This is a genomic window from Marinobacter sp. VGCF2001 (assembly GCF_049943275.1).
Lineage (GTDB): Bacteria > Pseudomonadota > Gammaproteobacteria > Pseudomonadales > Oleiphilaceae > Marinobacter.
This window is the reverse complement of record NZ_JBNFVX010000002.1, coordinates 1-461,373: the sequence shown is the minus strand read 5'-3', so window position 1 is coordinate 461,373 and position 461,373 is coordinate 1. Positions and strand designations below refer to the sequence as shown.

411 protein-coding genes, 2 tRNA genes, 3 pseudogenes and 2 riboswitches (1 of these 418 only partly in view) are annotated in these 461,373 nt (G+C 59.6%); of the genes and pseudogenes, 211 read left to right on the top strand and 205 right to left on the bottom strand.

Features of this window, described 5'->3' with window-relative positions; all coding sequences use genetic code 11:
* The 7 genes from ACP2AU_RS05285 to ACP2AU_RS05255 all read right to left on the bottom strand — a co-directional run.
* Positions 1-1,006: the 5' portion of an extracellular solute-binding protein gene (locus tag ACP2AU_RS05285; protein WP_426375056.1), read on the bottom strand. The gene continues 35 nt to the left of window position 1, outside the view; 1,006 of the gene's 1,041 nt are visible here — the first part of the coding sequence; the start codon lies at positions 1,004-1,006; the stop codon falls past the left edge of the window.
* The gene (potC, locus tag ACP2AU_RS05280; RefSeq protein ID WP_426375054.1) at positions 1,003-1,773 is read right to left on the bottom strand and encodes a spermidine/putrescine ABC transporter permease PotC; all 771 of its coding nucleotides are present in this window, start codon (positions 1,771-1,773) and stop codon (positions 1,003-1,005) included. Before potC ends, ACP2AU_RS05285 begins: the two co-directional genes overlap by 4 nt.
* On the bottom strand, positions 1,770-2,627 hold the full coding sequence (gene potB, locus ACP2AU_RS05275) for a spermidine/putrescine ABC transporter permease PotB (protein ID WP_426375053.1): 858 nt from the start codon (positions 2,625-2,627) through the stop codon (positions 1,770-1,772). The genes potC and potB overlap by 4 nt, the downstream gene beginning before the upstream one ends.
* Positions 2,620-3,741: a spermidine/putrescine ABC transporter ATP-binding protein PotA gene (gene potA / locus ACP2AU_RS05270; RefSeq protein ID WP_426375052.1), complete on the bottom strand. Its 1,122-nt coding sequence runs from the start codon at positions 3,739-3,741 to the stop codon at positions 2,620-2,622. The genes potB and potA overlap by 8 nt, the downstream gene beginning before the upstream one ends.
* Before the next feature lie 130 nt (positions 3,742-3,871).
* On the bottom strand, positions 3,872-4,942 hold the full coding sequence (locus tag ACP2AU_RS05265) for a TRAP transporter substrate-binding protein (protein WP_426375051.1): 1,071 nt from the start codon (positions 4,940-4,942) through the stop codon (positions 3,872-3,874).
* A 104-nt stretch (positions 4,943-5,046) separates the two neighbouring features.
* Positions 5,047-6,723 carry a methyl-accepting chemotaxis protein gene (locus tag ACP2AU_RS05260; protein WP_426375050.1) on the bottom strand — a complete coding sequence of 559 codons (1,677 nt, stop codon included), beginning with the start codon at positions 6,721-6,723 and terminating at the stop codon, positions 5,047-5,049.
* Positions 6,724-6,944: 221 nt separating this feature from the next.
* Positions 6,945-7,718 carry a cation diffusion facilitator family transporter gene (locus ACP2AU_RS05255; protein ID WP_426375049.1) on the bottom strand — a complete coding sequence of 258 codons (774 nt, stop codon included), beginning with the start codon at positions 7,716-7,718 and terminating at the stop codon, positions 6,945-6,947.
* 93 nt (positions 7,719-7,811) lie between these two features.
* Between ACP2AU_RS05255 and ACP2AU_RS05250 the strand changes: the two genes are divergently transcribed.
* Complete coding sequence (locus ACP2AU_RS05250) at positions 7,812-8,693, top strand: LysR family transcriptional regulator (RefSeq protein ID WP_426375048.1); 882 nt, start codon at positions 7,812-7,814, stop codon at positions 8,691-8,693.
* Positions 8,694-8,709: 16 nt separating this feature from the next.
* Here the strand turns inward: ACP2AU_RS05250 and ACP2AU_RS05245 are convergent, their stop codons facing one another.
* Both ACP2AU_RS05245 and rarD read right to left on the bottom strand, forming a co-directional pair.
* A complete protein-coding gene (locus ACP2AU_RS05245; protein WP_426375047.1) occupies positions 8,710-8,928 on the bottom strand; it encodes a DUF3565 domain-containing protein in 219 nt (72 codons plus the stop codon).
* Positions 8,925-9,824, bottom strand: a complete 900-nt coding sequence (gene rarD, locus ACP2AU_RS05240; protein ID WP_426375046.1) for an EamA family transporter RarD — start codon at positions 9,822-9,824, stop codon at positions 8,925-8,927. Before rarD ends, ACP2AU_RS05245 begins: the two co-directional genes overlap by 4 nt.
* A gap of 144 nt (positions 9,825-9,968) precedes the next feature.
* Here rarD and ACP2AU_RS05235 point away from each other — a divergent pair, with 144 nt between their 5' ends.
* Positions 9,969-10,349, top strand: coding sequence for a rhodanese-like domain-containing protein (locus ACP2AU_RS05235; protein ID WP_426375045.1), 381 nt, complete (start codon positions 9,969-9,971; stop codon positions 10,347-10,349).
* 8 nt (positions 10,350-10,357) lie between these two features.
* On the opposite strand, the gene ACP2AU_RS05230 is transcribed toward ACP2AU_RS05235, so the two are convergent.
* Positions 10,358-10,816 carry a YchJ family protein gene (locus tag ACP2AU_RS05230; RefSeq protein WP_426375044.1) on the bottom strand — a complete coding sequence of 153 codons (459 nt, stop codon included), beginning with the start codon at positions 10,814-10,816 and terminating at the stop codon, positions 10,358-10,360.
* Between the two features lie 147 nt (positions 10,817-10,963).
* On the opposite strand from ACP2AU_RS05230, the gene ACP2AU_RS05225 reads away from it, so the two are divergent.
* Positions 10,964-11,926, top strand: coding sequence for a diguanylate cyclase (locus tag ACP2AU_RS05225; RefSeq protein WP_426375043.1), 963 nt, complete (start codon positions 10,964-10,966; stop codon positions 11,924-11,926).
* Here ACP2AU_RS05225 and ACP2AU_RS05220 read toward each other — a convergent pair whose 3' ends face one another.
* Both ACP2AU_RS05220 and ACP2AU_RS05215 read right to left on the bottom strand, forming a co-directional pair.
* Complete coding sequence (locus ACP2AU_RS05220; protein ID WP_426375042.1) at positions 11,927-12,727, bottom strand: substrate-binding periplasmic protein; 801 nt, start codon at positions 12,725-12,727, stop codon at positions 11,927-11,929. It abuts the gene before it with no gap.
* A 172-nt stretch (positions 12,728-12,899) separates the two neighbouring features.
* Entirely contained in the window at positions 12,900-13,325 is a 426-nt protein-coding gene (locus ACP2AU_RS05215) for a hotdog fold thioesterase (RefSeq protein ID WP_426375041.1), read from the bottom strand.
* A 157-nt stretch (positions 13,326-13,482) separates the two neighbouring features.
* On the opposite strand from ACP2AU_RS05215, the gene ACP2AU_RS05210 reads away from it, so the two are divergent.
* Positions 13,483-13,944: a c-type cytochrome gene (locus ACP2AU_RS05210; RefSeq protein WP_426375040.1), complete on the top strand. Its 462-nt coding sequence runs from the start codon at positions 13,483-13,485 to the stop codon at positions 13,942-13,944.
* Positions 13,945-13,954: 10 nt separating this feature from the next.
* Here the strand turns inward: ACP2AU_RS05210 and ACP2AU_RS05205 are convergent, their stop codons facing one another.
* Positions 13,955-14,638: a cytochrome b/b6 domain-containing protein gene (locus ACP2AU_RS05205; RefSeq protein WP_426375039.1), complete on the bottom strand. Its 684-nt coding sequence runs from the start codon at positions 14,636-14,638 to the stop codon at positions 13,955-13,957.
* Between the two features lie 213 nt (positions 14,639-14,851).
* On the opposite strand from ACP2AU_RS05205, the gene ACP2AU_RS05200 reads away from it, so the two are divergent.
* The 3 genes from ACP2AU_RS05200 (at position 14,852) to ACP2AU_RS05190 (ending at position 17,474) form a co-directional block, all read left to right on the top strand.
* On the top strand, positions 14,852-15,535 hold the full coding sequence (locus tag ACP2AU_RS05200; protein WP_426375038.1) for a type 1 glutamine amidotransferase domain-containing protein: 684 nt from the start codon (positions 14,852-14,854) through the stop codon (positions 15,533-15,535).
* Between the two features lie 188 nt (positions 15,536-15,723).
* Positions 15,724-16,452 carry a MotA/TolQ/ExbB proton channel family protein gene (locus ACP2AU_RS05195; protein WP_426375037.1) on the top strand — a complete coding sequence of 243 codons (729 nt, stop codon included), beginning with the start codon at positions 15,724-15,726 and terminating at the stop codon, positions 16,450-16,452.
* On the top strand, positions 16,449-17,474 hold the full coding sequence (locus ACP2AU_RS05190; protein WP_426375036.1) for a peptidoglycan -binding protein: 1,026 nt from the start codon (positions 16,449-16,451) through the stop codon (positions 17,472-17,474). The genes ACP2AU_RS05195 and ACP2AU_RS05190 overlap by 4 nt, the downstream gene beginning before the upstream one ends.
* 62 nt (positions 17,475-17,536) lie before the next feature.
* Here the strand turns inward: ACP2AU_RS05190 and ACP2AU_RS05185 are convergent.
* Both ACP2AU_RS05185 and ACP2AU_RS05180 read right to left on the bottom strand, forming a co-directional pair.
* Positions 17,537-17,917 (bottom strand): annotated as a pseudogene (locus ACP2AU_RS05185) (methyl-accepting chemotaxis protein); the annotation flags it as partial.
* 156 nt (positions 17,918-18,073) lie between these two features.
* Positions 18,074-18,808 (bottom strand): annotated as a pseudogene (locus tag ACP2AU_RS05180) (PAS domain-containing protein); the annotation flags it as partial.
* Positions 18,809-18,996: 188 nt separating this feature from the next.
* Here ACP2AU_RS05180 and ACP2AU_RS05175 point away from each other — a divergent pair.
* From ACP2AU_RS05175 to ACP2AU_RS05140, 8 genes are all read left to right on the top strand, one after another.
* A complete protein-coding gene (locus ACP2AU_RS05175) occupies positions 18,997-20,322 on the top strand; it encodes a DASH family cryptochrome (RefSeq protein WP_426375035.1) in 1,326 nt (441 codons plus the stop codon).
* The gene (locus ACP2AU_RS05170; protein WP_426375034.1) at positions 20,319-20,810 is read left to right on the top strand and encodes a DUF6231 family protein; all 492 of its coding nucleotides are present in this window, start codon (positions 20,319-20,321) and stop codon (positions 20,808-20,810) included. The genes ACP2AU_RS05175 and ACP2AU_RS05170 overlap by 4 nt, the downstream gene beginning before the upstream one ends.
* Positions 20,789-22,444, top strand: coding sequence for a phytoene desaturase family protein (locus ACP2AU_RS05165; protein ID WP_426375033.1), 1,656 nt, complete (start codon positions 20,789-20,791; stop codon positions 22,442-22,444). Before ACP2AU_RS05170 ends, ACP2AU_RS05165 begins: the two co-directional genes overlap by 22 nt.
* Positions 22,445-22,446: 2 nt before the next feature.
* A complete protein-coding gene (locus ACP2AU_RS05160; protein WP_426375032.1) occupies positions 22,447-23,061 on the top strand; it encodes a tRNA-uridine aminocarboxypropyltransferase in 615 nt (204 codons plus the stop codon).
* On the top strand, positions 23,036-23,296 hold the full coding sequence (locus tag ACP2AU_RS05155; RefSeq protein WP_426375031.1) for a TIGR03643 family protein: 261 nt from the start codon (positions 23,036-23,038) through the stop codon (positions 23,294-23,296). Before ACP2AU_RS05160 ends, ACP2AU_RS05155 begins: the two co-directional genes overlap by 26 nt.
* A gap of 57 nt (positions 23,297-23,353) precedes the next feature.
* Entirely contained in the window at positions 23,354-23,773 is a 420-nt protein-coding gene (locus ACP2AU_RS05150; protein WP_426375030.1) for a YkvA family protein, read from the top strand.
* A gap of 67 nt (positions 23,774-23,840) precedes the next feature.
* A complete protein-coding gene (gene pomA, locus ACP2AU_RS05145) occupies positions 23,841-24,617 on the top strand; it encodes a flagellar motor protein PomA (RefSeq protein WP_426375029.1) in 777 nt (258 codons plus the stop codon).
* A 2-nt stretch (positions 24,618-24,619) separates the two neighbouring features.
* Positions 24,620-25,537 carry a flagellar motor protein MotB gene (locus ACP2AU_RS05140; protein WP_426375028.1) on the top strand — a complete coding sequence of 306 codons (918 nt, stop codon included), beginning with the start codon at positions 24,620-24,622 and terminating at the stop codon, positions 25,535-25,537.
* Positions 25,538-25,541: 4 nt separating this feature from the next.
* On the opposite strand, the gene ACP2AU_RS05135 is transcribed toward ACP2AU_RS05140, so the two are convergent.
* The 5 genes from ACP2AU_RS05135 to ACP2AU_RS05115 are packed head-to-tail and all read right to left on the bottom strand — an operon-like array spanning position 25,542 to position 33,983.
* Positions 25,542-26,621, bottom strand: a complete 1,080-nt coding sequence (locus ACP2AU_RS05135; RefSeq protein WP_426375027.1) for a lipocalin-like domain-containing protein — start codon at positions 26,619-26,621, stop codon at positions 25,542-25,544.
* Positions 26,618-28,888 carry an FtsX-like permease family protein gene (locus tag ACP2AU_RS05130; protein ID WP_426375026.1) on the bottom strand — a complete coding sequence of 757 codons (2,271 nt, stop codon included), beginning with the start codon at positions 28,886-28,888 and terminating at the stop codon, positions 26,618-26,620. Before ACP2AU_RS05130 ends, ACP2AU_RS05135 begins: the two co-directional genes overlap by 4 nt.
* Positions 28,889-28,894: 6 nt before the next feature.
* Positions 28,895-29,578, bottom strand: coding sequence for an ABC transporter ATP-binding protein (locus tag ACP2AU_RS05125; protein ID WP_426375025.1), 684 nt, complete (start codon positions 29,576-29,578; stop codon positions 28,895-28,897).
* A gap of 14 nt (positions 29,579-29,592) precedes the next feature.
* The gene (locus tag ACP2AU_RS05120; RefSeq protein WP_426375024.1) at positions 29,593-32,745 is read right to left on the bottom strand and encodes an efflux RND transporter permease subunit; all 3,153 of its coding nucleotides are present in this window, start codon (positions 32,743-32,745) and stop codon (positions 29,593-29,595) included.
* Positions 32,742-33,983 carry an efflux RND transporter periplasmic adaptor subunit gene (locus ACP2AU_RS05115; protein ID WP_426375023.1) on the bottom strand — a complete coding sequence of 414 codons (1,242 nt, stop codon included), beginning with the start codon at positions 33,981-33,983 and terminating at the stop codon, positions 32,742-32,744. Before ACP2AU_RS05115 ends, ACP2AU_RS05120 begins: the two co-directional genes overlap by 4 nt.
* Before the next feature lie 116 nt (positions 33,984-34,099).
* Between ACP2AU_RS05115 and ACP2AU_RS05110 the strand changes: the two genes are divergently transcribed.
* Positions 34,100-34,546: an ion channel gene (locus ACP2AU_RS05110; RefSeq protein WP_426375022.1), complete on the top strand. Its 447-nt coding sequence runs from the start codon at positions 34,100-34,102 to the stop codon at positions 34,544-34,546.
* 10 nt (positions 34,547-34,556) lie between these two features.
* Here the strand turns inward: ACP2AU_RS05110 and ACP2AU_RS05105 are convergent, their stop codons facing one another.
* The 3 genes from ACP2AU_RS05105 to ACP2AU_RS05095 form a co-directional block, all read right to left on the bottom strand.
* Positions 34,557-37,787, bottom strand: a complete 3,231-nt coding sequence (locus ACP2AU_RS05105) for an efflux RND transporter permease subunit (RefSeq protein ID WP_426375021.1) — start codon at positions 37,785-37,787, stop codon at positions 34,557-34,559.
* Positions 37,784-38,839, bottom strand: coding sequence for an efflux RND transporter periplasmic adaptor subunit (locus ACP2AU_RS05100; protein ID WP_426375020.1), 1,056 nt, complete (start codon positions 38,837-38,839; stop codon positions 37,784-37,786). The genes ACP2AU_RS05105 and ACP2AU_RS05100 overlap by 4 nt, the downstream gene beginning before the upstream one ends.
* Before the next feature lie 176 nt (positions 38,840-39,015).
* Complete coding sequence (locus ACP2AU_RS05095) at positions 39,016-41,016, bottom strand: TonB-dependent receptor domain-containing protein (RefSeq protein WP_426375019.1); 2,001 nt, start codon at positions 41,014-41,016, stop codon at positions 39,016-39,018.
* A 250-nt stretch (positions 41,017-41,266) separates the two neighbouring features.
* Here ACP2AU_RS05095 and gdhA point away from each other — a divergent pair, with 250 nt between their 5' ends.
* The 5 genes from gdhA (at position 41,267) to ACP2AU_RS05070 (ending at position 49,416) form a co-directional block, all read left to right on the top strand.
* On the top strand, positions 41,267-42,616 hold the full coding sequence (gene gdhA / locus ACP2AU_RS05090) for an NADP-specific glutamate dehydrogenase (RefSeq protein ID WP_426375018.1): 1,350 nt from the start codon (positions 41,267-41,269) through the stop codon (positions 42,614-42,616).
* 7 nt (positions 42,617-42,623) lie between these two features.
* A complete protein-coding gene (locus tag ACP2AU_RS05085) occupies positions 42,624-45,212 on the top strand; it encodes a PEP/pyruvate-binding domain-containing protein (RefSeq protein ID WP_426375017.1) in 2,589 nt (862 codons plus the stop codon).
* Positions 45,213-45,262: 50 nt separating this feature from the next.
* Entirely contained in the window at positions 45,263-46,522 is a 1,260-nt protein-coding gene (locus ACP2AU_RS05080; protein WP_426375016.1) for a sensor histidine kinase, read from the top strand.
* 14 nt (positions 46,523-46,536) lie between these two features.
* Positions 46,537-47,070: a response regulator transcription factor gene (locus ACP2AU_RS05075; RefSeq protein WP_426375015.1), complete on the top strand. Its 534-nt coding sequence runs from the start codon at positions 46,537-46,539 to the stop codon at positions 47,068-47,070.
* Between the two features lie 234 nt (positions 47,071-47,304).
* Entirely contained in the window at positions 47,305-49,416 is a 2,112-nt protein-coding gene (locus ACP2AU_RS05070; RefSeq protein ID WP_426375014.1) for a putative bifunctional diguanylate cyclase/phosphodiesterase, read from the top strand.
* A 12-nt stretch (positions 49,417-49,428) separates the two neighbouring features.
* Here the strand turns inward: ACP2AU_RS05070 and ACP2AU_RS05065 are convergent, their stop codons facing one another.
* The 8 genes from ACP2AU_RS05065 to ACP2AU_RS05030 all read right to left on the bottom strand — a co-directional run bounded on the left by ACP2AU_RS05065 (position 49,429) and on the right by ACP2AU_RS05030 (position 58,728).
* Positions 49,429-50,088, bottom strand: coding sequence for an energy-coupling factor ABC transporter permease (locus ACP2AU_RS05065; protein ID WP_426375013.1), 660 nt, complete (start codon positions 50,086-50,088; stop codon positions 49,429-49,431).
* A gap of 91 nt (positions 50,089-50,179) precedes the next feature.
* Positions 50,180-51,904, bottom strand: coding sequence for a SulP family inorganic anion transporter (locus ACP2AU_RS05060; protein ID WP_426375012.1), 1,725 nt, complete (start codon positions 51,902-51,904; stop codon positions 50,180-50,182).
* A gap of 7 nt (positions 51,905-51,911) precedes the next feature.
* Complete coding sequence (locus tag ACP2AU_RS05055) at positions 51,912-52,778, bottom strand: MBL fold metallo-hydrolase (protein ID WP_426375011.1); 867 nt, start codon at positions 52,776-52,778, stop codon at positions 51,912-51,914.
* 82 nt (positions 52,779-52,860) lie between these two features.
* The gene (locus ACP2AU_RS05050) at positions 52,861-54,387 is read right to left on the bottom strand and encodes a diguanylate cyclase (protein ID WP_426375010.1); all 1,527 of its coding nucleotides are present in this window, start codon (positions 54,385-54,387) and stop codon (positions 52,861-52,863) included.
* A gap of 65 nt (positions 54,388-54,452) precedes the next feature.
* A complete protein-coding gene (locus ACP2AU_RS05045; RefSeq protein WP_426375009.1) occupies positions 54,453-55,076 on the bottom strand; it encodes a tetratricopeptide repeat protein in 624 nt (207 codons plus the stop codon).
* Positions 55,073-55,855 carry an SDR family oxidoreductase gene (locus ACP2AU_RS05040; RefSeq protein WP_426375008.1) on the bottom strand — a complete coding sequence of 261 codons (783 nt, stop codon included), beginning with the start codon at positions 55,853-55,855 and terminating at the stop codon, positions 55,073-55,075. Before ACP2AU_RS05040 ends, ACP2AU_RS05045 begins: the two co-directional genes overlap by 4 nt.
* Entirely contained in the window at positions 55,842-58,034 is a 2,193-nt protein-coding gene (locus tag ACP2AU_RS05035) for an AMP-binding protein (protein WP_426375006.1), read from the bottom strand. Before ACP2AU_RS05035 ends, ACP2AU_RS05040 begins: the two co-directional genes overlap by 14 nt.
* Positions 58,018-58,728 (bottom strand): thermostable hemolysin, encoded by a 711-nt coding sequence (locus ACP2AU_RS05030; protein ID WP_426375004.1) that lies wholly within the window; start codon positions 58,726-58,728, stop codon positions 58,018-58,020. The genes ACP2AU_RS05035 and ACP2AU_RS05030 overlap by 17 nt, the downstream gene beginning before the upstream one ends.
* Before the next feature lie 162 nt (positions 58,729-58,890).
* On the opposite strand from ACP2AU_RS05030, the gene ACP2AU_RS05025 reads away from it, so the two are divergent.
* The 6 genes from ACP2AU_RS05025 to cobS all read left to right on the top strand — a co-directional run bounded on the left by ACP2AU_RS05025 (position 58,891) and on the right by cobS (position 65,108).
* Positions 58,891-59,580, top strand: a complete 690-nt coding sequence (locus ACP2AU_RS05025) for a response regulator transcription factor (protein WP_426375003.1) — start codon at positions 58,891-58,893, stop codon at positions 59,578-59,580.
* A complete protein-coding gene (locus ACP2AU_RS05020; protein WP_426375002.1) occupies positions 59,571-60,992 on the top strand; it encodes an ATP-binding protein in 1,422 nt (473 codons plus the stop codon). The genes ACP2AU_RS05025 and ACP2AU_RS05020 overlap by 10 nt, the downstream gene beginning before the upstream one ends.
* A gap of 86 nt (positions 60,993-61,078) precedes the next feature.
* Positions 61,079-61,846 carry a glycosyltransferase family 2 protein gene (locus ACP2AU_RS05015; RefSeq protein ID WP_426375001.1) on the top strand — a complete coding sequence of 256 codons (768 nt, stop codon included), beginning with the start codon at positions 61,079-61,081 and terminating at the stop codon, positions 61,844-61,846.
* Between the two features lies 1 nt (position 61,847).
* Positions 61,848-62,516: a TVP38/TMEM64 family protein gene (locus ACP2AU_RS05010; RefSeq protein WP_426375000.1), complete on the top strand. Its 669-nt coding sequence runs from the start codon at positions 61,848-61,850 to the stop codon at positions 62,514-62,516.
* A 9-nt stretch (positions 62,517-62,525) separates the two neighbouring features.
* On the top strand, positions 62,526-64,274 hold the full coding sequence (locus ACP2AU_RS05005; RefSeq protein WP_426374999.1) for an ArnT family glycosyltransferase: 1,749 nt from the start codon (positions 62,526-62,528) through the stop codon (positions 64,272-64,274).
* A gap of 72 nt (positions 64,275-64,346) precedes the next feature.
* Entirely contained in the window at positions 64,347-65,108 is a 762-nt protein-coding gene (gene cobS / locus ACP2AU_RS05000) for an adenosylcobinamide-GDP ribazoletransferase (RefSeq protein ID WP_426374998.1), read from the top strand.
* Between the two features lie 14 nt (positions 65,109-65,122).
* Here the strand turns inward: cobS and ACP2AU_RS04995 are convergent, their stop codons facing one another.
* Positions 65,123-65,791, bottom strand: coding sequence for a DNA-3-methyladenine glycosylase I (locus tag ACP2AU_RS04995; RefSeq protein ID WP_426374997.1), 669 nt, complete (start codon positions 65,789-65,791; stop codon positions 65,123-65,125).
* A gap of 114 nt (positions 65,792-65,905) precedes the next feature.
* On the opposite strand from ACP2AU_RS04995, the gene ACP2AU_RS04990 reads away from it, so the two are divergent.
* Both ACP2AU_RS04990 and ACP2AU_RS04985 read left to right on the top strand, forming a co-directional pair.
* Positions 65,906-66,484, top strand: a complete 579-nt coding sequence (locus tag ACP2AU_RS04990) for a nucleotidyltransferase domain-containing protein (protein WP_426374996.1) — start codon at positions 65,906-65,908, stop codon at positions 66,482-66,484.
* A 15-nt stretch (positions 66,485-66,499) separates the two neighbouring features.
* A complete protein-coding gene (locus ACP2AU_RS04985) occupies positions 66,500-66,919 on the top strand; it encodes a hypothetical protein (protein WP_426374995.1) in 420 nt (139 codons plus the stop codon).
* A 14-nt stretch (positions 66,920-66,933) separates the two neighbouring features.
* On the opposite strand, the gene bluB is transcribed toward ACP2AU_RS04985, so the two are convergent.
* Genes bluB through ACP2AU_RS04955 form a run of 6 tightly spaced genes read right to left on the bottom strand, consistent with a single transcriptional unit; the run spans position 66,934 to position 72,361 of the window.
* Entirely contained in the window at positions 66,934-67,635 is a 702-nt protein-coding gene (bluB, locus tag ACP2AU_RS04980) for a 5,6-dimethylbenzimidazole synthase (protein WP_426374994.1), read from the bottom strand.
* The gene (locus tag ACP2AU_RS04975; protein WP_426374993.1) at positions 67,632-69,101 is read right to left on the bottom strand and encodes a cobyric acid synthase; all 1,470 of its coding nucleotides are present in this window, start codon (positions 69,099-69,101) and stop codon (positions 67,632-67,634) included. The genes bluB and ACP2AU_RS04975 overlap by 4 nt, the downstream gene beginning before the upstream one ends.
* On the bottom strand, positions 69,102-69,713 hold the full coding sequence (cobO, locus tag ACP2AU_RS04970; RefSeq protein WP_426374992.1) for a cob(I)yrinic acid a,c-diamide adenosyltransferase: 612 nt from the start codon (positions 69,711-69,713) through the stop codon (positions 69,102-69,104).
* Between the two features lie 9 nt (positions 69,714-69,722).
* Positions 69,723-70,493 (bottom strand): ABC transporter ATP-binding protein, encoded by a 771-nt coding sequence (locus ACP2AU_RS04965; protein ID WP_426374991.1) that lies wholly within the window; start codon positions 70,491-70,493, stop codon positions 69,723-69,725.
* Positions 70,493-71,452 (bottom strand): FecCD family ABC transporter permease, encoded by a 960-nt coding sequence (locus ACP2AU_RS04960; RefSeq protein WP_426374990.1) that lies wholly within the window; start codon positions 71,450-71,452, stop codon positions 70,493-70,495. Before ACP2AU_RS04960 ends, ACP2AU_RS04965 begins: the two co-directional genes overlap by 1 nt.
* Before the next feature lie 27 nt (positions 71,453-71,479).
* On the bottom strand, positions 71,480-72,361 hold the full coding sequence (locus ACP2AU_RS04955) for a cobalamin-binding protein (RefSeq protein WP_426374989.1): 882 nt from the start codon (positions 72,359-72,361) through the stop codon (positions 71,480-71,482).
* A gap of 78 nt (positions 72,362-72,439) precedes the next feature.
* Positions 72,440-72,666: riboswitch (cobalamin riboswitch) on the top strand.
* Between the two features lie 129 nt (positions 72,667-72,795).
* Here ACP2AU_RS04955 and ACP2AU_RS04950 point away from each other — a divergent pair.
* From ACP2AU_RS04950 to ACP2AU_RS04935, 4 genes are all read left to right on the top strand, one after another.
* Positions 72,796-74,766 (top strand): TonB-dependent receptor, encoded by a 1,971-nt coding sequence (locus ACP2AU_RS04950; RefSeq protein ID WP_426374988.1) that lies wholly within the window; start codon positions 72,796-72,798, stop codon positions 74,764-74,766.
* A 174-nt stretch (positions 74,767-74,940) separates the two neighbouring features.
* On the top strand, positions 74,941-76,005 hold the full coding sequence (locus tag ACP2AU_RS04945; RefSeq protein ID WP_426374987.1) for a hypothetical protein: 1,065 nt from the start codon (positions 74,941-74,943) through the stop codon (positions 76,003-76,005).
* Positions 76,006-76,069: 64 nt separating this feature from the next.
* Entirely contained in the window at positions 76,070-77,131 is a 1,062-nt protein-coding gene (cobT, locus tag ACP2AU_RS04940) for a nicotinate-nucleotide--dimethylbenzimidazole phosphoribosyltransferase (RefSeq protein WP_426374986.1), read from the top strand.
* Between the two features lie 26 nt (positions 77,132-77,157).
* Positions 77,158-77,757, top strand: coding sequence for a histidine phosphatase family protein (locus ACP2AU_RS04935; protein WP_426374985.1), 600 nt, complete (start codon positions 77,158-77,160; stop codon positions 77,755-77,757).
* On the opposite strand, the gene cobU is transcribed toward ACP2AU_RS04935, so the two are convergent.
* Positions 77,741-78,268: a bifunctional adenosylcobinamide kinase/adenosylcobinamide-phosphate guanylyltransferase gene (cobU, locus tag ACP2AU_RS04930; protein ID WP_426374984.1), complete on the bottom strand. Its 528-nt coding sequence runs from the start codon at positions 78,266-78,268 to the stop codon at positions 77,741-77,743. The two genes, ACP2AU_RS04935 and cobU, sit on opposite strands and share 17 nt — an antisense overlap.
* A gap of 135 nt (positions 78,269-78,403) precedes the next feature.
* Between cobU and ACP2AU_RS04925 the strand changes: the two genes are divergently transcribed.
* The 3 genes from ACP2AU_RS04925 to ACP2AU_RS04915 all read left to right on the top strand — a co-directional run bounded on the left by ACP2AU_RS04925 (position 78,404) and on the right by ACP2AU_RS04915 (position 81,648).
* Positions 78,404-80,281, top strand: a complete 1,878-nt coding sequence (locus tag ACP2AU_RS04925) for a putative nucleotidyltransferase substrate binding domain-containing protein (protein WP_426374982.1) — start codon at positions 78,404-78,406, stop codon at positions 80,279-80,281.
* Positions 80,274-80,996: a 3'-5' exonuclease gene (locus tag ACP2AU_RS04920; protein ID WP_426374981.1), complete on the top strand. Its 723-nt coding sequence runs from the start codon at positions 80,274-80,276 to the stop codon at positions 80,994-80,996. The genes ACP2AU_RS04925 and ACP2AU_RS04920 overlap by 8 nt, the downstream gene beginning before the upstream one ends.
* A 61-nt stretch (positions 80,997-81,057) precedes the next feature.
* On the top strand, positions 81,058-81,648 hold the full coding sequence (locus ACP2AU_RS04915) for a QsdR family transcriptional regulator (RefSeq protein WP_426374979.1): 591 nt from the start codon (positions 81,058-81,060) through the stop codon (positions 81,646-81,648).
* 60 nt (positions 81,649-81,708) lie between these two features.
* On the opposite strand, the gene ACP2AU_RS04910 is transcribed toward ACP2AU_RS04915, so the two are convergent.
* From ACP2AU_RS04910 to ACP2AU_RS04900, 3 genes are all read right to left on the bottom strand, one after another.
* The gene (locus ACP2AU_RS04910; protein WP_426374978.1) at positions 81,709-83,103 is read right to left on the bottom strand and encodes a sodium-dependent transporter; all 1,395 of its coding nucleotides are present in this window, start codon (positions 83,101-83,103) and stop codon (positions 81,709-81,711) included.
* A 169-nt stretch (positions 83,104-83,272) separates the two neighbouring features.
* A complete protein-coding gene (locus tag ACP2AU_RS04905) occupies positions 83,273-84,847 on the bottom strand; it encodes a methyl-accepting chemotaxis protein (protein ID WP_426374977.1) in 1,575 nt (524 codons plus the stop codon).
* 145 nt (positions 84,848-84,992) lie between these two features.
* The gene (locus ACP2AU_RS04900; protein WP_426374976.1) at positions 84,993-85,865 is read right to left on the bottom strand and encodes an EamA family transporter; all 873 of its coding nucleotides are present in this window, start codon (positions 85,863-85,865) and stop codon (positions 84,993-84,995) included.
* Positions 85,866-86,021: 156 nt separating this feature from the next.
* On the opposite strand from ACP2AU_RS04900, the gene ACP2AU_RS04895 reads away from it, so the two are divergent.
* Positions 86,022-87,443: an MATE family efflux transporter gene (locus ACP2AU_RS04895; protein ID WP_426374975.1), complete on the top strand. Its 1,422-nt coding sequence runs from the start codon at positions 86,022-86,024 to the stop codon at positions 87,441-87,443.
* Here the strand turns inward: ACP2AU_RS04895 and ACP2AU_RS04890 are convergent.
* Positions 87,440-88,423 carry a GGDEF domain-containing protein gene (locus ACP2AU_RS04890; RefSeq protein ID WP_426374974.1) on the bottom strand — a complete coding sequence of 328 codons (984 nt, stop codon included), beginning with the start codon at positions 88,421-88,423 and terminating at the stop codon, positions 87,440-87,442. The genes ACP2AU_RS04895 and ACP2AU_RS04890 overlap by 4 nt on opposite strands.
* 256 nt (positions 88,424-88,679) lie before the next feature.
* Between ACP2AU_RS04890 and ACP2AU_RS04885 the strand changes: the two genes are divergently transcribed.
* The gene (locus ACP2AU_RS04885; RefSeq protein WP_426374973.1) at positions 88,680-89,807 is read left to right on the top strand and encodes an HD-GYP domain-containing protein; all 1,128 of its coding nucleotides are present in this window, start codon (positions 88,680-88,682) and stop codon (positions 89,805-89,807) included.
* A 6-nt stretch (positions 89,808-89,813) separates the two neighbouring features.
* Here the strand turns inward: ACP2AU_RS04885 and ACP2AU_RS04880 are convergent, their stop codons facing one another.
* Positions 89,814-90,245, bottom strand: coding sequence for a CBS domain-containing protein (locus tag ACP2AU_RS04880; protein ID WP_426374972.1), 432 nt, complete (start codon positions 90,243-90,245; stop codon positions 89,814-89,816).
* A gap of 198 nt (positions 90,246-90,443) precedes the next feature.
* On the opposite strand from ACP2AU_RS04880, the gene ACP2AU_RS04875 reads away from it, so the two are divergent.
* Positions 90,444-91,805: an alanine/glycine:cation symporter family protein gene (locus ACP2AU_RS04875; protein WP_426374971.1), complete on the top strand. Its 1,362-nt coding sequence runs from the start codon at positions 90,444-90,446 to the stop codon at positions 91,803-91,805.
* 191 nt (positions 91,806-91,996) lie between these two features.
* Positions 91,997-92,650 (top strand): peroxiredoxin, encoded by a 654-nt coding sequence (locus ACP2AU_RS04870; protein ID WP_426374970.1) that lies wholly within the window; start codon positions 91,997-91,999, stop codon positions 92,648-92,650.
* Between the two features lie 85 nt (positions 92,651-92,735).
* On the opposite strand, the gene ACP2AU_RS04865 is transcribed toward ACP2AU_RS04870, so the two are convergent.
* Genes ACP2AU_RS04865 through ACP2AU_RS04855 form a run of 3 tightly spaced genes read right to left on the bottom strand, consistent with a single transcriptional unit; the run spans position 92,736 to position 95,222 of the window.
* The gene (locus tag ACP2AU_RS04865) at positions 92,736-93,518 is read right to left on the bottom strand and encodes a MetQ/NlpA family ABC transporter substrate-binding protein (RefSeq protein WP_426374968.1); all 783 of its coding nucleotides are present in this window, start codon (positions 93,516-93,518) and stop codon (positions 92,736-92,738) included.
* A gap of 19 nt (positions 93,519-93,537) precedes the next feature.
* On the bottom strand, positions 93,538-94,215 hold the full coding sequence (locus tag ACP2AU_RS04860; protein WP_426374966.1) for a methionine ABC transporter permease: 678 nt from the start codon (positions 94,213-94,215) through the stop codon (positions 93,538-93,540).
* Positions 94,215-95,222, bottom strand: coding sequence for a methionine ABC transporter ATP-binding protein (locus ACP2AU_RS04855; RefSeq protein WP_426374964.1), 1,008 nt, complete (start codon positions 95,220-95,222; stop codon positions 94,215-94,217). Before ACP2AU_RS04855 ends, ACP2AU_RS04860 begins: the two co-directional genes overlap by 1 nt.
* A 205-nt stretch (positions 95,223-95,427) precedes the next feature.
* Between ACP2AU_RS04855 and ACP2AU_RS04850 the strand changes: the two genes are divergently transcribed.
* A complete protein-coding gene (locus ACP2AU_RS04850) occupies positions 95,428-96,843 on the top strand; it encodes an HDOD domain-containing protein (RefSeq protein WP_426374963.1) in 1,416 nt (471 codons plus the stop codon).
* 20 nt (positions 96,844-96,863) lie between these two features.
* On the opposite strand, the gene ACP2AU_RS04845 is transcribed toward ACP2AU_RS04850, so the two are convergent.
* Together ACP2AU_RS04845 and ACP2AU_RS04840 are read right to left on the bottom strand one after the other, a co-directional pair.
* Positions 96,864-97,475, bottom strand: a complete 612-nt coding sequence (locus ACP2AU_RS04845) for a hypothetical protein (RefSeq protein ID WP_426374962.1) — start codon at positions 97,473-97,475, stop codon at positions 96,864-96,866.
* Positions 97,476-97,622: 147 nt separating this feature from the next.
* Positions 97,623-99,110 carry an amidase gene (locus ACP2AU_RS04840; RefSeq protein WP_426374960.1) on the bottom strand — a complete coding sequence of 496 codons (1,488 nt, stop codon included), beginning with the start codon at positions 99,108-99,110 and terminating at the stop codon, positions 97,623-97,625.
* 97 nt (positions 99,111-99,207) lie between these two features.
* Here ACP2AU_RS04840 and ACP2AU_RS04835 point away from each other — a divergent pair, with 97 nt between their 5' ends.
* The 8 genes from ACP2AU_RS04835 (at position 99,208) to ACP2AU_RS04800 (ending at position 103,852) form a co-directional block, all read left to right on the top strand.
* Positions 99,208-99,975, top strand: coding sequence for a sulfite exporter TauE/SafE family protein (locus ACP2AU_RS04835; RefSeq protein ID WP_426374959.1), 768 nt, complete (start codon positions 99,208-99,210; stop codon positions 99,973-99,975).
* Between the two features lie 89 nt (positions 99,976-100,064).
* Positions 100,065-100,865 carry a MotA/TolQ/ExbB proton channel family protein gene (locus ACP2AU_RS04830; protein WP_426374958.1) on the top strand — a complete coding sequence of 267 codons (801 nt, stop codon included), beginning with the start codon at positions 100,065-100,067 and terminating at the stop codon, positions 100,863-100,865.
* 19 nt (positions 100,866-100,884) lie between these two features.
* Entirely contained in the window at positions 100,885-101,247 is a 363-nt protein-coding gene (locus tag ACP2AU_RS04825; RefSeq protein ID WP_426374957.1) for an ExbD/TolR family protein, read from the top strand.
* Positions 101,244-101,654 (top strand): ExbD/TolR family protein, encoded by a 411-nt coding sequence (locus tag ACP2AU_RS04820; RefSeq protein WP_426374956.1) that lies wholly within the window; start codon positions 101,244-101,246, stop codon positions 101,652-101,654. Before ACP2AU_RS04825 ends, ACP2AU_RS04820 begins: the two co-directional genes overlap by 4 nt.
* The gene (locus ACP2AU_RS04815) at positions 101,651-102,439 is read left to right on the top strand and encodes an energy transducer TonB (RefSeq protein WP_426374955.1); all 789 of its coding nucleotides are present in this window, start codon (positions 101,651-101,653) and stop codon (positions 102,437-102,439) included. Before ACP2AU_RS04820 ends, ACP2AU_RS04815 begins: the two co-directional genes overlap by 4 nt.
* Positions 102,440-102,681: 242 nt before the next feature.
* Positions 102,682-103,200 (top strand): Hcp family type VI secretion system effector, encoded by a 519-nt coding sequence (locus ACP2AU_RS04810; RefSeq protein WP_426374954.1) that lies wholly within the window; start codon positions 102,682-102,684, stop codon positions 103,198-103,200.
* 76 nt (positions 103,201-103,276) lie between these two features.
* A complete protein-coding gene (locus tag ACP2AU_RS04805; protein WP_426374953.1) occupies positions 103,277-103,417 on the top strand; it encodes a hypothetical protein in 141 nt (46 codons plus the stop codon).
* A gap of 6 nt (positions 103,418-103,423) precedes the next feature.
* Entirely contained in the window at positions 103,424-103,852 is a 429-nt protein-coding gene (locus ACP2AU_RS04800; RefSeq protein WP_426374952.1) for a hypothetical protein, read from the top strand.
* A 64-nt stretch (positions 103,853-103,916) separates the two neighbouring features.
* Here the strand turns inward: ACP2AU_RS04800 and ACP2AU_RS04795 are convergent, their stop codons facing one another.
* The 6 genes from ACP2AU_RS04795 to ACP2AU_RS04770 all read right to left on the bottom strand — a co-directional run bounded on the left by ACP2AU_RS04795 (position 103,917) and on the right by ACP2AU_RS04770 (position 106,899).
* Positions 103,917-104,348: a type I restriction enzyme endonuclease domain-containing protein gene (locus ACP2AU_RS04795; RefSeq protein ID WP_426374951.1), complete on the bottom strand. Its 432-nt coding sequence runs from the start codon at positions 104,346-104,348 to the stop codon at positions 103,917-103,919.
* Positions 104,287-105,117, bottom strand: a complete 831-nt coding sequence (locus ACP2AU_RS04790; RefSeq protein ID WP_426374950.1) for a type I restriction endonuclease — start codon at positions 105,115-105,117, stop codon at positions 104,287-104,289. Before ACP2AU_RS04790 ends, ACP2AU_RS04795 begins: the two co-directional genes overlap by 62 nt.
* A 137-nt stretch (positions 105,118-105,254) precedes the next feature.
* Entirely contained in the window at positions 105,255-105,524 is a 270-nt protein-coding gene (gene brnA, locus ACP2AU_RS04785) for a type II toxin-antitoxin system BrnA family antitoxin (protein WP_426374949.1), read from the bottom strand.
* Complete coding sequence (locus ACP2AU_RS04780) at positions 105,514-105,777, bottom strand: BrnT family toxin (RefSeq protein WP_426374948.1); 264 nt, start codon at positions 105,775-105,777, stop codon at positions 105,514-105,516. Before ACP2AU_RS04780 ends, brnA begins: the two co-directional genes overlap by 11 nt.
* Before the next feature lie 63 nt (positions 105,778-105,840).
* Positions 105,841-106,461, bottom strand: coding sequence for a type IV toxin-antitoxin system AbiEi family antitoxin domain-containing protein (locus ACP2AU_RS04775; RefSeq protein WP_426374947.1), 621 nt, complete (start codon positions 106,459-106,461; stop codon positions 105,841-105,843).
* A 93-nt stretch (positions 106,462-106,554) separates the two neighbouring features.
* Positions 106,555-106,899 (bottom strand): type I restriction-modification system subunit M N-terminal domain-containing protein, encoded by a 345-nt coding sequence (locus tag ACP2AU_RS04770; RefSeq protein ID WP_426374946.1) that lies wholly within the window; start codon positions 106,897-106,899, stop codon positions 106,555-106,557.
* A gap of 40 nt (positions 106,900-106,939) precedes the next feature.
* Here ACP2AU_RS04770 and ACP2AU_RS04765 point away from each other — a divergent pair, with 40 nt between their 5' ends.
* Positions 106,940-107,638, top strand: a complete 699-nt coding sequence (locus tag ACP2AU_RS04765; protein ID WP_426374945.1) for a hypothetical protein — start codon at positions 106,940-106,942, stop codon at positions 107,636-107,638.
* Between the two features lie 265 nt (positions 107,639-107,903).
* Here the strand turns inward: ACP2AU_RS04765 and ACP2AU_RS04760 are convergent, their stop codons facing one another.
* A complete protein-coding gene (locus tag ACP2AU_RS04760; RefSeq protein ID WP_426374944.1) occupies positions 107,904-108,569 on the bottom strand; it encodes a nitroreductase in 666 nt (221 codons plus the stop codon).
* Positions 108,570-108,747: 178 nt separating this feature from the next.
* On the opposite strand from ACP2AU_RS04760, the gene ACP2AU_RS04755 reads away from it, so the two are divergent.
* Complete coding sequence (locus ACP2AU_RS04755) at positions 108,748-110,115, top strand: WS/DGAT/MGAT family O-acyltransferase (RefSeq protein ID WP_426374943.1); 1,368 nt, start codon at positions 108,748-108,750, stop codon at positions 110,113-110,115.
* Here ACP2AU_RS04755 and ACP2AU_RS04750 read toward each other — a convergent pair whose 3' ends face one another.
* Both ACP2AU_RS04750 and ACP2AU_RS04745 read right to left on the bottom strand, forming a co-directional pair.
* Positions 110,116-110,523 (bottom strand): NINE protein, encoded by a 408-nt coding sequence (locus ACP2AU_RS04750; protein ID WP_426374941.1) that lies wholly within the window; start codon positions 110,521-110,523, stop codon positions 110,116-110,118.
* Positions 110,524-110,632: 109 nt separating this feature from the next.
* Positions 110,633-111,883 (bottom strand): helix-turn-helix domain-containing protein, encoded by a 1,251-nt coding sequence (locus ACP2AU_RS04745; RefSeq protein WP_426374940.1) that lies wholly within the window; start codon positions 111,881-111,883, stop codon positions 110,633-110,635.
* A gap of 75 nt (positions 111,884-111,958) precedes the next feature.
* Here ACP2AU_RS04745 and ACP2AU_RS04740 point away from each other — a divergent pair, with 75 nt between their 5' ends.
* Positions 111,959-112,852 (top strand): metal-dependent hydrolase, encoded by an 894-nt coding sequence (locus ACP2AU_RS04740; protein WP_426374939.1) that lies wholly within the window; start codon positions 111,959-111,961, stop codon positions 112,850-112,852.
* A gap of 15 nt (positions 112,853-112,867) precedes the next feature.
* Here ACP2AU_RS04740 and ACP2AU_RS04735 read toward each other — a convergent pair whose 3' ends face one another.
* From ACP2AU_RS04735 to ACP2AU_RS04705, 7 genes are all read right to left on the bottom strand, one after another.
* Complete coding sequence (locus tag ACP2AU_RS04735) at positions 112,868-115,612, bottom strand: LuxR C-terminal-related transcriptional regulator (RefSeq protein ID WP_426374938.1); 2,745 nt, start codon at positions 115,610-115,612, stop codon at positions 112,868-112,870.
* Positions 115,609-116,679 carry a DUF2156 domain-containing protein gene (locus tag ACP2AU_RS04730; RefSeq protein WP_426374937.1) on the bottom strand — a complete coding sequence of 357 codons (1,071 nt, stop codon included), beginning with the start codon at positions 116,677-116,679 and terminating at the stop codon, positions 115,609-115,611. Before ACP2AU_RS04730 ends, ACP2AU_RS04735 begins: the two co-directional genes overlap by 4 nt.
* Before the next feature lie 119 nt (positions 116,680-116,798).
* On the bottom strand, positions 116,799-117,575 hold the full coding sequence (locus ACP2AU_RS04725) for a class II glutamine amidotransferase (protein WP_426374936.1): 777 nt from the start codon (positions 117,573-117,575) through the stop codon (positions 116,799-116,801).
* A 53-nt stretch (positions 117,576-117,628) separates the two neighbouring features.
* Positions 117,629-118,735, bottom strand: a complete 1,107-nt coding sequence (locus ACP2AU_RS04720) for a GGDEF domain-containing protein (protein ID WP_426374935.1) — start codon at positions 118,733-118,735, stop codon at positions 117,629-117,631.
* Positions 118,736-118,819: 84 nt separating this feature from the next.
* Positions 118,820-119,635: an SDR family NAD(P)-dependent oxidoreductase gene (locus ACP2AU_RS04715; RefSeq protein WP_426374934.1), complete on the bottom strand. Its 816-nt coding sequence runs from the start codon at positions 119,633-119,635 to the stop codon at positions 118,820-118,822.
* A gap of 129 nt (positions 119,636-119,764) precedes the next feature.
* A complete protein-coding gene (gene yfbR / locus ACP2AU_RS04710; RefSeq protein ID WP_426374932.1) occupies positions 119,765-120,370 on the bottom strand; it encodes a 5'-deoxynucleotidase in 606 nt (201 codons plus the stop codon).
* Positions 120,371-120,396: 26 nt separating this feature from the next.
* A complete protein-coding gene (locus tag ACP2AU_RS04705; protein ID WP_426374931.1) occupies positions 120,397-123,201 on the bottom strand; it encodes a DUF748 domain-containing protein in 2,805 nt (934 codons plus the stop codon).
* Between the two features lie 157 nt (positions 123,202-123,358).
* Here ACP2AU_RS04705 and pdxH point away from each other — a divergent pair, with 157 nt between their 5' ends.
* From pdxH to ACP2AU_RS04680, 5 genes are read left to right on the top strand one after another with little or no spacing between them, the layout of a single operon-like run.
* A complete protein-coding gene (gene pdxH / locus ACP2AU_RS04700) occupies positions 123,359-123,994 on the top strand; it encodes a pyridoxamine 5'-phosphate oxidase (protein WP_426374929.1) in 636 nt (211 codons plus the stop codon).
* Entirely contained in the window at positions 123,963-124,727 is a 765-nt protein-coding gene (locus ACP2AU_RS04695) for a 4'-phosphopantetheinyl transferase family protein (RefSeq protein WP_426374927.1), read from the top strand. Before pdxH ends, ACP2AU_RS04695 begins: the two co-directional genes overlap by 32 nt.
* Positions 124,728-124,737: 10 nt before the next feature.
* On the top strand, positions 124,738-125,322 hold the full coding sequence (locus tag ACP2AU_RS04690) for a DNA-3-methyladenine glycosylase I (RefSeq protein ID WP_426374926.1): 585 nt from the start codon (positions 124,738-124,740) through the stop codon (positions 125,320-125,322).
* A gap of 57 nt (positions 125,323-125,379) precedes the next feature.
* Positions 125,380-125,685: a DUF6482 family protein gene (locus ACP2AU_RS04685; RefSeq protein ID WP_426374924.1), complete on the top strand. Its 306-nt coding sequence runs from the start codon at positions 125,380-125,382 to the stop codon at positions 125,683-125,685.
* On the top strand, positions 125,682-126,137 hold the full coding sequence (locus tag ACP2AU_RS04680) for a DUF3429 domain-containing protein (RefSeq protein ID WP_426374922.1): 456 nt from the start codon (positions 125,682-125,684) through the stop codon (positions 126,135-126,137). The genes ACP2AU_RS04685 and ACP2AU_RS04680 overlap by 4 nt, the downstream gene beginning before the upstream one ends.
* Before the next feature lies 1 nt (position 126,138).
* On the opposite strand, the gene ACP2AU_RS04675 is transcribed toward ACP2AU_RS04680, so the two are convergent.
* The 8 genes from ACP2AU_RS04675 to ACP2AU_RS04640 all read right to left on the bottom strand — a co-directional run bounded on the left by ACP2AU_RS04675 (position 126,139) and on the right by ACP2AU_RS04640 (position 136,706).
* Complete coding sequence (locus ACP2AU_RS04675) at positions 126,139-127,131, bottom strand: sigma-70 family RNA polymerase sigma factor (protein ID WP_426374920.1); 993 nt, start codon at positions 127,129-127,131, stop codon at positions 126,139-126,141.
* A 218-nt stretch (positions 127,132-127,349) separates the two neighbouring features.
* Positions 127,350-128,807 (bottom strand): aspartate kinase, encoded by a 1,458-nt coding sequence (locus ACP2AU_RS04670; protein WP_426374918.1) that lies wholly within the window; start codon positions 128,805-128,807, stop codon positions 127,350-127,352.
* Between the two features lie 49 nt (positions 128,808-128,856).
* Complete coding sequence (gene ectB, locus ACP2AU_RS04665; RefSeq protein ID WP_426374916.1) at positions 128,857-130,125, bottom strand: diaminobutyrate--2-oxoglutarate transaminase; 1,269 nt, start codon at positions 130,123-130,125, stop codon at positions 128,857-128,859.
* A 180-nt stretch (positions 130,126-130,305) separates the two neighbouring features.
* Complete coding sequence (gene ectA, locus ACP2AU_RS04660) at positions 130,306-130,821, bottom strand: diaminobutyrate acetyltransferase (protein ID WP_426374914.1); 516 nt, start codon at positions 130,819-130,821, stop codon at positions 130,306-130,308.
* 495 nt (positions 130,822-131,316) lie between these two features.
* Complete coding sequence (locus ACP2AU_RS04655; RefSeq protein WP_426374913.1) at positions 131,317-132,729, bottom strand: sodium:solute symporter family transporter; 1,413 nt, start codon at positions 132,727-132,729, stop codon at positions 131,317-131,319.
* A 41-nt stretch (positions 132,730-132,770) separates the two neighbouring features.
* Positions 132,771-133,742, bottom strand: coding sequence for a radical SAM protein (locus ACP2AU_RS04650; protein ID WP_426374911.1), 972 nt, complete (start codon positions 133,740-133,742; stop codon positions 132,771-132,773).
* Positions 133,729-135,918 (bottom strand): FAD-dependent oxidoreductase, encoded by a 2,190-nt coding sequence (locus ACP2AU_RS04645; RefSeq protein WP_426374910.1) that lies wholly within the window; start codon positions 135,916-135,918, stop codon positions 133,729-133,731. The genes ACP2AU_RS04650 and ACP2AU_RS04645 overlap by 14 nt, the downstream gene beginning before the upstream one ends.
* A 230-nt stretch (positions 135,919-136,148) precedes the next feature.
* A complete protein-coding gene (locus ACP2AU_RS04640; RefSeq protein WP_426374908.1) occupies positions 136,149-136,706 on the bottom strand; it encodes a carboxymuconolactone decarboxylase family protein in 558 nt (185 codons plus the stop codon).
* A 119-nt stretch (positions 136,707-136,825) separates the two neighbouring features.
* On the opposite strand from ACP2AU_RS04640, the gene ACP2AU_RS04635 reads away from it, so the two are divergent.
* A complete protein-coding gene (locus tag ACP2AU_RS04635; protein WP_426374906.1) occupies positions 136,826-137,431 on the top strand; it encodes a TetR/AcrR family transcriptional regulator in 606 nt (201 codons plus the stop codon).
* Between the two features lie 77 nt (positions 137,432-137,508).
* Here ACP2AU_RS04635 and ACP2AU_RS04630 read toward each other — a convergent pair whose 3' ends face one another.
* Entirely contained in the window at positions 137,509-138,135 is a 627-nt protein-coding gene (locus ACP2AU_RS04630; RefSeq protein WP_426374904.1) for a YbhB/YbcL family Raf kinase inhibitor-like protein, read from the bottom strand.
* Between the two features lie 248 nt (positions 138,136-138,383).
* Here ACP2AU_RS04630 and ACP2AU_RS04625 point away from each other — a divergent pair, with 248 nt between their 5' ends.
* Positions 138,384-139,694 (top strand): NAD(P)/FAD-dependent oxidoreductase, encoded by a 1,311-nt coding sequence (locus ACP2AU_RS04625; protein ID WP_426374903.1) that lies wholly within the window; start codon positions 138,384-138,386, stop codon positions 139,692-139,694.
* A gap of 25 nt (positions 139,695-139,719) precedes the next feature.
* Here the strand turns inward: ACP2AU_RS04625 and ACP2AU_RS04620 are convergent.
* Positions 139,720-139,793: transfer RNA gene (locus tag ACP2AU_RS04620), tRNA-Gly, on the bottom strand.
* Between the two features lie 71 nt (positions 139,794-139,864).
* Here ACP2AU_RS04620 and ACP2AU_RS04615 point away from each other — a divergent pair.
* The 3 genes from ACP2AU_RS04615 (at position 139,865) to ACP2AU_RS04605 (ending at position 142,746) form a co-directional block, all read left to right on the top strand.
* A complete protein-coding gene (locus ACP2AU_RS04615) occupies positions 139,865-141,577 on the top strand; it encodes a potassium/proton antiporter (protein WP_426374901.1) in 1,713 nt (570 codons plus the stop codon).
* A gap of 117 nt (positions 141,578-141,694) precedes the next feature.
* The gene (locus tag ACP2AU_RS04610) at positions 141,695-142,252 is read left to right on the top strand and encodes a L,D-transpeptidase family protein (RefSeq protein ID WP_426374899.1); all 558 of its coding nucleotides are present in this window, start codon (positions 141,695-141,697) and stop codon (positions 142,250-142,252) included.
* 212 nt (positions 142,253-142,464) lie between these two features.
* Entirely contained in the window at positions 142,465-142,746 is a 282-nt protein-coding gene (locus ACP2AU_RS04605) for an Lpp/OprI family alanine-zipper lipoprotein (RefSeq protein ID WP_426374897.1), read from the top strand.
* Between the two features lie 64 nt (positions 142,747-142,810).
* Here ACP2AU_RS04605 and ACP2AU_RS04600 read toward each other — a convergent pair whose 3' ends face one another.
* From ACP2AU_RS04600 to ACP2AU_RS04565, 8 genes are all read right to left on the bottom strand, one after another.
* Positions 142,811-143,602: a slipin family protein gene (locus tag ACP2AU_RS04600; RefSeq protein ID WP_426374895.1), complete on the bottom strand. Its 792-nt coding sequence runs from the start codon at positions 143,600-143,602 to the stop codon at positions 142,811-142,813.
* A gap of 27 nt (positions 143,603-143,629) precedes the next feature.
* Positions 143,630-145,105: an NfeD family protein gene (locus tag ACP2AU_RS04595; RefSeq protein WP_426374893.1), complete on the bottom strand. Its 1,476-nt coding sequence runs from the start codon at positions 145,103-145,105 to the stop codon at positions 143,630-143,632.
* A 21-nt stretch (positions 145,106-145,126) separates the two neighbouring features.
* On the bottom strand, positions 145,127-145,879 hold the full coding sequence (locus tag ACP2AU_RS04590; protein WP_426374891.1) for an SDR family oxidoreductase: 753 nt from the start codon (positions 145,877-145,879) through the stop codon (positions 145,127-145,129).
* 23 nt (positions 145,880-145,902) lie between these two features.
* Positions 145,903-146,952, bottom strand: a complete 1,050-nt coding sequence (locus ACP2AU_RS04585) for a L,D-transpeptidase family protein (protein ID WP_426374889.1) — start codon at positions 146,950-146,952, stop codon at positions 145,903-145,905.
* A 51-nt stretch (positions 146,953-147,003) separates the two neighbouring features.
* Positions 147,004-147,573: a TMEM165/GDT1 family protein gene (locus ACP2AU_RS04580; RefSeq protein WP_426374888.1), complete on the bottom strand. Its 570-nt coding sequence runs from the start codon at positions 147,571-147,573 to the stop codon at positions 147,004-147,006.
* A gap of 229 nt (positions 147,574-147,802) precedes the next feature.
* Positions 147,803-149,194 (bottom strand): DHA2 family efflux MFS transporter permease subunit, encoded by a 1,392-nt coding sequence (locus tag ACP2AU_RS04575; RefSeq protein WP_426374886.1) that lies wholly within the window; start codon positions 149,192-149,194, stop codon positions 147,803-147,805.
* Between the two features lie 3 nt (positions 149,195-149,197).
* Entirely contained in the window at positions 149,198-149,623 is a 426-nt protein-coding gene (locus ACP2AU_RS04570; RefSeq protein ID WP_426374884.1) for a MarR family transcriptional regulator, read from the bottom strand.
* A 162-nt stretch (positions 149,624-149,785) separates the two neighbouring features.
* Positions 149,786-151,069, bottom strand: a complete 1,284-nt coding sequence (locus ACP2AU_RS04565; RefSeq protein ID WP_426374882.1) for an MFS transporter — start codon at positions 151,067-151,069, stop codon at positions 149,786-149,788.
* 250 nt (positions 151,070-151,319) lie between these two features.
* On the opposite strand from ACP2AU_RS04565, the gene ACP2AU_RS04560 reads away from it, so the two are divergent.
* The 4 genes from ACP2AU_RS04560 (at position 151,320) to ACP2AU_RS04545 (ending at position 156,139) form a co-directional block, all read left to right on the top strand.
* Entirely contained in the window at positions 151,320-152,222 is a 903-nt protein-coding gene (locus ACP2AU_RS04560) for a WYL domain-containing protein (protein WP_426374880.1), read from the top strand.
* A 20-nt stretch (positions 152,223-152,242) separates the two neighbouring features.
* A complete protein-coding gene (locus tag ACP2AU_RS04555; protein ID WP_426374878.1) occupies positions 152,243-153,994 on the top strand; it encodes an ExeM/NucH family extracellular endonuclease in 1,752 nt (583 codons plus the stop codon).
* Positions 153,995-154,090: 96 nt separating this feature from the next.
* On the top strand, positions 154,091-154,981 hold the full coding sequence (locus ACP2AU_RS04550) for an alpha/beta fold hydrolase (RefSeq protein WP_426374876.1): 891 nt from the start codon (positions 154,091-154,093) through the stop codon (positions 154,979-154,981).
* 123 nt (positions 154,982-155,104) lie between these two features.
* The gene (locus ACP2AU_RS04545; protein ID WP_426374874.1) at positions 155,105-156,139 is read left to right on the top strand and encodes an AraC family transcriptional regulator; all 1,035 of its coding nucleotides are present in this window, start codon (positions 155,105-155,107) and stop codon (positions 156,137-156,139) included.
* 1 nt (position 156,140) lies between these two features.
* Here ACP2AU_RS04545 and queE read toward each other — a convergent pair whose 3' ends face one another.
* The gene (queE, locus tag ACP2AU_RS04540) at positions 156,141-156,797 is read right to left on the bottom strand and encodes a 7-carboxy-7-deazaguanine synthase (RefSeq protein WP_426374872.1); all 657 of its coding nucleotides are present in this window, start codon (positions 156,795-156,797) and stop codon (positions 156,141-156,143) included.
* A complete protein-coding gene (queC, locus tag ACP2AU_RS04535) occupies positions 156,797-157,462 on the bottom strand; it encodes a 7-cyano-7-deazaguanine synthase QueC (RefSeq protein ID WP_426374870.1) in 666 nt (221 codons plus the stop codon). Before queC ends, queE begins: the two co-directional genes overlap by 1 nt.
* A gap of 151 nt (positions 157,463-157,613) precedes the next feature.
* Here queC and ACP2AU_RS04530 point away from each other — a divergent pair, with 151 nt between their 5' ends.
* Entirely contained in the window at positions 157,614-158,126 is a 513-nt protein-coding gene (locus ACP2AU_RS04530; protein ID WP_426374868.1) for a hypothetical protein, read from the top strand.
* Here the strand turns inward: ACP2AU_RS04530 and ACP2AU_RS04525 are convergent.
* Positions 158,095-158,346, bottom strand: coding sequence for a hypothetical protein (locus ACP2AU_RS04525; protein WP_426374866.1), 252 nt, complete (start codon positions 158,344-158,346; stop codon positions 158,095-158,097). The two genes, ACP2AU_RS04530 and ACP2AU_RS04525, sit on opposite strands and share 32 nt — an antisense overlap.
* A gap of 533 nt (positions 158,347-158,879) precedes the next feature.
* On the opposite strand from ACP2AU_RS04525, the gene ACP2AU_RS04520 reads away from it, so the two are divergent.
* Positions 158,880-159,152 (top strand): hypothetical protein, encoded by a 273-nt coding sequence (locus ACP2AU_RS04520; RefSeq protein ID WP_426374864.1) that lies wholly within the window; start codon positions 158,880-158,882, stop codon positions 159,150-159,152.
* Positions 159,153-159,182: 30 nt separating this feature from the next.
* On the opposite strand, the gene ACP2AU_RS04515 is transcribed toward ACP2AU_RS04520, so the two are convergent.
* From ACP2AU_RS04515 to ACP2AU_RS04505, 3 genes are read right to left on the bottom strand one after another with little or no spacing between them, the layout of a single operon-like run.
* Positions 159,183-159,596: a response regulator gene (locus ACP2AU_RS04515; protein ID WP_426374862.1), complete on the bottom strand. Its 414-nt coding sequence runs from the start codon at positions 159,594-159,596 to the stop codon at positions 159,183-159,185.
* A gap of 31 nt (positions 159,597-159,627) precedes the next feature.
* A complete protein-coding gene (locus ACP2AU_RS04510; RefSeq protein WP_426374860.1) occupies positions 159,628-160,179 on the bottom strand; it encodes a hypothetical protein in 552 nt (183 codons plus the stop codon).
* Complete coding sequence (locus ACP2AU_RS04505; protein WP_426374858.1) at positions 160,169-163,717, bottom strand: response regulator; 3,549 nt, start codon at positions 163,715-163,717, stop codon at positions 160,169-160,171. Before ACP2AU_RS04505 ends, ACP2AU_RS04510 begins: the two co-directional genes overlap by 11 nt.
* A gap of 101 nt (positions 163,718-163,818) precedes the next feature.
* Between ACP2AU_RS04505 and ACP2AU_RS04500 the strand changes: the two genes are divergently transcribed.
* The gene (locus ACP2AU_RS04500) at positions 163,819-164,823 is read left to right on the top strand and encodes a hypothetical protein (RefSeq protein ID WP_426374857.1); all 1,005 of its coding nucleotides are present in this window, start codon (positions 163,819-163,821) and stop codon (positions 164,821-164,823) included.
* 4 nt (positions 164,824-164,827) lie between these two features.
* Here ACP2AU_RS04500 and ACP2AU_RS04495 read toward each other — a convergent pair whose 3' ends face one another.
* The 3 genes from ACP2AU_RS04495 to ACP2AU_RS04485 all read right to left on the bottom strand — a co-directional run bounded on the left by ACP2AU_RS04495 (position 164,828) and on the right by ACP2AU_RS04485 (position 167,736).
* Entirely contained in the window at positions 164,828-165,058 is a 231-nt protein-coding gene (locus ACP2AU_RS04495; RefSeq protein ID WP_426374855.1) for a hypothetical protein, read from the bottom strand.
* A gap of 110 nt (positions 165,059-165,168) precedes the next feature.
* Positions 165,169-166,455 carry a serine hydrolase domain-containing protein gene (locus ACP2AU_RS04490; RefSeq protein WP_426374853.1) on the bottom strand — a complete coding sequence of 429 codons (1,287 nt, stop codon included), beginning with the start codon at positions 166,453-166,455 and terminating at the stop codon, positions 165,169-165,171.
* Positions 166,456-166,512: 57 nt separating this feature from the next.
* On the bottom strand, positions 166,513-167,736 hold the full coding sequence (locus ACP2AU_RS04485; protein WP_426374851.1) for a sensor domain-containing diguanylate cyclase: 1,224 nt from the start codon (positions 167,734-167,736) through the stop codon (positions 166,513-166,515).
* A 135-nt stretch (positions 167,737-167,871) separates the two neighbouring features.
* Here ACP2AU_RS04485 and ACP2AU_RS04480 point away from each other — a divergent pair, with 135 nt between their 5' ends.
* From ACP2AU_RS04480 to ACP2AU_RS04460, 5 genes are read left to right on the top strand one after another with little or no spacing between them, the layout of a single operon-like run.
* On the top strand, positions 167,872-168,249 hold the full coding sequence (locus ACP2AU_RS04480; RefSeq protein ID WP_426374849.1) for a c-type cytochrome: 378 nt from the start codon (positions 167,872-167,874) through the stop codon (positions 168,247-168,249).
* 6 nt (positions 168,250-168,255) lie between these two features.
* Positions 168,256-169,665 carry a D-arabinono-1,4-lactone oxidase gene (locus ACP2AU_RS04475; RefSeq protein WP_426374847.1) on the top strand — a complete coding sequence of 470 codons (1,410 nt, stop codon included), beginning with the start codon at positions 168,256-168,258 and terminating at the stop codon, positions 169,663-169,665.
* A gap of 2 nt (positions 169,666-169,667) precedes the next feature.
* Entirely contained in the window at positions 169,668-170,972 is a 1,305-nt protein-coding gene (locus tag ACP2AU_RS04470) for a DSD1 family PLP-dependent enzyme (RefSeq protein ID WP_426374845.1), read from the top strand.
* A 60-nt stretch (positions 170,973-171,032) separates the two neighbouring features.
* Positions 171,033-171,503: a Cys-tRNA(Pro) deacylase gene (gene ybaK / locus ACP2AU_RS04465; protein ID WP_426374844.1), complete on the top strand. Its 471-nt coding sequence runs from the start codon at positions 171,033-171,035 to the stop codon at positions 171,501-171,503.
* A gap of 3 nt (positions 171,504-171,506) precedes the next feature.
* Positions 171,507-172,700, top strand: coding sequence for a cation:proton antiporter (locus tag ACP2AU_RS04460; protein ID WP_426374842.1), 1,194 nt, complete (start codon positions 171,507-171,509; stop codon positions 172,698-172,700).
* A gap of 76 nt (positions 172,701-172,776) precedes the next feature.
* On the opposite strand, the gene ACP2AU_RS04455 is transcribed toward ACP2AU_RS04460, so the two are convergent.
* The 8 genes from ACP2AU_RS04455 to ACP2AU_RS04420 all read right to left on the bottom strand — a co-directional run bounded on the left by ACP2AU_RS04455 (position 172,777) and on the right by ACP2AU_RS04420 (position 183,588).
* Positions 172,777-175,020 carry an NADP-dependent isocitrate dehydrogenase gene (locus ACP2AU_RS04455; RefSeq protein ID WP_426374840.1) on the bottom strand — a complete coding sequence of 748 codons (2,244 nt, stop codon included), beginning with the start codon at positions 175,018-175,020 and terminating at the stop codon, positions 172,777-172,779.
* A 461-nt stretch (positions 175,021-175,481) separates the two neighbouring features.
* A complete protein-coding gene (locus ACP2AU_RS04450; RefSeq protein ID WP_426374838.1) occupies positions 175,482-177,470 on the bottom strand; it encodes an acetoacetate--CoA ligase in 1,989 nt (662 codons plus the stop codon).
* A 16-nt stretch (positions 177,471-177,486) separates the two neighbouring features.
* On the bottom strand, positions 177,487-178,266 hold the full coding sequence (locus ACP2AU_RS04445; RefSeq protein ID WP_426374836.1) for a 3-hydroxybutyrate dehydrogenase: 780 nt from the start codon (positions 178,264-178,266) through the stop codon (positions 177,487-177,489).
* Between the two features lie 13 nt (positions 178,267-178,279).
* Positions 178,280-179,644, bottom strand: coding sequence for a TRAP transporter large permease (locus ACP2AU_RS04440; protein WP_426374835.1), 1,365 nt, complete (start codon positions 179,642-179,644; stop codon positions 178,280-178,282).
* Positions 179,644-180,282, bottom strand: a complete 639-nt coding sequence (locus ACP2AU_RS04435; protein WP_426374833.1) for a TRAP transporter small permease subunit — start codon at positions 180,280-180,282, stop codon at positions 179,644-179,646. The genes ACP2AU_RS04440 and ACP2AU_RS04435 overlap by 1 nt, the downstream gene beginning before the upstream one ends.
* 116 nt (positions 180,283-180,398) lie before the next feature.
* Positions 180,399-181,364 (bottom strand): TRAP transporter substrate-binding protein, encoded by a 966-nt coding sequence (locus ACP2AU_RS04430; protein WP_426374831.1) that lies wholly within the window; start codon positions 181,362-181,364, stop codon positions 180,399-180,401.
* Positions 181,365-181,763: 399 nt separating this feature from the next.
* Positions 181,764-183,176, bottom strand: a complete 1,413-nt coding sequence (locus ACP2AU_RS04425; protein WP_426374830.1) for a sigma-54 interaction domain-containing protein — start codon at positions 183,174-183,176, stop codon at positions 181,764-181,766.
* Positions 183,177-183,225: 49 nt separating this feature from the next.
* Complete coding sequence (locus ACP2AU_RS04420) at positions 183,226-183,588, bottom strand: DUF6164 family protein (protein WP_426374828.1); 363 nt, start codon at positions 183,586-183,588, stop codon at positions 183,226-183,228.
* A gap of 88 nt (positions 183,589-183,676) precedes the next feature.
* Between ACP2AU_RS04420 and ACP2AU_RS04415 the strand changes: the two genes are divergently transcribed.
* From ACP2AU_RS04415 to ACP2AU_RS04400, 4 genes are read left to right on the top strand one after another with little or no spacing between them, the layout of a single operon-like run.
* Positions 183,677-185,089, top strand: a complete 1,413-nt coding sequence (locus ACP2AU_RS04415; protein ID WP_426374826.1) for a DUF2868 domain-containing protein — start codon at positions 183,677-183,679, stop codon at positions 185,087-185,089.
* Positions 185,086-186,516, top strand: a complete 1,431-nt coding sequence (locus tag ACP2AU_RS04410; protein ID WP_426374825.1) for a GTPase/DUF3482 domain-containing protein — start codon at positions 185,086-185,088, stop codon at positions 186,514-186,516. The genes ACP2AU_RS04415 and ACP2AU_RS04410 overlap by 4 nt, the downstream gene beginning before the upstream one ends.
* 50 nt (positions 186,517-186,566) lie before the next feature.
* Positions 186,567-186,962, top strand: a complete 396-nt coding sequence (locus tag ACP2AU_RS04405; protein WP_426374823.1) for an ectoine synthase — start codon at positions 186,567-186,569, stop codon at positions 186,960-186,962.
* An 11-nt stretch (positions 186,963-186,973) separates the two neighbouring features.
* Entirely contained in the window at positions 186,974-188,176 is a 1,203-nt protein-coding gene (locus tag ACP2AU_RS04400; protein ID WP_426374821.1) for a CynX/NimT family MFS transporter, read from the top strand.
* Between the two features lie 79 nt (positions 188,177-188,255).
* Here ACP2AU_RS04400 and ACP2AU_RS04395 read toward each other — a convergent pair whose 3' ends face one another.
* Positions 188,256-189,431 (bottom strand): type III PLP-dependent enzyme, encoded by a 1,176-nt coding sequence (locus ACP2AU_RS04395; protein WP_426374819.1) that lies wholly within the window; start codon positions 189,429-189,431, stop codon positions 188,256-188,258.
* A gap of 286 nt (positions 189,432-189,717) precedes the next feature.
* Between ACP2AU_RS04395 and ACP2AU_RS04390 the strand changes: the two genes are divergently transcribed.
* The gene (locus tag ACP2AU_RS04390) at positions 189,718-189,930 is read left to right on the top strand and encodes a putative motility protein (RefSeq protein WP_426374817.1); all 213 of its coding nucleotides are present in this window, start codon (positions 189,718-189,720) and stop codon (positions 189,928-189,930) included.
* A 16-nt stretch (positions 189,931-189,946) separates the two neighbouring features.
* Here ACP2AU_RS04390 and ACP2AU_RS04385 read toward each other — a convergent pair whose 3' ends face one another.
* On the bottom strand, positions 189,947-190,765 hold the full coding sequence (locus ACP2AU_RS04385; protein ID WP_426374815.1) for an ATP-grasp domain-containing protein: 819 nt from the start codon (positions 190,763-190,765) through the stop codon (positions 189,947-189,949).
* 153 nt (positions 190,766-190,918) lie between these two features.
* Here ACP2AU_RS04385 and ACP2AU_RS04380 point away from each other — a divergent pair, with 153 nt between their 5' ends.
* Positions 190,919-191,284, top strand: a complete 366-nt coding sequence (locus ACP2AU_RS04380) for a DUF6746 family protein (protein WP_426374813.1) — start codon at positions 190,919-190,921, stop codon at positions 191,282-191,284.
* A gap of 63 nt (positions 191,285-191,347) precedes the next feature.
* On the opposite strand, the gene hrpB is transcribed toward ACP2AU_RS04380, so the two are convergent.
* The 7 genes from hrpB to ACP2AU_RS04345 form a co-directional block, all read right to left on the bottom strand.
* Entirely contained in the window at positions 191,348-193,822 is a 2,475-nt protein-coding gene (gene hrpB, locus ACP2AU_RS04375) for an ATP-dependent helicase HrpB (protein ID WP_426374811.1), read from the bottom strand.
* A 43-nt stretch (positions 193,823-193,865) separates the two neighbouring features.
* Complete coding sequence (locus ACP2AU_RS04370) at positions 193,866-195,068, bottom strand: YbfB/YjiJ family MFS transporter (RefSeq protein ID WP_426374809.1); 1,203 nt, start codon at positions 195,066-195,068, stop codon at positions 193,866-193,868.
* Between the two features lie 82 nt (positions 195,069-195,150).
* On the bottom strand, positions 195,151-195,807 hold the full coding sequence (locus ACP2AU_RS04365) for an SCO family protein (RefSeq protein ID WP_426374808.1): 657 nt from the start codon (positions 195,805-195,807) through the stop codon (positions 195,151-195,153).
* 31 nt (positions 195,808-195,838) lie between these two features.
* Entirely contained in the window at positions 195,839-196,759 is a 921-nt protein-coding gene (gene cyoE, locus ACP2AU_RS04360; protein WP_426374806.1) for a heme o synthase, read from the bottom strand.
* Positions 196,756-197,865, bottom strand: coding sequence for a COX15/CtaA family protein (locus ACP2AU_RS04355; protein WP_426374804.1), 1,110 nt, complete (start codon positions 197,863-197,865; stop codon positions 196,756-196,758). Before ACP2AU_RS04355 ends, cyoE begins: the two co-directional genes overlap by 4 nt.
* 12 nt (positions 197,866-197,877) lie before the next feature.
* On the bottom strand, positions 197,878-198,519 hold the full coding sequence (locus ACP2AU_RS04350) for a hypothetical protein (protein WP_426374803.1): 642 nt from the start codon (positions 198,517-198,519) through the stop codon (positions 197,878-197,880).
* Positions 198,500-199,249 (bottom strand): SURF1 family protein, encoded by a 750-nt coding sequence (locus ACP2AU_RS04345; RefSeq protein ID WP_426374801.1) that lies wholly within the window; start codon positions 199,247-199,249, stop codon positions 198,500-198,502. Before ACP2AU_RS04345 ends, ACP2AU_RS04350 begins: the two co-directional genes overlap by 20 nt.
* Before the next feature lie 97 nt (positions 199,250-199,346).
* Between ACP2AU_RS04345 and ACP2AU_RS04340 the strand changes: the two genes are divergently transcribed.
* Positions 199,347-199,550 (top strand): twin transmembrane helix small protein, encoded by a 204-nt coding sequence (locus ACP2AU_RS04340; protein WP_426374800.1) that lies wholly within the window; start codon positions 199,347-199,349, stop codon positions 199,548-199,550.
* 11 nt (positions 199,551-199,561) lie between these two features.
* On the opposite strand, the gene ACP2AU_RS04335 is transcribed toward ACP2AU_RS04340, so the two are convergent.
* Genes ACP2AU_RS04335 through coxB form a run of 4 tightly spaced genes read right to left on the bottom strand, consistent with a single transcriptional unit; the run spans position 199,562 to position 203,841 of the window.
* Positions 199,562-200,449 (bottom strand): cytochrome c oxidase subunit 3, encoded by an 888-nt coding sequence (locus ACP2AU_RS04335; RefSeq protein ID WP_426374798.1) that lies wholly within the window; start codon positions 200,447-200,449, stop codon positions 199,562-199,564.
* A gap of 16 nt (positions 200,450-200,465) precedes the next feature.
* Positions 200,466-201,062 (bottom strand): cytochrome c oxidase assembly protein, encoded by a 597-nt coding sequence (locus ACP2AU_RS04330; protein WP_426374797.1) that lies wholly within the window; start codon positions 201,060-201,062, stop codon positions 200,466-200,468.
* A gap of 13 nt (positions 201,063-201,075) precedes the next feature.
* Complete coding sequence (ctaD, locus tag ACP2AU_RS04325) at positions 201,076-202,659, bottom strand: cytochrome c oxidase subunit I (protein WP_426374795.1); 1,584 nt, start codon at positions 202,657-202,659, stop codon at positions 201,076-201,078.
* A 57-nt stretch (positions 202,660-202,716) separates the two neighbouring features.
* Complete coding sequence (gene coxB / locus ACP2AU_RS04320; RefSeq protein WP_426374794.1) at positions 202,717-203,841, bottom strand: cytochrome c oxidase subunit II; 1,125 nt, start codon at positions 203,839-203,841, stop codon at positions 202,717-202,719.
* Between the two features lie 206 nt (positions 203,842-204,047).
* Between coxB and ACP2AU_RS04315 the strand changes: the two genes are divergently transcribed.
* The 7 genes from ACP2AU_RS04315 (at position 204,048) to ACP2AU_RS04285 (ending at position 211,018) form a co-directional block, all read left to right on the top strand.
* Positions 204,048-205,376, top strand: coding sequence for an MATE family efflux transporter (locus ACP2AU_RS04315; RefSeq protein WP_426374792.1), 1,329 nt, complete (start codon positions 204,048-204,050; stop codon positions 205,374-205,376).
* A gap of 191 nt (positions 205,377-205,567) precedes the next feature.
* Positions 205,568-206,218: a hypothetical protein gene (locus tag ACP2AU_RS04310; protein WP_426374790.1), complete on the top strand. Its 651-nt coding sequence runs from the start codon at positions 205,568-205,570 to the stop codon at positions 206,216-206,218.
* Positions 206,219-206,233: 15 nt separating this feature from the next.
* Positions 206,234-206,866 (top strand): methylamine utilization protein, encoded by a 633-nt coding sequence (locus tag ACP2AU_RS04305; protein WP_426374788.1) that lies wholly within the window; start codon positions 206,234-206,236, stop codon positions 206,864-206,866.
* Positions 206,866-209,211 carry an EAL domain-containing protein gene (locus ACP2AU_RS04300; protein ID WP_426374786.1) on the top strand — a complete coding sequence of 782 codons (2,346 nt, stop codon included), beginning with the start codon at positions 206,866-206,868 and terminating at the stop codon, positions 209,209-209,211. Before ACP2AU_RS04305 ends, ACP2AU_RS04300 begins: the two co-directional genes overlap by 1 nt.
* A 12-nt stretch (positions 209,212-209,223) precedes the next feature.
* Positions 209,224-210,093: a DUF3034 family protein gene (locus ACP2AU_RS04295; protein WP_426374784.1), complete on the top strand. Its 870-nt coding sequence runs from the start codon at positions 209,224-209,226 to the stop codon at positions 210,091-210,093.
* A gap of 2 nt (positions 210,094-210,095) precedes the next feature.
* Positions 210,096-210,542, top strand: a complete 447-nt coding sequence (locus tag ACP2AU_RS04290) for a group I truncated hemoglobin (protein ID WP_426374782.1) — start codon at positions 210,096-210,098, stop codon at positions 210,540-210,542.
* Positions 210,543-210,631: 89 nt separating this feature from the next.
* Entirely contained in the window at positions 210,632-211,018 is a 387-nt protein-coding gene (locus ACP2AU_RS04285; protein ID WP_426374780.1) for a DoxX family protein, read from the top strand.
* On the opposite strand, the gene ACP2AU_RS04280 is transcribed toward ACP2AU_RS04285, so the two are convergent.
* Positions 211,008-212,816 carry a sensor domain-containing diguanylate cyclase gene (locus ACP2AU_RS04280; protein ID WP_426374778.1) on the bottom strand — a complete coding sequence of 603 codons (1,809 nt, stop codon included), beginning with the start codon at positions 212,814-212,816 and terminating at the stop codon, positions 211,008-211,010. The two genes, ACP2AU_RS04285 and ACP2AU_RS04280, sit on opposite strands and share 11 nt — an antisense overlap.
* Positions 212,817-212,983: 167 nt before the next feature.
* Between ACP2AU_RS04280 and ACP2AU_RS04275 the strand changes: the two genes are divergently transcribed.
* Both ACP2AU_RS04275 and ACP2AU_RS04270 read left to right on the top strand, forming a co-directional pair.
* A complete protein-coding gene (locus tag ACP2AU_RS04275) occupies positions 212,984-213,214 on the top strand; it encodes a DUF1653 domain-containing protein (RefSeq protein WP_426374777.1) in 231 nt (76 codons plus the stop codon).
* Between the two features lie 115 nt (positions 213,215-213,329).
* A complete protein-coding gene (locus ACP2AU_RS04270) occupies positions 213,330-214,655 on the top strand; it encodes a Na+/H+ antiporter family protein (protein WP_426374775.1) in 1,326 nt (441 codons plus the stop codon).
* A gap of 61 nt (positions 214,656-214,716) precedes the next feature.
* Here the strand turns inward: ACP2AU_RS04270 and ACP2AU_RS04265 are convergent, their stop codons facing one another.
* Together ACP2AU_RS04265 and prlC are read right to left on the bottom strand one after the other, a co-directional pair.
* Positions 214,717-214,980: a YheV family putative zinc ribbon protein gene (locus tag ACP2AU_RS04265; protein WP_426374773.1), complete on the bottom strand. Its 264-nt coding sequence runs from the start codon at positions 214,978-214,980 to the stop codon at positions 214,717-214,719.
* A gap of 56 nt (positions 214,981-215,036) precedes the next feature.
* A complete protein-coding gene (gene prlC, locus ACP2AU_RS04260; protein ID WP_426374772.1) occupies positions 215,037-217,082 on the bottom strand; it encodes an oligopeptidase A in 2,046 nt (681 codons plus the stop codon).
* A gap of 197 nt (positions 217,083-217,279) precedes the next feature.
* On the opposite strand from prlC, the gene ACP2AU_RS04255 reads away from it, so the two are divergent.
* Positions 217,280-217,819, top strand: coding sequence for a gamma carbonic anhydrase family protein (locus ACP2AU_RS04255; RefSeq protein ID WP_426374770.1), 540 nt, complete (start codon positions 217,280-217,282; stop codon positions 217,817-217,819).
* A gap of 66 nt (positions 217,820-217,885) precedes the next feature.
* Here ACP2AU_RS04255 and ACP2AU_RS04250 read toward each other — a convergent pair whose 3' ends face one another.
* The 8 genes from ACP2AU_RS04250 to ACP2AU_RS04215 form a co-directional block, all read right to left on the bottom strand.
* A complete protein-coding gene (locus ACP2AU_RS04250; RefSeq protein ID WP_426374768.1) occupies positions 217,886-218,200 on the bottom strand; it encodes a PA4642 family protein in 315 nt (104 codons plus the stop codon).
* 124 nt (positions 218,201-218,324) lie between these two features.
* Positions 218,325-219,158, bottom strand: a complete 834-nt coding sequence (locus ACP2AU_RS04245) for a flagellar motor protein MotB (protein WP_426374766.1) — start codon at positions 219,156-219,158, stop codon at positions 218,325-218,327.
* Positions 219,159-219,161: 3 nt separating this feature from the next.
* Positions 219,162-219,935, bottom strand: coding sequence for a motility protein A (locus ACP2AU_RS04240; RefSeq protein WP_426374764.1), 774 nt, complete (start codon positions 219,933-219,935; stop codon positions 219,162-219,164).
* Between the two features lie 38 nt (positions 219,936-219,973).
* Positions 219,974-220,801, bottom strand: a complete 828-nt coding sequence (aroE, locus tag ACP2AU_RS04235) for a shikimate dehydrogenase (protein WP_426374762.1) — start codon at positions 220,799-220,801, stop codon at positions 219,974-219,976.
* Positions 220,794-221,720: an oxygen-dependent coproporphyrinogen oxidase gene (gene hemF, locus ACP2AU_RS04230; RefSeq protein ID WP_426374760.1), complete on the bottom strand. Its 927-nt coding sequence runs from the start codon at positions 221,718-221,720 to the stop codon at positions 220,794-220,796. Before hemF ends, aroE begins: the two co-directional genes overlap by 8 nt.
* Before the next feature lie 8 nt (positions 221,721-221,728).
* A complete protein-coding gene (locus ACP2AU_RS04225) occupies positions 221,729-222,301 on the bottom strand; it encodes an L-threonylcarbamoyladenylate synthase (RefSeq protein WP_426374758.1) in 573 nt (190 codons plus the stop codon).
* A 15-nt stretch (positions 222,302-222,316) separates the two neighbouring features.
* Entirely contained in the window at positions 222,317-223,486 is a 1,170-nt protein-coding gene (gene dprA / locus ACP2AU_RS04220) for a DNA-processing protein DprA (RefSeq protein WP_426374756.1), read from the bottom strand.
* 81 nt (positions 223,487-223,567) lie between these two features.
* Complete coding sequence (locus tag ACP2AU_RS04215) at positions 223,568-224,584, bottom strand: LysM peptidoglycan-binding domain-containing protein (RefSeq protein WP_426374754.1); 1,017 nt, start codon at positions 224,582-224,584, stop codon at positions 223,568-223,570.
* Between the two features lie 466 nt (positions 224,585-225,050).
* On the opposite strand from ACP2AU_RS04215, the gene def reads away from it, so the two are divergent.
* The 13 genes from def (at position 225,051) to ACP2AU_RS04150 (ending at position 242,123) form a co-directional block, all read left to right on the top strand.
* Positions 225,051-225,554, top strand: a complete 504-nt coding sequence (def, locus tag ACP2AU_RS04210; RefSeq protein ID WP_426374752.1) for a peptide deformylase — start codon at positions 225,051-225,053, stop codon at positions 225,552-225,554.
* An 80-nt stretch (positions 225,555-225,634) separates the two neighbouring features.
* The gene (gene fmt, locus ACP2AU_RS04205) at positions 225,635-226,570 is read left to right on the top strand and encodes a methionyl-tRNA formyltransferase (RefSeq protein WP_426374750.1); all 936 of its coding nucleotides are present in this window, start codon (positions 225,635-225,637) and stop codon (positions 226,568-226,570) included.
* A 2-nt stretch (positions 226,571-226,572) separates the two neighbouring features.
* Entirely contained in the window at positions 226,573-227,874 is a 1,302-nt protein-coding gene (rsmB, locus tag ACP2AU_RS04200; protein ID WP_426374749.1) for a 16S rRNA (cytosine(967)-C(5))-methyltransferase RsmB, read from the top strand.
* A complete protein-coding gene (gene trkA / locus ACP2AU_RS04195) occupies positions 227,871-229,274 on the top strand; it encodes a Trk system potassium transporter TrkA (RefSeq protein WP_426374747.1) in 1,404 nt (467 codons plus the stop codon). The genes rsmB and trkA overlap by 4 nt, the downstream gene beginning before the upstream one ends.
* Positions 229,275-229,409: 135 nt before the next feature.
* Positions 229,410-230,432: a glycine--tRNA ligase subunit alpha gene (glyQ, locus tag ACP2AU_RS04190; RefSeq protein WP_426374745.1), complete on the top strand. Its 1,023-nt coding sequence runs from the start codon at positions 229,410-229,412 to the stop codon at positions 230,430-230,432.
* A gap of 2 nt (positions 230,433-230,434) precedes the next feature.
* Positions 230,435-232,516, top strand: a complete 2,082-nt coding sequence (glyS, locus tag ACP2AU_RS04185) for a glycine--tRNA ligase subunit beta (protein WP_426374743.1) — start codon at positions 230,435-230,437, stop codon at positions 232,514-232,516.
* 87 nt (positions 232,517-232,603) lie between these two features.
* Positions 232,604-232,680, top strand: a tRNA-Pro gene (locus ACP2AU_RS04180).
* Positions 232,681-232,796: 116 nt separating this feature from the next.
* Entirely contained in the window at positions 232,797-236,321 is a 3,525-nt protein-coding gene (gene hsdR / locus ACP2AU_RS04175; protein WP_426374741.1) for a type I restriction-modification system endonuclease, read from the top strand.
* A 116-nt stretch (positions 236,322-236,437) separates the two neighbouring features.
* Complete coding sequence (locus tag ACP2AU_RS04170; RefSeq protein WP_426374739.1) at positions 236,438-237,571, top strand: AAA family ATPase; 1,134 nt, start codon at positions 236,438-236,440, stop codon at positions 237,569-237,571.
* A gap of 69 nt (positions 237,572-237,640) precedes the next feature.
* Entirely contained in the window at positions 237,641-238,123 is a 483-nt protein-coding gene (locus ACP2AU_RS04165) for a hypothetical protein (RefSeq protein ID WP_426375077.1), read from the top strand.
* 103 nt (positions 238,124-238,226) lie between these two features.
* A complete protein-coding gene (locus ACP2AU_RS04160) occupies positions 238,227-239,846 on the top strand; it encodes an N-6 DNA methylase (RefSeq protein ID WP_426374737.1) in 1,620 nt (539 codons plus the stop codon).
* Positions 239,846-241,252, top strand: a complete 1,407-nt coding sequence (locus tag ACP2AU_RS04155) for a restriction endonuclease subunit S (protein WP_426374735.1) — start codon at positions 239,846-239,848, stop codon at positions 241,250-241,252. The genes ACP2AU_RS04160 and ACP2AU_RS04155 overlap by 1 nt, the downstream gene beginning before the upstream one ends.
* Positions 241,245-242,123: a DUF3800 domain-containing protein gene (locus tag ACP2AU_RS04150; protein ID WP_426374733.1), complete on the top strand. Its 879-nt coding sequence runs from the start codon at positions 241,245-241,247 to the stop codon at positions 242,121-242,123. The genes ACP2AU_RS04155 and ACP2AU_RS04150 overlap by 8 nt, the downstream gene beginning before the upstream one ends.
* Positions 242,124-242,210: 87 nt before the next feature.
* Here the strand turns inward: ACP2AU_RS04150 and ACP2AU_RS04145 are convergent, their stop codons facing one another.
* On the bottom strand, positions 242,211-242,897 hold the full coding sequence (locus tag ACP2AU_RS04145; RefSeq protein WP_426374731.1) for a hypothetical protein: 687 nt from the start codon (positions 242,895-242,897) through the stop codon (positions 242,211-242,213).
* 33 nt (positions 242,898-242,930) lie between these two features.
* Positions 242,931-243,449: a lipocalin family protein gene (locus ACP2AU_RS04140; RefSeq protein ID WP_426374729.1), complete on the bottom strand. Its 519-nt coding sequence runs from the start codon at positions 243,447-243,449 to the stop codon at positions 242,931-242,933.
* 130 nt (positions 243,450-243,579) lie between these two features.
* Here ACP2AU_RS04140 and ACP2AU_RS04135 point away from each other — a divergent pair, with 130 nt between their 5' ends.
* On the top strand, positions 243,580-243,951 hold the full coding sequence (locus ACP2AU_RS04135; protein WP_426374727.1) for a VOC family protein: 372 nt from the start codon (positions 243,580-243,582) through the stop codon (positions 243,949-243,951).
* A 47-nt stretch (positions 243,952-243,998) separates the two neighbouring features.
* Here ACP2AU_RS04135 and ACP2AU_RS04130 read toward each other — a convergent pair whose 3' ends face one another.
* The 6 genes from ACP2AU_RS04130 to ACP2AU_RS04105 all read right to left on the bottom strand — a co-directional run bounded on the left by ACP2AU_RS04130 (position 243,999) and on the right by ACP2AU_RS04105 (position 253,428).
* Entirely contained in the window at positions 243,999-245,120 is a 1,122-nt protein-coding gene (locus tag ACP2AU_RS04130) for an ABC transporter permease (protein ID WP_426374725.1), read from the bottom strand.
* Between the two features lies 1 nt (position 245,121).
* Positions 245,122-247,851 (bottom strand): ribosome-associated ATPase/putative transporter RbbA, encoded by a 2,730-nt coding sequence (rbbA, locus tag ACP2AU_RS04125; RefSeq protein ID WP_426374723.1) that lies wholly within the window; start codon positions 247,849-247,851, stop codon positions 245,122-245,124.
* The gene (locus ACP2AU_RS04120; protein WP_426374721.1) at positions 247,844-248,833 is read right to left on the bottom strand and encodes an HlyD family secretion protein; all 990 of its coding nucleotides are present in this window, start codon (positions 248,831-248,833) and stop codon (positions 247,844-247,846) included. The genes rbbA and ACP2AU_RS04120 overlap by 8 nt, the downstream gene beginning before the upstream one ends.
* A 121-nt stretch (positions 248,834-248,954) precedes the next feature.
* On the bottom strand, positions 248,955-249,347 hold the full coding sequence (locus ACP2AU_RS04115; RefSeq protein ID WP_426374719.1) for a globin domain-containing protein: 393 nt from the start codon (positions 249,345-249,347) through the stop codon (positions 248,955-248,957).
* Positions 249,348-249,472: 125 nt separating this feature from the next.
* Positions 249,473-251,725: a helicase C-terminal domain-containing protein gene (locus tag ACP2AU_RS04110; RefSeq protein WP_426374717.1), complete on the bottom strand. Its 2,253-nt coding sequence runs from the start codon at positions 251,723-251,725 to the stop codon at positions 249,473-249,475.
* Entirely contained in the window at positions 251,722-253,428 is a 1,707-nt protein-coding gene (locus tag ACP2AU_RS04105) for a VRR-NUC domain-containing protein (RefSeq protein WP_426374716.1), read from the bottom strand. The genes ACP2AU_RS04110 and ACP2AU_RS04105 overlap by 4 nt, the downstream gene beginning before the upstream one ends.
* Positions 253,429-253,586: 158 nt before the next feature.
* Here ACP2AU_RS04105 and ACP2AU_RS04100 point away from each other — a divergent pair, with 158 nt between their 5' ends.
* Both ACP2AU_RS04100 and ACP2AU_RS04095 read left to right on the top strand, forming a co-directional pair.
* Positions 253,587-254,066, top strand: a complete 480-nt coding sequence (locus ACP2AU_RS04100) for a hypothetical protein (RefSeq protein WP_426374714.1) — start codon at positions 253,587-253,589, stop codon at positions 254,064-254,066.
* A 15-nt stretch (positions 254,067-254,081) separates the two neighbouring features.
* Positions 254,082-254,309, top strand: a complete 228-nt coding sequence (locus tag ACP2AU_RS04095) for a hypothetical protein (RefSeq protein WP_426374712.1) — start codon at positions 254,082-254,084, stop codon at positions 254,307-254,309.
* A gap of 25 nt (positions 254,310-254,334) precedes the next feature.
* Here ACP2AU_RS04095 and ACP2AU_RS04090 read toward each other — a convergent pair whose 3' ends face one another.
* The gene (locus ACP2AU_RS04090; RefSeq protein WP_426374710.1) at positions 254,335-254,781 is read right to left on the bottom strand and encodes a DUF4864 domain-containing protein; all 447 of its coding nucleotides are present in this window, start codon (positions 254,779-254,781) and stop codon (positions 254,335-254,337) included.
* A gap of 192 nt (positions 254,782-254,973) precedes the next feature.
* On the opposite strand from ACP2AU_RS04090, the gene ACP2AU_RS04085 reads away from it, so the two are divergent.
* A complete protein-coding gene (locus ACP2AU_RS04085) occupies positions 254,974-255,264 on the top strand; it encodes a DUF6482 family protein (RefSeq protein WP_426374708.1) in 291 nt (96 codons plus the stop codon).
* Positions 255,265-255,285: 21 nt separating this feature from the next.
* Here the strand turns inward: ACP2AU_RS04085 and ACP2AU_RS04080 are convergent, their stop codons facing one another.
* Positions 255,286-255,537 (bottom strand): hypothetical protein, encoded by a 252-nt coding sequence (locus tag ACP2AU_RS04080; protein WP_426374706.1) that lies wholly within the window; start codon positions 255,535-255,537, stop codon positions 255,286-255,288.
* A 146-nt stretch (positions 255,538-255,683) separates the two neighbouring features.
* Here ACP2AU_RS04080 and recC point away from each other — a divergent pair, with 146 nt between their 5' ends.
* Genes recC through recD form a run of 3 tightly spaced genes read left to right on the top strand, consistent with a single transcriptional unit; the run spans position 255,684 to position 265,239 of the window.
* Positions 255,684-259,274 (top strand): exodeoxyribonuclease V subunit gamma, encoded by a 3,591-nt coding sequence (gene recC, locus ACP2AU_RS04075; RefSeq protein ID WP_426374704.1) that lies wholly within the window; start codon positions 255,684-255,686, stop codon positions 259,272-259,274.
* Positions 259,271-262,993 carry an exodeoxyribonuclease V subunit beta gene (recB, locus tag ACP2AU_RS04070; RefSeq protein WP_426374703.1) on the top strand — a complete coding sequence of 1,241 codons (3,723 nt, stop codon included), beginning with the start codon at positions 259,271-259,273 and terminating at the stop codon, positions 262,991-262,993. Before recC ends, recB begins: the two co-directional genes overlap by 4 nt.
* On the top strand, positions 262,990-265,239 hold the full coding sequence (recD, locus tag ACP2AU_RS04065) for an exodeoxyribonuclease V subunit alpha (RefSeq protein ID WP_426374701.1): 2,250 nt from the start codon (positions 262,990-262,992) through the stop codon (positions 265,237-265,239). The genes recB and recD overlap by 4 nt, the downstream gene beginning before the upstream one ends.
* A 60-nt stretch (positions 265,240-265,299) precedes the next feature.
* Here recD and torA read toward each other — a convergent pair whose 3' ends face one another.
* From torA to ACP2AU_RS04045, 4 genes are all read right to left on the bottom strand, one after another.
* Positions 265,300-267,816: a trimethylamine-N-oxide reductase TorA gene (gene torA, locus ACP2AU_RS04060; RefSeq protein WP_426374699.1), complete on the bottom strand. Its 2,517-nt coding sequence runs from the start codon at positions 267,814-267,816 to the stop codon at positions 265,300-265,302.
* The gene (locus tag ACP2AU_RS04055) at positions 267,813-268,484 is read right to left on the bottom strand and encodes a TorD/DmsD family molecular chaperone (protein ID WP_426374697.1); all 672 of its coding nucleotides are present in this window, start codon (positions 268,482-268,484) and stop codon (positions 267,813-267,815) included. The genes torA and ACP2AU_RS04055 overlap by 4 nt, the downstream gene beginning before the upstream one ends.
* Complete coding sequence (locus ACP2AU_RS04050; protein ID WP_426374695.1) at positions 268,481-270,151, bottom strand: c-type cytochrome; 1,671 nt, start codon at positions 270,149-270,151, stop codon at positions 268,481-268,483. Before ACP2AU_RS04050 ends, ACP2AU_RS04055 begins: the two co-directional genes overlap by 4 nt.
* 227 nt (positions 270,152-270,378) lie before the next feature.
* A complete protein-coding gene (locus tag ACP2AU_RS04045; protein WP_426374693.1) occupies positions 270,379-272,178 on the bottom strand; it encodes an ABCB family ABC transporter ATP-binding protein/permease in 1,800 nt (599 codons plus the stop codon).
* A gap of 257 nt (positions 272,179-272,435) precedes the next feature.
* Between ACP2AU_RS04045 and ACP2AU_RS04040 the strand changes: the two genes are divergently transcribed.
* The 3 genes from ACP2AU_RS04040 to ACP2AU_RS04030 all read left to right on the top strand — a co-directional run bounded on the left by ACP2AU_RS04040 (position 272,436) and on the right by ACP2AU_RS04030 (position 276,481).
* A complete protein-coding gene (locus tag ACP2AU_RS04040) occupies positions 272,436-274,166 on the top strand; it encodes an ABC transporter transmembrane domain-containing protein (RefSeq protein WP_426375076.1) in 1,731 nt (576 codons plus the stop codon).
* A gap of 89 nt (positions 274,167-274,255) precedes the next feature.
* Entirely contained in the window at positions 274,256-275,533 is a 1,278-nt protein-coding gene (gene gabT / locus ACP2AU_RS04035) for a 4-aminobutyrate--2-oxoglutarate transaminase (RefSeq protein WP_426374691.1), read from the top strand.
* A 186-nt stretch (positions 275,534-275,719) separates the two neighbouring features.
* Positions 275,720-276,481: a VC0807 family protein gene (locus ACP2AU_RS04030; RefSeq protein WP_426374689.1), complete on the top strand. Its 762-nt coding sequence runs from the start codon at positions 275,720-275,722 to the stop codon at positions 276,479-276,481.
* 106 nt (positions 276,482-276,587) lie between these two features.
* Here the strand turns inward: ACP2AU_RS04030 and gyrB are convergent, their stop codons facing one another.
* The 5 genes from gyrB to dnaA form a co-directional block, all read right to left on the bottom strand.
* Positions 276,588-279,002, bottom strand: coding sequence for a DNA topoisomerase (ATP-hydrolyzing) subunit B (gene gyrB, locus ACP2AU_RS04025; RefSeq protein ID WP_426374687.1), 2,415 nt, complete (start codon positions 279,000-279,002; stop codon positions 276,588-276,590).
* Between the two features lie 52 nt (positions 279,003-279,054).
* Positions 279,055-280,176 (bottom strand): DNA replication/repair protein RecF, encoded by a 1,122-nt coding sequence (gene recF, locus ACP2AU_RS04020; RefSeq protein ID WP_426374685.1) that lies wholly within the window; start codon positions 280,174-280,176, stop codon positions 279,055-279,057.
* A 102-nt stretch (positions 280,177-280,278) separates the two neighbouring features.
* Positions 280,279-281,550: an ABC1 kinase family protein gene (locus ACP2AU_RS04015; RefSeq protein ID WP_426374683.1), complete on the bottom strand. Its 1,272-nt coding sequence runs from the start codon at positions 281,548-281,550 to the stop codon at positions 280,279-280,281.
* 18 nt (positions 281,551-281,568) lie between these two features.
* The gene (dnaN, locus tag ACP2AU_RS04010) at positions 281,569-282,672 is read right to left on the bottom strand and encodes a DNA polymerase III subunit beta (protein ID WP_426374681.1); all 1,104 of its coding nucleotides are present in this window, start codon (positions 282,670-282,672) and stop codon (positions 281,569-281,571) included.
* A gap of 59 nt (positions 282,673-282,731) precedes the next feature.
* Positions 282,732-284,192, bottom strand: a complete 1,461-nt coding sequence (gene dnaA / locus ACP2AU_RS04005; RefSeq protein WP_426374680.1) for a chromosomal replication initiator protein DnaA — start codon at positions 284,190-284,192, stop codon at positions 282,732-282,734.
* Positions 284,193-284,833: 641 nt separating this feature from the next.
* Between dnaA and rpmH the strand changes: the two genes are divergently transcribed.
* The 6 genes from rpmH to ACP2AU_RS03975 all read left to right on the top strand — a co-directional run bounded on the left by rpmH (position 284,834) and on the right by ACP2AU_RS03975 (position 289,779).
* The gene (rpmH, locus tag ACP2AU_RS04000; protein ID WP_091704626.1) at positions 284,834-284,968 is read left to right on the top strand and encodes a 50S ribosomal protein L34; all 135 of its coding nucleotides are present in this window, start codon (positions 284,834-284,836) and stop codon (positions 284,966-284,968) included.
* 15 nt (positions 284,969-284,983) lie between these two features.
* Complete coding sequence (gene rnpA / locus ACP2AU_RS03995; protein WP_426374677.1) at positions 284,984-285,382, top strand: ribonuclease P protein component; 399 nt, start codon at positions 284,984-284,986, stop codon at positions 285,380-285,382.
* The gene (gene yidD, locus ACP2AU_RS03990) at positions 285,382-285,675 is read left to right on the top strand and encodes a membrane protein insertion efficiency factor YidD (protein ID WP_426374676.1); all 294 of its coding nucleotides are present in this window, start codon (positions 285,382-285,384) and stop codon (positions 285,673-285,675) included. The genes rnpA and yidD overlap by 1 nt, the downstream gene beginning before the upstream one ends.
* 4 nt (positions 285,676-285,679) lie before the next feature.
* Complete coding sequence (gene yidC / locus ACP2AU_RS03985; RefSeq protein WP_426374674.1) at positions 285,680-287,380, top strand: membrane protein insertase YidC; 1,701 nt, start codon at positions 285,680-285,682, stop codon at positions 287,378-287,380.
* 71 nt (positions 287,381-287,451) lie between these two features.
* A complete protein-coding gene (gene mnmE / locus ACP2AU_RS03980) occupies positions 287,452-288,822 on the top strand; it encodes a tRNA uridine-5-carboxymethylaminomethyl(34) synthesis GTPase MnmE (protein WP_426374672.1) in 1,371 nt (456 codons plus the stop codon).
* Between the two features lie 207 nt (positions 288,823-289,029).
* Entirely contained in the window at positions 289,030-289,779 is a 750-nt protein-coding gene (locus ACP2AU_RS03975) for a substrate-binding periplasmic protein (protein WP_426374670.1), read from the top strand.
* An 81-nt stretch (positions 289,780-289,860) separates the two neighbouring features.
* Here the strand turns inward: ACP2AU_RS03975 and ACP2AU_RS03970 are convergent, their stop codons facing one another.
* The gene (locus tag ACP2AU_RS03970; protein ID WP_426374668.1) at positions 289,861-291,681 is read right to left on the bottom strand and encodes an acyl-CoA dehydrogenase C-terminal domain-containing protein; all 1,821 of its coding nucleotides are present in this window, start codon (positions 291,679-291,681) and stop codon (positions 289,861-289,863) included.
* 285 nt (positions 291,682-291,966) lie between these two features.
* Here ACP2AU_RS03970 and ACP2AU_RS03965 point away from each other — a divergent pair, with 285 nt between their 5' ends.
* From ACP2AU_RS03965 to glmS, 18 genes are all read left to right on the top strand, one after another.
* Positions 291,967-292,515: a DUF3833 domain-containing protein gene (locus tag ACP2AU_RS03965; protein WP_426374666.1), complete on the top strand. Its 549-nt coding sequence runs from the start codon at positions 291,967-291,969 to the stop codon at positions 292,513-292,515.
* A gap of 14 nt (positions 292,516-292,529) precedes the next feature.
* A complete protein-coding gene (locus ACP2AU_RS03960; protein WP_426374664.1) occupies positions 292,530-293,624 on the top strand; it encodes an efflux RND transporter periplasmic adaptor subunit in 1,095 nt (364 codons plus the stop codon).
* Positions 293,625-293,627: 3 nt separating this feature from the next.
* Positions 293,628-296,774 (top strand): efflux RND transporter permease subunit, encoded by a 3,147-nt coding sequence (locus tag ACP2AU_RS03955; RefSeq protein WP_426374662.1) that lies wholly within the window; start codon positions 293,628-293,630, stop codon positions 296,772-296,774.
* A gap of 391 nt (positions 296,775-297,165) precedes the next feature.
* Complete coding sequence (gene mnmG, locus ACP2AU_RS03950; protein WP_426374661.1) at positions 297,166-299,052, top strand: tRNA uridine-5-carboxymethylaminomethyl(34) synthesis enzyme MnmG; 1,887 nt, start codon at positions 297,166-297,168, stop codon at positions 299,050-299,052.
* Position 299,053: 1 nt separating this feature from the next.
* Complete coding sequence (rsmG, locus tag ACP2AU_RS03945) at positions 299,054-299,698, top strand: 16S rRNA (guanine(527)-N(7))-methyltransferase RsmG (RefSeq protein ID WP_426374659.1); 645 nt, start codon at positions 299,054-299,056, stop codon at positions 299,696-299,698.
* A 22-nt stretch (positions 299,699-299,720) separates the two neighbouring features.
* Complete coding sequence (locus ACP2AU_RS03940; RefSeq protein ID WP_426374657.1) at positions 299,721-300,515, top strand: ParA family protein; 795 nt, start codon at positions 299,721-299,723, stop codon at positions 300,513-300,515.
* 60 nt (positions 300,516-300,575) lie between these two features.
* On the top strand, positions 300,576-301,451 hold the full coding sequence (locus tag ACP2AU_RS03935; RefSeq protein ID WP_426375075.1) for a ParB/RepB/Spo0J family partition protein: 876 nt from the start codon (positions 300,576-300,578) through the stop codon (positions 301,449-301,451).
* A 217-nt stretch (positions 301,452-301,668) separates the two neighbouring features.
* Positions 301,669-302,061 (top strand): ATP synthase subunit I, encoded by a 393-nt coding sequence (locus tag ACP2AU_RS03930; protein WP_426374655.1) that lies wholly within the window; start codon positions 301,669-301,671, stop codon positions 302,059-302,061.
* Between the two features lie 15 nt (positions 302,062-302,076).
* The gene (gene atpB / locus ACP2AU_RS03925; RefSeq protein ID WP_426374653.1) at positions 302,077-302,931 is read left to right on the top strand and encodes a F0F1 ATP synthase subunit A; all 855 of its coding nucleotides are present in this window, start codon (positions 302,077-302,079) and stop codon (positions 302,929-302,931) included.
* 53 nt (positions 302,932-302,984) lie between these two features.
* Positions 302,985-303,212 (top strand): F0F1 ATP synthase subunit C, encoded by a 228-nt coding sequence (atpE, locus tag ACP2AU_RS03920; RefSeq protein WP_014423137.1) that lies wholly within the window; start codon positions 302,985-302,987, stop codon positions 303,210-303,212.
* An 88-nt stretch (positions 303,213-303,300) separates the two neighbouring features.
* Complete coding sequence (locus ACP2AU_RS03915; protein WP_426374651.1) at positions 303,301-303,771, top strand: F0F1 ATP synthase subunit B; 471 nt, start codon at positions 303,301-303,303, stop codon at positions 303,769-303,771.
* Between the two features lie 12 nt (positions 303,772-303,783).
* The gene (locus ACP2AU_RS03910) at positions 303,784-304,320 is read left to right on the top strand and encodes a F0F1 ATP synthase subunit delta (RefSeq protein WP_426374649.1); all 537 of its coding nucleotides are present in this window, start codon (positions 303,784-303,786) and stop codon (positions 304,318-304,320) included.
* Between the two features lie 28 nt (positions 304,321-304,348).
* On the top strand, positions 304,349-305,893 hold the full coding sequence (gene atpA / locus ACP2AU_RS03905) for a F0F1 ATP synthase subunit alpha (RefSeq protein ID WP_426374647.1): 1,545 nt from the start codon (positions 304,349-304,351) through the stop codon (positions 305,891-305,893).
* Positions 305,894-305,963: 70 nt separating this feature from the next.
* A complete protein-coding gene (atpG, locus tag ACP2AU_RS03900; protein ID WP_426374646.1) occupies positions 305,964-306,824 on the top strand; it encodes a F0F1 ATP synthase subunit gamma in 861 nt (286 codons plus the stop codon).
* A gap of 52 nt (positions 306,825-306,876) precedes the next feature.
* Positions 306,877-308,271, top strand: coding sequence for a F0F1 ATP synthase subunit beta (atpD, locus tag ACP2AU_RS03895; RefSeq protein ID WP_426374644.1), 1,395 nt, complete (start codon positions 306,877-306,879; stop codon positions 308,269-308,271).
* 38 nt (positions 308,272-308,309) lie between these two features.
* Positions 308,310-308,732 carry a F0F1 ATP synthase subunit epsilon gene (locus ACP2AU_RS03890; RefSeq protein ID WP_426374643.1) on the top strand — a complete coding sequence of 141 codons (423 nt, stop codon included), beginning with the start codon at positions 308,310-308,312 and terminating at the stop codon, positions 308,730-308,732.
* Between the two features lie 150 nt (positions 308,733-308,882).
* Complete coding sequence (gene glmU, locus ACP2AU_RS03885) at positions 308,883-310,247, top strand: bifunctional UDP-N-acetylglucosamine diphosphorylase/glucosamine-1-phosphate N-acetyltransferase GlmU (protein ID WP_426374641.1); 1,365 nt, start codon at positions 308,883-308,885, stop codon at positions 310,245-310,247.
* Positions 310,248-310,276: 29 nt separating this feature from the next.
* Positions 310,277-312,109 (top strand): glutamine--fructose-6-phosphate transaminase (isomerizing), encoded by a 1,833-nt coding sequence (gene glmS, locus ACP2AU_RS03880; RefSeq protein ID WP_426374640.1) that lies wholly within the window; start codon positions 310,277-310,279, stop codon positions 312,107-312,109.
* Positions 312,110-312,170: 61 nt separating this feature from the next.
* On the opposite strand, the gene ACP2AU_RS03875 is transcribed toward glmS, so the two are convergent.
* Both ACP2AU_RS03875 and ACP2AU_RS03870 read right to left on the bottom strand, forming a co-directional pair.
* A complete protein-coding gene (locus tag ACP2AU_RS03875; RefSeq protein ID WP_426374638.1) occupies positions 312,171-314,300 on the bottom strand; it encodes a TonB-dependent siderophore receptor in 2,130 nt (709 codons plus the stop codon).
* A gap of 79 nt (positions 314,301-314,379) precedes the next feature.
* Positions 314,380-315,333, bottom strand: coding sequence for a helix-turn-helix domain-containing protein (locus ACP2AU_RS03870; protein WP_426374636.1), 954 nt, complete (start codon positions 315,331-315,333; stop codon positions 314,380-314,382).
* A gap of 345 nt (positions 315,334-315,678) precedes the next feature.
* On the opposite strand from ACP2AU_RS03870, the gene nhaB reads away from it, so the two are divergent.
* Together nhaB and ACP2AU_RS03860 are read left to right on the top strand one after the other, a co-directional pair.
* Positions 315,679-317,184, top strand: coding sequence for a sodium/proton antiporter NhaB (nhaB, locus tag ACP2AU_RS03865; RefSeq protein WP_426374634.1), 1,506 nt, complete (start codon positions 315,679-315,681; stop codon positions 317,182-317,184).
* 81 nt (positions 317,185-317,265) lie between these two features.
* The gene (locus ACP2AU_RS03860; protein WP_426374632.1) at positions 317,266-318,102 is read left to right on the top strand and encodes a substrate-binding periplasmic protein; all 837 of its coding nucleotides are present in this window, start codon (positions 317,266-317,268) and stop codon (positions 318,100-318,102) included.
* 47 nt (positions 318,103-318,149) lie between these two features.
* Here the strand turns inward: ACP2AU_RS03860 and ACP2AU_RS03855 are convergent, their stop codons facing one another.
* A complete protein-coding gene (locus ACP2AU_RS03855) occupies positions 318,150-318,770 on the bottom strand; it encodes a DUF3047 domain-containing protein (RefSeq protein WP_426375074.1) in 621 nt (206 codons plus the stop codon).
* Between the two features lie 213 nt (positions 318,771-318,983).
* A riboswitch (cobalamin riboswitch) is annotated at positions 318,984-319,179 on the top strand.
* Positions 319,180-319,312: 133 nt separating this feature from the next.
* Here ACP2AU_RS03855 and ACP2AU_RS03850 point away from each other — a divergent pair.
* The 6 genes from ACP2AU_RS03850 to ACP2AU_RS03825 all read left to right on the top strand — a co-directional run bounded on the left by ACP2AU_RS03850 (position 319,313) and on the right by ACP2AU_RS03825 (position 327,483).
* The gene (locus ACP2AU_RS03850) at positions 319,313-322,069 is read left to right on the top strand and encodes a ribonucleoside-diphosphate reductase subunit alpha (protein WP_426374630.1); all 2,757 of its coding nucleotides are present in this window, start codon (positions 319,313-319,315) and stop codon (positions 322,067-322,069) included.
* A gap of 28 nt (positions 322,070-322,097) precedes the next feature.
* On the top strand, positions 322,098-323,156 hold the full coding sequence (locus ACP2AU_RS03845) for a ribonucleotide-diphosphate reductase subunit beta (RefSeq protein WP_426374628.1): 1,059 nt from the start codon (positions 322,098-322,100) through the stop codon (positions 323,154-323,156).
* A gap of 208 nt (positions 323,157-323,364) precedes the next feature.
* Complete coding sequence (locus ACP2AU_RS03840; RefSeq protein WP_426374626.1) at positions 323,365-324,852, top strand: CHASE2 domain-containing protein; 1,488 nt, start codon at positions 323,365-323,367, stop codon at positions 324,850-324,852.
* Positions 324,830-325,132 (top strand): hypothetical protein, encoded by a 303-nt coding sequence (locus ACP2AU_RS03835; protein ID WP_426374625.1) that lies wholly within the window; start codon positions 324,830-324,832, stop codon positions 325,130-325,132. Before ACP2AU_RS03840 ends, ACP2AU_RS03835 begins: the two co-directional genes overlap by 23 nt.
* Positions 325,129-326,616 carry a M48 family metalloprotease gene (locus tag ACP2AU_RS03830; RefSeq protein WP_426374623.1) on the top strand — a complete coding sequence of 496 codons (1,488 nt, stop codon included), beginning with the start codon at positions 325,129-325,131 and terminating at the stop codon, positions 326,614-326,616. Before ACP2AU_RS03835 ends, ACP2AU_RS03830 begins: the two co-directional genes overlap by 4 nt.
* 93 nt (positions 326,617-326,709) lie before the next feature.
* Positions 326,710-327,483, top strand: a complete 774-nt coding sequence (locus ACP2AU_RS03825; protein WP_426374621.1) for a CLCA_X family protein — start codon at positions 326,710-326,712, stop codon at positions 327,481-327,483.
* 364 nt (positions 327,484-327,847) lie between these two features.
* Here ACP2AU_RS03825 and ACP2AU_RS03820 read toward each other — a convergent pair whose 3' ends face one another.
* The 3 genes from ACP2AU_RS03820 to ACP2AU_RS03810 all read right to left on the bottom strand — a co-directional run bounded on the left by ACP2AU_RS03820 (position 327,848) and on the right by ACP2AU_RS03810 (position 328,760).
* Positions 327,848-328,084, bottom strand: coding sequence for an addiction module protein (locus ACP2AU_RS03820; protein ID WP_426374619.1), 237 nt, complete (start codon positions 328,082-328,084; stop codon positions 327,848-327,850).
* 113 nt (positions 328,085-328,197) lie between these two features.
* Positions 328,198-328,515, bottom strand: coding sequence for a CcdB family protein (locus tag ACP2AU_RS03815; RefSeq protein WP_426374618.1), 318 nt, complete (start codon positions 328,513-328,515; stop codon positions 328,198-328,200).
* The gene (locus tag ACP2AU_RS03810; protein WP_426374616.1) at positions 328,515-328,760 is read right to left on the bottom strand and encodes a type II toxin-antitoxin system CcdA family antitoxin; all 246 of its coding nucleotides are present in this window, start codon (positions 328,758-328,760) and stop codon (positions 328,515-328,517) included. Before ACP2AU_RS03810 ends, ACP2AU_RS03815 begins: the two co-directional genes overlap by 1 nt.
* Positions 328,761-328,960: 200 nt before the next feature.
* On the opposite strand from ACP2AU_RS03810, the gene ACP2AU_RS03805 reads away from it, so the two are divergent.
* Positions 328,961-329,218: a type II toxin-antitoxin system Phd/YefM family antitoxin gene (locus ACP2AU_RS03805; protein WP_022992576.1), complete on the top strand. Its 258-nt coding sequence runs from the start codon at positions 328,961-328,963 to the stop codon at positions 329,216-329,218.
* A complete protein-coding gene (locus ACP2AU_RS03800) occupies positions 329,206-329,508 on the top strand; it encodes a type II toxin-antitoxin system RelE/ParE family toxin (RefSeq protein ID WP_426374613.1) in 303 nt (100 codons plus the stop codon). The genes ACP2AU_RS03805 and ACP2AU_RS03800 overlap by 13 nt, the downstream gene beginning before the upstream one ends.
* 32 nt (positions 329,509-329,540) lie before the next feature.
* Here the strand turns inward: ACP2AU_RS03800 and ACP2AU_RS03795 are convergent, their stop codons facing one another.
* Positions 329,541-329,999: a helix-turn-helix transcriptional regulator gene (locus tag ACP2AU_RS03795; protein ID WP_426374611.1), complete on the bottom strand. Its 459-nt coding sequence runs from the start codon at positions 329,997-329,999 to the stop codon at positions 329,541-329,543.
* 66 nt (positions 330,000-330,065) lie between these two features.
* Positions 330,066-330,872 carry an enoyl-CoA hydratase-related protein gene (locus ACP2AU_RS03790; RefSeq protein WP_426375073.1) on the bottom strand — a complete coding sequence of 269 codons (807 nt, stop codon included), beginning with the start codon at positions 330,870-330,872 and terminating at the stop codon, positions 330,066-330,068.
* A 201-nt stretch (positions 330,873-331,073) separates the two neighbouring features.
* Here ACP2AU_RS03790 and betI point away from each other — a divergent pair, with 201 nt between their 5' ends.
* From betI to ahpF, 5 genes are all read left to right on the top strand, one after another.
* Positions 331,074-331,667 (top strand): transcriptional regulator BetI, encoded by a 594-nt coding sequence (gene betI / locus ACP2AU_RS03785; protein ID WP_426374609.1) that lies wholly within the window; start codon positions 331,074-331,076, stop codon positions 331,665-331,667.
* Positions 331,668-331,728: 61 nt separating this feature from the next.
* The gene (betB, locus tag ACP2AU_RS03780) at positions 331,729-333,198 is read left to right on the top strand and encodes a betaine-aldehyde dehydrogenase (protein WP_426374608.1); all 1,470 of its coding nucleotides are present in this window, start codon (positions 331,729-331,731) and stop codon (positions 333,196-333,198) included.
* A gap of 27 nt (positions 333,199-333,225) precedes the next feature.
* Positions 333,226-334,911: a choline dehydrogenase gene (gene betA, locus ACP2AU_RS03775; protein WP_426374606.1), complete on the top strand. Its 1,686-nt coding sequence runs from the start codon at positions 333,226-333,228 to the stop codon at positions 334,909-334,911.
* Positions 334,912-335,157: 246 nt separating this feature from the next.
* A complete protein-coding gene (gene ahpC / locus ACP2AU_RS03770; RefSeq protein ID WP_426374604.1) occupies positions 335,158-335,721 on the top strand; it encodes an alkyl hydroperoxide reductase subunit C in 564 nt (187 codons plus the stop codon).
* 222 nt (positions 335,722-335,943) lie between these two features.
* Positions 335,944-337,509, top strand: a complete 1,566-nt coding sequence (gene ahpF / locus ACP2AU_RS03765; RefSeq protein ID WP_426374603.1) for an alkyl hydroperoxide reductase subunit F — start codon at positions 335,944-335,946, stop codon at positions 337,507-337,509.
* A gap of 82 nt (positions 337,510-337,591) precedes the next feature.
* On the opposite strand, the gene ACP2AU_RS03760 is transcribed toward ahpF, so the two are convergent.
* Together ACP2AU_RS03760 and ACP2AU_RS03755 are read right to left on the bottom strand one after the other, a co-directional pair.
* Complete coding sequence (locus ACP2AU_RS03760; RefSeq protein WP_426374601.1) at positions 337,592-338,260, bottom strand: transglutaminase-like domain-containing protein; 669 nt, start codon at positions 338,258-338,260, stop codon at positions 337,592-337,594.
* A 97-nt stretch (positions 338,261-338,357) separates the two neighbouring features.
* A complete protein-coding gene (locus ACP2AU_RS03755; protein WP_426374600.1) occupies positions 338,358-339,389 on the bottom strand; it encodes a histone deacetylase family protein in 1,032 nt (343 codons plus the stop codon).
* A 156-nt stretch (positions 339,390-339,545) separates the two neighbouring features.
* Between ACP2AU_RS03755 and ACP2AU_RS03750 the strand changes: the two genes are divergently transcribed.
* Complete coding sequence (locus ACP2AU_RS03750; RefSeq protein WP_426374598.1) at positions 339,546-339,836, top strand: encapsulin-associated ferritin-like protein; 291 nt, start codon at positions 339,546-339,548, stop codon at positions 339,834-339,836.
* 113 nt (positions 339,837-339,949) lie between these two features.
* A complete protein-coding gene (locus tag ACP2AU_RS03745; RefSeq protein ID WP_426374596.1) occupies positions 339,950-341,476 on the top strand; it encodes a flavin-containing monooxygenase in 1,527 nt (508 codons plus the stop codon).
* Positions 341,477-341,517: 41 nt separating this feature from the next.
* Here ACP2AU_RS03745 and ACP2AU_RS03740 read toward each other — a convergent pair whose 3' ends face one another.
* Entirely contained in the window at positions 341,518-342,357 is an 840-nt protein-coding gene (locus tag ACP2AU_RS03740) for a prolipoprotein diacylglyceryl transferase family protein (protein WP_426374594.1), read from the bottom strand.
* Between the two features lie 342 nt (positions 342,358-342,699).
* On the opposite strand from ACP2AU_RS03740, the gene ACP2AU_RS03735 reads away from it, so the two are divergent.
* Entirely contained in the window at positions 342,700-344,031 is a 1,332-nt protein-coding gene (locus ACP2AU_RS03735; protein WP_426374592.1) for a DEAD/DEAH box helicase, read from the top strand.
* A gap of 101 nt (positions 344,032-344,132) precedes the next feature.
* Here ACP2AU_RS03735 and ACP2AU_RS03730 read toward each other — a convergent pair whose 3' ends face one another.
* Positions 344,133-344,861 (bottom strand): OmpW/AlkL family protein, encoded by a 729-nt coding sequence (locus ACP2AU_RS03730; protein ID WP_426375072.1) that lies wholly within the window; start codon positions 344,859-344,861, stop codon positions 344,133-344,135.
* Between the two features lie 157 nt (positions 344,862-345,018).
* Complete coding sequence (locus tag ACP2AU_RS03725; protein ID WP_426374590.1) at positions 345,019-345,489, bottom strand: winged helix-turn-helix transcriptional regulator; 471 nt, start codon at positions 345,487-345,489, stop codon at positions 345,019-345,021.
* Between the two features lie 89 nt (positions 345,490-345,578).
* Between ACP2AU_RS03725 and ACP2AU_RS03720 the strand changes: the two genes are divergently transcribed.
* From ACP2AU_RS03720 to ACP2AU_RS03700, 5 genes are all read left to right on the top strand, one after another.
* The gene (locus tag ACP2AU_RS03720; protein ID WP_426374589.1) at positions 345,579-346,691 is read left to right on the top strand and encodes an NADH:flavin oxidoreductase; all 1,113 of its coding nucleotides are present in this window, start codon (positions 345,579-345,581) and stop codon (positions 346,689-346,691) included.
* A gap of 299 nt (positions 346,692-346,990) precedes the next feature.
* Complete coding sequence (locus tag ACP2AU_RS03715) at positions 346,991-348,589, top strand: ABC transporter substrate-binding protein (RefSeq protein WP_426374587.1); 1,599 nt, start codon at positions 346,991-346,993, stop codon at positions 348,587-348,589.
* Between the two features lie 3 nt (positions 348,590-348,592).
* Positions 348,593-349,549, top strand: coding sequence for an ABC transporter permease (locus ACP2AU_RS03710; RefSeq protein ID WP_426374585.1), 957 nt, complete (start codon positions 348,593-348,595; stop codon positions 349,547-349,549).
* Positions 349,546-350,445, top strand: a complete 900-nt coding sequence (locus ACP2AU_RS03705) for an ABC transporter permease (RefSeq protein WP_426374583.1) — start codon at positions 349,546-349,548, stop codon at positions 350,443-350,445. Before ACP2AU_RS03710 ends, ACP2AU_RS03705 begins: the two co-directional genes overlap by 4 nt.
* Positions 350,442-352,076, top strand: a complete 1,635-nt coding sequence (locus tag ACP2AU_RS03700; protein ID WP_426374581.1) for an ABC transporter ATP-binding protein — start codon at positions 350,442-350,444, stop codon at positions 352,074-352,076. Before ACP2AU_RS03705 ends, ACP2AU_RS03700 begins: the two co-directional genes overlap by 4 nt.
* Here the strand turns inward: ACP2AU_RS03700 and ACP2AU_RS03695 are convergent.
* Complete coding sequence (locus ACP2AU_RS03695; protein ID WP_426374579.1) at positions 352,057-352,935, bottom strand: LysR substrate-binding domain-containing protein; 879 nt, start codon at positions 352,933-352,935, stop codon at positions 352,057-352,059. The two genes, ACP2AU_RS03700 and ACP2AU_RS03695, sit on opposite strands and share 20 nt — an antisense overlap.
* 105 nt (positions 352,936-353,040) lie before the next feature.
* On the opposite strand from ACP2AU_RS03695, the gene tmpA reads away from it, so the two are divergent.
* From tmpA to ACP2AU_RS03665, 6 genes are all read left to right on the top strand, one after another.
* On the top strand, positions 353,041-354,219 hold the full coding sequence (gene tmpA, locus ACP2AU_RS03690; protein ID WP_426374577.1) for a 2-trimethylaminoethylphosphonate dioxygenase: 1,179 nt from the start codon (positions 353,041-353,043) through the stop codon (positions 354,217-354,219).
* Positions 354,219-354,797 (top strand): HD domain-containing protein, encoded by a 579-nt coding sequence (locus ACP2AU_RS03685; RefSeq protein ID WP_426374575.1) that lies wholly within the window; start codon positions 354,219-354,221, stop codon positions 354,795-354,797. Before tmpA ends, ACP2AU_RS03685 begins: the two co-directional genes overlap by 1 nt.
* Before the next feature lie 87 nt (positions 354,798-354,884).
* Entirely contained in the window at positions 354,885-355,730 is an 846-nt protein-coding gene (locus tag ACP2AU_RS03680; protein ID WP_426374573.1) for an EamA family transporter, read from the top strand.
* A gap of 91 nt (positions 355,731-355,821) precedes the next feature.
* Positions 355,822-356,826: a 23S rRNA pseudouridine(2604) synthase RluF gene (gene rluF, locus ACP2AU_RS03675; protein ID WP_426374571.1), complete on the top strand. Its 1,005-nt coding sequence runs from the start codon at positions 355,822-355,824 to the stop codon at positions 356,824-356,826.
* Positions 356,827-356,911: 85 nt separating this feature from the next.
* Positions 356,912-357,544 (top strand): MarC family protein, encoded by a 633-nt coding sequence (locus tag ACP2AU_RS03670; RefSeq protein WP_426374569.1) that lies wholly within the window; start codon positions 356,912-356,914, stop codon positions 357,542-357,544.
* Positions 357,545-357,579: 35 nt separating this feature from the next.
* The gene (locus ACP2AU_RS03665; RefSeq protein ID WP_426374567.1) at positions 357,580-358,152 is read left to right on the top strand and encodes a gamma-glutamylcyclotransferase; all 573 of its coding nucleotides are present in this window, start codon (positions 357,580-357,582) and stop codon (positions 358,150-358,152) included.
* Here ACP2AU_RS03665 and ACP2AU_RS03660 read toward each other — a convergent pair.
* Positions 358,080-359,063, bottom strand: coding sequence for a DMT family transporter (locus ACP2AU_RS03660; protein WP_426374565.1), 984 nt, complete (start codon positions 359,061-359,063; stop codon positions 358,080-358,082). The genes ACP2AU_RS03665 and ACP2AU_RS03660 overlap by 73 nt on opposite strands.
* 137 nt (positions 359,064-359,200) lie before the next feature.
* Here ACP2AU_RS03660 and ACP2AU_RS03655 point away from each other — a divergent pair, with 137 nt between their 5' ends.
* Complete coding sequence (locus ACP2AU_RS03655; protein WP_426374563.1) at positions 359,201-360,148, top strand: LysR family transcriptional regulator; 948 nt, start codon at positions 359,201-359,203, stop codon at positions 360,146-360,148.
* Between the two features lie 28 nt (positions 360,149-360,176).
* On the opposite strand, the gene ACP2AU_RS03650 is transcribed toward ACP2AU_RS03655, so the two are convergent.
* The gene (locus ACP2AU_RS03650) at positions 360,177-362,678 is read right to left on the bottom strand and encodes an acyl-CoA dehydrogenase (protein ID WP_426374561.1); all 2,502 of its coding nucleotides are present in this window, start codon (positions 362,676-362,678) and stop codon (positions 360,177-360,179) included.
* Positions 362,679-362,919: 241 nt separating this feature from the next.
* Between ACP2AU_RS03650 and ACP2AU_RS03645 the strand changes: the two genes are divergently transcribed.
* Positions 362,920-364,563: a methyl-accepting chemotaxis protein gene (locus tag ACP2AU_RS03645; protein WP_426374559.1), complete on the top strand. Its 1,644-nt coding sequence runs from the start codon at positions 362,920-362,922 to the stop codon at positions 364,561-364,563.
* Here ACP2AU_RS03645 and ACP2AU_RS03640 read toward each other — a convergent pair.
* On the bottom strand, positions 364,553-365,443 hold the full coding sequence (locus ACP2AU_RS03640; protein ID WP_426374557.1) for a prenyltransferase: 891 nt from the start codon (positions 365,441-365,443) through the stop codon (positions 364,553-364,555). The two genes, ACP2AU_RS03645 and ACP2AU_RS03640, sit on opposite strands and share 11 nt — an antisense overlap.
* Positions 365,444-365,472: 29 nt before the next feature.
* Positions 365,473-366,360, bottom strand: coding sequence for an AEC family transporter (locus tag ACP2AU_RS03635; protein WP_426374555.1), 888 nt, complete (start codon positions 366,358-366,360; stop codon positions 365,473-365,475).
* 186 nt (positions 366,361-366,546) lie between these two features.
* Here ACP2AU_RS03635 and ACP2AU_RS03630 point away from each other — a divergent pair, with 186 nt between their 5' ends.
* Positions 366,547-367,740: a MalY/PatB family protein gene (locus tag ACP2AU_RS03630; RefSeq protein ID WP_426374553.1), complete on the top strand. Its 1,194-nt coding sequence runs from the start codon at positions 366,547-366,549 to the stop codon at positions 367,738-367,740.
* On the opposite strand, the gene ACP2AU_RS03625 is transcribed toward ACP2AU_RS03630, so the two are convergent.
* The 3 genes from ACP2AU_RS03625 to ACP2AU_RS03615 form a co-directional block, all read right to left on the bottom strand.
* Positions 367,728-368,252 (bottom strand): carbohydrate-binding protein, encoded by a 525-nt coding sequence (locus ACP2AU_RS03625; RefSeq protein ID WP_426374551.1) that lies wholly within the window; start codon positions 368,250-368,252, stop codon positions 367,728-367,730. The genes ACP2AU_RS03630 and ACP2AU_RS03625 overlap by 13 nt on opposite strands.
* An 81-nt stretch (positions 368,253-368,333) precedes the next feature.
* Complete coding sequence (locus ACP2AU_RS03620) at positions 368,334-369,680, bottom strand: succinylglutamate desuccinylase (RefSeq protein WP_426374549.1); 1,347 nt, start codon at positions 369,678-369,680, stop codon at positions 368,334-368,336.
* Between the two features lie 138 nt (positions 369,681-369,818).
* The gene (locus ACP2AU_RS03615) at positions 369,819-371,456 is read right to left on the bottom strand and encodes an MBL fold metallo-hydrolase (RefSeq protein ID WP_426374548.1); all 1,638 of its coding nucleotides are present in this window, start codon (positions 371,454-371,456) and stop codon (positions 369,819-369,821) included.
* Positions 371,457-371,752: 296 nt separating this feature from the next.
* Between ACP2AU_RS03615 and ACP2AU_RS03610 the strand changes: the two genes are divergently transcribed.
* Positions 371,753-372,178: a thioesterase family protein gene (locus tag ACP2AU_RS03610; protein WP_426374547.1), complete on the top strand. Its 426-nt coding sequence runs from the start codon at positions 371,753-371,755 to the stop codon at positions 372,176-372,178.
* Positions 372,179-372,181: 3 nt separating this feature from the next.
* On the opposite strand, the gene ACP2AU_RS03605 is transcribed toward ACP2AU_RS03610, so the two are convergent.
* From ACP2AU_RS03605 to ACP2AU_RS03585, 5 genes are all read right to left on the bottom strand, one after another.
* Positions 372,182-373,504 carry an MATE family efflux transporter gene (locus ACP2AU_RS03605; protein WP_426374546.1) on the bottom strand — a complete coding sequence of 441 codons (1,323 nt, stop codon included), beginning with the start codon at positions 373,502-373,504 and terminating at the stop codon, positions 372,182-372,184.
* Between the two features lie 261 nt (positions 373,505-373,765).
* On the bottom strand, positions 373,766-374,263 hold the full coding sequence (gene tpx / locus ACP2AU_RS03600; RefSeq protein ID WP_426374544.1) for a thiol peroxidase: 498 nt from the start codon (positions 374,261-374,263) through the stop codon (positions 373,766-373,768).
* A gap of 120 nt (positions 374,264-374,383) precedes the next feature.
* Positions 374,384-375,601, bottom strand: coding sequence for a Bcr/CflA family multidrug efflux MFS transporter (locus ACP2AU_RS03595; protein WP_426374543.1), 1,218 nt, complete (start codon positions 375,599-375,601; stop codon positions 374,384-374,386).
* Between the two features lie 223 nt (positions 375,602-375,824).
* The gene (locus tag ACP2AU_RS03590; protein WP_426374542.1) at positions 375,825-376,736 is read right to left on the bottom strand and encodes a LysR family transcriptional regulator; all 912 of its coding nucleotides are present in this window, start codon (positions 376,734-376,736) and stop codon (positions 375,825-375,827) included.
* A gap of 253 nt (positions 376,737-376,989) precedes the next feature.
* Positions 376,990-378,141 (bottom strand): alpha/beta fold hydrolase, encoded by a 1,152-nt coding sequence (locus ACP2AU_RS03585; RefSeq protein ID WP_426374541.1) that lies wholly within the window; start codon positions 378,139-378,141, stop codon positions 376,990-376,992.
* Between the two features lie 179 nt (positions 378,142-378,320).
* Here ACP2AU_RS03585 and ACP2AU_RS03580 point away from each other — a divergent pair, with 179 nt between their 5' ends.
* Positions 378,321-379,214, top strand: a complete 894-nt coding sequence (locus ACP2AU_RS03580) for an acyltransferase (protein WP_426374539.1) — start codon at positions 378,321-378,323, stop codon at positions 379,212-379,214.
* 38 nt (positions 379,215-379,252) lie between these two features.
* Here ACP2AU_RS03580 and ACP2AU_RS03575 read toward each other — a convergent pair whose 3' ends face one another.
* From ACP2AU_RS03575 to folE, 11 genes are all read right to left on the bottom strand, one after another.
* Positions 379,253-379,453: a hypothetical protein gene (locus tag ACP2AU_RS03575; protein WP_426374537.1), complete on the bottom strand. Its 201-nt coding sequence runs from the start codon at positions 379,451-379,453 to the stop codon at positions 379,253-379,255.
* A 61-nt stretch (positions 379,454-379,514) separates the two neighbouring features.
* Positions 379,515-381,497, bottom strand: coding sequence for a ribonuclease R family protein (locus tag ACP2AU_RS03570; protein WP_426374536.1), 1,983 nt, complete (start codon positions 381,495-381,497; stop codon positions 379,515-379,517).
* Between the two features lie 70 nt (positions 381,498-381,567).
* Positions 381,568-383,286 carry a diguanylate cyclase domain-containing protein gene (locus tag ACP2AU_RS03565; protein WP_426374535.1) on the bottom strand — a complete coding sequence of 573 codons (1,719 nt, stop codon included), beginning with the start codon at positions 383,284-383,286 and terminating at the stop codon, positions 381,568-381,570.
* A gap of 134 nt (positions 383,287-383,420) precedes the next feature.
* Positions 383,421-383,870, bottom strand: a complete 450-nt coding sequence (locus ACP2AU_RS03560; protein ID WP_426374534.1) for a DUF411 domain-containing protein — start codon at positions 383,868-383,870, stop codon at positions 383,421-383,423.
* Positions 383,871-383,984: 114 nt separating this feature from the next.
* Positions 383,985-386,570, bottom strand: a complete 2,586-nt coding sequence (locus ACP2AU_RS03555) for a heavy metal translocating P-type ATPase (protein WP_426374533.1) — start codon at positions 386,568-386,570, stop codon at positions 383,985-383,987.
* Between the two features lie 3 nt (positions 386,571-386,573).
* Positions 386,574-387,008 carry a MerR family transcriptional regulator gene (locus ACP2AU_RS03550; protein ID WP_426374532.1) on the bottom strand — a complete coding sequence of 145 codons (435 nt, stop codon included), beginning with the start codon at positions 387,006-387,008 and terminating at the stop codon, positions 386,574-386,576.
* A gap of 248 nt (positions 387,009-387,256) precedes the next feature.
* Positions 387,257-387,577, bottom strand: a complete 321-nt coding sequence (locus ACP2AU_RS03545; RefSeq protein WP_426374531.1) for a hypothetical protein — start codon at positions 387,575-387,577, stop codon at positions 387,257-387,259.
* A 53-nt stretch (positions 387,578-387,630) separates the two neighbouring features.
* The gene (locus tag ACP2AU_RS03540) at positions 387,631-389,898 is read right to left on the bottom strand and encodes a putative bifunctional diguanylate cyclase/phosphodiesterase (protein WP_426374530.1); all 2,268 of its coding nucleotides are present in this window, start codon (positions 389,896-389,898) and stop codon (positions 387,631-387,633) included.
* A 307-nt stretch (positions 389,899-390,205) separates the two neighbouring features.
* Positions 390,206-390,640 (bottom strand): CoA-binding protein, encoded by a 435-nt coding sequence (locus ACP2AU_RS03535; RefSeq protein WP_426374528.1) that lies wholly within the window; start codon positions 390,638-390,640, stop codon positions 390,206-390,208.
* A gap of 11 nt (positions 390,641-390,651) precedes the next feature.
* Positions 390,652-391,032, bottom strand: a complete 381-nt coding sequence (gene folX / locus ACP2AU_RS03530) for a dihydroneopterin triphosphate 2'-epimerase (protein ID WP_426374527.1) — start codon at positions 391,030-391,032, stop codon at positions 390,652-390,654.
* 26 nt (positions 391,033-391,058) lie between these two features.
* A complete protein-coding gene (gene folE / locus ACP2AU_RS03525; protein WP_426374525.1) occupies positions 391,059-391,628 on the bottom strand; it encodes a GTP cyclohydrolase I FolE in 570 nt (189 codons plus the stop codon).
* Positions 391,629-391,833: 205 nt separating this feature from the next.
* On the opposite strand from folE, the gene ACP2AU_RS03520 reads away from it, so the two are divergent.
* Positions 391,834-392,730, top strand: a complete 897-nt coding sequence (locus ACP2AU_RS03520) for an alpha/beta fold hydrolase (RefSeq protein WP_426375071.1) — start codon at positions 391,834-391,836, stop codon at positions 392,728-392,730.
* Here the strand turns inward: ACP2AU_RS03520 and ACP2AU_RS03515 are convergent.
* Positions 392,727-393,815, bottom strand: coding sequence for a GGDEF domain-containing protein (locus tag ACP2AU_RS03515; RefSeq protein WP_426374524.1), 1,089 nt, complete (start codon positions 393,813-393,815; stop codon positions 392,727-392,729). The two genes, ACP2AU_RS03520 and ACP2AU_RS03515, sit on opposite strands and share 4 nt — an antisense overlap.
* Before the next feature lie 226 nt (positions 393,816-394,041).
* Between ACP2AU_RS03515 and ACP2AU_RS03510 the strand changes: the two genes are divergently transcribed.
* Complete coding sequence (locus ACP2AU_RS03510; protein ID WP_426374522.1) at positions 394,042-395,124, top strand: patatin-like phospholipase family protein; 1,083 nt, start codon at positions 394,042-394,044, stop codon at positions 395,122-395,124.
* 64 nt (positions 395,125-395,188) lie between these two features.
* Entirely contained in the window at positions 395,189-395,434 is a 246-nt protein-coding gene (locus tag ACP2AU_RS03505; protein WP_426374521.1) for a CDGSH iron-sulfur domain-containing protein, read from the top strand.
* Here ACP2AU_RS03505 and ACP2AU_RS03500 read toward each other — a convergent pair whose 3' ends face one another.
* The 12 genes from ACP2AU_RS03500 to pilG all read right to left on the bottom strand — a co-directional run bounded on the left by ACP2AU_RS03500 (position 395,435) and on the right by pilG (position 412,230).
* Positions 395,435-396,436 (bottom strand): PAS domain-containing protein, encoded by a 1,002-nt coding sequence (locus ACP2AU_RS03500; protein WP_426374520.1) that lies wholly within the window; start codon positions 396,434-396,436, stop codon positions 395,435-395,437.
* Between the two features lie 83 nt (positions 396,437-396,519).
* Entirely contained in the window at positions 396,520-397,332 is an 813-nt protein-coding gene (gene znuB, locus ACP2AU_RS03495; RefSeq protein WP_426374518.1) for a zinc ABC transporter permease subunit ZnuB, read from the bottom strand.
* Positions 397,319-398,092, bottom strand: coding sequence for a zinc ABC transporter ATP-binding protein ZnuC (gene znuC / locus ACP2AU_RS03490; RefSeq protein ID WP_426374517.1), 774 nt, complete (start codon positions 398,090-398,092; stop codon positions 397,319-397,321). The genes znuB and znuC overlap by 14 nt, the downstream gene beginning before the upstream one ends.
* Entirely contained in the window at positions 398,085-398,576 is a 492-nt protein-coding gene (locus ACP2AU_RS03485) for a Fur family transcriptional regulator (protein WP_426374516.1), read from the bottom strand. Before ACP2AU_RS03485 ends, znuC begins: the two co-directional genes overlap by 8 nt.
* A gap of 83 nt (positions 398,577-398,659) precedes the next feature.
* Entirely contained in the window at positions 398,660-399,121 is a 462-nt protein-coding gene (locus tag ACP2AU_RS03480; protein ID WP_426374515.1) for a chemotaxis protein CheW, read from the bottom strand.
* 11 nt (positions 399,122-399,132) lie between these two features.
* Positions 399,133-400,182: a chemotaxis protein CheB gene (locus ACP2AU_RS03475; protein ID WP_426374514.1), complete on the bottom strand. Its 1,050-nt coding sequence runs from the start codon at positions 400,180-400,182 to the stop codon at positions 399,133-399,135.
* Positions 400,182-407,768, bottom strand: a complete 7,587-nt coding sequence (locus ACP2AU_RS03470) for an Hpt domain-containing protein (protein WP_426374512.1) — start codon at positions 407,766-407,768, stop codon at positions 400,182-400,184. The genes ACP2AU_RS03475 and ACP2AU_RS03470 overlap by 1 nt, the downstream gene beginning before the upstream one ends.
* Before the next feature lie 11 nt (positions 407,769-407,779).
* Complete coding sequence (locus ACP2AU_RS03465; RefSeq protein WP_426374510.1) at positions 407,780-408,679, bottom strand: CheR family methyltransferase; 900 nt, start codon at positions 408,677-408,679, stop codon at positions 407,780-407,782.
* Positions 408,680-408,706: 27 nt separating this feature from the next.
* Positions 408,707-410,782, bottom strand: coding sequence for a methyl-accepting chemotaxis protein (locus ACP2AU_RS03460; protein WP_426374508.1), 2,076 nt, complete (start codon positions 410,780-410,782; stop codon positions 408,707-408,709).
* A gap of 93 nt (positions 410,783-410,875) precedes the next feature.
* Positions 410,876-411,421 (bottom strand): chemotaxis protein CheW, encoded by a 546-nt coding sequence (locus ACP2AU_RS03455; RefSeq protein ID WP_426374507.1) that lies wholly within the window; start codon positions 411,419-411,421, stop codon positions 410,876-410,878.
* 20 nt (positions 411,422-411,441) lie between these two features.
* Positions 411,442-411,804 (bottom strand): twitching motility response regulator PilH, encoded by a 363-nt coding sequence (gene pilH, locus ACP2AU_RS03450; RefSeq protein ID WP_426374505.1) that lies wholly within the window; start codon positions 411,802-411,804, stop codon positions 411,442-411,444.
* Between the two features lie 33 nt (positions 411,805-411,837).
* Positions 411,838-412,230, bottom strand: coding sequence for a twitching motility response regulator PilG (gene pilG / locus ACP2AU_RS03445; RefSeq protein WP_011787170.1), 393 nt, complete (start codon positions 412,228-412,230; stop codon positions 411,838-411,840).
* 297 nt (positions 412,231-412,527) lie between these two features.
* Here pilG and gshB point away from each other — a divergent pair, with 297 nt between their 5' ends.
* The 8 genes from gshB (at position 412,528) to ACP2AU_RS03405 (ending at position 419,471) form a co-directional block, all read left to right on the top strand.
* Positions 412,528-413,481 carry a glutathione synthase gene (gshB, locus tag ACP2AU_RS03440; protein ID WP_426374503.1) on the top strand — a complete coding sequence of 318 codons (954 nt, stop codon included), beginning with the start codon at positions 412,528-412,530 and terminating at the stop codon, positions 413,479-413,481.
* Positions 413,482-413,521: 40 nt separating this feature from the next.
* Complete coding sequence (locus ACP2AU_RS03435) at positions 413,522-414,388, top strand: TonB family protein (RefSeq protein WP_426374502.1); 867 nt, start codon at positions 413,522-413,524, stop codon at positions 414,386-414,388.
* A complete protein-coding gene (locus tag ACP2AU_RS03430; protein ID WP_426374501.1) occupies positions 414,385-414,951 on the top strand; it encodes a YqgE/AlgH family protein in 567 nt (188 codons plus the stop codon). Before ACP2AU_RS03435 ends, ACP2AU_RS03430 begins: the two co-directional genes overlap by 4 nt.
* Positions 414,944-415,375 carry a Holliday junction resolvase RuvX gene (gene ruvX, locus ACP2AU_RS03425; protein ID WP_426374500.1) on the top strand — a complete coding sequence of 144 codons (432 nt, stop codon included), beginning with the start codon at positions 414,944-414,946 and terminating at the stop codon, positions 415,373-415,375. Before ACP2AU_RS03430 ends, ruvX begins: the two co-directional genes overlap by 8 nt.
* Before the next feature lie 19 nt (positions 415,376-415,394).
* Positions 415,395-415,904 carry a bifunctional pyr operon transcriptional regulator/uracil phosphoribosyltransferase PyrR gene (gene pyrR / locus ACP2AU_RS03420; protein WP_426374498.1) on the top strand — a complete coding sequence of 170 codons (510 nt, stop codon included), beginning with the start codon at positions 415,395-415,397 and terminating at the stop codon, positions 415,902-415,904.
* A 28-nt stretch (positions 415,905-415,932) separates the two neighbouring features.
* Complete coding sequence (locus ACP2AU_RS03415; RefSeq protein ID WP_426374497.1) at positions 415,933-416,952, top strand: aspartate carbamoyltransferase catalytic subunit; 1,020 nt, start codon at positions 415,933-415,935, stop codon at positions 416,950-416,952.
* Positions 416,949-418,268, top strand: coding sequence for a dihydroorotase (locus ACP2AU_RS03410; RefSeq protein ID WP_426374495.1), 1,320 nt, complete (start codon positions 416,949-416,951; stop codon positions 418,266-418,268). Before ACP2AU_RS03415 ends, ACP2AU_RS03410 begins: the two co-directional genes overlap by 4 nt.
* 216 nt (positions 418,269-418,484) lie before the next feature.
* Entirely contained in the window at positions 418,485-419,471 is a 987-nt protein-coding gene (locus ACP2AU_RS03405; RefSeq protein WP_426375070.1) for a putative solute-binding protein, read from the top strand.
* Positions 419,472-419,508: 37 nt separating this feature from the next.
* Here the strand turns inward: ACP2AU_RS03405 and ACP2AU_RS03400 are convergent, their stop codons facing one another.
* Positions 419,509-419,781: an HU family DNA-binding protein gene (locus tag ACP2AU_RS03400; RefSeq protein WP_426374494.1), complete on the bottom strand. Its 273-nt coding sequence runs from the start codon at positions 419,779-419,781 to the stop codon at positions 419,509-419,511.
* A 257-nt stretch (positions 419,782-420,038) separates the two neighbouring features.
* On the opposite strand from ACP2AU_RS03400, the gene ACP2AU_RS03395 reads away from it, so the two are divergent.
* A complete protein-coding gene (locus ACP2AU_RS03395) occupies positions 420,039-421,091 on the top strand; it encodes a hypothetical protein (protein WP_426374492.1) in 1,053 nt (350 codons plus the stop codon).
* A 26-nt stretch (positions 421,092-421,117) separates the two neighbouring features.
* Positions 421,118-423,184 carry a TRAP transporter large permease subunit gene (locus tag ACP2AU_RS03390; RefSeq protein WP_426374491.1) on the top strand — a complete coding sequence of 689 codons (2,067 nt, stop codon included), beginning with the start codon at positions 421,118-421,120 and terminating at the stop codon, positions 423,182-423,184.
* 81 nt (positions 423,185-423,265) lie between these two features.
* Here the strand turns inward: ACP2AU_RS03390 and ACP2AU_RS03385 are convergent, their stop codons facing one another.
* From ACP2AU_RS03385 to mutM, 6 genes are all read right to left on the bottom strand, one after another.
* Positions 423,266-424,801, bottom strand: coding sequence for a phosphoenolpyruvate carboxykinase (locus ACP2AU_RS03385; protein ID WP_426374489.1), 1,536 nt, complete (start codon positions 424,799-424,801; stop codon positions 423,266-423,268).
* 174 nt (positions 424,802-424,975) lie between these two features.
* Complete coding sequence (hslO, locus tag ACP2AU_RS03380; RefSeq protein ID WP_426374488.1) at positions 424,976-425,830, bottom strand: Hsp33 family molecular chaperone HslO; 855 nt, start codon at positions 425,828-425,830, stop codon at positions 424,976-424,978.
* 76 nt (positions 425,831-425,906) lie between these two features.
* Positions 425,907-426,314 carry a ribosome-associated heat shock protein Hsp15 gene (gene hslR / locus ACP2AU_RS03375; protein WP_426374486.1) on the bottom strand — a complete coding sequence of 136 codons (408 nt, stop codon included), beginning with the start codon at positions 426,312-426,314 and terminating at the stop codon, positions 425,907-425,909.
* A gap of 50 nt (positions 426,315-426,364) precedes the next feature.
* Complete coding sequence (yrfG, locus tag ACP2AU_RS03370; RefSeq protein WP_426374484.1) at positions 426,365-427,054, bottom strand: GMP/IMP nucleotidase; 690 nt, start codon at positions 427,052-427,054, stop codon at positions 426,365-426,367.
* A gap of 85 nt (positions 427,055-427,139) precedes the next feature.
* A complete protein-coding gene (locus ACP2AU_RS03365) occupies positions 427,140-427,472 on the bottom strand; it encodes a hypothetical protein (RefSeq protein WP_426374482.1) in 333 nt (110 codons plus the stop codon).
* 177 nt (positions 427,473-427,649) lie between these two features.
* Entirely contained in the window at positions 427,650-428,462 is an 813-nt protein-coding gene (gene mutM / locus ACP2AU_RS03360) for a bifunctional DNA-formamidopyrimidine glycosylase/DNA-(apurinic or apyrimidinic site) lyase (protein ID WP_426374480.1), read from the bottom strand.
* A gap of 186 nt (positions 428,463-428,648) precedes the next feature.
* On the opposite strand from mutM, the gene ACP2AU_RS03355 reads away from it, so the two are divergent.
* Positions 428,649-429,827, top strand: coding sequence for a DesA family fatty acid desaturase (locus ACP2AU_RS03355; protein ID WP_426374479.1), 1,179 nt, complete (start codon positions 428,649-428,651; stop codon positions 429,825-429,827).
* A gap of 31 nt (positions 429,828-429,858) precedes the next feature.
* Here the strand turns inward: ACP2AU_RS03355 and rsmD are convergent, their stop codons facing one another.
* The gene (rsmD, locus tag ACP2AU_RS03350) at positions 429,859-430,494 is read right to left on the bottom strand and encodes a 16S rRNA (guanine(966)-N(2))-methyltransferase RsmD (RefSeq protein WP_426374477.1); all 636 of its coding nucleotides are present in this window, start codon (positions 430,492-430,494) and stop codon (positions 429,859-429,861) included.
* A gap of 204 nt (positions 430,495-430,698) precedes the next feature.
* Between rsmD and ftsY the strand changes: the two genes are divergently transcribed.
* The 8 genes from ftsY to ACP2AU_RS03310 all read left to right on the top strand — a co-directional run bounded on the left by ftsY (position 430,699) and on the right by ACP2AU_RS03310 (position 438,956).
* The gene (gene ftsY / locus ACP2AU_RS03345; RefSeq protein ID WP_426374475.1) at positions 430,699-431,925 is read left to right on the top strand and encodes a signal recognition particle-docking protein FtsY; all 1,227 of its coding nucleotides are present in this window, start codon (positions 430,699-430,701) and stop codon (positions 431,923-431,925) included.
* A gap of 23 nt (positions 431,926-431,948) precedes the next feature.
* Positions 431,949-432,623 (top strand): cell division ATP-binding protein FtsE, encoded by a 675-nt coding sequence (gene ftsE, locus ACP2AU_RS03340; RefSeq protein ID WP_426374473.1) that lies wholly within the window; start codon positions 431,949-431,951, stop codon positions 432,621-432,623.
* The gene (ftsX, locus tag ACP2AU_RS03335; RefSeq protein WP_426374471.1) at positions 432,613-433,617 is read left to right on the top strand and encodes a permease-like cell division protein FtsX; all 1,005 of its coding nucleotides are present in this window, start codon (positions 432,613-432,615) and stop codon (positions 433,615-433,617) included. Before ftsE ends, ftsX begins: the two co-directional genes overlap by 11 nt.
* Positions 433,618-433,808: 191 nt before the next feature.
* Complete coding sequence (rpoH, locus tag ACP2AU_RS03330; protein ID WP_426374470.1) at positions 433,809-434,669, top strand: RNA polymerase sigma factor RpoH; 861 nt, start codon at positions 433,809-433,811, stop codon at positions 434,667-434,669.
* Between the two features lie 326 nt (positions 434,670-434,995).
* The gene (locus tag ACP2AU_RS03325; RefSeq protein WP_426374468.1) at positions 434,996-435,907 is read left to right on the top strand and encodes an NAD(P)-dependent oxidoreductase; all 912 of its coding nucleotides are present in this window, start codon (positions 434,996-434,998) and stop codon (positions 435,905-435,907) included.
* 20 nt (positions 435,908-435,927) lie between these two features.
* Positions 435,928-436,707: a hydroxypyruvate isomerase gene (gene hyi / locus ACP2AU_RS03320; RefSeq protein ID WP_426374466.1), complete on the top strand. Its 780-nt coding sequence runs from the start codon at positions 435,928-435,930 to the stop codon at positions 436,705-436,707.
* 103 nt (positions 436,708-436,810) lie between these two features.
* Positions 436,811-437,491 (top strand): winged helix-turn-helix domain-containing protein, encoded by a 681-nt coding sequence (locus ACP2AU_RS03315; protein ID WP_426374464.1) that lies wholly within the window; start codon positions 436,811-436,813, stop codon positions 437,489-437,491.
* Entirely contained in the window at positions 437,478-438,956 is a 1,479-nt protein-coding gene (locus ACP2AU_RS03310; protein WP_426374462.1) for an ATP-binding protein, read from the top strand. Before ACP2AU_RS03315 ends, ACP2AU_RS03310 begins: the two co-directional genes overlap by 14 nt.
* A gap of 1 nt (position 438,957) precedes the next feature.
* Here the strand turns inward: ACP2AU_RS03310 and ACP2AU_RS03305 are convergent, their stop codons facing one another.
* Positions 438,958-439,239: a hypothetical protein gene (locus ACP2AU_RS03305; RefSeq protein WP_426374460.1), complete on the bottom strand. Its 282-nt coding sequence runs from the start codon at positions 439,237-439,239 to the stop codon at positions 438,958-438,960.
* Between the two features lie 279 nt (positions 439,240-439,518).
* Here ACP2AU_RS03305 and greB point away from each other — a divergent pair, with 279 nt between their 5' ends.
* Together greB and ACP2AU_RS03295 are read left to right on the top strand one after the other, a co-directional pair.
* Positions 439,519-440,034 carry a transcription elongation factor GreB gene (gene greB / locus ACP2AU_RS03300; protein ID WP_426375069.1) on the top strand — a complete coding sequence of 172 codons (516 nt, stop codon included), beginning with the start codon at positions 439,519-439,521 and terminating at the stop codon, positions 440,032-440,034.
* A gap of 111 nt (positions 440,035-440,145) precedes the next feature.
* Positions 440,146-440,592 carry a hypothetical protein gene (locus ACP2AU_RS03295; RefSeq protein ID WP_426374458.1) on the top strand — a complete coding sequence of 149 codons (447 nt, stop codon included), beginning with the start codon at positions 440,146-440,148 and terminating at the stop codon, positions 440,590-440,592.
* Positions 440,593-440,614: 22 nt separating this feature from the next.
* On the opposite strand, the gene ACP2AU_RS03290 is transcribed toward ACP2AU_RS03295, so the two are convergent.
* Together ACP2AU_RS03290 and ACP2AU_RS03285 are read right to left on the bottom strand one after the other, a co-directional pair.
* A complete protein-coding gene (locus ACP2AU_RS03290) occupies positions 440,615-440,929 on the bottom strand; it encodes a site-specific integrase (protein WP_426374456.1) in 315 nt (104 codons plus the stop codon).
* 125 nt (positions 440,930-441,054) lie between these two features.
* Positions 441,055-441,315 carry an acyl-CoA-binding protein gene (locus ACP2AU_RS03285; protein WP_426374454.1) on the bottom strand — a complete coding sequence of 87 codons (261 nt, stop codon included), beginning with the start codon at positions 441,313-441,315 and terminating at the stop codon, positions 441,055-441,057.
* A gap of 269 nt (positions 441,316-441,584) precedes the next feature.
* On the opposite strand from ACP2AU_RS03285, the gene tssB reads away from it, so the two are divergent.
* From tssB to ACP2AU_RS03210, 15 genes and pseudogenes are all read left to right on the top strand, one after another.
* Positions 441,585-442,082 carry a type VI secretion system contractile sheath small subunit gene (tssB, locus tag ACP2AU_RS03280; RefSeq protein WP_011787137.1) on the top strand — a complete coding sequence of 166 codons (498 nt, stop codon included), beginning with the start codon at positions 441,585-441,587 and terminating at the stop codon, positions 442,080-442,082.
* Between the two features lie 61 nt (positions 442,083-442,143).
* Complete coding sequence (gene tssC, locus ACP2AU_RS03275) at positions 442,144-443,625, top strand: type VI secretion system contractile sheath large subunit (protein WP_426374452.1); 1,482 nt, start codon at positions 442,144-442,146, stop codon at positions 443,623-443,625.
* A gap of 3 nt (positions 443,626-443,628) precedes the next feature.
* A complete protein-coding gene (tssE, locus tag ACP2AU_RS03270) occupies positions 443,629-444,066 on the top strand; it encodes a type VI secretion system baseplate subunit TssE (RefSeq protein ID WP_426374451.1) in 438 nt (145 codons plus the stop codon).
* Between the two features lie 172 nt (positions 444,067-444,238).
* Positions 444,239-446,011: a type VI secretion system baseplate subunit TssF gene (gene tssF / locus ACP2AU_RS03265; RefSeq protein WP_426374449.1), complete on the top strand. Its 1,773-nt coding sequence runs from the start codon at positions 444,239-444,241 to the stop codon at positions 446,009-446,011.
* Entirely contained in the window at positions 445,975-446,991 is a 1,017-nt protein-coding gene (gene tssG, locus ACP2AU_RS03260; protein ID WP_426374447.1) for a type VI secretion system baseplate subunit TssG, read from the top strand. The genes tssF and tssG overlap by 37 nt, the downstream gene beginning before the upstream one ends.
* Positions 446,992-447,008: 17 nt before the next feature.
* Complete coding sequence (tagH, locus tag ACP2AU_RS03255; protein ID WP_426374445.1) at positions 447,009-448,316, top strand: type VI secretion system-associated FHA domain protein TagH; 1,308 nt, start codon at positions 447,009-447,011, stop codon at positions 448,314-448,316.
* A complete protein-coding gene (tssJ, locus tag ACP2AU_RS03250) occupies positions 448,313-448,846 on the top strand; it encodes a type VI secretion system lipoprotein TssJ (RefSeq protein WP_222447331.1) in 534 nt (177 codons plus the stop codon). Before tagH ends, tssJ begins: the two co-directional genes overlap by 4 nt.
* Entirely contained in the window at positions 448,846-450,180 is a 1,335-nt protein-coding gene (gene tssK, locus ACP2AU_RS03245; protein WP_228224233.1) for a type VI secretion system baseplate subunit TssK, read from the top strand. The genes tssJ and tssK overlap by 1 nt, the downstream gene beginning before the upstream one ends.
* 3 nt (positions 450,181-450,183) lie before the next feature.
* On the top strand, positions 450,184-451,005 hold the full coding sequence (gene icmH, locus ACP2AU_RS03240; protein WP_426374442.1) for a type IVB secretion system protein IcmH/DotU: 822 nt from the start codon (positions 450,184-450,186) through the stop codon (positions 451,003-451,005).
* Positions 450,971-453,658: a type VI secretion system ATPase TssH gene (gene tssH, locus ACP2AU_RS03235; RefSeq protein ID WP_426374441.1), complete on the top strand. Its 2,688-nt coding sequence runs from the start codon at positions 450,971-450,973 to the stop codon at positions 453,656-453,658. Before icmH ends, tssH begins: the two co-directional genes overlap by 35 nt.
* A 177-nt stretch (positions 453,659-453,835) precedes the next feature.
* Positions 453,836-455,404, top strand: coding sequence for a sigma-54 interaction domain-containing protein (locus ACP2AU_RS03230; protein WP_426375068.1), 1,569 nt, complete (start codon positions 453,836-453,838; stop codon positions 455,402-455,404).
* A complete protein-coding gene (gene vasI / locus ACP2AU_RS03225) occupies positions 455,401-456,036 on the top strand; it encodes a type VI secretion system-associated protein VasI (RefSeq protein WP_426374440.1) in 636 nt (211 codons plus the stop codon). The genes ACP2AU_RS03230 and vasI overlap by 4 nt, the downstream gene beginning before the upstream one ends.
* A gap of 11 nt (positions 456,037-456,047) precedes the next feature.
* Positions 456,048-457,499, top strand: a complete 1,452-nt coding sequence (tssA, locus tag ACP2AU_RS03220; RefSeq protein ID WP_426374439.1) for a type VI secretion system protein TssA — start codon at positions 456,048-456,050, stop codon at positions 457,497-457,499.
* A gap of 27 nt (positions 457,500-457,526) precedes the next feature.
* On the top strand, positions 457,527-461,120 hold the full coding sequence (gene tssM, locus ACP2AU_RS03215) for a type VI secretion system membrane subunit TssM (RefSeq protein WP_426374438.1): 3,594 nt from the start codon (positions 457,527-457,529) through the stop codon (positions 461,118-461,120).
* Positions 461,121-461,218: 98 nt separating this feature from the next.
* Positions 461,219-461,373: pseudogene (locus ACP2AU_RS03210) on the top strand (contractile injection system protein, VgrG/Pvc8 family); the annotation flags it as partial.

Here is a 461,373-nt window from a genome sequence, read left to right as displayed (position 1 = left end):
CGTAAACCTGCAAGGCCTCATCGCCAATGTCGGTCTGGAACTCGGCGTTGAGCATATCGGTGGCGTTCGGGTAACTGGCCCGATCGCTGGCTACCGACTCATCCAGCAGCTCGCGAGCCGCCAGATTCGGGGTGGCATAGCCGATTTCCTCACTGATCAGCGCTGAAATCTCTGGCTGCAGCACAAAACTGATGAACTTGTGAGCCGCCTCCGGATTCTTGGCATTTTTGGGAATCACGAAGCTGTCCAGCCAGGCGATAATACCCTCTTCCGGATACACGTATTCCAGTGAATCCAGGGTATCGCGCCCCATCACCGCTTCACCGTTCCAGATCATGCCGATGTCCGTTTCACCTTCCAGATACGGCATTCTCGGCGCATCCGAGTTGAAAGTGCGAACCGATGGCATCAGTTCGGTCAGCTTTTCGTAGGCTTCCTCGATTTCCTCAGGATTCGTACTGTTTCCAGAGTAGCCGAGGACTCTCAGCCCCACGTGAAACACTTCGCGCATATCGTTGGTCAGCATCACCCGGCCTTCAAAGCGCTCGTCCCACAAGTCTTCCCAGCCAGTGACTTCGCCGTCTACATCGGCCGTATCCACGGCCAGCCCCGTGGTGCCCCAGAGGTAAGGCACGCTGTATTCGTTCTCGGGGTCGATGTCCAGATTCACCAGCTCCGGGTCGAGGTTATCAAAACCCTCGATCTTGCTCCGGTCAATCGGCATCAGCAGGTTTTCCTGACGCATCTTGCTCACGTAATAAGTAGACGGTACCGCCAGGTCATAGGCTGCACTCTCGTCGAGCAGTTTCAGCCGGGCATACATGGCCTCATTACTATCGTAGGTGGTGTACACCACCGGGATACCGGTTTCTTCAGTGAACCGGTCCATGACTTCCTGAGGCATATACTCAGACCAGTTGTACAGGTTCAGAACCTGGGGTTCTTCAGACCCGCTGCAGCCCGTCAGGCCTGCCGCCAGCAGGCCGGCCAGTACCAGTTTCTTCATCGTTTGCTCCTTAACAGTATCCATTGAGACAAAATCAGCATGACCAGGGAGAATACCAGTAGCAGGGTGCCCAGGGCATTCACTTCAGGTTTCAGGCCCACCCGCACCATAGAGTAGATGCGCAACGGCAGAATTTCATAACTGGGGCCACTGACGAAAGTGCTTACCACCACATCGTCCAGTGACAGGGTAAAACCCAGCAACCAGCCGGCGAGCAACGCCGGCATGATCACCGGAATCAGCACCGTGCGGGTCATGGTGAAATCGTTGGCGCCCAGATCTCGGGCGGCCTCCGGCAAGCGTTCGTCAAAGCCGCTGAGGCGCGCCATCACGGTGATGACCACAAAAGGCAGGCAAAAGGTCACGTGAGCCAGCAATAGCGATACATATCCCAGTTTCAGGCCCACCAGCAGAAACAACGCCAGCAGCGAAATCGCCAGCACGATTTCCGGCGACATCATCACCACAAACAACATACCGTTAAGGACCTTCTTACCCCGGAACCGGTAACGGTGCAGAGCCAGCGCGGTGAGCGCACCGATCAGGGTAGAGACCGTGGCCGCAGACAACGCCAGCCACAGGGAGTTCCACATGGCCTGCACCATGGCCCGGTTGTTAAAAAGGGCCTCGTACCAGCGCAGGCTCAGGCCGCCCCATTCGTAGCCGGTGCGGGAATCGTTGAAGGAAAACACCACCAGCACCACGATGGGCACGTACAGCAGCAGATACACCAGGGTGAGGTAGGTGCGTGGCAGCCAGCGATTCATACACCGTCCTCCCCGATCCGCCTTTTACTCAGGCGGTGGGCGAACATCAGGAACGCCATGGCCAGGGTCAGCAGGATGCTGGCGGCGGCACCAAAGGGCCAGTTGCGGGCATCGAGAAACTGGTTCTTGATGACGTTGCCCACCAGCAAATTACGGGAGCCGCCGAGAATATCCGGCACAAAGAACAAGCCCATGGCCGGCAACAGTACCAGCATGATGCCGGCCAGCACACCCGGCAGCGTGAGCGGGACAATCACGTGCACGAACGTGGAGAAACGGCCCGCTCCAAGATCGTGGGAGGCTCTCAGATAATCCTCGCGCAGGTCTTCGAACACCGAATACAGTGGCAAAATCATGAACGGCAGCAGCAGATACACCAGGCCAATAATCACGGCCCCCTCGGTATACAGCAGTTGCAGGGGCTCATCGGTAATGCCCAGCCCCATCAGGGCATTATTGAGCAGGCCATTGGTGGCCAGAATGAGCTTCAGGGCGTAGGTGCGCACCAGGGAATTGGTCCAGAACGGCACGATCAGCAGAAAAATCAGCAGCACCTGATTACGTTTGCCGACCTTGGACAGCGCCCAGGCAAACGGGTACCCGATCAGCAAGCAAACCAGCGTCGTCATCGCGGCCATGTACAGGGAATGCAGGAACACTTCCAGGTACAGCGGATTCAGCAGTTGCCGGTAAGCATCGAGGGTCAGCGGCAGCGAGATGAAGGAGCCCGGGTCCCGGGTCATCACGCTGGCACCGACCACGAGCAGGTTAGGCGTCAGTACCAGAAACAGCAACCAGCCCCACACCAGCACCAGAACCGCCGTACGAAACGGCTGCTGTGTCAGGCTACGCATCGGTGCCGGCTTCCTCTGGACGATCTTCGGTTTCGGTGGGTAACAGCCACTCCCAGCCATCCACCCAACTGACTTTTACCGGCTCTCCGAGACGGTAATCGAAGGTAGGGTCGTCTTCATCAAAGAATTCCGACGCCAGAACCTCGGTACCATCTTCCAGATGGATCACCGAATCCAGGGTACTGCCCTTGTAGTTCCGCTCGATGATTTTCCCCGCCACCCCTTCGTCGTCCTCCGGGGCCAATACCCGGATGTCTTCCGGGCGCAGCAGCACGTGCAGTGGCTGGCCAGGCGAGACCGGAAAATCCGGTTTACGGAACCGGCGCTTCAGGCCGAACACGTTCACCGAAATGGTGTCCTCGCTGATCGCCTGTTCCACCCGGCCCGGGAAAAAGTTGGTTTCACCCACAAACCGTGCGGTAAACAGGTTGGCCGGGCGCTCATACACTTCCCGCGGCGTGCCCAGTTGCTGGATAAGGCCGTCTTTGAGCACCACCACCCGGTCAGACATCGACAAGGCTTCTTCCTGATCGTGGGTGACAAACACAAAGGTGATGCCCAACTCCCGTTGCAGACGCTTGAGTTCCACCTGCATGGTGCGCCGCAACTTGTAATCCAGCGCCGACAACGGCTCATCCAGCAACAGCACCTTCGGGCGCTTGACCACCGCCCGGGCAATGGCCACCCGCTGCTGCTGGCCGCCGGACAGCTGATGCGGCTTGCGGCGGGCGAAGTCTTCCAGCTGCACCATCGCCAGTGCCTCGTCCACCCGCTCACGAATTTCCGGTTTCGGCCGTTTTTCCATTTTCAGGCCATAGGCGACGTTGTCGAATACCGACATATGGGGAAACAACGCGTAGTTCTGGAAAACCGTATTCAGGGGCCGTTGCTCTGGCGGCGTGTAGGTCAGGTCCTGGTTTCCAAGGGCAATGGTGCCGTCGTCGGGATGCTCGAAACCGGCCATCATCCGCAGCAGCGTGGTTTTCCCGCAGCCAGACGGGCCCAGGAGGGTAATAAATTCGCCGTCAAAAATGTCCAGATCCAGAGAATCCAGCACTTTTTTGCCGTCGAACTGTTTGGAGAGATTGCTGAGAGATAGCAGTGTCTGTTTCATCGGCCCTGCCCAAAGTTTGAGCGGCGTATTTTTCCAGAAACAGAGGCAAACAAAAAGGGGCGTGGGGATATTCCCTACCCCGCCCCTTCTGTTTTGCAGCCTTAACCGGCTATCCAGTTACGCGGCAGGCTTACTGGTCCGCAACGCTGTCCAGATAGGCCTTATCGGAGATATTGGTCCAGGGCCGGACCTGCTGCAGATAATCCCGCTGTGAGGTGATAATTTCCCGGGCCAGTTCGTCTTCTGCCGCAAACTCATCAAGCAGGCGATTGGTGGTTTCACGCAGGGCCTCGATGACTTCCGGCGGAAACACCTTGTGCGTCACATCCGGGTATTCCTGCTTCATCTTTTCCCAGGCCACACCACTTTCGTGCGTGCTCTGGATATACATATCGTAGGCCGCGGTGCGCATGGACACCCGCAGAATGGCCTGCAGATCGTCCGGCAGCTCCTCCCAGGTTTTCTGATTGATCAGAAACTGCACTTCCGCATTGGGCTCCTGCCAGCCGGAATAGTAGTACTTGGCAATCTGGTGGAAGCCCATCTGCAGATCCAGCGCCGGACCGACCCACTCCACGGCGTCGATGGTGTTGCGCTCAAGCGCGGTATACAGTTCGCCCGGCGGCAGGTTGGTGACCGCCACGCCGACTTCCGACATAACCTCGCCGGCAAAGCCCGGGGTGCGCATCTTCAGGCCTTTCAGATCATCCAGGGAATTGATCTCTTTCCGGAACCAGCCACCCATCTGGTTGGCGGTATTGCCGCCGGGAAACGACAGCAAACCAAACGGCTCGTAAACCTTCTGCATCAGCTCCATGCCTTCGCCGTGATAGAACCAGGCATACATCTCCGGCGCAATCATGCCAAAGGGTACGGTGGTGAAATACATGGCATTGGGGATGGTGCCTTTGTAGTAATACGAGGCGGTGTGACCCATGTCGTACTGGCCGTTGCGAACCATGTCGAAAATACCGAATGGCGCCTTGTGCTTGTTTGAGGAATCGATCCGGATTCTCAGACGACCACCGGACATCTCCTCGGCCATGGCCGCCATGTTGCGGGGGGCATCCCCCAACAAGCCGGAATTCGGGCCCCAGGTCTCGGCCAGGCGCAGGGTATAGGTGTCTTTCGACATGGCAGCCGGGCTTGCCAGCAGGGCGACAGCGCCAACCGCTGCAAAAAACGTCTTACGCAAAGTCATAGTGTGGACTTCCATTGTTATCGATTATGGGCATATGCGGATCATCATAAAGCGGAAAGCCGGCCGCGCCAATGTGGCGGGGCCGGCTTTAGGGTCCGCGTGAATCAGATCTTGAACTGGCCTATCAGCTCACGCAGATGCTCGCCCAGCCGCGCCAGTTCGTGGCTGGCCTCGTTGGTCTGGGTTACGCCGGTGTCACTGCGCTGGGCGGCATCGACAATGCGCACCACGTTCTGGTTAATCTCTTCCGCCACCTGGCTTTGCTGTTCCGCCGCAGTGGCAATCTGCGTGACCTGATCGTGAATCTGGGTCACGGAAGTCACGATGGTGTTCAGGGCCGTGGTGGCATGATTGATACGCTCAACCGTCGCCTCGGAACTCCGGCGGGAGTTATTCATTCGCTCCACCGACGCCTTGGACTCGGTCACAAAACCATCGATCATCTCCCGGATCTGGTCCGCGGATTCCGCCGAACGCTTGGCCAACTGTCGCACTTCATCCGCCACCACCGAGAAACCCCGGCCGTGCTCGCCGGCCCGTGCCGCCTCGATAGCCGCGTTCAGGGCCAGTAGGTTGGTCTGCTCGGTCACCGCGTGAATCACATCCAGCACCTGCTGAATGTCGTTCGATTTCTCGGCCAGAGCATTAATGCTGCTCGCGGTCTGGTCCATTTCCTGGGTCAGCTGATTGACTGCCCCCTGAGCGCTGTTGATCGTCTCACCGCCTTCTTTGGCCATGCGGTCTGCATCCGAGGCCGCCCCTTCCACTTCGTTGGCGTTCCCGGAAATCTGCTGGATGGTCGCCGCCATTTCGTTGATAGCCGAGGCAATCTGATCGGTTTCCGAGCCCTGCTCCTGCACCGACTGGCGGGTTTCATTGGCAACCCGGCTGAGTTCTTCCGCAGCCGAGGCAACCTGATCGGTGGTGGAGCCCACTTCGCGGATGGTGTTCTGGATCTTGATGACAAAATGATTGAATCGACGGCCCAGAACCGACAGCTCGTCTTTACCGTCTTCCGGCAAGCGCTGGCGCAGGTCGCCCTCACCATCGGCAATCTCTCGCATCATGCTGCTGACGTTGTTCAATGGGACTGTCACCGTCCGGCCAATAAACAGCCCGATTACCAGAGCCGCCACCACAACAATGATGGTCACCAGAAGAATGAACCCCATCGCCTCTGCCATGGCATCGTCGATGTCGTTCTTGGTTGCTGCCACGACTTTCTCGATGTCCGTCACGTAGACACCGGCACCAATCATCCAGTCCCAACCGGGAATAAGGGTGGTGAACGATACCTTGGGCTCTACATCACCCGATTTGGGGTTCGGCCACTCGTAGCCGAAAAAACCGTCCTTTTCAGCCGCCCCGAACAAGCCGTCGAGTAACTTCAGTTGATTGCGGTTGGACACCGGCCCTTCAATCGACGGATCCGGAGCGTACGCGAGATTGTAGCGGTCCCGGGTGTAGGCAAAGACGTAGTTGCCACCACCAAAGCGAATCTCCCTGAGCCGCTTCTTGGCTTCTTCCTTGGCGGCCTCCCCCGACAATCCGGAATTATTCTTGGCATCCAGAACCACATCCTTGGCTACTTCCACCAGGTTTTTCAGCCCTTCCTTGCGGGCATCAAGTAACCCCTGCTCCAGCCTCTCCAATTCAGCTTCGCCGTTTGCTTTTATCTGGCTTGCCGTAATCCAGGCAATGGTGCCCGCCGTAATCAGAACCGGCACCAGAACGCCCAACAAGAGTCGAGTCCTGATCGTCAGATTGCTCATAAAGGCCATGGTTACTACTCCGGTGTAACAGTCGTTAGATCGATAGCTCGCAAAAATCACAGAACGGCGCCGTCGAGGAATGAAGACGCCCTGGGCGGGTGTTGCAGCCGGGATATGGCAGTGTGTCAACAAACCCGCCACAACAAGCCCGATACGTTAAACTACTTATCGACCACAATGGAAACGACTTGAGCGGATATCCGACTAAAGTTTGGCGTTAGTGATGTATTTCAGATGCGAATCATCCGGGCGCCCAGAAGCAGGTTAGGGCCCAGCTTGGCCACTTTCACCTGATCGGGATTCAGCCCCATGTGCGCAAGCGTTTCCTGGATATCCTCCAGTGCCTCATCCCTGGGCGCGGCCAGCAGAAGCTCACGCACCGACTCCATCACCATTTTTACCGGTACCGTCATAAAGTAGAACGAGATCAACAGCATCATCACCGGGTCTGCGTACACTGCAAACTCTGACCATTCGCTGTGTTCCAGCCCCCAGGCGATGGCGAATCCGATCATCACCGCGGCACTCAGAGCACTATCCATCAACCACTGGCGCTGCTCTGCCCTGACCAGCCCGGAATCATTGCGAATGCTGGCCCAGCGCAGGTAGCCCCACACCGCCAGACACCCCACTACGTTCACGGCACCGAAAACCGTCGCCATACCGGCCGCCACCGGCCGACCGCCCTGGAGCAGAGACACCACGGCCGACACCAGAGACACCACACAAACCAGACCAATCACAAGCCCCTTGACCGCAATCACCAGCGGTTCCACCGCGCCCATGCCGTAGGGATAATCTTCGCTGGCGGGCCGGCGCACCAGGCTGGCAGCGTAGAGGGATAGTAGCGACAATCCGAGACTGATCAGGGAATAGGCGCCGTCGAAAAGAATCACCAGGGAATCGGCCCAAAGGCCCCAGGCGATACCGGCAATCGCAAACAGGCCGGCACCGGCAGCAGATAACGTCAGCGCCAGATTTTCCCGCGCCAGAGAAGTAAACATTTTGACCTCCTGAGAATTGCCGGCCATATTATCGACTTTGCCCAGACGGCGTGAGTCGCTGAGCGACGGAAAATCCGGCGCAGCAGGAGCCTCGTGAAAACTTCCCAGATCAAAATATTTCTTGCCGTGGTGCGCCATGGCAGCGTTGCCGCCGCCGCCCGGGAGCTTCATCGCAGCCGCACAACGGTGAGTACGGTGCTGGCTTCCCTGGAAGACGAGCTGGGGGTGGAACTCTTCGAACGCAGCGGCAATCAGTTGCATCTGACGGCCATCGGCCAATCCATCCTCACCGATTGCCGGCGCTTCGACCAGGTGGCCGGGCAGATACAGGCACGGTGCCAGCATCACCTGAGCGGCGCTGAATCGGTATTGCGCATAGCCCGGGACGATGCCATTCCGGAGGATATCTGGAGGGGTATTCTGCGGCGTCTGAAACAACGTTTTCCCCAGACCAGCCTGTCGGTGTATCTGGCCTCGCCCCGGGAGTTACCGCCGTTGGTAGGCAGCCAGGCGGTTGATGTGGCGTACGGGCTGATGCCCGAACAGCTGAACGAGGGGTACCAGTGGTTCCGGGAACTGGCCGATGTCCGGATGCTGACCGTAGCCGCCCCCGACCACCCGCTCAGCCAGCTGAAACGGGTCACCCAGGACGATCTGGTCAGCCATACCGAGATTACCCTGGCGTATATGCAGGATGCGCAGCTGGTGGCCGAATCTCCGGAAACGGCAAATTATCTGGCGTTCACCCAGTACGAACTGATCATGGATGCCGTGATTGATGGCGCCGGCTGGGCGGACTTGCCCCTGCCGCTGATTGCCGAAGCGTTAAGAAAGGAACAGCTGAAAACCATTCATCACCGCAGCGCCCGCTGGTGGAAGGTGTTCAGCGCACTGGAAGCCGAACAGGCGCAGGGCGGCGCCGTGGTGGGCTGGCTTGCCAACGAACTGGAACGCTATCTGGAAACTCTGGCTTAACGGGCCAAAGAGCGTTTTAAGCACCAGTGGGGCGGTCGTCCGCCGGATCGCCGGTGTCGCATTTCTTGCAATCGAGCTCGAACCCCAGCATGGACTGCCGCCCACTGGCGGTGACTACCCAGGGGCGGTTGATCCACGGCGGATCATGGCGCACGTGCTGGTTGTGACCGCAGGCCAGTTGCGCCACCCAGTGTTGCTCATGGTCCTGATGATAACCGGTGATCGATTGCTTCATTGAACACCTTTTTCTGCTCTGGGCCGACCAACCCACGCCGACCAGGAGTAGATTCCCAGCGCCAGCCAGATGGCCACGAAGCTTAACAACTTCGCCTGGCTCAGGGGCTCTTCGAACACATACAGGGCAATCAGGAACTGGATGGTGGGATTGATGTACATGAGAAAACCGACCGTCGAGAGCGTTAAACGGCGGGCGGCACCGGCAAACGCCAGCAGCGGTATCGCCGTGACAATGCCACTGGACGCCAGCAGCAAACCACTACCCAGATCATCCGAGAAGTGCGACAGCCCATTGGATGACAGCCAGGCCAGCGTCAGCAGACCCAACGGCAGAAGCAAAAGGGTTTCGACGAACAAACCGGACAAACCATCCAGCTCGACTTTCTTGCGCATCAACCCGTAGGTGCCAAAACTGAAAGCCAGCACCAGGGTGATCCAGGGCAGCTCGCCCAGCAAGAGCAACTGATACAAAATCGCCATCGCCGCCAGCCCCACGGCGACCGCCTGGAGCCGGGAAATACGCTCACCGAGCACCAGCAACCCCATGGCAACATTCACCAGCGGCGTCAGAAAATAGCCGAGACTGGCCTGCAGCACGTGGCGGGTTTCCACCGCGTAAATATAAATGCCCCAGTTCAGCGCGATAAACACCGCACACCCCAGAACGTAACCCAGCCGGCGAGGCTGTCGCAACGCAGCGACCACAGGCGGCCAGCGTTTCAGCAACGATATCACCAGCGCGAGAAACAGGCAGGACCAGATCACCCGGTGAATCAGCACTTCCCAGGCAGGAACTCCCTCGAACAGAGCAAAATACAGGGGGAAGCTCCCCCACAGACTATAGGCGGCAAGCCCGTAAACCACACCCTTGGAGGTGTCACTCAATGCTTTCATAGCTTCCTCATCATCCAGCCCGCTAATCTATCACAGTCCGGACTGTGATCGCGCTAATGCCTTGGTCACAGGCCACTGAAGATGACGGGGCCGGGGTAAATGCCTTACTCTGAAAAACCACACCTTTGTTCAGGGAGAGCGATCATGAAAACCGCCCACGATCTTGTGGCTGAAGCCAAAAAACACATTGAGGAAGTACCGCTTGCCAGCGCCGAAACAGCGATCAGGAACGCCGATCTGTTGCTGGATGTTCGGGACGCCGACGAATACCGGGCCGCTCATATCCCCGGGGCCGTGAACATCTCGCGGGGTATGCTGGAATTCAAATTCACCAATGATCCGGCACTGGAGAACCGGCAGATGGATATCGTTCTCTATTGCAAAACTTCAGGCCGTGCAGCCCTGAGTGCCAGAGCTCTTAAAGACATGGGGTACATCAACGTAAAATCCATTGAAGGCGGCTTCGATGCCTGGGTGGAAGCCGGCAGGGAAGTGGCCCAGCCAGACCTGCCCAAATTCGAGTAACGGACCATTCACAGGCAGCAGGCCTTGTACTTTTTTCCGCTGCCGCAGGGGCAGCGATCGTTACGGCCGGGCTTCAGCATCCCTTCGGTGGTTTCACCCTCACGGTAGAGCCACCGCCCCTCAATACGGCTGAAGTCCGAATTTTCCTCGAGATAGCCCCAGCCACTGCCCGCACGATACAGTGCCCGGAAGTGTACTTTGCCGGCATCGCCCCGTGCGCTGGCCGAAAGCACCTGCAGTGACACCCAGGCCGGAGAACCCGACAGATCCAGTGCCGGAGGCCGGGTATCCGGATGCCACGTAGCGAGCAGGTAGTCGCTGTCTGCCAGCACAAACGCGCTGAAACGGGAACGCATCAACGTTTCCGGCGTCGGTGCCGCGGCCCCGCCATGAAACGGCTGACAGCAGGCGTTGTATGGTTTTCCGGAACCGCAGTAACACTGGTTATCGGGGTCAAACTCACTCATACTGGATTTTGCCTCTGTTGCGGTATCATTCTTTTCTCGGCAGACGCCATAAGAATTTACGGCTTCGTGAAACCTTTTTCGCACGGTGGCGTAAAACACGGGTGACACGTCAACCAGACCCAATAATAACCAGACAGCGACATTCCCATGAAATCCGGCATACCGTCGATCAATTTGCCCGCTTTTCCGGAGCAGGTGGCCTCGACAGCAGACGAGACTCCCCCTGAAGGGCTGCAGGCCGTGCTCGATAACATCGACGCGCTTGTCTATGTGTCCGACCTTGAGACCCACGACCTCCTGTATATGAACGCGTACGGCCGACGAATATGGGGCGCGATCAACAACCGCAAATGCTGGCAGGTACTTCAGAACAGCGAAAAACCATGCGATTTTTGTACAAATCACCTGCTGGTTGATGCCAACCAAAACCCCACTGCCCCCCACGTATGGGAATTCCAGAATCCGCTGGACCAGCGCTGGTACCAGTGCCGGGATCAGGCCATTCGCTGGACCGATGGGCGGCTGGTCCGGCTCGAGATTGCCACCGATATCTCTGATCGCAAACAGGCAGAGCTGGACCTGCGGGAAGCCAACGAGCGGGCGCAGGCTGCGGCTATGGAAGATCCTCTCACCGGGTTACACAATCGCCGCGCCTTCTTCGAATTTGGCCTGCAGCTGTTTCGCCGGGCGCAGCGGCACGGGCACCCACTGACACTGATCATGCTGGATCTTGATCATTTCAAGCAAATCAACGACCGCTACGGTCATCAGATCGGTGATGCCGTTCTGGAACGGGTCGCGGCCCTGATGAAAGCCCGGATTCGTGACTGCGATATCGTGGCCCGCATCGGCGGTGAAGAGTTCGCAATACTGCTGCCCGACACCAGGCCAGAGCTGGCCGAGGAACTGGCAAAGCGACTGCATTCCCTGATGCCATCGGCGTCTGTAAACGCTGGCGATGACACGGTCTCGCCCTCCGCCAGTTTCGGCATCAGCGCTCTGTTGCCAAGGGACACCAAACTGGAAGATCTGATGTCCCGGGCCGACACAGCCATGTACCGATCCAAAAGTGAAGGCCGATCCAGAATTTCTCTGGACGCGGCCGGGTAGTCACTGAGCCTCAAGGTACTGGTCAGCGTAGATATCGATCAGCTCCTGCAGGCGGCCCTGTTCCTTTAACCGGAACAGATTGTCGGCGAAGGCTTCTCTAAGGCGCTCCGTATTGCACTTGGAACGTTTGGGAAAAGCAAAAAACAGCCCCTCCCTGCTGATGGGTGGTTCCAGGGCTACGAAGGTGTCAGCCAACCCGTATTTCCTGAGCTTGACCTGGCCTTGCAACAACTCGTAAAGCACGTAGTCAACACGCCCGATTTCGGCCATCAGATACGACTGCCGGATGGAGCGGACACCCAGGATGTCCAGTTGATCCGCGGCGTACCGGTCAAACCGCTGGCCAAAGCTGTTATTGATCAGGGTGCTGCCCTTTTTGCCCCTGAGATCGGGCCAGTGCCGGTACTCGAAGACCTGGCTTTTCCGGACCCAGACATTGGTGTCCAGATGCGTCATCGGCGGCAGCACATAATCCATGTAGCCGATTCGCTCGGAGGTAATGAATGCGCCGGCCACCAGATCAGTCTCACCCAGCTCGGCAAGACGCTGCACCCGAGCCCAGGAACCGATATTGCGCACGTCCACCTGAATGCCCAAAGGCTCAACCACTTCCTGGAGAAAGCGGGGGACAGCCCCCGTGAGCTGATCAGGCGATTCACTCATGGGCCACAACAAAGGCGGGTACTCGGGGTTGCCACTGACCACCAGTGTGTCACAACGGCTACCGGAATTAGCAAGTACGGCGGACGCCTGAAACCCGAACAGCAGAATGGCATAAAACAGCGTTCGCGACCTGGACAACAAGAACCCCCGCAATCTTGCGCACCCAGACCCCATTTCGGCTGAGTGACTCTGACAAAAGTTTATGAAAACAACTAATGGGAGTATAGCAGTGTAGCCTGGCCGTGGGTGCGCAAAACGTTGATATTTATCAAACTAACACCGTTCAGACGAGTGATCGCCCGGAACAAAGTTACCGGCGTTTGGTCACGGCCATGGTCAGGCGCGAGATACAGGTCAGTTTGCCCTGCTCATTTTCCAGACGTATCTCCCAGACTTGCGTGGCACTACCGAGATGGATGGCCTTTGCCGTGCCATAAACCCAGCCACCGGTTACCGGGCGAATGTGATTGGCGTTGATATCCAGCCCCACGGCGACCGTGTTTTTGTCCCGCAGACAGCAGTTGGCGGCCATGCTGCCCAGGGTTTCCGCCAGCAATACCGAGGAGCCGCCATGCAAGATACCGAACGGCTGCACGGTACGCTCATCCACCGGCATACGTCCTCGCACATAATCATCCCCGAGCTCCAGATACTCGATCCCCATGTGGCTGACTGCCGTATTCTTGCTCGCCTCGGCCATTTGTTCCAGGTTGGGCGTAACCGTCCAGATAGACATCGTGCAAATTCTCCAGATTGAACTTTCGTCTCTTATAACTGTCAGGCATGAGTCTATACAGGTAGCATACTCATAACCATGCCTTTTTGAGGTTTTGACGCACACTGGCCTGTCAGACCAACACGATCAACCAAACAACCAAAGAGAGGGACCTGTTATGAATATTCGTTTTCTTGCCACCGGGCTGCTCGCTGCTGCAATCTCATCGCCTGCTGTCGCCCAGATGAGCGTGGAAGACCAGATAGAAACCCGCCAGTCAGCCTACCAGTTTGCGGCCTGGAACATGGGTAAAATCAAGGCTCAGGCCGTTGAAGGCTCCGTTCAGTTTGACCAGAAGCAGGTGGCAGCCGCCGCCAACGCCATTGCCGCGGTCGCCAACTCCGGCATGAGCGTGCTGTACAGCCGCGACAGCGCCAACGACCGGGCCGAAAACACCCGCCTGAAACCGGAGTTCTTCGAGGAACCGATGAAGGTTCAGGAAGTTGCGGTCAACTTTGTACGCGAAGCCAATACGCTTCAGGAACTGGCTGCGGGCGGCGACAAGGCCGCAATCGCGCGCCAGTTTGCCAAGGTCGGCGAAACCTGCAAAGCCTGTCACGACAATTTCCGCGCCGAATAACCCGGGGCCATTACCAGCCCAGGTTTTGTGGCGGTGGAGGCGGCGGTGGCACCAGGCCACCGCTCGCCACCCAGACCGCGGCGATTGCAACTCCGAGCGCGACAAGAAAAGCGAACCAGCCGCCACCCCGGGCATCGGTTCCACTGCCATCCCGGACCTGCTTGCGCCCGTTGATCATGGGGCGAATCAGGTTGTCTTTGCGCACATGGGTGTAAAAAAGCACGGCCGCAACATGAAGACCAACCACGGCATACAACCCCCACTCTGTCAGACGATGCCAGCTGCTTAACGTATCGCTCCAGCCAGAGGAAACCAGCGGGTAGAGCGGGCCATTGAACGCGATATCATCATTGGCAAACAGACCGGAAGCCGCCTGAAACCCGAACAGGGCAACCATAGCCAACACCGACAAAGCCCCCAGCGGGTTGTGCCCCACCCCTTGCCACTGCCCCGACAGATAGCCCATCAAAGCTCTAGGGCCGCGGACAAACTGCGCGAAACGGGCGTAGGTCGAACCGACAAAGCCCCAGACCAGACGAAACACCAGCAACCCCACCACCGCCAGCCCGAAACGCTCGTGCCAGGCCATCCACCCGGCGCCAAGCTTGACTGTCGCTACCGAACCGACAACGGCAAGTACCAGCAGCCAGTGGAAACAACGGGTGGGCAAATCCCACAACCGGATTGTACGCATATCAATTCCCTTGCCTTGAAACCTGTCAAACGATCACAGACCAACGTAAGCACCCTAAGTTCCATCGCGCCTGAATATACCGTCTGAGCGACCCGAAGGCATCCGTAACCTTGTGGATCGCGTATTGACGGTTGAAATTCACGTGATCAGCACAACCTCGTTGAGTGTAATCACAGAAACACACCCGGACTCCCGACAGGAGGGTCGACAGGTATGAAAATCTTGATGGTATTAACGTCCCATGACCAAATGGGCGACACTGGCCACAAAACCGGTTTCTGGCTGGAAGAGTTCACCGCGCCGTTTTACGTATTCAAAGATGCCGGTGCAGATATCACGCTGGCAACGCCGAAAGGCGGCCAACCACCGGTTGATCCAAACAGTGAGACCGAAGACGCCCTGACCGACTCCACCCGGCGTTTTTCCGAAGACGCCCACGCGCGGGAAATGCTGGCCAGCACCAAGAAACTGGCCGATGTCGACATGAACCAGTATGACGCCATCTTCTACCCTGGTGGCCACGGCCCCCTGTGGGACCTGGTGAACAACGAAAAATCCATCGCCCTGATCAAGACCGCCTACGAGCAGGACAAGGTGATCGGTGCCGTATGTCACGCACCTGCCGTGTTCAAGAACGTAGAGGTAAAACCTGGCCAGAATATCGTGGGCGGCCGGGAAGTCACCGGCTTCACGAACAGCGAGGAAGAAGCCGTGGGCCTCAGCGGTGTGGTACCTTTCCTACTGGAAGATATGTTGAAGGAAAACACCGCCACCTATACCCGCGGTGACGACTGGGCACCGCACATCGTGGTGGACGGCAAGCTGATTACCGGGCAAAACCCGGCCTCTTCCGAGGGGGCGGCGAAGGCCGTTGTGCAAGCCTTGCAAGAGGCCTGATCCGACAAAGATCACAGGCACACCACGAGGCCGGATGAGCATTGCATCCGGCCTTTTTCTTACCCGCCCGTTCATTGTCAGGCTCGCCAGCGATAACGCCCTGCGGTTAAAGTTCAGTTATGGTCGCCAACAGCTTTTCATATCTGTGCTAACGTTTTGAGGAACATCTCAAAAAGCTGGCCATCGCTATGAGCAATCCCAAGCACACTCTTTTCTGGATGACGCTGTTCCTCGGCGTGGTCGTCATCGTCGGCGCCCTGATCCACAAGCCCCTGATGTCGGCTTTTATGGCCAACTGGGTTTTCAATCTGCTGATTCTCGGGGTTCTGATCGTCGGCATCACCCTGACCTACCGGCAGGTGTTCGTGCTGTTTCCGGAATTGAAGTGGATCGCCCAGTTCAGAACCGGCCATGCCGGACTTTCCGTGGTTCAGGAACCGCAATTGCTGAAGCCGCTGGCAAGACAACTCGGCGAGAATGCCACGAAAGACCGGTTCACGCTGTCTACCTTATCCCTGAGAACCGTCCTTGATGGCATTCATTCCCGCATGGATGAACAGAGGGAAATTACCCGCTACTTCATCAGCTTACTCGTATTCCTGGGGCTGCTCGGCACCTTCTGGGGCCTGCTGGGCACCATCAATTCGGTCGGCGCGGTCATCACCGGCCTGGACATGAGCCAGGAAGACTTCGGCAAGGTATTTGCGGAGCTTCAGGAGGGGCTGCTCACACCTCTGGAGGGAATGGGCACGGCCTTCAGCTCTTCCCTGCTGGGCCTGGGCGGCTCACTGATCCTTGGTTTTCTCGATATCCAGGCCGGCCATGCCCAGAACCGTTTCTACGACGGCCTTGAAGAGTGGCTGACGGGCGTGACCAATCTCGTAGACCGGATAGACGACGAGCAAGACCTGTCATGATCGGTTCCAGGCGTCGAAGCCGAAGCACCACCAACGTCTGGCCGGGCTACGTGGATGCCCTTTCAGCGTTGCTGATGCTGGTGATCTTCATGCTGCTGGTTTACGTGGTCAGCCAGCTCTACCTGTCACAGACGCTCTCTGACCGGGACACCCAGCTCACCCGACTCAATGCCCAGTTGAACGAGCTCTCGGAGCTGCTGGGCCTGGAAGAGAGCCGAAGCGAGGCACTGGAAGACCAGCTGACCAGCGTTCAGGAGCGGAACAACAGCCTGGTCGGTCAGCTGGAATCCACCCGGGAACAACTGATGCGGCAAACCGCCATGGCCGAGGCCCAGTCGGAGCGACTGGCCAGCATGGAGGAATCGATTGACGAGAAAGACGATGTGTCGGCCAGCCAGCAGGCGATGATTCTGAGGCTCTCCAACCAGATTGCTTCATTGCGGGAACAGCTCAGGCAGATTGCCTCGGCGCTGGAGCTCCAGGAACAGATGACCGCCAACAAGGAACAGGAGCTGGAGCAGGTCAGCCGACGGCTCAACACCCTGCTGGCCGAGCGGGTCAACCAGCTGGAACAGTACCAGTCAGAATTCTTTGCCCGGCTGCGGGATATTCTGGCCGGCAATGAGAACGTCCGCATTGTCGGCGACCGCTTCCTGCTGCCGTCAGAACTGTTGTTTGCGTCCGCCTCGGCAGACCTGGGCGAGGAAGGCCGGCAGGAGCTCGACAAGCTTGCCGAACTGCTGCTGGATGTCTCTGCAAAGATTCCAGAGGACGTTGACTGGATCCTGAGGATTGATGGCCACACGGATATCCTGCCGATTAATACCCCAAGATTCCCCTCGAACTGGGAGCTCTCAACCGCCCGCGCGGTTGCGGTGGTTCGCTATCTGGCTGACCGGGGGGTGCCGGAACGGCGTATGGCGGCAGCCGGCTTCGGCGAGTTTTTCCCGGTGGCAGAGGGAACGTCGCCGGAAGCCCTGCAGCGCAACCGGCGAATTGAGCTGAAACTGACCGATCGTTGAGGGGGTGTGCGGCACAAGGCTGCGCACCCGACTAACTCCGGCACGAAGTCATTCCGCCAGACTTACTTTCCGATGTCATCAATGGCCGCCAATACCGCCCGGGCACCGTCCCGGATTTCGGCAATCACGGCTCCTGCCGCCTCGGATTGCCGGCGACCATCCACTGCTACATCGAGGACTTCGGCAATCTGGTTCTCGACACCCCCCGATAACTCGAGAATGGTATGAATCACATCGGCAATTTCGTCTGTGGCCGAACCGGTGGTCGCTGCCAGCTTTCGTACCTCGTCCGCCACCACCGCAAATCCACGACCGTGCTCACCGGCCCGGGCGGCCTCAATGGCGGCGTTCAGGGCCAGCAGGTTGGTCTGGTCGGCAACGCCGGCAATGGTGTCCACCATCTTCTCAATGCTCTGGGAGCGTTCGTTAAGGTCGGCAATCAAAGCCCGCGCTTTATCCACGCCGGCCTCAATGCGCTCCGCTGTCACTTTGGACTGCTGCAGCGCCTCGTCGGCCTTACCCACGATGTTGGCGGTCTGGGTGGCCGTGGATGAAGCAACGGCTGCTGCGTCCTGAGTCTGCAGAGCCTGCTCCACCCGTTCGGTAATATCACTGGCAAACTTGATGACCTTTATCACCTCACCGTTGTCGTCCAGAATCGGGTTGTAGCTTGCCTCCAGCCAGAGGTCGTTGCCGTCTGACTTCAGGCGCCGAAACCGGCCGCTGCGATACTGGCCATTGGCGAGGGCCTGCCAGAAATCCGGATTCTCCCGCTGGAAATCGGCATCGCAAAATATCCGGTGATGCTTGCCCACCAACTCGTTTGACCGATACCCCATGACAGCCAGAAAATTATCATTGGCACTGATGATGGTGCCATCCGGCTTGAATTCGATAATCGCCATGGACCGGTCAATGGAATTGAAGACTGCTTGTTGCTCACGCAAGCGTTGCTGCTGCGCGGTCACATCGGAGGCAATTTTCATCACCCGGTGCACGCGACCGTCTTCCCCCTTGATCGGGAAATAAGTGGCCTGCAGCCAAATACGCTGGCCATCCTTGCGCCGCCTGGAAAACGTATCCGTGCGCGCCTCGCCCGCACGCAGCGACGCCCAGAACTGTCGATAGTCGGATGAGTTCGCCACCCCGGGATCGCAGAACAGGCCGTGGGTTTTACCCATCAGTTCATCCCGACGGTAACCCATGACCTCCAGGAACAGATCGTTTACCTCCAGGATAACGCCGTCGATGGTGAACTCGATACTGGCTACAGCATTGCGGATGCCGTTGATCCTGGCTTCATGCTGGGCAGCACGGGCCTGGCATTCAGCCATTTCTTGCTTTTTCCTTGGGGTCAGGAACATCGTCAATTAACTCTTGAATGGTAAGGACCACTGACATCCTGTTTTGTGGTATTCAGTTATCGGCACCAGATGGTTTTTCTGTATCCGGTTTTTAGATCCTTTTCCCGTCAAAAACCGTATTGCCGATAACTCACTTCCTGGAACGCGAGGTGTATACGTTGCATACACTTTACTGGTTTACCCGTGATCTTCGGCTGCACGATAACGCCGCACTGCTGGCTGCGGCCCGCTCCGATATTCTGCTCTGCGTTTTCGTTGTCGATCCGCGCTGGTTTACCCAACATCAGTGGCAGTGTCGCCCCATGGGCCAGCATCGATGGCGTTTCCTGTGGCAGAGTCTGGTGGCGCTGGAACGCCAGTTGCGCACGATGGGCCAGCGCCTGCACATTGCCTGGGGCGACCCTGAAACGGTTCTGCCGGCCCTGGCCCGGGCCCATGGCATCCAGCGCATCATCCGCTCCCGCCTGCCCGGAACCGATGAAGCCCGGCAATGGCACGCACTAAGAGAGCAGTTGCCGGGCGTGTCATTCCAGGAATTTGAGACCCTGGGACTGTATACGGAAGGCCAGCTTCCGATGGCGCTGGGCGACCTGCCTGATACCTTTTCGAAATTCCGGAAACAGGTGGAAAAACAGGAGCAACCGTCCGGAGACGCGCTGAGAATCCGTACCGTCAGCGCCCTGCCGCCACCGCCAGGTTTCGCGGACGACAACCGCGGCGAGTGCCCGGCCATCCCCGAGCCAGGCCAGCCAACGGCCTTCACCGGAGGCGAGGAAGCCGCCCTCGCACAACTGAACACCTTCATCTTCGAGCAACACCGGATTGCCACGTACAAGCAAACCCGAAACGCTTTGGACGACTGGGGCTCGTCCTCGAAATTCTCTCCCTGGCTGGCGAACGGCAGCCTGTCGGCCCGGGAAGTGGCCGCCGCCATCGAACAGTACGAGCGGGAACACACCCGCAATGAATCCACTTACTGGCTGTGGTTCGAATTGCTCTGGCGTGAATACTTCCTCTGGTATGCGTTCCGGCACGGCAGCCTGCTGTTCCGGCGCGACGGCGTGCAGCGCAAGCGCCGGCCGGTAACCTTCTACGGCCATCGTTTCAAGGCCTGGTGTGAAGGCAATACCCAGTACCCCATCGTCAATGCGGCCGTGAATCAGCTGCGCCAAACCGGTTACATCAGCAATCGGGCACGCCAGCTGGTTGCCAGCTGCCTGGTGAATGAACTGGAGCTGGACTGGCGCTACGGCGCCGCCTGGTTCGAGCAGCAGCTGGTGGATTACGATGTCGCCAGTAACTACGGCAACTGGCAATACCTGGCCGGCGTGGGTGCCGATCCGCTGGGCTTGCGCCAGTTCAATCTCGACAAACAGGCGCAGCAATACGACCCGGACGGTGTCTTCGTGCAACAATGGCGGGGCGAGGCCCCACAACCGGTTGGCCTGCATACCGTGGACGCAGCAGACTGGCCCATTCTATGACGACGCCCAAAAGCCCGGCCGAAAAAGTGCTGGCCCGAATTCTCGACGCCAGCCAGCCGCACTCACTCCTGTGTTGCGGCGCAACCGCGGAGCAGGTAGGCCGCCGCTGGCATCAGCAGTCCGCCACAGCGCCTTTGGTCAGTCTCGACCCGGCAAACCCGGAGGCCGGCCTGCCGTTGTCATCGCCCCCCGATCTGGCGATCGTTACCGACACCCTGGAACACCATCCCCGTAGTGTGGGCGAGCACCTGTTGGGGCATCTGCGCAATTACGGCACGCATCGTATTGCCGCACTCGTGCCCCGGGATAACCACTGGAACTTCACCGATTTCATCGCCCTGGGGTTTACCCGCCACGCAGAGCTCGAAAGCGAGAACGGCGCACTTACGCTCTACACCTACAATCTGGATACTTACAATCACAAACGAGCCTGGAACAATCCTGATAACTGGGCCAATCCGGAAATGTGGGGAAAAGCGTGGTGGTAAACAAACCCAACAAAGCACTGAAACCAAGCACCATTCGAATCGGCACCCGATACCGGGCCAATCGGCTAAACGGCCCTTACGATGCCGTCATCATCGGTTCCGGCATTGGCGGCCTGACCACGGCCGCCTGCCTGTCGAAAGCCGGCTATAAAGTCCTGGTGCTGGAGCAGCACTACACCGCCGGCGGTTACACACACAGCTACGCCCGAAACGGCTACGAATGGGATGTGGGGGTGCACTACATCGGCGACATGGGTGCCAGCCATACCCTCGGGCGCCGGCTCTTTGACTATATTACCGACGGCAAGCTTGAATGGGCGCCGATGGACGAGAACTACGACCGCTTCTTCCTTGGCGACAAGGTCGTCAACCTCCGGGCCGGCAGGGAGGGCCTGCGGCACTCGCTGCTGGCGGCGTTCCCGGAGGAACAGGACGCTATCGACCGCTACCTGGCCCTGCTCGGCAAGGTCGCCGACGGTATGCAGTGGTACACCTTGTCCAAGCTCTCGCCCGCGCTGGCCGGGCCCCTGGTGTCCAGAGGCCTGAAAACGGTGCTGCCAGACTGCTTTAACCGCCCCACCTACGAGGTTCTGCGGGAACTCACCGACAACGAAGAGCTGATCGGCGCCATCACCGGCCAGTGGGGTGACTGCGGCGTGACCCCGAAACAATCCAGCTTCATGGTGCACGCGCTGATTGCCAAGCACTATGTGTACGGGGGGTTTTATCCCGTTGGTGGCGCCTCGGAAATCGCCAAAACCATCATCCCGGTGGTGCAGGCCGGCGGCGGTGATGTGCTCACTTATGCCGACGTGCATGAAATTCTGGTCGAGAAAGGCAAGGTAGTGGGTGTGCGCATGGCCGACGGGCACGACATCCGGGCCCCTCTGGTGGTCAGCAACGCCGGTGTGATTAACACCTTTGAGCGGCTGTTACCGGAGACCGAGGCTCAGAAGCTCGGCTATCCCCGTAACCGGGAACACATCACGCCCTCGATGCCGCACATCGGCCTGTATATTGGCCTGAAAGGCACGCCCGAAGAACTGGGCCTGCCACGCACCAATTTCTGGATTTACCCCAGCGCCGACCACGACGGCAACGTGGCACGTTTTCTCGAGAACCCGGAGTCTGAACCGTTCCCGGTGGTGTACATCTCTTTCCCCGCCGCCAAAGACCCGGATTACCAGAACCGCTGGCCCGGCACCTCCACCATCGAAATCGTCGCCCCCACCACCTGGGAGATGTTCAAACCCTGGCAAGGCTCTACCTGGGGCAAGCGAGGTGAGGAGTATGACGCGCTAAAAGCAGGCATCACCGAGCAACTGATGGAGATCCTGTACGAAAAACTGCCCCAACTTCGAGATAAAGTAGACTATGTGGAAACCTCCACGCCGCTGTCGACGGCCTGGTTCTGCCGTTATGAACAGGGCGAACTCTATGGCCTGGACCACACGCCCGAGCGGTTTGAACAGCGCTGGCTGAAACCCAAGACCGATCTCCCCGGCCTGTACCTGACAGGCCAGGATATCCTGACCTGTGGCGTGGTGGGGGCCATGATCGGCGGGCTGATCACCACGTTGTCGATTCGCGGACTTCGGGGCGCGGGCCTGGCGAAGCAGATTTTTGTAGGCTAGCCATGGCCCGGATTGTCTGCCCTCGCTGTGATATGCACCCCAATATCTGTGTGTGCGCAGACTGCGAACCGGTGCCGAACCGCCAGCGCGTTATTGTCCTGCAGCACCCCACCGAAGTCGGCCACGCCAAGGGCACGGTGAGGGTATTGCGCCAGTGCCTCGAACAACTGGAGGTGCTGGTAGGCGACACGCGCGAATCGTTTGCCCGGCAGGGGCTGGAGCAAATGCTGTCTGCGGGCCGGACCGGGCTGCTGTTTCCTGCCCCGGACAGCCAGCCGGTAGACAGCAGCGCTGCCAGCAACATTGACCAGTGGCTGGTTCTCGACGGCACCTGGCGTAAAGCCGCCAAACTGCTGCACCTGAATCCGCAGCTGCGCCAGTTGCCCGGCTTTCGCTTCGCTGATCCACCGGAGTCCCGATACCGTATTCGAAAGGCACCCAGAGCAGGCCAACTGTCTACGGCAGAAGCCGTCGGCCATCTCTTGCAAGCGGCCGAACCGGAGCTCGATACCGGTCCGATATTCAGGGCCCAGGAGGCCCTGGTAAACAAGCTGCTGGCATTTGTGCCCGTCGAACATGGAGGCCAAGCCGATGAAAACAGCAGACCTCAGTACTGAAGATACTTCCCGCGTCATCGAGATGGCCTGGGAAGACCGGACGCCGTTCGAGGCCATCGAATCCAGCTTTGGTCTGGCGGAAAAAGACGTGATCGCGCTGATGCGTCGTGAGCTGAAACCGCGCAGTTTCCGGCTGTGGCGCCAGCGCGTTGCCGGGCGCAAAACCAAACACTCACGTTTGCGACCAGCCGGCATAACCCGAGCCTACTGCCCGACCCAGTACAAACACGGGTGACGCGCCGGCTCGATTTCGTTATGTTGACCGCATTACGTTCATCAACGGTATGGGTTTATGGCCTGGATTTCCGACAAAGCAACCTCGAACCAGCTGAAAGAGCACAGTAACAACGTTCGCCCGAACGATCTTGAGAGCCTGCTCGGGCGGCAGCAAGCCATTGAGGAAAAAGTCAAAGGCAGCGGCCGGTTACGTCGTTTCTCAACCGACATCAAGCTGATGTTTTCCCTTATTCGGGATTACTGGAATGGCCGCTACCGCGCCATTCCGTGGAAGTCCATCGCGGCGGTCGCCGGGGCCTTGCTTTACGTCCTGAATCCGTTGGATCTGATTCCGGACCTGATTTTCGGTTTCGGGCTACTGGACGATGCAGGCGTGGTCGCCCTGTGTCTGAAACTGGTGGAATCCGACCTGCATCGCTACGCCGCCTGGAAGGAACATCAGCAGGCCACCGCGAAGACACCATCTGACAATTGATTAATAATCAATCAGGGCGTAATCTCACATCCCTTTGACGATTTACCTGCACAGTTCTGGAGTTACTGTGGATTTTGCCACTCTTATCGGCCTTGTCGGCGCCATTCTGCTCATCGCTTCCGCCATCATTCTGGGCGTGTCGCCCGGCGTGTTCATCAACCCGGCCTCGCTGCTGATTGTGGTTGGCGGCACCCTGTTGGTGGTGCTGGCAAAATTCAGCCTGGCGCAATTCTTCAGTGCCTTCAAAGTGGCGGCCCGTGCCTTCAAGTTCAAGCTGCCGGAAACCCAGGCCAGCATTGAGGAGCTGGTCGATATTGCCAACGTGGCCCGAAAAGAGGGTGTGCTGGGCATTGAAGGGCGTGAGGTCAGCAGTCCTTTCCTGGCCTCCGGCATCCAGATGCTGGTCGACGGCCAGGATGGCAGAACCATCAAGCAATTGTTGGACAAAGAGCGCCTGATGACGCTCGATCACAACCGCTCCGGCGCCAAGGTATTCACCGCGATGGCAGACGTTGCGCCAGCAATGGGCATGATCGGCACCCTGATTGGCCTGGTGCAGATGCTGTCAAACATGGAAGACCCCAAATCCATTGGCCCGGCCATGGCGGTAGCGCTACTCACCACCCTGTACGGCGCCATGATCGCCACCATGATCGCGACCCCGATTGCCGACAAACTCTCGCTGCGGATGACCGAAGAAGCGCGTATGCAATCGCTGTACATTGATGCACTGGTGGCTATCCAGGAGGGCACCAACCCGCGCATCATCGAACAGATGCTTTCCAGCTATCTTTCCCCGAAAGAGCGCGCCAGAAACGGCGACCCGGAAACCGCGAGCGGCTGATCATGGACGACTTGCCAGAAGAGGAAAAACCGGGCATTCCGGCCTGGGTCGTCACCTTTGCCGACCTGATGTCGCTGCTGATGTGTTTCTTTGTGCTGCTGCTGTCTTTCTCGGAGATTGATGCGCAAAAGTTCAAACAGATTGCCGGTGAATTGTCCAAGGCCTTCGGTGTTCAGCGCGACGTCCCAACGCTTGAAATCCCCCAGGGCACCAGCCCGATCTTCGATAATTTTTCACCGGCACCGCCCGAGCCCACCGTGGTCAATGAAGTCAAACAGACCACCACCGACCAGCAGCCGGAGGTGCAAACCCTGAAAAGCCCGGAAGAGAAGGCCGTCGAGGAAGCGATCCAGAAAAAGATGGATGCCAACATGGCCCGGATTCTCGAAGTGCTGGAGCCGGCCATCAAGGACGGGCGAATCAACGTTTCGGAGAGCCAGCGGCGCATCGTTATCCGCATTGAGGAAAAAGGCTCTTTCCCGTCCGGCTCGGCGGAACTGACCTGGGAATTTGAAGGCCTGCTGCTGGATATGGCCGAGGTTCTGGCGGATATGCCGGGAGATCTGGCGATCGAAGGCCACACCGACGACGTGCCCATTCGCACTGACCGTTTCTACAGCAACTGGGATTTGTCAGCTGCCCGCTCCGCGGCCGTTGCCAACGTACTTCTGGCCCGTGAACAGGTCAATCCCGATCGTTTACGGGTAACCGGGCTGGCCGATACCGAACCGAGAGTACCGAACACATCCCGCGAGAACCGTGCCAAAAACCGGCGGGTTGAGATTGTCATCGATCTGTCGGAGCCCATGGAAGAACAGGAAATCCGGTTGCGGGAAATGATTGAGCAGGGCACTGAGGAACAGGAGGCGATCATCGGTATTGAAGCCGATAACGCCGCCTCGGGCGAGATCACCTGGTAAACCACTACTCCGAGGGGTATCCGGTCAGCTCCATATAGCCGACACCGGTATGGCTGCCGCCAACCGATACCGGGCTCTCCCAGTAGGGATAGAAGCCTGCATTCAGGTAATCTCCCTCGGGGGCGGCAACCTCCAGTGCGACACCGAACCGGGGCACAGTGATCTGCCAGCGGCGCGGATAGCCTTGCGGGTTTCCGGTGGCGTCGATTGCGAGCTCACCCGGTTTCAGTGCCACCGGCTCGCCCTGCGCCGGAATCCAGGTACCCGAGCGGAAGCCACCCTCGTCTTCCCGCAACCGGAACGCCATCAGCTTGTCGCCCGAATCCAGATGCAGGGCAAACCAGTCCCATCCCTGCTGGCCGGCTTTCAGAAACTGGCTGCTCCACTCCCGGTCAAACCAGCCGGTACCGGTCACCGACAGTGTTTTGCCATCCAGCGTTACCGTGCCTTCGATTCTCAGGTCCACCAGGCTGAAGTACATCGAGCCTTCGCCACTGGCTGATTTGGCACTAAAACCCTGATCACCGTGGGCAACAGGCTCGCGCTGTGGCTGGAGCGCAAGGTCGTAAGACCAGGTATCCGCAGCGACCTTCAGGCGCCAGCCGGGAGTGTCTTTTGCCGGCTGCAGCTGCCAGTGATCCAGCCATACCGAAAACGGTTGCGCGGCTGCCCCGGCGTTCCCCACATCGCCACGGGCCAGTCGTTCGGCGAAGCGATGCTGGCCGTTATAACTGACCGCCGCATGGGCCATCCACGCCGCCTCAAGTGGCCAACGAGCCGCCGCCGGAGGTGTTGTCTCCCGCGCCCGGGGCGTCAGCGCCTGTCGGAACTGGGTCCACTGCAGGCCCAACGGCTCGCCGCTCTGTGTCTGAAGGTTGGCGGTGAGATACCACCACTCGATGCGATGCTGCGGGTGCGGGCCAAAGTCCCCGGGAAACACCAGCCGATCACCCGGGCCCGGCTGCAAAAAATCCACACCGCTGTCGGAATCAGCGCTGCCAGCCAGCCCGGCAAACCCTTCCGGTTCCTGCGGGCCGGTACCTCCGTAGATCAGTGCAACAAACAACACGGCCAGCAATCTCATCGATCCCCTCCGGCAAGCGCATGGGCAGACACCGGTGCCGAGCCAGGCCGGCTCAGCTGGATTCGCATCAGCAGCGCCACACTGATGCCAACGAGCATGTTCAGCACACCCAGCTCCAGCCAGAACACAGGATAGACCGACATGGGCAGCGACCACCCGAACGCCAGCGGGTTGATTCGATGCACCAGCACCCAGGTCAGCCAGACACCCAGCGGCAATGCACAAACCCAGATCGTGCTGGTCAGCGCCAGTGACACCGCGGTCAGCTGGGCCGTCGCCCGGGCACGGGGCAAACCCCAGACCATCAAAAGGCGGAAGTACCAGGCCCGGGTAGACAGGAACACCCAGGCCATCAGCAAAAGCGCAGTCGCAGCCAGCACCAGTGTCAGGGTGGTCATGGCCCGGGTCAGCAGAAACGTCTGATCAAAAATGTCCGTCGCCAGTGCCGTGACCGACTGATTGTCCCTGACAGTCAGCGGGCCAGCCGGCCACGCTTCCCGCAAAACGTCTTTCACCGGTTCGATACCATCGGGGCCGGGCGTAACCGACAAGCTGCGGAACCGGGCCCGGAAGCCTTCAGGCAACAGGCTCGCCAGCAACAGAATTTCCCCGGCAGGCCGGCCATAATCCGGATAAATTGCCAGGATCGGCACCTCAAGGTCACCCGCCTCAAACACAACCCGGACAGTCTCGCCTGTCGTCAGCCCCTGCCTGCGCGCCAACTGTTCGTTCACCATCAGGCCCTCGCCTTCTGACAGCCGCTGCCAGGGTCGATCAACGGCAGACAGCAGGTCCCAGGGCCGCATCAGGTCACTGATCGGGGTCAGGGCAAAGACATCCACTGGAACGGCCGTGCTTGCCTGCGGAGTCCACACATCTGCCCGACCACGGGTAACCTGATGCCATTGCCCGGGCGCGGCCAGCTCCGGCTGCGATGTCAGCAAACCGGGTGCCGTGCCGGCATCAACACCGGGGGGTACCTCAAAGAAGTAATCGGCAGCGAGTCGTTGGCCGAGCCACCGTTCGAACGTGGACTCGAACGTCGTCACCAGAGCATGAACCGCCAGCACCAGCGCCAGGGCAAACTGCAGCGCCACCAAGGGCAGTGCCAGCCGGCGCACCAGAACTGCAAGTTCCTGCCGCCGCCAGCGTTTCAGCGGGTCTTCAGTGCGGGCAGCCAGGGCGCGGGCAACCCCCGCAACCAGCAAGGGTGCCAGCCAGCCGGCCGCCAGAAACACCAGAGCCACGGCCACAAACAACCAGACCAGGCTGGGAGCCAGATACGACACCCCCAGGCCCGTCGCCAGGGCGCCCAGCGCCACGAACAATGGCCAGCGTGAAGGTTGGTCGGTGACTGTGCTCCCGGATGGCCGCAAGCCCGAGAGGCAGGCGACCATCACGACCACCAGCATGGTTGCCGCTGGCACCCAGACATCGTCGCCTCCGCCGGCGTAGAGCGGCCGGTCGAACAGGCCAGTCAGGGCCTGGCCAAAACCTTCCCCCAGCACCCGGGAGAGCAAACTCCCCAGCCACACCCCGGGCAGAATGCAAAGCAGGGCCAGCAACAGGTTTTCAACCAGCAGCAAACGCCGGATGCGGCCATGACTCACCCCGTAACGATGCAATAGAACCAGGCTTTCCCGACGCTGGGCCAGCCCCAGCAAAAACACGCTGCGCACCAGCAACGCGGTAATCAGCAACACCAGCACCCCGAGGGCGTCCAGATTGAGCAGAAAACTGTCACCCAGTTCGGCCGTATCAGGAGCCACGGCAAAGGCCTGAAAACGATAGCCTTCCGGTGGCGGTAACCGGCCGTCTGGCCCCGAAACCAGAAGCACCAGCGAGGACGGCTGCTCGGCGCTGCCAGCGGCAGCTTCACGGATATCAACGAACGGCTGACCATCCAGCTCGCCCTGCCAGGGTGCAGACTGTTGTTCCGGCGTGGTGAAACAATGCCCCGCCAGCGGATCGATACCAACAACGCGACCGCGCCCGGGCAATGACACTTCCAGCCAAGGCATCACACACCATCCCTGGCGACGGAGTGTGACAAAATCCGCTACGGAGACGGGTTGCCCGTCGGTACGCAGTACTTGATTTCGCTCGGCGACCGCCTGCTCGCTCTGTTCAAGGCTGGCCCGTGCCTGGCTGGTGAGGTGGTAAATGCCGGTCCAAAGCATGGTGGCCAGCAGAATCATCACCACCAGAGCCGCCAGCTGCAGCGGATGGCGGCGATAGTGACTGAACAGCGCAGCGCGAGGCGACATAGGAACTCAGGCCCCGCCCCGGTGCCCGAGATCAAGCTGGAACTGGCAGCGGGCCGCCAGCTCCGGATCGTGAGTCGCCAGGATCAGGCCGCAGCCTTGCCGGGCCTGTAAACCGAACAGCTCATCGGCTACGGCTTCAGCGGTTACCCGATCCAGACTGCCCGTTGGCTCGTCGGCCAGAATCAAAGCCGGGCGCACGGCAAACACCATGGCCAACGCAGCCCGCTGGCGCTGTCCCCCCGACACCTGGTCCGGATAGCGCTCACCTAACTCGCCAATGCCCAGCTTGCTGAGCCACTGCTGGCCACTGTCGCCCGCATTGCCAGCCAGGCTGGCCCGCAGCCGGATGTTGTCCAGCAGCGATAAGGCCGGCATCAGGTTGGCGTCCTGAAACACCACTCCGATGCACTGGCGCCGGAGGCCTGCCCAGGCCTGTTCCAATGCCTTGTTCACCGGCGCGCCCTCGCCGGCGAGCGTTTGGCCGGCCACGTGCAAATGGCCGGAATCCGGGCGTTCCAGGCCGCACAGTATGTTCAGTAACGTGCTTTTTCCGGAACCAGATGGCCCCGTCAACGCAAGCGATTGCCCACCGGCAAGGCTCAGATCCAGACCACTCAGCACGGAAACCGTCTGGTCGCCACTTTCAAATGTCTTTGCCAGCCCGGTCACATGAATCAGATCGTTGGCCATGGCTTGCTCCGTTGTTACTCCGGGGTGCCCAGAGGGGCGGCTGCCGAGTCTTTGCGCCGGGCAAGCCATTCCCGGGCCGGTTCCACCCAGGACAGCAGTGCCGGGATCACCAGCAGAACCAGGAATGTCGACAGCCCCAGACCGAACGCGATGGACGTTGCCATGGGGATCAGGAACTGGGCCTGCAACGAGGTCTCAAACAGCAGCGGGGTAAGGCCTCCGATGGTGGTCAACGACGTCAGCAGCACCGCCCGGACCCGCTGCACAGCCGCCTCATTCAGAGCATCTGTTATCCCAAGCCCCTTCTGACGCTGCTGATTGTAGAAAGATACGAGGATAATGGCGTTATTGACCACGATCCCGGACAGGCCAAACAGCCCGAACAGGGAAAGAATAGTCAACTGCAGCCCCATCAGCCAGTGCCCCAGCAGGGCACCGACCAGCGCAAACGGAATAATGGCCATAACAATCAGCGGCAGACTCCAGGACGCAAATACCCAGGCCAGCACGACATACATCAACGCCAGGCCGATGAGCAGGCCGGTTTTCATGTCTTCCATGGTCTGACGCTGGTCGGCGGAGCGCCCTTCAAAGCTGTAACGCACGCCATGGCGACTGGCAATCTCGGGCAAAGGCCCGGCCTGAAGGCTTTCCAGTATCTGATCGGTGGTGGCTACCCGGGTATTGAGCGCCGAGGTTACCTCTACCGCCAGCTCGCCGTCGGCATGACGCAGGGCCTGGAACCCCTGGCGATGGTCCAGGTTCATCACCTGGGTCAGCGGCACAAAACGGCCGTCCGGAATGCGGATGGTCATGCGTTCAAGCGTCGAGTACTGCTCCCGCTGGGCCCTGGGCAACTGCACCCGGACTTCCACCTCATCCCGACCATCCTGATAAATCTGGGCAATACGGCCGTCAAACGCCGCCCGCAACTGCCGGCCCAGATCCACCGTGGTCAACCCCAGCGCCTCGCCAGACGGACTGACCTGGTAAATCAGCTGTTCCCTGCCCCAGGGCATATCGTCTTCAACATCCAGCACACCGGGCAGTGTATTGAGCGACTGGGCCACTTCATCTGCCGCGCGCTTCAGTGCCTCGGCGTTATCGCCCGTCAGCCTTACATTCACATCACGCCCGGGAGGCCCCGCCTGGCGTTCGTTGATGTTCAGAGCATCCAGCCCGGCCGGCAGCGTTAATTGGCTGCGCCACTGGCGAATAAATTCGGCATTACGCACGGAACGGCGGTCTGAAGGCACCAACTCCACCAGAATCGAGCCGAGCTCATCGTCATTGCGGGAACTGCCCCCGGCGCCCTGAGTGGCACCATAGGTGGTTACAGCGTGGCGCACCAGATCCCCCCCCAGGGCCGCCTCCGTTTCATTCAGGGCCCGCTGCATCTCTTTGAGGAAGCGCGCAACCGCGTGCTTGTCGGTGCCGGCGACAAAACTGGCGTTGGCATAGAGCACAGACGGTTCCGGGGTCGGGAAAAAGTTGAAACCCAGCCGACCGCCAGCCAGCAGCCCCACGGTCAGGATCGCCAGTGCCAGTGCCGAGGCGACGGTCATCCCCCGATGCTTCAGGCTGTACCGGGAGAAGCGGCGGAACGGGCCATCACGAAAGGCATCAAACTTCTGTTCAAAGCCTTGCCGCAGACGCGTCATCGGGTTCGGCCGGCGGGCAGCCGGCTGCCCGCCGTTCTTGCGCACAAACGCATGGCGCAAGTGCGCTGGCAGCACCACGAAGCACTCCAGCAGCGAAGCCACCAGCACGCAGATCATCACAATGGGGATATCACCAAGAATGTTGCCGATAACGCCACCCACCACCAGCAGCGGCATGAACGCCGCTACCGTGGTCAAAGATGAGGCCAGTACCGGCCAGACCATGCGTTTGGCCGCGCCCTCGGCGGCGTATATGGACGGCTCGCCCATGCGGGCATGGGCATCGGCATCCTCGCCCACCACGATGGCGTCATCCACGATCACCCCCAGAGCCATGATCAGGGCAAACAGGGAAATCATATTGATGGAGCCGCCAATCAACCAGAGCATACCCAGGGCAGCAAGAAACGCTGTTGGAATACCAACGGCAACCCAGGCCGCAACGCGGCCCGGCAAAAACAGATAGAGCAGGCCGACGACCAGCACCAGACCGCCAAGACCGTTGTTCACCAGCAGGGAAATGCGGTCTTCGATCAGTTGCCAGGTTTCGTCGTAGACCTTGATGTCCATGGTCGTTGGCAGGGTCGGGCGCGTATCTTCAAGCCATGCCTCAAAAACCTGGGCCGCCGCCAGGGAATTGCCGTTTTCAGCCCGCTGCAGCTGCATTTCCACCGCCGGCATTCCATTGTTTTCGAGTACCGTCTGATTATCACGGCCTTCCTGGCGGATGATGGCAATATCCCCCAGCTGCATCCGGATACGGTCTCCACTCAGCACCGGAATGGTTTCGAACGCCTGGGGGCTTCGGCGCTGCTGCACGGCCCGCAGCTCACGGGTGGAATCCTGCTGGGCCATCATGCCCGCGGGCAAGTCCCGTGACAGTGAAGCCACCCGATCGGCAATCTGCTCCAGCGACAATCCCAGCGATTCCAGACGCTCTACCGGTACATCAATGCTGATCTGCTGCTCCGGCAGGCCGCGCAGGTTAACCCGGTCGATGCCCCGGTCGAGCAATTCGTCCTCAAATCGGTAAATCAGCTGGCGTAACTCGGCACGGTCCACGTCACCATAGACCAGCAACCGGGCCACCGGCTCGTAACGTTCCACACGGGCGACCTGAGGCTCTTCCGCGTCTGACGGCAGGTTGTTGAATTCGTCCACCTGCTGGCGCACGTCATCCACGGCCTGGATCGGATCCGTCCCCTCGTGAAACTCGAGCGTGATCGATGACACGCTCTGGGCCGAGGTGGAGGTCATCTTCTTCAGACCATCAACGCTGCGAAGCCTCTGCTCCAGCGGATCGGTAATACCCCGCTCAACATCTTCGGCCGAGGCCCCGCTCCACACCACGCGGACACTCACCACATCCAGAGCAAAGGTCGGGAAGAACTGGATGTTCATCCGGGTGAGCGCCAGGGCACCTCCCAGCAACATCACCAGCATCACCAGGTTGCCCGCCACCCTGTGATGGACAAAAAAGCCTATGACACCCTGCTTGCGTTTCATGGTGCCGCGGCTCCGTCAGGCTCCGCCAGGGCCACTTTCAGGCCTGTGATGGCATTAGGCAGATGGGTGGTGATCAGGCGCATACCGGGTTTCAGGTCTGCGCTGTCAATCAGCAACCGACGCTCGCCGTTCTCATCCAGGGCTTCACCGATTCGCCGCACGTTCACCCGCTTCATGCGGTCGTCATCCGACATCACATACACACTGTCTGCGCCGTACAGGGCACTGAAAGGCACCGGGATAACATCGTTTCGGGGTGGCCTGCGCAAGACCAGCGGTTGCAGTGCTCCGGGCCGCAATGCTCCGGGGTCGCTCGTCAGCGCCAGTACGGCCTCCGTCCCGGAAGGGTCTGACAAACCGGCAAACCGAACCAGTTCAAATGTCTGGCCAGACTCCCCGGCCGAGGCCGTAAGGGTAGCCCCGTTTGCCAGAGCCCGGGTCAGTTCGTCCAGATACACCTGCGGTACCCGGGCCCGAACTTCCAGCCCCCGGACAGGGTAAATACTCAGCAATGTCTGGTTGGGTGATACCTGATCACCTGCCGCTACTTGCCGCCCCGTGACAATACCGTCGAACGGCGCCCGGGCCACGGCCCGCTCACTGTCCAGTTCAGTGGCGGTCAGGCTGGCCCGGGCCTGGGCCAGCCTTGCCTGCAAGCTTTGCAACCGCGCCGGGTGCTCGGCAATGGCCCGTTCCCGCGTGCGAACGGTGAGTTCTGCGCGAGCCAGAGCGTCTGTGGCCACCTCCAGATTCTCACGGGACGCCAGATTGCGCTCGACCAGCGACTGAACCCGCTCGAACTGGCGGCGGGCATTTTTCAATATCGCCTGTTCACTCTCGAGGGAGAGCTGATCGTTCCGGTATCGCACCCGCTCGGAGCTTACCTGAGCCTCCAGGTCCGCCACCTGGGCTCGGGCCTGCGCGATCACCGGCTCTATGTCCGCAGGGTCCAGCGCCACCAACACATCGCCCTGATTCACTTGCTGACCCTCCCGCACGGGCAAACGGTCTATGCGGCCGGCCAGCGTTGCGGTGATGGTCTGGAGATCCGGCGCAACGACCTCACCATACAGCGACAGCACCGGGGTCGCCGTTTCCGGACGTATTTCCTGAACCTGAACCCGCCAACTGCGTTCTGTGGCGGTAACTTCCGCCGGCTCCGGCCGGGTCGCTTTTAGCAACATGAATCCGGCAATGCCGAGGGCGATGATCAACAGGGGGAACAGTTTTCTGGACATGGACAGTCGATGCTCTGGTCAAATGAAGGTGCGCGAACACCCCGACTTTACTATACAATTTTCAACAGGTTCCGGATTACTCCGGCGGAAACATCCCGACTCAAGGATCTAAAACCGTGGACGGAAGCCATGACACATTGCTCAACGTTATTTTGTTGAACACGTTGCTTGTGTGCATCGTTGTTGTGATTCACAACGAGGCCCTTGTCCGTTTGAGCTCTATTCTCAGCCACGTGCGACAAGGCCACCACTTCCGCCTGATCATCGCAGTGCTCGGCTGCCTGACCGCTCACGCCCTGCAAGTCTGGATCTTCGCCACGGCCTTCTACTTCATGCACCATGCCGAGGGCTGGGGTCGATTACTGGGCAATTTCAACGGCACCCTGCTGGACGCCACGTATTTCTCCTTCACCACCTTCACGACACTGGGATATGGCGATATCGAAGCCGTTGGAATGCTCCGCCATCTCACCGGCATCGAAGCGCTCACTGGTCTGGTATTGATTACCTGGAGCGCATCGTTCCTTTTCCTCGAAATGCAGCGTTTCTGGCCCACGCGGTAATCTCAGGTGCTCAAATCCACTTGCAGCGGGCCAGCGTGTAATACAGCAAAGGCACCACCAACACGGTCAGCAGTGTCGACATGGCCAGGCCAAAGACCAGTGATATCGCCAGGCCGTTAAAAATCGGGTCGTTTAAAATAAAGTAAGCACCCACCATCGCCGAGATCGCCGTCAACGCAATGGGTTTTATGCGCACCGCCCCCGCCAGGACCACCGCTTCATCAAGTTCGACACCCTCCTCAATCAGCTGCCGGATAAACACCACCAGCAGGATCGAATTGCGCACAATAATGCCCGCGAGGGCAATCATGCCAATCATGCTGGTGGCGGTGAATTCACGCCCCAGCAGCGCGTGGCCGGGCATGATGCCGATCAGGGTCAGCGGGATAGGTGCCATGATTACCAGCGGCAGGATATAGGACCGGAACTGGGCCACCAGCAGCACGAAAATCATGAATACGCCTACGCTGTAGGCCATACCCATGTCCCGGAAAGTCTCATAGGTAATCTGCCACTCACCGTCCCATTTCAGGGTACCTTTTTCCGGCAACGGAGGCTGGTCAAGGAAATACTGCTCCGGCGCCCCGGCCTGTTGGCTCAGGCGTTCAACCATGGCAAACATTCCGTACAGCGGTGAATCAATATCGCCCGCCATGTCTGCGGTCACGTAAGTCACCGGCAAAAGATCCTTGTGGTAGATTGCGCCCATCCAGTCGGCTTCACGAACCTCCGCAATGCTCGCCAGTGGAACCAGCGTGCCGCCGCGACTGCGCACCTTCAGGGAGAGCAGCACCGACGGCTGGGCCTTGTCGCTTTCGCCGAGAATCACCCGGATAGGAACCGGGTACTTGGCATGATCGTCATGCAGGAAACTGACATGGGTTCCGCCCAGGGCCACCTGCAGGGCAGCAACCACCTGGGCCTGGGACACGCCCAGCCTTGCCGCGCGATCCCTGTCCACCACCACTTCCCATTGCCGTGTGGGCGACTCGAGCGTGGTGTCGATATCCACCAGGCCGTCGACGCTGGTCATGCCTTGGGCCACTTGCCGCGCCAGTTCCGCCCGGCGATTTTCATCCACCGCATAGATTTCCGCCACCACGGGTGAGAGCACCGGCGGCCCGGGCGGCACCTCGACAATCTTTACGCTGGCACCGTATCGCTCACCGATCTCGGTCAACGGGTTCCGGAGAGACTGGGCAATGTCATGGGACTGCCGGTTCCGGTTCTCCTCATGTACAAGGTTTACCTGGATATCGCCGTGATAGGGCTCGCCACGCAGGTAATACTGTCGTACCAATCCGTTAAAATTGATCGGCGAGGCGGTACCGGCGTAGGTCTGCCAGTTGGCCACTTCGTCCACTGTCTCCAGATAGTGCCCCATGTCCATCAGCACCCGCTGGGTCTGCTCCATGGGCGTGCGCTCGGGCATATCCACCACTACCTGCAACTCGGACTTGTTGTCGAAGGGCAGCATTTTCAGGATCACTGTCTGGAATACTGGTAATGACGAAGCCGCCAGGGTCAGACCCACCACCCCCAGCGCCAGCAAACGGCGCCGCCAGGGATGATCGCCCAGGAACGGCCCCAGCACAATGCGGAACATTCGCAGGGATAACGGGCTCACGCCATCGGCAGAACTGGAGGCCTCCTCGGCTTCGGCGGCCTGCTCCCCCTGCTTGTGTTTGAGGAGCCTGAACGCCAGCCAGGGCGCCACCACAAAGGCGACGATCTGGGACAGCACCATACCGGCCGAGGCATTGATCGGAATCGGGCTCATATAGGGGCCCATCAGGCCGCTGACAAACGCCATCGGAATCAGCGCCGCCATGATGGTGAGACTGGCCATGATAGTGGGCGTGCCCACTTCATCCACGGCAACGGGAATAATGTCCTTCACAGCCCGCCGGGAGTTCTGGATCCGTCGGTTGATGTTCTCGGTGATCACGATGCCGTCGTCCACCAGAATGCCGATGGAGAAAATCAGCGCGAACAGGGACACCCGGTTCAGGGTGAAACCCCAGGCCCAGGAGAACACCAGGGTCAGCAGCAGGGTAATCAGAACCGCAATGCCGACGATCAGGGCCTGGCGCCAGCCCATGGCCGCCAGCACCAGCAGCACAACGCACAGGGTGGCGGAGATCAGATCGGTAATCAGTTTGCGGGCTTTCTGGGAGGCGGTCACACCATAGTCCCGGGTCACCAGCACTTCCACGGATTCCGGTAAGGCCCGGTTGCGCAACTGGTCCAGACGCTCTTCAACGGCCGTGGTGATATTGATGGCGTTCTCGCCCGGCTTCTTGGCAATGGCCAAAGTAACCGCCGGATACACCTCGCCGGGCTGGCCAGCCTTGCCGTCTCCATGGGCCGGCCCGAATCCGGTCATCACACTCTGGTCCACCACGGTGCCACCCCGGCTGACGTCCGCCACGTCCTCCAGGTACACGGCCGCGCCATTGTGCATACCCACCACCAGGCGGCGAACGTCACCCACCGTTTCCAGAAGTGTGCCGGCCTGGACCGGTATCGACAGGTTGTCCCGGGTTATCCGGGCCTCCTGGCTACTGGTGTTGGCCGCGGCCAGTGCGTTACGGATATCGTCGATGGTCAGGTTGAAGCCAGCCAGCAACGCCGGATCGAACCGGATATCGACGCGGTCCGGAATGCCCCCGGTGGTATAGATATCCCGGGTGCCGGGAACCCGCTTCAGGGCGACTTCCAGCATATGCGCCAGGCGGGTCAGTTCCTCACCTGTGTGGCCGTTGACCGGATCGTAGAGGGTCAGGGTCATCACCGGCACATCATCGATGCCCCTGGGTTTGATCACCGGCTGAGTCGCGCCCAGGTTGGCCGGCAACCAGTCCTGGTTGGAATACACCTGATTGTAGAGACGGACGAGGGCTTCCTGCCGTGGAATGCCCACCTCGAACTGCACGGTGATCACCGCCTGACCCTGGCGAGACACCGAATAAACGTGTTCAACGCCCTGGATCTCGCTCATCACCTGTTCCGCGGGCGTGGCGATCGCGCTTTCCACCTCACGGGTGCTGGCACCAGGAAATGCCACCATGATATCGGCCATGGTGACGTCAATCTGGGGCTCTTCCTCTTTGGGCGTAACCACCACGGCCAGCACGCCCAGGATAATCGCCAGAATGGCCAGTAACGGGGTGAGGTGGTTGTTCTGAAAAACCCGGGCGATGGCTCCGGATGGGCCAACGGGCGGCAAATCACGGCTCACGGATTCGACTCCTCGCCCGTTTTTTCAACCGGGCTCAAACGATCGCTGCCGACCAGTTCGGAGGGGTTCGTGACCACACGCTCGCCTTCGCTGAGGCCGGCCAGAATTTCCAGCCTGCCGTTGTTCCGCTCTCCGGTGCGTACCTGGCGCAGCCGAGGCTGCCCCTGCTGGTCCAGCACGAACACGGCGCGGAGTTCGCTGCGTTGAATCAGACTGCTGGCCGGCACCCACAGAGCCTCCCGGCTGGCAACCGGCACGCTGACTTTTACCAGCATTCCGGGAAACAGGGAGCCATTGGGTTCTCTCAGGCGCATCCGCAAACGAAACGTGTGGGTTTGCGGATTGGCGTAGGGGTAGAAGGTCATCTCACCGGTTTCCAGCACCCGGCCGTCAGACAGTGTAACCTGGGCTTGCCGCTCGGTGCGGGCCAGCTCGGCGTACTTCTGGGGCAGGTCCACCACCACCCGAAGCTGCTCCAGAGACAGGCCGCTGAGCAGAGGCTGGCCGGAGTTTACCGACTCCCCAACCTCCACATGGCGCTCAGTGAGGATACCGCCATAAGGGGCGACAACGCGGGTATAAGATAACTGTTCTCTGGCCTCGGAAACCGCCCCTTTGGCTCGCTCCACCCTGGCGCGGGCGGCAGCCAGATTGTTACGGGCCTGGTCGAACTCCTGCCGGGACACAAGCCCCCGTTCGTGCACCGCTTCAATCCGTTCAAAGCGCTGCCCGGCATCCGCCAACGCGGCTTCAGCCTCTTCCAACCCGGCCTCGGCCTGACGCAAACGGGACCGTTGCTCACTGTCCTCCAGCCGGACAATCAGGTCACCGGCGGCAACGGAATCATCCACATCGTAGGGCAGGCTCTGGACCTTGCCGCTGGTCTGCGCAGAAACGGTACTTTGCTGCACGGCTTCAACAACCCCGTCCAGGTCGATTGTTTCCTGTAGCGTTGAGCGTTCCACCGCTTGCGTTTCGATGGTTTCAGCGGATGAGCCAAGACTGATCAGCATCAGAAACAGCACGCGGCGTGCCAGCAGACGTTTAGTCATCGTTATTCCTTAAAGGTATTACCTGATAACCAATTGTAGCACCCACCGGGATTTCCTTCAGCTTAGTCTCTCGCCGGGGCTGATAAATGAAAAAAACCCCGGGCGGAGCAACGTCCGCCCGGGGTATCAATGTCACCCGCCGGCTATGAGAAGCGGGTAACCGCCATACTCGGTTGTTACCACCGGGCCGTCAGCGCGGCACGCACCGTGCGACCGGGTTCGTTGACCTTGAAAAACTCTTCGCCCAGGGCATCCGCTTTACTCACGTGAGATGCCCAGGTCTTGTCGAACACGTTATCCACCGCCCAGGTCAGGCTCAGGTTAGCCATCAATGGGTGGGTACCGGACAGGTTAAAAACGCCGTAACCCGGTGAGGTGCTGGGATCAAGGCCAGACTCCAGGTCTACCCGATCCTGCCGACGCGCCAGCTGCCATTCGGCTTCCAGGGTGTGACCCTGATGATGCCAGCCAAGGGTCTGGATAAACTGAATCGGCGGAATCCGCGGCAGCGCCTTGTCGGCATCCCGGTTTTCCCCCCTTACAGACGCCAGCTTACTGTTCGTGCTCCAGGTTCCGTTACTCCAGCCCAACTGGCCTTCGACACCCAGCAAGCGGGCATCAATGTTGTAGTAGCGATCCTGTGAGCGCAGCACATAGTCATCCACCTGGTCTACCCAGACCGCCGGACGCCAGTTCCAGTTGCCTTCCCGGCCCGACAAGCTGATTTCAAGCTTGTTGTGCTTTTCGGTATCCAGGTCCGGGTTACCCACCCAACCGAGCTTTTTGTTGACGTAGCGTTCGGTCACTCCAGGGCTGCGCACACTGTGGCTGGCCACGACATCCAGGCTACGGCTCGGCGCGTAACGCCACTCACCGCTGACAAAGCCACTGACGTTGTCGTCATTGGCATCGGTGCTGGTGGTGCCATATACCTGCTCGTAAGCCTTGGCCGCACTCATCGACACCATGGTTCCGTCGGGTTTTTTGAGCATATAGGTCTGGTCAGCCTTGGTGGCCTGCATCTCTACACGGTCGTAACGGATACCGGCACCCAACCGGGTGTTCATGCGGATCTGGTGGAAGGCCTCAACAAACACACCCACACGATCCCGCTCAACGCCAGGCCACATATAAGAGGCCACAACGTCTTTATCCACGTTGTTCAAAGCGGCATCCCAATCGTTGCTTTCCACATCCACACCGATGGCAATATCCTTGGTGTAGTTGATGGTCTGATCCAGCACCAGCCGCACGCCTTGAGTACGGGTCTCCGAAGCGGTCAACATTTTCATGGGAGCTGTTTGCTCGCGCAGACTGAAGTTGTCCATCACATGGTCAACGTCCGCCTGCCAGGCCATCAGGTACCAGCCGCCATTGGCAACGGGCGCACCCAGCTCCATTCGATACAGGTCGGTGTCGGTTTTCGGCGCGTCCATACCACGGCCCGGGAAGCTGACATCCCGCTCTTCCTGGCGGCTAATCATGCCTTTGATGTAGACGCCGTTATCAGCCGTCCAGGCACCATCCACCCGGCCTTCAGTGTTCTCATAGGAACTCCGGACTTCGTTACCGTCGCCGTCTTCGTAGTCATCCGCTTCGTCATAGCCGCCGGCCAGGCGCACAAAACGCTCTTTACTGCCGGTTGCTACGCTGCCGTTTATCAGCTTGCCTTCACCGTTATCAGAACCACCAACGGTCAGGTGCCCGGCGGTCGCGTTGTCATCGGAAAATTCCGGCGCGGCGGTGGTGGCCACTACCTGACCACCGGCAATCGGCCCCCAGCGCAACGTGCGGTTACTGGTGCGCACTTCCAGCACAGGCGCCAGCGCCGTGCTCAAACGACTGGTAGGCGGGTCCATCCGGCTCGGGCAGGCACCTTCCACCCGCATACCATCAAGCAGCACCTCCACCCGCTCTTCATTCTGGCCACGGATCACCGGGTCCAGTCCCCTGCCGCCCATACGCGACAGCGAAACCCCGGCATCCGAGGACAGCCTCTGGACCGGCTCAGTCTGAACCGCCGCAGCAGACAGCCGGGCAGCTTCAGCCGACTGACCCTCCGTCACCCGGATCAACATCGGGCCAGTCGTTTCAGACTGTGCACTGGCAAGGGGAGCGACAGCGTAACCGGCCATCACAAGGCTGATACAACGAGCCAGGTGGGTCTTTCTCATCATGGGTTGGCGGTCCTTGGAGCTTTGAGTTAGATGGTTTGCTAATTAGCAGGAATTGTATGCCGCTTTTTTTTTACTGGCTTGAGACACAATGACGCACCCCGTTCGGGGTATCTCCACCGGGTCAGGCCGGGGGCATTACTGCAGATTTACTTGCCAACTACCGCACCGCTGTGGTGCAATCGTTGCCCTTTTTTTGGGCGGCCGTATTTTTTCGCGGCTTTCAATACGCGTATTCCGAGGGCATGACACCATGACTGCAAAACTCGACGAAAAGCTCGAACCAATCTATCAGGACGTTCTTCACCGCAATCCGGGCGAAAAAGAATTCCACCAGGCGGTCCACGAAGTGCTGGAAACCCTGGGGCCCGTTCTGGTCAAGTACCCGGAATTCGCCGACAAGAAAATCATCCAGCGCATCTGTGAACCCGAGCGCCAGATCATCTTCCGCGTGCCCTGGCAGGACGACAGCGGCGAGATCCACATCAACCGCGCCTTCCGCGTCGAGTTCAACAGTGCACTCGGCCCCTACAAGGGCGGTATGCGTTTCCACCCGTCGGTTTATCTGGGCATCATCAAATTCCTGGGCTTCGAGCAGATTTTCAAAAACGCGCTGACCGGCCTGCCCATTGGCGGCGGCAAGGGCGGCAGCGACTTTGATCCGAAAGGCCGCTCTGACGACGAGATCATGCGCTTCTGCCAAAGCCTGATGACCGAACTGTATCGCCACCTGGGCGAGTATACCGACGTGCCGGCGGGCGACATCGGCGTGGGTGGTCGTGAAATCGGCTACCTGTTCGGGCAGTACAAGCGCATCACCAACCGTTACGAATCCGGCGTGTTTACCGGCAAGGGGCTGGACTGGGGCGGCAGCCGCGCCCGCACCGAAGCCACCGGTTACGGCACGGTGTTCTTTACCCACGAGATGCTGAAGGCGCGTGGTGACTCCCTGGAAGGCAAAACCGTGGTGGTTTCCGGCTCAGGCAACGTCGCCATCTACGCCATCGAGAAATGCCATGAACTGGGCGCCAAGGTCATTGCCTGCTCCGATTCGCAAGGCATCATCGTGCATGAAGCCGGCATCGACCTGCAGACGGTCAAGCGCATCAAGGAAGTGGAGCGTCGTCGTATCAGCGCCTACACCGAGTATCATAAAGACGCCCGGTACGTGGAAGATGGCAACATCTGGAGTGTTCCGTGTGACGTCGCGCTGCCTTGTGCCACCCAGAACGAGCTCAACGGCAGCGATGCCAAGACCCTGGTCGAAAACGGCTGCATTGCCGTTGCCGAAGGCGCCAATATGCCAACCACACCCGAAGGCATTATTCTGTTCCAGGAAGCCAAGATTGCCTATGGCCCTGGCAAGGCGGCCAACGCCGGCGGCGTAACCACGTCGGCACTGGAAATGCAGCAGAATGCCAGCCGGGATTCCTGGACCTTTAACTACACACAGAAGCGTCTTGAGGAAATCATGATCGATATCCACAAGAACTGTTACGAAACCGCCGCCGAGTTCGGCTCCGAAGGCAACTACGTACTGGGTGCCAACGTGAACGGTTTCCTGCGTGTGGCCAAGGCCATGACCGCGATGGGCGTTATCTGATCAGGCCATGAACAGCCAGACGCCTCACCCAACCGACAACCGGGTTTCTACCGGCCTGGCCGGTCTGGATGAGGTGCTGGATGGCCTGCGAATCGGTGACAATGTCGTCTGGCGGGTATCCGATCTGGACGATTACCGCCGATTCGTGTTTCCTTTTCTGGATGCCGCCGCCAGCGCCGGCCGGCAAATTATCTACCTTCGCTTCGGCGAACACCCCCCGATTATTGATCAGCACCCCGCCGTGCGCACTATCCAAATCGATGCACTGGGCGGCTTTGAAAGCTTTACCGGCCGGATCTGGCGCCTGATTGAACAGCATGGCCGGGGCGCTTTCTACGTGTGCGACAGCCTGAGTGAACTGCTCAATGCCTGGGCCACCGACGCCATGGTCGGCAACTTCTTCCGGGTGGTGTGCCCGTTTCTGTTCGAACTCGACACCGTCGCCTGGTTTGCCCTGCATCCGGACCGCCATTCCCGCATGACCCTGGACCGCATTCGCCAGACCACCCAGGTGATGATTGACGTGCACCGTTATGGCGACGAGGTGCAGATTCATCCCATCAAGGCCTGGCGACGACAGTCACCCACCATGTTCCTGCCCCACCGGGAAGCACACGGGCAATTCCTGCCCATTACCGACAGCAGTGATGCCACTCGCATTCAGGCCACCCTGGAAGCCGAACGCCTGCATGGCCAGCCACTGCTGGACTATTGGGACCGGCTGTTCCAGGAGGTCAGCCGGGCTCTCTACGAGCGCGACGAGGCCTGCATTCCCGAGTTGCAGGAGCAGGTGCTCCGGGTGATGATCAGCCGCGACCCCCAAATTCTGGCGCTGGCCCGGCGCTACCTGACCCTTGAGGAACTGCTGACCATCCGCAGCCAGCTGGTCGGTAGTGGCTATATTGGCGGCAAGGCCACCGGTATGCTGATCGCCCGGAATATCCTGCTGAAGGATGCGCCGGATCTGTGGCAGCAGAATCTGGAGCCTCACGATTCCAGTTACCTGGGCACAGATGCCTATTACGCCTTTCTGGTACACAACGGGCTATGGCCGGCGGTCATGCGCCAACGCTCCCAAGAGGGCTATCTGAGCGAGGCACCGGCACTGCGCAAGGCCATTACCGGGGGGCGGTTTCCGGTGGAAATCCGCTCCGAGCTGGAACGCCTGCTCGACCACTACGGCCAGTACCCGATTCTGGTGCGCTCCTCCAGCCTGCAAGAGGACGGCTTTGGCAACGCCTTTGCGGGCAAGTACGACAGTGTTTTCCTGATTAACCAGGGGCCGCCGGAACAGCGCCTGGAGGAACTCGAGGATGCCATCCGCCAGGTGTATGCCTCTTCCATGAGCGAAGACGCACTGGTGTACCGCAAACAGCGGGGACTGGATCAGCGCGAGGAGCCCATGGCCCTGCTTATTCAGCGGGTCAACGGCCGTTTTCACGGCCGCTATTACCTGCCGGATGCCGCCGGCGTCGGCGTCTCCCGAAATACCTTTGCCTGGGACAGCACCATGAACCCCAAGGCCGGCATGGTGCGCCTGGTGATGGGGCTGGGCACCCGAGCGGTGGACCGCATCGAGGGTGACCACGCCTGCGTGATGGCGCTGGACCACCCCACGCGCCAGCCGTTCCGCAACAACGACGAACACTACCGGTTCTCCCAGCACCTGGTGGACCTGCTGGACCTCCAGGCCGGCAGCCTCAATACCCGCCCCATGGCCCAGTTACTGGAGTCAACCGACAGCCTGCCGGTGGCCGAACTGGGCGAGATCGATCGGGAAGCCAGCGCCCGGGCAGAGCAAATTGGCCTGCCCGGGCCCGTATGGCGCCTGACGTTTCGCCCTCTGGTTCAGCACACGGGCTTTATTCAGCGGCTATCGGACTTGTTATCGACTCTGGAAGCCGGTTACCGGCACCCGGTGGACATCGAATTCACCCTGCACCTGAACAGCGGCAGTGATCCTACGTTTAATCTGGTCCAATGCCGGCCGTTGGCCACCATCGGTGAAACCGGCCCGGTCGCCCTACCCGACCATCTGCCCGCAGGGCGACAGATTTTCCGGACCCGGGGCCACTTCATGGGCGGAAACATTAACCTGGGTATTGACCGGGTTATCAGAGTCGACGCAGACCGCTATGCCAGCCTGAGCATCAGCCAGCGCTACGACGTTGCCCGGCACATCGGCGACCTGGTGCGGGCAGACAACGCCCGGACTCTGCTGATCGGCCCCGGCCGTTGGGGCACCAGCAGCCCGGAACTGGGGGTGCCGGTGCGGTTTGCGGACATCGCGGGCGTCAGTGCGTTGGTGGAGGTGTCCGAGAATGCCGGCGAGATGGTCCCGGACCTTTCCTATGGCTCCCATTTCTTCCAGGATCTGGTGGAAACCGGCATTGCCTATGTGGCGCTCTTCCCGGAATCCGGCCAATGCCAATACGACCCCGGGCATTTGCCGGGCGAAGTTTCTCAGCCCGGGGGCGCTACCGAAGCGGAACGTGCTGTCCGGGTATACCGGACAACGCAGCCGGCCCTGTTGCTCCAGGGCGACGTAGTGAAACAGGAACTGGTGTGTTACCAGAGGCTTGACCAGACGCAATAGCGCACCTTTTTTCGCACCCGGGCTAAGCACACACTGCTAGAATGCCCGCCATGGAATGGTTAACACACTCACAGACCGGCTTTCGCCACGCGGCCCGCTACCTTCTGGGTATGCGCCTGGCCATTATTCTGACCTTACTGGTGGCGGTGGCCGTGGCCGAAACCATCATCACTCTCGCCCATCGAGCCGAGTCGCTGCTGCTTTGCCTGCTCTACGGTGTTCTGGCCACGCTCGGATGGCTGTGGTTCAGCCGGCGGCCACCCGCTTCTGCCATTCTGGTGAGCCTGACCCTGGCCGCCGATCTGATACTGATCGGAATCTGGCTCTACCTGACAGGCGGTTATACCAATCCGCTCGTGTCGTTGCTGCTGCTGCCGATTGCCGTTGCCATCATCCTGGTGCCCGGGCGCCAGGGCATCGTACTCACCGTGTCGGGCATTCTGGTCTACGCCGCACTGGTACTCTGGCATACCCCCGCCATTGAACACCGGCATGATCAGGCCGACCTGGCCCAACTGCACCTGGTGGGTATGTGGGTGACCTTCGCACTGACCGCCGCCATTCTGTTACTGGTGGTGGGCACTCTGGCCAGACAGTTACGGGCCCAGCAGGCCCAGCTGGGGCAATTCCGTGAAAACCGCCTGCGCGATGAACAGATTATTGCACTGGGCCTATCTGCTGCCGCCGTCGCCCATCGGCTGGGCACCCCTCTGAACACCATGACCCTGCTTCTGGATGAAATCCGTGCAACACCGGCGGCAGAGAGCGACCCCCATCTGCGGGAAGACCTGGACACCATGCAGCAACAGCTGATGCTCTGCAGCAACCATCTACAGCAACTGACCCAGGCGGCGGTGCAGGCGCGCACGGCCCAACCGGAGACGCTGCCGGTGCGGCAATGGCTGTCTCGCCTTCGGGAATCCGCCACGCTGCTGTGGCCCGCGGGCCGGTTGTCCTGGGCCGACCACTGGCCTGAGGCCGAGGTAACCGTCGACGCCACCCTGGACCAGGCGGTGCTCAATCTTCTGGCCAACGCCCTGACCGCAAGCCCGCAATGGGTTGCCGTCCATTGCCGGCTGCCCGGCAGCGATCGCCTGGAAGTGATTGTCGAGGACCATGGTGACGGACTGGAGAGTGCCTTTGCCGGAGCACCGGGCCAGGACGTGGTGGACTCACGGAGTGGCCTGGGCGTTGGGCTGTTTCTGTCCAACGCCACCATACAACGGTTGGGCGGTAGTCTTCGCGCACGGGTGACCGAGGCCGGCACCACAATGGTCATTGATCTGCCCGTGGCCCAACGGCCGGAATAAAGAGGATTCTGAAAGTGTCTGAACGTGAGCACTGGCTCTTAATCGATGACGACGCGGCATTCCTGGAGGTACTCGGCCGTTCCCTGGCGCGCCAGAGTATCGACTGCACCCCGGCACACACGCGTGCCGAAGCGCTCACTGCCGGCGCAACAAACCAGTTCAACCGCTGCGTGCTGGACCTGAATCTGGCCGGTGAAAGCGGCTTGCAACTGCTGCCGGAACTGCTCGAGCAGCAAGCCTCCCTGGAAATCCTGGTGTTGACCGGCTACGGCAGCATCGCAACAGCGGTCGAGGCCATGCGCCGGGGCGCGGTCAACTACCTGTGCAAACCGGTGACCGTCAGCCAGCTCATCCACGGTTTCGAGCCGCTGGAAGGCGCGCCACAACTGCGCACCGAGCCACCCTCAGTGGAAGAAATGGAGTGGGAGCACATCCAGCGGGTTCTGAACGAACACGAGGGCAATATTTCCGCAACGGCCCGGGCTCTGAATATGCACCGGCGCACGCTGCAACGCAAACTTCAGAAGCACTCGCGCTGGCGAACCTAGGCAACACCCCGCGATCTGCCAAAAAATTGATTGATATCAAAAACAAGCAACCCATTGCCAGTATCGACGGCTTCCGGAACCCGCTATCCTCCACGGCCGTCTGCAAAAAATGGATATCGAACAGTCGGAAATAGCTTATTTCATCAGCTATGTTAAAAATGATAACTTCATCTATTCTTGAAGGGAGTCGAGAACGCAACACATTCCCAGCCGAGCCGATGTCAGCCGTTGCCCATGAAAACACCGTCAGAAGCCATCGACCCCCTGCGCCTGGCGCTTGTTGCCAGGCTCACCCGCAATATGATTCTGATACTCGATGCCGGTGGTGCTCTGGAATGGGTGAACACCGCCTTCGAGCAGCATACCGGCTATCGCCTGGAAGACATCAAAGGCCGCCGCCCCAGCGACATTCTGGCTGGCCCTGAGACCGACCGGGACAGCATCACCCGAATACGCCAGCACCTGTTCTGCAATACCGAATTTGAAATGGACCTGCTGCAGTACACCCGCGAAGGCAAGCCCTACTGGGTGCACACCTACTGCACGCCGGTGGGTGAAGCTCAGGGTGTAGAGCCCGGCTTTGTCATAGTACAAACAGACATCTCGGACCGGAAAAACGGCGAGCGTGGCTTGCGCATTGCGGCCAGTGTGTTCGAGCGCAGCCACGACGCCATCATCATCTCCGACCACAGAAACCGCATTGTTGATGTAAACCCGTCTTTCACTCTGATTACCGGTTATGCCCGGGACGAAGTACTGGGGCTGAACCCGGCCATCCTCAGTTCCGGACGGCATTCCCCGGCCTTTTACCGCAGTATGTGGCGAGCAATTGATCGGGAAGACCACTGGCGTGGCGAAGTCTGGAACCGGCGCAAGAATGGCGACGAGTTCGCCGAACTGCTGTCGATCAGCCGGGTGCACCTTGAAAGCCCCGGCTCCTATTACCACGTGGCCACCTTCTCTGACATCACGGCGCTGAAGAACCATGCCACGGAACTGGACCGCGCCGCCAACTACGATCCGCTTACCGGCTTGCCCAACCGACAATGGCTGGAAGAAAGACTGCGAACCGCCCAAAAAAAGGCCCGCAGAAACCATCAGTCTCTGGTGGTGGGTTATCTGGATATCGACGGTTTCAAGCAGGTGAACGATCAGCTGGGCAACGACGTTGGCGACGAAGCCCTCCGTACGATCGGGGATCGCCTGAGTAAACGGCTGGATGCGGAGACCATTATCGCCAGAATTGGCGGCGATGAGTTTGTACTGATTCTTGAAGGCGACTATTCCGAGCAGGATTACCGGCAGATTCTCTCGATGATCAGCGACCCGATCACCATCCGGAATAAACCCATGATCCTCACCGCCAGCCTCGGGATTGCACGGTACCCCGAGGACGACACCGACGCCGAAGGCCTGATCCGCCATGCCGACTATGCCATGTCGGCCGCCAAAGAACGCGGCCGCAATCAGTTCGCGGTGTTTGACCCGGGCCAGTATGCCTGGCAGAACGAACGCCGCTTTCAATTGATTGAGATTGCCCGGGCACTTGAAAACAACGAATTCGAACTGCATTTCCAGCCCCAGCTTCGAATGGCGGATTCCGAAATCTGCGGCTTTGAAGCGCTGATCCGCTGGAATCACCCGGAAAAAGGCCTGATTCCACCCGGCCAGTTTTTGCCCACAGTCGAGCAGAGCCATCTTGAAATCCCCCTGGGTGACTGGGTCCTGCGCAATGCCGTGCGCCAGATGGACGAGTGGCGCCAGGCGGGAGAGGCACTCCCGGTGTGCATCAACATCAGCGCCAATCACCTGACGGACTCCGCCTTTGTAGAGAAGATCTCGGCCTGTTTGGAGCGCTATCCCTCCGTTGATCCGCAAAAAATTACTCTGGAGGTCCTGGAATCGACGGCACTTGAAGATACCCACAGTGCTGCCAATGCACTGGCCCAGTGCCGCGCACTGGGGCTGCAGGTAGCACTGGACGATTTTGGAACCGGTTTCTCCTCATTGACTTACCTGCGCAATTTACCGATCGATATGATCAAAATCGATCAAAGCTTTATCCGCGATATCGTCAGCGACAACAATGATCGGGCCATTGTTGAGAGCATCATTTTCATAGCCCAGCGGTTCCGGCATACGGTGCTGGCCGAAGGGGTGGAAACTCTGGAGCATGCAACCGCGCTCCGGGATATGGGCTGCGGTCTGATTCAGGGCTACGGTATTGCCCGGCCAATGCCGGCAGATCGTGTTCCGGAATGGCTGAACGACTGGCGCAACAGCCGGCGCCACCAACCCAATGTCAGTGATCTGCGGTCAAACAACGGTTTTGGAGAGTACATATAGCGCCAACCGGGCTCACCGGTAGCGCTTCTGGTCCAGAGTGCTGAGCCGGTCTGGATGAAACACCATCAGGCCCGTCACAAAGGCGCCGTTGATGAACCCCTCCGGGATCATGAACAGGGGCAGATACCTCAGGTATTCATGGGTCAGTTCATCAAAGCTGTAGGTGCCGCTGGACCACAGCATCAGGCACATGACAACGCCGGCCGCGGCCACAGACAGGCCCGCTCCGAAAAAACCGCAGAAAAAAATGTAGGCGAAGAAGTTCCGGAAATTGCGGTGGCGCTCCCACAACATAATGCCGTGGCTGACCAGAGCCGGTACCATCACCGTCACCAGACCGTTGGCGGCAAACATCATAACCGGTTCGCGGCCGGTGATGACCGTAATCACCAGAGCCAGCAGGCCAGCCAGTATCGCCAGTGCCCAGCCAAGCATCAGGGTGATCACCGTAATACCGAAGATATGAATGGCCAGGCCAGGTGAAATACCCGCCCTCAGCTGCCAGAGAAAGCCCAGCGCCACCGCCGCACCAAAAAACGTATGCTGGCGCACGGTATCACCGCGCAAACCGGCCCAGTCCACGGCCCGCAGCACGCGCAACAGGATCACGACAAACAGGGTGGCGGTGATCAGCCACTGACTGGTGGACAGCAAATTGTCGGTCATTCCCATGGCACGGTCCCGGTATGGGTGCGGTTAGATGAACGGATAGTGTCTACACATACCCCGTTCACCGTCAATGAGATCACAACACACTGGCCGATCAGGCAGCTGTTGCCATCCGGCCAGTCAGTGCCTGCCAGGCCTCGAAGGTACTCAGGAAGATGCGCCCCCCCAGATGTTCCAGTAACTCGGTGCCCTGCAACCGGTCCATGACGGGGCCTTTAATCTCCGAAAAATGCAAGCGGACACCTGCATCCTTGAGGCGCTCATTGATTGCCTCCAGGCTCTCCAGGGCCGAGGCATCTATCAGATTCACGGCCGGACACACCATCACCAGATCGGTCATTTCAGGCTCCCGGGTAACCAGATCCATCACCGTTTCTTCCAGAAAGCGGGCGTTGGCAAAATACAGGCTTTCGTCTACCCGCAGGAAGGTGACTTTCGGGCACAGCTCCACGCCATGCCGCAGCACATTGCGGAAATGTTCGGTACCCGGCACCCGGCCCACCACCGCACTGTGCGGACGACTGGTGCGGTACAGAAACAGACCGATCGACAGCGACACGCCGGCAATAATCCCGGCCTCAACGCTGTGCGCCAGGGTCAGCACGATGGTCGCCAGCATGGCGCCAAAATCGGTTCGGGAATAGCGGAACGTCCGGCCGAGCGCAGGCAGATCAATCAGCGTCATGACCGCCACAATAATGGTCGCTGCCAGCGTGGCCTGGGGCAACCAGGCAATGGCCGGGGTCAGAAACAGCGTGGCCAGGGCGATGCCAACAGCGGTAAAAGCCCCTGCTGCCGGCGTTTCAGCGCCGGCGTCAAAGTTAACCACCGACCGGGAAAAACCTCCGGTGACCGGCATACCGCCGGACAACCCGGACCCGAGATTGGCAGTGCCCAGCCCCACCAACTCCTGGTCCGGATCAATGCGCTGGCGCCGTTTCGCGGCCAGGGTCTGCCCGACAGACACCGATTCCACAAAACCGACCACGCTGATCAGCAGCGCACTGACCGCAAGCTGCGACCACAACCCCATATCCAGGCTTGGCATGGTAAAGAGAGGTAATCCCGAAGGCACATCGCCAACCAGCCGCACGCCAGCTTCATCCAGCGCCAACATCCAGGCCAGCAGAGTGGTGATCACCACGGCCAGAATGGGGGCGGTTTTGGTGAGAATATCCGCCAGCCTCGGCGCCAGGCCCAGCCGCTTCAGTAACGGCTTGAGGTACCGGCGGGACCACAACAGGAACGCCAATGCGCCCACGCCAATGCCCAGGGTAGGCAGGTTGGCGTTGTCCAGGGCCAGCAGCAGGGAGAGGCAGATATCCAGCAGATTGTGCCCCCCGGCCTCGACTCCGAAAAGATGCTTGAGCTGGCTCGCCGCAATGACAAGACCCGAGGCGGTGATGAAACCGGAAATGACCGGATGGCTCAGAAAGTTGGCCAGAAACCCCAGTCGCAGCAAGCCCATCACCGTCAGCATCAGACCCGACATTACCGCCAGCAGGACGGCACCGGCCAGGTAGTCCGATGTTCCGGCCTCCGCCAGGGGGGCCAGCGCCGCTGCCGTCATCAGAGAAGCCACGGCGACCGGCCCGACCGACAGTGTTCGGCTGGTGCCGAACACGGCGTAAATCACCAGAGGCAGAATACTGGCGTACAAACCGACCTGTGCCGGCAGGCCGGCCAGAAGGGCATACGCCAGGGACTGTGGAATCAGCATGACGGTCACAATCAGCGCGGCCACCAGATCGCTGGTTGCCTGGTGGCGGCCGTATTGCGGCGCCCACTGCAGAATGGGCAGATAGCGTTTCAGATTCATGGGCCTGTCAGAACCGGTTAATCGGGACTTTCAGGTAAACCTGACCGTTATCCTCGGCCGGTGGCAGGTGCCCCGCGCGCATATTCACCTGAACCGATGGCAGAATCAGCCGGGGCATATCCAGGGTGGCATCGCGCTCGGTCCGCATCTTCACAAACTCTTCCTCAGACACCCCCTCGTGCACGTGCACGTTGGCCTCGCGCTGGTCCGCCACGGTGGTCATGTGCTGATACACATCACGCTCCGGTGCCTTGTAGTCGTGGCACAGGAAAAGGCGGGTTTGCGGAGGCAGGGCCAGTACTTTTTGAATTGACCGGAACAGAACCCGGGCATCGCCCCCGGGAAAATCGCAACGCGCTGTGCCGTAATCCGGCATGAACAGCGTGTCGCCGACAAACGCGGCATCGCCAATAACGTAGGTCAGGCAGGCCGGTGTGTGGCCTGGCGTATGCAATACCCGCCCCTCCAGGCTGCCGATGGCAAAGGTATCGCCTTCCTCGAACAGCCGGTCAAACTGGCTGCCATCACGCGCAAACTCGGTGCCGGCGTTGAACGCCTTTCCGAATATTTCCTGTACCTGGACAATTCTCGCCCCGATACCGGTTTTCCCCCCGAGGCGCTCATGCAGATACGGCGCCGCCGACAAATGATCGGCATGCACGTGGGTCTCCAGAATCCACTCCACGGTCAGCCCATTGTCGCGAACGTACTGGACGATGGCCTCCGCCGACCGGACATCCGTGCGGCCAGCGGCATAATCGAAGTCCAGTACCGAGTCCAGAACAGCGCAGGCGCGGCTGTCCGGATCCCGCACCACGTAACTGAAGGTATTGGTGGGTTCGTCGAAAAAATGCTGAACAATCGGCTGAGTCATGGTGTTCACCTCTGAAGTCGCCTGATCCTTAATTTAGAATAAGGATATACTGAAACGATATAAAAGGTGAAATGCTGTTTTCTTATATCCGCGATACCCCGAATGCATCAACCAGACAATTCCGACCACTTTCCTTGGCCCGGTAAAGACGTTCATCGGCAAAGCTGATCAACGCCTCCGGGGTTACCGGCTGTTCAGTCAATTCGGAGACACACACCGCACCGGCACTGACGGTGAAGCGCAAGGTTGTGCCCGCACAGTCGAATGCTTCCTCCCGGACGGATTGAAAAATCCGCGCGGTGAGGCCGGCCACATCCGACTGATTCACGCCGGCAAACACCACAATGAATTCCTCTCCGCCAAAACGGGACACCACATCGGTGGTTCGGCTGCATTCATTGAGTAGCGCGGTGAAGCGCTGGAGAATCTTGTCGCCCATCAGATGCCCGAACGAATCGTTGATCCGTTTGAAGTGATCAATATCAAACATCACCACGCAGAACTTTTCACCGTACCGGTTACAGGCGGCCAGCATTTCCTCCATGCGGGGCAGGAGGTAACGTCGATTATAAAGCCCTGTCAAAGGGTCGCGGATGGAACGGCTGACCAGCTCCTCTTCCAGCTGGTTACGCTCAAGTGCTCCAGACAGCAGTCCGGAGACGATAATCATCAGGTGGGATTGGTCCCGGCGCCAGGGCCGCAGGCTCAGGGAATCCACTCCGAAGAAGCCCATGACCTGCCCACGGACGATAATGGGCGCGCAAATCATGGATTGCACACCTTGCGACTGCAGCAGGTGTTTTTCTTCCGCGGCTTCCGCCGGCAAGGCGCTCGCATCCTCGACAAACACGACCTTGTCCTGCTCGATCATGCCCCGGATTTGCGCCTGCCACCAGGCAAAGCCTGAAACATCCACCTCCTGCTGAGATTCCCTGACGGCGGTCACGCCTTCCCGGCACCACTCGTGGGTGTTGGTCATTTTCGAGAAATTGTCGGCAAAGGCGTAGACATACGCGCGGTCGACCTGAAAAAACTCGCCAATCGCCTGCAGCAGTTGATCAATACACTCGTCGATGGTGCTGAACCCGAGGTGGATGAACTCCGCCGACAAGGCTGCGATCATCTGCTGGAAACGGGCCTGATAAGACGCCTCTTCTTCGCTTTTCCTGAGGTTCTGCTCCAGCGCCTTGTAATGATCAATATTGATGAACTGGCCATACCAGATGATGCTGCCATCGGCTTGCTGCTCCGGTATGGAGGTTGCCTCATACCATTGCAGCTGGCCGCTACGCTCTCTCATTCGGGCCTGATAGCACCAGGGCGACAAAGTCTTCGAAGACAATATGATCGAGGCCTCAATGCCCTCCCGATCCTCTTCGGCAATCAGCGTAAACATGGATGCTGCGTCTCCCTGCAGCAATTCGGGGTCAATCCCGAACAGATCCCGAACCCGATCGCTGATGAAGGGAAACCGGTGGGACTGCCCGTCGGCGCTTACCTGATAGGTAAACAGAACACCGGGCACACTGGAGGCCAGTTTCCGAAAAAAACGCTCGGAAGACGGAGGTGTTTCGCCCAACGCGGGGGAGGTTTTTTCTTTTCCTGGCATAGCGATAGGGTCCGCAAAAGCTATTACCAAAAGTGTAGCCCACCGCTAGAACCACCGCGACTTAATTACTCCATACGGCGCAACAGACGTTGGGCTTCCGTTCGCCGCCCACGGTCGGCCACCTCACGACCCGGCCTGTTGGCCACCGTCAGCACTTTTTTAAGGTAAGCCCGGGCACGCTCGGGCTCATTCTGTTCCATCAGGAAATCACCAAAAAAGTAATTCGCATCAATGCCTTCCGGATTAATCGCGAGCGCTTTCTGAAGGTACTGGCGGGCCATCTCGTCGTCCCCGAACCCCAACGGCCAGCCCGGCACCTGGTAATAGAGGCTACCCAGTGAGGTATACGCGGAGCCCTCCAACGCTGCGGGATCGATCTCAACGGCCGCTTCCAGCGATGCCCGGGCCTCTTTCACCAGCCCCAGAGCGCCCAGGCCACCTTTGGCACCGGCGTAAGTACTGAGCACGATACCCTGCCAGATCAGGGGTTCAGCCCGGTCCGGATAATGGGCCACCATAGCTCCGGCGTCGTCGGCCAGTGATTCGAAGGCCGTTTCCTGTTCATCTTCCGGCAACTGGTACTGAATTTCGGCCCAGCGCTGCTGGATACGGGCCAAGTCACCGGATACATCGTCAGCCCAGACCGGCAGGACAACCAGTCCGGCCAACACCATCAACATCCACTTCATGACGCAACTCCCTGGTTCAGAAAGCGCCGGATGACCGGCAGCTGCTTTAACATGGCTTTATCCACAAGCCTTGGCAAAAGGCCGTTGATCACTACAAACAGTTTTTCGGGCCAACCCAGAAAGCGCCGGCGCTGATCCTTCTCCATGGCCTGAAGAATCTGTGCAGCCACTGCCTCGGGCGCATCCATGGCATTGCCCAAAGCCCGGTTCAGCTCGTTCACCGACTCCGGATTCATGGCGGTGGCAGTCGCGCGCGGTGCCACATACACCACTTGTACCTGGGTATCCGCCAGCTCACGCCGCAAGGCCTCGCTGAAACCACGCAGGCCGAACTTGCTGGCGCAATACGCGGTGTAACCCGGAAATCCGATACTGCCAAACGTGGAGCCCACCAGAACCAGGGCACCCATTCCCGCCTTGCGGAATCTTGGCGCAAAATGCCGTGCCACCAGCATGGCGGAGCGCAGATTAACGCTGAGCTGGGCATCTAGGGCGCTGACCGGCATGGCTTCCAGCGCAGCGAACTGGTTCTGCCCGGCGCAGTGGATAACGCCGTCGATATCCGGGTACCGTTCGCTCAGCTGTTGCAGTTGCAGGTCCAGGTCCGCGCCGGCCAGATCAAGGGAGACAGGGCAAACCCCGGCGCATTTTTCCAGTCGGTCCGGATGCCGGGAGGCGACAATCACACGCGCGCCCTGATCGATCAGTGGCCCGATCAGGGCCTGGCCAATGCCACCGGTACCGCCCAGCAGCAGGAAGGTACGGTCATGCAGCCTCATGGCGTTGCTCCTTGCCACGTGCCGGCAGCGGAATGCTATGCAGCATATCGCCATACAGGCGATACACCATGCGTGCGGCCTCGATAATCGCCATCTGGTCGTCCGGATCGGTGATGTCGTTCATCAGGTTGCGGAAAAACTCGAAGTGCTCCTGGTCCAGGGCACCGTGGGAATAGAGATAACTGAAGGCCTGGTCGGGTAGCCCCAGCTGCTTCTGGATGGCTTCACCCAGGGGCGTCGCCAGTTCAATCGAGGTGCCTTCGAGCACCTGCACCATGCCGAAAAACGCGGCCGGATTGCCGCGCTGGATGCGGTCGTAGAGATACGCCACCATCAGCTCGATGGAAGTATCCGGCTGGCCATGGCGAATGGCTTCCTTGTCTTCACCGCAGGCTTCAAGGTCGTTGAGAATCCACTCGTGGTGGCCGTATTCTTCCTCGATGTATTCCACCAGTGCCTTGCGCACGAATTCCAGCCGTTCGGGCAGCCGGCCACCACAGGCCATCATCAGTGGCACCGTGTGCTTCACGTGGTGATAGGCCTGGGTCAGGAACCAGGTGTAGCCCTCCAGACCAAAGCGTCCCTCGCCAATAGCCTGGATAACCGGAGCGTTGGTGACATGGGCCCGGGCCTGAGCGGTTTCAGATTGCAGTTGATCAAAAAATGCCATATTGGAGTCTCCTGGCGTTAACTGTTTTGTCGAGGTGCCCCTGGGTACCGAAAGCGTCATAAAAAGGGGAAAGGCGTCAGCCATCAGGGCGGGCAGGCTGGTTTGAATCCGGTGCCGTACCGTACGACCGTTGGCGGTGATGTAGCCCTGTGCCTGGGTCAATGGTTGTCGGCGCAGATAGACCGCCTGCAACCGGGCGTAATCCGGCAAACCGGCGTTGAGCCCGATCAGGGCGTCATGCACGGTGTCAGGGCTGCGACTGTCGCGGATTACCACCAGAGCACTGGGGCGGGGCTCGCCATCGCCGAAGACCACCGCCTGGGCAGCCCCCAGCGCCTGAATCAATTCACTTTCCAGCCATTCCGGGCTGATGTTGCGGCCAAAACTGGTGATGATCAGGTTCTTGGCCCGGCCATTCACGGCCAGATAACCCTCGGCATCCAGCGCCCCCAGATCCCCGGTATCCAGCCAGCCCTCTGCCTTGCGCTCGTCACCCAGGTAGCCAAGATGGGTATTACCTCGCACCAGAATCCGATGCGCGTGATCCACCTTTACCTGCACATGGTCGAGCGCAAGACCCACCGTGCCGTCTCGGGCAGCGCCGGGTATGTTCAACGCCACCACCGAACCACATTCAGACAAGCCATAACCCTCGAACAACGGCAGGCCGACCGCCTGACCTCGGGCCAACAGATCCGGCGACACCCGACCACCGCCAACCGCCAGAAAACGCAAAGAACCGGTGGCCAGCCGGCCCTGCTCGGCCGCCTTGACCAGCGCCATCGCCAGCTCGGGCACCAGAATGAGTGAGTGGGGTTGATAGCGGTTCAGGGCGGCCACCAACGGGTCCAGGTCGAGGCCGCTGCTGCCGGTCATACCGAGCGTTTGCAGCGGGGCGACCGTCACCGTGGCACCCATCAGCAGAGGCAGGTACACCCCGGCAATATTCTCCAGCAAGGTCGCCAGCGGCAGGATGCACAGGTGTTGCTGTAGCTCCACGCCCTGCAGCCGCTGCTTTAGCGCGCCAACGGTCGCGGCCATCTGCTGCGCCGACAGGCATACGCCCTTGGGCGTGCCGGTACTGCCAGAGGTAAATGTGATTTTGGCGGTATGCTCCGGCGTCCCGGCAGCGGTGGCAGACACCGGCAACTGCCTGAGCCAGACCCCATGGCCGATCGTTTCCGCCTGTTCGGCTTCGGCACTGAATAACAACGCATCCAGCCCGGCCTGTTGAATCAGGTGCTCAGTCTGGCTTTTGGAAAAAAATACCGGCACCGGTACACACACCACACCCGCCATCAGGCAGGCCAGATCCGCCACCACCCAGGCCGGGGTATTGTCGCCACACAAGCCGATGCGCGTTACGCCCAAGGTCCGCAACTGCCCCGCCAGGGATGCAGCTGCCTGGTGTAACTGGCGATAGTTCAGCTGCTCATCTGGCCCACTAAGCGCGATGCGCTCCGGATGCCGGGCCACAACCTCGATAAACTGCTCAGGCAAGCTGGCCATGGGCACCTCCCGGGAGGTCTGAGATGGCAGATTCGCGCACCGCGGCGGTTTGAACCAGCTGCAACAGGCCCGCCTTCCGCAACGCCTCCACACCATCACGAACCTGCACGGCCATAACCATCGGGCGGTGCTGATAATAGCGACCCCAACCTGCACCACCATCGGGTAGCCGGGCAGGATCGGCCTGACCTATCAGGTGTGTGGCAATTCCGAGGCGATGGAAACTGTTCCGGAGCTGGTCGGTGCCGGTACACACCACCCACTGATAGCCCTCGGTGTTCAGCCAGACCGACAGGGACGCAAACAGATAACGGCTGACGCCGGCCTCAACCCCGGCCAGATGAGCAATTTCGGCAATTCTTCCACGCTCGACGCCAGGCAACGGCATCAGGCTTTCCACCGGTGCCACCAGATAATCCTCCAGAAACAGGGGTTCACGAGACGCATCACGCACGCCCACGGCCGCCATCAAACTGCCCTGGGCCGTTGTTAACGCCAGCAGCGAGGGAATACGCAGTGTGGGCTCGGCGCCGTAGGCCTGCCGGAACCGGCGCTGGATAAAGGCGGCAACACGGTCGGCCATCACCGTGCCCGGCACAATCTCACTGAACCAGCGGCCGGCGCAGCGCAGCAAGGGCACAACCTCCGGGGCATCGGGCGGACAACAGGCGGAAAGGGTCAAAGGATCGGTCATCGGGTTTCTCCAACAGCCAGGGTCAGTCGGACCTTCTGGGTACGGCTGCCAGATTAGGCACCCAGCCTTAAGCCACCCTTAACGCCAGGCGGGAGATTTCTTAAGCCGACGTTAAGCTTTCTGTGGCACACTCGTTTGCGTTACCGGCAAAAGGACTCACCTGTGCGCATACTGTTGGTAGAAGACGACCATCCACTGGCGCGAACCATGCTCGATATGCTTCGCCAGGATCAGCACACCCTCGACTGGCTGGACGACGGCCAGCAAGCTTTAACCGCCTTGAGGGAGGAACACTTTGATCTGGTGATACTCGACCTGACCCTGCCCCGGCTGGACGGGCTGGAGGTGCTCCGGGGCCTGCGCCAGGCAGGCAAACAAACACCGGTAATTATTCTGACCGCCCGCGCAGATCTGGACGAGAAACTGTCCGGCCTGGATGCCGGCGCCGACGACTACCTGACCAAGCCCTTCGCCATGGCGGAACTGAAAGCGCGAATCCGTGCGGTTACGCGACGTGGACTGTCGGCCAGCGGAGAATCGGAACTTCAGGTAGGCAGCCTCCGGCTCAATACCGAATCCGGCCAACTTGCTGCAGGCCCGGTCACCGTTATGCTCCCGCGCAGCGAATTCCAGATTCTGCATTACCTGATGCGCCACCCCGGCCAGGTTGCCACCCGGCGGCGGCTGGAAGAGCAGCTCTACGGCTGGGATTCCGGAGCCGAAAGCAATGCCCTGGAAGTACACATTCACCACCTGCGCCGGCGGGTGGGCAAAGCGACCATCCGAACCATCCGTGGCGTGGGCTATGTACTTGATCCCGAAGCCGCCGCCGGAGCAACAGAATGTCACTGACCCGCACCCTGACGCTGCTCGTCACCTCAACCGTACTGATCATCGCCCTGGTTGCGGCGGTGTGGAGCTACGTCGAAAGCAACCACGAACTGGAAGAACTGTTTGACGCCGAACTGGCCCAGAGCACCCGGATTGTGCAGGGGCTGGTTCGCCATCTGGTGGACACACAGGCCCTGGCCGAGTTGCCCACCACACTGAGTGACACCCTGATGCTGCCGCTGGATGCCGCCGTCGACATCGATTTTGAGGCGGATGACAATGAAATCCTTCCGGGCGGTGTCGGTCACAAGTATGAGAAAAAACTGGCCTTTGAAGTCTGGACGCCGGATCGCAAACCACTACTCGATACCTTGAACGCCGACGACAACCTGGGCCTGGCGCCCGGCTATGCCTGGACCGAATCCCGTGGTCACCGCTGGCGTACCTTTACTCTGCAGGACCCGAAAACCAGCTTCTGGATTCGTGCGGCACAGAGAGAGGACATTCGCGGAGAGTTAAGCCAGGAGCTGGCACTGGGTAACGTATTACCACTGATTCTGGCGCTGCCGCTGCTGCTGATTACCGTCATCATTGCTGTACAGATTGGCTTCCGCCCCCTGGCCCGGCTGGAAAAACCCATTCGCAACATGGCCCCGGAACGCATCCACCCGCTGGACGACCGACAGGCACCCAAAGAAGTGGCTGGCCTGGTACAAGCCGTCAATGCCCTGCTCAAACGCCTGGATTCCGCCCTGGAGCGAGAGCGCCGGTTTTCGGCCGATGCCGCCCATGAACTGCGTACGCCCCTGGCCGCGTTACGGCTGAATTTGGAAAAAGCCTGCGCCGATCACCCAGACCTGTCCCAGGACCTGATCCACTCCGTCGACCGCATGGTGCACCTGGTTGAACAAATGTTGTTGCTCAACCGCGTGGATGCCGGAATCGACTTTTCTCCCAGTGACAACAACCTGTCTGCCATTCTGGAACAGAGCATTGCGGATGTTGCCCCCCTGGCACTGCGCAAACACATTGAACCCGTGCTGGAGGACAAACTCGGGCAGAGCATGATTCAGTGCCACAGCGCACTGATCAACACTTTGATGCGCTCGTTACTGGCCAACGCCATTCAGTACAGCCCGGAGGACACCGTCATCAGCACGACGCTGACCGCCGTCGGCGATGGTTATAGTATTGACGTCTGTGACCAGGGGCCGGGGATTGATCCCGCCGAACGGGAGCGGGCCCTCAGCCGGTTCGTCCGGCTGGACCAGCGCCAGGGAGGTGGCGCGGGTCTGGGCCTTGCCATTGCACGCCGTATCGCCGAATTGCACGGCGGCCACCTGATTCTTGCAGATCGGCCCGATGGCGGTCCCGGCCTGTGTGTACAGGTATGGTTACCTACCCGATACCGTGTCGAACTCGGCCAGCGTTAAGGTTAGATTAAGGTTACAGGCAGATACTCACTCCCCACACCAGAGAGACCTGATCTCTGGATTACTGTTTTGGGGAGACTTTCCGGATGCCAGATCACTCATCCCTGTCGCTGGTTATTCCGGCGAAAGATGAACAGGACAACATCGGTACCTTGCTGACCGAAGCCTTCACGGTCATGCGCGATTATTCCGGCTTTGAGGTGGTGATCGTCGATGACGGCAGCCTCGACCAGACCCTGGAAACGGCCCGGCGTACCGCAACGGCCCATGGCGGCCGGCTGATTGCCATCCGCCATGACCAGAGCATTGGCCAGAGTGGTGCATTAGCCACCGGCGTGCGTCAGGCCCGGGGTCGCTGGATTGTCACCATGGACGGCGACGGCCAGAACGACCCCGCCGACATCCCGGCCCTGCTGCAGCGAGCCAACCGGATGCAGGTTGAAGATTTCTGCATCGCCGGTTACCGCCGAAACCGCAAAGATTCGTTCTGGAAGCGATTCCAGTCGCGGCTGGCCAATCGTGTTCGCGATGCGTTTTTGCACGATGGCGTTCCGGACACCGGCTGCGGGCTGAAACTGTTCCCGCGCGCGACGTTCCTGAAACTGCCCTGGTTCGACCACGCTCACCGTTTCATTCCGGCGCTGGTCAGAGGCCTGGGGGGTGACATTGCGGTGGTTGAGGTCAACCACCGGCCACGAACCGCCGGCATTTCCAAATACAACGCCTGGAACCGGACCTGGGCCGGCATTGTGGATATGATCGGCGTGATGTGGCTACTGCGTCGTACCCGGGTGCCCCGGATTGTCGGCACCGCCGGCAACACCGGCAAACACCCCATGACGGAACAGGCCTGAGATGGCCGGCAAGCTTCGCTGGCTGGCCCTCATCGCCCTGCTACTGGCCGGCTATTTCGCTATCACCGGGCACGGGTTCGGGTTCATCGGCGACCAACGCGCCGTGGCAGATTTCCTCCACCGTCACGGACTGGCCGGGCTGGCAGTCATCACGTTGCTGGGCGCTCTGTTGACAGGTCTCGGCGCACCGCGCCAGGCACTGGCCTTTGTGCTGGGTTTTGCCACCGGCAGCATCGAGGGAACGATTCTGTCGACCCTGGCCACGGCGCTGGGGGCGGCGGGCTGCTTTTACACGGCGCGCTGGCTCTTGCGGGCCCCGCTTTTGCGCCGCTTCGAGCCACGTATGCAGCGTTTCGATGCGCTCTTTCGAACCGGCACCTTGCTGAAGATCCTGATGATCCGCTTGCTACCCGTAGGCAGCAACCTGGCAACCAATCTGCTCGCGGGTTGCTCCGGCATACGCTTCCTGCCCTTCTTGCTGGGCAGTGTACTGGGTTATTTTCCCCAAATGCTGATCTTCGCCCTGGCAGGCGCGGGTATCGGTCAGGCCCGTTTCGTCCAGCTTGTGGTCAGTGCCCTGCTGTTCGCTCTGGCCACCGCCATCGGTGCCTTCCTGTATCACCACCAGCGTAACCAGACCCTCGCTGATTCCGTTTCCGACCCGTCTTGAGTTGTAGATATGAACCTCGAAGCCCGCATTCGGCACTTACCCTATACCTTGTTCGATCTGCCCCATAAACGGCTGCTGCTGGTTTTGCTGGCCCTGGCGGCATTGCTGCTGTTGTCTGGCCTTGGCTTGCGCTCGCCCTGGCCGGCCGATGAGCCCAGATTCGCCGAAGTCGCCCGGGAAATGGTGGCGTCCGGGCAGTGGCTGCTGCCCATGCGCGGCGGCGAACTCTATCCGGACAAACCCCCGGTATTCATGTGGACCATCGCCTTTTTCTACTGGCTGACTGGCAACCTCGAAATCGCCTTTCTGCTGCCCAATGCACTGTGCAGCCTGCTGACCCTGGCACTGGTCTTCGACCTGGCCACGCGCCTTTGGAACCAGAAAACCGGCGCCGTTGCCGCACTGTTACTGATGCTTGCGCCGCAGTTCCTGATCCAGGGGCAAAAAGCCCAGATTGACGCCATGGTCGCCTGCTGGATCACGGTGGCCTGTTACGGTCTGATCCGGCATTTCTTCGTGCAGCCATCGTGGCGCTGGTACTTCGTCGCCTGGGGATTCATGGGGCTGGGCATCATCACCAAAGGCGTCGGCTTCCTGCCGGCCCTGCTGTTTGTTCCCATGATCGCGCTCAAGCTCCGTGACCGAAGCCGCTTCTCTGGTACCCTGACCTGGCGCTGCGCGCTGGGCCCGCTGGTGATGCTGGCCGTTGTTGCTGCCTGGGTGATTCCGATGGTACTGACCGTGAACCATCTTGGCACCGACGAGGCCCTGGCCTATCGCAACAACATTCTATTTAAACAGACCGGCGAACGTTACGCCGACTCCTGGGGCCACATCCAGCCCTGGTATTACTACCTGACCAGCGTGATTCCGACACTCTGGTTTCCCTTGCCCCTGCTGGCACTAGCAGTACTCCCTAAACTTGCCAACAGCGTTCGACGACAACCGGTGCTGCTGGTCACCCTGGGCTGGATTGTGCTGGTGGTGCTGTTTTTCAGCCTTAGCCCGGGTAAGCGGGGGGTCTATGTCCTGCCGGCCCTACCCATGCTGGCGCTGGCGCTGGCGCCGGTGGTCACCACTCACCGGCCAGCCGGCTGGTTCGGCCCTCTGTTGACCGGCCTGCATGGCGTGCTCGGATTTGCCTTGATCCTGCTTGGCGTAATGGCCTGGAACGATCACCCCCAGCTGGCCGAGAAAGTTGCGGACTACAGCCAGGATCCGGCCCGGTTGCACGAGGCCGGCACCCTGGTGCTTTCGCTCGGCCTGCTCTGGCTCGGCACCTTGATGACCTGCTGGCGGGGCCGCCCACTGGGCCGGTGGTTCTTGGCGCTGATGCTCAGCTGGTTGCTGTTCACCACCTGGGGCTACCGGATTCTGGAACCCTTGCGCACGCCCCGCAACGTCCTGGCGGCAGCAGAGCAGATGGTGCCGGCTGGCGGCCAGCTCGGCATGATTGATTTCAGCGAACAATTCATCCTGTTCTCAAAGCGGGACTTTACCCATTTCAGCTATTTCAGCGACCTGGAACAGGAAAACCGCAACGCCTGGTTGTGGATGAAAGAAACCCCGGACAGCTATCTGATGGTGGCCGATGACAAAACCCTGAGCTGTTTCACTCTCGAAGGCGCGCAACCCATGGGCACCGCCCACCGCGACCGCTATGTCCTGCTGAGTGACCAACAGATGACCGCCAGCTGCGCCAGCCCCGACACGGTGACCCGCTTCACCACCCGACAGCCCGGCGACTGGCTGAACTGAAGCCCGCCGGGAGCCGCAAAGTCCGCCACTCTGGCGTACAATAGGCGCCTTTCATGTCCCATGGAGGCGCCCTTGCTCTCTCGCGTACGCATAGCCCACGAATGGCAGGCTTTCTGGCTGGCCCTCGGGTTTCTGACCCGCATCCCCATGCTGGTGCGGATTGATTACTCCCAGCGCCTGATGAACCAGAGCAGCGTGTATTTCCCCCTGGTGGGCCTGCTGCTGGGGCTGGGGTACTGCGCTGCCTATGCCGTGTTGTCGCTGATCGCCAGTCCGGTGGTGGCAATCATGCTGGTAGTCACCCTGCACCTTTTCGTTACTGGCGCCTTCCATGAAGACGGTCTGGCCGACAGTGTCGATGCCCTGGGCGGTGGTTACACGGTAGAAAAACGCCTGGCGATCATGAAAGACAGCCGCATCGGCACCTACGGTACCGTGGCGCTGGTGATGGCCCTGCTGCTGAAAGTGGCGCTGCTGGTGGAGGCGGATTCGGTGTGGCTGGCGTTGCTGCTGGCACCTGCCGTGTCCCGGCTGACGCCCCTGCTGCTGATGGCGGCCCTGCCCTACGTGACCGACCCGGACAAGAGCAAATCCAAACCGGTGGCTGATGGCTTCTCCCGCCAGCGTTTACTGGCCGCCTCTGCGTTTGTGTTGCTGTTAACAGCCGGCCTGTCGGCGTTTCAGCCCTTGCTGTTACCCGCCGCCATCGCCTCGGTGCTGTTGGTGGCCCTGCTGTGGGGGCGCTACCTGCGCAGTCAGCTCGGCGGCTATACCGGCGACGCCCTGGGGGCGGCGGTGGTGTTCAGCGAGCTGGTGTTGTTGCTGTTTCTGTAACGCTGGCGCGAGTGTCAGTTATCCACCGTAAACGAGACAATGCGCGACAGATGGCTGATGGGCAGGCCGGTCTCCCGGTGCCAGCGATTAAACGCTCCCTGGGCCTGGGTCATGCCTTTCTTGCTGCCCGGCGAAGCGTCTACTATACCGGCGCGGGTGAGTGCGGTGACCACATCGTGAGACAGGATAAAGCCGTCCCACCCGACCCGGCGCAGAAAGTACTGGGCCGAATTGCCACCCAGGCGCTCGCCGTTGCGTTTCAGGTATAACAAAAGCCCCACCTGATCGTCAGATGGCCACTGGGCCAGGAACTGGCCAAAGCTGCCGTGGTCTTTCGCCACGTCCATAATCATCCGGGCATTTTCAGGCACTGTGCGGATTTTCTGCATATTGCGCACAATGCGCTCGTCGGTGGCCAGTTGCTCCAGCACCTCCGGCGGCACCTGTTGCCAGTAGGCCGGGACAAAACCTTCGAACGCGGCTTCGAAATCCGGCCATTTGTTCTCGATCACCCGCCAGACAAACCCGGCCTTGAAGATGCAGCGGGTGATTTCAGACAGATAGCGGTCGTCGCTGATCTCCGCAAGGCGATGCTTTTCTACAATCGGCGGCAACAGGGATTTCAAGGCCTGCTCGCCACCCTTACGGGCCAGGGCCTGCTGGTAAAACACAGAAAACTTCATAGACTCTCCACGGAAATCCCCATATTGGGACTTAAAGATCCCAATATGGGGTTTAAGATACCCAAAAAAGGTACTAAAGTACCCATATTGAGACTCATGAGATGAAAACTGACTATGCCGGGAACCAGTATCGGTGACGCACTGTTTACCAAAACCCAACAGCGCCTGCTAGCGCTTATCTACGGCCACCCAGACCAAAGCCTGTACCTGAATGAACTGGTGAGGCTGGCAAACATGGGGCGCGGTACCGTTGTCCGGGAACTGGCCAAACTCACCGATTCCGGTCTGGTCACCATGACCCGCCAAGGCAATCAGAATCACTACCAGGCCAATGCGGACAACCCGATCTTCGATGAGCTGAAAAACATCGTCCAGAAAACCTTTGGTATTTCCGATGTGCTTCGGACAGCCCTGGCGCCACTGGCGGATACCCTGGAACAAGCCTTTATCTACGGTTCAGTGGCAAAAGGGGATGCCCATGCGGGCAGCGATGTCGATGTCATGCTCATCGGCCACGACCTCAGTTACAGCGAGGTTATGGAACTGCTGGCACCTGCCGAACAACGATTACAACGAACCATCAATCCCACGTTATACTCTCCCGCCGAGTTCGAGCAGCGTATCAAAGACAATCAGAGTTTTGTTACCCGGGTGCTGGAACAACCCCGCCTCGAACTCCGCTTCAGCCACTAAGACGGGACACATTGCATGGACGCACTCGACAATCTGGTCAAAATCCGACGACTTAAACCCGAGCCACCCGATGCCCGGGAATTCGACGGTATGCTCAAGGCTGCCGACACCAAGCTCCGGGACGCCTGCATTGAGGGATTGTCTGAGGACAGCCAGTTCTCTCTGGCTTATGGCGCCGCCCACGCATTATCGCTCGCCGCCCTGAGATGGCACGGGTATCGTTCCGAAAGCCGCTATATTGTGTTCCAGTGCCTGCAACACACCATTGGCTTACCCAATGCCAAATGGCGCGTGTTGGACAAGTGTCATTCGGCCCGCAATCTGGCCGAATACGAGGGCCACATGGACGTGAACCCCCAATTGCTGAAGGAGCTGATTGCGATCACTCGCGAGCTGCAATCACTGGTGAGGGATCTGCCGCCAATAGGAAACTGACGTCTACCGCGATGTCAGACCTGCTTTAACCGGGCCAGCAGGGACTCCTGATCAAGGGCGCCACCCCAGGTATTACCATGTACCAGATCCTCCAGCGGCAGCCGGGAACGCCAGCCTTTGGACTGTAATTCCGGTTGCTCCAGGAATTCACTGACATAGCCCAGGCAGAGATAGGCCAGTGGGTATACATGATCCGGCAACTGCAGGATATTCGACAGCACATCCTGATCCAGGATGCTCACCCAGCCCACGCCAATACCCTCGGCCCGAGCCGCCAGCCAGAGATTCTGCACCGCCAGGCAGGTGCTGAACAGGTCCATTTCCATAATAGAGTTACGCCCCAGGACATTGGGGCCGCCGCGGGATCGATCACAGGTGATGCAGAGGTTGATGGGGCTTTCCAGAATGCCCTGCAGTTTCAGGGTCCGATAGGTTTGCTGGCGCTCGCCGGTGTAGTTTTCCGAGGCCTTTGCGTTTTCCTCGTTAAAACTGTCCAGCACCTGCTCGCGCACCGCCAGGCTGTCGATCACGATGAAATCCCAGGGCTGCATGAAGCCGACCGACGGGGCGTGGTGGGCAGCTCTCAGGATGCGCGCCAGAACCTCCTCCGGAATGGCATCCGGCAGGAACTGGGAGCGCACATCCCGGCGCTCGAAGATGGCCCGGTACAAGCCTTCGCGCTGGGCATCGCTGAAGGGATCATTCGGGTTACTCACAACTGCAAAAGTCTCCTTAACCGCTCTTTGTCCAGGCACTGATCCACCTGATCGGCCAGGCGATCAAGCTGTTGCAGGCGATGGGCCTGATAATCGACGGCCCGGCCATTCTCGCGGTTCAGGCCCGCCCAGGCCAGAATGGCGTCACAGGCGGCAGGAGCGTCGAACAGGCCATGCACGTAGGTGCCGGCAATCTGCCCATCAGCGCTAACGGCACCATCCGCCCGGCTATCCAACACCGAAAACGGTCGGGTTAGCGCCGAGCCTTCGGTGATGCCGTTGTGCATCTCATAGCCGGTCAGCGTTATGTTGTCCGCAACAGCGCACAGCGCGCTGCCCAGCACACCAGTCACCTCTTTAAGTTGCTTGCCGGGCACCATGCGCGTGCTCATGTCGAACAGCCCCAGCCCGACGGTACGGCCGGTTTCGCCTTCCAGGCCTTCCGGGTCTTCCACACCCTGCCCCAGCATCTGGAAGCCGCCGCAAATGCCCAGCAACTTGCCGCCATAGCGCAGATGTTTACGAATCGCCTCCGGCCAGCCCTGCTGGTTCAGCCACTGCAGATCGCGCCGGGTGCTTTTACTGCCGGGCAGGATGATCAGGTCCGCCGGTGGAATCGGTTCGTCCGGGCCGACAAAGGTCAGATTCACCCCGGGATGCAGCCGAAGCGGGTCAAAATCGTTGTGGTTACTGATCCGGGGCAGCACCGGCACCACCACGTTCAGGGCCCCGGCCTCACTGGTGCCCGTGGTGCTGACGCTGTCCTCGGAATCGATCACCAGCCCATGCAGATAGGGCAGAACGCCGAATACCGGCTTGCCGGTGCGCGCTTCGAGCCATTCCAGCCCCGGCTCCAGCAGCCCAATATCACCACGAAACCGATTGATGATAAAGCCTGCCGTACGGGCCTGTTCACTCTCGGAAATCAGCGCCAGCGTGCCCACCAGCTGGGCAAAGACACCGCCCTTGTCAATATCCCCCACCAGCAACACCGGGCAATCGGCCGCTTCGGCAAAGCCCATGTTGGCGATGTCGTTGGCCCGCAGATTAATCTCCGCCGGGCTGCCCGCACCCTCGGCAATGATCACGTCGTAACGCTCGCTCAATGCTCGCCAGCTTACCATCACGCTTGCCATGGCCTGGGCTTTGTAGGCGTGGTAATCCAGCGCGTCCATGTTGCCATGCACCTGCCCGCGCAGGATCACCTGGGCCCCGCAATCGCTCTGGGGTTTCAGCAGCACCGGATTCATATCGCTGTGGGGCGCCAGGCCACAGGCCAGCGCCTGCAAGGCAGTGGAGCGGCCGATTTCCCCGCCATCCACGGTCACCGCGCTGTTCAGGGCCATGTTCTGGGGTTTGAACGGCGCCACCGACACGCCTTGCCGGGCCAGCCACCGGCACAGAGCCGCCACCACGGTGGTCTTACCGGCATCCGAGGTGGTGCCCTGCACCATCAGGGTGGGCATTTACAACTCCACACCCTTCTGGGCCTTGATACCCTGATCATTGAACGCGTGCTTGACCACGCCCATCTCGGTGACGGTATCGGCCAGGTCGATCAACTCCGGCGGCGCACCACGACCGGTCACCACCACGTGCTGCATCTCCGGACGGCCCTGCAGGTCGTCCAGCACCCGGTCCAGATCGATGTAGTCGTACTTCAGGGCAATGTTCAGCTCATCCAGCAGGATCAGGTCGTAGCTGTCATCGCTCAGCATTTCAGCCGCCACGTCCCAGGCCGCCGTTGCACTTTTCACGTCCTGCTCCCGGTTCTGGGTGTCCCAGGTGTAGCCCTCGCCCATCACGTGGTAGGTGACGTTCGGCAAGTTCCGGAAAAAAGCCTCTTCGCCGGTACTGAAGGCACCTTTGATGAACTGCACAATCCCCACTTTCATGTCATGGCCCAGGGCCCGGGCCACCATGCCAAAGCCGGAACTGCTCTTGCCCTTGCCAGGGCCGGTGAGCACCAGCAACACGCCCTGTTCTTTCTGGGCGCGGGCGATGCGCTCCTGCATGATTTTCTGCTTGGCGGCCATGCGCTTGGCGTGGCGTTCGGGGTCTTTGGCGCCGTCTTTCACACGTTCTCCTCAATCGGTGGTGGGTACAAAGAGCCGGAATTGCTGATCGGACAATTCAATCAGTGTCTGGTTGTAGAGGCGCTCCAGTGCGCTGCAGACCATCATGGTGTCTGTCGTTCCCCAACAGGCCTGGCCGTCTGGATACAGCAACAGCACGTGGCTGCACCAGCGCGCGGCCAGGTTCAGGTCGTGCAGGCACATAAACACGGCCTTGCCTACACGTGCCTGTGAACGCAGCATACGCATCACTCGCACCTGGTGGTGTAGATCCAGATGGTTGGTCGGTTCATCCAGCAGCCAGATGCCGGGATCCTGGGTCATCAGGGTGGCAATCGCAACGCGCTGGCGTTCGCCGCCCGACAGCGTACTCAACAGGCGCGACCCAAGATGGCCCACATCCAGTTCGGACAGCGCAGCCTCGGCGCGGGCGAAGTCCTCGCCCTGCTCGCTCTCCCAGAGCGACAACCAGGGGTGGCGACCGATCAAGGCGGTCTCCAGCACGGTGGCAGGGAAACTTTCCAGGCGATCCTGAAACACCAGTCCCAGCTTTTGGGCCAGCGCCCGGCGATTCATCCGGCCCAGCGACACACCGCCCAGCTCTACCCCACCCTGTCTGGGTGGTTTCAATCCGGCCAGGGTATGCAGCAAGGTGGTTTTACCCGCGCCGTTAGGGCCCAGAACACCCCAGATTTCGCCGGGTGCGACTTGCAGATTCAACGCTGAACCATCTGGCCGGCCCGGAATATCAATAATCAGTTCGCTGGTCGACAGTCCGCTCATCACCGGCTCCGGTATAGCAAAAACAGGAAGGTGGGTACGCCAAGCAGTGCGGTGATCACCCCAACCGGCAGCTGCTCCGGCGCGATTACGGTACGCGCCAGGGTATCGGCCAGCACTAGTAGCGTGCCACCGGCCAAAGCGCTTGCCGGCAGTATCAGCCGTTGATCATTCCCCAGCACCAGGCGCAGCATATGGGGCACGATCAAACCGACAAAACCAATGCTCCCGACCAAGGTTACCGCGGTCGCGGTGAGCAAACTGGCCATCAGATAAATAGCCCACTCCAGCGGCCTTACCGACACGCCCAGAGCCGCCGCTTGCATGGGGCCTCTGGCCAGCACATTCAGGCTACGGGCCAGCGGGGTCAGTGCAATCACCGCCAGCGAGAGCACCAGCAATGCTGGCCAGGGTGTCCGGGCATAAGCCACATCGCCCATCAACCAGTACAACATCCCGGGCAGCTGGTGGGCGGGGGTAATCGCCAGCATCAACGTGATGGCAGCGCCCCAGCCGGCGGCAATCACTACCCCGGTTAGTAACAGTCGCGACGGTGTCCAGCTGCCGGTGCCATGGGCCAGCCCGAAGACCAGCAAGGTCGCGAACAGGGCGCCCGCGAAGGCCGCACCCGAGACCAGCAGCATTCCCGCCCCCAGCAGCATCGCCAGTAAGGCACCGGTGGCCGCGCCCCCGGAAAGCCCCAACACATACGGATCGGCCAGCGGATTGCGTAACAACACCTGCATCAGGGCGCCCGCCATGGCCAGCAGCCCCCCGGCGGCAAACGCAGACAGCGCTCTTGGCAGGCGCAGCTCCAGCACCAGCGTTCGGCTCAACGGCTCGCCCTGCCCGGTCATCACCTGCCACAGTTCCGACGGCGTCACAGCCACACTACCCACGGCCAGAGCAAACACACAGGCCGCCCCCGCGAGCAGCAACAAAACCAGCAAGGCACGCGTCATTAGTCGTTCCTCACCCGGGTCGCCCGGTCAGCGCAAGCGATCACGGGCCAGATCCAGTTTTTCGCACACATTGCGCGCTCCTTCCAATAAGCGAGGCGTCGGCCGCGAAATAGGCGAAGCGGGTATGGTCAAAAGATTGCCATGTGCCACGGCACTGATCGAGGGGAACTGCCGCCATAGATCGAGCTCGGCGGCCCCCCTGTCGCCCGAATCCGAGCTGCCGGTCAGTATCGCCTGTGGGTTGCGGGCCAGGACGTCTTCTGGTCCGATACGCGGTACCAGGCGGTCCATGTCACCAAAGATGTTCTGCCCACCACACATCCGGATCACTTTGCCGATGAGATGGTCGTTGCTGATGGTCATCAGAGGTTGATCCCACACCTGATAAAACACTCGAATAGGCGCACGCGCCTGATACTGTCGGGCCAGTGCAGCTATACCCGTTCGGAACCGGGTGGCCTCGGCCGTCGCGCTGTCGCTGGCACCGGTAAGCGTGCCCAGCCGCTCCAACGCGGTGGCCACGCCCTCAAGGGTACGCGGTTCAATGGCAAACTGCGGTAGACCCAGTTGTTCCAGCAAGGCCACCTGCTCGGCGGGGTTGCCGGATACCCAGGTAATCACGAGGTCTGGATCCAGCTCAACCAGCGTTTCCAGATCGATGCGGGTGTGGTTACCCACTCTCGGCAACTGTTTTGCCGCAGGCGGATAATCGCTGTATTCCACCACGGCCACCACCCGGTCGCCAGCGCCGGCGGCAAATACCAATTCGGCGGCTCCGGGAGACAACGCAACGATTCGCTGGGCCGGCGCGGGCAGGCACAAGCCCTTGCCGTTGTCATCAGTCGCGCAAACCTCCGCGGCCGCCGGGCCGATCAGCGCAAAAAAAAGTATGAAAAAACGAATCAGCATACCGTCTCCGAGCCAGAGTTGGCCCTGAACCTGTCGTCATTGATTGACGGTTTCTTGACCGCCCCGTAAACTCCACCAAAATTTCTATCCGTAGCAGGTGCCTGCCCCAAACGCGCAATGCGCGATCTTTCGGCGGGTGAAACTGGGAAGTTCGGTTAAAATCCGACGCTGCCCCCGCAACGGTAAGCGGTACGAGAGGAATGGCCTCGCGCCAGCCACTGCAGCCCAGCGCTGTGGGAAGGCATCCTACTCTGGCGGGAACGCCAGCCGCAAGCCCGGAGACCGGCCTGCTACCGGCTATCAGTGTTTGTGACGGAGGGTCAGAACACGGAGCGGGCGCACGCGCCTCTTCTCTTTTGGTAGCTGTTCAGGCAACCGGAAAGAAGGACTCTGGTTGCCAGTTTATACAAACGCAGCCGGTATCCAGTTTTTCGATGAAAAAAATCGCCCTTCTCCTCTCTGTCTTCGCCATCGGCTCGGTTCATGCCGAAGAGACTCTGCCTTTTATTGTGGTCGAAAGCCGACCCATGAACGCCGCCACAGATGTCGACCCCAGCCAGGCCACCGGCCCGGTTCGGGTGATCCAACGCACCGAATTTGAGAACCGCACCGCCAATCTGGCCGATGTACTCAGTACCCAGACCGGCGTACAGATTCGCCAGAGTGGCGGCCTGGGCAGCTACTCATCGGTTTCGCTCCGGGGCTCCACCGCGCGCCAGGTACAAGTCGTCGTCGATGGTATGTTGCTGAACGACCCGGTCACCGGCGGCGTCGACATGGGCAAACTGGGGCTGCATGACATCAGCCGGATTCAGGTCTACCCGGGCAGCGCACCCGCTCAGTTTGCCCACGCGGGCATCGGGGGAGTGGTGGTCATGGAAACCCTCGGCAAAGACATTGAGGACACCACGCGCATTAACCTGGGCGGTGGCTCTTTCGATACATACAAGACGGGTGTGTTTAATAGCGGTAGCCGCGAAAATTTTTACTATTGGGTATCGCTGGATCGGCAAAGCAGCAATAACGATTTCGAATACCCCAACAAACGGGCCTGGTTCAACCCCAACGATGGTACCAACACCAAACGCCGAAACGCCGGCTACGAACAACAAGCGGCGAGCACCAAGCTGGGCTGGGAAATCAATGACACCAGCAAACTCGATGCCCTGGTGCAGTACAACGACAATCAACAGCAGGTGCCCAGTATTCAAAACTGGCGAAACAACCGGGCGTTTCTGGACAACCGAACCTTGCGCGCGCAGCTGCATTATCAACAACAAGAATGGCTGGACGGCCGGCTACATTCGAGCCATCGACTGATCTGGGCGGATATCGACGAGCGTTATAACAACCGGGCCGGGCAGGTTGGGCTGGGCACCAGCGACACCAATACCACCACAAGACAACTGGGCATGGTTAACACCCTGACCTGGTTACTTGGCAATCACACACTGTCGGCCACCGCCGATGTCGCCGGGTACGACTACACTCAGACAGATCGCCTGGCGGCAAGACAACCGGATGACCGCGAACGCCACAGGATAGCCGCCGCATTCGCTCACCAGTGGCAAAGCGACGACCGCCTCTGGCGCACACAGGCCACGTATCGCCACTACCGGGTCGACGACGAATCAAGCGAAACCACCGGCTTCGGTGCCGTCGAGCGAACCGACGCATCAGACCGTTACAGCAGCTGGCAACTTGGCCTAAGCCGATACCTCTCCGGCGGTTGGACCCTCTCCCTCGGACTGTCTGAAGAAGTTCGCATTCCCACCCTGCAGGAGCTTTACGGCCAGCAGGGACTGTTCGTCGGCAACGAAAATCTGCAAGCCGAGGAGTCTTTCAACGTTGAAACTTCCGTCAGGCTGGAACGGGGCTGGGGGCACGTTGAGGCAACGGTTTATTTTCGGCAGCTGGATCCCGCCGTTGTCGCCACCTACGATGCCCGCGGTGTTGGCCGTTATACCAACCTGGCCGCTGACATTTACGGCACAGAACTGGATGCCCTGGTGCGATTGCGCCCCTGGTGGGAGCTCTACGGTAGCGCCACCGTGCAGGAATCCGAAAACACTGACTCCGCCATTGCCGACCGTTTCGAGCAGCATCTGCCGGGTATCTATCACCAGAGTTACAGCCTGGGTAGCCGGTGGACCCTGCGTCCGTTCACCCTCGATTTAAATTATCAGATCGACGATGAGCTGTATTACGACTCGGCCAATCTGTTGGAGGCTGATACCCGGAAAATGGCCAATCTGACAGCCAGCTGGGTGAACATCTGGCCCAACCGCTCGGAAAGCGAGCTGTCGCTGGAAGTACGCAACCTCACCGACACTCTTTATCAGGATTTCAACCGCTTCCCCGGCCCCGGCCGAAGCTGGTTTCTGAATCTGACACACGCCTTTTAACCAATCACTGCATCAGGGAGATGTTTCATGGCATCGCTAAAGAAATCGCAACCGGTTAACCGAATCCTGTCAATGGCCAGCCTGTCAATCCCACTGCTGTTGAGCGCGTGCGGGGGCAGCGGGTCAAGCAGCAGCTCCCTCGAACCGACCCCAGGCTTAACGAATGCCGGCGTGGTGGCTGCTGTCAGTTCCGATTTCAGCTCGGGCGGTGTCAACTATGTCAATCTGGATTCTGCCAGCTACGACATTATGGGCCCTTACCACGAGACCGGCTCAGACATCGCAGTGGTCGGAGGACAAGGCTTTCACTACCTGCTGGGGCGCTACAATCTGGATAATATTTCCAAGATCGACATGGCCAACTACGCCCAGAAGACCTGGGATGAGTTCAGTGTAATTCCTGAGGGTGAGCAAAACACCGGCAACCCGTACAACCTGATTACGGTTAACGATCAAAAGGCCTATTTGATCCGTTACAACAGCGACAAAATTTCCATCGTGAACCCGTCAGCACGCAACGAAGCTGAATTTTTCACCGACACCCCGCCTCTGAAACTTTCCGACTATGTGCCTGCCAGCAGCGCCGGCCAGGTACCTCAAATATCGTCCGCCGCTCTGGCAGACAATAAGCTATTCGTGACCCTCCAACGCCTTGATGAAAACTATGAGCCCAACAATACCGGTTACGTGGCGGTGTTCGATGTCTCAACCAATGAAGAAATCGACACCGGCAAAGGCGCTGATGACAATCTGAAAGGCATTCCACTGGAAGGCACCAACCCGGCTGACATTCAGTACCATGAAGGGATCGGGCTGGTAGTCAAGAACCTGGGCACCAACTTCTCCACCTACGGCAATGGCACCAGCGTCGACATTATCGATAGCAACTACAATGTCACTTCCATGATTCAACCAACAGCCGACAAGGGTCAGATCAAAGATCTGGTGATCATCAGCGCAACCGAAGGCTACCTGATCAACCTGACCGACTATCAGAACACTGCGGTACAACGCTTTGACCCGTCTGTTGGCCGTGACAGCTTCAAAACCATCGCGGATCTCTCCAAAGGCGATTTCCGGGATATTGAACTGAGCCCCAAAGGCAACCTCTGGGTTGCAGATGCCAACACGGCATCACCTGGCATCCGGATTCTCCGCCCGTCTGACGATACTCAGATCAAGTTCGTCGATTCACCCCGTGGCCTGCTTCCGAATGACATCGCCTTCGTAACGGAATAAGCAACATTTGCCGGGCAGTCTCCACCAGGCTGCCCGCGATCAACCAACGATAGGCCATTTGAGCATGACACCTCCAAATAGCTGGCAATCCTCTTCCCCCCAACTCGACCTCAGCGCCATGGCGCGAGCCGAAGCCCGCCAGAACACCCTCACCAAACCCCCAGGCTCCCTCGGCCAACTGGAACAGCTGGCCATTACCCTGTGCGGCCAGCAACACACCGATCAGCCCCGGGCAGACCGGGTACACATGGCTATTTTCGCCGGTGATCACGGCGTGTGTGACGAGGGCATTTCCGCCTTTCCGCAGGCGGTCACCGCCCAGATGATAGCCAACTTTGCTGGTGGCGGCGCAGCCATCAGCGTGATGGCCCGGCAGCTTGGCGCAGCCCTGGAGGTGGTGAATCTGGGTACTGTGGGTGACGTGGCCGATGGCCTGCCCGGCGTGATCGATGCCCGAATCCGGCCGTGCACGCGCAACCTTGCGCTGGAACCGGCGATGACGGCAGACGAGGTCGCCGCGGCCCTGCAGGCCGGTGATGCCGCGGCCGAGCGTGCCCACCAGGCCGGTGCTGATCTGTTTATTGCCGGTGATATGGGCATCGGCAACACCACATCCGCCACCGCCATTGCCTGCCAGCTGCTGGGGCAACCACCGGAATTTCTCACCGGCCCGGGCACCGGTTTGAATGCCGATGGCGTGAACCACAAGGCGGCGGTGATCGTCCGATCGCTGGCCCGCCACGGCAACGACACCACGCCACTGGCGGTGCTGGCGTCTCTGGGCGGGCTGGAAGTTGCCGCCATTGCCGGGGCTATTCTGGGCGCGGCCAGCCGGGGTATTCCCGTTCTGGTGGATGGTTTTATCGTTTCGGTGGCTGCTCTGGTGGCCTGCAAACAGCAACCGGAATTGCGGCACTGGCTGCATTTCGCCCATCACTCCGCGGAACCGGGGCATAATGCGATCTTGCAGGCCCTCAACGCCCGGCCCTTGCTGAATCTGGGTATGCGCCTGGGCGAGGGTAGCGGTGCGGCGGTCGCGGTGCCTTTACTGCGGGCTGCCTGTGCCCTGCACAATCAGATGGCCAGCTTTGCCGACGCCGGGGTCAGCGACCAATCCGCTGGCTGAAGGGTAATGAACAGGAGACTTTCAGGATGACCACAACGGTAATCGACCTGATCCGCCACGGCGAGCCCGAAGGCGGCCAGATGTTCCGGGGCAGCAAAGACGACCCGCTGAGCGATCTGGGCTGGCAGCAGATGACGGCTGCAGTGACCGACCGCGATCAATGGGACATCATTATCAGTTCGCCCATGCAACGCTGCCAGCACTTTGCCCGGCAACTGTCGGAACAGCACCGGTTACCGCTGCATCTGGAAGCAGACCTGAGAGAGATCGGATTCGGCGAATGGGAAGGCATGACCGGTGACCAGGTTCGGGCGAGCTACGGCGAAAAGCTCCAGCAATTCTGGGCCGACCCGGTGAACGCCCACCCACCCGGCGGGGAGCCGGTCAGCGACTTTTTTGAGCGGGTTCTGCGCGGGTTTGAACGTTGCCAGCAAACGTTCGATGGCCAACGCGTATTGGTGGTGTGCCATGGCGGCGTCATCCGTATGATTCTGGCCAGTGTTCTGGGCATCCCGCTGGAGAAGTCGTTTACCGGCTTTGCCGTGCCTTATGCCTGCCGAAGCCGGATACAAATCGACCGATCCGAATACGGCGTGTTTCGCAGCCTGATCAGCCACCAGCCTTGAGGGTCAGAGGCAACCCGGCCACCGCCATCACCACCTCATCACAGCGCTCGGCCAGCGCCTGGTTCAGCCAGCCCAGCTCATCGGCAAACCGGCGGGTGAGGGGGTCCATGCCGATGGTACCCAGCCCGACTTCGTTAGTGACGATCACCAGAGACCCCGCATAGCGTTCAACCGCCTCCAGAAACCCCCGTCGCTCCGCCTGAAACCGGGGTTCCTCCGCAAACAGCAGATTACTCAGCCACAGGCTCATGCAATCCACCAGCAACAGCGGCGGCTCTGGCTGCTGGCTGTAACCGGAGAGCACCTGCCCCAGCGCCAGCGGCTCTTCCATCAGTTGCCAATGCCCGGGCCTTTGCCGCTGATGGCGACGAATGCGCTCGGCCATTTCCTCGTCTCCGGCGGTGGCTGTAGCCACGTAGACTACCGCCCCGCCAGCTTGCTGCGCGCGCGCTTCCGCCAGCCCGGTCTTGCCCGACCGTATGCCGCCGGTCACCAGTAACTTATTGACCATAAACCCGTCTCTCTGCGTGATTCCGCCGCCAAGGTACAACAACTGAACCGACACCTGCTATAGTCAGGCTAGTTCCCAGCACACAGGCAAGCGATAACCTGTGAACAATAATCCCGCTCAGATCCTGGAGACCCCATGCAGGCCGAGCTGCTTGATATCCGCAACCATATAACCCAACACTCCCCGTTCGATGAAATGCCCGACGACTTGCTGGAGCGCATTGTTTCCGGCATTGAAATCGCCTATTACCGGGCCGGCACCGACATACTCGAACTGGGCGAGCAGAACACCTGGCTGCATTACGTTCGCAGCGGTGCGGTGGAAATCTTCCGGCGTTCGGGCGAGCTCTACAACCGTCTGGGCGAAGGCGAGATCTATGGTCAGTTCGGGCTGCTGCGGAATCAAAAGGTGCGTTTCCCGGTCAAGGCCATTGAAGACTGCCTGATCTACAAGATTCCTCTGGAGATCTTCCAGCATCTTTGGGAACACGACGAAAACTTCGCCGATTTTGTCGAAATCGAGGACCACAGCCGCTTGCGTTCGGCCATTTCCCGGCAGCAGAAGTCCAACGACCTGATGTCCTCCCGGGTCACCCGCCTGATCAATCGCCGCACGGTCTCCGCCCCCACCACCGTGCGCCTTCAGGAAGCCGCGCGCATCATGACCGACAAAGGCGTTTCCGCTTTGTTGCTGATGGATGAAAGCGGCCCGTCACCCCGGCTCCAGGGCATCATCACCGACCGCGACCTGCGCACCCGGGCGGTCACCAACGCCCTGCCATCGGAAACCCCGGTTAGCGAGATCATGACCGAAGACCTGACCACCATCAGTGTGCGTGCCTTTATATTTGAAGCCATGCTCACCATGCTGCACAACAACGTGCACCACCTGCCGGTGATGGAAGGCCACGAAGTGCGCGGCGTAATCGCGCTGTCCGACATTGTGAAGTATGAAAGCCAGAGCAGCCTGTACCTGGTTAGCAACATCTACCACCAGAACCACGTGAAAGGCCTGAAAAAGATCAGTCGGGAAGTGCGCGACAGCTTTGTGCGAATGGTAAACGAAGACGCCAACTCGCACATGATCGGCAGTGCCATGGCCGGCATTGGCCGCAGTTTCAGCCAGCGGCTGCTGGAACTGGGCGAAGAAAAACTGGGGCCACCGCCGGTGCCCTACTGTTTCATGGCGCTGGGCTCCATGGCCCGGGATGAGCAACTGGTGGTAACCGATCAGGACAACGCGCTGATTCTGGACGACAGTTTCATACCCGAAGAACACGACGAATACTTCCTGGCGCTGGCGAAATTTGTCTCCGATGGCCTGGCCGAGTGCGGTTATACCTACTGCACCGGCGACATCATGGCCACCAACCCGAAATGGCGGCAACCATTGCGTGTCTGGAAAGACTATTTCACCGACTGGATCGATAACCCCAAGGCCGAAGCATTGCTGAACAGCAACATTTTTTTCGATCTCGACGGCATCCACGGGGAAACCGACTTTGCGGAACAACTGAAAACGCTGATTGTCGAAAAAGCCAGCCACAGTCAGCGCTTCCTTACCTTCCTTGCCAGAAATGCCCTGAACCGGACGCCGCCACTGGGGTTCTTCCGGACGTTCGTACTGGAAGAAGACGGCAAGCATCAGAAAACCTTCAACCTGAAGCGCCGGGGTACCGCTCCCGTGTCGGATCTTATCCGGGTACACGCCCTGGCCTGCGGTTCCCGGGCCCAGAACTCCTTTGAACGCCTCCGGGACATCGCCAAGACCCGGCTGATGCTGGATGACGATGCCGGCAACCTGCGTGATGCCCTGGAGTTCATCTCCATTGTTCGTATCCGGCATCAGGCCCTGGCCATTGAGGAAGAACGCGAGCCCGACAACAACGTGCGCCCGGAGGACTTGTCGCCGTTTGAGCGCAGCCATCTGAAAGACGCCTTCCAGATTGTCAGCAACGCCCAGAAATTCCTGCGCTTCCGCTACAACGCGGGAGGAGCCAACCGTAATGTCTAGGGTCATCCGGAGCAACAACCTCTCCCGGGACTGGCCGGAAAACTATCGGCTGAATGCCGGGCAGGCGAAAGATGCCCGTATCCGTGCCTTTTACGAGGCCGGTTGCCCCAGCCCGGACACGCCCATCCGGGAGATACCCTTACTGGCGCTGGACTTCGAAACCACCGGCCTGGACGCAGACCAGCACTCCATTGTCAGTATCGGGCTGGTGCCTTTTACGCTCGACGGCGTTCAGCTTGGCAAGTGCTGGCACCAGGTGGTTCGTCCCAGACTGCCCCTGCACAAAACCTCGGTGACGATCCACGGCATCACCCACAGCGAAATCGAAAACGCACCAGACCTCGAGGAGGTGCTCGACCCACTGTTCCAGCATCTCAACGGCCGGATCCCTGTCGTCCACTACCGCAACATTGAACGGCCCTTTCTGAACGTTGCCTTGCAGTGGCGATTACAGGAGAAACTGTTTTTTCCGGTCATCGACACCATGGCCATTGAGGCTCACCTGCATCCGGACCGCAATCCCAGCCGCTGGCAACAGCTGTTGGGCAAGAAACCCGTGTCTATCCGGCTGGCCGACAGTCGTCTGCGCTATGGTTTGCCCCATTACGCCTCACACAACGCGCTGATTGATGCCATCGCAACGGCGGAACTGTTGCAGGCGCAGATTCTTCACCACTTCAGCCCGGACACACCGGTAGGCAACCTGTGGGTTTGATGCCATGGCCCAAAGCCAGGGCAACCGATAGAATGGCGGCAAATCAGCAAAAGGGAACGCAGTGACCACACCCATCGCCAAAACCACCCCCCTGGACGCTTTCCGACGCGCCCGCCGCCTGTGGCTCAAGGGAGAAAAAATCAGCCTGGCTGCGCTGGCCGATGATCTTCATATTGGCCGCGCCACCCTGTTCCGCTGGGTCGGCAACCGGGATCTGCTGATTGGTGAAATTCTCTGGTCACTGTACGAACCGCTCTACAAGGAAGCCCGGGAGATCACGCCGGGCCACGGTGTCGACTACGTCGTCGGCGTATTCCGGCACATCAACACCACCATCCTGCATTTCTCCCCGCTGCGAAAATTTCTGCATCAGGACCCGGAGTATGCGCTGAAAATGCTGACCTCCTCCCATTCAACGCTGCACGCCCGCACGGTAGAAGTGAACACCCGGCTGCTGAAAGACGAAGTCCGGGCCGGCCATCTGAGCCCGCCCATGAACATCCAGAGCCTGTCTTACTTCATGGTGCGAATTGCCGAATCCTGCCTGTACAGCGACATCATCGGCGGCCGGGAACCGCGGGATGAAGAGCTCGAAGATGCCTGTACCGCCGTGCGCATTTTGCTGGGCGGCAAGGTCGGAGAGCGGACATAAAAAAAACCGGCGCTCTGCTTGCGCAGGCGCCGGTTTTATCAAGCCGGTTAAGGCTCGGGCTTACGCCGTCAGGTTGTACACAAACACAATCGCGACCGCGATCGGCGTGACAAACCGGATCAGGTTGTACCACAGGGTGAAAGCACCACCCTGCAGGGCCAGGTCGCTCTTGAGCGACTCTTTGGCCACAAACCAGCCCACAAACAGCGCGGTCAACAGGCCAGACAACGGCAACATGATGTTGGCAGTGAAGTAGTCGAGCAGGTCGAACAGGGTCTTGCCTTCAAACGCCGCAAACATACCCAGCGGAGTCACATCAGACCAGACGTTCAGGGACAGGATCGACACAATCCCCAGCGCCCAGCACAACACACCCACCAGAATCGAGCTACCGGTGCGCGCCAGGCTGGTTTTTTCCTCAACCCACTCAACCACCGGTTCCAGCAGGGAAATACCGGAAGTCCAGGCCGCAAACAACAACAGCACAAAGAACAGCGTGCCAAACAGGCTGCCCATGGGCATATTACCGAAAGCCAGGGGCAGAGTCTGGAAAATCAGGCCCGGGCCTGCGCCCGCTTCCAGGCCGTTGGCAAAGACCACCGGAAAGATCGCCAGGCCTGCAAGCAGGGCGACAACGGTGTCCATAATCGCCACACTGACGGCGGTGCGGCCGATGGAGACATCGCGCCCCAGATAGGAGCCATACGCCATCATGATGGCCATACCCAGGCTCAGGGTGAAGAACGCGTGACCCAGCGCCACCAGCACGCCTTTCACCGTCAACGCCTCAAAGTTGGGGGTAAACAGGAAGCTGACTGCCTCGCCGAAATGGCCGGTGGTGGTGGCATACCCCACCACCAACAACAGCAGCAGGAACAGAGCCGGCATCAGAATGGTAACGGCGCGCTCAAGACCACCTTTCAGGCCCCGGGAAACCACCAGCACCACCAACGCCATAAACAGAGTGTGCCAGGCCAGCAGCTGGATCGGGCTGGCCAGCAGGCCACCGAACAGCTCACCCACAGACTCCGCAGTACCGCCGGTAAAGTCTCCCATCGCCGCGTGGCCAATGTAGGAAGCGGCCCAACCGCCAATCACGGAATAGAACGACAGAATAATAAAGGCGGCCAACATACCCACGATGGCCGAAACACGCCAGACCGGCGAAGCCAGGTTGCGTTCGGCCACCAGACGGAAACTGGTAATCGGGTTATGGCGGCCATTCCGGCCGATAAACACCTCGGCCATCATGATGGGAATACCGATGATGGCGATACAGAGCAGATACACCAGAACGAAGGCACCGCCACCGTTCTCGCCGGTAACGTACGGGAACTTCCAGACGTTACCCAGGCCTACGGCAGAGCCGGTAGCCGCCAGAATGAACGCGAGCTTGGAAGACCAGAGTCCGCGCGCGCCGTTGCCGCTGTCTGCTGCGGAGTTGGACTGTGTCATGTGTTTGCTTCCTGTGCTTTTGGCTGAGGAAAATACGAATTGTTAGATGGCCTTGCACAGTGTGCAGGCTATTGGAGCGGAATTCTGCCAGCACTGGCGACACGATGCCAGTGCTGAGGGGCAGGCGACAGTCAAATACCTGCGGTTAAACCGGGAGCTCTGCTATCAGTCAGTGGGATTTCCCGGAAAACCGGACAATCAGATCCTTCAGGCCCCGGGCCATTTTGCTCAGATTGTCACTGCTCTGCTTGGCAGCTTCAGCCTGCTCGTCACTCTGGTCTGCCAGGCTCGCAATGTTGACGACCTGGCGGTTAATTTCGTCAGACACCTGCCCCTGCTCTTCAAAGGCCGCGGACATGGTGATGAAACTCTCCGAAATACCATCAACCGAACGGACAATGTCATTCAGCGCTTCGGTTGCCTCGTGCACCTGATCCAGGCTCGTGCCGGCAATAGCTTCGCCGGTGGCGACGGCATTAACGGTGTCCTCCACCTGGGCGCGAAACTCTTCAATGACCTCGTGAATGCGCACCGTGGACTGCCGCGTTCGCTGGGCCAGCGAGCGCACCTCATCGGCCACCACGGCAAAACCCCGGCCCTGCTCACCGGCCCTGGCCGCTTCAATGGCGGCGTTCAGAGCCAGCAGGTTGGTCTGATCGGCAATGCCGCTGATCAGGTCGGCCGCCTCACCAATGGTGCGGGTCGATTCGCCCAGGCGCCCCACAGACTCGCCGATGCCGTGAACCTGTTTGACCAGCTGTTCAATGGCCGCCAACGCCTCACCACTGCGCTGACTACCCTCATGGGCCTGACGGTTCGCCTGTTCCGCCGCCTGGGCATTATGGTTGACGGTTTCGACCACTTCCTGGATCGAGACCGTCATTTCATTAATCGCCGAAGCGGTCTGGTCCGTTTCCGCACGCTGGCGGGCGATGGCCAAGGCACCCTCGGAGATATAACCGTGCGAGGTCGTCGCCTGATCCAGCAATTGCTCCGCCTGGTCATCAATCCTCGCCAACGCGGTGCGAATACGCGCCTCCTCACTGATCAACAGCAGAGCCAGGCGTGACATCAGGCCACGCTCGTCGCTGTAGGTTCGGGCAACGACCGGGTCCTGGAAGGCGTCCGGCCGCAGTGCCAACAGAGCATGAAGGCGCTTGGAGAGCGAGGCAAACACCAGGCCGAATCCCAGCACGTGGCCGGCCACCACCAGCCCTATGGCCAGGGCCGGGGCATCAAGAGCCAACGCGCCCAGGCTCAGTGCCAGCGATAACCCAAAAGGCCAGCCCGAACGCGCCATCGACAACACTTTATTACGCCATCCCGAGGTCAGCCGGCTGTCGGTAATCTTTTTGTACAGGCGCTCCGCCCGGGCGATCTGCTCCCGGGTGGCCGCCACCCGAACCGATTCGTAGCCCACCATCTGCCCGTCGTCCCAGATCGGCGTCACATAGGCGCTGACCCAGTAATGATCTCCGGATTTGGAGCGGTTCTTGACCACGCCCATCCAGGCCTTGCCGGCCTTCAGATACGCCCACATATCAGCAAACACGGCTGAGGGCATATCCGGATGGCGGATGATGTTGTGGGCCTGGCCAATCAGTTCTTCACGGGTGAATCCACTGATGGTAACGAAATCATCGTCGCAGTAGGTGATCACCCCTTTGGGCGAGGTGGTGCTGATCAACCGCATACCGTCGGGGATGTGGATCTCGCGTTGGGTAACAGGCAGGTTCTTGCGCATCAGGAGAGCGTTTTATCCGTAGGCTTCGGGATTTTGGGGCGCTAGAGTCTAGTTATAGATAAAGATCAAGGAAACAGCCAATGCGTTACCGTATGACGCTTCGTGTAACGACTGCTGGCTCTGGCGTTTTAACGGCAGCGCGCTTTTACGAGGCCGCCGCCAGCCGCGCCCTCGGGTGATAGCGGGCATTTAGCCATAAAGAGAAGCCAATCACCGCACCGCCGATAGCCAGGCGCAGCAGGTCCGCGTCGCGGTTCCAGATGAGCAGATTGACCAGCAAGCCCGCCGGCACCAGGGCATTGTTCATCACCGCCAGGGTACCTGCATCAACCTCACAAGCCCCCCGGTTCCACAGATACAGTCCCAGCCCCGAGGCCGCCAGGCCGAGCCAGCCGAGGATTCCCCATTGCAAAGGCGTTGCCGGAAGCTTCTCCGGATTGCCGAAAATCAGGAATGAGGGCAGCGCAATCACCAATGCCCCGAGGAAGAAGTAGCCAAAAGTGCGGTAACCCGGCAGCGCCAGGGTGTAGCGCTGCATCACGTGCTTGTAACCGACCTGGCCGGCAGCAAAGGTGAAGTTCGCCACCTGCAGCAGCAGGAACCCGATCATGAAATCTTCGCTCAGTCCATCGTACCGGATAACGCCGGCGCCCAGCGTCGCGATGGCCGCCGCAAGCAAGGCAACCGGCGAGAAACGGCGAGCCAGGGCGTCGTCTACCAGGGTCACATACAAAGGCGTGAAAATCGTAAACAGCAGAACTTCCGGCACCGTGAGGTAACTGAAGGAGCGGTAAAGGCACAGATAGGTAATGCCGAATTGCAGCATACCGGTTACCAATATCCCCAGGCGCATCCCCGAAGGCACTCCACGCCAGCGAGTGAAGGGCAGAAACACCACCGCAGCCAGCAACACCCGGCTCAACACCGCAAAATCGCTGTCTACGCGGCCGGCCAGAAACTCCCCGATCAGGCTGAACGAGAATGCCCAGAGCACGGTAACCAGAACCAGTAAAGCCATTGCGCCACCCCTGTTATTGAACGGCGCCCACTGTAATGCTTTCCAGACTCTTTTGCAGCGCTACGAACGGGGAACTCCCTATAAACCGGACCCTGCCGGGTAGGGTATGATTGCCGGTTCGCCATTCTCCACGTTACGCAGGATAATCCATACGCCATGGATGAGACTCATCAGCCTTTACCCGAAGTCCGCCAGCCTCTGATTCAGCGTACGCTGGTGGAATGGAAAACCCTGGCGGTGCTGGGCGGCCCGATTCTGGTGGCCCAGGTCGCACAGATGGCCAACGGCGTTATCGACACGGTGATGGCCGGTCATGCCAGTGCAGAGGATCTTGCGGCGGTGGGCATCGGCAGCAGCTTGTGGATGCCGCTGTTCCTGTTTTTCATGGGAATGCTTGGCGCGCTTCAACCCATCATTTCCGGCTACAACGGCGCCCGCACCCATCAGAAAATCATGCCTGCGACCTGGCAGGGCATTTACCTTGCCGCTGCAGGCACCGTGATCATGGCGCTGCTGCTGACCAACGTACACCCTGTGCTGGCGCAACTGAAGCTCGACCCGCATACCGCCGGGATCACCCAGGGCTACCTTAACGCCTTTGCCTGGGGCATTCCGGCGCTTTTGCTGATCAACGCCCTCCGGGGCCTGACCGATGGGCTTGGCCATACCCGGGTGATCATGGCGTTCTCGGTGCTCAGCACGCTCATCAACCTGCCCCTGAACTACATCTTCATCTACGGCAAACTCGGGCTGCCCGCCATGGGTGGCGTGGGGTGTGGCTGGGCGACGTCTATTTCCAACGGCGTGGCGGCCCTGGCGATGCTGGTGTATCTGAACCGGAGCAGAACCTTCCGGCAATTCCATCTGATGGCCGATTGGGTGAAACCGAACTGGCAGGGTATGCGCTACATTCTGCGTATCGGCGTGCCCATTGGTTTCACCATCTTTGTGGAAGCCAGTATGTTTTCCGTGATCGCCCTGTTCCTTGCGCCGTTGGGGCCGGTGGTCGTGGCCGGGCATCAGATAGCGCTGAACGTGGTCTCTTTGCTGTTCATGCTGCCGCTGAGTATCGGCATGGCCCTGACCTTGCGCGTCAGCTTTCTGGTGGGCGCCCGGGCGCCGGATTCTGCACGTTTGATCTCCCGCAGTTCGCTGATTCTTGCCTCAGCGGTTGCCCTGCTGTTCGCCAGCTTGTTGTTTGTCTTCTCGGCAGCGATCGCCAGCCTCTACTCCAGCGACCCGGAGGTGCAGGCCGTCACCATTCGCCTGCTCACATTTGCGGCCATGTTCCAGATTGCCGACGTGATCCAGGTCACCTGCATCAGCGCTCTACGCGGCTATAAAGACACCCGCATCCCCATGTTTATCATGCTGTTTTCATTCTGGGGCATTGGCTTGCCACTGGGCTATGTGCTGGCTTTTACGGGCTGGCTATGGCCAACTCTGGGCGCCGCCGGCTTCTGGGTGGGACTGACGGCCGGGCTCACCTCCGCCAGCCTGCTGTTAGGATGGCGCCTGTTTCGCTATCAGCCTGAGCCGCCGATGGATGCGGCAACGGTGGCCAGCACACACGGCTAATCCAGTTCCTCGGCGTAGACAATGCGGTCTCGCCCGGTTTCCTTGGCGGTGTACAGTGCGTTGTCAGCCCGGGCCAGCCAGCCCTCCACGCTCTCGCCATGGCCCAGCAGGGCCACACCAAACGAGGCGGTTACCGGGCCACCCGGGTACTTCAGGTACTTGCGCAGCACCTGCTGCAGGTTGTTCATAACCGCCCGCAGATTAACGCCGTCAACACCGGGCAACAGCAACACAAATTCCTCACCGCCGTACCGGAACAACTGGTCGGAACGGCGGGTATTGCTCTCCAGCAGCGCCACCAGTTCGGTCAGCACCGTGTCGCCCAGGCCGTGACCGTATTCGTCATTGATACTCTTGAAGTGATCGATATCCAGAAGCACCAGGGCATAGGGCAGGCCGGAGCGCTCGGCATTAGCCGCTGCGACATCCAGCTCCTCGTCCATGGACCGGCGGTTTTTTACGCCGGTGAGCGGGTCGATAGTGGCCAGTTGTTCCAGCCGGCGCCGCTGGCTGCGGTTACGATGGGCAAAGACGTAAGCACAGGCGCTCACCACCACCGCAGTGGAAGCAAAGGACCACATCTGCTCCTGGCTGCTGAATGCCAGGCCAATCACCATCATCAGCGTTATGGCCGACAAGTTAATGATGACCGCGTATCTCGGGCCCACCAGAAAGAAGGAGGTCACCAGGCAGGGATACAGCCAGAACAATCCCGGGTCGCCAACAATGGTGCCCACAATCACAGCACCGTATGCGGAAATGACGGCCATCAACACGCCGGCGCGGTGGGTATCGCCGGTTATCCAGGCATAAGCCATGGCTCCGCCAAGGCTGGCGAGAATCGTCGCGTCCACTGTGCCCGCCAGAACATTGCCTTGCATAAACCGGAGAACGGCAAACGGCGTAACGCCCAGAAACCCGCTGATTCCCAGCAAGGTAATGATGGATAAACGAAAATCGTTTTTCAGGCGATACAACATGAGGTATGAGGTCCGGCGTCCGGCAAAAGTCTTATTTCGTATCCAAGAATAGCGCACGCTTTTCAAACGGTCGTTCCAAAGCAACGATTCTTAACAAATCTACCACCAAAAGCGACAGGCTGTGATCTTGCTCACACTTGCCCTTGCTCTAATATTCCAACTCAATCCACTTTATAATCAGCTCTAAGACAACTATCAGCTCGGAACCCATTTGCCGGCCATCCCTCCAGATGACGGAAACACCAACAGGAAGATCGTGTCCAATTCATTGATCAGAATCGCCCCCGGAGCCCTCACCATCGGCAAACCCCTTCCCTGGGATGTCTTCGACGCCGAGGGCAATGTCCTGCTGCGCCAGGGTTATGTGATTCAGACCAATAGCCAACTCGAGCAGTTGTTCGAGCGCGGGCGGTTCAAACCGCGCAAGATTGAGCCGCGGAAAAAGGAAACTTTTGAGGATCTTCGCCAGCGAAACCCGTTCGCCGATTACGGCGACCTGCTGACCACGCTGGAAACCACGATCAACGCCATTACCTCGGAAGATCCCACCGCCCAGAAACGGCTGATGGGGCTTTGCCGGATGTTGGAGAAAACCTGCCAGGAAGCGCCCGATGCCAGCCTGGCTCTGGTGCACCTGTATTCGATCAGCCCAACCATTCATGAACAAATTCTGTTTTACGGCATTCTGTGCCATTTCATTGCCCACCGGTTTGGCCTCGACGAGAAGCGCGCTACGGTGCTGACTGCCGCCGCACTGACGGCAAATCTGGCTCTGGTTCCGGTGGCCGACCAGCTCAATGCCTCCAACAAGGTGCTAACGAGTGATCAACGGGCTGTCATTCGCAAGCATCCCGAGCGCAGCATAGACGCACTGCAATCTGCCGGAATCGACAACAAACTGCTGTTACGCATCATCTCCCAGCACCACGAACAGGCCGATGGTTCGGGGTATCCGAATGGCCTCAGCGGCGGCGATATCCTGCCGGAAGCCGAAATCCTGGCTCTGTCCGAGCGTTACATTGCCATGATCACCAAGCGGGCGTATCGCGACAGAATGAATATTGTCGAGGCTCGTAAACTGATTGCCACCCTGGCGGATGGCAAGTACCGACCCGCCATTCCGCGCGCCTTGTTACAGGTGCTGGGTGAGTATCCGCCGGGTATGCTGGTGCGGCTTGTAAACAACGAAGTGGGCGTGGTCACCCGCCGCCCCGTGCATGCGCGGGGGCCTTTCGTTCAAGCCATTTTCAATCCCCGGGGCGGACGGTACAGCGGCACCTTTGAACGAGACACCAGCCTGCTGGAATACAACGTGCGTGAACCGGAAGAGCCTGAAATAATGCCGTCCATGGACTTCAGTATGCTCTGGGGCAATCGTTCCTGAATTGGATCAGTCCCCGGCGCCGGCGTAACTCGGCCGCTCAATACTGAAACCGACTTTGGCAAACTCCGCCAGGATGGCCGTTCGCGTGACCAGGCCCACCAGCTTGCCATGATCAACCACCGGATACACTTTCGGTTTACCGGCCCCGAGATTCTGGGCCAGGTCGACAACCGACATTCCCGGCGCAACCGTCAATGGCTGCCGGAACATCACATCGTCGACAATGGGCTCGCCCTCATGATGGTAGTTACTGACCAGTAACGAGTGAATACAGTCCTGCTCCGAGACAAATCCAAGGACATGGCGACGATCATCCACGACCGGCAAACCGGTGACATGATTGGCCAGGAGCGCTTTTACCACCTGGGTCAGCGGGGTACCACAGCGAATCGGCTCGATGTGATTCGACATCACTTCGGATACTTTCAGTGAACGCATCAATAACTTCCTCACAGACAGAAGACCGGTGCCCGGGCGGGCACTTCCTGACTCTAAACATAGGCAAAAGACGCGCAAATGAAAAACCGGCTTGATGAAAACGGTTTACATCGAATAATTGTCGACTAAACTCAACGGGTTATGCCCTTTACGGGCTCCTTCATTCTGATTCATCCGTGCTTTACAGTGGGAGCACCCATGGAAGTCATCTCCAATTTTATTAGTGAAATCAATGGTCTGGTATGGGGTCCCCCTATGCTGGTGATGATACTGGGCGTCGGCCTGTTTCTGAGTATTGGCCTCAAATTGATGCCGATCATGAAGCTGGGCGCCGGATTCCGGCTGATGTGGAGCGGGCGCGCCCGCGGCGATGACGATGACGGCGACATTCCGCCGTTCCAGGCCCTGATGACCGCGCTTTCGGCGACCGTGGGCACGGGCAACATCGCCGGTGTTGCCACTGCCGTCTTCCTTGGGGGCCCCGGTGCCCTGTTCTGGATGTGGCTGACCGCCCTGGTGGGCATGGCCACCAAATACTCCGAGGCCGTTCTGGCGGTGCGGTTCCGGGAAGTGGACGAACGCGGTAGCCACGTAGGCGGCCCCATGTACTACATCCGCAACGGCCTGGGCAGCAAATGGGCGTGGCTGGGTATTCTGTTTGCGGTGTTCGCATCCGTGGCCGCCTTTGGTATTGGCAACACCGTGCAGGCCAACTCGGTGGCCGACGTACTGGAAACCAACTTTGGCCTGCCGCACTGGGTTACCGGTGTCATCCTGATGGTTCTGGTGGGTATGGTACTGATCGGCGGTATCAAACGTATCGGCCAGGTCGCCAGTGCGCTGGTGCCGTTTATGGCGGTATCCTACGTACTGATCGGCCTGATCCTGCTGGCCATCAATGCTCACGAGATTCCAGACGCCATCAGCATGGTGTTCAGCTATGCCTTCAGTCCGGCCGCCGCTGAAGGCGGATTTGCCGGTGCCGCGGTGTGGGCGGCCATCCGCTTCGGCGTTGCACGGGGCATTTTCTCCAACGAAGCCGGCCTGGGTTCTGCGCCCATTGCACACGCATCGGCCCAGACCAAGAACCCGGTGAAACAGGGCATGGTGGCCATGCTCGGAACCTTTATCGATACCATCATCGTGTGTTCTATTACCGGCCTGGTGATCATCACATCCGGCGCCTGGACCTCCGGTGAGACCGGGGCCGCCCTCACGTCGCTGGCGTTCGAAACCGGGCTGCCCGGCTTCGGCAACTATGTGGTGGCGATTGCCCTGGCGGTTTTCGCCTTCACCACCATCATTGGCTGGTCGTTCTATGGCGAGCGCTGCATTGAATTCCTGTTCGGCGTCAAAGCCATTCTGCCGTACCGGATTGTGTGGATTATTGCTATTCCGGTGGGCGCCACCATCAATCTGGGCTTTGTCTGGTTGGTGGCCGATACCCTGAATGCCATGATGGCGCTGCCTAACCTCATCGCCCTGCTGTTACTCAGCCCTGTGGTGTTCAAACTGACCCGGGAATACTTCGACAAGCAAAAAGCGCTGGGGGTGGAATAAGCCGGAGCCGGCCCTCCGGTATGGGCACGGCGGATAAGGCCGTGAGTCAAACGTTGGATGCGCCAGATCAAGCCCCCTTGTAACCGGCGCATCCACCTCCATGTTTATTGGTATACACTGATCAAACAATAACGGCGAACAGCGCCGGCACTTTGTTTTATTGCCAACAACCGTGTCAAAGGAGAGTACGTATGAGTCTGCGTCTTGGAGATACCGCGCCGGATTTCGAACAGGAGACCACCGAGGGTCGCATTCGATTTCACGAATGGCTCGGTAATGGCTGGGGCATTCTGTTCTCTCACCCCGCCGATTTCACCCCCGTCTGCACCACCGAACTGGGCCTGACCGCCAAACTCAAAGATGAATTTGCCAAGCGTAACGCCAAGGCCATCGCACTGAGCGTAGACCCGGTGGATTCTCACCACGACTGGGTCAAAGACATCAACGAAACCCAGGGCTGCACCGTCAACTTCCCGATCATTGCCGATCAGGATCGCAAGGTGGCCGAGCTGTACGACATGATTCACCCGAATGCCGACGACAGCCTGACCGTGCGTTCGCTGTTCGTGATTGACCCGAACAAAAAAGTCCGGTTGATCATCACCTATCCGGCTTCAACCGGTCGTAACTTCAATGAAGTACTGCGGGTGATTGACTCCCTCCAACTGACCGACGAGCACCGCGTGGCCACCCCGGGTAACTGGGAAAGTGGCAGTGATGTGGTGATTGTGCCGTCGCTGCAGGATGAAGACGAAATCAAAAAACGCTTTCCGAAAGGGTATAAAGCGGTGAAATCGTACCTGCGGATGACGCCGGACCCGCGCTCGAACTGGAGTGGCGACTGATTCTGACGCCGCAAACGAAAAGGGCAGCCCAACAGGCTGCCCTTTTTTTGTGCACTGGGCGTGCCCGAAGGCACTGCCGCCCCGATCAGAACGCCGGAACCACCGCACCTTCGTATTTTTCCATGATGAAGTCTTTCACCGCATCGGATTTCAGGGTGTTGGCCAGCTTCTGCATGGCGTCGCTGTCCTTGTTGTCCGGACGGGCCACCAGGATGTTCACATACGGTGACTCGGAACCTTCAATCATCAACGCGTCTTCAGACGGGTTCAGACCGGCCTCCAGCGCGTAGTTGGTGTTGATCAGCGCAAGATCCACCTGGTTCAGGATACGTGGCAGGGTCGCGGCTTCCAGTTCCTTGAAGTCCAGATCTTTGGGGTTATCGGCAATATCACGCGGGGTCGCGGTAATCTTGCTTTCGTCTTCCAACGTAATCAGGCCCGCCTTCTGGAGCAGCAGCAGCGCACGGCCACCGTTGGTAGGGTCGTTGGGGATAGCCACAACCGCGCCTTCTTCCAGTGCATCGAGAGAGTCGATTTTGCTGGAGTAGGCACCAAACGGCTCCACATGAATGCCGGCGACCGTCACCAGATTGGTACCACGGCCATCGTTGAATTCATCCAGATACGGCTGATGCTGGAAGAAGTTGGCATCCATGCGCTTCTGATCAACCTGGATGTTGGGCTGTACATAGTCGGTAAAGACTTTTACATCCAGCTCAATGCCCTGCTCAGCCAGTGCCGGCTTTACAAACTCGAGCAGCTCGGCGTGGGGTACCGGCGTGGCAGCCACAGACAGGGTTTCTGCCTGAACGGCAGAGGAAAAGGTTGCAGCGGCCGCCAGGGCCACCAGGGTTTTCTTCAGGTTCATAGCAAATCTCCTGCGTTAATTATTTACGGCTGAAATACAGAACCAGGCGGTCGCCCACCATCTGCAACACCTGGACAAAAATCACCAGCAAAGCAACCGTGATGACCATAACGTCGGTCTGGAAACGCTGGTATCCGAAGCGGATAGCCAAATCACCAAGACCACCGCCACCAATCACACCGGACATGGCCGCGTAAGACACCAGGGTAATCGCGGTCACCGTGATGCCCGCGATGATGCCGGGAAGCGCCTCCGGCAGCAAGGCACCGAAGATAATCTGGCGAACATTGGCGCCCATGGCCTGGGTTGCCTCAATAATGCCCTTGTCCACCTCCCGCAGCGAAGTTTCCACCAAGCGGGCAAAGAAGGGTGCGCCACCGGCCACCAGGGGCGGAATGGCACCAGCGACCCCCAGAGAAGTGCCAATCAACATCACGGTAAACGGAATCATCACAATCAGCAGGATGATAAACGGCACCGATCGCAATACGTTCACGACAAACGAGAGCACGGCATACGCCACCGGCTGCTCCAGCAACTGGCGCTTTCCGGTCAGGAACAACAGCACGCCAATCGGTAGGCCGATCACCACACTGAACAACAGCGACATCCCCACCATGATCAGGGTGTCCCAGCTGGCCCAGCCAATCTCGGCCCAGTCCACGTTACCCATCAGGGTATCCATCAAGGCTTCCATCAGCGCACCACCTCCACATGAACGTCAGCGGCTTCCAGAGCCTTCATGGCCACATCCAGATCACCCCCCACCAGTGACAAGGTCAACTGGCCATAAGGCGTGTCCTTGATGTGATCGATCCGGCCCGACAGAATACTGAAATCCACGCCGGACTCGCGGGCGACACTGCCCAGCAACGGCTTATAGGTGGACTCGCCCTTGAACGTCAGGCGCAGGATACGACCCTTGGCCTTTTGCAGATCTTCCTGCAGTTCGTCCCGGTCAACGTTTTCGCTCTCGAACACAAAATCCCGGGTGGTCGGATGCTGCGGATGCAGAAACACCTCGCTGACCGGCCCCATCTCTACCACTCGCCCGGCGTCCATAACGGCCACCCGGTCGCAGACCCGGCGCACCACGTCCATCTCGTGGGTGATCAACACAATGGTCAGGCCCAGCTCTTTGTTGATGTCAGCCAGCAATTTGAGCACCGACTGGGTGGTTTGCGGGTCCAGTGCGCTGGTTGCTTCATCGCACAACAGAATGGTGGGCCGGCAGGCGAGGGCGCGGGCAATGCCGACCCGTTGCTTCTGGCCACCGGACAGCTGCGACGGATACTTGTTGGCGTGCTCACTCAAGCTGACCCGCGCCAACAGCTCGTCCACCCGGCTGCGAATGTCAGCCCTGGAGTAGATGCCGGCCAGCTTCATCGGAAAGGCAATGTTGTCTGCCACCGTCTTGGAGGACAACAGGTTAAAGTGCTGGAAGATCATCCCCACCTTGCGGCGGAACGACCGGAGTTCTGCGGCGCTGTATCGGGTAATATCCTCATCGTCGATAAGGATGCGGCCGCCAGAGGAGGGTTCCAGCTTGTTGATCAGTCGCACAAGCGTGGACTTGCCCGCTCCGGAGTGGCCGACGATGCCGAACACCTCACCGGTTTCTACGGTCATACTGGTGGGATGCAGCGCGGGGATCGCCCGGCCGGCCACCTGGTACGACTTTTCTACCTGGTCAAATACAATCACGATCAGTGCCTTGCAGATACGTGGTTAAAAGCCGGCGATTATAGCCTATTCGGCGATTAAACCCGAATCCTGAACACTAACACACCGGCGTATCCGGAGTTCCCCTTACACCAAAAGGTACCTGACAGACCCCGGCCGGCTCGGCTAAACTTGTATCCATAAAATACACTAACGACTGCATACCATTCCGAGGCGCGCCCGTTCCGTGACCAAAACGTCCGAAAATCCGCCCTCAAGGATGAATTCGACCCAGGCATGGGTGTCTTACCTGAGCAAAATTGAACTGCCGGTTCTGGCCAATACGCTCAAGCAAATCAACGAACTGACCGACAGCCGCAACAGCACGATTAACGAATTGGCGAACGCCATTCTCAACGATGCCCAGCTGACATCTCAGGTGCTGAGGTTGTCCAACACGGTGTTCTACAACCAGACCCGGACGCAAGTCAGCACGGTAAGCCGGGCCATCACCCTGATCGGCTTCGACGCGGTCAAATCCATGGCCATTTCCTCGCTGATTGTCGACTCGCTCCTCAAGCGACACGACCGGCCGCATTTGCTGCAATGCCTGGCACGGGCCATTCATGCTGCCGTCCAGGCACGCTGCCTGATGCCCAAGCGCACGGATCACGCGTTGGAAGAAGTATTCATTGGCGCTCTGTTAATGAACATCGGAGAACTGGCGTTCTGGTCCTGCGACACCGAACAGGCCCGTGAGCTTGAAGAGCGCCTGAGGCTGGGCGAGCCTCCCGTAGACGCCCAGAAAGCCGTGCTTCACACCACCTTTGTGGAAATTACGCGCGGGCTGGTTGGCGCCTGGTCGCTGGGACCGTTCATCAAGGAAGTCGTGGCACCCGGCAAGGCCAACTCCATGGCCAGCAGCCTGGTACGGAACAGCGTGGAAATGGCCAGGGTGTCTGAACATGGCTGGAGTGGTGCCGAGATGGACAAGGTGCTCGAGAAGCTTTCCGGCGACACGGGCGAGACGCCAGCCGCCATCCGGGACCAACTCAAAGCCAACGCCGGCGAAGCCACCAAAGTCGCTGTATCCCTCGGCATTCCCCAGGTAACAGCCCTGCTGCCGGGTAATCAGGACACCGCCGAGCCGGCACCGGCCCCCGATATGGATGCCGATCTGCAACTGCAGATTCTGCGGGAACTGACCCAGACACTGGCGGAAAAGCCGGACATCAATGAAGTCTGCCAGCTGGTGATTGAGGGCATTCACCGGGCCATCGGTATGCAACGTGTGGCACTATTGATGACGGATCGTTCCGGCCATGCGCTGGTTCCTCGCAAAGTCGGTGGCCGGGGCACCGACGCCTGGCGCGAACACTTCATCATCCAGAAAGATGGAACCGGTGCCCTGGGCGCACTCTTGCCCCACGCCACCTCGGCTGTTTACGAGCCGGGAAAACAAAGTGAGGGCGTAACTTATGATCGCTGGCTGGGAAAAGTGCCGGCCCTGACCGGTTCGCTGAAAGCCAAGGGCCGTCTGGTGGGGCTGTTTTACGCCGACAACGCGGCGGCAGGCTACGTGCCGTCAGAGCAGCAACTGGCTGCCTTTGGTCACTTTATCCAGAATGCGCAACTGTGCCTGACCCTGATGTCCGCTCGCTGACATCCGGCCAGGCAAACGCCTCAGTGCAACGAGCGCATCTGCCTCGGATAGAGCGCCGCACTGACCTCAGGCTCTTCGAGCAGATCGGAGAGTTCCCTGTCCACTTCGGTTTCTTCGCCTTCATCGGGCAGCGGCTCAAACAACGTGCTGAGCCAGGATGTGACCGAAGGCGCATCGTCTCGTTCATAGTCCGTGGACAGCGCCTTGATTCGGCGAAAGCCGATAATGCGCTGATGCCGTGGATCACGAATCTGCTCGAACCCTCGCCAGTAAATGCGATCCCGGGTGTGTAACTGCACGAACAAGGTGTCGATGGGGCCGTTTTCATCTTCCCGGGACTCTTCATCGGCCGCGGTCTGCTCAGGTTCGGGTTGCTCGTCGGCCGGTTTCCGGCGAATCGTCGTCCAGGCCGGATACAACACAGCCACGGCGTCTGCCTCCACGTGTTCTCTCGCAGCCCGGAGAATCAGTCCCCAGCGGGCTTTGTCGGCATCGGTCTCCAATGAGTTGATAGGAAGGTCGTAGCTTTGATCGCTGGACAGGACAATGGCCATCATGGGCGCGTCAAGCTCCCCCATGGCCTCAGCCTGTGCTACGGATACCAAATCGTCGATTGCCATCGATTGGTTCATAAGATGCTCGCCTCCTCGATGCCATCAGGGTAATCAGGAACCGGTGTCCCTGACTAACAGCATAGCCTGTTCCACCTGGAAAGATAAACGTGGAGTTCATGCCTGCGGATCACAACCCCCCGCACACACTTTATTTCCGCGGAAGGTTCAAAACGCCGATTCAAGGCGTTCGTAATGGCTGAACCAGGGATTGGCTTCCTCGAGTTGCGCCGCCACCTGCAGCAGCCGATCCTCGCCACCGTGAGCAGCCCCGAATTGCACGCCCACCGGGAGCCCGTCCCGGGTCCAGTGCATGGGTACGGACATCGCCGGCGTGCCCGTCAGGTTCGCCAATTGGCTAAACGGTGTCCGGGCCAGGCTTTCCAGTGCCATCTGATCCACCTGCCCGCTCCTGTGCACCAGTTTTCCGGCCTTCAAACCCAGCATCAGCCTGGCCATCAGCTTGAGGTGGGCAGGTGTGTCCATTTGCCCGATTCTGGCGGGCAGCTGGCCAGTGGCGGGGGAAAGGTACAGATCAAAGCGGTCGAAATAGGCCCCCAGAGCCCGGGCGAAGTCGTTCCACTGTTGTCTCATGCGCACGTAATCCGGCAGCGGCATGGTACGGCCCAGCATAGCCAACAAACGGGTTTCCAGTTCAAAGTCCTGATCAGTGGCACCGAATTCGGCTTTCGCCCGCGCCATCAAGGCAGACACTTCTCCGAAGTACAGGGCCAGATAGCAGCGGGCCAGGGCCAATCCGTCGAATTCCGGGCGGGCGTATTCAACCTCATGGCCCAGGGATTCCAGCAGGCGCGCAGTTTCCTCCACCGCCGCGACACACTCGGGCGCCACCTCCGTATCGTAGGGTGAGGAGGTAAACACACCGATTCTGAGCCGGCCGGGTGACTGCTGCATCAGGTCTGCCCAGGGCGATGCAGGCTTGCTGATGATGAACGGGTCGCCACTGGCGGGGCCAGACAAAACATCCAGCATGGCGGCGCTGTCCCTGACCGTTCGGGAGACCACATGATCGGTGGAGGCACCGGTCCAGGCCTCACCCGCGTGCGGGCCTACCGAAATCCGGCCCCGTGACGGCTTAAGACCGAACAGGCCGTTATACGCCGCCGGAATCCTGATGGAACCGCCACCATCGTTAGCTCCCGCCATAGGCACTATCCCGGCCGCCACTGCAGCACCGGAACCGCCACTGGAACCCCCGGGGGTGCGCTCGATATCCCAGGGATTGCGGGTTGGGCCCCACAATTCCGATTCGGTGACGGCTTTCAGGCCAAATTCCGGCGTTGCCGTGCGCCCCAGGAACACCAGGCCGGCTTCCCGGGCGCTGCGGACAAAGTGCGAATCCCGCGTGGCGATGTTCTTCAGCAGGGCCCGGCTGCCAAACGTACAGGGGTGTCCGGCCTGTTCCTGCGCAAGGTCCTTGAGCAACAGCGGAACACCGGCGAAGGCCCCTTCCGCCGGGAAATCCTGGGTCAGGGCCTCTTCAAACTGCGGTCGGCAAATCGCGTTTAACCGGGGATTGACCTGGCCCGCACGGCCGATCGCGGCTTCGGCCACTTCCCGGGCACTGACTTCCCCCCGGCGAATCAGATCAGCGAGCGCAGTCGCATCGTAACGGAGATATTCGGACGGCTTCATTGGCAACCCTACGTGTTGTTCTCAGGCAAAAGTTCCCTGGACATTGTTGTTATAAACCGGAAACTCAGGAGCTTACGATAATACCCGAGTGAGTTCCATGAGCCTGGCCTTGTTTCCCGAAGCCCTGAATACCGGCGCCATTTTCTTGTTGCTGATCGCGTCAACGGTTACCTCAATGATTACCGCCACGCTGGGTGCCGGCGGTGGCGTTCTGCTGCTGGTACTGATGGCATCCTGGCTGCCACCGGCGGCGATTATTCCCGTTCACGGCATGATACAGCTGGGCTCCAACAGCGGCCGAGCGGTACTGACCCGGCATCATATCGACTGGAAGGTAATTGCCACCTTTGCCCCCGGCGTGCTGGCCGGAGCCGGCCTGGGAGCCTGCCTGCTGGTAGACCTGCCGGCTCATCTTTGGCAACTGAGCATTGCCCTGTTCGTGCTGTATCTGTGCTGGGGCCCCGGGTTACCCAAGGCCTCTTTTGGCCCGTTCGGCGTGTTTGTCGCCTCTGCCATCACCAGCTTTGTCAGCCTTTTCGTTGGCGCCACCGGCCCCCTGGTAGCGGCGTTTATCAAACAGATTCATACCGACCGGTTTCGCACTGTAGCCACCTTCGGCACCGCCATGACCCTGCAGCACGCGCCGAAAGCGCTGGTGTTCGGCCTGGCCGGCTTCGTCTTTTCAGAATGGCTGATCTTTATTCTGGCCATGATTGCCTGCGGCTTCGCGGGCACGTGGCTCGGGCTGCACCTGCTCAAATCCATCAATAACCGATGGTTTCATACAGCCTTCAATGTGGTGCTTACCCTACTGGCCTTGCGCTTGCTCTGGCAGGCCGCCGGTTCTGCAGGCTGGCTGGGGTAACTGTGGTCTTCAGCAGCGGCCTCTCACTTGCAATTACAGTGATAATCGTTATTATTTAGATCGCCATTTTCGTAGCCGGATCTCCCCCTATGGATACTCTTTCTGCCACGTCGACTTCACTGGCTGACCTTGGGCCATTTGCCCAACTGGTCGACATGGGCGGCCCTGTGATGATTATTCTGATTGCCATCGCAGCAGCAGGCGCCGTCACGTTCGTTTATCTGATGCTGTTCGGCGCTCTCTACGCACCGCGCTTGTCCCGGCCGTTGCGGGAGCTACTGGCTCAGTGGCAGGCAGAGCCAGCCCAGACAGCACCGGAGCAGTTGCGCAGCGGTGCCGGGATTCTGGGACGGAAAAATCCCATGATGCATCTGCTGGTAGACACCATGAACGCCAGCCGAAGCGCCCCGCACATCGGCGCAGTGAGGGAGACCGCAGTACGAGATGCCCAGGCCGCCCTGGAACCCTTCGAGGCCCCACTGAAAATCATCGAAGTCATCGCCGCTCTGGCGCCACTGCTGGGCTTGCTGGGCACGGTTATGGGAATGATGGAGGCCTTCAGTGCCATGGCAGCCTCCGATGGTCGTGCCAATGCCAGCCAACTCTCCGGCGGCATCTATGAGGCTCTGACCACCACCGCAGCGGGCCTGGTTGTGGCCATTCCGTTCGCCGCCCTGGCGGCCTGGATAGAATTCCGCCTGCGCCGCATCCACAAGACCATCAACAGTGCTCTGGTGAGTGTTTTCAACGTTCTGCCAGACGCTTCAGCAACAGATTCGGAAACGGCTCCCGAATCCCCCCGGGCTGAGCAACAGGAAACCAGCGCTTCGAAGGCCGCACCGGACTATTCGTTCAACGAGCATCAGCGGCTGGCCCATGCAGCTGGTTGAACCCCGGCCTGGGCGGCCCATGCCAATCCGGATCACGCCGCTGATTGACGTGGTGTTCATTCTGCTGGTTTTTTTTATGCTCACGACACGCCTGTTGCCAGTGGGTTATCTTGAGCTCTCGAACGATACCGATGCCCGGGGCGCGGCCTCCGGCGAACCGTTGCCCGAGCTTGAGGTCAACCCGGACGGTACCGTTCGCTGGAATAACCAGGACTATGAACTGCCACAGCTACTAGCAGCATTGAGGGGGCAGGGCACGGGCAAGGCAAACCTGGCGACGGCCCCCGCTACCCAGCTAACTCATTTCACCCGGGTGCTCAGCGCGCTGGACAACGCCGGTATTACCGCCCACTGGCAACGCAACCCCACACCCGAGTTATGACAGAACTGGTTCCTCCTCCATCAACCTCCGGTAAAGGCTTGCTGGATCGTGTTGAAGACGCATTGCTGCCGCTGATCAACCTGGTGTTTCTGCTGCTGATGTTTTTTATCGTGGCCGGCCAGCTGACCAACGAGCCGCTACCGGAACTGCCCGATAGCGAAAAGACTGACGCACAGCGCTCACCGGAAGCCGATATGATGATAAAGGCAGACGGCCGGTGGCTGGTGGGGGGCGAACGACAAACTCCCGAGAGCCTGTTAACGGTTTTACCCGCGCCGGACGAAAGCACCCCGCTGAAAATCGCGGCCGACCAAAGCCTGGCCATGACCGACCTTGAGAGCGTATTACGCGTGCTGGAAGCCGGTGGTTACGTTGATGTGCTGTTATTGACGGAACCGGCCACATGACCACCGCCAGAGGGTTGGCGAAATTACTGATCCTGCTGACGGCCCTGATCATCACCGCCGCAACCATTGTCCTGGCGGTTCCTCGCAAGGTACCCGAGATGCCAGTGTTGGGTGACAGCGCCGTGAACACCGCCCCGGCCATCAGGATTAGCCTTGCCGGCAAAAAAACAGCAACGCCAGCGGCGGAACCGGAACCTGCCCCCGTCGCCCGCACCCCGCAGCCGCCGGAACCAAAGCCAGAGCCCAAGCCAAAACCGGACCCAGAACCCAAGCCGAAACCGAAGCCGGAGCCCGTACAAAAACCCAAGCCGGCCCCCAAACCGGAAACCGCCCCTGAACCGGATCCCAGCCCTGAGCCGGAACCCGAGGCAACGCCAACTCCGCCAAAAGCGACCACTGAGCCAGTAGCCGAGACGCCAGAGCAACCGGCCGGCCAGGAAGCAGAGAGCCATGTCCGCCAGAGCGCAATACCGCTGCAGAATGCCGGCCAGTCGTCACAGGTAGACAGCTATCTGAGCAAGCTCAGCCGCCATCTGGCCCGTTTCTACGACTATCCGCGCCGGGCCCGCCGCCTCGGTCAGGAAGGCACACCGGTCATCCTGTTCGAATTCCGGCGTGATGGCTCGCTGGTCTCGCATTCCTTACGTGACAGCTCCGGTCACCCATTGCTGGACAATGCAGCGCTGGAGATGCTGGCACAAGCGGCGCCACTGCCGGCGGTGCCGGATTCCATGCAGGGCCGGGTATTCACCTACGCGTTGCCCGTGCGCTTCCGGCTGCGCTGACGCCTTTCCACATTCGGCGATTGACCCGCGCGCAACCGTTCGGGCGATTTTTTGCCCGGCCAGCAAAAGCTCGCCCAACCGCCAGGCAACAGCTTGCCCGAAGCCTCAAAAAAACCAGGAAAAAATCACTATATACCTGATTTAGATAGCATTTATGGAACTGGCATGACGTTTGCTTACCTCCGGACCGTCCAGGGAACAACCTCGGGACATTCACTCACAACAATGTCATGGAGCAGACTATGCCAACTCCTTGTTATATCAGCATCGAAGGTCAAACCCAGGGGAACATCACGGCGGGCGCATTCACGTCCGATTCCGTCGGCAACATCTACGTGGAAGGCCACGAAGATGAAGTGCTGGTTCAGGAATTCAGCCACGTTGTCACCGTGCCGACCGACCCCCAGTCCGGTCAGCCCTCCGGCCAGCGCGTGCACAAGCCGTTCAAGTTCACCTCGGCCCTGAACAAGGCCACGCCGCTGATGTACAACGCCCTGGCGTCCGGCGAAATGCTGCCGAAGGTCGAGCTGAAGTGGTACCGCACCTCCGTTGAGGGCAAGCAGGAGCACTTCTTCTCCACCATCCTGGAAGATGCCACCATCATCGACATCAACTGCAATATGCCCCACTGCCAGGACACCGCCAACGCGGACTTCACCCAGCTGGTGACTGTATCGCTGTCCTACCGCAAGGTCACCTGGGAGCACGCCGTTGCCGGTACTTCCGGTGCTGACGACTGGCGTTCGCCGATCGAGGCCTGATTACTGCCTTGATCGCCAAAGGAGGAGGCTGCTGCCTCCTCCTTTTATTTTTCAGACTGTCAAAAGGAGTTTGATAGTGAGCGACATCAACCTTACTCAAGACGATATCGCTGCCGTTCAGGCGATAATAGCTGCATTTTACGGCGAGCGGGTTGCAATTCCGGAGCTTTCTGGAAACGTCTCTCAGATAATGAACAATGGATGTCTGCTCAAATGAAAATTATTGTCACTCTATTGCTCGCACTGGTTTTTACCCGGCTGCACGTCAACACAGTCGATATCCTTCTCTCCCAACGTAAATTATGCAGTCTCAATCGACAAAAAACATATTGATGCGGTGCGCTCTGATACAAACGATGTAACGATTTTCCAGAACGAAACAGCTGTCGGTTTTCTCAGAATTGAACCAGTGCCTGACGACGTATCCTCTGCATCCGAGTTCCTGGATACACTTCGTTCAATTACCGACAAAAACGGCGTGAAAACCGAGGCAATGCAACTGCCAACTGGATTCAGCGGCTTTGCAGCAAGAAACCCGGGCCATCCTACCGGATATGTGACCCACGACGAGAATGCGGACTCTATCCTGGTGATCAGCTTTCCCGATGCTTTGTTCGATGAGATCTCAGGAACCGTTTCCCCTGGCATCTGAGTGAGTGCGACTACTTACCTAAAGGCAAGAATGGAGGGCTGCTTTAGTATGCTCTCCGGTAAACTCAGGCAACCCATTTACGGCCAGTGGCCGCGAACTCCACCACCAACTCGAACACGTTGTCACACTTCTCTTTAAACGCCACCCGGTCGTAGCTCTCCGGCAAGTCCTTATCCAGAACTTCCTCAATCGCAGCCTTTACAGCTCGTTGAGTCTGACCATCCTTCCACCAATCCTGAACCAACACTTTCGGATGGCCTTCCAACAGTCGGATGATCAAATCCTTTGCCGCCAGCTTCACTCTCTGTTCCTCGGCCCTGGTGAGTTTGTCCTTTTTCAACAGGTCATAGATCTCCAGCTCATCCTCGCTGAGACCTTCACGGATATGCCGTTCTGATTGTTCCCGAATGTTACCAACGTACTGGACCAGATCTTCATAGTACGCATCTGCCGAGGAGCTGCCGGCAGAACTCGAGTGTTTGGGTAACCGCATCATCGAGTAGTTCGAAGAGCTCGGACTTATCCTGAACCGGCTGCTCTTCGCCATCTGCGCCCTGCGCATAATCTTTCAGTGCTTTACGCATATTGCGGAACACATTGTAGTAATCGACGATTTCGCCGTTTTTCTTCTCGACCAGATCACCGCTGTGGCCTTTGACGCGATATGAAGCGACCCGGTTAGCCACATGGCGCACACGAACACCAGTTGAAGAGGGTGTTCCGGGTCTTAGGGCATTTGATAGCACGCAGAAGGCATTGAAGTGGAACAACTGGGGAATGTCGTGGCGGTAACTGCGCAGGTTATCCTCGAAGGCATTGCGCAGCCGCACATTGGAGTTCTTCAGCTCGATAAAGACCAGGGGCAGCCCGTTAACGTACAGGATCACATCCGGGCGACGGTAGGCGGACTTCGGGGCCTGGCCCAACGACTTGATCCACAACTGGGAGACCGCCAACCAGCGGTTTTGTTTCGGGTCGCCAAAATGAGCCAGCCGGACTTTGTCGTGCTGTTTGATGCCGCACTCATCGTCAAACTGCACCGGCACGCCATCCCGGATCAGGTCATACAGTTCCCGATTGGCGGCAATCGGCGATATGGCCGCACGCCGGTTCATCACCCGTTCAATGGCTTCGTCGATCTTGCTTTCAGAGATACCGGGATTCAATGCCAGGCAGGCGGTTTTAACTCGACCGGGAAAATCACATCCCGCTTGTCGGCGCGGTGAGAGCCATCGTTCAGGTCTTCCGGCTTTGCCGTATAGCAATCCAGCACATTGAAACCGTGAATGTGCTAAAGGCGCTGCAACAGCGCCTGCTCAATGTTGTCTTCCGAAATAAAACTAGCCATCGGCCTGCCGACTCCATGGACCGGGTGGGTATTCTCCGGAGTTCTGCCGCTCCGTTAGTGGGCACCGCCTGCATTGTCCTGTGTGAGTGGTTTGTTGGCGGCCTCCGCCTGCAAACGTTCAACCAGCCAGACCTTGATGATAGATTGGCGGGTAACACCAATACGCGCAGCCTCACGATCCAGAGACTCTACGACCCAGGCCGGAAAATCAACATTGATTCGCTTTTGTTCCTGATTCACCCGCCGGGCAGAAGACAGGTCAAGATCCTCAATCACGTCCCCTTGGGCCTCATCAAACTTCTTGTCAAACTCTTTAGCTTTCATAAAGCTCAACCTCTTTCTTGCGGGAACGCCTGACCGAAATCAGGCGAATACCCCCTTCCCGGTATGTCACAACGGCCGACCAGTGCTTATCCCCAATCTTGCCAATCAGCAGATAACGGGGCTCATCCACGCACGTTGTTTTTATTTCCAGCAAATAAGGATCGTTCCACAACTGCTGCGCCGCCACGAAATCAATACCGTGCTTATCCAGATTAACCTGACTTTTGGTTCCATCAAATTCAAACGCATCCATGAGTACAAATTATTCCTTTTTTACTCACTCAACAAAATAGTACTACAAGACGTCGACTAGCATCTATTGTTTAGCTTCCACGTAGGGCGCTATTGCATTAGCGACCCGGCAGATTCTGGCGTATTCCATCAGCTTGCCTGGACGAAACGTTTTCCGGGTGCGATAGAGCTCCAGTGCCTCGAGGACCACATCCATGCCAATACGATTCCGGAACTTGAAGCAGTCCGCCAGGGTTTTCTCCGGGTTGTAGACGTTCAGGGCTATGCCATCCACCTCGACCTGTTCAATACCCGCGCTGAAGGCTATCCCGGAGAACCGGTACCCGGCCACCGGTGGGTAATCCAACACCGGCAGGCGAGCATCCCGCGCTACCGCCAGGTTTACCTGATGAGGAATCTGTGTGGTGATGCCGTGCCAGTCCAGCGCGGAAATCAGGCAAAGCACCGCATTGGGGAAACGGGTAGCGGCGGCCACCAAATCCGGGTTTTCGATGGGCGGCAGATCCGCCAGCCGATACAGACCACGGCTGACCGGCTCTATCAGCCCTTCGTCCCGGAGTTGATAGAACTGGTACCGACTATAGCCCCGGGCCAGCGCTTCGCTCAGGCGGAGTTGGCCGCCGTGCTGGCGGAACAGGGTTTGGAGTTGTGCCCGAGAGAATCGGACAGAGCCGGAATCAGACAAATCGTCACCACTTATTAACATCTGGTGACAGTTTGTCTGATTAACATTGAGGGTTCAAGCGGCGGCTTCGTCGGCGTTGTCTGACTCATCACTCTAAAACTCGTAAATTTTGCCGAAGATGTCGCCACTAACATCGGAGGGTATATTCGAGAAGTTTTTCAGCAACTCCGCCAGCAGGTCATTACTGGTGCGGGTGAGCGTAAAATATTCGTCCTTTGGCAGAACACCATCCAGCTCGGGCTTGTACTCCTCAATGGCTTCCATGGCCTGTTTGATTTTGCGGTCCAGGTCTTCCTGCTCGGGCAAGCCCAGAAGGTAGTGATAACGGGCATGATCCGGGAGATAGAAACCGCATTTCTGGATGGCGATTTCGGAGATGGGCTTTCCCGCCGAACACCGCCCATAGCAATTTGTAAATACGCTGGTTAGGCTATCCATCCATACAACCGCGCAACTGTTTTCGGCACAATCAAAACTCATGCCTCAGCAATCTTCGAACGCCTACACCATCGGCACCCTCATGTGCCAAGCCACCCGAGACATTCTCTGGGCGCAGGCTGAAGGCTGGGTTCAGCAAAAAAGACCGGGCGCCGGGCTGGCCTTGCGGGTTGGCTCGGGCCTGGCGACTTACCACCGTTTCGATCCCCGCCAGAATCAGCACCTGATTACCTACGGAGCGCGGATGATCGCCGCCAAGCACGAACCGGCCACCGCCCAGGGCTGGCTCTCCACGCGAGAGATACGGGGGCGAGGTTATTTCGGCGGCCAGGTAAGCGTGCTGAACCTGCTGGCCCACACCTGCTGCCATGAATTTGCCCATTTGCTGCAGCACAGCGCCGGGCAGCGGCATTACGGCTCTGTTCACAACCGGCATTTTTATGCGGCACTGGATGGGCTGCACCAGAACGGCACCGCACTCGCCATCCGGGAACACCTGACCGGGCTTGCGCATGAGTTGGGCCTGGATATTCCGAACTCCACGCTGTTATTACCTGATCCGGCCGCGGCGCGCCGTCACTGGCAGGTCGGCGACACCGTGAGCTTTGGCGAGGGACGGCACGAGAAACAGGGTGAAATCACCCGAGTGAACCGGAAAACCTGTACCGTGATGGTTCGCCAGCAGTCCCGGTGTTTCCGCTATCGGGTTCCTCTGGCGCTGATGACACGGCAGGCCTGATTCCGGTTTTTCGGTCCAGGTTTGTGCACATGGCACCATGACAGGGCACACTGACCGGCCTCACATCACGCCCAGCCAGCACGAATCGTGTAAGCCCTTGAATTACCGGGCTGAAAAAGTTGGCATACAGATCGCTTAATCATTAACAGGGACGACAGCTCCCGGCCATGGACTCAGGCCGGACCATCAGATCATTGTTGTTGGCATTGGCGCCGGACCATCTGTTCTCTTCGCAGAGCATGATGCTCCGGCTTTTTTGCTCGGGTCAGCTGATGAATTCGACGTTCTCCGACAGCGGCGCCCTGGGGCTGGTGAGCTGGTTCACCGGGCTGTCGGGGTTGGCGTAGCCGATGGCCATACCGGCAAAAACTTTACGGTGTTCGGGCAGACCCAGGAATTCGCTGACGGTTTTCGGATACACCGACCAGGATTCCTGGGCGCAGCTGTCCAGCCCCTGTTCGCACAGCAACAGCATGAGGGTTTGCAGGATCATGCCCAGGTCGGACCATTGGGGCGGACCCATGTTGTCGTCGACGGTACAGAACAGACCCACCGGAGCGCCGAAGAATTCGAAGTTGCGTTTGAACCATTCGAAGCGGGCGGCTTTGTCTTCCCTGGGGATATCGAGCTGGCGATACAGGAGCTCGCCGATCTCGAAGCGGCGGTCGCGGTAGGGCGACTGCAGTTTCGGTGGGTAGATTTCGTATTCCGGCACTTCGTTGAAGCCTTTGCTGACTTTCTCCTGCATCAGGGTTTTCAGCCGGGCCAGGGCATCGCCGGTGACCACGTGCAGGTGCCAGGGCTGGAGGTTGCCGCCGGAGGGTGACCGGGTAGCGGTTTCAATCGCGGTCTTGAGCGTGGCCTCGGGCACCGGGGTTTCCAGAAAATCCCGCACCGAACGGCGGGACAGAACGGCTTGCTGAACATCCATAAGCAAAACTCCGAAAAATGCTGAATCTTGGGCTGTCACTGCAACTCAGCAGCAGTATGCGCACAACCATCCGGATTGACTAGCACCGGGCATTTGCCAGAAGCGGTAACCAAAGCCAATTTTTACCGGCTCCGGGTGGGGTAGTATTGGGGCATAAACCAAGAATAAGGAAGCCCCCGTGACCCCTCTGAACCCCACCGACCAGCTCTTTCTCTGGCTGGAAAAACGCCAGCAGCCCATGCACGTGGGTGGCCTCCAGCTGTTTTCCTTCCCCGAAGACGCGCCCGACAACTACGTGGCGCAACTGGCAGAACAGCTTCGGCGAAAAACCGAGGTGACCGGGCCGTTCAGTCAACGTCTGAGTTACCGCCTCGGTCAGCCGGTGTGGGTTGAGGATGAACATCTGGACCTGGAGCATCATTTCCGCTTCGAGGCTCTGCCCACGCCCGGGCGTATCCGGGAGCTGTTGTCGTTCGTGTCGGCCGAACACTCGCATCTGATGGATCGCGAACGACCGTTATGGGAAGTGCATCTGATTGAGGGACTGAAAGACCGGCAGTTTGCGCTCTACACCAAGATCCATCACTCCCTGGTGGACGGCGTGTCTGCCATGCGCATGGCCACCCAAATGCTGAGCGAAGACCCTACGGAACAGGGCCTGCCCCCTATCTGGGACTTGCCCTGCCTGACCCGGGACAACCGGGCAACAGAACGTCAATCACTCTGGCACAGTGTTGCCCATATCCTTGGCCTGACCGGGCGACAACTCGGCACCATACCCACCGTTACCCGGGAGCTTCTGAAAACGGTCAATCAGGCTCGCAAAGACCCGGCCTATGACTCCGTTTTTCAGGCCCCGCGCTGTGTGCTGAACCAGAAAATCACCGGCTCACGCCGCTTTGCCGCCCAGTCATGGTGCCTGAAACGGATCCGGGCCGTGTGCAAGGCTTACGGCACCACCGTCAATGATGTGGTCACCGCCATGTGCGCGGCAGCTCTGCGCACCTATCTGATGAACCGGGATGCCTTGCCAGAGAAACCGCTGGTCGCGTTTGTGCCGGTGTCCCTGCGGCGGGAAGACAGCTCGGGGGGTAACCAGGTAGGGGTTATCCTGGCCAACCTGCACACCGATGTGCACAAGGCCGGCGAACGACTGTTAATGATTCACCGGGGCATGGATGAAGCCAAGCAGCGCTACCGCCACATGAGCCCGGAAGAGATCGTCAATTACACTGCCCTGACCCTGGCCCCGGCCGCGTTCCACCTGCTGACCGGGCTGGCGCCCAAATGGCAGACCTTCAATGTGGTGATTTCCAATGTGCCCGGGCCGTCCAGGCCCCTGTACTGGAACGGAGCGAAACTGGAGGGAATGTACCCGGTGTCCATCGACATGGACCGGCTGGCTCTGAACATGACGCTCACCAGCTACAACGACCAGGTGGAATTCGGCCTGATCGGCTGTCGCCGGACCCTGCCCAGCCTGCAACGGATGCTGGATTACCTGGAGCAGGGTCTGGCGGAACTGGAAAGCGAGGCCGGGCTGTAATCAGCCCAGCTGATCCGCCCGGTTGCGCTCGGAAATCTGGCTGTTCAGGGTCCAGAAGTCGTACAGCACACCCAGGAAAAACAGGCCGCCGGTGAACAGGTACAGGATACCGGTCAGCCATTTTCCCATGTACATCCGGTGCACCCCGAAGACCCCCAGGAAGGTCAGCAGGATCCAGCTGATGTTGAAGCTGACCAGCCCATCCTGAAAGCGATAGTCGGCCTCTTTATCCATAGCCGGAATCAGGAACAGATCAATGATCCAGCCAACAAACAGCAGGCCCAGGGTAAAGAACCAGATAGTCCCGGTCACCGGCTTGCCGTAGTAGAAACGGTGGGAACCCAGGAATCCGAAAATCCAGAGCAGATAACCAATCAGTTTGCTGTGGGTGTCAGGTTTTTCGTTCACGGCACGGCTCTCCCTGTTCGCAGTTGAATAAAATGTTGTCGCAGAGGACAAAACACAGGCCCGGTATGCCTTTGATTATGGGGGCATATACCGGAAACACAATCGGCGTTCAGGGCCCCAGCTCTGGCGCCGGGTCCGGGCCACCCTCACGGAACTCGCTGGCAGAGGTGCCCGTCCACTTCCGGAACGCACGACTGAAGTTGGAAAGATCGGCGTACCCCAGTTGGTAAGCAATCTCGCTGACCGATTGATTGGTGTAACGCAACAACTGGATGGCCCGGTCTTTCAATACAGTTTCAACAATCTCGCGATAATGCGTATCGCGCTCGGCCAGCCGGCGCTTCAGGGTTCGGGACGACACACAGAAGCGATCAGCCATGGCTTCCAGAGAGGGTAATGGGCCTGGCGTCATACGCAACATATTGCACACGGCCAGAACCAGATCGCCCTGCTCCCTGAGGGCTTTCTGCAGTTCGAACTCGCACTGCTCAAGAGCCATCCGGGAGGCCTCGGCATCCGCCAGCCGCATTCGTACCTCCAGTAGCTTGCGGGGAAAGGTCAGCATGGGCTCCGGCTGGCCATACTCGATCCGAACCGGCAATTGATCCGCAAATCGCCGGTAATAGTCGGGTTCCGGCCCGGCCAGATGTACCGACACACCCGGTAATTTGCCGTCTGCAAGCGCAAAGCCCCGGGCCTCGGCGTCGGTCCGGTCAAGCAACTGCTCGGTCAGGAGAATCAGGGTGGCGCTGACCGTTTCGGCCAGAAATTCCGAAAGCGGCGGTTCCGCAAACTCGGCACACAGCTGCACCAGTACCTTGTCGCCCGTCATAGACTGGCTGATGCTGAGAAAAGGCGCGCGCAACTGCAGGTAGCGACGCACAGAATCCAGCGCCCCCTCAAAGGTCGGGCTGGTGAGTGCGGCAAATCCGAGGGTGCCATGAATGGTCAGCCGCAGTTGCCGGGCCAACACAAAGCTGAGGCCCTCCTTGCCCGCCAGCGCCAGCGCCCGCTGGGCCATAACGGTAGCATCGGCCACAAACACCCGGCTGTCGTTAGCCTTCAGGTCCTCGGCGGTAAACTTCAAGCCCTGATAGAGCGTGCGGTCGTTGTAGCCCAATTGGCGCACGGCATCGGCCAGCACCCGCAGATAAACCCCGGGCACCAGGAATAACCCTGCCATCAGCGGTTCGTTGTCTGCACCGGTTGCGGCCATCGCGTGTTCCTGATTGATATTGATCGTGTATTCGACTCTATCAGAACCCGGCGGCAGCCACAGTGGGGCCCGCAGCCCCGGGTCTACTGTCGCCCGGGCCAATTCTCTGTCCCATTGTGGACGATGGCCGTCCTCTTCGCGCATTCCGTCTGCGGTTTGACTCCGACAGACTGACGGCATGACATCAGCCAAAGCGTTCATTCGCACAGGAGTCACATCATGGCAACCACAACCCAAACGCCCGAAATGCCCAGGGCCTCGCACACACCGGACAACGTCTCCATCAAGCCCCAGCGTATGGGGTTCGAGTTCGGCGAGCAGGTGCCCCGATACTGGGTGGACAACAACTTTCTGATCAGTCACACCATGAACGCCCTGTCGGTGCTGTTTCCCGAAGGTGAACAGTTTTTCGTGGATTCGGTCCGGGCGTTCCGGGATCAGATTCAGGACGACAAGCTGAAAGCCGAGGTACGCGGTTTTATCGGCCAGGAAGCCATGCATTCCCTGGAACACATCGCCATGAACCAGCACGTGCGTGATCAGGGAATGCCGGTAGACGAGATGGAACGGGACCTCAAAGTCATTCTGGATTTAACCCGCAAACTCCCCCGGCGTCACCAACTGGCCATTACCTGCGCTCTTGAGCATATCACCGCGATGATGGCCGATATGCTGCTGGAGCGGGATGATATCCGCGAGGATATGCATGAATCCATGCGCCCCCTGTGGGTGTGGCATGCCATCGAGGAAACCGAGCACAAAGCAGTTGCCTTCGATGTCTTCCGCCAGGCCGGCGGCACCTATGCCGAGCGGGCGTTCTATCAGGTGTTCAGTACCGCCATTCTGGGCATTGTCAGTACCTGGTACACCGGCCGCATGGCGTTTAACGATCGGCAGCACTTCTCGGTGAAAGATGCGGCCAAAGGTCTGTGGCGGATGTGGGGCATCAACGGCTCCTTCTCCAGCCTGGTGCCCGCATGGCTGCAATACTTCAAACCCGGTTTTCACCCCTGGGACAAGGACAACAGCGAGCTGATCCGGCAATTCAAGGAACAGGTCCGGGACTACATCGCCCCCCAATACAGAACCGGTAACCGGCGTACGTTACAGTAGTTCGTTTTTGATCGGCTAGGACCTCAGGCCGAGCTCACGGGCGCGGGCCACCGCCTGTACCCGATTTCCGGCCTGTAACTTGCCGTAGATGTTGCTGAGATGGGACTTCACCGTGGCCACGGAAATCCCCAACTGCTCGCTGATCGCCTTGTTGCTGAGCCCCTCAGCCAGAAGGTCCAGAACACCGGCCTCACGCGCGCTCAGTGATTCTTCGGGGCCTTGTGGTGGTGCCGGCTCACCTGCCGCTGCCCCGGTCTCTGAATACGCCTGCCGCAGCGCCAGTACGCGGTCGGCTTCCGTTGCCGCCCGGGTGCCGGCCCGACAGGCTTCCAGTAGCTGATCCAACCGGGGATCGGCATCCACGAATGGCCGCACCAGGCCTCGCGGTACCCAGAGCGCCAACAAACCATCCAGTTTTAGCACCGCCCCGCGGAGATCCTGGTCGCCGAAGGCCTGAACCATCAATGTGACCAGATCAAGCCGGCAAACCAACTGCTGCAACCCTGCTTTCTCGGCCTCGGCCCGCAGCGCCGACAATTCTTCGGCCACCGGCCGGGCCGCCAGCAGCTGGCCGACCCGTCGTAACAGGTTTTCGTTCAGCGCGCAGAAACGGTTACGGCCAATTGGCTCCGGCTCGCTCTGGGCCCAGACCATGAGCGGGAAGGCGCTGCCTTCGGCCAGCCGCGCCAGGGCTTCAAGTGCTTCCGGGCGCGGAATGTTGTGATGCCAGAGCGGCTGCCCCATCCCACGGTGTAACTGCTCTATACGCCCCAGTTCCCGCTGCCAGAGCTCGGAATCCCCCGAAAACATTCCCAGGCGAAAGCGCTCAAACGCCAGATAGAGCTGATCCAGCGGCGTCAGATGGGATTCGGCAAACTGATTCGCTTCATCCAGCCGCTGCGAGGCCAGCGACAGATCGTGACATTCCAGCGCCAGCAAACCCTCCAGGTAGGCCAGCAGGCACATCTGCTCCTTGCCCCCGGAGCCGGTTTCGAGCCTGGCGCTGGTTTGCTGATAACAGCGCCGGGCGTCGCCAATGCGGCCGCTCTGGATCAGAACCGGCACCAGCATGACCAGGCAGCGCAAAGCGCAGGGATAATCTGCACTGCGCAAGGCCCCGGCCAGGGCCTCCGCCAACAGGGCATGGGCCGGCTCCAGCCGTGCTTCCATGAAGGCTTCGGTGCCCAGGGTATAGCGCCCCCAGTGCTGCAAACCGGCGGGTGCGTGAGTCAGTCGATTCTGGATTTGTTTCAGGGAATGATCAGCTTCGGCCTCGCGACCGGCAAAACGCGCCGAGGGCCAGCGTAAGAGCATGGAGACAAACCCCAGGGCGTCGGTTTCCGGTGAACTGTCGGCTGCCTGTAAGAGGTTATCCGCCGCACTCAGCAGATCAAGCACCCGGTTATAGTAACCATCCATGAAGGCAAACAGTGCCTCCATCAGGCGCAGTGCCGGCGAACCAAGCCGGATACGATCCGGAAAACGCGCCGGCAGAGCCCGATAGCCGTTCAGCTGCTCAACCTGCAGCAGCGCAGGCACCAGGGCCTCACCCTGTTCAAAACTGTCTTCGCTAAGGAACAGCTCCAGCGCCTCCACCACCAGGCCCCGCTGGCGAAAAGCTTCGGCCGCTCGGAGGCGCACGGCGCTGGCCCATTCCGGGCTTCGCTCCTGGCGCTGTAACCAGTCCATCAGCAGATCGTGCAGCCGATACCAGTGGTCAGTATCGCCATAACGCTGGAACAACAGATTGCGCTCGCGCATGGCGGTAATCCACTGCTCGGAATCGTCCCGGGCCCGAGCGATATCGGCAATGTCTCTGGAAAACAGGGGCAGCAGGCTCATATCCTGGAGGAACGATCGCAGCCCGGGCTCCAGGCCAGCAAATACTTCCTCGAACAAATAGTCGCCCAGGGCTGACTGGCCCGGCTCTGGCCCGGCGCCGAGAGGGTTCTCCGACAGCGCAGACAGCTGCAATACCGCGGGCCATCCCCCCGTGCGCTGGTGCAACTGGCGCATCTGCGCCTCTGAAAGATCAGCCCGGCGGGCCTGGACGAATTTCCGGGTCAGGGCCAGATCGAAACCCAGCACCTCCGGGCCCAGCCTGACCATCTGTTGCCGGGCCAGTAACTGGGCGGTGCGTATGGGCGGATCCACCCGGGAAATACAGACAATCCGCAACAGACCGGGGGCAAAGTCGATAAATTGCCGCACCTGCTGCAACACCTCGCTCTGATCCATCAGATGAAAATCATCCAGCACCAGAATCAGTCGCCCGGGTGCCTGCCAGGTTCGGGAATAATCCGCCAGACGGTTGATCAGCATGGTGGCCGGGTCGGCCACGGCACCGGGTTCCAGCGCCGTCAGCAAGGTACTCTCACGAATCGCAAACCGGGGGTCTACCCGTGCCAGGGCACTGGCGATGGCATTCCAGAACAACGCAGGGGAGTTGTCACGCGGGTCCAACGTCAGCCATGCATACACCGGCTTTTCCTGATCCAGCCACTGGCTGACCAGTGTCGTTTTACCAAAGCCAGCCGGTGCCGACACCAGAACAAAGGGCACCCGATCGATACAATCGAGGGCCTTCAAACGCGCAGGCTCGAGCAGCAATCCCGGCGACAACCCGGGCCGGGTTAACTTGGTTTCAGCGACCATGGAACTCACTACCGGTGATAAACGAGTGTCAGCATAGTCCGTGCCGACACCCCCAACCACCGCCGGGGTCTCAAACCGTGAGGCCGATTCCGGAATCCCGCTCATGGCAACGCAAGCAATCCCGTGCCCTTCATCAACGTGGCGACCATTCGGATACTGCCCAGATCCCGGGCACAGACAAACCAGGGCGTTTCCCGGCCACGGTAACGGGATTTATGGTAGGCCAGGGCCTGGAAGGCATACAGGCGATTGCCATGGCGGTACAGCGCGTGCTGGAGACGGCGCAACCCGGCCCTGTCGCCCGCGCGCTGACACACCCCATGCAAGGGCGCAATCCCTAACGACAGGGCCGGTACCCCTTCATCCCGGAACTGGCTGGCCGCTTTCAGGATGATGTGGTCAAGCACCCCCAGCCGATTCATCTCCGGCGAAGCCCGAAGAATGTTGGCGCAATAACCCGCCAGCTCGTGCTGCCGGTACCAGGGGTCAAAAAACACATAGCCTGCCAGCTCACCGTCAACGTAGGCGTAGAACTTGCGCACACCCCATTCATCGGCAAACACCGGCGGCCGGGTGAGCAGCCCAAGCTCCCGTTCCTTCACCGCTTTGCCCTGTCGCCAGCGCTCGGAGATACGGGCCACTTGGCGCCAGTCCACGGCGCTGCCATTTTGCTCCCGCACCTCAACCCGGCAACGCTTGTCGAGATTGCGGGCGTGGCGCAGCTGTTTCATCGCTTTACCCCGAAGGGAAAAGGCTTCGAGATCCACCGAGAACTCGGTGCCCATCACCGTGGCGTCATAGCCGAGTTCGGCCAACGGCCGCAGCAATGGCTGATCCACGCCCACGAAAAGCGATGGCCCTGGCACACGGCTTTCAAATTCCTGCAGTAACCGCCCCATACTCTGGGCGCTGGCCAGAGGCCGTGTCGGCACCACGTTTACCCGGTGCCCGAGCACCGTCACCGGTACATAGGGCACCAGCCCAAGACCGGGGCTCAGATAGTGCCGACAGTCCGGTTGCAGGGCAAAATAACTGCTGGACTGGCTGCCGTGTAATCGGATCAAATGTTCGGCCGTGCGTGCATGGCAGCGCCCGGGTTCCGGCAGGATCGGGCTCGCTATCCGGTCACTGGCAGCGCTGTTGACCGCTGCGGAAAGATGAGAGGCAGGCATGGGTTGTTCCCTTTATTGTTCTGATACCGCGTTCCTTGTTTCAGAACAAATGCTAAAGGCCATGCCCGGGGCCGCCATCGGCCAAAGGATTGAGAGGCAAAAACGCTAGCGGAACTGGCTCACAATTCCCGCCCCTGCATTACCACCACGCCCTGGCGCCAGAGCCGCCACTCCCCCGGCTGGTAAATGTCCCAGGTTTCGTCGCTGGTCAGGGGTTCGGTAACGATCACACTGACGATGTCGTTGGGTGTGGTTTCCGGTTCGAAATCCACCGTAACGTCAGCGTCTTTCAGCCGGGCCGGCCCAAAAGGCGCCCGGCGGGTAATGCTGGCCATTTTGGTGGTGCAGTAAGTAAACAGCCAGTCGCCATTGCTCAGCAGCAGGTTGAACACACCTTGCCGGGCGTAGCCACGGGACAATTTAACCAGACGCTCGACCACCTGTTCGGTGTCCGTGGTACGGTCACAATGATGGCGCAGGTGGTTCAGAATATCGCAGAACAGGGCTTCGCTGTCGGTGGTGCCCACGGCCTCGTAAAAACCGGGGTCTGCCTGGAAGTCCGAAAGCTGGCCGTTATGGGCGAACACCCAGTAGCGGCCCCAGAGTTCACGAATGAACGGGTGGGTGTTCGACAGGCAGATCTCACCCACATTGGCCTGGCGAATATGGCAAATCGCCACCTCGCTCTTGATGGGGTGCGTCTGTACTACTTCAGCAATACGCGACGAGGCACTGGCATCGGCATCGTGGAAACAGCGCACGCCTTTACCTTCATAAAACGCGACGCCCCAACCGTCCTTGTGTGGGCCGGTGTCACCGCCACGGCGCGTCAGGCCGGTAAAACTGAAACACAGATCGGTCGGGGTATTGGCGCTCATGGCCAGCAGTTCGCACATGGTTCGCAGGGTCCTCGGTTTTGGCTCCGGGTGTGCCCACTAGGATACCCGAATCAACCGATACCTCCAGACACAGAACCGGTGGCCGTCGTTAGCTCGCAGGCCCCGGCCGGTGCCACACGGTTTCGGCCCGCCCGTTTGCCGCTATAGAGACACCGGTCGGCAACACAAAACAGGGTTTCCGCCTCGCGACCATGGTCCGGCCATTGGGCAATACCGAAAGACGCGGTCACCCGGATTCCGGCATTACCGTACGCTACCTCACTGCCGGCAATGCGCTCGCGTAACTCGTCCATCAGCTCGAAGGCATCCGCGGGCTTGGCATCCCGAAGAATCAGGCCGAACTCCTCGCCACCCAAGCGGCCAACAAAATCGGTAGCCCGCAGGCGCTCGGTGAGACACCGGGCAATACGACGGAGCACGAAATCGCCGGCATCGTGGCCCAAGGTGTCGTTGACCAGCTTGAAATGGTCAATGTCCATGATCACGAAAGCAAAACCGGTGGCACTGCGCTCGCATTCCGCAATGGTCCGAGCCAGCGTAGACTGGAAATTGGCGCGATTCGCCAGGCCGGTCAGGGCATCGGTCTGCGCCATATCGACCAGGCGTTGTTCCGCCTCTTCCCGGCGCACTTCATACATATGCATGAATACCTGCATCAGCCCGCCGCACAGGATCATGTTGAGCAGGTCGATCATCCGATGCGCCGAGCCGACATCGCCAAGAAAAAAGTAATAAACAACGCCACCCACCAACATGAACGGCAGGCTCAGTATCATGCCTTCATGCTTGCCCAGCAGCAGGTAAGCCAGAACCGGCATTAACAACACCCAGACAAAGGCGGCTATCGATGCCTCCGGCAACAGCATGATCACGATAAAAAAAGAAAACAGCGAGACCAGGTAAGCGTAAATCCACTGCTGCAGCCGATGCGTGGTTTGCAGGCACCGCACGCCATAAAACAGCAAGCCACTGGCGCACAGTTCCGCCGCGGCCACCCATGGATACCCATTGAGCAACTGCAGGCCAGCAAACACAGTCAGAGCCGTGGCGGTCACCAGAAATAACAGGCGGGTAAGCGATCGACGGTGATTGTCCCGAAGACCTGAACGACTTTGTTCCAGTGTCGTACCCAAATCGGGGTGCTTGGACGGTTTCATGCTGACTCTTCCCTGGATCAGGCAAGAAGTATAGTCCGTCTTCGTTGGTTGTAAAATAATCAACCAACGAAGACCTGGAACCGGTTAACGGTACAGATTTTTGCGGGAAAACCGCTCAACCAGAGGCTGATAGGCCGAACCCAACAACCGGTTGACGGCCTCGATCCCCCAGGCGTCCGGCCCCACCAGGATGCGCGACTGGTTTTTCAGAATACCTTTGACAATGATCTGGGCGGCCTTTTCGGGACTGGTCATCGCCAGTTTGTCGAACCCCTTGCGCTGGGCTTCGGCGTTTTCCGATTTACCCATACGGGCAGCGTTGGCAATGTTGGTTCGGATACCGCCCGGGTGAACGCAACTGACCTGTACCGGCTGATTCTCCAGGGTCATCTCCTGGCGCAGGCATTCGGTAAACCCACGTACCGCGAATTTGGCTGAATTGTAGGCACTCTGCTTTGGTACACCAATCAGGCCAAACACACTGGAGATATTGACGACATGGCCATCGCCGGAGGCTATCAGGTGCGGCAGAAACGCCCGGGTGCCATGGACCACGCCCCAGAAATTTATATCCATCAACCACTGGAAGTCTTCGTCTGTGGTTTCCCGGACACTGGCAGAGAGCGCCACACCGGCATTGTTGATGACCAGATTGATCTGGCCAAAATCCGAGCGAACCTGCTCGGCGTGAGCGTAAATCGCGTCCCGGTCAGACACATCCAACCGGTAGGTTTTCACATCGGCATCGCCCAGGGCGCCCGCGGTTGCCGCCAGGCCGGCTTCATTTACATCGGAGAGGGCCAAACGGCAGCCCCGGGCGGCGAGCGCCTCGGCCAGGGACCGGCCAATACCGGAGCCGGCTCCGGTGACCACGGCCACCTTGTTCATCAGATCTTTCATGGCGGAAACCTCTTGTTGTGGTTGTTCAGTAAAGCAGCGCTTTCGTTCTTTGCCACTTTATTGACCCACCAGAGGCAAACCTATGGCACTGGATGTCCGCCGTGAGCGGCACCAGAGCCAGTGCGCGGCTCAACCCAGCAGGTTGTCCAGCGGCTGGTCGTAGCCGGGCGCAAACACCTCGATAAAATACTGCACCTCAGGCAGACCCTCTGCTTGCAGGCGCTCGCGGATCTGTTGTTCCGCCGGCACAAACTCGGGGTTACCCGCGCGCAACTCGGCACGGCATTTTAACCAGGCGGAGAGCCGGTCCGCTGCCTTGATCAGTTCTTTCTCTTCCAGCGCCAGGCGGGATTCCCGGACATAGGGGGCGAAGTCGTCCCGGAGGTCATCGGGCAGCAACGCCAGCAGTTCGGCCTCGGCCTTATGTTCGATATCCCCGAAGGCCTCGCGCATTACGCGGGAATGATATTTTACCGGTGTCGGCATATCGCCGGTAATGACTTCGGTCGCATCGTGATAGAGCGCCGCGGCTGCCACCCGATCGGCGTTGATCTGGCCGGCGAAATGCCGGTTACGGATCAGTGCCAGGGCATGGGCAACGGTTGCCACCTCCCAGGAGTGCGTGGCCACATTCTCATCAATGGCATTGCGCATCAGGCCCCAGCGCTTGATCCAGCGCAGGCGCGAGACATAGGCAAAGAAGTGGCTGACCTTGCGTCCGCTATTATTCGTCATTGCTGCAAAACTCCCTGTAAACGGGTTCAGCGAACATCCAGGCTGAACCGGGCGGTGACATTGCCTCGCGCGTCCACCGGCGCGTCACGTTCCGGGTCCAGCAGAAACAGCTGGCTGTCCGGAACCTTGTGTGTGCTCTCCAGTACCCGACGAACCGCGACTCCGCGCTCCGACGCCAGTTTCCCCAGGGCCTCGGGTGGCAAACGGATGTCGCCGTCACGCCAGGCTTGCTGCGCTTGCGCCCAGGCGTCACCGGTCACTGCTTCACCCCGGGCTTGCCGTTGCGCTTTCAACAGCGCCAGGGCATCCGCCTCGGGCGCAACCGCACCGCGGATATTCAGTAACAGATCCGGCCGGTCCTTCAACGCCTTCGCCAACGCAGACAGCTTCTGCGCTTCGCTCTCCGGCAACTGCACGGTGCCCGGCACAAAACTCACCTGACCCAGCTCTTCACTGCTGAATCCGGCCAATTCCGCCAGTGACCCCAGCATACTGAAGGGTGAGGCCGCCGCTTTGACCAGCAGGTTAACGAACGCGCGCATGACTATCTGGCCAACACTGAACTCCGGGTTCGACATATCCCCCTGGATTGGCAGGTCCACGTCAATAACGCCATTGCGGTCGGTGAGCAGCGCCAGCCCCAGTTTAACCGGGGCGTTTATGGCCTGTTCACTGGCGACCGCCGGGCCCAGCTCCATACGATCGAGCGTCACCTCATTGGAGGCTTCAAGCCGGGTGCCGGTCAGCCGATAATCCATCGCCAGTTCCAGCTTGCCACTGTCTACCGAATAGCCCAGATAACGGCCGAAGTAGGGCGAGAGTACCGGCAAAGCCATATCTGTCATGGTGAGTTTCAGATTACTGGATTCTTCGGTGCCCAGAGCCCCCAGGGTGCCATCAAATCGCACCGGGGCCACGCCTGCCAACCGGCCACGAATCGCCACACGCCCCTGTTGCGGCGGAATGTTACTGATGCCGGCCACCGATCCGGTAAGCTGGCTGAAGGCAGTGTTGAACGGTGGCTCCAGTGTGCGGTCGGTGTAGGCCACTGCGCCCTGTTCCAGCACCAATTCGCCAATTCGGAAAATAAAACCCGGGTCCTCGGCTTCCGATGAGTCGGACTCACGGGAGGCGGCCCCGGAATCTTCATTGGTCGGGATGATCTGCTGCAGATTGTGCTCGCCATCGGCGGTCCGGATCACGTTGACCGAGGGACTGTTCAGGGTGACGGTACCAATCTCCAGCCGGGCCGGGTTCAGGTTAAACTCCACCGGTGCCAGTCTCAGCAGCTCCCAGGACACCAGTTCCCCGTGATTGCCCGGCAACTGCGTGGTGAGCCTTTCGATGTCTGCAGTGCCACTGAATGTGCCGGTCAGCGGTTTGTCCTGGCCATCAATGTCCAGATTGCCATCGAAACTCAGGCCGCCGCTCACCAGTTCAAGATTCGCGGCTTCGGCCACATAAGGTTGCAGCACCGACAACACAATATCACTGCCAGACAGCGCGGCTTCAAAAGTGAACGGGGCCGGTGTCAGCTGGCCCGTTGCGGTAACACGGCCACCAGAGACAAGTTGCCCGGACACATCGTACGTGACCGGCTCTGCCAACCGATGGGACAAGCCGCCCAGGGTAACGGACAGATCATTCACGCCAATGGCGGCGTCGGCGCCTGGCAACTGATCCTGCCAGCGCAGATTGCCACCGGACACCTCTACCCCCTGAACAGACCAGCGGAACGGTTCGCCCGGTCCGCTCTCCGGCCCGGTTGCCTCGGCCTGGCCGCCGCTTGTCAGCGCCGCCTGCCAGTCCACTTCACCCCCGGCGCCCCGGGACGCGGCCAGTGACGGTTGCTCGATCGATATCATGCCAACCGTGGCTTCCCGGGCGTTCAGATCAAAGCCGATGCCTTCAATGGTTATTTCATCACTGGTCAGAGCCGGGGCCTCGTCTGACGGCGAGAGTGCCAGCGCCAACTGCCGGACAGCCAGATTGCCGCCGGAGGTGATCAGCTCAAATCGCTCGCCACCGGCCAACTCGTAGCGGGATTCCAGCGTTATCGATCCGTTCCTTAACTGTAGAGGCAGGTACGGCGCCAGGAAATGGGCGAGGGTATCGTACTGGAGACCCGACAACCGCAGATGCCCCTTCGAGTACAGCGGCGTTACGCTCAGCTCTCCCTCCCACTCGATGACCTGCTCACCCAGCGCCGCCATGACCGAATACTGGCTGTCGCTGCCGTCCCGGGGCCAGGTGGCCAGATCATTCAGGGTCAGATCCAGCGGTGTCACCCGAAACTCAGCCGGCTCGCCGCCCCGGGAAAAGTCCCGGAACAATAACTCACCACCATCGATACTGACCTGCTGGAAGTAAAGCTTTGGCGGCTGCGCAGGCCCGGAGTTTCCCCGAGCATCCTGGGGGGCAGTCTCCGGATTGGCTTCGCGCCAGTCCCGAACATAGTTAATGTCGTTGTCTTGCAGCAGGTCCACCCGCACATCGGGCTCTACCAGGCGGATTTCATCGAAGCCGATGATGCCGCGAAACAAGCGGAGGAAGCCAAGGTTGACCCGCAACCGGTCAAACGCCGCCACCGGCTGGCCCTGTGCGTCCTGTGCCGAAAAGGCGTCCATCTCAAGACTGAAAACAAACGGATTAACGCGAACCGCTTCCACCTCGGCCTGCCAACCCATACGCTGATCCAGCTGTTCCGGCAGCGACCGTTCAAGCCACCAGGGCAACACCAGGAAACCCGCCAGGGCATAAAAGCCCAGAAGCGCGCCAGCCCCGATCAACAGGTTCCTTGCCAGGTGACCCTCTGTTTTCTTTTTAGCCACAAAACTCTCCCTTTGTCTGCCGGTGCGCCATGGCCGCTTGTATTGCAAGCATAGCGCCCGCGCACGGCATTTGTCAGCCAGACCTGACAGCAGCCACCGAACCCGATATGCTCCGCTGTCGTATCACTCCCTGTGTCAATCAACGGAGACGAGCAGTATGGATATCGGCGAAATGCGTCGGGATTTCGAGAGTGAAGGGCTGGATCGGGAACACCTGAGCGGGAATCCGGTCGAACAGTTTCAAACCTGGTTCGAAGAAGCGCGAACGGCAGAGATTCTGGAGCCCAACGCCATGTCACTGGCCACCACCGGTGCCGATGGTATGCCCGATCTGAGAACAGTACTGCTGAAGTACTTCGACAATCAGGGGTTTGTTTTCTACACCAATTACGGCAGTCGCAAGGCGCAGGAACTCCAGGAAAATCCCAGAGCGGCCCTGTTATTCCCCTGGATCGGCCTGAACCGGCAAGTGCGCATTCAGGGTGCGGTGGAGAAGGTGAGCAGCGCGGAATCCCTGCGCTATTTCTCCTCCAGGCCCCGGGGCAGCCAGATTGGTGCCTGGGTCTCGGAACAGAGCAAAGCGATTACTTCCCGTGGCTTGCTGGAGCAAAAAGTGGCGGAGATGAAACGCAAGTTCAGTTCCGGCGCGATTCCACTCCCCAGTTTCTGGGGTGGCTACCGGGTGGTTCCGGAGCGAATCGAATTCTGGCAGGGACGGCCAAGCCGGCTTCACGATCGATTTGAATACGTGAGAGAGGGCGATGGCTGGACAATCCAACGACTGCAACCCTGATCCGCCCGCCATCTGGCTTTGCCACCAGATCAACCGGGAGCTGCCCGGAGCACCGTCCTGGATGACACCGGGTGAGGCCGGAACTCTCAGCGGTCTTGACGGCGCCAGGCACCGGGAATTTCTGGCCAGCCGATGGCTGATCCGCCAGGCTCTCGCCCAGGCCAGTGGTCAGGCTCCCGCAGCTTGTTACCCCGTCGAGGGCAGGCCTACCGCTTCGGCCAGCCCCAAGGGGCTTCACCTGTCTTTAAGCCATAGCCGGGGCCTGACCGCCTGCGCAGTTGGCCCGGGCGCGCTCGGCATAGACCTGGAACCCAGCCAGCGCAGCTCGGACTGGGCCCGGGTTACCCGCCGCTGGTTCAGCGCGGTCGAACAGGAATGGTTACTCAAAGCCAACGATCCTTTTCAGTTCCTGAAAGTCTGGACATTGAAGGAAGCCTGGCTGAAAGCCACCGGGCGGGGCATTGCCGGCAACCTGCAAACGCTGGAAGTGCGCAAAAATTTCGAGCTTTACGGGGATCGCCCTGACCGCCAGTGGCAGGCCAGCTGCGTCTATGCCGACGGGTTTCTGGTCACCCTCGTCTATCCCCGCTGCGGTGGCAAAGACCCTGTCACGGCCTGGCCGGGCATCCGCTTGCTGGAGCCCCCACCGGACGACTACACTCTGGCACCGTCGCCCAGTCTTGAGCTCAACTGGGAGCCCCTGTTTCACCGGCTGATTCGAGCCCGTCAATAACGAGGCCACGATGACTGACACTCCCAGGCGCTGCCCCTGGTGCGGCACCGATTCTCTGTATGTGCACTATCACGATACCGTGTGGGGACGCCCGGAATACAACGATCTGGCACTGTTCGAAAAGCTGTGCCTGGACGGCCAGCAAGCAGGCCTGAGCTGGATAACCATCCTCCGCAAGCAGGACAGTTACCGCGACGCCTACGCCGGGTTTGATCCCGAGCAGATCGTCCGCTTTAACGACCGCGACATCGCGCGGCTGCTGGAGAATCCGGGCATTATTCGCAACCGGCTGAAAGTCCATTCCATCATCCGCAATGCCCGCAGTTACCTGTCTCTGAAAGAGCAGGGCATCGCGTTCTCCGAGTTTCTGTGGCAATTCGTCGATGGCCGCCCTATCCAGAACCGGTGGCAAACCCTCGACGACGTCCCGGTAACCACGCCCGAATCCGAGGCCCTGTCAAAGGCATTGAAAAACGCCGGTTTCAACTTTGTCGGGCCGACCATTGTATATGCGTTCATGCAGGCAACCGGCATGGTCAACGATCATCTGGTCTCATGCCACGTACACGCCGAGTGCCGACAACTGGGACAATGATCCTACCAGCCCGATCGCTCGTAAAACCCCTGGAAACGCCACTTCGGGAGATTTACGGTGCGCATTACCCTCGATGAATTGAAAGAGTCCGGGCAACCGGCCATTGAATTACTGGAAATCATCTCTCTTGAGGGGCAGCAGTATATGGCGCGGCTCCATGGCCCGGGCGGCATGAACGTGCTCTCAGACAAGCGCGGGAAAACGCGACTGTTCCGCAGCGCCTGGGAAATCCAGGACACCCTCTCCGGGTTCCAAATCCGTGAAACACAGATCGTTCATCCGTCGGCTTACCACGAAATGGTGGGAATGGCGTCGGCGGACGTTGAGCCGCTGCGTATTCAGATTCAGAGGCAGACGCCGTGATTGCAGTTGCCCGTCTGGCCATCCTGGTCGGCATCGCCGGCCTCATTCCCTTTATTCTCGGTGTCGCCGGGCTGTTTCTCATGCCCGCCAACAGCGTCGCCATCATGGCCTGGTTTTACATCTACAGTGCGGGCATTCTCGCGTTTATGGGCGGGATATACTGGACCATTGCCATGCAGCTGGAAAATCGTGCCTACCCGCAATCACCGCTGATCACCATGCTGCTGAGCCAGCTGTTTTTCGTGGCCGCGGGCATCGGCCTGCTGCTGCAGACACCTCAGAAAATCCCCCTCTACATTGTCGCTTTTTTGCTGCTTTACCTCGTTGATGCCCGCTGGATGCGCGCCTACTGGCCTTCCTGGTATCTCAAGCTTCGCCTGTTTCTAACCACCATTGTGCTGCTTTGCCAGATGACGGTGGCGGCCTGGTTCTTCCTCCTGCACGGTGCCTGAATCAGGCACCGTCAGGATCTGTACCAAACAACGCCTGGAGTTTGCGCAAAGCCGCCTTCTCGATCTGGCGGACACGTTCACGGCTTAACCCCATCAGTTCGGAAATGGTCTGAAGCGTTTCCGGTTCCTTCAGGCCCACGCCATAGCGACGGGTGAGGATATCCCGCTCACGGTCAGACAGTTCGCCCATCATCCGCTCCAGTCGGATCATCCGGTCCCGGGCTCCGAACGACTGGTCCGGGCGCGTGGCCGCGCCCGCATCCAGGCTGTCCACCAGCGTTACCGAACCATCTTCCACCAACGGGACATCAGCCGACACTTCTCGCGTTGCCAGCGCACGCAGCTCACCTATTCGTGACGGCGTGGCTTCCAGCTCGCGGGCCAACTCCGTTTGCGTTGGCTCGCGCCCGAGAGACTGGTAAAGGCGCATGGCGGCCTTTTGCAACTGGCGAATCTCTTCCACCACGTTTTCCGGTGTGTGTACCACACGCACACCGCGCTGCAGGCAGCGCCGCACCTCTTCGCTGATCCACCAGTAAGCGTAGGTTGAGAATCGGAAACCCTTGCCAGGGTCGTAACGCTCGACGGCTTTGATCAGCCCCACGTTGGCGTCTTGTATAAGATCGGACATGGGGATGCCGTTGTTGCCATAACGGCGCGCAATGTGCACCGCAAGCCTGAGGTTACTCTGGATCAACTTGTGCCGGCAGCCCATGGCGAGCTGATAAGCCCGGCGACAGCGTCTGGAAAATGCACAGGCATCGCCGAGGCTGCCGACGACATCCCGCAGGGTTTGTGGCGTGTCGTCGGGTAACATCAGCTCCGTGTGGATGACCTGCAGCGCACGGATCAGTTTTCGTGCCAGACGACGTTCATCTGTCTCGCTCAGGAGGTCATGCCGGGACGCGTCCCTGAAATACAACCCGACCAGGGAATCCCTTTCACCATCGTTGGGCAGAGTCGGAAGCGGTCCCAGCCGGTTCTGCATACGCATGGCTCGGTACCGGTTTGAAATTCAATTAGAAATACGCAGGGAAGGGAGGCCTGGATTGCCCGGAAACAGAGTACACGTGGGGAAGAAGAGAAGCGGCCGGAAACCCCAGGCCGGCCCCCTCAACCTCAGAGGGAGGACCGGCCTGGCGCCCGGCCCGGAGGCAAGACTCCTCCGTTACCCGCATCCGGAGCGACCGGTTCCGTCTGCGGGCAGGGCTTTTAACTGGCGGTGGTGGACGCCGCCACAATGGCATACTCGTGATTGTGAGGCTCGATCAACGCCCCGTGCAGGGCTACGATCGCCTGATCGTACTTATCCTCGTCAATCACGAACTGGATATCCACCTGGCGCATACACTGATGGATGGCAAGAACGCTGATGTCCTTGTCAGCCAGGGATTTCACCGAACGGGCCAGAATGCCGGGCACTTTCATATCGCTGCCAATGGCAGACACCAGCGCCACTTTCCGGGTACTGATCTCGGCATTGGGGAATGCCTCCTCAAGTGCCTTCACCACACGCTTCACATGCTTGAGGGTGGTTTCGACGTAGTGAGTGATGGTGTTGGCGTTGGTGTCTTTGGACATGAAGCGGATTTTGAAACGGCTCAGCACATCCAGGATGCGGCGGTCGGACCCCGGCTCGCCCTGCATATCCTGATCGAACACCTCAATCGCAAAGACCCCTTTGGCCCCGGCCACGATTTCTACCTGCGGCTTTTCGCTGACGTAATCGCCAGTGATCAGCGTACCGGTATGCTCCGGCTCGAAGGTATTCATCACCCGCAGGGGAATCTCATTCTGGCGCAGGCCCTTACCTGCCCGGGGGTGGATGGCTTCCATACCCAGGTTGGCGAGCTGGTCTGCCACATCGTAGTTGGTGCGCCCCAGGGGAACCACTTTCTCTTCGCCGACAATTTTCGGGTCAGCGGAGCTCAGATGGTATTCCTTGTGAATGATCGCTTCGCGGGCATCGGTGATCACCGCCACCCGGCTGAAGGTCATTTCACTGTAGCCCCGGTCGAACGTACGCATCAGGCCTTCCTTGCACTGGGCGTACCCGGTCACAATCGGCAGCTCGCGGGTCAGATCAATCGCATCAAAAGCCTGTTTGAGTTTTTCGTCCAGCGGCAACAGTTCACTGTCGCGCCAGCCGGTCAGATCGACAAAACGTGCATTGATGCCTTCCTGCTGAAGCTTCAACGCGGTGTTGAATGCACTGTGTGCTTCACCGATACCGGCCAGCATCTCGCGTACCGTCAGCAAATGCTCCTCAAGCTGGAACTGGCCATAGGAGCACAGGCGCTGCAGGTCGATCAGGCAGCCCCGCACGCCTTCAATGCGATCGGTAATGAACTGGTCGGCCTGTTGCTTGAGCATCGGGTCTGCAAACAGTTCGCCGTTGATGTCGGTCAGCAGCTGGATCAGCTTGGTGAGGTCATCACCCCAGGCCCAGTCGGACTCGGCGTCGGCAAACAGGGCATACACGCCCGGCTCGCCGGTTTTCTTGTGTTCCAGCAGTTCGTTGGTTACGCCACCGTAGGCGGAAACCACGAAGATCCGCTGGTAAAGTTCGCTCTTCTTGCGGTTGGCAATAATAATATTATCGCGCACCGACTCGTAGTTGCTCATGGACGTACCGCCGATTTTCTCGACGGTATGTTGTGCCGTTGTCATGTCATTGTCCTTGCTATCCTGCGGAACCAATGGATTGAGTGGCGGCACCTTACGACGCCGCGCTGACACCTTCCTGCATGATTTCATCGACACTTTGGGCCAGAATTTTCGCACCCAGGCGCAGGTCGTCTTCGCTTGTGGTCAGTGGCATCAGGCACTTGATGACTTCGTCGTTCGGACCGCTGGTCTCGATGATCAGCCCGTGTTCGAAGGCACGCTTGGTAATCGGCCCCGTCACGTCCGCGTGCTTCGCCTCAATACCGCGCATCAGCCCACGGCCTTTCATTTTGAACTCACCCGGGTACTTGTCGCAAATCGCCTGCAGGGCATCGCCCAGTACCTTGGTCTTGGCTTTCACTTCGTTGGCGAATGCGTCGTCTTTCCAATAGGTCTCAATGGCTGCACGGGCCGTCACAAAGGCCATGTTGTTGCCACGGAACGTGCCGTTATGCTCGCCGGAAGACCATACGTCCAGTTCCGGTTTGAACAACACCAGGGCCATGGGCAGACCGTAACCGCTCAGGGACTTCGATACCGTCACGATGTCCGGCTTGATGCCGGCAAACTCGAAGCTGAAGAATTCCCCGGTACGGCCGTTGCCGGCCTGAATGTCATCAACGATCAGCAGAATGTCGTGCTTTTTGCAGAGCTCGGACAGGCCTTTGAGCCATTCGGCACGGGCCGCGTTCAAGCCACCCTCGCCCTGGACCGCTTCCACAATCACGGCCGCTGGCAGTTCCACACCAGAGGAGCTGTCGGACAGCACCTTATCCATGATCTTCAGGGTATCAACGTCTTCGCCCAGATAGCCGTCATAGAACATGAAATCAACGTGGCCCAGGGGCACACCCACACCACCACGATGATGCTCGTTACCCGTCGCGGCAACCGCACCGGTGGTTACGCCATGGAAACCGTTGGTGAACGAAATAATGTTGCTGCGGCCTTTGACCTTACGGGCCAGTTTCATCGCCGCTTCAACACAGTTGGTGCCGGTCGGGCCGGTAAACTGCATTTTGTAGTCCAGGCCACGGGGGTCCAGGATGTGCTTTTTATACGATTCAATGAAGTCATGCTTGGCCGTGGTGAACAGGTCCAGGCCCTGGCTTACGCCGTCTGCCTCGATGTACTCGAGCAACGCTTTCTTCAGGATGTCGTTGTTGTGGCCGTAGTTGAGGGAACCGGCACCGGCCAGAAAATCCAGGTACTGCTTGCCATCTTCGGTGTAAAGATGCGCGTTTTTGGCGCGATTGAAGATCACCGGAAAGGCGCGGGAGTAAACACGTACTTCAGATTCAGTCGACTTGAAAATTTCCATTGTCTTGCCTCTTAGCATATCAGGTTCGAGGTAAATGCGCGGGGGGACCTGCCGGTAAAAAATCGGTCGCAACAGGCCCGCCGAGCGTTGCTTTAAGCCGTCATGCAGGCCCACCCCGGGCGGCCTGCCGGCTACTACAATCTCGTCAGAAATTCACACCCTGCGGGCGTGATCGGGCTGTCAGACCGGCTTCGTGAAAGGCCCTATGCGCAGCAGGAACTCGGAATCGTGCTTGCCGCCAAAGTGGATCTCTTTCTCGAAGTGCTCGTGGTAGGTGAGCTCGGCTCCCAGATCCCGCGCAAAAGAGCGGAACAATGCCCAGGACGCCTCATTGTCGTCGGTTATCGTGGTTTCAAGGTGGGTGACGTTCTTGCACGCCTCCCGACCGACGATCTCTTTCAGCATTCGCTTGGCCAGACCCTGGCCACGGCCTTTCTCGTGAACCGCAACTTGCCAGACAAAAACCGTTTCGGGCTGTTGGGGAGGGATGTAGCCGGAGATAAAGCCGACCAGGTCGCCTTCTTTCTCCGCAGCCACGCCGGTCTCGGCAAAGTGGCTGCACTGCAACAGATTGCAGTAGATAGAGTTGGGGTCCAGCGGCGGGCATTCCGCAACCAGCTGGTGGAGCCTGTAGCCATCATCCTTCGTCGGTTTGCGCAGGGTGATGGCGGTGGTATTCGATCCTTCTGATGTCATAGCGTGATCAATTCGTTGCCAAAAGTTAGTGTTGAATTATATAGACCACAAAATATATTTCAAGTTGGCGGAACGCCATGCCGAACCCGGCGATTCAGAGTACAGACCGGATTAGCGCATTCGCCAATGTCAATAAGATTAAATCAGGAAAGAAAACAGCGCCTGTTCCAGATCAAATTTTGTACCACTTGCAAACAGATTGAGCCAGACAGACAAGCTTCCGAAGCCATCAACCCGCAACATCCGGGGGTCAGGCCCCAAAACACCGCACTCAGTGCAAGTTGCCCCATCCAGGTTAGTTGTCGGGCGCCTTAAGGCTGGCTGAACCCACACCAAGGTGCTTTCAACACTAAAGGCTTAGCGGGCGAAGGCCTGATTACCCGGGCATTCCTGGTCATTACGACACGGGAATCTTTAGGCCTCCAAAGATCCGGCAACGATCCGAGAGCCGGCATCGAATGCCGGGCCCGGAAATCGGCAACCGCGTCGACGCCATCAACTCCCGGATTGAGCGCCGGCCGGAAGCCTGCGCCGGGTCCACAGCCTGAGCACAAACGGCAAAAAGAACCCGGCGGTGCAGATCAGAAAACCGTAGGCATTCACCCCCAGCAACATGGCGTATTGGCCATCGCCAATCGCCCAGCTCGCCGGAATCAGGCCAACCGCCAGCAACACACCAAGCCCCAGGCCGGTCCAGAAACTCAGATGGAAACTCCAGGGCGACCACTTGGTGAAACCGTAGAACAGGAACACCGGCGCCAGCCCCATGACCATCGCCCCGGAAATGGTTGTGGCCTTGAGGATATCGGTGCCGGCGAACATCGGCAGGTTGCCCAGGAAGGCAAAGATCACCATCACAATCGCACCCACCCTCATGCTCGGCAGCTTGTCAGAGGCACGTTGCGCCAGCCTGGGCAAATCCACCGCCAGCGACTTGGCCAGCGACGTGAAAGTGGAATCCAGGGTGGACCCCGCCGAGGTCATCATCACCACGCTCATAAAGAACAACGCGGCGAGGCCCAGCGACTGGCCCACGGCAGCAGGCGCGTTGCCCATCGCCTCAATGCCGTTAAGCCGGGCATGAACACCCACCAGACTGAAGATAAACACCGCCACAAAGCCCAGTAGCCCGGCCACCACAAAGCTCTTGAGCATGGTCTTTTCCTTGTTCACAAAGCCCCGGTCGGTCAGTACCGGGTCGTGGAACGGATAGCTGAACAGCTGCAGCAGGGCCACCAGCAAAAGATCAAAACCGGCATTAAGACGAAACTCGCCGTTGGTCAGCAGGGAACTGGTATCGTTGGCCGGAATGATCAGGAACAGCACGGCCCCCACAAAGAACACAAACACAAAGGCCTGAATCACATCAGTGAAAATCGACGACCGCAGCCCACCCTTCAGGCTGTAGGCCAGCGTAAACACCGTAAACAGCATCGCCGCCGCGTAATACTCCCACTCACCGGGCAACCCGAAATAGCCGCCCACCACCGCGGTGTTACTCCAGACCTCGTTATACAGCCGTATCAGAATCGCCGCCGCAAACGCCAGACTCGCCAACCGACCGAACCGGGAGGTCAGAAAATCCTGCAAACTCCGGGCACCGGTCTGGGTCCGGATCAGGTAAATCACATACCCCGCCACTGGAATGGACAACCAGTAGCTGGCATAGGCCAGACCGCCCACCACGCCATAAGCGGCACCCAGGTTCGCCGCATTGGTCACCGACTTGGCAAAGACCCAGCTGATAAAAATACTCGCCGTGAGTGACCACTGCCCCACCGGGTTACCCTGGTCGTCGGCGCCTTTATGGAACGAATTCGCGTTCTTGCTCTTCGGCGACAGCACGTACATCACCACGCCGTACACCAGCAGAAATCCCCAGAACAGGGAGGCTTCGGTAACATTCATTGTCGTGTCCCTGGTTTACTTTTTTAACGAATCGCAAAGCCCTAGGCCGGCGCCGAACAACTGGCCCCGTAGCGGTAACAGGAAAAGCACCGGTGATGCCGCAACATAATCCGCTCATTCATGCTCTCGGTTAGCGTCCCACCCAAATCGTACTGCGGATCATCATCCACCAGCGTGCAGGCATACACCCGAACCTCATCGCCCTTCTTCACCAGCATCCGCGTATAGGTGCACATAAAGTGGGAGCGCGCCTCTTTGGTGGGATACTTCTCCATGCAGGTCTCGGTAATCTCCGGGCTGCCGTCTTCCGAGCCGGGGGTACCCAGATCCGGGAAGGCAGTAAACGCCAGGTTCTCCGGAATACTCCATTCCCGGAAGATGTCACGGAAGGCCGCCTCGACATCCGCTGGAATTTCCTCCGGATCCGTCTGGCGGGCAATCGACACCTTGAAGCCCTGTTCTACCAGCCAGCGGATGCCCTGCAAGGCCTCATCGAAGCTGCCGTCGCCGCGGTCCTTGTCGTGCCTGGCCCTGTCCGGGAAGTCCAGGCTGACCCGGAAATGAATCGGGTAGGGATTGCGCAGCAAAGGCAGCACCTGATGCTGGCGCTTGTGCAGCGGCTCCGTGGCGTTGGTCAGCACGAAGCAGGGCCGGTGCTGGCTGGCGTAATCCAGGATATTGACGAAGTCGCGGATCACGAAGGGTTCACCACCGGTGAAGGAAAACTGCTCCACGCCCATGTCGATGGCTTCGTGGATAAACGGCTTCACGTCGCTGAGTTTCATGCCCGGAATGCGGCCATCGCCGGGGTGGGAACCTTCCAGACAGAAGGGGCAGGCCAGGTTGCAGGCGGTGCCGGTGTGGATCCACAGCTCTTTGAGCTTGTCCGCATCAATGTACCCTCTCGGGTCGCCATTGCGGGTATGGGTCCAGCTATCACGGGCCCGCGGTTCCAGAACGTCCACGGCCGGAATGCGTTGTTTCCGGGCCGGTCGGGTTTCAGTCAGGGGCATAGGCGCTCCTCGGTGTCTTCGTGTTTTTCCCACGGCGCCAGCCGTGCAGTTTCTCCAGCAGCTTCAGGATGCCCTCGGGGGCATGGGCGCGCTTCCATTCACCGGCAGCGTACTTGGCCGACTCGTTCCAGGTCGGGTACGGGTGAATGGTACCCAGGATCTTGTTCAGGCCCAGGCCATGCTTCATGGCCAGGGTGAACTCGGCCAGGATTTCCCCGGCGTGGCTGCCCACCACAACGGCGCCCAGGATCTTGTCCTTGCCCGGCGGGGTCAGCACTTTGATAAAGCCATGGTCCTCACTCTCGGCAATGGCACGATCCAGATCATCCAGCCCATAGCGGGTCACTTCGTAAGCCACGCCCTGTGCTTGTGCCTCGGCTTCACTGAGCCCCACCCTGGCCACTTCCGGCGAGGTGAAGGTCACCCAGGGCATCACCCGGTAATCCACCCGGAACCGCTTGAACTGACCAAACAATCCGTTCACCGCTGCATACCAGGCCTGGTGCGCAGCCGCGTGGGTGAACTGGTAGGGGCCAGCCACATCGCCACAGGCAAACACATTCGGATAACGCAGGCTCATATCCTCTTCCACCGGCACGGTTCCGTTGGGCAAAGTGTCGACGCCAATCCGGTCCAGATTCAGGCCGGCGGTATTGGCAGCACGGCCCACCGCTACCAGCACCTGGTCGAAGGGAATTCGGACACGCTCGCCTTCGTGCGAGCAATACACCACTTTCTCTCCGTCCTCTATACGGAACTCGGCGGCGGAATGTTTCAACCGAACGTCTACGCCGTCCGCCTGGAACTGCTTCAACACCAGCTCTGAAACATCGACATCTTCCCTGGCCAGCAGGCGCTCGCCCATCTCCACCTGAGTTACCTTGCTGCCCAGCCGGGCAAACGCATGGGCCAGTTCGGAGCCAATCGGACCACCGCCCAGCACCAGCAAACGGTCAGGCTGTTCCTGCAACTCCCACAGATTATCGGACGTCAGCGGCTGCATCTCTTTCAGACCGGGGATGGGCGGCACCGCCGGCTTGCCCCCGGTCGCCACGACAATACTGCGAGCGGTGAGGCGTTCGGTGCGGCCATCGTTGTGCCGGACCTCAAGCTCCCAGGGCGACACGAAGCTGGCTTCGCCGGCAATACAGTCCACCCCCAGCTTGCGGTAGCGCTCCGGGGAATCGTGGGGCTCTACTTTCGCAATGACATCTTTGACCCGGTTCATGATGGTCTTGAACGAGCCTTTCACAGGTACCGACTCCAGCCCGTACCGATTGGCATGGCGCAAGGTATCCGCGGCCTTCGCGCTGCGAATCAGAGCCTTTGAGGGCACGCAACCGGTGTTCAGGCAATCGCCCCCCATCTTGTCCTTTTCAATCAGCGCGACCCTGGCTTTCACGGCCGCCGCTATATAGGCGGAGACCAGACCGGCGGAGCCACCGCCGATGACCAGCAGGTTGTAATCGAAATGTTCGGGCTTCTGCCAGCCGGCGTACACTTTGCGGCGGCGGATAAAGCCCACCACAAATTTGGCAATCAGCGGGAACAGACCCAGCAGCGCGAAGGAGAGCAGCAGATCGGCCGAGACAATGTCCCCGGTGGACTGGATCTGGCCCAGCTGGGTACCGGCGTTTACATACACAAAGGTGCCAGGCAGCATGGCCACCCAGCTCACCAGCGCATAGATGCGCAGTTTCATCGCCGTCAGGCCCATGGCCAGGTTGATCAGGAAGAAGGGGAACACCGGCACCAGGCGCAGGGTGGCCAGGTAAAAAGCGCCGTCTTTCTCAATGCCACGGTCCATTTTGGCCACCGTGTCTGCGTAGCGCCGGCGCAGGGTATCCCGCATCAGAAACCGGGCCACCAGAAAGGCCAGCGACGCACCCAGTGTTGAGGCAACGGATACCGCGGCCAGGCCATACAGGTTGCCAAAGAATGCACCCCCGGCCAGGGTCATGATGGCTGCACCGGGTAACGACAGCGCGGTTACCGCAACGTAAATGACAACGTAGCCTCCAACCGCCAGCAACAGGTTCCGGTCAATCCAGTGCCCGATAGACTGCTGATGGGCCTGCAAATTCTCAAGTGTGAGCAGTTTATGCCCGTCGAAACCCAGGAACACCGCCACGATGGCGGCAATCACCAGAATGAGTAAAAGCTTTTGTCGATTCATGTTTCTGCCCGTTAGTGAGGTATAGAGCATACGCTGTTATAGCAGAGACACGATCACCGCCGGGATGTTACATCAGCGCTCCACTAAAATTTTTGAACGAATACTACACAATACAACAGGCGGGAGTCCGGCTAATGACTCAAGACGGCGATAGAAACTGGCTCAATAGCGCCGCTGTCTGCCGGTTTATCGAATCAGAAGTGACTGCGCGTGGCACCGTGCCAGTGATATCAGGCTTGCGGCTTGCTCCAGGCGAACTTCTTGAACGGTTCATCCACAGGGGTCTCAGCAATGTGGTTGGTGTAGTTGCTGATGACCTTTTGAGATAACACCATAATTACCTCAAGCACCTGACGCTGCCCGTAACCGGCAGCCAGAAAGGAATCGAGGTCTGTCTGGCTGACGTTGCCCTGTTTGCGCATGACCGCAAGGGTGAAGGTGCGCAACGCTTCCAGTTTATCGTCAGGCAACGGCGTTTCGTTCCTCAACGGCTCGATCACCTCATCTGACACCTTCATCGACTTGGCAATGCCGGTATGCGCCGGCACACAGTAGTGACATTCGTTCTCAACATTGACGGCTTGCCAGACCACCGTTTTTTCATCGTTATTGAAGCTGCTCTCCAGCACCAGCTCGTGCAGCTTCTGGTATGCCTCCAGCGCCTGTGGGGACTCTGCCAGCACAGCGTGCAGGTTTGGAATCATGCCAAAGCTTTCCTCGGAGTTTTCCAGAAGCGGCTGAGCGCTCTCTGGTGCGGATTCACGATCATGCAGTTTGAAATCCAACATCGCGGTGCTCCTTTCTGAGTTTATGAACGATCACTCAACAACGCCACCGTAACTATTTTTGAGTGTTCACTCAAGTTATAATTGAGCGGACACTCAATAAAAGACCAACGGTGACGCGAATGCCCAGACCTCCGAGCTATGATCGGGAGATAGCCCTCGACAGGGCGGTCAGTCTGTTCTGGCACAAGGGCTACCATGGCAGTTCCATGAAACAGATCGAACAGGCCCTGGATATGCGTCCGGGCAGCATCTACGCAACGTTCAATAGCAAAGATGAGCTGTTTTCAGAGGCGCTGGCGCGTTACGCCCGGCAAATGAGTGAGCAGCTGGGCACGCACATGGCTGGCCAGAACAACATTGTGGAAGGGCTGCAGGCTTATCTGGAGAATATTGCCAAGCAGTGTTCCAGCCCGGAATGCGCCCCGGCGCGGGCCTGCCTGATCGTAAAGACGCTGCTGGAGGCCAGCGGTGCCAATCCCGAACTTTACGTGCAGGCACAGCAGGTACTCGCTGAGATAGAGCAAGGCCTGGCAGATCTGTTGGAGAGCGCCAGGAAGCAGGGAGAGCTGGCAGCGGGAACCGACTGCCGTCGGCTGGCCCGGCTCATTCAGGGGCAGATCATGGGGCTTCGTTCGATGGCCGAACGAGACCTTACGACAAGGGAGCTGGCGCAGCTGGGCCAGGATATGGCGTCCATCCTGGACGCCTACCGGGCCACAAACTGAGCAGACAGATCGCGGCTTCTTGGCACGTTCAGGCCATCGACTGCACCAGCCGGGGCCAGACGCGCCGGCTCTGGCGATTACTGGCGTAAATCAGGGTTGAGCGTGTACGTTCCGGTTACCCTGGCGCTGGCCAGCACATGGCCCGCCATGGCCTGGCGCACATCGTTGCCGTCAAACTCACCCTCCAGACCAAGAGTGTCTACATCCAGGGCATGCACCTCGAAATGGTAATGATGAATGATTTCATCATTCCACGGCGGGCAGGGACCATCGTACCCGGCATAGGTGCCGGCCATGTCGGGGTTTCCCGCCAGGAACTGCGTGTAATTGTTGATACCGCGCACACCGATGGGTCCGGGACCAGACTCTTTACCTTTTGGCGTGACACCGTCACTGTCCTCTCCCTCTGGGATACGGCTAATGTTGGCCGGGACATCCACCAGCAACCAGTGGAAGAAATCCACGCGCTGCACCTCAGCTGCAACCGTTTTGCCTTCCTGGTTAACGTCATCTGCCACGCCGGGAACGTCCGGGTCGAACATCATCACTACGAAGCTTCGGGTGCTCTCCGGTGCGCCCTCCCACACCAGCTCCGGGTTACGGTTGGGACCAAAACTCATGTGGTCCTGCTCACTGAACACGCCGAGCGCGAATTTCTCAGGAATCGGCTGACCTTCATCAACACCTTGAACCTGCAGTTTCACAATGATTTCTCCTGTTTGTTCCGCCAATGGATGGAAAATTTGTAGCAGTGGCAACCCCGGTGTGTCCAGCCCGGCCGTGCCCGGAATCCGGGCACGGCACATTCGGGTTCAATTGTCTCACCCGGGCATCAACGGTAGTATACGTGGCAGTTTCAGCGCTCGTATCAACAGCACCCGGACCAGTGACGACAGCCAAGGGCTTTCTTCCGAGAGCGTTTGGCTCTCATCACTTCAAGGTCTGAAACGTTATGGACAACCTGCATCATATTGTCGTTGTTGGCGGCGGTGCCGGCGGACTGGAGCTGGTCACCAGCCTCGGTAATAAACTGGGCAAGAAACACAAAGCCCGCATCTCTCTGGTTGATGCCGGCCTGACCCACGTCTGGAAACCCCTGCTGCACGAAGTGGCTTCCGGCTCGCTGGACGCCAGCGCCAACGAAATCAATTACCGCGCCCACGCCCGCAAACACCATTACGAGTTCCAGCTCGGGCGCATGAGCGGCCTGGACCGGAGCAAACAAGAGATCGTTATTGCGCCCTTCCGGGACGACGAGGGCCGGGAAGTGGTGCCTGAACGACACCTTCACTACGACACCCTGATCATTGCCGTCGGCAGCACCGCCAACGACTTTGGCACCCCCGGCGCTCAGCAGCACTGCCTGTTCTTGGACAGCCTGAGACAGGCCCGCCGGTTCCACAACCTGATGCTGAATGCGTTCCTGCGCAAGAACCACGAGGCGCTGCAGGGCCAGCCCCATTCGCTGAATATCAGCATCATAGGTGCCGGAGCGACCGGCGTGGAACTGGCCGCAGAGCTGCGCCTGGCCTCCCGTGAGCTGCCCATCTACGGCATGAATCACCTGAAGTCCTCGGATGTCTCCATCAGCGTGATTGAAGCCGCAGACCGAATACTGCCGGCGCTGCCCCGACGATTGTCAGCGGCAGCCACCCGCGAACTGGAACGCCAGAAAGTGAACGTACTGACCGGCCAGCCGGTCAGTAAAGTTGGCGAGAACAACCTGGTTATGAAAGATGGCACCGAACTTCCCTCGGAAATGACCATCTGGGCCGCCGGCATCAAGGCGCCCTCTTTTCTGACGGAGCTGGATGGCCTGGAAACCAATCGTGGCAACCAGCTTCTGGTGGAGCAGACCCTGCAGACCACCCAGGATGCCAACATCTTCGCCTTCGGCGACTGCGCCGCCTGCCCGCAGCCGGACGCGGACCGCACCGTGCCCCCCAGAGCCCAGGCCGCGCACCAACAGGCCGACACTCTGTTCAAGACGCTCTGCAACCGGCTGGAAGGCAAAGAAGCCATTCCCTTCGTGTACAACGACCACGGCTCGCTGATCAACTTCAGCAAGTACACCACCGTCGGCAACCTGATGGGCAATCTCTCTGGCCGCAGTATGTATATCGAGGGGAAAGTCGCGCGACTGTTCTACGTGTCGCTCTATCGGATGCACCAGGTGGCCCTGCACGGTTTTCTGCGAACCGGAGTAATCTGGCTGATGGACAAGATCAGCCGGGCCATGCATCCGCGGCTGAAGCTGCACTGACCGGCGCTCGTGTTTCAAGCAGGCATGGAGCGGGCGATGGGAATCGAACCCACGTCGTAGGCTTGGGAAGCCTCTGCTCTACCATTGAGCTACGCCCGCCTGCATAATGATTGCCCTAGCAATATAGGCCCGGGATTGCACCCGGGCAAGCCTCTTTGGTCTGGAGCCTGATGGATCCCACACTCACCCTCGTTGGCGCCCTGATGCTGGTCATCAGCATTGTTCTCAGCCCGCTGTCCAGTCGGGTCGGTATGCCGGTACTGCTGATTTTCCTGGTGGTGGGCATGATGATGGGCGAGGACGGCCCGGGCGGCATTGAATTCGACAACTTCGAGCTGGCATTCCTGATCGCCAATCTGGCGTTGGGCGTTATTCTGCTCGATGGCGGGATGCGTACCCGGGTAGAAACCTTCCGGGTGGGCCTGCGTCCGGCACTGATGCTGGCAACACTTGGCGTAGGCCTGACCGCCGGGGGTGCCGCTGTCGTTGCCTGGTGGGTTTTCGATCTGCATTGGTTGATGGCGCTGCTGGTCGGGGCCATCATTTCCTCCACGGATGCGGCCGCTGTTTTCTCTTTACTGCAGGGCCGGGGCCTGCACCTGAACGAACGGGTCAGTGCCACCCTGGAGATTGAGTCGGGCAGCAACGACCCCATGGCGATCTTCCTGACCCTGCTGCTGGTTACCCTGATCGGCAGTGTCCAGGAAGATGCTCTGGCTCAGGGCCTGATGATGCTGGTACGGCAGTTTGGCATTGGTATCTTCGCCGGTCTGATCGGAGGATTCGCCGTTGTCCAACTGGTGAACCGGATCCGGCTGACGCCTTCCCTGTATCCCTTGCTGGTCGCTGCTGCCGGCATCGCGGTGTTTTCGGCCACCAACGCCATCGGCGGCAGCGGTTTTCTGGCGATTTATCTCACCGGCGTGGTAATCGGCAATCGGCACGTGCGGATGATGCCCATGATCCTGCAGGTGCACGACGGCCTCGCCTGGCTGGCCCAGCTGTGCCTGTTCCTGATGCTGGGCCTGTTGGTCAACCCTTCCGATCTCATTCCGCTGGCCGGTGGCGGGCTGATTCTCGCCCTGGCGCTGATCTTTATCATCCGGCCGGCAACGGTACTGCTCACGCTCTGGCCCTTCGGGTTCAATCGTCGGGAGCTGGGCTTCATCAGTTGGGTCGGGCTGCGAGGCGCGGTGCCCATTGTGCTGGCACTGTTCCCGATTATTGCCGATCTGCCGGATGCCCAGCTGGTGTTCCATGCGGCTTTCTTTATTGTGCTTGTGTCTTTGCTGGTACAGGGAACCACCATGGCACCACTGGCACGCAAACTGAAACTGGAAGTCCCTGCCGGAGAGGAACCCTACCGGCGGCTGCCGCTGGATGTGCCCGCCGCGGGTGATCATGAGCTGATGCTGTTTCCGCTGCGTGGCAAAGTCTGGGAGACCCCGAAAACCCTCGGGCGCCTCCGGTTACCTGACAATACCGCGGTCGCAGGGATTTTCCGGGGCCGCAAATGCCTGCAACCGACCCGGCAACTGGAAGTAAGATCCGGCGATGTCATCGCCATGTTTGCCACACCGGCACTGCTCCCGGACCTTGGCAAAGCGCTCAGTGGCCGCCAAGCCCCCCGCCACCTGGCCGAGCGCGCCTTCTTCGGCGACTTCGTCCTCAACGGCGATGCCTTGCTGGGCGACGTCGAGCAGGTCTACGGCATCGAATTTGACGAACTGGCCCCCGAGCTTTCGCTGGCAGAATGTTTTGCCCGGCGCACCAAAGGCCATCCGGTGGTCGGTGACAAGGTGGTGCTTGGCCCGGTGACCCTGGTCGCCAGAGCCACTGACGCCGACCGGGTGACCAAAGTAGGCCTGAAAATGGATTCGTGAGGCGGGCCAGTCAAAAAAAGCCAAAGTCTGTAACATAACCTCTTATCGCACCCTCGCCAGGGTATGGTATAAAGCGGATGAACAAAGTTTAACCATCCCGGGAGTTGTGCAACCTCCATGATTGTTCGCGCTTTAATCGTCACCCTTCTGATTCTGTGCCCCCTGTTGGCGACGGCCTCCGAACTGCTGGCCAGAGCCGACGCCCGAATGATGCCACCCCCGATTGCCGCCGATGCGCCCGGCGAGCTGCCGGAAATAACGCAGGTGCTGGTGAACAAGGGCGACCGCCGCCTGTATCTACTCAGTGGCGAACAGACCGTACGCTACTACCGGATATCTCTGGGAGACAACCCGGTAGGCCACAAACTGTACGAGGGAGATGAGCGCACGCCCGAAGGCGACTATCTACTCGATTGGCGCAATCCCGGCAGCGACTTCTACAAATCGATCCACATTTCCTATCCCAGCCCCCGGGACCGCGAACTTGCCGAAGCCTGGGGCCTGGACCCGGGTGGCAGCATCATGATCCACGGACTGCCGAATAACGCCGGCGACATGGCTTTCGCCTTCGCCGGGCTGGACTGGACCGACGGCTGCATAGCCGTCACCAATGACGCCATGGATGAAATCTGGCAACTGGTCCAGGACGGCACACCCATCCGCATCGTTCCCTGATGCTTACAACCCTGTAACACCGCCCTCGTGGCCGGATTAAGTTGTTGTCATACGCTAAGAAAATTTACGTATCCTTAGTTAACATTTTGTCTCTTAGTGTTTTACACTGTTTAACGACTCCGGTAGCCACGACCTATCGGGCCGAGCAGATGGAAGCTGTCAGAACAGCTTCCGGATCACAGGAAATAAAACGATCAATAAGGGGATTTACAATGCGTAAACTGACGATCGCCGGGTTTGCACTGGCTACGGCACTGACAGCCGGTTGTGCTACTACTGAACAGGCTGCTCTTGACGAAGCAAACGCCACTGCCAGCTCCGCTGAACAGACTGCGAACAACGCGCTGAACACCGCGAACAGTGCTGCCAGCAGCGCCCGTACTGCTCAGCAGACAGCCGAAGAAGCCCTGGCGGCTGCCCGCGCTGCTCAGAAAGCTGCAGACGAAGCGAACGAGCGTGCCAAGCGTATGCTCGAGCGTGCCAGCCAGAAGTAAGGCTGACAGCGATTGAAAAGGGCCGGTTAATCCGGCCTTTTTTATGCCCGTTCCCTGCGCCGGATTACTGGTCCGGAGCCTGCTCGCCCGCCGTCTTCGGTGCCTGGTTGTGCATGAAGTTCTTGACCATGTCCAGTGGCAAAGGGAAGACAATGGTCGAAGAATTGTTGTTGCTCATGTCTGCCAGCGTTTGCAGGTAACGCAACTGCATGGCACCAGAGTTCACCGACATCACTTCCGCCGCTTCAACCAGCTTCTTTGAGGCCTGCAATTCACCCTCGGCGTGGATTACCTTGGCCCGGCGTTCCCGCTCCGCTTCAGCCTGACGGGCAATGGCGCGGATCATGGACTCGTTCAGGTCTACGTGTTTGATCTCCACATTCGCCACCTTGATGCCCCACTCCTCGGTCTGGGCGTCGATAATTTCCTGAATATCCTCGTTAAGCTTGTCCCGTTCGGACAGCATTTCGTCCAGATCGTGCTTACCCAGTACCGAGCGCAGGGTTGTCTGGGCCAACTGACTGGTTGCGGCACCAAAATCCTCCACCCGAATAATGGCCTTCTCCGGATCCACCACCCGGAAATAGAGCACAGCGTTGACGCGAACTGTAACGTTGTCCTTTGAGATCACATCCTGACTGGGCACATCAAGCGTGATCACCCGAAGATCAACCCGCACGATCTGCTGGATACCCGGAATAACGATGATCAGACCCGGGCCCTTGACGCCCTGAAACCGACCCAGAAAGAAGACCACGCCACGTTCATATTCAGGCAGGATCTTGATCGCCGATCCGAGGATCAGCAGCAGCACCACCGTCGGTGCAAGATAGGGAATAATGTCACCGAGATTCATACGGCCTCCTTGGTTTGCCGTTGACGTTTAACCTGTCTGCTCCACACGCTCATCTTCATCGGGCTCTACCAGCAAGGTCAGGCCATCCATGCCCAGTACCCGGACAGAGGCCCCGGCGGCAATCGCCGCCTGGCTGCGGGCGTTCCAACGCTCGCCACTGACCCGCACATGCCCCGTGCAGGCGTCGTACGTGGGTGTAAAGTTATCCAGCGCCACACCGTGTTCGTGAACCAGTTGCTCACTGCCGGAGACCGGATGCCGTCGACGCAAGCCAATAAACCGCGTGACCGTCCAGAGAATAAAGCCGCCGGCAACCACGGCTGTACCCCCGATTGTTGGCAACGAGATATCCTGGTGACTGCCATCCATGAGAATGACCGAGCCGGTGACAAAGGCCACAATGCCGCCGATACCCAGAATGCCGAAACTGGGCACAAAGGCCTCGCCGACGATAAAGGCCAGCCCAAGCAGAATCAGCGCCAGGCCAGCGTAGTTCACCGACAGTACCTGAAACGCAAACAGTGCCAGGATCAGGCTGATCGCACCAATTACCCCGGGTACCACCGCCCCCGGGTTGGCCAGCTCAAAGAGGATGCCGTAGAACCCGATGATCATCAGAAAATAGGCAACGTTCGGATCGGTAATGACCGACAGCAGTTTGGTCCGCCAGTCGGGCTCGGCGCGCACCAGTTCCAGCTCCGCAGTTTCCAGTACCCGCTCACCCGCGGCCATCCGGACAGTGCGACCGTCAATTTCGGCCAGCAGCGCCTGGAGGTTTGGCGCCACCACATCAATCACATTGCGTTCGAGGGCTTCGGCCGCACCCAGATTGACTGCCTCCCTCACGGCTTCTTCAGCCCAGTCGGCGTTTCGGCCGTGGCGCTCGGCCAGGCCCCGGATGTAACTGACCGCATCTTCGAGAACCTTGCGCTCCATGGCGGTGTCACCGCGGCGTTTTTCAGAAGTCTCCGGCTGCGGTGCCTCGCCGGTATCCGGCGCGGATTCCTCAGAAGCTGGCTGGGAGGGGGTTTCGGGCTCAGGCGAGCCGGGCAGACCGCCCATCTGCACCGGCGTGGCTGACCCCAGGTTGGTTGCCGGTGCCATGGCGGCTATGTGGCTGCCGTAAAGAATGTAAGTGCCGGCACTCGCAGCGCGTGCCCCCTGGGGCGAGACATAGGTGGCCACGGGCACATTGGATGCCAGGATGGTTTTGATGATGTCACGCATGGAGTCCATCAGGCCGCCGGGCGTGTCCATTTCAATCACCACCAGGCCGGCGTTGTCCTGCTCGGCACGCTCGATGCTGCGGGTGATGTAATCCATGGTGGCCGGACCAATGGCACCGTCAACCGAAAGCACGATTGCCTGGCGGGCAGGGTTCGATTGCGCAGACACCTGCAGCGCAAGACTCAATAACGCCAGCAAGCTTCCAGTGACAAAAACGATGCCCCAGAGCATCGCTCTGGAGGATGACTGCCTGATTCCGGACGGATCTGAACGCATCTAAACCTCCCAGGGGAGTGATCAGAACACTTTCGCCAGCAGGGCCTCGGGCAAGAGCCGCAGAACAAAGCCAATCGGCGTCCATGGCCAGGCCGGCACGTAGTGCACGGATCTGCCGGCCTCGATGGCTTTTACCATAGCACGACAGCCGGTTTGTGCATCCACGATGAACGGGGTATTCCGGACTTTCTCGTTGATCTCGGTCCGGATATAACCCGGGTACAAGGTCGTGATCTGAATCGGAGAACGCCGCTTCTTCAGTTCGATTCGCAGGCCCTCACACAGCGAGGCCAGTCCGGCCTTGGTGGCCCCATAGGTCGTGACATTACCGGGCATACCCCGTACCGCACTGACAGAAGATACGGCCACCAGGTGCCCACGGTTCTGCGTCCGGAAAATTTCCATCGCCGCCTCAAGCTGCGCGAGGGCGGCAACGAAGTTGGTTTCTGCAGTCTGCCGGTTGGCCTCGAAACCTCCGGTGCCCAGAGGCTGGCCTTTGCCAACGCCGGCATTCACAATGATGCGGTCCAACCCGCCAAGCTGCGCACGCAAGGCCTGAAAAACCTCGGGCACCCGGGCATGGTCGTTAACGTCCAGCGCCATCACGTGCACCTGAAGTTCAGGGTGCTGCTGCGCAAGCTCAGCTTTGAGCGCCTCGAGCCGCTCGGTACGGCGGGCGCAGAGCGCCAGATTGTAGCCACGGGCGGCAAATTCGCGGGCCATTCCCTCGCCAAGGCCAGAGCTGGCCCCGGTAATCAACACGTTCCTGCTCATGGTGGTCGTCCTTACCAGCCGGTTCAAAAATACAGGGTCTGCTCGGGCTCGCTGTTTTGCTCGGCGGCCGGGGATTCGTCTGTACCCTCCGACGCCATGCGGGTCAGCTTTTCACCAATCATGGTGGGCAAGCCATCGGCCTGGTCAACCGCCAGCTCGATGGCACGGCGCCTGAGGTCCACATCCGGATGCTGCTTGCGGAAGGAGTCGACGGTGTCCGACACCTGGTGCCACAATTTTTCCCGATCCCGGGCAGAGTAGGTCTCGCGGGGCCGATGCACTTCCAGCCAGACCTCGCCGCCGGACATTCCGATTTTCACCGGCTTACGAATCACCTGCACCGGCGTTCCTTTATCCACCTGATAAACAAACCGGGAGATATCCTCGTTATACATACGAAAACAACCATGGCTGACCGGCATACCCACGCCAAACTGTTTGTTGGTGCCGTGGATCAGATACCCTTTTTCACTCAACATCAGCGCATGAGTGCCGAGGGGATTACCTGGCCCGGGCGGAATCATCCGGGGCAAGTAATCACCACTGGCCTCATATTCGGCCCGGATACTGGCAGGTGGATACCAGGCCGGGGATTCCAGCGGCATGGTCACTTCCGCATTGGTCAGCGGCGAGGGGTTCTCTTCCGTACCAACGCCCACCGGATAGACCTGGACACCGCCACCCGGAGTAAAATAGTACAGGCGGTACTCGGCCAGGTTGATCACAATGCCCTTGCGTTCAACGTCCGGAAGCACGTACATCCGTGGCAGCGTGATCAGGGTGCCTTCACCCGGCAACCAGGGATCGATCCCCGGATTGGCTTTCACCAGTTCAAGGTATCCCAGCGCCTGGCTATTGCCAATGCCGGCGAAGGTATCCTCGTAAACCGTCTGGAATACCTGCAGCTCACCGGCCAGGTCGCCCTCGGGCTTGAAGGTAGGAACCCGTGGCGACCGGTCCACTGCTTGCTCCTGAGCCTCCGGTTCGCCCATATCCCGGGCTGCCTGAACCGAGCAAAGCGGCGACAGCACACCGACGCCAAGGACAAAAAGCAACCAGCTTTTCCAACGCATAACACTTGGTTCCCGTACAACGTAGCTTAAGCTCACTGACCGGTATCCCGCTCAAGAGTTCATTACTGTGTTCCAGACCGTGACGGCCGCCAGGGCCACAAAAAGAATACTCGCGCTGACTCTCGCCATGGACAGAGGCAGACGTTCCATCAACCAGCGGCCCGCCATAATAACCGGCACATTGGCCAGTAGCATACCTACCGTTGTCCCCATAATCACCCAGAATGTCTCGGCATACCTTGCTGCCAGAACCACCGTCGCAATCTGAGTCTTGTCGCCGATCTCCGCCAGGAAGAACATGATGGTGGTGGCCATAAAGGCCCCCAGGCCGAGGAATTTCGAGTCTTCCGAATCATCCTTGTCTGGAATCAGCAGCCACAGGGCAATGGCCACAAAACTGGCGGCCAGAATCCAGGGCAACCACGCTTCCGGTATCCAGCCGGCAACCCACGCACCCAGCCAGGCGGACAGGGCATGGTTCAACACCGTGGCAATCAGAATACCGAAGATGATAGGGGTGCGCTGGGCGTACCTGGCGACCAGAAAGAGTGAGAGAAGTTGGGTTTTGTCGCCGATTTCGGCAATGGCGACGGCAAGGGTCGAAGCGAGAAAAGCATCCATTCAGCAGAACCTCAGGGCGGAGACTTATGAGACATGAGGCAGCCCACCTTCCGCCCAATGGAGGTGATCTGCCCCAGGTCTTGCCAATTCCTGTTCAGGAACACGGTGGCCATGCAGATTGAGCCGCAAGTATGTTGACCACCGTCTGCACGGCTTACCGGTGCAGAGGCTACTCCCCCGAAGGTGCGCCAATACTAATAAATTACCCCGACCACGGCAACATTTCGTGTCAGGCACGCATTTTCCACACTGGCACGGCCGCCAGCGCAACAAAAACCGCCACCAGCCACCAGGCCGAGGCAAACGCGGACACCGTGGGCAGTCCGCCCTGATGTTCGCCGAACTCAATGGTCAGGGCGACCACATTCACGCCGATTGCGCCGCCCAGCTGGCGGGCAAAGTTAATGGTACTGGAGCCCGCACCCAGCTGTTCCGGAGCCAGCGGGTTCAGTGCTCCGGTCGACAACGCCGGCAACATAAAGCCGATACCGATGCGACCGACCACAGCCCAAAATGCCAGCCCGACAAAACTGACGGCGTCACCGGTGGCAGCAAACAACACCGCCGAGCACGCGAACGTCGCAATGCCGAACAGCACCAGTCCCCGGGCACTGTGTTTGTCGGCAAGCCGGCCGGCGAGGGGGAACACCATTCCCAGCACGATACCGGCAGGCAACATCAGCAAACCGGCCTCGGTGGCCGAGAAGCCAAGGGAGGTCTGCACAAACAGCGGAATGAGATAGGTAGAACCGAACAGAGCCAATCCCAGCGCCATGGCCCCCAGAGTCGCAAACAAAAACACCGGCTCGCGCAGCAGAGATAACCGGATCAGCGGATGGGCCGTACGCCGCTCTCGGCCGATAAAGCCGGCAATCAGGACAACCGACACCGCCGCCTGCGCAGCGATACGGGCCGGATCGTGCGACCAGTGTTGCATCCGGTTAAGCGTTTCCAGGGTAATCGTAACGGCGGCACCGAGTAACATCATGCCCGCCAGATCGAACGCGTAAGGGGCAGGGCGGGACCGGGGCGACGGCAGAAAACGCAGGGCCATCCACACGCCCAGCAAAGTCACCGGGGCAGGCGCGAACATCACCCAGCGCCAGTGGAACTGGTCCACCAGAAAACCGCCGAGCACGGGCCCCAGAGCTGGTGCCAGGATCACACCCATACCGTAGATGCCCATGGCACGTCCGCGCTGGTCGGCAGGAAAAATGCGGAACACCAGATACATACCCATGGGCTGCATGAGCCCGGCCATGGCTCCCTGTCCGATCCTCGCCGTAATCAACCAATCCGGCGTGGGCGCAAAGCCACCGGCCAGGGAGATCAGGGTGAACGCTGCCATGGCGGCACTGAGCGTCTTGCGCACACCAAAGCGGTCCAGCAGCCAGGCAGAAGCCAGCATGGTGGTGGTCATGGCGGCAATAAAGCCGGTCGCGAGCCAGTGAACCTGGCCCTGCCGGATACCGAATTCCACCATGATGTCATGCAGCGCCACGTTAACGACCGTGGCACTGAGCACGGTCGCCATAGTACCGAGCACCACGGTGACAACCGCCAGCCAGCGCCAGCAATCACCATATCGGGCGCGCAGGCCCTCTACGGATTGATCAGCCAAGACTCACTTCTGCTTTTCTGCGTTTTCCATGATCTTGTGGAAAACCTTCAGCGACGACTCAATCTCCTGATCGGAGATGCCGTCCAGCATTTCCTCCCGAAGCATGGCAGCGCGTTCTGACAACTCTTCCATGAATTCAACGCCGGCTTTGGTCAGGTGCAAGCGGCGGGCGCGACGGTCGTTGGGGCAAGGCCGACGCTCAATCAACTGCTGTTGCTCCAGGCTATCGAGCAAACGAACCAGCGTGGGGTTCTCAATGGCCATCAGGCTGGCCAACTCGCGCTGGGTCAGGCCTTCGCCCCCCTGCTGCAGGTAGACCATGGTACTCCACCGGGCCTGGGTCACGCCCAGATCTTTCAAACGCTCGTCCAGCATCTTGCGCCAACGGCGGGTTACCCGGGCAACCGCAAACGGAAACTGATCTCTCATGGTGTGATACTCCTGATGGTGACTCGGCATGGGATAAGCAGATGCCACCCCGAAAACCGACACAAGACTTACCTTATTGGAACTTCACCAATAGTAAGCTAACAGTTGATCTAAAAACAGATACCGGAACGAAATTATTATCGGGAAAAACCGAAAGCTTCCTCAACCAGACTGGCGCTGCCCGGCCTGCATCTGCTCTGCCTCCGTCGACTCGTGGAACTCGACGTTCCGCGGATCCATTTCCGTCAGCACCGGCGACGTCTCCGGCATGGCCGGCACGAAGTGCTCCTGGTCTTCCACCGGCACATCGTCGGTATGACTGATCCGGTAACGGGTAATCACGGCCAGAACCAGTAGAAAGCCGGCGTTCCCGTAGAACAGACCGGCCGGCCCCAGCAGATCGATCAGCTTGGCCATGGCGATGGGGCCGATGACACTGCCAATCCCGTAACTGAGCAACAGCGTCGCACTGGCCGACACGATGCGGTTACTGTCCATGCGGTCGTTGGTGATCGCCACGGCCACCGGATAAATCGTCGCTGACAAACCGGTGAACAGACCCACCATCAGAGTCAATACAGCCAGGTTACCAGTACCGAGCACGGCAACACCGCCGGCCGAAGACGCGGCGGCCAGGGCTACCCAGAACATGACACGACGACGATCAAAATAGTCACAAAGCCGGCCGATGGGCCAGGCCAGCAGCATGGCCGCAACGATGGCGCTGGCCATAAACGTGGAAGTTCTGGCGATATCCAGGCCCACCAGGGTGGCGTACACCGGGCCCAGCGCATAAAAACCGCCAATCATGACGCCGCAGATCAACGCGCCGGCAACGCCGGAGAACGACTCCCGGGCCAGTTTGAACACAGACATCCGGCTGGCCTGCTCAATCACCGGCGCCTCCATCCGCGTCAGGGACAGCGGAATCAACGCCAGGGTCAGCAACATGGCGGCCAGGGAGAAGGGCATAAAGTTTGCCGGATCTCCGACGTTCACAATCAACTGGCCACCGGCTGCCGACAGGTAAAACACAATCTGGTACACCGCGAACAACGCGCCACGATTGGCGTTGGTGGCGCGACTGGAAAACCAGCTTTCAATAACCACCAGCACGCCGGCGATACTGAACCCGGACAACACGCGCAGCACCGCCCAGAAAATCATCGACACGGCCATCGGGTACATGAGCGCCGTCATGGCCGCAAACGCCGCAAACACGGCAAAAGCCCGGATATGACCAACCCGGCCGATGATTTTATGGACGTAGAGCGTGCCAAGCACGAACCCGATGGAATAACACACCAGCACCCAACCGATCACGTCCGGCGAGATTTCCTCGATGCTGAGGCGAATACCCAGCAGAGTCATCAGGAAGGCGTTGCCGCTGACCAGAAAGACAATACTGAGAATCAACGCGGATAAAGACGCAACCATTCGGGTCATGACGGGAGGCTCTGCCTGGGAGTTATTACAATGAGTAACAAAATAAAAGATAGCAACGTCATCAGTTGCCGGCCAGGATCGCATTTAATCAAGCTCCCGGGTGCCGCGCCACTAGGGAGTTGCCGAGATCCAAAAGCCACACTGGCAGCGCATTTGACATTATTTTACATTAATGGGCCGTAACACACCCTGCTGACGGGAGCAGGTACCATAATCGGTATGTAATCTACTGGACCGTGAGCGCCTGGTTATGAAGAAAACGGACTGGCCCATTCGATGGGATCTACTGCTTCGCTATCGACTGATTGAGATCATTGCCCTGTGGGAAGGTCGCCTGACGACCAACCATATCTGTCACAGCTTTGGCATCGGCCGCCAGCAGGCATCCAAGGACATCAATACCTATCTGCGTGAACTGGCTCCGGGTAACCTGCTCTACGACCGGCACCTGAAGGGCTATGTGCCGGCAGCCGGGTTCAAGCCCGCCGTTACCCGGGGCATCGTATCCGAATATCAGGAGCTTTTATCACGCCAGCAGAGCCTGAACGATAGCTTTTCTGAGCTTCAGCTGGGCTTGCCCGGCAGTACCGTTATTCAGGACACCACCCGCCACATAGAGCCCGAGGTCATGCGCGCGGTGGTCACGGCAACACGCTACAAGCGCCAGCTCAAAGCCAGCTATGTTTCCCTGAGCCGGCCCGAGGCTGCACAGAGCATTCTCGAACCCCACGCCCTGGTCTGTGCCGGCAGTGGCTGGCACATACGGGCCTGGTGCAGCGCCAACCGGGAATTCCGGGATTTCGCCCTGAGCCGATTCCATGGCGGCATTGAGGCCCTGCGCCAGAAAGCGAAACACACCGCCCAGCAAGACGAAGACTGGCAACGGTACGTGGCGCTGGAAATCATGCCGGACCAGCGTCTGACCGACGCCCAGCAGCAAATCATCGCCCGCGATTACGGCATGACCAGGGGCCTGCTTTCCATTGAAACACGGGCCGCGCTGGCACCTTACGTTCTGTCTCGGCTGGGCATCACCTATGAGAACAGCCATCCAGACCCACTGGTGCAACAACTCGAGCTGGCCAATCCGGATCAACTCGGCTTTGGCAGCCAGCGTGAGCGCGCACTCAAGGCGGTCGCTGGCCTCTGTTAGCAAGCATGATATCCCGGCCCGTGCCCGCCTTACCGGCCTTACTGTGCCTTGCACTTCTGGCAGCGGGCGCAACGCCAATGGCGCTGGCCGGCCCCGAGTGTGGCGGCCCCGCAACGCCCATTCATCGAATCCAGGGGCACACCGAACGGTCGCCCCTGGTCGGTCAGACCGTCGCCGTCGAGGGCATTCTCACCCGGGACGCCCGACAGCCCGGCGGGTTTTCCGGCTTCTATCTGCAGCAACCTGATCCTCAGACCGACAACACGCCATCCACCTCGGAAGCACTGTTTGTTTATACCCGTAAAACCGCAGGTCGGGTGGGCGAGCGGCTTCGGGTGGTCGGCACGGTCAAGGAATTTTACGGGCTGACGGAACTGGCGTCGGTGCGGGAACTGCGTGTCTGTGGCCGTGGCGATCTGCCAGCGCCTGTCCCGGTATCGTTGCCATGGTCGCTGCCGCCGGAAAGCCTGGAAAATATGCGCGTGCGTTTCACCGGCCCCCTGACCGTCATTGATAACGACAACCTGGCCCGATATGGCGAGCTGGTCCTGGCCGGCCAGGACCAGATCATGGCAACCGAACAGTTGGCACCGGGCCCCTCTGCCCGGGCCCTGACCCAACAACATATGGCTCAGCGGATAACCCTGGACGATGGTCTGGGCCGGAAGAACCCGGAGCCGGTTGCCTGGCTGCGCAACCGCAATACCGTGCGCGCAGGCGACTCGGTCACACAGCTTGAGGGGGTGCTGGACTATCGGTTTGGCCAATGGCGACTGCAACCAACCTCCCGACCTCAGTTCCAGAACCAGAACCCCAGGCCGCCAGCGCCGGTCAAAGCACCGGGCACCATCCGCATCATGACACTCAATCTGCAAAACTACTTTAACGGCGATGGTCGTGGCAGCGGCTTCCCGACGGCTCGTGGAGCCACTTCACGCGCCGGCTTCCAGGCCCAGAGCCGCCGGCTGATCACCGGGATTCTGGCCGCCCGGCCCGACATTCTGGCGGTGACCGAACTGGAAAACGACGGCTACGGCCCCGACAGTGCAGCTGCCGACCTGGCCCGCAAACTCGGCAAAGCCTGGACTCTGGTGCAGACTCCGGGCAGTAACGGCAATGACGCCATCCGCACGGCTGTGCTCTACCGGAGCGATGCTGTCGAGCCGGCCGGTGCGCCTGCCCGACTCACGGCCAGGGGCCCAACTCCCATGAGCCGGCCACCGCTGGCACAAGCTTTTCATGCCAACGGCACGAGCCTGAGGTTCTGGATTGTCGTGCCGCACCTGAAATCCAAATCCTGCCGGAACGCGGAAACCGCAGAGCAGGACACCGGCGATGGACAGAGTTGCTTTAACCGGCAGCGGACCCTCAGCGCCCAAGCCATCACCGGATGGCTTGGGCAATTAACCGGCCAGGATAGAACAGACACCCCCATTCTGATCACCGGTGATCTCAACAGCTACGCACGGGAAGCTCCGCTGGCACACTTCCGCGAGGCCGGTTTTATCAGCCTGGTTCATCGTAACCATCCATGCCGGGCAGACCAGTGTGAACATTACACCTATCGATACCGGGGGCAGAAAGGCTCTCTCGACTACGCTCTCGGTAATCCGTCGCTGTTGCCCTGGGTACAACAGGCAGTAACCTGGAATATCAACGCCGATGAACCTCCGGCCCTGGGTTACCGGAACGCGCCGGAACTCGGGGGTCCCTGGCGGGCTTCGGACCACAACCCGGTCCTCACCGATCTGAAGCTCAGTCGCGGGCAGTGACTTGCCCCGTTGCCCGACCCTGTCGGCAGCCGGGCAATAGCAGACCACCCACAGCGCGTTAAACTGCCATTGCACTCATCATCTTGAGGTCACCTCATGGCATCCATCCCGGTACCTGATCTATGGCCCATGGCCCGCACCGGACAACGCTGGTTACTGCGCGCCAGACGCCGGGAAACCCTGGTCGACAATCACCGTATGGTCTATTGGGAACGCGGCCGGCCTGCGCCGGGGCGGCCCACCCTGGTGCTTCTTCATGGTTTTGCCTCCATGAAAGAGAACTGGACGCTCTGGATGCAGAAGCTACCGGCCGACTGGCATCTGCTGGTCCCGGACCTGCCGGGCCTGGGGGAGAGCCAGTACCATCCCGCCGCCAGCTACCGCTATGAACATCAGGCCGAGCGGCTCAGTGAATGGCTGGCCGGTTACCCCGGCGACAACCTGCACCTGGCGGGCAGTTCGATGGGGGGCGCAATCGCCGCCATCCTCGCCCACAAACTGCACAGTGCTCCGCGCTCGGTCACCCTGCTCAACAGTGCCGGTATACCGGAGCACCCGGACGCGGACATCAATGCACCGTTTGAATCCGATCGCGATGGCATCCTCATACCGGGCAACTGGACCGGTGTGTACCGGATGTTCAACAGCGTTGGCAATGGCAAACCCACGGTGCCTGGCCTGGCCATGACCGGGCTGCTTGGCCCTGATTTGCTGAAACGGCGGCACTCACTTCGACACATTTTCAGCGATATGCTGGCAAATGCCCTGGCACCCGCGCACTTTCTCGGTCCCGGCACACCGCCCCTGCAGGTGCAGTGGGGAGATCGTGATGTGATCACGCCACTTCGGTGCCTGGACTGGTTCCGAGCCACCCTCCCGGACGCTGAAGTTCATGTCTTCCCGGGCGTCGGCCACCTCCCCATGCTGGAGCGCCCGGGGCTGTCCGCCGGCGTATTGCGGGAGTTTGTGTTACGCCAGGCAAAATGAGCCAATTGGCCTCTATGGCCCATTGACCCGTCAGCGAAGCCATGGGGGTCGACGTCGCAACAGACCATAATCGGTCCTGGATCGCTTATCGCATAACAACAAAACACGCTGACGAGGAAAACCATGCGCGCCTCTGCTTCCAACGCTCAGGATCTGGGTATGCCAGCCATATACCTGCATACCCTTGCCGAGCTGCTGCATACGCTGGGTATTGACGAACAGGATCTCATCTTGCGGGTCGGGCTGGACCCCGTCCGGCTTAACTCTACGGAACTCCGGGTCAGCCAGGCCCAGGCCAGCGAATTTGTCACCCGCGCGATGATCGAGAGCGGCGAACCGGGGCTTGGCATCCTGCTGGCACGGGAACTCAAACTGCCCCTGCACGGGGCGCTGGGCACGGCAGTGATGAGCAGCCGAACGCTGGAAGAGGCACTGGAACTGATGACCCGGTACCTGACCCTGCGAGCCCCGCATTTGCGAGTCCAGAAACGCATCAGCGGGAACAATGCCTGCTACGCGGTGAGCTGCGATGTCGAGCTTGGCCCGTTGCAGGGTTTCGTGCTGGATGCCGTTTTGTTCGGCTGTGTTTCCATGGGCGCACAGCTGACCGGCGCGCCCGTAGCCGGAAGCCAGATACTGAGACAGGGGCCCGAACCCAACCACTTTCACCGTTTCCGGCGGTCCATCGGCGTTCCGGTAAACTACGATGCCAGTGAGAATGCATTGCTGATTCCGGTTCAGCAGCTCAAACTGCCCGTGCGCTTTTGCAATGAACACCTGGCCGACAGCTCGCGGGAGCAATGTGAGAGCGCACTGAGGCAGCTCCGAGAAGACGCGGGGTTCGCCTGCCGGGTGCGGCGAGTGATTGAGACCAGTCACCCCTTTCCACCGAAACTGGCCCGGGTTGCCTCCACGCTGTTTGTTTCGGAACGAACGCTGAAGCGCCGGCTACAGGAAGAGCAAGCGAGCTTCCAGAGCCTGGTTGATCAGATCCGGCTGGAGCGGGCCCGGGAACTGCTGGCAGGCAGTTCGATGAACCTGAGCCAGATTGCCGACACTCTGGGCTATGCGGATGCCGCCAACTTTACCCGGGCCTTTAAACGCTGGACCGGGCTGAGCCCGAGCCACTTCCGTACCCGGGAGCTGCAGACCGCGTAACTTAGTCAATCCCGACAATTTTATGCATCTGCAACGTCAGTCGCCATTGCGGATGCGCCAGACAATAGTCCGTCGCCTTGCGGGTATTACTCTGCTGGATGGCGTCCGGCCCATGCTCGGGGCTCGACGGTGAGGCCATCGGTGACAGGAAAAAATGCCTGGCCCGGATCCCGAGAAAGCGCTCTGGCAGTGCCAGAGGCTGCGGATACACCAGCTTGAGTTCATCGCATTCAGAAATCACAACCCTGGCGTCGGCTTTCGGGCTGACGCACAGCCAGTCGATCCCCGCCGGCGCGGGCAAGGTTCCGTTGGTTTCCACCCCTACTTCAAACCCGGCCTGATGAAAGGCTGCAATCAGCGGCTCATCCAGTTGCAACAGCGGCTCGCCACCGGTACAGACAACATAGGGCTTGCCGGGCGACTCCGGCCACAGGGAGCGGATATGCTCCGCCAGGGCCCGCGGAGTTTCAAACCGGCCGCCATTCTGGCCATCGGTGCCAACAAAGTCGGTGTCGCAAAAATTACAGACCGCCGTGGCCCGATCTTTCTCCCGGCCGGTCCATAAATTGCACTTGCTAAAACGGCAAAAAACAGCGGCCCGGCCCGCCTGTGCGCCCTCGCCCTGGAGCGTATAGAAGGCTTCCTTGACCCGATACATCAGGACAGACTCTGGTAAGGCACAGGGTCCACGACCCCGTTGGCGGCAAACGCCTCCAGGCGCTCAACGCAGGAGCCGCAGCGCCCACACGCGCGTTCGCCACCGTTATAGCAGGTCCAGGTATGACGGTAATCCAGACCTAACTTCAGCCCCTCCGCCAGAATCTGGCCCTTGTCCATGGCCATGAAGGGCGCATCGATGGCTACCGGCTGGTAATTCGCGACCCGACAGACGGCGTCCATTTTCTCCACGAACTCGGGGCGGCAATCCGGATAGATGGCGTGGTCGCCGCCATGGGCGCCGTACCAGACTGCCCCCGCGCCAACGGTGACGGCATAGCCGGTGGCCAGCGACAACAGGATCATGTTGCGATTTGGCACCACGGTCGTTTTCATGCTGTCTTCTTCATAGTGACCTTCCGGCACATCCACATCGGACGTTAATGCCGAGCCGGACATGACTTCATTCATGGCCCGGATATCGATCACCTTGTGGGGAATACCCTCGGCACGACAAACCTCAGAGGCCACCTGCAGCTCGCGCACATGGCGCTGGCCGTAGTTGAACGAAAGAGCATTCACCTTCAAACCCCGGGCGCGTGCCAGATGCAGCAGCGTGAAGGAGTCCATACCGCCGGAATAAATAACCACAACTGTGTCATTCATGAGGGATCAGCACCAGTTTTCCATGGATTGTGTCATCGGACTTTTACAAAGTGAGGCCATATTGTAACAGCGACACACGGACTTGGGTTCGCGTCCTGGAAGAATCGGGGGTAAACTCAAACGAAAACGACAAAGCACCAGCAGCAACTCAATGAGCTCAGAATCCGGCCCGGCCTTTATTGACTTCGAGGCATCCAGCCTTGACCTGATCACCAGTTACCCGATTGAGGTGGGCGTCTGTCTGCCTGATGGTTCCCTGCACAGCTGGCTGATTCAGCCTCATGTGCTCTGGCAGGACTGGTCGGAAAGCGCACAAACCATTCACGGCATTTCCCGGGAACGGCTGGCCGAGGAGGGCGTAGCCCCGGAGCACGTTGCCCGGCAACTCAACCGCCTGTTGCCTGAGCAGGTCTTCTGCGACGCATGGACCTTCGACAGCTTCTGGCTACACCGCCTGTTCCGAGCCGCCGGCGAAACCCCCGCGTTCCAGCTGGAATCCATCTCCGTACTGCTCGACCCGGCTCAGGTTCACCAGTGGTCGGGTATTCGTCAGCAGGTAATCAGCGACCTGGGGCTGCCCGTCCACCGGGCAGCCAACGATGCTCTGATCCTGCACAAGACCTGGGAGCGCGTTATTTGCCGGGGCGAAGCGCCAGTACAATAACTTCCAGGCCGTCGCGGATGGTGTGCAGCGTCCAGTAGGTAGCCAGTGCCATCAGGGAGGCGCCGGCAACAGTGAATGACAGGCTTTCGCCTACCACTTGCCCCTCAGCCATCACCAGGTAAAGGGCAACGGCCACCAAAAGGGCAATTTCAACGATAAAATCTGAGCGGAACTTGTGGCGGGCAGGTCCGGGGTCTTCGGGCATTTTCTTAGGTTTCAACCTCTGGATATCAGTGAAGAGCGACATTGATTCAACGGCTAAATTATCGCCAAAAACGGCCCGACTGGCTGTACGAAGTAGTGGCTACGAACTTTCCGAGATGGCAAAAAAAACGCAGCCCAAGGGGCTGCGTCGAAAGGAGAGATCCATTCGATACCTGGCGAACAGGTACCGCGGATTGCACAACGTAAAAACACGTGACAGGACAAAGTATGAGGCGTTACCGCCGCAGGGTCTGTACGGGTTTGCCGAATACCCCGGGCTATTGCAAAGCGCCGGATTGCGGATACACTGATAGCCGAACCGATTTCTTAGAGCCGATATGACCAACATGATTTCACAGTACACGGAATACGCGAGCGCCGGTTGCCAGAATGGCCAGCCGATGAACGCTATGGTGAAAGACAACTAACGGCTTTCGGTCAGTCCCGGGAGCCGTTGAGGTGACCGGGGCGATTCTCCGCCAGACCCCGGTTGCCTCCAGGCCCCGGGGTTTTCTGTTTTTGCAGCCGCAAAACGACAAGGAGAAGATCATGAGAAGACATCCGACATCACGCGCAGCGAACCAGCCCATGGCGACCCGCCAGTCACCGCTCAAGCGTCCGGAAAAGCTGCCACTGCTGGATGCAATCTGTAAAAAACTCAATCAACGCGTCAATCTGGATGACGAGCCGCGGGTGCTGGGCGTGTACGAGCGAGGCTGGATCTTCAAAGGCGTGCTCAGCAATCTGGACGGCGCCGAAGCCCGATACGTGCGGGCACTGGCCACCCGCTACAACTCCTGGATTGCCCGCCAGGTCGCCTGACCACGGGCACCGCAAAGCAGGCTGAACCGGTCAATGTTGCCGGTTCAGCCCCGCCATCATCAATACATCACCGCCATGAACCATGGCGTAGTTGTTCACCACATCGTAGATTTTTTCCTGCGAATAAGGCTTGACCACATACCCGTTTGCGCCGGCACTGATGGCCCGCTGAATGCTCTCGATCGAGTCGTCGGCGGTCACCAGTACAATATGCTGGTTTTCCCGCACCTGCTTGAACCGGGTCATCAGTTCGTGGCCATCCCCATCAGGCAAGCCCAAATCCAGCAGGATGATCTGGAACTCGCTGGCATCGAAAGCGGCGCGCGCAGACGCGGCATCCGCGCATTCGGACACGCTGGTGGCGCCGGCCATGCGCAGCATCTCCACCAGCCGCTCCCGCATCACCGGTTCATCTTCCACCACCAGTACTCTGAGATCAGTCATCAGTCTCTCCTGTTCTGTGCCCGGCGCTCGCTCAGCAGGCATCGTTGCCGGTTCGACGGGGTAAATCCAGAGGCTCTGGCACGGAACGCCCCCCAGCCCGGGCGGGCGTGGCAGTAGCAGACCCTCCGTGATCACCGCTCGACTGCGTTTGTGCAGCCCGATTGAGAATATTGGCAATGCTGACGGCCGTTGTATAGAGCGAAATGGCAATAATCAGGAGGACCGGCTGAACGAAAGCCACAAACCCCGGAATGTCGGCATTGCCGGTCATGCTCAGGATCAGGATGATCGCCGGCCCGAGCACCACGAACAAGGTCAGGGCGATGAAGAAAACAATGCGCTCCTTGTAGCGGCCAAGATCACGATTGGTCACCAGCCCCAGGACGAATTTACCAATGGCGAGGCCGGCAAGAATGGCCGCTGCAATACTCAGATCCGGCCGCATCAGCGACTGGTACAGATTGCCATCCCAGAGCCGTTGCATGGCAATCACAAGGAAGGGAAACAACACGAACAAAATATCAGCGTAGGTGCCGTACATCATGCTCAGGGCATAGTGTTCCTGTTTCTGGTTATCGCTCATTGGCCTGTTCCTTTGTTGTTTGCGCCGACGGTGAATGACCTTCCAGGGCCCGGTCGATCATGGTCGCCAAGGCAGTCAGTTCCTGTCCGATGGTCTCGTTGTCAGCGGGGTTTGTGCGAACGCAACGCTCCAGTACGCCTGCCTGCTCGGTCATCATCGGGTAACCCACGGCACCTGCCGTGCCCTTGATTTGGTGGCTCTCCGATTGCAGTTGCTGCATATTGCCTTCGGCCAGCGCCGTCACCATCCGTTGTTTCCGCTGTGCAAGCCCGTCCAGAAACCGGCTCGCCAGGGCGCCGATATCATCCTCGGCAACCTCCGGAAGAGCTTGTTCCACCGGTACATAACGATCCAGCAACGCCTGCAGATGAGCGCGGTCTATGGGTTTGTTCAGCACGCCGTCACAACCGGCGTCCAGCAAGGCTTCGTTCTCTGCCTCATCACCCGCAGTGAACGCAATGATCGGGCGCCGGAAACCCGCCTGTCGCAACAGACGGGTAGCGGCAACGCCATCCATACCGGGCATATGCCGGTCCATCAACACCAGCTTGACGGTTTCAGACAGGGCCCGGCGCACCGCTTCTTCACCATTGGTCACCGCCAGGGGCTCGGCACCTGTGCGTCGCAGCATCCGTTCGACCAGTCCCCGGTTATCGTCATTGTCTTCCGCCACCAGCACCTTGCCACTGTAGCGGTGGCCCGCACCAACAGTATCTTCAGCCGACAGGGTCAGATAACGCGCCAGCAGTTCGTAAAACCGCTGTTTGTCGATTGGTTTGGCCAGATGATCGTTGCACCCGGCCAACCGATACTCGGCGATGTCCTCGGCCATGACGTTGGCCGTGAGGGCAACGATCGGCGTATTCACTCCGGCCTCCCGCAGCGCCAGGGTGGCATCCCGGCCGTTCATCACCGGCATCTGAATGTCCATCAGAATCAGGTCAAAGTGCTCGCGACTGGCCAGTTCCAGTGCTTCGGCACCGTTGCCCACGTGCACCAGGTCCGCTCCGGTACGCCCTACCAACAGAGAGACCAGACGGCGGTTAACATCGTTGTCTTCGGCACACAGAATCCGGCCGGACAAGCGGGGAGCAACCACCATGGCAATGGCCCGGCGACGCTGACTGAACTCCGATGCATCGCGCAGAAAATGAACCCCGGACAGATCCCCGGTGCTGATGCATACCTCGAATTCACTGCCCTCTCCGTAGGTACTGGATACCCGGATATCGCCACCGAGCAGTTCTGACAGGTGCCGGGAAATACTCAATCCCAGGCCAGTGCCGCCAAACTGACGGGAGATGGCCGTGCTGCCCTGGGCAAACGGGTCAAACAACCGGTCAAGCTGTGCCGGTTTCATTCCGATACCGGTATCCACCACCCGGGCAAACAGTTTCTCATGCTCACGATCGCAACGAATAATCAGCGATATTGAGCCATTTTCAGTGAATTTAAGAGCATTTCCACACAAGTTGATAATAATTTGCCGGTAACGCGTAGGATCCGTGCGAATCTTTTCAGGCAGGGGATAATCGCAGATGATCCGGAAATCCAGGCCTTTCTCCCGGGCCCGGGGGGCAAAAAACGCGCGGATCTCGTCCAGCAACTCCGGCAAATTGACCGGCACCACATCCACATCGAGCTTGTTGGCGTCGATCTTGGAATGATCGAGGATATCGTTGACCAACTCCAGCAGGTGGCGGCCACTGCGCACTACCGTCTCGGCACTGCTCCGCTTGTCGGCCTCGTCCAGATCGGGGTCGAGCAACGTTTCACCGTAACCGATGATCGCCGCCAATGGCGTGCGGATCTCATGGCTCATATTCGCCAGGAACTGGCTTTTGGCCCGGGCAGAATTCCGGGCCAGCTCTTTCTCCAGCCGCTCCTGCTCCCTTTCGCGTTCAATTTGCAGCCGCTGGTGGCTCTCGGTGGCATCAATGCAGGTGCCCTCCAGATGCCGGGGCAGTCCATCGGCGTCGTACACCGTGTGCAACGAGATGGTGGCCCAGCGTTCCGTGCCCCGGCGGGTCAGGTACCGGGCCTCAATTCCCTTCGCTGTTCCCCGGGCTTCAAGCTGCTCCACCACCCGCTGCCGCAGCCGATCATCGGCAATACAGGTTTCCAGGACATCGGGGTTTTCGGCCAGCAATTCGCGGCTGCTGCGATACCCCAACAGCTCGGCCATGGCGGGATTGGCGGTCACAAACCGCCGCTCCGGTGACATCTGGAATACACCTTCGATGGCGTTATCGAACAGCGACTGATAACGCCCAAGGTTCGCCAGGGCACGCTGGTTCCACGCCATGGCCTCGCCCTGAACCTGCTTGATGCGGTCGGCCAGGGCAAAAGAAAACAGGATGATCTGGGCGGTCAGGCCGAATTGTGGTGAGTAGCTGGTGAACGTATTCAGCGGCAGGTAACCCATCACCGTGAAGGCGTAGATTCCGAACCCGATCAGGGCAAGGGTCCAGGCAAAGAAATAGGAACGGGCCGCCGGGTTGTAATACCGCCAGGACAAATAACTGACCACGATCAGAATGACGCTGAGCAAAATGGAACCGACCACAATCCATTCCATGGCCACCGAATAGGGCATAAAAAAGGACAACGCAAAGGTGGTCACCACCGAATACAGGCATAGCCGCAGAACCTGGTCGAGATCGGGCGAGCGTTGTCGCGTTTCCAGTAACGATCGCGCCATCAGCAGACCAAAAAACCAGGTCAGTATGATCTGGAAATGCAGATATTCCTTGTTCAGCAGGGCCGGGCGGCTATCGAGCAGCTGCACACCGTGCACCTGCTCAGTGCCAATGAACACCGCCGCACAGACCAGATACAGCACGTAATAGATGTTGCTGCGTTCCCGCACCGACACCGCCACGAACAGGTTGTACGCAAGAATGGCAAGGATAGCGCCGAGCAGCAGCCCACGCACAACCTCATCAATGGAAACCTTCTCTATATAACTGTCCGGATGCCAGAGGGTGAGCGGTAAACGGAAGGCGTTGGTGTTGGTGATACGCAGGAAAACCGAGGTGACCGTATCCGGCGGCAAGCGGAGGCGAAAGGTCGGGTTCGGCACCGCCAGATCCCGCTCTTCCCAGCTGTCCAGATACCCCGTTTGGCGCTGTTCCACCAGTTGTCCGTCGCGCACCAGGTACAACCGGACATCATCCACCAGAGGCAGCGCCAACTCCAGAATCCAGCCCGAACCTGAGCTCAAACGGCGGGTACTGAGATCGAAGCGGGTCCAGTAGGCCGATTCGGTATAGCCAAAGTTGGGCACACCGCCCTGGTGCCGGATCAGTGTATCCCGGCTGGCAGTTCGAACCTCCTCAATCCCCAGGGACTGTTCCGGGTCTTCCAGATACCAGAGGCATTCGCCCAGACCGGGAACACTGTCGGTGTTATGATCCAGCACAATCAGGCCGTCCCGACAGGCGTTCTGGGCCTGTCCCTCAGCTGGTAAAACCAGAACGGCAAGAAACAGGAGCAGGCACAGCGCCCGCACCGGGATATCGGCAAACCGTTGCTGCAAAATGTGATCTCCGCGCGGGTAGCTGCGAGCTTTATCGTTTATTGTCAGCACTGGTCACTGTAGCCGCTCACACGCTTTTTCGCACCCCGGGGTCACCTGAAATGAGACATTCCTGCTTTTTTGTCGCCGTTTCCTTCACGTTATTGACACTCTCCGGGTGCCGGATTGACAGTGGTGGAGATTCCTCTTCCACCCGGAACCCGGCAACCAATGTGGACCTCACCTTTTCCAGCTTTGATTTAACCCTGCAGACCAATAACACCCTGTTGGCCGATCTCGTCCAGGCGGTTGAACCAGACCCGAACGCAGCAAACAGTGCGGAATCTCAAGCGGTGGCAGACAGTATTCGTGAACAACTGGCGTTGTTTGCCGGGCTCGACTACACCGGCGACACACCACCGGGGCTCCTGTCCGTGCGCAACCCGCTGGATCTCATCCGTCGTGTCATCGGGGAAAACGAAGTGGCCAATTTCCAGGAGGGCCGACAGTACATCGTGCGCCGGATCGAGCAGGGCGAAGCCGGGGAGTACAACAACCGGACCAATCGGGTAAACGTCCGGTTTACCGACCAGACGGCCTTACTGGATGGCCAGCCGGAACAGGAATACAACTGGCCATACCCGATCGTGAAATGGGTCTATACACCGGATTCCTCTAACCGCATAACCCGTATACTGACCTGGACCGCCGCCGGGGACTTTCCCGACGGCTCCACACGCCCGAGCGCGACACTGGCCACCCAGTTCAAACCGGCGGGCTTTTCTTCCACCGGTTACAACGACGGAGCCAGAACCAACACCGAGGGAACGCTAGTCATCCCGGGCGAACGGGAACTGTCTTTTACCCGGGCCTACGAAGGCCTGGATTCAGACACGCTGATTATTGATGGTACGAACGTGGGGACTGAGGACAATACGCAAGGCGGGCCGGAATTCACCTTCGCCGGCAACACCGTTGACTGTGTGAAAATCCGCATGGACTACGACACACCGGAGGTGCACGTGTTTACCTCACTGAACCAGGCGCCGGGTTCCGCCGATTACTGCTCTGAGAAGACGACACCGGAGTATCAATACGCCACCCGGCACACCGGGCTAAGGCCCTGACGGCTTACTGCAGATCCCAGTTCTGCAAAAAACCCTTTTTTCGGCAAATCATACGCTCGTAAGCGGAAATCATGATGGCTGCGTGGGGGGCTTTGGTAAGGCGAAGCGTTTCGATGCGGCGCTCAAGACGCCTGACTTCATCGCAGATCTGTTGCTGCACATGGGACCGGACACTGTCGTGCTGGTCCAGCCTGACCTGACGCTGACTGTGGTGGGGCGATACCGGCTTTTCCATAATTAACCTCGTCCAATGAGTGCGGAAAACATCCTTTTAACGGAAACAAGTGTGCCCAACTGTCTGACAAAGTGCAATTCGGATGAACAAGCTTTCACTTTTGTTCACACTCAGGCCGCCAATAACCGGCGCTGGCTTTCCGGCAATACCGGGAACTGATTGCAGACCGTATAGACAAACCGGGCGAGTGCGGGTAAGTGATGACCCACAATCGGGAAGCCGGTGTTCAACAGGCTCACCGAGATATCCCGGGCCGGATCGGCCCAGCACAACTTGTTGATCAGGCCGACATGGCCAAACGCATAGCGGCTTTTCGGCCCCCACAGCCCCACCGGATTGCCCCCCAGCATCATGCCGGCACTGAAGCGCATAGGCACCAGCATGGTCCGGTCCAGCTGTAACGAGCCGAACTGCTGAATGGCCCGTCGAATCGTAAGCTCACTGCATATGCGGCGGCCGTTCCAGACACCGCCATTAAGCATCATCTGGAAAAAACGTCCCATTTCCTCGGCGGTACCGCACAGATTTCCCGCCGGGATCACCGCCTCCTGAAAACGCGGATCGTTGGTGACTTTTTCTACGGTTCGAATGTCGCCGCCCAACGCCCGGTTGACTACCCAGGACACGGGAAACCGGGGAGTAGGGCCCGTGGCGTAATTACTGGCCAGCTCAGGCAGATGCTCGGGGGCAATGCCGTAGGTAAACCATTTCATGCCCATTGGCCGGCGCAGGTAACGGTCCAGATAATTCTCGATACTATCGCCGGTTACCTTTTCCAGAACCCGCTGCAGCACAAATCCGCCGGTGATGGCGTGGTAGGCCACTTTCGCGCCATCCACCTCCACCGGCCTGGCAGCACACAGCAATCGCCAGACCTCGTCGCGGTCCCAGAGCACATCAATCGGGGTTTCACGCGGAATCGCGGGAATGCCGCCGCGGTGCGACAGTATCTGATGCACGGTGATGGTCCGCTTGCCGTTACGGCCGAATTCCGGACAGTAATAGGAAACCGGGTCCATAAGGTTAACCAGGCCCTGTTCGCACAACAGGTGGATCAACAGGGCAGTTACCGCCTTGGAGGCTGAGAAAAAGCAGACCGGTGTGTCGGTGGTCATGGGCACGCCCGATAAAGAGGCCGGATCACGCGGTCCGTTTCCCCGGGCATGACCGATAGCGCGGTGCAGCACCGGCTCACCCCGGTAACGCAGGGATAATTGAAGACCCGGATGCACCCCGGTGCGATACAGGGCTTCCACGCTGCGCCAAACCGCTTCGGTGGCACTGTCGTCGAGCCCAACGCGCTCCGGAAACTCCCCGGCATGATCACGGAAGGTCACCGACGCCAGATCGCGGGGAATAGCGCTGGTATTCAGGGCCCGGCGGGCGAGTGAATGCATATTAAACGCCTTTTCAGTCTTGTTATTGGTTTACAAAGCCAGAGCCGGAACACGTGACTACCTGAGGCCATTATGAACTGCCTCCAACGGCTGTGCCATGGCGATGCAGTTCCGGCCCTGTTTTTTGGCCCGATACATCGCTTTGTCTGCCGCCGCGCACAGTGAATCCAGGGACTCACCATGGTCCGGGAACACCGCCACGCCCACACTGATCGTCAGCCGGATACTGTGTCCGGACTCCAGCAATACCGGCTGTCTGGCAACCCGCTGTCGAAGACGCTCAGCGGTTTCTTCGGCCTCGCCCACGCCCATCTCGGGCAGAATAATGACGAACTCCTCGCCCCCGAAACGCCCCAGCGTGTCGACGCTCCGGACGCTGTCCTCCAGTAAATGGCTGATATCACAGAGCACCGAGTCACCGGCCGCATGGCCCCAGCTATCGTTAATTTCCTTGAAGTGATCAAAATCGATCCAGAGCAACGCCAGCGGGCGAGCATACCGGCGCGCCCGCTCCAGCTCCTCGTTCAGAACCCGGGAACATTCCCGACGGTTAAGTACCCCGGTCAGCGAGTCCCGTGTCGCCATGGCCTCCAGCTCATTTTCCAGCTGCTTGCGATCGGAAATATCCAGCATGATGCCCTCGAGCACGACAGTCCCTTCGTCATCCCGGACTCCGCAACCTCGCTCCCATACCCAGATTTTCCGGCCATCCTTGCGGGTGATGGCGTATTCCACCGAGAATGCCCGCCCCAGGCGCACAGCCGTTTCGACGTCCCGGGCAACCTGCCCGGCGTCCTCCGGATCAATCAGTGCCGCGTAACTGACCACCCGGTTGTGTAACAGCTCTTCAGGTTGGTAACCGGTCAGGTCGGCACATCCGGCAGAGACAAAGAGCATGGTCCAGTCATCGTCCGGCAGACACCGGTAGGCCATGCCCGGCAGGTTATCCATCAGCACCGTCAACTGGCGCTCGCGGCGTCGCAGCGCCCGGCGCTGATCCTCCTGCAGCAAAAGCCGGGCGCGGTCCTGGTTCAGTTGGCGCAGGATAACCACAAACAGCACGGCAGCGGTCACCAGCACGAACAGAATGCCTTTCCAGGTCTGTATCCGTAATAACTGCTCGGGGTCCGAAAACCAGGTGGCCGCCATGTGGTCCGATACCGATATCCAGATCAGCCCCGCCACCAGGTAAATCAGCATGGCCCACAGCGCCCGCCGCCACGGGCCGTGTTTTTCCTGCAGTCGTTTGTATTGCGAACGTTCTGGCGGTTCAGGCGCCATCGCGGATCCTTTTCGTGTCTTGAACTCCTATCTAAAAAGTAGACAGTGAGTGATCGACCGTCGAGGAGGATTTGCAGTTTCGACCCGAATCAGAGAAACTTAACGTGACAACTCATCGCGTATTGGATAAGAACAATGATACCGGACAAACGCCTGGGCCGGATCACCATGGCCGCGCTGATCATCGGCCTGAGTGCCTGCGACAGCAACACGACTCCGTCACCGGCCATCCAGACCTATGCCGCCAACACCATTCCAGCCTCCCCGGCCCTCGCCGCCATCTATCAGCGCTCCTGTCAGGCCTGCCACGCCCGGGGCACATCCGATGCTCCGTTGACCGGTCACGGCGCAGCCTGGCAGCAGCGCCTGGACAAGGGCATGGATACCCTGGTGAATAACGTGGTGGCCGGAATCGGAGGTATGCCACCTTATGGTCTGTGCATGGACTGCAACACCGAAGAGTTCCGTCAGCTGATCCGGTTTATGGCCATACCCGCAGACGCCGGGGAGTAAGCAGTGATGGAAAGACGCCATTTTCTGCAACTGCTGATCAGCACCGCCATTACCACGCATCTACCGGAGGCCAGAGCGGCTGATGGCGCGCCAGCAACTGCCGGCGCCCAGTCACGCGCCCCGCTGCCCTGGCGTAACTGGTCCGGGTCTCAGCAGTGCTTGCCGCAGGATCGCCTGGCACCGGCGAGCATCGACGAGCTCCGGGAACTGCTGCTGGACCCCGGCAATCGTGAGGCCACAATCCGGCCGGTCGGGTCAGGGCATTCTTTTTCGGCGCTGGTGCCAACCGATGGCATCCTGGTTTCGCTCGCGCGCCTGACCGGCCTGGTGGATCACGATGACCGGCTGTGCCAGGCCCGGGTACGCGCCGGGACATTGCTGGGGCAGCTGGGCCAACCGCTGGACAGGGTCAACCAGGCCATGTTCAACCTGCCGGATATCGATCAGCAAGCCCTGGGCGGCTTGCTGGCAACCGCCACCCACGGCACAGGTGCCGGATTAATGAGTTTGTCCGGATACGTGGAAGGGCTCACGCTGATGACCGCTGACGGGGAGCTTCTGGAATGCAGTCGCCAGCAACATCCCGAGGTTTTCCACGCTGCCCGGGTGGGCCTGGGTTCGCTGGGCATCATAACCGATGTCACCCTGCAGAACACCCGCCCTTACCGGCTGCGCAAAACCACGGAATGGCTACCCCTGGAAGATATTCTCGCCTCCGCTGATGCCCGCGCCGACCGCCACCGCAATTACGAGTTCTACTACATTCCGTTTTCCGGCATGGGTTTTACCAGCCAGCACGACATCACCGGGGCACCGGCCTCAGCCACGGAACAACTGGACCAGAACGATGGCGCACGCGACTTGCAGCGAGCCCGGGATTACCTGGCCTGGTCACCCCGGCTGCGGCGGTTGATTCTGGGAGGGTATATCCGGACGCTGGAAAAAGAAGTGAAAGTGGCACCGTCCTGGCAAAACTACACCAGCGACCGCAACGTGCGCTTCAACGAAATGGAATACCATCTGCCGCGCGAAAACTGGCAGGCGGCCTTCCGGGAGATCGTCGCCCTGGTGGAAACAAAGTTCCCGGAGGTCTTCTTCCCCTTTGAAGTCCGCTTTGTGAAAGCCGACGATGCCTGGCTTAGCCCGTTCTACCAGCGTGATTCCGTCTCCATTGCCGTGCATCGGTTTTTTGAGGAGGACTATCAACCGATGTTCTCGGCACTGGAGCCGATTTTCCGGCGTTATGGTGGTCGCCCCCATTGGGGCAAACTCAATACCCTGGGCGCCGGGGATTTCCAGGCACTGTATCCAAAATGGCAGGACTTTCTGGCGGTGCGTCAAAGCCTTGATCCGAAAGGGCGCTTTTTAAACCCCTACCTGGCCGATCTGTTCGCAGCTAACAGTGGGAGTGGCTGATCATGGCCCACAGCAGAGATTTTCATCGCCAGCGCCGGGCGTTACTGCTCGGCGCCGCGGCACTGGGTGCTGCCGGCACCGCGGCATGGTTGCGCCCCCGGGCAGAGCGCGCCGGCCATAACAATTATTTTCAGGCACTGGATACTGCACTGACAGACGCCGCACTGGCCACGCCCACGCTGGTGGTGGATCAACAACGTCTGGCTGACAATATCGCCACCCTGAACCATCATCTGGGCCAGGAGTACCATTACCGGATCGTGGTGAAATCACTGCCATCGCTGCCGTTGTTGCGCCAGATTATGGCCGGGGCCGGCACCCATCGGCTGATGATCTTTCATCAGCCGTTTCTCAATGCCGTGGCCCGGGCTCTGCCACACGCCGACATTTTACTGGGTAAGCCATTGCCCGTGGCCGCTGTGGATAACTTCTACCAGCAACAGGCACGGGATAACGGAAGCTTCCAACCCGAGCGGCAACTGCAATGGCTGGTGGACTCGCCCCGGCGCCTGGCGGCGTACGAGCGTTTCGCCCGTGAGCAACAGCGTCCTCTGCGTATCAATCTGGAAATTGATATTGGCCTGCATCGGGGCGGCTTCCGTGAAACCGAAGACCTGCTGCGCGCGCTGTCGACCATCGAGCAATCGCCATGGCTGAGTTTCAGTGGCTTCATGGGTTACGAACCCCACATCATGAAAGCACCGGGCCCGGCAACCTGGCTCCGGGACCGGGCGATGACTCGATACCAGGAGTTTGTCAGTGCGGCCGAACAGCATCTGGGGCGATCACTGAACGACTTGACGCTCAATACCGGGGGTTCGACCACCTATCAGCTTTACCGGGGGTTGTCCGGCAAGCTTCCGGTCAACGAACTCTCCGCCGGTTCGGGGCTGGTGATGCCCACTGATTTCGACCTGCCGACACTGGCAGGCCACCGGCCCGCCGCGTTCATCGCCACGCCGGTACTGAAGCTGCTGGAGTCCACCCGCATTCCCGGCGCCCCCGGGCTGGGCCGGTTGCAAGCTTTGTGGAATCCGAACCGGGCCCGTGCCGCCTTTATATACGGTGGAAACTGGCCGGCAACGGCAGTGTCGCCGAAAGGTTTAACCACCAACCCGGTCTACGGGCGCTCCAGCAATCAGGAAATGCTCAATCTCGCGCACGATCTACCCCTGGCAGAGGGCGACCGGGTGTTTCTTCGGCCACACCAGAGCGAATCGGTCTTCCTGCAGTTCGGCGATCTGGCCGTCTTTGATCCTGCCAGGGGAGCCATTACCGACCGCTGGCCGGTGTTCCGGGAAGGATGAACTCGTTGGCGGCACATGCTTTAATCGGTGCTACGTTCGATCCAACCAACAGGAACCGTCATGACCCCCGCAATCAACGCCGCCAAACAGGCCCGGGTGAATTACACCATCCACGAGTATGAGCACGATCCGGCTGCGGAAAGCTATGGCGAGGAAGCGGCGGAAAAAACCGGTGCGAACCCGGCCCAGGTGTTCAAGACCCTGGTAGTCAGCCTCGATGGTAAGAATCTGGCGGTGGGCATCGTACCCGTCGCCGCCCTGCTCGGATTGAAACAGATTGCCAGGGCCGCCGGCGCCAAGAAAGCCGCCATGGCCGACAAACAGCTGGTGCAGCGCACCACCGGCTACGTCTTGGGTGGGGTCAGTCCCCTGGGCCAGAAAAAACGTCTGAAAACCTTCATCGACCAGTCCGCCGAGGACTTCGAAACGATCTTTGTCAGTGCCGGCAAACGGGGCCTGGAAATCGAACTGGCACCCGCCGATCTGGCCCGGCTGACCCAGGCCCGGTTCGCTCCGCTGCAACAGGAGTAAGGGGTGAATCACGCCAGCGACCTGATTCTTATCGGCAGCACTTTGCTGCTGGCACTCGCTGCGCACGCCGTGGGCCAGAAGGTGCACGTGCCTCGGGTAACCCTGCTGCTGTTGCTGGGCGCCCTGGCCGGACCGGATCTGCTTGACCTGCTGCCGGATAACGCAGACCAGAGCTTCAGCCTGATTACCCAGTTAACCCTGGCGATGGTGGGTTTTCTGCTGGGTGAACGAATGTCGGCACGGGATCTCAGCCAGGGGAAAGAAGCGCTGATTGTCAGCCTGGCCGTCACGTTGCTGACCGCCATGGCTGTCATCCTGGCGGTCTGGGCCGTAACCGGCAACCTGCCAGCGGCTCTGCTGCTGGGCGGCATTGCCACCGCCACGGCACCCGCAGCGACCCTGGATGTCCTGCGCGAAGCGGGCGCCAACGGCCCGCTCACCCGGCTGGTTTTTCAGGTGGTCGCCATCGACGATGCCTGGGGTGCCATTCTGTTCAGTATTCTGTTGGTGGCGGCCGGTCTGTTGCTGGGCAACGGCGACCTGAGCGGCCCCACGGCCATGTTGCACGGGCTCTGGGAAGTGGCAGGCTCGGTGCTGCTGGGTATGGCATTGGGGTTCCCCATGGCCTGGCTGACCGGGCGCCTGCGGCCGGGTGAACCCATGCTGCTGGAATCCGCCGGGTTTGTCTTTGTCGCGGCGGGGCTGGCCAGCTGGTTTGGCCTGTCGTACCTGCTGACCTGCATGACCCTGGGCATTGTGGTGGCGAACCGAGCTCGACATCACGTTCGGCCGTTCCGTTCCATCGAAGGCATTTCCGAGCCCTTCCTGGCGCTGTTTTTCTTCATGGCCGGCTACCAGCTCGACTGGCTGTCGCTTCCCACCCTCGGCGCGCTTGGCCTGGCCTATGTGCTGGCCCGCATTGGCGGCCGCCTGGTCGGGGGGTATCTGGGCGGCCTGCTCGCCGGCTCTGCTCCGGAAACCCGACAGCGTATCGGCGCCTGCCTGATGCCCCAGGCCGGTGTCGCCCTGGGCCTGGCCCTGGTGGCCACCGAACGGCTGCCGGAGCTTGGCTACATACTGCCCCTGGTCATTGGCGCTACGGTGGTATTCGAGCTGATCGGCCCTCCGATGACACTGCTCCAGCTACACAAAGCCGGTGAAACGGGACAGGGCTACCAGGAAGAACCGGACGAATAAAAAAACCCGGTGAGCCTCAGGCGCACCGGGTTTCGGGGATTCATGCCGGACCCATGGCCCGGCTGAAACTCTGGCCTTACTGCACGGAATCCCGTGCCTCGGCCAGAATCCTGTTGAAGGTGGCACTCGGCTGCATCGCCTCGCAGACCTTGTCCATCGGCGCATGGTAGTAACCACCAATGTCCGCCGGATGACCCTGTACCACGGTCATTTCTTCCAGGATCTTGTCCTTGTTCTCTTCCAGCTGTGAAGACAGCTTGGTGAAGAACTCTTTCAGATCCTTGTCGCCATCCTGCTGCGACAGTTCTTCCGCCCAGTAGCGGGCGAGGTGGAAGTGGGAACCCCGGTTGTCGAGCTCACCGGTCACCCGTGATGGTGACTGGTTGTTCTCCAACAAACGCTCGGTGGCCTTGTCCAGGGTCTGACCCAGCAGACGCGCCCGTTCGTTGTTCTGCTTCTCGCCCAGCTCGTCGAGGGAGACCGCAGTGGCCAGGAATTCACCCAGGGAATCCCAGCGCAGGTGGTTTTCCTGGATCAGCTGCTGCACGTGCTTCGGTGCGGAACCGCCAGCACCGGTCTCGTACAGGCCACCGCCGTTAAGCAGCGGCACGATGGACAGCATCTTGGCACTGGTGCCCAGTTCCAGAATCGGGAACAGATCGGTCAGGTAGTCCCGCAGCACGTTGCCGGTCACCGAGATGGTGTCCAGGCCGCGGATCAGGCGCTCCATGGTCCAGCGGATGGCGCGAACCGGGGACATGATGTGGATATCCAGGCCATCGGTGTCGAGTTCGGCCAGGTAAGTGTGCACCTTCTTGATCAGCTGGGCATCGTGGGCGCGCTCGTCATCCAGCCAGAACACCGCCGGCATACCACTGGAGCGGGAACGATTCACCGCCAGCTTGACCCAGTCGCGGATCGGCAGGTCTTTGGTCTGGCAGGCACGCCAGATGTCACCCTCTTCAACCTTATGCTCAGTCAGCACGGTGCCGTCTTCAGCGATCACACGGACAATACCGTCTTCCTTGATTTCAAAGGTTTTGTCGTGGGATCCGTATTCTTCGGCTTTCTGGGCCATCAGACCAACGTTGGGCACGGTACCCATGGTGGTGGGGTCAAAGGCGCCGTGGGTTTTACAGAAGTTGATTGTTTCCTGGTAGATGGTGGCGTAGGTAGACTCCGGCATCACCGCCTTGGTGTCCTTCAACTTGCCATCGCGGGCCCACATCTTACCTGAGTTACGAATCATGGCCGGCATGGACGCATCGACAATCACGTCGCTGGGCACGTGCAGGTTGGTGATGCCTTTTACCGAATCCACCATGGCAATTTCCGGGCGGTGCTCGTAGCAGGCGTGCAGGTCTTCCTGGATCTGCTCCTGTTTGGACTCCGGCAGTTGCTTGATCTTCTCGATCACTGAGGACAGGCCGTTGTTCGGGTTAACGCCGATTTCCTCGAACAGGTCGCCGTACTTGTCGAACAGCTCTTTGTAGAACACCTTCACCGCGTGACCGAACACGATCGGGTGAGAGATCTTCATCATGGTGGCTTTCACGTGCAGGGAGAACATCACCCCGGTTTTCTCGCAATCGGCGATGGCGTCCTCAAAGAACTTCACCAGCGCTTTCTTGCTCATGAACATACCGTCCAGAACCTCGCCTTCCTGCAGCGGCAGGTCGGCTCTCAGCACGGTCTGCTCGCCTTTTCCGTTCTCGAATACGATGCGGGCATTGGTGGCCTTGTCCAGCGTGACGGACTGCTCGCTGGAGTAGAAGTCTCCACCGCGCATGTGGGCCACGTGGGTACGGGAAGCCGGGCTCCACTCGCCCATGGTGTGCGGGTATTTGCGGGCAAAAGCCTTGACCGCGGCCGGGGCACGGCGATCGGAGTTGCCCTCACGCAGAACCGGGTTCACCGCGCTGCCCAGCACCTTGCTGTAACGAGCATGAATGTCTTTCTCTTCGTCCGTCTCCGGGTGCTCTTTGTATTCCGGTACGTCGTAGCCCTGCTCGTTCAGCTCTTTGATCGCCGCACGCAACTGGGGGATGGACGCAGAAATGTTCGGCAGTTTAATGATGTTGGCTTCCGGATCCTTGGTGTACTCACCCAATTCAGCCAGGGCATCCGGAACCCGCTGGTCTTCCTGAAGGTAATCCGGGAACCCGGCCAGAATACGAGCCGCCAGCGAGATGTCGCTGGTTTCAAAGTCAATGGCGGCCGGCTTGGCAAAGGTTTCCAGGATGGGAAGCAGTGACCGGGTGGCGAGGGCGGGGGCCTCGTCGGTCAGTGTGTAGACAATCTTGGCTTTGGATGATGTCATTTTCGTCCTCAGGCTATTGGGTGGGTTCAGGACGGTCATGGCGCGGGCGGGCGTCTTGTGAACGTCCGGTCGGGCCAGTGACTGATTCGGAACTTTTGATAGACCTACTAAGATAGCATTTTTTTCAAAATATTGGTTACGATCTTAGTATAAGAACGGACTTAAAATGCCTGATCTTCCGTGACAGGACGATGAAATGGCGGGAATTTACGAAACTTTCTAACATTTATCAGTTTTTTTGCGTTGGCGGGAGCGTGGTGGCGGGGGTGCCTCCCAAAACACGCTCCTGGCGGCACATCCCTGTGTCGCTTGGGTTCCGCCATCAATGGCTCCACACAGTTTTGGGAGGCACCCCCCACCACCGCTCGTCAGTCACAGGAGTCGCCTGCCCGTAACCCCGGCATCGAGCTTCTGGGCTGTGTTTTGTCGACAAAACACGTCAAACCACGCTACACAGAGACTCACTCAGGCAACAGCCCAACCGCAGCCAAACGCTCCCGAATCCGGTCCAGCGCTTCCGGGTTGCCCAGCGCATCCCGGTTGTCGGCTTTGCTGGAGCCGTTGATCAGCCGGGCCACCGCCAGTTCCACTTTCTTTCCGCTACGGGTGTAGGGAATGTCTGGCACTTCAACGATGTGTTTGGGCACGTGCCGGGGGCTGGCGCCTTCACGGATTCGGGTTTTCAGGGTTTTGGCCAGGTCGTCGTCGACGGTCTGACCTTCGGCCGGAACCACGAACAGCACCACTTCCACGTCGCCGTCGATCTGGCGGCCAACCACGAGGCTGTCTTTGACCGCATCAATGGTTTCCACCTGGCGGTAGATTTCCGCGGTACCGATACGCACACCACCAGGGTTGAGCGTGGCGTCGGAGCGGCCGTAGATGATGGCACCACCATGTTCGGTGAATTCAATGAAGTCGCCATGGGCCCAGACCCCGGGGAAGGTGTTGAAGTAGGCGTCTTTGTAGCGCTCGTTGCCCGGGTCCTGCCAGAAGCTCACCGGCATGGACGGCAGCGGCTGACGGCACACCAGCTCACCCCGGCCTTCCTGCACCGGCTGGCCGTCGTCGCCATAGGCCACAGCGTCCACGCCCAGGAAGCGGCACTGGATTTCACCCCGGCGCACCGGTAACAGGGGCGTGGCGCCGACGAAGCAGCCGCAGATGTCGGTGCCACCGGCGATAGAGCCCAGCAGCACGTTGGGCGCGCCGTCGGTATAGATCCAATCGTAGTCTTCCGGCAACAGCGGGGAGCCGGTGGAGAACACCACGCGCAGGTGGCTCTGGTCCAGGGTTTTCGCCGGTTGCAGTCCGGCTTTGCGGCAGCCGGCGATGAAACGGGCGCTGGTGCCGTAGTGGGTGACCCGTTCTTTCGCTACGGTTTCCCACAGGAAGTTCAGGCTCGGGTAACCCGGGGAGCCATCCACGGTGATCACCGCCGCGCCGGTCAGCAGGGCCGAGGCCTGCCAGTTCCACATCATCCAGCCGCAGGTAGTGAAGTACAGAAACCGGTCCTCGGGGCCAACGTCACCGTGGAGCATCAGTTCCTTGGCGTGGTTGACCAGCAACCCGGCAGTGCCGTGCACAATGCACTTGGGTTTGCCGGTGGTGCCGGACGAATACAGGATGTACACCGGATGATCCGGATCGACCGGGGCGAACGAAGGCGCCTGGCCTTTGCCGGCCTTCATGGCGTCATCCCAGGTGGTAACCAGTTCCCCGGGGATCGGTGCCTCGTCGGGCAGTTGGGCAACACTGACCACGGTTTTCAGCGAAGGCAGGCCGGCAATCAGCTCGGCGAAGTCTTCCTGCCGCGCGAACACTTTACCGCCATAACCGTAGCCGTTCACCGCGATCAGCGCCGCAGGCTCGATCTGGCCAAAGCGGTCGTTGATGGCGCCAATGCCAAAGTCCGGTGAGGCGGAGCTCCAGATCGCCCCGAGACTGGTGGCCGCCAGCATAGCCACCAGGGCTTCGTAGCCATTAGCGACCACACCGGCCACCCGGTCGCCCTTGACGATGCCCTTGCTGCGCAGGAAGGCTTCCAGAGCACCGGCGTCGGCTTTCAGCTCGGCGTAGCTCTTGCGCAACACCGGGCGGGTTTCGCAATAGGCCACCACCGCTTCTTTATCAGCATGATCGCCCTCCGCCAGCCGCAAGAGGTTGGCGGCGAAATTCAGCTTCATACCCGGAAACCATTCGGCACCGGGCATCTCGCGGTGGCCCAGCACCCGCTTGGCTGGCGTTTCGGAAACCAGGCCGCAATAGTCCCAGACTTTCTGCCAGAAGGTGTCGAGTTCGGCCACCGACCACTGGTGCAGGGCATGGTAATCGGCAAAGGGGCCAAAGCCCTGACGCTCCAGCCAGGTTTTGAACCGGCCCATCCGGGAATGCGCCAGGGTCTCGTCTGAGGGAGACCAGACTACCGGTGATTGTTCTGTGTGACTCATCCGTCTCTCCAGAAAATTACTGCATATGCCAGCCGTGGCTGACCACAATCGACTGGCCAGTGAGGGCAGCGGACGGGAAGGCTGCCAGGTGCACCGCCAGTTCTGATACGTCTTCCAGGGTGGTGAACTTCCCGTCCACGGTATTCTTCAGCATGACCTTGTTGATGACTTCTTCTTCGGAAATGCCCAATTCTTTGGCTTGTTCCGGTATCTGCTTGTCCACCAGCGGTGTGCGCACGAAACCGGGGCAGATAATGTTGCTGCGTACTCCATGCTCCGCACCTTCTTTGGCCACCGCCCGGCACAGCCCCAGCATACCGTGCTTGGCGGCGACATAGGGTGCTTTCAGAGGGGAGGCTTCCAGCGAGTGCACCGACCCCATATAAAGCATGGTGCCACCACCGCTGGCATACATATGCCTGAGTGCCGCACGAGTCATCAGAAAGGCACCGTCGAGATGCACGTTCATGACCTTGCGCCAGTCCGCGTACGCAAGTTTGTGCACCGGATCGATATGCTGAATGCCGGCGTTGGCGATGGCAATGTCCAGCCCGCCCCACTGTTTAACCACATTATTGACGTTTACGTCAACTGCATATTCATCAGTTACGTCCATTTCAAGGGCGATGGCGGTGCCACCGGCCCGCTCAATGGCAGCCACCGTATCCTGTGCTGCCTGAAGCGTTAGGTCAGCCACAGCGACTTTAGCTCCTTCACGGCCATAAGCCTCCGCAATGGCGCGACCAATGCCGCGGCCAGCACCGGTAATCAGGGCAATCCGGTTTTCCAGACGCATGGTTATTTTCTCCTTAATCGTAAGCCACACCGGGCAGCCAGGTCGCGATTTCCGGGACCACAAAGACAATGGCCAGAGCGACCAGCTGGATGATGATGAACGGCACAACCCCCCGATAGATATCGGTAACCTTGATCTCCGGCGGCGCTACGCCCTTGATGTAGAAAAGAGCAAAACCGACCGGCGGTGTCAGGAACGAGGTCTGCAGACACATGGCAAACAGAATGGTGAACCACACCAGGTCAAACCCCAGAGTCTGTACCACAGGCGCCACCAGGGGCAGGATGATCAGCGTGATCTCGACCCAATCCAGAAAGAACCCCAGCAGGAAAACGCCAAACAGGATGGTAAGCACCACGCCGTAAGGGCCAAACGGCAGTCCCAGAAGGGCGTCTTCGATCACCTGATCGCCACCCAGGCCGCGCAGCACCACAGAGAAGGCCGTCGCGCCGAGGAAAATGGCAAAAATGAACGCAGCGGTGCGGGTGGTCTGCTGCATGGAGGAATTGAGTACCCCCAGGTTCAGCCGGCCCGACATCAGCGCCAGCAGCAGCGCCCCAAGGGCACCAACACCCGAGGCTTCCGTTGGTGTTGCTATGCCGGCGAAGATGGAGCCCAGCACCCCGAGGATCAGCGCCGCCGTGGGTACAACGGCTTTGGCGACTTCCCAGACAATACCCCAGGTGACTTTCTCGGTCCCTTCCGGCACCGGCGCAATATTGGGCTGCAACATCGGCAAGATAATGGCGTAGGCCACGTACATGGCACCCAGCATCAGGCCGGGGAAAAACGCCCCCATGAACAGGTCGCCAACCGATGCCTCAGGCACCGCCAGCCGGTCAGCCATCAGAACCAGCATGATCGACGGGGGAATCAGAATACCGAGAGTTCCGGTGGCACAGGCCGTGCCCACGGCAAAGCCCTTGTCGTACTTGTTTTCCATCATCACCGGCAGCGACAACATACCCAGCAGGACCACCGAGGCACCAATAATGCCGGTGGTGGCAGCCAACAGCACTCCAATTACGATCACTGTCACCGCGTAGCCACCGCGCACCGCGCCAAACAGCTTGACCATGCTGTTCATCAATCGCTCGGCGACACCGGACTGGTCCAGCATGATGCCCATGAAAATAAACATGGGCAGGGCGACAAGGGTCTCACTGCTGACCACCTTCCAGATTCGTTCCGGTACCAGCCCCATGGACGACGAGTAATCGAACCAGAGATTGGCACCAAAATTTTCCACGGCAATCACACCGACAAGCGTCCAGATGACGGCGGTGCCACCCAGAACCCACGCCACCGGAAAGCCGGTCATTAACAGCGCCCCGAAGGTCAGAAACATACCGATCACAAACAGGGTTTCAAGTTCCATCAGGACGCATCCTCTTTCTGGTTCGCACCGGACTCGACCCGGATGGGCCTGGGAAAGCCGAACAGCAGAGCCGTCACTTTCAGCAAACGGGACAGGGCGGCCAGGATGAGCAGCCCGAAAGACAGCGCCAGAACTCCCTTGAGAATCCAGCGATAGGGCAGACCGGCCGGGGCCTGGCTGGTCTCGCCCTGCTGCCAGGAGCTGACGGCATAAGGGATCATCTCGTACACCGCCAGCCCGAGGAACGGCAACAACAGGACCAACAGGCCAAACAGTTCCACCCAAGCCTGGCCCTTGAGCGACAGGCGTTCGTGGAGAACGTCCACCCGCACGTGATCATCGGTGACCAGGGTATAGCCCAACCCCAGCAACCAACCCGCGCCCGCCAGGTGCCACTGGACTTCTTCCAGGGTGACCGACCCCATCCCGAAGGCGTAGCGGCCCACAACGGCGTAAATGATCACCCCGGTCACCACGAACCAGAGCCAGGAGGCGCTCTTGCCTATCACGGAAATAACACCGTCCATCAACCGGCTGAGCCGGGTCGTCGGAAACTCGGTGTGATGATGAATAAATTGACCGGCGTCCGACGCCGATGCGTGCACATCAGGCGGCGTGCCTTTATCAGATACGGCCATACCACAGTTCCTCGTTCAGAAAGCCTGCCGCGAAACACGGATGGCCCCGCAGGGCCATCCAGACTTCATCCGGGAGCGCCGGGATTGCTCATGGCGCCCCGGGTCAGCCCGCCCCTTTACAGATCAGCCGGAACGTAAGCACGGGTATCCCATACCTTGTAGGTGTCCATGAACGCCTGCTGGCTCTCATACACACGCTTGAAGTCGGCATCCTTGGCCGCTTCTTCCTCAAGCACTTCCTGTGTAATCTCTTTCAGCTTGAGCAGCACATCGCGGGGGATCTGGTCGGCCTGAACGCCTTTGTCCTGGAACTCCGCCAGAACCTTGCCGTTCTTGTACTCGCCCTCAGCCAGACCACGGGTGGTCGCTGCGGTGCAGGACGCCTCAACCAACGCCTTCTGGGCTTTAGTGGCCCGAGCCCACTCGTCCTTATTGATCAGCATATACTGCGCGGTGAACTGCTGGTGCCAGCCCGGGAACAGGTTGTATTTAACCACCTGGTTGAAGCCGAGAATCTGGTCGATAGCGGGCATGGAAAATTCGGTGGCATCGATGGTGCCTTTTTCCAGTGCCTGATACAGCTCGCCGCCGGGCATCATGGTGACCGAGGCACCCAGTTTTTCCAGGACCTTGCCGCCCAGGCCGGCGAAGCGAATCTTCAGGCCTTTGTAGTCTTCCAGGGTTTCGATAGGCTTGGAATACCAACCCGCGGTTTCCGGCCCGATGATGCCGCACAGTTGCGCGTGTACATCAAAGCCCTTGTTGGCGTAGGTTTCCTGCAGCATTTCATGGCCGCCACCATAGTAATACCAGCCAATATAGGCGGGAGGCTTCATTCCAAAGGGAACCGCAGCAAACAGGGGGATGGCAGGCACTTTGCCCTGATCGTAGCCAATCCAGGTGTAACCGGCGGACACCTTGCCATCCGAGACCGACTGGAGAATGTCGAACGGCGGCACCAGCTTTCCAGGCTCGTACACCCGAACCTGAATGCTGCCGTCAGAGGCCGTGGTCAGGTTGTCTGCGACCCAGGCAGCCGGGGACCCGAGGCCGGGGAGGTTGGTGGCAAATGCCACAGGCATTTTCTAGCGCAAATCATCGGCAAACGCAGAACCGGTGGTGAGAGCAATCGCACCGGCGACACCGGTGAGAGCCTTGAGAAGTTTCATTGGCAAGTCTCCTTGCTTTGTTGTTGTGTGCGGCCCTCGCGGAGCCTTGTCTGAGTATAGTCAGACCATGCAGAAACAAATGGACAAGACGTATTGTGGGTCCAACGGGTAACGCCAGTTTGTTGTCTGCCTTGTTCTGACGTCCTGCACACGCGGTAAAGCACACGACGTACCAGAAACACTTAGTTTTTATTTTTCATGGGGTTATGAATAAAAGAGATACTCGGGAAAGGCTAAACTGTCCGGAAAACAGGACACATAGAGACATCAGTCGTAGGCATTTGTCCTGATCGCCGGACAGGTGTCCGGATATCAGGACGTTTTGGCGAGTTTTTCGTAGAGAACCGAGCGGGATATCCCCAGCAATAGGGCCGCCCGGGTGCGGTTTCCACGGCAAGTCACCAGAGCCTCTTCAATCGCCTGGGCCTCCGCTTCAGCAACAATCCTCGCCAGTGGCCTTACGGAGCGCGTTGATAGCGGGGAAAGCTGGCGATGACTGGTCCGGGGCAACACTTTGAAAATGGCATCCGCGTCCAGGAGCTCTCCGTCCTCCCCCATGGTCAGTGCCCGCTCAATCACGTTGCGCAGCTCCCGGATGTTGCCGGGCCAGTCGTAGCCGGCCAGAGCCGCAACCCCGGCATCGGTGATGTCTGCCCGCACCCCGTGGCTCTCACTGATTTCGCCCAGCAAGGCTTCGCAGAGCACCCCCAGGTCGGCCAGGCGATCCCGCAGGGGCGGAATGGAAATCTCGAGAACGTTAAGGCGGTAATATAAATCTGACCGGAAACTGCCCTCGGCGAGCATCGCCTCCAGATTGCGACTGGTGGCGGCAATTACGCGCACATCCACCGTGGCTACCTTGTTAGACCCCAGCGGTTCAATCTCCCCCTCCTGCAGCGCCCGCAGCAGCTTTGCCTGCAATGGCAGGGGCATATCCCCCACCTCGTCCAGAAACAGGGTGCCGCCGCTGGCAAGCTGGAACTTGCCTTCCCGGGCACGGCGATCGGCACCGGTGTAGGCCCCCGGCACCACCCCGAAAAACTCCGCCTCCAGCAGGTTTTCCGGCACGGCGGCCACATTCACCCCGACAAAGGGCTTGTCGGCCCGACCAGAAGCGGTATGAATTGCCTGTGCCAGCACCTCTTTACCGGTGCCCGTCTCTCCCAACAGCAGCACCGGCATATCGCGACCGGCGGCGAGGCGCGCCCGGCGTTTGACCTCCAGCGCAGCCGGGCTGCCACCGACAAAATCGCCAAGGCTATAGCGGGTGTTTCGTGCTTTCCGGGCCAGGGCCTTCCGGGCCGCTGCAAGATCCCGGTGCAGGCGCCGGTACTTGGAAACCAGTGGGGTCAATGGCTGTAAATCGTCGTACAGCACAAACGCCACCGCCCCTACGATGGCGTCCTGCTCGTCGTAATAGGGCAGCCGGGTAACCACCAGCTGCTGCTGATTGTGTTCCATGATGTCCAGCAGCAGCGGTTTGCCGGTTTCAACCACCTCCGGCATTCGTGTTTGGGGAATCACCTTGCGTACCGGCTTGCCAATAACCTGAGACGGATCCCCCAGGCCCAGCAACTGGGCGTAGCTGCTGTTAATCCAGGTGATGTTGGCGTCCCGGTCAACGGCGATCGCACCGGCGCTGGCTTCCTCGAACATCGGAAACAGCGCCTCGATCAGGTTTCGGGTGAGGCCGCTTTTATTCTTGTGGGTAAACAGCTCGCTCATCGTGCAGGTACTCGCGGGTGGACGGCACTATGCCTTGAGAAAAGAATCGCTAACCGAGGCGCAGGAACGGCAACAAACTGATGCCGATAATCACCGCAATCGCCAGACAGGCTGCCAGCGTTCGCAGCGGATACCGCCGGAACATCGACCCGATACCGCCTATCTGCCCCCGCGCCATTCCCTGCTCATAGGCTCTGCGCTGGTTTTCATAACGCTCGCGCTGATACTCATCAAGCAACGCCCGGGCCCGGGTGGCCTCGTCGTCATCGTGTACCCAGAAGCCCCCCATGCTGATGCCCCAGCGGCTGGGCGGCGTTTCGTAATAGCGCACGTCATGCTGTTCGAACAGGGCCCGGATTTCCTCGGCCTCGTCATCAGGTACATGGCGCAGATTCATCAGGTGGTGGGGCATGGCGTGTCCGTTGGCTGGTATCAGGATCGTGATTGCTTATATGCTAGCAGCAAAGCACCCACTAACGAACTTGCCACCAGGACACTGAATGAGCCAGAACCCCCTTCGTCTACTGCTGGATTTCGATGCCCGCATCCAGCGTGACAGGGAGCAGCCTCCCGGCTTCCTTCACCGGCGAGACCGCCGCTTTGCCCTGGACTGCCAGCAACAGGGGGTTAACCCGAACGCCTCACGCTGGCTGGCGCATATGGACCGCCTGTCCGGGCCTGGCCAGGCCGTCAGCGCCGGCGATCGGGAGCTTCGGCGCTGGCGCCGGCTCAACAGCGGCTTTTTTGCCGGCGGTTGCCTGATCGGGACCGTCACCATGCTCGGCCTGTTGTTTTACGAAGGCGGCCAACGCATCAACATCACCATGATGCTGGCGTTCGTGCTGTTCCAACTGATACTGGCACTGGCGACCACAGCCCAGGCGCTCCTCGGCTGGCAACCCTGGCGCTCGCTGCTGAAGCGACTTGACCGCGAACCGGCCAGCCCCACCCGGGCCTCGCTGCAGCCATTGATGATGGCCCGTGCCGCCCACACTGGCGGCCTGGCCTTCGGCCTGGCCGGCCTGGTGACTTTGCTGCTGATGGTGGTGGTTCGGGATCTTGCCTTTGGCTGGAGCACCACGCTGGAGACCGCCGCGGCCGGCTACCATCAACTGGTCAGTGCCCTGGCCGCCCCCTGGGCCTGGTTGTGGCCATCGGCCGTGCCGTCCCTGGAACTGGTGGAAGCTACCCGGTTCTTCCGGGCAACGACGGGCTCCTCCGCAATCGCCCCCGCTCGCTGGGGCCAGTGGTGGCCGTTCGTGGTCATGCTGTGGCTGACCTGGACCGTGGTTCCCCGGGCGTTGATGCTGCTGTTCAGTCACGGCCTGTTGCGCCATCGCGCCAGACGACTGCTGGCCGCCCATCCCGGAATGCAGGCACTGCTATACCGCATGGAAACCGCCACCCTGGATACCGGTAGCAGCCACAACGACGCCGAAGATCTGCCGGATACCCGCACCGGGCTGCGCCCGGTGGCGCTGCCGGAATCCAGGATCGTGATCTGCTGGGCCGGCGCCGGCGAGCCGGAGCTGCCCCTACAACTGTTAGCGCCGGACACGCTGACCTACCGCGCCGGCGGCCGGGCCACGCTGGCCCAGGATGACGCCGTCCTCGCGGCCGTGGCCCAGGAGCGCGCTGATGGGAAAAGCCCCACCATTCTGGTGGTTACCCGCAGCTGGGAACCGCCAACCGGGGAGTTACACGATTTTCTGGATGCCGGGCGCACCCGCTGGCCGTCAGATACCCGGATCACGCTTGTGCCACTGGCCAATCATCCAACCCGGACGCCCTCCGCGCATCTGGTGCAACCCTGGCTCCGGTTCGCGGAGCGCCTGACCCCTGGCTTTGCATCGGTTGCGCTGCTTCCGGGCGATGCACCGCCCCGCTATCTGAACGGGAGTCTCCAGCCATGACCAAAGCGCCGGTCTTTGCCGTTGTCGGCCATCCGAACAAGGGCAAATCCAGTGTCGTCGCCACTCTGTCCCAGAACGATGCCATCGCCATCGCGCTGGAGCCGGGCACCACCCGGGCACGGCAGAATTATCCACTGTCGGTAGACGGCCGGACGTTATACACCCTGGTGGACACACCCGGATTCCAGCGTCCGCGACGCGTGCTGCAATGGCTGGAGGCCCACAGCATAGCCGCCTCGGATCACCCGGAAACGGTGCGCGCGTTTGTGCTCCAGCATCGCGGCGATGACCGCTATGTGGACGAGTGCGAATTGTTGGCGCCGGTTGTGGAGGGCGCGGGCATCATCTACGTGGTGGATGGTTCGGTGCCCTACAGCTCGGAACATGAGGCCGAGATGACTATTCTGCGCTGGACCGGGCGCCCCAGCCTGGCGCTCATCAACAGTATTGGTCCCGATGATTTCAGCGACACCTGGCAGGCCGCCCTGGGCCAGTTCTTCCAGGTTGTCCGCAAGTTCGACGCCGTTCGCGCACCGTTCGAGCAACATCTGAGTTTGTTAAGGGCCTTCGGCCAGCTGGAGCCAGACTGGGAAACCGCGCTGGAGGAAGCAACCCGTTTCCTTTCCGATCAGCGCCAGCAACGCCGGCACCAGTCGGCTGGCCTGATCGCCCGGGCCCTTGAAGACCTGATGTCCCACCAGGAACAACGCACGCTGACCCTGAACCAGGTGGCCGAAACCAGCGATGCCACGCTGGCCGAGACCTTGCGGGATCGCTGGTATCGGCACCAGAGACGGCGCGAGCAGAGCCTCCGGATCGACATCGAACACCTGTACCAGCACCAGCGCATCCGGCGCCAGGAAGCGGAGCTGCAATGGCACAGCCAGCACGACCTGTTTGCCGAAGATACCCGCAAACACTGGGCCGTCAGTAAACGCTACCTGGCTACCGCAGGTTTCGGCGCCGGAGCGGTTGGCGGTGCGGGTATCGATGCCGTCACCTTTGGCTCATCACTGGGTGCCGGCGCGCTGGTCGGCGGTCTAATCGGCGCCGCCGGCAGCTACTTCTACGGCGATCGTTTCACCTTGCCGGCACTGAATATCGGGCCATTAAAAGATGGCCTGAAAACTGCCAGCTTCGGGCCGGTCCAGGACAGCCAGTTTGGCTACGTGGTTCTGGGGCGGGCGGTAGATCACTGGTGGCATATCAGTCACCGCAACCACGCCGGACGTGAGCTGCTGGAACTGGAACCGGCCGACCACCACTGGCTGGAACAGCTCGACAAAACCAGCCGGCGGGAGTTGCAGCGGGCCTTCGATCGGTGCCGCAGACAGCGCCCTCTCAGCCACCAGGGCCGGGAAAAATTCACGGCTGCCATCGAACGGGCGATGACCGCTTATGACGACTGGCGGTTGAACCGAGCCTGAGGCGCGTGTTTATACTGTAAGGCTGTTCCATCACATAATGGGGATTGCAAATGAAAATTGTACGTGTGCAAGACATCATCGGTACCGAACGGGAAGTTCAGGGGCCGGGCTGGACCAGCCGCCGGATGCTGCTGAAAAAAGACGGCATGGGCTTCTCCTTCCACGAAACCATTATTCCGGCCGGTGCCGAACTGAATCTCTGGTACAAGCATCACCTCGAAGCGGTCTACTGCGTGGCCGGTAACGGCAAGATTCTCGACAAAGCCACCGGTGAGACCCACGAAATCACCGACGGCACCCTGTACGCACTCGACAAACACGACCAGCACACGCTGTACGGTGGCACGGAAGATATGCGCCTGATCTGCGCCTTCAACCCACCCGTCACCGGGCGTGAAGTGCACGACGAAGACGGCGCCTACCTGCCCGACACCAGCGAAGACTGATTCGCGCCGCCGTGGCTTCTTCATCTGCCACGACCACACCGCCGCCGCCAGCCAAACTGCTGCCGGTGGCGGTGTTGCTTTGGCTGTCCGGCGTATACCTGCGTATACCGATCCTGGTCGCGCCGCCGCTGGCCCCCTTTATCAGCGACGAGCTGGCGCTGAGCCAGGTGCTCACCGGTGCCCTGACCACGCTGCCTATCCTGATGCTGGCCATTGGTGCCATGCCCGGGTCGCTGGCCATCTCCCGTCTGGGTCCGCGCAACACCCTGGCACTGGCCATGGTCATCATGGTCATCGGCTCCGCCAGCCGGGGCCTGGTGCCAGACGCCACGACTCTGATGGTCGCCAGCGCCGTGATGGGCCTCGGGATAGCCATGATGCAACCCGCCCTACCGGCTCTGCTGCCGCGCTGGCTTCAGCCCCATCACGTGGCCCTGGGCTCTGCCATTTACATGAACGGCCTGTTGATGGGCGAATTTATCGGTGCCGGTATCACCCTGCCGCTCGTCATGCCGCTGTTGGACAACAGCTGGCGCGCCACGCTGATTGCCTGGACGTTGCCAGCCTTGCTGGTAGCGGCGGCCCTGTACCTGCCCAAGCGGGATCTGGCGCCACCCGCCCGTAAAGGAGCCTGGCTGCCGGACTGGAAGAACCCGCTGACGCTCCGGCTTGGTTTGCTGCTGGGCCTGTCGGGCTGTATGTTCTTTGGCCTGAATGCCTATATGGGGAATCTGCTGGAACAACAGGGGCAGTTTGACCGCCTCCCGCAAGCCCTGTTCTGGTACAACGTGGCCCAGGTCGCGGCCTCCCTGCTGATGCTGAAAATGGCCAGGGCCTGGGTAGGGCGGCGCGGGCCCATTATCATTCTCGCCAGCCTGAGCATTGCAGGCACCATTGGCATTTTGCTGCTCGACGGCTGGTGGTCGATCGCCAGTGCGACCTTTATGAGTTGCGTGGCCGGTATGCTGCTGATCCTGATGGTCGCCTTGCCTCCCCTGCTGGTGAGCTCCGCCGAAACCGGTCGACTGTCGGCGGGCACCTTTCTCGTCGGCTACACCATGGCCTTTTCGGTGCCGATGCTGGGCGGTGTCATCGCCGACTGGACCGGCGATACCCGTCACGCCATTCTTACCATGATTGCCTATAGCCTGTTGGTGTTACCGCTGGCCTTCACCCTGGATCTGGAACGCAAAAAGGACCAGCCCGTAAGCTGATCCTTTTCTGGATGCCCATTCTCCCTGGCGGGCTCCCCCTATCCAGCCGGAACGGCCGCCGGGCGGCCAGACTCCAGATCTAGATATAGTAGTCCTTCAGCGGAGGAAATCCGTTGAACTCGATGGCACTGTAAGTCGTGGTATAGGCGCCGGTAGACAGCCAATACATCCGGTCCCCGATCGCCAGATTCAGCGGCAGCGGGTACTTGTGATGCTCGTACATGATATCGGCGCTGTCGCAGGTCGGCCCGGCAATCACGCAGTCCTCGCCCTCGCCGGTTTTCTCAGTCCAGATCGGAAATTTGATGGACTCATCCAGGGTCTCGATCAGCCCGGAAAACTTGCCGACATCGGTGAATACCCAACGATGCAGCGCGGTGCGGGATTTTCGGGAAATCAGCACCACCTCACTGACCAACACGCCAGCGTTGGAAATCAGTGACCGACCCGGCTCGATAATAATCTCGGGCAACTCGTCGCCAAAGTCTTCGTGCAGGAACCGGGCAATTTCCTCGGCGTACACCGCCAACTCATTGGTGCGGGTAATGTAGTTGGCCGGGAAACCGCCGCCCATGTTGATCATCCTGAGCTCGATGCCATCTTCTTCTTTCAGGCGCTCGAAAATCACCTTCACCTTGCTCAGAGCCGCATCCCAGGCGCCAATTTCCCGCTGCTGGGAACCCACGTGAAACGACACGCCGTAGGGCACCAGGCCCAGATCCCGGGCCAGAATCAGCAGATCCATGGCCATGTCAGTCTGGCAGCCGAACTTACGGGACAGTGGCCAGTCGGCGGTCAGGGTGCCTTCGGTCAGAATGCGCACGTACACCTTCGAGCCCGGGGCCGCCTTGGCAATATTACGCAGGTCTGCCTCGGAATCGGTGGCATACAGGCGTACACCTTGCTCATAGAAGGTACGGATGTCTTTCGCCTTCTTGATGGTGTTGCCATAGCTGATGCGGTCACCGGTCACCCCCAGGGCCATTACCTTGTCCAGTTCATACACTGACGCGATATCGAAATTCGCACCTTTGTCCCGCAGCATGGTAAGAATCTGCGGGGCAGGGTTGGCCTTCACCGCGTAGTAGACGCTAGCGTACGGGAACCCTTCGACCAGCTCATCATACTGACGGTCAATGGTCTGGGTATCGATCACTACGAACGGGGTGTCCTTGCCATCGGCAAAGTCTTTGATCCGCTTGAAGGTCTCGGCGCTGTAGTAGTCGGCAATATCGGCGTTCGGGGTCTGGAGCATGGGTGGTGTGTCCCTCCCTGGGGCAAACAACCATAAAAAAAGGCGCCACAGCACGGCTGCAGCACCCATCAGATTTCGCGATCTTCGGGCTTTTCCCGGGGTACCGCAAATGCGCAGTTATACCCATTAACGCACACCCGAACTGCCCGCCCGAATCTTGAATTTCAGGCTTCAGGCCTGGGCTTTATGAAAACGAGGCGGCCTTGTTACTGTCGGTTAACAGCTACCGACACCGGCCAGGGATCATGCTAATGTCACGCTTCATCACTGAGCATTGGAGGTGGATGTGTCTGATATCGCCGCAATCGCATCCGGGTATACCCAGATCAAACAGCAACAGGTTCAGGAACAGGCGGAACTGGCCGTTCTGAAAAAGTCCATGGACATCGCCCAGCAAGGTGCGCTTCAGTTGCTTGAAGGCCTGACACAAACATCCGTTGCGACAACCGGCGCCAACCCCTCAGATAATGTGGGCAGCATGATCGACGTGCGGGCCTGACCGGTTTGTCTCTGCCTCAGACCGCCACTGGCCACGGCGGCGTTGGCTCGGTGGGGCTATCCGGGTCCTGGGGCCGGCTCTGGCGCTGCAGATAACCCAGTATGGCGTCTTTCAGATCACCGCCCTGACCCAGGCCCTGATTGCCGAACAAACGGTTAAATTCCAGCACATAGGGATAGCCTTCCACCAGGGCAATATCAAAACCGGCATGGTCTACTTCCAGTTCCCGGGCCAGACGCAGGGCCAACTCGGTAGCAGCCGCCGGCACGTCGCCGGTGACAATCTGGCCACCCCTGGCGACGTTGTTGTAGAACCCCTGCTCCGCCTGGGTACGCCAGTAGGCGGTCACAACCCGATCACCCACCACGACTACCCGCACATCCCGATCGATCGGAAGGTATTCCTGCACGTAGAGAACGTCTGTGCGATCACAGTACTTCAGCCAGTCGGCCCGGGTCTCAATCAGCCACACACCTTCGCCCATGCTGGCCTTGGGCAGTTTGGCCACAAAGGGCAGAGCCATGGCGTCCCACAACCTGTCACGTTCCTGTGGCCCGTTGCCTTCGATGAGGGTCCAGGGGGTGTGCTCAGGGGCCACGGTCTGAAAGGCGCGGGTCATTTCCACTTTGTCGTGACCAATGCGATAACTGGCGATACTGGGAAACACCCGGCACTTTAAGCCATGCACCAGGGCGTTGATCTGCCAGTATTCCGGAAACAGCACCCAGTCTGCCTCCTGCAACAGGGGCTTGTAGCGCAGGAAATGCTCGGGCTTCAGCACAGTGGTGTCGGGAAAGCCAAGGGTACGGAACACGTTGAATGAGACAAGGTGCATGGTGACAGCCGCACAGAGTGAAAATTGGCTGCATTTTATCCAGCTTTGGAACCCTGGCAAGGGTTATTTTATGCGTAAATTGACCGATCTCATGGCGGCAGTTAATGATACTGACAATAATTCGCATTAGCTGTCACTAATGAGGAGCCTTCCATGACAAAACACCTGATGCTGGCCGCCGCCACCTTGCTGTTCACCCTGCCTGCCTTTGGCGACGATGAGTACGATCACTACAAAGGCGAGCCCTCAAAAACCCTGGAACAGGCCGTGGCCAATTTCTCCGAGTACAACAACCGGCTTGAGCAGGTGTTGGCCGGTGATCTGACACCAGAGGCCATGAACGAAGTTCACCAGCTCACCTACACCCTGGAAAATGCCCTGGGCAAACTGGAGCATGAGCTGGAGGGCATTGCCGAGCGGCTGGAGAAAGTGCACAAGGCTTCCGAGCACGCGGCTCCGGATACCGTGAAAGAGCAAGGTGCGGTGTATCTGGAAAAGAGCCGGTCCATCATCCGGTAACGGCCACGGGCTGCCGAGCTCCGGTTATTACTCACTGACTAACCGGAGCCTGCCATGGGCCCGTCAGCCAGCGGAGCGTTTTTTCGTTCCCTGCTGAGCCTGGGCCGTGAGTGGATCTTCCGGCCAGGGGTGTTTCGGGTAGCGACCCCGGAGTTCTTTGCGCACCTGCGGATAGGCGTTCTGCCAGAAACTGGCGAGGTCTGCGGTAACCGCGAGCGGGCGCTGGGCCGGGGACAACAGGTGGATTACCACGGGCACCCGGCCGCCAGCCACCATCGGTGTTTCGGTCCAGCCAAACAGGGCCTGCAGCTTGGCGGCCAGCACCGGGCCGTTGTCGGCGGTGTAATCCAGCGTCACCTTTTGGCCGGTGGGAATGGCCAGCGCTTTCGGAGCCAGTGCATCCAGTTGTTGTTGCTGTGGATAATCGAGCAGGCTGTTCAGGGCGGATATCAGATCAAGCCGGGCCAGATCCGACCAGCGCTGAATGCCGGCCATAAACGGTGCCAACCAGTTTTCCAGGCCGGCCAGCAGGGCAGAGTCCGTCACCTCCGGCCAGTGGCCGGGGAACTGCGTGGCCAGTAACTGCACCCGGGCCTGCCACTGGCGGGCGGCCTCGTTCCAGGGCAACCGATCCAGTCCTTTGCGACGCACGGCATCCAGCAAACCCTGCTGGATCAGTTCGGGGTCCACCTGCTGCAACGGCTTTTCCGCCAGTATCAGGGCGCCAAGCTTGCGTACGCGACGCGCCACCACCGTGCCCCGCTTGTCGTCCCAGAGGGCCTCTTCCCGTTCTTGTATGTGCGCGGCCAGGTCCTGCTCCAGATCCGCGAGATCCACTGGCGCCGCCAGATAAATCGTCGACTCCCGGGCCTTGCCGTCCAGGTCTGCAGCCACCAGCCAATCCTCCCGGGCCAGCGGATCACCGTCCCTCAGGCTCGCTCCCTTGCCATTACTGAGCTGGTAGCGCGGCGCCTCGCCTGAACGGCGGCGGGCAATGCGATCCGGATAGGCTTGAGCCAGCACGCGCCCCACTTCGGTTGCTGCCGGCACGTTCCCAGACGCAGGCTCCCGGCACAACCGTTTCGCCCCCTGCCGCACCGCCTGCAACCGGGCCGCATCCAGGCCACGGGGTGGCCGTTCTCCCCGAACCATCCGGATCCGTTCGTGCAAATCGGCGCCGGAGCCGGGCCCCAGCAGGTCACGCTCTTCCAGCAATGCCGCCAGTTCCGCTGCCAGCTGGTCAAACCCCAGAGCCCTGCCCCGGATAACCATATGGGCCAGACGGGGATGTAGCCCCAGATCCCGGGCGGCCTTGCCGTGATCGGTAATAGCACCGTCAGCATCCAGCAAATCCAGCCACTGCAATAAATCGACCGCCTGCTGCCAGTGGGCTTGTGGCGGCGCGTCAATCCAGGCCACCTGATCCGGTGAACGAGCCCCCCACTGGGCCAGCTCCAGTACCAGCGGTGCCAGGTCCGCCTCCTGAATCTCTGCTGGCGTGAAGTCAGCCAGGCCGAACTGCTCCGACTCGCTCCATAACCGGTAGCACACGCCCGGTTCGACCCGTCCTGCCCGGCCTTTACGCTGCTCGGCAGAGGCTTTGGACACCCGGCCGGTGACCAGGCGAGTCATGCCACTGTTGGGATCAAACACGGCCCGACGCTGCTGGCCGGCATCAACCACTACCCGAACGCCTTCAATGGTCAGGCTGGTCTCTGCAATGGCAGTGGCCAGGACCACCTTGCGAGAACCGTCCGGGGCCGGTGCAATGGCCCGGTCCTGTTCCTCAGCCTTGAGGTTACCGTACAAGGGTGCCAGCACCACGTTTTCCGGCAGTTGCCCCGCCAGCTGTTGCGCCACCCGGCGAATTTCACCGGCCCCGGGCAGGAACACCAGCACCGAGCCAGGCTGGTCTTCCAGGGCCTCCAGCACCACCGCCGTGACCTGATCCACCATCCGGGCATTGCGGGACAAGGGCCGATAAAGGACATCCACCGGAAACGCCCGGCCTTCACTGGAAATCACCGGCACATCACCCAGCATCTTGGCAATGGGCGCGGTATCCAGTGTCGCGGACATCACCAGAAGGCGCAGGTCTTCCCGCAGCGCCTGCTGGCTCTCACGCACCAGGGCCAGGCCCAGATCGGCCTGCAGGGAGCGTTCATGGAATTCATCAAACAGAACAGCGGCGTAGTCTTCCAGCATGGGATCGTTCTGAATCAGGCGGGTGAGTATGCCCTCGGTCACCACTTCGATCCGGGTATGGCCGGAAACCCTGGTATCCAGCCGGGTGCGATAGCCCACCGTCTGCCCGGGCGCTTCGCCCAACTGCTTCGCCATATACCGCGCCGCGGACCGGGCCGCCAAGCGCCGGGGTTCGAGCATCAGGATTTTGCGGCCATCGCGCCAGGGTGCATCCAGCAGGGCCAACGGCACCCGGGTGGTTTTACCCGCGCCGGGCGGCGCCTGGAGCAAAGCGGTGGTGGTCCGGGCCAGCGTGCTGGTCAGTTCCGGGAGAATGGCATCAATCGGGAGCATGGTGCTGGGCGCTTGCTGGAATGTGGCCGCAGTTTACCATGCCTCAGGAGCGGGCGTGCCAGGCTTCAGGCCGGGGCACGAAGAACGCGAACACCAGGCCAAATGCCAGTGCTACCACTCCGATGCCGAAGGCCGACACCAGCGTACCGCCGGCATCCAGCCACTGTTTGGTCAGCCAGGGGCCGACCATCTGGGTAAAGCCATACAGTGCCACCATCGCCGCCGACAGGCGCGGGCCCTGATGGGGATGCAGGGCGCGGCCGATGCGCTGGGTCAGCAATACTGTGCCCAGAAAGGTGCTGCCGACCAGGGCGGCACACAACACCAATCCCAAGGCACCAGGCCAGACCACGGTGGCCAGCACACCGGCCAGCTGAATCAGAAAATTCAGGCGAAGGGCGGGCAAGTCTCCCATCAAGGCCCCCAGCTTGTTCCACAGCCAGGGCGCCGGGATGGTGAACAGGGCGACAATCACCCAGGTGCCGTCCAGCAAGGCGTGGCCCTCAGGCAATTCCAGTTTTGCCAACAGGGGCAGGAAGGTCATGGGCAGGATGTAACCCAGGCCCGCCCCGGCATAGGACAGGAACAGCGGAATGCTGGCGCGATCCAGCAACGGGGTATTGACCACCGCCTTGCCGGAGTCATCGTGCTGGCGCACCGGCACCTCAAGATGCCGCAACTGCATGGCACCCCACCAGGCCAGCGGAATCGACAACAGGGCAGCCGGCCACCAGCGCTCCGCGCCTTCCAGCAGGCCGGCGGTCCCGGTGACCAAACCACTGGACACCAGCAGCCCTACACCAACGCCGATATAGACCAGACCGCTGAGAGAGGCCCGGTTACGCAGTACCAGCCATTCCAGAATCAAGGCTGGCGCCTGGACGAATACCACGCCGTTCGCCACACCGTTCAGCCAGCGGGTGGCGGAAATCACCGTCAGCTGGTCGGTCTGGGTCACGATCAGCGTGGTCACCACATGAACCGCCAGGAACAAGGGCAACATAAGCCGGATCTGATCGATGCGATGCCAGCGGATCGCCAGCATCGCCCCCATCAGATAGCCCAAATAGTTCCAGGTGGCGACGGCGGCACCGTCCGGCGCGCTGAACTGGTCGTCGGCCACGAGATAGGGCAGCAAGGGCGTGTAAATAAACCGACCCAGGCCGTGCACCACCAGCAGCACCAGACTGCCGGCGAGCAGAACCGTAAACAGTTGCCTGGGGGTTGGGGTGTTTGCAGCACTCATGGCTTGGGCCCGGTCGTCTGGTTATGAACGGAAGCCGGGCAGTGTAGGATACTGGCGGAGACTTGTCAGTGAGACCTTGGCCTCAGCCTGGCTGACGGTTGGCGTTGGCCCACTGATAGATGCGTTCGAAAGCTTCAGCCAGCTGCTCGGGCTTGTGAGGCGGCTGGATCAGGGCCTGCAGTTCACCCTCGGGGTTCAGCAACGCGAAATGACCACTGTGGTCAACCAGCAGTTCACCATCGACTTCCCGATGCACAAACACTGCACTGACGCTTTTGGCAACCTCGCGCAGTGTCTCCAGATCGCCAGTCAGACCGTGGAAATGCTCACCGAAGAAATCAGTGTAGGCACGGAGTTTTTCTGGTGTGTCGTGCTCCGGGTCTGCCGAGACCAGCAGGTAATCGGGTTGCGGCAGTTCCGGTGCCAGCAACTGATCGGTGCGGCGCAGATTGGCCATGGCGGCCGGGCAGATGTCCGGGCAGTTGGTGTAACCCACAAACACAAAAGTCCAGCGTCCTTTCAGGTCGTCCCGGGTAACGGTTTCACCTTCTTCACTGACCAGCGAGAAAGGCACCAGGGGGCGTGGCTGTTCATAGACATAGGTGTTGTACTGGCTCAGATCCGGTGCCGGCACCGGCTCGTCGCCCACCAGAAAGACCTGCCGGCCAACGGTCAGCCCAAACACCAGTACTACCAGCAACAGCAGAGCAAACAGCGTAATCCGAATCGACCGCCCCATAGGGCCTCCCCACCAAAGCCATCACTGCCGGTCAGGCCGCGATGAACACGAAATGATCCACCAGCAGTACCACAAACAGCGCCATCAGATACGTGATGGAATATTTGAAGGTGTTCAAGGCAACCCGACGGTCATCACCACGTAACAGACGCACCGAATACTGCAAGAACCTTAAGCCTAGCGCCAGCGCACCCACCAGGTAAATACCGCCGGACATACCTGTGACAAACGGTAGCAGGCTGACCGCCAGAAGCATCAGGGTGTACAGGAGAATGTGCAATTCGGTGTAATGGTTGCCATGGGTAACCGGCAGCATGGGGATACCCGCCTTGGCGTACTCCTCTTTGCGATGGATCGCCAGGGCCCAGAAATGCGGCGGCGTCCAGGCGAAGATGATTAAAACCAGCAACAAGGCATGGCCTTCGACCTGGCCGGTGACTGCGGTCCAGCCCAGCAGGGGCGGCATGGCCCCGGCCAGGCCGCCAATGACAATGTTCTGGGGCGTGGCGCGCTTCAGAAACAGCGTGTAGATACCGGCGTAGCCCACCAGCGAAGCCAGGGTCAGCCAGGCAGTCAGCTCGTTGACCTGCCACACCAGCACCACCATCCCCAGAGCGGCCAGCACCGTGGCAAACAGCAAGGCGTCGAACGGGGCTATCCGCCCGGTGGCCACCGGGCGTTTGCGCGTGCGGGCCATGACCGTATCGATTTTCTGGTCAACCACATGGTTGACCACCGCCGCCGCACCGGCCAGCAGCGCAATACCGAGATTGCCAAACACAAGCACGCTCCAGCCCGGCACACCCGGCGCCGCCAGCAACATCCCGATGAGCGAGGTCAGAATCATCAGCGCAACCACCCGTGGCTTGGTCAGTTCCAGGTAATCACGCCAAGAAATGCCAGCCGTGGCTGTTGAGTTATGGACCGGCAACATCTTCACTTGCTCGCTCATGCCGTAACCTCCCGGTTTATCGTTGTTGTGTGGGGTGCGGGGGACATTGCTGGCTGTACCAGCTGATGATGGCGCCAGATCAGGTGCACCATCGACAGTAACAGGCCGGCACCCATGGCATTGTGGGCAACGGCAATCATCAGAGGGATGTGCAGCCAGACATTCGTCAGCCCGAGGCCGAACTGGAGCGCCAGTGCAACGGCCACCAGAACGACGGCGTTATCGAGGCCACTCTGGCCGCGTCGACGCCAGAGCAGGGTCAGCATCACTCCCAGGTAGGCAAGAACCACCAACGCACCCAATCGATGGCTGACATGGATAGCCACCCGGCCGTCACTGGTTAATTGCCCCCCCAGATAATTGGGGCCCACGTGCTGGGTAAGATCGAATCCGTGCCGGAAATCCATGCCCTGAGGCCACCACTGGCCCTGGCAGGTGGGCAGGTCGGTACAGGCCACGGCGGCGTAATTGGCCGCGGTCCAGGCACCCAGTGCAATTTGCAGAATCACCAGCAACAAACCACCATAAAGCCAGGGCCGGAAACGGGCCAGAGAGCCGGCCACCGAAAGCCCGGACGCTTGCCGGCCAAGGGCCTGTCGCCGGAGGCGCAGCGTCAGCAGCAACAGCAGGCTCAGGGTGGTGAATCCCCCCAACAGATGCAGGGCGACCACCTGAGGCCAGAGCTTGAGGGTGACCGTCCACATACCGAACGCGGCCTGCAAGATGATAAATCCGGCAATAAACAAGGGCAGTTTGACCGGCAGACCAGCGCGGCGGTGGCGAACCGATACCGCTGCGAGGCCGAACACCAGCAAACCGAGAGTGCCAGCCGCATAACGATGGATCATCTCTGGCCAGCCCTTGGACACGTCCACGGGTGTGTCCGGAAAGCGGGCGTTGGCAATGGCGATGTTGGTTTCGCTCTGGGGCACGGTCAGAAACCCGTAGCAGCCCGGCCAGTCCGGGCAGCCGAGACCGGCGTGAACCAGCCGGGTCCAGGCACCCAACATGATCACCACCACCGCCAGCGTACAGGCCAGGGTGGCCCAGAGCGCCAGTTTCCGGGCGATGGGCCGGGACAGTTCCGTCGAATCGGATGCGGTCATTGCTGCGCCACCTCAGCCGATCTGGGACAGTTTGAGCAGATGCTTGAGATCTTTCAGCATTTGCTTGCCCGTGTGCTCGGTGCCGTAATGCATCATGATGTTACCGAACGGATCGATCAGGAGAATTCTGGGTTGTTGGCCGGGTTCGACCCCCCCAGGCCAGGCTGGCGTTGTTCCGGCGACCGGCTGTAGCCGCTCCATCAACCGGTATTCTTCGGGCCACCGCCGTGCCAGGTCGGCAGGCAGGGAACCAATCACGGCGGCACGGCCGATCCGGGGCGCGTTCTTGCCCAGCGCAATGTTGACCTGGCGAGACAGGTACAACAATTGCTCACAAGCCTCGGTACAACGCTCCGCGGCAACCAGCAGCAGCCATTTCGGGTCGGTCAGATCGGCGCCGAACCGCGCTTGCAGCGGGGCATTATCGGCGGTTTGCAAGTTCAGCTGCGCCACCGGTACCGGTGGCTGCACCAGCCGCCCCTGATTGGTCTGTCCGGCCGGGTTCAGCCAGCCGGTGTAGAACATCACCGTGGCCACCAACATCGGACCAAAACCGACCGCAAAAAGCAGCCAGGCGGTGCGCCGGCCTCGCCGGATCTGTTCAGGGTTGGGGCCCTCCCGGTCGGGCAGGGCATCAGCCGTTGTCGTTGTCATTGTCGGCTCCTGTCTCGGGTCTTTCGCTATTTTTTTTATAACTCGCCACCAAGGTCAATATAGTCAGTACGGCCGCCAGCGCAAACCACTGGAACGCATACCCGTAATGGGTTTGCGGCCCCATCACATCCGGCGCGCGGTCTGCCCGGTAAGCACCCGGCTGCTGGCTGTCTGCCAGATGCACCGTCATGGGCGCCGGTTGGATACCCAGCGCCTGCACCCGCTGCATCGGCAATGCCTGCACCCGCCTGGGCCATCCTCCGGCAGCCGGTTCCTGATCGCCCAAAACCGGCGGTTCCGGATAGACCGCCAACCGCCCCTGCAAACTCAACAGCACCTCCGGTGTCTGTATCTCCGGCAGTTGCTGGCGGTGCGCAGGCGCCGGTAACCAGCCCCGGTTAATTACCACCGGCGGGCCTGACACCGGCTCAAACAGTGTCAGCACCTCGTAGCCGGCGCGGCCGTCCCGGGTCCGGTTATCCAGCAACCATGTCTGCCCGCTGTACCAGCCAGAGAGCATCACGGGCTGGCCTTGCCGAAGCTGGCCGCCTGCCAACATCTCTTGCCAGTCAGCCTCGGCAACCCCGGTCGTCCAGGCCTGCAGCAAGCGGGCCTTCTCCTCCGCACGATTGAGTTGCCACACCCCGAGATTGAACAGTAGTGGCAGAAATACGCCCGCAAACACCAGCAAACGCCAGTCAAAGTGCCAATGTCCAGACCTGAAACCCACCTACCGCTGCTCTGCTATAGTGAAGTGACACGCCGGACGCGCCATCCTGACCATCGCCGCGTCATCAAGCCGACAAACTGACTCGACCGGGCACCCCATGCTGAAATTCGTGATTGTCATACTGCTGTTTGCCGTCATCATCAGCCTGTTCAGCGGGCTGTTTTTTCTCATTCGCGACGGCGGCAAAACCAACCGTGTGGTCAACTCCCTGGCGGTGCGGGTCTCCCTCAGCGTGTTGCTGTTGCTGGTGATACTGATCGCACTCTGGACCGGCGACCTCACGTTGAACCCAACGCCCTGACGTGGGCCGCCTCACAGCACATACACAAACACGAACAGCCCCAACCAGACCACATCCACAAAGTGCCAGTACCACGCCGCCGCTTCGAACCCAAAATGGTTATCGGCGGTGAAATGCCCCTTCGCGATCCGGATCAGCATGATCACCAGCATCAGGGTGCCCAGCATCACGTGCGCGCCGTGGAAACCGGTGAGCATGAAAAAGGTACTGCCGTAGATGCCAGACCGCAGGGTCAGATCCAGGTCCCGGTAGGCATGCATATACTCATAGCCCTGGACAAACATGAACACCACGGCCAGGGCGATGGTTGCGGTCAGCCAGAGCTTCACTTTCGCCCGGTTACCCGCTTTCAGAGCGTGATGCGCGATGGTGACCGTAAACGACGAGGTCACCAGTAACAGTGTGTTGATTAGCGGCAGACCCCAGGGGCCGATCACAGCTTTCGGCCCCGGGTACACATCCGGATTGGGGTTGTTGATCAGTGGCCAACTGGCCTGGAAGCCTTCCCACAGCATATTGGTGCTGCCTTTATCACCCTCGCCTCCGAGCCAGGGCACCACGAACACACGCACATAAAAAAGGGCCCCGAAAAACGCGGCGAAGAACATCACCTCGGAGAAAATGAACCAGCTCATGCCCCAGCGGAAGGAACGGTCCATCTGGTCACTGTAAAGCCCGGCCCGGCTTTCACGAATCACGCTGCCGAACCAGCCAAACAGCATATAGGCCATGATCAGCGCGCCCACCCAGAACATGATCCAGGACCCGGTGGTGCTTTCGCCCTGATTGCCATTGACCATAATGGCTGCGGCCCCATACAGGGTTACCCCCAGGCCAACCGTGGCCACAATCGGCCATTTACTCTGTTCGGGAACGTAGTAGGTCTGGTGATCCGCCATAGCTGTCTCCGATGGCCTAGCCGTTATTGTTGGTTGTTTTTGCCGCCCCGGCGGCACCCGACACCTCGGCCTTCTGGCTCTGGTCGTACAGGGTGTAGGACAGTGTCAGCTTGGTGATGTGTTCCGGCAGTTCCGGATCCACGATAAACACCAGAGGCATTTCTGTGCTTTCGCCGGCTTCCAGGGGCTGCTGGTTGAAACAGAAACACTCGGTCTTGTGAAAGTACAGGGTGCCCTCGGACGGAGACAGGCTTGGAACCGCCTGCCCGACCATGGCCTGGTCACTGCCGTTCTCGGCGTAGAAATTAACGGTCACCGGCTCACCGGGGTGCACCTTGATGCTGCGGGTCACCGGTCGGAATTCCCAGGACATTCCCGGGCCGTTACTCGCCAGGAATTGAACCGTCACGGTGCGATTGGCATCCACCTGGCTGCTAACCGATGCCTCGTATCGCCCTCCGGTCTTGCCATTGATGCCGGTGATTTCACAAAACACATCGTAAAGCGGCACCAGGGCAAATCCGAAAGCGAACATACCCACCACACCGCCCATGCACCAGGCAATCACCCGGCCATTACCGCGTTTACCCTGTGATGTTTCTGGCTGAGCCATACGGGCCTCCCGGTTATTTCACTTCCGGCGGTGTTGAAAAGGTGTGATAAGGCGCCGGCGACGGAACGGTCCACTCCAGCCCTTCGGCACCATCCCAGGGTTTGGCGGCTGCTTTCTCGCCGCCCCGCACGCACTTCACCACGATGAACAGGAACAACAGCTGGGTGGCGCCAAACATAAACGCCCCGATGCTGGAGACCATGTTGAAGTCGGTAAACTGCAGGGCGTAATCCGGTATCCGCCGGGGCATCCCCGCCAGCCCGAGAAAGTGCATGGGGAAAAACGCCAGGTTCATGCCGATAAACGACAACCAGAAGTGAGTCTTGGCCAGGGTTTCGTCATACATATGGCCGGTCCATTTCGGCAGCCAAAAGTAGGCGGAAGCGAAGATCCCGAAGATGGCGCCCGGCACCAGCACATAGTGGAAATGAGCCACCACGAAGTAGGTATCGTGGTACTGGAAGTCTGCCGGGGCGATGGCCAGCATCAGCCCGGAAAACCCGCCAATAGTAAACAGAATGATAAAGGCCACGGCGAACAGCATGGGTGCCTCAAAACTCAGGGAGCCCCGGAACATGGTGGTCACCCAGTTGAACACCTTCACTCCGGTGGGAACAGCAATCAGCAGGGTGGCGTACATGAAGAACAGCTGCCCCGCCAACGGGATGCCGACGGTAAACATATGATGCGCCCACACCAGGAAGGAGAGCAGGGCAATGGCGCCCACCGCATACACCATCGAGGCATAACCGAACAACGGCTTGCGGGAGAACGCCGGCACGATATGGGAGATAGCCCCGAACGCCGGCAGGATCATGATGTACACCTCCGGATGCCCGAAAAACCAGAACACGTGCTGGAACAGCACCGGGTCACCGCCACCGGAGGCATCAAAGAAACTGGTACCGAAGTTGATATCCATCAGCATCATGGTCACCACACCCGCCAGCACCGGCATCACGGCAATCAGCAAAAACGCGGTGATCAGCCAGGTCCAGACAAACAGGGGCATTTTCATCAGGGTCATGCCCGGCGCACGCATATTCAGAATGGTGGCAATCACGTTGATGGCACCCATGATCGAGGAAACGCCCATGATGTGAATGGCAAAAATAAAGAACGTGGTACTGGGCGGACCGTAGGTGGTAGAAAGCGGAGCGTAGAAGGTCCAGCCAAAGTTGGGCGCGCCGCCTTGCATGAACAGGGTGGAAACCAGAATCAGGAAGGCGCAGGGCAGCAGCCAGAAGCTCCAGTTGTTCATTCTCGGCAGTGCCATATCCGGCGCACCGATCATTAACGGCAACATCCAGTTAGCCAGGCCCACGAAGGCCGGCATCACCGCCCCGAACACCATGATCAGCCCATGCATGGTGGTCATCTGATTGAAGAATTCCGGCTGGACAATCTGCAGGCCGGGCTGGAACAGTTCCGCCCGGATCACCATCGCCATGCTGCCGCCGAGCAGGAACATGGCAAAGCTGAAGATCAGGTACATAGACCCGATGTCTTTGTGGTTGGTGGTCAGTAACCAGCGGCTGATGCCTCTGGCCGGGCCGTGGTGATGTTCCTGGCTGTGGGTATCTGCAACCGCACTCATGAAAACCCCCGTTACCGCCTTTTGTCGTGGCTGGTGATTGTTATTATCCGGTGCCGACTACTCTTGGTTCTTGTAATCGAAAATTTCCTTGGGTGTCACCATCTCGCCGGTGTTATTGCCCCAGGCATTCCGTTCATAGGTAATCACGGCCGCGAGGTCCACCTCACTCAACTGGCCACCAAACGCCTGCATGGCCGTACCAGAGACACCGTTAACCACAATGTCGATGTGCGCCGCCATATCCTCCAGAGCAACCTGGCTACCCTTGAGTGCCGGGAAAGCTGGCGGCATTCCGCTGCCATCTGCCTGGTGACAGGCCGCACAGGCGCTGGTATAGGCTTTCTCGCCACGAACCATCAGTTCTTCCAGAGTCCAGTCCTTCTGGGTTAACTGCCGCTCCTGCTCCGCAGCCTGGCGTTGCTCCGCTACCCAGGCGTTGTATTCCGCCTCTGGCACCGCCTCGACCACTACCGGCATAAAGCCATGATCCTTGCCGCACAGTTCGGTACACTGGCCGCGATACGTGCCGGGCTCGTCCACCCGGGTCCAGGTTTCGTTGATAAAGCCGGGGATCGCGTCTTTTTTCACGCCGAATTCCGGCACCCACCAGGAGTGAATCACATCATTGGCGGTCAGCAGAAAACGCACTTTTTTGCCGACCGGTATCACCAGCGGGTTGTCCACCTCCAGCAGGTAATTCTCGCCCTTGGCCTGACGGTTCTCGATTTGCGCCCGGGGCGTCGACAGGCTGGAGAAATAACCGAAGTCCTCGTTGATATATTCATACTGCCACCGCCACTGGTACCCGGTAATTTTAATGTCTACCTCGGACTCTGTGGTGTCGTACATCTCGATCAGTGTTGCGGTGGCGGGGATCGCCATGGCCACAAGGATGGCAAAGGGAATGATGGTCCAGAGTACCTCGACCACGGTGTTCTCGTGGAAGTTGGCGGGCTTGGCACCCCGGGATTTGCGATGGGCGAAGATCGACCAGAACATAACCCCGAATACCACCACACCAATGGCGACGCAAATCCAGAGAATGGTCATGTGAAGGCTGAAAATCTGGTTACTGGTGCCGGTTACCCCGGGCGACAGGTTCATGGTCCAGTCGGCCATGACCACAGCCGGTGACAACAGACCAGCGGCTAGGGCTAATGCCCGCTTGGAATGCACGCGCATACTGTGTCTCCACAGAGTGTTATTATTGTCGGATTTTGCGTCATCCCTCTGTCATTTCCGATGGCACTCGCAACCACTGAAAAACGCCAGAGTGAAAGCCTGCTTACGGATACATCAAATTTGAGTATAGACACGGATCAAAAAAAGACTAAAAAATCCTTAAATCCAAATAAGATAAGCCAAACGTTTTGATAAGCGTAAAGAATATGTGGAGAAATCCCGGCCTCATTGACCGGCGCCTATGGGCCCTGGCCTGGCCGCTGATGCTGACCAATCTCACCGTCCCCCTGCTGGGGCTGGTGGATACCGCCGTGCTGGGGCATCTGAGCAGCCCGGAATACCTCGGCGCGGTCGCCGTGGGCGCCAACCTGTTCAGCATTCTTTACTGGACCTTCGGTTTCATGCGCATGGGCACCACGGGGCTGGCGGCCCAGGCCTGGGGCAAGCGCGACGCCTTTGCCCAGGTCGCCTTGCTGCTGCGCTCCATTCTGTTGGCCATCGGCATCGGGCTGTTGCTGATTCTGTTTCACCAGCCGTTGATCCGGATTGGCCTGCAGCTGATGAATCCCAGCCCCGAGGTAGCCACTCTGGCGGCCGAATACGCGGCCATCCGGATCTGGAGCGCACCGGCGGTGCTGTGCCAGTACACCCTCGTCGGATGGTTGATTGGCACTCAGTTTCCCCGCGGCCCGATGGTCATGCTGATTATCGCCAACGGCATCAACATCGTGCTGGATGTCTTCTTTGTCACGGTGCTCGGCTGGAACAGCCGCGGTGTCGCCATGGCCACGGTGATGGCGGAATACGGTGCCGCGCTGATCGGGTTTGCCATTGTGCTCCGGCGGATGCCCGCCGGCCAGCGGCTGACCCGGGCGTTATTCGGCCAGCTGGCGGATTATCTGACCATCCTGCGAGTCAACCGCTACATCATGGTTCGCACCATCGCCCTGCTGCTGGTGCTGGCATTCTTTACCGCACAGGGGGCCCAGCAGGGTGATGTCATTCTCGCCGCCAATGCGGTTCTGATCACCTTTCTGCTGGTGATTTCCAACGCGCTGGACGGTTTTGCCAACGCCGCCGAGGCGCTGGTGGGCGAGGCCGTCGGCCAGCACAGTGAACGCCGGTTCCGGCTGGTATTTCGCAGCGCCCTGCGCTGGTCCGTCTGGGGCGCACTGCTGCTGACCATGGTGTTCGTGCTCGGAGGGAGGGGGTTGATCGGCTTGCTGACCGGGCTGGAAGAGGTGCGCACCACCGCCTGGCAGTACCTGCCCTGGCTCTGGCTGCTGCCATTTGCCTCGGTCTGGGGCTTTCTCCTGGACGGGGTTTTCATCGGCGCCACCCGCACCCGCGAAATGCAGAATACCATGCTGTTCTCTGCGCTCGGCGTGTTTTTGCCGGTGTGGTGGCTAACCACCGGCTGGGGCAATCACGGCCTCTGGTTCGCATTGATCATGCTGATGTTGGCGCGGGCAGCCAGCATGGGCTGGCTGTGCTGGCGTTACACCCGCCAGGGCCGGTGGTTCGAGCGCTCCTGAAGGCTCACGCCATAGGCGTGGCGGTTAAATTTTCGGGCTCGGACAACAAGGCGGCAAATCTTGGCTACACTACTCAGAAATGGCAGGCATGTCGCGGTAGCCAGCCCCTGCTTTCCTGCCGCCGGTTACTCCGTGACAGAACGGGAGGCGCCTTGCGACCTCAATTTGCTCAGACTTTGGCATCCCCTGAAATGACACCACAGGCCGTCCTTGAGATCATTGATCAGGCAAGGCGCCAGGAAGCACGCTCCGGCGCCTTTTTACGCCAGATGAAAGAGAAAGCCGCCCGGCTACCCGGGTCTGTGGTGGTTGATGGCTATCAGCCCGCCACCTCGTTGTTCCAGTTCGCGGTAGAATACATCGAGATGGCACCGAGACTGATCGAATGTGTCGATGCCTGCGCGCGCGAAGCGGGCACCACCGAGCTGTTCCAGCCGTTTATTGACGCTGCCATCCGTTACTTCACACAGCCCTCGGTGCTGTTGGTCCAGTACGATGGCCTGGATGGGTTGCTGATACGCGCCTACCTCTGCCACCGGCTGATGGAGGAAATGCACGACAACAACCGCTCCATCCGGGCCAGCGAGCTGATTGACCTGGAAGCCACCCGTGCCAATCTGCTGGTGCATGAGCTGATTGGTGAACCTTTCGCCAACGAACTGGACGATGCCATCACCGTGACCGTACTGCAGATTGCCGGCACGCCGGATTATTACAACCTGGACCTGGACCCGTTTGTCGAGCAGGTGAATAATCGGGCCTGGGACTGGATGCGGCACTACTGGGAAAATCTTCTGGAACGCAACCATATCCACTTCTGTATTGGCCCCGCTGCTCACTGAGAACCCGATAATCCGATGAATTTCCGTTGTCTGATACTGATATGCCTGCTGTTCCCTGTTGGCCAGGCCATGGCCCGCGAGCTTGCGCTTACCGTTACCTCGGCCGAAGGACCGGTCAGCGACGCAGTCGTTTTTCTCGATCAGGGGCCCGACATCCAGCCTGTCAGCGCCGAAATGGGCCAGAAAAACCGCCAGTTCGAGCCGCAATTGCTGATCATACCGGCAGGTTCCACCGTCGACTTCCCGAACCATGATCGTACCGAGCATCATGTCTATTCATTTTCGCCGGCCAAGACCTTTGAGCTCGAACTCTACAGTGGCCAACCGGAAGCCCCGGTTTCCTTTCCCACACCCGGGATTGTCGAACTGGGCTGCAACATTCACGATCATATGCAGGCTTTTATCCTGGTCATGTCGAACGCCGCCTATGGCGTCACGGACAAGCATGGGCGAATCACCCTCAACGTGCCCGGCACGGAGGGGGCCGGCGTCGACATTAACCTGTGGCACTCGAGGCTGCCCGACAACATCCGGGCTTTGCAATTAAATGTTCAGCCACCTTCTGCCACTGTCCGCCTGGATCTGGTACCCGAGCCCGAACCTCAGTCACCACTGGACCAGCTTCAACTCCGATTCCGGGATCTATGATGTTCAGGAAAACTGCCACCATGGGTTTCCGGGAGCAGCTGGTTGCGGCCATGACCGCACTGGTGGTGGTCGTCAGCCTCGTCATCGGCGTGCTGTTCACCCTCTATGCATTTGAAGAAGAGCAGAACCGCGCGTTTGTGCAACTGGATATCGGCGAGCGACTGACCCGCGAAGTGCTGGAGCGCCGAACCACCCTGGAACTCTCGCGCCTGCTCGTGCTGACACAGGATTTCGGCTTCCGCTCCGCCATTGCCAGCGCCAATCCGGCCACCCTGGCCAGCACCCTGGAAAATCATATCGGCCGGGTTGGTGCCGCCTTCGGGGTCATTCTGGATCAACAGAAACAGCCGCTGGCCTCGACCCTCGATCAGCCGCTCGGGGTCCCCTCCGCTCCGCTGTTTCGACAAGCCCATGAGCGCGGCTACGCCCGATGGCTGGTTACGGTCTCCGGTCAGGGTTACGAACTGATTCTCTTGCCGGTTGAGGCCCCGGGCCTCCGGGCGTGGATGATCGCGGCCTTCGCGCTGAATGACGCACTGGCAAACACCATTGCCCGGCTCTCAGATACCGGCGTGATGTTCCGGTCGCCGGAGCCGGGGGTTTCGGATTACCGCATTTTTGCTACCAGCGCCGGGGGCGAAGCCGCCAAGGGCACCTTGTCGGGCGCCGCAGGCGCCAACCGTTTCCTGAACGATCCTCAATTTTTTACCCGGGTGATTCCACTGGATACTGCCGAGGCTGAGGGCATACAGGCCATCCTGCTGGTCAGCCGGGCCGAGAGTATGGCGCGGTTCCAGACACGGGCCACCCAGATTGTCCTGCTTCTGGCGGGCATTCTGGTGTTCGCCATTGTCATCGCCCTTTATATAGCCCGCTCCCTCGGGCGCCCGGTGCGACAACTGGCAGACTATGCCCGATCCGTCGGAGACGGCAACGGTGCCGCCACAGCACCGCCGGAGGTCGCCGGCAGTCGGGAGCTGGCGCAGCTTAGCAAGGCCTTCAGAGATATGATTACCCGGCTGCAACAGCGAGAAGAGCAAATCCGCTTTGCCGCCACTCACGACGAGCTGACCGAACTGGCCAATCGCAATGCACTGCTGGAGTTTTGTCAGCAGGTGTTTGCCACCGGCTCTCGCTGCAGCGTTATCGGCATTCGCCTGGATGAGCTGTCCGAAATCAATGACAGTCTTGGCCTGGAACTGGGCGATACGGTTTTGCTGGGCATGGCGGAGCGCCTGAAATCACTGGTGCCGGAGGCCCGGATACTCGCCCGCACGGGGGATGAAGAGTTTCTGTTGATATTGCCGGACAGGACAACAGAGGAATTGGACGCCCGGGCCCGCGATCTGGCGGAACAGGTACGCGCGCCGCTGCCGGTAGACAACACCCCGTTCTCACTGAAAATTTCGGTGATTACCCTCGCTTTGCCCCGGGATGCCACCAACCGGAACCAGTTCCGGCGCCGCCTGAATCTGACGTTCGAAAAAGCCCGGGCCGAACCCGACGCGGTTATCCGTTATCAGCCCGGTGAAGACGAAAACCACCTTCGGCAGCTGAAACTGATCGCCGACCTGCACACGGCCATCGTGAACGATATGCTGGTCATGCACTATCAACCCAAACTGGACTTCAGAACGGGCAAACTGGTACAAGTTGAAGCTCTGGTGCGCTGGATTCATCCGGAGCTTGGTTTTGTCTCACCCGAGGAGTTTATTTTCCTGGCCGAGCGCTCCGGCCAGATTCAGACCCTCACCGCCCATATCCTGCAGCTCGTGGCCCGGGACGCCTGGCACTGGCAAAGGCAAGGCCTTGAATTCGGTGTGGCCATCAATCTCTCGGCCATGGATCTTGCCTGGAAGGGCCTGACCGACCATGTCCGTCAATGTTTCAGCGACCTTCCGCTGGGCCTGGGAAGTGTCGCACTGGAAGTGACCGAGAGCGCCGTCATGGATGATCCTGCGGCGGCATTGCGCACGCTGGACAAGCTCCGGGGCCTGGGTGTGAGCCTCTCCGTCGACGATTTCGGGACCGGCTATTCATCGTTGTCCCAGTTAAAGCAGTTGCCAGTCCAGGAGCTGAAAATCGACAAATCGTTCGTGCTGCAGCTCACCAACCAACCCCAGGATCAGCTGATTGTGCGCTCAACCATCGATATGGCGCATGGCCTGGGTCTGCAGGTGGTGGCTGAGGGCATCGAGGATCTCGACACCTGGAAGCTGCTGCAGCAGTGGCACTGCGACCTTGGCCAGGGCTTTGGCCTGGGTCGCCCGGTGCCGGCGGAGCAACTGCCCGACACCGCCCGGACACTGGCGGAACGTTTACCCGAACTCGCGCCTCCAACCTAAGGAATGCGGACCATGATGAAGTTTCTGCTGTGCTTGCTCATCATCCTCCCGGCCAGCGCGCTGGCCAGCGACCCCGGCAGTCGTCTGTGGGCAACCGGCGGTGTCACCACCATTGAGGGCAGTGCCGGTGGCGGCCTGGTTCCCTGGGCGTTGCTCAGCGGCTATGCCAGTGACCAGGAGTGGGGTGGCACCGTCAATCTCAGCCAGGCGCGGGTTGATGACTACACGCTGGATGTGCAAGCCGCCAGCGTTAACTGGCAGAATCGGGTGGAGGTCTCTGTGGCCCGCCAGACCCTCGACCTGGATACACTCGGCTTCATTCTCGAGGACGGTTTCGGCCTGACCGAAGACGAGCTGAAACAGACAATCCTCGGGCTGAAGGTGCGGCTGTTGGGTGATGCGCTCTATCGCCCCTGGGGCCAGTGGTCACTGGGGTTACAGTATAAACGGCAACAGGATTTTGTGGTGCCGGAGACCATCGGGGCCCGGGACGACGAAGGTATCGATGTGTATCTGAGCGCCAGCAAACTGCTGTTTGCCAGGGCGCTGGGCCACAATCTGCTGATCAACGGGACATTACGTGCCACCCGGGCCAATCAGGGCGGCCTGCTCGGTTTTGGCGGCGACCGCAACAACGGCTACGAGTTGATGGCCGAGGTGGCGGCCGGCGTGTTTCTGAACCGGCAATGGCTGGTAGGCGCCGAGTACCGGCGAATGCCTGACAACCTGGCCTTTGCCGAACAGCAGGACTGGTGGGACCTGTACGCCGCCTGGATACCCGACCGACGGCTGACCGTCACCGCCGCCTGGGTGCACCTGGGCGATGTGGCGACGCTCAGCAACCAGGACGGGATTTACCTGGCCATCGAGGGGAGCTTCTGATCATGATACATGGGCGCCACTTACCACCAATACGGCTTGCTGTCGTTCTGGCTATCTTTCTGGCCGGGTGCCAGTCACCTTCAACAGCACCATCCGGAGATCTTTACCAGCAGCTGGGCGAACGCACGGGAATCGCCCGGATCGTTGAGGACCTGCTGTTCCTGATTGTTGAGGATGACCGGATCAATCTTGCCTTCAAGGGCATCGACGTCCACCAGTTTCACCAGCACCTGACCGATCAGTTGTGCCAGCTCAGCGGCGGCCCCTGCACCTACACCGGGCGGGATATGCGCGAGCTGCACGCCGATATGAAGGTCACCGACACCCAGTTCAATGCCCTGGCCGAGAACCTGGTTCTTGCCATGGAACAGAACCGGGTTCCGACACGCGCGCAAAATCGTCTGTTAGCCCGAGTCGTGCCACTTTATCCCGCCATCCGCGACCTTTGAGGCAGCGCTAGAACAGGTTAAGCTTGCGCCCCAATTCGCCCGAGGCCTCGCGCCTTGTCTTGTGCACACATTGAAAAGGAGTCGGAACCTTGGTCGACAACGCAGATCTGGGCAAACTCATCCTCAGGATCACCCTCGGTGGGCTGCTGCTTTTTCACGGTATCTCCAAGCTGCTTAACGGGGTCGGCTTCATCGTGGGGCAACTGGCCAGCCACGGCCTGCCCACGGTGCTGGCCTACGGCGTCTATATCGGTGAGATTATCGCACCGTTAATGGTGCTGCTCGGCTATCAGACGCGGATCGGCGCCCTGATCATCGTCTTCAACATGATTCTGGCTATCGCGCTGGTACACAGCCACCAACTGCTGTCGCTCAGTGGCAACGGCGGCTGGGCGCTGGAACTGCAGGGCTTTTTCCTGTTCACCGCGCTGGCCGTGTTCTTCATGGGCCCGGGCAAGTACAAACTCAAGAACTGAGCTCACCGGTGGCGGGAGCCACGGCTTTCGGGTGCCACACCGCCACCTGGTTACGCCCCCCGGCCTTGGCCGCGTAGAGAGCCTCGTCCGCCCGGCGAATCAGTTCCTGGCTAGCACCCTGTTGGTCCGGCGTCAGTGTTGCCACGCCCAGGCTGATGGTCAGGCAGACCGGTGCCCTGGTCTCACCCGTGTCGACCGGTGTCTGCGCCACCATCTGACGCAGCGTTTCAGCAACCTGCCGGGCCCCGGCCAGATCGGTGGCGGGCAATAGCACCGCGAACTCTTCGCCGCCGTAGCGGGCCACCAGATCCCCGGAACGCCGAACTTCATTCACCAAAAGCTCAGCCAGCGCCACCAGGCAATCGTCGCCGACCAGGTGGCCAAAGTGATCGTTTACCCGCTTGAAATGGTCGATATCCAGCATGATCAGGCTCAGCTCCTGATCATGGCGCAGCGCGCGATTCCATTCGACATCCAGCTTCTCATCGAATCGACGTCGATTGGCGACATGGGTCAGGCCATCGGTCAGGCTGATGGCCCGTAATCGCTCGTTCGCCTGTTCCAGGGCCTCAGTGCGTTCACGAACCCGGGTTTCCAGTGTCAGATTGGCCTGGCGCTGAATGTCCAGTGCGTGCTCCTGGGCCTGCTGGCGACGCCAGCGCTCCCGGTTGATCCGGTACGCCAGGGCGAAAGACAGCAGGATCACCTCCAGAGCGACGCCGGCCTGGGGGGCAAGCTCGGTAAAACCGCTGCGCGGGATCCACCCCAGCTTGCTGACCGCCAGTACCGTGTGCCCCAATAGCAGCGGCGTCCAGGCAAGCACGTAAAATCCGCCAAAGACCTGCCCCTTCCGCCAGACATCCAGACCAATCAGCCAGGCCAGCGGAGTCACAAACGCCGCCAGGGTACTGATCCAGATAATGCCAATCTGATAGGACCCGGTGAAGCCGTAAACCAGCCCCGCCGCGTTCAACACCAATACCACCTGCAACAACCGGTAGCCCCAGCGCGAATGCACCTTGACTGCCAGGAACTTCATGGTGAACACCACCGCCGCAATCAACGCCAGGCTGACAATGGGCACGGTAAAATAGCGGTTAATCTCCGGCAGATCCGGCCAGAGCCACTGGAACAGCAAGCCGTTGAAATTGAGCTGCACCGCACCCGAACACACGACCGCCAGCACATACCAGAGGTACGTCTGGTGACGAACAATCAGGAACAGAAACAGGTTGTACAGGGCCAACGCAACGATGATGCCCAGGAACATGGTTTGCCAACCGTAGGAGAGCTGCTCGTTGGCAAGAAAACTCGCCGAAGGCGTTACCTCCACCGGAACCTGCACCGACCCCTGGGTATGTATGCGCAGCCAGGCCGTGGCCGGTTCTGAATGGGAGGGCACCAGAAACACAAAATTACGGTGCACGATCGGACGGCTGGTAAAAGGAAAGGTGTCTCCGGTCTGGTGAGACTCAATGATCCGGCCGTTCTGCTCCCAGAACACCGAGACCTCGTCCAGCAACGGGTAACCTACTTCCAGAACCCGGTTAGCGGGATTCGGGGGTATGGTCACTTTCAGCCAGAAGGTATCGTTGCTGAAGCCCCGGTTCAGTGCCCGCCCGGCGGGTATGGCTTGCCAGGATTCAGGGCCAAGCGTTTGCACGGCATCGAGACTCAGGTCAGGGTCCGCCACGGCCGTCCACTGGAAGGCGACAGGCTCAGCCCACGAAGAGAAGCTTGCCAGGCACAGCAAGGTTGCGAGAAAAATGCCTGTTACCGAAGAATAGCGCCCGTTCATGCTCGTCTGTCTTTTCCGGCCGGAAGTCCCTGAACTACACTGTGGTGTCCCTGGGCAGTCTCATTGATAGGACGCACCATCGTGGCTCACCGATAGTGTAGACGGATATCGCCCTCCCGTCTGGCACAATTAAGGGGTACGACCCCGTTACAACCAAAGAGGAAGCTATGCCCGAACGCAAACAAACCGTTCAACCCGGCCGTTACCGGCATTACAAAGGCCAGGATTATGAGGTTATCGGTGTGGCCCGCCACAGCGAAACCGAAGAGCCTCTGGTCGTGTACCGCTGCCTGTATGGCGACCACAGTCTGTGGGTCCGGCCTTTGACCATGTTTCAGGAAAGCGTCAGCGTTGCCGGCGAACAGGTACCCCGTTTTACCCGGGTCGGTGGCGAGTGACGGTTACACAACCGCTTTGACTGGCGCGGCCATTTCCTGCACATTAGCGCACTTTTCGAGCTGCCGACCCCTCCCCGGGCGCCGGTAAAATCTCAATCCCTACCCGGAGTTTGCGATGAATGCCGTTGTAGCCGCGGTACTGATCATGCTCGTGCTGAGCCTGTGCCGCATTCACGTTGTTGTTGCCCTGATCATTGGCGCCGTTTCCGGCGGCCTGATTGCGGGAATGTCCCTGGAAGATACCATTAACGCCTTCAACACCGGCCTCGGCGGAGGCGCTACGGTGGCCCTGTCTTACGCCACTCTTGGTGCGTTTGCGGTGGCCATCGGCAAATCCGGCCTGGCTCATGCCCTGGCCGACAAAGCCCTGGCCATGGTCGGCAAACAGGAAGGCAACGCTGGCGCCGCCACCGGCATCCGCTTCATGATCATTGGCCTGCTGGTGGCCATTGCCATGTCCTCCCAGAACATTCTGCCGATTCACATTGCCTTTATTCCCCTGGTGGTGCCACCGCTGCTGTACGTGATGGCCAAACTGAACATGGACCGGCGCCTGGTGGCCTGCGCGCTCACCTTTGGCCTGATCACACCTTATATGTTCCTGCCAGTGGGTTTTGGCGGTATCTACCTGAACGAAATCCTGCTGGCCAATGTCAGCGACAACGGTGTCGACGTGTCCGGCCTGAGCGTGATGCAGGCCATGGCCCTGCCGGCGCTGGGTATGCTGGTGGGCCTGCTGGTTGCGGTCTTCATTACCTACCGGGGAGGGCGTGGCTACGACCTCAAGCGCATCGAACAGACCGAGCGGGTGGATGTGCAGTACAGCCCGCGAACCCTGGTGATGGCCCTGATCGCCATTGCCGTGGCGTTCGTGGTGCAGCTCTGGCTGGGCTCTATGATTCTGGGCGCCTTGGCCGGCTTCGTGCTGTTCAACCTGTCCGGGGTGGTGAAGTGGAAAGAAGCCGACGACCTGTTCACCGAGGGCATGAAGATGCTGGCGATGATCGGCTTCATTATGATTGCCGCCAACGGCTTTGCCGAGGTGATGCGGGAAACCGGCGAAATCGCCAGCCTGGTGGAGGGCTCGGTGGCCGCCATCGGCAGCAACAAAGCCCTGGCCGCGCTGCTGATGTTGGGGGTCGGGCTGCTGATCACCATTGGCATCGGCTCGTCGTTTTCGACCATTCCGATCATCGCCGCACTGTATGTGCCACTGGCATTGCAACTGGGCTTCAGCCCGCTGGCCATTATCGCCCTGGTCGGCACCGCCGGTGCCCTGGGCGACGCCGGCTCGCCGGCGTCGGATTCCACCCTCGGGCCCACTGCCGGCCTGAACGTGGATGGCCAGCACAACCACATCTGGGACACCGTGGTGCCCACCTTCCTGCACTACAACCTGCCACTGCTGGCCTTCGGCTGGCTGGCGGCCATGGTGCTGTAAAACGCCTTGCGGAACGCTCTGTGTGCCGCCCGAACTGGCGGCGCACAGATGCACCCGGCAACTAGTCTTCCGATTCGGGATCGGCCCCCGATTTGAAAAACACCACCTGCTTGACCGTATGGTCGTCGGTGTTTTCCCGCTTGTTCACCCGGGTCTCGATTTCCGGTGCCGACGGCGGCGGTTGATCCGACATGGCATCGGTGAACCCACAGGCCACACACTCCCGCACCTGCTCGCCGTTGTCGTCGGTGAACATCATGATCTTGTCCATCTCCGCACAGCGGGGGCAGACAGCACCGGCGATAAAACGTTTCGGACTCGCCATACTTCAACTCCAGATTAGACACCCGATGGCCATTACGACCACCGGATGCAATTGTATCAGGCCGCCTCGTCGGTAATGCCGGTCTGTTTGAGCAAGGCATTCACCTCGGGCTCCCGGCCCCGGAACGCCTTGAACAATTCCATCGGTTCCTGCGAACCGCCTTTCTCCAGAATGTTATGCAGGAACGCCTTACCGGTCGCCGAGTCAAAAATGCCGTTCTCCTCAAACAGCGAGAACGCATCCGCCGCCAGCACTTCCGCCCACTTGTAGCTGTAATAACCGGCCGCATAACCTCCGGCAAAAATGTGAGAGAAAGCATTGGGGAAACGATTGAATTCCGGCGCCTGGACTACCGCAATCTCTTCACGCACCTTGCGGTGCATATCCAGTGGATTGGTGGGCGCAGTGTCGGTGAATTCCGCGTGCAGGCGGAAATCGAACAGCGAAAACTCCAGCTGGCGCACCATGGCCATGCCGGACTGGAAGTTCTTCGCCGCCAGCAACTTCTGCAGCAGATCCTCCGGCAACGGCTCACCGGTTTCGTGGTGGCTGGCAATCAGCGCCAGCGACTCCGGATGCCAGCACCAGTTCTCCAGGAACTGACTGGGCAGCTCCACGGCATCCCAGGCCACACCGTTAATGCCAGACACATCCATCACATCTACCTGGGTCAGCATATGATGCAGGCCATGGCCGAACTCGTGGAACAGGGTGGTCACCTCATCGTGGGTCAGCAATGAGGGCTTGCCGTCCACCGGCGCGGTGAAATTACAGGTCAGGAACGCCACCGGCAATTGCAGCCTGCCGCGCAGATCCTGCCAACGCACCCGACAGTCCGCCATCCAGGCACCGCCCCGCTTGCCCTGGCGGGCGAACAGATCCAGATAGAACCAGGCAATCGGCTGGCCACCGCGGCTGATGCAATACGCCGTGGCGTCTTCGTGCCAGGTCTCCACCTCCGGATGCGCCTCGATCTGCACATCAAAGAGCTTCTCGGCCACCCGGAACAGCCCCGGCACCACCTTGTCCACCGGGAACCAGGGCCGCAGCGTCTCCGGCGAGATGTCGTAACGCTTCTGGCGCAGCTTCTCGCTGTAGTAACCGATGTCCCAGGCTTGCAGATCTTCGACACCGTATTCGTCTTTCGCAAACGCCGCCAGCTCGGCAAACTCCTGCTCCGCCTGGGGCTTGGACTTGGCCGCCAGCTGGTTCAGGAAATCCATCACCTCATCCACATTCCGGGCCATCTTGGTGGCCAGCGAACGTTCGGCGTAGTTGTCAAAACCCAGCAACTGGGCAAGGGCATGGCGACGCTTGAGAATCTCCGCCATCACCGGCGTGTTATCCCAGGTGCCCGCATCCGGGCCCTGATCCGACGCCCGGGTGACAAACGCCTCGTACACCTCCCGGCGCAGCTCGCGGTTCTCACCATAGGTCATCACCGGATAGAAGCTGGGGAAATCCAGGGTGATCACATAGCCCTCAAGCTCCTTCTGACGGGCTGCCTGCCTGGCGCCTTCAATCGCCGTTTCCGGCAGTCCGGCCAGCTCATCAACATCGGTGATGTGCTTGTACCAGTGCTGGGTGGCGTCCAGCACGTTGTCGCTGAACTTGTTGGACAACTCCGCCAGCTCCCGGGACAGATCGGCGTAGCGCTTTTTCTTGTCCTCGGGCAGGTCCACACCCCCAAGACGGAAATCCCGCAGGATATTCTCGATGGACTTGCGCTGGGACTCACTCAACTGCTGGAAATCGTCACTGGCGGCCAGCTTCTTGTAAGCTTCGCACAGGGCGCCGTTCTGACTGATTTCGGTGCTGTATTCGGTGAGCTTCTCCAGACAGTTCTTGTACACCGTGCGCAGCTCGTCGTTGTTCATCACCCCGTTCAGGTGCGAAATCACCGACCAGGCATTGCTCAGTTTGTCCTCCAGCGCCTGCATAGGCTGCGCCAGCGTGTCCCAGGTGGGCTCGTCCTGCTGGGCCAGCGTCTGGATCTTCATCCGGTTCTCGCTGAGAATCTGGTCGATGGCCGTTTCCATGTGCTCGGTACGGATGTGGCCGAACTTCGGCAACAGATCGTCAGTCAGTAGCGGGTTATTCATAGGTCCCCTTCTCAGCTGTTCAGGTTTAAGTTACTTTCAGGCAACTCCAAGTTTCGGGGGAGTCTTTGGGAGGGGCTTTCCAAAAATTTGTGGAGCCATGGATGGCGGAACAGAAGCGCCACATGGATGTGCCGCAGGAGCGGTTTTTGGAAAGCCCCTCCCAAAGACTCCTTGCTCCCATTCAAGAGGTATATGTAATGGCGAATGTACGAACTCACAAGGGTATCACACCAGAATTTGGCGAACGCAGCTGGGTGGACGACAGCGCCGTGGTCATCGGCGACGTGAAAACCGGCGAGGACTGCTCGGTCTGGCCCATGACGGTGATCCGCGGTGATATGCACAAAATCCGCATTGGCAGCCGCTGCAGCATCCAGGACGGCTCGGTGTTGCACATCACCCACGCCAGTGACTACAACCCCGGCGGCTGGCCGCTGATCGTCGGAGACGATGTGACCGTGGGCCACAAAGCGCTTCTACATGGCTGCACCATCGGCAGCCGGGTGTTGGTAGGCATGGGCTGCACCGTGATGGACGGCGCCGTGGTGGAAGACGAGGTAATCATCGGCGCCGGCACCCTGGTACCACCAGGCAAGCGGCTGGAATCCGGCTACCTGTACGTAGGCTCGCCCTGCAAACAGGCCAGACCATTAAGCGACAAAGAAAAAACCTTCTTCAAATACACCGCCGCTAACTACGTCAAACTCAAAGACGAATACCTGAACGCAAACGACTAAAAAGCAAAAGCCCCGAAGCCAATCCACAATCAGCTCCGGGGCCTTCAATCGTGACCCAGACGGTTATTACCCCGCCGGAGCAGACACCTTTGCCCCGGCCGCTTCCAGGGCCCGAACGTAATCAACACTGCGGCGATGGCGCGAAATGCGATCCAGAATGGTGTGCCCCTGAGGATTGGTCGCATTCAGATCCCGCCCCGCCGCCACGAAGAACCCGATAAAACGCTCGAAATCTTCGGCCCGCATGGATTCATAAGCCCGATCCAGCACAAAGTAATCGGCATTGATGCCCTGGTCCCACGGCGTCAGATCCAGAAAACTTTTAACCCGCTCGTCGCTCCATTCCTCACCAATCACTTTGGGTTTGTCCGGTCCGCTCATACTGGCATCTCCTGCTGCTTGCTATTCGGCCGCACAGTATAAGACTTTGAATGAACTGAGGTTATATGAATGCACTATGAGCATCTGCGTTGGAGGCATAAGCACCAACCGGGCTCCGGACACATCAGGGCAGAATTTCCACCGGCAGCTCGGTGGTGGGCAGGTCGCCGTTGCACTCGGGATTACGAATGGCGATCTCGACCCGGCGGTTCATGGCGCGGTTGTCCGCCGTGTTATTCGGCGCCAGAGGCCGGGTCTCCGCCCGGCCGGCAGCCACCACCCGATCGGCCGGAATATCCCGGTTAAGCACCAGCTCATGCACCACCGACACCGCCCGGGCGGCAGACAAATCCCAGTTCGAGCGGAACCGGCTGCTGGAAATCGGGCGATCGTCGGAGTGCCCGGACACCACCACATCGCCGGTACACGATGAGAGCACGCGCACCACACGCTCGATGATCGGAATCATCTCCGGCTTGATGGTGGCATCACCAGACCGAAACGTGGCCTCTTCGGAGAACCGGATAACCACCTGATCCTCATCATAGTTGATATGCAGGGTTTCCGACGCTACTTCGGCTTCAAGCTCCCGCACCAGGCGACCGGCGAGGTCCAGGACTCCACCGGGGATCGGCCGGGTTTCTGCCTGTTCGGTGCGTTCATCAATGAATTCCGGCTGTTGCTGCAACGATTCCGACGGCTCGGGCAGGGAAACGGTGTCCGACTCCACCATGGTGATGGGCGAACCTCCCACATCGTCCCCCACCACGTTACTGGAACCAAAGGCCAGCGACATGGAATTGGCCATGGCACGGTACTTTTCCACATCCATCTCGGCAAACGACAACAGCAGAATGAAAAACGTTAACAGCAGCGTGGCCAAGTCCGCAAAGGTCACGATCCAGTCCGGGGTGCCTTTCTTCACCCGGTTTTTCTTCAGTGGCCGTGCCGGCAGCAAAGCTTAAACCTCCCGTTCGGGTTCAAGATTAGTGCGGTGTTCGGGAGACACATAGGACGACAGCAACTCCGTCATCACTCGCGGATTTTCCCCGCGCATGATGCTCTTGATCGAGGTGATGATCAGCATCTGGTTACGGGCATCATCCTCGGCCTTGAGCTGGAGCTTGTCTGCCAGCGGCAAGGCAATCAACTGGGCAATAAAAGCACCGTACAGCGTCGTCAGCAGGGCAATGGCCATGGCTGGCCCGATGGAGGAGGGATCGTCCAGGGTGTTAAGCATCTGTACCAGACCCACCAGGGTACCGAGCATACCGATGGCCGGGGCCGATTCACCGATGCCCCGGAACACCCGCTCCGCCACCTCGTAACGTTCCGCCGTTTGCTGGCTGTCCTGGAGCAGAGCCTCCTCCACCAACTCCGGCGGATGCCCATCGACGCACAGGTTGATGGCCTTTTGCAGGAACTCATCCTGCGTGTCGTGGTTTTCCAGGCCCAGAATACCTTCCTTGCGGACCACCCGGGCCAGCACCCCCACTTCCCGGATCAGTTCTGCCGGCCGGGCCAGGCGGTCGGTAAACGCTGCCCTGAAGGCCAGCCGGAAAGCGCTGATCACCGAGGGCATACGGAATTTGATCAGGGTAACGGCAAAGGTACCCCCAAGCACAATCGCCAGCCCCGGCAGATTCAGGAACGTGAGCGCGGAAGCGTTTGCCAGCATGGCCAGCACCACAATCAGGGTTCCGGCCAGCAACCCGACAAGCGTAAGAATATCCATAACTGACCCTTATCGACGGCTCGGCTGCAAGGCCTGCCTTACTCGGTTCTGAGTTTCTCGATCACCGGCAACGTCCCGGGACGAACGCCTCGCCACACGTGAAACGATTCGGCGGCCTGTTCAACCAGCATACCCAGGCCGTCAAACACCCGCCTGGCATCCTGGTCCAATGCCCATTGGTTAAAGGTGGTGGTCTGCAAAGAATACATCATGTCGTAGACCACGGTATCGGCACCGATCACATCGGCCGATACCGGCGGCAGATCGCCTTTCAGGCTGGCACTGGTGCCATTGATGATCAGGTCGAATGGCCCCACCGCCTGGTCAAAGCCACAGGCCGATAACTCCGGATCCACGTGCTCCCGGCCAAACAGCCGAACCAGAGCCTCCGCCTTGGCCACGGTGCGGTTGGCAATAACAAGGCCAGCGGGCCGTTCATCCAGCAGCGGGCCCAGCACACCACGCACGGCACCACCGGCGCCCAGCACCAGTATGCGCTTTCCCTTAAGGGCCACGGCGTGGTTGTCCCGAAGATCCCGGACAATGCCCACCCCATCGGTGTTATCGGCCACCAGCTGGCCTTCTTGATCGAGGTAGAGAGTATTGGCCGCACCCGCCAGCTCCGCGCGATGGGTGCGGTGCTCGGCCAGGGTCCAGGCCTGTTCCTTGAACGGCACGGTCACATTCAGGCCCTTGCCGCCACGCTCGAAAAAGTGCCGGACCGTGCCCACAAAATCGTTCAGCGGGGCCTGGATCGCAGTGTACTCCAGGGCTTCACCGGTTTGCTGGGCAAACAGGCTATGGATACGGGGCGATTTACTGTGACTGATGGGGTTGCCCACCACGGCATACAAATCGTTAGTCATGCGCTCCCTCCAGCCAGTCACGACCGGTCAGAAAATAGTCCGTCAGCCGGGCTTCCTCGCTGCCGGGCTCCGGTTGGCGATCGTAATCCCAACGGACCAGTGGTGGCAGGGACATCAGGATCGACTCCGTGCGCCCGCCGGACTGCAATCCAAACAGGGTGCCGCGATCATAGACCAGGTTGAATTCCACATACCGACCCCGGCGGTAGAGCTGGAATTCCCGCTCACGTTCACCCCAGGGCTGGCCCATACGCCGGCGCACAATCGGTTCGTAAGCCTCGATGTAACTGTCACCCACGGCTTGCATAAACTCGAAGTCCCGGTTGAAGTCGCCGGTGTTGTAATCATCAAAAAACAGACCACCAACCCCTCGGGGCTCCTGCCGGTGTTTCAGGTAGAAGTACTCGTCGCACCAGCGTTTATAGTCTGCATAAACCTGCTCGCCAAAGGGTTGGCAGGCGGCCCGGGCAGTCCGGTGCCAGTGCACGCAATCGTCCTCAAACCCGTAGTAGGGAGTAAGGTCGTAGCCACCGCCAAACCAGTACACCGGGGCGCTGTCTTTGGGAGTGGCGATGAAAAACCGGACGTTGGCGTGGGAGGTGGGAACGTAGGGATTGTTGGGGTGAATCACCAGAGACACCCCCATGGCCTGCCACGGCGCGCCTGCCAGGTGAGGGCGGTGGGCCGTGGCCGACGCCGGCATGGTATCGCCCATCACATGGGAAAAGTTAACGCCGCCCTTTTCGATAACCCCGCCATCGGACACTACACGGCTGATGCCGCCACCGCCTTCGGGCCGTTGCCAGCTGTCACGGATGAACGACGCCTGGCCATCAACGGCCTCCAGTCTCTGGCAGATGCGTTCCTGAAGACCGGTGAGGTATTCTTTGACGGCCTGGGTATCCGGCTGCTGTGACATGAATTCTCCTAACGAAACTGTTGTCCGGTAACAATATCAATAATACGGCTGGGCTTGCGATTGCCCCCGAGCGCACCCGGTACAATATGATCGATGCGATCCGCAAAATAGCGCCGTACCTGCCAGATGGCACGTGCCGGCTGCCGGCCCGCCGGATTGCAGGAAGTGCTGACCAGCGGCATACCGGCGGCGTCACACAGTGCCCGGACAATGGGATGATCGCTTACCCGCACCGCAATCGAGCTGTGTTTGCCGCGAACCCATTCCGGAATCTGGTGCTTCACATCAGGCAACAGACAGGTGACCGGGCCGGGCCAATGGCGGGTCGCCGCGTGTTGAAGATCGGCCGGTAACGGATCCAGAAGAAAGCGGACCTGCTCAACCGAGGAGGCAACCAGTATGACGCCTTTTTCAACCGGGCGTTGTTTAAGCTCCAGAATATCGTTAACCGCCTGTTCATTCCAGGGATCACAGCCCAGCCCCCAAACAGCCTCGGTCGGGTACGCGATCACGCCCCCGGCCAGCACTGTCTGGCGGGCAAGGGCCAATTGCATAAAACTCGGAGAAGACGAACTCGCCATGGGATTCGGGCGCCCTCATGCAGAACAGTGAACCATGCCCCGCCCCGTACGCTGATAACCGCCCGGGCAGGTATGCGCAAAACCCTCGAGCTCCAGAATCAGCAGCGACTGCATTAGCTGATCAGCCGGCAGTCCGGTTGCCAGGCTCAGGGCATCGGTGGACTGAGGATCATACCCCAAAGCCTCATACACCGCGATTTCCCGATGCTCAAGAACCGACAGATCCGGTTGGTCAGAGGCTTCCGGTGCATCAGCTGATTCCGGTTGCATCGACCACCACGTACCCAGCTCTTCGAGCACATCGTTCGCGGTTTCCACCAGCCTGGCGCCCTGGCGAATCAACTGATGGCACCCCCGTGCCACCGGGCTGTGAACCGATCCCGGTATGGCGAAGACTTCACGGCCCTGCTCCAGGGCCGTTCGGGCGGTAATTAAAGAACCGCTTCGCAAACTGGCTTCCACCACCAGCACGCCTCGGGCCAGGCCGCTGATGATACGGTTTCGCTGGGGGAAATACGCCGCCCGGGCCTGGGTGCCGGGCGGGTACTCGGAGACAATCAGGCCCTGGTCTCTGATGCGGTGTGCCAGCGGGCGATGCTGGGCGGGGTAAAGCCGGTCCAGCCCACAACCTACCACCGCGACGGTCGGATGCCCGGCATCCAGAGCCCCGGCATGGGCCGAGCCGTCAATACCCAACGCCAGACCGCTGGTGATCAGCAGGCCGCGGCGGCTGAGTTCTGCCGAAAACTGGCGGGCATGGTCCAGGCCGGCACGGCTCGCGTTCCGGCTGCCCACCACCCCCAGCTGGTCGCGCCGCAACAAGTCAACGTTACCCAGGGTATAAAGCAACAAAGGGGCGTTATGGATATGACGCAGGCACTCCGGATAGGGCGCCTCGTCCCGCCCCAGCAGGCCGATACCCTCGTGCTGGCATTGCCGGTGGATACTCAGAGCCCGGGCCACCAGGCTCTGGTTTGTATCACCTGTCTGCCAGGCGCCAACGGCCTCTATTGCCTCACGGTTCAGGCCCATGGCCCGAAGCGTGGCGGCATTCAGGGTCAGGATATCGGTAAGACGCTCAACGGTGCCCTCAATGCGTTCCCGCAGCGGGATTCCAAATCGGGGCAGCAGCGACAGCAGCAGCCATCGCCCTGACGGTGTCGCCAGAAATTCCTGTTCTGTCATGTTCTCTTCCTTGAAAACAATAATGGCCGGGCATTCCGGCCCGGCCATCGTTCAACATTATTACCAGATCAACCTCACCGCTCAGGGATTGGTCACCTTGTCACCCACCGCCAGGGGCCGGGTGGCCTGCAGCACCAAACCGTAACTCATTTTCTCGTAAGCCTGGAACACCATCAACAGGCCGGCCCGCTCGGAGGGCAGCTCGATGGTTTCTCCGGTTACCGGATCGCGCACCATGTTGCCCGCCTTGAGCACCGCCAGCACGTTACCTGCCTCCAGGCCCTCGCGCTCGCCCCGGTTAATGGCCACCACATTGAACTGGCCAATCTGGTTGACGCCGCCATCCACCGAAATCATCTTGCCTTCGATCTCACTGTCTGGCGAGCTGGGCACAAAGCTGGTGGTCAGCCGACGATCTTCGTTGACCAGCAAGCGGTCGCCAATACGCACTTCTTCACTGGATTTGGTAAGACCGACCGTGAGGACATCGCCATTGACGGCGTTGATGTTGCCACGGGCGATGCTCCGGGCCTCAAGCCCCAGGAACTCGCCGGTATCCGGATCGACAAATTCCTTGCTGCGACGGAAAATACCCACCCGGTCAGCCGGTTTTTCACCCCGGGCATAGATTCGGTCGCCGGCACCGGTGATGATCCGGCCGTCTTCGCCCTCAAGTACATAGGGCGCGCCGTTGATCTGCTCCGGGCTGACAATACGGGTATCGGTCAGGAAGCTGGCAATGGCATCCAGAGGAATAGCCGGAATCGGGGTATCGATGCTTTCGGCCCGGATTTGCGGCGACAGTTTCACCACATCGTTGCTGGCCACCTTGGTAATACGGGGTTTGCCATCAATATAAACCAGCGCCAGACGGTCACCCGGGTAGATCAGGTGGGGGTTGGCAACCTGAGGGTTCACGTGCCAGATTTCCGGCCAGTACCAGGGGTTGTTCAGGAATCGCCCCGAAATGTCCCAGAGGGTGTCCCCTTTGACGACCGTGTAACGCTCAGGATGATCAGACCTCAGCTCCGGCTGCGCCTGGGCCCAGGAGGTAAACAGCAGCGCAGAGGCCGCCAGCGCGTACAACAGTTTCCTCATTGTTTATGTCCTTGATCGCGTACCTTGAATCTTTGCATTCGGTAATGCCGCCACAGAATGCCCGCAGCATATTACGTTGTCATTCCCGTTACTATAGAAGAAGTCCGGGAATTTGTGATGTTATCTTTTGTTCTTCGAGTGATTTCTGCAGCCACAGAAGCCCTTTCAGGCGCACTCCCACCCGCTGACTGATCAGTTTGTATTCAATCGGTAATTTATTGGATAATAACCCCTATAGACAGAGGCAACTACCTTGAAGCCGGGAACTCTGCCAGCATTATAGGTTCAAACCACCTGAATCCCTGGATTCATCATAGGCGGACACCGGAAAATTGCGCAGTACGCTGTCGCATTTCGGTAAACGGTTTCACAACGTTACAAATGCCGTGCTGACCGGCGCCGCATTTTCGCTGGCAAGCCGCATCGACACATTGCCCGTTACTCACAGGCCAGAAGCAAAAGCACTATGATTCGAGAAATTCTTGAGTACCCGGACCCACGACTTCGCACCATCGCCAAACCGGTGGAGGAAGTGACCGACGACATCCGGACACTGATCGACGATATGTTCGAGACCATGTACGATGCCAGCGGCATTGGCCTGGCCGCGACCCAGGTGGATGTGCACAAGCAGATCATTGTGATGGATCTGTCGGAGGACAAAAGCGAGCCCCGGGTGTTCATCAACCCGAAGATAGAGGTTCTGGATGGCGACCTGGAAGCCATGCAGGAAGGCTGTTTGTCAGTGCCCGGATTCTACGAAGACGTCAAGCGCATCGAGCATTGCCGCATTACCGCGAAAGATCGCAACGGCGACGACTTTGTACTCGAAGCCGAGGGGTTGCTGGCGGTCTGCATCCAGCATGAGATGGACCACCTGAACGGCAAGTTGTTCGTGGATTACCTGAGCCAGCTCAAGCGCAACCGGATTCGCAAAAAGCTGGAAAAGCTCCACAAGCAAAGCGCCTGAGGGCTTCCAGCAAAGCACTGCAGTCAGGACCGGGTTACGACCCGGTTTTTTCGTATCAACGACACAGAGAAGCCACCAACGTGCGTATTGTGTTTGCCGGCACGCCGGATTTTGCCGCCACCGCCCTGAAAACGTTGCTGAACGACAACCATGACGTCGTCGGCGTTTATACCCAGCCGGATCGCCCCGCCGGACGCGGCCGCAAACTCATGCCCAGCCCGGTCAAGCAGGTGGCGCAGAAAGCCGGTATCCCGGTGTTCCAGCCCGAAAGCCTGAAACCGGAAGAAGCTCAGCAGGAATTGGCGGCGTTGAAACCCGACGTGATGATCGTCGCGGCCTATGGCCTGATCCTGCCCAAGGCGGTGCTGGAGATACCCACCCACGGGTGCCTGAATATTCATGCCTCGCTGCTGCCGCGGTGGCGGGGTGCCGCACCGATCCAGCGCGCCATTGCCGCCGGCGACGCCGAAACCGGCATCACCATCATGCAGATGGACGAAGGCCTGGATACCGGTGCCATGTTGCTGAAAGTAAAAACCCCGATCCATTCAGACGATACCGGCGGCAGCCTGCACGACCGGCTCGCAGACCTCGGCGGAAAAGCGATCAGCCAGGCGCTGTCCCGTCTGGTGGCCGGCGATCTGAAGGGTGAGGCACAAAACAATGACCAGGCGAATTATGCCCACAAGCTGTCCAAGGCGGAGGGCCACATCGACTGGACCGGCAGCGCCGATGACATCGAACGGCTGGTCCGGGCCTTCAATCCCTGGCCGGGAACCTTTACCGATCTGGGCGAGCAGCGCCTTCGGATCCATCATGCCACAGCCTTGACGCAGGCCAGCAAGCATCCGCCCGGCACCGTACTCAACCGGGAAAGGGACGGCGTAACCGTGGCCTGCGGCACCGGCACCCTGAACATCACCTCGGTGCAGCTGCCCGGCAGCAAAGCCCAGAGCATCAGTGATCTGATCAACGGTGGTAAACAGGTGTTACTCCCCGGCCAGGAGCTGAACTGACCATGGCCTATCAGCCTTTACCATTCCGCGCCGTTGCCGCCCAGGTGCTGCTGGCCGTGGAACAGGGCCAGTCGTTAACCCAATGCCTGGCGCCGGCGCTGGGCCAGCTGCCCCCGGAACAGCGGCCACAACTTCAAGCCATCTGTTACGGTACCTGCCGCTGGTTCCATCGGCTGGAAGAAGAGCTGAATCACCGCCTGAAGAAGCCCCTGCGCAAACCCGACCGGGTTGTCCACCACCTGATGCTGGTGGCCCTGTTCCAGCTGCGTTATAGCGAACAGGCCACCTACGCGGTCCTGAATGAGACCGTTGAAGCCTGCCGTGCCCTGGACAAACCCCACCTGACCGGGCTGGTCAACGGCGTACTGCGGGCCGCCGAACGGGAAGGCGCGCCGGAACCGGAAAACGACAGCAGCCGCTTCAGCCACCCGGTCTGGATGGTGGAAAAGCTGCGTCATAACTGGCCCGACGACTGGCAAGCCATTCTCGATGCCAACAATCAGCAGGCGCCAATGACGTTACGTGTCAACGCCCTGCGGTTCCGGCGCGATGACTACCTCAAACTGCTGGCCGAGGCCGGCATCGAGGCCCACGCCACCCGCTTTGCGCCCCATGGCATCCAGCTGGCGCGGCCGGTTCCGGTTGATCGCCTGCCCTGGTTTGAGGACGGCGCGGTCAGCGTGCAGGACGAAGCCGCCCAGCTGTGCACTACTTTGCTGGACCTGCAGCCAGGTCAGCGGGTGCTGGACGCCTGCGCAGCACCTGGCGGCAAGACCTGCGCCATTCTGGAAGCCTGCGGCGAGCTGGAAGAGGTGGTGGCCATCGACGAATCGGCCGAGCGCCTGCCCCGGGTGCAGGAGAATCTCGACCGCCTGGACCTGCACGCGGTTCTGACACAGGCCGATGCCGCCAGCACCGACCAGTGGTGGGATGGCAACGCTTTCGACCGCATTCTGCTGGACGTACCCTGCAGCGCCACCGGCGTGATCCGCCGCCACCCGGACATCAAATTGCTGCGCCGGGAATCCGACATCGTGCCGCTGGCCGGCATTCAGCTTGGCCTGCTGGACGCCATGTGGTCTATCCTCAAACCCGGCGGTCGGCTGGTGTATGCCACCTGCTCGGTGTTTCCCCAGGAGAACCACCGTATAATCCAGCGGTTCCTGAAGCAGCAAGATCAGGCCAGACTCATAACCATCACAACAGACTGGGGCCGGGACATGACCACCGGGCGCCAGCTGTTACCAGACCCGGACAGCCATGACGGCTTTTTCTATGCCGTACTGGAGAAACCTGAACCATGAAGATCCTGATTCTCGGCGCCGGCCAGGTAGGCGGAACCCTCGCGGAAAACCTGGCGAACGAAGCCAACGACATCACCGTTGTTGACAATGACAGCGCCCGCCTTCGGGAACTGCAGGACCGTCTTGATATTCGCACCATGCACGGCCGTGCCTCCTACCCCACGGTACTCCGGCAGGCCGGGGCCGAAGACGCCGACATGGTGATTGCGGTCACCAACAGCGACGAAACCAATATGGTGGCCTGCCAGGTCTCCAAACTGCTGTACAAGACCCCCACCACCATTTGCCGGGTTCGTGCCGGCGCGTATCTGGCCAAGCCCGAGTTGTTCTATAACAAAGAGACGGTGAAGGATCTGGACAGCCTGCGCGGATTTCCCCTGGATGTGCTGATCAGCCCCGAACATCTGGTCACCCAGCACATCACCCGGCTGATCGAATACCCGGGCGCGCTGCAGGTGCTGGAGTTTTCCAAGGGCCTGACCCGGCTGGTGGCCATCCAGGCCATCGAGGGCGGGCCGCTGGTGGGCCAGGAACTGTCTTACCTGCGCACCCATATGCCCAAGATTGAAACCCGGGTGGCCGCCATTTTCCGCAAAGATCGGGCGATCATGCCCCAGGGCGACACCGTCATCGAAGACGGCGACGAAGTGTTTTTCATCGCCGCCGCCGATCACATCCGCTCAGTGATGAGCGAGTTGCAACCGCTGGAAAAACCCTACAAGCGTATTTTTATCTGCGGCGGCGGCAACATCGGCTATCGCCTGGCGAACACCCTGGAAGACCGCTATCAGGTCAAAATTCTCGAACGGGACCACGAACGCTGCGTGATGCTGTCCGAACGCCTGCGCAAGAGCGTGGTGCTGGAAGGTAACGCCACCAACAAGGACATCCTGCTGGAAGAAAACATCGAAAACACCGATGTGTTCTGCGCCGTCACCAACGACGACGATGCCAACATCATGGCGTCGATGCTGGCCAAACGGCTGGGTGCCCGGCGGGTGTTCACCCTGATCAATAACCCGGACTACGTCGACCTGATTCAGGGCGGTGACATTGATGTGGCCATCTCGCCACAACAAACCACCATCGGCAGCCTGCTCACCCACGTGCGCCGGGGCGATGTGGTCAACGTTCATTCCCTGCGCCGCGGCGCCGCCGAGGCCATCGAAGCCATTGCCCACGGCGACCATCGCTCCTCGAAAGTCGTCGGCAAACGCCTGGACGAAATCAAGCTGCCGGCCGGGACCACCATCGGGGCCATCGTGCGGCACAACCAGGTACTGATCGCCCACGATCATCTGCGGGTGCAGCCCGACGACCACGTGATCCTGTTCCTGGTGGACAAATCCCGCATTCGCGAGGTCGAGAAGCTGTTCCAGGTGGGCCTGACGTTCTTCTGATTGATCCCAGACAAAACAACAGCCTGGCTGGCACTTAGAAATGCAGCGTCAGCCGGCGTATAATGCGCGTTTTCATTTTCAGGTGTGCCCTCAAAAACCGGGCGCCACACACAGACTGACCAGCAGGCAATCGTCGTGACAGACAAGGCAACCAACAACTCCGCGCCGGATCTCCAGACCTTCCAGGGTCTGATCCTGGCATTGCAGAATTTCTGGGCGCAGCAGGGCTGCGTGGTTCTCCAGCCCCTGGACATGGAAGTGGGCGCCGGTACCTTCCACCCGGCCACCTTCCTGCGCTCCATTGGCCCGGAAACCTGGAACTCGGCCTACGTTCAACCCAGCCGCCGCCCCACCGATGGCCGCTACGGCGAGAACCCCAACCGTCTGCAGCACTACTACCAGTTTCAGGTTGTGCTGAAACCGTCACCGGACAACATCCAGGAACTGTACCTGGATTCCCTGCGCGCCCTGGGCCTGGACCCTCTGGTGCACGATATCCGGTTTGTGGAAGACAACTGGGAATCCCCCACTCTGGGCGCCTGGGGCCTGGGCTGGGAAATCTGGCTGAACGGTATGGAAGTGACCCAGTTTACCTACTTCCAGCAGGTCGGCGGCCTGGAATGCTACCCGGTCACCGGTGAACTGACCTACGGCCTGGAGCGCCTGGCTATGTATATCCAGGGCGTGGACAGCGTGTACGACCTGGTCTGGACCAAAGGCCCGGAGGGCGTGGTCACCTACGGCGACGTGTTCCACCAGAACGAAGTGGAGCAGTCCACCTACAACTTCGAACACGCCGACACCGAGTTCCTGTTCCACAGCTTCGACGTGTACGAGCGCGAAAGTGCCCGCCTGATCGAAGCCGGGCTGCCACTGCCCGCTTACGAGCAAGTACTCAAGGCTTCCCACACCTTCAACCTGCTGGACGCCCGCCACGCCATTTCGGTAACCGAGCGCCAGCGCTTCATCCTGCGGGTACGCACACTGGCCCGCGCCGTCGCCCAGGCCTACTTCGACAGCCGCCGCAAACTCGGCTTCCCGCTGGCACCGGAAGCCTTGCGCAAGGAAGTGCTGGCCAACGTTGAGGCCGCCGAAGCCAAAGCCAGCAAGAAGGGCAAGAAAGCAAAGAAGGCACCGCAGGAACAGGGGAACGCATAATCATGGCAACACAGGATTTTCTGGTCGAACTGGGCACTGAAGAACTGCCCCCCAAGGCCCTCAAGCCATTGTCTGACGCCTTTACCCAGGGCATTGTCAAAGGCCTGGAAGAGGCCGGTGTCGCGTTCGGACAAGTAGAAAGCTTCGCCGCGCCCCGTCGTCTGGCCGTTCGCATTCGCGACCTGGCCGACGCCCAGCCCGATAAAGCCGTGGAAAAACGCGGCCCGGCCGTGAAAGCCGCCTTCGACGACTCCGGCAATCCCACCCGGGCGCTGACCGGCTTCGCCACCTCCCTGGGCATCACCCCGGACCAGCTCGACACCCTGGAAACCGACAAGGGCGCCTGGCTGGTGTATCGCACCGTCGAAAAAGGCAAGCCCACGGTGGAGCTGATGCCGGAGCTGGTGGACAAATCCCTCGCGGCCCTGCCCATTCCCAAGCGAATGCGCTGGGGCGCCTACAAAACCGAATTCGTGCGCCCGGTGCACTGGCTGATTCTGCTGTTCGGCAACAAGGTGATCGACACCCCGGTAATGAACCTGAAGCCCGGCAACAAGACCCGTGGCCACCGGTTCCATTGTCCGAAAGAACTGATTGTGCCCACCCCCGCCGACTACGAAGTAGTACTCAAGCAAGAAGGCTATGTACTGGCCGACTTCGCCGAGCGCCGCGAGCAGATCCGTACCGGTGTGGCTGCCCTGGCTGAAAAAGAAGCCGGCGCGAAAGCCGTAATCAATGACGAGCTGCTGGACGAAGTCACCGCCCTGAACGAATGGCCGGTGCCGCTGATGGGCCGCTTCGAGGAGCGCTTCCTGGAGGTTCCGGCAGAAGCCCTGATTTCCTCCATGGAAGAGCACCAGAAGTACTTCCACGTGGTGGACAGCAACGGGCGCATCCTGCCGCTGTTCGTGACCGTGGCCAATCTGGAGAGTAAAGACCCGGCCCAGGTAATTGCCGGCAACGAGAAGGTGATTCGCCCGCGCTTGTCCGACGCGGCCTTCTTCTACGACACCGACCGCAAGAGTAAGCTCGAAGACCGTATCGACGCACTCAAGCCCATCGTATTCCAGGAGAAGCTGGGCAGCCTGTACGACAAATCGGTTCGCGTTGCGGCTCTGGCGAAGAAAATTGCCGACGCCATCGACAGCGACCCGGCCCTGGCCGAGCGCGCCGCCATGCTGGCCAAAACCGACCTGTGCACGGAAATGGTGCTGGAATTCACCGACCTGCAGGGCATCATGGGCCAGTACTACGCCACCAACGACGGCGAGCACGCCGACGTGGCCAAGGCGTTGAACGAGCAGTATATGCCGCGCTTTGCCGGCGACGACCTGCCGTCTACCCTGACCGGCTGCGCCGTGGCGATTGCCGACCGGATCGACTCCCTGGTGGGGCTGTTTGGCATCAACCAGCCACCCTCCGGCACCCGGGACCCGTTCGCGCTACGCCGCGCTTCCCTGGGTGTGCTGCGCATCATCATTGAACGGCAGCTGCCGCTGGACCTGCAAACCCTGTGCGAATGGGCCGAGCAGAACTTCACCGTGCTGACCGAGCAGAACACCGCCAGCACCGTGGTGGACTATATGCTGGAGCGGTTCCGCGCCCACTACGACGAGCAGGGCATCGGTGCCGAGGTTTACCTGGCGGTACACGCCCGTCGGCCAACCCGGCCACTGGATTTCGACCGCCGGGTGAAAGCGGTGGAAGCCTTCCGCCAGCTGCCGGACGCCCAGGCCCTGGCCGGCGCCAACAAGCGGGTATCGAACATTCTCACCAAGCAGGGCGGCGACCAGATTGGCGAGGGGGTGGATAACACCCTGCTGCAGGATGCGGCGGAGAAAACCCTGGCACAGAAGGTCGACGAACAGGCGCAGCAAGTTCTGCCAATGTTCGAAGCCGGTGACTACGCCAGCGCCCTGAGTTCCCTGGCGAGCCTGCGCGAACCTGTGGATAACTTCTTCGATGAAGTGATGGTGATGGCCGAAGACGAGGCCGTGCGCAACAACCGCCTGGCGCTGTTGAACCGGTTGCGTAACCTGTTCCTGCGGGTGGCCGATATCTCACTGTTGCCTACGGCGGGATAAATCAGCCGCTGAGCAGATGTACTGACGAAAATACCCAGGGAAGGGGTTTCAAAACGGCCGGCAATCCGTATAATACCGGCCGTTGATCGGCGTGTGGCGCAGCTTGGTAGCGCACTTCGTTCGGGACGAAGGGGTCGCAGGTTCGAATCCTGCCACGCCGACCACTTTCCCGCTTTATCTCTGCCTTTCGTACTCTGAACACTCCCATACTGAAGCACCGTTTCTGAATCTTTGATAAGTCTGCTAATGTTCTCCCGTGCAACGGTCGCGGAGGGATACATTGAACAAGGCAACGGAATTCAAGTCCGGCAACTTTTCGTTTTTGTCAGAACACGATTCCTTATTCGTAGAACTGGCCGACTCCGCCGAACGAGCCTTCGCCAGTGACCCCAACAGCACCCTGATCAAACTCCGCCAGCTGGGCGAAGCCCTGGCCCAGCACTTGGCCGCGCGCTCCGGCATCGAGTTCGACGAACAGACCAGCCAGTCTGAGCTGCTGTACCGCCTGAACCGGGAATTGCGCCTGGAGCCTCAGGTCAAAGAGCTGTTCCACATTCTGCGCATCGAAGGCAACAAGGCCACCCACCAGTTCCGCACCCGGCACAAAGAAGCGATGGATGGCCTGAAAGTGGCCCGCGAGCTGGCTATCTGGTTTCACCGCTCCTTCGGCAAAGCCGGCGCCGGCTTCAAACCCGGGCCCTTTGTACCGCCTGCCGACCCCAGCGCCCAGTTACGCCAGCTCCAGGGAGATATCGAGAAACTCCGCCACGACCTGCAACAGGCCAACATGGCCCTGGACAGCAGCCAGCAGCTCAGCCAGCTGATCGAGCAGGAAAAAGCCGAATACGAAGCCCTGGCCGTGGCCATGGACGAAGAATCCCGGGCGCTGGCCGAACAGGCCCGCCAGCACGAACAGGCGCTGAACCAGCAACAACAGGCCTACGAGCAGAAGATCAAAGCCCTGCAGCAACAGCTCACGGAGCAGGGCGAGCAGACGGTTAACCAGCAACGCCAGCAGGTGGCAAAACAAACCAAAGCCGCCACCGACACCCTGGTACTGAACGAAGAGCTCACCCGCATTATCATCGACCAGCAACTGCAGGAAGCCGGGTGGGAAGTCGACAGCCAGGAAATCACCTATCAAAAGGGCGCACGCCCGGAGAAGGGCCATTACCGCGCCATTGCCGAGTGGCCCACCAATCACCATGGCGAGAAGGGCCGGGCGGATTACGTGTTGTTTGCGGGGCTCACGCCCATCGCCGTCGTCGAAGCCAAGAAAGAAAACACCAACGTGGCCGGCAAGATTCGCCAGGCCGAGCGTTACAGCAAAGGCTTTAAAGTAAACGCACCCTTGGTGGGCGCCTGGGAACTGACCGGCCGCACCATCGCCTGGCCCGCCGATGAAAGCGGCCATTTCCATGTGCCTTTCGTGTACTCCTGCAACGGTAGGCCGTATGTACCGCAATTACAGGAATACTCGGGCACCTGGTTCCGGGATGTGCGTGAGCCAAGCAATACCCGCCGTGCTCTGCAACAGTTCCACACACCGGGTGGTTTGCTGAATTTACTGGAGCGCGACAAGGCAAGCGCCGAGAAGCTGTTAAAAGATGAGCCCTTCGGTTACCTGAAACTGCGGGATTACCAGCAGAAGGCCATTGTCGCCACCGAACACGCACTCGCCCAAGGCGTTCGTACTGCGCTGTTGGCGATGGCCACCGGCACCGGTAAAACCCGCACCATCATCGGGCTGATGTACCGGTTTCTGAAAGCCGAGCGCTTCCACCGCATCCTGTTCCTGGTGGACCGAACCGCTCTGGGCCAGCAGGCCATCGACGCCTTCAACGAAGCCCCGCTGGAGCAGAACCACACCCTCAGCAAAATCTACAACGTGGCAGAACTGGGTGACATGGCCGCGGAAGCGGAAACCCGCATCCAGGTGGCCACCGTGCAGGCCATGGTGAAACGCATCTTCATGAGTGACACCCCGCCGGCCATTGATCAGTTCGACTGCATCATCATCGACGAAGCCCACCGGGGCTACACCCTGGATCAGGAAATGACCGAAGGCGAACTGGCCCTGCGGGACACCAGCCAGTACCTGTCCAGCTACCGCCGGGTGCTCGACTACTTCGACGCGGTGAAAATCGGCCTGACCGCCACCCCGGCCAAACACACCAGCGAGATTTTCGGCAAACCCGTATACACCTATTCCTACCGGGAAGCGGTGGCGGACGACTGGCTGATCGACCACGAACCGCCCATCCGCTACGAAACCCTGCTCACCCAGAACGGCATTACCTTCGAGAAGGGCAAGCCGGTGGAAGTGATCAATACGCAAACGGGCGAAGTGGACACCACCGAACTGGACGACGAACTCAGCTTTGAAGTGGATACCTTCAACCGCCGGGTGATCAACGAGAACTTCAACCGGGTCATCTGCGAACAGCTGGTGCAGGAACTGGACCCGTTCGGCGACGAGAAAACCATGATCTTCTGCGCCACCGACCTGCACGCAGACATGGTAAAAAGCCAGCTCGACAAGGCCTTCAAGGATCTCTACAACGGCCAGTACAACGAAGCCGCCGTGGCCAAGATCACCGGCCAGAGCGACAAGGTGGACCAGCTCATCCGCCGCTACAAAAACGAACGCTACCCCAACATCGCCATCACCGTGGACCTGCTGACCACCGGCATCGACGTACCGCCCATCTGCAACCTGGTGTTCCTGCGCCGGGTGCGCTCACGCATCTTGTACGAACAGATGATCGGCCGCGCCACCCGCCGCTGCGACGAGATCGGCAAAACCGTGTTCCGCATTTACGACCCTGTGGATATCTATGCCGCGCTGCAGGATGTGAACACCATGAAACCCCTGGTGAAAGACCCGAACATCACCCTGGAGCAACTGGTGGACGAGCTCACCGACGACGAGCAACTGGAAACCGCCCTCAACAGCCCCGGCGACGCGCCCGACGAAAGCCAGGCCGACGTGGTGCTCAGCCAGCTCAGCCAGAAACTCATGCGGGTGCTGCGCAAGGCCGACAACAAAGCCGAAACCCGCCCGGAACTGAAACAGAAGCTCGAAGAACTGCAGCAGAGCTGGGGCGTGGAACCCAAAGCCCTGCATACCCACCTGCACCAGCTCGGCCCCCGCCAGGCCTCGGAGTTCATCAAGCAGCACAGCGGCCTGCTGAACCAGCTGGCCGAGGTGAAATCCCTGGTGGGCAGCGACTATATGCCGCTGATCTCCGACCACGAGGACGAAATCCGCGAGCGCACCCAGACCTACGGCGTTCATGAACGGCCGGAAGACTACCTGGACAGCTTCAACGACTTCATCAAGCAACAACTCAACCAGTCCGCCGCACTCGCAGTCGTGGTCAACAAACCCCGGGACCTCACCCGGGAACAACTACGAGAAGTAAAACTGCTACTGGACAACCACGGCTACTCCGAAGCCCGTCTGCAGACCGCCGTGCGCAACCAGACCAACAAAGACATCGCCGCCAGCATCCTCGGCTACATCCGCCGCGCCGCCCTCGGCGAGCCGCTGATTCCCTTTGAACAGCGGGTAGCCCAGGCCATGGACCGCATCCTCACCCAGCACAACTGGACCCCGAACCAGCGCAAATGGCTGGAACGCCTGGCCAAGCAACTGGTGCATGAAGTGATCATCGACCGGGAATTTGTGAACCACCGCTTTGCCGATGACGGCGGGGCCAGGCAGATGGACAAGGTGCTGGGCGCACAGCTGGATACCGTACTGGAGGAGTTGAACGAGGCCATGTGGCCAAGTGTGGGTTAGTATTCCCTTGCCACCAGGATCACAAAAGCGCAAAATCAACAAAAATCCGTTGAAATAGCGAAAATATGATAAAGAACCTGAGTTTCAGAAACTTTTACAGCTTTGCGGATGAAACCGTGATCGACTTTGGTTTGGGCAAAAAGCCGACACCATCAGGTTATGACATATCCGTCGAAGGCGAGCGATACAACAAAGCCATTGCGGTGGTTGGCGCAAACGGTTCCGGTAAAACGCAGTTTTTGAAACCACTGGCGTTTCTGCGCTGGTTTATCTGTGAGTCATTTCTGGGAACGTCTCCAGACCAACCCATTCCGCTTTTCCCCCACCAGTTGCACAGCGAGGAGCCCAGCCATTTCGAGCTGGAATTCCTGCTTAAAGGCACCAGTTACCGCTACCAGCTTGAGCTGACGCCCGATGCTGTCGTTTCAGAAGCCCTGTATGAAAAAACCAGCACACAATACAGCTACCTGTTCAAACGCGAAAAAGCCGGGCAAGGCTACAGCTATAAACACAAAGGCTTCCCTTTCTCCAAAGCCCAAGCTGAGAAACTTCGGGGCAATGCCTCCTTGCTGGCAGCAGCCCATAGCTATGACGTGGCGGAAGCTCGACCCTTCATCGAGTTTTTTAACCGGATTGCGTCGAACGTTATCTCGTCGGGGCGTCGTCATTTTCAACACGGTGCAGTTATTGGTACGGCGGAACAATTCCAGAAGAACCAGAACCTTCTACAGCAAATGTCTGAAGCGATAAGTCAGTTCGATCTCGGCTTGAGCAGCGTGGAAATACGCGAACTTACGCGGAGTGATGAAACGGGAAAAGAAGAAAAATTGTTCGTTCCGTTTGGTATGCACAAGACCGACGATGGCCAAAGCTTTGAGCTGCCCTTTTTCGAGGAATCCAGCGGAACTCAGTCTGCCTTCGTCTTACTTGGCCCAATACTGCAAACGCTCGAGCAGGGCGGTATCGCCGTTATTGACGAAATGGACAACGACCTACACCCGCACCTGATCCCGCATCTTCTTGAGTGGTTCGAGTTTGATCACAGCAACCCTCACCAAGCCCAACTGATCTTCACCTGTCACACGCCCGAGGTGTTGAACTTGCTGCAAAAGCATCAGGTATACCTGGTCGAAAAACGCAATCAGAACAGTGAAGCCTGGCGGCTTGACGATATGACCGGCCTGCGTGCAGACGACAACCTTTACGCCAAATACATGGCCGGAGCGCTCGGCGCGACGCCGGAGTTGTAATCGCCTATGGCAAGGAAGCGCACACAACGACATCATCCCCGACAGGTCAGCAAAACCACGCTGTTGATCGTGGGGGAAGGCCCGGACGATCAAGCCTTTATCAAGCACATGAATCAACTATTCCGAGCTGAGAATACCGGCGTAAAGCCAAGCATAGAAAAACAGTCCGGAGGCTCGCCCGGTAACATCATTACCAACGCCGCGAGAAAATATGGGCACTTGCCCTTTGACCAGCGGTTCCTGGTACTGGACTCAGACATACCGGTTTCCCAGCAGGATTACGACAAAGCCAAAAAACACGGCTATCAGATCATTCTTTGGACACCCGTATGCCTGGAGGGAACGCTACTGGATGTTCTCGGTGAAGCCGTCGATGAAAATGCACCGGCTTTGTCGTTAAAAAAACGGCTCCATCCCCGTTTGGATGGCCCCCATACAGACAGCAGGGCCAACAAACCGCTTTTCTCCAAAACGATTCTGGAGAAGTCTGAAAATCAGTCGATCATCGATGTAAGAACGGCCCTTCTTCTGAACAAAGGGCGACATGCATAGAAAACCGGCTTTTCTTAATATGTCGCCCACAACGTACAAAGATTTCGGCATTTTTTATACATGAGGCGCTAACCAACACGACGCGCCCATCAAAGGATTACCCATGACCAACAACGACATCGTCCAAAAACTCTGGAACCTCTGCGACGTTCTGCGGGACGACGGCATCAACTACTCGGACTACGTCACCGAACTGGTGCTGCTGCTGTTTATCAAGATGGTTCACGAAAACAAAGACTTCGGCACTCTGGTAAGACACCCATTACCGGAGGGCTGCCGCTGGACCGACCTGAACGGCAAGTCCGGCATCAACCTGCTGAACGACTACAAACGCATCCTGCTGATCCTGTCCACCGGTAAGGATGACAGTGGCAAACGGGTACACAACGACCCCTTGATAACGGCAGTTTACGATAAAGCGCAAACACGCTTAAGCGAGCCGCGTCACCTGGAACAGATGATCAAAACCTTGGACCAGATCGACTGGTTCAGCGCCCAGAAAGACGGCCTGGGGGATTTGTACGAAGGCTTGCTGGAAAAGAACGCCAACGAAACCAAGTCCGGCGCCGGCCAGTACTTCACCCCCCGCGCCCTGATCAACACCATGGTGCGCTGCCTGAAACCGCAACCGGGCGAGCGAATCCAGGACCCGGCAGCGGGCACCGCAGGCTTTCTGATTGCCGCCCACGAATACATCAAAAGCCAGACCGACGACCTGTATGAACTGAAAGACGCAACAAAAACCTTCCAGACCACCCAAGCCTACGTGGGCATCGAACTGGTGCCCGGCACCCGCCGCCTGGCCCTGATGAACTGCCTGCTGCACGGCATGGAAGGCGATGCCGAAGGCGTGGTGCATCTGGGCAACGCCCTGGGCCAGACCGGCGCCGGGCTGGAAAAGGCGGATGTGATCCTCGCCAACCCGCCCTTCGGCACCAGCAAAGGCGGCGACGCCAGCATCACTCGGGACGACCTGACCTACAAAACCAGCAACAAACAGCTGGCCTTTTTGCAGCACATCTACCGCAACCTCAAACCCGGTGGCCGCGCCGCCGTGGTGCTGCCGGACAACGTACTGTTCGAAGCCGGCGTGGGCACCGACGTGCGCCGGGATTTGATGAACAAATGCAACCTGCACACCATCCTGCGCCTGCCTACTGGCATCTTTTACGCCCAAGGCGTGAAAACCAACGTGCTGTTCTTCACCAAAGGCAGCGCGGCGGACAAATACCAGGAAGAAAACTGCACCGAACACGTCTGGGTCTACGACCTGCGCACCAATATGCCCAGCTTCGGCAAACGCACGCCCTTTGGCGACACGCACCTGAAGCCGTTTGAGACGGTGTATGGTGACAGCGCCAACGGCGACAGCGAGCGCAAGGAGGGGGAGTACAGCTTCCACTCCGAAGCCATCGAACTGCCGGAACACAGCGACGAAAACGAAGGCATCGACCCGCGCCTGGCCCACAGCCGCTGGCGCAGTTTCAGCCGCCAGTGGATTGCCGAGCACAAGGGCGACTCGCTGGATATTTCCTGGCTTAAGGACAGCGACAGTGTGGATGCCGCCAACTTACCAGAGCCGAGCGTTTTGGCGGGTGAGGCGATGGGGGAGCTGGTTCAGGCGCTGGGGGAGTTGGATGCGTTGATGCGGGAGTTGGGGGCTGAGGAGGAGGCTGATGGGGCTCGGGTGCTTTTGCAAGAAGTGATGGGTGGGGAAGGGTAATGTCAGAATATCAACTTCCTCAAGGCTGGATGCCTTCAGCCATTCAGAACATCACTTCTGCCGATGGCCTGATATCCGATGGCGACTGGGTTGAATCCAAAGACCAAGACCCAAGTGGCTCCATACGCCTGATTCAGCTAGCTGACATTGGTGATGGTGACTTCCGTAATAAATCCAATCGGTTTATGTCCGAAGACAAAGCCAGCCTTCTAAATTGCACGTTATTAGAGGAGGGGGATGTGTTAGTAGCACGGATGCCAGATCCTTTAGGGCGAGCTTGCCTTTTTCCTGGTGTCGGGCAGCCTGCGGTAACCGTCGTGGACGTGTGTTTAATTCGAGTAGGCTCCAGATCCGCTTTAACCAATCACTTGCTCAAATACTGGATTAACTCTCCAAGTTTTCGTGGTTTGATTTCGGAGAACGCATCAGGAACAACGAGGAAACGGATTACTCGAAAGAAACTGGAGAAATTTGAGGTTCCGGTTCCCTCCCTCGCCGAACAAAAAGTCATCGCCGACAAACTCGACACCCTGCTAGCCCAGGTAGAAAACACCAAAGCCCGCCTCGAACGCATCCCGCAAATCCTCAAACGCTTCCGCCAGTCCGTGCTGGCTGCGGCGGTGAGTGGGCGGTTGACTGGTACAGGCGAGCAAAACTTCGCGACAATCCCGGTTGAGCAACTGGCAAAGCAAAAAAAGTACTCTCTTGGGATCGGGCCTTTTGGGAGCAACTTAAAAGTCTCGGACTATCGCGAGGCAGGTCACCCTTTGGTTTTCGTTAGAGAAATCCGTGCGAACCAGTTTGGTGATGACGCAACAAAGTATGTATCTGGCGAAAAGTTTGATGAGCTCAAGGCGCATCGAGTAGCACCCGGTGACATTTTGATCACCAAAATGGGCGATCCACCTGGCGACATTGCAATATATCCATTAGATCGGCCAGAAGCGGTTATAACGGCCGACTGCATTAAGCTATCGGTTGACGAGTCAGCCTATTGTCGAGATTACGTTGCTTATGCAATGCAGTCGGAGCAATTCCGTCGCGATGTCTTGTCAATTTCTGCTGGAGTAGCGCAGCAAAAGGTAAATCTAACTAAATTCAGAAAACTGCCTCTGCAGGTTCCACCAAAAGCGGAACAAACCGAAATCGTCCGCCGAGTAGACCAACTCTTCGCCCACGCCGACCGCATCGAACAACAGGTCAACAACGCCCTGGCCCGCGTCAACAACCTCACCCAGTCCATCCTGGCCAAAGCCTTCCGGGGTGAACTCACCGAGCAATGGCGGAAAGACAACCCGGAACTGATCAGCGGGGAGAACAGTGCGGAGGCGCTGCTGGAGCGAATTAAGGCGGAGAGGGCGGCGGTGAAGCCGGCTAAACGGATACGGAGGAAGATCAATGCCTGACCTGGACGATCAACAATTACCGCTGTTTTCTGACGATTCGGCAGCAGAGGCCGAGAGTGGCCAATATTATGGCGCTGCAGAGAGTAAGGCGGCGACTCCTTACAGCAAATACGTCGTCTACGTTGATGAGAGCGGGGATCACAGCATGGGCAAAATTGACCCACAGTACCCGTTGTTCGTCCTCGCATTTTGCGTCTTCCATAAACGTCACTACAGCGAAAAGGTTGTATCCGCCTTGGAAAAATTCAAATTTAATCACTTCGGTCATGACCAAGTGGTCCTTCACGAGACAGAAATCCGGAAAGAAAAAGGCGTTTTCAATATTTTCCGTAGCCGTGAGGAAAAGGTCGAGTTTTTAGACGAGCTCACCAAGATTATCGAATTCAGTAACTTCATTCTGATCAGTTGTGTCATCGACAAGCGGCGCCTGAAAAGCCATGGCGGCTCTGATACCAATCCCTACCATATTGCTCTCGGATTCTGCCTCGAGACTCTATACGAGTTCCTGGAGGAGAAACAGCAGCACGAAAAGAAAACTCACGTGGTTGTGGAGTGTCGAGGCAAAAAAGAAGATAACGAACTGGAACTGGAATTTCGGCGCATTTGCGACGGTGCCAATCAGCTGGCCCGTCAGCTACCGTTTGATGTCCTTTTTTCCGACAAGAAAACCATGTCGTCAGGCCTGCAGCTAGCAGATCTCGTGGCAAGACCTATTGGATTGAGCGTATTAAGGCCCCAGCAGTCAAATAAGGCCTTCGAGGTACTTAAGAAAAAATTCTATTGCGACGGTGGGAGAGATTGTGTGGGTATGGGTTTCGAGGGCATGGGTCTGAAAATTTACCCACCCGTAGAAAGCGAAAAGCCCCGATGAAACTCACCGAGGCTATAGCGCCGACCGGGCACCCCCAATCCACTTGCCATAGATTATAGTCACGCCTGTTGCACCTGGCAACACCAACTAGTGGGTTTGCATATCCGCCCATTTCAAACCACCAATCGACTGAAGCCTGGAAACCACGCCTCCAATTTTGGCTGTATCCAGCTCCTGGTACGACTCAATTTTTAGCTTTTTGAGTTTCCAGCCACCTTCTGGCAGGCGCTCCCAGGTGCCTTGCCCACTAACCCGAACCTGTTTGAACAGAAGTGATGACAATCCTTGGGCAATATCGATAGATGCCTCACAACGAAGTGTTTCGCCATTAGCGCCTTCCAGACTCACGGGTATGGTGTCGTCTTTGCCGCCAACACGGTATAAACGCCCCTGAACAGAGCCCGACTTGTTGATCACCAGGGGCTTTTCATCATCTGGCCGTTTCCTGAACGACAGTATTTGAGTATCAGCGTCATTCAAAATTGCACCTCCTGTGCCATCCTCATCCATAAGTTGTCTCAGGCTTCGATGGGCCGATAATTGTTTTTTCGTACCCATACCGTTTGGCACTTCCCGCACATGGGTAAGAACCCTCTGATAGTGCAGGTCTTCAATATCCACATTCAGCATAGCGCTGCCCGGGCTGACCGAGTCAAAATGCACATGCTCCACTTCTCCGAGCATGTCAGAGAGGTGGGTAATGTACTGCCCCAGTCGCTTCATTGAGAGCGTTTCGGGAGTGCGATCATTTAACTTCAAGGTCAGCTTTTTCATACACAGAATTATAGAAGGGTGGTAGCCCACTTGCTACCGGGCGTGCTCCACCACAATCAATTCACTTAAATCAAAACCCTCAGCCTTCGCCCGCGCCTTGAAGTTCTCCAACACCTCCTCACTCACCTCCGCCGTGCGCGACATCAGCCACAGGTAATCCCGGTTGTATCCGGTGATGTAAGCCGTGGAATAGTCGTCGTCCAGCCCGAACACCACGTAAGAGGCGTAAAACGGCCCGAAAAACGAGACCTTCAGATGGCCCACGTCGCTGTCCTCCACAAACACCGCGCGACCTTCGGCTTCCTGCCACTCGCCTTCCTCGGCGTTGTAGCCCCGGTTGATGACTTTGATGCTGCCGTCGCCGTTCAGGCGGTAATCGGCGGTCACCTGGCTCAGCCCTTCCTCAAAAGAATGGTCCAGGCGGGCGATCTCATACCAGGTGCCCAGATAGCGCTGCTGGTCGAAGCCGCTCACCGGGGTGATGCCCTCGGGCAGACCGGTGCAGCCGGCCATCAGTAGCACGGTGGTAATCAGCGCAAGAACAGATTTCATAAAGACTCCTGTGTTTGAATACTGGCTCCCGAGCCTGACAATGTCGGGTCTGGTGATTGTACGATAGATAGCAAGCTCCAAATCACTTTTCCCTTCGTATACTGTGGGCTACTCAACCAAGGAGGCAATGATGATCGGATACGTTACTCTCGGTGTCAGCGATATGGACCGGGCCAAGCAGTTCTACACGGATCTTCTGGCAGAGCAGGGCGCCAAGGTTCTGATGGATATGGAACGGATTGCCTTCATCGGCAAAGACATGGGCTCGCCCATGCTGGCGGTATGCACCCCGTTTAACGGCGAACCGAACCACCCGGGCAATGGCAACATGGTGGCCATTCCCGCAGGCTCGAAAGAGGCTGTGGATAAGTTTTACCACAAGGCCATTGAACTGGGCGCCACCTGCGACGGCGAGCCGGGGCAGCGGATTCCGGATATGTTCTATGGCGCCTACGTGCGGGACCCGGACGGCAACAAAGTCGCCTTCTTTGAATTCGGCTGACAGTGTGCCCGGCCACCATCCCCGGCGGGTGGTGGCTTCCGTTCTGGCTACACCGATAGATGCCGGCGAAACAACAGCAACGCCGCCGTGAAAAATACCCCACCGATAACCACCAGCGCCAGCATCTGTGGCCACACCACCTCCAGCCCCGCGCCCCGATACAGAATAGCCTGCGCCATGCTGACAAAGTGGGTGGTGGGTGCCGCCAGCATCAGATCCTGCACCAGCTGAGGCATACTTTCCCGGGGCGTGATCCCTCCAGATAACAGCTGCAACGGCAGAATGGTAAGAATCAGCAACAGACCGAACTGGGGCATGGTTCGGGCCACGGTGCCGATCAGAATGCCAATCGCGGTGGTGGAAAACAGGTGGATCAGCGCGCCGAGCAGGAACAACAACACCGACCCCGCCACGGGCACCTGCAGCCAGCCCTGGATCACCAGCGTGACCGACAGCGCCGCCGCCAGTAACACCACCAGGCCATTGGCCCACACCTTGGAGGCCATAATCTCGAACGGCCGCAACGGCATCACCATCAGGTGTTCCACGGTGCCGTGTTCACGCTCGCGAATCAGCGCCGCCCCGGTAAGGATAATGCTGATCAGCGTAATCTGGGTTATCAGCTCCATCACGCCGCCAAACCAGGTGCCGTCCAGGTTCGGGTTGTAGTTTACCCGGGTGACCAGCTCGATCGGTAAGCCACCGCCAGCGGAACTGCCCGGTTGCAGAAACTCGGCCACCTCCGCCATCGCGTAACGCTGGATGTAATTGGTGCCAATGAACGCCTGGCTCATGCGCGTGGCGTCAATGTTCAGCTGCAGCGCCACCGGTTGGCCCTGGCGCACGTCCCGCTCAAACCCCTCGGGAATCACCAGGGCAAAGGTATGGCTGCCCTGGTCCAGCAGGCGGTCGATGTCGCCATACGCCACAAGATCGGGTTTCAAAAACCACGGCGGTTGCAGCGAATTGATCACCCGGCCGGACAACACCGTCTGGTCTTCGTCCACTACCGCAATCGGGGCGTTGTGAAGTTCCATGGAGCCGGCGGACCCGGCGGTGTAGATCATCACCGTGAAGGCCACCAGCACGAACAGCATCAACGCCTTGTCTTGCCAGAGACTGCGCAGTTCCTTGAGGCCCAGGTGCCAGATGTTGCCCAGAGAGTTCATATCAGCGCCCCTGTTTGCGCAGTAAGGCCACGGCCATTACCGTCAGCACCGGTACAAAGGCCGCCAGGGCCAGAAAGGCCCCCTGCATATCCGCCAGCGACAGGCCCTTGGTGAACACGCCCCGGCTGATCTGCAGGAACCAGGTGGCCGGCCACATCGGGCCGATCAGCGCCCCGGCGCCACTCAGGGAGGAAACCGGCTCGGTCAGGCCGGAGAACTGCACCGTCGGTAGAATGGTCAGAATGGCGGTGGCAGCCAGGGCGGCAATCTGGGTAGAGGCAAAGGTCGAGATCACCTGGCCCAGTGCCGTGGTTGCAGTCACAAAGAGTAGGGCGCCCAGGGTCAAGGTCAGGAAACTGCCCTTGATCTCCACATCGAACAGGTACACCGCCAACAGGACCAAGCTGAGGTAACTGACCATGCTGAAGGCGATGTAGGGCAGTTGCTTACCGAGCAGAAACTCCACCCGGGTAACCGGTGTCACGTACAGGTTGGTGATGGAGCCCAGTTCTTTCTCGCGCACGATCCCCAGGGCCATGAGAATGGCCGGAATAAAAATCAGCAGAATGGGGATAACCGCCGGCACCATGGCATCCAGGCTGCGGAAATCCTGGTTGTAGCGGTACCGGTCTTCCAGCGTGACCAGGGTGAGGGTGGGCACCACACCCAAGGTACGCTGGGCCAGCTCGGTCAGGTAACTGAGGTGTATGCCCTGCACATAGCCCAGAATGGTCTCGCCCCGAAACGGCATGGCGCCGTCCACCCAGACGGCCAGTTCCGTGCTGCGGCCCCGCTTCAGATCCTTACCGAAGCCCGCTGGTATCTCGATCGCCAGGCTCAGCTCGCCGGAACGCATGCGGCGTTCCAGTTCGCCCATATCCTGTAACGCCGCCTGCTGCTTGAAGTAACGGGAGCCGGAGACTGCCGCCACATAGTCCCGGCTCTGGGGCGTCTGGTCGCGGTCCAGCACCGCGAAGGACAGGTCCTCCACATCCAGGGTGATGCCGTAACCGAGAATCAGCATCAGCAGGGCCGAGCCCACAAACGCAAACGCCATGCGGATCGGGTCCCGCAGCAGCTCCCGCGCTTCGCGGCGGGCGTAGGCCATCAGCCGGGTGGCACTGAACGGCTTCGGGCGGCGATGGGGTGTTGCGGTAGTCAGTGCCAGGTTGTCGGCGTCGGTTTCCGGCTCCTGATCCACCGCTTCCAGGGTATTCATGAACGCGCCTTCCAGGCTGTCAGTGCCGGACGACTCGATCAAGCGGGCCGGGGTGTCACAGGCCAGCACCTCGCCGGCGTGCATCAGCGAGATCCGGTCGCAGCGCTCGCCCTCGTTCATGAAATGGGTGGAGATGAAGATGGTGACGCCGTCCTCCCGGGACAGGCGCATCAGCAGCTGCCAGAACTGGTTACGGGCGCCCGGGTCCACACCCGAGGTGGGCTCATCCAAAATCAGCAATTCCGGCTCATGAACCACCGCCACGGCCAGCGAAAGCCGCTGGCGAACCCCCAGTGGCAGGGCGCCTGCGAGCTGGTCCAGCACGTCGTCCAGGCCGAACGCCTGCACCAGGGCGGGGATACGCTCGGCAAGTTTGGCGTCCGACAGGTGGAACAGCCGGGCGTGCAGGTCCAGGTTCTGGCGCACAGTCAGCTCGCCATACAACGAGAAAGCCTGCGACATATAACCCACCTTCTGGCGGGTGGCCAGATCCCTGGCATCCAGCGCTTCGCCGAACAGCCGAACCTCGCCCTCCGAAGGCGTCAGCAGCCCGGTGAGCATTTTCATGGTGGTGGTCTTGCCACAACCATTGGAGCCGAGAAAACCGAAAATTTCACCTTTCGGGATAGAAAAGCTGACGTTGCGCACGGCGGTAAAGTCGCCAAAGCGCAGGGTCAGGTCCCGGGCTTCGATGGCCGGCGTCTGGCCGGTGTAGTTGCCGGAGTCCGGGGTCGCGCCCATTGTGCTCGCTTGCGCCCCGGCCTGCCGGCTTTCCGGCAACAGGGCAATAAACGCATCGTCCAGCGTCCGGGTGCCGGTCTGCGTTCGCAGTTCGTCGGGCGAGCCGGTGGCCAATACCTGGCCGTTGTCCATGGCCACCAGCCAGTCGTAGCGCTCGGCTTCTTCCATGTAGGCGGTTGCCACCAGCACGCTCATGCCCGTGCGCTGGCCGCGAATGGTATCGATCAAATCCCAGAAACGTTTGCGCGAGAGCGGGTCGACCCCGGTGGTGGGCTCATCCAGGATCAGCAAATCCGGGCTGTGAATCAACGCGCAGCACAGGCCCAGCTTCTGTTTCATGCCTCCGGACAGTTTCCCCGCCGGCCGGTTGCGGAACGGCAACAGACCCGTGGCCTTCAGCAGCCGCTCGATCTGATCGCCCCGGCCAGCGCCGTTCAAGCCAAACAGATCGGCGAAAAACGCGATGTTCTCGTCTACGGTCAGCGTATGGTAGAGGTTGCCTCCCAGGCCCTGGGGCATATAGGCAATGCGCGGCGCAACCCGGTTGCGAAAGCGCTGGCTGCGCATATCGCCGCCCAGCACCTGCAGCGACCCGCTCTGTAACTCACGGGCGCCGGCAATCAGGCCCAGCAGGGTGGATTTCCCCACCCCGTCCGGGCCAATCAGTCCGACCATGCAGCCCGCGGGAAACGTCAGGGAGATATCGGCCAGCGCTTCAGTGTCACCATAACCATGGCTGACGCCTTCCAGCCGGGCGACGGTCTCAGTCATTGGGCAGCGCCAGCGTCAGGGTATCCGGCCAAGGCTGGCGTTCATCCAGGCGCACGTAAGCTTCGCCGGGTACGCCGGTTTTCACCCGGTCCCGGTAGGCTTTCAACAGGTCCGGATCGATCCGGATGCGCACCCGGAACATCAGCTTTTCGCGCTCGCTGCGGGTTTCCACGGACTTCGGGGTGAACTGGGCTTCAGCGGCAACGAAACTGACTTGGGCAGGCACCACGTAGTCGGGCAGGGCATCCAGAATGATTCGGGCTTCGGAGCCCACGCGCACTTTGCCGGCCTGGGCGGTGGGCAGAAAGATGGTCATATAGACGTCGGTCACATCCAGCACAGTGGCCACTTTGCCGCCGGCGGGCAAGACTTCACCCGGCTCGGCCAGCCGGTACAGCACCCGGCCACCCACGGGCGTGGTCAACCGGCTGTCGTTGATGTTGGTCTGGATGCGGCGAATGCTGGCGTTGGCCGCCTCAATGCCGGCATCGGCCGAGGCCACCTGGGCTCTGGCCGCCTGCAACGCGGCCTCGGCGGTTTCCGCCGCGGTACGGGCCCGGTCCCGCTGCTCTTGCGAGGCATGGCCCCGGTCGGCCAGGGATTGAATGCGGGCCAGTTCGGCCCGGGCGTAACGGCGCTCGCTTTCCCGTTGCGCCACGGTGGCCTCTGCCAGTTTCCGTCCTTGTTCGGCCTGATGCAGGTTGGCCTGTGCGGCCGCCAGGCTGGCCTGCAGTTCCTCGGTATCCATGGTGGCCAGTAAAGCGCCAGCCTCAACCATATCACCCTCGCGTACCTCAAAAGAGGCCAGTCGCCCGGGTATTCGGGTGGCGATGTCCACTTCCGTGGCCTCAATACGGCCATTACCAACGCCAATATGCTCCGGCCAGTCACTTTGACCCGGAATCAGGTACCAGGCCGCAGCGCCAAACAGCGCCACAATGAGCACAACAAGGAATAGGTTCGGAGCACGTCTGGAGGCCATGGGTCGTCCTTGAGGGAGTCAGTGTGGGTCAGGCAAGGGAGTATAGAACAACAGTGTGACAGGACAGACTGACCGGCATCAAGTTAGCTTCCAATCTAATTTGACACCGGCCGTATCAGACTCAGTAAGCGCCGCGAATCAGATCGATACCGGGTTTGAGCACTTCGCGCCAGGCCTGGCGCAACTCCGGTGTAAAGTCCGGGTCATGCAAACGCACGGTTTTCAGCAGCGCTTCTTCCCAGAAATCGTACCATTCCGGCTTGATGTCCAGTTTATGGCGGCTGTGGCTCTCGCCCAGATCCCGCAGTTTTCGGTCCGACATTCCCCGGGCCGCCAGGATAATCTGCATCACGCCATTGCGCAGCAGATGGCGCTGGGCCGTCATATCGGTATTCAGAAAGCGGTTTTTGATGGCCTCGGAGCTGGACATGAAAAAATCATAGAAATCCACAAAGAAGTCGTCTTTGCGGCAGCAGCGGCCGTAGCTCTGGAAAACAAGATCCGTCGGATTCATTTGCAATCTGTGTCCTTGCTTATCGGGCAAATTGTCATTCGGGGCCGCGAATTCTAAGCAAGCGAACCGTTTTTTCCATAGCGAAATGTAACACCTGACGCCTAAAGCGACATTTTATAGACCGCTTACGTGCCCTGAAACCACCATGAGGGCAACAACGAACGAGTCGCGCTCTGGGTGAACCGGTCATCAATCAACCAGATCACGCCCTGATCTTCCGGTGTCCGGATCACCCGGCCCGCCGCCTGCGCTACTTTCTGCAGGCCCGGAATCCGGTAGGTGTAGTCATAACCCGCCCCAAAACGATGCTGCAGCCGCTCTTTCAGGATCTCGTGCCAGGCATCGAAAGGTGGCAGTCCCAGGGTCGCGACAAAAGCGCCGATCAGCTGATCCCCCGGCAGATCAATACCCTCGCTGAACACGCCGCCGAGCACCGCAAAAGCAACACGGCCCTCCGGCTGCCGGAAGTCATCCAAAAATTGCCGGCGCTGGTCCGGGCTCATGCCCGGCTGCTGGGACCGCTGGGGAACGTCCGGCGCCTGCTGCGCCAGGGTTTCGCTGGCCTCTCTGGCGTATTTGAAGCTGCTGAAAAAGGCCAGGTAATGGCCCGGCCGCTGGCGATACTGGCGGGCGATCAGTTCGGCAATGGGCTGCAGGCTTTGCTCCCGGTGCGGCTGCCGGGTGCTGATACCGGGGGTAAACTGAACCTGCAGCTGGTGGGCACTGAAGGGGCTGGGCAGGGAGGTGAAGCGGGCGGTGTCCGGCAGGCCCAGCAAATCCCGGTAGTACTCGCCCGGGCTCAGTGTGGCGGAAAACAGGAGCACCGAGTGCGCCGCGGTAAAGCGCTCGGTCAAAAAATCCGCCGGAATCAGGTTCTGGATGGTCAGTCTGGCCCGGCCCCGGCCGGCGCGCTGGAACTCGCACAGTGAGTGGCCGCCGAAACGGTCCGCCAGTTTCAGAAACGCCACGCTCTCGAACAGCAATTCCTGCAGGGCCAGGTCTGGCGGGTGATCGGCCAGGTAGTCGGTAAGGGTAGACACCATTCCCAACAGGGCCCCAGGCAACTGGCTGGGCAGGCTATCCAGAAACACCGGCTGGGGCCGGTCTCCATGGTCCCGAATCAGGCTTTGCCAGGCCCGGGCGGTGCGGTCCAGCGCCGCCTTCACCGGCTTCGGCGCGGTTTTCCGGGTGCTCAGCAGGCGCTGCTGGTCCAGTTGGATCGAATACATACCGCGGGCGCGGTCCACCAGGTTGTGGGCTTCGTCGACCAGCACACTGGCCCGCCACTGGTTCTGGCGGATCAGGCCATGGAGCAGGGCGGACTGGTCGAACAGCCGGTTCACATCACCGATCACCAGGTCGCACCAGCGGGCCATTTCCTGGGCCAGAAAATAGGGGCAAATGTCGTGGCCGGCGGCGATTCTCGCCAGTTCCTGCTGATTTAACGGCACCTTGCTTTGCGCCGCCTCGGCCCGGGCATCGGGCAGGCGGTCGAAAAAGCCCCGCGCCAGGGGGCAGGATTCGCCGTGGCAGGCTTTGTCCGGGTGTTCGCAGGCATCGTCTTTGGCCACCAGCTCCAGGGTACGCAGTGGCCAGGGTTGCCGTTCATCGTGCACCGACCGTAACTTATCCACAGCATCCAGGGCCAGTTGCCGGGCCGTATTGCGGCAGGTGAGGTAAAACAGCTTGTCTTGTTTACCGGCCGACAGGGCCATCAAGGCCGGGAACAGGGTGCCGAGGGTTTTACCCAGGCCCGTGGGCGCTTCCAGCAGCAGGGTGCCGGCTTTTATCGAGTTTTTGTACACCGTTTCCGCCAGCTGTCGCTGCCGGGGGCGGAAATCCGGGAACGGAAAGCGCAGGTTTGCCAGCAGGGCATCCCGCTGTTCCCGGTGGTGCGCCTCCTGTTCGGCCCAGGCTTTGTAGCGATCACACAGGGTTTCCAGCTCCTGCCAGAGCTCATCTGCCGTGGCAGTTTCGGTCAGCGCCGTTTCCTTGTCCCGGCCGGTGTCGTAATACACCAGCGCCAGTTCCACCGTTTTTCGGTTTTCCTGCCGGCACAGCAGGGCACCGTAGGCGCGCAGCTGGGCACGGTGAAGCGCCCGCTGGTGGGGGCGAATGCGGGAGACATCGCCCCGGTGGGTTTTGATTTCCTCCACCCGGTTTTTGTGCGGGTGATAGCCATCGGCACGACCGGATAGCTTTAATCCCAGGCAATCTCCGGTCAGTAAATACTCGCTTTTATAGCCATAACCCCGTTTTGACTGGAGAGCCTGATGGCCGGCGATGCCCTCCTCGGCACTGGGCGCCGGGGTGTAGCGAAAATCCAGATCGCCCTCACGGGCGACGAATTCGCACAGGGTGCGAACGGCCACTTTCATACCTCAGCCCCGTCGCTCTGCCAGCGCACATAGCACACGCTCGCCGGGATGCCGTGCCGGGCAAAAAACTGCAGCCAGCGAACCTGGTGGTCTTGCAGACGGTCGCCCGGGCCCTTTACCTCAATCATTTCGTACCGCTGCTCCGGCACCTGTGCGCCTGGGTTCAAACGAATCAGATCGGGAAAACCGCTGCGATGCTCGCGAATGTTGTTGAGCAGCCGGCGGAATAGCGCGTCCAGATGCTGGGCAGGAATGCAGTCCATCGCCTGCGCCACTCGCGCCTCAGACACCGCAGGCCAGATCACGAACGGGTTGGAAATACCGTGTTTCTGGCGAAACGTTTGCAGAATTTCCGTACGGTAAGTGCCGGTGGCCAGCAGTGCGAACCGGTCATCAAAGGCGGATTGTCGCCGGGCGACAAAATCATCCCGGGTGAGATCCGCCGGGCCGGTGTGGAACGGGTGGAAAAACGCACCGGGCACCGGCTTGAAGATCACCGGCCAGCACAGCAGGCCGAACAGGGCGTTGATCAGGGTGTTTTCCACGTACCACACCGGCGCGTCCTCGGTGCCCAGGTGCTGTGCGGCGGCCCATTCCACCCCACCCGCGGTGGGTTTGGGCAGGGTGAGGGTGAATGCCTTCAGTTCGGGGGTCGCCACCGGCTCGGGGGTGTCGGCCCCGACCTTTGGCGCCAGCCGTTTCAGCAAGCGCTCCAGCCCCTGGGTCTCGGCATCGCTCAGCGCGGTTGCCTGCCACTGGCAGGCCAGCGCCCAGGCCTGTTGAAAACGTTTCATCCGTTCCAGCAATCGCAGCTGTTTCAACCGCGCTTCCCGATGGCCGCTGGCAGCCCAGGCCTGCAACGCCAGCTCCCGCTCACCCTGGCGCTCGGCTTGCCGCCCCAGTTCCAGCAACAAGCGGTCGCGGCGGCTGGTCAGCCAGGGGTTATCCACAGGCCCGGGAATGTCCGGCCACACTTCTGAAGCCGGTTCGCCGTTATCCAGCCGTTCCCGGCAATGATGCATCTGCAAGTAGCAATCGACCTCCGCCCGGTGCTGGAACGCCCGGGATTCCGGCGTGAACGGCACCGGCTCAAATTGCTGCACGCCCAGTTCAACCAGCACAAAGTCTGTCCAGCTCTGGCGCAGGTTGCCGAAAAACATCAACCGGATGCGCTCAAACAGCGCCATTTCCTGCAGTTGCACCACGTCGGGAGCCTGGCGCGGGGGTTCGCGCCTGAACCAGCGTTGCACCGGCCGCGGCTCGCTGAACGGTTCCGCCAGCACCAAGCGCATCTGCGCCTTGGGCAGGGTTTTGGCGTGGCCATGCTGTTGCAGCCATTCGCCGAACACCGGCCTTATCTCCGCCAGGGTGAACAACCGGAACAAATCGTCTAGGTGCAACTCCGGTGCGGCGTTCAGCCAGCCGGTATCGATCAGGCGCTGCACGGCCTCCGCTTCCGGCATGGGCAATTCCGGATACCGGAACTTGTCGGGCCGGAACAGTTCACCGGTGCGCATGACCATCCGGGTAAGCAAAGCCCGTGGCCCGGTGGCGAGCGCACGAAACTCTGCCAGCTGCCCCCGCTCGGCGTGGGTTAACAGGTCTCCGTAATGCTCCGCCACCCAGGCCACCAGAACGTCCATGTTCTTCAGGTAGTAGAGTGGGTCATCCAGGCTTGCGGGCACGGGCCGGTGTGTGTTCATACAACGCTGATCGTTTGGGGGGTATGTGAAGCCTGAACTGTACGATGGAACTGCGGCGGGCTCAATCCGGTTTATCTGGCCAATAATTCATCGAAGGAAGCCTTGTTATTTTCTTTAATGATAACTATTATCATTCGCATAAAGAAAAGGAGGACGCCATGAAATTTCTTTGCCCACGCCACCGGACCATGTTCGCCCGTTTATCCCTGAGTGAAAAAAATGATCTTTGGCTGTTGTGGATGGAACACGCCATGACCTTCAATGAACGGCAGGATTCAAACAAACTGATTGCGATCACCGGCAGTGCCTTTGATCTTGCCTGTATGGCCCGCCGGCATGACCCAGACGCGATGCAGGTAGAACTTACCCTTGCCGCCATTCTGGTTGGTCGTGCGCTGCGTGACACGGGTGATATCGCCTCCGCCGACCGCGTGCTGTTTCGCGCTCTCGACAGCCTGGGCACCACAGACGCTGTTCTCTCCAGCCCGAGCGGGCGTTGCAACACTGACGAGTGCCTGCAGGTACTGCTGGATGTACGTCGCCAGCCGGAGTTTATCACCAGATACCTGAACTGGCCTTGTGGTGCTGAACATCATGTGCCGCGATCGTTTCGACAACCATCTGTTGCCATGCACTGACTGGCTGGAGGTCTCATGGGTATGCCCCTGTCACGCCCGAACATTGTTCAGGCAAGCCGCCTTGCACACCCGGACTGGATACACCACCAGCGGGAAGAACGCGTTTCCATCAGCCTTGATGTGGGAACGCTCACACAACTGATGAAAAATCACCACCTTCACGTCGAGGACTTTTCCGGGCTGGATACCCCGTCAAAACTCCAGATCCGCCAGCTGTTGCTGGATTTGCTGAACGGCGTCTGAACCGGGAGACCACAACCACCGTCCGTCAGATGCCGGTATCGGCAGGGTGCAGGCGGACCCCGGCAATTTTCCAGTCTTCGGCGCTTGGCACCATGCGGTAGTAGGCATCCCAGCGCTTACCCTCGGGGCCCTGCAACTTCACCGTCTGGATCTCGAAACTCCCGTGCGGTACCCGCTCGGTGAACTCGATGGTTCTGGCCCGGTGCACCGCCGGGTAGGCCTGACGCACCATGCTCAGAAACACGTCCGACGATCCAAAGCGCTGTTTGACTCCCTCGGAAGCGTGGGCCCAGGCCTGCTCGCCATCGTTGTTGGCGAACGCTTCTATCTGTAACAAGATGGTGTTCCGGATGGCCGTATCGATGTTCCGGTCCCGGTCATCCGCAGCCGTTTGCGACGACCAGACGGCCACGGCACCAACCGCAACCAGCAGCATCACCCACCGCCCCATGTTCTTAAACGAGTGATTCATACCGACACCTCATCGGTGTTCAATTTATAACCAATACGCGATAACCGGGCCGGCGGATTTTTCCGGGGCGTCCGGAGCAATAAATCTCGATCTTGATGAGATCCACTCTGCTCGTGATTGCTGATTTAATGACCTGTTCCGAGGCTGTGATCGTAGTCTTTCATACCTCAACAAGAACTAGAGAGACTCATCATGCACATGGCAAACGGTGAATTGAGAGATCACAAAAACGATGAGATATCACTGCTGGAGATCGTGTCGCTGGAGGGCCGGTACTACATGGCCCGTTTTTACCTGAATGGCCAGGGGTACGTGCTTACAGACCCTTATGACAAACCCATGATGTTCAGCGGTGCCTGCGAGGCGAGGAAGTTCTTTGCGGACTATCAGGTGCAACACATCGAGGTTATCCCGCCCACCGGCACCGATGAAATGATCGGTATGCCCGACACCAGCTCAGAAACCATGCGGGTTCCCCTATAGGAACCCACAAACACCGTGCCTTCAGCTCCCGGAAAATGAAAGCGAGTCGACCAATTCGCCACCGTTGAAGACGGCGCCGTGAAAATCACTTTCCGGAACCTGGAAGAGCGTGAACGCCAAAGCACTGGCGGCCTGCTCGGCACTCAGGCATTGCCCGGACTCCAGGCGCTGGCCCAGAATGGCGGCGTGCGGCAAACCCACCCTGGCCGCCTTATCGATGTGCTGGCGAATGCCCGGCCAATGCCGGAGCCGGCTCCCGTAATCAGCGTCCACATAAACGTTCTCCCGTGCTCGGTATTTAACGACAATGGCTGTCGTCTCGCGGTGGCATGATCAGTCCTCCGCGACTGTCTGCATTCGGAGTCACATACGGTAAGCTGTCGCAACAGGATTGAATCGCCTACACAGCAAGGAGTCCCATGGCCGCCCCGATTGCCATCGAACCCGGCTTTCATGCCATCCACGCCAACCACCTGGAAGACCTGCGCCGCGCCGTGGTCTACATTTGCCGGCAGAACCCCATGCCGCCGCTGCAGAGCGAGACCTTTCTGGTGCAGAGTAACGGTATTGCCCAGTGGCTGAAGCTGGCGCTGGCGGAGAAGCGCACCGAAGATGGCGTGGAAGGCGGCCTGGGCATTGCCGCCGGCATGGATTTCCTGTTTCCCGCACGGTTTATCTGGCAGGCCTACCGGGCGGTGCTGCCAGACGGCGACGTACCGGAGCAGTCACCTTTCGACAAACGCCGGCTGGTGTGGCGCCTGTACCGGTTGTTGCCGGAACTGGTGGGGCAGGATGAGGCGTTTACGCCGCTGGCGCGGTTTCTGGACGGCCGCGACACCGACCTGCGCAACTTCCAGCTGGCCGAGAAAGTAGCCGACCTGTTCGACCAGTACCAGGTGTTCCGTGCCGACTGGCTGGCGGCCTGGGAGCAGGGCAGGGATGTGGTGGTCACCGCCCGGGGTGAGGAAAAGGCCCTGGATGCGGAAACCCGCTGGCAGCCTTTGCTCTGGCGCAGGCTGGTAGAAGACGTGGGCAGCGAGGCCCACACCAGCCGGTCGCAGATTCACACCCGCTTTATGGCACAGGGCCAGCGTATCGCCGAACCCGCCCATCCCGGGCGGTTGCCCAAACGCATTGTGGTGTTCGGGGTGTCGTCCCTGCCCCGGCAGGCACTGGAAGCGCTGTACGTACTGAGCCGCTTTAGCCAGGTGGTGTTGTGCGTCCACAACCCCTGCCAGTTCTACTGGGCCGACATCATCAGCGACCGGGAACTGCTGAAAGCCGAGCGCAAACGCGGCCGGGCCCACCCGGTGTTGTCGCAGATGGACGATGCCGATCAGCTGCACCAGCACGCCAACCCGTTGTTGGCAGCGTGGGGCAAACAGGGCCGGGACTACATTCGGCTGCTGGATGAATTCGACAACCCGGACGAGTATCAGGCCAGCTTCCAGACTCCGGGCCAGAAGATCGACATCTTTACCGACCATGGCGATGTGGATAACCCCAGCCTGCTGCACCAGTTGCAGAACGATATCCACAACCTGACGCCGCTGCAGGAAATCCGCACACAGCACCGAACCGTTGATCTGGCCACGGATCATTCCGTGGTATTCCACGACGCCCACGGCCCCCAGCGGGAAGTGGAAATCCTGCACGACCAGTTGCTGGCCGCGTTCAACGCCGATGCCACGCTGCGGCCCCGGGATGTGATCGTGATGGTGCCGGACATCAATGTGTACGCGCCCCACATCCAGGCGGTGTTTGGCCGCTATTCACCCGGCCGCAAGCGCCACATTCCCTTCACCATTTCCGACCAGGGCCAGCGCCACCACGAGCCGGTACTGATTGCCCTGGAAACCCTGATGTCGCTGCCCCGCAGCCGCTTTGGTGTGAGTGAAATCATCAGCCTGCTGGAAGTGCCGGGCATTCGCGACCGCTTTGGCATCCAGGAAGACGAAATCCCCCTGGCCCGGCGCTGGGTGGAGGGGGCCAATATCCGCTGGGGCCTACACGGCCGGCACCGGGAAAGCCTGGACCTGCCGGCGCAGCTGGACCGCAACACCTGGCAATCGGGCCTGCGCTCCATGCTGCTGGGCTACGGCATGGGCGATGATGAACCCTGGGCCGGCGTGGAACCTTACGGCGAAATCGGCGGCCTGCAAGCCAGCCTGGCCGGGCGGCTGAGCGACTTTGTCCACCAGCTGGAAACCCTGTGGCAGGCATTGCAAAGCACACGCACGCCGGAACAGTGGGAAGCCTTGTTCTCCGGAATGCTGGAGCAGTTTTTCCACAGGGTAGAAGGGCAAGACCTGCTGTTACTGAACCGCTTTCGCCGCCAGCTGGAACAATGGCTGGAAGACGCCCTGGCCGCCGGCCTGGCGCGCCAGCCGCTGCCCCTGAACATCGTCAAAGACGTGCTGCTGCAAGGCCTGGACGAAGGCGGCCTGAACCAGCGTTTCCTGGCGGGCAAGGTGAACTTCGCCACCCTGATGCCGATGCGAGCCATTCCGTTCCGCAAAGTGTGCCTGCTGGGTATGAACGACGGCGATTACCCCCGCTCCCGGCCGCCGGTGGATTTCGACCTGATGGCGCAGGATTACCGGCCGGGGGACCGCTCCCGCCGGGAAGACGATCGCTACCTGTTTCTGGAAGCCCTGCTGTCGGCCCGGGAACAGCTGTACATCAGCTGGGTGGGGCGCAGCATCAAAGACGATTCCGAACGGCCGCCCTCGGTGCTCATTGGCCAGCTGCGGGATCACCTGGACAGCCTCTGGTCTGTGGCAGAACAGCCGGACGATTCCGTTACCCGGGCCCTGACCACCCGGCACCCGCTGCAACCCTTCAGCCGGGAGTATTTCCCGAAAACCAATGGTACCGGCGACGAGGGCCAGCCCAGAGACCTGGCCGAGGTTCTGCAGGCCCGGGGCCTGTTCACCTACGAACGGGAATGGCGCAGCGCCCATGCTGTGGATAACCCGGAGCAGGGCCGGGAGGCCCTGTCGTATCAGGCTCCCGAAGAACCCATCAGCCTGAACGATCTGGCCAACTTCCTGAAAAAGCCCATCGACACCTTCTACCAGCGCCGGCTGCAGGTGCGCTTTGAAGCCGTGGAAGACGAGGACACCGACAACGAAAACTTCGATTTGAACGGTCTGGACCGCTGGCGCCTGGACAACGAGCTGATCCAGCACAGCGTGCTCAAAGCCGCCAGCGAAGACGAACTGCACGAGCGGCTGAACACCACCCTGGACCGTATGGCCCGGCGCGGCGACCTGGGCATGGGGGTGACCGAACACCGGCTGCGCACCGAACTGGCCGGCCGGCTGCCAGACTTGTTCGAACGTTATCGGGGCGCCCTGGCCGACTGGCCGGAGGCGGTGGCCGAGCCGCAGCCGTTCGAATATCGCCACGCCCATGGCACGGTCGAGGTGGCAGACCTGATCGACAACCTGCGCTGCAACCCACAAGGCCAGCGATGCCGGCTGGTGATCGCCAGCTCCGGCCTGCTCACCGGCTCCGGTTACCCGAAAAAAGTCCGCTACGCCAACCTGATGCGGGACTGGCTGATTCACCTGGCCGGGCAACTCAGCAACCAGCGGTTTGAAACCCTGATTCTGGGCAAGGAAGAGGGCCGGACATTCCACTTCCCGGTGATGCCCCCCGAACAGGCACGAAAGCACTTTGACATCATTCTGGAGCGCTGGATGGACGCCACCACCCGCGCACTGCCACTGCACTGCGAGGCCGGTTTTGCCTGGATTACCAGTTTCTATGGCGGCAAGAAATACCTGGGTGACCACGAACGGGCCATCCACGAGGCCGGGCAAGCCTACAGCACGGCGCTGGAGCGGGACACCGGCTACCTGCGGGGCTCGTTTGCCAGCCCCGAGGCGCTGCTGGCCAGCGGTGAATTCGAAGCCCTGCTGCATCAGCTTTATGTGCCCCTGTGGGAAGCCGAACAGGGCAAATCCGCAGCCGAACAAGTGGGTTATCAGGAGGAACAGGCATGAACCCAAACACCGGCCATCGCAACCCGAACCTGGACCCGCTGGCGCTGCCCCTGAACGGCAGCGCGCTGATTGAGGCCAGTGCCGGCACCGGGAAAACCTTCACCATCGCCATCCTGTATGTCCGGTTAGTACTGGGCCACGGCCAGCGCGACGACAGCCCGCTGCAGAACCTGCTGCCGCCCAACCTGCTGGTGGTCACCTTTACCGACGCCGCCACCAAGGAACTGCGGGATCGCATCCGCACCCGGCTGACCCAGGCCGCGGAGGTGTTTTCCGACGCCGCCGACCGCCTGGAACCAACCCCGGAAACCGCACTTATCCACAAGCTTCGGGATACCAGCTACCCGGACCCGGCCAGTTGGCCCGAATGCCGGAAGAAACTGCTGCTGGCGGCGGAATGGATGGACGAGGCGGCGGTGTCGACCATCCACGGCTGGTGTAACCGGATGCTCAGCGAACACGCGTTCGACAGCGGCAGCCTGTTCAAACTTACCCTGGCCACCGACCAGAGCGACCTGCTCGAAAACGTCGCCCGGGATTACTGGCGCACCTTTGTCTATCCACTGCCACCGGCCCTGATGGACGAGGCTCTGAGCCACTGGAAAACACCGGCCGACCTGCGCAAGGCCGTGCGCAATCTGATGGTTGATACCGTAGCGCTGGGCACGCCCCCGGAAAGTGTGCACCAGGCCATCAACCAGGTGGTCGAGCAACGGCAGGCGCAGTCGCAGGCACTGAAGGCGCACCCCTGGGCGGACTGGAAACCTGATGTGCTGGCACTGCTGGATGACCTGCAAAAAGCCAAGCGCCTGCACGGCAACAGTAAAAAATCCATGGTGGCCAGTTGGGACCACCTGACAGCCTGGGCCGAGTCCGGCGATTTGTTGCCTGAGGGGCTGGACAAAGCTGGCCTCAAAAACCAGACCTCCGAGGGCCTCGCCAATATCCTGAAAGGCGACGACCCGGCACCCCGGCATCCGGCCTTCGACGCTATCGACGCCTTGCTGGCATTTGGCCACAACCCGCCCGACGCCAAATCCGACATCCTGCGCCACGCCAGCCACTGGATGGCGGGCCGGCTGGAAGCGGAAAAACAACAACGCTCGGAGATGGGCTTTGATGACCTGCTCACCCGCCTGGACGATGCCTTGCACGGCCCCCGGGGCGACCAGTTGGCGGCCACCATTCGCCGCCAGTTTCCGGTCGCCCTGATCGACGAATTCCAGGACACCGACCCGGTGCAGTACCGCATTTTCAACCGGGTTTACCGGGTTGAGGAAAACCACGAGGACACCTGCCTGCTGATGATCGGCGACCCGAAACAGGCCATCTACGGTTTCCGGGGCGCCGATATCCACACCTACCTGCAGGCACGGCGAGGCGTTCAGGCCCGCACCTACACGCTGGGCACCAACTTCCGCTCGGCCGCCACCATGGTCCGCGCGGTGAACCGGGTGTTCGAGTACAGCGATCAGTACAGCCCTGGCGGGGCGTTCCTGTTCGGCCAGGGCGACAGCACGCCACTGCCGTTTCAGGGCGTTAAGGCCAACGGCACCCGACGGCTCTGGGCGGTAAACGGTGAGTTGCAGCCCAGCCTGGTGCTCTGGAGCCACGAATCCGGGGAGGAAGATAAGGACGGCAAACCGAAAGCATTGGCCAAGGGCGCCGCCACCGCCGACCTGGCCGAAACCTGCGCCAGCGAAATTGCCCGTTTGCTGACCCTGGGCCAGACCGGGCAGGCGGGCTTTGCTCTGCCGGACAACCCGGCCGACCTGACGCCCGTGGCACCCAGAGACATCGCCGTGCTGGTGAACAACCGCAACGAGGCCGCCGCGGTGCGCGATGCCCTGGGGCGCCGGCGGGTGAAAAGTGTCTACCTGTCTGACCGGGATTCGGTACTGACGTCCCAGGAAGCAGCAGAAATGCTGTGCTGGCTCCGGGCCTTTGCCGAGCCACAGCAACTGGCTTTCATCCGCGCCGCTCTGGCCACACCCACGCTCGGCCAGAGCTGGCAGGCACTGGATGAACTGCTCACCGACGAGCTGGTGCTGGAACGGGAAATCGAACGTTTCCAAAGCTACCAGCAGCAATGGCAGGCCCAGGGTGTGCTGCCCATGCTGCGCAGCTTTCTGATGGACTTCGAGGTGCCAGGCCGGTTGCTGCAACGGCCGGATGGTGAACGCCGGCTGACCGACATCCTGCACATTGCCGAACTGTTGCAGCAGGACAGCCTGCAGCTGGATGGCGAACACGCGCTGGTGCATCACTTCACCCAGACCCTGCGTGCCGCCAGCGAAGAAGATGAACACCGCACCCTGCGCCTGGAGAGCGACGCCGGGCTGGTGAAAGTCATTACTGTGCATAAGTCCAAGGGCCTGGAATATCCGCTGGTTTTTCTGCCTTTCGGCACCGCCTTCCGGGCGGAAAACCAGAAACAGGCCTTCGTGCGCTACCACGATGACACCGGCAAGCTGGTGACGGTATTGGAGCCAACCCCGGAAGACATCGAACAGGCCGACCGGGAACGCCTGGGCGAGGACATCCGTAAACTGTATGTGGCCCTGACTCGGGCCCGGTTTGCCACCTGGGTGGGTGTGGCGGCTGTGGATAACTGGCAGCAGAGCGGTCTCGGTTATGCACTGGCCGGAGCACCGGGGCAGCAGGTGAGCCAGACGCTGGCCCCGCTGGTTCAGGATACCCCGGAAATCACGGCCCGGCCGCTGCCGCAACCGGACGATGCGCTGTTTACCGACACCGCCCCGGCAGCCCTGGGGCCGGCGTTGATCTCCCGCCGGCAAGCAAAGGAAGACTGGTGGATTGCCAGCTACTCCAGCATCGAGTACACCGGCAGGGCGGGTACCGGCATCACCTTCACCGGCGAAGTGGAAGACGCCCAGACCCAGAACCTGCTGGAGGAAAGTGCCCAGGCGCCGGTTGAGGAGTCACCCGCCATACCCACTGTGCGCAACCATCACCACTTCCCCAAAGGCGCCGGCCCCGGCACCTTCCTGCACGAATTACTGGAATGGTGCACCGCCCAGGGCTTCCAGCGGGTTGTGGATAACCCCGAGTTGCTGCAGGAACAACTCACCCGCCGTTGCGGTACCCGGGGCTGGGGCGACTGGGTGGAACCGCTGCAACACTGGCTGCTGACACTGATTCAGACCCCGCTGCCTCTGGATCGGGACGGCCAGCAAAGCGCCAGCCTGGCGGACCTGGGCACGCTGCGCCCGGAGCTGGAGTTCTGGTTTGAAAGCCGCAACGTGAGCATTCGAACCCTGGACAAGCTGGTGACAGAACACACCCTGAATGGTGCGGACCGGCCGCAGGCCGAAACTCACCGGTTCAACGGAATGCTCAAAGGCTTTATCGATCTGGTGTTTGAACACAGAGGGCAATATTACGTGCTGGACTACAAATCCAACGCGCTGGGCGAAGACGATGGCGCCTACACCGACCAGGCCATGGGCGAAGCCATCCTCGACAAGCGCTACGACCTGCAATACGTGCTGTATCTGCTGGCCCTGCACCGGCTGCTGAAAGCCCGGCTGCCGGGTTACGACTACGACCAGCACATCGGGGGTGCGGTATACCTGTTTCTGCGTGGCGTGAAGGCCACCACTGCCGGCGCCTTTTCCGACAAACCGCCCAGAATGCTGATCGAGCAACTGGATGCCCTGTTCGATGGCGAACCGGTGTCGGCGGAGGTGGCCGCATGAGCCGTACCCGCCATACTGACAACCAGTTTGCCCTGAATCTGGATGACGACACGCCGGTCAAGCCGACCGCAACGGAGTTGCCGAGCGCTGTGGATAACTCACAGTTGTTGGCCAATGCTGACACAACCGAAGCCTTACTCCGTCAATGGCAACAGGCCGGCTGGATTCGCCCGCTGGATACCGGCTTTGCCCGGCTGATCCGGGAACTCGGCGAAGAACAGGGCGACAGCCCGCAGCCGCTGGTGTTGCTGTTGGCGGCACTGACCTCCCACCAGGTGGGCCGGGGGCACGTGTGTATCGACCTGGCCACGTTGTTGGCCGATGCCGGCCAGACCCTGGCGCTGCCGCCGGAAGAGCCGGCCAATGCCGGCCTGTCTGAGACCGGGGTGGCCAACCTGCAGGGACTTTATCCACAGGAGATGCTGGCCCGGGTGCAACTGAGCGATTGTCTCGCGGCCCTGCACGACTCCCTGGCCGTCAGCGATGGCTCGATGCCGGCGCCACTGGTACTGAATGGCAGCCGGCTGTACCTGCGCCGGTTCTGGCGTTACGAACAACGCATTGCTGAGGGGATACAGCAACGGCTGGCCTTGCCATCGCCGCTGGCCGACCCGCAATCAGCGGCGGCACGAACTTTATCCACAGCCCTCGGCAAACTGTTCCAGTCCAGCGAACCGGTGGATTACCAGAAACTGGCCTGCGCCCTGGCGGCGCGTAATCGTTTCTCGGTGATCACCGGCGGCCCGGGCACCGGCAAAACCACCACCGTGGTGAATCTGCTGGCCGCCCTGCAGGCGGTCGCCGGAGAAAGCCCTGAGCGGGCCGGGCGCAAATACCGTATCCGCCTGGCCGCGCCCACCGGCAAGGCCGCCGCCCGCCTGAACGAATCCATTGGCGGCGCGGTCAGCAAACTGCCGCTGGCAGACCTGCCCGGCGCCGTGCAACTGGACGACATTCCCACCCGGGTGACCACCCTGCACCGGTTACTGGGCAGCCGCCCGGATACCCGCCAGTTCCGCCATCACCGGGACAATCCGCTGCTGGTGGATATCCTTGTGATCGACGAAGCCTCCATGGTGGATGTCGACCTGATGGCCTCGGTGTTCGACGCCCTGCCGGCCAGTGCTCAGCTCATTCTGCTGGGCGACAAGGATCAACTGGCCTCGGTGGATGCCGGTGCGGTGCTGGGCGAGCTGTGTCAGCGGGCTTCAAACGGGCATTACACCCCGGCCACCGCCGACTGGCTGAGCGACATCACCGGAACCCGGGTTCCCGGGTCGCTTGTGGATAACTCGGGCCAGCCCCTCGACCAGGCCGTGGCCATGCTCCGCAAAAGCTACCGGTTCGGGCAGGACAGCGGTATCCGCCAACTGGCAGAGGCGGTAAACACCAGCACACTCACCAGCCGGGTACTGGAGCAAATCCGCAACGCCGACTTCGAGGACGTTATCTGGCTGAACGGCCGCGCGCCAGCACCTGATCCGGAACAAACTCTCGAACAGATCTGCCGGCACGCGATATCCGGCAGCCCGGAAAGCTTCCGCAATGCCGGGCAGGGGCGGGTAGTGAACGGCAAGCCACTGCCACCGCCAGTGGGCTATCGGCATTACCTGGAACTTATCCACAACTCGGGTCTGACCGTGGACAGCCCGCGGGAAGCCTGGGACGACCACGCTGCCGAGGTGCTGGACGCCTTCAACGATTTCCAGATTCTGTGTGCCCTGCGCCGCGGCCCCTGGGGCGTGGAAGGCCTGAACCAACGCATCGCCCGGCAGTTACTGGCAGAAGGCCTGGTCGACAAAACCGACGGCTGGTACCGGGGCCGGCCGGTGCTGGTAACCGGCAACGACTACAACCTGGGCCTGATGAACGGGGATATCGGCATCACCTTGCGCGTGCCCTGGGACAAAGCCGCCAGTGGCGAACCCAAAGATACCCTGCGGGTGGCGTTTCCCAGCGGCGACAGCACCGGCGGCATTCGCTGGATTTCTCCCAGCCGTCTGCAGCAACTGGACACCGTGTACGCCATGACCGTACACAAATCCCAGGGGTCAGAGTTCAATCACACCTGCCTGGTGCTGCCGGATCGGCTGAGCCCAGTACTGACCAAGGAACTGGTGTATACCGGCATCACCCGGGCCAAGAACTGGTTCAGCCTGATCACCGGAGACACCCAGGTGTTCCGGGACAGCGTGGAACAGCAGGTGGTGCGGGCGTCCGGGCTGGCGCTTCGGCTGGTTCGTTGAAAAGCATCGGCCATGGGCAAAAATGCGGGCCAGCCCATGGCCGGCCCGCATCCCGGGCCTTTATCCAGACGTTGTCTGTTTTGAAACCGGCCGGGGCTGAGAAAACACCAGAACCTCCGGCAGCTCACCGGTGAACTTCTCCACATCGGCCGTAGCCGTCTGGCCGCAGTTGGCTTGCGCCAGCTTCGAGGTGGCAATACCCGGGGTCAGATTATTGACATCGCCATAACGGCACAGGCTGCCGATTTCACGGGGATTCAGCGGATCGAACCAGCCACCCTCCGATACCATCATCGCCCCCGGCATAATGTTTTCGGTGACCACCGCGCCAGCCAGAATCTGGCCGCGATCGTTGAACACCCGAACCACGTCGCCGTCTTTAATGCCCCGCTCTTCAGCATCCCGGGGATTCATCCAGCAAGGCTCGCGGTTCTGCACCGCGTAGGTGTCGCGGAACGAGGTACCGCACAGCTGTGAATGCAGGCGACCGCGCGGGTGGTTGCTCGACAGGCCCAACGGGTATTTGGTGGTGGGGCCATCAAGACGCTCAATCGGCTCCATCCAGGTGGGGTGGGGCGGGCAGTCGTCGTATTCATAGACGGCAATGGCCCGCGAGTAGATCTCGAATTTGCCGGTAGCGGTACCCAGCGCGTTCAGGATCGGGTCTTTACGGAAAGCTTCGTGACGCACGAAGTTCTTCTCTTCATCTTTCAGCGGGAAGGCAAGCGGCTTGTTAGACTCCCAGAACACGTCGAACACCGGCATTTCCATGCCCTTGGCCCGCGCTTCTATTTTTGCGCCTTCGTAGAAGCCGCGAATCCAGTCCATTTCACTGCGGCCCTCGGTAAACTCGTAGCCTTTGCCCAGTTTGTCGGCAATGGCGGCGAAAATATCAAAGTCGTCCCGCGCTTCGAACTGCGGTTCGATGATTTTGCGCATGGCCACAATATGGCTCAGGGCGTAGTCACCCACCTGTTCGATGTCGTTGCGCTCGTAGGACGTGGTGCATGGCAGAACGATGTCGGCATGGCGTGCCGTGGCCGTCCATTGGAAATCGTTGACCACGAAGGTGTCCAGCTCACGCCAGGCCCGGAGCATCTCATTACGGTCCTGGTGGTGCGCAAACGGATTCCCGCCCGCCCAGAAGGCCATTTTCACCAACGGCAGCTTGATATCACTGCCATTAAATTGCATGGTTTTTCCCGGATTCAGCAGCGTTTCAACAAAGCGCGCCACCGGAATCATCACGTCACTGCCAGATTCGTCTACCGAGCCACCGTCCCCGCCACCGGCGCCATCGCCAATGGCTTTCACGATCGGGCTGTTGTGAGTGGGCGCGCCACCAGACGAATAATGGTAACTCAAACCGTAACCACCGCCCGGCAAACCAATCTGGCCGAGCATGCAAGCCAGAGTAACCAGCATCCAGGTGGACTGCTCGCCGTGGTGCTGGCGTTGCATGGAGTAGCCGAGGGCCAGCATGGTGCGCTTGCTGGCAAAACGGCGGGCCAGATCGCGAATGGTATCGGCGTCTATGCCGCAGATTTCCGCGGCCCAGTCAGCGTCTTTGGGCTGACCGTCTGCTTCGCCGGTGAGGTAGGGTTTGAACTCTTCAAAGCCGCTGGTGTAGCGGTCGAGGAATTTCTGGTCGTGCAGGTCTTCGCTGAGCAGCGTGTGCGCAATACCCAGCATCAGCGGCAGATCGGTTTGCGGCTTGGGGGCAATCCATTCACCGTCGAGGTACTCGCAGGTCATGGTTTTGATCGGGTCGATGCACAGGGTTTTTACACCGGCCTTTTTCAGCGACTCAGTACCCGGGAAGGCACCGTGATCGGCCACCTGCCAGGAGATCTGCGAGTTGTTGTGCGGGTCGCAGCCCCAATACACCATCAGTTCCGTGTGTTCAGCCAGCACCGGATAAGTGGTGCACTGCTCATACACTTCGATAGAGCCAGACACATAAGGCAGGATAACCTGAGCCGCACCGGTGGAGTAATCGCCGATACTAGAGGTAAAGCCGCCGGTCAGGTTGAGCATACGACGCAGCAGGGTCTTGCAATTATGCAGCTTGCCCGGGCTTTTCCAGCCGTAGGAGCCGCCGTAAACGGCTTGCTGGCCATGTTCCGAGCGAACCCGGGTGAGTTCGTTAGCCACCAGTTCGATGGCTTTATCCCAGGACACGCGCACGAAGTCGCCGTCGCCCCGGCCATCCGGGTCTGCGCCAGGGCCCTGCTCGAGCCAGGCGCGACGGACCATCGGATAGCGAATGCGCGATGCCGAGTAGATTGAGTCGCGCACGCCTTCGAGCATGGGGGTGGGCTCGGGGTCGCCGCCCCAGGGTCTGAATTTGACTGCGCGGCCGTCTTCGTTAACACCGGTAAACACACCCCAGTGGCAGCCGGAAATCACTTCTTTGGAAGCGCTTTGGGCCATCGCGCCACGGCTCAGCATGGACAGTGAAAATGGCATGGCGCTGAATGCGGCGGTTGCAGCCGTGCCCTGCAGCAGGCGCCGGCGTGTGGGCGAAGCAAGCTTGTCTTTGGGCACAGGGGGCAGGCTGTCAGTATGGTCAGTCATGCAAATTCTCCTTGGCGCTGTCCGTGAACGGGCACCGACTCGGGCTCCGTTGCCAACAGCGCTAAATGGGCTGTGCGCAGCAGGGAGAGCAGTAACTCGCCGGCCGCCGCATAAAATCCGTTCGTGTCCTCGCGCTTGAGCGCGTCTGTGAACGCCGGCACCCAGCTTTGCAGCCGCTGTACCAGCTCGGCAGCAAGGGTGTTCTGGCTGCTGCCCAGGGCCGCAACCAGAGCGGCAAGTTCAATCGCCAGGTGGTCCGCTGGCTCACAGCAATCGGCGCTGATGTGGACATCCAGGGCGCGCAGTATCGCATTCATGTCGGCCACTGAAGGGCCACCAAAGGCCGGACCTTCCTGATGCCAGGCGCCTTCATAGGGCAGCACCGCACGGTGACGGAAGATCCCCTCGAACAGCACCGTGTAGCGCCGCTGCAGGTGTACCGCCAGGTTTTCCGGGCGGTCCTGCTCCAACAATTGGCACAATCGGTTAACGCTGGCCTCTGCGCCCAGTTGCTTGCCAAATCCGCGCAGCAAGTCCAGGGCCGGCTCTGCGCTCGCATCGATCACCTGCTGAGTTGACAGCGGCGCGATGAATACACCACTCAGCCATTGCGCAGCCGCCATCAACCCGTCAGCGTTGCCGTGGTGAGGCGAATACTTGCGACTCATTGTGGTACGCCCTCACTGGCTTTTTTCATGATGGGCCGCGGCGTATCTGCGCCGAGGTCACTGGAGTGGTTCTGCAGGTACGCCAGAACCAGGCGATACTCGTCGTCGTTGAAGCTGGTAAAGCGTTCCATCGATTTCAGGGTGCCAATCCACTGGTTTGCCGTGTAATGCTCTTTGTCTGGCAAGGTGTGGCATGACGAACAGCTGGTCTGATAGGCCTTCTGGCTGAAGCTCCACAGCGCTTCCTGATCGAGATGGAGCTCGCTGGCATCGGACCAGACTTCCAGTGTGACCGGGCGCCAGATCTGGTCGGTTTTCGGATCGGTTTCCGATTCACCGCGTTGGGTAGCCGCAATCGCTTTATCACCCAGTGCCGCCATGATCACGCGCTGGCCCTTCTCCTGGTAAATCACCGAGGGCGCGTTCTCCGGTTGCCAGCCTTCAATGGCCAGCTGCAGTTTGTCGCCGTCTCTGGCAATCACCCGGGCTTTGGCGCCCCCCAGGAACTTGCCGTCTTCGGTTTCGGCCTGGTCCATTTCCGGCGTTACGTAGAGTGTCTTGGTGCCGGCAGCGAACACACTGTCACCCTCGCTGATATTTTGCGGATTACTTGTGGGCAATGGCTCGCGGCGATCCACTGCGTTCTCGAGCATCACGATGGTGTCGGTGAAGTTGGGCTCGGGCATACCCGGGGCAGGTTTGTCGATCGCCGGGAGGTGATTCAGATACGTGGCCATGGCTTGCAGATCCTGCCAGGGCAGTTGCGAAGTATTTTCGATCACCTCTGCCATATCCCCGCCGGCTTTGCGGCCGATGGGGCTGACACCGGTGTGCAGGTAATTGGCGATAGATGCAGCGGACCAGAAAGCGATGCCGGTTTCATCCGGAGTGATGTTCGGGAAATGGCCGGTGCCCTCGGGATTCGGCCCACCTGCGTAACGCATATCGCCGGGAATGTTGCCCATAAACGTCCGCGGGGAATGGCATTCCACGCAGTGCGCGGCGCTTTCGACCAGGTAGCGGCCGCGCTCAAACCGGGCCTGGTTTACGTCCGCCGAGACCGTGGCAAGGTCGGTGCCGATCTCTTCCACGCTTTTGCCATCCAGAAAGGCCAGGCGCCATACACCAATGCCCCGGCGGATATTGTATGGGAATTTCAGCTCATGATCGGGCACCACCTTGTCGCTCTCAGGCAAGCTCATCATGTAGGCATACAGGTCGCGCACATCTTCCGGCTTCAGGCGCTGATAAGAAGTGTAGGGGAAGGCCGGGTAGAGGTTTTCACCGTCTGGCCACAGGCTGCTGGGGCCCACGCCTTCACGCAGTGCCCGGTCAAATTCCGCCAGGGTCCAGTCACCGATGCCATGCTCCGCATCGGGCGAGATATTGGGCATATGGAACTTACCGAAGGCGGTATCGAGTACCTTGCCGCCACCCAGCTGTTCATCGTTATGCTGCCCGGTTGTCGCGTGACAGGTGGCGCAGTCGGAAGCGACAAAAATTAACCGGCCGTTGTCGATATCGGCAGGGCCGTCTGCACTACTGATAGGAGGAAGACTGTGCGTGAGGGACCAGGTCCAGGGAGAGGTTAACACCAGGAAACCAGCGATACCGAGGGCGACGACCCCCGCTACCGCGATGGTCATTTTCTTGCGATGGTTTGACATGAGTGAATTCCCAAGGCTGCTGCTAGGTGGGTGCCGACAACGCGAAGGGAATTCTGCTCGTAAGACTCTACCAGCCAGACAAGGCCTGGTAACAAGGCGAAACCCACCGCGCTCTCATGAGTGATTCGTTGGAGACTTTCGCATCTCACTCTTCACCGTAGCAGACAAAGAATAAACCTGCTCCTTAGCTGGAATTTAATTGACCCATGTCAAAGATAGCAGGCCGGCTATGCCTGGTCGTCGCCCCGGTGCTGTTGCTGCAGCCACAATCTGGCGTAATGGCCGTCTTGCACAAGCAGTTCGCTGTGGCTGCCACTTTCCACAATCCGGCCGCCGTCCATCACCAGAATGGTGTTGGCATCGCGAACTGTGGATAACCTGTGGGCAATCACCAGGGTGGTGCGCTGGCGACTGACCTCTTTGAGGGCCCCCAGGATGGCCTGTTCCGACAAGGAGTCCAGGGACGAAGTCGCTTCGTCCAAAATCAGTATTGGCGGGTTTTTCAGGATCACGCGGGCAATCGCCACGCGCTGTTTTTCGCCACCGGAAAGCTTGAGTCCGCGCTCACCAACCTTGGTTTCGTAGCCGTCTGGCAAGCTGTGGATAAAATTTTCCAGATGGGCCAGTTTAGCGGCCCGGTGTACCTCTTCTTCGGTAGCCTCCGGCCGACCGTAGGCCAGGTTGCGGTACAGGGTATCGTTGAACAGCACGGTATCCTGTGGCACCACGCCAATGGCCGAACGCAGGGAGTCCTGGGTGACTGTGCGGATGTCCTGGCCATCAATCCGGATTCCACCGTTATCCACATCGTAAAACCGGAACAGCAAGCGCGCGAGGGTCGACTTGCCGGCGCCACTGGCCCCTACCACAGCCACGGTGTGGCCCGCGGGAATGGTGAAATCTACATCTTGCAGAATCGGGCGATCCGGCCGGTAGGCGAAATGGATGTGCTCGAAACGGACTTCGCCGTTATCCACAGTCAGCGGCCTGGCATCCGGAGCATCCTGAATGGCGGGCTCATCGCCCAGCAGTTTGAACAACCGCTCCACGTTCACCAGCGCCTGGCGAATCTCCCGGTAGACAAAGCCCAGAGCGTTCAGGGGAATGAACAGCTGCAGCAGGTAGGCGTTAATCATGGTGAAATCCCCCAGGGTAATCTCACCGCTGGCTACTTCGCCCACCGCCATGGCCATGATCACCATCAGCGCCAGACCAATGATCAAAGCCTGACCGGCGTTCAGGGTGGCCAGGGACAGGCGGTTCTTCAGCCGGGCCTGCTCCCAGTCGTCCAGATCCCGATCGTACAGATCGGCCTCGAAGCGCTCGTTGTTGAAGTACTTTACCGTTTCATAGTTCAGCAGGCTGTCGATGGCCCGGGAGTTGGACTGGTTATCCCGGGCGTTGGCCTCGCGCACGAATTTGGTTCGCCATTCGGTGATTTTAATGGAGAACACCACATACACCACCACCGCCACCAGTATGGCCAGCACGTAGCCGACGTTGAACACCACCAGCAGGATGCCCGCCACCATCAAGATTTCCAGAATGGTGGGCACAATATTGAACAGGGTAAAACGCAGCAGAAAACTGATGCCGTTGGTGCCTCGCTCGATGTCCCGGGCCAGGCCTCCGGTTTTGCGGTCCAGGTGAAAGCCCAGTTCCCGCTGGTGCAGGTGTTCAAACACCCGCAGTGATACCCGCCGCATGGCCCGCTCCGCCACCCGGGCGAAAACCGCATCGCGCAACTCGCTGAACAGGGTGGCGCCGAAGCGCAGGGAGCCATAGGCCACCACCAGAATAACCGGAATCCACAGCAGCATATCCGCGCCACGGTTCTGGTCCAGATAGTCCACGATGTACTTCAGGGCAATAGGGGTGGCCACCGTGGCCAGCTTGGCCAGCACCAGCAGTGCCATGGCCAGCACCACCCGACCCCGGAATTCCAGCAGATAGGGCCATAACCCGGAAATGAGTGACCAGTCCGGTTTGTGGTCGGCTGGGTAATCGTTGTCGGCGTAGGCGCGCAAAACACTATCTCCAACATTGGTGCACATGGGGCCGGGACGGCTTTCCGGGACCGTCAAAAGCCAGGGATGGCTTTTGTCGAGCGTACAGGGACGTATTTACAGCGTGTCCCGGAAAGCCGTTCCGGCTCCATGTGCTAAGGCTCCGAGTTTGCCGCTATGATACGTCCTGTTGCGAGAAAATACCGTATTACCCCTGATTCAGCGACTTATCCACAGCCACCCGGAGGCCGACCATCAGCCCGAATCATCGCAAAGCCCTGACCCTGGTTATCGAGTTTATCCGCCCGTACCGACGCGCCGTGGCCGGGGCACTGGTGGCGCTGGTGTTCACCGCCGGCATTACCCTGAGCCTGGGCCAGGGGCTGCGTATTCTGGTAGACCAGGGCCTGGCCACCGAATCACCGGAAAACCTGGCCAAAGCCATCGGCCTGTTTTTCATTCTCGTGCTGGGCCTGGCCTTCGGTTCCTTCGCCCGGTTCTATCTGGTGTCCTGGATTGGCGAGCGGGTGGTGGCAGACATCCGCAAACGGGTATTCAATCACCTGATTGATCTGACCCCCTCGTTCTTTGAGCAGAACCGGGCGCTGGAAATCCAGTCCCGGTTCACCGCCGACACCACGGTACTGCAATCGGTGATCGGCTCCACGGTGTCCATTGCCTTGCGCAACACCCTCATGCTGATCGGTGGGCTTGGGTTGCTGTTTATCACCAACGCCAAGCTGGCCAGCATCATTTTACTGGGCTTTCCGCTGGTGATCGCACCGATTCTGTTTTTCGGGCGCCGGGTGAGGGCGCTGTCCCGGCTGAGCCAGGACCGGGTGGCCGATGTGGGCAGCTACGTCGGCGAAAACCTGAGCCAGATTAAAACCGTGCAGGCCTTCAACCATCAACCTCATGATCGCCGTTTCTTTGCCCAGGTATCTGAAAAAGCCTTCGATATTGCCCGGCAACGAATTCGTCAACGAGCGTGGCTGACCACTCTGGCAATTTCCCTGGTGATGGGCGCGGTGGGCATTGTGATCTGGATTGGCGGGCTGGATGTCATCAGCGGGCAGATTTCTCCGGGCGAGCTGGCGGCCTTCGTGTTCTACAGCCTGCTGGTGGGCGTTGCAGCCGGGGCAATCAGTGAAGTCATTGGCGAGTTGCAACGGGCGGCCGGGTCTGCCGCCCGTCTGTTCGAGCTGCTGCAAACCAAACCGGAACGCGGGCCGGCGGAAGGTTCCGGACGATTGCCCACTAGCGTCTCCGGTGCCATTGTCCTGGAGAACCTGACCTTCAGTTATGCCGGGCGCGACCGACAACCGGCACTGGACCAGGTGTGCCTGGCCATTGAACCCGGTGAGACAGTGGCCCTGGTTGGGCCCTCAGGTGCCGGGAAATCCACGTTGTTTGATCTTTTGCTGGGGTTTTATCGGCTGGATGCCGGGAGTATTCGGCTTGATGGTGTGGATACCGCCAGCGTACCGTTGCAGGACCTTCGGCGGTGTTTTGCACTGGTCCCCCAGAACCCCGCGCTGTTCCATGGCACGGTTGCCGATAACATACGCTATGCCAGGCCCCAGGCGTCTGACGCCGAGATTGAACAGGCCGCCCGTATCGCCCATGCCGATGAGTTCATCCGGACCTTGCCCGAGGGCTACCACACGCCGCTTGGCGATGCGGGGCAGGGCTTGTCCGGAGGCCAGAAGCAACGCCTGGCGATTGCCCGGGCGCTGCTGGCCGATGCGCCGGTTCTGTTGCTCGACGAAGCCACAAGCGCTCTGGATGCCGAAAGCGAACACCTGATCCAGCAGGCGATGCCGGCGTTGACCCAGGGCCGGACAACGCTGGTTATCGCCCACCGTCTGGCCACCGTTCGCGACGCCGACCGCATTGCTGTGTTCGAGGAGGGCAAACTGCTGGCAGTGGGCCGCCACGATCAGCTGATTCAGGATAACGCCCTGTATCGGCGGCTTGCCCGGCTTCAGTTCCGGGAACCCCGGGCCTAGATCTTTCGCTGGTCGGTTTGTGTGTTGGCCGCGTACTCCCTACACTGTAAAAAAGATATTCCAAAGACTGACACAGGGAGACTCGCGACGTGAGCAACAAAGAATTGCAGGCACTCAAAGAGCGGTACGTAGCTGCAGGCGCGGCCAGCCCCAATGAGCAATTTGCAGATCATGCCCTGAACGCGGAATTGTGGGATGCCGATGGCAAGCGGATGATCGACTTTGCTGGCGGTATTGGCGTGCTGAACATCGGTCACCGTCACCCCAGGGTAGTAGAGGCCGTAAAGGCTCAGCTCGACAAGCTGATGCACACCTGCCAGACCGTGATGCCCTATGAAGGGTACGTGAAGCTGGCGGAAAAGCTCAGCGGTGTCGTGCCCGTGCGCGGCCATGCCAAAGTGATGCTGGCCAACTCCGGTGCCGAAGCACTGGAAAACGCCATGAAGATTGCCCGCGCCGCCACCGGCAAGACCAACGTCATCTGCTTTGACGGCGGGTATCACGGCCGTACGTTCTACACCATGGCGATGAACGGCAAAGCGGCACCTTACCAGACCGATTTCGGCCCCATGCCCGGTACCGTTTTTCGCGCGCCTTACCCGGTGCCGTACCACGGCGTAAGCGAAGAAGAAGCCCTGCGTGGCCTGAAAATGGCGATGAAGGCAGACTCTCCGGCCAAGGACACTGCGGCGATTGTGATCGAGCCCGTGCTTGGCGAAGGTGGCTTTTACGCCGCGCCAACCAGTTTCCTGAAAGAGATCCGCAAGATCTGCGATGAAAACGACATCCTGATGGTTGTCGACGAAGTGCAGAGCGGCTTTGGTCGTACCGGCAAGATGTTTGCCATTGAGCACAGTGGTGTCGAGCCGGACCTGATGACCATGGCCAAGAGCATGGCCGACGGTATGCCGATTTCGGCGATCGTGGGTACCGACAAACACATGGATGCCTCCGGCCCCAACTCGCTGGGCGGCACCTATACCGGCAGCCCGACGGCCTGTGCCGCGGCACTGGCGGTGTTCGATGTGTTCAAGGAAGAGGACATCCTGGGCAAGAGCCAGCGCCTGGGCGACAAACTGAACCAGCGGTTCAGTGCCTGGCAAGAGCAGTTCGACCATGTGGATAACGTGCGCAACCTCGGCCCCATGGCGGCCTTTGAGCTGGTCGAAAGCAAATCCAGCCGCACGCCCAAGCCGGAACTGGCAGCGGCCATCACCAAGAAGGCCAAAGAAAAGGGCCTGATCCTGCTGAGCTGCGGGATGTTCGGCAACACCCTGAGGTTCCTGATGCCGGTCACCATTGAAGACGAGGTGCTGGAGGAAGGCCTGAACATCGTTGAGGAATGCCTCAAGGAAGTTAACGCCTGAGCATTGGTTTCGACCCTCTGATGCCAGACAGAAAAAGCCGGGCCCTGGTGCCCGGTTTTTTTTGCCTATAACGACGTGCCGGGCGACGGTTACGTTGAACTTTCCATTCATCGTATACTTCCACAATGCAATTTCTGACAGCTGCCCTCCGCAGGCTGTCGTCGATTCACCGATCAGGCGGTAACCATGACCTCCCAGAGTAATTCCCCCGTATCCGACCACCAGCCACGCCCCTGGGTGGATTTGCTGGTCAGCATCATCATTCCTTCGGTCATCCTGATGAAATTCAGTGGTGATGAGCACCTGGGCAGCGTCAATGCGCTGATTCTGGGGCTGGCGTTTCCGCTTGGATGGGGATTGTTTGAGCTGGTCCGGTATCGGAAAAAGAATTTCATCGCCTTATTGGGTCTGATCAGCGTGGGCCTGACCGGCGGCATCGGGCTGCTGGAGTTGGATGCCGGCTGGCTGGCGATCAAGGAAGCAGCAGTACCGGCGGTTATCGGTCTGGCGGTGCTAATCTCCACCCGGACCAAATACCCGCTGGTACGTACCCTGCTGTACAACCCCAACGTGCTGGATGTGGATAAGATCCAGGCCTCGCTGCACGAAAAAAACTGCGTGGCTGAATTTGAAGTCCGCTTGCTCAAGGCCAGCTATTTCTTCGCCGGCACTTTTCTGTTTTCCTCGATCATGAACTATGTGCTGGCCAAATGGATTGTCGTAAGTCCCTCCGGAACCCAGGCCTTCAATGAGGAGCTGGGGCAGATGACCCTGGTGAGCTATCCGATGATCGCCATTCCCTCCATGGTCATGATGCTGCTGATTTTCTATTACCTGTGGCGGACAATCCGTCGGCTGACGGGCTTCACCCTGGAAGAAGTCATGGCACCACACCTGCTGGAAAAAGAAAAAGAGAAGGAGCGGAAGAGGGCAGGGTCTTCCGACTGAACAGGAAAAACTTGCGCCGTTCAGACCTGACCTGACGGCAATGCACAAAAAACGGTGGCTCCTTTGCGGAGACCACCGTTTTTTTATTACCTGCCTGGACGCTGTATCAGATATCCAGATTGGTCACTTCAAGTGCATTGGACTGGATGAAGTCCCGGCGCGGCTCCACATCATCACCCATCAGCGTGGTGAAGATCTGGTCGGCGGCAATGGCATCCTCGATAGTGACCTTCATCATGCGGCGCGTTTCCGGGTCCATGGTGGTCTCCCACAACTGCTCCGGGTTCATTTCGCCCAGCCCCTTATAGCGTTGGATATTCAGCCCCCGCTGAGCTTCTTTCATCAACCACGCCAGGGCGCCCTCAAAGGACAATATCGCCTGTTTGCGCTCACCGCGTTGGATGTAGGCACCGTCTTCAACCAGGCCTTCCAGGGTCTCACCCAGCCGGGCAATGGCCCCATAGGAGGAAGACTCAAAGAAATCATGGCTGAACACGTGCTCATTGGGAATGCCGTGTACGTAGATGGTGACTTTCGGCAGGTACAGGCCCCGTTCTTCATCACGGGTAACCGAGAAGGCGTACTTGGTGCCGGTTCGGGTATCAAGATCCAGACCTTCGCCCAGACGGGCCACCCAGCGCGCAACCTCGGCCTCTTCCTTCAGGTGCTCAGGTTTCAGGGTGCTGCTATACACCATCTGTTCCAGCACTTTGGCTGGGTAGGCACGGGACAGGCGGTCGATCATGGCCATCACCGCCTGATAGTCCTTCACCATGGTCTCCAGGGCGGAATCCTTGATGGCCGGAGCCTCCGGGTTCACATACAACTGGGCACCTTCCAGGGCGGTCTGGGTGAGGTAGGCTTCCTTGGCCTTCTCATCCTTCAAATACTGCTCCTGCTTGCCACGCTTGACCTTGTACAGCGGGGGCATGGCGATAAAGACATGGCCACGCTCGATGATTTCACGCATCTGGCGGAACAGGAAGGTCAGTAACAGGGTGCGGATGTGGGAACCGTCCACATCGGCATCGGTCATGATGATGATGGAATGGTACCGGAGTTTGTCCGCATTGAACTCTTCACGGCCAATGCCACAGCCCAGCGCAGTAATCAGAGTACCGACTTCCACTGAAGACAGCATCTTGTCGAAACGGGCTTTCTCAACGTTGAGGATTTTACCCTTCAGCGGCAGGATGGCCTGGGTTTTCCGGTCACGACCCTGTTTGGCACTGCCACCGGCGGAATCACCCTCCACAATGAACAGTTCGGAAAGGGCAGGGTCCTTTTCCTGACAGTCCGCCAGCTTACCGGGCAATCCGGCAATATCCAGCGCCCCTTTACGCCGGGTCATATCCCGGGCCTTGCGCGCGGCTTCCCGAGCCCGGGCAGCTTCGATCATCTTGTTGACGATCAACTTGGCCTCGTTGGGTTGCTCCTGCAGATACTCGGCAAAGCTCTGGTACAGCTCCTGCTCAACCGCTGTTTTCACTTCCGAAGAGACCAGTTTATCTTTGGTCTGGGACGAAAACTTCGGGTCCGGAACTTTAACACTGATGATCGCAGTCAAACCTTCCCGTGCATCATCTCCGGAGGTCGCCACTTTGGTTTTCTTACCCAGGCCTTCCTGATCAATGTAGGTGTTCAGGGAACGGGTCAGGGCCGTACGGAAACCGGCCAGGTGAGTACCGCCATCGCGCTGCGGAATGTTGTTGGTGAAGCAGTAGATGTTTTCCTGAAAAGCATCGTTCCACTGCATCGCCACTTCAACGGCAATGCCATCTTCACGCTCACGATTGAAGTGGAAGACCCGGTTGATGGGGGTCTTGCTGGTATTCAGGTGCTCAACAAAGGCTCTGAGGCCACCTTCGTACTCAAACACTTCTTCCTTTCCGGAGCGCTCATCGGTCAGACGGATACGCACACCACTGTTCAGGAACGCGAGCTCCCGCAGTCGCTTGGCGAGAATGTCGTAGTGAAACAGAATGTGGGTAAAAGTTTCCGGGGACGGAATGAAATGAACCTTGGTGCCCGAGGCATCGGTTTCACCCACTTCAGTCAGCGGCGCATTGGGCACCCCGTGGGTATAGCTCTGCTCGTAGACTTTGCCTTCACGGCGAATGGTCAGTGTCAGGGTGGAGGACAGGGCGTTGACCACCGAGACACCGACACCGTGAAGACCACCGGACACCTTGTAGGAGTTATCATCAAACTTACCACCGGCATGCAGCACGGTCATGATGACTTCTGCAGCCGATACCCCTTCCTCTTCGTGGATATCCACTGGAATCCCACGGCCGTTGTCCCTGACGGTGATAGATTCATCCGGGTGGATGACAATACCGATTTCGGAACAGTGGCCCGCCAGAGCCTCATCGATGGAGTTATCCACCAATTCAAAGACCATGTGATGCAATCCGGTGCCATCGTCGGTGTCGCCGATGTACATACCTGGCCGTTTACGCACCGCGTCGAGTCCTTTCAGGACTTTGATGCTGGAGGAATTGTAGTTCGATTCACTCATTAAAAGAGACTCCTGGAGGTGAGCCCGGCAAGGAATGATTCCTGTCGCCCGGCTATTCTTCCGTCAATTGTCCATGTTCCACGTGGAACATTCTGTATTCCGGTGTCACACCATCGTGCCACAAACGGTTCGGTTCCGGATGTTCGATGGAGGTAATAAACACCTGACAACGCAGTTCCTGAAGTTTTCGGGCCAGCATCATGCGATGACGAACATCCAGTTCCGCATTAATGTCGTCCAGCAAAAACGTTACCTGCTTGCCCAATTCACTTAACACCTGACCCTGGGCAATCTTCATTAAGATGACCAGAGTCTTTTGCTGCCCCCTCGAAAAGGTTTCCGACACCGGGCGACCGCCAAACTTGAGGCGTATGTCCGCCCGGTTTGGGCCATAAAGCGTGTGGCCCATACGCCGTTCCTGCTCGCGATGGCTTTTCAGCACGTCGATTAACGCCGAATTCCTGTCCCAACCGGGCGCGAATTCGACTTTCAGTCCCTCAACCCAGGGCGTATCCAGCTCGGCGAGCACTGACTCAAAAGCTGTTTTGAAGCGGAGGAAAACGCTCTGGCGAATATCGCTGAGAGATTCCGCCAGAGCGCCGTACTGGGAATCCCAGACCCGCATCAAGGATTCGTCCAGTCTACCATTTCTCAGCATTTGATTCCGCTGTGACGTCACTCTCTGCACCTGTTGCCACAGGGACGAAAAGGAAGGTTCCACGTGGAACACCAGCCAATCCAGAAACTGGCGCCGTTTCCCGGGCCCACCCGCGACAATATCAAATACTCCGGGGTCAATAACCGACACCGGCAAATGCATCGCCAGGAACGACAAACTCCGAACCGCATCACCGTCCACCCGCAGCTGGGTTTCTTTGCGGCTGGTGTCCCGCGAAATCCCCACGCGATGTACCACAGGTTCGGCAGTCTCCGGTGCCGCCAGGCCAGAATCCAGCGCACCGAAAACCGTCAGTTTGGTCTGACCGTGGGCCACGACTGCCTGGTGCCGACTGACCCGGAAAGAGCGCCCCAGCCCCAGATAACCGATAGCCTCCAGCACACTGGTTTTGCCACTGCCATTGGCACCGTATAGAAGATTAAACGACGGGGAAAATTCAACCGGCGCCGGCACCAGATTCCGAAAATACTGCGTCTGAAGTTTGACTAGCGCCATAACAATGAAGAACTCGGTTCCAGGTTTCGGACACACCAGAAAAAGAAAGGGCAATACCGTTTCCAGTATTGCCCCAGTGTACTAGAAAGCCCGGATAAGCCGTTAATGCAGCATCGTCAGCCGTTCATCCATGAAGACATCCATCTCCGGCGCGAGGATGTGAACGTAACGATCGAAATACAGAAACTGCTTCAGCAGCAAGGCAAATTCACGGGGAAAGTGGAGCCCATGACTTTCACCCACTTTCACCATATCCAGCAAGATATTGTTTACGTCGTCTTCGGCCTGTTCCATTTCGTAGGGCACGTCGTCTGGCACCATACGATCCATCTGCCGGTACAGACGTTGCAGATCCCGCGACAGGTCCTCAACCCGGACCGTATGGCGGGTCACCCCGATGCGGATCATGGCATCGGCCATGCCCTCGAAATTCCCCACCATAATGGCTGAAATAAAATCACTCACCGCTTGCCAGGTATCCGGTTTAATCCGACCGACAATACCGAAATCAATAAAACCAACCCGTCCGTCTTCCAACACCATCAGATTCCCGGCATGGACATCCGCGTGGAAAAATTCGCACTGGGTGAGGCTGGCAAACCAGGTATTCATGGCGGTGATCAGCGTTCGTTCGGGATCACGGGAAAAGCCGCGAATACTCTCCAGATCGGTGAGCGGAACACCGTGAAAGCGTTCCATGGTCAGAATTCTACGGGTACTGCATTGATCATACACCCGGGGCACTGTGGCGTCTTCGTTATGGCTGGTCTGGAGAAACTCCCGAAACACCTTGAGGTTATTGGCCTCTTTGATGAAATCACATTCTTCCATCATGGTTTTCTGGATTTCATCGACAATGCCGGACATGGAAGTCCAGGACAGTTTGGGCGCCAGCGTCTCCAGAATGCGCGCCGAGAGGTAGAGAAAGTTGAGATCCGTCAGCAGAATGTTTTCCACACCCGGCTTCTGAACCTTGATCACCACTTCCTCACCGGTCACCAGGCGTGCGGCATGAACCTGGGCAATGGAGGCTGAGGCCAGCGCAACCGGATCAATCTCCGCATATACCTGATCAATGGGCCGCCCCAGTTCGTCACGGATGATTTTCTTGATGACGCTGAAAGGAAGGCTGGGGGTTTTGTCGAGACAGAACTGGAACTCTTCAACGTACTCCTTGGGAAAGAAGGTAGGCGAGCTGGCGATGAACTGGCCCAGCTTGATGTAGGTTGCGCCCAGATTCTCAAACGTTTGCCGGAGCAACTTCGGGGTAGGGGGGCGATCGCCCCTTACCCAGTTGATGCCGGTGCGGCCCAGTACGGACAGAGTCTGACCAACCCTGAACGCTCCTTTGATTCCATTCGTTACAGCACCCATATCGCTCTCCGATCCGGATTACAGTCGCATCGGCATGACAACATACAGGCAACGGTTATCATTCTGAGCCTCGATCAGCGCACTGCTGTTCGGGTTCGACAACGTGATCTTCACCTGATCGTCATCCAACGCATTCATCACATCCACCAGATAGCCTACATTAAAGCCGATCTGAAGGGATTCGCCCTGGTACTCCACCGGCAAAGCATCTTCGGCCTGTTCCTGATCCGGGTTATTCGCGAACACCTGCAACTCGTTATCCGACAGGTTCAGTCGCACACCGCGAATGTTTTCATGGGAGAGAATGCCCGCCCGTTGCAGCGTACTTTTCAGCGTGGAGCGATCAGCCAGCACCTCTTTGTCGCCGCCCCGCGGAATCACCCGGTTGTAATCCGGGAACTTGCCTTCAATCAGTTTGGAGGTAAAGGTGTAGCTGCCCACCGTCGCGCGCAGGTGGTTGTCACCGATCACCAGGGTGACCTCAGACTCTGCATCATCCAGCAAACGCGCCAGCTCCAGAACCCCTTTGCGAGGCACAATCACCTGGCGTAACTCCGGACACCCGGTGTCCAGATCCAGTTGCGCCATTGCCAGACGATGGCCATCGGTTGCCACCACCCGTGCATGACTCACATCCACTTCCAGCAACAGCCCGTTCAGATAATAACGGACATCCTGCTGTGCCATCGCAAATGCCGTGGCGTCCAGCATCCGGCCCAGTTCCTTCTGCGGCAGTGCCAGGCGGAAACTCTCCGGCTCGTCTTCGACATTGGGGAAATGCTCGGCCGGCAGGGTCGACAGCGTGAAATGGGATTTACCCGAGCGCAAATGCAAGCGATCGCCTTCCAGCACCAGGTCAATCGGCGAGTCATCTCCGAGTGCCCGGCAGATATCCGCCAACTTCCTGGCCGGTACCGTTATCCGGCCGGGCTGATCCACGTGAACCGGCGTAACACGCGCCACCAGCTCCACTTCCATATTGGTACCGGTCAGCGTCAGCGTATTGTCTTCCGCCTCCAGCAGGACGTTGGACAACACCGGCATGGTCTGTTTCTTTTCCACAACGCCCGCAATGCTCTGGAGCGGGGTGATCAGTGATTCACGGCTGATGGTCAGTTTCATGGCACTCGGCTTCAGTTATCGGAAGTGAATGTGTGTTGTATTCCTGCAACCACCTGCCATCAGGTGGTCAGCAATCTCATAAAGTTTTGATAATCTTCACGTATTCCGGGGTCTGTCCCCTGCAATTCGACTATTTTCTTGCAGGCGTGCAGAACCGTGGTGTGGTCCCGGCCGCCGAAGGCGTCGCCAATCTCCGGCAAGCTGTGGTTGGTCAGCTCCTTGGCCAGAGACATGGCCACCTGACGCGGCCGCGTAACCGTTCGGGTACGGCGCTTGGACAGCAAATCCGCCACCTTGATCTTGTAATACTCCGCCACCGTCCTCTGAATATTGTCGATACTGACCTGCTTTTCATGCAGCGCCAGCAAATCCTTGAGGCTCTCCCGAATAAACGGAGGCGTGATCTCTGATCCGGTGAAGTGAGCATTCGCTATCACCAGACGAAGCGCGCCTTCAAGCTCACGAACGTTTGATCGGATTTTCTGGGCGATGAAAAACGCCGCTTCGCTGCTGAGCTTCACGTTTGCCTGTTCCGCCTTTTTCATCAGAATCGCCACCCGCGTTTCCAGTTCCGGCGGTTCAACCATTACCGTGAGCCCCCAACCAAACCTCGACTTCAGGCGCTCTTCCATATCCACAATTTCCTTCGGAAAGCGATCACAGGTGACGATCACCTGCTGGCCGCCTTCCAACAGGGCATTAAATGTGTGGAAAAATTCTTCCTGGGAGCGCTCCTTACGGGCAAAAAACTGGATATCGTCAATCAGCAACGCATCCACTGAACGGTAGTAGCGCTTGAATTCGTTTATAGCATTCAGCTGCAGGGCTTTAACCATATCGGCCACGAACCGCTCCGAACGCAGATAAGCCACCTTCGCCCGTGGGTTGCGCCGGACAATTTCGTTCCCGATCGCGTGCATCAGGTGGGTTTTACCCAGGCCCACGCCGCCGTACAGAAACAGCGGGTTATAAGCCCCACCCGGATTTTCCGCCACTTGCATGGACGCTGCCCGGGCCAATTGGTTCGACTTACCTTCAACAAAGGTATCGAAGGTAAACGTTTCATTCAGAAAGCTCTGATGCTTGATGTCACCTTCTACCTGCACCGTGCGCCGCTCTGCCTGTGCTTTCGGCACCGGTGCCTGAGCTCTCGGGGCCGGATCAGTCACCGTGGCAGCCACACTTTTTTCTTCTTCGGTCACTGATTGTTCGGTTTCTTCGGAAATTCGCACCGGCGGTGCTATCTCGGAGCGCACCACCGGATCACTGGCCTTGGGAGCCGAGCCCACTTTCATGGTGACTCGCGGTGCCTGGCCACCGTTAAGATCCTTGAGCACCTCTTCTATCCGGCGCAGGTATTTTTCGTTTACCCAGTCCATCACAAATCGGTTGGGGGCGAACAACACCAGTTGTCCCTCCCGGTGATCCGACTGAAGGGGCCTTAACCAGGTATTGAACTGCTGTGCGGGAAACTCGTCCCGGAGTACTTCAAGACATTGATGCCACATACTGTTAGGCACGACCGCCTGCTCCCCAAAACCTGATGATGAGACAACGACGAACCGAACGCCTCGCTGCCTTAAATGACCGACGATTCTAACCCGCGCCAGCGCTCAGTAAAAGACCGGCATGGTCGGTCATAAACAGCCTGTGGAAACTTTTATCCATTGTGATCAATACGTTCTGAACATATCTACAGGCTTGTGTACAGAAAACACCGATAAAAAAGTTATTAACAGCCCCTTGTGCAAACACGGGGGTCAGACCTGTGGGAAAGGTCTTGACCGAACCTTGCATAACTTTGACTGACTTCACCATTCCGAGTTTTACACAATCGGTGGTGCCTTCATCCACAGGGCTCAGAGGCACCTGTCACAAGCCTTATCATTAACATAATTTACTGATATAAAAGGCTTAAAAGGCTTTATCCACAGAAAAGCAGCTGCCTAACAGCAGTAATAATTATCTTTAAAAGAATTTTAAAAAGAACTTACTGATTCTATTATTCGTGGTGTCGGATAATACCCATGCCAGAATCTTGCCTGGCTAACTCATAACCATTGAACTTGCACCGGTATTTGACTAGAATGCCGCTCCTGTTTTGGCTGTCTGTTTTCCAGCCAGCGATCAATGTCCATCGACGATTTGTGAGAACATCACCATGAAAAGAACATTCCAACCGAGCGTCCTGAAGCGCAAGCGTGCTCACGGTTTCCGTGCCCGGATGGCGACAGCCAATGGTCGCAAGGTACTGTCCCGTCGCCGTGCCAAGGGCCGTGCCCGTCTGTCTGCGTAAGCTGAAGCCAGCCTCATGAAGGCCTTGACGTTCCCGAAGTCTCAGAGGTTGTTGAAACCTTCGGACTACAGCAAGGTCTTCGATGACGTAACGCTGAAGGTTCCGCACAGGAATTTTCTGATCCTGGCCTCTGCCAATTCATTGGGGTATGCCAGGGTCGGTTTAATCTTCTCCAAGAAGAACCTCCGGCTCGCTGTCCAGAGAAATCGGATCAAGCGGCAGGTTCGGGAAAGTTTTCGTCTTCAGCCGGATCTACCCGGGCTCGATATTGTCGTCCTTGGGCGACAAGGTCTGGAAAAACTGGACAACGATGCCGTCCGGTCATCCCTGAATGATCTGTGGCACCGAGTCAAAAAAAAATACCGTCAGGCAAACCCTGACTCCTCCGTCGGCAGCCCCAGAGGTACGGAGTAATGCGCAAGCTCCTGCTCTTGCCCATCCGTTTCTATCAGTACGCCATCAGTCCAATGATGATCAGCCATTGCCGTCACTACCCTACCTGTTCACAATACGCCATCGAGGCCATACAACATCACGGTCCTCTCAAAGGCGGGTATTTTGCAACAGCACGGTTACTGCATTGCCACCCCTGGGCAGAGGGCGGTTACGATCCGGTACCGGGCACTGATCTGGACACGGCCTCTGGTTCTGGCCAGGCCAGCAGTCCGATAGAAAGCACCCATACCACTACTCAGACCAGACACTAAGTTTATGGATATTCAACGCATTGTTTTGTTTGCCGGTCTTGCCATTGTCAGTTACCTGATGGTGCTTGCCTGGAACGAGGATTATCACCAACCTCAAACAGAACAGGTTGCCCAGGTGCAATCTTCCGTTGTTGGTGACAACGCCACCGCCGACGATATGATTCTTCCCGAAGATTCCACAGCCGGTAACGAGGAATTCTCAACGCCGGAAACCGGAACACTTACCGCTGGTACTGCCAGCACCGGGCAGGCTCTCAACGATCGCTTTATTACCGTAACCACTGATGTTTACGAACTGAAGATTGATCGCGTGGGTGGCAATCTGGTTGAGAGCTCGCTGTTGCAGCACGACGAATCTCTGGATAGTGAACAACCACTCACTCTGCTGACCAATACCCAGACTCGCACCTATCTTCTCGAAAGCGGTTTGATCGGGCGTGATGGGCCCGATGGCAGCAACGCCGGCCAGGCTCCGGTATTCGCCGCAGATACCGCCCGTTACCAACTGGCCGAAGGTCAGGATGAACTGACGGTTGATCTGGTTCACACCACGGACAACGGCGTTGAAATTACCAAACGCTACCACCTGGCACGGGACAGCTATCAGATTGATGTCAGCTACCAGATCCGCAACGGCTCTGATACTCCCTGGCAAGGCAACTTCACTGGCAAGATTGTCCGCGACCAGGCTCCGGATCCGACATCCCAGGCCAGCATGGGCATTCGCGCCTACCTGGGCATGGTGGTCAGCACGCCTGAAGACCCGTATGAAAAATACGATTTCGATGACCTGACTGAAAACCGTGTCAATCAATCGGTCACCAATGGCTGGCTGGCTTTCCTCCAGCATTATTTTCTGACCGCCTGGGTACCTGAACGGGATCAGAAAGCACAATTCCAGACCACGCGGCGCGGCGACCTTCACGTAATGGGCTTTGTTTATCCGGCAACCACGGTTGCTCCCGGCGAGACCGCCGAAGTGGGCGCAACCGCTTATGTCGGCCCAAAGATCATTGATCGCCTGGAAGCACTGGCCCCCAACCTCGACCGCACCGTCGACTTTGGCTGGCTGTTTTTCATCTCCCTGCCGCTGTTCTACATTCTTGAATGGTTTTACGCCCTGGTGGGCAACTGGGGGGTTTCTATCATCCTGTTGACCGTGCTGGTAAAAGCGGTCTTCTTCCACTTGTCAGCCACCAGTTACCGGTCGATGGCCAAGATGCGCGCCGTCGCGCCCCAACTGACCCGGCTGAAGGAACTCTACGGTGACGACCGTCAGCGTATGTCCCAAGAAATGATGGCCCTGTACAAGCGGGAAAAAATCAATCCGCTGGGTGGCTGTCTGCCCATTCTGGTGCAAATGCCGGTGTTCATTTCCCTGTACTGGGTGCTGTTCGAGAGTGTTCAGTTGCGACACGCCCCGTTCATGCTGTGGATTCAGGATCTGTCCCAGATGGACCCCTACTTCATCCTGCCGATCCTGATGGGCGCCAGTATGTTCATCCAGATGAGTCTGAACCCGACACCGCCGGACCCCATGCAGGCGAAAATCATGAAGATGATGCCGCTGGTGTTTACCGTGTTCTTCCTGTGGTTCCCGGCTGGTCTGGTACTGTACTGGCTGGTGAACAACATTCTTTCCATCTCCCAGCAGTGGTACATTACCCGCAAGATCGAAGCGGAAACTGCAGGCAAGAAGTACTGAGCCAACAGATGTTCTGACCTGACAAAGGCTCCGAAAGGGGCCTTTGTTTTTTCTATATCCAGGAAACCACGATGCAGCCAGCCACAGACACCATTGCCGCCATTGCCACCGCTCCCGGCCAGGCTGGCGTGGGTATCGTCCGGGTCTCCGGTCCCAAAGCCATGGACATTGCCCGCGCCATGCTCGGCTTCGCACCAAAACCTCGTAACGCTCACTACGGCCCGTTCCGGGATCAGCACGGCGAGCTGATTGACGAAGGTATTGGGCTGTATTTTCCGAATCCTCATTCGTTCACTGGCGAAGATGTCTTCGAGCTTCAGGGCCATGGCGGTACCGTTATCCTGGATATCCTGCTGCGGGAAGTCTGTAACCTGGGGGCACGACTGGCCCGGCCCGGGGAGTTTTCCGAACGGGCTTTTCTCAATGACAAACTCGATCTGGCCCAGGCCGAGGCCATTGCAGATTTGATCGAAAGCAGCTCCGAGCAGGCCGCACGTTGTGCTGTTCGCTCCATGCAGGGGGTCTTTTCCAAACGTGTGGATAACCTCGTTGACGCCATCACCCACCTGCGCATCTATGTGGAAGCGGCCATCGATTTTCCGGAAGAGGAAATCGATTTTCTGGCCGATGGCAAAGTTGCCGCTGATTTGTCGGGGTTACTCGAAACTGTGGATAACGTGCTGTCGGAGGCCCAGCAAGGCACCATTCTCAGAGATGGCATGAAAGTGGTGATTGCCGGGCGCCCCAATGCAGGAAAATCCAGCTTGCTCAATGCGCTGTCGGGCCGGGAAGCGGCCATTGTCACCGCCGTTGAAGGCACCACCCGGGATGTTCTGCGGGAACATATCCACATTGATGGAATGCCGCTTCATATTATCGATACCGCAGGGCTGCGGGACAGTCCGGATGAAGTGGAGCAGATTGGTATTGCCCGTGCCTGGGATGAAATCCGCCAGGCCGATCGCATTTTGCTGATGGTGGATGCCACCACGACTGACAAAACCCGGCCCCATGAAATCTGGCCGGACTTCATTGATCAGTTACCCGCCGGGGCACCGGTAACGGTCATTCGCAACAAGGTGGATTTGTCCGGTGAACCGGTGGGCATCAGCGCCGAGCCGCCTCAGACCGCCCCGGTTATTCGTCTGGCAGCCAAAGCCGCTGAGGGCCTGGAAGTCCTTCGCGATCACCTGAAGGAGTGCATTGGTTTCGCCAGCACCACCGAAGGTGGTTTTCTTGCCCGCCGCCGTCACCTGGATGCCCTGGAACGTGCCCGGGTGTCATTGCGACAAGGCCAGACTCAGCTGGAAGGCTATGGCGCCGGTGAATTACTGGCGGAAGACCTGCGTGCGGCGCAGGATGCCCTGGGGGAAATAACCGGGCACCTGACCCCTGATGAACTTCTGGGGAAGATATTCAGCAGCTTCTGCATCGGGAAATAACGGCCCCTGAGCGCAACACCACAGGGGTGGCGCAAGCGCCTTCGAACGGCCGGCCAGAGGAACGTTTTCTTAGCCACACTAACGACTTACGAAAACAAACAGTTTATTTGTAAAATACCGTCAAAGCCTCGGGTACACTCCTGCACCGTCTTGAGATGCCTCTGCCCTGGCAGCGGACCCATCCCCCCGTGTTAAAGGAGATAACCCGTGCGTAAACTAACGTGTCTGTTTGCAGCGCTGCTGGCGTTTGCTGCAGTGTCTGCCCCCGCTCTGGGCTCAGAGAAACTCTACATCTATACCGAGAACTATCCTCCGTACAACATGAGCTCGACCGGTCGTGCCTTTGAGCATAAGGGCGACGGGATTGATGGCTTGTGTACGGAAATGGTGAAAGCCGTGTTGAAAGCGTCCGGCCTTGAGCACGTCATCAAGCTCCGCAACTGGGATTACGGTTATAACCGGGCCCTGAACAAAAAGAACCACGGTATTTTCTGCACCACTTACACCGAAAGCCGGGCCCCGCAATTCAAATGGGTTGGGCCACTGGCGGACAATCTCTGGACCATTTTTGCCCCGGCCGGCACGGACCTGCAGATCGACAAACTTGAGGATACCCGCGGCCTGCTCTATGCCGGCTACCGTGGCGATGTTATGACCGAGTATCTGTTGGAGCGCGGTTACAAGGTATCGGAAATGGAAAGTGACGATCTCAACCCCAAGCGTCTGGAGCTTGGGCAAGTCGACCTGTGGATTGCCGAGAAACTTGCAGGCCCTTATTTCGCCTCGCAACAGAACGTTGAAGGCCTGGAGCCGGTGTACTCGTTCAACAAGGCCGAGCTGTATCTGGCGATGAACCCCCAGACCTCGGATGAGATCATCCGCAAACTGAATAAAGGCCTCGAAACCATCCGAAACAACGGTATTTACGAGGCGATCGAGACCAAATACGGGCTCTGAGCAGACGCGGCGTAATAACAAAGGGGAAGCCATAAGCTTCCCCTTTTGCGTCGCGGGAGCGCGTTCCCGGGGCACCACGGCCTAGTCGGTAAAGGCCATATCCTCGCCGTTGACCTGCATGAGGTTGCGGGTCGGGCTGAGCATACTGGTGGCATGGGCCTGGGCCCGTGGCAGCAAACGCTCGTAATAAAACTCGGCGGTGGCCAGTTTGGTACGGTAGAAGGCGTCAGATTCATCGCCGCCGTTTTCCTGTTTATCGCTGGCCACTGCCGCCTGGCGCAGCCACATATACGCCATGGTTACGTAACCGCTGTACATCAGGAAGTCGTTGGCGGCGGCACTGACCACGTCACGATCCTTGCGCGCTGCCAGCATCACGCGCACGGTCAGCAGGTTCCACTGGGCGGTCAGTTTCAGCAGCTCCACCGCCATGGGCCGCAACGGTTTGCTGGTCAGATGTTTGCGGGCAAAGTTGGCGACCTTGAGGGTAAAGTCCCGGACCGCGCCCCCCTGAGTGGTCAGCAGTACCTTCCGGCCCAGCAGGTCCAGTGCCTGAATGCCGGTGGTGCCTTCGTACAAGGTGGCAATCCGGGTGTCCCGGACAATCTGTTCCATGCCGTGCTCACGAATGTAACCGTGCCCCCCAAATACCTGCATACCCAGATTGGTGGCTTCACAACCCAGTTCCGTGAGGAAGCCTTTCAGAATCGGTGTGAGGAAACCCAGTTTGTCGTCGTATTTTTCTGCTTTCTCGGTGTCTCCGTCGGAGTGGGCCTCCACCATGTGGTCGGCCAGTTTCGCGGCGTAATACAGCATGGCCCGGCCACCCTCGGCGATGGCTTTCTGGGTCAGTAGCATACGCCGGACGTCGGCATGGTGAATCAGGCTGTCCGCCACCTGGTCCGGTTCTTTCTTGCCAGACAGCGCGCGCATAGACCGGCGTTCCTTGGCGTAGTCCAGTGCCCATTGGTAGGACAGCTCCGCCGGACCCACCCCCTGGATGGCAGTGCCAATCCGCGCCGTATTCATAAAGGTGAACATACACTCCAGGCCCTGGTTTTCCGGGCCGATCAGATACCCGGTGGCGCCATCGAAATTCATCACACAGGTGGCCGAGGCCTTGATCCCCATTTTCTTTTCCAGAGCACCGCAGGTCACCGCGTTGCGCTCACCTACCGCGCCGTCGTTGCCGGGCAGGAACTTGGGCACGATGAACAGGCTGATGCCCCGGGTGCCCTTGGGCGCATCCGGCAGACGGGCCAGCACAATGTGCACAATATTTTCGGTCAGGTCGTGCTCGCCGGAGGAAATGAAAATCTTGGTGCCGGTGAGGCTGTAGCTGCCATCGGCCCGGGGTTCGGCACGGGTTTTCACTTGCCCCAGGTCGGTGCCGCACTGGGGTTCGGTCAGGCACATGGTGCCGCCCCAGCGACCTTCGGTCAGGGGCACCAGATAGGTTTGCTTCTGTTGTTCATCGCCGTGCAGGTAAATGGTGTTCATGGCGCCGAGCGACAGCCCCGGGTACATGGAAAACGACCAGTTGGCCGTGCCCATCATTTCCTGTTTCAGCAGTCCCATGGAGGCCGGCAGGCCCTGGCCGCCGAAAGCCTCGGGCGCAGACAGTCCCTGCCAGCCGCCCATGACGTATTGCTGGTAGGCCTCTTTGTAGCCCTTGGGGGTGACAACGTCGCCCTCGCTCAGGTGACAGCCCTCTTCGTCCCCCGATTGATACAGCGGGCTCAGCACCTCTTCGCAGAAGCGGCCGCACTCGGTCAGGATGGCGTCCATAATGTCGGGGGTGGCGTTCTCGCCAGAGGCCAGCGTCTGGTAATGGCGCGGGTAATCAAACACATCATTCAGCAGGAATTTCATGTCCCTCAGGGGCGCTTTGTACGCAGGCATAGCCAGTCCTCATATGCAGTGTCATCCGGGATAGTCAGGGCGCAAAGGCCATCTTGTGTTCTGTTTTACGGCATTCCCGCCACGCTGCCATTGACGGAAACCACCTGCCGCGATGTCAGAACGGACAATTGGCTGAAATGACGTTTTCGACCGGGGATTGATCGGGCTCTGGTTGCCGCCCGTAAACCCGTGGACACGCAAGCGTTGCCCAGGACAGGTTCAAGGAGTGTAAAAGTCATGCAAATTCACCGTTTTTCAGGCTTTTCGGATAGCGCCGGAAGGTTCGTGCTTATACTGTTGCTGAGCGTTGCCCTGGCCGGTTGTGCAGGCCCCTCTCTGGAGACCTACAAAGACCAGTCGCCAGAGCTGGTGCCGGCGGAATTTTTCCGTGGCGAACTTTCCGCCAGGGGGGTGGTCAAGGATTACGCCGGTGAGGTCATCCGCACGTTCGATGCTGACATCGTGGCCACATGGGATGAGGAGGGGGTCGGCACCCTTGATGAGGTGTTCCGGTTCAACGATGGCGAGGTGCAGACCAGGGTCTGGACACTGACGCCTCAAGAGGGTGGATATCGGGCCACGGCCGGTGATGTCGCCGAGCCGGGTTTTATGCGTTGGCAGGGGAATGCCATCCACATGAACTATGTGCTGACTGTTGCCTATGGCGAGGGCACCATTGATGTGCGTATGGATGACTGGATGTACCTGGTTACGTCCGACACCCTGATTAACCAGACCACCATGAGCAAGTGGGGACTGGACGTGGGCGAGATCGTTCTGGTTATCCAGAAGCGAGCGAGTGCCGGGTCCGGTCCGTCAAACGGAATTCAATAAGGTTGTGACAACCTATGTGGAAGCAATGGCTAGTGGCCCTGGTGCTGATTCTTGCCGGTGCCGGCACGGCGACGTTGTACGTGGCGATGGAATCGTCGAGCGCAACGCAGGATAACGACGATGCCCGCGTCAGCACGGTCAGTGCGGCCACGCCCCGTTGGCAGGGCGTCCGGGATGATGTCCGGGCGGTGGCAACACTGCGGGCTTTGAATGCCGTAGAGCTGACCACGGAGGTCAGCGGCCGGGTGGTGCAGTTGAACCTGGAACCCGGCCGGAAAGTGTCTCAGGGTGATGTGCTGGTTCGCCTGGATGATCGCCAGGCCTTGGCTGATCTGCGCGTGATCGAGGCCCAACTGGCTGATGCCCGGCGTCAGCTGGAGCGGGCAAGCCGCTTGCGCTCCAACAACAGTGTTGCCCAATCCCAGGTGGATGAGCTGCGGACCGCGGTCAATGTGGCCGAAGCCCAGCGCGAGGCCGCCCGTGTGCGGCTCGGAAACCACCGGATTGAAGCACCGTTTGATGGTGTGGTCGGCCTGAGCGATATCAGCTCGGGTGCTTACTTGCCCGCCGGTACTGCGATAACCACGCTGGATGCCACCGATTCCATGGAGCTGAGGTTGTCGGTTCCGGAGCGGTTTGTCGGGCAGGTTCGGATTGGCCAACCGGTGATTGCTTCCTCCCCCGCGTTCCCGGATGAGCGCTTTCAGGGGCAACTGGTGGAACTGGCTAGCCGCATCAGTGAACTCAGCCGAACGCTGTCTGTGCGCGCAATCATCGACAATGCCGACGGGCGTTTGCGGCCGGGCCAGTTCATGTCGGCGTCGCTCACGCTCCGGGAGCGTGAGGCGCTGGTCATTCCCGAGCAGGCGGTGATGATTCGTGGTGACGACAAATACGTGTTTGTGGCGGAAGACGGTATCGCCCGCCGGGTGTCGGTGGTCACCGGGTCGCGCCTGCCGGGGCTGGTGGAGATTTCGTCGGGCCTGTCGATTGACGATGCCGTGGTGATCACCGGCCAGGATCGGTTGAGCACGGGCGACCGGCTGGAGGTACAGGCCGACGGCCAGGCCATTCCCGAGAATCGCTTCGCCGGCAATCCGGGAGCCTGAGCCATGGTGCTGTCTGATATTTCCATCAAACGCCCGGTATTCGCCACCGTTCTGAGCCTGTTAATCGTAGTCTTCGGTGTTTCAGCGCTCCTCGGGTTACCGGTTCGTGAATACCCGGACATCGATCCCCCGGTGGTGTCTGTCTCTACCGATTACACCGGCGCCGCCGCCGAAGTGGTCGATACTCAGATTACCCAGGTGATTGAGGGCGCCATCAGCGGGATTGAAGGCATTCGGTCCATCGAGTCGTCCACGGAACAGGGGGAATCCCGCACGTCCATTGAGTTCGATACCTCCCGGAATGTGGATATCGCGGCCAACGATGTTCGTGATGCGGTGTCGCGCGTGCTTAACCAGCTGCCGGATGAGGCAGACCCGCCGGTGGTGCGAAAAGCCGATTCAGACGCCCGCCCGATGATGTGGGTCACACTGATCAGTGATGTCTGGGACAGCGCAGAGCTCAGTGATTTTGCCGACCGGGTGCTGGCAGACCGCTTGTCGGTACTTGATGGCGTGGCGGATGTGCGCATTGGTGGCGAGCGCCGGTACGCGATTCGGGTCTGGCTTGACCGGAGTCGTCTTGCGGCTCGCGATATCACCGTTGCCGAGGTGGAGCAGGCCCTGCGCCAGAACAACGTGGAGTTGCCTGCCGGTTCCATTGATTCCTCCACCCGTAACTTTACAGTGCGTGCCGAGGGCCGGTTGTCGACCGTGGAGGAGTTTCGCAACCTGGTGATTCGCCGGAACGGTAACGATCTGCTGCGCCTGGCAGAAGTGGCCAACGTGCAGGTCGGGGTGGAATCCGATGTTGGCCGTTTGCGAGCCAATGGCGAAACCGCCATTGGCATGGGCGTTATCCGCCAGTCCAAAGCCAATACCGTGGCGGTATCCGATGCCGTGCAGGCGGAGCTGAAAAACATTCGTGAAACCCTGCCACCGGAAGTCCGCATTGCCGAGAGTTACGACGAATCCGTGTTCATTCGCGCCTCCATCAAGGAGGTGCTGACCACGCTGGCCATTGCCGTCTCGCTGGTGATTCTGGTGATTTTTCTGTTCCTGCGTTCCTGGCGGGTGACGCTGATACCGGCCGTGACTATCCCGGTGGCGGTCATCGGGGCGTTTATTGGTCTGGGTTTTCTGGGTTTTTCGATCAATGTGCTGACGCTGCTGGCGATTATTCTGGCGATTGGTCTGGTGGTGGACGACGCCATCGTGATGCTCGAGAACATCCAGCGCCGTATCGATGAGGGGGAACCGCCATTGCTGGCCGCCTACCGCGGTGCCAAACAGGTGGCTTTTGCGGTTGTTGCGACCACCCTGACTCTGGTGGCGGTGTTTGTGCCGATTTCGTTCATGGGCGGTAACGTTGGCCGGTTGTTCGCCGAGTTCGGCTTTACCCTGGCGGCGGCGGTGGTAGTGTCCAGCCTGGTGGCGCTGACCCTGGCGCCCATGTTGTGCTCGAAATGGCTGAAACACAGTCCGGAAAGCGACGAGGGCCACCGCCTGTGGGCATTCAGCGAACGCGTCCTGAACGGATTGACCCAAGGCTATCAGCGAATGCTGCGGTTTTCTCTGGCCCAGCCCGGGCTGTTGCTGGGGCTGGGCGTTGTCGGCCTGATCATCGCTGTGGTTATTTTCCCGCGCTTGCCCCAGGAACTGGCCCCAACGGAAGACCGGGGCGTTATCATCATGCCTGCGGGCGCGCCCCGGGGTGCCACGGTGGAATTCACGGATCATTTTGTCGAGCAGGCCGAAGCGCGTCTGTTGCCCTATCTGGAGCAGGGCATTGCCGAACGCTTCCTGTCGATTGTCGGATTCCGGGATGAAGAAGACAACGCCTTTATGATCATGGGGCTGGTGCCCTGGGAACAGCGGGATATCAAGCAACAACAGGTAACCACCCAGATCCGCGACAAACTCGCTGACATTTCCGGCATTCGCATCAGCGTCATTAATCCGCCCGGCCTCGGGCAGCGGGGGTTCAGCCAGCCGATCGAGTTTGTGATTGCCGGCCCCGATTACGAGTCGGTTCAGGCCTGGAGCGAGGAAATTGTCGAGCGCGCCAAGCAGAACCCGAACCTGTTGAACCTGGATACCGATTTTGAACTGACCCGGCCCGAACTGCGGGTGAACATCGACCGGGATCGCACCGCAGACCTGGATATCACCGTCGAAGACATTGGCCTGACCCTCCAGACCATGCTGGCATCGCGGCAGGTAACCACCTATCTCGATCGGGGTCGGGAATACGATGTGATTATGCAGGCAGAGGACGCTGATCGCGCCACGCCCGGCGACCTTGAGCAGATTTTTCTTCGGCCAAGGGCGGGCGGAGAGCTGATTCCGCTCAAAGCCCTCGTGTCGGTTGAGGAACTGGGTGCCAATCCGGACCTACGCCGGATTGACCGCTTGCCCGCTGTGGTGGTGAGTGCGTCTCTGGCTGAAGGCTATGACCTGGGGTCGGCCCTGGCCTACCTGAACACACTGGCTGTGGATAACCTGCCTCCGGAAGCCCGCCTCAGCTACAAGGGTCTGTCGCAGGAGTTCCAGGAGTCATCGGCGGCCATTTATCTCACTTTTGGCCTCGCCTTTGTCATCGTCTTTCTGGTGCTGGCGGCCCAGTTTGAAAGCTGGATCCACCCGCTCATCATTATGTTGTCGGTGCCCCTGGCGGTGACCGGCGCCCTGATTGCGCTGGCGTGGTCGGGCATCAGCCTCAATATCTACAGCCAGATCGGCATCATCATGCTGTTGGGGCTGATGGCCAAGAACGGGATTCTGATCGTCGAGTTTGCCAACCAGCTCCGGGACAAAGGCTACCAGGTGAAAGACGCCATTCTGGAAGGCGCTACCCTGCGTTTTCGCCCGGTACTGATGACGACGATTTCCACGGTGTTTGGTGCCGTGCCGCTGGTGATGGCGTCCGGTGCCGGAGCGGAAAGCCGGGCGGCGATCGGTATGGTCATTCTGGGCGGGCTGATCTTCGCGACCACACTGACTCTGTTTATTATTCCGGTGCTCTATAACCTGCTGGCCCGGTTTGCCAAGTCCTCCAATGCGGTGGCGCTGGAACTGGAGCGGTTGGCGGCCGGCGTACCCGGCGGCGGCAATCCGGCTTCGGTGCCCCAGCGCAAGGCGGATGATTTCTGATCTGTGGCCGATCGACCGATCGGCCGACCCGTTTGTCCTGCTTGTGGATAATCATCTGAACAATTTGCGGGTAATTTTTCAGAATTTATTAAGAAGCTTTTTTAAACAATGGGTTATATGGAAATTCGTGGTTATGTGAGGTCGTCATGGATGTGGATAACTTATTGAACAGTTTTTTGAACAATGCATGACAAGGGTCTGAAATCCAGTAACTTTCCGCTTTTCGGCATCCCGACAACGGCCGTTATTCCCAGGCCCTGGTAAGTAATCACCCTGATCGGTGTGTTTATTATTGCCTTATCTGGTTAAAATTTGCGCATTCTGACTGCAATTTACCAAGTGAGGCGTTATACTCACTGCCCTTTTTTCAGCCCGATTTCCGAGGTGACGTGTGGATTTCCCGACTCGTTTCGATGTCATTGTCATTGGCGGTGGCCATGCCGGTACTGAAGCCGCGCTGGCAGCGGCCCGCATGGGCTCGCAGACCCTGTTGCTGACCCACAACATTGAAACCCTGGGGCAAATGTCCTGTAACCCGGCCATCGGTGGTATTGGCAAGAGCCACCTGGTGAAAGAGATTGATGCCCTGGGGGGCGCTATGGCCCAGGCAACGGACCAGGCGGGTATCCAGTTCCGGGTGCTGAACAGCCGCAAAGGCCCGGCGGTGCGAGCCACCCGTGCCCAGGCAGACCGGGTGTTGTACAAGGCCGCCATTCGCCAGGTACTGGAAAATCAGCCCAACCTGACCCTGTTCCAGCAGGCCGCCGACGACCTGATTGTGGAAAACGACCAGGTGACCGGTGTGGTTACCCAGACCGGTATCCGCTTTAACGCCAAAACCGTGGTGCTGACCACCGGGACCTTCCTGGGCGGAGTTATCCACATTGGTATGCAGAACCACGCCGGTGGCCGTGCCGGCGATGCGCCGGCCAATGCCCTGGCCAAACGCCTGCGGGAATTGCCGTTCAATGTCGGGCGCCTGAAGACCGGCACGCCTCCGCGCATCGACGCCCGAACCGTGGATTTCTCGGTCATGCAGGAGCAGTGGGGCGACGACCCCACGCCCGTTATGTCGTTTATCGGTAGCCGGGATCAGCACCCCCGGCAGATTTGCTGCTATGTGACTCGTACCACCGAAGAAACCCACGACATCATTCGCAGCGGTTTCGACCGTTCACCGATGTTCGCCGGCAGCATCGAAGGCGTGGGTCCGCGCTATTGCCCGTCCATCGAGGACAAGGTCAACCGGTTCGCTGACAAGGATTCGCACCAGATCTTCGTTGAGCCCGAGGGCCTGACCACCAACGAACTCTACCCAAACGGGATATCCACCAGCCTGCCGTTTGATATCCAACTCAAGGCGGTACGTTCGATTCCGGGCTTTGAAAATGCGCACATTCTGCGCCCGGGCTACGCCATCGAGTACGACTACCTGAACCCGCAGGATCTGCGCCATACCCTGGAAACCAAGTTTATTCAGGGCCTGTATTTTGCCGGCCAGATCAACGGTACCACCGGTTACGAAGAAGCCGGTGCCCAGGGCTTGCTGGCGGGCATCAATGCCTCGCTGCGGGCTCAGGACAAAGACGAATGGTACCCGCGCCGGGATGAAGCCTATCTGGGGGTGCTGGTGGATGACCTGATCACCATGGGCACCCAGGAGCCCTACCGGATGTTTACCAGCCGGGCGGAATACCGGCTGATCCTGCGGGAAGACAACGCCGACCTGCGCCTGACCGAAACCGGGCGTAAGCTGGGCCTGGTGGACGACGAACGCTGGCAGGCGTTCAGCGACAAGTGCGATGGCATTGCCAGAGAGCGCTCCCGCCTGGAAAGCACCCGTATTCACCCGAACACCGAGGCCGGTGAACGCGCCAATGCCCATCTGAAGCAGCCGATGACCCGTGACCAGTCCCTGGCCGAGTTGTTGCGCCGCCCGGAAATTGTTTACCAGCACATTGCCGAGATTGGTGCCGAGCGCGCGGACGATCCCAACGTGGCAGACCAGGTGGAGATCGAGATCAAGTACGAGGGCTACATCTCTCGTCAGGCCGATGAAATCGAGCGTCTGCGCAAAAACGAGAATACCGCCTTGCCCCTTGACCTTGATTACGATGTGATTGGCGGCCTCTCGAATGAAATCAAGCAGAAACTCAAGGATGTGCGCCCGGAAACGGTGGCCCAGGCCTCGCGCATTCAGGGCGTGACACCGGCGGCGGTAAGCCAGATTCTGGTGTATCTGAAAAAACGGGACCTGTTGAAAAAGCAGAGCGCCTGAGATGAGTTATCCACAATGGCCGGGCCAGCTCCAGAATGGCCTGGCGATGATGAATCTGTCGTTCAGTGATCACCAGCAACACCAGTTGCTGGCTTTTCTGGCCCTGCTGAATAAATGGAACAAGGCATACAACCTGACGGCTGTGCGTGATCCGCAGACCATGGTGTCCCGGCAGCTGTTGGACAGCCTCAGTGTGCTGCCCTGGGTAACCACCGACTATCTGCTGGATGTGGGCGCTGGCGGAGGCCTGCCCGGCATTCCGCTGGCCATCGTTTTCCCTGACAAGCACTTCACGTTGCTGGACAGCAATGGCAAGAAAACCCGGTTTCTGAATCAGTGTGTGCTGGAGCTGGGTCTGAAAAATGTCGAAGTTATCCACGGTCGCGCCGAGGATTGCCAGCCGGCGCAGCGTTTCACCCAGATCAGCAGCCGGGCGTTTACCGCGCTGGAGAATCTGGTGGCCTGGTGCGAGGATTTGCTGGCCCCCGAAGGCGAGTTCCTTGCCATGAAAGGCCTGTATCCGGAAGATGAAGTGGCTGCCCTTCCAGCCGGCTGGAAGGTAGAATCCAGTCATTCGCTGAATGTTCCCGGCGCAGATGGCGAACGGCATTTGTTGATCGTCGCCCGGGCTGAACAACACCGGTAATCCCAATAGCAGGAGGCAAAGCATGGCGCGCGTGATTGCTGTGACCAATCAGAAAGGCGGTGTGGGCAAAACCACCACCTGCGTCAATCTCGCCGCGTCTCTGGCGGCCACCAAACGCCGGGTATTGCTGGTGGATATGGACCCCCAGGGCAACGCCACCATGGGCAGTGGTGTGGATAAAAATACGCTGGAGCTGTCCGGTTACGACGTCCTGACCAAGCGCGCCAAGCCGGCCGAGGTGATTATCCACGCCGAGGCATCCGGCTTTGATCTGCTGCCGGCCAATGGCGACCTGACCGCCGCCGAAGTGGAGCTGATGAATGAGATCGGCCGAGAACATCGGCTGCGCCTGACGCTCAATACGGTACGCGAGAATTACGATTATATTCTGATCGATTGCCCGCCGTCGCTCAGCCTGTTGACGGTGAATGCGCTGTCCGCTGCGGATTCGGTGCTTATTCCCATGCAGTGCGAGTATTACGCTCTGGAAGGCCTGGCGGCGTTGATGAATACCGTTCAGCAGATTCAGGAAACGGTAAACCCAAAGCTGGAAATCGAAGGCATCCTGCGCACCATGTACGACCCGCGAAACAGCCTGACGCTGGATGTTTCCGGCCAGCTCAGCGAGTATTTCGGCGACAAGGTGTACCGCGCGGTGATTCCCCGTAACGTGCGACTGGCAGAGGCACCCAGTTATGGTATGCCGGCGCTCAAGTACGACCGGGTGTCCAAGGGCGCCGTGGCCTACCTCGCCCTGGCCGGAGAAATGGTGCGCCGGCATGGAACCAAAAAGACATCCACGGCAGTGGCGGTGTAAGATAGGCCGCCTCCAGGCAACCATGCATCCACTATTTCAACAGGAAGAATGACAAACACCATGGCGGCGAAGAAGCGAGGTTTGGGCGAACGGGGGCTTGGGGCGCTGCTCCAGGGCTCGAAGGTGAATCTCAATGAAGAAACCAGCGACCACGATGGTGAACTGCGGGAAATTCCTGTCGACCTGATTCAGCGGGGCCGTTACCAGCCGCGCCGGGACATGGACCCGGCCGCCCTGCAGGAACTGGCGGATTCGATTCGCCAGCAAGGCGTGATGCAGCCGGTGGTGGTTCGCCCGATCAGTGAAGGCCGCTATGAACTGATTGCCGGTGAGCGCCGTTGGCGGGCCACCCAGATGGCAGAACTCGATCGCATCCCTGCCATTGTCCGGGATGTTACCGACGAAGCCGCCATTGCCATGGCGCTGATCGAGAATATCCAGCGGGAAAACCTTAATCCCATCGAAGAAGCCTTTGCCCTCCAGCGACTGCAGGACGAGTTCGGACTGACCCAGGCCCAGGTGGCCGAAGCGGTCGGCAAGTCCCGTACCACCATCACCAACCTGCTGCGGCTGATTGGCCTGACCGAGGATGTGCGGGTGATGCTGGAGCATGGCGATCTGGAGATGGGTCATGGTCGGGCCATGTTGACCCTGCCGCCCGAGCAACAGATTCAGGTTGCCCGCCAGGTGGTTGCCAAATCCCTGTCGGTACGTCAGACCGAAGCCCTGGTGCGCCGGGTGCAACAGGAGAAACCAGACGAAGCAGATAACGCCAAGCCGGCCCTGGACCCGAACATTCGGGCGCTGCAGGATGATTTGTCTGACCGTTTGGGGGCCCGGGTGGCCATCAACCATGGTAAGCGCGGCAAGGGCAAGCTGGTGATCGAATACAGTTCGCTTGACGAACTCGACGGTATTCTGGGGCATATCCAGTAATTTGATGATCAAAACCCGAAAATCATCCGAAAGTGCCGTCAGCGGCTGTAAACACCACATATGGTTGTGGTAATCGATGAAAAACACAACCTGTGTAAAACTCCGTTTCCGGGTGGCAGAGGGTGGTTATTTTTTCGTCAATTTTTCCGTACGGTTATGTTGAACCCCCTTCGGTTAACACATATAATTCCGCGCGCTTGGAATAACAGCTGGTGATATGAACCGTACTTCGAAAGCCATCACGTACGTACCGCTTGGCAAGTGGTTGATCATAGAGATGGCGGTTCTGTTGATTCTGAGCCTGTTGTGGTTACTGGAAAGTCGTTTGGCCGGGTATTCCGCTTTTGTTGGCGGTCTTATTTTTGTCATACCAAACGCGTACTTTGCTCACCGCGTGTATCGTTATCAGGGTGCCCGACACATGCACCTGGCAGTGAGCAACATATTCAGGGCTGAAAGCATCAAGCTGGCCCTTACCGCAGTGTTTTTTGCGGCCGTTTTCACTTTAATGGAGCCAGTCTATGTACCGGCTCTGTTATTCACTTTTGCTGTGATGGTTGTGTTGGGTACGGCATTACGCTGGCTCATCCGGCCGCGACCACAGCGATGACTGGACGAGAGCAGTATGGCAGCTGATACCCCAGTAGAGTATATAAAACACCACCTTACCAACCTTACCTACGGCAAGCTTCCGGCAGGCTATGAGCGTGCGGATGGCAGTGTCGTGCAGGAGGCCGGCTGGACCTTCGCGCGCACCGGCCAGGAAGCCGCAGACATGGGCTTTATGGCCGTCCACGTCGATACCCTCGGCTGGTCGATTGCCATGGGCATCCTGTTCCTGGGGCTGTTCCGCTTCGTGGCGAACCGGGTCACCGAAGGTACGCCGAGCGGCTTGCAGAACCTGGTCGAAATGACCTTCGAATTTGTACAGGGTCTTGTGCGCGACGTCTTCCACGGCAAGAACCCGTTGATTGCCCCGCTGGCACTGACGATTTTCGTCTGGATTCTGTTGATGAACATCCTGAAGCTGATTCCGGTGGATTATATTCCGTCGATCGCCCACGCAATGGGGCTTGAATACTTCAAGATTGTGCCAACCACCGATCCTAATGGTACCTTCGGTATCTCCATGGGTGTTTTCCTGCTGATCCTGTTCTACAGCTTCAAGGTAAAAGGCGTGAGCGGTTTCGGTAAGGAACTGGCGTTTAACCCGTTCAATCATTGGTCTATGGTTCCGTTCAACCTGCTGCTGGAAATCCTGGCACTGATCATCAAGCCCATCAGTCTGGCACTGCGTTTGTTCGGTAATATGTACGCCGGCGAAGTGGTGTTTATCCTGATTGCCTTGTTGCCACTGTGGGTTCAGTGGACATTGAACGTGCCCTGGGCGATCTTCCACATTCTGGTGATCCCGCTTCAGGCCTTTATTTTTACCGTGCTCACTGTGGTTTATCTCAGTGCAGCGCACGAAGATCACTGATTTACCCTTAAATACACAAACCCTTAACTATCTGAAAAACTGAGGAGTTCTCAATGGAAATGGTATTTATCGCAGCTGCGTTGATCATCGGTCTGGGTGCTTTGGGCGCCGGTATCGGTTTCGGTCTGCTGGGTGGCAAGCTGCTCGAGTCTACTGCTCGTCAGCCGGAAATGGCCAACCAGCTGCAAACCAAAGCCTTCATCATGGCTGGTCTGCTTGACGCCGTTCCCATGATCGGTGTTGGTATCGCGATGTACCTGATCTTCGTTGTTGCTGGTTAATCGAAAACCGAGAGCTGTGGGCGCCGGCTGAGGCCGCGCCCCTCCTTCCGGAAACCGGGACGCAACGAATAGCAAGAGGTATATCGCCGTGAATATAAACCTTACGTTGATAGGGCAATCGATTGCCTTCGCTATTTTCGTCTGGTTCTGCGTCAAATATGTATGGCCGCCGATTACGGCAGCCATGGAAGCGCGCCAGAAGAAAATTGCAGATGGTCTTTCCGCGGCCGATCGGGCATCCCTCGATCTGGAACTGGCCCAGGAAAAAGCCACCAAAGAACTGCAAAAGGCGAAAGAAGAAGCTGCAGCCCTGATTGACCAGGCCAACAAGCGTGCCGCCCAGATTGTGGAAGCCTCCAAAGAGGATGCCCGCAAAGAAGGCGACAAGCTTATTGAACAGGCCAGGGCGGAAATTCAACAGGAGCGTGTTCAGGCTCGCGACGCACTCAGAGCAGAAGTGGCCACTCTGGCCGTTGCCGGTGCCGAGAAGATCCTGGAAACCTCTGTAGACGCCAAAGCTCACAGCGAGATGCTGGACAAGCTGGCCGCAGAACTCTAAACGAGGGTCATCATGGCAGAACTGACAACGTTAGCCCGACCCTACGCGAAGGCCGTTTTTGATGCCGCGCAGGACCAGAGCGCCGTTGATCAATGGGATCAGGCTCTGGCTTTTGCCGCTCAGGTCGCGGCTGACCAAGAGGTAAAGAACATCCTGGCCAACCCGGGCCTGTCTGAGCAACGCAAGGCTGAACTCTTCGCAGACTGTTTTGAAGAGCCGCTGCCAGAAGCACTCAGAAACTTCCTGTTGATTCTTGCTGAAAACAAGCGTCTGGCCCTGTTGCCAGAAGTTTCGGCGCTGTTCCGTCTGTACCGTGCAGAGCTCGAGAAGTCGGTACATCTGACCATCGACTCCGCGTTTGAATTGTCGTCCGACGAGCAGCAGAAACTGATCGACGCACTGTCCAAAAAGCTGGAGCGCAAGGTCGAACTCGAGGCCACTGTGGATCAGACCCTGATCGGTGGCGTGATCGTACGAACAGGCGACCTGGTTATCGACGCTTCAGTCCGAGGCAAACTGGCCAGAATGGCCAGGGCTCTGGACTCCTGATTTCAGCACAAGGTTTGAGGACAAAGGCATGCAGCAACTGAATCCATCCGAGATCAGTGACATCATCAAGAAGAGAATCGAAAAGCTCGACATCTCTTCCGAAGCAAAGAACGAAGGTACGATTCTGTCTGTTTCTGACGGTATCGTGCTGATCCACGGTCTTGCCGACGTTATGTACGGCGAGATGATCGAATTTGCCAACGGCATCTATGGTATGGCGCTGAACCTGGAGCGCGATTCTGTTGGTGCGGTTGTTCTGGGCGATTACGAAGACCTGGCGGAAGGCCAGAAGGTACGTTGTACCGGTCGTATCCTGGAAGTTCCGGTGGGTAACGAACTGCTGGGCCGCGTTGTGGATTCTCTGGGTAATCCGATCGACGGCAAGGGCGAGCTGGGCAACAGCCTGACCTCCCCGGTCGAAAAGGTCGCACCTGGCGTAATCGCGCGTCAGTCGGTGGATGAGCCGGTGCAGACCGGCCTGAAAGCCATCGATACCATGGTTCCCGTCGGTCGCGGCCAGCGTGAGCTGATCATCGGCGACCGCCAGATCGGTAAGACCGCCGTGGCCATCGACGCGATCATTAACCAGAAGAACACCGGCATCAAGTGTATCTACGTGGCCGTTGGCCAGAAGCAGTCGTCCATCGCGGCGGTTGTGCGCAAGCTCGAAGAGCACGGCGCCATGGACCACACCATTGTGGTTGCTGCCGGTGCTGCTGATCCGGCCGCCATGCAGTTCCTGGCTCCGTACTCCGGTACCTCCATGGGTGAATTCTTCCGTGACCGCGGTGAAGACGCTCTGATCGTGTACGACGACCTGTCCAAGCAGGCCGTTGCTTACCGTCAGATCTCACTGCTGCTGCGTCGTCCGCCAGGACGTGAAGCATTCCCGGGTGATGTGTTCTACCTGCACTCCCGTTTGTTGGAGCGCGCTTCCCGGATCAATGCCGACGAAGTCGAAAAGCTCACCAACGGTGAAGTGAAAGGCAAGACCGGTTCCCTGACCGCGCTGCCGATCATCGAAACCCAGGCCGGCGACGTTTCTGCATTCGTTCCGACCAACGTGATCTCCATCACCGATGGTCAGATCTTCCTGGAAACCAACCTGTTCAACTCCGGTATCCGTCCGGCGATGAACGCCGGTATCTCGGTATCCCGGGTAGGTGGTTCAGCCCAGACCAAGATCATGAAGAAGCTCGGCGGTAACATCCGTCTGGCCCTGGCCCAGTACCGGGAACTGGCGGCATTTGCCCAGTTCGCTTCCGATCTTGACGAAGCAACCCGTAAGCAGCTGGAGCACGGTCAGCGCGTTACCGAGCTGATGAAGCAGAACCAGTACAGCCCGATGACCGTTGCGGAAATGGGTACGGTACTGTACGCAGCAAACGAAGGCTTCCTGGACGATGTGGATGTCAACAAGGTTGTGAAGTTCGAAGCACAGCTGCTGGACTGGATGCGGTCTGAGCAGAAAGAGCTTCTGGACAAGATCGGCCCTGAAGGTAACTTCAACGACGACATCACTGCCGGCCTTAAAGCTGCTCTGGAGAAATTCAAGACCACTCAGAGCTGGTAAATCCAAAGGGCCCGCCGTAAAGCGGGCCTGCTGGTCCATTTGAGTGTCTAACTTGAAAAGGCAGTGACTTATGGCCGTCGGAAAAGAAATACGTAACCAGATCGGAAGCATCAAGAGCACGCAGAAAATCACGTCTGCCATGGAAATGGTAGCCGCGAGCAAAATGCGCAAAGCTCAGGAGCGTATGCAGGCAACCCGCCCGTACGCTGAAAAGATGCGTCAGGTAATCGGACACATTGCGAAGTCCAATAAAGATTACCGTCATCCGTTCATGCAGGAGCGCGAGGTCAAACGGGTAGGCTATATTGTCGTCTCGTCTGATCGCGGCCTTTGCGGTGGTCTGAACACCAACGCGTTCAAGCTGCTCGTGAAAGAAATGCGTGGATGGAAAGAGCAAGGTATTGAGACCGATATCTGTGCCATCGGCCAGAAAGGCGCCTCTTTCTTCCGCAGCTACGGCGGAAATGTAGTGGCAGCCATCACGCACCTGGGCGATAACCCCAGTGCGGATAAGCTGATTGGCAGCGTCAAGGTGATGCTGGATTCGTTCGAGGCAGGCAAAATCGATCGCCTGTACCTGATCAGCAACGAGTTCGTGAACACCATGACCCAAAGCCCGAAGGCAGAGCAGTTGTTGCCTCTGCCGGAAAGCGATGACGACATCGGTCACCAGTGGGATTACATCTACGAGCCGGATTCCCGTCCGATCCTTGACGGGCTGATGCCACGTTATATCGAATCCCAGGTGTATCAGGGCGTGGTAGAAAATCTGGCCTGTGAGCAGGCTGCCCGGATGATTGCCATGAAGAGCGCGACAGACAACGCTGGCGGCATCATCGACGAGCTTCAGCTGGCCTATAACAAGGCCCGTCAGGCAGCGATCACACAAGAGATTTCGGAGATTGTGAGCGGCGCGGCATCGGTTGGTTAACGCTCACAGACCTACTGGTTTTATTGACTATCAAGATAACGAGGAACCGAGCATGAGTAGCGGACACATCGTTCAGATCATTGGCGCGGTTATCGACGTGGAATTTCCACGTGACTCCGTTCCAAGCGTTTACGACGCACTGCTGCTTGAAGGTGGCGAGACAACTCTGGAAGTCCAGCAGCAGCTGGGTGACGGCATTGTTCGTACCATCGCCATGGGCAGCACTGAGGGCCTTAAGCGTGGCCTGAAAGCAGAAAACACCGGCAAGCCGATTTCAGTACCCGTGGGTACCCCGACTCTCGGCCGGATCATGGACGTTCTGGGTCGTCCCATCGACGAGCAGGGCGACATCGGTGAAGAAGAGCGCTGGGCTATCCACCGCAAGGCACCGGGCTACGCCGACCAGGCCGCATCTGCGGACCTGCTGGAAACCGGCATCAAGGTTATCGACCTGATCTGCCCGTTCGCCAAGGGTGGTAAGGTTGGCCTGTTCGGCGGTGCCGGCGTAGGCAAGACCGTTAACATGATGGAGCTGATCAACAACATCGCGAAAGAGCACTCCGGTCTCTCCGTATTCGCGGGTGTGGGTGAGCGTACCCGGGAAGGTAACGACTTCTACTACGAAATGAAGGAGTCCAACGTTCTCGATAAGGTGGCCATGGTTTACGGCCAGATGAACGAGCCCCCCGGAAACCGTCTGCGTGTGGCCCTGACCGGCCTCACCATGGCTGAGAAGTTCCGTGACGAAGGCCGTGACGTACTGTTGTTTGTCGACAACATCTACCGTTACACCCTGGCCGGTACCGAGGTATCTGCACTGCTGGGCCGTATGCCTTCAGCGGTAGGTTACCAGCCGACTCTGGCGGAAGAGATGGGCCAGCTTCAGGAACGGATCACGTCCACCAAGACCGGCTCTATCACATCTATCCAGGCGGTATACGTACCGGCGGATGACTTGACCGACCCGTCTCCGGCGACCACTTTCTCGCACCTCGATGCGACCGTGGTACTGAGCCGTGACATCGCTTCCAAGGGTATCTACCCGGCCATCGACCCGCTCGATTCCACCTCCCGTCAGCTGGACCCGCTGGTGATTGGTGAGCAGCACTATAACGTGGCCCGTGGTGTTCAGAACGTTCTGCAGCGTTACAAGGAACTGAAAGACATCATCGCGATTCTGGGTATGGACGAGCTGTCGGAAGACGACAAGCTGACCGTAGCCCGCGCCCGTAAAATCGAGCGCTTCCTGTCGCAGCCGTTCCACGTTGCCGAGGTCTTTACCGGTGCACCCGGTAAATATGTCTCCCTGAAAGAGACCATTGCCAGCTTTGAAGGCATCCTCAACGGTGACTACGACGATATGCCGGAACAGGCATTCTATATGTGCGGCGGCATCGAAGAAGCGATCGAGAAAGCTAAGGCAATGAAAGAGAAAGAAGGCAAGTAAGCTTCCTTCTTGTCTTTCAGACCCAAGAGGCGTAAGAAATGGCTATGACCGTACATTGTGACGTCGTAAGTGCCGAGGAAAAGATTTACTCCGGTCTGGTGGAGATGCTGATCGCCACCGGTACCGAGGGTGAGCTTGGCATCCAGTATGGCCATGCTCCGCTGCTGTCCGGGCTCAAGCCCGGCGCAGTGCGGATCATCAAGCAGGGTGGCAGTGAGGAGATCCTGTACGTTTCCGGGGGTTACCTGGAAGTACAGCCGAATCTGGTTACCCTGATGGCCGACACCGCTGTCCGAGCCAAGGATGTGGACGAAGCAGCGGCGCTGGAAGCCCAGAAAGAAGCCGAGAAGGCACTGGCGAACAAAACAGGCGAGTTCGAGTATTCTCGTGCCGCCGCCGAGCTGGCCGAAGCGGCCGCTCAGCTGCGCACCATCCAGAAGCTGCGCAAGCACCTGCGTTAAGCAGAGCTTGCGTCAGTGCCCGGACTGGCCTGACAGTGAACCGCATCCTCAGGTGGAGGGGCCGGTGTTCCGGAAACGGAGCGTCGGCGAATCCGCCGGGACGCGGTTTTTTCTTATTTGGATGTTAATAAAACCGGAGCCGATTGCCCCATGAGCCCGTTACACGTTGTGATCCTGGCCGCCGGCCAGGGCTCCCGCATGAAATCTTCTCTGCCCAAGGTGCTGCACCCGGTGGCGGGTAAAGCCATGCTGCATCATGTGGTTGAGACCGCTAAGCAGCTGGGTGCGGAGAAAATTCACACGGTCATTGGCCATGGCGCAGACGCCGTTCGGGCTTCCCTGGATGATCCGTCCGTCAACTGGGTTTTGCAGACCGAGCAGCTGGGCACCGGCCATGCCGTCGCCCAGACTCTGCCAGAGCTGCCCGATTCGGCTCGGGTGCTGGTGTTGTACGGGGATGTACCACTGACCCGCAAAGAAACCCTCGACGCCATGATCAGCGGCCTGGATGAAACGAACCTGGCGCTGCTGACGGTCAATATGGACAACCCCCAGGGGTACGGCCGCATTGTCCGGGACGCGCAGGGCCGGGTTCAGGCCATTGTCGAGCAGAAAGACGCCAGCCCGGAGCAGCAGGCCATACAGGAAGTGAACACCGGGATTCTGGCGGTCTCCGCCCGCCACCTGAAGCAGTGGTTGCCCACGCTCTCGAACAGCAATGCCCAGGGCGAGTACTACCTGACCGACATCATCGCCATGTCGGTTGAGCACGGCCTGTCGGTAACTGTGTCGCAGCCGTCCAATCCGTTCGAGGTTCAGGGGGTGAACAACCGTTTGCAACTGGCCGAGCTCGAGCGCTGGTATCAGCGCCAGCAGGCGGAACGTTTGATGAGCGAAGGTGCGACCCTGGCTGACCCCGCCCGAATTGACGTGCGTGGCGAGCTGTCCATCGGTAATGATCTCTGGATAGATGTGAATGCGGTGTTCGAAGGCAAAGTCAGCCTGGGCAGCAACGTGGTGATCGGGCCGAATTGCATGATTAAGGACGCCACCATCGCCGATGGCGCCGAGATCAAGGCCAACAGTGTGATTGAAGGCGCCGTGGTGGGGGCCAACGCCCAGATCGGGCCGTTCGCGCGCTTGCGCCCGGGTACTGAACTGGCCGCTGACACCAAGGTTGGCAACTTTGTTGAGACCAAAAAAGCCATCGTGGGTGAGGGCAGCAAGATCAACCACCTGAGCTACGTGGGCGACGCCACCCTGGGCCGTAATGTGAATGTGGGTGCAGGCACCATCACCTGCAATTATGATGGGGTGAACAAACACCAGACAGTATTGGGTGACGGGGTATTTGTCGGCTCCAATACGTCACTGGTCGCCCCGGTGAACGTTGCGGACCAGGCCACCATTGGCGCCGGCTCGACCATTACCCGGAGTGTCAACGAAGGCGAACTGGCGGTTGCCCGCGGCAAGCAGCGCAACATCGACGGCTGGGAACGGCCGAAAAAAGCGTAACCAACGATTAACGAACAGGTGACAAGAGCATGTGTGGGATTGTAGGAGCGGTATCTGAGCGGGACGTCCAGGGGATTTTGCTGGAGGGCCTGCGCCGCCTGGAATATCGCGGGTATGACTCTGCCGGCATGGCCGTCATCAACGGCGGTCAGCAAGTGCAGCGTGCCCGGGAAGTGGGCAAAGTTGCCGCGCTGGGCGATGCCGTGGCCACCAATCCGCTGGACGGTCACCTGGGCATTGCCCACACCCGCTGGGCCACCCACGGCGAGCCGTCCCAGCTGAATGCCCACCCGCATATGTCCGGTGAGCGTCTGGCCATTGTTCACAACGGCATCATCGAAAACTATCAGGAACTGCGGGACGAACTGAAAGCCGAGGGCTTTGATTTCACCTCCCAGACCGACACCGAAGTGGTCGCGCACCTGATTGAGAAATACTACCGGGAACAGGGCAAGCTGTACGATGCCGTCCAGGCCGCTATTCAGCGGCTACGCGGTGCTTATGCTCTGGCGGTGGTTCATGCCGATGAGCCCGACCATCTGGTGGTGTGCCGGGAAGGCAGCCCGCTGGTTGTTGGCGTGGGCATTGGCGAGAACTTTATTGCGTCGGACCAGTTGGCACTGCTGCCGGTCACCGACCGTTTCATGTTCCTCGAGGAAGGGGACATCGCCGACATTCGCAAGGATAGTGTTGCCATCCACGATCGCGATGGCCAGAAGGTCGAACGCCCGATCACCCGCTTCGAACACGCTGCCGATTCCGCCGACAAAGGCGAGTACCGCCACTTCATGCTCAAGGAAATCTACGAGCAGCCGAAAGTGATCAAGGCCACCATGGAAGGCCGGATTACCGACAGCCGGGTGCTGGAGCAGGCGCTGGGCACAGACGCCGCCAACCTGCTGGACAACGTGCGCCATGTTCAGATCATTGCCTGCGGCACCTCCTACCACGCCGGTATGGTGGCCCGTTACTGGATTGAAGATCTCGCTGGCGTACCCTGTTCGGTGGAAGTGGCCTCCGAGTTTCGCTACCGCAAGCACGTGATCCAGCCGGATACCCTGTTCCTGTGTATTTCCCAGTCCGGCGAGACCGCTGATACCCTGGCGGCACTGCGCCAGGCCAAGAAAGCCGGCTTCCGGGCCGCGCTGGCCATCTGCAACGTGCCGGGCAGCTCACTGGTGCGGGAGTCTGACCTGGTGATAATGACCCAGGCCGGCCCCGAGATTGGTGTGGCGTCCACCAAGGCATTCACCACTCAGCTCACGGCGCTGCTGATCTTCACCCTGGCGCTGGCTCGCCACAATGGCCTGAGCGAAGATAAAGAAGCCGAGATCGTGGCCGCCATCCATCAGTTACCGAAACAGGTCAACGACATTCTGGCCCTGGATGCCGATATCGAGGCCATGTCCAAGGCATTCATGGACAAGAACCACAGCCTGTTCCTCGGCCGGGGTTCCCAGTTCCCGGTGGCGATGGAAGGCGCGCTCAAGCTCAAGGAAATTTCCTATATCCACGCTGAAGCCTACCCGGCCGGTGAGCTCAAACACGGCCCCCTGGCCCTGGTCGACAGCGAAATGCCGGTGGTGACCGTGGCCCCGAACAACGATCTGGTGGAAAAGCTCAAATCCAACCTGGAGGAAGTGCGTGCCCGGGGCGGCGAGCTGTTTGTATTCGCTGACAAGGCGGCGGGCGTGAAGGCGGAAGAGGGCATCCACGTGATGCAACTGCCGTCCGTGCATGAGATCACCGCGCCGATCGTTTATACCGTTCCGCTGCAGTTGCTGTCTTACCACGTGGCGGTATTGAAGGGCACGGATGTGGACCAGCCACGGAACCTGGCCAAGAGTGTGACGGTGGAGTAGCGGAATGGGCATGGGCCGGATGCTCCCTTGCTCCGGCCCATGCCTGCTCCCGAGGTTCTGATCAGAACGCGTAAGACACCGAGGCCTCCACCGTGCGTTCTTCCCCAAACCAGCAGTTTGCACTGTCAAAACAGCTGTAATAGCGCTCGTTGGTCAGGTTATTAACTGACAGCCCCAGCTCTGTGCCGCGCAGGGTGTGAGCCAGCTGGCCGAGGTTGTAGCGCAGTGCGATATCCACCAGGGTGACATCCGGTACGCTGTCTTCGTTGGTGGCGGCGTTGTATTCCGATTCGCCGATGTAGCGGGCACCGATGCCGGCTACCAGACCGTTCAGCGGACCACGGTAGAACCCGTAATCGGCCCAGACCGACAGCAGGTGCTCGGGCACCCACACCGGTGTCTGGCCTTTCAGGCCGGAGTTGTCCTTGGTTACTTCAACATCTTGTAACGTGTAGCTCAGGGTCATGATCAGGCTATCGATGGGCTGGGCCCTGGCCTCAAACTCCAGGCCCTGAGACCGCACTTCACCGGCCTGGATTTTGTCGTAGGCGGTACCGTTCGGGTCCCGGGTTGGCACATTGTCTTTGGTGATCTGGTAGAACGCCAGATTGGCGGAGGTGCGCTGGTCTTCGGCCTGGTATTTCAACCCCAATTCCCACTGGTCCCCTTCAGACGGTTCAAACTCGTTGCCGTTGCGGTCGCTGCCGGTTTGCGGCTCGAAGCTCTCGGCAAAGCTCAGGTAGGGCGACACGCCGTTATTGCCGCGATACATCACGCCAACGCGGGTGGACACATTGTCCTGTTCGAGTTTGGTGTCTACCGGCGCACCGTATTTGCGGCCGTCTTCCTCGCCGGTAAAGTCATCCCAGCGCACGCCACCGATGATCACAAACTGGCCCAGCTCAATCTGATCCTGCAGATACAGGCCCAGCTGCTTCTTGCGGATAGCGAAGTCTGAAGAGAGCGCGGTGTTGCTGATATCGATGGTGTCTTTGGAAATCTGGTAATAATCCGGGTTGTAGAGATCAATAGCGGGTGCTGCGGTGTCTTCATAGAGCACGTCGGAGTCCAGGCTGAGGTAATCCACACCCACCAGAATATTGTGTTGCACGCGGCCGGTGCTGAAACGGCCGGAGAACTGGTTATCCACAGTGAATCCGCTGGTGGTTTCGTCGGTCAGGTAGGCCTGGCGGGCCAGGGTACGGCCGTCTGCGGCAAGGCCCGTACTGTAGGTGTTTGTCTGGAACACCTCGGCATCGGTATAGCGGAAGTTCTGCAGGAACGTCCAGTTGTTGTTGATGTTGTGGTTGATCTTGTAACCGGCCATCAACACTTCTTTATCGAATTCGTTCCAGTTGGCGTCGCCGGAAAACGCGTCGGTGTCCAGCTTCCCGTTGGGATTGGGCAGGAACAGGCCAGATGCGGGCAGACTGGTGTAAACGCCCATCTCCGGGTCTTTCTGGTAATACAGATTGAAGTTTACCAGGGTATCGTCGCTGACCCGCCAGTCCACTGAGGGCGCAATCAAGTGGCGTTGTTCTTCCGAGGTCTCGGCCTGGCCGTCACGGCTGCGGCTCAGGCCCACCAGGCTATAAGACAGGTCAGAGTCGGCGATCTGGCCCTGGCTTTCGATGGTGGCCTCCAGCAGATCGCGCGAGCCGGTGGCCAGCTCCACCCGGTGAAACGGTTCGCCTGAGGGCTGTTTCCCGATCAGGTTGACCATCCCCCCCGGCGGCATGGCGCCGTACAGGGTGGAGGTTGGGCCGCGGAAAACCTCCACCTGTTCAACCGCCGCGAGATCCACCTGGGGCTGAAGGTTCCAGTCGTTGTAAAGCAGTTGGAGGCCGTCGTAGTAATTCTGGTAGTTGATGAACCCGCGAATGCTGAACAGGTCCAGGCGCCCGACCGCGCCGCCGCGCAATTCGGTATTGACCCCGGGGGCGTAGCGAAGTGCAGCAGCTACGGAATCGGCGTCCCGCATCTCCAGTGCCTGTTGATCCAGAACCGAAATGCTCTGTGGCGTTTCTTCGGGTTCCAGCGCCGTTTTGGTGGCGGTATTGCGGTAGGTGTCGCCGTAAACGGCCAGGGCATCCAGTTCCAACGCATCGCCGGTGCTGGCCAGTGTGGTCTGACTGATAACCGCACTGATGGCGAGTGCAAGCAGGCGGGGGTTGCCGATACGATCAAGCATAATGAAATCCCGTGTGTGAACCATATAAAAGGAGATTATTGCGAATCATTCCCATTATATTTAAACGAGAGTTCAAGACTTAACACTTTGGTGCATAACCGCCAATCAAAGGTCGAACCAGTCGGACCGGTATCCAGTATTCCATCGCAATCTCCGGTGCCGAAGGATCAAAGCCGGCTGGGTAAACCTCCAGATCGTAGCCACTCAGGGCAGAGCAGCCGGCATTGGGCAGCCAAGCATCGAAAAACCAGTGCAGGATGTCCGACAACGATGCCAGTGGCCCACGAAACGAAATCACCACGTAGTTCCGGGCGGGCACGGTTAACGTTTTTGCGTCGGGCGTTCCGGCCCGTTCGCTGCCCTCGACACCGGCCAGGTAGGGCATCGGGGCACCCGGCGGGCCCGAGGCATCGAGTACGCCCACTTTGGATTGCGCTGGTGGAATCGGCAGGGACTCCAGAGCCCTGGCCCATAGTTCCGGTACCCGGGTTCGGAAGTTTGGCGTGTCGGAGAACAGGCCGGTGATGTCACCGGCAATGCCGGTGACGGAAAAAGCCTCCCGGTGGTCGAGACGGATTTCCGGCAGCCTGGCCTGCAGAGTGGCCGGCGGGAGCGAGTTGGCCTGACATTCGATGGGGGCTTTGAGCAGGCAGGGCAGGCCGCGTTGGCGGTAATGGCGGGGGGAGCAGCCAAAATACTGGCGAAAGCTGCGGGCAAAGCTGATGTCTGAGTTGAAGCCACAGGCGACACTGATATCAATCACCCGCTGATCGGTGAACAACAGCATCTCTGCGGCCAGGCTCAACCGCAATTCCCGCACATAACGCCCGAGCGAGCGGCCGGTCTCCCGCGCGAACACCCGGTTGAATTGCCATCGTGACCAGCCCCCAATACCCGCCAGATGGTCCACGGCCAGCGGGTGATCCAGGTTCCGGTGCACGTAATCGAGCACCTGGCCGATGCGCGAGAAATGCGCGTGGGGCTGTGTCTGGTCAGGCGGCGAAACGCCTTCAGCCAGAGTTTCCGGGGTCATACAGACAAAACCTTGGTGTCGGGCTGCGTTGCACAGGCCTGCGATGGGCTGCTAAATACTTGAACGGGAATGTTATTGATAAATAATAGCAAATGCAAAGCAAAAGCATTCAGTGTCGGACCGCCAGACCCCGGCAAGGCCATAACTCCGGTCACTACCGGCACTCGCGCCTGTGGATAAATACCGGTAAACTTGGCCACCTGTCCCACGGCGATGCGCCCTGCTTACGCCTGAATGTGAGCTTTTCTACCACCTTAGAGCCATTTCCCCGGGCACAAATATCAAGGAAGATAACGGCCTGGTGCCGCATACTTCCCCGGCAGTCACCCTCAGAAGAATAGTGTTATGCCCAACACCGTTATTGCTGGCTTTACCCAAAATTTCCTTGGCAAGGCTCCGGTCTGGTACAAGCAGATTATCCTGCTGTTTCTGGCCATTAATCCCATTGTGATGTACACGCTCGGGCCGGGAGTTGCAGGTTGGCTGTTGATTGCCGAGTTCATTTTTACCCTGGCGATGGCGTTAAAGTGTTATCCGCTGCTGCCCGGCGGTTTGCTGGCGGTGGAAGCGTTGCTGATCGGGCTGACATCCGCGGATGCGGTATACAATGAGGTGTTGACCAATTTCCCGGTCATCCTGCTGCTGATGTTTATGGTGGCGGGCATTTATTTCATGAAAGAGTTGTTGCTGGTGACCTTTACCCAGATTCTGGTGGGGGTTCGGTCCAAGTCGGCACTGTCTCTTCTGTTTTGTGGCGCTGCCGCCGTGCTCTCGGCGTTTCTGGATGCGTTAACGGTGACGGCCGTGATCATCAGTGTGGCGGTGGGGTTCTTTTCTGTTTATCACAAGGTGGCCTCGGGCAAGGGTTACCAGCAGAAAGACCACAACGCTAACAGCGACGACGAGGTGATTGAACTGCACCGGGAAGATCTCGAAAACTTCCGGGCTTTTCTGCGCAGCCTGTTGATGCATGGCGCCATTGGTACCGCTCTGGGTGGCGTGGCCACCATGGTGGGAGAACCGCAGAACCTGCTGATCGCCAAGGTAGTGGGCTGGGATTTTGCCGACTTTTTTCTGATGATGGCACCCGTGAGTTTGCCGGTGCTGGCCGCGGGCCTGACAACCTGCTGGGCGTTGGAAAAGCTGCGCTGGTTCGGGTATGGCGGCCGGCTGCCGAAGCCAGTGCGGCGGGTATTGGAGGAGTTTGCCGACAATGAAAAAGCCCGGCGCACCAAATCCGATCAGGCCGCGCTCTGGATTCAGGCCGTCGCGGCGGTGATTCTGGTGTTCGGGCTGGCCTTCCACATTGCCGAAGTCGGCCTGATTGGCCTGCTGGTGATTATTCTGATTACCTCGTTTACCGGCGTCACCGATGAGCACCAGATTGGTAAAGCCTTTCAGGAATCGTTGCCCTTTACCTCGTTACTGGTGGTGTTTTTTGCCGTTGTGGCGGTGATTCACGAGCAGCATCTGTTCAAGCCGGTCATCGACTATGTGCTCAGCCTCCCGGAGGGGCAGCAGCCGGGGATGTTCTTTATCGCCAACGGCCTGTTATCGATGATCAGCGATAACGTGTTTGTGGCCACCGTCTACATCAGCGAAGTGAAACAGGCGCTGGATGCCGGCAGCATCAGTAACGATCATTTCCAGACCCTGGCCGTGGCGATCAATACCGGCACCAACCTGCCCAGTGTGGCCACCCCGAATGGCCAGGCGGCCTTCCTGTTTTTGCTGACCTCGGCCATTGCGCCGCTGGTTCGGCTTTCGTACGGGCGGATGGTGATCATGGCGTTACCCTACACTGTTGTGATGGGGGGCGTTGGCCTGTACATGGTCACCAGTGCGTTCTGAATCAAGGTTTTACATTTTTCACCGCACAGTCTTCAAAGTATCTGTTAATCTTCAGCTAAACAGATAAGAAAAGCGGTCGTCATGCGCATTTGCCAACAGTTTATTCCCTGCTCGTTCCCGCTGGCTCTGGCATGGATTGCCTTTGGGCTGGTTGTCTTCAGCCTGCTCTTTTCTCCCGCCGTGGGCGCGTCGGAAGATAACGGCAAGCCGGGCGATACGGTGCGCGTTGCCTATGTCGAGTTTCCTCCGGTCAGTTATCGGAATGCCCGTGGCGAGCCGGCCGGAGAATTTGTCGAGATTACCCGAAAAGTCGCTGAGGAAGCCGGTTTCAGGGTTGATTTCATTTATTTGCCGGTGGCCCGAACCTATCTGTACCTGAAGAATGGCCACATTGATTTGTGGATGGGCCTGACCGACATTCCGGCTCTTGAAGACGATATCCTCGAAAGCTGGACCAGCCCCATTCCCGTGGACCTCAGTGCCTGGTATCTGGAGGGCCGGCCGCCTCTGGATCATATGGACCGCCTGCGCAATAAAACGGTGATCGTAATCGGTGGCTATACCTACGCCGGATTGCGGGACTGGTTAATGTCCCAGGTGGATATACGGGTCACGGAAGCCCCGAATCACCGGTCTGCCCTGGATATGCTCAAGCGGAATCGGGGGGATTATCTGCTGGATTATCGTCAGCCGGTCCAGATGACGCTGAATGGGGATGGCGATGAGAAAATTCGTGAATCGGAGATGCGCAGCCGGCACAGCGCCTGGTTGTTCTCCCTGGCGAATCCCCGTGCCGCTATCCTGCGCGAAGCCTTTGACGATGCCTACTTGCGCTTGGCCGAACGCGGCGAAGTGCCACCGCCGCGCCACTTTCGGAAAACCTATGTGGTTCCGGGGTTTCCGGAGCAATATCGGTAACACGTTGGGGTTGTAATTCCGCCAGCCGGCTGCGCTTTTGGCCAGGACTACCGCCGCAGCGTCAAATCTCCATACCAGGCCGTTGCCCTCTCACCGGTGTTATCCGCATCCGTCATGATGGCCACACCGACAATGGCGGGCGGCTCCTCCCCGAAGGCCTGCCGATAGTCCGCCACCAGATCCCGTTCGACGCTGACCCATTCGCCCACCTGTTGCTCGCCAGAATTCACGGCAATCATCACGGTTTTGTCGGTGTAGGCATTGGCCACCAAGGTCTGCTCTGGTATCTGATTGGCCCAGATATAATTCAGAGCGTTACCCGGCAGTGTTTCCCCGAACAGCACCTCCACGGTCTTGCGCTTGGCCCGTTCGAAAAAACCGGCCTTGTCCGACTGGAACTCGAAGGCCACGTAAATACGGGCCGGGTAGTCATCTCCGGATTTTTCTCGGGCGTTGCCGGCCTCGTAGACGTTCGAGACCTTCCAGCGCCAGGACAGCACGAGCGAATCGCCCGGCTCCAGTGCCAGACGGGCAATCAGGCCGGAGGCGCTGCCGTCGGCACTGGCACGAACCACCTGCTGGCCGTCCACGGTGTTCAGGGCGTACTGGGTGTGGCGTTCGATGTTCGGGAAAATCAGCGGTTCCCAGCCATCGTTGAGCGACGCCATGGTGGAGAAGCGCTTCAGTGGTTCTGCCTCGGCCCATGCCGGGCTGAAGGCAAAGCTGAGGCCAAGCACCAGAGTGCAAGCCAATCTTGGCGAGAATGTCACGATATGTCCTCTCGTCAGGTGGTTGGGTAACTGACAGCACAGCTCGAAGAAAGTGCCTTGTTTTCGTTTATCAGTCTCTATATAGTGACTTTGTCCTTGGTTAACTACCATATATTGTGATCAAACTCTGATCATCTTATTTACAGGGTAGTCGGGAATCCGGTGAGAATCCGGAACTGACGCGCAGCGGTATTGGGGAACGAGCGTGGTATTACGACACTGGTGAAAACCGGGAAGTCGCCACGCAAGGCAGAACAAAACGTTCATGCCCCTGAGTCCGAAGACCTGCCAGGGATCAGAAGCCCCCCCATGGGTTTCTGGACTGCACCTTCGCGATTCAAGGGTGAGCAGACTGGTCAGGCCTGCCCGTGCCTTGGGCAAGGTGTGCCGCTGCGTTCGCGAAGGGTTTAACGGAACCAACGCGAATTCAGGAGAGCACCATGACAGCCGCCACCCTCGCCGAGCCTTCGGTCAGCCAAACCCAATCCCTGCAAGTGATTAAACGTAACGGCACCCTGGTTGGATTCAATGCCGCCAAAATCGGCGTGGCCGTCACCAAGGCGTTTCTGGCGGTGGAAGGGGACCAGGCCGCCGGTTCCGCCCGCATCAACGACGCCGTACACCGGGTGACCGAACAGGTGGTGCAGGCCATCAGCCGTCGCCTGAAAGCGGGCGGCAAGGTGCATATCGAAGATATTCAGGACCAGGTGGAACTGGCCCTGATGCGCGCCGAAGAACAGAAAGTGGCCCGGGCCTACGTACTCTACCGGGAAGAACACGCTCGTCAGCGCGCCGTGGATGAGCCGGTAGAAGCCCACCCGCATCTGACCGTGAAAAAGAGCGACGGCAGCATAACACCACTGGATCTGGGCCTGATGAAGCTTCAGGTGGAGCAGGCCGCCGCCGGGTTGGACGGTATTGACGAAGAGTCGCTGGTGGAGGATGCCCTGCGTAACCTGTACGACGGCATCGAAAGCACCGAAGTACTGACCGCGCTGATCATGACGGCCCGGGGCCGCATTGAGCGGGAGCCGGACTACAGCGCCGTGACCGCCCGCCTGCTGCTGGAGCAGCTAAGGCTGGAAAACGCCGATGCCCTGGGCTTGCCGCGCAATCAAAGCCTGGCGGAGACTTATCCACAGGCGCTGACGGCGTTCATTCACGCCGGTATCCGCTACGAATTGCTGGATGAGGCCCTGGCGGCCTTTGATCTGGAACGCCTGGGGCAAGCCCTGAAACCGGAGCGGGATCTGCAGTTTGGCTTCCTGGGCCTGCAAACCCTGTACGACCGCTACTTCCTGCACTGGAACCAGGCCCGCCTGGAACTGCCGCAGGTGTTCTTCATGCGCGTGGCCATGGGCCTGGCTCTGCGTGAGGACGACCCCAACGCCCGCGCCATCGAATTCTATGAGTTGCTGTCCAGCTTCGATTACATGGCCAGCACGCCCACACTGTTCAACAGCGGTACCCGCCACTCCCAGCTGTCGTCCTGCTACCTGACCACCGTGGGCGACGATTTGGAAGGCATTTACGGCGCCATCAAAGACAACGCGCTGCTGTCGAAATGGGCGGGTGGCCTGGGCAACGACTGGACCCCGGTGCGGGCGCTGGGCTCCCACATCAAAGGCACCAACGGCCAGAGCCAGGGTGTGGTGCCGTTTCTGAAAGTGGTGAACGACACCGCGGTGGCGGTGAACCAGGGCGGCAAGCGCAAGGGCGCGGTCTGTGCCTATCTGGAAAGCTGGCACCTGGACATCGAGGAATTCCTCGAACTGCGCAAGAACACCGGTGACGAGCGCCGCCGCACCCACGACATGAACACCGCCAACTGGGTGCCGGACCTGCTGATTGAACGGATGCGCGAAGACCGGGACTGGACCCTGTTCTCACCCAGCGACGTGCCCGACCTGCACGACCTGTACGGCAACGCATTCCGCGAGCGCTACCAGCACTACGAAGCGCTGGCGGAGCAGGGCAAGATTGCGTTGTTCAAGAAGATTCCGGCCAAGCAGCTGTGGCGCAAGATGCTCACCGTGCTGTTCGAGACCGGGCACCCCTGGATCACCTTCAAAGACCCGTGCAACCTGCGCTCGCCCCAGCAGCACCAGGGCGTGGTGCACAGCTCCAACCTGTGTACCGAAATCACCCTGAACACCAGCAGCGATGAAATTGCCGTGTGTAACCTCGGCTCGGTGAACCTGGCCGCCCACATCAAGGATGGCGAGCTGGACGTTGCGCGCCTGGAACGCACGGTGAACATCGCCGTACGAATGCTCGACAACGTCATCGACATCAACTTCTATGCGGTTCCGCAGGCGCGCAATTCCAACCTCAAGCACCGCCCGGTGGGCCTGGGCCTGATGGGCTTCCAGGATGCGCTCTACCAGCTGGGCCTGCCGTACACCAGTGCCGAAGCCGTGGAGTTCGCCGATGTCGCCATGGAGCAACTGAGCTACTTTGCCCTGCGTGCTTCCGCCACGCTGGCGGGTGAGCGGGGTGCCTACGAAACCTACGAAGGCTCCCTGTGGCACCAGGGCATTCTGCCGATTGATTCCATCCAGAACCTGCAGGCCGCCCGCCGGGACGGGGACCTGCAGGTGAACACCGACAGCCGCCTGGACTGGACGCCGGTGCGCGAGCTGATCGCCCAAAACGGAATGCGCAACAGCAACGTGATGGCCATTGCCCCGACGGCGACCATTTCCAACATCGTGGGCGTGTCCCAATCCATTGAGCCTGCTTACCAGAACCTGTTCGTGAAATCGAACCTGTCCGGCGAGTTCACCGTGGTGAACCCGTCGCTGGTGCGGGATCTCAAGGCCGAAGGCCTGTGGGACAACGTGATGGTGAACGATCTGAAATACTTCGACGGCAGCGTGCAGCAGATCGACCGTATTCCGACCGAACTCAAGGCCCGTTACGCCACCGCCTTTGAGATTGACGCCCGCTGGCTGGTGGAGGCCGCCTCCCGGCGCCAGAAGTGGCTGGACCAGGCCCAGAGCCTGAACCTGTACATGGCCGAGCCCAGCGGCAAAAAGCTGGATGCGCTGTACCAGCTGGCCTGGGAGCGGGGCCTGAAAACCACCTACTACCTGCGTTCGCTGGGCGCGACCGGCGCCGAGAAATCTGCCCCCGTGGCCGCGCCACAGCCGCAGGTGTGCTCTATTGATGAACCGGACTGCGAAGCGTGTCAGTAACCACTCACTGTGTCAGGAGATAAGCATCATGCTGGATTGGGATGACGAACCGAAAACCGCTGCCAAGCCTGCCGCCACCGGTGGCCCGGCCCCGGTGAATGTGGACGACAAACGGGTGATCAACGGCGAGACCGACATCAACCAACTGGCACCGTTCAAGTACCCCTGGGCCTGGGAGTACTTTATGAACGCCAACAAGAACCACTGGACGCCGCTGGACGTGAACATGGCGCAGGACGTTCACGATTACCACCACCGCCTGAGCGCCCCGGAAAAGCACGTGTACGAAAACGTGCTGGCGTACCTGACCACCTCCGACATTCTGGCCATGCGCAACATCGGCCTGGCGGTGATGGAAAAAATGAGCGCGCCGGAGCTGCAGATCTACCAGGCTCGCCAGGTGTACGAAGAAGCCATGCACACCTGGGCGTACCAGCACTGCATTGAAACCCTGAACCTGGACCAGAGCGAGATCTACAATCGCTACCGCGTGGTGCCGGAAATCAACGGCAAGATCCATATAGCCAACCGCCGGCTGGACGCCGCCATGCGCCCGGACATGAACCTGCGCAACAAGGACGATCTGCAGGAGTTCATCATGTCCTACCTGTTCTTCGCGGCCGTGTTCGAAGGCACCTGGTTCTACAACGGCTTCAGCCCCATCTTCGCCCTGCAGCGCCGGGGCCTGATGCGCGGCACTGGCGAACAGCTGCAGTACATCCTGCGGGATGAGGCCATGCACTTCTCGTTTGGCCTGAAAGTGGTCAATCAAATCGTGGAAGAAGAGAACATTACCTTCGACCCGAAAGCGGTGCGCGAGATGTGGGACGAATCCGAAGCGGCCGAACAGGCCTACGCCAACTACATCCTGCGGGACCCGATCCTGGGTTACTCGGCGGATTACCACAGCGAGCAGTTCCGTTTCGTGGCCAACCGCCGGGCCCGCACCGTGGGGCTGGACGAGCCGTTCCCGGGGGCGCAGAACGTGTCGCCCTGGCTGGACGAACAGGCCACCCTGCGCAAGGAGAAGAACTTCTTCGAAACCCGGGTGATTGAATACCAGACCGGGGCGCAGCTGGAGTGGTAATTGCCGTGGCGGGTGCCCGGCAGAGAGCCGGGTACCTGTCAGGATTCTTTACAGCGAACGGGTAGAGAAGTATTCGGCCTATATATTAAATGGCCAGACAACACGCGTTTTTCGGTGATAGGCGTGATTGTTGCCTAGTGAGCATTCATAACTTGCTCGCTTCCGCAGTGCGGGCAGCGTGGGATCGCATCCACGTGCGGAGGCCAGAGTGCAGAATCCCGATGCAGGCATATCGCTAAACGGAATGATCCGACGCCACTGGATGCTCCTGGTGGCGGGGTATCTGCTTGTGCTTGCCGATCCGTTCGGCATCAGTTCCAAAAGCAGTCAGGCGATCAGCGATGGGTTTGATCGCCTGTTTTCACCGTTCTACGATCATGCCCTGGCGGCCGAAGGAGCCGACCTCGTTGATGTCATTCTGATCGATGACCCTTCTATCCGCAGGCTCTCCCATGAAGAAAACGGCTACCTGAGAGCCAACGACTGGCCTCTGGCCTACAGCGACCACCTGGTTCTGATTGATGCCCTCAGGCGCCTGGGGTACGGCACGATTATTCTGGATATCACCTTCTACCGCGCGCGCAATCTGGATAACAGCTTGCCGTTACTGGTGGAGCGGTTGAAGCATTTTCGGGACCATGCCGGGCTGTCGGTGGTGCTGAGTGCCGGCGAAGATCCGAATCAACTCGAGCCTTCGATTCGTCCGCTGACCGAGGCGGCAGCCGATATCGGGCTAGTGGGCTGGTCGGGTCATGATCAGCATTATCCGATACGGCGAACGGTAGCTGATGGCACCGTGGTTCCAACCCTGGCGGTGGCCGGATATGACATCCATTGCCAGAAGTTCCCCTCCAGGCGTTGCACTACGCTATCGAAAGCAGAGGATGCCTGGTTGATGCCCCGCTCCTCCGGTATGCACCTGAGTTGGGGAATGCCGGCACAGCGAATGGCCGCAACACTGGGCTGCAGTGCGAGACCGGCGGACGACAGTGTGTTCCGCTCGATTTTGCAACGGGGCAGATATCTGTTTGGTGCGGAGGTTGTCAGCACCGATGGCCAAAGGCCATGCCCGCCGGTGCCGACCGCCACCCTAAGGGACATCTTCTGCACGGCACCCGACTGCGATCCTTTCTTTTCACAAACGGCCCTGACCAACCGGATTGCGATCGTGGGCGTTTCTGTGCCCTCTGCCAGAGATCTGTTTGATCCGCCGATCCCGGGGCGTCTGCCAGGGGTTTATCTGCACGCCGAAGCGCTACGCAACCTGCTGCATTACGGTGCGGACTATCTGAAGCCCATCGGTGCCGAGTGGAATCTTGCCGGGATCGGGCTGCCAGGATGGACCCTTCCGGTGGATCTGTTGCTGTCCTGGCCGCTGATTCTGTTTCTCATCCTCATGCTCGCGCGCCGGGTTCTGGCATGGCGCTGGCGCGACGAGAGTAGAGCGGAATGGCCAGAGTTGGCGGTGGAACTGGCTGAGTTGGTGATCATCATCGTCAGCCTTTGCCTGCTCTACAGCGTGTTACTGCTGTTTCACCGCACCCCTGGCTTCCTGGCAGACCTGATCGGTTTGACACCCTTGCTGTTGATTGCGGTCAGAAAAGAGCGAAAGGAGATGGAAAATGAACGCAAAACGATGGCTTTGGCTGCTTGCACTGCTGTGCAGTTCGGCCTTGGCAGAAACCCAATCCATTGAAGGATTTCACGATCCGGACAATGCCTTTGTTGGCACGCCTGACGGTTCATTTGTGCCGGCGCGAGAGCTCGGACTGAAACTGCCCATCAAAATCCGTGGCAAGGCGCAGGGCCAGTATCTGTTTGAAGGCCCTGGCGGAGGGACCTACCGGGTGTTTGTTCCAGAGGTGATTACCAGTGGCTCCAGGCAGCCGGTTATCCACTGCGAGAAATCACAGGTTGTATTTGCGGATGACCACAAGGTGGCCAGTGCCCGTGGCATGGGGGAGGGCTGCCCATGATTTACTGTGACAAAACAGCGCTGCTTGCGCTGGCTGTGTGTCTGGGCTTGATCGGCTGCAGCTCATCGCCTTACCAGTCGAAAGACTGGAGCACCAACAAAGAGCTGAGGCAGCAGCAAATCCATGAGCTTATTGCCCAGGCCGATCAGTATCAGGCGGATGGGAAAGATCCTTCCGAGGATGCGGTTCGTTTGCGCAGCGACAGCGTGACGCCCCTGAACGCCCGCGCTGTCACCCCGGAATTGCAGGCCATTGCCGAGGAACTGGCAGAGAGCTGGTACGGCGGGCCCTGCCATTGTCAGGTTCGGGTGGGTCCGAGCTACAGTTTCGGCGGGTTCACCTACCCCGAGGGTACCGTCGTGATTCAGGCCGGAACCCTGGAATATCTGGATACCCGTGACGAAGTGGCCGCGCTGCTGGCCCATGAACTCTCTCATCTATGGCTGAATCATCATCAGAAGAATGAACTGCAAAGCACAACAAAAGGCATAACCGATCTGGCCCAGGCTATTTCCCTGTTTGGTAACGACGACACCGCCCGGGAGACCACCCTGCGCGTGGGCGGATCGACCGATGCCCTGGTGGCGGCGGCAGGATTTACCCAATGGAACCGGGAACAGGAAACCGAAGCGGATTTGCTGGCCGTGAAGATTCTGGAAAAGTCCCGCTACAGTCCCATGGCCATGATTGCCTTGTTAACCAAGCTCAAGAATGACAAGGAGGGCATACCCGTCGCGGGGAGTGCCTACGAAGAGATGATGACCGTGGCCGCCCTGAAAGCGCGAAAACAGGAGGCGGAAGTCAGCGATAACCAGCTTCAGACATGGCTGTCTTCGGTGGCCAGCGATATGGGCGGGCGGGAGTATTTGTCATCGGAGGAGCGCAGGAACATTGTGCGGATGGTGATCTACGATCTGGATGGCGCCGTGCTGGCGCGCTCGTTTACGGATCTTCAGATCGATATCGATGCATTGGCACCTGTCACATCGCTGAAAACCATTCATACCTACCCGCCCGCCAGTAAGGAGTACGTGCAACTGGTTGACCGGGCCCTGGCAAGCGAGCCCGAGAACCTGCATTTTCAACTGCTGAAGTTTCGGGCACTGCTGGCCCACGGGGAGCAACGACAAGCCCGGGAAATGGCGGAAGCCTTCATCGTAAGACCCGATGCCAGTTTCCGTGCCCTCAGTGAGGCCACCCGATTTTTGGACCAGCAACCTGGCCTCTCGAACAGCGAGAAAAAACGGCTAATGCGCAACGCTGTGTCCCAGCTCTCAGATCTCGACCTGCCGGATGCTTACGTGGCCGACGAATATTACCTGTCCAACCGGTATCAGGTGCCCGGAGTGGCGGCACTGAAGGAAAAACTGTGTGAAGCAGGCGCTGGCAAGGTGACGGTGCGAGAACGGTGTGACATTGCCAGACGGGCCCTGGAACGCAATGTCAGTTTCTATCAGCTACTGGCCAAGGGTGAACGGCCATAACACAGGTTTGCAGGTGGTTCGTTGTGAGCCACCAGGCCTGCGCTATCCGCCGCGCACTGAGACAAGCGCGTTGCGGCCCCGTATTATGTCGCTATGCCCAGATCGTTTTACCGAGCCGGCCCGGACCACCGCGCCGGAGCAGCCGTTACCTTTCTTGATGTGCGACGACGCTTTGAATTTCGCAGCGTTGAGATTGGCCGCTGGGTAACCGAACCTGAAAAACAGCGCAGTGCCGGCCTGTTCTATGACGCCTTGTGCGATTTGATGACCATTCTCGGCGGCACTGAAAGCCTGATCTCCCTGCGCAGCACCTTGGCACTGCAATACGGCATTGGCGGCCGCCCGGGGGTGTCTGCCCATTACACCCCCGCCACCCGCAGTTTTGCCCTGGCCAAAAACGCCGGCCCCGGCAGCATTGCGCACGAGTGGTTTCATGCCTTCGACCACTACATCGCCGACAAGTTATTCACAGGCACCCCAAAAGGGGCGTTCGGCTCCAAACTCTGGCTCATCCGCCACGATGCCGTTGCCCACCCCCTGAACAGCCGCCTGGAGGACTGCTACCGTGCGGTATTGCTGGACCCCACCGGCAGCCGGCCCAGCGAACTCTTCCGGCACAGCGCCAAGGCCGATAAAGCCGCGGGGGTGAACTACTACAGCCAGCCCGAAGAATTGTGCGCCCGGGCGTTTGAGGCCTTCGTGCAGGATGCGCCCCTGAAAAACGCCTTCCTGGTAAGCGGCACGAAAGAGACCGAAGAAGCCCGCCTGGGGCTTTATCCACAGGGCGCACAGCGCGATATCATTAACAACGCTTTCCGGAGCTACTTCCACTCGCTCGGCCGTGCATTGAGGCAAAAGCCTGCTTGAATGCGCGGAGTTATACGAACGCGTTCGCAAAACTCCGGAAAACCCGCAGGAAATATTGCTAACCTTTTGATAAGTTTAGAAAGTAATAAAAGGGCGAACGGAATTATACGCCCGGATGTTAGAGTAGGGGTGGCTTGAAAGCGGGCGTATAACTACGGTTCCAGAATCAGGCGTCTTGCACCGGTATCGCCAGCCTCTTCGGGGAGAGGTGATAGAGGGATGACGTTTTCTTCAATAACATCGATGGCAGCGTCAACTGCAGCGAAAAACTCAACTCCCAGTCCAGGTTGCTCAAATTCGTACCATGCTGCGGCCTCTATAGCTTCCTGCGAGGCTTCTTCTAGTATCCTTACCGTTCGCACTTTTACTGGCCTATCCTCGCTCGCATCTTTGTACGAAATTCTTCACGGCTGAGCAGTGTAGCCTTACCGCTTTTGACCTTGGCTGCACGCCGAATAATTTCATCGTGCCAGGCTTGCTCAACAGAGTCGTCACGGGGGCCATCCAGGCTCATAATGAGCTCTCGAGCCAACGCAGCACGCTCTGACTCAGAGAGAGTCGAAATCTGAGAGCGTAGTTGGTTTAATGTTTCGGTAGTCATGGTGCCTCCGCGAGTCGCGATAGAGATATGCTATCCCGATTCAAATGCCCTAACAAGGTGGTCAGCGCGACGCCAACTACGCTGCGCTCCGTTGGCGCGCATCACCACTGGCGTTAAATGCCGGTGATAGCCAGGTCCAAAGCTCCAACAATCTGGTCTCTGAAATGTGAGAGAGAGCCAACAGGGCTCTTGAGATGTTTTTCAGGCACGGAGGAAATTTGCGGAGTTAACAGCAACAGCTCTTGATCGGCGAAGCTGATTTCGGGAGTGAGCCCTTGCATGGCTGCGCCACCGAGGGCAGAACGTTTGCCCAAAGGGATAACAATGCGAGTTGCCAAATCGCTTAGAAGGCTGCTTTGAATATCCACGAGGTAAGGATAGTGAGCCTTGCTCACTTTGCTCGGGTTGGGGTACACATCGAACTGTGCCATCAAAACTCCCTGAATTCGTCGCCGAAGCATCCATGTTGTTCGACGAAATCGTTGTAGCCTTTTATCGCAGCACGATTCTCTTCAACCCATTGAGCGGCTTCGTGTTTCGAAAGCTCTTCTTTCAGAGCTCGTTCCAGGGTGGCAGACAAGTTAATGTTAAGTTCCCGGGTTTTACGCAGAAGATCGCTATTGATTGATAGGTTCGCTGCTTTTTTGGGGGCAGCTGAGTTATAGAGTTCGGCCATGAGGGCCTCCCGGAAGATTTAGAATACAAAGTTTGATCTTATGCGCATGGCCATGCGCACACAAGCATTTAACCAATGGCTGTTGTCGGACGCGCCTACGCTGCCGCTCCGGCACGCCGCAAAGCCGGGCGTAAGCTGTGATTGTCTCACTCGAAAAGTGATACTATAGTGTCACTATCAGTTTAGATCAGGGTGAGCCCATGAAAGTCGAGCTTGTTACGAACCTCAAGCGCCAAGCCACAAAGATTCTTGCAGATTTGCACTTGTCTAAGGAGCCGATACTGATCACGGAGCATGGTCAGCCATCCGCATATCTTGTTGATGTGCAGGATTATGAGTTTATGCAGCGTCGACTTGAGCTGCTTGAGGGGCTCTCACGGGGAGAGCGTGCTGTACTTGAGGGAAGAACGTACAGCCAGAGTGAGGCCAGGGAGAAAATGAGTAAATGGCTGAAGTAATCTGGACGGAGCCCGCCATTCAAGAGTTGGAGGCCATCGCCGAGTACATTGCTCTGGATAATTCTGCAGCCGCAAGTCACCTGGTCCAGGAAGTTTTCGATAAGACCGAGCGTTTGGAAGATTTTCCCCAATCCGGACGGATTCCTCCTGAGCTCCCTAATTCGGTATACAGGGAGGTAGTGGTTCCACCGTGTCGCATTTTTCATCGTGAGGATGATAAGCAAGTTCTCATTCTCTATGTCATGCGAGAGGAGCGACAGCTTCGGGCGTACATACTTGGGAACAGCTAACCAGGCGCGGCACTCGGATGCCATTCTCTTCGCTACGTCAAAGTCACCGGTGCGCTCCAGCATTCGCCACAAAGGCGCTGGCTACGATAGTTATTCGGTGTAACCCCAAACCAGCGCTTGAAGGCGCGCCGGAAATTGGCGCTGTCGTGGTAGTTCATCAGCCTGGTAATGGCTTCTACCGGTAAGTTGCTGTTATCCAGATAACGGGCGGGCTGTTGTGCCAGCATCTGGTCTCTCAGCGCTCGGAAACGGGTGCCTTCCGCTTTCAGGCGCCGGGCCATTGTCCGTTTGCTGATAAACAGCCGCGCCGCCACCTCTCCCTCGCTCAGCACTCCCGGCGGATTCGACAACATGGTCTTTTTCACCCGCAGGTGTTGGCCGTTGTTGGTTAGTGCAAGCTGGGCCAGGTTGAGCCGGAATACGTGCAGTCTAACTTCGTGCGCGGCTATACCGGTATGGATGTCCGGCTTCAGGCTCGGCGCCCGCGCCAAACCTGAGTTCGTTTGTTGTCATTACCAATTCAGGTTGCCAGGGCGCCGATTCGTTTGAGGGGTGGGTTATTTCGTGCGGCCGAGGGTGTTCAGCATTCGGTGAACGGCGTCCAGGTGCTCCGGCTCGTTGTGGCTCATCCCCTGAAAACAGGCGCAGATATCCAGAAAGTCCCGTAGCTCGGTCCGTTGGGCCATTTTCATCAGGCGCTTGGTCAGGCGGGTGGCTTTGGCGGGCTGTTGGGCGATGGTGCGGGCCAGTTTCTGTGCTGCGTCCATCAGTTGGTCGGCGGGTACAACGTCGATCACAATGCCCAGTTGCTGCGCTTCGGTGGCATCGATGACTCGGCCGGTCAGGGTCAGTTCAAAGGCCTTCTGATAACCAATCAGGCGCTGCAGGAACCAGGCTCCGCCATCGCCGGGAATGATGCCCAGGTTCAGGAAGGTTTCTCCGAACTTGGCGGTATCGGCGGCAATACGCAGGTCCGCCATGTTCGCCAGATCAAAGCCCGCGCCAATGGCCGGGCCGTTCACCGCGGCAATCACCGGAATTTCCACTGCATCCAGGGCCAGTGGAATGCGTTGGATGCCGTTGCGATAGCGTTCGGCGCATTCGGCCGGTGCCCCGGCGAAATCGCCACCGCGTTCGGCCATGTCGCGAATATTGCCCCCGGCACTGAACGCAGAGCCGGCGCCGGTGATCACCAGAACAGAAACCTCTTCGCAGCGATTCACCCACTCGGCGGTGGCGACGATGTCTTCAATCAGGTGTGAACCGGTCAGCGCGTTGCGAAGGTCATGGCGATTGAGGGTGAGGGTCGCCACGCGGTTTTCGAGGGTCAGCAGGGCGTCGGTGAGTTGCGGTTGGGCAGACATGGCAGGCTCCTTGTTGTTCGATGCAGGCATGATTGTGTCCCGGATTGGCCGTTCAAACCAGCCACCTATGGGTCTGGGCGCCTGAAGGCTTTGCTCTGGCAGACGCCCCGTTTGCCTCATCAATTTGAATTCCCGCCGCTGTTTCGGTACGATTTTCATTGATTGAACGTTCAATCAATGAATTTTCGAGTGAGAAACGTCATGCCAAAAGTGGGAATGAAAGACGCCCGCCGTCAACAATTGATTGATGCCACCATGGCGTCCATTGCCGAGCTGGGTATGCAGAACACCACCATTGTCAGCATCAGCAAGCGGGCGGGGATGTCGTCCGGGATTATCAGCCATTATTTCGGCGGTAAACAGGGGCTGATCGAGGCCGCCCTGCGCCATCTCCTGGATTTGCTGGGCACCGAGTTACGTGACCGCATGGCGCGCACCGGGGGCTCTCCCGCCCAGCGGCTGGACTGCATCATCGAGGCGAATTTCTCAGACTTTCAGCGTTCTGCGCTGGCGGCCAAAACCTGGCTGAGCTTCTGGGCCCGCTCCATGCACGAGCCCGGCCTGCAGCGCCTGCAGCAAATCAACAAGGCGCGATTATACAGCAACCTGCGCTATTCCTTTGCCCAGGCGCTACCCCCAGAGCAGGCGACTGTCGCGGCCCATCAGGCGGCTGCCATGATCGACGGTTTCTGGCTGCGCAGTGCCCTGAGCCAGAGCCCGGCAGCCAGCTTTGAAGCCGGCGAGCGCTTTTGCAAAGACTTTGTCCACAAGACGCTGGCGGGCGCCAACGCCTGAGCCATCAACCCGTTCACGGCCCATAAGGCCCGACATTTTCAATTAAGGTGAGTCACCGCTTATGTCTGCAACTGTTACTGTGGTTCAGAATTTTATTCACGGCCGTTTTCTGGCCAACAGCACCGGGCAAACCTTTCCGGTGGTCAATCCGGCCACTGGCCAGGTGATCTACGAAGTGGAAGTGGCGGATGCTGCCATTCAGGAGGCCGCCATTGAAAGCGCCCGGGCGGGGTTCAGTGAATGGTCTGCCACGCCGATGGTCGAGCGTAGCCGGATTCTGCTCAAGGCGGTGGCCTTGTTGCGCGAGCGCAACGATGAACTGGCGGCGGTGGAAGTGAAGGACACCGGCAAGCCCTGGCAGGAAGCCGAAGCAGTGGATGTGGTCACCGGGGCCGATGCCATCGAGTTTTTCGCCGGGCTGGCACCGTCGATTGAAGGAAATCAGCAGGACCTGGGGGGTGATTTCTACTACACCCGCCGGGAGCCGCTGGGTATCTGTGCCGGTATTGGCGCCTGGAACTACCCGATCCAGATTGCCTGCTGGAAGTCCGCGCCGGCCCTGGCCTGCGGCAATTCGATGATCTTCAAGCCCTCCGAGGAAACCCCCATGGGCGCGGTGAAGCTGGCGGAGATCTTTATCGAAGCCGGAGTGCCGGCGGGTGTGTTCAACGTGGTGCAGGGCGAGGCCGAGGTAGGCCAGTGGCTGACCCATCATCCCGAGATTGCCAAGGTGTCGTTCACCGGCGAGGTGGGCACCGGCAAGAAGGTGATGGCGGCTGCGGCGTCCACCCTAAAGGACGTCACCATGGAGCTGGGCGGTAAATCCCCGCTGATCATTTTTGACGATGCCGACCTGGAGAATGCCATTTCGGCGGCCATGGTAGGCAATTTCTACACCCAGGGCGAGATCTGCACCAACGGCACCCGGGTGTTTGTTCATGAAGACCTGTACCCGGCGTTCATCGAACGCCTGCTGGAGCGTACCCGCAAGAACATCAAACCCGGGGACCCGATGAATCCGGACACCAATTTCGGCGCGCTGATCTCGAAAAAGCATCAGGACCTGGTGCTGGACTACATCGCCAAGGGCCTGGCCGAAGGCGCCACCCTCAGCCACGGTGGCCGGGCGTTTGAGCCGGAGGATTCCAAAGGCGGCTATTTTGTCGAGCCGACCATTTTCACCGACTGCACCGACGATATGACCATCGTGCAGGAAGAAATCTTCGGCCCGGTGATGTCGGTGCTGACCTTCCGCGACGAAGACGAGGTGATTGCCCGGGCCAACAACACCGAGACCGGTCTGGCGGCGGGTGTGTTCACCAACGATATCCGCCGCGCCCACCGGGTGATTCACCAGATTGAAGCCGGTATCTGCTGGATTAACAGTTACGGGGCTTCGCCGGCGGAAATGCCGGTGGGTGGCTACAAGATGTCCGGCATTGGCCGGGAAAATGGCCGGGTGACGCTGGACTACTACACCCAGCTCAAGTCGGTGTATGTCGGGATGCAGGATCTCGACGCCCCGTTCTGAGTGCGCTGTCCACAGAGGAGATATGGTATGAGCGACAACGGTTACGATTACATTATTGTGGGCGCGGGCTCGGCCGGCTGTGTACTGGCCAACCGGTTGACCGAAGATGGCCAGAGCAAAGTGCTGTTGCTGGAAACTGGCGGTAGTGACAAGAGCATTTTTATCCAGATGCCCACGGCTCTGTCCATCCCCATGAACACCAAAAAATACGCCTGGCAGTTTGAAACCGAGCCGGAGCCGTTCCTCGACAACCGCCGGATGCATTGCCCCCGGGGCAAGGTGTTGGGCGGTTCCTCCTCGATCAATGGCATGGTGTATGTGCGGGGCCACGCACGGGATTTCGACGAGTGGGAAGCTCAGGGCGCTACCGGCTGGCGTTACGATCGGGTACTGCCGTATTTCCGCAAAGCCGAGACCTGGGCCTTCGGTGGTGACGAATACCGTGGTGACACCGGCCCGCTGGGCACCAACAACGGCAACAATATGCGTAATCCGCTGTACAAGGCGTTCGTTCGCGCCGGAGTTGATGCCGGTTATCTGGAAACAGAAGATTATAACGGCCAACAGCAGGAAGGGTTCGGGGCCATGCACATGACCGTGAAAAACGGTCGCCGCTGGTCCACCGCCAACGCCTACCTGCGCCCGGCCATGGCTCGCAGCAACCTGACCGTGGTCACCCACGCCCTGGTCCACAAGGTGCTGCTGGAGGGTAAAACGGCCACTGGCGTTCGGTACGAGCAGGGCGGCAAAGTGCACGAGGTGCACGCCGGCAAGGAAGTGATTCTGTCAGCCGGCTCCATTGGGTCTCCGCATTTGCTGCAGTTGTCCGGTATTGGTAATCCGGAAGTGCTGGCACAGGCCGGTATCGAGGTGAATCACGAGCTGCCGGGGGTGGGCGAGAACCTGCAGGACCACCTGGAATTTTACTTTCAGTTCCGGTGCAAGCAACCGGTGTCGCTCAATCGTAAACTGGACTGGTGGAACAAGCTGAAAATCGGTGTGCGCTGGATTCTGCGCAAGGATGGCCTGGGTGCCACCAACCACTTCGAATCCTGTGCGTTTATCCGTTCCAAGGCGGGTGTGGAATGGCCGGACCTGCAATACCACTTCCTGCCGGCGGCCATGCGTTACGACGGCCGGGAAGCGTTTGATGGCGACGGCTTCCAGCTGCATATTGGCCACAACAAGCCGAAAAGCCGGGGCTTTGTTTATGTACAGTCAGCCGACCCGAAACAGGCCCCGCGTATTCGCTTCAACTATCTGGAGCACGAGGCCGACCGGGAAGGCTTCCGGGATTGCGTGCGGCTGACCCGGGAAATCATCAATCAGCCAGCCATGGATGACTATCGGGGTGCGGAAATCCAGCCCGGTGTTGATGTTCAGACCGATGAGCAGCTCGACGCGTTTGTGCGCCAGGCCGTGGAGAGCGCTTACCACCCCTCGTGTACCTGCAAGATGGGCATTGATGGTATGGCGGTAGTCGATCCGGAGACCCGGGTGCACGGTATTCGCAACTTGCGGGTGGTCGATTCCTCCATCTTCCCGACCATCCCGAACGGCAACCTGAATGCCCCCACCATCATGGTGGCTGAGCGGGCCGCGGACCTGATTCGGGGCCGTGACCTTCTGCCGCCGGCCAGTGTGCCGGTAACCATGGATGACCAGTGGCAAACACGCCAGCGGTCAGGTGAGGCGAAACGGCCGCTGGCCTGAAGGCGGGCCCCACAAATACTCAGCGCCCTGTTGAATTCGGGCGTTGAGGCCCCATTTACGAGAGGGCAGCCAGAACAAGCCGGGCGTGGTCGCGGGTGGTCGTCTCTGGCCTGGCTTACGGAGTAGGGATAGGTTCTGGCTATCCCGGATGTGGAAATTATCAATTTTCACTTGGATAAGCCGTTGCGTAAGCTTTGCATCGTCTTCAAACCATCAGTCACATGAACCGACAGGAGTTATTCTAAGATGGGAATCGTTAACAGCGAAATCAAACCGTTCAACGCCACCGCATTCAAGCAGGGCGAGTTTGTCGAAATTTCCGAAGCCGACGTAAAAGGCAAGTGGGCCATCTTTTTCTTCTACCCGGCTGACTTCACTTTCGTTTGCCCGACCGAGCTGGGCGATGTGGCCGACAAGTACGAAGAGCTGCAGAAGCTGGGTGTAGAAGTGTTCTCTGTGTCTACCGACACTCACTTCACCCACAAAGCGTGGCACGATACGTCCGAGACCATCGGCAAGATCAACTACTACATGGTTGGCGACCAGACCGGCACCATCACCAACAACTTCGGTGTAATGCGTGAAGGCCAGGGCCTGGCAGACCGTGCCACCTTCCTGATCGATCCGGATGGCGTTATCCAGGCCATGGAAATCACCGCCGAAGGCATTGGCCGTGATGCAGACGACCTGCTGCGCAAGGTAAAAGCGGCCCAGTACGTTCGCAAACATCCTGGCGAAGTGTGCCCTGCCAAGTGGAAAGAAGGCGAGGAAACACTGGCTCCGTCTCTGGACCTGGTTGGCAAGATCTAAGTTTCCCGTCTCCGGTGAAACGTGAAAAAGGCCCGCGACGCGGGCCTTTTTTGTATCTATCAATCGAAAAGATGTGTTCGTATAGGTTAGGGCTATCAAATGGTTTGGGCCAATCAATTTGAGCTAAGTTCTACCTGCCGTTATCTTGTTCACATCTTCTGAGAACGATTCATTACCGAATCCCGAAACGCAGTTTCACGACATTCAAGGGGAATACCAAATATGTTGGACGCCAATATCAAAGGACAGTTGCAGGCCTACATGGAAAAACTGCAGCAGCCGATCGAACTGGTGGCAGCCTACGACGACAGCAACAAATCCCAGGAGCTGAAAGAGCTGCTGGAAGAAATCGAGCCGATGTCTGAAAAGATCAGTCTGCGGACCGAGGAATCAACCGATGTTCGCCGTCCGTCATTTGTCATCAACCGCGTCGGCAGCGACATTGGTGTTCGCTTTGCTGGTATTCCCATGGGCCATGAATTTACCTCGCTGGTACTGGCTCTTCTTCAGGTGGGCGGACATCCATCCAAGGCCTCGCGGGACGTCATCCAGCAGGTTCAGGAGCTGGACGGCGAATTCGAATTCGAGACTTATTTCTCCCTGTCCTGCCAGAACTGCCCGGACGTGGTTCAGGCACTGAACCTGATGAGCGTGCTGAACCCGAACATCAAACACACCTCCATCGACGGCGCCCTGTTCCAGGACGAAGTGGAGCAGCGCGAAGTAATGGCAGTACCCAGTGTGTACCTGAATGGCCAGCCCTGGGGTCAGGGCCGGATGACACTGGAAGAGATTGCGGCGCGGCTGGATACCCGGTCTGACGAGAAAGAAGCGGAGAAAATTAACCAGAAAGACGACTTTGAGGTGCTGGTGATTGGTGGTGGTCCGGCGGGCTCGGCGGCGTCGATTTACGCGGCCCGGAAGGGCATTGCCACCGGTATCGCGGCCGAGCGTTTCGGCGGCCAGGTGGCCGATACCATGGGGATCGAGAACCTGATTTCCGTGCCTTACACCGAAGGCCCCAAGCTGGTAGCGGCCATGGAGCAACACGTTAACGAATACGACGTGGATATCATGAATATGCAACGCGCCGAAAAGTTGATTCCGGCGGCGGAGCAGGGCGGCCTGCATGAGGTGCGCCTGGCCAATGGTGCTTCCCTGAAATCCCGCACTGTTATTTTGTCGACCGGTGCCCGCTGGCGCCAGATGGGCGTGCCCGGTGAGGAAGAGTACCGCAACAAGGGCGTGGCCTACTGCCCGCACTGCGACGGCCCCCTGTTCAAGGGCAAGCGTGTGGCGGTCATCGGTGGCGGTAACTCCGGCGTGGAAGCGGCTATCGATCTGGCGGGTATTGTTGGCCACGTGACGCTGATCGAATTCGGCGCGGAAATGCGGGCCGATGAGGTGCTGCAGAAGAAGCTGCGCAGCCTGAAGAATGTGGAAATTATTACTTCCGGCCAGACCACCGAAATTACCGGCGAGAACGGCAAGGTGAATGGCCTGACCTACACCGACCGCAACACCGGTGAGTCTCACCACGTGGCGCTGGAAGGGGTGTTTGTCCAGATCGGCCTGGTGCCCAACACCGAGTGGCTGAAAGGCGATATCGAACTGAGCCAGCACGGCGAGATCATCGTAAATGATCGTAACGAGACCTCGATTCCTGGCGTGTTCGCAGCGGGTGATGCCACCACGGTGCCGTACAAGCAGATTGTGATTTCGATGGGTGAGGGTTCAAAGGCCGCCCTGAGCGCCTTCGACTTCCTGATCCGTAATTCAGCGGAATAAGTTGTTGCCGACAGCCTGACTCAGGCTGACCCCTGTAACCGGCGCCCACGGGATGTGGGTAGCCGGTTTTTTTATGGGCTGATCAACGCCCGGCGATGTCCCGCTCCAGGCTGCCATTCATGTTGACCGGTTCCCCCTCGGCCTCGAACAGGTGGCTGTAGGCCCGGCGAACGCCGTCGACAATGAACTCGAACGGTACATCCTCAAACACACCGTGATCGTTGATGTACTCCATGTGGGCCTGTCCGTCTTCGGTGAACTCCTGGAATACCGAATCGTTCACACCATCGAACGGCAGCGGGTCAACGTTCATCAGGGCACACAACTGCTGGTTGAACGCCGGCGTGGCCTTCACCCAGCGACCGTTCAGGTACAACTCGATAAAACCGTGCATCCGGAAAATGTCAGAACGCAGCCACTCAATCAGCTTCGGGCTGGACAGATGGTTGCGTACATCCGCGAGGCCCAGCCGGCTGGGAATGCCGATGGACCGGGCTGCGGCACCCAGCAACACCGCTTTGGGAATGCAGTAGGTTTCTCCGGTTTCAAGGGCGTAACTGGCCGACAGACTGCGCGGTTCGGTTCTGAACACGTAGGGGTTGTACTGGATGCTGTCGCGCACCGCCAGATACAGCGCCTTGACCTGTTCCACCGGGTCTTCGGGCACACCGTCCAGTTGTTGCTGGATCCACGCCTCGACGGCGGGATGGTCGTAGTCGAAGAACGGTGTGGGTTTCAGGTAGTGGTTCATTGCGGGTATCCAGGGTTAGCGCATGATCGGGTGATGATCCCCCGATTAGCAAGCTACGGGCAATGACTTTTTCCACCAAAGCCATTGCCCGGACTGCTCAGCTCTTGCCCTCAAAGCCTTGCATCACATTGACTGCATTGACGCCGATGGCATCGACATCGTAGCCGCCTTCCATGGTGAATACGGTGGGTAACCCCAGCTGCTCAAGCCTCTGGCCGAGGCTGAGGTAGTCCTCAGAGGCCAGTTTGAAGAACGAGATGGGGTCGTGCTCGAAGGTGTCTACGCCCAGCGCCACCACCAGGGCATCGGGCCTGAACACTTCAATGCGCTCACAGGCGGTTTCCAGGCCCTGGCTCCAGACCTGGTAGGGGGTGCCGGGCGGATAGACGATGTTCAGGTTGTAGCCTTCGCCGGCACCCTCGCCGATCTCGTCTTCAAACCCGAGAAAGTGCGGGAATACCAGGTCCGGGTCGCCGTGCAGGCTGACGGTGAGCACATCGGCGCGATCGTAAAAGATGGCCTGGGTGCCATTGCCGTGGTGGAAGTCCACATCGAGGATCGCCACTTTTCGGTAGCCCTGGTCCCGGAACGCCTGGGCCACGATGGCTGCGTTGTTGAAGAAGCAGTAGCCGCCGAACAGGTCGGCGTGGGCGTGGTGCCCCGGTGGCCGGCACAGGGCAAAGGCGGCGCGCTCGCCACCGGCCACCAGTTTCTGGGCAGTCAGGGCGACGTTGGCAGAGGCCCGGGCGGCTTCCCAGGTGCCCTCAGAGATAGAGGTCTCGGCGGCGAAGCTGTAGTAACCCAGGCGGCCATCAATATCTTTGGGTACCCGGTGGCGCATTCCCCGGCCAGCCCACACGGCGGGAATCGCCTCGCCGGGTTTGCCCGCGCCCAGCCAGTCTTGCCAGCAGGTTTCCAGAAACGCCAGGTAATCCGCTGTGTGTACGCGCTGAATCGGCGCCAGCCCGAATTCTTCCGGCTCCAGAATCTCGCCCAGGGCCTGGCTCTTCACCCGGGCCAGAATAGTCTCGGCCCTTGAGGGTTTTTCGTGGGGGTCAATCAGCAGTCCGCCGTCCAGTTCGGTGTGCACGTGGCGACGACTGTGCAAGGGTGAGAAGACGGTTTTCATGAACGGCGAGCCCTCGTTGGAAACGTGCAGGCACTTTGGCACAGGTTGGGAGGTCGCTCAATCGGGGCTGTGGATTGGGTTTGTCGCAGCGGTAGGCTATGGTTAGGAACTCAGGGTGACGCGAGCACCCATCCAACAGGCAATCAGGAGTGATACATGGCAAACGATAGCTATCATGAGCCGGTCGGCGAGCTGTCTGACGACACCCGGGATATGCACCGGGCCGTCAGTTCACTGATGGAAGAGTTTGAAGCCGTTGACTGGTACAACCAGCGGGTGGATGCCTGCAAAGACCAGGAGCTTAAAGCAATTCTTGAACACAACCGTGATGAAGAAAAAGAACACGCCGCCATGGTGCTCGAGTGGATTCGCCGCAAAGACCCGACCATGGACAAGTACCTGCGGGAGTTTTTGTTCAAAGACGGCCCCATCGGCCACCACGACTGACTGAAAAAGCCATTCTCTGGGCGCAGATTGGCCAATTCGGGCCGGTGTCAGCCTGCGCTATCTTGATCCTACACAAGATGACAAAAACGGATCGGATTCCGAGAGGATAGGGTATGGCTCAACAACATTACGATGTACTGATCGTTGGCGCAGGGGTATCGGGTATTGGTATGGCCTGTCACCTCAACCGGGAATGTCCTGGCAAGCGTTTTGCCATTCTGGAGCGCCGGCAGTCGCTGGGCGGCACCTGGGATCTGTTCCGCTACCCGGGCATCCGCTCTGATTCCGATATGTTCACTTTCGGCTACAATTTCCGGCCCTGGTCCGGCGGCAAAGTGCTGGCCGACGGAGCGTCGATCAAGCGCTACGTTGCGGAAACGGCGAAGGAAAATGATGTTGAGCGCCACATCCGTTACGGCGTGGCGGTGAAAACCGCCGACTGGTTGAGTGTCGATAAGTGCTGGACTCTGACCGCCGAGAATGAGCAAACCGGCGACACCGAAACCTACACCGCGAGTTTTCTGGTGGGCTGTACCGGTTACTACAACTATGACCAGGGCTATAAGCCGGATTTCCCGGGCGAGCAGGCGTTCAAAGGGCAGATTGTTCACCCCCAGCACTGGCCGGAGAACCTGGATTACCATGGCAAAAAGGTGGTGGTGATCGGCAGTGGTGCCACGGCCATTACGCTGGTGCCTACCATGGCGGAGAAAGCGGCCCATGTGACCATGCTGCAGCGGTCACCCACGTATCTGATGCCACTGCCCTCCACAGACAAGGTGACCCTGGCCTTACAGAAGATCCTGCCGGAAAAGATAGCCTACCGGCTGACCCGCGCCCGCAACATCACCATCTCGCGCCTGCTCTATGAGCGTTCGCGCAAAAGCCCGAAAATGATGCGCCGGCTGTTCCTGGCCATCATCAAGCGCCAGCTCAGGGGCAAGGCGGATATGCGCCACTTCAGCCCGGACTACAACCCGTGGGACCAGCGTCTGTGTGTGGTGAAAGATGGCGATCTGTTCGACGCCATCAAGGCAGGCACCGCAGCTATCAAGACCGACCACATCGAGCGCTTCACAGAAACCGGCATCCGCCTGAAATCCGGCGAGGAGCTGGCCGCCGATATCATCATTCCGGCCACCGGCCTGGACATCCAGATGCTCGGTGGTATTACGCCCCGGATAGACGGTGAGGAAGTCGTACTCAAGAACAAGGTCGTGTACAAGAACGTGATGGTGGAAGGTATGCCCAACGCGGGCATGATCTTCGGCTACACCAACATCTCCTGGACCCTGAAAGCCGATATCGCCAGCGAATACCTGTGCCGGCTGATTAACCACATGGACCGGCACGGGCACCGGGTGGCCGTGGCCCGGGATACCGAGAACAGCCTCGGCGAGGAGACCGTTCTGGGCTCTCTGGATGCCGGCTATATCAAGCGCGCAGAGGATCGTTTGCCGCGCCAGGGCACCCATGGTCCCTGGAAAGCCTCACAGAACTATCTGCAGGATGTGAAAGTTCTGCGGTTTGACCCGATCGAGGATGGCTACCTGGAATTTGATGGCCAGCCCAGCCAGACCCGGGAGCCCGAGAGCACGGGTTTCCTGCGCCCGCTGCGCTCGGCGCTGTTCGGCTCCTGAAGGGCATTGCCGGCAGCTTCCGCAGGCCCGGGCAGAGCGATTTATTGCCCGGGCCCGGTCGCATTCAGAAATTGAGCATCGAAGCGCTCAAGGCTGCGGGTCAGGCTGGCGCGGGACAACTCCCCCATGTGCGTGTCCACCAGATTACCCCTGGCGTTGTAGAACAGTGTGGTGGGTAAACCGTGGCTGCCCACCACCCGGCCGAAGCGGTTTTGCCGGTCGCTGAGCACGTGGCTAAGGGCCAGGTTCTGGGCCATCAGGAACTTGCGGATGGTTGCCGGGTGCTCACCCTGATTGGCGAAGACGAAGTTGACCTGTGGATAACGCTGCTGGGCTTCTTCCAGCACCGGCATTTCACGGATGCAGGGCGGGCACCAGGTGGCCCAGAGATTGACCACCGTGGGCCGGTTGCCGGCCAGGCTGGCCAGATCCACCGGGCGCTCGTTCAGGTCGGTCAGGGCGACTTCGGGCAGGCCCTGGGCTTGCTGGTTGATCAGGGCAATAATGCCGGAGGTCCCGGCCCAGGTGATCAGGCCGGCGGCAACGGCAATGCCCAGCGCCCGGCGTATGGCTATCCGTTTCCACATCAGGTAGCTGGTGAACGCCAGGGCGGCGGTCAGGCCGGTGATCATGTCGAAGCCGCCGTCGCGAATATCCAGCATACCCAGCCAGTCGCCCTGATACTCGCCGAAGTAGCGCACCACAAAGCCGATTCGGGCGCTGACCATGGCCACCAGAAAGATGTCCGCCAGGGTGCCGGCCACGGGCGTTTTTTCCTTGCGGCCAGTAATGGCTCCGGTGATCAGAGCGACCACAAAGGCCAGTACCAGTAACAGGTGCCCGATGGACAGACTGAGGGGGCCAACGCCTACGCTGAGCATGAAATCTCCGCCATACAGTGGATTTGTCTGGGTATACGGCGGGTAGTGACCGCCCCCGGAGTATGGAGTTCCATACGCTTGAGAAAAGAGAGGCTGCTAACATAACCCTATAGCTATTTGCCGGGGGCTCTGTTACCGTGCCTGCATCCTGCCTCTAGGGATTCCGCAGTTTTCGGCCAACGGCCGCCTTGCGAACCATTTCATACGACCTGTCAGAGGACGTCACCCCGAAAACCGGCGCGTGACCGTAGTCGTCTTTTATTCCATGACTTTCATGGCATCTGCCCGCATTCGCCGACGACGGTGTTCGTGGAGGCAGAATCAATCAAGAGTGCATCTTATATGAGTTTTTCTTCCCTCGGTTTGTCCGAGCAGCTGGTCCGTGCTACCTCCGATCAGGGTTATGAAACCCCGTCTCCGATTCAGCAACAAGCCATTCCGGCGGTGTTGTCTGGCAAAGACGTGATGGCCGCGGCCCAGACCGGCACCGGTAAAACCGCCGGTTTTACCCTGCCGTTGTTGCAGCGCCTCGCCGAAAAGCCGCGTACGGGTAAAGGCCCCCGCGCCCTGATTCTGGCGCCCACCCGGGAGCTGGCGGCCCAGGTACACGACAGTGTGAACCTCTACAGCAAATACGTACCCACCAAAGCCGCCGTGGTTTTCGGCGGGGTAAAGATCAACCCGCAGATGATGAAACTGCGCAAGGGCCTGGACGTGCTGGTGGCGACACCGGGCCGTTTGATGGACCTGTACCAGCAGAACGCGGTGCGTTTTGATGAAGTAGAAATCCTGGTGCTGGACGAAGCCGACCGGATGCTGGACATGGGCTTTATCCGCGACATTCGCAAGATCCTGGCGTTGCTGCCGGCCAAGCGTCAGAACCTGCTGTTCTCCGCCACTTTTTCCGGTGAAATCCGTGCCCTGGCCCAGGGTCTGCTGGACAACCCGGTGCAGGTGGAAGTGGCGGCCCGCAACACCACCGCTGAAAAAGTGAAGCAGTCGGTGTATACGGTGGATCAGAGCCAGAAAACCGCTTTGCTGAGCAAGCTGGTGCGGGACAACAGCTGGGAGCAGGTGCTGGTGTTTACCCGTACCAAGCATGGTGCCAACCGCCTGACCCAGAAGCTGGAAAAAGACGGCATTACCGCGGCGGCCATTCACGGCAACAAGTCTCAGGGCGCCCGTACCCGGGCACTGGCGGATTTCAAAGCCGGTGAAGTACGTGTGCTGGTGGCCACCGACATCGCTGCCCGTGGTCTGGACATCAAACAGCTGCCGCAGGTAGTAAACTTTGAATTGCCCAACGTGCCGGAAGACTACGTGCACCGGATTGGCCGTACCGGCCGTGCCGGCGAAAGTGGCCATGCGCTGTCACTGGTGAGTGCCGACGAAGGCAAACAGTTGGCAGGCATTGAAAAGCTGATCAAGAAGCAGCTGCCGCGCAAGGAAGTGGAAGGTTTTGAGCCGAAAAACAATCTGCCGCTCAAGCCCAAGGCTAAAGCAGACCCGAGCAAGGCCCGCAATCGTCGCCCCCAGGGTGGCAATGGCAAGAGCTTTGGCCCGAAACCGGCCGGTCGCAATGGTGGCCGCGGTCGCGGTGGTCAGGGCGAAGGACAAGGCCGTGGCCAGGGGCAGGGTAGAAGTGGTCGCCCGGCTCAGCGCCAGAGCGCCTGATAAACCGTTTCTCCTGAAACAAAAAGGCGGGGCCGAAGCCCCGCACAGGAGATTGTACCAACCGATAGCCGACAGACCTTGGGAGCTATCGGTGGTACGGATCAGAACTTGTAGGTGAAACCGACCATGTAGACCATGGGGTCGATTTCGACTTCGAATTCTTCAGTTTCTGCAGCGAAATCACCGGCGGCATCGAAAACCTTTACTTGCGCATCGGTATTGATGTCGGCCCACCAGATGGCGGCGTTCAGACCGAAGTTCTCGCTCAGCATATAATCCATGCCAATTTCAACGGCCACGCCAACACTGTCGTCGAGTTCAAGCTCGGTACTTGCGCCAGCAATTCCGTATTCGCCGGCAACGACCGAATCCAGGGTGCTCGTGGTCTTTTCCTCGAAGAAGGTGGTGTAATTCACACCCACGCCCACAAATGGCTGAAATGCGGACGTGCTGTGCATCGGGAAGTACTGCAACGTCAGCGTCGGTGGCAAATGCTTCGTTTCGCCAAGTTTTATATCGCCTGACAGATCGCCGCCACCGTTGATGTTGTGCTTGAACGGCGTTGCGCCCAGCAGTCCGATACCCAAATTATTGGTCATCATATAAGTGGCACGCAGACCCAGCTGAGTGTTGCTGTCGACACTGACCTTGGAATTAACCCCGGCCAGCAGCGGCGCACCACCAACGGTGATCGAGTCACTGGAATCATCCGGCGCTACGTGCACCGCACCCGCACGCACTACAAAATCGCCCGCTTCAAAAGCCTGAGCCGCCGGAGTCACTGCCATTACGGCCGCAGCCAATACACTGAGTTTAAAACCACGAGACATAGCCATCTCCTTGTCCATGAAAGATCGATGGTGCCAATTTAACGACATCGGCGCCGAGAATCTTGATTTAGCGCAAGAAATGGCAGAAGGCAGCCCCACTGGCTGAAAACTCTTGATACAACTCAAGAAAGTGTAGATATACGGGTATTGCGGATGGTCAGGCGCGGGCTTTGTGCAGGGGGGTGTCTTCGTCGTCTGGCACAAACACATCGCGGATGGTCAGCGCTTGCCCCTGGTCATTTTGCACGGTCACCGGCTGAATGGGCTGGCCGCTGTCGCGGTCGCGAAGATCCAGTGGCTGGCCGTCGGGCGCGGGGTTCCATTTGTCGCCCCACTGGCGCAGGGCTACCACCACCGGGAACAGATCCCGGCCTTTTTCGGTGAGGCGGTATTCAAAGCGTGAACCGTGTTCACCCACATCCACTTTGCTCAGTACTTCATTATCCACCAGCTTGGCCAGGCGGTCGCACAGGATATTTTTGGCAATGCCCAGTTGTTGCTGAAAATCCACGAACCGGCGGGTGCCATACATGGCGTGCAGCACAATCAGCAGGGACCACCAGTCACCCACTTCATTGAGGGCGCGGGCGACGGAGCAGTTGGAGTCATCAAAACGTTTTCTGGCCATGTCAGGGAGTGTACCGAATAGGGTTGCATTTTGAAACCGGATTTAATAGGGTTGCTTTACGAAACCAAATTAGTGAGGTTGCATATTACATGAGCATGAATCTTGGTCCTTTGTTTGAGCCGTTTGAACTTCACAACCTCAAGCTGCGCAACCGCGTGGCGATGGCTCCGATGACCCGTAATTTCTCGCCCAAGGGCGTGCCGGGGCAGAACGTGGTGGATTACTACCGTCGCCGTGCCGAGGCCGGTGTTGGCCTGGTCATCACCGAAGGTACAACGGTCAATCACGATGCCGCCAACGGTTACCCGAACGTGCCCGCGTTCCATGGTGATGAAGCCCTGGCCGGATGGAAGCAGGTGGTGGATGCCGTGCACGAAGCCGGTGGTGCCATTTTCCCGCAGCTCTGGCACGTGGGTGCCGTGCGCAAAGAGGGTACCGAGCCGGACCCATCCGTGCCGGGTTACAGCCCGTCTGGTCTGTTTGCGCCGGGCAAGCCCAATGGCAAAGCCATGACCAAAGACGACATCCGGGATGTGGTTCAGGCCTTCGGCGATGCCGCACAGGATGCCAAAGCCCTGGGCTTCGACGGCGTGGAAATTCACGGCGCCCACGGCTACCTGCTGGATCAGTTCCTGTGGGAAGGCACCAACCAGCGTGAAGATGAATACGGCGGCAGCCTGGAAAACCGCCTGCGCTTTGTGGTGGAAATCGTTGAGGAAGTGCGCCACCGGGTGGGCCCGGATTACCCGATCATGCTGCGTTTTTCCCAGTGGAAGCAGCAGGACTACGAAGCGAAACTGGTTAACAGCCCGGAAGAACTGGAGCGTTTCCTGAAGCCTCTGGTAGAGGCCGGCGTCGACATCTTCCACGCCTCCACCCGCCGCTTCTGGGAGCCGGAATTCGAAGGCTCCAACCTGAACCTGGCGGGCTGGACCCAGCAGCTCTCCGGTAAGCCGACCATGTCGGTTGGCAGCGTCGGCCTGACCGAAGACTTTATCAGTGGCACCTTCGCCAGCAAGAAAGAGGCGGTGGAGCAGTCAGGCATTGATGAGCTGGTCGAGCGCATGAACAACGGTGAGTTTGACCTGATCGCGGTTGGCCGCGCTCTGCTGCAAGACCCGGAATGGCTGGTGAAGGTAAAAGAAGGCCGGTTGAACGAGGTTGAGGCGTTCGCCAAAAAATCCCTGGCTAAACTTTACTGATCGGATCTACCCCTTCGATCCTGCTCGCCGCGCGCCCTTTGGGGCCCGCGGCTTTTTTGTGTCTGCAATGCCGCAGGTTCTGCGGCTTTAAAACTTATGGTCGTGGGTGTCAATGACGGGAAATAAGGATTTTGGGTTCGATCTTGGCTTTTGTTGACTTTGGTCAAGCTGGCGTTAGTATAGGCGCTCGTTGTTTCCGGCTGTCCGTTAACCAGTCAGGAGATAATCGACTCTAGCGCGTCGAAATTCCCAGCCTTGCTCTCTCTGATTCTAATAACTCAGAGGCAAGGAGTCATTGCATGACAAGCAGTAAGCATCTGGATCGTCAGGCCCGATCAGGCTTGATGTCCCGTCGTGGTTTTCTGAAAACAGCAGCAGCGGCCGGCATTGTGACTGCCGGTGCGGGCGCATTTGCCATGCCCGCGTTCGGAGCCGACAGCACGTCCACCCCTAAACGTGGCGGCCATTTCCGTCTGGGTCTTTCGCGAGGCTCTACCACGGACGGTTTGGACCCGGCCAAGTATGCCGATGTGTTCATGCAGTCGGTGGGCTTTGCGATTCACAATTATCTCACCGAGCTGACTGAAGACGGCGAACTGGTGGGCGAGCTGGCCGAGAGCTGGGAGCCTGCGCCGGATGCGTCACGCTGGGTCTTCCGGATTCGCAAGGGCGTCACCTTCCACGATGGCAAGCCGCTGACTGCTGCCGATGTGGTGGCCTCGTTCAATCATCACCGGGGCGAGCAGTCGCAATCGGCGGCCAAAGGCATTGTCGATCCGATTGAAAGCATCGAGACCGATGGTTCCCACACGGTGATTTTCAATCTGACCGCCCCGAATGCCGATTTCCCTGCGGTCACCTCCGATTACCACATGGCGATTCTGCCGGCCAAAGACGGCGGCGTGGATTACGAGTCCGGCAACGGCTGTGGCGGTTATGTTCTTGAACGCCTGGAGCCGGGTGTTGAGGCCGTGGTCACCCGCAATCCGTCGTATTGGAAAACCGACAGGGCCTGGTTCGACAAGGTCACCTTCCTGGCCATCACCGATGCCGCCGCCCGCACCAACGCCTTGCGCACCGGCCAGATTGATGCCATGGACCGGGTCGACCTGAAAACTGTCAATCTGCTGAAGATGGACCCGAACCTGACGGTGAATTCGGTCGACAGCGACCAGATTTACTACTTCCCGATGAATACTCAGGCGGCGCCGTTCAATGACAACAATGTGCGCCTGGCCCTGAAGCACGCCATTGACCGTGAGGACCTGGTTACGCGGGTGCTGAAGGGCTATGGCCGGGTTGGTAACGACCATCCGATTGGCGGCTCTTACCGCTACTTCGCCGATTTGCCACAGCGTCATTACGACCCGGACAAGGCGCGCCATTACCTGAAAAAAGCCGGTCACGATTCGCTGTCGGTGGATCTGAGCACCTCCAGTGCGGTGTTTACCGGCGCGGTGGATGCGGCGGTGCTGTTCAAGGAACACGCCGCCAAGGCCGGGATCAACATCAATGTCCGCCGTGAGCCGGCGGATGGCTACTGGGACAACGTGTGGATGAAGCGCCCCTGGTCCATGTCTTACTCTAGCCCGCGGGTGACCGAAGACTGGTTCTTCTCCCAGTACTATTCGGCCGACGCCGCCTGGAACGACACGAATTGGCAGAACGAACGTTTCAACACGCTGCTGGTTCAGGCCCGGGCCGAACTGGATTCAGACAAGCGGGCGCAGATGTACGCGGAAATGCAGCGCCTGATTCATGATCAGGGCGGTGCCGTGGCACCGGCGTTTTCGGCGTATGTGAGCGCGGCCCGGAATAACGTGGGCCATGGCAAGATCGCCGTGAATCGCGACATGGACGGCAACCGGATTGCTGAACGCTGGTGGTTCAAGGGCTGATTCATGGACAAGCTGTTACTGACTGTGGCCAAGCGTTTGGGGCTTGGCCTGTTCACGCTTCTGGTGATTTCCCTGATCATCTTTCTGGCGGTGGATATGCTGCCGGGCGATATCGCGACCGAGATCCTCGGCCAGATGGCGACCCCCGAAGCGGTGGCGGCCATCCGGGAGGAACTCGGCCTCAATCTACCCATTTACGAACGTTACCTGGACTGGCTTGGCGGCCTGATGCAGGGCGACCTGGGGCAATCGCTGGCCACTGATCGGCCGGTAGCATCGCTGATTGACGACCGCCTGATGAACACGCTCTACCTGGCCGGGCTGGCGGCCCTGATCTCGGTGCCTCTGGCACTGGGGCTGGGCGTGCTGGCCGCGCTCTACCGCAATACGTTGGTAGACCGGGTGGTGTCTGTGTCCAGCCTGGCGGCGATCTCCATGCCGGAGTTTTTCATCGCCTATGTGCTGATTCTGTTTATCTCGGTACAGCTTGGCTGGGTGCCAAGCCTGTCCAAGGTGGACGTGGACCAGTCCTGGCTGGAACGCCTGCAACTGATGATCCTGCCGGCGATTACGCTGACCTTCGTCACCTGTGCGCATATGATGCGCATGACCCGGGCCACCCTCATCAACTTGCTGTCCAGCCCGTACATCGAGATGGCGCGCCTGAAAGGGTTGGGGCCCTGGCGCATCATTGTCCGGCATACGCTACCCAATGCCTGGGCACCGATCGTGAATGTGGTGGTGATGAATATCGCCTATCTGATCACCGGTGTGGTGGTGGTCGAGGTGGTGTTTGTCTATCCCGGGCTGGGCCAGTTGATGGTGGATTCCGTGGCCAAGCGCGACCTTCCGGTGGTTCAGGCGGCCAGCCTGATTTTTGCGGCTACCTATATCCTGTTCAATCTGATTGCTGACGTGGTGTCGATTGTCAGCAATCCCAAACTGTTGCATCCGAAATGATGAGTTCCAACAAAGCTTCAATAACGATGGACGGCCACTCGGCCAACGCTGGCAAACGGCCGGCTCTTTGGCGCCGGTTTGCCGGCGCGGTTATTCAGGCCCCGGTGTCGGCGCAGCTGGCGCTGCTGGTGGTGGCGGCCTATCTGTTTGTGATCGTGTTTGCCCCCTGGCTGGCGCCTTTTGGTGAAGCGGCGGTGGTCGGCGACGCCTATGCCCCCTGGGGCGGTGAGTTCTGGCTGGGTACCGACAGCCTGGGGCGGGATATTCTCAGCCGGATGATCTACGCCGCCCGCAATACCGTGGGCATCACCTTTATTGCCACCGTGCTCGCCTTCTTCATTGGCGGCGCGCTTGGCATGGTGGCGGCGGTCACCGGTGGCTGGGTGGACCAGACCCTGTCCCGCCTGGTGGATATCCTGATGGCCATTCCGTTGCTGATCTTTGCGCTGCTGCTGCTGATGATTTTTGGCGGTTCGGTAATCTCGCTGGTGTTGATCATCGCCTGCCTGGAGTCCACCCGGGTGTTCCGTCTGACCCGGGCGGTGGCTATGGATGTGGCGGTGATGGAGTACGTGGAAGCAGCCCGGTTGCGGGGCGAAAGTATGCTTTGGGTGGTTCGGCGGGAAATTCTGCCGAACATTCTGGCGCCGCTGACCGCGGAGTTTGGCCTCCGCTTCTGTTTTATCTTCCTGCTGGTCAGTTCGCTGAGTTTCCTGGGCCTGGGGTTGCAACCCCCAACTGCTTCCTGGGGCGGCATGGTGCGTGAAAACGTCATGTTGATTACCTTTGGCAGCATTACGCCGCTGCTGCCGGCTGCCGCCATTGCCATTCTCACCATTGCGGTGAACCTGATCGTGGACTGGTTCCTGAACAAGACAAGCGGGGTGTCCAAATGACGCAGAGCACCAATAAGGAACACGCGCAGCCCATCCTCGAAATTCGAGACCTGGTGATTGAAAGCCGCAGCCGGTCCAATCCCCAGAAGCTGGTGGACAACATCAGCCTGAGCCTGAAGCCGGGTGAAGTGATGGGCCTGATTGGCGAATCCGGTGCCGGTAAATCCACCATCGGGTTGGCGGCCATGGGCTATGCCCGTGACGGCATGACCATTACCAACGGCCAGGTGCTGTTTGATGGCGAGGATTTGCTGGCCCTGCCGGATCGCAAGCGGCGCCCATACCGGGGGGCCCGTATTGCCTATGTCGCCCAGAGTGCGGCAGCGGCCTTCAATCCGGCCCATAAACTGATCGATCAGTATGTGGAGGGTGCTGTGCTGCACGGCGTGCTGTCGGAAGCACAGGCGCGCCGGGAAGCGGTTGCCCTGTATGAAGAGCTGGGGTTGCCAAGCCCGGAGACCTTCGGCGAGCGCTACCCTCACCAGGTCTCCGGCGGGCAGTTGCAGCGGGCCATGGTGGCCACTGCCATGGCCTGTCGCCCGGATGTACTGGTGTTCGATGAGCCGACCACCGCGCTGGATGTGACCACTCAGATCGAAGTGCTGGCGGCGATCCGGAAAACCATTCGCGATCATCACACCGCAGCACTTTACATTACCCACGATCTGGCCGTGGTGGCCCAGATTGCAGACCGGATTATGGTGCTGCGCCGGGGCAAGATGGTGGAAGAGGGCGAGACCGGGCAGCTGCTGGAGTCGTCGGCGCAGGCCTATACCCGGGATCTGCTCAGTGTCCGCAACCTGCACAAGGAAGAGACCCCGGCCAATGCCACCGTGCTGTCCATTCAGGGCGTATGTGCCGAGTACCGTCGCGGCACTCCGGTTCTGAACGAGGTTTCAGTGGACGTTGAAAAAGGCCGCACCGTGGCGGTGGTGGGGGAGTCGGGCTCTGGCAAGAGCACCCTGGCGAGGGTAGTCACTGGCCTGCTGCCACCGACTGACGGCGCCATCAGCCTGCATGGCGAGACGCTGCCGGCCAGGCTCCAGGACCGCGATCGGAAAACCTTGCAGCGATTGCAAATGATTTACCAGTTGCCGGATACCGCACTGAATCCGCGCCAGAGGATTCGTGACATTATTGGTCGCCCTTTGCAGTTCTACCACGGTATGCAGGGTCAGGCTCTGGAAAAACGCCTGCGGCAACTGATGGACATGACCGAGTTAAGTGCAGGATTTCTCGACCGCTGGCCGGCGCAATTGTCCGGTGGTCAGAAGCAGCGGGTGGGCATTGCCCGGGCGCTGGCCGCAGAGCCGGACCTGATCATCTGCGATGAGGTCACCTCGGCTCTGGACCAACTGGTGGGCGAACAGATCCTCAACCTGCTGTTATCCCTGCAGCGGGAGCTGGGGATGTCTTACCTGTTCATTACCCACGATCTGGGCACGGTGGATGCCATTGCCGACCACGTGGTGGTGATGCAGAAGGGCCGGGTGGTAGAGCAGGGCGCCAAACACGATGTTTTTGCGCCGCCTTACAAGGATTACACCCGGCTGTTGCTGGATTCGGTGCCGGAAATGGATCCCGGCTGGCTGGACAAGGTGTTGGCAGAGCCTAACTTGCAAGGCCGATAATCCAGTGCCAGACGACCTGGGTCTCGGGCTTGACTGGCTTGCGATGATCGCGAGTCAGCCAATGCCCGGTCTTGGGGCGTAACTCAACGTCTGACAGCCTCACCAGCGTGCCTGCCCTCAGCTGACTCTCTACCAGCGGCAGCGATGCCAGCAGAATACCCGCCCCCGCCTGGGCCGCTTCCAGGGCCAGCACAAAGCTGTCGAAGCGGAACACCGGCGTGGCCAGTGGCGCTACACCGGCCGCTGCACACCATTCCGACCAACCCGCCCGGGCACCGGCCAGCCCGATCACCGGCAGTTGCCGCCAATGCGACACCGTATCCAGCAGCGCCGGAGCGCACACCGGCGAGAGCCGCTCTTCCAGAATCAGCTTGCGCTCAACGCCGGGCCAGGCGCCGTCTCCATAGTGGATCTCCAGATCCGCATTCTCCATTTCGTAATCCACCGGCCGGTTAATTGTGGCAATAGACAGGTTGATCCGGTGCGAGCGCACATCCAGCTCGGGCAGCCTCGGCGCCAGCCAGCCGGCAATCAGCGATACCGGGGTGGCGATGGTAACGGTGGCGTGCCGGTTGGTGGCGAACAGGTCGCGGGTGGAGGCAGCAATGGTCTCGAACGCGGAACGCACATGGGGCATATAAGCCGCTCCGTCCAGGGTGAGCTCCACGCCGCGGGGCAGACGATGGAACAGTTCGGAGTCGAGCCGGTTTTCCAGATAGCGGATTTGCTGACTTATGGTTGCCTGGGAGCGCCCGAGCTCTTGCCCCGCAAGGGTAAAGCTCTCGAGGCGCGCGGCGGCTTCGAATGCCTGCAGCCAGCTCAACGGCGGCAGTGATTGGTTAATCGACAGACTATCCATTAGAAAATTGTGCCCTTAGTGCCATAAATGATTGTTTTTATAATAGCGAGATGCTCAGTAGGATTCATCCCGCGCTAGAAAACAGAATACTGAAGAGAGAGAGACATGCTGGGTTTGAGCAACGTCAAAACGCTTGCCGGGGGCAAGGGGGTAGAAGTGGAATGGGCGAATGGTAGTACGGCCCGATTCCATGCCGTCTGGCTCCGGGACAATTCTCCTGATCCTGAAACTTTGTCGCCGGGTAACGGCCAGCGGCTGATTCGTATTCAGGATGTGCCGGAAGATGTTGCGGTCAAGGCTGCAACCGTTTTTGATGATGTTCGATTGGAAATTGTTTTTTCGCCGGAAGACAAGGTGGTCACCTTCGATGCCGCCTGGTTGATGGAGCACCGGTATGACCGTCCTGAAACGGCGGACACCGCTCCCGGGTGGACCGGCGTAGAGGTTGTGCGCTGGGGCGAAGAGCTGCAGGAAAAACTGCCTGTGGCGAGCTTCCGGGAAGCCAACCGCAATGCAGACGAATTACGCCGCTGGCTGGCGGATGTGCGCCGCTACGGTGTGGCCAAGATGACGGATATGCCGCTGGAGAGCGGTGCCATCTGTAAAGTGGTGGAGTTGTTCGGCTACCTTCGGGAAACCAATTACGGACGATTTTTCGAGGTCCGCACGGAAGTAAATCCGGTCAATCTCGCCTACACCGGGTTGGGCTTGCAGGTACACACCGATAACCCGTACCGGGACCCGGTCCCGACGTTGCAGTTGTTGTCCTGTCTGGAAAACTCCGTCGACGGCGGTGACTCGGTGGTGGTGGACAGTTTCAAGGCGGTGGAGCTGCTACGTGGCGAGGCGCCCGAGGCGTTCAAGGCACTGAGCTCGTTGCCGGCAAACTACACCTACGCCGGTACCGGCGATGTGATGCTTCGGTCCAAGCGGCCGATGATCGAGCTGGGGCCGGATGGTGAATTGTTGGCGGTGCGTTTCAACAACCGCTCCCTGGGCCCGCTGACCGACATCCCCTTCGATCAGATGGAAGCATTCTACGATGGCTATCGCAAGCTGGCTGAGATCATGGAGCGGCCGGAGCTGGCGGTTACCTTCAAGCTGCAACCGGGGGAACTGTTCATTGTTGATAACACCCGGGTGACCCATGGCCGGGTGGGTTATGAGGGCAGCGGTTCGCGCTGGCTGCAAGGAGCCTATGCCGACCTGGATGGCCTGCGTTCGACCCTGGCGGTTCTGGAACAGCAGGCAACGCAGGAAGAACAGAACGAGGTAGTGGCGTAATGGCCTTTGAATCTCTGAATCGTGACAACGTGGTGGATTTCCTGGCGGACATTTTTGCCCGCCGGGGGGGGGAATCCTATATGGGCGAGCCGGTGAGTATGTCCGAGCATATGCTCCAGAGCGCGGCACTGGCGGAAAAGGCCGGGGCTCCGGACAGCCTGATTGCGGCATCGCTGCTGCATGACATCGGGCACTACACCAGTGAGTTCCCGGAAGAATCGCTGGAGCAGGGGCAGGACAATTACCATGAAACTGCAGGCGCCGATGTGCTGACGGCATTCTTCCCGAAATCGGTGCACGAGCCGATCAAACTTCACGTGGCGGCCAAACGTTATCTGTGCGCCACCAATCCCGAGTACTTCAACCGCTTATCGCCGGCCTCGGTTAACTCCCTGAATGTCCAGGGCGGCCCCATGTCTGACGAGGAAGTGGCTGATTTCGAAACCCACGAATACTACCGGGACGCGCTGCGGCTGAGGGTGTGGGATGACGAGGGCAAATTTGCCGGTGCCCAGACCCGTAGCTTTGACGACTATCGCCCACTGCTGACCGGGTTACTGGTGGCCACAGAGCGCTAAGCGAACTCCGCGCTAAAGCGAACACTGAGTCACAACAACGCCCGCGACCCTGACCTGTCGCGGGTTTTCGGTTTATGGAGAGTGCCAATGGACCCTTGGGTAGTCGGCCTGGTGCTGGCTGCGGCAGTGATGCACGCGGGCTGGAACACACTGGTGAAGAGTGGCGGCGCACCGTTCGTCCGGCTGGCGATTACCAATGGCTTCGCGGCCATTGTCATGTTGCTGCCGGCGCTTTACCTGGGTTTCCCCAATTCAGAAAGCTGGCCCTATCTGTTCGGGTCGATGCTGGTGCATCTGGCTTATTACCTGCTGCTGGCCTACGGCTACCGGCTGGCGGACCTGTCGCTGGTGTATCCGATTGCCCGGGGGTCGGCGCCGCCGCTGGTGGCGCTGGGCGCGTTTTTTGTTGCGGATGAGCGCCTGAGTACCCTGGGTGCCGTCAGCATTGGGGTGGTTTCACTGGCCATCGCGCTGTTGGCTTTTCGGGTACCGGGCGGCAAAGGCAGCGGCCGTTCGGTGCTGGTGGCCCTGGCCATTGGGGTTTCGATTGCCTGTTATTCCATCCTCGACGGTATGGGCGCCCGCCTGTCCACCAATACCATGGCGTACATCGCCTGGATGTTTGTGCTCGATGGCGTGCTGTTGCTGGTCTGGGGTGGCGCCCGCCACGGTCGCCAGATAGCCGGCTTTTTCCGGGATCACTGGCAACAGGGTCTGGCCAGCGGCGTTATGTACCTGACCGCCTACGGTTTGGTGGTCTGGGCGATGTCTGTGTCGCCCATGACCTATGTGTCGGCGCTGCGCGAGACCAGCGTGATTATTGCCGCGTTGATTGGCGCCCGTTACCTGAACGAACCCTTCGGCGGCCGCCGCATCGTGTCGGCCTGCCTGGTGGCACTGGGCGTGGTGATGCTGCAGTTCAGCCAGCCCTAGGGCCGCCCGCTGGTTGCCGTCTCGCGGCTGCAATGGGATGATGCGCGGGTCGCGCGACCCTTCATCCACTCTTTGAATCCGGCAGGACGTCATGGCCAACAGGACCTCTACCCGTCTGAACAAATACATCAGTGAGAGCGGTCTGTGTTCGCGCCGTGATGCAGATCGTTTTATCGAGCAGGGTAATGTCCATATTAATGGCCGGCGGGCGCAGGTGGGCGACCAGGTGCTGCCGGGCGATGTGGTGAAGGTGAATGGCCAGGTGGTGGAACCCAGGGATGAAGAAAATCTGGTGTTCATTGCCCTGAACAAACCGGTGGGCATTGTCAGTACCACCGATAGCGCCGAGAAAGACAACATCCAGCGCTTTGTTGGCCATAGCGAGCGTATCTTTCCGATAGGCCGGTTGGACAAGGATTCCCAGGGGCTTATTTTTCTCACCAGCAATGGCGACCTGGTGAACAAGATTCTGCGCGCGGGCAACAACCACGAGAAAGAATATCTGGTGACGGTAGACAAACCGGTTACCCGGGAATTCGTGGAGGGCATGAGTAACGGGGTGCCGATTCTGGGCACGGTCACCAAACGTTGCAAAGTCGAGAAGGTGTCCCGTTTCGTGTTCCGCATTACCCTGGTTCAGGGCCTGAACCGCCAGATTCGCCGCATGGCCGAATACTTTGGCTACGAGGTCACCAGGCTGGAGCGGGTACGGATCATGAACGTTAGCCTGCGGGGCTTGCCGGTCGGTGCCTGGCGCGATTTGAGCGAACAGGAACTGGCGGTATTGTTCGATTCTATCCGGGATTCTTCCTCTGAGGCCGCCGCCCCTTCCGCCACTAAACCACGAAAGAAAGCAGCCGGCGCCAGGCCCGGCGGCGCGCGACCGGGGTCTGCGGGTAAGCCGGCCAGGGCTGGCGGCAAGCCGGGTGCCGGGTCGCCCGCAGGTAAGGGGCGAAAGGGGCCCGGTGGCCGGCCCGGAAACAAGCCCGGAGGTAAACCCGGCGCGGGCCCCAAAAACAGTGGTCGTGGCCCCGGGCCAAAGGGGAAGCCGTCCCGTCCCGGCAAGCCCCGCAAGCCGTCCATCAAGAAGCGCTGAGCGCCCATAGGTTCTCTTCCTTACGGCAGAAAAGCCAGGTGGGCGCTATGCTTGACTGCCTAAACCCCGTACCGGATTTGCCCGAATGTTCGAAACCTTTTTCTCCACTTACCTCAGCAGCACCATTCGCATTCTGTTTCTGCTGGCACCGTTTTTTGTGGTCACCATGTTTCTGGCGCTGACCCGCGGCCTGCCGGCCACCGAAAAGGCCTCTATCATCCGCCGGGCCTGTGTTTCGGCCTTTATTCTGGGTGTGATCCTGTTCTTTGCCGGGCCACTGCTGTTTAACGCCATCGGCATCACGCTGAACTCATTCCGCATTGGTGCCGGCAGCCTGCTGTTCCTGACCGCCATCAGCCTGGTGAACAGTGGCACCCGTAACCACGCCACCGGCCTGCCAGAAGAAGACCGGGACGACATCGCGGTGGTGCCGCTGGCCATTCCTGTGATGATCGGGCCGGCCACCATTGGCGCTATCATGGTGTATGGGGCGGAACTCAAGGCGATGCCGGAAGTGACCGGGGGGTTGCTGGGGCTGTTGTCGGCCCTGCTGATTCTGGCCGGGTTGTTACGGTTGTCCAGTTATCTGGAAAAAGCCCTGGGTAAAACCGGCCTGAACATCATGTCCAAAATCAGTGGCTTGATCCTATCCGCCATGGCGGCGGAAATCGTGCTGACCGGTATTGCCGGGTTTATTGCCAGCACGTCGGCCGCCTGAGACACTCAAAGACTTAGTGGCAGACTGGATGCATCATGGCGGCTAACACCATTGAACATAACCGTAGTCGGTTCAATTTCGAGGGCGTTGAGGCCATCTGGCTGTTTGGCTATGGCTCGCTGATCTATAAGGTGGATTTCCCGTTTCTGGAGAAGCGCCCCGCGACGATTCACGGCTGGGCCCGGCGCTTCTGGCAGGGCTCCCATGACCATCGGGGCACCCCGGAGGCTCCGGGGCGGGTAGTGACACTGGTCGAGCAGCCCGGTGTGGCCTGCAAAGGCATGGCTTACCGGGTATCGCCGAACGTGTTCGAGTATCTGGATGTGCGGGAGAAAAACGGTTACCTGCGGTTTCGAACGCCGATGACCTTTGAGGACGGCAGCCATGCCGAAGGGCTGGTGTACATAGCCACCGAAGACAACGAAGCGTTTCTGGGCCACGCGCCGGAGCCCGACATCGCCGCCCAGATTGCCGGCTCAGCGGGCCCCAGCGGCCCAAATTCCGAATACCTGCTTCGGCTGGCGGACTCTTTGCGTCAGTTAGACGCCGATTGCCCGCATACCTTTGCCATTGAGGCCTGTATCCGCGGTTCGTCGGTCTCCGGGTAGCGCTCCTGGGCGTTTGCCGGCTCGTCGTTCCGCTCCCGTTTAGCCGGGTTGAAGCCCCGGGCGGGTGACCGCTTGCGGTTGCGCAGGCCAATCAGCACCAACGGTACGATGATCATCAGGCTGCCGACCATGAACCACAGGTCGGGCACTTCGCCAAACCATATCCAGCCAATGGCGACCGCCCAGATCAGCCCCGTGTACTCGGCACTGGTCACCTTATTGGCATCCACCTGGTGGTAAGCCAGCAATACGGCGATGTTGTAGCCCAGAATAAAGAATGCGGAACCGGCTGCGCTGATCAGCATTTCCGGGTGCCATTCGGCGCCTTCCCACAGGGCCAGTGCCCCGGCCGCCGGAACAATCAACAGATAGTTCAGGAACAGCTTGTGCACGGTGCTTTGTTCTTTAGGCAGCTTGCGCACCAGCACGGCGTTGATGGCCAGCGTCAGGGCGGACACCAGGGCGGCGATGGCCGCCCAGTTGAATTCGACCGGCCGCAGGATAACGATGATGCCGGCAAAGCCGCTGATCACGGCGGCCATACTCAACCGCGAGAGCTTTTCACTGAAGAATACGGCAGACAACGCCATCACCATGATGGGCGCGGCATAAAACAGGGCGTTCGCGGTGGCCAGGGGCAGGTTGGTGAGCGCAATGACCATCACCAGGATGCCGGCCAGATGCACGTGTGCGCGGAGTGCGTGAATGCGGAAACCGCTGAACAGGTGGTCACGATTAAGCTTTCCAAGCAACGGCAACAAGAACACCAGAGTGATGATGAGGCGCAAAAAAGCGAACTGGAAAACGGACGCACCGGGCTCCAGAGTCTTGATAAAGATGTCAGAGAGGATGGCCATGGCATTGCCAATGACCAGCAAAAGAATGGCGCTGTTGACGGTTTTGCCGGACATAGTTCCTCCTCTGTTTTCCGCGTGTGATGGGTGAAGCGGCGGACGGCTCCATAAGCTGTGAAGAGGAGTCTATCTGTGCTTTACTATCCGATAAAATGATGATTATTGGCCACCCATTAAAAAATTAGATAGCAAAAATGAAACTTCCCCCCCTCAAAGCTCTGCCGGTGTTCGAAGCCGTGGCGCGCCTGAACAGTTTCTCGCTTGCCGCCGAGGAGCTGGCCATTACCCAGAGCGCCGTGAGCCATCAGATCAAGCAGTTAGAGACCTATCTGGGTGAGCGCCTGTTCTGGCGGTCTGGCCGGGCGGTGACGCTGACCGAGGAAGGGCGGCAGTACCTGGATGCCGTTGGGTCTGCGTTGTTGCAGATCGAACGCGCCAGTGAGCAGTTGCTGGGCCATGAGGAGGCGCGTTTGCGGTTGTCGGTGTTCAGTTCTTTTGCCGTGCGCTGGCTGGTACCAAGATTGCCGGAGTTGCAGCGGCTGCACCCGCAGATTGATCTGGCGCTGGAGATGAGCAGCGAAAATCCGCTGCTTTCAGACCGAGTGGCCGACTGTTTTATCACCATTCATACCCGGGTGGCGGCCTACAGTTACGAGCATTTGTACACGGAACGGTTGTTTCCCGTCTGCAGTCAGGACTACTGGCAGCGGATACGCCGGGAGTTGGGGCGGGATGTGGAGCCGGAAGGGCGGGATGAAAAGCCGCTGTCGCCGGAAGAGATTGCCCGGTTTCCGTTGTTGTCCACCCACAGCATTTTCGACCGGGCGGCAGGCGACTGGCAGGCCTGGTATCGTGAAATCGATGAGCCGGTGCCAACCGGCGCCCGCGTGCAGCATTTCAGCCATATGTTGCTGGCGCTGGAGGCCGCCCGGTTTCACCAGGGCATCGCCCTGACCAACGATTACATGCTGAGTACGCGGAAGGATTCCGAGGACTTTGTGCGCTTGCCCACGCATTCGGTGATGACCGGCGATAAGTTCTACTTCGCCTGGAAAACCAGCCGACGGCGCGAGCGGGGTATCCAGACGCTGCGCCGATGGCTGGTGGATGAGGCTATCCGGGGCGGGCTGAGGCGCGAATAATCGCCCCGCAGCCGCCTTGTTGAAGGCCTCAGGACTTTGCCGGCCGTTCCACCACTGTCCGTTTGCCTTTTGCCGCTTTGGCCAGAGCCTTGAGGCCATCAGCATCGAAGGCATCCACCCGGATCACGTCGTAGAGCGCGGTCAGGGCTTCTTCCAGCTTCGGACACTCGTCAGCCTTGATGATGCCCTGGGCACAGGCCCAGTCCACCAGTTCCTTGCGTTGATGGCCCATGAGCAACGCGATGCCGTCCAGCTCGTCTTCATCGCGGTTGCGAATGGCCTCGTGCAGGCGCTGGCGCATTTCTGCGGTTTCGTGGGCCAGCTGGTAGGCATTGAGCACACGGCCCAGGGGATCGCCCGGGTCGGTATTGACATAGGTACCCCGGGTGATGCGCTGGCGCACCTGGGTGTCGTTCACGATGGTGGCGGCTACCCGCGCGCCGAGCCTGTCATCAGGGCGGTTCAGCCCGGTGGCACCCAGCGGGAAGACCAGCAAGCGTAGCGGCCAGCGCAGTGCTTTGACCGGGAAGTTGATGATGGCCTCACGCAGGGATTTCTGCAGATCGTGCAGGCAGGTTTGCAGGCACCACTCCACCAGATCCCGCTGGTCTTCCGGGTAACCTTCCTCGTGCCATTGCTTGATCACGGCGGTGGCGTAATACAGCTGTACCAGACAGTCCGCCATCCGGCCGGACAGTCGCTGGCGGGCCTTCAGGCCACCGCCCACCGCAAGCAGGGTGACGTCGGTCATCAGGGCAAACCCGGCCGAGAACCGGCCCAGCTGGCGGTAATATTGCTGGATATCGCCCTTCTGTGGCGCACTTTCCAGCCAGCCTTTGCTCAGACCCAACACCAGGGCCCGCAACGCGTTGCGGGTGGTGTGGGCCAGATGGCGGTAGAAGATGCCGTCGAACTTCTTCGCTGCTTTGTCTTCATCTTCCATACCCGCCGCTTCGATTTCCTCCACAATGAAGGGATGACAGCGGATGGCACCCTGGCCGAAGACCATCAGGCTGCGGGTGAGGATGTTCGCACCTTCCACGGTAATGCCGATGGGCACGGCCTGATAGGCCCGGGCCAGGAAGTTGCGGGGGCCGGTAATCACGCCCCGGCCGGCCACCACGTCCATGGCATGGTTGATCACTTCCCGCATCAGGTCGGTGTTTCGATATTTCAGCACCGCCGACGGTACCGACGGGCGTACGCCGCGGTCCAGCATACCGGCAGTCAGCAAACGTGCGGCGTCCATCATGTAGGTGTAGCCGGCGATGGGTTCCAGCGCTTCCTGTACGCCCTCAAACTGGCTGATGGAACGACCAAACTGCTCGCGGGTGTAAGCGTAGGAGCCGGTCGCCAGGCTGGCGACCTTGCCCGCGCCGGTGCCCAGGGCAGGCAGGGAGATGGAGCGGCCGATCGACAGGCACTCAAGCAGCATTTTCCAGCCCTTGCCCAGCATATCCTGGCCGCCAATGATCTGTTCCATGGGGATAAACACCTCGGTGCCCCAGGTGGGCCCGTTCATGAACACGGTATTCATGGGCAGATGGCGGGCGCCGGCGTTCACACCCTCGGTTTCCCGCGGGACCATGACACAGGTCACGCCGAGTTCGTCTTGCTCGCCCACCAGATGTTCGGGGTCGTAGACCTTGATGGCAAGCCCGATCAGCGTTGCCACGGGAGCCAGGGTGATGTAGCGCTTGTTCCAGGTGACTTTCAGGCCCAGTACTTCCTTGCCGTCCCACTCGCCCTTGCAAACGATGCCCTTGTCGGGAATGGCGCCGGCGTCGGAACCGGCCACTGGCGAGGTCAGGGCAAAACAGGGAATGTCTTTGCCCTTCGCCAGGCGCGGCAGATAATGCTGTTTCTGCTGGTCGGTGCCATAGTGCATCAGCAGCTCACCCGGGCCCAGCGAGTTGGGCACCATCACGGTGACGGCCGCCGACACGCTGCGGGTGGAAATCTTCATCACGATTTCGGAATGGGCGGTGTTGGAGAAGCCCAGGCCACCGTCTTCCTTGGGGATCACCAGGCCAAAAAAGCCCTTGTTGCGAATGAATTTCCAGACCTTGTCCGGCAAATCGTAGTGCTCGTGGGTGATCTGCCAGTCATCCAGCATGGCGCAGAGCTCTTCGACCGGGCCGTCCAGAAACGCCTGCTCCTCGCTGCTCAGGTGGGCCGGTGTCGCATCCAGCAGTTTGTCCCACTCCGGTTTGCCCGAGAACAGCTCGCCATCCCAATCCACCGAGCCGGAACTTAACGCTTCCCGCTCGGTGTCCGACAGCTTCGGCAGGCGGCTGCGAACCCAGCCCAGCAGTGGCCGGCTGAATTTATCCAGGCGCAGGTCGCCGGGCAGGGTTACCAGTAATGCCAACGCCAGCAGGATGCCACCGATCAGAAAGCTGAGAATGTGCCAGTCGTCCTGGGCGACGCCAATCAGGGTGGCGGCCGACATGACGACGGCGGCGGTTTTGCCGCCAATACTGAAATAAATCAGCACCAGGGCGCTGAGAACAAGGAGCAGAACGCTCATGGGCAGACCTCCATATCACGAATTAAATCAGTCAGATTTGACTCTAACCATCGGTCAAAGTTCAGTCAGTTGCAAGGCAATACCGCCCGGTGAGCGGGTGTCCGGGCTTATTCTTGATCTGGTGCGCTTGGAGTCGCTGCGGTACTGAAATAATAATTTACATATTCTTTCAATTCCCGTTGGCCTATTTCATTTATCTATCGTAAATCACTCCACGTTTTTCTGAATCTGGAGTGTTTTTATGTCGGGTCCATTGACCGTTGCCAAGCGCCTGGCCCTCGGGTTCGGGTTGATTGTGTCGTTAATGGTGGTGATCTCGGTGATTGGTAATCACGAGGTGGGGTTCATGAACAAGACCCTGAACCAGGTGAACGAGGGGGCTGCCCTCAAGCAGCGCTATGCCATCAACTTCCGTGGCAGTGTGCACGATCGGGCCATTGCCATCCGAGACGCCGTGCTGGTTGACCGCGAGGTGGAATTGCAGCGGCACTTGCAGGACATCGACCGGTTGGCCGCGGTATACCGGGATAACGCCCGGAACATGGACCAGATGTTTCAGAACCAGGGGGCCGGTGAGCGGGAAAGTGAATTGCTGGATAACATCGAGGCCATCGAACGCAAGACGCTGGATCTGACGGCGCAGGTGATTGATCTGCGCCAGAACGGCCGGGTCGAAGCGGCCCGGCAGCTACTCTTGCAGGAGGCGTCGCCGGCTTACAGTGAGTGGCTGGATCGAGTGAACGCGTTTATCAATTACCAGGAAGATGACATTGCCCGCGATCTGGATGCGGTGCGCGAGGCCGCCAGTGGGTTCAACCTGATGATGATTTCGATAACGGCCGTCTCGGTGTTGTTGAGTGTGCTGGTTGCCACGCTGATTATCCGGAATCTGAAACGGATTCTCGGTGCTGAACCGGAAACCGTGGCTGAGGCCATTCGCCAGCTTGCCGACGGCAGTCTGGACCAGCAACTTGAAACCCGGCATCCCAACAGTGTGATGGGCGCATTGGTAGACACCATCGAGCGCCTGACGGGTATTATCCAGGAGGTGCGCTCCGCGTCGGACGAACTGTCCGGGGCGTCGAAAGAACTGGAAGCCACCTCTGACAACAACAGCCAGCAGATTCGCCTGCAGGCCACCGAAGCCGAGCAGATGGCAACCGCGGTGAATCAGATGGCGGCCACCGTGAACGAGGTGGCAGGATTTACCGCCAGCGCGGCCACGGCCACCCAGAAAGCGGATAGCGAGGTAGAGACCGGCAACCTGGTGGTGCAGGAAACCGCGATCTCCATCACCGGCCTGGCGGACAAGCTGGAGCAGGCCGCGGCCTCGGTGAACCGGGTCTCCGAGGACAGCGGTAATATCGAACAGATTATCGAGGTGATTAACGCGATTGCCGAGCAGACCAACCTGCTGGCGCTGAACGCCGCCATCGAGGCGGCCCGCGCCGGTGAACACGGCCGGGGCTTTGCGGTGGTGGCCGACGAAGTGCGGTCTCTGGCGTCCCGCACCCAGGAATCGACCCGCGAGATTCAGGACATGATCGGCAGGCTGCAATCGGGGGCCGGTCAGGCGGCCGGTGAAATGGAGGAAAGCCGACAGTTAGCCGGTGCGACCGTTGAAAAAACCGGCGAAGCCGAGCAGGCACTGGGCCGGATTCGCGAGGAAATGGCCTCGATCAACGACATGAACGCCCAGATTGCCAGTGCCGCAGAGGAGCAGAGTTCCGTGGCCGAGGAAGTGAACCGGAACATCGCCCGTATTCACGATGCCACCATTGAGACCTCGGCGGGTTCGGATCAGGTGGCCGGTTCCAGCCGGGATCTGGCGGTGCTCGCCGGGCAGTTGCAGGCCCGGGTCAGCCGCTTCCGCCTCAGAGGCTGAGGCCGGCCATCAACAGTGCCAGGGTGGACAGCAGCACCGCCACGTTGGTCCCCAGTACCCGGTTGAGGGCCTCGGGTGTAGTCAGTACCCGGGGCAGGCGGGCGCCAATCCACAGTGCTGCGGGCAGGGAGGCAAAAGCCAGGAGCGTGGTCGGGGGCAGGAAGCCGCCCAGGGCACCGGCGGCAATCACGGCGTAGCTCGCCAGCAGCAGAGCGGCGACCAGCCGGGCGGCCTTCTCCGGGCCAAGGGTAATGACCAGGTGGCGGCGGCCGATCTTGCGATCGGCCTCGGCGTCGGGAATCTGATTGATCAGCAGCAGTTCACTGACCATCAGCAGGGCGACCAGCGCGCAGAACAGCGCGGCCGTGTCCAGTCGGGCGCCCAGTGCGATGACCGTGCCCAGTACCATGATCGGGCCAAAGCCCATGCCGGGGGCCAGCAGGCACAGCAGCGGCGAGCGGGTAATCCAGCGGGTATAGGTAAGCACCAGCATCACACCGGCGGCCCCGAGCACCAGCATCGGCAGGCCCCGCAACCAGAGAAAGTACAGCCCGATGCTTACCACCAGCAACAGCGTACCCAGGCCTGCCCAAAGCACGCCCCGGGCCGCGGAAGGCGTTTCGGGCAGGGCGCCACTGCCGCCCGAAAATGGCGTGCGGCGGGTGATCATGTCCAGGCCTGAACGGAAATCATCGTATTCGTTGAGCAGATTCACGGCGGCGTGGGCGAGCACGGCCCCCAGAAAGACCAGCGTGGTATGCAGCAATTCGGGCTGATGGCCCTGTTGCCAGGCAAGGGCCAGTCCCAGGCCGGCACACAGTGGTGCAAGCAGCAGAAAATTCGGGCGCGAAGCGCGGACAACCGCGACAGTTTCTGACATTTATCAAGTCTCCGGAACAGGCAAAAAGCTTACACGTACCCTGCCCCGAATACCAAACCCAGAACGAGGGGCATCACCACCAGGCTGCCCAGGTTGCTCAGCAGCACCAGGGAGGCCACGGCATGGGGTTCCTGCTGGTACTGTTCGGCCACCATGTAGTTGAGTACGGCTGGCGGCAAGGCGGCGAATACCCACAGGCTGGCGACTTGCAGCCCCGGCAGGTTTAGCAGCGCAATCATCGGCCAGGCCAGAATCAGCCCTGAGAGCGGGCAGGCGATGGCACCGATCAGCCCCAGCTTCCAGTCACTGAAGTCTACATCCAGCATTCGCACCCCCAGGGCAAACAGCATCAGGGGAATACAGACGCCGCCCAGCATATTCAGGGTTTCCAGAAGCCAGCCGGGCAGAGCAACGCCACTGAGGTTGACCGCCAGGCCGGCCAGGCTGGCGAAAACAATGGGCAGCCGCAGGCGGCGGATAATGGACGTATGGGGGTCGAGTATGTACAGGCCCACCGAGAAATGCAGCAGCATTTCCACAATGAACAAGACAATCGCCGCCGGCAGGGCCGATTCCCCGAAGGCCAGCACCAGAATCGGAATGCCCATATTGCCGGAGTTATTGAACATCATCGGTGGCAGAAAGGTTTTCAGATTCAGGTTCAGCAGTTTCGCCACCGGGTACAGGATGACCCCGGAGCCCAGAACCACCACCGCCGCAGCCAGGGCCAGCCCGCTGTATTCCTGCAGCGGTGCCTGCTGATCTGCCAGCACAGCAAACACCAGCATGGGCACAAACAGTTCCATGTTCAGCACGTTGAGGCCCTGGATATCCGGTGTTCGATAGCGACCGTACAGAGCGCCGCAACCGGCAATCAGGAACACCGGCAGCATGGTGGATAGAATCTGGCCAATCATGGGTGAGCTCCGGTCACGGTTTGGATTACACAGGCAACGAATCGGTTAGGTTCGCAAGTATCAGGCCGGTTGGGCAAGCGAAACTCGCCAGAGTTAGACCAAAGCCGGAAGCCTGCCGAGTGGTTGCGGTGGTGGCAGCGGACTACCACAATAACCGATCCCCAGAGCCAGTAAACGGAGCAGCTCATGAGCACCAGCGTTTTCGACAACCCCATAGCCCGGGAGCACACGTGTTCGGTCAAGTTTGATGCCCGAAAGGCGGTGTTCGGCCGCGAGGATGTGATACCTGCGTGGGTGGCGGATATGGATTTTCCGGCGCCGGAGGCGGTTACCCGGGCGTTGGTGGCGCGGGCGCAACATCCGGTGTATGGCTATACCCTGTTTCCGGACAGCCTCTACGAGGCCATGATCCAGTGGTTCGAGCGCCAGCATGGCTGGGCGATCAAGCGTGAATGGATTGTCATGGCACCGGGGGTGGTGCCGTCGTTGAATGCGGCGTGTCTGGCGTTTGCCCGGCCGGGCGAGGGCGTGATTGTGCAGCCTCCGGTGTACCCGCCGTTTTTCAGTTCTGTTCAGGACACGGGCCGGACCGTGATCGAAAATCCCTTGCAGGCTGATGATACGGGGCAGTGTCGAATGGATTTGCACCACCTTGAACACTGCGCCGCTCGGCCGGAGGCCAAAGTACTGTTGCTGTGCTCACCGCACAACCCGGTGGGGCGGGTGTGGAGCCAGGCCGAACTGGCGTCGGTGCTGGACATTGCCCGTCGCCACGGGCTGGTGGTTCTGTCGGACGAAATTCATTGTGACCTGACCTACCCGGACAAACCCGCTCATACCGTGCTGGCAACCCTGGCGGAGGCAAACGATGCCCTGATTACCGCGGTCGCGCCGAGTAAAACCTTCAATATGCCCGGTCTGGGCCTGTCGGCTCTGGTGATTCCGGACCCGGAGCGGCGCAACGCCATGAAGGCCGAGTTTGAGCGCTTGCACCTGCCCCAGTGCAACCCGTTCAGCGTGGCCGGCTTTGAGGCCGGCTATCGCCACGGCGGCCCCTGGCGCGAGGCGTTAATGGCGTATCTTCAGGAAAATCGCGATTACGTTGTCAGGGAAGTGAACCGCCGGCTGCCGGGTGTCTGCACCTCGGCGCCCGAGGGCACCTATCTGGTCTGGCTCGACTGCCGGGGGCTGAAGTTGGACGATGCCGCCCTGAAACGCTTTTTCGTGCAGCAGGCCGGTGTCGGGCTCAACCCCGGGCCAAGTTTTGGCGAGCAGGGTCGGGGGTTTATGCGGCTTAACATCGGTTGCCCCCGGGCCACACTCAGCCAGATCCTGGACCGGGTCGAGTCAGCGCTGCTGGCTGCCGGTTACGGCAACTGAGTTTCCAGCGCGCAGTGGTCCTTCACCAGTTCCCAGTAGGGGGGCGTCTTCGTGCCGGGCATATCTCCGGTGTTTGGGCGCAGCGCGCGCCAGATCTTGCCGCCGTGGCTGGCTTCGCTGCCAGCCTGATACTCTTTCGAGAACAGCCATTGGTCCGGGCGTTCGCACAGGCCATTCACTTCGCCGACGGTCGTATCGGGCGCTTCCGGGCCATTGCCCGCGGGATTGGCACCGGGTTGCGCCACCGGTGCCACGTTGTCAGCGCAGTCCGGTGTGGCATCCAGCTGTTTCCAGTCGAAGGTAATGCCGGGCTCCAATCCCTGGTGTAACTCCCGGGATTCGAACCATTGCCCCTGGTGATGAACCACCGAACCTTCCGGGTAAAACAGGGCGTCATTCCAGCGTACATCGTCCGGGTCGCAGGGAGCCGCGTTAACACTCACGGATAGCGCAGCCAGCATCAGGGTGATGATGACTTGCCGTAAGCGTGCGGTGTTTGTCTGCGTGGTCATTCAGCTCTCCTTTGTCCAGGGCGGTTAAAGACTGCCGGTGCGAGCACGGCTGGCAGCGGCCGGGCAGGGTTGGTAAGCCTGCTATTCTCCCGGTATTTGTGCCTCGGTGCCAATGTGGAATGCCGCAAACCCGGCCATCACCACCTGGTCCACCGCCATACCGATGACCCGGCCATCGGTATCGGCGCGGATCGGGTGCTGCTCGTTGGTGATGGGGTCTGCCACATAGCCCAGAATCTCGCCCTCGGAGACCGTGGCGCCCAGCTTGATCTCGCTGAACAGGATGCCACCGTGTTGTGCCCTTATCCAGGTGGAGTCGTAATAGACCGGTTCCGGTTCGCCCCAGACAAACATCCGGGAGATCATGCCGTGTTTTTCCATCAGGCTGTTGAGGCTGTTCACGCCGGCGTCGATCTGGTGCTCCTGAATGCGCAGGGATTCACCGGCTTCCAGCGTTACGGTCCGAATACCTGCCCGGGTAGCGGCGGTACGCAACATACCGGGTGAGCCGGTGCTGTGGACCACCGCCATGCTGTCAAAGCCGCGGGTGAATTCGGCAACGTCCGGATTGTTCATATCCGCCCGCAATTGCGGCAGATTGGTGCGCTTGAGGGAGCCGGTGTGAATGTCTACCAGCATATCGCAATGCTGGATCACCTTGGTGAACAGAGAGTGGGCAACGCGGTCCGCGAGGGTGCCGTTCGGGCTACCCGGGAAGTGCCGGTTGAGATCCCGGCGGTCTGGCAGGTACCGGCTGCCCTGCTGGAAGCCGGTCAGATTAACAATGGGCACGCCGATGATTCGCCCGCTCAGTTTCTCCGGATTCAGGTCGTACAGGGTACGCCGGACAATTTCGATGCCGTTGAGTTCGTCACCGTGAACGGCGCCGGTCAGGCACAGCGTTGGCCCCTGGTTTACCCCGTTGACCACCAGCACCGGGGTAATCTGGGACAAGCCGGCTATCTGGATGCCCGGTGACCAGGCCAGACGGGTGGCGGTGCCGGGCAGAATGTCTTTGCCCAGCAGGGTGAAGCTCTCGGCGGGCACCGGCGCCACCGCCTCGGGCTCGTTGCCGCTGCCATCGGTAACCTCTGGCTTGGGCTCTGGTCGTGGCGCAACCTCTTTCAGGTCGATGTTGGGGGCAATATCGCGGGGTGTGTCCGCCTTATCCGGGGCGGGTGCGGGCTCTGGCCCGCGGTCTTTCCCGGTGTTTGCCACCGGGCTTTCCCCAGACTGCGGGGCGCCCCGGCGGGGTTCGGAATGCTCAACATCCTCAACATTCTCATCTTCGGCCAGATCGGTTACTGCCAGCGAGGGCGCACCGGCCTCCGGGCTGGCAGTTTCTGCCAGAACGGTGGGGGCGGTTATAACTGGTATGGATGATGTGAGTGCGTAGATGATTGCAGATCTGAGCCTTGCTCGAAGCATAAGTCCTCGACTACCTGAAGATGTGGCCCCAAGGATAAGGCCGGGCATCGATCATGCATACGGCTGTGACAGAGGTTTAATACCGCTTTCATGAAAACCGGCCATCCGCGTCGCACCTCTGATCGCAGGCAAACAGGTTTAGCCCGGAACCATGGCGTGCCATAGGCCGTCTTCCGCAAAGGCCCGGTGCTCGGCTTCCAGTTTGTGCAGATGCGCCAGGGCCGAGCGGGCGGCCAGAGCGTGAATGGCGGTCGGCACGTCGTCGTAGGCCCGGCTAGTGAGGTCTTTCAGGTTGACCGGCGAAAGTGCCTCCAGGGCCCGCCACACCTTGTGCTCGCGGGATAACCGGTGGGTGATCAGGTAATCAATGACCGCCGCCGGCTGGCCCATCAGAAAACCGTGGGCCGGGGCGATAAAGCGGATCGGTTCCGCCAGCAGGTCATACATCGATTCGATATACGCTTTCATGTCGCCGTCCGGCGGGTTAATTACCACCGTCGACCCCTGCATGATGTGGTCGCCCGAGAACAGCATTTCCTGATCGACCAGAAGGTAACAGAGATGATTCGAGGCGTGGCCCGGCGTGTGCAATACCTTCAGGATACCGGCCTCGGTGACGATCAGATCTCCGTGTTCAGGCTGGTCGTCGGGCGCGAAACCCTGATCCTGGCCGGCTCCTGCCGGCGCGGGCCAGCCGAATACCCGGCAACCGGTGCGGGCTTTCAGTTGCGCAACCGCCGGCGAATGGTCCAGATGGGTGTGGGTAACCACCACCTGATCCACCAGGCCTCCGGTCAGCTCCAGAATCCGCTCGATATGCGTCTCGTTGGCCGGGCCCGGGTCCAGCACGGTAAAGCGCTCGTGCCCGAGAACATAGGTATTGGTGCCCGGGCCAGTCATCATGCCGGGGTTCGGGGCCGTCAGCCGAACCACACCGGCGGCAACCTCCACCGGCTCGCCGGGAACAATCTCCGCCCGGGTTGACCCCTCGGCTTCCGGGTCCAGCTTGACCGCCTCGTCGTAGGCTGGCGCGTTGGGTTCCAGCATCACCGGCTTGCCTTTGCGCACCGCCGGCCAGGGCTGGTCGGGAAAGGCCTCCGGTGGATTGGCGTGGGCGTAACGCATCAGCTCGCCGGTGTTGGTGAACTCGCTCAGTACCCGCAAGGTCCGGATGGTTGGCAGCCCCAGCAGCCGCGTGCCGCTGCGATGCTCTTCCAGCGCCTGAGCGGGGGTAATCCAGACATGATCAATGGTTTCCGCGCCATCATGGCTTGCGGGCTGCTTGTCCGGCGCCACGGCCACGAAAAACCGGGTATCAAACCGGCGCGGCGGTCCCGGTGGTGTGACCCAGTGGCTTAAATACGCCACCCGATCCAGCGGCACGGTTAACCCATGCTTCTCGCACAGCTGCGCCAGCGAAACCTCTTCCTGAAACAACGCCACTCGCTCGCTGTGCACTCTGTGATCGGCACCAATCAACTGACCGGCCGCATCCTGAGCCAGCAGAATTCCCGCCTCCTCAAAACACTCCCGCACCGCGGCCAGCATATAATCAGCCCCGCCCTCATCCAGACTCATGGTCTGACTGATGTCGGCATCCTCCACACCCACCACATGAGCCCGACCCTCAGGCTCCTGCGCATTCACCGCACCCCCCGGGAACACGTAATAACCCGGTAGAAACACCGCCTCCCAGGTGCGTTGCAGAAGCAGGACTTCAATGCCGTTGTCGGTATCTCGGGTCAGAACCAGGGTGGCGGCGGGGCGGATGTTCATAAGAGTCTCTTTCTTTTTGCTGTTTTTATGGTGCGCGTACAAGGCCTGGATGAGGGCGTAGGGATAAGCTTTCCAAAACCTTGCGGAGCCATGGATGGCGGAGCAGAGCGTACAGGGATGTATTCACAGCGTGTTTTGGAAAGCTTATCCCTACGGCCGGCCGAACCAGCATTCGCGGCGCTACGACGTTTACAGCAAGATACCCGAACAACCTACAGGATGAGAAGCGACAAAGGTCGGAGTATGATGCACCCCCATTACTCAATCGCACCAAGCACACCCCAGGGGACCCCCAAGTGGCCAGAATCAAACTCGACTTTCCCGACACCGCCTTCACCTTTGAAACCCGACTACCGGTACGAATCACCGACGTTAATGGCGCAAACCACCTGGGCAACGACGCCCTGATCTCCATGCTGTCCGAGGCCCGGGCCCAGTTTCTGGTAGAGCATGGCATTGAAGAAGCCGGCCACGATGGCATTGGCATTATCGTTACCGACCTGGCCACCATGTACCAGGGCGAGTCGTTCTACCCGGATATGCTGCGCTTCGAGGTAGGCCTGATGGACTTCAATAAATACGGCGGCGACTTCGTGTTCCGGGTCACCAAGGCCGACGGCGGCCAGCCGGTAGCGCTGGCCAAGTACGGTTTTGTCTTCTTTAACTACCAGAGCCGGGAAGTCACCCCCATGCCCCAGGCGTTCCGCGCCCGCTTTGCCTGAGTATTACGCCTGCTGGCGCAACCGGCCCATGCCCTGGCGGTAAAGACTGTACGCCATAGCGCCGGCCAGCAGGTTGCCCACCAGAGCACCTGACATGAGCCCGGTCAGCCCGGACATTTGTCCGCCAACCCAGAGTAGCGGCAGATAACAGGCAAACAGCCTCAGGGTGGAGATCAGCAGCGCGCGCATGGGCATACCCAGTGCGTTGTTGACCGACACCATCAGGATACAAACGCCCAGCCCGCTGTAGCTCAGGGGCACCCGCAACAGATAGTTGAAAAGAATTTCCTGCACATCGGCATCCCGGCTGAACAGCCCGGACACAAAGCCGGAGGCGGCCAGCCAGATCAGGCCAATGGCCAACTGCCAGACCACGATGAAGCGCACGGCAATACGCACCAGTTTGCGGATCTTTTCAATCTCTCCCGCCCCCAGCATACGGCCGATCATCGGAGGCATCGACATGGTCAGTGCCAGCACCACCACAATGGAGAAGAACTCCAGGCGGGTGCCCAGGCCCCAGGCGGCCACGGCGGCAGACCCAAAGCCCGCCACCAGTGCGGTGGCCAGCATGGCCGACAGTGGCGGCATTAACTGGCTGACCATGGCCGGTGCCATGATGCCGCCAAGTTGACGAGCGGCCTGGCTGAGTTGCAGCTGAAGCAGGTCGAATCGCAGCCATTGGCGTTTGAACAGCAGGGGGTAGACGATCAGCGCACCAATACCGAAGGCGGTGATGGTGGCCCAGGCTGCGCCGGGCAGGCCCCAGTCGAAGACGAAAATGTACAGTGGGTCCAGAGCGATGTTGAGCAGGCTGGTGGTGATCATCATGTAGCCGGGCAGGCGGGTGTCGCCATTGGCCCGGCACACGGCATAGCTGAAGTAGACCATGGCACCGGTCCACGCTGAGAGCAGCCACGGCGCCCAGTACTCCCGGATAACCGGGCGCAGTGCCTGTTCCGCCCCGAGCAGATCGAGGATCAGGCTTTGCAGCAGCCATACTGACAGGCACAGGGTGAATGCCAGGCCGGCGCCAATGGCGATAACCAGCCCGCCCAGGCGCTGGGCCCGCAGTTCATCGCCCTGGCCGAGGGTGCGGGAGATGATGGCGGTGGTGGCGATACCCAGGCCCACGTACATACCGCTGACCAGTTGTTGCATGGGCACGGTAAAGCCCAGTGCCGCCAGCGGGTCTCGGCCGAGTTGGCCGACGAAGGCGCTGTCGGTGAGCTGGAAGGTCATCAGCGAGAGCACGCCAAACAGCATGGGCCAGGTCATGTGGTAGAGCTGGCGGCCCAGGGAGGCGTTTTGCAGGTGGTTTTGCACGTTAGCTTGGGGGCCTTGGTATTGAGTGTGGCGGGGATTCTAGCAGTTCTGGTGTCTGGTGAATGCACTCGTCGCAGGTGCAAGCGACCGAGCGGGGTGGGCTTTCCAAAAACCGCTCCTTCGGCACATCCGTGTGGCGCTTCTGCTCCGCCATCCCTGGCTCCGCAAATTTTTGGAAAGCCCACCCCACCCGGTCACCCGGACGGTAGTGCAATACCCTGTACTCTGTCGATCAACAGAGGGTTGGAGGTTCAATGAATATCAGAGCACACTCAAAGCCGCATCGTAATCCGGCTCGTCCTTGATTTCGCTGACCAGTTCGCTGTGAATCACCTGGTTGTTTTCATCCAGTACCAGCACCGCCCGGGCGCACAGGCCGGCGAGGGGGCCGTTCTGGATGGCCACACCGTAGTCCTGCTGGAAGCTGTAATTGCGGAAGGTGGAAAGGGTTTCCACGTTTTTCAGGCCTTCCGCGCCACAGAAACGGGAGGCGGCGAAGGGCAGGTCGGCGGAGATCACCAGTACCACGGTGTTGTCGAGACTGCCGGCTTTTTCATTGAACTTGCGGGTACTGGCGGCGCATACGCCAGTGTCGATGCTGGGGATGATGTTGAGGATTTTGCGTTTGCCGGCCCAGTTGTCGAGTTTCACTTCTTCCAGCCCGCTGCTGGTCAGGGTGAAGGGCGGAACGTTGTCGCCGGTTTGGGGAAATTTTCCACTCAGTTCAATGGGGTTGCCGTCCAGGGTGACGTTGCTCATGTGCTACTCCTGAGGTTGTGGTGAGTGCTTTGGTTTTTCGCTCTGCAACTTACTCTGTGTAGCTTATTTTGGATGACTTTTCATCCTTTGCCTGATGTAAGTCATTTGAAGGAAGGGCGCTCAGGCGCGGGCCTTTGGGGTTTCAAAGGCTTTTGCCGGGTAGCGCTGTACCAGCAGCAGGTAGCCGGTCATGGCCAGGCCTGCACAGGCGGCAATGACGGTGGCCATTACCAGGGGGGTGCCGTTGTGCAGGGCGCCCACGGTGGCGCCGGCGATGGCGGCGGCGGTCATCTGGATAAAGCCGAACAGGGCCGAGGCGGAGCCGGCCATGGTCGGGAAGTTGGCCAGGGCGCCCGCCATACACTGGGGCAGTGCCAGGCCGGTGCCGGCCATGAAGATGGCCTGGGGGATCATCACTGCCCAGGGGCTGTATACCTGCTGGTAGGCGAGTAACGCCATGACTGCGCCGCTGATCAGGCTGATGATGAGTCCGCACAGGAGGATCTGATCCGGTGTCATGTGGCGGGCTAACCGGATGGAGCCCAGGTTGCCGGCAATGTAGCCAACAACGATGGCGGCAAAGTAGAAGCCGAAGTGTTCGGGTTTAACACCGAGCACATCGATCAGCACGAAGGAGGCGCCTGACAGGAAGGCAAACAGGCCCCCGTAGATGGCCGCGTTGGTCAGGGTGTAGCCCAGGAAGCTGGCATCTGTGCTGATGTGCCGATAGTTGGCAAACAGATGGCCCAGGCGCAGGGGCTGGCGATGTTCCGGTTTCAGAGGTTCGGGAATGCCAAAGGCGGTAACCGCTGCCATAACCAGCGCGTAGCCGCCCATGGCGATGAAGATCCAGTGCCAGCTGATACCGGCCACCATCAGACCGCCCAGGGTGGGCGCCACGGCGGGTGCCAGAGCCATGATGCTGGCTAGCAGGGCGAGGATTTTGGCCGCTTCGCGGGGGGTATAGACGTCGCGGATGATGGCGCGGCCGAGCACCGGTCCGGCTGAGCCACCCAGGGCCTGGAGGAACCGGCAGAGTTGCAGGGTTTCAATGTTGGTGGCCAGGGCGCAGCCAATGCTGGCCAGTGCGAACAGCAGGAAGCCGCCAACCATGACCGGTTTGCGCCCAAAGCGGTCGGCGAGAGGGCCACACACAAGTTGTGCGATGGCAAAACCGGCCAGATAGACACTCAGGGTGAGCTGGACCTGGTCGGTGCCGGCGTTGAAGTCGGCGCCTATCTGGGGCAACGCTGGCAGATACATATCCACGGCCAGTGGCCCGAGGGCAACGGCGGCGGCCAGCAATATGGTTGTCCAGATGCTTGTGAGTGCTAACACGGGTTGTCCTTTCATTGGAGTTAGGTGCGAGTGAGCTATCGCCTCCCAAAAAACGCTGTGAATACTTCCATGTACGCTCTGCTCCGCCATCCTTGGCTACGCAAGTTTTTGGGAGGCGATAGCTCACTCACACCATCCAGCGTATGGAGGGGAAGTCTAGGCGGAAGCAACGTTGGGGATAATGCCTGCTGGTCTCATGCAATACATGAATAAAACTGATTGATTAATCGTTCAGCCCGTTCATGGTGGCGGCGACCGAGTTCACCTGATTTCGCAGCCAGCGATGGGCCGGGTCGTTCTGGTGGCGGCGGTGCCAGAGCATTAGCAAAGTGAAGGGCTTGTAGTCAAAGGGTAGGGGCACCCAGGCGAAGTCCCGCATCAACTGGCTGCTCATCCGTTCCGGTGCGGTTGCCAGCATATTGGTGCCGCGCAAAAATTCCGGCAGGCCGGAGAAGTTGGAGACGGTGACCACGTTGTGGCGGTCCAGGCCTTTGGCATGAAGCGTGTTCTCGAAGCCGGGACGTTCGCCGGTGGCGAACATCAGGGCGATGTGGTCGGCCTTCAGGTAGTCGGCAAGGTCCGTCGGTGCCTGCCGCTGGTCCGGGTCGTAAAACACCACCATGCGGTCGGCCATCAGGCCTCGTTGCATGATGTCGGTGGTCTCCGGCGCGTGGGGGCTGATGATCAGGTCGCAGGCTTCTTTGCGCAGCATATCGGCAGAGGGGATGCCGGATGGAATCACCTGCAGCCGGATACCCGGCGCCTGTTGACGCAGGTTTTTCATCAGCCCCGGCAGCAGCAGGTCTCGCTGGTAGTCATTGGCCGCGATGGTGAAGGTGAAGTCGGCGGAGGCCGGGTGGAATGGCGGCCCAGATGGCAGGGTGCGCAGGTCGTCCAGCAGCTGACGGATGTGGGGGCCGGTGCGCAGGGCGTAATCGGTGGGCACGATGCCGCGCCCGCTTTTGACAAACAGGGGGTCGCCAAAGGCCTGGCGCAGGCGCTCGAGGGTGTGGCTCACCGCCGATTGGGTTACGCCCAGGCGAATGGCTGCCCGGGACACGCTGCCTTCGTCCAGCACCGCCACAAACGTTGCCAGGGATCGCAGATCCAGGCTCAACATATCAACAGGTTTCATGGGTGGCAGTTTAAAGCAGGAATGACGGAAAGTCAGCGTTGGGCAGGTGGCAGGGAGGGCTTTCCAAAAAACGCTCCTTCGGCACCCCTACGGGGTCCGGCCCGCAATCACAGATTGCGGTCGCTCAGATGTCGCATGAAGCTTCGCTTCATAAGCGCTCGACTGAGCCCATGTGGCGCTTCTGCTCCGCCATCCCTGGCTCCGCAAATTTTTGGAAAGCCCTCCCTGCCACCTGCCGCTTGTGAAAGTAGTATCAGTCAGACCTTTCAGCCAGCCAGTCCGCCAGCTCAAGCCAGGACGCCCGGGGCGCTTTGCTGCCGGCCAGTATCCCCATGTGTCCGCCCGGAGCCACCCGGAACGTTTTATCGGTGGAGCTGACGTGGTCCATCAGGCGCTTGGCAGCACCCGGCGTGGCCAGGGTATCGTCCTGGCCGGCAATGGCCAGCACGCTGGCATTCACGTTTTCCAGCCGGGCGACATCCTCGCCGATCTGGATTTCACCTTCGGCCAGTTGGTTATCGATCCAGACCCGGACCACGGTGTCCTGAATAATGCCGCCGGGGTAGGCCACCATCCGGTCCAGAAACGCCGCCGTGGTGGCATGATTAGTCACGAATTCACGATCACCCAACCGGACAATCAGCTCCCAGTAGCCCATCACACTGCCGATGGGATTGCTCAGTTTGAAACCGATGGTATTGGCCCAGCCAGGGGTGTGGAACCAGTGGGGCTTCAGGTCGTGGAGCCGGAACCCCGTGCGTTTGCGAACCTGCCCGGCCACATCGGCAATGCGCTGATACAGCCAGCCGATCGCGCCGGAGGCATGGCTGTCGACGGGCAGGCCCACCACAATGGCGTTGCGGATGTGCTGGTCCTGGCTCAGCGCCGAGTAAAACATGGTGAACATTCCCCCCATACTCCAGCCGTGCAGTGACAGTTCCTGTTCGCCGCTGTGTTGCCGTACCCGGTTCAGATACTCCGGAAGCAACTCTGCGACATAGGTATGCATATTGTAGTGGCTGTGCTCACGGCCCGGGATGCCCCAGTCGATCAGGTAGACGTCAAAGCCTTTGGCGCGGAGAAAGCGCACCAGGCTGCGCTGGGGGAACAGGTCGTAGATCAGCATATTGACCGCCAGCGGCGGAATGATGACGACCGGAGTCCGGTGGCTGTGTCGCTCAACCGGGATGATCATGTCATCCAGTTCAATAAAGTCTTCTGCCAGAGGCGGATAATATCTCAGGCTGACCAGGCCATCACTGTGAAGTGTCTCGAACGGTGTCTGGCCGGCCTGCACCAGGCTGGCGGCGCGGAAAACCCGGTCAAACGCGTTGCCGGCGTAAAGGGCTCCCTGGCGAGCAATGCCCGAGGTGGTTTTTATTGAGGTTCTGAACGGATTGCGCATAGATCGTCCGATGGAGCAGAAGTACGTGGAGCGTCTGAGCATAAAGAGGATGTAGCCGCGACGCCATGGCAAAACCGTCCGGTCTGGCCGGCGTTTTGGTCACCTCAGGCCACTGCCCAAGTGCCCGCCTGGTTGCTATCATGTCGGGCTTCGGAAACAACCACAACAACAGGACTACCATGCTCAGTTTCCTGCCTGCCCCCGTTATCGGCGTGCTCAACTCTCTACTTCTTGGCATCAACACCGTGTTTTGGTGCGTGCTTTTGTACATTCCTGCAGTGTTCAAGCTGTTGGTTCCGCATCAGGGGTTCCGGGTGCTGTGCACCCGCCTGATCATCTGGATCTCGGAATCCTGGGTGGCCTGCAACACCGGCTGGATGAAACTGACCCATAGCACACGCTGGCAGGTGGAAGGGGCGGATGAGCTCGAGCGCGAGAGCTGGTATCTGGTGCTCAGTAATCATCAGAGCTGGGTCGATATTCTGGCGATGCAGCGGGTCTTTAACCGCCAGGCTCCGTTTCTGAAGTTCTTTCTCAAGCAGCAGCTGATCTGGGTGCCGGTGATTGGTCTGGCCTGGTGGGGGCTGGATTTCCCGTTCATGAAGCGTTACAGCCGGGAATACTTGCTCAAGCACCCCGAAAAGCGGGGCGACGACCTGAAAGCCACGCGCAAGGCCTGTGAAAAGTTCCGGTACACACCGGTGAGCGTGATGAATTTTGTGGAGGGTACCCGCTTTACGCCGGCCAAGCACGACCGGCAAAAATCCTCGTATCAGCACCTGCTGCTTCCCAAAGCCGGGGGGGTGGCTTTTGTTCTGGATGCTATGGGCGATTCCATCGAGACTCTGGTGGATGTGACCATTGCCTACCCGAACGGGGCGCCAACCTTCTGGGATTTTATCTGCGGCCGGGTGCCGGAAATCAAGATGGTGATCGAGACCCAGTCTATCCCCGATCATTTGAAGGGCAAGGACTATTCCGGCGACGCCGAACACCGGCGCAACGTCAAGGACTGGCTGGGCGCGCTGTGGAAAGACAAAGACCAGCGCCTGAGCCGTATGCTCGGGCGGTGAGCTGATCGGTCAGCTTTTTGATGAGGCGGCGGCGGGTATCAGTCGTCGTCATCCTCAACCTGGTCCGGATGCTCTTTTTTGAATCGCTCCCACTCTTCCCAGTCATGGGGCGTGCCGGCATGAGGGCGTTTCAGGTGCCTTGCATGCTCCATGGCGTTATTCCGGAGGCTGTGGTCGCGCTCTTCGTCGTCCTCGTCAAAGCCGTATTTTTTCAGAAATTCCTGCGGGCTGATGGGCATGACACACCTCCTGATATCTCAAATACCATCAGAATATACGGTGTGTCTGCCCGCTCGGTTTTCAAGCCTCGTTACCGGCAGCCGCGCCAATCTCTTCGGCTTCAATCAGTTCAAAATTAATTTGCCGGCGCTCTTCATCCACGTTTGCAAACCGCACGGTTACCCGCTGATCGAGCTGGAACACACGGCCGTTTTTGTTATGCACCAGGCGCAGGGTTACCGGGTCGAAGCTGAACTTGCCGTCCAGGCTCTTGCAGCTGACAAAGCCTTCCAGACCATTGCAGTCCAGCCGAACGAAAAAGCCCGAGGGCACGGTACGGGAAATAGTGCCCTCCATGGGCTCCGCTGACAGGCCCTTGGCGTAATCGCTCTTGAGCCAGGTTTCCAGTGTGTTTGCGGCCATGCGTGCCCGTATTTGTGACGCCTGCAGGCTCTCCAGCTGTTGCGCATCGAGTGCTTCGATGGCTTGATCCCACAGTGCCGCCTTGATCAGCCGGTGCACATAGAAATCCGAGAATTTGCGCAGTGGTGAGGTGAAGGTGGTGTACGCCGCCAGGCCCATGCCCTGATGAGGTGCCGGCTCGAAGCTCAGCTCAGCCCGGGCCAGTTGCCGTGACAGGATGGATTTCACCGGCACCTCGGCCTCCAGCGCATCGGTGTGTTTCATCAATGCCTTGAAGCCTTCGGCACTGTTGGCATCGTAGTCCACGAGATGCGGCGCATAGTTTTCCAGCAGTTTCCGGATGTTTTCAGCGCGATCGTTACGCAGGCCCGGGTGCTGAATAAACAGGCCGCGGCCCCGTTGCTCAAGGAAATCGGCGGCACAGCGGTTGGCCGCTACCATGCATTCTTCCACCAGCCGATGCGCCTCATTTTGTACGGCTGGTTCGATCAGCCGGATACGCCGGTTTTCGTCCAGGCGAAGCCGGAATTCGGGGCGATCGTTGCTTAGCAGGGCGTGTTCCGCCCGCCATTTGCGCAGCGCGGTGGCCACCTGGTGCAGTTGGTCCAGGCTGTTGGCAACATCATCCGGCAACGCCTTGATGTCTTCATCCTCGCGGCCTTCAATCAGGTGAGAGACCAGTTCATAGCTGAGTTTGCCCTTGGAGCGGATGACCGCCTGATGGAACTGGTATTCGCCAAGGCTGCCATCGTTATTGACCTGCAGATCGCAAACCAGCGCCAGGCGCGATACCTCGGGCATCAAAGAACATAACCGGGTGCTAATGGCATCCGGCAACATGGGCAGCGGCTCGCCGGGAAAGTAAATGGCGGTGGCGCGGTTGAATGCCTCCTGTTCCACCGGGCTGGCCGGCTCAACAACGGCGGTAGGGTCCGCGATGGCAATGGACAGGGTCCAGCCGGTGGCGTTCGGTGTGGCCATCAGCGCATCGTCCATATCCTGGGTGCCTGGACTGTCGATGGTGACGTAGGGTCGGGCGGTACGGTCTTCCCGCTCCGTTGCGCGGTCCGACACCGCTTCTTCGCTCAGGGCGTCGGCCTGTTTCTGTACCTCCGCCGGCCAGCTGTCAGCCAGGTCAAAATTGGCCAGCGTAAGGGCGCGCTCGATGCCGGGTTCCCCTTTTTTTCCGATGACCCGCAGTACCCTGGCCTGGCCCTTGCCGTCCTTGAAAGGATGGCGATGCATCTGGCAATAGATGAAATCATCCGGCTGGGCGTTCTTGCGCTCTTTCGGCGGAATAAAGATCCAGCGGTTGATGCCGGGGGTTTCCGGTGCCACAAAGTGGCCTTTGCCTTTGATCAGGTAACGGCCTACAAATGTGGTGAGTGGTGACTCCAGCAGCTCGTCGACCACGCCTTGTGTTTTGCCCTTCTCCACCTCGTGTTCAGTCACGCTGACCCGGTCACCGGGAAGGACTTTCTGCATTTCTTCCGGCGGCAGGAAAACGTCACGCCCCTCGTCCAGGGCGACAAAGCCGAAGCGCCCGTTGGTGGACTTGACGGTACCGGCGAAAACCACCTTGTTCTCTTTGATGTCAGTTTTCAGCTGGCGCAATTGATTGAGAGCGTCGGCGTTGAGCATGAACAAATAACCTGAATAGAAAATGTGTTGCAGCGGAGTATAAAGGTTCTGCCAGTGGGTGTCAGATCTGTCAGGCCGGATGAATCATTTCGCCGCTGGGTGTATGGATGCATACCTGGTTGCGGCCGTTGCGTTTGGCCTCGTAGAGCGCCTGGTCGGCGTTATGCAGCAGTTCATCGAGGCTTTCACCGGGTTCGCAGAAATAACCGCCAACACTGATGGTGACCGGTGTTCCGGTACGAAGGCTCTCGTGTTCGACGCTGGCGCGAATACGGCAGGCGATCTGTTCCAGGGTTGAGACATTACAGGGTGACAGTACCACCACGAATTCGTCTCCACCCCAGCGCCCGGGGTGATCGTAGGGTCGCACGGCGGCTTTCAGCCACAGGGCCACCCGGCACAGAATTTCGTCGCCGGCCTGGTGGCCGCGGGCATCGTTGATGTCTTTGAAGTGATCAATATCCAGCCAGAGCAGACCAAACCCTTTCTGTTCCCGCTCGGCCCGCTGGATTTCTTCCGCGAGAACCTCATCAAGGCCTCGCCGGTTTTTCAGGCCGGTGAGTGCATCTACCCGGGCGAGACGCTGCAGCTCCTGGGTTCGTGCCTCCACCTCGCGTTCCAGCTCCCGGGTGGTGTTTTCAAGGGAGTGGGACATTTTTTCAAAATGATCAACCAGTCGGCCAATCTCATTGTCCGGCTTGTGCAGGTAGGGCAGATCGAAACGACCCTCCCTTAACCGATGTACTGCATTTTCCAGGCTGATGACGGGCTTGAGAATCCGGGACTGGATAATCTGATGGAACAGCACCAGGGTGATCAGAAGGCTGGCGATAAAGACGGCAATCAGCGGCCATAGATAGCTCCGCGGAATCAGCGCTTCCAGATCCAGCAGGGTGATCTCGAACCAGCCGATGGCCGGCAGGAAGGCCACACCGGCCAGGTGTTTGCGACCATCAACGGTGACAAAGCCACTCTCCACGGCACCGCTTTCACCGTTGCGTTGCTTGAGCAACTGAAGCATACCCAGAACCTGCTGTTTGTCCTGCGGGTCATCGAACAGCAGGTCTACCGTGTTTTTCTGGCCTTCGGGTTTGATAATGGTGGCGAAGTCGATGTAGTTGAGGTCCCGGTAGAGCTGGATGGCGCCGTTGTAATCGACAAACAGCGTGGTGATGCCATCCTGGCCGATATCGACAATGTCCTGCAGAAAATTGTCCAGGTTGAGGCCGGTCCCGACCATACCGACCACGTTGTCCTGTGCGTCCCGCATCAGCACGTCAATCCAGAGTTTGGTGACCCCCAGTTCGGTGTCCGGATTGACGTTAAGGTGAAAATCCCGACCCTCTTCGATCAGCTGGAAGAACCAGGCATCGTCGGGTTTGGTCGGGTCCAGCACATAACGGAACTGGTCTGCGGCGTACTCGTTGTCGGCGTTGTTGTAGTAGTAATGCAGGTTGCTGCGCAATGCCACGAAGTAGCTGTTGTCGCGGAAGTTGCTGCGGAAGCTTTCCATCTGGCGAATGGCCAGGGCTTCGAGGGTGGGATTGTCCGGCGCCTGGGCCCATTGAATCAGTGCTGAGGAACTGGCCATCTGGCGAGCCAGGCCGATTTCCCGCTCGAGAGACTGCAGCAGGCGGGCGCTGTCATAGCGAACCTGGATCTCGGCGACCTGCTGCCCCCAGCGCTCGATGATATTTTCCGATAATGCCCGATAGGCCAGCCAGGACGCGCTTCCCGCGGCAACGATCAACAGTGCGGCTAGCCCGAGTATGCGGGTTTTGAGGCTCAAAATAGATCCTTGCCAGTGTTATTCTGAATCTATGTTCCATCATAGAACAGTGTCTCGCCTTAGTGTAGAAAAAATAGGCAGACTTTGGGCGCAGGTTGAACCTGCGCCCTCCTGGCCGCAGCGCGGGTTGCGAATCAGTTGTGCTGGTTGAATATCCGGGTCTGCCCCTGACCGTTGAACAGAATGACCTTGTAATGGTCTTTCCGGGCGCCCATTTCCATGCCCGGAGAGCCCACCGGCATACCCGGTACACTCAGGCCAGTGGCCTTGGGGGCCTCTGCCAACAGGCGTTTGATGTCGTCCGCCGGCACATGCCCCTCAATCACATAGCCATCCACGAATGCGGTGTGACAGCTGCCCAGACCCGGAATCAGGCCAGCCTCAGCCTTGATCTGGCCCATGTTGTTGCTGTCGGTGGCGGTGACATCGAAACCGTTGTCTTCCAGGTGGTCAATCCAGTCGCCACAGCAGCCGCAGGTAGGCGATTTGTAGACGTGAATGCTCTGGGCGGCGCCGCCGGCCAGGGCGGTGGTGCTGAACCCCAGGGCGGCCATCAGGCCAAGGGCAAGAGTATGTTTTCTCATGATGAGTACCTCAGTGATGTTGATCGGAATGATCCGAGTTGGGGCCGGAAAGCCAGAACCACCAGACAATGGCAGCCATCAGGGCGAGACCACCGGCATTGACCAGAAATGTTGTCATCCGTTCCGCTCCTTTGCTGAAACCCGGGTGTCACCGGCTTTGAACAGCCGCAGCCGGTTGGCGTTGGACACCACCGTCACCGAGGACAGCGACATGGCGGCGCCGGCCAGAATGGGGCTCATCAGGATGCCCCATACAGGGTAGAGCAGGCCCGCGGCCACCGGAATACCCAGGGAGTTGTAGATGAAGGCGCCGAACAGGTTCTGGTGAATGTTCTTCACCGTTGCCCGGGAAATCTCGATGGCATCCGGCACCCCGTGCAGGGAACCGCGCATCAGGGTGATCGATGCACTTTCAATGGCCACGTCGGTGCCGGTACCGATGGCAAAGCCGACGTCTGCGGCCGCCAGCGCCGGGGCGTCGTTGATGCCATCGCCCACCATGGCCACCGTGTAGCCTTTGCCGCGCATTTCGCTGACCACCTCGGCTTTGTCCTCCGGCAGCACTTCGGCGCGGTAGTCGTCGATGCCTGCTTTGGCTGAAATGGCCTTGGCGGTGGCGTCGATATCGCCGGTGACCATCATCACCTTGATGCCGGCCTCGTGCAGGCGCCGGATGGCAGCCTCGGAATCCGGTTTGATGGCATCGGCCACGCCAATGACGCCGAGCACCTGTTGGCCCAGTGCCAGGAACAGCGGAGTGCCGGCTTCTTCGGTAATGCTTTGGGCGGCGTCATCGAGGGAGTCTATGGAAAGCCCTTCAGCCTCCAGCCAGCGCCGGTTACCCAGGCGCACCGGTTCGCCGTCGAGTTGGCCTTGCACACCCTTGCCATTGAGGGCCTCGAAGCCGGACACGGGTTCCGGTTCAAGCTCGTCCTCACGGGCTCTGGCCAGAATGGCCTCGGCCAGCGGATGCTCGGAGTGCTGCTCCAGCCCGGCAGCCAGTGCCAGCAAACGCTGCTCGTCGCCGTTATCGGCGTGCACCCGGGTTACCGCGGGATGGCCCTCGGTAATGGTGCCGGTTTTATCCAGAATCACCAGATCGATTTTCCCGGCGGTCTGCAGAGCATCGCCCTGGCGAATCAGCGCACCGTACTCTGCTGCCTTGCCAACGCCGACCATCACCGACATAGGCGTGGCCAGACCCAACGCGCAGGGGCAGGCAATGATCAGCACCGTGGTGGCGGCCACCATCATATGCACCACCGCCGGCTCCGGCCCGACGTTGTACCAGACCAGCGCCGACACCACGGCAATCAGCATCACCGACGGCACGAACACGGAAGAAATCCTGTCGGCCAGCCGGCCAATGGCAGGCTTGGAGCCCTGGGCCTTCTTAACCAGTTTGATAATCTGCGCGAGGGCTGTCTCGCTGCCCACCCGGGTGGCTTCATAAACGATGGAACCATGGGTATTGAGCGTGCCGGCAGAGACGTCGTCGCCTTCGCCTTTGCTTACCGGCATAGGCTCACCGGTGAGCATACTTTCATCAATGCGGGTGGAGCCCTCGGCAATCACCCCGTCCACCGGTAGCTTCTCGCCCGGGCGCACCCGGATGCGATCGCCTTTTTGAACCTCTTCAACGGGAATATCCTGTTCCTGGCCATCGCGGATCACCCGGGCCGTTTTCGCCCGCAAATCCAGCAATCGGCGCACCGCCTCGGACGTCTTGCCCTTGGCCCGCAGTTCCAGTGCCTGGCCCAGATTGATCAGGCCGATGATCATGGCCGAGGCCTCAAAATACACGTGCCGGGCCATCTCCGGCAGCGCCTCTGGCATACTGGCCACGACAATGGAGTACAGCCAGGCGGTGCCAGTGCCCAGGGCAATCAGCGTGTCCATGTTGGCGTTATGGTGTTTGAACGCCTTCCAGGCTCCGGTGTAGAAATGTCCGCCGGTGGCAATCATCACCCCCAGGGTGAGAACGCCCAGATTGATCCAGGTAAGCTGATTGGCCTCGGTGACCATCATCGAGCCAAAGCCCATGCCCCAGATCATCAGGCCCAGGCCCAGCCCCAGGCTGATCGCCATCTTCACCAACAGCACTTTGTACTGTTTTTTGTCCTCTTCCTGCTTGCGATCGTCCGCTTCGTCTTCATCCTCAATCACTTGCGCCCCGTAACCGGCACTCTCCACCGCCTGCACCAGCGATTGAGGCTCCGCATCTCCACTGGCGGTGGCGGTATTGTCCGCCAGATTCATATGGGCGTGAGTGACGCCGGGAACCGACATCAGGGCCTTCTCGATGGTATTCACGCAGGACGCGCAGGTGGCGCCACTGACCGACAGTACGATTTGCCCGGCGCCCGCATTGGCAGGGCCGGAGTTCGCGGAAGATTTCGATCTCTCGCCGGTTGTCGTCTTACCCCGGGCAGACGACTCCTCCGACGAGGCACAGCAACTGCCCGTGGATGGATCCCGGGGAAGGGGCTCTGCCGGATAACCGGTCTCCGTGACAATCCGCGCGGCCTCGGCGGTATCCACGCCTTCAGGCAGCGCCACGGTCTGCTCTTCGAGGTTGACCTCAACCCGCTCGGTACTGCCGGTTAGCGGCTCCAGGGCGTTGCGGATCTTTTTCGCACACCCCTGACACGAGGCGCCGGAAATACTCAGCGCGGTTTTCAGAACCGATGCTTCACTCATTGCTCAAGACTCCTCACAACAGGATGTTGACGCAGGGTCATCCCAATGCTCGATCAACCGACAAATCGTGTGCCCATCCGGCGTACCATCCGGCATGTCCTGCCAGGTAGACAAAGCCGATACCATCCGCGCCCGCAACTTCTGTAACTCCGAAATTTCCCGTTCCACCTCGGCCAGCCGCTTCCGGAACACATCCCGAACCATCGGACAGGGTGAATGATGGTCGTCTGCCTGCTCCAGAATCTGCCGGATCTCCGGCAGCGAAAACCCCAGCTGCCGGGCCTTACGGGCAAAGCGCAACCGGCGCAGATCCTCGGCATCGTACTGCTGGTAGTTGTTGTCCGGATTCCGGGTGGGGCGCAACAAGCCCTCCCGGGTGTAGAACCGGACGGTATCCGGATTTACCCCGGCGGCGGTGGCGATGTCTTTGACTTTCATAAGCAACGTCCAGCAAAAAACGAAAACCAGATACCTGGAATCCACGAATCAAGTCGGCGGAGTGCTGGTGCGGGGGGAGCCCTTCCGAAAATGTTCGGAGCCATGGATGGCGGAGACAAGCTTACAGGGACGTACTCGCAGCGGTTTTCGGAAGGGCTCCCCCCGTGCCGGCACGGCAAACTCACTACGTTGAAGACTAGACTAAAACCTGTGACCAACTCACAGGTCAAAGGTTTTCGGAGAGAAATTCAGGAAGAAGTGTTTTTCGAACGCAGAAACACACCGCAGGACTTGCACTGGTCCGGCGCCATCAGCTTCGCCTGCCAGCCAATCTTTACACCACAGGCCGGGCACTTCAGCCGCAACTGCAGAACCACAATCGGCGCCACCAGCAACGCCAGAAGCACCCCCAGAGACCCCCAGTCATCGCCGGAGGACAGGCCCAGCTGGCTGCTGAACACCAACACCACAATCAACGCCACAAAGGCGAACACAAAATAGTTCCGGTTCCACCGCTCCCAGCGACGAAGCTGTGCATCCTGTTCCGAATTCAGATATCCGCCAGACATAAATCACTCATGAAAAATCATTGGAAACCAAGTGTGGTGGCCCGGGGCATCAATTACAAACCGGAACTCACCGGCAGCCCTGGCACCGAAATACCCTCTGCCACGGCCTGCTCAAGAACCTCTGGGGGCACCGGCCGGCTGATCAGGTATCCCTGCGCCAGATTACAGCGATGAGCCCGCAGGAAGCTCAGTTGCGCTTCGGTCTCTACCCCTTCCGCCACCACCTGAATGTCCAGGTTATGGGCCAGATTGATCACCGCGCGGGTGATCACCGCATCATCATGTCGCTCGGTCACCTCAGTGATAAACGAACGGTCAATCTTGAGCAGATCCACCGGAAAATCCCTCAAATACCCCAGCGAAGAGTAACCCACGCCAAAGTCATCAATGGCAAGATGAACGCCCAAGCGATGTAACTGGGACATCTGATCGAGATTGTGTTCGATGTTCTGAATAAAGATCTCCTCGGTCAGCTCCACCTCAAGCCGGGAAGGGTGCACACCCTCAGAGGCCAGGGACTCACGAATGTGGTCGACCAGGAATTCATCGTCCAGTTCACGCCCGGACAGATTGACCGCGATTCTGAGGTGATCACAGGCCGTGCCCTTCCACCGGGTTAACTGCCGGCAGGCCGCCAGCACCACCCAGCGGCCGATTTCCGTAATACGCCCACTTTCTTCCGCCAGCGGAATGAACTCGGCCGGTGGCAACAGGCCGCGAACCGGATGTTGCCAACGGATCAGAGCTTCGACGCTGTTGATTCTGCCGGTATCCAGATTGAGCTGCGGCTGGTAATACAGAACGAATTCGTCGTTGGCCAGCGCCTGGCTCAGGTCCCGGTCCAGTTCCAGGCGCAAGACTTCGCGATCCTGCATACCTTCGGTATAAAACTGATAGGTATTGCGGCCCTGCTCCTTGGCCCGATACAACGCAATATCGGCGTTCCGCAGCAGCGTGTCGGCATCCAGGCCGCTCTGGGGGTAAACCGCCACGCCCATAGTGGCGGTAATGCTGTGATCTTCATCCTGGACATGGAACGGTGCGGCAAAACACTGTTTGATCTGCCCCAGCAGGTGAATGACATCGTCAATGTCGGCGATTTGTTGCTGGCACACCATGAACTCATCCCCGCCGGAATAGGCCACCAGCAATCGCTCGTTGCTCAGTCCGTTCAAGCGTTCGGACACCTTGATCAGCAGTTCATCGCCGAACTGGTGGCCGAGCGAGTCGTTCAACATCTGGAACCGGTCCAAGTCCAGCATCACCAGGGCGATCTGGCGCATCTGGCGGTCGGCAATATTGATAGTGTGGGCCAGATCTTCCATGAAGAACCGGCGGTTAGCCAGCCCTGTCAGGGTGTCGGTCGATTCGAGCCGTTCCAGGTCTACCTGCATGGCTTTGCGTTGATGGATTTCCTGCTCGAGTTCCCGCCGGGTTTTCAGCAAGGCCTGATTGCGCTTCAGGATCAGCTGCACCAGAAGCGCGGTGAGGCTGGTTAGCAGGCCCATCAGTAGCACGCTGGCGCAGGTCATGGTGGGCCAGCTGCTGCGCTGTAATTCGACCCATTGTTCGGTCGGGGTAAGCGTGAGCGACCACTCAAGCAATGGCAACTGAATGGGCACGGTATGTTCAAAGCCGGGCGCAAGTGCGGTTGCATTGCCCAGGGGAAACCGGCTTTGCCCGTTTTCCGTAATGGTTACCTGGAACTGATCAAGAATACGCCTGGAAAGCACTTGCTCCGCCAGCACCTGCAACCGGAAAACGCCTGCCATAAAGCCGTTATTGTTGCCGGCCCGGCCCACGGGATGATAGATCACAAGCCCGTCTCCCCCCTGGCGGAGGTCAATGATCCCTGACAGGTCGTATTGGCCGGAATTTGCCGCATGGGCGAGTGCGGCTTCTCGCTCGTCGTTGAACGCGACATTAAAACCAACCACTTCGTTATTGCCGGCGAATGGCTCTAGCCAGCGGACAATGTAGTCTTTATCGATCCATTCAATCGCCTGGTAAACGCCAAAATCTTGCAGGTAGTTGCGGGCATCCTGGCGCCAGACGTCTTCGGACATCGCGGGGTTAGACTGCATTCGCTGCGCCATGCGACCGATGGCATCAAGGTGCACCATGAACTCCCGCTCCAGATTGTTGGCCAGGGCGCGGGCTTCGTTATTCAGATTGGTCTGGATCTGGTGGCTGTTCTGCTGGGTCAGGCCGGTCCGGAGCCCGGTTGCGATTCCGAAAAACACCAGAAAAATCAGCACCGGGAACAGCGGGCTCATCAGCGCACGAACAACCAGCCTGATGGGTGTTTCGGTCTTCTCCACGTGTTGCTCCGGTGAGGTTGGCATCGGGTACATCTGTGTTAACGGCAGGCGCGGGCCAATTATGAACGATTCGATATCATGTTCGCCATTGGCTGTTTGGACCAATGTTGCGCCTGTCCGAAGCAGAACAAACCGGTATTGCTGGAGTTACCGGTTGCCGTCAGCCCGGAATTATTGTCAGGAGAGTATGTCAGACTGTCGCAATTGATAACAGATGCCAGCTGACATTATGAAATGGTGCCTGATCTGGCGCTGAAGACGGGTTGTTGCCTTCAGTGCCGGATGCCGAGCTGCGGTGGGAGCGATATCAGGCCTGCGCTGGCGTGCGCAGACCAAGGCGGGGAATTTCCTGCTTGGGGCAGCGGTCCATAACCACTTGCAGGCCTGCCGCTTCGGCGCGCTCAGCGCCGGGCCCGTTGATCACCCCAATCTGGAGCCAGAGCATCGGAATGTTCCGGGCTATGGCCTGATCAATCACCGCATCCGTGCGCTCGGGGGCGAGAAACAGCTCGGCCATGTCGACCGGCCCGGGCAGTGACGCCAGATCGGCGTAAACGGTTTCGCCCAGAACCTGTTGCCCGGCCAGGCGTGGATTGACCGGGATCACCCGGTAGCCCTGATCCTGCAGATACGCCATCACCTCATGGGAGGGGCGGTTGGTCTTCTCGCTGGCACCGACCAGGGCAATCGTTTTCACCGATTCCAGGATATCCCGGATCTGTTCAGGGCTGTTGCTGGGCATATGGCTGAATCCTAGGGCTCGTTGCGACTGGCTTCCAGGGTTACGGAAACCGACTCCGCATACCGTAGCGCATGGGGCTTGTCGATTTCTACCTCGGCCCAGCGTACCGCGCCATGCTCCATGACAATGCTCAGAACCTCATGGGTCAGCCGCTCCAGCAACGCAAAACGCTGACCATCCACGTGGGCGATGATCTGCTTGGTGATGGTGCGATAGTTCAGGGCCGCCGAGATTTCATTACGCTCGATGGCTGAGGACGCATCGTAGGTGAGGCAAACATTGATCAGCACATCCTGCTGGTTGTTGATCTCTTCTTCTTTGATGCCGATGTAGGCGCGCAAAAGCAGGTTTTTGATCTGCACGCGGGCCAGTGGCCGCTGATCGTTTGCCATAACAACTCCCGGGATTCAGTCTGGTGTTAGCGGTTGCTTGAAATCAGGTTCAGGAATTCTGTCCGCGTTGCCTGGGACTTCCGGAACTGACCGAGCATCATGGAGGTTTTCATACGTGAGTTCTGTTTCTCGACTCCGCGCATCATCATGCACATATGCTGGGCTTCGATGACGACGGCAACGCCGGCGGCTTTGGTCACGCTTTCGACGGCCTCGGCGATCTGCCGGGTCAGATTTTCCTGGATCTGCAGCCTGCGGGCGTACATATCGACAATACGTGCAAACTTGGACAGGCCAAGAACATGGCCCTGGGGCAAATAAGCAATATGGCACTTACCAATAAACGGCAACATATGATGCTCGCACATACTGTACAGCTCGATGTCCTGAACCACGACCATTTCGTCCATGGCGGACTCAAAGACCGCGTTGTTGACCAGTTCCTCGAGGTTCTGGTTATAACCCTGAGTCAGAAACTGCATGGCCTTGGCGGCGCGTTTGGGCGTGTCCTGCAGACCTTCGCGCTCCGGGTCTTCGCCCAGGCCGTGGATAATGGAACGGTAATGGTCGGCCAGATCGTCAAGGGGTAGAGACATAATCAATTCCGGTTTGGGGTGTCTGAAAAAGGGCCAAAGCTTAAGGTAATTTGCCGTGTATCGCCATGGTTTACGAGCGTGGTGCCGGAAAGGACTACCGCACAACATACAACTGACGATATGGTCGTGGGCGCGGCTTTGCACTACAGTGTGGGGCGGGCAGATTACTGGATTGCACATGGAACAGGTGATATTAGGTTCAGACATGGCGGCGTCAGCGCATCAGGAGACCAACACGCTCGAAGCATGGCAACATGGTGGTAAATGGTTCAGCTATGAAGGCCATGCCATCTTCAGCCGGATGGCCGGGCAGGGCGAGCCACTGGTTCTGTTGCACGGGTTTCCAACGGCCAGTTGGGACTGGAGCCGGCTCTGGCCCATGCTGGCCCGCGAGCACCAGGTACTTACGCTGGATATGCTGGGTTTTGGCTTTTCCGACAAACCGCCTCAGTACACCTACAGCATTGAAGACCAGGCGGATCTGATTCAGGGGTGGGTCGAGGGCCTTGGGCTGAGCCGTGTCCATCTGCTCGGGCATGACTACGGGACAACCGTCGTGCAGGAGCTGCTGGCCAGAGAACAGGAGGGCGAACTGCCATTCGCCATTGCCAGTGTCTGCCTGCTCAATGGCGGCCTGTTTCCGGAGGTCCATCAGCCACTGTTTATCCAGAAAATTCTGCGCAGTCGGCTTGGCGGTCTGATTGGGCGGGGGCTTAGCCGCCCGGCTTTTGAGCGAAGTTTCCGCCGCCTGTTCGGCTCACGGAATCCGCCGGACCGGCAGGATATGGACGATTTCTGGCACTTGCTGAACTACAACAATGGCCGTGCGGTATTGCACCGCCTGATACAGTTCATGGAGGAACGGCGTTGCCACCGCAACCGCTGGGTCGGCGCCTTGCAAAACGCAGAACAGCCGATGCGACTGATTTCCGGAGGGGCCGACCCGGTGTCCGGTGTTGCCATGGCCCAGCGTTATCGGGAACTGATTCCGAAAGCCGATGTGGTAACTCTGCGCCATGTTGGCCACTATCCGCATTTCGAGCAACCCTGGGATGTCTACACTGCCTATCGTTCGTTCAGAAAGGGTGAGGGAAACCTTTAGGCCGGGGTGATGGTATCTGTGGCCGGGTCTGGCCATGGAGCCTGATCGGTGATGTCGCTGCCGGCCGTGGCGAGCCTGGGGGCATTGACCACCTGGTTACGGCCACGGGACTTTGCCTCATACAGGGCCTGGTCTGCACGGTTCAGCCAGACCGACCAGGTTTCTCCCTGGGTCACTTCGGCAACACTGGCGCTGGCGGTCACGCGGATATCGTTCAGGAATGGCCGGGCACTGATGCTGGTCAGCAGCTGATGGGCCAGAGTATCGGCGTCTTTTTGCCGGGTTTCCGGAAGGACAACCATGAATTCTTCGCCGCCGATGCGAAACAGCTGGTCGCTCTCCCGTAATCGTTTACGCACTCTCAAAGCCATTTCCTTGAGCACCTTGTCGCCAGCCAGATGCCCCCAGCGATCGTTGATGGTCTTGAAGTAGTCGAGGTCAATCAAGACCAGGCTGGATACCCGTTCGTAACGCTCCCGCATTTGAATCTGGCTGTTCAGGATATCGGCCAGTTGCGAGCGGTTGAGGCAGCCAGTTAACGGGTCGGTGGTGGCCAGATGAGTCAGTTCAGCCTGCAGTCGGCCCACCAGCCAGGCGAATATCATGGCAAACAGGCAACTGAGCCCGAGCGAGAAGGTAATGCGCCAGAAGTCGGCTTCCGGAAACTTGACGAAAGACACCACGGCCATGATCGATACAAACGCGACATTGCAGACAATGGCCTCGCGCAGGGGAAGCAGGAAGAACAGCGCGATGGCGGCAGGGTAGGCCCAGTACAACCCTGCGTGGCCATTAATCAGGGTGGAATAGGCTGCGCACACCATGGCCAGCATGGGAAACAGCCGGCCTTTAAGAAAATACGTGCCGCGAAACCGCAGCAAGGCGACCACCAGCGCAGCGTTTACACAGAACAGAATCAGCAGGGACGAGAGCAGAAGGTTGCCATGCTGCCACTGCACCATCACCAGCGGAGCGACTGCAATAAATGCCCAGATATGGAGGTGATAGACCAGCTGTCGTTTGAATCCAAGCACCGCCAGTGTCGGATTGGTTGCCAGGGTATTTGGCGAGGCAAAAAGATTCACAGCCTACTCCCGCAGTTCAAAACCCATTTGTTTCAGTTTGTAAACGCTGGTTGAAGTCTAGCACGGTGTTGAGCCGGCGAAAGCAAAAACCGCGGATTGGTGTTTTTTTCCGGTATGGCGCCTGAAAAGACACTATTCAGAATATACATAGTCATCATGAATTCTCTGCAGTTGGCGGTGTCTGGCCGGTCGGATACACTCGCCAGACGTTTCAGGGGAGGACGGAATGACTGCCATTCACAGCCGGGCACCGGCACTGAGCATTCGCGCAGGGCGACGCGCTTTGCAGCGGTTAAAACAGAAGCCATTGGGCCCGGAGGATGTTCACGTTGTGCCCGGGGCAGCGGGTGGGCCGAAAGCGCTTGGCATCAGCGGACTGGACCAGGCCATCTTTGGTGATTGGCTGCCCCGTGTGCCGCAGGAGCGGGCGTTGATCGGCTCGTCCATCGGCAGTTGGCGCTTTGCCGCCATTGCGTCATCGGATGACCCCGCAGCCCAGCTGGCCAAGCTGGCGGACCTGTACACCCGCCAGCGGTTCGCCAAAGGCACCAGTGCCGCCGAGATCTCCCGCCGGAGCGCGCTGTTCCTGGAGGAGTTGCTGGGTGGCCGGGAAGATCACGTACTGGCGCACCCGTGGTATCGCTTGAACATTGTTGTGGTGCGTAGTCTCGGCTTGTTGCAGCACGATACCCGTGGCCGCCTGAGCCTGGGGCTGATGCAGGCGATCAGCGCCAATATGATGAGCCGCAGGCGCCTTGGCCGTTTTATGGAGCGCGGCATTGTCTATGACACCCGGTCACGAGCCCCGGTTTCCGAGCTGAGTGACTTTCCCAGCCATGAAATACCGCTTGGCCGCGATAATCTGCTGTCGGCGTTGCTGGCTTCCGCATCCATTCCGCTGGTGATGTCGGGCGTGCGTGACATCGCCGGCGCACCGGAGGGCATCTATCGGGATGGCGGGTTGCTCGATTACCATCTTGATCTGCCTTACCAGCAGCCTGGCATTGTTCTGTACCCGCATTTTACCGATCGGGTGGTTCCGGGCTGGTTTGACAAGACGTTGCCCTGGCGCCGGGGCGATGCCGACCGGCTGCAGGATGTGGTTCTGGTCTCGCCATCGGCGGAATACCTGTCGACCCTGCCGAATGGCAAGTTGCCGGACCGCAAGGATTTTGAGAAGTACCTGGACGACAACGCCGGGCGCGAACGGGTCTGGCGCAAAGCCGTCGCTGAGAGTGGTCGTCTGGGCGATGAGTTTCTGGAGCTGGTTGAAAGCGGGCGTTTGCCGGACCGGATTCAGCCATTGTAGGTGCCATCAGGGATGGCCTGAACGGTCTATACTGGTGTGAAACCTTGTTGACGGGAGACGTACCATGTCGGACGCGAAACCGGAAATTGCCAGAAAAAGCCCCTATGCCATTCAGGTCGAGGGTGGCAAAAACTATATGTGGTGTGCGTGTGGCCGGAGCCAGAACCAGCCCTTCTGTGATGGTTCTCATCAGGGAACCGGTCTGGCGCCGGTCAGGTTCAGCGCCGAGAAAACCGAGTGGATCTGGTTCTGCGGCTGCAAACAGACGGGCTCGCCGCCGGTGTGCGACGGCACCCACAAAGATCTTTGATCAGATCACCGGATGCAAGGGAGTGGCACTCAGGCGAAAACCGGTGATGCCATGAACAGGGTCCTTGATCGCTTTCATGCGCAGACTGACCGCCAGGGGTGGCATCTCGCGGGCGCTGGCTAGCGTCAGGTCTGCCCGCACCAGCGTATCGCCTTGTCGGGCACTCTCCATACTCTCCCGGAATCGTCCCCGGTCCTGCTCCGACACCAGATGCTCGAAGGGCTGGTTTATCAGGTCCGACGGTGCACGAGCGAGCAGGTCTGCCGCCTGCGCCGAGGCGAAGCCGATACGCCCCTGATCATCCAGTTCGGCGATCAGCGCGCCACCCAAAGCCACCAGATCCCGGCTTCGGGCCTCGCTGTCGTTCAGCGCGTGGCGGAGCACGGACTTTTCCACCTGGAGGTTGGATATTGTTTGTCCGGCACGGCCAAGCTGCCGTCGTTGGTCGTCGTTCAAGGCGCGGGTGGTAGCGTGTCGGCGGCAGCCGGCCAGCATCAGCAGGGCAGCCAGAATGGTCAGACCGGTACCCGCTGTCATGACTCGCCAGTAGGCTTGTGCCGGATTGGGAGCTGAGCGGTCTGCCGCGGGTGTGGTGGTCACCATCCAGTGCCGGCCGGGCAAGTTCAGCTCGGTGCGTAATGCTTCTTTGGCCCGCTTTCCGCTGGTGTGGCCGAGCTCAAGCAGGGCCTGTTTGGTGTGTCGGGCGAGGGTATCAATGCGTAAATGAAGGCCGTCTGGAACGCTTGCTGACAGCAACGAGGATAGCGTTTCCGGAAGGTGGCTCCCCGGCGCCTGTTGCAGCCGGGCGGACACCTGGGCGACTAGCGCCTGATGCCTGGCCAGATGGGTCTCCCGGCCAAGGTGGGTGACGTCCTGTGCCTCCGCTGAGGCCAGCGCAATGGTCAGTGCCAGGCCGATGATCAGGATAGCCGCCGGCATCCAAAGGCCCGGCCAAAGCCGGAAGTATCGCTTCGGACTCTTGCCCGGTGAATCGCTGTCCATGCTGGTTTGCTCCCGCAGAGCCGTTACCGATCAATTACCGCTTTACTGTAGACCAGCCCTCGGGGAACGCAAAGCCCCGGGGATCAGTGTTGGCTCTGGCGGGCGCCGCCGTACACCAGCAGAAAGACCAGAAATGCGGTGACCACCACCGAAGGACCGGCCGGCGTGTCCAGATACCAGGACAGGGTCAGGCCGCCGGATACCGCCACTACCCCGAAGCCAACGGCGAGGCCGGCCATGTGTTCCGGGGTGTGGGCCAGCCGTCGTGCCGTGGCGGCCGGAATAATCAGCAGTGCGGTAATGAGCAGTACGCCGACGATCTTCATAGCCACGGCAATCACCAGCGAAAACATCAGCATGAGTGCCAGGCGCAGCCTCTCGACCGGAATACCCTCAACCCGGGCCAACTCCTCGTGGATGGTGCTCATCAGCAGGCCTCGCCAGAGCACGGTCAGCAAGATCAGTACGAAGGCGGCGCCGCCGTATATCCACAGCAGATCCTGGCGGGTCATTGCCAACAGGTCGCCGAACAGCAAACCGTTCAGATCCAGCCTGATGTCCGGCATGAAGCTGAGGGTCACCAGACCGATGGCCAGAGCGCTGTGGGCCAGAATGCCCAGCAGGGTATCGGTGGCCAGGGTGCGGGTGCGTGATAACAGCACCAACGCCAGGGCAATGAGCACGCAGGTGATCACCACCGCGAGATTCAGCGGCACGCTGATCAGAAAGCTAAGGGCAATCCCCAACAATGCGGAGTGGGCCAGCGTGTCCCCGAAGTAAGCCATTCGGCGCCACACGACAAAGCACCCGAGGGGGCCTGCAACCAGGGCAACGCCCAGACCACCGAGCAGTGCTCGCCAGAAAAAATCCCCGAGCACGGAATCAATGAGGGTCATGATTGCAACCTCCGTGGGGCTCGTTGGCGGGTACCACGTCACCATGCAGCGTGTGGCTGTGGTTGTGATGGTGGTGATAAACGGCCAGCGACTCGGCAACCTGGTGCCCGAAGGTATCGATGAAGGCCGGGTCTGTGGAAATGTCCTCCGGAAACCCGCTGCAACAAATGTGCTGATTCAGGCAGATGACGCGGTCGGTGGCGGCCATCACCAGGTGGAGGTCGTGGGAAATCATGATGACGCCGCAGTTCAGCTCGTCCCTGAGTTGGCGGATCAGTTCGTACAAGGTGGCCTGGCCATTAATGTCGACGCCCTGGGCAGGTTCATCCAGCACCAGCAAATCCGGTTTTCGAGCGAGCGCACGGGCCAGTAGCAGCCGTTGTTTTTCTCCCCCGGACAGATGGTGCACGGACGCATCCAGCAGGTGATCGACACCGGTACGTGCCAGGGCTGCCCGGCAGTCGTCCAGTGGGCGGCCGCTGAGCAGCATGAAACGACGGACGCTCAACGGCAGTGTTGGCTCCAGCGTCAGGTGCTGGGGAACGTAACCAATCACCAGCCCGGGGATCAGTGATATCCGGCCCCGGGTCGCCTTCTGAATGCCAAGCACGGTTTTGATCAGGGTAGTCTTGCCAGCGCCGTTCGGGCCGATAACGGTGAGAATATCGCCCCGGCTGACTTTCAGGCTGACCTGGTCGACGACCGGGCGCTCACCAAATGCCACGGTGACCTGTTCAAGCTGGACCAGCGGCTCAGTCATGTTGCCGATCCTTCTCGCAGCCCGGGCAGAAACCGGCAACTTCCAGGGTCATATCGTCCGGTACAAAGGCTTCGGCCCGGGCTGCTGCTTCGATCGCCTGGTTGAGTTCGGGCATGGCCAGTTCAAGTACCGTGCCGCATTGCTTGCAGATCAGGAAGGTACCCCGGTGATGCTCGCCGGCATGGGCGCAGCCAACGAAGGCATTGAGTGAAGCGATCCGGTGAACCAGGCCATGCTGGAGCAGAAAATCCAGGGCCCGATAGACGGTTGGTGGCGCGGCATTGTGGCCATCGGATCCAAGCTTGGCGAGAATGTCGTAGGCGCCCAGCGGTTTATGGGATTGCCAGATCAACTCCAGTACCCGTTCCCGAATGGGGGTCAGGCGGGCATTTGCTGCACGGCAAATGACACGGGCGTCCGACATGGCCCGGGCCACACAAGCCTGATGATTATGAGGACGATAAGGCAGCGCGCGTTCGGGCATGGCGTGGATCCTGCAAAATTTGCAACATTATAACATTTGCAGGCGGCCACGCCATGGTGTGCCGTTGGTACGAGTTGTTACGATCAGTGATGAGCGTCGGCAGCCAGAGATTCCAGGTATTCGAGGTTGGGAATCCAGGCCGGCTCACCGTCCACTTCCACCTGCATTATGTCTGCGGGCCCGGCCTCGCCTTCCAGTTGTCGTATCTGATCTTCGGTCAATCGTGCCTGGCTGGGAATACCCTGGGTGACCAGAGCCATAAACGGAGCCCGCTGGCGGTCTTGGCCGATGGTGTTGAGGACAATGATACGCCCACGGTTCTCGCCGGGGATGGTGAGCTTGTTGCCGTTGGCGGCGTCGTAGGAGATGACCGGCAGGTTCAGTCCCCGCCAGTCAAGAAACCCCACCAGCCAGTCCGGGGTGCGGGTACCGGCATCGGTGCTGGCATAATCCACCACCTCGGCAATGGAAACGTTAGGCAGCAGAAGCTGGCGGTCCGAGACCGGTATCATAACGCAGGACAGGGACTGGCTGTTTTCACTCATTGCTTGTTACCTCAGGCGGAATCCCGTTTTTGCCGGCTATTGAGCAGGCATTTGTTCTCAATCACTTTGACCAGTTCTTTCGCGAGTTGCTCCGGCGTGCCGCAGAAACTGGTACAGCCGGTAGCGGCCACCGAATCGGGCATGGAGCTGTTACCGCAGCTGGTGCTTTCCTGAACCCAGATGTGGCTGCCATAGGCCTTCAGCAGAGGTGCGGCGATAGCACCATCATTGCCCATTCCGGAAAACAGGATGACATGGCAGTGTTTGCCATAGCAATCGGCCACATTCAGCAGGACCTGGTCTATCGAGGGCCCGTAGGGCCCCGGCCAGGGATGCTCCTGCTCGATCATTTTCCCTTCCTGGTCGAACGACCATTCCCGCTCTACCGGCAGCATCACAACGTCGCCGTTACGAACCTGATAGCCTGTTTGCGCCCGCTTGAGCGTGTAATGGGCATGGCGCCCCAGCACCCGCGTGAGGACATCGGTAAAGTTGCCGTCGATATGCTGGGCGTAGACAAAGCCGACCGGCAGCTTCGGTGGCAGATGGTCGAGAAATGTCTTTACGGCGGCCGGGCCGCCCAAAGAGGCCCCGAGAATCCAGACCTCTTCGGCTACTGAGCCCTCGGTGGCCGGGGTAATCCAGTGCGGCAACGCCGGCGTGTCCGGGGCGTCGGCCTTGGCTGCCAGTTCTTCAATGTCACCGGCAGAGTCCAGCTGTTCCAGATGGCCGAGCTGCCGCTCCAGTTTGTCGAGCAGCCGTCGCTCCCAGCGAAAGTATTCGGTGGTGCCAGGCTTGGGAGCCTGGTCCAGCCCGAACAAAACCGGAGCATCGGTATTGTCCAGCAGGTGCTCGAACAGGGCGGGATGGTCAGCCTCATCCTGCAGGGTGATCAGCCACAACGCCGCCTCCGGAAAGTCCGGGTAGCCCATCAGCCGGTCCGGATCACCGGAGAAACTCACATCAAGGCCAAACTTGCCCGTTGCGGCCTGCAGCCGGTGCCGCTGCAGGACCACATCGGACACAATTCCGATGCCGGGCCGGCCGTTGGGCCCGGTCATCACCGGTGCCCGGTCAGCCGCTTGATGGTGTCAAGCAGCTCGGTTTCCTGGAACGGCTTGCCTAGGTATTCGTTGACCCCGATGGCCAGGGCACGTTCCCGGTGCTTTTCACCTGTTCGCGAAGTGATCATACAGATCGGTGTGTCTTTCAGGTTATCGTCGTGGCGGACAAAGCTGGCCACTTCGAAACCGTCCATGCGCGGCATCTCGATATCCAGCAGGATGATGTCCGGCCGGTGGTCCTGCAGCTGGGCCACGGCGTCCAGGCCATCTTTGGCGGTGACGACTTCCATGCCGTTACGCTCGAGCAGACGGGAGGTTACCTTGCGCACGGTGACCGAGTCGTCCACCACCATTACGGTTGTGGCCTTCTCTTCGTAACGGGCACTTTCCCGGGCCTTTTCAAGATCGGCCAGACGCTGACGTTCGGACAGTATGTCGGAACGGATCATGGCCGGCAGGTCGAGAATGACTACCACGTTACCGTCGCCAAGAATGGTCGCCCCGGACACGCCCCGTACGGAACTGAACTGGGGCCCGAGTGATTTCACCACGATTTCGCGGCTACCCATCAGCTGGTCTACCTGCAGAGCCATTGGTTGCTCGGCTCCGCGTACCAGAATCACCGGCAGTGGCAGAGCCTGTCCCTGGAGCTTGGGCTGATGATCGCTGTTCAGCAGGCTGCCCAGGTACTGCAGGCGATATTCCTGGCCGGCGTATTCGTACAAGGGAGCGTCTGGTTTGTAGTATTCCTCCAGCTCGTAGGTGCTGACCCGGACAATACCCTCAATGGTATTCAGCGGGATGGCGTAGAAGTCTTCGCCGGTTGACACCATCAAGGCCCGGTTGACCGATACCGTGAAGGGCAGGCGCACGGTGAAGGTGGTGCCGCGGCCCAGGGCCGAATCGATGTCCAGGCTGCCGCCAAGCTGCTTGATCTCGCTGGCAACCACATCCATGCCAACGCCACGGCCGGAAATCTGGGTAACCTGCTGGGCGGTGGAGAAGCCCGGTTGCAGGATGAACTGCAGAATCTCGCGCTCTGTCAGATCCTCATCGGCCCGCATCAGGCCTTGGCGGATGGCTTTTTCACGGATCACGCTGGACGGAATGCCTTTACCATCGTCCATCATCCGCAATACCACATCGCCACCCTCCCGGGTCAGCGACAGAACGACTTCGCCCGTTGCCGGCTTGCCAGCCTTGCTGCGCTCGTCCGGCGCTTCGATACCATGATCAAGGGCATTGCGGAGCATATGCTCCAGCGGTGCCACCATACGCTCGAGGATATTGCGATCCATTTCTCCTTCGGCATTGCGCACGTCGAACTCGGCTTTTTTGCCCAGTTCGCCACTGATCTGGCGCACGATGCGCCGCAATCGGGGCACCATGGAGGCGAACGGAATCATCCGGGTCTTCATCAGACCTTCCTGGAGCTCCGTGTTGATCCGCGACTGCTGGACCAGCAGGGTTTCGGTGTCCCGAACCCGTTCGGACAGGGTTTCGCGCAAATCGGCAAGATCCGAGGTGGATTCGCTCAGCGCCCGTGACAGCTGTTGGATCGAGGAATAGCGGTCCATCTCCAGGGGATCAAAATCATCACCATAATCAGGGCCGTGTTCCTGCTCGGCGCGGAACAGGATCTGCGCTTCGGTTTCGATGTCCATCCGGCGCAGCTGTTCCCGCAGACGCTCGATGGTGGCCGCCATTTCGTCCAGGGTGTAACTGAAATCACTGCTCTGCTGTTCCAGGCGGCCGCGGGTAATACTGGTCTCACCGGCCAGGTTAACCAGCTCATCAAGCAGCGGCGCGGAAACCCGGATGCTTTCCTGGGCCGCACGCTGTGCATCCGCCGCTTTTTTGCGGGTCTGGGCAGGCGCCTTCGCGGGTTTGGCGGGCGTTGGCCCGGTCTCCGCTTTGGGTGCCGGAGTGGGTTTCGTGCGCACCGGCTCCGGCGCTTTGGGTGCCTGCGGGGCCGCCGCAGCCGGGCCGGATTCGAAATGCTTCCGGACCCCGGCAACCAGCGCAATAATGGCGTCATGATCATCCGTGATGGCTTGCCATTGCGCGTCAGTGGGCGGGTTGCCACCAAGATCGATCAGGCGTGTCTCCAGCGCGTGGGACTGGTCCCCGAGCTCGGTAAGCTGGGACAGCCGGGCGCCACCCTTGAGCGTATGCAAGGCCCTTTGAGCTTCGCGATTGAAGTGCTCATTGGCTGGCTCACGGCGCCAGTCATCGAGCAGTTGCTCGAGCTGGTCCATGATCTCACCGGCTTCCTCGAGAAAGATCTCGAGGACTTCGGGGTCGACCGAATCGGCTTCGGAAGTTTCCGGGGCGTCCGGATAAGCCGGCTCGGCGCTGCCTGTCGCTGCGGGTGTGCCTGTGCGCAGGGCTTCAACCAGCGTGGTGTCGGCTTCCGGCTTGTGCCGGTCTTCCATGGCCTTGAGCATGGCCAGCAGACTGGCTGCGGCACGATCACTCAGCTCGAGCAAGGCTTGCTGTTCGCGGTCGCCGGCGATCAGCTGGTCCAGCGCATCGGCCCAGGCTTCTGCCAGGTCGGCAATGGGGTCGACATCGGACAGCCTCGCGCCCCCTTTCAGGGTATGCAATTCCTGCTGAAGGCGGGTAAGGCCACCCAGTTCATCGGGCGCTTCACGCCACTGGTGCAGGCATTCGGTGATCGCCTCGTGGATCTCCAGGCCTTCATCCAGAAAAATATCCGCCAGGTCGTCGTCGGCGGTTGTATCCTCGTGGAACTCATGCGCCAGGTCATCGTGTTCGAGGTCTGGCTGGTAAGCACCTTCGGCGGCCTCGGGCTCCGCTTCCGGGCCTGCGGTAGGCTGCGCGGATGCAACGGGTTCGCCGCGAAGCGTGGCCTGAACCTGTGCGACGAGTTCGTCTGCCGGCGGACACGGTTTCTGGGTGGCAACCTGTTCAACCATCTGTGCCAGGCGGTCGTGGCAGGCAAACAGCAGATCGGTCATGTCGCTGCTCGCTGCGAGCTGGCCTTCGGCCACTTTCTCGAACAGATCTTCAAGCACGTGAGTCAGATCGCCAATGGCGTCGACGCCTGCCATGCGGGCGCCGCCTTTGAGCGTGTGCACATCACGTTGAAGCTCGGCCGCCACGTCACGGTCGGAGGGGTCTTCACTCCAGCTGTGCAGAGCACTGCTGGTGGAATTGATCAGATCGTAGGCTTCTTCCAGGAAGATGCCGACCAGTTCCGGGTCCAGGTGGGAGAGGTCTGTCGCCTGGTCGTCCTGAACGTTGGTGGATTCCGGCGCAGTCTCCCCGGAACTTTCTTCCACATCCGGCTCGGGAAGCGATGGGCTTTCGGTTTCTGTCGCCGGTTCCTGCTCGCTCGGCACCTCGGTAACCGGGCGCGTCCCGCGGGCACCGTTGATGTAGTCGTGGATCTCGACAATCAGATCCGGAGCAGGCCTCGGAGTTTCGCTGGCTTCGAGAGCATCCACCATGCCGGCAAGCCGGTCGTGGCAGCGGAACAGCAAATCTGACAGTGCCTCGTTGACCGAGAGTTTTTGCTCGGTCAGACCTTCAAACAGGTTTTCCAGTTCGTGGGACAAATCACCAACGGCCGGGATGTCGGCCAGCCGGGCGCCGCCTTTGAGGGTATGCAGGTCGCGTTGGAGCAGGCGCAGCAGGTCGAGATTGCCGGTGTCTTCGCTCCAGCTGTAGAGCGCCTCTGCGGTACTGTCGATCAGGTCTCTGGCTTCTTCAAGGAAGATGGCCGCCAGCTCTTCGTCCATGGCCTGGTCATCTTCAGACATTTCCGGCAGTGGCGGAGTTTCAGCCGGCCCAGTGTCCTCTGTGGCTACCGGATCAAGTTCATCCAGTTCCAGGCTCAGGTCGATCTCTTCAAGGTCGTCAGTGAACTGCTGGTCGAACTCGTTCGGTTCTGTGGCCCGGGTTTCGGCTTCCCGGGTCAGTGTGTCCAGGGTCTGAATCAGTTCCGGGCTGGGCTCTGTCGCCAGACCGGCCGCGACCTGGTCCATCATGTTAATGAGCTGTTCGTGGCCGGCGTGCAGTGTCTCGAACACAGTTTCACGCGAGGGCAAACCCTGTTCCGAGATGGCGGTATAGCAGCGGGTCAGGGCTGCAGCCAGTTCGGCCACATCGGGCAGGCTGGCATTGGTTGCGCCCTGGGTCAGTTGCTCCAGCTCCTGGCGCAATGTGTCGAGGGAGTCGTCTTGCTGAGGATCCTCGGACCACCGGTTGAGAATGCTTTCCGCGTCCAGGACGATATCAAGACCTTCGCCGAGGAACAGCTGGACCAGTTGCGACGATGTTTCCCGGGCCGGTTCTTCATGGGCGGCTTCTGCGTGGCTGATCAGCGTTCGCTCGCTGACCTGCTGCAAACGCTCGAGATAGTCTTCGGTACCGGCCAGCGAGGTCTGGGGATTTTTGCGAATCTGTGCCAGGCCTTCGGTCAGGAAATTGGCCGCATCGCTGATCAGCGCCACGACCTCCCGGTCGGCCCGCTTGTTCTGGGCGCGGGATTCCTTGATAAAGCGCTCCAGTGGCGTGATGACCTGCGCGATGGGCGCAATACCCGCGGTGTTGGCGCTGCCTTTCAGGGTATGCAGTGCCCGGGACAGATCATCGGTATAGCCCACAGTGGCTTTGTCTCCGGCCGCTGACAGGAACTCCCTGATGGTCTGCAGGTGCGTTTCGGTTTCGTTCTCGAAGATTTCCAGCAGCACCGGGTCAACGTCTTCCTCGGTGGTCGCGGAATCATGGCTGTCTGCCGTGCCCGGTGCGCTGACTTCGGCGCTCTCGACGTCGCTATCGAGTACCGGCATGGCGGTGGTGTCCGGAATCTCACCATTGGCCAGCGCGTTCGCCCGCGCTTCCATGGGCGCGGTGTTCAGGCTCGGTGCCTGGCGTTTCTCGAAATCGGACACCAGGGCCGGCACCGAATCGGATACATCCTGCAGCAACCGGGCAATGTCGTCATTCATGAACACGCTGCCGTCGATAACGCGGTTCAGCATATTCTCCACCGACCAGGCCAGTTCGCCGATGACGTTGGCACCGACCATCCGGCCACTGCCTTTGAGCGTGTGGAACGCCCGGCGTACTTCAGCCAGGGCGCTGCGGTCATCGTGCTGACGCAGCAACATGGGGAGGTATTCACGGACGGTATCAAGCACTTCGCCCGCTTCCTCGATGAAGATCTCGAGGATTTCATCGTCTATGAGATCGTCGCTGTCATCTCCGTGCGCAGCCGCTGATCCTGATCCTGATTCGGGCGCGGGCGCATCGACAACGCCCGGCTCGCCGGAGGTGCGGTCGTCCGCGGTGTCGGCGGCACTGGCAGCGTCGACAGCCGGGGCTTCTTCGGTTGAATCGGCTTCAACGCGGCGGGTCGTCGCCAGCGCTTCCGCACGCTCAATCAGCGCATCCACGTCTCCGCTGGTGTCTCCGTTGCGGAATTCCGCGATCAGCGAGGGGATACGCTCGTTGACTTCGTCCACCAAGCTGAACATATCGTCCGTGGGTTTGATGGTCTGATCGATCACCCGGTTGAGCAGATTCTCCACTGACCAGGCGAGTTCGCCAATGCTGGTGGCGCCAACCAGGCGGCCACTGCCCTTGAGCGTGTGGAAGGCCCGGCGTACTTCGGTGAGCGCGTCGCGATCTTCATGATCCTGGCGCAGTCTCGGATAGAACTCTTGAATGGTCTGCAGGACTTCTTCTGCTTCCTCGACAAAAATGCCCAGGATCTCATCGTCCAGGAGTTCGGCGTCGGACGTTTTGGCCTCCGGTGCGGCCGCTTCAGTTGCGGCCACTGTTTCTTCAACCGCAGATCTTTCGGCCGGGGCGGCATCCGATGCGTTTTCCTGGCCCCAGGTGGGTTCCTGGCCAACCGGGAAGCCCAGGGTAGCCAGGCTGTCTTCGGCCACTCGCAGAATGGCGTCGTTGTCGCTGATGCCATCGGCAAGGCGTTCGAGGTAATACTCGATACTGGTGACGGCGTCGGCCAGGGTATCCAGCTGTTTCCAGTCTGGCACCTGCTGACTGCCCAGCAGGACGTCGGTCACGTATCGCTCGGCAGAGGCGAGCATCTCCGCGACCCGGTCGAGGGGAACCAGGCTCAGGCCACCGCGGATGCTGTGCAGCAGCCCGGGTACGTGTTCGATTTCACGTGCGTCCCACTGGGAGGCAATGAAATTGACAATGGCCGACTTGACCTGTTCGAGGGTATTTCGGGATTCCCGGATCAGGGCTTCGCTGGCTTCGCCAAGTTCGCGGGAGCCCATGTTGATGGCCGAGGCTTCTTCGGCGGAACCGGAGGATTGCTCCGTGCGGCGCTCACTGTCGAGGCCCGCCAGGCTGGCTTCCACATAGAGCAGAGCGCCGGCAATATCCATCAGAGTGCCATCGTCGACCATCTCGGCCTGCAGGCACAGTTTTTCCACCAGATCGATCTGCTCTGTGACCACTTTGCGGGGGATGCCCAGGCCAAGCACCGCCAGGGTGTTGGCGACCTGGCGCATACCGGGGAGCAGCTCGTCGAGTTCGCGGTTCTGGCGAGCTTCGGCGCGCACGAACAGATCCAGCTGGTCTTTCAGCCGCGCGAGTTCTTCATTCAGGGCACTGACCACCGAATGAATGGCATCCCGGCCGGGACCCGATACCCGGCTGCGGGCGGCATCCACGTCGTCTTCCGAGGGCAGGGCGCTGTCGAGCTGGTAAGTTTCGCGCAGTGCCTGCACCTGTGGACGATCCAGATCTCTGGCCCTGGCCACGTAATACAGCAAATGCTTGAACAGAGCTTCGGGGACCGGTTGCTGAAGAATGTCCGCGTGTTCGTCGGTCAGTCGGCGGATTTCCGAGTCCAGCTCTCTGAGCAGCGAGATAACCGCCGGGTTGACAGGATTGGCCCTGGCCTGGAGCGTATCCACAAAGGCGCTGGCGGCTTTCCAGAGTTCGCCCCGTGGCGTTTTCTGGCACAGGCGCATCAGGCGCTGGATGACTTTCTGCAGGTAATCGAAATGGGCATCCAGGTCGGCCTCGCGTACCACGCCGGCGAGGGCGAACTGATACATCTGGCGCAACTTGCGCAGGTGGCCCAGTACCTTGGGGTCGTGCAGACGCTCGGACACCTTGCCACCGACCCTGATCTGCGAGGCAGAGAGGTCTGGCTTGAACAAGGAGGTGTCGGAAAGCAGCGGTTCGGACCGGGCGGCCCGAAGGTCGTTCAGCAACGGCAGCAGCACCATGGGAAAGTCGTCGCTGCTGCTTCCGAGATGCTCCAGGTACTGTGGCAGCTGCAGAATGGCCTGCATCAAGACATTGACTGCGTCGTCTACGCTGGTCACGGTCTCGTTGAGAATGGCCTGGGTCAGCTTTTCCATCTCTTCGGTAAGCAACGCTGCACCGTAGAGTTCCACCATCTGCAGGGTGCCGTGTACCTGGTGAAGATAATTCAGACAGAAGCGCAGGCGCGCAATGTCGTCCCGATTTTCGACATACGCCTCAAGTGCATGCTGGCCCTGGGTCAGCGTGTCTTGTATCTCTCCCCGAACCCAGTCGAGGGCGATGCTGTCATGGTGATTGCCCATAACCACTCCGGTTATTCTTCGTCGGACTGGCGCTTGATCCACGCCAGTACATGTTCCGAGGGAACCCTCTGCAGGCCCGGTGGCTGCCAGTCGGTCAGTTCACCCTGGCCAAGCACCAGTAACCCCCCCGGTGCCAGACGCTCTGCGAGCCGTTTGACAATCTCCCGTCGGCGCCAGCGACGGAAGTAGATCAGCAGGTTCTGGCAGAAGATAATGTTCATCCCGTGCATGGGTGCCTTTTCCAGATCCAGAACATTGAGCCTGGTAAAGCACACCCGGTCACGGATGCTGTTCACAATTTCAACGGTATTCCGCTCCGAGGGCCGGAAATACCTGGCTTTCAGGTCTTCGTCCATGCCCAGCAGCTTGCGGGCATTGAAGCGGCCCTGGCGTGCTTTCTCGATCGCCGGCTGGCTGATATCCGAGCCGGTCACGCCGAAGAGCGGTTGCAGGCCCAGTTGGGCCATCCCCTCGTTCAGGAGCATCGCCAGTGTATAGGGCTCCTCCCCGGTGGAGCAGCCAACGCTCCATGCTTCCAGGGCCCGCTTCCTGAACTGTTCACGGGGCCGGGTGCGCACGTAGTCTGCGACCAGCCGGAAGGCGTCCGGGTCCCGGAAGAACCGGGTTTCCTGAACCGTGAGCCGGTCGACCAGCGTGGCCCACTCCCTGACAGCGTCCGGGCCGGATACGATCTTCTCGTAGTAGGCCTGGTAGCTGTTGCAGCCTATCTCGCGCATCCGGATTCCGAGGTTGGTTTCCAGAAACGAGCGGCGCTCGGTGCTCAGGGTCATGCCGGTGCGGTGCTCCAGCAAGGTTTGCCACTGGCTGAACTGCGCGTCGTCCATATCCGGAAGACGACGCAGTGACCAGATGCCTTCGGCGGGTGACAGTTGGTTATGCGTATGCGCCATAGACCGTCATCTGCCCCGGGCCGGTGATCAGCCGACCACCGGAACGTCGCTGTTTTCCTCGTCTTCCTGATGTGCCAGGTCTTCGTCCGGCAGGGTGAAGCCGGCAACAGAGGACCGCAATTCGGAGGCCATTTCCGCCAGGTTACCGATAGACTTCGCGGTCGCGTTGGTACCGGACGAGGTCTGGGAGGTGATTTCCTGGATAACGTTCATCGTGTTGGAAATGTGCGCCGCAGAAGACGACTGCTGGCGTGCCGCGTTGGAGATGTTCTGGATCAGTTCCGCCAACGACATGGATACGTTCTCGATCTCTTCGAGGGCGATACCCGCGTCCTGTGCCAGACGGGCACCACGGACCACCTCGGCGGTGGTGTGTTCCATGGAGATTACGGCTTCGTTGGTGTCTGACTGGATCGTCTTGACCAGTGCCTCAATCTGCTTGGTTGCCGCAGAGGAACGTTCCGCCAGTCGCTGTACTTCGTCGGCAACTACCGCGAAGCCCCGGCCAGCGTCACCGGCCATGGAGGCCTGGATCGCCGCGTTCAGGGACAGGATGTTGGTTTGGTCGGCGATGTCGTTGATCAGGGATACGATGTCACCGATTTCCTGGGAAGATTCACCCAGACGCTTGATCCGTTTGGAGGTTTCCTGGATCTGCTCACGGATGTTGTCCATGCCGCGGATGGTGTTCTGTACCACTTCCGCGCCTTTCTTCGCGATCGCAACCGACCGCTCCGCAACCGCGGAGGACTCGGCAGCGTTCGAGGATACCTGGTCGATGGACACCGCCATCTCGTTCACCGCAGCGGAGGCGCCGGCGATTTCCTGGGCCTGGTGCTCGGAAGCATCGGCAAGATGCATCGCAGTGGCCTGGGTTTCCTGAGCCGCTGACGCTACCCGTACGGCAGTACCACGAATCGCCTGAACCAGTCCGCGCATCTGGTCGATCGCGTAGTTGATGGAGTCGGCGATGGCACCGGTGAAGTCCTCGGTTACCGTGGCCTCGGTGGTCAGGTCACCGTCAGCCAGGTCGGCCAGTTCGTCCAGCAGTCGCAGGATCGCGTTCTGGTTTTGCTCGTTCTGCTCCTGGGTGGTGGCCAGTCGAGCCTGAGCGTCGCGGTACAGGGCGAAGCCGATAAAGACAACGATCGCAACCATGGCCGCCAGGATCGCGAAAGCCAGGGTCGGGCTGATCAGCCGGGAGTTGGACCGGGTGGCGAAATTCTCGGCCAACACGGAGAGCTCGGCCAGCAGGTTCTCGGAGTTCTGGAAGATATCACTGGCGGCGGTACGAACCTTGAAGAGGTCGGGAGAGGCTTCAAGGATTGCATCAACGTTTTGCGAAACGAACTGGAACAGCTCGTCGACTGCCTCGAGACCGTAGATGGCATCTTCGTCGGCAACGCGGGAAATACCCATGGCGGGAGCGCCATTCAACTGGCCGTCGAGCACGCGGCCAAAGAGGCTGGCATCCCGGCCGAAGCGGTCAGCGGCGATAACCGCGTCTTCGTCACCGGACAGTACGTTGTTAACCGAGCGTACGATCCGCTCGGCGAGCAGCGACTGGCGCTGGGCCAGGGCGATTTGCTCGGCCGGAGCGCCGTTGTCGAGCAGGATTTGTACGATGTCATCGTACTCAACCTGCAGCTGGGGAATGGTTTCGTTAAGCGTTCGGGCCACTTCGTGCAGGCCAAGAACGGCCTGGCGCGTGGACAGGATGCTGTCGGCGTTTTCGCGAACGGTGTTCCAGTGTTCCTGCACGCCACTTTGCTGGGCCAGCTCGCTGGGCGGAAGGCCGGTGTCCGGGTTGCCCTCGGTAACGGTGGTCCAGAGCTGCTGGAACTCGTCCCGCGAACGACGGAGCTGGTCAAAGGCTTCGGCGGTGCCGCCGGCGGCCTCGGTCGCGTTTTTCGCGATCTCCTGGGACAGTACCCGCATTTCGGCGGTGTTGGCGATGTACTGCTGATCGTGCTGACTGTCCTGGTTGATAATGAACAGCACCACAACGAGCAGGACGGTAAGTGCAATCAGCGCAGCGATCAGACCGGCAACCAGTTTGTTGCCTCCCTGTCCCATACTGAGTCTTCCGGCTCTGTTTTTCATCTTCTGGCTCCCGGCCTCTTTCTTCTGGAAATGGCAAGTATCTGTGGCAAATCTGAGACGGTCAGGGTGATGTTCCTGCCAGTACCATCACCCTTACCACTGTGCGACATCAAGAAAGCGTTCATCTGCCACCAGGTCGGTGGCTGAGAACACTTTCCAGACCTCCTCGTTACGTTCGTAACCGCCGCTCACAAACGGACGAACGCTGTCGGGCACACCCTCGGGGCTGGCCCTGAAACTGTCTTTGGCGAAGTACTGCATACCCAGTACGCTGTCGACCACCAGACCACTGAAGACGTCCTCCTGCTCAACCACCAGCACCCGGCGCTCGCGCAGGCTGCGGGAAGACCGGGGCACATCAAAGAAGGCGGCGAGATCAACCAGAGGTAACAGACGGCCGCGAACATTGGCGGCGCCCATCAGAAACGAGCGCACTCCCGGTACGTGAGTGAACCGGGGCACGTGGAGGATTTCGGTCACTTCGCCCATCGGGGCAACGTAGCGCTCGCCCGCGAGAATAAAACCGATGCCGTTCCAGAGTTCAACGGCTTCCTGTTGTTCCGGCAGACCGGCGGCCATAGACCGGCTGCGCTGGGCGATATCCGTCAGAACGGCAAAAGGGTCGGCCTGGGCGGACATGCGTACTCCAAGGTTGGGGATCAGGCAATCAGGTTGGCGATTGTTTTGATCAGGTCGTCTTCGTTAACTGGTTTGACCAGGTAACCCTTGGCACCCTGGCGGGTTCCCCATACGCGATCGGTTTCCTGATCCTTGGTGGTGACGATCACCACCGGGATGGACGCGGTTTCCGGCGCGCGTGTCAGCTGGCGCGTGGCCTGGAATCCGTTCAGGCCTGGCATCACCACATCCATCAGAACGAGATCCGGTGTTTCTGCGCGGGCTTTGGCGACACCATCGGCACCGTTGTCGGCGGTCAGCACTTCGTGCTTGTGTTTTTCCAGGATGGTGGAAATTTTCTTAACTTCGGTAGGCGAGTCGTCAACAATCAGAATGCGGGCCATGGTTTCCTCGATGATTCCTTGTGTCAGCAGGGTTTACTGTTCTGCCTGCGGCATATATTGGCGGATGGTGTTGAGCAGCTCATCCTTGCTGAACGGTTTGGTCAGATACTGGTCCGAGCCAACAATGCGGCCTTTTGCCTTGTCGAAAAGGCCGTCCTTGCTCGAAAGCATGATAACCGGCGTCTTCTTGAAAGAGGAATTGTTCTTGATCAGTGCGCAGGTCTGGTAGCCGTCCAGACGGGGCATCATGATATCAACAAAAATGATGTCCGGCTGGGAGTCGGCAATTTTGGCCAGAGCGTCAAAGCCGTCAGTGGCGGTGATAACCTCACAGCCAACCTTTTTCAGAAGGGTTTCCGCGGTGCGACGAATGGTCTTGCTATCGTCAATCACCATGATCTTCAGGTTTTCGAAGTTGTCATCCATTGTCCAACTGCCTTGCGCTCTAGCGACTGTCGTTATTTTCAAACGGGGGTTTTAACACAAACGTTAAGGTTGTTCTATAAACCCCGCTCATTTATAGAGTATCCATGGCCGGATAAAAAGTTTTTGTTTGTGACCAAATGTACTTATGCCGCTGCCATCACGGATTTGCCTGAGGATTTCTCCGGATGCATTCGCGGCTCGGGTACAATAACATCTGTGCTTCAAGCATAGCACTTTATAACCGGCACGCTCTGCTGACCGGTTCGTGTTTTCTCATCGACAGTTCCAGGAGACGCTATGACAATCCGGCTGGGGATCGTGATGGATCCCATTCAGGATATCCATTTCAAAAAAGACAGTTCTCTGGCCATGCTGTATGCGGCCCAGACCCGGGGCTGGGAAATCGAGTACATGGAACTGCCGGATCTTTACCTTGCCGGTGGCCGGGCGAGGGCGCATACGCGCTCACTGACCGTGCATATGGACCCGGAAAACTGGTACAGCTTCGGGGCCAGCCAGGATCGGGCGCTCGGCGATCTGGATGTTATCCTGATGCGCCAGGATCCGCCTGTCGACCGGGAATTTCTGATGGCCACCTACATTCTGGAGGCCGCTGAGCAGCAAGGCGCCCTGGTGGTGAACCCGGCGGCAACACTCCGGGATTGCAACGAGAAGCTGTTCGCCACCCAGTTTGAAGACCTGACACCACCGTTAATCGTGACTCGCTCCTCCCAACGTTTCCGGGATTTCTACGCCGAGCACGGTGACATCATCATGAAGCCGGTAGACGGCATGGGCGGCCGCTCGATCTTCCGGGTCAAGGAAAACGACGCCAACCTCGGGGTGATCATTGAAACGCTCACCAACTACGGCGCCCATCAGGCGATGGCCCAGAAGTTCATTCCGGAAATCACCGAGGGTGACAAGCGTATTCTGATGATTGAGGGCGAGCCGGTGCCCTATGCCCTTGCACGCATTCCTTCACACGGCGAAAATCGCGGAAATCTCGCGGCGGGTGGCCGCGGTGAGGGCCGGGAGCTGACCGAGCGGGACCGGCAGATTTGCGCGCGCGTGGCGCCGGTCATCAAGGAAAAAGGCCTGATGTTTGTCGGTCTGGATGTGATCGGCGATTACCTCACGGAGATCAACGTCACCAGCCCCACTTGCATTCGCGAACTGGACGCCGCTTACGGCATTGATATTTCGGGTCTGTTGATGGATGCCATCGAACGCCGGCTGGCCCGGGGCTGAGGCCGGGGCGGCCACACAGAGAGGAGATTCAGGACCCGTCATGTCTACCCAGGTAAGCGATTTCGATCGGTTTTCCTTCACCCTGTTCATGGCACTGGCGGTTCATGCCGTTGTGGTGCTGGGGATAACCTTTGCCCCGGAATCACCCCGATCTTCGGCACAGACCATGGAAATTACGCTGTCCCAGTTTGACGATGAGCAGGCACCGGACAAGGCGGATTTTCTGGCTCAGAGTAATCAGCAAGGCAGTGGCACGGAAGAAGAGGCCATGGAAATGACCTCACCCAATCCATCCGAGGTCAGTCAGCCCGAGCCTGTCCAGGTTCAGCCGCAGCCACAGACCACGACCGCGCCTCAGCCGAGAGAGCAGCGGTCCGTGGTGCGAACCGAGAGCCGGGCAGAGCGGCAGGTTGGCAAGCCGGAACAGCAAACCGAGCCCCGGGAAGAGTCTTTGCCCCGGAGTGAGAAAAGAAGCCTGATGGAGCGCAGTCTGGAAATCGCCAGTCTGGAAGCCCGGTTTGATGCCCAGCAGCGAGCCTATGCCCGCAAGCCGCGGGTGATGCGGGTAACGGCCGCCTCAACCCTGAAATCCAGTAACGCCTGGTATGTGCAGAACTGGGTCGGCAAGGTGACCCGGGTTGGGAACATTAATTATCCCACGGAAGCCAGGCAGGCGGGCATTTACGGCACGTTACGGATGCTGGTTTCCCTGAAGAAAGATGGCACAATCAAGGAAGTGGCGATCCTCCAGTCCTCCGGGAGTACGGTACTGGATGACGCGGCAATCCGAATCGTGCGTATGGCGGCTCCGTTCGCGCCTTTCCCCGAGGAAATGCGCCAGAATGTGGATGAGCTGGAAATCATACGCACCTGGTCATTCCAGCGACGGGGGCTCTCATCCGGATGACATCAGAACAAGGTACAAGCGTCTGCCTCAGGCATCACTTTCTGGTTGCGTCGCCCTGGCTGGCCGATCCCCGGTTCCACGGCGGTGTGATCTATCTGTGCGAGCATTCAGACGAAGGTGCGCTGGGGTTGATGGTCAACCAGCCGCTGGATATTCATCTGGGTGAAATCCTGGAGCAGCTTGATATGCACGGCGGCGAGCTTGACCTGCCGGTGTTCACGGGAGGGCCGGTCCAGCCGGAGCGTGGTTTCGTGCTGCATTCGCCGGGGCAGCATTGGCAGAATACCACCCGTGTGACCGACGATGTGTTGTTGACGACTTCCCGGGATGTTCTCGAAAGTATTGGCCAGGACCAGGGGCCGGAATCGTTTCTGGTGGCCCTGGGGTATGCCGGTTGGGGTGAGGGCCAGCTGGAAGATGAATTAGGCAGTAATGCCTGGCTGACTTGCCCGGCCAGCATCGATATTCTGTTCCGCACGCCGGCTGACCAGCGGTACCAGGCTGTGCTGAAGATGATGGGCATTGATCTGAATCAGCTCAGCGATTCGGTGGGCCATGCCTGACACCGCCAACCGCCGCATACTTGCGTTTGATTTCGGTACGCGCCGCATGGGCGTGGCCTCCGGGCAGGAAATGCTCGGCACCGGCCAGCCCCTGGCCATGTTGCCGGCGCGGGATGGTATCCCTGACTGGCGCCGGATTGAGGCGCTGCTTGAAGAATGGCAACCGGACATTGTGCTGGTGGGCCTGCCCCTGAATATGGATGATTCCGAGAACGAGATGTGCGCGCGGGCCCGAAAATTCGGCAAGCGTCTGCACGGACGCTACCACGTGACGGTTGAGATGGTGGATGAGCGGCTGACCAGTTTTGAGGCCAAGGGTGATGTCATGGCCGGTGGTGGTAGCCGGGATTTTGGCCGGCACGGCGTTGATGACCGTGCCGCGGTGTTGATACTGGAAACCTGGTGCCGGGAACAGGCCGGCTGACCTGCTAGACGAGGCTGTAATGACCGCATTGCTTGATATAGACCAGCTACTCGACACCCTGGAGTCGGGCTTACGAACACTGCTTCAGGAGCGTGGCGTCGACAAGCCGGTGCTGATTGGTATTCGGACCGGCGGGGTCTGGCTGGCCGACGCCCTGGGTAAACGGCTGGGCATTGCCCAGCCCTTCGGTGAGCTGGATATTTCGTTCTATCGGGACGATTTCAGTCGTATTGGCCTGAATCCTCGGGTGATGCCTTCGAGCCTGCCGTTTGATACCGAAGGCCGGGATGTCATCCTTATCGATGATGTGATCATGAGCGGGCGGACCATTCGCGCGGCGATGAACGAAATATTCGACTACGGCCGTCCGGCCAGTATCATACTGGCCACGCTGGTTGATATGGGTGCCAGAGAGCTGCCGATCCAGCCCGATGTGGTCGGCCGGGCACTGACTCTGGATGCCCGCCAGCGAGTGAAACTGCGTGGCCCCGAACCGTTGCGCATTGAAGTACAGGAATCTGGGCAGTAAACCTTCCCAAATTGATAACAGGCGAGCCATGACCGAGACTGACCCTTCCCCGAACCACTTGCAGCTGACCCGGGGTGGTCAGTTGCGGCATTTCCTGACGCTGGATGGCCTGAGCCGGCCGCTGCTCACGGATATTCTCGACACCGCTGACTCGTTTATCGAAGTGGGAGCGAGAAGCATCAAGAAAGTACCGTTGCTCAGGGGCCGGACGGTGGCTAACCTGTTTTTCGAATCCAGCACCCGTACCCGCAGCACCTTCGAGCTGGCGGCAAAACGCCTGTCGGCCGACGTTCTGAATCTGGACATTTCCACCTCGGCCACCTCCAAGGGCGAATCACTGTCTGATACCCTGCTGAACCTGGAGGCCATGGCCTCCGATATGTTTGTTGTGCGGCATTCCCAGAGTGGTGCGCCTCACTTCATTGCCGAGAGCGTGACTCCGGGTGTGGCGATCATCAATGCCGGTGATGGCCGCCATGCCCACCCTACCCAGGCCATGCTGGATATGCTGACCATCCGTCAGCACAAGAAGCAGTTTGAAGGCCTGAAAGTCGCTATTGTGGGCGATGTGCTGCATTCGCGAGTGGCCCGCTCGCAGATCCGCGCCCTGAATGAGTTGGGCGCCGAAGAGGTACGGGTGATTGCGCCCGGCACGCTGCTGCCCAGAGATGTCGAGGAGCTGGGATGCACCGTGGAATACGATATGGCCCGCGGCATGAAAGACCTGGATGTGGTGATTATGCTGCGGCTACAGAAAGAGCGCATGGAAGGTGCCTTGCTGCCCAGTGAACGCGAATTCTACCGCCTGTACGGCCTGAACCAGGAAAAGCTGGCCCTCGCGAAGCCGGACTGCATTGTGATGCACCCGGGTCCTATCAATCGTGGTGTCGAAATTGAATCGGCCGTCGCCGACGGCCGCCAGTCAGTTATCCTCAATCAGGTAACCAATGGTATTGCTGTTCGCATGGCTGTGATGTCCATGGCCATGAGCGGGCAAATGGCAGAGCGTCAGCAAAGACAGCTGGAACAGCAGGAGGGCCGGGCATGACACAGGTGGTAAATGGGAGTGAGGCTGGCCTGAGGCTCACGGGTGGGCAGTTGTTTGTTCCGAATGAAGGGCTGATAGCCAACCCGGGGTTACTGGTCCGTGGTGGATACATTGAAGCCGTGGGCGAGCAGGCCCGCGCCGGCGAGGCGGGCGCAACGTTCAGCGCCGAGGGTCACATCATTGCCCCCGGATTTATTGACCTGTGCTGTAACCTGCGTGAACCGGGCAATGGCCAGAAAGGCAATATTGCCTCGGAAACCCGGGCTGCGGCCCACGGTGGCTTCACCACGGTCTGTGCATCGCCGGAGACATCGCCGGTTAACGATTCCGGAGCCGTGACCAACCTGATTCTGGATGGCGCCGGCTCCCGCGGCGTGGTTCGGGTCTTGCCGATTGGCGCCATTACCCGTGGCCTGGACGGTGACCTGCTCAGCGACATGGCCGGTCTGAAAGCGGCCGGCTGTGTTGCCGTTGGCAACGGCTCACGGGGGGTTCGTAATGCCCGGATTCTCCGCCGTTGTATGGCTTACGCCCAGACCTTCGGGCTGACCGTGATGTTCAGCCCGGAAAATGCGGCCCTGGCGGCTGATGGCTACGCCCATGACGGCCAGGTGACCACCCGGTTGGGGCTGCTTGGCATTCCCGAGGTGGCAGAGACGGCGGCGGTGATGGAAATGCTGTTGCTGGCGGAGGAGACCGGCGTGCAACTGCACCTGAGCCAGCTGTCCTGTGCCCGCAGTGTCGAGATGCTGGCGGAAGCACGCCAGAAGGGTGTGCGGGTTACGGCGGATGTGGCCATGCATCAGCTCGTCTTTACTGAAACGGCGCTGGCCGGTTTCGACAGTCGCTTTCATGTGCGGCCGCCGTTGCGCGGGGAAGCCGATCGCCAGGCACTGCTGGCCGGCGTGCGGGCCGGTGTTATTGATGCCATCGTCAGCCAGCACCAGCCCCACGACTCTGCCGCCAAGCAGGCGCCGCTGCCGGCAACCGAACCGGGGCTTTCGAGCATTGAAAGCGTGCTCTCCCTGGGATTGGAGCTGGTCACGCGCAACGAACTGGCTATGGCGGATTTGCTACGGGCGCTGACCAACGGCCCGGCCGGTGTTCTGGGCCAGGCGACAGCGCTGACAGCCGGTGCTCCTGCAGATCTCTGCGTTTTTGACCCCGATGCCCGCTGGCAGCCGGCGGTGACAACGCTGTTGTCTGCGGGGCGACACGCTCCGGTGATGGATCGTTCTTTGCCCGGGGTCATGAAGCTCACGCTGGTGGCCGGCCGTGCCGCCTGGCAGGCCGGCGATATCGCACCTGGAAAATGAGGCCGAGGTAGCCCTGCCTCTGTCGACATCATCACAGAACACACCGGTTTTGCTGAAAAACGCTTGATGAAAGGCACCTGAGCCAACGTATTCTATGCCCTGACCTTTTACGGTCAGGGTATAGAATGAGAGCCGGCCACCCGGATGTGGCCGGCCCGACAATAAAAACTCAGGAGTCATCCCGTGAAAACAGCCACTCTCTCCCGCCGCTTCGCCATGGCAGCCGCCCTGTGCGCCAGTCTTGTGGCGCCTTCCCTGGTTCAGGCTCAGGCTGAAATCCTGGAGCGCAGCTTCTGCGTGTTTGACCCGGTTGGCGCTAATGGTCCTCTCTTTGCGATTACCAAGGAATTCCAGCCCGTTGCTTTGAAGCGGGGTATCAAGCTGAATCTGCGAGCCTACACCGATGAAAAGGTGGCTGCCGAGGACTTCAAGGCGGGCCAGTGCGACGCAGTTTTGCTCACCGGAACTCGCGCCCGTGAGTTCAACAAGTTTACCGGCAGTCTGGAAGCCATGGGAGCGGTACCGGGCGAAGAGGAAATGCGACTGCTTTACAACACCCTGAGCCAGGCCAAAGCGCGGCCCTTCCTGGTTGACGGCCCCTACGAAGTGGCCGGGGTGTTCCCCGCCGGAGCCATCTACCTGTACACCCGAGACCGGGCGATCGACTCGGTAGACAAACTACAGGGTCAGCGGATTGCAACGCTCGATTACGATACGGCGTCGGTGAGAATGGTACGCCACGTTGGTGCGTCAGTGGTGGGTTCCAATTCCGCCAATTTTGCCGGCAAATTCAATAACGGCAGCGTGGACCTGGCCTACGCGCCGGCCGTGGCCTACCAGCCGCTGGAGCTGTACAAGGGCGTCAATTCCAAGGGGGGTGTCTTCAAGTACGCGCTGGCTTATATGAATTTCCAGGTGATTATCCACCGTGACCGGTTCCCCGAGGACGCCGGCCAAATGGTGCGGGACGAGTCCATCAAACGAATCGATCAGGCCTATGACATCATCGCGGAGGCCGAAGCCGGCATTCCTGAGACCGTCTGGATGCACCCGCCGAGAGAGGATGTGGCGGAATACGACAAGATGTTGCGCCAGGTGAGGCTGTCGTTGCTTGAGGATGGCGTTTACGACGATCGCGCGATCAAGCTGATGAAGGCGATTCGCTGCCGGGTGGATGGCTCGCGCTCGGAATGTGCGTCCTGAGGCATTGAGTGGCCCGCCGTTGGCGGGCCCGTGACGATTACTTGATGGCGTCTTTCAGGGCTTTGCCGGCCTTGAAGCCCACGGTCTTGCTGGCAGGGATTTCAATGCTTGCACCGGTTTGCGGGTTGCGCCCGCTGCGGGCTTCGCGGCTACGGATGTTGAAGGTTCCGAAACCGATCAGGGTAACGTCTTCGCCCCGGGCGGTCGCTGCCGACACTTGATCGGTAAACGCGTTGACCACCTCTCCGGCTTTTTCCCGGGTGAGCCCGGTTTTTTCGGCAATCGCGGCAGCAAGTTCAGGTTTACGCATTTCACACTCCTGATTTCTCATTTTGTTTTTCGGCTGAATCCCCCGGCAAGCGCAGAGGTTGAAGCAATCTATAGTGGCTTTGCCTGGAATTCGCAAACTGTCATCGGTAACCGGGCGTCCCGCTGCCGTCATTTGCGGGATTGGTCTCATAAACCGGTAATGGAGTTCGTCATAATGGCCGGCGGTTACACGCTGTAACATTTGGCGCAGGGTGTTCTCCCAACCGGATACAACACAAGAAAAAAGGCTAGGCAGGTATGAAGATTTTCGGAAAATTCCCGACCAAGGGGGCAGATCTTCGCGGTGCGTTGGCGGCATTGGCCGCAGGCGTTTTGTTGAGTGGCTGTGGTGCGGTCAATCACATGATCTACAAAACCACCGGCGACGTCATGAAAGGCTTTTCCCGGGATCACACCGTTCCTTACCTGATGGAGTCCGATGATCTGGCGATGGGATGCGCCATGAGCGAAGCCACGGCGCCCTTGCTGATGTCGTTTGGCCGGGTAACCAGCGAGCCGGATCAACTGGCGGTTATGCTTTATCTGTCTTCCGGAAGCTGCGCGGAAGAGCAGGCCCGGGAGCATGAACTGGCCGGGCTGGCGGCGATGTATGCGATGGATGCAACCGCAGCGGAAGATGCGTTTATTCGTCAGAAGCGTGCCCATGCGCTTGCCGCACGCCGTTATCTGAAGAGCTGGCAGCACCACAACCGTCACTATGGTAATCCGGACGAGACCGAGTGCCCCGACTTCGATGACGACATGGACGAATTTATGTACATGGCCGGCTTGTTGTCCGGGTTGCAGGCGCTCAACGCCCAGATTCAGGCGACCTCCTCGGTGGGGGTTCCGTTTAATACCGGTTCGGTCGTCGGTCGTGCCACCCAGTGTCTGGACAACAAAAAATGGTGGGGAGCGCCCATGGGGTTGCGTGCCACCGTGTGGGCCATGATTCCGGGCACCCAGCCCCAGGGTGAAGATGCCTTTGAGCGCCTTGATATCGCCGCTGAACAGGGGGAGCAGGCCGGGGTGCGCCTGGGCCATGTGTTTCAGGCGATTGCTGCTCTGAACAAGAACGATGAAGCCCTGGTTAAATCGGTGATTCGGGACCATGCCGATTCCCTGGAAAGCACCGGCCGTAACGAGGACTGGCGTTTTGTGGATGCCATGGCGACCGATATGCTGCTGGCGATTTCCGATCGGCTGTGGGTGGAAAATACCGGTCACCGCACGCCCATGGGGCAGTTTGGGACATTCTGGGATGACCAGCGTGAACCCGTCGAGACCATGGATCTGGACGATCTGTTGTAAGCCATCATCAAGCTGAGTAAGCCGTTATGAGCCAGGGTGGTTTTCGTCGAAGTGGTCTGGAGTGGTTTTCATCGCTGCCGGCCTGTTTGTTGTTGTTGGCGGTGGTTCTGTTCTCGACCAGCAGTGATATCCACAACCAGATGTTGCGTGCCGGGGAGCAGCTCTGGAGCGGGTATTACAAGCTGCGGATGGACCCGGTCAAGCCGGAGTGCAATCTGAACCGGGACATCGAGGCCGAAGTTGCCCGCGAGCTGGCCCGGCAGCCGGCTGCCGATGACCCGATGGCAGCACTGTTGGGTGCCCATGAAAAAGACCCGCAGGAAGTGCGACTTGCCATCGAGCGTTCACTGGCAGACTGTCGTGCCGCTCACGCCAGCTATGACGATCTGCAGGGCAAACTTACGCCCGGGGTGAAAGTTTATCGCGCCGTTGAGTTGTTCGTGGCCGACCTGATTGCCTTCGGGTTGACGGCGCAGCGCTATGTCCTGGTGGTTCTGGTCATGCTGTGTGCGGTTACCGCCACACTGACCCGTCACCACATCGCTATGCGGGCGATGGAAACGCGGCTCGATTACACGGTTTCCTATACTCTGCAAACCATAGCCAATGCCATGCTATTGGGCTCGTCAGTCATTTTCAGGCAGTCCAGCCTGGCGAGCAGCACCACGGTATCCGCAGAGGAATTGTTGCTGCATCACTTCTGGATTGTCGGCTTTGGCTGCCTGACCCTGGCGAGCCTGTACCGGCTGTTCCGGGTGCCGGCGAACCTGTCCGAAGGCGGCAACCTGAATCAGGCCTTCCTTTCGGTACCGCTTTATACGGTCATGTGCCTGATCTCGGGCACCTACTTTGCCATGATCGGGCACTCGTCGGGCATTGGTATCTATCTCGGCAAGATGATGGAACTTGCCGATATGTTCCTGAATGTGGGCCTGTATGTCTGGGTCGGCATGATGCTGAAACAGACGCGACTGGCGACCCTGGTGTTTAATATTTTTCGTCCCTGGCGGATGCCCCCGGAAATGCTTGCGGTTGTGGCGGTTCTGGTGGCCGCGGTGCCGACGGCTTACACCGGGGCCTCCGGTATTTTTGTCATTGCTGCCGGTGCGGTGATCTACAGTGAGCTGCGGGCCGCCGGTGCGCGCAGGCACCTCGCTCTGGCGGCCACGGCCATGTCCGGCTCCCTGGGGGTGGTTCTGAGGCCGTGCCTGCTGGTGGTGGTGATTGCCTACCTGAACCGGGAAGTCACCACAGACGAACTGTTCGGCTGGGGAATCTGGGTTTTCGTTCTGACCGCCACCCTGTTTGCCCTGGTGGCGCTGACCGTCAACCGGCAGAGTGAGTTTAACCTCGCTCCGGCAGCGGATGCGTTGCCGGCTTCGTTGCAGGCCCTGCGGCCCCTGATTCCGTATGTGCTGGTGATTGCTTTCGTGGTGCTGGTTTACCGGTTTGCCCTGGATGTCAGCATGGATGAATTCTCGGCACCCCGTTTGTTGCCCGTGATCATGCTGGCCATTCTGGTGTATGAGCACATCAGCCTTAAAAGCCGGGGAGGGCGGGCCTCTGGTGACATCAATCACCAGGGGCTGGAGCGAAGTGTTCGTGGTGCCACCAACGACACCACCGCCGAAATTGGCGCGCTGTTACTGTTGCTGGGGTTGTCGGTGAGTATCGGCGGCGTGATCGAGCGCTCCCACATCATGGAGGCCTTCCCCCAGGCGTTCGACAGCCCCTGGGCCGCGATGCTGCTGATGGTGGTCATCCTGGTGATCCTCGGGATGATCATGGATGCCTTTGGCGCCGTGATTCTGGTCACCGCGACCGTGGCAACGATTGCCTACTCCAGTGGCATCCACCCCATCCATTTCTGGATGGTCACGCTGGTGGCCTTCGAGCTGGGTTATCTGAGCCCGCCCGTGGCTCTGAACCATCTGCTGACCCGGCAGGTGGTGGGGGAGGCTGAAGTGTTGGCCGCGCAGCAGGAAACGGGCACCTTTTACCAGCGTCACGAGCGCATCATCATGCCTCTGATTGCCATGGGGATTTCGCTGGTGCTGGTGGCGTTTGTGCCGCTATTGTTCTATGCCAGCTGATTGCTTCAGCCAGCCTGAAGGACAACCATAAAAAAAGCGCCGTGCTTTCGCAGGGCGCTTTTTTTTGGCCGGGAGCCCGCGTTAGCTGGCTTTCGGGCCGGCTTCAACGATGGCTTCTGCCACGTCGAACTTCTTGAAGTTCTCGACGAACTGGGCGATCAGTTCCTGGGCTTTGCCGTCGTAGTAATCCGGGCTGACCCAGGTGTTACGCGGGTTGAGCAGCTCGGTGTCCACGCCAGGTGCGTGCTTGGGCACGTCCAGGTTCAGGGTGTCCAGGTGCTCGGTTTCCACGTCGTCCAGGTCGCCGTTCTGGATGGCGGCGATGATGGCGCGTGTGGTCGGGATGCTGAACCGCTTGCCTTCACCGAAGGGGCCGCCGGTCCAGCCGGTATTGACCAGGAAGACTTTGCTGCCGAACTCGTCGATGCGCTTCATCAGCAGCTCGGCGTATACGCCAGCCGGGCGCGGGAAGAACGGCGCGCCGAAGCAGGTGGAGAAGGTGGACTTGAGCTTGGAAGACGAGCCCATTTCGGTAGAGCCCACCAGGGCGGTGTAGCCGCTCAGGAAGTGGTAGGCAGCAGCTTCCCGGCTGAGTATGGATACCGGAGGCAGAACGCCGGTCATGTCGCAGGTCAGGAAGATGATGTGCGAGGGTTCACCAGCACGGTTCTCGATCACGCGCTTCTCAACGTGCTCCAGCGGGTAGGCACAACGTGAGTTCTCGGTCAGGGAGACGTCGGTGTAGTCCGGCTCGCGGGTTTCCGGGTCGATCTTGACGTTTTCAACGATGGCGCCGAAGCGGATAGCGTCCCAGATGATCGGCTCGTTCTTCTGGCTCAGGTCGATGCACTTGGCGTAGCACCCCCCTTCGATGTTGAAGACGGTGCCGGGGCCCCAGCCGTGTTCGTCGTCGCCGATCAGGAACCGGTGAGGATCGGCCGAGAGGGTGGTCTTGCCGGTACCGGACAGACCAAAGAACAGGCAGGTCTCGCCGGTTTCACTGACGTTGGCCGAGCAGTGCATGGGCAGAACATCTTTCTCGGGCAGGAGGAAGTTCTGAACCGAGAACATGGCCTTTTTCATCTCACCCGCGTAATGCATACCCGCGAGCAATACCTTGCGCTTGGCAAAGTTGATAATGACACAGCCATTGGAGTTGGTGCCGTCCCGCTCGGGGTCGCACTCGAAGTTGGCGACATTGAGAATCTGCCATTCCTGTTTGTCGGCCGGGTTGAAACCGTCGGGGCGAATGAACAGGTTGCGGCCAAACAGGTTTTGCCAGGCGGTTTCGGTGGTCATCTTGACCGGCAGATAATGCTCGGGGTCAGAACCGACGTGAACGTGAGAGACGAAGCGGTCTTTTTCCGCAATGTAGGCTTCAACACGGTCCCACAGGGCGTCGAACTTTTCGGCATCGAACGGGCGGTTGATCGGGCCCCAATGAATATCATCGGCGGTGCTGGGCTCCTCGACAATAAAACGGTCCATTGGAGACCGGCCGGTACGCTCGCCGGTGGTGACCACCAGGGAACCATTGGATGCCAGCTCGCCTTCGTTTCTTGCTAATGCCAGCTCGACCAGTCGTGCTGTACTCAGATCACTATAAGTGTTGCTCACTTCGACCTCGCCCTCGGGATGTCTTCGTGATTGCCCAGGCCGTCCCCCCGAAAATTGACGGAAAACTGAACAATCGGGTCAATTCAGGCGCGCTATTATGCCAGAGACGCCGGTAAAAAACGACTGCGCTGAAAGCCGCGCACGGCGCGGCTTTCAGGCAAATTCAGCCAATACTCAGTGTAACGTATGCCCGGTGAAAAGATGATCAATGTCATTCCTATCGAACCGATAGTTTGCGTGACAGAACTGGCAATCCATGTTGATGCTGCCCTGTTCGTCAAGGATGCTGTAGCACTCGTCTTTGCCAATAGCTTCGAGCGCGCCCAGCGTGCGCTCGCGGGAGCAACTGCAGCGAAAAGCAACCGGATCGGGTTCGAACAGGCGGACGGTTTCCTCGTGGAACAGGCGATGCAACAGTGTCTCGCTGTCCAGGTTGAGCAATTCTCCGGCCTCAACAGTCGCCGCCAGATGATTTATCCGGTTCCACAGGTCGTCATCGTCGTCGGTGTGCCCCGGCAGGCGCTGTAGCAGAAGGCCCGCGGCAGAGTCCTCATCGGCGAAGATAAACAGGCGGGTGGCAATCTGCTCAGAGCGCTCGAAGTACTCTTCGAGGCATCCAGCCAATGTGTTGGCCTCCCGGGGTACCACGCCCTGATAACGTTGGCCCTGTTCGGGTGTAATGGTAATTGCCATGCGGCTCTGGCCGAGCAGTTCGTGCATGGTTTCACCGCTGACGGCATCGGCATCAAACCGAGCCAGGCCACGGATATTGCGGTCATGGCTGCACTCGGCCATGAGGGTGCTCAGAGCGCCCTCTCCGGCGGCCTGCAATGACAGCGTGCCCTGGAATTTCAGGGTGCTGCTCATCAATACGCTGGCCACCAGGGCTTCACCCAGCAGTTGCCGCACGGAGTCCGGATACGGGGCCTGGCTGGTTACGTCCCTGTAGCTGTCGCCAAGCTGTACCCAGGCGCCCCGCACCTGACTGTGTTCAAAAAGAAAGCGTTGGAACTGGTCTCGGGATGCCATGGTTTCTCCTGGGGCTGCGTGATGGTTCGCTGAAACGGAATAATGGGTGAATCGTCAGGTGCACGGAATTGGCCCGTTACAGGCCATTTTGCTCCCGGAAACGCTGGATATCCCGACGATCTTTCTTGCTGGGTCTCCGGGCCGGGGGGAGTTGGGCTGCCTGCATGGTTTTGCGTTGCCAGGCCAGGTCTTCCCGGCGCTTGAGGCTGTCCTCGGTCTCGTGATACAGCTGCTGGGCTTCGGGAGCGCCCCGGCGCCGGTCACTGATGTCATCAATTACCACGATTTTCTCCTGCCATCCGAGGCGGAGCGTTACCCTGGCGCCGGTCTCAACGACTTTGCCGGGCTTGGTGCGCTGGCTATTGTAATGAACCTTGCCGCCTTCGATGGCCGCTTTGGCAAGCGAGCGGGTTTTATAGAATCGTGCCGCCCAGAGCCACTTATCGAGCCGGATTTTAGGATCCTCTGTGTTGGCCGCCTTCATATCTCCTCACCTGTTGGGCATCAGCTGCATCCCGGGCAATTATACGCAGCTCAACGGCCGGATGGCAGAGGCTGGCGCGACCGCAATGCCGGAAGGACTTCGTCAAAGTGATGAATGCCGGGAATCTCGGGGTGGTGATCCCTTGCCGGCTGCTGACTGTCAGGGGCCAGCACCGCGAGGCATTGCCCGATGCCTGCGGCATGGGCACTTTCAAGCACCGGGAAGCTGTCATCCACCATCAGGGTGGACTCGTGCCGGTAAGGCGCACGCTGCCCCAGATCTTGCCAGAAGGCGGGGTCTTCTTTGGGTTTGCCCAGCTGGTGGCTGGAAACAATGTCATCAACGTGTTGTTCCAGCCCGGTGCGCTGCAGTTTCAGCGCGAGTGGGTCCGGGTGGCAATTGGTGACGATAACAGAGCGCAGGCCGGCCTGGCGCAGGGCTGCGAGAAAGTCGGTTACGTGTGGACGATAGCCGATGCGGTTACCGACTTCTGCTTTCAGGCCGGTAACGTCCAGTTTCAGGCGGTCGCTCCAGTAGTCGGTGCAGTACCAGTTCAGCGAGCCGCGCTCGGCCATAATCATTGTGATCAGCTGCTCCCGCGCTTCGGCCGGAGGCAGGTCAAAGTGCTCGGCGTAGCGTCTGGGAAGGTGTTCCAGCCAGAAATGGTTATCGAAATGCAGATCCAGCAGCGTCCCATCCATATCGAGGAACACGGTATCGAGGGTTGACCAGTCCACCATAAACAAAACAGCCTGAAGAATTTTCCTCAGGCTGCCTCAGAACCCGGCCAGTGGCAAGCCGGGATTTTACGGATCAATCCGGCAATCAGTTGTCGGATTGCTCAACGGTCTCCGCCTTGCGTCCGGTGCGGGTGCAGCCCAGGCAGCGAACGAAAGTGGCCTTGGCGGGGCCGACCACCAGTACCTCGCCGGCTTCACCGGCATTGCCGCCGAGTGCCGAGAACGGCAGGGACACCAGGTAAACAGCGCTGCCGACGATGGTGGTAGCGAGCAGCGCCGGGCGCAGCAGCACGGCATCGGCCGTCATGGCCAGCGCAGACGGGCTCTCGTCCACGGCGCGGGCATGGCCAAGAGAAGAAAACGCCAGCAGGCAGGCTGCAAAGGTGGCTACCAGGGTGCGGGAAATCTTGCGGGTCATAACATTCTCTCCTGAACGTATCAGCCCGGTCAGTCAGGGCTCTTCTGTCTCGACTATGAGGAATCTGCGCGTTAGCGCCAAATCGCGTGACCGGGTACTAGCACTTCGTTAACTATGAATCATATTGCCCCAATTTCAAACGGTTTTTCGTTGAGAAATGTGAGCGATCTCGTTTTCTCAGCGTTGGCAGCGGGGGCAGTAAACGGTTGACCGGTTGTTCATGCGGATCTCTTTCAGTCGGGTGCCACACCCGGTACAGGGCAGGCCGGCCTTACCGTAGACCAGCAAAGATTGCGCGAAATAGCCGGGCTTGCCATCGCTGTTCACGAAATCCCGGAGGGTAGTGCCGCCCATCAGAATGGCTGCACTGAGGGTTTCCCGGATGGCTTCAGCGAGTTTGTGGTAGCGATCCAGGCTGATCCTGCCAGCTTTCCTTTTGGGGTGAATGCCGGCCTTGAACAGGGCCTCGTTGGCGTAAATGTTGCCAACCCCCACCACCACGTGGTTGTCCATAATGAAGGATTTAACCGGGGCTTGTTTGTTCCTGGACAGGCGAAACAGCCAGGCACCGTTGAACGCCTCCGACAAGGGCTCCGGACCGAGCGCGCTGATCAGCGGGTGATGGCGCCATTCGGTGGTCCAAAGCCAGCACCCGAAGCGGCGGGGGTCGTTGAATCGCAGGCTGCGGTGGTTGCCGAGAACAAGCTCGACATGATCGTGGGTCATGGCCGGCGTGTCGTCGGTGATCACCCTGAGGCTTCCCGACATACCCAGATGCACAATCGCGGAGCCCGTATCAAAATGCAGGAACAAATACTTGGCCCGCCGTTCCACGGCTCGTATCACCTGACCTTCCAGGAGTGCCGGCAGATCGCCGGGAACCGGCCAGCGCAGGCTGGGATTGCGGACAATGACCTTGCGTACGGTCTGGCCTTCACAGTGGGGGGCGATGCCCTGGCGGGTGGTTTCAACTTCGGGTAATTCCGGCACGGCGCCTCCCCAGCGGATAGATTTTCAGCGAAACAGTGTAATCGTTAACAAAAAAGGCGCCAAACCCGGTTGTCCGAGCGTACAGCTGTACGCTAAAGTGGTGTTATCGACAACCCCCTTCGAGTGCCAGCGACATTCCGCACGCCGTATCGCCTTTCGAAGTAAATTGAGTTTTGAGGATTTTCTATGTGGTTTAATGGTCTTCTGGACCTTTCTGTGTGGCAGCTGATTGCCGTCACTCTGGTGATGACCCACGTCACCATCGTCAGTGTGACGCTCTATCTCCACCGCCATTCGGCCCATAATGCACTGGATCTGCATCCTGTGCTCAAGCACTTTTTCCGTTTCTGGTTGTGGCTGACTACGGCCCAGAACACCAAGGAATGGACGGCGATCCATCGCAAGCACCACGCCAAATGTGAAACAGAGGAAGATCCTCACAGTCCGGTTGTTCTGGGTATTCGCAAGGTACTGTTCGAAGGCGCTGAATTGTATGCGGCCTCTGCTACGCCCGAAACGCTTGAGCGCTATGGGCAACGCACTCCGGAAGACTGGATTGAGCGTAATCTGTACAGCCGTCACCGGGTTCTGGGTATTGCCCTGATGGCCCTGATTAATCTGGCGCTGTTTGGCGTTCACGGCATCTGGATCTGGGCGGTACAGATGATGTGGATCCCGGTCTGGGCAGCAGGTGTGGTAAACGGCATCGGTCATTACCTCGGCTACCGGAATTTCGAGTGCGCGGATAATGCCCGCAACATTTCTCCGCTGGGCATTCTTATCGGTGGTGAAGAGCTTCACAACAACCACCATACGTATCCGAACTCTGCCAAGTTGTCCCGTCGCTGGTACGAGGTGGATATCGGCTGGGGTTACATCCGTCTGTTCCAGCTGTTTGGCCTGGCGACCCCAAAGGGCTACCGGCCCATTGCCCATTATGTGCCCGGCAAGCAGGCTGTCGATGTTGAAACGGTGCAGGCGATTGCCAACAACCGCTTTGTGATCATGCGCCAGTATCGCAAGCGTGTGATGGAACCGGTACTCCGGCAGCAGAAAGCGCTGATGGATGATGAAATCCGGCCGCGTTACCGCAAGCTCAGGCAGCTGCTGTCCCGCGAGATCAGTTTGATCAAGCCCCGGGAGAAGGAGCACCTTGACACCGTTCTGGAACGTAATGAAGTGTTGCGACTGATTTACGAGAAGAGCCACGAGCTGCAGGCGCTCTGGCGTCAGCGTGGGCTCAAGCCGCAGGACAAGTTGCAGGCCCTGATGGAATGGTGCCGGGAAGCCGAGGCCAGTGGTGTGCGGTATCTTGAAGAGTTTGCCGCTCACCTGCGCGCGTACTCGCTGCGCCCCTCCAGCTGATTCTCTTGTCTTGTTAACCGGCGGCGGGCCATCAGTCGGCCGCCGGTTCCTCTTGCTCCCCAGCCCGGAATAAACAATAGCTGACCTGGCCGGCGGATTTCTGCCTGTGCAGGTGCCAGCTGGCGGGCACCGGGGGCAGGCTGAGCTCGCGCTCGTGTTCTACATAAACCCAACCCCCGGGTTTGATCCATTGCCGGGAATCCAGCAGTGGCATCAGCCGTTCCAGCCAGCCCTGCCGGAAAGGCGGATCCATGAACAGCACGTCGTAGCCCGGCTCTTCGCCTCTGGCCAGAAACTGTGCCACATCCTGGCAAACCACATGGCCCTTATCTGTCCCAAGCAGCCTGAGGTTATCCCGGAGCGCTTTTGCCAGCGCCGGGGTATGGTCCACCAGTGTCGTTGCGGCCGCCCCGCGGGACAAGGCCTCCAGCCCCAGGGCGCCGGAGCCGGCAAACAGATCCAGACAACGACTGCCTGCCAGGTGAAAACTCAACCAGTTGAACAGCGTTTCGCGCGTGCGTGCCGGGCTGGGCCTGACGCCGCCTGCGTCCGGGAAGTGCAGTTTCCGGCTACGCCAGTCGCCACCGATAATGCGCAATTCACCAGTGCTGGCTTGCTTGCCTTGAGAGCTGGCGGGTTTGCGGTGGGTTGGGGGGCGCCGTGCCATAGGCCGAGGAGACTCCGGTTGGTCAGGATGAATAGGGAACGGTGACAGATGATACCGGAAACCTCGATGCCGGTTAATCCATGGCCCTCACTTGCGCCCGCCAGTCTGCTAGAATGAGCGCTTTATTTTGGCAAGCCGCGCTTCTTGTGCGGAGTTCGGGAACCTGCGGCCTGTGCCCGCCCCTTTCAAACAGATGGATAGATTATGACGGCAGAGTGGATTTCAGTCGGCCTGTTGGCCCTTCTTGTTCTGTTTTTTGTGCTGGATATTGCCGGCAATCGTAAGCGGGCGCCCCGCCCTGAACCGGTTCCGCAACGCAAACCCGAGGTTGCCCGTGGCCCGGCCCCGATCGCGCCGGAGCCCGAGGCCAAAGCAGACACTCAGCCCGAGCCGGAAGCAGGCGTGCCTGAATCTGAGGCCGTTGAACCGGTATCGAAGCCGGAACCTGCAACGGTCGAACCTGAGCCAGAGCCAGAGCCAGAGCCAGAACCCGAGCCGCAGCCGGAAACAAAAGTCAGTGTCTTTGAGCGAATCAAACAGGGGCTGGGTAAAACCCGTGCCAGCCTGACTGGCGGTCTGGCGGATCTGTTCTCGGTCGGCAAGAAGATTGATGAGGACCTGCTGGAAGAGATCGAAACCACCCTGTTGATGGCCGATGTGGGGGTAACCGCTACGTCCGAGATCATCGACGCCCTGACCGATAAGCTGGAACGCAATCAGCTGAAAGATGGCGAGGCTCTGCGCACGGCGCTGAGGGATGAGCTGCATGGCCTGCTCAAGGACGTGACCCGCCCGCTGGAAATTGATGCGGCTAAACAGCCTTACGTCATCCTGATGGTTGGCGTGAACGGCGTGGGCAAAACCACCACAATCGGCAAGCTGACCCAGAAGTTCCAGAGCGAAGGTAAATCGGTCATGCTCGCTGCCGGCGATACCTTTCGGGCCGCGGCAGTTGAGCAACTGGAAGTATGGGGCGAACGGAACAACGTACCGGTGGTGGCCCAGCATACCGGTGCGGACAGTGCGTCGGTGATTTTTGACGCCATTGAATCGGCGAAATCCCGCGGTGTAGATGTGGTGATTGCGGATACGGCCGGCCGTCTGCAGAACAAGGACAACCTGATGAACGAGTTGTCCAAGGTGGTAAGGGTTATCAAGAAGCTGGACGATTCCGCGCCCCATGAAGTGATGCTCGTGCTGGATGCCGGTACCGGCCAGAACGCTCTGAGCCAGGCCCAGGTGTTCCAGCAGGCAGTTGGTGTCTCTGGCATTACGCTTACGAAACTGGATGGCACTGCCAAAGGCGGAATCGTGTTTGCGATCGCGCGTCAGTTGCAGTTGCCTATCCGGTTTATCGGGGTGGGCGAGCAGGCGGAAGATCTGCGCAGTTTTGATGCCGAAACCTTTGTGGACGCGTTGTTCGAAGACTGACGCCGGATAACGGAGTAGCCCCGATGATCGAGTTTCGCCAGGTAACCAAGCGGTATGACAGTGATCATACGGCATTGCGGGCTGTGAATTTTCAGCTTGACCGGGGAGAGCTGGCGTTTTTGACCGGTCATTCCGGCGCGGGCAAAAGCACGCTCCTGAAGTTGGTCATGGTGATGGAGCGGCCGACCGCCGGTGAGGTGGTTGTCGGCGGCCAGAAACTCAACAGCCTGCCCCGCCGGCAGATTCCGTATATCCGCCGGCATATCGGTGTGGTGTTCCAGAATCACCAGCTGCTGTTCGACCGCACAGTGTTCGATAACGTGGCCATGCCACTGGAAGTGATGGGGGCTTCGCCGGACGATACCGGGCGGCGGGTGCGGGCGGCCCTGGACAAGGTCGGCCTGCTGAAAAAAGAGAAAATGAATCCCATGCAGCTGTCCGGCGGTGAACAGCAACGGGTGGGCATTGCCCGGGCCGTGGTGAACAAGCCGCCGGTGCTGCTGGCGGATGAGCCGACGGGTAACCTGGATCCGGAATTGTCTGCAGATATCATGCGCCTGTTCACCCAGTTCAGTCAGGTGGGGGTGACGGTGCTCGTCGCCACTCACGATATTACTTTGATCAACGAAATGAACCGGCGCACGCTGACCCTGAACCAGGGCCAGTTGGTTGCGGGCGGAGGTGTGAGTGGTCACTGACTCCAGCCAGAAACCGGAAAGCCGGCGGGGCGCCAGGCGCGCCCGATCGCCATTGGGTGATCAGGCCCGCAGTTATCTCGGCCATCACCGGAAAGTGGCGCGGGACTCTATCCAGCGAATGCTGAAAACGCCGGTGGCCAGCGCCATGACCTGGACGGTGATGGGGGTTGCGCTGGCCCTGCCGATGGCTCTGCTGCTTTTATTGCACAGTCTGCAGGGGGTGAGTGCCGGTTGGGAAAGTACTGCGCGGATTACCGCGTATCTGACGATGGAATTGCCGGTGGCAGATGCCCGTGAACTGGCCCGGGATATTGAAACCGATGGCCGGGTGTCGTCAGTGCAGTTGGTGGAGCGGGATCAGGCCCTTGCGGATTTTCGGGCCAGTTCCGGACTGAACGATGCGCTGGATTTTCTGGGCGAAAATCCGTTGCCCCATACCGTGCTGGTCACTCCGGAAGACAGCGCCCGGTCGGCAGACGGGGTACAAGCCCTGGTGACCTTTATTGAAGGCCTGCCCGGAGTAGCACGGGTTCAGGTGGATCTGGGCTGGCTGCAGCGTCTGAACGCGATGACCGATATTCTCGCCCGCGCAGTCTGGACGCTGGCTCTGTTACTGGGGGTCGCCGTGATACTGGTGATTGGTAACACTGTGCGCCTGGCCATCGAAAACCGGCGGGACGAGATTCTGGTGGCGAAACTGGTGGGCGGAACGGACGCCTTTGTTCGTCGGCCGTTTCTCTATACTGGAGCCTGGTTTGGCCTGGGGGGCGGCCTGGTTGCCTGGCTGCTCATTCAGATGGCACTCTGGTGGTTGGGTGGGCCTATTGAGCGGCTGGCCGGGTTGTATCGCAGCGAGTTTGCATTGCAGGGGCCGGGTCTGGACGGCGCGCTGGCATTGATAATCACAGCGATGCTGCTAGGCTGGCTGGGTGCCTGGGTTGCGGTCAGGCGTCATCTCGACGATATAGAGCCGGGTGATATCGCCGGTGGTTGATCCGGATCGCGGGAACACCGTATTGCAAAGGCAATCGATTCTGTCTTAGTTTGAGGGCAGTAGAGAAAAGGCGAAATTTCCAGATGTCTGATTTTTAACGTTTTACTGGATTTTTCGGGAACTAATTGAGTTCTTGGCGGTCTCACAATCAGTTGTTATATTTAAAGGCTGTCAGGTTCGGAGGTTAATGCATGGGTACGAGTTTACAGCTGGTCGACAGACTGGTTCCGGGTGCAAATCTCGAGTCCTATATTCAGGCCGCGAGTCGCATCCCCGTTCTTTCGGTTGACGAAGAGCGGGATTTGGCAGAACGGCTGCACTACGAGGGCGACGTTGGGGCCGCACGACAGCTTGTGCTTTCGCATCTTCGCTTCGTGATCCATATTGCTCGCAGCTATTCCGGGTATGGCCTGGCCCAGGCCGATCTGATTCAGGAAGGCAACGTCGGCCTGATGAAGGCGGTCAAACGGTTCAATCCGGAGTACGGGGTGCGCCTGGTGTCGTTCGCCGTGCATTGGATTAAAGCCGAGATTCACGAATTCATCCTGCGCAACTGGCGCATTGTGAAAGTGGCGACCACCAAAGCCCAGCGTAAGCTGTTTTTCAATTTGCGTAGCCAGAAGAAAAAGCTGGCGTGGCTGAATCACGCAGAGCTGAAGGCCGTGGCCAATGATCTGGGTGTCGAGCCGCGCGTGGTGCGCGAAATGGAAGGCCGTTTGGCGTCTCAGGATACCGCTTTTGACGGTCCGATGGATGATGACGAGGACAGCGCCTACCAGGCCCCGGCCCACTACCTGGAAGATCGCCGGAGCGACCCGGCCGTGCAGCTGGAAAATGCGGATTGGTCCGAGGATTCCAACGGGCGCCTGATGCTGGCGCTGGAGCAGCTCGACGAGCGCAGTCAGGATATTCTGCGTGAGCGTTGGTTGTCGGAGAGCAAGTCGACGTTGCATGAGCTGGCCGACAAGTACGGGGTGTCCGCTGAGCGGATCCGCCAGCTTGAGAAAAACGCCATGAAGAAGATCCGGGTGCAGATGGCCGAGGTCGCCTGAGGTTTATTGCCAGCCCGGAAGATGAAAACGCCACCACCGTTCGCGGTTGGTGGCGTTTTTGTTTGTATAATCCGCCTAAACCATTTAATTCACGTGGCTGGGAAGAAGGGATTGGGGTAGCCTTTCCAAAAAACGCTCCTGCGGCACCCCTACGGGGCCCGGCCCGCAATCACAGATTGCGGTCGCTCAGCTGTCGCATGAAGCGTTGCTTCATAATCGCTCGGCTGAGCCCATGTGGCGCTTCTGCTCCGCCATCCATGGCTCCGCAAATTTTTGGAAAGGCTACCCCAATCCCTTCGACGGGCTTCTGAGTGGGACTCCCCAAAATGTCTGCACATTCTCCTCGTATCGCTTTTCTCGGCATCGGCCTGATGGGCACGCCGATGACCCGTAATCTGCTGGACGCCGGTTTTTCCATGACGCTCTGGAATCGCACCGCCAGCAAGTGCGAGCCCTTTGCCAGCGAAGCGACGATCGCCGGGACGCCCACCGAGGCGGTGGTGGATGCCGACATTGTGATCACCATGCTGGAAAATGGCCAGGTGGTGGATGATGTGCTGGTAAAGCAGGGTGCTATGGCTGCGGTGAAGCCGGGTGCGCTTGTGATCGATATGAGTTCGGTGCAGCCTTCGCTGGCGCGGGAGCATGCCGAGTTGGCCGCAGAGCAGGGGGCGGATTATGTCGATGCGCCGGTGTCCGGCGGTACGGTGGGTGCGGCCGAGGCTCGCTTGAGTATCATGGCGGGCGGCTCGGAAGCCGATATCGAGCGGGCTTTGCCGGTGTTCAGCGCGCTGGGCAAATGCACCCGCATCGGGCCGGTCGGAGCCGGTCAGTTGGCGAAGCTGGCTAATCAGGCGATTGTGGGCATTACCATCGGGGCTGTGTCTGAGGCGCTGTTGCTGGCAGCCAAAGGTGGCGCGGATCCGGCCGCTGTGCGGGAAGCGCTGATGGGCGGGTTTGCCGGTAGCCGGATTCTGGAACTGCATGGCCAGCGGATGATTGACCGGGACTTCGCGCCGGGCGCTCCGGCCCGCATCCAGCTCAAGGATATGCGGATGATTCTGGATGAGGCCCGCTCGGAAAATCTGACCCTGCCGCTGGCCCAGCAGGTGCATAATGAATACCTGGCCCTGTTCGCCAATGGCCACAGCGATGTCGATCACAGCGGCCTGTTGCTGGAGCTGGAGCATCTGAACGGCGCCTTGATGGGTTCCCTGGGCCGAGGCCCCAAGCACTGAATTAACCGGAGAAATCTGCCATGCCCCGTTTTGCGGCCAACCTGAGCATGCTGTTTACCGAAGTGCCGTTTCTGGAACGTTTCGCCCGGGCCCGACGTGCCGGGTTCCGCGGCGTGGAGTATCTGTTTCCCTATGAGTGGCCGGCCGAACAGCTGGCGGAGCGGCTTCAGAGCAACGGGCTGGAACAAGTGCTGTTCAACCTGCCGCCCGGCGACTGGGCAGCGGGAGAGCGTGGCATTGCCTGTCTGCCGGATCGCATCGAGGAGTTTCGCGCCGGTGTCGAGCAGGGCATTCACTACGCCCGGATGCTGGACTGCAAGCAGCTCAACTGCCTTGCAGGTTTGAAGCCCGAATCCGTTGCCGAGGAAGACGCCTGGCAGACCCTGGTGGCGAATGTGCAGTATGCAGCCGACCGCTTCGCCGAAGCAGGTTTGACCCTGTGTCTGGAAGCCATCAATTCGAGGGTGGATATGCCGGGCTTCATGCTCGATACCAGTGGCAAGGTGATGGCGCTGATTGAGGCGCTGGAGGCAGACAACGTGCGCCTGCAGTACGATCTCTACCATAGGCAGATCATGGAAGGGGATCTGGTCCGTGGCATCGAGTGCCTGCTGCCCTGGATTGGCCACATCCAGTTTGCTGATAACCCCGGGCGACATCAGCCGGGAACCGGTGAAATTAACTTTTCGAATGTTTTCGCGGCTATCGACCGGCTTGGCTACAGCGGCTGGGTGAGTGCAGAATACCGCCCCGCCGGCCCGACGGAAGCGTCTCTGGCCTGGTTTGAGGGACTGAATTGACCGTCGCCATTGGCGACACCCTCTTACAAGATGGTAACTGGCCGGTTTCGGGCGTTCTTCGTACCCTTGTTGTTAATGTTATCCGCTATCAGGAGGAAGGCCGGTGAAAGCGCTGGTAATCGAAGATGATCGGGATGTGGCAAGCTATCTGCTGAAGGGGCTGAAGGAATCCGACTTCGTGGTCGACCATGCAGCCGATGGCAAAGAAGGCATGATGATGGCGGCCAGCGAAGAATACGACATCATGATTGTCGACCGTATGTTGCCAGGCATGGACGGACTTTCCATCATCAAGACGGTACGGGCAACCGGCAATCAGACCCCGGTACTGATTCTCAGCGCCCTGGGGGATGTTGACGACCGTGTTGAGGGGCTGCGTGGCGGCGGTGACGATTATCTGACCAAACCGTTCTCCTTCACCGAGCTGCTGGCACGAATCGAGTCGCTGATCCGGCGTAACCGCCAGGCGGCAGAGACCGAAACCTTGCTGAAAGTGGCCGACCTGGAAATGGACCTGCTGGCCCGCACGGTGAAGCGTGCCGGCCAGAACATCGATGTCCAGCCCCGGGAGTTCCGGTTACTGGAATACCTGATGCGCAATGCCGGCCAGGTCGTGACCCGGACCATGCTGCTGGAGAAGGTGTGGGATTACCATTTTGATCCCCAGACGAATGTCATCGACGTTCACATCAGCCGCCTGCGTGCCAAGATCGACAAGGAATTCGATACTCCCCTGTTGCAGACAGTGCGGGGGGCAGGATATATGTTGCGTGAAACTGCTTAGTCAGCTAAGAACATCGTCGTTCCAGCTTGCCCTGCTGTACATGGTGGTGTTTGCCACCTCCGTGTTCCTGTTGCTGGCGTTTATCTACTGGCGCACAGCCGGGTTCATGACTGCCCAGACTGACGAGACCATTGAGGCGGAAATCGCCGGGCTGGCGGAGCAATACCGCAGCCGCGGCGTCAACGGCCTGATCACCATCATCCGGGAGCGGGTCGCCCGGGATCCGAACGCCAAATCCATTTATCTGCTGACTACCGACGACTTCCTGAAACTGGCCGGCAATATCGAAACCTGGCCGGAAGGCAGTCGCTCATCTGACAGTGGCTGGATCAATTTTACTCTCAATCCCGATGTCGGCTGGCAGGGCGCCGAACGCCTGGCCCGCGCTCGTATTTTCGAGGTTCAGGGTGGTCTCAGGCTTCTGGTTGGCCGTGATGTCGACGACCTGACCAACCTCAAGCGGGTGATCGAAACGGCCATCAACTGGGGGATGGGGATAACCCTGGCGCTGGCGCTTCTGGGCGGCTTCCTGATGAGTCGAAGCACTACCCGCCGAATCGAGGTAATCAACAACACCTCTCGGCGGATCATGAATGGCCATCTGTCCCTGCGAATTCCCACCCGCGGTACCGACGACGACTTTGATCAGTTGGCCGAGAACCTGAACCAGATGCTGGATCGGATAGTCTACCTGATGGAGGGTGTCCGCCATGTGTCTGACAGCATTGCCCATGACTTGCGCACGCCACTGACCCGGCTGCGCAATCAGCTGGAAAATACCCTGATTACCGTTGATAACGACGAGGCGCGGGAGCACGTTGGCCAGGCGGTTGCGGAAGCCGATCAGTTGTTGGCAACGTTCAATGCGCTGCTGCGCATTGCTCGCCTGGAAACCCGCGGCAACTCGGCTGATATGAGAGTGGTGGCCCTTGATGAACTGGTGAGTGATGCCTGCGAACTCTACGAGGCGGTTTCCGAAGACAAAGAGCAGGGCTTTTCCCAGGAGCTTGAGCAGGATGTCCGGATTGAGGGCGATCGGGACCTCCTGTTCCAGATGATCAGCAACCTGATTGATAACGCCATCAAGTACACGCCTGAGCACGGTGCCATCAAAGTGGTGGTCCGCAGGGACGGGGCGGGTGCGGTGTTCGAGGTGCAGGATTCCGGTATCGGTATCCCGGATGACGAGAAGGACCAGGTATTCCAGCGATTCTATCGGGTTGGCAAAAGTCGTTCGTTACCGGGTAATGGCCTGGGCCTGAGCCTGGTGTCGGCCGTGGCGGAAATTCATCAGGGCCAGATTCTGCTGAGCGACACTCACGCCGGCGAGGAAATGCCCGGCCTGACCGTAACCGTGCGTATGCCCGCGTATACCGGCGTAAAAAAGCGAATCCGGGCGGCACAGCCTGACGATGCGATTTCTGCGGAGGGCAGGCACAGCTCCGCAGATATCGATGTAAGCTGATTTACTGGCTGGCGCGGAACCGGCTGATTCTCTTCAGGACCGGGCCAATCAGGGCATCCGTCCGTGCCTCAACGTGCTGGCTGAGGTGATCGAACTGGGCACGGCGGCGATCAACTTTGGCCTGGATGCTGTCCCACTCCCCTTCAAGATGCTTTTGTTCGTTCATCAGAAAAGCGGCCAGGTTGTGACGATTGATGCGACTGGTGATACCCAGTTGGTCCAGCCGGAAGCCCAGGCTATCAACGCCTTCAAGTGCCAGGTTGGTGAATGTTTTGGTATCCATTGAGACGTCTCCATTAGAAATCGGGTCTGATAGCCAGTAACGCTAATCGTCGTTGCTAGAGTGTTCAACCTAAATTGTCGCCGGTAGGTTCTCTTGCCAAAAGGTAATCGCATGGCCACGGGCAGGTAATAGTCAATATGCAGAATAGAGGGTGTAGATGTGGAAGCGGGCAGAGGTTCTGCTTGCTTCTCCCTCCAGCACAGCGCTAGCCTTATACCCCGTTACTGACGGGGTTTTTTTATGCCCCTTTTCGACCCACTGTCCGAACCCGGGATGCCGATGATCAACCGTACTGCCTCCGGTGGTAACCGACCGCGCTACATAACGCCCGAGGGTGAGCAGGCTCTCAGGGAAGAACTGCAGTATCTCTGGAAAGTGAAGCGACCGGAGGTTACCCAGGCCGTGCGTGAAGCGGCTGCACAGGGCGATCGCTCAGAGAACGCTGAATATATCTATGGCAAAAAGCAGCTCCGTGAGATTGATCGCCGTGTGCGTTTTCTCAGTAAGCGCCTCGATGAGGTGTCGGTGGTGAATCGGTTGCCGGAGGACCAGAGCCGGGTGTTTTTCGGTGCCTGGGTAACCGTGGAGGACGAGGATGGTCATGAGCGGGCGTATCGCATCGTGGGCGCTGATGAATTTGACCTTGAGAAAGGCTACCTCAGTGTGAACGCACCCTTGGCCAGGGCGCTGATTGGCAAGCACCTGGATGACGAGGTGTCGGTGAAAACACCGGAAGGCTGGAAGGAGGTCGTTATTACCGGTATTCGCTATCAAACGGCCCAGGATGACAAGTGAGTGGTGTCACAAAACAGTCTTTTTTTTAGGCAGGGTGTTAGTTTTGGCGATAAACTGATCAAATATTGTCACCCGCCAGGGTAGAAACAGGATCGGGCCAGGATGAAAGCCATGACAACCAAAAAATGGACGGTGTTGATGCGGTGCTTGCCAGCCTATCTGGTTATGCCGTTGATGTTGTTGGGGGCGGGGCCTGTGTTCGCTCAGGACGAAGGCGATGCAGCCTTTGAATATGAGGAGCGCTCCACTCTTGAGACCATTCCGTTTCGTTCTGTCGAGGAAGAAGAGCTGGCGAATACCGTGATTGAGGGCGGACTGGCGGCGCCGGCAGCGGGAGTACCAGTTCAGCAGGCGACCGAGGATGATTTTTATCTCGATCCATTAGCTTTGCAGCCCAGGGACAGTCGTACCGATCTGGGGCGGTCCGAAATTCCTGTCGATATCCGCTTCAGCAATCCCAAGGTCATTCCCGGCCAGAGTCATGGCAACAACTATGTGATCCGGCCTCCGGAAAATCGTACGTACGATACCCTGAACACCAATGTGACCGGTCGATAGGTTCCGGAGACGTTAGCCTGACTCAGGCCGCTGCGAAATCGGCGGCGAGGGCCTGCTTGCCAAGTACATCCTCGTAGAAAAAATTCAGGGCCTGGGTTGCCTGGTTCAGCCTGGCCCGAGACACCCGAATCTTTTCCTTCAGGTAGGACAGGAACAGTCTCTGCTCCTCTTCGCCCAGATCGTCCGGATCTTTCAGGTCATGAAACAGCACAAATCGGCTGATCCAGTGCAGGTAGGTTTGTTCTGTGCGTTGGTTCAAGTGGCGCTTGTGGACGGCGGCCCTTACCTGGCCAATCATGCCCGGGCGGGATTCCTCCAGAACCTCGATAATATCCATGATGGGTACTCGTTCAAAACGTGTTGTTGTTATGGTGCGCGCATCATATGACAAACGTTTGAACAGCGCAAAGCCGAAGGCAGGGGCAGCGCCCCGTTGCCGATGGAGGGCAGCGGGGCCGGGGATTACTTCAGGGATTCGAGCTTGTCGATGTACTGCTGCATGGCGTCGTCACTGGACATACCTTTCAGTTTTTCCCAGGCGTCGTATTTTGCGCGGCCCACAAAATCCATCATGCCCGGGCGTTTGCCACCGACGTCGCCGTCGGTTGCCTGCTTGTAAAGCGCGTAGAATTCCAGCTTGAGTTCGTTGGAGGGTTTGAAGTCTCCCTCCGCAGACTGGATGTAGTTCACCGCTTCGTCAAATTTTGCTTTCAGGTCACTCATGTTGTGTCTCCGTGGTGTTGGTGATTTTTTCCATTCGATGTGCCGCAGTATAGCGAGCCGGCCAGAAGGCGTCATTGACCGAAATAGCACTTGCGCAGTCAGATCGGCAGCCTGGCAAAAGTTTGCCCAAGCACACAGTTTGAGGTTTTTCTGGCCAGTTTTTGCTTGAGAACCCCCGGTGACCTGTGTACAGTTTCCCGCGTTGTCTGCCAGGACGGCAGGCACAAGGGATTGACACAATTGCAAATGATTTGCACAGGGAGCACGCCATGTCTGCCAAAGACGGTTCCGTCGCGCCGAAAGAGCGCATCAATATCAAGTATGTCCCCGCCACTGGCGATCAGCAGGCCGAAACCGAACTGCCACTGAAAATGTTCGTGGTTGGCGATTTCAAAGGCCATGCTGAAGAAACCCCCATTGAAGACCGCAAGGCCATTTCTGTCGACAAGAACAATTTCCGTTCTGTCATGAAGGAAGCCGGCCTGACGCTTTCTACCAGCGTTTCCAACAAGCTTGAAGACGGTGCGGACGATCTCCCCGTCAACCTGGAATTCCAGGGGCTTGAAGATTTTTCCCCAGACAGCATTGCCCGCCAGGTGCCCGAGCTCAAGAAGCTGATCGAGCTGCGCGAAGCTCTGGTTGCCCTCAAAGGCCCGCTGGGTAACGTGCCGTCGTTCCGTTCCAAGTTGCAGGAGCTGCTGGACAACGACGACGCCCGGGAAAAGCTACTGGCGGAACTCGAACTGGCCACTGACGGCGGCGAGTAAGCCTGACACGGGAAACCGGTCACTCACACCGATTATCAATCACGTACTGAAGGGATGTGGTATGTCTGATACTGCTGTGCAGCAATCTGCTGCCTCCGAATCCGCCGCTGATGGCTCTTTGCTTGACCAGGTGATGGCCAACAGCCGCATGGCTCCGGCCGACGAAGGCTACGACGTGGCCCGCAAAGGGGTGGCGACATTTATTGCCAACCTGTTGAACAGCGACGAAAAAGGCCAGCCGGTCAATAAGGCGCTGGTGGACCAGATGGTGGTCGAACTGGACCGCAAGATCAGCGCCCAGATGGATGAAATCCTGCATGCGCCGAAGCTGCAGGAGCTGGAATCCTCCTGGCGTGGTCTGAAGCTGATGGTTGATCGCACCGACTTCCGTGAGAACATCAAGGTGGACGTACTCCACGCCACCAAGCAGGAGCTGCTGGAAGACTTCGAGTTCGCACCCGATGTCACCCAGACCGGCTTTTACCAGCACATCTATTCGGCCGAGTATGGTCAGTTCGGTGGCGAGCCTGTGGGTGCCATCGTGGGCAATTATGCCTTCAGCCCGTCCACGCCGGATATGAAACTGCTGCAGTATGTGTCGTCGGTGGGTGCCATGTCCCACGCACCTTTCCTGTCGTCGGTAGCGCCGTCTTTCTTCGGTGTCGACAGCTACCAGGAACTGCCGGCCATCAAAGAACTGAGTGCCGTTTTCGAGGGACCGAAATACGCCAAGTGGCGCTCCCTGCGTGAATCCGAAGATGCCCGTTATCTGGGGCTGACGGCGCCGCGCTTCCTGTTGCGGGTGCCTTACGATCCCACTGAAAACCCGGTGCGCAGCTTCAACTATAAGGAAGATGTGTCCGGCGACCACGAGCACTATCTGTGGGGCAACACCTCGTATCTGCTGGCCACGCGCCTGACCGAGAGCTTCGCCAAGTACCGCTGGTGCCCGAACATTATCGGCCCCCAGAGTGGCGGTGCAGTGGAAGACCTGCCGGTGCATACCTTTGAGTCTTTCGGCCAGCTGGAAGCCAAGATTCCGACCGAAGTGCTGATCACCGACCGCCGGGAATACGAGCTGGCGGAAGAAGGTTTCATTGCACTGACCATGCGAAAAGGCAGCGACAATGCCGCATTCTTCTCGGCCAACTCGGTGCAGAAGCCCAAGCAGTTCCCGAATACCAAGGAAGGCAAGGAAGCGGAGACCAACTACAAGTTGGGCACCCAGCTGCCGTACATGATGATCGTGAATCGCCTGGCCCACTACATCAAGGTGCTGCAGCGCGAGCAGATCGGTTCCTGGAAGGAGCGCCAGGATCTGGAGCGGGAACTGAACACCTGGATTCGCCAGTATGTGGCAGACCAGGAAAACCCGCCGGCAGATGTGCGCAGCCGCCGCCCTTTGCGCGCCGCGAAAGTGGAAGTCTCCGATGTGGAAGGCGACCCGGGCTGGTACCAGGTATCCCTGGCCGTCCGGCCGCACTTCAAATACATGGGCGCCAACTTCGAGCTATCGCTGGTTGGCCGACTGGACAAGGATTAATCCGTGTTCGGTGGCCCCGGCACTGACGGCGTTCGCAACACCGGCAGCCTGTTTGAGAGGCTTGAACAGGCGGCCGCCCCGGCAGGGCAGGGCATGGGTGAGCTGACCCATGTGGTGGAATCCATCAAGCGCCATCTGGTGCGCCTGCTGAATGCTCATCCGGGCAACAGCGCCAGTGTGCCGGATCTCGGACTGCTGGATTTCAACGACGCCACCCTGGGTACCCATGATCTGAGTATCCAGATTCGCAGCGCCATCCGTCAGTGCATCGAGAAGTTTGAGCCGAGAGTAAAGCGGGTGGACGTGGTGGCCATGCCACCGGGCCCGGACCCGTTGCAGTTGAAGTTCCAGGTAACGGTTTACCTGAACGTTGCGGGAAGCGACGATCGGACAACCATAGACCTGGTTTTGGATGATAAGCGGTACTACCGGGTTGTTTAGACCTGGTGGTTGGAGGAGATGGAGACACTTTTCTTCTGGGAAAAAATAACTCGCTTTGCTCAGACATCTTTTTTCCCGCCAGAAAAGCATCCCCATCTCCTCCGGCCAACGTGAGTGGAATGCGGTCCGGATTATTCGGAGCCAGAAAGGAAGCAGACCAGGTGCAGTAAAAATGAAGTTGAATCGCTTTTACAGGGATGAGTTGAGCTTTCTGCGGTTGCAAGGCAGGGAATTTGCCGAAGCACACCCGCAGCTCACCCGCTTTCTGTCCGAACAGAGCACCGACCCGGACGTCGAGCGGCTGCTGGAAGGCTTCGCCTTTCTGACCGGCAAGCTGCGGGAAAAAGTTGAGGACGAGTTTCCGGAGCTGACTCATTCTTTGTTGAATATGCTCTGGCCCAATTACCTGCGGCCGGTGCCCAGCTGCACCATCATACGGTTTGATCCGCAGCTGCACGCCATCAGTGAACGCCAGGTTGTCGAGCGTCATACCGAAATCAAAAGCCGCCCGCTGGGGGATGGCAACCGTCAGACGCAGTGTCGGTTCCGTACCTGCCGCGCGGTGGATATCTTCCCGGTGAGCGTGGCCGAGGTGTATGCCGAGCATTCCCGGGAAGTATCCTCGGTCACCGTGGATCTGGCCCTGCACACCGACCAGCCGCTGGATGGCATCGGCCTGGAAAGCCTGCGTTTTTACCTGGGCGGCGACAATCATACGGCAGAGACCCTGTATCTTTGGCTGAATCATTACCTCACCCGAATGGAGTTGGTGATAGGCGACAGCGTGTTCAGTCTGCCGTCCTCGCTGTTACAGCCGGTTGGATTTGCCGCGGATGAGGCGATCCTGCCTTATCCCAAGAACGCCTACGCCGGTTACCGCATTATCCAGGAGTACCTGAGTTTTCCGGAGGCGTTCCGGTTTGTCGATATCGCCGGCCTGAAATCCCGATTGCCCGCGGTTCAGGCTGACGAAATCAGCCTGCGATTCCATTTCAGCCGGATTCTGCCACCGGATACACGGGTGACCCGGGATTCAATGCAGCTGTACTGCACCCCGGCGGTGAACCTGTTCAAACACGAGGGCGAGCCAGTGGACCTGAATGGCCGCCAGACCGAATACCGTATTTCACCATCCAGTCGTTGCCCTGAACACTACGAGGTATTCAGTATTGAGCAGGTCGAGGGCTGGCTTGAGGGGCGATCCGGACGAGGCGAGCCTCGCCTCTACACGGCATTCGAAAGCTTTCAGCATGAAGTCGAGCGGGATCGAGGCCGCACCGCGCTGTATTACCGGGTTCGCACCCGGGAGAGCGCGCGCGGCGATGGGTTTGATCACTATATGTCGTTTGTGCGCGGTGACGAAAGCGAGTGTCTGAACCGCCAGGAAGCGGTGTCGCTCACGCTCACCTGCACCAATCGTCAGTTGCCGCAGCAGTTAGCGGTGGGTGAGGTCTGCATGGCCACCGAGAGCACCCCGGCCTTTGCGGCGTTCAGTAATATCACGCGCCCGACGGCAACTCTGCGGCCGACGCTGGATGGCAGCCTGTTGTGGACGCTGATTTCCAACCTGTCGCTGAACTACCTGTCGATGCTGGACGTCGACGCGCTGCGCACCGTGCTTCGGGTGTATGACTTCCGGGCTCTGGTAGACCGTCAGGCCGAGCGGGTATCCCAGAAACGGCTGGCGGGGATCAGTGGCATCACCACCAAGCCGGTCGACCGGATGATCCGCGGGCTACCGGTGCGCGGTATTCGTTCGGAGCTCATGCTGGACCAGCAAGGGTTCGCCAGTGAGGGCGACCTTTACCTGTTCGGCACCGTGCTGAGCCAGTTTTTTGCGCTTTACGCGAGTATCAATGCTTTTCATCAGCTGGAAGTAGTGAATACAGATAATCAGGAACGGTACACATGGACGTTACAGCAAGGTCAGCAGCCGCTGATGTAGCCGGGCTGGAACCCGTTCTCGGCAACGCGCGGCGATACAGTTTTTTTCAGCTGGTGGATCTGATTCACCGGCATCATGGAGACGACCTGGAGCGCGGCGGGCACAACGAGCCTCGCCAGGAACGGATTCGGTTTTCGGCCTCGGCCGGGCTGGGTTTTCCCGGCAGTGATGTGGTATCGGCGTTGTCACCGGAACATGAACACGCACCTTACCAGATGGAAGTCAGCTTCCTCGGTTTGCATGGGTCCCAGTCGCCGCTGCCCGGTTATTACCTGGAGGATCTGGCCTGGGAAGCCGGGCAGAACCTTGGCGTGCGTCGGCATTTTCTGGATTTCTTTAATCACCGGCTGGTGACGCTGTTTCACCGGGCCTGGCGAAAATACCGGTATTACATCCGCTTTCAGCCCGGAGCCAGCGATGGCTTTTCGGAGCTGGTATTTGCTCTGACCGGTCTGGGGGACAGTCGGTTGCGTGAAGCGACGCCGGTGAACTGGTCCAAGATGCTGGCCTACGCGGGTTTGATGGCGGGCCGGAGCCGGTCGCCGGAGGTGGTCAGCGGCATTGTCGGGCACTGTTTCGATCTGGACGACGTCAGTATCGAACAGTGGGTGTTGCGCAAAGTGGACATTGCTCCGGATCAGCAAACCTCCCTGGGCCGGGCCAATGCCACCCTGGGTGAGGACACACTGGTGGGCTCACGCATCCGGGATCGCAGCGGCAAGTTTATTCTCCGGCTGCGCAATCTGACCCGGCAGCGGTTTGCGGATTTTCTGCCCAATGGCCGGGATCACCAACGCCTGGTCAAACTGGTGGAATTCGCTACCCGGGAGCAACTGGCCTATGACCTGGAGCTGCAAATGCGGCCCAAGGATATTCACCCCATACAGCTGGGGTCGGACGTTCGCCTGGGCTGGAATTCTTTTGTGACGCCGGATCGGGCCCGTGGGCGCCCGGCGGTGCGAATACAGATCAGACGTTAAGGCAGGGAGCCGGAGACGTGACACAAGAAGCAGAACTGACATTGGTGATCACCAACCCGACGGAAACCGGTGGTGGTGCCAGCATTGAACATAGCTTCGGAACCCGTGGCGGTTCCATCGGCACCGCGGCCAGCGACAGCTGGCAGCTTTCGCCTCACCGTACCGGCGCTGTCGCTGGCCATGCCGAGGTGCGTTACCTGGACGGTGGCTTCTGCCTGATTGATCGCAGTGGCCGGACCTACATCAACAGCAGCAGTCAGCCTGTGGGGCGGGGCCGTCGTGCCCGACTGAGCCACGGCGACACCGTGACCATAGGCCGCTACCAGATACGGGCCGAACTCTCCGGCGTCCCGGCGGCTGTCGGTGAAACCGACCACGACGCACGCGAAGATCATGCTCTGGTGGATGCGGCAGAGAATGGTTTACGGCATGCCGCTAACGAACAGAACCGGCCTGAAGGTCGCGAGCCTCTGGAGGGTTTGCAGCCGGCAGCCGGCGATCCGGTCAGCTGTGATCCGCTGGCGCCCTGGCAGCAAAAACCGACGCGCCCGGACGAGGAGGCTCCCGAGCTGCTGGCCAGCGACCAGGCCTGGTTTGCCCGTTCGGCTGAGGTTAGCGATGAGTACCGGGAGAACCGGGATGTGGCCATGGGTCTGCCGGTCACCCCACAACGCGAGCATAAGGAACGACAGGGAATGTCCGAAACGACACGAAACATGCGGGAGGTCAGCCGCCAGCACATCAGTGGTGCACCACTGCTCCGGGGGCTGGACGCGGATATTGATTTTGCCGACAGCGACGAAATGCGGCTGTTTCTGGAGGAAGCCGGCCAGACCCTGAAGGCAACGGTGGAAGGATTACTGGCGCTGCATCAGGGCGAAGACAGCCGTCACCAGGCGCTGCGCACCCGCTTGCAGCCCATCGAGGACAACCCGCTGCGGCTGGCCAACGACTATCCGGACACCATTCAGACCCTGTTTGCCGCCCAGCGCAGCCCGGTGCATCTGTCGGCCCCCGCCGCTGTCCGTGAGAGCCTGGAAAGCCTGAATCACCACCAGCAGGCCACCCGTGAAGCCATTCGCGAGGCGCTGGAAGCCATTCTGCACGCCTTCTCACCGGAAGCCTTGTTGCGCCGGTTTCACGGCTATCGCCGTGGTTTGCAGGACAACGAAGACGAGGGCCGCTGGGCCTGGGATATGTACCAACACTATTACCGTGAACTGAAATCCAGTCGTCAGCAGGGTTTCGAACGCCTGTTCCAGGAAGTGTTCGACCAGGCTTATGACCAACACTTGCGCCAATTACAGAGGGAGAAACTGTTGTGAAGTACTGCAAATGGAGCTTGCTGGTTGTTGCTTTGATTCTGGCGGGGTGTAGCACCCCTTACAACGCGGTGACCAAGACCGCCAAGGTGCTCTGGGATCCTGATATTCCTGTTGGCTACCCGGAAGATCTGCCCAGCCGGGTGGATCTGACCATGCTGGCGGAACCGAACGTGAACCCGAACGAATCCCTGGCGCCCACCCCCATTGCGTTTCAGGTGATTGAACTGCGGGACAGCTCGCTGCTGATGGCGGGCGATTTCGACCAGCTGTTGAACGACCTGGAGGACTCTCTGGGCCAGAACTACGTGGACCATAGCGATTACAGTCTGGTGCCTGGTCAGTTCAAGTTTGTCGAGCCGTTCGAGGTCAGCGAAGACACCCGCTACATCGCCGTGATCGCTTTCTACGCCTACCCGAACCTGTCCCAGTGGAAAAAAGTGGTGAAGGTCGACCCGATTGGCGGACGGTATCACCTGCTGGTGAACCTGCGCGAACGTGAAGTGCAACTCAGACGGTCGGATGAAAGCTAATGGCAGTCACGAATCGAGTGGTCTGGAGTGATGGGCTGTTCATCAAACCCCAGCACTTCCAGCAACAGCAACGCTATCTGGAACACCAGATCAACGAACGGGCTCTGGCCGTCTCGGACTACCTGTTCGGGTTCAGTGATCTGGAGCTCAATGCCGAATACCTGAGTTTTGGCCGGGTCGGACTGGTGCGGGCCTCCGGACTGTTTCCGGACGGAACCCGGTTCAACCTGCCCCAGGACGACGTGATGCCGGAGCCGCTGGAGATCACCGATGCCTCGGTGGCCAACCAGGTGGTCTATCTGGCTTTACCTCTGGGCAGCGATAGCCTGGCCGAAGTCGAATGGCCGGAAGCGCCCGTGGCCGGCCGGTTCCAGGCGCAGCCGGTGGAAGTGCGGGATCTGCATTCCATTGACGGCGATGCTCACACCATCGATGTGGGGCGGGTGGCTCCGCGCCTGATGCTGGAGCGGGAAGATCGCAGTGCCTATGCGGCACTGGCCATTGGCCGGATTCTGGAAAAACGTCCCGATGGCAGCCTGGTGATGGACCCGAACTTCCTGCCGACCATGCTCAGTGTGCGCTCGGCGCCAAGGCTTCAGCGCTTTGTCGGCGAAATGGCGGGTTTGATGCAGGAACGGGCCCGAAACATTGCCGAACGGGTGGGCGCGCCCGGGCAGGGTGGTGTCGCCGATGTCTCGGATTTCATGCTGCTGCAGATGCTGAACCGGGCGCACCCGCGCTTCATGCACCTGGCACGGCTGCGTCAGTTGCACCCGGAGCGTTTGTACGAAGCGCTTCTGGAGCTGTGTGGCGAGCTGGTCACCTTTACCGATGAAAGCCGTTTGCCGAGGGAATTCACCCCTTACGATCACGATCTGCCGGAAGCCTGTTTCAGCCCACTGATGCAGATTCTGCGGCAGGCGTTGAGCACGGTCCTGGAACCCCGGGCACTGTCGATTGCCCTGCAGCAGCGCCAGTACGGACTCACTGTTGCACCGGTTCAGGATGGCCAGTTGATGAACGACGCCGAATTCATTCTGGCGGTCAAAGCCGATATGCCACTGGACGACCTGCGCAAACAGTTTGTTCAGCAGTGCAAGGTGGCCTCTGTGGAGAAGATTCGGGATCTCATCAGCCTCCAGCTGCCGGGCATCCCACTGTCGGCACTTCCGGTGGCCCCGCGTCAGTTGCCCTACCACGCCGGCTTTGTGTATTTCCGATTGGACGATCAAAGCCAGGCCTGGCAGATGCTGGACAACGCCAGTGGATTTGCCTTCCACGTGGCGGGCAGCTTCCCGGGGCTGGAGATGCAATTCTGGGCAATCAGGAGCTAAATCATGGCAGATGCACCGGTAATGGACAGACCAGATAACACCAGGGATTCGGGTGATCGTGCATTCAGCGACCTTTTGTTTGCCGATAGCGGCGCCGGCCAGTCGCCGGTTGAATCCGATGACAGCAGCTTCCAGCTTCGTGGCCTGGAAGATAACCGGCTGATTGACGCCGCCACCCCGCTGCTGGGACTGGTTATTCGGGTGCGGCGACTGGCGGATTTCCGCGAGGTGGAAACCCTGTACCAGCAGGTAGTGGACGAAGTCGCCGCCGTTGACCGGGAACTGGTGGAGCAGGGCTATGAGCGCCCGACGGTGGTGGCCTACCGCTACGTGCTTTGCGCCTTCATCGACGAGGCTGTGCTGGGTACCGACTGGGGCGCCCACAGCGTATGGTCTCAGCATTCGCTGCTCAGCCGATTCCATAACGAAACCTGGGGTGGCGAAAAGGTGTTTGCCATCCTGGCCCGCATGGAAAAAGAGCCGGCCCGCTACCGGGACATGCTTGAGTTCATCTATCTGTGCCTGTGTCTGGGTTTTGAGGGTCGCTACAAGGTCATGGAAAACGGTCGGGACGAATACGAACAGGTGGTTCGTGGCCTCTATGACCAGCTTCGCGAACTGCGTGGCGACCGCGACACCCGGCCGCTGGCCGACGCTACGGAAAACCTGATGCCGGCCCGCAACCGCCTGCGCAGCGGCCTGCCTTTGTGGGGTATTGGTGGCCTGTTCGTGGCGGCCATGACCGGGATCTATTCGCTCTATAACATGGCGCTGAACGAACGCATCAGGGATGTGCTCAGCGTTCTGGAACAACTACCGAAATAAGGACATCACTGTGATTCGGGTAGAACTGCCGGCGCTGATCGGGCGCCTTAACGACATTTCACGCCAGGCTCTGGAAGCCTCCGCGGCCCTGTGCATCAGCCGTCAGGGCGCCGAGATTACCCCGGCGCACCTGCTGTTCAAACTGCTGGAAACGCCGTTCTCGGATGTGCGCCAGATTCTGGAACACACCGGCATCAACCACCAGCAACTGCAACCCGTGGTGGGTGACAGCCTGAACGGCGAACCTCAGACCGCCGAACCGTATCCGTCGTTCTCGCCGCTGCTGGTAGAACTGATGCAGGACGCCTGGCTGCTGGCCTCCACCGAACTCGGCCATACCGAACTGCGTTCCGGTGCGGTATTTCTGGCCCTGCTGATGAACGCCGACCGCTACCTGATGCCCCGGGTGGCCCAGGCGCTGGTGGACATCAACCGGGAACAGCTTCGCAAGCAGTTTGATCGGGTCACCGAGGGTTCTGTGGAGCGTCCGCAGCTGGCCGAAAACGGCGGTGCCAAACCCGCGGTTGAAGCCGATATGGACCCGCTCAAGCGCTACGCCACCGACTTCACCAAGCTGGCCCGGGACGAAAAGCTGGACCCGGTGGTGTGTCGGGATGCCGAAATCGACCAGATGATCGATATCCTCTGCCGTCGCCGCAAGAACAACCCCATTGTGGTGGGCGATGCCGGTGTGGGCAAAAGCGCCGTGGTGGAAGGCCTGGCCCTGCGCATCGTCAACGGCGACGTGCCGGACCGCCTGAAGAGCGTCGAACTCTGGACCCTGGACATGGGCGCCCTGCAGGCCGGTGCCTCGGTGAAGGGCGAGTTTGAAAAACGCCTGAAGGGTGTGATCGAAGCCGTGAAAGGTTCGGCCACCCCGATCATTCTGTTCATCGACGAAGCCCACACCCTGATCGGTGCCGGTAACAGCGAAGGTGGCTCCGATGCTGCCAACCTGCTGAAGCCAGCCCTGGCCCGGGGTGAGCTGCGCACCATCGCCGCCACCACCTGGCGCGAGTATAAGAAATACTTCGAAAAAGACCCGGCTCTCAGCCGCCGGTTCCAGCCGGTGGCTCTGGACGAGCCCACACCGGGCGAAGCCGTGCACATCCTTCGTGGCCTGCGCACGGTCTACGAAAAAGCCCATCAGGTACTGATCGCCGACAGCGCCCTGAAAGCCGCCGCGGAAATGTCTGCCCGTTACCTGGCCGGTCGCCAGCTGCCGGACAAGGCCATCGACGTGCTGGATACCGCCTGCGCCCGGGTCAGCCTGAACCTGAGCACACCGCCACGCCGTCTCAGCCACGTGCGCAGTGAACTGCACCAGCTGGCCATGGAGCAGGAGCTTTTGAGCCGGGAACACACGCTTGGCCAGAACGTGGATGCCGAGCGGGAACAGGCCCTGGAGCAGAAGATTGCCGACCTGACTGCCGAATCCGGCGCGCTGGAACAAAGCTGGAATGACCAGAGGGAGCTTGTTGCCCGGCTGGTCGAGATCCGTGAACAGCTGTTGGCGGGGGATGTCGAGGGCGAAACCGCTGATGACGCTGCTGTTGAGATGGCCGAGAGCGATCACGAAGAACGCCCGGACCTGAAAAGCGAAGCCGCCGCCATCGAACAGGAACTGGCCGAACTCCAGGCCGATGAACCGCTGGTACACGCCCGGGTGGACGCACGCCAGGTAGCTGAAGTCATCGCCGACTGGACCGGCATTCCGGTGAACCGCATGACCACCGACGAGCTGGAAAAAATTACCCACTTGCCGGCATACCTGCAGGCCCATATCAAAGGCCAGAACACGGCCATCGAGTGCCTGCACCAGCATTTGCTCACCGCTCGCGCCGACCTGCGCCGCCCGGGTCGCCCGATGGGCGCCTTCCTGCTGGTGGGCCCTAGTGGCGTGGGTAAAACCGAAACCGTGGTGCAGCTGGCAGAACTGCTGTACGGCGGCCGCCAGTTCCTCACCACCATCAATATGTCCGAGTACCAGGAGAAGCACACCGTCTCCCGGTTGATCGGTTCGCCCCCGGGTTACGTCGGCTTCGGCGAAGGCGGCATTCTCACCGAAGCCATCCGCCAAAAGCCTTATTCCGTGGTGCTGCTCGACGAAGTGGAAAAAGCCCACCCGGAAGTGCTCAACCTGTTCTACCAGGCCTTCGACAAAGGCGAACTGGCCGACGGCGAAGGCCGGTTGATCGACTGCAAAAATGTGGTGTTCTTCCTGACCTCCAACCTCGGCTTCCAGACCATCGTCAACCACGCCGAAGAGCCGGAGCGAATCGAAGAAGCCCTGTACCCGGAACTGGCCAACTTCTTCAAGCCGGCATTGCTGGCGCGGATGGAAGTTGTGCCCTACCTGCCGCTGGGCGAAGACACCCTCAACCGCATCGTCGACGACAAACTCCAGCGCCTGGCTGACCAGATCAAAGCCCGCTACCACACCGAGGTATCACTGGAAGACGGCCTGACCGAAGCCATCCGCAGCCGCGCCACTCGCAGTGAAAACGGCGCCAGAATGCTGGAGTCGATCATCGAAGGCGAACTGCTGCCACCGGTGTCGCTGGCGCTGCTGGAAAAACTGGCGGCCAGGGAGCCGGTGACGAAGGTCTCACTGGGTGTGAGCGACAACAAGTTCACGGGCATAGTTGACTGACAGCTAACTCGAACGGAGCGTAGCCTGCGGGGTGGCTTTTCAAAACCCTGCGGAGCCATGGATGGCGGAGCGGAGCGTACAAGGATGTATTCACAGCGTGTTTTGGAAAGCCACCCCGCAGGATGCGCGGGCGACGATCTCCTAAGTAATTATTCAGGGAATGGAAGCATGGGAAGGATGCAGAAGGAACTGCACACCGGCATCGATTTGGCGGTGGCCCTGATCAAACAGGACACCCTGCCAGCGCTGTTGAACACCGCCACCCGCCAACTCGAAAACGCCTTCGGGCTCAGCAAATGCTGGGCTCTGGAACTCGACCTCAGCGGCCGCACCCTGCACTGTGCAAAACTTGGCGACGACAGCGGCGAATTCGACTGCAATGACTTCAGCCACCCCTTTGCCCACGTACTGCAAACCGGCCAGCCCCGGGAACTCACCCGTGCCGCCAGCTATCGCCTGGACCATACTGGCTTCCAGACCCTGCTGGAACTGAGCGGGCGCCCACGGAGCTTCTGGCTGGAACCGCTCAAGGGAGACGATGGCCGCACACTGGGAGTGCTCGTCATGTGCGGCGACCACTCCGACTGGCAAACTATCGTTACCCAGCCACTCTACAGCGGCCTGAAACACCTGCTGGTGCATCAGTGGATCAGTCAGCTGCAAACCCGTGACCAGGTGTGGCAGCGGCGACTGCTGAAACGTTCTCTTGACCACCTGCACGATGCAGAAACCCTGCGCCAGCGCTGTGATCAGTTGGCGCAGACCCTGGTGGGCAACTCTGATGCCATGACTCATCTTCGGGCGCAAGTGGTGCGAGCCGCAGGCAGCCAGCTGTCGGTGTTGATCCAGGGCGAAACCGGTTGCGGCAAAGACGTGGTGGCCCGGGGCATTCACGACCTGTCAGACCGTGCCAGCGCCCCTCTGGTGGTGGTCAACTGCGCCGCCATCCCCGATACCCTGCTGGAAAGTGAACTGTTCGGGCATACTAAAGGCGCCTTCTCAGGAGCGGATCAGGCCAAAGAAGGCCTGCTGGCCCAGGCCAGTGGCGGCACCCTGTTTCTGGACGAAATCGGCGATATGCCCCTGGCATTGCAATCGAAACTGCTGAGAGTGTTGGAAAGCCGGCGGTTCCGGCCATTGGGTGCCCGGGAAGAACAGCACTCGGATTTCCGCCTGGTGGCGGCCACCCACCAGCCACTGCAGGAAGGCATTGAAGAGGGCCGGTTCCGCCGGGATCTGTTTTACCGGCTCAGCCAGTTCCCTCTGCGGGTTCTCCCCTTGCGTGAACGCCTTGAGGATCTGGAGGCGCTCAGTCGCTATTTCATCCGACTGTACACCGAGCGAGAGGGCAGCGGCCCGCTGGGGATCAGCAGCCATGCGCTGGGTTCGCTGGCTGCCTACCATTTTCCGGGCAACGTCCGGGAACTGCGCAACATCATCGAGCTGGCCTGCCTGCAAACCCCAGCCGGGGACGATATTCAGGCAGAGGTACTGCGCCTGCATGACCTGTTCGACGAAGGCCCGGATTCGACGCTGACGTTCGTGGAGGCCAAAGCCGTCCCGGGGGTGCCCCCAACCGACGATATCCGGGACCTGAAAGCGGCTGCCCAGGCCTTTGAGGCAACCATCATCCGCGAACGCCTGCGCCAGTATGGCGGCAACCGCGCCCAGGCGGCCGAAAGCCTGGGTTTGCCGAAACGCACCCTGGCCCACAAATGTCTGAAGTATCAGGTAACCGACGTATGACCCTGAAAGACCCACACCGATTACTTTTGATGGCGCTCCTGTTGGTGAGTGCCAGCAGCTGGGCCGATACCCGCCTGGAAGAGGCCAGGGCCTGCACCGGGGAACCGAACCGGTTGGAACGTCTGGCCTGTTTTGATGAGGTGTTCGGTACGCCGCTGGCCCGATACGAGGCTGGCCGGCATCCGGCGTTGGTGAATCAGTCGGAGCGCTGGCGCCGGGTGTTTGCCCAGGCCAGCGGAATCGAGGCCGGCGGCGTGGTCTATCGCGACACCGGCAGCGCGGCTGGTCATCTGGTGACAGTCACAGCACTGGGGGTAAAGCCTCCCCGGCCGGTGCTGTCGCTGCAATGCCACAACAACATCACCGAGCTGGCCATCATGCTGCCGGAGCCGCTGGACCGTGAGCGGGTTGAGGTAAGCCTGGGCCCCCACCGTTCCCATTGGCGGGTTCGGGACGAAGGCCTGGTGGTCAGCTCGGGGCGTGGCCTGCCGGCCATTCGCACCGTACTGGATGTGGTCAATCGGCCCGATGTGCGCCTTCAGGCGGGGGTTCGCGAGCTCGACGGCCTGCTGTTCGACCTCAATGGCTTCGCGGAGGCGATCAAGCCTTTGCGCCAGGCCTGTGGCTGGTAAGGAGTGATGGTATGCAGGTGATTGAACAACATCCCTATGTTGACCAGGTACTGACTCCGATTCCGGGCGACACCGGGGTGGGCGAAAGCCTGGCCGAAGACAGTACGCTGGAGTTTCTGGAAGACGAGATCATGAAAGTCGGGTCGCTGGCCCACAACGACATCGACTGGCCCAAGGTGGAAAGCGAAGCGTTGAAACTGCTGGCGGATCGCAGCAAGGACCTCAAGGTGCTGGGGTTCGTCATGCTCAGCCTGCAGCGCGGCGGCGATGGTGAACGGTTTGCCCTGTCGCTGTACCTGCTGCACCGGGTGCTGGACGACTGGTGGGAGAATGCCTGGCCCTATCCCGGTGCCAAGGGCCAGCGGGCGCGCAAGATGCTGTTCACCCAGATGTTGCAGCGGGCGCTGAAAGCGGTCGAAGGTCTGAGCTTTGATGCCAGTGTGGGCGACGGTCGTCAGTTCTGCCTGGAACTGGCTGAACAACTGGACGCCCAGGCCAGAGACCGTGACTTGCCCGGCGATGCGCTGTTTGACCTGAAACGTGCCGTGGAAAAGCTGCCCGGGCCGGACCAGGCCCCGCCCCCCCAGACCGCTTCCGAAAGCCCCTCGGCAACCCGGCAGGAGAGCCAGGCCAGCTCCTCGCTCCCCGGTTCAACCAGCGCCAACGCCACGGCCGCGTCGCTGGGCAACCTGACGCTCGACCCCGGTAACGAGAGGGCAACCCGGCAAAGCCTGCTCAAGGTTGCCGAGTTGTTGACCGGTAACGAACCGGACAACGCCCTGGGCTACCGCGTGCGCCGGTATGCCATCTGGCAGAGTATCACCAGCCTGCCGCCCACCCGGGATGGCAAACGCACCGATCTGGCCGCCGTAAGCGCGGACCGGGTAGCCGATTATCAGGAAGCACTGGAGAAAACGCCGGACCTTGAACTGTGGCAGCGCATTGAGCAAAGCCTGTCGGTCAGCCCGTTCTGGCTGGATGGCCACTGGTTGAGCGCCCGGGCGGCCATGGCTCTCGGCCATACCGGGTGCGCCGAGGCCATACGGGAAGCCCTGAAAGCGTTTGTCGATCGCCTGCCATCACTGGCCGAGCTCACCTTCAACGATGGCACGCCGTTTCTCAGTGACGATGGCGCGGACTGGTTACACAGCGCTCCCGCCGCCGGCAAAGGAGCAACCGGGGCAGGCGCCAACCCCTGGGAACAGGCGTTCGACAGCGCATGGGAACTGGTTCGGCAGAACAAACTGGCACCCGCCATGGAACTGCTGGAGCAGGGGCTGGCTGATGCCCGGGAGCCGCGGGAGCGTTTCTACTGGCGCCTGGCCACGGCCCGGCTGCTCAAAGAAGCCGGTCTGAAAGCCCTGGCCGCCGAACAGATTCAGGATCTGAATAACCAGATCCAGGGGCGGGTTCTCGAGGACTGGGAACCGGCTTTGATCAAACAACTGGAACGACTGGCGTAACGCCCGCAAGACGCAACGAACGCAGGAATGGAAACCATGTGGAGAAAAGCATTACTCATTGGTCGTTGGCTGCTGCCTTACATCCGCAGCGCCGCTCCCGTCACTCTGGCGCTGGGGGTGATTGCCCTGCTGGTGGCTACCTGGTGGCTGGGGCCGCGCCTGGAAATCAAGGGTGAATACCCGTTGATGGCCTGGCAGATGCGTGCTCTGGTCACCCTGGGGGTCGTGCTGCTGGTGGTGATGGTCTGGGGGGCCGTGCTGGCCCGTCGCCTGGGTAAGGTGAACCAGGCCAAGGCCGACGAGCAGCGGGAGCAGGAAGACCCGATTCTGCCCATGGAGCGTCGTCAGCAGCGGCTGCTGGACCGCCAGTTACAGGCGTTGAAAAGCAATCTGCCGGGTCGCAAGGGGCTGTACCGCTTGCCCTGGTATCTGGTGATGGGCCTGGAAGATGCCGGCAAGACCAGCCTGATCCAGCGGGCCGGGCAAACCTATACCCTCACCAACGTCACCCGTAACAACCGGGGCGACCGCAACCCGTTCAGTTTTGACTGGTGGATTGGCGACAACGGGGTGCTGATCGACCCGGATGGTGAACTGCTGAGCCAGAACCAGGGTGAGGGTGCTACCGGGGAAATCCAGAGCCGGCTTTGGCACCACTTTATCGCCTGGCTGGAACGCAGTCGGCCCCAGCGGCCACTCAATGGCGTGATTCTGGCGGTGGATCTCGCGCGCCTGAGTACTGCAAACGAACAACAGCGCGAAGCCCATGCCATTTTACTGCGCACCCGCCTGCGGGAGCTGATGGAGCAGCTGGGTTCCCGCCTGCCGGTGTATGTCACGTTCACCAAGATGGACCTGATGTACGGCTTTGCGCCCTTTGTGCGAAGCCTCAACAAAGCCGAGAAAGATCAGGCTCTGGGATTCACCTTCCGGCTGGATAGCCAGCAGGACCAGGACGAGTGGCTGGAGCAGTTTGCTGAACGCTACGCGGGGATGGTGGAGGAGCTCACAAGCCGCCTGCCGGACGTATTGGCCAGCACCCGGGATAGCGAAGAGCGGGCGGCTGTCTATTCCTTTACCCGTCAATTGGCGGGCCTGAAACCGGCCATGGAGCAATTTCTGACCAACGTACTGTCGGCGGATGCCTTTTCCACGCCGGCGTTGGTGCGCGGCACCTATTTCACCTCGGTGTTGCAGGAAGGCGTTCCGGAAGATGCCTTTGTCTCGGCGGCAGCCCGCAATTACCAGATGTCCGGCCCGATCCAGCCGGCCCAGCGGGGTGGGCAGTCGGCGAGCCTGTTCACCAAAGGCCTGTTCCCCGAGATCATCTATCCGGAAGCGGGCCTGGCCGGGGATAACCGGCGCGTGGTGCGCCAGCGACACCGTCGTGTAGCCGTTGCTGCCGTTATTGCGGTTGCGGGCGGCGTGGGCATGACTGCGGGCTGGCAGCATTACTTTATCCAGAACGCGGAAGCCGCCGCCCAGGTGGAAAACCGGGTAAACAGTTACCTCAACGACTGGCAGCCCGTGGGCTATGAACCGGACAGCACTGGCCGCAACCTGTTGCGACCTCTGGATGAATTGAGGGAGGCCACCCTGGCCTTTGGCGATTATCGCCAGGAATGGCCGCTGGTCTCTGATATGGGCTTGTATCAGGGGCACAAGGTGGGCCCGGAAGTGGATGAGGCGTATCTCAATATGCTGGCCTACCAATATCTGCCGGCCCTGATGTTTGGCGTGATGGAAGAAATGGGCCGGGCGCCGGACAACAGCACGGAGCGGCTCGAACACTTGCGCGTTTTGCGGATGCTGTACGACGCCAGCGGCCGCCGAACCGACATTGTGTCCGGGTATATGCGTGAGTATTGGCAAACTCGCTTTCCGGGCCAGCGTGAGGTGCAGAATCGCCTGTACGGGCACCTGCAATACGCCATGGCCCATACCGATCTCTCGGATCTGGCCGCCAACGGCGACACCACCGCCACCATGGCGTTGGCGCCGTTTCGAAGCAGTGTCGAGTGGGCGCAACACGAGCTGGGCCGTATCAGTACCTCCGACCGGGTTTACCGTGAACTGGAGAACGAAGCCAGCCGCGACTTCCCGGCACCGCTGGAATTGGCCCGTAGCTCCGGCCCGGCGTTCTCCACGGTGTTCACACGCCTGGACAGCTACGGCGAGCCGCTTGCCGAAAGCGTGCCCTCAGCACAGGACCCGCTGTCCATACCGGCGTTGCTGACCCGGGAAGGGCTGGAAAAGTGGTTCCTGCGTGAGTCGGGTTCGGTCACCGAACTCGCCCTGATTGATGCCTGGGTACTGGGGCGCCGCGACAATGTCGACTTCAGCAAGGCCGACGAAGCCGAATTGCTGGCGAGCCTGCAAACCCTGTATGCCGAGCAATATGCCGAGACCTGGCGCACGGCGCTCAGCCGGCTGGATATCCACCGGTTCGAGGATCTCAATCATGGCGTGCGTATGCTGGACAGCCTGACCAGCGGCCATCAGCCACTGGCCCGATTGCTGGCCCAGGTGCGGGAAAACACCCGCCTGATCCCGGTGGGTGAAGGCGAAGCGGAAGCCGCCCGCCAGTTGCTGGCGCAGTCCCCCCATTACCGCATGCTGCAGGACATCGAGCGTCAGTTTGGCGACCTGAACCAGCTGACCCGCGAACAGGGTGAAGGCCCCTCCGGCCTGGAGGAAGTGATGCTGGTGGTCACAGAACTGCATGAGTATATGCGCAACATTCAGGAATCGCCGGATACCGGCAAAGCCGCCCTCACTGCGGCCCGGGCGCGCATGGGTCTGCAGGGCGCTGACCCCATCTTCACCCTGCAGCGCATGGCTGGCCATCAACCGGAACCGCTGAACCGGATACTCAACCGCCTGGCCACCGAAAGCTGGCGGGTGATTCTGGACAGTGCCGTCGCCCAGCTGGAGCGTGACTGGTACCGGGAAGTTTACCAGCCGTTCCAGCAAAACCTGGCCCGGCACTATCCGTTCAAGCGTGGCGCAGGGCGAGATGCGGCATTGCAGGATTTCGAGCGATTCTTCGCCCCGGACGGCATTCTGGAAACCTTTTACAACAACAACCTGAAGCTGTTCCTGGAAGATCACCCGGAACACGTGGGTGACGCCCGCCGGGCCAGCCTGGTGCGCCGGGATGTGGTGGCTGCACTGGACCGTGCCCGGCAGATTCGCCAGGCCTTCTTCACCCGCAGCGGCACGCTGGATGTGGAATTCGCGCTGGAGCCGCTGAACCTGAGCAACAACAAGCGTCGCTCCGTGGTGAACATCGACGGCCAACTGGTGGAATTCTCCCACGGCCCCAGCCAGAGCGTTCCGCTGGTCTGGCCGAATACCCTGCGGGACACCGTGGAGAGCCGGGTCACGCTGGTGCCGATTCAGGTAAACCGCTCGCCCCGGAGCATTTCCGAGAGTGGTCCCTGGGCCTTGTTCCGGTTGTTGGGCAAAGCCGACATTGCCGGCGTCAGCAGCAATGCGGTGGATGTGAAGTTCACCGTGGATGACGGCGAGATGCGATACCGCCTGCACGCGGCCAGCAACACCAACCCGTTCACAGAGCAGTTGCTCTCAGGGTACCGCATACCCCGCAGCTTGTATTAGACTGTCTGCCGGCGCACGTGAGGATCACGGGTGCCGGCAACCCGACACCGGGAGCGTGCGGGTACAAAGGAAATATTTAATCTTCAGGGACCGAAGTCATGCCCCAGGCAAGCGGATTGCAGTTCACCGCCCGTGTAGGCGAATTCCCCTCAGATCACTTTGTCGTGGTTGGCTTTGCGCTGACCGAACGGCTGTCTGATCTGTTCCATGGCCGCTTACAGCTGGCCAGCACCGACCCGGATGTGGCCGCCGC

What these genes read in the sequence shown, in the direction of transcription:
- ACP2AU_RS03590 (WP_426374542.1), bottom strand. Translation starts at nt 376,736, where the DNA reads ATGAAACCTGTTGATATGTTGAGCCTGGATCTGCGATCCCTGGCAACG.
- folX (WP_426374527.1), bottom strand. Translation starts at nt 391,032, where the DNA reads ATGGCAAACGATCAGCGGCCACTGGCCCGCGTGCAGATCAAAAACCTG.
- queC (WP_426374870.1), bottom strand. Translation starts at nt 157,462, where the DNA reads ATGAATGACACAGTTGTGGTTATTTATTCCGGCGGTATGGACTCCTTC.
- ACP2AU_RS03285 (WP_426374454.1), bottom strand. Translation starts at nt 441,315, where the DNA reads ATGAGTGACCTGAAAGCAAAATTTGACGAAGCGGTGAACTACATCCAG.
- ACP2AU_RS04545 (WP_426374874.1), top strand. Translation starts at nt 155,105, where the DNA reads ATGCGCGCCTCTGCTTCCAACGCTCAGGATCTGGGTATGCCAGCCATA.
- ACP2AU_RS05100 (WP_426375020.1), bottom strand. Translation starts at nt 38,839, where the DNA reads ATGACTAAACGTCTGCTGGCACGCCGCGTGCTGTTTCTGATGCTGATC.
- ACP2AU_RS03295 (WP_426374458.1), top strand. Translation starts at nt 440,146, where the DNA reads ATGACAACCAAAAAATGGACGGTGTTGATGCGGTGCTTGCCAGCCTAT.
- ACP2AU_RS04835 (WP_426374959.1), top strand. Translation starts at nt 99,208, where the DNA reads ATGAGCCTGGCCTTGTTTCCCGAAGCCCTGAATACCGGCGCCATTTTC.
- ACP2AU_RS04275 (WP_426374777.1), top strand. Translation starts at nt 212,984, where the DNA reads ATGCCCGAACGCAAACAAACCGTTCAACCCGGCCGTTACCGGCATTAC.
- ACP2AU_RS04995 (WP_426374997.1), bottom strand. Translation starts at nt 65,791, where the DNA reads ATGAAGTTTTCTGTGTTTTACCAGCAGGCCCTGGCCCGTAAGGGTGGC.
- ACP2AU_RS05255 (WP_426375049.1), bottom strand. Translation starts at nt 7,718, where the DNA reads ATGTTTACTTCTCTGGCGCGGGAAAATCTGGCGCTGACGTTATCTGCT.
- ACP2AU_RS05115 (WP_426375023.1), bottom strand. Translation starts at nt 33,983, where the DNA reads ATGTCCAGAAAACTGTTCCCCCTGTTGATCATCGCCCTCGGCATTGCC.
- ACP2AU_RS04310 (WP_426374790.1), top strand. Translation starts at nt 205,568, where the DNA reads ATGACACCACAGGCCGTCCTTGAGATCATTGATCAGGCAAGGCGCCAG.
- ACP2AU_RS03430 (WP_426374501.1), top strand. Translation starts at nt 414,385, where the DNA reads ATGACATCAGAACAAGGTACAAGCGTCTGCCTCAGGCATCACTTTCTG.
- ACP2AU_RS04350 (WP_426374803.1), bottom strand. Translation starts at nt 198,519, where the DNA reads ATGACAACGACAACGGCTGATGCCCTGCCCGACCGGGAGGGCCCCAAC.
- nhaB (WP_426374634.1), top strand. Translation starts at nt 315,679, where the DNA reads ATGCCCAACACCGTTATTGCTGGCTTTACCCAAAATTTCCTTGGCAAG.
- ACP2AU_RS04530 (WP_426374868.1), top strand. Translation starts at nt 157,614, where the DNA reads ATGAGCTCAGAATCCGGCCCGGCCTTTATTGACTTCGAGGCATCCAGC.
- ACP2AU_RS03325 (WP_426374468.1), top strand. Translation starts at nt 434,996, where the DNA reads ATGTCTGCACATTCTCCTCGTATCGCTTTTCTCGGCATCGGCCTGATG.
- yidC (WP_426374674.1), top strand. Translation starts at nt 285,680, where the DNA reads ATGGATATTCAACGCATTGTTTTGTTTGCCGGTCTTGCCATTGTCAGT.
- ahpC (WP_426374604.1), top strand. Translation starts at nt 335,158, where the DNA reads ATGGGAATCGTTAACAGCGAAATCAAACCGTTCAACGCCACCGCATTC.
- ACP2AU_RS05015 (WP_426375001.1), top strand. Translation starts at nt 61,079, where the DNA reads ATGCCAGATCACTCATCCCTGTCGCTGGTTATTCCGGCGAAAGATGAA.
- ACP2AU_RS04435 (WP_426374833.1), bottom strand. Translation starts at nt 180,282, where the DNA reads ATGGCCGTATCTGATAAAGGCACGCCGCCTGATGTGCACGCATCGGCG.
- ACP2AU_RS03760 (WP_426374601.1), bottom strand. Translation starts at nt 338,260, where the DNA reads ATGAACCACTACCTGAAACCCACACCGTTCTTCGACTACGACCATCCC.
- ACP2AU_RS03705 (WP_426374583.1), top strand. Translation starts at nt 349,546, where the DNA reads ATGATGAGTTCCAACAAAGCTTCAATAACGATGGACGGCCACTCGGCC.
- ACP2AU_RS03455 (WP_426374507.1), bottom strand. Translation starts at nt 411,421, where the DNA reads ATGTCCGCCCAGGCCGACCCTTTTGCCGTTCTGACGGATATCGCCCAG.
- ACP2AU_RS04410 (WP_426374825.1), top strand. Translation starts at nt 185,086, where the DNA reads ATGACCAAAGCGCCGGTCTTTGCCGTTGTCGGCCATCCGAACAAGGGC.
- betI (WP_426374609.1), top strand. Translation starts at nt 331,074, where the DNA reads ATGCCAAAAGTGGGAATGAAAGACGCCCGCCGTCAACAATTGATTGAT.
- ACP2AU_RS04150 (WP_426374733.1), top strand. Translation starts at nt 241,245, where the DNA reads ATGCCTGACCTGGACGATCAACAATTACCGCTGTTTTCTGACGATTCG.
- coxB (WP_426374794.1), bottom strand. Translation starts at nt 203,841, where the DNA reads ATGCGCGTGCATTCCAAGCGGGCATTAGCCCTAGCCGCTGGTCTGTTG.
- ACP2AU_RS05205 (WP_426375039.1), bottom strand. Translation starts at nt 14,638, where the DNA reads ATGCGTACAATCCGGTTGTGGGATTTGCCCACCCGTTGTTTCCACTGG.
- ACP2AU_RS04365 (WP_426374808.1), bottom strand. Translation starts at nt 195,807, where the DNA reads ATGGGGCGGTCGATTCGGATTACGCTGTTTGCTCTGCTGTTGCTGGTA.
- ACP2AU_RS04520 (WP_426374864.1), top strand. Translation starts at nt 158,880, where the DNA reads ATGAGAAGACATCCGACATCACGCGCAGCGAACCAGCCCATGGCGACC.
- ACP2AU_RS04780 (WP_426374948.1), bottom strand. Translation starts at nt 105,777, where the DNA reads ATGGATGCGTTTGAATTTGATGGAACCAAAAGTCAGGTTAATCTGGAT.
- ACP2AU_RS03555 (WP_426374533.1), bottom strand. Translation starts at nt 386,570, where the DNA reads ATGAGTGAAGCATCGGTTCTGAAAACCGCGCTGAGTATTTCCGGCGCC.
- ACP2AU_RS05230 (WP_426375044.1), bottom strand. Translation starts at nt 10,816, where the DNA reads ATGAGTGAGTTTGACCCCGATAACCAGTGTTACTGCGGTTCCGGAAAA.
- ACP2AU_RS05080 (WP_426375016.1), top strand. Translation starts at nt 45,263, where the DNA reads ATGGAATGGTTAACACACTCACAGACCGGCTTTCGCCACGCGGCCCGC.
- ACP2AU_RS04900 (WP_426374976.1), bottom strand. Translation starts at nt 85,865, where the DNA reads ATGGCTTTACTGGTTCTGGTTACCGTGCTCTGGGCATTCTCGTTCAGC.
- recC (WP_426374704.1), top strand. Translation starts at nt 255,684, where the DNA reads ATGGCCGCCCCGATTGCCATCGAACCCGGCTTTCATGCCATCCACGCC.
- ACP2AU_RS04720 (WP_426374935.1), bottom strand. Translation starts at nt 118,735, where the DNA reads ATGAAACCGTCCAAGCACCCCGATTTGGGTACGACACTGGAACAAAGT.
- ACP2AU_RS04670 (WP_426374918.1), bottom strand. Translation starts at nt 128,807, where the DNA reads ATGACAACGGCACAACATACCGTCGAGAAAATCGGCGGTACGTCCATG.
- ACP2AU_RS05210 (WP_426375040.1), top strand. Translation starts at nt 13,483, where the DNA reads ATGAATATTCGTTTTCTTGCCACCGGGCTGCTCGCTGCTGCAATCTCA.
- ACP2AU_RS04730 (WP_426374937.1), bottom strand. Translation starts at nt 116,679, where the DNA reads ATGCCTGCCTCTCATCTTTCCGCAGCGGTCAACAGCGCTGCCAGTGAC.
- ACP2AU_RS03465 (WP_426374510.1), bottom strand. Translation starts at nt 408,679, where the DNA reads ATGGCGCATACGCATAACCAACTGTCACCCGCCGAAGGCATCTGGTCA.
- ACP2AU_RS03550 (WP_426374532.1), bottom strand. Translation starts at nt 387,008, where the DNA reads ATGAAAGTCAAAGACATCGCCACCGCCGCCGGGGTAAATCCGGATACC.
- ACP2AU_RS03470 (WP_426374512.1), bottom strand. Translation starts at nt 407,768, where the DNA reads ATGGGCAATCACCATGACAGCATCGCCCTCGACTGGGTTCGGGGAGAG.
- ACP2AU_RS04445 (WP_426374836.1), bottom strand. Translation starts at nt 178,266, where the DNA reads ATGCGTCTGGAAAACCGGATTGCCCTGATTACCGGTGCTGGCCGCGGC.
- ACP2AU_RS04250 (WP_426374768.1), bottom strand. Translation starts at nt 218,200, where the DNA reads ATGAGCGGACCGGACAAACCCAAAGTGATTGGTGAGGAATGGAGCGAC.
- atpA (WP_426374647.1), top strand. Translation starts at nt 304,349, where the DNA reads ATGCAGCAACTGAATCCATCCGAGATCAGTGACATCATCAAGAAGAGA.
- ACP2AU_RS04160 (WP_426374737.1), top strand. Translation starts at nt 238,227, where the DNA reads ATGACCAACAACGACATCGTCCAAAAACTCTGGAACCTCTGCGACGTT.
- ACP2AU_RS03910 (WP_426374649.1), top strand. Translation starts at nt 303,784, where the DNA reads ATGGCAGAACTGACAACGTTAGCCCGACCCTACGCGAAGGCCGTTTTT.
- cyoE (WP_426374806.1), bottom strand. Translation starts at nt 196,759, where the DNA reads ATGAGCGAGCAAGTGAAGATGTTGCCGGTCCATAACTCAACAGCCACG.
- ACP2AU_RS04385 (WP_426374815.1), bottom strand. Translation starts at nt 190,765, where the DNA reads ATGCACCTTGTCTCATTCAACGTGTTCCGTACCCTTGGCTTTCCCGAC.
- ACP2AU_RS04255 (WP_426374770.1), top strand. Translation starts at nt 217,280, where the DNA reads ATGGCGAATGTACGAACTCACAAGGGTATCACACCAGAATTTGGCGAA.
- dprA (WP_426374756.1), bottom strand. Translation starts at nt 223,486, where the DNA reads ATGACAGAACAGGAATTTCTGGCGACACCGTCAGGGCGATGGCTGCTG.
- ACP2AU_RS05260 (WP_426375050.1), bottom strand. Translation starts at nt 6,723, where the DNA reads ATGGCCTTTATGAGCAATCTGACGATCAGGACTCGACTCTTGTTGGGC.
- ACP2AU_RS05215 (WP_426375041.1), bottom strand. Translation starts at nt 13,325, where the DNA reads ATGTCTATCTGGACGGTTACGCCCAACCTGGAACAAATGGCCGAGGCG.
- ACP2AU_RS04595 (WP_426374893.1), bottom strand. Translation starts at nt 145,105, where the DNA reads ATGCGTTCAGATCCGTCCGGAATCAGGCAGTCATCCTCCAGAGCGATG.
- ACP2AU_RS03410 (WP_426374495.1), top strand. Translation starts at nt 416,949, where the DNA reads ATGACACAGGTGGTAAATGGGAGTGAGGCTGGCCTGAGGCTCACGGGT.
- cobT (WP_426374986.1), top strand. Translation starts at nt 76,070, where the DNA reads ATGACACCTCCAAATAGCTGGCAATCCTCTTCCCCCCAACTCGACCTC.
- ACP2AU_RS05120 (WP_426375024.1), bottom strand. Translation starts at nt 32,745, where the DNA reads ATGAAACGCAAGCAGGGTGTCATAGGCTTTTTTGTCCATCACAGGGTG.
- ACP2AU_RS04225 (WP_426374758.1), bottom strand. Translation starts at nt 222,301, where the DNA reads ATGGCGAGTTCGTCTTCTCCGAGTTTTATGCAATTGGCCCTTGCCCGC.
- hslR (WP_426374486.1), bottom strand. Translation starts at nt 426,314, where the DNA reads ATGAAGGCGGCCAACACAGAGGATCCTAAAATCCGGCTCGATAAGTGG.
- ACP2AU_RS03570 (WP_426374536.1), bottom strand. Translation starts at nt 381,497, where the DNA reads ATGCTCAACGCCGACGCTCTCAATCAATTGCGCCAGCTGAAAACTGAC.
- ACP2AU_RS05160 (WP_426375032.1), top strand. Translation starts at nt 22,447, where the DNA reads ATGGCCCGGATTGTCTGCCCTCGCTGTGATATGCACCCCAATATCTGT.
- pyrR (WP_426374498.1), top strand. Translation starts at nt 415,395, where the DNA reads ATGACCGCATTGCTTGATATAGACCAGCTACTCGACACCCTGGAGTCG.
- ACP2AU_RS04825 (WP_426374957.1), top strand. Translation starts at nt 100,885, where the DNA reads ATGCCAATCCGGATCACGCCGCTGATTGACGTGGTGTTCATTCTGCTG.
- ACP2AU_RS05130 (WP_426375026.1), bottom strand. Translation starts at nt 28,888, where the DNA reads ATGTCGCCTCGCGCTGCGCTGTTCAGTCACTATCGCCGCCATCCGCTG.
- ACP2AU_RS04965 (WP_426374991.1), bottom strand. Translation starts at nt 70,493, where the DNA reads ATGAGCGGACTGTCGACCAGCGAACTGATTATTGATATTCCGGGCCGG.
- ACP2AU_RS04590 (WP_426374891.1), bottom strand. Translation starts at nt 145,879, where the DNA reads ATGAGCAGGAACGTGTTGATTACCGGGGCCAGCTCTGGCCTTGGCGAG.
- ACP2AU_RS03710 (WP_426374585.1), top strand. Translation starts at nt 348,593, where the DNA reads ATGGACAAGCTGTTACTGACTGTGGCCAAGCGTTTGGGGCTTGGCCTG.
- ACP2AU_RS03545 (WP_426374531.1), bottom strand. Translation starts at nt 387,577, where the DNA reads ATGTCTGGCGGATATCTGAATTCGGAACAGGATGCACAGCTTCGTCGC.
- ACP2AU_RS03825 (WP_426374621.1), top strand. Translation starts at nt 326,710, where the DNA reads ATGCCCAGATCGTTTTACCGAGCCGGCCCGGACCACCGCGCCGGAGCA.
- ACP2AU_RS05170 (WP_426375034.1), top strand. Translation starts at nt 20,319, where the DNA reads ATGACGACGCCCAAAAGCCCGGCCGAAAAAGTGCTGGCCCGAATTCTC.
- rpoH (WP_426374470.1), top strand. Translation starts at nt 433,809, where the DNA reads ATGGGTACGAGTTTACAGCTGGTCGACAGACTGGTTCCGGGTGCAAAT.
- ACP2AU_RS04145 (WP_426374731.1), bottom strand. Translation starts at nt 242,897, where the DNA reads ATGAAAAAGCTGACCTTGAAGTTAAATGATCGCACTCCCGAAACGCTC.
- ACP2AU_RS03830 (WP_426374623.1), top strand. Translation starts at nt 325,129, where the DNA reads ATGATTTACTGTGACAAAACAGCGCTGCTTGCGCTGGCTGTGTGTCTG.
- ACP2AU_RS03535 (WP_426374528.1), bottom strand. Translation starts at nt 390,640, where the DNA reads ATGCCCAGCAACAGCCCTGAACAGATCCGGGATATCCTGGAATCGGTG.
- ACP2AU_RS03640 (WP_426374557.1), bottom strand. Translation starts at nt 365,443, where the DNA reads ATGTCAGAAACTGTCGCGGTTGTCCGCGCTTCGCGCCCGAATTTTCTG.
- ACP2AU_RS03460 (WP_426374508.1), bottom strand. Translation starts at nt 410,782, where the DNA reads ATGAAAAACAGAGCCGGAAGACTCAGTATGGGACAGGGAGGCAACAAA.
- ACP2AU_RS04110 (WP_426374717.1), bottom strand. Translation starts at nt 251,725, where the DNA reads ATGAAAGTGGCCGTTCGCACCCTGTGCGAATTCGTCGCCCGTGAGGGC.
- ACP2AU_RS03670 (WP_426374569.1), top strand. Translation starts at nt 356,912, where the DNA reads ATGTTCGAAACCTTTTTCTCCACTTACCTCAGCAGCACCATTCGCATT.
- ACP2AU_RS03815 (WP_426374618.1), bottom strand. Translation starts at nt 328,515, where the DNA reads ATGGCACAGTTCGATGTGTACCCCAACCCGAGCAAAGTGAGCAAGGCT.
- ACP2AU_RS03480 (WP_426374515.1), bottom strand. Translation starts at nt 399,121, where the DNA reads ATGAGTGAAAACAGCCAGTCCCTGTCCTGCGTTATGATACCGGTCTCG.
- ACP2AU_RS04440 (WP_426374835.1), bottom strand. Translation starts at nt 179,644, where the DNA reads ATGGAACTTGAAACCCTGTTTGTGATCGGTATGTTTCTGACCTTCGGG.
- ACP2AU_RS03955 (WP_426374662.1), top strand. Translation starts at nt 293,628, where the DNA reads ATGGTGCTGTCTGATATTTCCATCAAACGCCCGGTATTCGCCACCGTT.
- gyrB (WP_426374687.1), bottom strand. Translation starts at nt 279,002, where the DNA reads ATGAGTGAATCGAACTACAATTCCTCCAGCATCAAAGTCCTGAAAGGA.
- ACP2AU_RS05245 (WP_426375047.1), bottom strand. Translation starts at nt 8,928, where the DNA reads ATGAAGCAATCGATCACCGGTTATCATCAGGACCATGAGCAACACTGG.
- ACP2AU_RS04370 (WP_426374809.1), bottom strand. Translation starts at nt 195,068, where the DNA reads ATGAGTGCTGCAAACACCCCAACCCCCAGGCAACTGTTTACGGTTCTG.
- ACP2AU_RS04470 (WP_426374845.1), top strand. Translation starts at nt 169,668, where the DNA reads ATGGCCCACAGCAGAGATTTTCATCGCCAGCGCCGGGCGTTACTGCTC.
- ybaK (WP_426374844.1), top strand. Translation starts at nt 171,033, where the DNA reads ATGACCCCCGCAATCAACGCCGCCAAACAGGCCCGGGTGAATTACACC.
- ACP2AU_RS03810 (WP_426374616.1), bottom strand. Translation starts at nt 328,760, where the DNA reads ATGGCCGAACTCTATAACTCAGCTGCCCCCAAAAAAGCAGCGAACCTA.
- ACP2AU_RS04050 (WP_426374695.1), bottom strand. Translation starts at nt 270,151, where the DNA reads ATGTCAAACCATCGCAAGAAAATGACCATCGCGGTAGCGGGGGTCGTC.
- ACP2AU_RS04380 (WP_426374813.1), top strand. Translation starts at nt 190,919, where the DNA reads ATGACAAAACACCTGATGCTGGCCGCCGCCACCTTGCTGTTCACCCTG.
- ACP2AU_RS03585 (WP_426374541.1), bottom strand. Translation starts at nt 378,141, where the DNA reads ATGCGCAATCCGTTCAGAACCTCAATAAAAACCACCTCGGGCATTGCT.
- ACP2AU_RS03870 (WP_426374636.1), bottom strand. Translation starts at nt 315,333, where the DNA reads ATGACCCCGGAAACTCTGGCTGAAGGCGTTTCGCCGCCTGACCAGACA.
- ACP2AU_RS04690 (WP_426374926.1), top strand. Translation starts at nt 124,738, where the DNA reads ATGACTGACACTCCCAGGCGCTGCCCCTGGTGCGGCACCGATTCTCTG.
- ACP2AU_RS04820 (WP_426374956.1), top strand. Translation starts at nt 101,244, where the DNA reads ATGACAGAACTGGTTCCTCCTCCATCAACCTCCGGTAAAGGCTTGCTG.
- ACP2AU_RS04935 (WP_426374985.1), top strand. Translation starts at nt 77,158, where the DNA reads ATGACCACAACGGTAATCGACCTGATCCGCCACGGCGAGCCCGAAGGC.
- ACP2AU_RS04095 (WP_426374712.1), top strand. Translation starts at nt 254,082, where the DNA reads ATGGGTATGCCCCTGTCACGCCCGAACATTGTTCAGGCAAGCCGCCTT.
- ACP2AU_RS03290 (WP_426374456.1), bottom strand. Translation starts at nt 440,929, where the DNA reads ATGGATATTATCGAGGTTCTGGAGGAATCCCGCCCGGGCATGATTGGC.
- ACP2AU_RS04425 (WP_426374830.1), bottom strand. Translation starts at nt 183,176, where the DNA reads ATGAGCGAGCTGTTTACCCACAAGAATAAAAGCGGCCTCACCCGAAAC.
- yidD (WP_426374676.1), top strand. Translation starts at nt 285,382, where the DNA reads ATGCGCAAGCTCCTGCTCTTGCCCATCCGTTTCTATCAGTACGCCATC.
- ACP2AU_RS03575 (WP_426374537.1), bottom strand. Translation starts at nt 379,453, where the DNA reads ATGCCCATCAGCCCGCAGGAATTTCTGAAAAAATACGGCTTTGACGAG.
- ACP2AU_RS04135 (WP_426374727.1), top strand. Translation starts at nt 243,580, where the DNA reads ATGATCGGATACGTTACTCTCGGTGTCAGCGATATGGACCGGGCCAAG.
- ACP2AU_RS03820 (WP_426374619.1), bottom strand. Translation starts at nt 328,084, where the DNA reads ATGACTACCGAAACATTAAACCAACTACGCTCTCAGATTTCGACTCTC.
- yfbR (WP_426374932.1), bottom strand. Translation starts at nt 120,370, where the DNA reads ATGACGAATAATAGCGGACGCAAGGTCAGCCACTTCTTTGCCTATGTC.
- ACP2AU_RS03745 (WP_426374596.1), top strand. Translation starts at nt 339,950, where the DNA reads ATGGCTCAACAACATTACGATGTACTGATCGTTGGCGCAGGGGTATCG.
- pdxH (WP_426374929.1), top strand. Translation starts at nt 123,359, where the DNA reads ATGGATATCGGCGAAATGCGTCGGGATTTCGAGAGTGAAGGGCTGGAT.
- ACP2AU_RS03680 (WP_426374573.1), top strand. Translation starts at nt 354,885, where the DNA reads ATGGACCCTTGGGTAGTCGGCCTGGTGCTGGCTGCGGCAGTGATGCAC.
- ACP2AU_RS04585 (WP_426374889.1), bottom strand. Translation starts at nt 146,952, where the DNA reads ATGCGTTGGAAAAGCTGGTTGCTTTTTGTCCTTGGCGTCGGTGTGCTG.
- ACP2AU_RS04955 (WP_426374989.1), bottom strand. Translation starts at nt 72,361, where the DNA reads ATGCTGATTCGTTTTTTCATACTTTTTTTTGCGCTGATCGGCCCGGCG.
- recF (WP_426374685.1), bottom strand. Translation starts at nt 280,176, where the DNA reads ATGGCGCTAGTCAAACTTCAGACGCAGTATTTTCGGAATCTGGTGCCG.
- ACP2AU_RS05045 (WP_426375009.1), bottom strand. Translation starts at nt 55,076, where the DNA reads ATGAAGTGGATGTTGATGGTGTTGGCCGGACTGGTTGTCCTGCCGGTC.
- znuB (WP_426374518.1), bottom strand. Translation starts at nt 397,332, where the DNA reads ATGACCCTCATTGATTCCGTGCTCGGGGATTTTTTCTGGCGAGCACTG.
- ACP2AU_RS04090 (WP_426374710.1), bottom strand. Translation starts at nt 254,781, where the DNA reads ATGAATCACTCGTTTAAGAACATGGGGCGGTGGGTGATGCTGCTGGTT.
- ACP2AU_RS04950 (WP_426374988.1), top strand. Translation starts at nt 72,796, where the DNA reads ATGAAAAAAATCGCCCTTCTCCTCTCTGTCTTCGCCATCGGCTCGGTT.
- ACP2AU_RS03720 (WP_426374589.1), top strand. Translation starts at nt 345,579, where the DNA reads ATGAGCATGAATCTTGGTCCTTTGTTTGAGCCGTTTGAACTTCACAAC.
- znuC (WP_426374517.1), bottom strand. Translation starts at nt 398,092, where the DNA reads ATGACTGAGCCGCTGGTCCAGCTTGAACAGGTCACCGTGGCATTTGGT.
- ACP2AU_RS03625 (WP_426374551.1), bottom strand. Translation starts at nt 368,252, where the DNA reads ATGACCACGCAGACAAACACCGCACGCTTACGGCAAGTCATCATCACC.
- torA (WP_426374699.1), bottom strand. Translation starts at nt 267,816, where the DNA reads ATGACTGACCATACTGACAGCCTGCCCCCTGTGCCCAAAGACAAGCTT.
- ACP2AU_RS04480 (WP_426374849.1), top strand. Translation starts at nt 167,872, where the DNA reads ATGATACCGGACAAACGCCTGGGCCGGATCACCATGGCCGCGCTGATC.
- brnA (WP_426374949.1), bottom strand. Translation starts at nt 105,524, where the DNA reads ATGAAAGCTAAAGAGTTTGACAAGAAGTTTGATGAGGCCCAAGGGGAC.
- ACP2AU_RS04495 (WP_426374855.1), bottom strand. Translation starts at nt 165,058, where the DNA reads ATGGAAAAGCCGGTATCGCCCCACCACAGTCAGCGTCAGGTCAGGCTG.
- ACP2AU_RS04890 (WP_426374974.1), bottom strand. Translation starts at nt 88,423, where the DNA reads ATGTTGTATCGCCTGAAAAACGATTTTCGTTTATCCATCATTACCTTG.
- ACP2AU_RS04550 (WP_426374876.1), top strand. Translation starts at nt 154,091, where the DNA reads ATGGCATCCATCCCGGTACCTGATCTATGGCCCATGGCCCGCACCGGA.
- ACP2AU_RS04420 (WP_426374828.1), bottom strand. Translation starts at nt 183,588, where the DNA reads ATGCCCCACCACCTGATGAATCTGCGCCATGTACCTGATGACGAGGCC.
- tssG (WP_426374447.1), top strand. Translation starts at nt 445,975, where the DNA reads ATGGACGTTACAGCAAGGTCAGCAGCCGCTGATGTAGCCGGGCTGGAA.
- ACP2AU_RS04860 (WP_426374966.1), bottom strand. Translation starts at nt 94,215, where the DNA reads ATGGAAGCCTTGATGGATACCCTGATGGGTAACGTGGACTGGGCCGAG.
- ACP2AU_RS04870 (WP_426374970.1), top strand. Translation starts at nt 91,997, where the DNA reads ATGAGTCTGCGTCTTGGAGATACCGCGCCGGATTTCGAACAGGAGACC.
- ACP2AU_RS04270 (WP_426374775.1), top strand. Translation starts at nt 213,330, where the DNA reads ATGAATGCCGTTGTAGCCGCGGTACTGATCATGCTCGTGCTGAGCCTG.
- ACP2AU_RS03685 (WP_426374575.1), top strand. Translation starts at nt 354,219, where the DNA reads ATGGCCTTTGAATCTCTGAATCGTGACAACGTGGTGGATTTCCTGGCG.
- ACP2AU_RS05265 (WP_426375051.1), bottom strand. Translation starts at nt 4,942, where the DNA reads ATGACTTTGCGTAAGACGTTTTTTGCAGCGGTTGGCGCTGTCGCCCTG.
- ACP2AU_RS04155 (WP_426374735.1), top strand. Translation starts at nt 239,846, where the DNA reads ATGTCAGAATATCAACTTCCTCAAGGCTGGATGCCTTCAGCCATTCAG.
- ACP2AU_RS03510 (WP_426374522.1), top strand. Translation starts at nt 394,042, where the DNA reads ATGACTGCCATTCACAGCCGGGCACCGGCACTGAGCATTCGCGCAGGG.
- ectB (WP_426374916.1), bottom strand. Translation starts at nt 130,125, where the DNA reads ATGGAAATTTTCAAGTCGACTGAATCTGAAGTACGTGTTTACTCCCGC.
- ACP2AU_RS04570 (WP_426374884.1), bottom strand. Translation starts at nt 149,623, where the DNA reads ATGAGAGATCAGTTTCCGTTTGCGGTTGCCCGGGTAACCCGCCGTTGG.
- ftsE (WP_426374473.1), top strand. Translation starts at nt 431,949, where the DNA reads ATGATCGAGTTTCGCCAGGTAACCAAGCGGTATGACAGTGATCATACG.
- ACP2AU_RS04215 (WP_426374754.1), bottom strand. Translation starts at nt 224,584, where the DNA reads ATGAGGAAACTGTTGTACGCGCTGGCGGCCTCTGCGCTGCTGTTTACC.
- ACP2AU_RS04610 (WP_426374899.1), top strand. Translation starts at nt 141,695, where the DNA reads ATGATTGTTCGCGCTTTAATCGTCACCCTTCTGATTCTGTGCCCCCTG.
- ACP2AU_RS03485 (WP_426374516.1), bottom strand. Translation starts at nt 398,576, where the DNA reads ATGCCCGAACGCGCGCTGCCTTATCGTCCTCATAATCATCAGGCTTGT.
- hrpB (WP_426374811.1), bottom strand. Translation starts at nt 193,822, where the DNA reads ATGCTCCCGATTGATGCCATTCTCCCGGAACTGACCAGCACGCTGGCC.
- ACP2AU_RS03940 (WP_426374657.1), top strand. Translation starts at nt 299,721, where the DNA reads ATGGCGCGCGTGATTGCTGTGACCAATCAGAAAGGCGGTGTGGGCAAA.
- betA (WP_426374606.1), top strand. Translation starts at nt 333,226, where the DNA reads ATGAGCGACAACGGTTACGATTACATTATTGTGGGCGCGGGCTCGGCC.
- icmH (WP_426374442.1), top strand. Translation starts at nt 450,184, where the DNA reads ATGGCAGATGCACCGGTAATGGACAGACCAGATAACACCAGGGATTCG.
- ACP2AU_RS04880 (WP_426374972.1), bottom strand. Translation starts at nt 90,245, where the DNA reads ATGCGTTCACTGAAAGTATCCGAAGTGATGTCGAATCACATCGAGCCG.
- tssF (WP_426374449.1), top strand. Translation starts at nt 444,239, where the DNA reads ATGAAGTTGAATCGCTTTTACAGGGATGAGTTGAGCTTTCTGCGGTTG.
- ACP2AU_RS04030 (WP_426374689.1), top strand. Translation starts at nt 275,720, where the DNA reads ATGACCTCCCAGAGTAATTCCCCCGTATCCGACCACCAGCCACGCCCC.
- greB (WP_426375069.1), top strand. Translation starts at nt 439,519, where the DNA reads ATGATCAACCGTACTGCCTCCGGTGGTAACCGACCGCGCTACATAACG.
- ACP2AU_RS03715 (WP_426374587.1), top strand. Translation starts at nt 346,991, where the DNA reads ATGACAAGCAGTAAGCATCTGGATCGTCAGGCCCGATCAGGCTTGATG.
- ACP2AU_RS03520 (WP_426375071.1), top strand. Translation starts at nt 391,834, where the DNA reads ATGGCGGCGTCAGCGCATCAGGAGACCAACACGCTCGAAGCATGGCAA.
- ACP2AU_RS05190 (WP_426375036.1), top strand. Translation starts at nt 16,449, where the DNA reads ATGATCGGTTCCAGGCGTCGAAGCCGAAGCACCACCAACGTCTGGCCG.
- ACP2AU_RS04635 (WP_426374906.1), top strand. Translation starts at nt 136,826, where the DNA reads ATGCCCAGACCTCCGAGCTATGATCGGGAGATAGCCCTCGACAGGGCG.
- ACP2AU_RS03850 (WP_426374630.1), top strand. Translation starts at nt 319,313, where the DNA reads ATGACAGCCGCCACCCTCGCCGAGCCTTCGGTCAGCCAAACCCAATCC.
- ACP2AU_RS04990 (WP_426374996.1), top strand. Translation starts at nt 65,906, where the DNA reads ATGCCGGGAACCAGTATCGGTGACGCACTGTTTACCAAAACCCAACAG.
- ACP2AU_RS03730 (WP_426375072.1), bottom strand. Translation starts at nt 344,861, where the DNA reads ATGTCTCGTGGTTTTAAACTCAGTGTATTGGCTGCGGCCGTAATGGCA.
- ACP2AU_RS03415 (WP_426374497.1), top strand. Translation starts at nt 415,933, where the DNA reads ATGACCGAGACTGACCCTTCCCCGAACCACTTGCAGCTGACCCGGGGT.
- cobU (WP_426374984.1), bottom strand. Translation starts at nt 78,268, where the DNA reads ATGGTCAATAAGTTACTGGTGACCGGCGGCATACGGTCGGGCAAGACC.
- ACP2AU_RS04265 (WP_426374773.1), bottom strand. Translation starts at nt 214,980, where the DNA reads ATGGCGAGTCCGAAACGTTTTATCGCCGGTGCTGTCTGCCCCCGCTGT.
- ACP2AU_RS04115 (WP_426374719.1), bottom strand. Translation starts at nt 249,347, where the DNA reads ATGAATCCGACGGATCTTGTTTTCCAGAGCTACGGCCGCTGCTGCCGC.
- ACP2AU_RS04355 (WP_426374804.1), bottom strand. Translation starts at nt 197,865, where the DNA reads ATGACCGCATCCGATTCGACGGAACTGTCCCGGCCCATCGCCCGGAAA.
- ACP2AU_RS04960 (WP_426374990.1), bottom strand. Translation starts at nt 71,452, where the DNA reads ATGACGCGTGCCTTGCTGGTTTTGTTGCTGCTCGCGGGGGCGGCCTGT.
- ACP2AU_RS05095 (WP_426375019.1), bottom strand. Translation starts at nt 41,016, where the DNA reads ATGATGAGAAAGACCCACCTGGCTCGTTGTATCAGCCTTGTGATGGCC.
- ACP2AU_RS04875 (WP_426374971.1), top strand. Translation starts at nt 90,444, where the DNA reads ATGGAAGTCATCTCCAATTTTATTAGTGAAATCAATGGTCTGGTATGG.
- tpx (WP_426374544.1), bottom strand. Translation starts at nt 374,263, where the DNA reads ATGAGCAACGTCACCCTGGACGGCAACCCCATTGAACTGAGTGGAAAA.
- rarD (WP_426375046.1), bottom strand. Translation starts at nt 9,824, where the DNA reads ATGAAAGCATTGAGTGACACCTCCAAGGGTGTGGTTTACGGGCTTGCC.
- glyS (WP_426374743.1), top strand. Translation starts at nt 230,435, where the DNA reads ATGGCAACACAGGATTTTCTGGTCGAACTGGGCACTGAAGAACTGCCC.
- ctaD (WP_426374795.1), bottom strand. Translation starts at nt 202,659, where the DNA reads ATGAGTGCGGTTGCAGATACCCACAGCCAGGAACATCACCACGGCCCG.
- ACP2AU_RS03500 (WP_426374520.1), bottom strand. Translation starts at nt 396,436, where the DNA reads ATGGACAGCGATTCACCGGGCAAGAGTCCGAAGCGATACTTCCGGCTT.
- ACP2AU_RS03735 (WP_426374592.1), top strand. Translation starts at nt 342,700, where the DNA reads ATGAGTTTTTCTTCCCTCGGTTTGTCCGAGCAGCTGGTCCGTGCTACC.
- ACP2AU_RS05040 (WP_426375008.1), bottom strand. Translation starts at nt 55,855, where the DNA reads ATGAGGCTGCATGACCGTACCTTCCTGCTGCTGGGCGGTACCGGTGGC.
- ACP2AU_RS05065 (WP_426375013.1), bottom strand. Translation starts at nt 50,088, where the DNA reads ATGGGAATGACCGACAATTTGCTGTCCACCAGTCAGTGGCTGATCACC.
- ACP2AU_RS04725 (WP_426374936.1), bottom strand. Translation starts at nt 117,575, where the DNA reads ATGTGCGAACTGCTGGCCATGAGCGCCAATACCCCGACCGATCTGTGT.
- ACP2AU_RS04795 (WP_426374951.1), bottom strand. Translation starts at nt 104,348, where the DNA reads ATGATGCGGTTACCCAAACACTCGAGTTCTGCCGGCAGCTCCTCGGCA.
- hslO (WP_426374488.1), bottom strand. Translation starts at nt 425,830, where the DNA reads ATGGCATCCCGAGACCAGTTCCAACGCTTTCTTTTTGAACACAGTCAG.
- atpE (WP_014423137.1), top strand. Translation starts at nt 302,985, where the DNA reads ATGGAAATGGTATTTATCGCAGCTGCGTTGATCATCGGTCTGGGTGCT.
- ACP2AU_RS05020 (WP_426375002.1), top strand. Translation starts at nt 59,571, where the DNA reads ATGTCACTGACCCGCACCCTGACGCTGCTCGTCACCTCAACCGTACTG.
- ACP2AU_RS03505 (WP_426374521.1), top strand. Translation starts at nt 395,189, where the DNA reads ATGTCGGACGCGAAACCGGAAATTGCCAGAAAAAGCCCCTATGCCATT.
- ACP2AU_RS04330 (WP_426374797.1), bottom strand. Translation starts at nt 201,062, where the DNA reads ATGGCTCAGCCAGAAACATCACAGGGTAAACGCGGTAATGGCCGGGTG.
- mnmE (WP_426374672.1), top strand. Translation starts at nt 287,452, where the DNA reads ATGCAGCCAGCCACAGACACCATTGCCGCCATTGCCACCGCTCCCGGC.
- ACP2AU_RS04600 (WP_426374895.1), bottom strand. Translation starts at nt 143,602, where the DNA reads ATGAATCTCGGTGACATTATTCCCTATCTTGCACCGACGGTGGTGCTG.
- ACP2AU_RS04335 (WP_426374798.1), bottom strand. Translation starts at nt 200,449, where the DNA reads ATGGCGGATCACCAGACCTACTACGTTCCCGAACAGAGTAAATGGCCG.
- ACP2AU_RS04140 (WP_426374729.1), bottom strand. Translation starts at nt 243,449, where the DNA reads ATGAAATCTGTTCTTGCGCTGATTACCACCGTGCTACTGATGGCCGGC.
- ftsY (WP_426374475.1), top strand. Translation starts at nt 430,699, where the DNA reads ATGACGGCAGAGTGGATTTCAGTCGGCCTGTTGGCCCTTCTTGTTCTG.
- ACP2AU_RS04905 (WP_426374977.1), bottom strand. Translation starts at nt 84,847, where the DNA reads ATGCGCAAGAACCTGCCTGTTACCCAACGCGAGATCCACATCCCCGAC.
- ACP2AU_RS04455 (WP_426374840.1), bottom strand. Translation starts at nt 175,020, where the DNA reads ATGACATCATCCAAAGCCAAGATTGTCTACACACTGACCGACGAGGCC.
- ACP2AU_RS05195 (WP_426375037.1), top strand. Translation starts at nt 15,724, where the DNA reads ATGAGCAATCCCAAGCACACTCTTTTCTGGATGACGCTGTTCCTCGGC.
- trkA (WP_426374747.1), top strand. Translation starts at nt 227,871, where the DNA reads ATGAAGATCCTGATTCTCGGCGCCGGCCAGGTAGGCGGAACCCTCGCG.
- ACP2AU_RS03755 (WP_426374600.1), bottom strand. Translation starts at nt 339,389, where the DNA reads ATGAAAACCGTCTTCTCACCCTTGCACAGTCGTCGCCACGTGCACACC.
- ACP2AU_RS03860 (WP_426374632.1), top strand. Translation starts at nt 317,266, where the DNA reads ATGCGCATTTGCCAACAGTTTATTCCCTGCTCGTTCCCGCTGGCTCTG.
- ruvX (WP_426374500.1), top strand. Translation starts at nt 414,944, where the DNA reads ATGCCTGACACCGCCAACCGCCGCATACTTGCGTTTGATTTCGGTACG.
- ACP2AU_RS04895 (WP_426374975.1), top strand. Translation starts at nt 86,022, where the DNA reads ATGGATGAGACTCATCAGCCTTTACCCGAAGTCCGCCAGCCTCTGATT.
- ACP2AU_RS04810 (WP_426374954.1), top strand. Translation starts at nt 102,682, where the DNA reads ATGCCAACTCCTTGTTATATCAGCATCGAAGGTCAAACCCAGGGGAAC.
- ACP2AU_RS03800 (WP_426374613.1), top strand. Translation starts at nt 329,206, where the DNA reads ATGGCTGAAGTAATCTGGACGGAGCCCGCCATTCAAGAGTTGGAGGCC.
- ACP2AU_RS04765 (WP_426374945.1), top strand. Translation starts at nt 106,940, where the DNA reads ATGCCTCAGCAATCTTCGAACGCCTACACCATCGGCACCCTCATGTGC.
- ACP2AU_RS05135 (WP_426375027.1), bottom strand. Translation starts at nt 26,621, where the DNA reads ATGAGATTGCTGGCCGTGTTGTTTGTTGCACTGATCTACGGAGGTACC.
- ACP2AU_RS03355 (WP_426374479.1), top strand. Translation starts at nt 428,649, where the DNA reads ATGTGGTTTAATGGTCTTCTGGACCTTTCTGTGTGGCAGCTGATTGCC.
- ACP2AU_RS04645 (WP_426374910.1), bottom strand. Translation starts at nt 135,918, where the DNA reads ATGAATCGACAAAAGCTTTTACTCATTCTGGTGATTGCCGCCATCGTG.
- pilH (WP_426374505.1), bottom strand. Translation starts at nt 411,804, where the DNA reads ATGGCCCGCATTCTGATTGTTGACGACTCGCCTACCGAAGTTAAGAAA.
- gdhA (WP_426375018.1), top strand. Translation starts at nt 41,267, where the DNA reads ATGACTGCAAAACTCGACGAAAAGCTCGAACCAATCTATCAGGACGTT.
- ACP2AU_RS04415 (WP_426374826.1), top strand. Translation starts at nt 183,677, where the DNA reads ATGAGCCAGAACCCCCTTCGTCTACTGCTGGATTTCGATGCCCGCATC.
- ACP2AU_RS04815 (WP_426374955.1), top strand. Translation starts at nt 101,651, where the DNA reads ATGACCACCGCCAGAGGGTTGGCGAAATTACTGATCCTGCTGACGGCC.
- ACP2AU_RS04105 (WP_426374716.1), bottom strand. Translation starts at nt 253,428, where the DNA reads ATGAACACACACCGGCCCGTGCCCGCAAGCCTGGATGACCCACTCTAC.
- recD (WP_426374701.1), top strand. Translation starts at nt 262,990, where the DNA reads ATGAGCCGTACCCGCCATACTGACAACCAGTTTGCCCTGAATCTGGAT.
- ACP2AU_RS03390 (WP_426374491.1), top strand. Translation starts at nt 421,118, where the DNA reads ATGAGCCAGGGTGGTTTTCGTCGAAGTGGTCTGGAGTGGTTTTCATCG.
- ACP2AU_RS05085 (WP_426375017.1), top strand. Translation starts at nt 42,624, where the DNA reads ATGAACAGCCAGACGCCTCACCCAACCGACAACCGGGTTTCTACCGGC.
- ACP2AU_RS04015 (WP_426374683.1), bottom strand. Translation starts at nt 281,550, where the DNA reads ATGGGTGCTGTAACGAATGGAATCAAAGGAGCGTTCAGGGTTGGTCAG.
- ACP2AU_RS05070 (WP_426375014.1), top strand. Translation starts at nt 47,305, where the DNA reads ATGAAAACACCGTCAGAAGCCATCGACCCCCTGCGCCTGGCGCTTGTT.
- ACP2AU_RS04580 (WP_426374888.1), bottom strand. Translation starts at nt 147,573, where the DNA reads ATGGATGCTTTTCTCGCTTCGACCCTTGCCGTCGCCATTGCCGAAATC.
- atpB (WP_426374653.1), top strand. Translation starts at nt 302,077, where the DNA reads ATGGCAGCTGATACCCCAGTAGAGTATATAAAACACCACCTTACCAAC.
- ACP2AU_RS05005 (WP_426374999.1), top strand. Translation starts at nt 62,526, where the DNA reads ATGAACCTCGAAGCCCGCATTCGGCACTTACCCTATACCTTGTTCGAT.
- ACP2AU_RS04745 (WP_426374940.1), bottom strand. Translation starts at nt 111,883, where the DNA reads ATGCGCGAAGAGGACGGCCATCGTCCACAATGGGACAGAGAATTGGCC.
- tmpA (WP_426374577.1), top strand. Translation starts at nt 353,041, where the DNA reads ATGCTGGGTTTGAGCAACGTCAAAACGCTTGCCGGGGGCAAGGGGGTA.
- ACP2AU_RS04975 (WP_426374993.1), bottom strand. Translation starts at nt 69,101, where the DNA reads ATGCCCACCCTGATGGTGCAGGGCACCACCTCGGATGCCGGTAAGACC.
- ACP2AU_RS04640 (WP_426374908.1), bottom strand. Translation starts at nt 136,706, where the DNA reads ATGTTGGATTTCAAACTGCATGATCGTGAATCCGCACCAGAGAGCGCT.
- ACP2AU_RS04565 (WP_426374882.1), bottom strand. Translation starts at nt 151,069, where the DNA reads ATGACCCGAATGGTTGCGTCTTTATCCGCGTTGATTCTCAGTATTGTC.
- ACP2AU_RS03630 (WP_426374553.1), top strand. Translation starts at nt 366,547, where the DNA reads ATGAGCACCAGCGTTTTCGACAACCCCATAGCCCGGGAGCACACGTGT.
- ACP2AU_RS04130 (WP_426374725.1), bottom strand. Translation starts at nt 245,120, where the DNA reads ATGAACTCTCTGGGCAACATCTGGCACCTGGGCCTCAAGGAACTGCGC.
- rsmD (WP_426374477.1), bottom strand. Translation starts at nt 430,494, where the DNA reads ATGGCACGGCGCCCCCCAACCCACCGCAAACCCGCCAGCTCTCAAGGC.
- ACP2AU_RS04865 (WP_426374968.1), bottom strand. Translation starts at nt 93,518, where the DNA reads ATGAACCTGAAGAAAACCCTGGTGGCCCTGGCGGCCGCTGCAACCTTT.
- ACP2AU_RS03400 (WP_426374494.1), bottom strand. Translation starts at nt 419,781, where the DNA reads ATGCGTAAACCTGAACTTGCTGCCGCGATTGCCGAAAAAACCGGGCTC.
- ACP2AU_RS04845 (WP_426374962.1), bottom strand. Translation starts at nt 97,475, where the DNA reads ATGAACCAATCGATGGCAATCGACGATTTGGTATCCGTAGCACAGGCT.
- ACP2AU_RS04100 (WP_426374714.1), top strand. Translation starts at nt 253,587, where the DNA reads ATGAAATTTCTTTGCCCACGCCACCGGACCATGTTCGCCCGTTTATCC.
- ACP2AU_RS04085 (WP_426374708.1), top strand. Translation starts at nt 254,974, where the DNA reads ATGCACATGGCAAACGGTGAATTGAGAGATCACAAAAACGATGAGATA.
- ACP2AU_RS05125 (WP_426375025.1), bottom strand. Translation starts at nt 29,578, where the DNA reads ATGGCCAACGATCTGATTCATGTGACCGGGCTGGCAAAGACATTTGAA.
- ACP2AU_RS04490 (WP_426374853.1), bottom strand. Translation starts at nt 166,455, where the DNA reads ATGCATTCACTCGCCCGCCGGGCCCTGAATACCAGCGCTATTCCCCGC.
- ACP2AU_RS04740 (WP_426374939.1), top strand. Translation starts at nt 111,959, where the DNA reads ATGGCAACCACAACCCAAACGCCCGAAATGCCCAGGGCCTCGCACACA.
- hemF (WP_426374760.1), bottom strand. Translation starts at nt 221,720, where the DNA reads ATGTCACAGCAGCCGGATACCCAGGCCGTCAAAGAATACCTCACCGGT.
- ACP2AU_RS03620 (WP_426374549.1), bottom strand. Translation starts at nt 369,680, where the DNA reads ATGCTTCGAGCAAGGCTCAGATCTGCAATCATCTACGCACTCACATCA.
- ACP2AU_RS03935 (WP_426375075.1), top strand. Translation starts at nt 300,576, where the DNA reads ATGGCGGCGAAGAAGCGAGGTTTGGGCGAACGGGGGCTTGGGGCGCTG.
- ACP2AU_RS05030 (WP_426375004.1), bottom strand. Translation starts at nt 58,728, where the DNA reads ATGACCGATCCTTTGACCCTTTCCGCCTGTTGTCCGCCCGATGCCCCG.
- ACP2AU_RS04395 (WP_426374819.1), bottom strand. Translation starts at nt 189,431, where the DNA reads ATGCTCCAGACCCCGAACGCCGATATTGCCGACTACTACAGCGCCGAG.
- hyi (WP_426374466.1), top strand. Translation starts at nt 435,928, where the DNA reads ATGCCCCGTTTTGCGGCCAACCTGAGCATGCTGTTTACCGAAGTGCCG.
- ACP2AU_RS04120 (WP_426374721.1), bottom strand. Translation starts at nt 248,833, where the DNA reads ATGGCCTCCAGACGTGCTCCGAACCTATTCCTTGTTGTGCTCATTGTG.
- ACP2AU_RS05140 (WP_426375028.1), top strand. Translation starts at nt 24,620, where the DNA reads ATGGACGACTTGCCAGAAGAGGAAAAACCGGGCATTCCGGCCTGGGTC.
- ACP2AU_RS03435 (WP_426374502.1), top strand. Translation starts at nt 413,522, where the DNA reads ATGTCTACCCAGGTAAGCGATTTCGATCGGTTTTCCTTCACCCTGTTC.
- ACP2AU_RS05050 (WP_426375010.1), bottom strand. Translation starts at nt 54,387, where the DNA reads ATGCCAGGAAAAGAAAAAACCTCCCCCGCGTTGGGCGAAACACCTCCG.
- ACP2AU_RS03665 (WP_426374567.1), top strand. Translation starts at nt 357,580, where the DNA reads ATGGCGGCTAACACCATTGAACATAACCGTAGTCGGTTCAATTTCGAG.
- ACP2AU_RS04830 (WP_426374958.1), top strand. Translation starts at nt 100,065, where the DNA reads ATGGATACTCTTTCTGCCACGTCGACTTCACTGGCTGACCTTGGGCCA.
- ACP2AU_RS03890 (WP_426374643.1), top strand. Translation starts at nt 308,310, where the DNA reads ATGGCTATGACCGTACATTGTGACGTCGTAAGTGCCGAGGAAAAGATT.
- queE (WP_426374872.1), bottom strand. Translation starts at nt 156,797, where the DNA reads ATGTATCGGGTCAAGGAAGCCTTCTATACGCTCCAGGGCGAGGGCGCA.
- ACP2AU_RS03305 (WP_426374460.1), bottom strand. Translation starts at nt 439,239, where the DNA reads ATGGATACCAAAACATTCACCAACCTGGCACTTGAAGGCGTTGATAGC.
- ACP2AU_RS04615 (WP_426374901.1), top strand. Translation starts at nt 139,865, where the DNA reads ATGGATCCCACACTCACCCTCGTTGGCGCCCTGATGCTGGTCATCAGC.
- ACP2AU_RS04485 (WP_426374851.1), bottom strand. Translation starts at nt 167,736, where the DNA reads ATGGCGCCTGAACCGCCAGAACGTTCGCAATACAAACGACTGCAGGAA.
- ACP2AU_RS03725 (WP_426374590.1), bottom strand. Translation starts at nt 345,489, where the DNA reads ATGGCCAGAAAACGTTTTGATGACTCCAACTGCTCCGTCGCCCGCGCC.
- tssK (WP_228224233.1), top strand. Translation starts at nt 448,846, where the DNA reads ATGGCAGTCACGAATCGAGTGGTCTGGAGTGATGGGCTGTTCATCAAA.
- ACP2AU_RS05035 (WP_426375006.1), bottom strand. Translation starts at nt 58,034, where the DNA reads ATGGCCAGCTTGCCTGAGCAGTTTATCGAGGTTGTGGCCCGGCATCCG.
- gshB (WP_426374503.1), top strand. Translation starts at nt 412,528, where the DNA reads ATGACAATCCGGCTGGGGATCGTGATGGATCCCATTCAGGATATCCAT.
- ACP2AU_RS04475 (WP_426374847.1), top strand. Translation starts at nt 168,256, where the DNA reads ATGGAAAGACGCCATTTTCTGCAACTGCTGATCAGCACCGCCATTACC.
- ACP2AU_RS03475 (WP_426374514.1), bottom strand. Translation starts at nt 400,182, where the DNA reads ATGACCGGGCCCAACGGCCGGCCCGGCATCGGAATTGTGTCCGATGTG.
- ACP2AU_RS04305 (WP_426374788.1), top strand. Translation starts at nt 206,234, where the DNA reads ATGAATTTCCGTTGTCTGATACTGATATGCCTGCTGTTCCCTGTTGGC.
- ACP2AU_RS03695 (WP_426374579.1), bottom strand. Translation starts at nt 352,935, where the DNA reads ATGGATAGTCTGTCGATTAACCAATCACTGCCGCCGTTGAGCTGGCTG.
- ACP2AU_RS04735 (WP_426374938.1), bottom strand. Translation starts at nt 115,612, where the DNA reads ATGAGCGGGATTCCGGAATCGGCCTCACGGTTTGAGACCCCGGCGGTG.
- ACP2AU_RS03845 (WP_426374628.1), top strand. Translation starts at nt 322,098, where the DNA reads ATGCTGGATTGGGATGACGAACCGAAAACCGCTGCCAAGCCTGCCGCC.
- ACP2AU_RS03930 (WP_426374655.1), top strand. Translation starts at nt 301,669, where the DNA reads ATGAACCGTACTTCGAAAGCCATCACGTACGTACCGCTTGGCAAGTGG.
- yrfG (WP_426374484.1), bottom strand. Translation starts at nt 427,054, where the DNA reads ATGGTGGACTGGTCAACCCTCGATACCGTGTTCCTCGATATGGATGGG.
- tssB (WP_011787137.1), top strand. Translation starts at nt 441,585, where the DNA reads ATGTCTGCCAAAGACGGTTCCGTCGCGCCGAAAGAGCGCATCAATATC.
- ACP2AU_RS03805 (WP_022992576.1), top strand. Translation starts at nt 328,961, where the DNA reads ATGAAAGTCGAGCTTGTTACGAACCTCAAGCGCCAAGCCACAAAGATT.
- rsmB (WP_426374749.1), top strand. Translation starts at nt 226,573, where the DNA reads ATGGCCTATCAGCCTTTACCATTCCGCGCCGTTGCCGCCCAGGTGCTG.
- ACP2AU_RS04340 (WP_426374800.1), top strand. Translation starts at nt 199,347, where the DNA reads ATGCTGAAATTCGTGATTGTCATACTGCTGTTTGCCGTCATCATCAGC.
- betB (WP_426374608.1), top strand. Translation starts at nt 331,729, where the DNA reads ATGTCTGCAACTGTTACTGTGGTTCAGAATTTTATTCACGGCCGTTTT.
- ACP2AU_RS04515 (WP_426374862.1), bottom strand. Translation starts at nt 159,596, where the DNA reads ATGACTGATCTCAGAGTACTGGTGGTGGAAGATGAACCGGTGATGCGG.
- ACP2AU_RS03560 (WP_426374534.1), bottom strand. Translation starts at nt 383,870, where the DNA reads ATGAGAAAACATACTCTTGCCCTTGGCCTGATGGCCGCCCTGGGGTTC.
- ACP2AU_RS04300 (WP_426374786.1), top strand. Translation starts at nt 206,866, where the DNA reads ATGTTCAGGAAAACTGCCACCATGGGTTTCCGGGAGCAGCTGGTTGCG.
- ACP2AU_RS03960 (WP_426374664.1), top strand. Translation starts at nt 292,530, where the DNA reads ATGTGGAAGCAATGGCTAGTGGCCCTGGTGCTGATTCTTGCCGGTGCC.
- ACP2AU_RS03650 (WP_426374561.1), bottom strand. Translation starts at nt 362,678, where the DNA reads ATGAGCGTTCTGCTCCTTGTTCTCAGCGCCCTGGTGCTGATTTATTTC.
- ahpF (WP_426374603.1), top strand. Translation starts at nt 335,944, where the DNA reads ATGTTGGACGCCAATATCAAAGGACAGTTGCAGGCCTACATGGAAAAA.
- tssM (WP_426374438.1), top strand. Translation starts at nt 457,527, where the DNA reads ATGGAAACCATGTGGAGAAAAGCATTACTCATTGGTCGTTGGCTGCTG.
- folE (WP_426374525.1), bottom strand. Translation starts at nt 391,628, where the DNA reads ATGTCTCTACCCCTTGACGATCTGGCCGACCATTACCGTTCCATTATC.
- ACP2AU_RS04925 (WP_426374982.1), top strand. Translation starts at nt 78,404, where the DNA reads ATGCAGGCCGAGCTGCTTGATATCCGCAACCATATAACCCAACACTCC.
- rluF (WP_426374571.1), top strand. Translation starts at nt 355,822, where the DNA reads ATGGCCAACAGGACCTCTACCCGTCTGAACAAATACATCAGTGAGAGC.
- ACP2AU_RS04715 (WP_426374934.1), bottom strand. Translation starts at nt 119,635, where the DNA reads ATGAAAGATCTGATGAACAAGGTGGCCGTGGTCACCGGAGCCGGCTCC.
- rbbA (WP_426374723.1), bottom strand. Translation starts at nt 247,851, where the DNA reads ATGACTGAGACCGTCGCCCGGCTGGAAGGCGTCAGCCATGGTTATGGT.
- ACP2AU_RS04315 (WP_426374792.1), top strand. Translation starts at nt 204,048, where the DNA reads ATGTGGAGAAATCCCGGCCTCATTGACCGGCGCCTATGGGCCCTGGCC.
- ACP2AU_RS03740 (WP_426374594.1), bottom strand. Translation starts at nt 342,357, where the DNA reads ATGCTCAGCGTAGGCGTTGGCCCCCTCAGTCTGTCCATCGGGCACCTG.
- ACP2AU_RS03790 (WP_426375073.1), bottom strand. Translation starts at nt 330,872, where the DNA reads ATGTCTGCCCAACCGCAACTCACCGACGCCCTGCTGACCCTCGAAAAC.
- ACP2AU_RS04240 (WP_426374764.1), bottom strand. Translation starts at nt 219,935, where the DNA reads ATGGATATTCTTACGCTTGTCGGGTTGCTGGCCGGAACCCTGATTGTG.
- atpD (WP_426374644.1), top strand. Translation starts at nt 306,877, where the DNA reads ATGAGTAGCGGACACATCGTTCAGATCATTGGCGCGGTTATCGACGTG.
- ACP2AU_RS05010 (WP_426375000.1), top strand. Translation starts at nt 61,848, where the DNA reads ATGGCCGGCAAGCTTCGCTGGCTGGCCCTCATCGCCCTGCTACTGGCC.
- ACP2AU_RS04770 (WP_426374946.1), bottom strand. Translation starts at nt 106,899, where the DNA reads ATGGATAGCCTAACCAGCGTATTTACAAATTGCTATGGGCGGTGTTCG.
- ACP2AU_RS04055 (WP_426374697.1), bottom strand. Translation starts at nt 268,484, where the DNA reads ATGAGTCGCAAGTATTCGCCTCACCACGGCAACGCTGACGGGTTGATG.
- ACP2AU_RS03645 (WP_426374559.1), top strand. Translation starts at nt 362,920, where the DNA reads ATGTCGGGTCCATTGACCGTTGCCAAGCGCCTGGCCCTCGGGTTCGGG.
- ACP2AU_RS04605 (WP_426374897.1), top strand. Translation starts at nt 142,465, where the DNA reads ATGCGTAAACTGACGATCGCCGGGTTTGCACTGGCTACGGCACTGACA.
- tssA (WP_426374439.1), top strand. Translation starts at nt 456,048, where the DNA reads ATGCAGGTGATTGAACAACATCCCTATGTTGACCAGGTACTGACTCCG.
- pilG (WP_011787170.1), bottom strand. Translation starts at nt 412,230, where the DNA reads ATGGATGACAACTTCGAAAACCTGAAGATCATGGTGATTGACGATAGC.
- ACP2AU_RS04500 (WP_426374857.1), top strand. Translation starts at nt 163,819, where the DNA reads ATGAGACATTCCTGCTTTTTTGTCGCCGTTTCCTTCACGTTATTGACA.
- potA (WP_426375052.1), bottom strand. Translation starts at nt 3,741, where the DNA reads ATGAAACAGACACTGCTATCTCTCAGCAATCTCTCCAAACAGTTCGAC.
- recB (WP_426374703.1), top strand. Translation starts at nt 259,271, where the DNA reads ATGAACCCAAACACCGGCCATCGCAACCCGAACCTGGACCCGCTGGCG.
- glmS (WP_426374640.1), top strand. Translation starts at nt 310,277, where the DNA reads ATGTGTGGGATTGTAGGAGCGGTATCTGAGCGGGACGTCCAGGGGATT.
- ACP2AU_RS04450 (WP_426374838.1), bottom strand. Translation starts at nt 177,470, where the DNA reads ATGAGTCACACAGAACAATCACCGGTAGTCTGGTCTCCCTCAGACGAG.
- ACP2AU_RS04760 (WP_426374944.1), bottom strand. Translation starts at nt 108,569, where the DNA reads ATGGATGTTCAGCAAGCCGTTCTGTCCCGCCGTTCGGTGCGGGATTTT.
- aroE (WP_426374762.1), bottom strand. Translation starts at nt 220,801, where the DNA reads ATGACTAACGATTTGTATGCCGTGGTGGGCAACCCCATCAGTCACAGT.
- atpG (WP_426374646.1), top strand. Translation starts at nt 305,964, where the DNA reads ATGGCCGTCGGAAAAGAAATACGTAACCAGATCGGAAGCATCAAGAGC.
- ACP2AU_RS03970 (WP_426374668.1), bottom strand. Translation starts at nt 291,681, where the DNA reads ATGCCTGCGTACAAAGCGCCCCTGAGGGACATGAAATTCCTGCTGAAT.
- ACP2AU_RS04655 (WP_426374913.1), bottom strand. Translation starts at nt 132,729, where the DNA reads ATGAATGTTACCGAAGCCTCCCTGTTCTGGGGATTTCTGCTGGTGTAC.
- glmU (WP_426374641.1), top strand. Translation starts at nt 308,883, where the DNA reads ATGAGCCCGTTACACGTTGTGATCCTGGCCGCCGGCCAGGGCTCCCGC.
- prlC (WP_426374772.1), bottom strand. Translation starts at nt 217,082, where the DNA reads ATGAATAACCCGCTACTGACTGACGATCTGTTGCCGAAGTTCGGCCAC.
- ectA (WP_426374914.1), bottom strand. Translation starts at nt 130,821, where the DNA reads ATGACATCAGAAGGATCGAATACCACCGCCATCACCCTGCGCAAACCG.
- ACP2AU_RS03660 (WP_426374565.1), bottom strand. Translation starts at nt 359,063, where the DNA reads ATGTCCGGCAAAACCGTCAACAGCGCCATTCTTTTGCTGGTCATTGGC.
- ACP2AU_RS05235 (WP_426375045.1), top strand. Translation starts at nt 9,969, where the DNA reads ATGAAAACCGCCCACGATCTTGTGGCTGAAGCCAAAAAACACATTGAG.
- ACP2AU_RS04920 (WP_426374981.1), top strand. Translation starts at nt 80,274, where the DNA reads ATGTCTAGGGTCATCCGGAGCAACAACCTCTCCCGGGACTGGCCGGAA.
- ACP2AU_RS03855 (WP_426375074.1), bottom strand. Translation starts at nt 318,770, where the DNA reads ATGGCGTCGCTCAACGATGGCTGGGAACCGCTGATTTTCCCGAACATC.
- rsmG (WP_426374659.1), top strand. Translation starts at nt 299,054, where the DNA reads ATGAGTTATCCACAATGGCCGGGCCAGCTCCAGAATGGCCTGGCGATG.
- ACP2AU_RS03655 (WP_426374563.1), top strand. Translation starts at nt 359,201, where the DNA reads ATGAAACTTCCCCCCCTCAAAGCTCTGCCGGTGTTCGAAGCCGTGGCG.
- ACP2AU_RS04695 (WP_426374927.1), top strand. Translation starts at nt 123,963, where the DNA reads ATGGCTGGACAATCCAACGACTGCAACCCTGATCCGCCCGCCATCTGG.
- ACP2AU_RS05055 (WP_426375011.1), bottom strand. Translation starts at nt 52,778, where the DNA reads ATGACTCAGCCGATTGTTCAGCATTTTTTCGACGAACCCACCAATACC.
- ACP2AU_RS03615 (WP_426374548.1), bottom strand. Translation starts at nt 371,456, where the DNA reads ATGAACATCCGCCCCGCCGCCACCCTGGTTCTGACCCGAGATACCGAC.
- ACP2AU_RS03875 (WP_426374638.1), bottom strand. Translation starts at nt 314,300, where the DNA reads ATGCTTGATCGTATCGGCAACCCCCGCCTGCTTGCACTCGCCATCAGT.
- dnaN (WP_426374681.1), bottom strand. Translation starts at nt 282,672, where the DNA reads ATGAAACTGACCATCAGCCGTGAATCACTGATCACCCCGCTCCAGAGC.
- potC (WP_426375054.1), bottom strand. Translation starts at nt 1,773, where the DNA reads ATGAATCGCTGGCTGCCACGCACCTACCTCACCCTGGTGTATCTGCTG.
- ACP2AU_RS03405 (WP_426375070.1), top strand. Translation starts at nt 418,485, where the DNA reads ATGGCAGCCGCCCTGTGCGCCAGTCTTGTGGCGCCTTCCCTGGTTCAG.
- vasI (WP_426374440.1), top strand. Translation starts at nt 455,401, where the DNA reads ATGACCCTGAAAGACCCACACCGATTACTTTTGATGGCGCTCCTGTTG.
- tssC (WP_426374452.1), top strand. Translation starts at nt 442,144, where the DNA reads ATGTCTGATACTGCTGTGCAGCAATCTGCTGCCTCCGAATCCGCCGCT.
- ACP2AU_RS04840 (WP_426374960.1), bottom strand. Translation starts at nt 99,110, where the DNA reads ATGAAGCCGTCCGAATATCTCCGTTACGATGCGACTGCGCTCGCTGAT.
- ACP2AU_RS05225 (WP_426375043.1), top strand. Translation starts at nt 10,964, where the DNA reads ATGAAATCCGGCATACCGTCGATCAATTTGCCCGCTTTTCCGGAGCAG.
- ACP2AU_RS05155 (WP_426375031.1), top strand. Translation starts at nt 23,036, where the DNA reads ATGAAAACAGCAGACCTCAGTACTGAAGATACTTCCCGCGTCATCGAG.
- ACP2AU_RS04910 (WP_426374978.1), bottom strand. Translation starts at nt 83,103, where the DNA reads ATGACACAGTCCAACTCCGCAGCAGACAGCGGCAACGGCGCGCGCGGA.
- ACP2AU_RS03365 (WP_426374482.1), bottom strand. Translation starts at nt 427,472, where the DNA reads ATGACCCGCAAGATTTCCCGCACCCTGGTAGCCACCTTTGCAGCCTGC.
- def (WP_426374752.1), top strand. Translation starts at nt 225,051, where the DNA reads ATGATTCGAGAAATTCTTGAGTACCCGGACCCACGACTTCGCACCATC.
- ACP2AU_RS04675 (WP_426374920.1), bottom strand. Translation starts at nt 127,131, where the DNA reads ATGCGTATGCAGAACCGGCTGGGACCGCTTCCGACTCTGCCCAACGAT.
- rnpA (WP_426374677.1), top strand. Translation starts at nt 284,984, where the DNA reads ATGAAGGCCTTGACGTTCCCGAAGTCTCAGAGGTTGTTGAAACCTTCG.
- ACP2AU_RS05060 (WP_426375012.1), bottom strand. Translation starts at nt 51,904, where the DNA reads ATGAATCTGAAACGCTATCTGCCCATTCTGCAGTGGGCGCCGCAATAC.
- ACP2AU_RS04625 (WP_426374903.1), top strand. Translation starts at nt 138,384, where the DNA reads ATGGACAACCTGCATCATATTGTCGTTGTTGGCGGCGGTGCCGGCGGA.
- ACP2AU_RS05200 (WP_426375038.1), top strand. Translation starts at nt 14,852, where the DNA reads ATGAAAATCTTGATGGTATTAACGTCCCATGACCAAATGGGCGACACT.
- ACP2AU_RS04430 (WP_426374831.1), bottom strand. Translation starts at nt 181,364, where the DNA reads ATGCCTGTGGCATTTGCCACCAACCTCCCCGGCCTCGGGTCCCCGGCT.
- ACP2AU_RS03395 (WP_426374492.1), top strand. Translation starts at nt 420,039, where the DNA reads ATGAAGATTTTCGGAAAATTCCCGACCAAGGGGGCAGATCTTCGCGGT.
- rpmH (WP_091704626.1), top strand. Translation starts at nt 284,834, where the DNA reads ATGAAAAGAACATTCCAACCGAGCGTCCTGAAGCGCAAGCGTGCTCAC.
- ACP2AU_RS04405 (WP_426374823.1), top strand. Translation starts at nt 186,567, where the DNA reads ATGAAAATTGTACGTGTGCAAGACATCATCGGTACCGAACGGGAAGTT.
- ACP2AU_RS03635 (WP_426374555.1), bottom strand. Translation starts at nt 366,360, where the DNA reads ATGATTGGCCAGATTCTATCCACCATGCTGCCGGTGTTCCTGATTGCC.
- ACP2AU_RS03700 (WP_426374581.1), top strand. Translation starts at nt 350,442, where the DNA reads ATGACGCAGAGCACCAATAAGGAACACGCGCAGCCCATCCTCGAAATT.
- ACP2AU_RS04280 (WP_426374778.1), bottom strand. Translation starts at nt 212,816, where the DNA reads ATGAACGGGCGCTATTCTTCGGTAACAGGCATTTTTCTCGCAACCTTG.
- potB (WP_426375053.1), bottom strand. Translation starts at nt 2,627, where the DNA reads ATGCGTAGCCTGACACAGCAGCCGTTTCGTACGGCGGTTCTGGTGCTG.
- ACP2AU_RS03580 (WP_426374539.1), top strand. Translation starts at nt 378,321, where the DNA reads ATGCTCAGTTTCCTGCCTGCCCCCGTTATCGGCGTGCTCAACTCTCTA.
- ACP2AU_RS04290 (WP_426374782.1), top strand. Translation starts at nt 210,096, where the DNA reads ATGATACATGGGCGCCACTTACCACCAATACGGCTTGCTGTCGTTCTG.
- ACP2AU_RS03230 (WP_426375068.1), top strand. Translation starts at nt 453,836, where the DNA reads ATGCAGAAGGAACTGCACACCGGCATCGATTTGGCGGTGGCCCTGATC.
- ACP2AU_RS04295 (WP_426374784.1), top strand. Translation starts at nt 209,224, where the DNA reads ATGATGAAGTTTCTGCTGTGCTTGCTCATCATCCTCCCGGCCAGCGCG.
- ACP2AU_RS04985 (WP_426374995.1), top strand. Translation starts at nt 66,500, where the DNA reads ATGGACGCACTCGACAATCTGGTCAAAATCCGACGACTTAAACCCGAG.
- ACP2AU_RS04560 (WP_426374880.1), top strand. Translation starts at nt 151,320, where the DNA reads ATGAAGAAAACGGACTGGCCCATTCGATGGGATCTACTGCTTCGCTAT.
- ACP2AU_RS04510 (WP_426374860.1), bottom strand. Translation starts at nt 160,179, where the DNA reads ATGAGCGATAACCAGAAACAGGAACACTATGCCCTGAGCATGATGTAC.
- ACP2AU_RS05150 (WP_426375030.1), top strand. Translation starts at nt 23,354, where the DNA reads ATGGCCTGGATTTCCGACAAAGCAACCTCGAACCAGCTGAAAGAGCAC.
- tssH (WP_426374441.1), top strand. Translation starts at nt 450,971, where the DNA reads ATGTGCTCAGCGTTCTGGAACAACTACCGAAATAAGGACATCACTGTG.
- ACP2AU_RS04650 (WP_426374911.1), bottom strand. Translation starts at nt 133,742, where the DNA reads ATGCCCCTGACTGAAACCCGACCGGCCCGGAAACAACGCATTCCGGCC.
- ACP2AU_RS03750 (WP_426374598.1), top strand. Translation starts at nt 339,546, where the DNA reads ATGGCAAACGATAGCTATCATGAGCCGGTCGGCGAGCTGTCTGACGAC.